367 protein-coding genes, 9 tRNA genes, 7 pseudogenes and 1 riboswitch (1 of these 384 only partly in view) are annotated in these 461,373 nt (G+C 60.4%); of the genes and pseudogenes, 194 read left to right on the top strand and 189 right to left on the bottom strand.

Going from position 1 to position 461,373, the window contains the following annotated elements; all coding sequences use genetic code 11:
• The 8 genes from dnaE to ispD all read left to right on the top strand — a co-directional run.
• Positions 1–3,042, top strand: partial view of a DNA polymerase III subunit alpha gene (gene dnaE / locus GVN17_RS01900; RefSeq protein ID WP_166593532.1) — the 3' portion only. The gene continues 480 nt to the left of window position 1, outside the view; only the last 3,042 of its 3,522 coding nucleotides appear in the window; its start codon lies beyond the left edge, outside the window; it ends in the stop codon at positions 3,040–3,042.
• A gap of 128 nt (positions 3,043–3,170) precedes the next feature.
• Positions 3,171–4,118 (top strand): acetyl-CoA carboxylase carboxyltransferase subunit alpha, encoded by a 948-nt coding sequence (locus tag GVN17_RS01895; protein ID WP_166593531.1) that lies wholly within the window; start codon positions 3,171–3,173, stop codon positions 4,116–4,118.
• A 47-nt stretch (positions 4,119–4,165) separates the two neighbouring features.
• Entirely contained in the window at positions 4,166–5,503 is a 1,338-nt protein-coding gene (gene tilS, locus GVN17_RS01890; protein WP_166593530.1) for a tRNA lysidine(34) synthetase TilS, read from the top strand.
• A 268-nt stretch (positions 5,504–5,771) separates the two neighbouring features.
• Entirely contained in the window at positions 5,772–7,403 is a 1,632-nt protein-coding gene (locus GVN17_RS01885; RefSeq protein ID WP_166593529.1) for a CTP synthase, read from the top strand.
• Between the two features lie 15 nt (positions 7,404–7,418).
• On the top strand, positions 7,419–8,264 hold the full coding sequence (kdsA, locus tag GVN17_RS01880; RefSeq protein WP_166593528.1) for a 3-deoxy-8-phosphooctulonate synthase: 846 nt from the start codon (positions 7,419–7,421) through the stop codon (positions 8,262–8,264).
• Positions 8,265–8,432: 168 nt separating this feature from the next.
• Positions 8,433–9,719, top strand: a complete 1,287-nt coding sequence (gene eno / locus GVN17_RS01875) for a phosphopyruvate hydratase (protein ID WP_166593527.1) — start codon at positions 8,433–8,435, stop codon at positions 9,717–9,719.
• Positions 9,720–9,876: 157 nt separating this feature from the next.
• On the top strand, positions 9,877–10,155 hold the full coding sequence (gene ftsB, locus GVN17_RS01870; RefSeq protein ID WP_074752716.1) for a cell division protein FtsB: 279 nt from the start codon (positions 9,877–9,879) through the stop codon (positions 10,153–10,155).
• A gap of 11 nt (positions 10,156–10,166) precedes the next feature.
• Complete coding sequence (ispD, locus tag GVN17_RS01865; protein WP_166593526.1) at positions 10,167–10,877, top strand: 2-C-methyl-D-erythritol 4-phosphate cytidylyltransferase; 711 nt, start codon at positions 10,167–10,169, stop codon at positions 10,875–10,877.
• Positions 10,878–11,066: 189 nt separating this feature from the next.
• Here the strand turns inward: ispD and GVN17_RS01860 are convergent, their stop codons facing one another.
• Positions 11,067–11,960: a LysR substrate-binding domain-containing protein gene (locus tag GVN17_RS01860; RefSeq protein ID WP_166593525.1), complete on the bottom strand. Its 894-nt coding sequence runs from the start codon at positions 11,958–11,960 to the stop codon at positions 11,067–11,069.
• Between the two features lie 103 nt (positions 11,961–12,063).
• Here GVN17_RS01860 and GVN17_RS01855 point away from each other — a divergent pair, with 103 nt between their 5' ends.
• The 8 genes from GVN17_RS01855 (at position 12,064) to rpoS (ending at position 19,415) form a co-directional block, all read left to right on the top strand.
• Positions 12,064–13,176 carry an S-(hydroxymethyl)glutathione dehydrogenase/class III alcohol dehydrogenase gene (locus GVN17_RS01855; RefSeq protein ID WP_166593524.1) on the top strand — a complete coding sequence of 371 codons (1,113 nt, stop codon included), beginning with the start codon at positions 12,064–12,066 and terminating at the stop codon, positions 13,174–13,176.
• Positions 13,177–13,275: 99 nt separating this feature from the next.
• The gene (gene fghA / locus GVN17_RS01850; RefSeq protein ID WP_166593523.1) at positions 13,276–14,121 is read left to right on the top strand and encodes an S-formylglutathione hydrolase; all 846 of its coding nucleotides are present in this window, start codon (positions 13,276–13,278) and stop codon (positions 14,119–14,121) included.
• Positions 14,122–14,261: 140 nt separating this feature from the next.
• Positions 14,262–14,735, top strand: a complete 474-nt coding sequence (ispF, locus tag GVN17_RS01845; protein ID WP_166593522.1) for a 2-C-methyl-D-erythritol 2,4-cyclodiphosphate synthase — start codon at positions 14,262–14,264, stop codon at positions 14,733–14,735.
• The gene (truD, locus tag GVN17_RS01840) at positions 14,732–15,790 is read left to right on the top strand and encodes a tRNA pseudouridine(13) synthase TruD (protein ID WP_166593521.1); all 1,059 of its coding nucleotides are present in this window, start codon (positions 14,732–14,734) and stop codon (positions 15,788–15,790) included. Before ispF ends, truD begins: the two co-directional genes overlap by 4 nt.
• Positions 15,778–16,527 (top strand): 5'/3'-nucleotidase SurE, encoded by a 750-nt coding sequence (gene surE / locus GVN17_RS01835; RefSeq protein WP_166593520.1) that lies wholly within the window; start codon positions 15,778–15,780, stop codon positions 16,525–16,527. The genes truD and surE overlap by 13 nt, the downstream gene beginning before the upstream one ends.
• Positions 16,527–17,204, top strand: coding sequence for a protein-L-isoaspartate(D-aspartate) O-methyltransferase (locus GVN17_RS01830; RefSeq protein WP_166593519.1), 678 nt, complete (start codon positions 16,527–16,529; stop codon positions 17,202–17,204). The genes surE and GVN17_RS01830 overlap by 1 nt, the downstream gene beginning before the upstream one ends.
• Before the next feature lie 190 nt (positions 17,205–17,394).
• A complete protein-coding gene (locus GVN17_RS01825; protein ID WP_166593518.1) occupies positions 17,395–18,306 on the top strand; it encodes a peptidoglycan DD-metalloendopeptidase family protein in 912 nt (303 codons plus the stop codon).
• A 104-nt stretch (positions 18,307–18,410) separates the two neighbouring features.
• Complete coding sequence (rpoS, locus tag GVN17_RS01820) at positions 18,411–19,415, top strand: RNA polymerase sigma factor RpoS (protein ID WP_166593517.1); 1,005 nt, start codon at positions 18,411–18,413, stop codon at positions 19,413–19,415.
• Positions 19,416–19,993: 578 nt separating this feature from the next.
• Here the strand turns inward: rpoS and fdxA are convergent.
• Together fdxA and mutS are read right to left on the bottom strand one after the other, a co-directional pair.
• Complete coding sequence (gene fdxA / locus GVN17_RS01815; protein WP_166593516.1) at positions 19,994–20,317, bottom strand: ferredoxin FdxA; 324 nt, start codon at positions 20,315–20,317, stop codon at positions 19,994–19,996.
• Positions 20,318–20,545: 228 nt separating this feature from the next.
• On the bottom strand, positions 20,546–23,113 hold the full coding sequence (gene mutS, locus GVN17_RS01810; protein WP_166593802.1) for a DNA mismatch repair protein MutS: 2,568 nt from the start codon (positions 23,111–23,113) through the stop codon (positions 20,546–20,548).
• A 479-nt stretch (positions 23,114–23,592) separates the two neighbouring features.
• Between mutS and GVN17_RS01805 the strand changes: the two genes are divergently transcribed.
• From GVN17_RS01805 to recX, 3 genes are all read left to right on the top strand, one after another.
• Positions 23,593–24,111 carry a CinA family protein gene (locus GVN17_RS01805; protein ID WP_166593515.1) on the top strand — a complete coding sequence of 173 codons (519 nt, stop codon included), beginning with the start codon at positions 23,593–23,595 and terminating at the stop codon, positions 24,109–24,111.
• Positions 24,112–24,196: 85 nt separating this feature from the next.
• Complete coding sequence (gene recA, locus GVN17_RS01800) at positions 24,197–25,258, top strand: recombinase RecA (protein WP_166593514.1); 1,062 nt, start codon at positions 24,197–24,199, stop codon at positions 25,256–25,258.
• Between the two features lie 8 nt (positions 25,259–25,266).
• Positions 25,267–25,737, top strand: a complete 471-nt coding sequence (gene recX, locus GVN17_RS01795) for a recombination regulator RecX (protein ID WP_166593513.1) — start codon at positions 25,267–25,269, stop codon at positions 25,735–25,737.
• Between the two features lie 47 nt (positions 25,738–25,784).
• Here recX and GVN17_RS01790 read toward each other — a convergent pair whose 3' ends face one another.
• Positions 25,785–26,897 carry an LOG family protein gene (locus GVN17_RS01790; RefSeq protein ID WP_166593512.1) on the bottom strand — a complete coding sequence of 371 codons (1,113 nt, stop codon included), beginning with the start codon at positions 26,895–26,897 and terminating at the stop codon, positions 25,785–25,787.
• A gap of 496 nt (positions 26,898–27,393) precedes the next feature.
• Between GVN17_RS01790 and GVN17_RS01785 the strand changes: the two genes are divergently transcribed.
• On the top strand, positions 27,394–27,582 hold the full coding sequence (locus tag GVN17_RS01785; RefSeq protein ID WP_166593511.1) for a hypothetical protein: 189 nt from the start codon (positions 27,394–27,396) through the stop codon (positions 27,580–27,582).
• Between the two features lie 9 nt (positions 27,583–27,591).
• Here GVN17_RS01785 and GVN17_RS01780 read toward each other — a convergent pair whose 3' ends face one another.
• Positions 27,592–28,017: a PA3611 family quorum-sensing-regulated virulence factor gene (locus GVN17_RS01780; protein ID WP_166593510.1), complete on the bottom strand. Its 426-nt coding sequence runs from the start codon at positions 28,015–28,017 to the stop codon at positions 27,592–27,594.
• A gap of 221 nt (positions 28,018–28,238) precedes the next feature.
• Here GVN17_RS01780 and GVN17_RS01775 point away from each other — a divergent pair, with 221 nt between their 5' ends.
• Positions 28,239–28,952 carry a tRNA-uridine aminocarboxypropyltransferase gene (locus GVN17_RS01775; protein ID WP_166593509.1) on the top strand — a complete coding sequence of 238 codons (714 nt, stop codon included), beginning with the start codon at positions 28,239–28,241 and terminating at the stop codon, positions 28,950–28,952.
• A 4-nt stretch (positions 28,953–28,956) separates the two neighbouring features.
• On the opposite strand, the gene GVN17_RS01770 is transcribed toward GVN17_RS01775, so the two are convergent.
• Positions 28,957–29,841: a DMT family transporter gene (locus GVN17_RS01770; RefSeq protein ID WP_166593508.1), complete on the bottom strand. Its 885-nt coding sequence runs from the start codon at positions 29,839–29,841 to the stop codon at positions 28,957–28,959.
• Positions 29,842–30,068: 227 nt separating this feature from the next.
• Here GVN17_RS01770 and erdR point away from each other — a divergent pair, with 227 nt between their 5' ends.
• On the top strand, positions 30,069–30,716 hold the full coding sequence (gene erdR / locus GVN17_RS01765; RefSeq protein WP_166593507.1) for a response regulator transcription factor ErdR: 648 nt from the start codon (positions 30,069–30,071) through the stop codon (positions 30,714–30,716).
• Between the two features lie 107 nt (positions 30,717–30,823).
• The gene (locus GVN17_RS01760) at positions 30,824–31,192 is read left to right on the top strand and encodes a diacylglycerol kinase (RefSeq protein ID WP_166593506.1); all 369 of its coding nucleotides are present in this window, start codon (positions 30,824–30,826) and stop codon (positions 31,190–31,192) included.
• Positions 31,193–31,220: 28 nt separating this feature from the next.
• Here GVN17_RS01760 and GVN17_RS01755 read toward each other — a convergent pair whose 3' ends face one another.
• Positions 31,221–32,147: a LysR family transcriptional regulator gene (locus GVN17_RS01755; RefSeq protein ID WP_166593505.1), complete on the bottom strand. Its 927-nt coding sequence runs from the start codon at positions 32,145–32,147 to the stop codon at positions 31,221–31,223.
• Positions 32,148–32,268: 121 nt separating this feature from the next.
• On the opposite strand from GVN17_RS01755, the gene fpr reads away from it, so the two are divergent.
• A complete protein-coding gene (gene fpr, locus GVN17_RS01750) occupies positions 32,269–33,048 on the top strand; it encodes a ferredoxin-NADP reductase (RefSeq protein ID WP_005616041.1) in 780 nt (259 codons plus the stop codon).
• A gap of 189 nt (positions 33,049–33,237) precedes the next feature.
• Here the strand turns inward: fpr and tsaA are convergent, their stop codons facing one another.
• From tsaA to GVN17_RS01735, 3 genes are all read right to left on the bottom strand, one after another.
• Positions 33,238–33,942, bottom strand: coding sequence for a tRNA (N6-threonylcarbamoyladenosine(37)-N6)-methyltransferase TrmO (gene tsaA / locus GVN17_RS01745; protein WP_166593504.1), 705 nt, complete (start codon positions 33,940–33,942; stop codon positions 33,238–33,240).
• A gap of 16 nt (positions 33,943–33,958) precedes the next feature.
• Positions 33,959–34,420 (bottom strand): DUF1456 family protein, encoded by a 462-nt coding sequence (locus GVN17_RS01740; RefSeq protein ID WP_166593503.1) that lies wholly within the window; start codon positions 34,418–34,420, stop codon positions 33,959–33,961.
• 66 nt (positions 34,421–34,486) lie between these two features.
• Positions 34,487–35,197, bottom strand: a complete 711-nt coding sequence (locus tag GVN17_RS01735) for an rRNA pseudouridine synthase (RefSeq protein WP_166593502.1) — start codon at positions 35,195–35,197, stop codon at positions 34,487–34,489.
• A gap of 200 nt (positions 35,198–35,397) precedes the next feature.
• On the opposite strand from GVN17_RS01735, the gene ddlA reads away from it, so the two are divergent.
• A complete protein-coding gene (gene ddlA, locus GVN17_RS01730; protein WP_166593501.1) occupies positions 35,398–36,489 on the top strand; it encodes a D-alanine--D-alanine ligase in 1,092 nt (363 codons plus the stop codon).
• Positions 36,486–36,890: an NUDIX domain-containing protein gene (locus tag GVN17_RS01725; RefSeq protein WP_166593500.1), complete on the top strand. Its 405-nt coding sequence runs from the start codon at positions 36,486–36,488 to the stop codon at positions 36,888–36,890. Before ddlA ends, GVN17_RS01725 begins: the two co-directional genes overlap by 4 nt.
• Positions 36,891–37,033: 143 nt before the next feature.
• On the opposite strand, the gene metR is transcribed toward GVN17_RS01725, so the two are convergent.
• Positions 37,034–37,951 carry a transcriptional regulator MetR gene (gene metR / locus GVN17_RS01720; RefSeq protein WP_166593499.1) on the bottom strand — a complete coding sequence of 306 codons (918 nt, stop codon included), beginning with the start codon at positions 37,949–37,951 and terminating at the stop codon, positions 37,034–37,036.
• Positions 37,952–38,141: 190 nt separating this feature from the next.
• Here metR and GVN17_RS01715 point away from each other — a divergent pair.
• From GVN17_RS01715 to GVN17_RS01685, 7 genes and pseudogenes are all read left to right on the top strand, one after another.
• A pseudogene (locus GVN17_RS01715) lies at positions 38,142–38,777 on the top strand (5-methyltetrahydropteroyltriglutamate--homocysteine S-methyltransferase); the annotation flags it as partial.
• Between the two features lie 380 nt (positions 38,778–39,157).
• Positions 39,158–40,150, top strand: a complete 993-nt coding sequence (locus GVN17_RS01710) for an alpha/beta fold hydrolase (RefSeq protein ID WP_166593497.1) — start codon at positions 39,158–39,160, stop codon at positions 40,148–40,150.
• A 171-nt stretch (positions 40,151–40,321) separates the two neighbouring features.
• Positions 40,322–40,990 (top strand): DsbA family oxidoreductase, encoded by a 669-nt coding sequence (locus GVN17_RS01705; protein WP_166593496.1) that lies wholly within the window; start codon positions 40,322–40,324, stop codon positions 40,988–40,990.
• Between the two features lie 170 nt (positions 40,991–41,160).
• Positions 41,161–41,874, top strand: a complete 714-nt coding sequence (locus GVN17_RS01700; protein ID WP_166593495.1) for a GntR family transcriptional regulator — start codon at positions 41,161–41,163, stop codon at positions 41,872–41,874.
• Positions 41,871–42,887, top strand: coding sequence for an ADP-ribosylglycohydrolase family protein (locus GVN17_RS01695; protein WP_178115693.1), 1,017 nt, complete (start codon positions 41,871–41,873; stop codon positions 42,885–42,887). Before GVN17_RS01700 ends, GVN17_RS01695 begins: the two co-directional genes overlap by 4 nt.
• Before the next feature lie 180 nt (positions 42,888–43,067).
• Complete coding sequence (locus GVN17_RS01690; protein WP_166593494.1) at positions 43,068–44,537, top strand: cytosine permease; 1,470 nt, start codon at positions 43,068–43,070, stop codon at positions 44,535–44,537.
• Entirely contained in the window at positions 44,527–45,456 is a 930-nt protein-coding gene (locus GVN17_RS01685; RefSeq protein ID WP_166593493.1) for a PfkB family carbohydrate kinase, read from the top strand. The genes GVN17_RS01690 and GVN17_RS01685 overlap by 11 nt, the downstream gene beginning before the upstream one ends.
• A gap of 133 nt (positions 45,457–45,589) precedes the next feature.
• Here GVN17_RS01685 and GVN17_RS01680 read toward each other — a convergent pair whose 3' ends face one another.
• The 6 genes from GVN17_RS01680 to GVN17_RS01655 are packed head-to-tail and all read right to left on the bottom strand — an operon-like array spanning position 45,590 to position 52,886.
• Complete coding sequence (locus GVN17_RS01680) at positions 45,590–46,987, bottom strand: sigma-54 dependent transcriptional regulator (protein WP_166593492.1); 1,398 nt, start codon at positions 46,985–46,987, stop codon at positions 45,590–45,592.
• Entirely contained in the window at positions 46,984–48,753 is a 1,770-nt protein-coding gene (locus GVN17_RS01675) for an ATP-binding protein (RefSeq protein WP_166593491.1), read from the bottom strand. The genes GVN17_RS01680 and GVN17_RS01675 overlap by 4 nt, the downstream gene beginning before the upstream one ends.
• The gene (locus GVN17_RS01670) at positions 48,753–49,877 is read right to left on the bottom strand and encodes a GNAT family N-acetyltransferase (protein ID WP_166593490.1); all 1,125 of its coding nucleotides are present in this window, start codon (positions 49,875–49,877) and stop codon (positions 48,753–48,755) included. The genes GVN17_RS01675 and GVN17_RS01670 overlap by 1 nt, the downstream gene beginning before the upstream one ends.
• Positions 49,878–49,880: 3 nt before the next feature.
• Positions 49,881–50,804 carry a carboxylesterase gene (locus tag GVN17_RS01665; protein ID WP_256665034.1) on the bottom strand — a complete coding sequence of 308 codons (924 nt, stop codon included), beginning with the start codon at positions 50,802–50,804 and terminating at the stop codon, positions 49,881–49,883.
• The gene (locus tag GVN17_RS01660; protein WP_166593489.1) at positions 50,801–52,195 is read right to left on the bottom strand and encodes an aspartate aminotransferase family protein; all 1,395 of its coding nucleotides are present in this window, start codon (positions 52,193–52,195) and stop codon (positions 50,801–50,803) included. Before GVN17_RS01660 ends, GVN17_RS01665 begins: the two co-directional genes overlap by 4 nt.
• Entirely contained in the window at positions 52,188–52,886 is a 699-nt protein-coding gene (locus GVN17_RS01655; RefSeq protein ID WP_166593488.1) for an MtnX-like HAD-IB family phosphatase, read from the bottom strand. Before GVN17_RS01655 ends, GVN17_RS01660 begins: the two co-directional genes overlap by 8 nt.
• A 376-nt stretch (positions 52,887–53,262) precedes the next feature.
• Between GVN17_RS01655 and GVN17_RS01650 the strand changes: the two genes are divergently transcribed.
• On the top strand, positions 53,263–54,129 hold the full coding sequence (locus GVN17_RS01650; protein WP_166593487.1) for a fatty acid desaturase: 867 nt from the start codon (positions 53,263–53,265) through the stop codon (positions 54,127–54,129).
• 240 nt (positions 54,130–54,369) lie between these two features.
• Here GVN17_RS01650 and GVN17_RS01645 read toward each other — a convergent pair whose 3' ends face one another.
• The 14 genes from GVN17_RS01645 to glpK all read right to left on the bottom strand — a co-directional run bounded on the left by GVN17_RS01645 (position 54,370) and on the right by glpK (position 69,014).
• Positions 54,370–54,783, bottom strand: coding sequence for a transporter (locus tag GVN17_RS01645; protein ID WP_166593486.1), 414 nt, complete (start codon positions 54,781–54,783; stop codon positions 54,370–54,372).
• Positions 54,776–55,936, bottom strand: a complete 1,161-nt coding sequence (locus tag GVN17_RS01640) for a GNAT family N-acetyltransferase (protein WP_166593485.1) — start codon at positions 55,934–55,936, stop codon at positions 54,776–54,778. Before GVN17_RS01640 ends, GVN17_RS01645 begins: the two co-directional genes overlap by 8 nt.
• A 7-nt stretch (positions 55,937–55,943) precedes the next feature.
• Positions 55,944–56,318: a transporter gene (locus GVN17_RS01635; protein WP_166593484.1), complete on the bottom strand. Its 375-nt coding sequence runs from the start codon at positions 56,316–56,318 to the stop codon at positions 55,944–55,946.
• Positions 56,315–57,235, bottom strand: a complete 921-nt coding sequence (locus GVN17_RS01630) for an arginase (RefSeq protein ID WP_166593483.1) — start codon at positions 57,233–57,235, stop codon at positions 56,315–56,317. Before GVN17_RS01630 ends, GVN17_RS01635 begins: the two co-directional genes overlap by 4 nt.
• 8 nt (positions 57,236–57,243) lie before the next feature.
• Positions 57,244–57,579, bottom strand: a complete 336-nt coding sequence (locus GVN17_RS01625; RefSeq protein ID WP_166593482.1) for a hypothetical protein — start codon at positions 57,577–57,579, stop codon at positions 57,244–57,246.
• A 63-nt stretch (positions 57,580–57,642) separates the two neighbouring features.
• Positions 57,643–58,968, bottom strand: coding sequence for a sigma-54 dependent transcriptional regulator (locus tag GVN17_RS01620; protein WP_166593481.1), 1,326 nt, complete (start codon positions 58,966–58,968; stop codon positions 57,643–57,645).
• Positions 58,969–59,098: 130 nt separating this feature from the next.
• Positions 59,099–60,991, bottom strand: a complete 1,893-nt coding sequence (locus GVN17_RS01615; RefSeq protein WP_166593480.1) for an ATP-binding protein — start codon at positions 60,989–60,991, stop codon at positions 59,099–59,101.
• A gap of 104 nt (positions 60,992–61,095) precedes the next feature.
• The gene (locus tag GVN17_RS01610) at positions 61,096–61,830 is read right to left on the bottom strand and encodes an amino acid ABC transporter ATP-binding protein (RefSeq protein WP_166593479.1); all 735 of its coding nucleotides are present in this window, start codon (positions 61,828–61,830) and stop codon (positions 61,096–61,098) included.
• Positions 61,827–62,495, bottom strand: a complete 669-nt coding sequence (locus GVN17_RS01605; protein WP_178115696.1) for an ABC transporter permease subunit — start codon at positions 62,493–62,495, stop codon at positions 61,827–61,829. Before GVN17_RS01605 ends, GVN17_RS01610 begins: the two co-directional genes overlap by 4 nt.
• On the bottom strand, positions 62,492–63,238 hold the full coding sequence (locus GVN17_RS01600) for an amino acid ABC transporter permease (protein ID WP_166593477.1): 747 nt from the start codon (positions 63,236–63,238) through the stop codon (positions 62,492–62,494). Before GVN17_RS01600 ends, GVN17_RS01605 begins: the two co-directional genes overlap by 4 nt.
• 115 nt (positions 63,239–63,353) lie before the next feature.
• Positions 63,354–64,271 (bottom strand): glutamate/aspartate ABC transporter substrate-binding protein, encoded by a 918-nt coding sequence (locus GVN17_RS01595; RefSeq protein ID WP_166593476.1) that lies wholly within the window; start codon positions 64,269–64,271, stop codon positions 63,354–63,356.
• Positions 64,272–64,705: 434 nt separating this feature from the next.
• Positions 64,706–66,244, bottom strand: a complete 1,539-nt coding sequence (gene glpD, locus GVN17_RS01590) for a glycerol-3-phosphate dehydrogenase (protein ID WP_166593475.1) — start codon at positions 66,242–66,244, stop codon at positions 64,706–64,708.
• 323 nt (positions 66,245–66,567) lie between these two features.
• Complete coding sequence (locus tag GVN17_RS01585) at positions 66,568–67,323, bottom strand: DeoR/GlpR family transcriptional regulator (RefSeq protein ID WP_166593474.1); 756 nt, start codon at positions 67,321–67,323, stop codon at positions 66,568–66,570.
• Between the two features lie 185 nt (positions 67,324–67,508).
• Positions 67,509–69,014 (bottom strand): glycerol kinase GlpK, encoded by a 1,506-nt coding sequence (glpK, locus tag GVN17_RS01580; RefSeq protein WP_166593473.1) that lies wholly within the window; start codon positions 69,012–69,014, stop codon positions 67,509–67,511.
• 282 nt (positions 69,015–69,296) lie between these two features.
• Between glpK and ybaK the strand changes: the two genes are divergently transcribed.
• A complete protein-coding gene (ybaK, locus tag GVN17_RS01575; RefSeq protein WP_166593472.1) occupies positions 69,297–69,767 on the top strand; it encodes a Cys-tRNA(Pro) deacylase in 471 nt (156 codons plus the stop codon).
• Between the two features lie 95 nt (positions 69,768–69,862).
• Positions 69,863–70,651: a PhzF family phenazine biosynthesis protein gene (locus GVN17_RS01570; RefSeq protein ID WP_166593471.1), complete on the top strand. Its 789-nt coding sequence runs from the start codon at positions 69,863–69,865 to the stop codon at positions 70,649–70,651.
• A gap of 144 nt (positions 70,652–70,795) precedes the next feature.
• Here GVN17_RS01570 and GVN17_RS01565 read toward each other — a convergent pair whose 3' ends face one another.
• On the bottom strand, positions 70,796–71,836 hold the full coding sequence (locus GVN17_RS01565; protein WP_166593470.1) for an ABC transporter ATP-binding protein: 1,041 nt from the start codon (positions 71,834–71,836) through the stop codon (positions 70,796–70,798).
• Positions 71,833–72,753: an ornithine carbamoyltransferase gene (argF, locus tag GVN17_RS01560; protein ID WP_166593469.1), complete on the bottom strand. Its 921-nt coding sequence runs from the start codon at positions 72,751–72,753 to the stop codon at positions 71,833–71,835. Before argF ends, GVN17_RS01565 begins: the two co-directional genes overlap by 4 nt.
• Before the next feature lie 451 nt (positions 72,754–73,204).
• On the opposite strand from argF, the gene GVN17_RS01555 reads away from it, so the two are divergent.
• The 3 genes from GVN17_RS01555 (at position 73,205) to grxD (ending at position 76,209) form a co-directional block, all read left to right on the top strand.
• Positions 73,205–73,507 (top strand): hypothetical protein, encoded by a 303-nt coding sequence (locus GVN17_RS01555; protein ID WP_166593468.1) that lies wholly within the window; start codon positions 73,205–73,207, stop codon positions 73,505–73,507.
• A gap of 147 nt (positions 73,508–73,654) precedes the next feature.
• The gene (locus GVN17_RS01550; protein WP_166593467.1) at positions 73,655–75,763 is read left to right on the top strand and encodes a molybdopterin oxidoreductase family protein; all 2,109 of its coding nucleotides are present in this window, start codon (positions 73,655–73,657) and stop codon (positions 75,761–75,763) included.
• Positions 75,764–75,879: 116 nt separating this feature from the next.
• Positions 75,880–76,209 (top strand): Grx4 family monothiol glutaredoxin, encoded by a 330-nt coding sequence (gene grxD, locus GVN17_RS01545; protein WP_166593466.1) that lies wholly within the window; start codon positions 75,880–75,882, stop codon positions 76,207–76,209.
• 143 nt (positions 76,210–76,352) lie between these two features.
• Here the strand turns inward: grxD and bfr are convergent, their stop codons facing one another.
• From bfr to pyrC, 4 genes are all read right to left on the bottom strand, one after another.
• The gene (bfr, locus tag GVN17_RS01540; RefSeq protein ID WP_166593465.1) at positions 76,353–76,829 is read right to left on the bottom strand and encodes a bacterioferritin; all 477 of its coding nucleotides are present in this window, start codon (positions 76,827–76,829) and stop codon (positions 76,353–76,355) included.
• 200 nt (positions 76,830–77,029) lie between these two features.
• Positions 77,030–77,248: a bacterioferritin-associated ferredoxin gene (locus GVN17_RS01535; RefSeq protein WP_166593464.1), complete on the bottom strand. Its 219-nt coding sequence runs from the start codon at positions 77,246–77,248 to the stop codon at positions 77,030–77,032.
• A 194-nt stretch (positions 77,249–77,442) separates the two neighbouring features.
• Entirely contained in the window at positions 77,443–78,120 is a 678-nt protein-coding gene (gene rnt, locus GVN17_RS01530) for a ribonuclease T (RefSeq protein WP_166593463.1), read from the bottom strand.
• Positions 78,117–79,163 (bottom strand): dihydroorotase, encoded by a 1,047-nt coding sequence (gene pyrC / locus GVN17_RS01525; RefSeq protein WP_166593462.1) that lies wholly within the window; start codon positions 79,161–79,163, stop codon positions 78,117–78,119. Before pyrC ends, rnt begins: the two co-directional genes overlap by 4 nt.
• Positions 79,164–79,309: 146 nt before the next feature.
• Between pyrC and GVN17_RS01520 the strand changes: the two genes are divergently transcribed.
• Complete coding sequence (locus tag GVN17_RS01520) at positions 79,310–80,287, top strand: OmpA family protein (protein WP_166593461.1); 978 nt, start codon at positions 79,310–79,312, stop codon at positions 80,285–80,287.
• Positions 80,288–80,407: 120 nt separating this feature from the next.
• Complete coding sequence (locus GVN17_RS01515) at positions 80,408–81,625, top strand: argininosuccinate synthase (RefSeq protein WP_166593460.1); 1,218 nt, start codon at positions 80,408–80,410, stop codon at positions 81,623–81,625.
• 192 nt (positions 81,626–81,817) lie between these two features.
• Here GVN17_RS01515 and GVN17_RS01510 read toward each other — a convergent pair whose 3' ends face one another.
• Positions 81,818–82,372, bottom strand: a complete 555-nt coding sequence (locus GVN17_RS01510) for a hypothetical protein (protein WP_166593459.1) — start codon at positions 82,370–82,372, stop codon at positions 81,818–81,820.
• Positions 82,373–83,550: 1,178 nt separating this feature from the next.
• Here GVN17_RS01510 and GVN17_RS01505 point away from each other — a divergent pair.
• Positions 83,551–84,177: a response regulator transcription factor gene (locus GVN17_RS01505; protein WP_166593458.1), complete on the top strand. Its 627-nt coding sequence runs from the start codon at positions 83,551–83,553 to the stop codon at positions 84,175–84,177.
• 122 nt (positions 84,178–84,299) lie between these two features.
• On the opposite strand, the gene GVN17_RS01500 is transcribed toward GVN17_RS01505, so the two are convergent.
• The 4 genes from GVN17_RS01500 to metG form a co-directional block, all read right to left on the bottom strand.
• Positions 84,300–84,482, bottom strand: coding sequence for a PA3496 family putative envelope integrity protein (locus GVN17_RS01500; RefSeq protein WP_166593457.1), 183 nt, complete (start codon positions 84,480–84,482; stop codon positions 84,300–84,302).
• Positions 84,483–84,587: 105 nt separating this feature from the next.
• Positions 84,588–85,226: an endonuclease III gene (gene nth / locus GVN17_RS01495; RefSeq protein ID WP_166593456.1), complete on the bottom strand. Its 639-nt coding sequence runs from the start codon at positions 85,224–85,226 to the stop codon at positions 84,588–84,590.
• A gap of 68 nt (positions 85,227–85,294) precedes the next feature.
• Positions 85,295–86,332, bottom strand: coding sequence for an electron transport complex subunit RsxB (rsxB, locus tag GVN17_RS01490; RefSeq protein WP_166593455.1), 1,038 nt, complete (start codon positions 86,330–86,332; stop codon positions 85,295–85,297).
• Positions 86,333–86,379: 47 nt separating this feature from the next.
• Positions 86,380–88,428: a methionine--tRNA ligase gene (metG, locus tag GVN17_RS01485; protein ID WP_166593454.1), complete on the bottom strand. Its 2,049-nt coding sequence runs from the start codon at positions 88,426–88,428 to the stop codon at positions 86,380–86,382.
• A 181-nt stretch (positions 88,429–88,609) separates the two neighbouring features.
• On the opposite strand from metG, the gene apbC reads away from it, so the two are divergent.
• A complete protein-coding gene (gene apbC, locus GVN17_RS01480) occupies positions 88,610–89,704 on the top strand; it encodes an iron-sulfur cluster carrier protein ApbC (RefSeq protein ID WP_166593453.1) in 1,095 nt (364 codons plus the stop codon).
• Between the two features lie 192 nt (positions 89,705–89,896).
• On the opposite strand, the gene GVN17_RS01475 is transcribed toward apbC, so the two are convergent.
• The gene (locus tag GVN17_RS01475; RefSeq protein WP_002554837.1) at positions 89,897–90,106 is read right to left on the bottom strand and encodes a cold-shock protein; all 210 of its coding nucleotides are present in this window, start codon (positions 90,104–90,106) and stop codon (positions 89,897–89,899) included.
• Between the two features lie 310 nt (positions 90,107–90,416).
• Between GVN17_RS01475 and dcd the strand changes: the two genes are divergently transcribed.
• Together dcd and GVN17_RS01465 are read left to right on the top strand one after the other, a co-directional pair.
• Positions 90,417–90,983 carry a dCTP deaminase gene (gene dcd / locus GVN17_RS01470; RefSeq protein ID WP_017126297.1) on the top strand — a complete coding sequence of 189 codons (567 nt, stop codon included), beginning with the start codon at positions 90,417–90,419 and terminating at the stop codon, positions 90,981–90,983.
• A gap of 110 nt (positions 90,984–91,093) precedes the next feature.
• Positions 91,094–91,315, top strand: a complete 222-nt coding sequence (locus GVN17_RS01465; protein ID WP_166593452.1) for a hypothetical protein — start codon at positions 91,094–91,096, stop codon at positions 91,313–91,315.
• 62 nt (positions 91,316–91,377) lie between these two features.
• Here GVN17_RS01465 and pdeM read toward each other — a convergent pair whose 3' ends face one another.
• The 12 genes from pdeM to GVN17_RS01405 all read right to left on the bottom strand — a co-directional run bounded on the left by pdeM (position 91,378) and on the right by GVN17_RS01405 (position 105,850).
• Positions 91,378–92,037: a ligase-associated DNA damage response endonuclease PdeM gene (pdeM, locus tag GVN17_RS01460; protein ID WP_166593451.1), complete on the bottom strand. Its 660-nt coding sequence runs from the start codon at positions 92,035–92,037 to the stop codon at positions 91,378–91,380.
• On the bottom strand, positions 92,034–94,523 hold the full coding sequence (locus tag GVN17_RS01455; protein ID WP_166593450.1) for a ligase-associated DNA damage response DEXH box helicase: 2,490 nt from the start codon (positions 94,521–94,523) through the stop codon (positions 92,034–92,036). The genes pdeM and GVN17_RS01455 overlap by 4 nt, the downstream gene beginning before the upstream one ends.
• A 223-nt stretch (positions 94,524–94,746) precedes the next feature.
• Positions 94,747–95,511 carry an ABC transporter ATP-binding protein gene (locus GVN17_RS01450; protein ID WP_166593449.1) on the bottom strand — a complete coding sequence of 255 codons (765 nt, stop codon included), beginning with the start codon at positions 95,509–95,511 and terminating at the stop codon, positions 94,747–94,749.
• Between the two features lie 12 nt (positions 95,512–95,523).
• A complete protein-coding gene (locus tag GVN17_RS01445; protein ID WP_166593448.1) occupies positions 95,524–96,642 on the bottom strand; it encodes a succinylglutamate desuccinylase/aspartoacylase family protein in 1,119 nt (372 codons plus the stop codon).
• Between the two features lie 9 nt (positions 96,643–96,651).
• Complete coding sequence (locus GVN17_RS01440) at positions 96,652–97,362, bottom strand: ABC transporter permease (RefSeq protein WP_166593447.1); 711 nt, start codon at positions 97,360–97,362, stop codon at positions 96,652–96,654.
• Positions 97,359–98,087, bottom strand: coding sequence for an ABC transporter permease (locus GVN17_RS01435; protein WP_166593446.1), 729 nt, complete (start codon positions 98,085–98,087; stop codon positions 97,359–97,361). The genes GVN17_RS01440 and GVN17_RS01435 overlap by 4 nt, the downstream gene beginning before the upstream one ends.
• A gap of 85 nt (positions 98,088–98,172) precedes the next feature.
• On the bottom strand, positions 98,173–98,955 hold the full coding sequence (locus GVN17_RS01430) for a transporter substrate-binding domain-containing protein (protein WP_166593445.1): 783 nt from the start codon (positions 98,953–98,955) through the stop codon (positions 98,173–98,175).
• Positions 98,956–99,335: 380 nt separating this feature from the next.
• Positions 99,336–101,051, bottom strand: a complete 1,716-nt coding sequence (locus tag GVN17_RS01425) for an ATP-dependent DNA ligase (RefSeq protein ID WP_166593444.1) — start codon at positions 101,049–101,051, stop codon at positions 99,336–99,338.
• Positions 101,048–102,085, bottom strand: coding sequence for a ligase-associated DNA damage response exonuclease (locus GVN17_RS01420; RefSeq protein WP_166593443.1), 1,038 nt, complete (start codon positions 102,083–102,085; stop codon positions 101,048–101,050). Before GVN17_RS01420 ends, GVN17_RS01425 begins: the two co-directional genes overlap by 4 nt.
• Positions 102,086–102,398: 313 nt before the next feature.
• Positions 102,399–104,882, bottom strand: coding sequence for a penicillin acylase family protein (locus tag GVN17_RS01415; protein WP_166593442.1), 2,484 nt, complete (start codon positions 104,880–104,882; stop codon positions 102,399–102,401).
• A gap of 271 nt (positions 104,883–105,153) precedes the next feature.
• A complete protein-coding gene (locus GVN17_RS01410) occupies positions 105,154–105,360 on the bottom strand; it encodes an SEC-C metal-binding domain-containing protein (protein ID WP_166593441.1) in 207 nt (68 codons plus the stop codon).
• A 4-nt stretch (positions 105,361–105,364) separates the two neighbouring features.
• Positions 105,365–105,850, bottom strand: coding sequence for an LEA type 2 family protein (locus GVN17_RS01405; RefSeq protein WP_166593440.1), 486 nt, complete (start codon positions 105,848–105,850; stop codon positions 105,365–105,367).
• 111 nt (positions 105,851–105,961) lie between these two features.
• Between GVN17_RS01405 and GVN17_RS01400 the strand changes: the two genes are divergently transcribed.
• Positions 105,962–106,570 carry a hypothetical protein gene (locus GVN17_RS01400; protein WP_166593439.1) on the top strand — a complete coding sequence of 203 codons (609 nt, stop codon included), beginning with the start codon at positions 105,962–105,964 and terminating at the stop codon, positions 106,568–106,570.
• Positions 106,571–106,624: 54 nt separating this feature from the next.
• Here GVN17_RS01400 and GVN17_RS01395 read toward each other — a convergent pair whose 3' ends face one another.
• Entirely contained in the window at positions 106,625–107,098 is a 474-nt protein-coding gene (locus GVN17_RS01395; RefSeq protein ID WP_166593438.1) for a YchJ family protein, read from the bottom strand.
• Between the two features lie 10 nt (positions 107,099–107,108).
• On the bottom strand, positions 107,109–107,606 hold the full coding sequence (locus GVN17_RS01390; protein WP_166593437.1) for a DUF6231 family protein: 498 nt from the start codon (positions 107,604–107,606) through the stop codon (positions 107,109–107,111).
• A 243-nt stretch (positions 107,607–107,849) separates the two neighbouring features.
• Between GVN17_RS01390 and GVN17_RS01385 the strand changes: the two genes are divergently transcribed.
• From GVN17_RS01385 to GVN17_RS01375, 3 genes are all read left to right on the top strand, one after another.
• Positions 107,850–108,551 carry an OmpA family protein gene (locus GVN17_RS01385; protein ID WP_166593436.1) on the top strand — a complete coding sequence of 234 codons (702 nt, stop codon included), beginning with the start codon at positions 107,850–107,852 and terminating at the stop codon, positions 108,549–108,551.
• 369 nt (positions 108,552–108,920) lie between these two features.
• A complete protein-coding gene (locus GVN17_RS01380) occupies positions 108,921–109,196 on the top strand; it encodes a DUF1145 domain-containing protein (protein ID WP_166593435.1) in 276 nt (91 codons plus the stop codon).
• Positions 109,189–109,962 (top strand): collagen-like protein, encoded by a 774-nt coding sequence (locus GVN17_RS01375; RefSeq protein WP_166593434.1) that lies wholly within the window; start codon positions 109,189–109,191, stop codon positions 109,960–109,962. The genes GVN17_RS01380 and GVN17_RS01375 overlap by 8 nt, the downstream gene beginning before the upstream one ends.
• Before the next feature lie 134 nt (positions 109,963–110,096).
• On the opposite strand, the gene GVN17_RS01370 is transcribed toward GVN17_RS01375, so the two are convergent.
• Positions 110,097–110,561: a CopD family protein gene (locus GVN17_RS01370; RefSeq protein WP_166593433.1), complete on the bottom strand. Its 465-nt coding sequence runs from the start codon at positions 110,559–110,561 to the stop codon at positions 110,097–110,099.
• Between the two features lie 124 nt (positions 110,562–110,685).
• Between GVN17_RS01370 and dinG the strand changes: the two genes are divergently transcribed.
• From dinG to GVN17_RS01345, 5 genes are all read left to right on the top strand, one after another.
• Positions 110,686–112,830, top strand: coding sequence for an ATP-dependent DNA helicase DinG (gene dinG / locus GVN17_RS01365; RefSeq protein WP_166593432.1), 2,145 nt, complete (start codon positions 110,686–110,688; stop codon positions 112,828–112,830).
• A 134-nt stretch (positions 112,831–112,964) separates the two neighbouring features.
• On the top strand, positions 112,965–114,113 hold the full coding sequence (locus tag GVN17_RS01360; RefSeq protein ID WP_166593431.1) for a serine hydrolase domain-containing protein: 1,149 nt from the start codon (positions 112,965–112,967) through the stop codon (positions 114,111–114,113).
• Positions 114,114–114,263: 150 nt separating this feature from the next.
• Positions 114,264–115,349, top strand: coding sequence for an OmpA family protein (locus GVN17_RS01355; RefSeq protein ID WP_166593430.1), 1,086 nt, complete (start codon positions 114,264–114,266; stop codon positions 115,347–115,349).
• A gap of 48 nt (positions 115,350–115,397) precedes the next feature.
• Positions 115,398–116,045, top strand: coding sequence for a pyridoxamine 5'-phosphate oxidase (gene pdxH / locus GVN17_RS01350; protein ID WP_166593429.1), 648 nt, complete (start codon positions 115,398–115,400; stop codon positions 116,043–116,045).
• Positions 116,046–116,223: 178 nt separating this feature from the next.
• A complete protein-coding gene (locus GVN17_RS01345) occupies positions 116,224–116,688 on the top strand; it encodes a glycine zipper 2TM domain-containing protein (protein WP_166593428.1) in 465 nt (154 codons plus the stop codon).
• Positions 116,689–116,776: 88 nt separating this feature from the next.
• Here GVN17_RS01345 and nhaA read toward each other — a convergent pair whose 3' ends face one another.
• From nhaA to GVN17_RS01325, 4 genes are all read right to left on the bottom strand, one after another.
• Complete coding sequence (gene nhaA / locus GVN17_RS01340) at positions 116,777–117,976, bottom strand: Na+/H+ antiporter NhaA (RefSeq protein WP_166593427.1); 1,200 nt, start codon at positions 117,974–117,976, stop codon at positions 116,777–116,779.
• 352 nt (positions 117,977–118,328) lie between these two features.
• A complete protein-coding gene (locus GVN17_RS01335) occupies positions 118,329–119,942 on the bottom strand; it encodes an NAD(P)/FAD-dependent oxidoreductase (protein ID WP_166593426.1) in 1,614 nt (537 codons plus the stop codon).
• 186 nt (positions 119,943–120,128) lie between these two features.
• Positions 120,129–120,809, bottom strand: coding sequence for a COG3650 family protein (locus GVN17_RS01330; RefSeq protein WP_166593425.1), 681 nt, complete (start codon positions 120,807–120,809; stop codon positions 120,129–120,131).
• A 62-nt stretch (positions 120,810–120,871) separates the two neighbouring features.
• The gene (locus tag GVN17_RS01325; protein ID WP_166593424.1) at positions 120,872–121,471 is read right to left on the bottom strand and encodes a short chain dehydrogenase; all 600 of its coding nucleotides are present in this window, start codon (positions 121,469–121,471) and stop codon (positions 120,872–120,874) included.
• Positions 121,472–121,575: 104 nt separating this feature from the next.
• Between GVN17_RS01325 and GVN17_RS01320 the strand changes: the two genes are divergently transcribed.
• Positions 121,576–122,484, top strand: a complete 909-nt coding sequence (locus GVN17_RS01320; RefSeq protein ID WP_166593423.1) for a LysR family transcriptional regulator — start codon at positions 121,576–121,578, stop codon at positions 122,482–122,484.
• A 245-nt stretch (positions 122,485–122,729) separates the two neighbouring features.
• Here GVN17_RS01320 and GVN17_RS01315 read toward each other — a convergent pair whose 3' ends face one another.
• The 5 genes from GVN17_RS01315 to GVN17_RS01295 all read right to left on the bottom strand — a co-directional run bounded on the left by GVN17_RS01315 (position 122,730) and on the right by GVN17_RS01295 (position 127,731).
• A complete protein-coding gene (locus tag GVN17_RS01315) occupies positions 122,730–123,431 on the bottom strand; it encodes an ABC transporter ATP-binding protein (protein WP_166593422.1) in 702 nt (233 codons plus the stop codon).
• Entirely contained in the window at positions 123,432–124,199 is a 768-nt protein-coding gene (livG, locus tag GVN17_RS01310) for a high-affinity branched-chain amino acid ABC transporter ATP-binding protein LivG (protein ID WP_166593421.1), read from the bottom strand. It abuts the gene before it with no gap.
• Positions 124,199–125,461, bottom strand: a complete 1,263-nt coding sequence (locus GVN17_RS01305) for a high-affinity branched-chain amino acid ABC transporter permease LivM (protein WP_166593420.1) — start codon at positions 125,459–125,461, stop codon at positions 124,199–124,201. Before GVN17_RS01305 ends, livG begins: the two co-directional genes overlap by 1 nt.
• Entirely contained in the window at positions 125,458–126,387 is a 930-nt protein-coding gene (gene livH, locus GVN17_RS01300) for a high-affinity branched-chain amino acid ABC transporter permease LivH (RefSeq protein ID WP_166593419.1), read from the bottom strand. The genes GVN17_RS01305 and livH overlap by 4 nt, the downstream gene beginning before the upstream one ends.
• 216 nt (positions 126,388–126,603) lie before the next feature.
• Positions 126,604–127,731, bottom strand: coding sequence for a branched-chain amino acid ABC transporter substrate-binding protein (locus GVN17_RS01295; RefSeq protein WP_166593418.1), 1,128 nt, complete (start codon positions 127,729–127,731; stop codon positions 126,604–126,606).
• A 328-nt stretch (positions 127,732–128,059) separates the two neighbouring features.
• Between GVN17_RS01295 and GVN17_RS01290 the strand changes: the two genes are divergently transcribed.
• On the top strand, positions 128,060–128,359 hold the full coding sequence (locus tag GVN17_RS01290) for a DUF2288 domain-containing protein (RefSeq protein WP_166593417.1): 300 nt from the start codon (positions 128,060–128,062) through the stop codon (positions 128,357–128,359).
• Positions 128,360–128,697: 338 nt separating this feature from the next.
• On the opposite strand, the gene GVN17_RS01285 is transcribed toward GVN17_RS01290, so the two are convergent.
• From GVN17_RS01285 to GVN17_RS01275, 3 genes are all read right to left on the bottom strand, one after another.
• Positions 128,698–130,884: a hypothetical protein gene (locus GVN17_RS01285; RefSeq protein WP_166593416.1), complete on the bottom strand. Its 2,187-nt coding sequence runs from the start codon at positions 130,882–130,884 to the stop codon at positions 128,698–128,700.
• A 196-nt stretch (positions 130,885–131,080) separates the two neighbouring features.
• The gene (locus GVN17_RS01280; RefSeq protein WP_166593415.1) at positions 131,081–133,372 is read right to left on the bottom strand and encodes a bifunctional diguanylate cyclase/phosphodiesterase; all 2,292 of its coding nucleotides are present in this window, start codon (positions 133,370–133,372) and stop codon (positions 131,081–131,083) included.
• Between the two features lie 148 nt (positions 133,373–133,520).
• Complete coding sequence (locus tag GVN17_RS01275) at positions 133,521–133,898, bottom strand: YkgJ family cysteine cluster protein (RefSeq protein WP_166593414.1); 378 nt, start codon at positions 133,896–133,898, stop codon at positions 133,521–133,523.
• 203 nt (positions 133,899–134,101) lie between these two features.
• On the opposite strand from GVN17_RS01275, the gene GVN17_RS01270 reads away from it, so the two are divergent.
• Positions 134,102–135,514, top strand: coding sequence for a spinster family MFS transporter (locus GVN17_RS01270; protein WP_371928473.1), 1,413 nt, complete (start codon positions 134,102–134,104; stop codon positions 135,512–135,514).
• 192 nt (positions 135,515–135,706) lie between these two features.
• Here GVN17_RS01270 and rapA read toward each other — a convergent pair whose 3' ends face one another.
• Positions 135,707–138,553 (bottom strand): RNA polymerase-associated protein RapA, encoded by a 2,847-nt coding sequence (gene rapA, locus GVN17_RS01265; RefSeq protein WP_166593412.1) that lies wholly within the window; start codon positions 138,551–138,553, stop codon positions 135,707–135,709.
• Positions 138,554–138,770: 217 nt separating this feature from the next.
• Here rapA and GVN17_RS01260 point away from each other — a divergent pair, with 217 nt between their 5' ends.
• From GVN17_RS01260 to ccoM, 3 genes are all read left to right on the top strand, one after another.
• Positions 138,771–139,148, top strand: coding sequence for an aspartate-semialdehyde dehydrogenase (locus tag GVN17_RS01260; protein ID WP_166593411.1), 378 nt, complete (start codon positions 138,771–138,773; stop codon positions 139,146–139,148).
• A gap of 66 nt (positions 139,149–139,214) precedes the next feature.
• Complete coding sequence (locus GVN17_RS01255) at positions 139,215–139,373, top strand: hypothetical protein (protein WP_166593410.1); 159 nt, start codon at positions 139,215–139,217, stop codon at positions 139,371–139,373.
• Positions 139,374–139,496: 123 nt separating this feature from the next.
• The gene (ccoM, locus tag GVN17_RS29785) at positions 139,497–139,634 is read left to right on the top strand and encodes a cytochrome c oxidase subunit CcoM (RefSeq protein ID WP_371928464.1); all 138 of its coding nucleotides are present in this window, start codon (positions 139,497–139,499) and stop codon (positions 139,632–139,634) included.
• A 261-nt stretch (positions 139,635–139,895) separates the two neighbouring features.
• Here ccoM and GVN17_RS01250 read toward each other — a convergent pair whose 3' ends face one another.
• Entirely contained in the window at positions 139,896–140,366 is a 471-nt protein-coding gene (locus GVN17_RS01250; RefSeq protein WP_166593409.1) for a MaoC family dehydratase, read from the bottom strand.
• Positions 140,367–140,404: 38 nt separating this feature from the next.
• The gene (locus GVN17_RS01245) at positions 140,405–141,349 is read right to left on the bottom strand and encodes an alpha/beta hydrolase (protein ID WP_166593408.1); all 945 of its coding nucleotides are present in this window, start codon (positions 141,347–141,349) and stop codon (positions 140,405–140,407) included.
• Between the two features lie 226 nt (positions 141,350–141,575).
• Here GVN17_RS01245 and fadD2 point away from each other — a divergent pair, with 226 nt between their 5' ends.
• The 4 genes from fadD2 (at position 141,576) to GVN17_RS01225 (ending at position 151,081) form a co-directional block, all read left to right on the top strand.
• Positions 141,576–143,264 carry a long-chain-fatty-acid--CoA ligase FadD2 gene (gene fadD2 / locus GVN17_RS01240; protein WP_166593407.1) on the top strand — a complete coding sequence of 563 codons (1,689 nt, stop codon included), beginning with the start codon at positions 141,576–141,578 and terminating at the stop codon, positions 143,262–143,264.
• A gap of 417 nt (positions 143,265–143,681) precedes the next feature.
• Positions 143,682–145,379, top strand: coding sequence for a long-chain-fatty-acid--CoA ligase FadD1 (gene fadD1 / locus GVN17_RS01235; protein ID WP_166593406.1), 1,698 nt, complete (start codon positions 143,682–143,684; stop codon positions 145,377–145,379).
• Between the two features lie 324 nt (positions 145,380–145,703).
• Positions 145,704–149,615 carry an ATP-dependent RNA helicase HrpA gene (gene hrpA / locus GVN17_RS01230; protein WP_166593405.1) on the top strand — a complete coding sequence of 1,304 codons (3,912 nt, stop codon included), beginning with the start codon at positions 145,704–145,706 and terminating at the stop codon, positions 149,613–149,615.
• 344 nt (positions 149,616–149,959) lie between these two features.
• Positions 149,960–151,081: a beta-ketoacyl-ACP synthase III gene (locus GVN17_RS01225; RefSeq protein ID WP_166593404.1), complete on the top strand. Its 1,122-nt coding sequence runs from the start codon at positions 149,960–149,962 to the stop codon at positions 151,079–151,081.
• A gap of 315 nt (positions 151,082–151,396) precedes the next feature.
• On the opposite strand, the gene GVN17_RS01220 is transcribed toward GVN17_RS01225, so the two are convergent.
• Positions 151,397–152,716: a putative porin gene (locus GVN17_RS01220; RefSeq protein ID WP_166593403.1), complete on the bottom strand. Its 1,320-nt coding sequence runs from the start codon at positions 152,714–152,716 to the stop codon at positions 151,397–151,399.
• Between the two features lie 294 nt (positions 152,717–153,010).
• On the opposite strand from GVN17_RS01220, the gene GVN17_RS01215 reads away from it, so the two are divergent.
• A complete protein-coding gene (locus tag GVN17_RS01215) occupies positions 153,011–154,138 on the top strand; it encodes a GNAT family N-acetyltransferase (RefSeq protein ID WP_166593402.1) in 1,128 nt (375 codons plus the stop codon).
• 69 nt (positions 154,139–154,207) lie between these two features.
• On the opposite strand, the gene GVN17_RS01210 is transcribed toward GVN17_RS01215, so the two are convergent.
• Positions 154,208–157,681, bottom strand: a complete 3,474-nt coding sequence (locus tag GVN17_RS01210; protein ID WP_166593401.1) for a PAS domain-containing hybrid sensor histidine kinase/response regulator — start codon at positions 157,679–157,681, stop codon at positions 154,208–154,210.
• Positions 157,682–158,052: 371 nt separating this feature from the next.
• Between GVN17_RS01210 and GVN17_RS01205 the strand changes: the two genes are divergently transcribed.
• Together GVN17_RS01205 and GVN17_RS01200 are read left to right on the top strand one after the other, a co-directional pair.
• The gene (locus GVN17_RS01205; RefSeq protein ID WP_166593400.1) at positions 158,053–159,201 is read left to right on the top strand and encodes a TDT family transporter; all 1,149 of its coding nucleotides are present in this window, start codon (positions 158,053–158,055) and stop codon (positions 159,199–159,201) included.
• A gap of 223 nt (positions 159,202–159,424) precedes the next feature.
• Positions 159,425–161,296: an MFS transporter gene (locus GVN17_RS01200; RefSeq protein WP_166593399.1), complete on the top strand. Its 1,872-nt coding sequence runs from the start codon at positions 159,425–159,427 to the stop codon at positions 161,294–161,296.
• A 215-nt stretch (positions 161,297–161,511) separates the two neighbouring features.
• On the opposite strand, the gene GVN17_RS01195 is transcribed toward GVN17_RS01200, so the two are convergent.
• Both GVN17_RS01195 and rdgC read right to left on the bottom strand, forming a co-directional pair.
• Positions 161,512–162,474 (bottom strand): bile acid:sodium symporter family protein, encoded by a 963-nt coding sequence (locus GVN17_RS01195; protein ID WP_166593398.1) that lies wholly within the window; start codon positions 162,472–162,474, stop codon positions 161,512–161,514.
• Between the two features lie 99 nt (positions 162,475–162,573).
• Positions 162,574–163,494, bottom strand: coding sequence for a recombination-associated protein RdgC (rdgC, locus tag GVN17_RS01190; RefSeq protein ID WP_166593397.1), 921 nt, complete (start codon positions 163,492–163,494; stop codon positions 162,574–162,576).
• Between the two features lie 160 nt (positions 163,495–163,654).
• Between rdgC and GVN17_RS01185 the strand changes: the two genes are divergently transcribed.
• Both GVN17_RS01185 and GVN17_RS01180 read left to right on the top strand, forming a co-directional pair.
• A tRNA-Val gene (locus GVN17_RS01185) sits at positions 163,655–163,730 on the top strand.
• A 20-nt stretch (positions 163,731–163,750) separates the two neighbouring features.
• A tRNA-Asp gene (locus tag GVN17_RS01180) sits at positions 163,751–163,827 on the top strand.
• 376 nt (positions 163,828–164,203) lie between these two features.
• Here the strand turns inward: GVN17_RS01180 and nirD are convergent.
• Positions 164,204–164,581 (bottom strand): nitrite reductase small subunit NirD, encoded by a 378-nt coding sequence (gene nirD / locus GVN17_RS01175; RefSeq protein WP_166593396.1) that lies wholly within the window; start codon positions 164,579–164,581, stop codon positions 164,204–164,206.
• Positions 164,578–167,139: a nitrite reductase large subunit NirB gene (gene nirB, locus GVN17_RS01170; protein ID WP_166593395.1), complete on the bottom strand. Its 2,562-nt coding sequence runs from the start codon at positions 167,137–167,139 to the stop codon at positions 164,578–164,580. Before nirB ends, nirD begins: the two co-directional genes overlap by 4 nt.
• Positions 167,140–167,870: 731 nt before the next feature.
• Here nirB and GVN17_RS01165 point away from each other — a divergent pair.
• The 5 genes from GVN17_RS01165 to GVN17_RS01145 all read left to right on the top strand — a co-directional run bounded on the left by GVN17_RS01165 (position 167,871) and on the right by GVN17_RS01145 (position 174,504).
• On the top strand, positions 167,871–171,671 hold the full coding sequence (locus GVN17_RS01165) for a bifunctional nitrate reductase/sulfite reductase flavoprotein subunit alpha (protein WP_166593394.1): 3,801 nt from the start codon (positions 167,871–167,873) through the stop codon (positions 171,669–171,671).
• Positions 171,672–171,951: 280 nt separating this feature from the next.
• Entirely contained in the window at positions 171,952–172,737 is a 786-nt protein-coding gene (locus tag GVN17_RS01160; protein ID WP_166593393.1) for an FKBP-type peptidyl-prolyl cis-trans isomerase, read from the top strand.
• Between the two features lie 415 nt (positions 172,738–173,152).
• Positions 173,153–173,602 carry a YkvA family protein gene (locus GVN17_RS01155; protein WP_166593392.1) on the top strand — a complete coding sequence of 150 codons (450 nt, stop codon included), beginning with the start codon at positions 173,153–173,155 and terminating at the stop codon, positions 173,600–173,602.
• A gap of 183 nt (positions 173,603–173,785) precedes the next feature.
• Positions 173,786–174,133 carry a helix-turn-helix domain-containing protein gene (locus tag GVN17_RS01150; RefSeq protein ID WP_166593391.1) on the top strand — a complete coding sequence of 116 codons (348 nt, stop codon included), beginning with the start codon at positions 173,786–173,788 and terminating at the stop codon, positions 174,131–174,133.
• On the top strand, positions 174,130–174,504 hold the full coding sequence (locus GVN17_RS01145; protein ID WP_166593390.1) for a hypothetical protein: 375 nt from the start codon (positions 174,130–174,132) through the stop codon (positions 174,502–174,504). The genes GVN17_RS01150 and GVN17_RS01145 overlap by 4 nt, the downstream gene beginning before the upstream one ends.
• 72 nt (positions 174,505–174,576) lie before the next feature.
• Here GVN17_RS01145 and GVN17_RS01140 read toward each other — a convergent pair.
• Positions 174,577–175,536: pseudogene (locus GVN17_RS01140) on the bottom strand (EAL domain-containing protein); the annotation flags it as partial.
• A gap of 252 nt (positions 175,537–175,788) precedes the next feature.
• On the bottom strand, positions 175,789–177,870 hold the full coding sequence (locus GVN17_RS01135; protein ID WP_178115692.1) for a carboxy terminal-processing peptidase: 2,082 nt from the start codon (positions 177,868–177,870) through the stop codon (positions 175,789–175,791).
• Between the two features lie 220 nt (positions 177,871–178,090).
• On the opposite strand from GVN17_RS01135, the gene GVN17_RS01130 reads away from it, so the two are divergent.
• Positions 178,091–179,053 carry an NAD(P)H-quinone oxidoreductase gene (locus tag GVN17_RS01130; protein WP_166593387.1) on the top strand — a complete coding sequence of 321 codons (963 nt, stop codon included), beginning with the start codon at positions 178,091–178,093 and terminating at the stop codon, positions 179,051–179,053.
• 70 nt (positions 179,054–179,123) lie between these two features.
• On the opposite strand, the gene GVN17_RS01125 is transcribed toward GVN17_RS01130, so the two are convergent.
• The 7 genes from GVN17_RS01125 to GVN17_RS01095 all read right to left on the bottom strand — a co-directional run bounded on the left by GVN17_RS01125 (position 179,124) and on the right by GVN17_RS01095 (position 185,858).
• Positions 179,124–180,173 (bottom strand): hypothetical protein, encoded by a 1,050-nt coding sequence (locus GVN17_RS01125; RefSeq protein WP_166593386.1) that lies wholly within the window; start codon positions 180,171–180,173, stop codon positions 179,124–179,126.
• A 121-nt stretch (positions 180,174–180,294) separates the two neighbouring features.
• Positions 180,295–180,948, bottom strand: a complete 654-nt coding sequence (locus tag GVN17_RS01120; protein ID WP_166593385.1) for an HAD family phosphatase — start codon at positions 180,946–180,948, stop codon at positions 180,295–180,297.
• Positions 180,949–181,155: 207 nt separating this feature from the next.
• Positions 181,156–182,145 (bottom strand): ABC transporter ATP-binding protein, encoded by a 990-nt coding sequence (locus GVN17_RS01115; protein WP_166593384.1) that lies wholly within the window; start codon positions 182,143–182,145, stop codon positions 181,156–181,158.
• 1 nt (position 182,146) lies between these two features.
• Positions 182,147–182,944 (bottom strand): ABC transporter permease, encoded by a 798-nt coding sequence (locus tag GVN17_RS01110; RefSeq protein WP_166593383.1) that lies wholly within the window; start codon positions 182,942–182,944, stop codon positions 182,147–182,149.
• Positions 182,931–183,773 carry an ABC transporter permease subunit gene (locus GVN17_RS01105; RefSeq protein ID WP_166593382.1) on the bottom strand — a complete coding sequence of 281 codons (843 nt, stop codon included), beginning with the start codon at positions 183,771–183,773 and terminating at the stop codon, positions 182,931–182,933. The genes GVN17_RS01110 and GVN17_RS01105 overlap by 14 nt, the downstream gene beginning before the upstream one ends.
• Positions 183,770–184,576 carry an alkaline phosphatase family protein gene (locus GVN17_RS01100; protein WP_166593381.1) on the bottom strand — a complete coding sequence of 269 codons (807 nt, stop codon included), beginning with the start codon at positions 184,574–184,576 and terminating at the stop codon, positions 183,770–183,772. Before GVN17_RS01100 ends, GVN17_RS01105 begins: the two co-directional genes overlap by 4 nt.
• Before the next feature lie 205 nt (positions 184,577–184,781).
• Positions 184,782–185,858 carry an ABC transporter substrate-binding protein gene (locus tag GVN17_RS01095; RefSeq protein ID WP_166593380.1) on the bottom strand — a complete coding sequence of 359 codons (1,077 nt, stop codon included), beginning with the start codon at positions 185,856–185,858 and terminating at the stop codon, positions 184,782–184,784.
• Positions 185,859–186,243: 385 nt separating this feature from the next.
• On the opposite strand from GVN17_RS01095, the gene GVN17_RS01090 reads away from it, so the two are divergent.
• Positions 186,244–186,963: a UTRA domain-containing protein gene (locus GVN17_RS01090; protein WP_166593379.1), complete on the top strand. Its 720-nt coding sequence runs from the start codon at positions 186,244–186,246 to the stop codon at positions 186,961–186,963.
• 162 nt (positions 186,964–187,125) lie between these two features.
• Here the strand turns inward: GVN17_RS01090 and GVN17_RS01085 are convergent, their stop codons facing one another.
• From GVN17_RS01085 to GVN17_RS01075, 3 genes are all read right to left on the bottom strand, one after another.
• Positions 187,126–188,268, bottom strand: coding sequence for a hybrid-cluster NAD(P)-dependent oxidoreductase (locus GVN17_RS01085; RefSeq protein ID WP_166593378.1), 1,143 nt, complete (start codon positions 188,266–188,268; stop codon positions 187,126–187,128).
• Positions 188,269–188,277: 9 nt separating this feature from the next.
• Entirely contained in the window at positions 188,278–189,534 is a 1,257-nt protein-coding gene (locus GVN17_RS01080) for an SRPBCC family protein (protein ID WP_166593377.1), read from the bottom strand.
• A gap of 232 nt (positions 189,535–189,766) precedes the next feature.
• Positions 189,767–190,735 (bottom strand): LysR substrate-binding domain-containing protein, encoded by a 969-nt coding sequence (locus GVN17_RS01075; RefSeq protein WP_166593376.1) that lies wholly within the window; start codon positions 190,733–190,735, stop codon positions 189,767–189,769.
• Positions 190,736–190,850: 115 nt separating this feature from the next.
• Between GVN17_RS01075 and GVN17_RS01070 the strand changes: the two genes are divergently transcribed.
• Positions 190,851–191,555 (top strand): TetR/AcrR family transcriptional regulator, encoded by a 705-nt coding sequence (locus GVN17_RS01070; protein ID WP_166593375.1) that lies wholly within the window; start codon positions 190,851–190,853, stop codon positions 191,553–191,555.
• On the top strand, positions 191,545–192,324 hold the full coding sequence (locus GVN17_RS01065) for a pyrroline-5-carboxylate reductase (protein WP_166593374.1): 780 nt from the start codon (positions 191,545–191,547) through the stop codon (positions 192,322–192,324). The genes GVN17_RS01070 and GVN17_RS01065 overlap by 11 nt, the downstream gene beginning before the upstream one ends.
• Positions 192,325–192,538: 214 nt before the next feature.
• On the opposite strand, the gene GVN17_RS01060 is transcribed toward GVN17_RS01065, so the two are convergent.
• Entirely contained in the window at positions 192,539–194,575 is a 2,037-nt protein-coding gene (locus GVN17_RS01060) for an NADH:flavin oxidoreductase (protein WP_166593373.1), read from the bottom strand.
• A 219-nt stretch (positions 194,576–194,794) separates the two neighbouring features.
• On the opposite strand from GVN17_RS01060, the gene GVN17_RS01055 reads away from it, so the two are divergent.
• The gene (locus GVN17_RS01055; RefSeq protein WP_166593372.1) at positions 194,795–195,697 is read left to right on the top strand and encodes a glycine betaine ABC transporter substrate-binding protein; all 903 of its coding nucleotides are present in this window, start codon (positions 194,795–194,797) and stop codon (positions 195,695–195,697) included.
• 120 nt (positions 195,698–195,817) lie between these two features.
• On the opposite strand, the gene GVN17_RS01050 is transcribed toward GVN17_RS01055, so the two are convergent.
• The 7 genes from GVN17_RS01050 to minC form a co-directional block, all read right to left on the bottom strand.
• A complete protein-coding gene (locus tag GVN17_RS01050) occupies positions 195,818–198,004 on the bottom strand; it encodes a mechanosensitive ion channel family protein (protein ID WP_371928463.1) in 2,187 nt (728 codons plus the stop codon).
• A gap of 251 nt (positions 198,005–198,255) precedes the next feature.
• On the bottom strand, positions 198,256–198,468 hold the full coding sequence (locus GVN17_RS01045) for a hypothetical protein (protein WP_166593371.1): 213 nt from the start codon (positions 198,466–198,468) through the stop codon (positions 198,256–198,258).
• 208 nt (positions 198,469–198,676) lie between these two features.
• On the bottom strand, positions 198,677–199,966 hold the full coding sequence (locus GVN17_RS01040; RefSeq protein WP_166593370.1) for a M18 family aminopeptidase: 1,290 nt from the start codon (positions 199,964–199,966) through the stop codon (positions 198,677–198,679).
• Between the two features lie 302 nt (positions 199,967–200,268).
• Positions 200,269–200,904: an RluA family pseudouridine synthase gene (locus GVN17_RS01035; protein ID WP_166593369.1), complete on the bottom strand. Its 636-nt coding sequence runs from the start codon at positions 200,902–200,904 to the stop codon at positions 200,269–200,271.
• 125 nt (positions 200,905–201,029) lie between these two features.
• Positions 201,030–201,284, bottom strand: coding sequence for a cell division topological specificity factor MinE (gene minE / locus GVN17_RS01030; RefSeq protein ID WP_166593368.1), 255 nt, complete (start codon positions 201,282–201,284; stop codon positions 201,030–201,032).
• Entirely contained in the window at positions 201,284–202,096 is an 813-nt protein-coding gene (gene minD / locus GVN17_RS01025; protein WP_062390343.1) for a septum site-determining protein MinD, read from the bottom strand. The genes minE and minD overlap by 1 nt, the downstream gene beginning before the upstream one ends.
• Before the next feature lie 195 nt (positions 202,097–202,291).
• Positions 202,292–203,038, bottom strand: a complete 747-nt coding sequence (gene minC, locus GVN17_RS01020; RefSeq protein ID WP_166593367.1) for a septum site-determining protein MinC — start codon at positions 203,036–203,038, stop codon at positions 202,292–202,294.
• Positions 203,039–203,183: 145 nt separating this feature from the next.
• Here minC and GVN17_RS01015 point away from each other — a divergent pair, with 145 nt between their 5' ends.
• A complete protein-coding gene (locus GVN17_RS01015) occupies positions 203,184–204,116 on the top strand; it encodes a lipid A biosynthesis lauroyl acyltransferase (protein ID WP_166593366.1) in 933 nt (310 codons plus the stop codon).
• 19 nt (positions 204,117–204,135) lie between these two features.
• Entirely contained in the window at positions 204,136–205,371 is a 1,236-nt protein-coding gene (locus GVN17_RS01010) for a patatin-like phospholipase family protein (protein ID WP_166593365.1), read from the top strand.
• A 175-nt stretch (positions 205,372–205,546) separates the two neighbouring features.
• Here the strand turns inward: GVN17_RS01010 and GVN17_RS01005 are convergent, their stop codons facing one another.
• The 3 genes from GVN17_RS01005 to GVN17_RS00995 form a co-directional block, all read right to left on the bottom strand.
• On the bottom strand, positions 205,547–206,401 hold the full coding sequence (locus tag GVN17_RS01005) for a pirin family protein (protein WP_166593364.1): 855 nt from the start codon (positions 206,399–206,401) through the stop codon (positions 205,547–205,549).
• A gap of 272 nt (positions 206,402–206,673) precedes the next feature.
• Positions 206,674–207,477: a VacJ family lipoprotein gene (locus GVN17_RS01000; RefSeq protein WP_166593363.1), complete on the bottom strand. Its 804-nt coding sequence runs from the start codon at positions 207,475–207,477 to the stop codon at positions 206,674–206,676.
• Positions 207,470–208,768, bottom strand: a complete 1,299-nt coding sequence (locus tag GVN17_RS00995) for a serine/threonine protein kinase (protein WP_166593362.1) — start codon at positions 208,766–208,768, stop codon at positions 207,470–207,472. The genes GVN17_RS01000 and GVN17_RS00995 overlap by 8 nt, the downstream gene beginning before the upstream one ends.
• Positions 208,769–209,007: 239 nt before the next feature.
• Between GVN17_RS00995 and GVN17_RS00990 the strand changes: the two genes are divergently transcribed.
• Positions 209,008–209,376, top strand: a complete 369-nt coding sequence (locus tag GVN17_RS00990) for a hypothetical protein (protein ID WP_166593361.1) — start codon at positions 209,008–209,010, stop codon at positions 209,374–209,376.
• Positions 209,377–209,981: 605 nt separating this feature from the next.
• Here the strand turns inward: GVN17_RS00990 and GVN17_RS00985 are convergent.
• On the bottom strand, positions 209,982–211,562 hold the full coding sequence (locus GVN17_RS00985) for a beta (1-6) glucans synthase (protein WP_166593360.1): 1,581 nt from the start codon (positions 211,560–211,562) through the stop codon (positions 209,982–209,984).
• Positions 211,563–211,981: 419 nt separating this feature from the next.
• Here GVN17_RS00985 and GVN17_RS00980 point away from each other — a divergent pair, with 419 nt between their 5' ends.
• From GVN17_RS00980 to GVN17_RS00970, 3 genes are all read left to right on the top strand, one after another.
• Positions 211,982–212,839 carry a glycine betaine ABC transporter substrate-binding protein gene (locus tag GVN17_RS00980; protein ID WP_166593359.1) on the top strand — a complete coding sequence of 286 codons (858 nt, stop codon included), beginning with the start codon at positions 211,982–211,984 and terminating at the stop codon, positions 212,837–212,839.
• A 290-nt stretch (positions 212,840–213,129) separates the two neighbouring features.
• Entirely contained in the window at positions 213,130–213,441 is a 312-nt protein-coding gene (locus GVN17_RS00975; protein ID WP_166593358.1) for a DUF485 domain-containing protein, read from the top strand.
• A complete protein-coding gene (locus tag GVN17_RS00970) occupies positions 213,438–215,096 on the top strand; it encodes a cation acetate symporter (protein ID WP_166593357.1) in 1,659 nt (552 codons plus the stop codon). The genes GVN17_RS00975 and GVN17_RS00970 overlap by 4 nt, the downstream gene beginning before the upstream one ends.
• A 1,068-nt stretch (positions 215,097–216,164) precedes the next feature.
• On the opposite strand, the gene GVN17_RS00965 is transcribed toward GVN17_RS00970, so the two are convergent.
• Entirely contained in the window at positions 216,165–216,323 is a 159-nt protein-coding gene (locus GVN17_RS00965) for a DUF3309 family protein (protein ID WP_020290439.1), read from the bottom strand.
• A 302-nt stretch (positions 216,324–216,625) separates the two neighbouring features.
• Between GVN17_RS00965 and GVN17_RS00960 the strand changes: the two genes are divergently transcribed.
• The 4 genes from GVN17_RS00960 to csrA (GVN17_RS00945) all read left to right on the top strand — a co-directional run bounded on the left by GVN17_RS00960 (position 216,626) and on the right by csrA (GVN17_RS00945) (position 218,662).
• A complete protein-coding gene (locus GVN17_RS00960; protein WP_166593356.1) occupies positions 216,626–217,003 on the top strand; it encodes a DUF2784 domain-containing protein in 378 nt (125 codons plus the stop codon).
• A 104-nt stretch (positions 217,004–217,107) separates the two neighbouring features.
• Positions 217,108–217,920, top strand: coding sequence for an SDR family oxidoreductase (locus GVN17_RS00955; RefSeq protein WP_166593355.1), 813 nt, complete (start codon positions 217,108–217,110; stop codon positions 217,918–217,920).
• Positions 217,921–217,987: 67 nt separating this feature from the next.
• Positions 217,988–218,320, top strand: coding sequence for a YnfA family protein (locus GVN17_RS00950; RefSeq protein ID WP_166593354.1), 333 nt, complete (start codon positions 217,988–217,990; stop codon positions 218,318–218,320).
• Positions 218,321–218,464: 144 nt separating this feature from the next.
• Positions 218,465–218,662, top strand: coding sequence for a carbon storage regulator CsrA (csrA, locus tag GVN17_RS00945; protein ID WP_166593353.1), 198 nt, complete (start codon positions 218,465–218,467; stop codon positions 218,660–218,662).
• Positions 218,663–218,689: 27 nt separating this feature from the next.
• Here the strand turns inward: csrA (GVN17_RS00945) and GVN17_RS00940 are convergent, their stop codons facing one another.
• The 8 genes from GVN17_RS00940 to mnmC form a co-directional block, all read right to left on the bottom strand.
• Positions 218,690–218,920, bottom strand: a complete 231-nt coding sequence (locus tag GVN17_RS00940) for a YheU family protein (protein ID WP_166593352.1) — start codon at positions 218,918–218,920, stop codon at positions 218,690–218,692.
• A 258-nt stretch (positions 218,921–219,178) separates the two neighbouring features.
• Positions 219,179–220,366, bottom strand: coding sequence for an osmoprotectant NAGGN system M42 family peptidase (locus GVN17_RS00935; protein ID WP_166593351.1), 1,188 nt, complete (start codon positions 220,364–220,366; stop codon positions 219,179–219,181).
• A gap of 97 nt (positions 220,367–220,463) precedes the next feature.
• A complete protein-coding gene (ngg, locus tag GVN17_RS00930; protein WP_166593350.1) occupies positions 220,464–222,212 on the bottom strand; it encodes an N-acetylglutaminylglutamine synthetase in 1,749 nt (582 codons plus the stop codon).
• 3 nt (positions 222,213–222,215) lie between these two features.
• Complete coding sequence (locus GVN17_RS00925) at positions 222,216–223,988, bottom strand: N-acetylglutaminylglutamine amidotransferase (protein ID WP_166593349.1); 1,773 nt, start codon at positions 223,986–223,988, stop codon at positions 222,216–222,218.
• A gap of 356 nt (positions 223,989–224,344) precedes the next feature.
• Complete coding sequence (locus GVN17_RS00920) at positions 224,345–225,433, bottom strand: lipocalin-like domain-containing protein (protein ID WP_166593348.1); 1,089 nt, start codon at positions 225,431–225,433, stop codon at positions 224,345–224,347.
• Complete coding sequence (locus tag GVN17_RS00915; RefSeq protein WP_166593347.1) at positions 225,423–227,903, bottom strand: ABC transporter permease; 2,481 nt, start codon at positions 227,901–227,903, stop codon at positions 225,423–225,425. The genes GVN17_RS00920 and GVN17_RS00915 overlap by 11 nt, the downstream gene beginning before the upstream one ends.
• Positions 227,903–228,571: an ABC transporter ATP-binding protein gene (locus GVN17_RS00910; RefSeq protein WP_166593346.1), complete on the bottom strand. Its 669-nt coding sequence runs from the start codon at positions 228,569–228,571 to the stop codon at positions 227,903–227,905. Before GVN17_RS00910 ends, GVN17_RS00915 begins: the two co-directional genes overlap by 1 nt.
• Positions 228,572–228,847: 276 nt before the next feature.
• Positions 228,848–230,824 (bottom strand): bifunctional tRNA (5-methylaminomethyl-2-thiouridine)(34)-methyltransferase MnmD/FAD-dependent 5-carboxymethylaminomethyl-2-thiouridine(34) oxidoreductase MnmC, encoded by a 1,977-nt coding sequence (gene mnmC / locus GVN17_RS00905; RefSeq protein WP_166593345.1) that lies wholly within the window; start codon positions 230,822–230,824, stop codon positions 228,848–228,850.
• 167 nt (positions 230,825–230,991) lie between these two features.
• Here mnmC and pap point away from each other — a divergent pair, with 167 nt between their 5' ends.
• Entirely contained in the window at positions 230,992–232,491 is a 1,500-nt protein-coding gene (gene pap / locus GVN17_RS00900) for a polyphosphate:AMP phosphotransferase (RefSeq protein ID WP_166593344.1), read from the top strand.
• 519 nt (positions 232,492–233,010) lie between these two features.
• On the opposite strand, the gene GVN17_RS00895 is transcribed toward pap, so the two are convergent.
• The 3 genes from GVN17_RS00895 to GVN17_RS00885 are packed head-to-tail and all read right to left on the bottom strand — an operon-like array spanning position 233,011 to position 237,933.
• Entirely contained in the window at positions 233,011–234,354 is a 1,344-nt protein-coding gene (locus GVN17_RS00895; protein WP_166593343.1) for an HlyD family type I secretion periplasmic adaptor subunit, read from the bottom strand.
• A gap of 12 nt (positions 234,355–234,366) precedes the next feature.
• On the bottom strand, positions 234,367–236,532 hold the full coding sequence (locus GVN17_RS00890; RefSeq protein WP_166593798.1) for a type I secretion system permease/ATPase: 2,166 nt from the start codon (positions 236,530–236,532) through the stop codon (positions 234,367–234,369).
• A gap of 45 nt (positions 236,533–236,577) precedes the next feature.
• Positions 236,578–237,933 (bottom strand): TolC family outer membrane protein, encoded by a 1,356-nt coding sequence (locus tag GVN17_RS00885; RefSeq protein WP_166593342.1) that lies wholly within the window; start codon positions 237,931–237,933, stop codon positions 236,578–236,580.
• 421 nt (positions 237,934–238,354) lie between these two features.
• Here GVN17_RS00885 and GVN17_RS00880 point away from each other — a divergent pair, with 421 nt between their 5' ends.
• Positions 238,355–244,210: a retention module-containing protein gene (locus tag GVN17_RS00880; protein ID WP_166593341.1), complete on the top strand. Its 5,856-nt coding sequence runs from the start codon at positions 238,355–238,357 to the stop codon at positions 244,208–244,210.
• Between the two features lie 332 nt (positions 244,211–244,542).
• Here the strand turns inward: GVN17_RS00880 and GVN17_RS00875 are convergent, their stop codons facing one another.
• Both GVN17_RS00875 and GVN17_RS00870 read right to left on the bottom strand, forming a co-directional pair.
• On the bottom strand, positions 244,543–244,956 hold the full coding sequence (locus tag GVN17_RS00875) for a YbaN family protein (RefSeq protein ID WP_166593340.1): 414 nt from the start codon (positions 244,954–244,956) through the stop codon (positions 244,543–244,545).
• Between the two features lie 10 nt (positions 244,957–244,966).
• Complete coding sequence (locus tag GVN17_RS00870) at positions 244,967–245,554, bottom strand: YecA family protein (protein WP_166593339.1); 588 nt, start codon at positions 245,552–245,554, stop codon at positions 244,967–244,969.
• 353 nt (positions 245,555–245,907) lie between these two features.
• Here GVN17_RS00870 and recQ point away from each other — a divergent pair, with 353 nt between their 5' ends.
• The 6 genes from recQ (at position 245,908) to GVN17_RS00840 (ending at position 253,497) form a co-directional block, all read left to right on the top strand.
• The gene (recQ, locus tag GVN17_RS00865) at positions 245,908–248,034 is read left to right on the top strand and encodes a DNA helicase RecQ (protein WP_166593338.1); all 2,127 of its coding nucleotides are present in this window, start codon (positions 245,908–245,910) and stop codon (positions 248,032–248,034) included.
• Between the two features lie 290 nt (positions 248,035–248,324).
• Positions 248,325–248,762 carry a MarR family transcriptional regulator gene (locus GVN17_RS00860; protein WP_166593337.1) on the top strand — a complete coding sequence of 146 codons (438 nt, stop codon included), beginning with the start codon at positions 248,325–248,327 and terminating at the stop codon, positions 248,760–248,762.
• Positions 248,763–248,899: 137 nt separating this feature from the next.
• Entirely contained in the window at positions 248,900–251,224 is a 2,325-nt protein-coding gene (locus GVN17_RS00855; protein WP_166593336.1) for a FimV/HubP family polar landmark protein, read from the top strand.
• Between the two features lie 3 nt (positions 251,225–251,227).
• Positions 251,228–251,527, top strand: coding sequence for a SelT/SelW/SelH family protein (locus tag GVN17_RS00850; protein WP_166593335.1), 300 nt, complete (start codon positions 251,228–251,230; stop codon positions 251,525–251,527).
• A gap of 3 nt (positions 251,528–251,530) precedes the next feature.
• On the top strand, positions 251,531–252,430 hold the full coding sequence (locus GVN17_RS00845; RefSeq protein WP_166593334.1) for a bestrophin family protein: 900 nt from the start codon (positions 251,531–251,533) through the stop codon (positions 252,428–252,430).
• A gap of 251 nt (positions 252,431–252,681) precedes the next feature.
• The gene (locus GVN17_RS00840; RefSeq protein ID WP_166593333.1) at positions 252,682–253,497 is read left to right on the top strand and encodes a UDP-2,3-diacylglucosamine diphosphatase; all 816 of its coding nucleotides are present in this window, start codon (positions 252,682–252,684) and stop codon (positions 253,495–253,497) included.
• A gap of 14 nt (positions 253,498–253,511) precedes the next feature.
• Here the strand turns inward: GVN17_RS00840 and GVN17_RS00835 are convergent, their stop codons facing one another.
• A complete protein-coding gene (locus GVN17_RS00835) occupies positions 253,512–253,823 on the bottom strand; it encodes a DUF962 domain-containing protein (protein WP_166593332.1) in 312 nt (103 codons plus the stop codon).
• 135 nt (positions 253,824–253,958) lie between these two features.
• On the opposite strand from GVN17_RS00835, the gene GVN17_RS00830 reads away from it, so the two are divergent.
• Positions 253,959–254,966 (top strand): AraC family transcriptional regulator, encoded by a 1,008-nt coding sequence (locus GVN17_RS00830; protein WP_166593331.1) that lies wholly within the window; start codon positions 253,959–253,961, stop codon positions 254,964–254,966.
• A 117-nt stretch (positions 254,967–255,083) separates the two neighbouring features.
• On the opposite strand, the gene GVN17_RS00825 is transcribed toward GVN17_RS00830, so the two are convergent.
• On the bottom strand, positions 255,084–256,538 hold the full coding sequence (locus GVN17_RS00825) for a TrkH family potassium uptake protein (RefSeq protein WP_166593330.1): 1,455 nt from the start codon (positions 256,536–256,538) through the stop codon (positions 255,084–255,086).
• Between the two features lie 175 nt (positions 256,539–256,713).
• On the opposite strand from GVN17_RS00825, the gene GVN17_RS00820 reads away from it, so the two are divergent.
• On the top strand, positions 256,714–257,274 hold the full coding sequence (locus GVN17_RS00820; protein ID WP_166593329.1) for a nitroreductase family protein: 561 nt from the start codon (positions 256,714–256,716) through the stop codon (positions 257,272–257,274).
• A gap of 240 nt (positions 257,275–257,514) precedes the next feature.
• Here the strand turns inward: GVN17_RS00820 and GVN17_RS00815 are convergent, their stop codons facing one another.
• From GVN17_RS00815 to GVN17_RS00790, 6 genes are all read right to left on the bottom strand, one after another.
• Entirely contained in the window at positions 257,515–258,843 is a 1,329-nt protein-coding gene (locus tag GVN17_RS00815; RefSeq protein WP_166593328.1) for a HAMP domain-containing sensor histidine kinase, read from the bottom strand.
• Between the two features lie 95 nt (positions 258,844–258,938).
• Positions 258,939–259,385, bottom strand: a complete 447-nt coding sequence (locus GVN17_RS00810) for an LTXXQ domain protein (protein WP_166593327.1) — start codon at positions 259,383–259,385, stop codon at positions 258,939–258,941.
• A gap of 235 nt (positions 259,386–259,620) precedes the next feature.
• Entirely contained in the window at positions 259,621–260,298 is a 678-nt protein-coding gene (locus GVN17_RS00805; protein ID WP_166593326.1) for a response regulator transcription factor, read from the bottom strand.
• Positions 260,299–260,305: 7 nt separating this feature from the next.
• Complete coding sequence (locus tag GVN17_RS00800) at positions 260,306–260,725, bottom strand: translation initiation factor 2 (RefSeq protein ID WP_166593325.1); 420 nt, start codon at positions 260,723–260,725, stop codon at positions 260,306–260,308.
• Positions 260,726–260,955: 230 nt separating this feature from the next.
• A complete protein-coding gene (locus GVN17_RS00795; protein ID WP_166593324.1) occupies positions 260,956–261,255 on the bottom strand; it encodes a YciI family protein in 300 nt (99 codons plus the stop codon).
• Between the two features lies 1 nt (position 261,256).
• Positions 261,257–261,865, bottom strand: a complete 609-nt coding sequence (locus tag GVN17_RS00790) for a septation protein A (RefSeq protein WP_166593323.1) — start codon at positions 261,863–261,865, stop codon at positions 261,257–261,259.
• Between the two features lie 65 nt (positions 261,866–261,930).
• On the opposite strand from GVN17_RS00790, the gene GVN17_RS00785 reads away from it, so the two are divergent.
• From GVN17_RS00785 to arfB, 8 genes are all read left to right on the top strand, one after another.
• Positions 261,931–262,791 carry a PHP domain-containing protein gene (locus tag GVN17_RS00785; RefSeq protein WP_166593322.1) on the top strand — a complete coding sequence of 287 codons (861 nt, stop codon included), beginning with the start codon at positions 261,931–261,933 and terminating at the stop codon, positions 262,789–262,791.
• A 13-nt stretch (positions 262,792–262,804) separates the two neighbouring features.
• Complete coding sequence (locus GVN17_RS00780) at positions 262,805–263,437, top strand: L-threonylcarbamoyladenylate synthase (RefSeq protein ID WP_166593321.1); 633 nt, start codon at positions 262,805–262,807, stop codon at positions 263,435–263,437.
• A gap of 116 nt (positions 263,438–263,553) precedes the next feature.
• A complete protein-coding gene (locus GVN17_RS00775; RefSeq protein WP_178115694.1) occupies positions 263,554–264,252 on the top strand; it encodes a ScpA family protein in 699 nt (232 codons plus the stop codon).
• A gap of 17 nt (positions 264,253–264,269) precedes the next feature.
• Positions 264,270–265,067 carry an SMC-Scp complex subunit ScpB gene (scpB, locus tag GVN17_RS00770; protein WP_166593319.1) on the top strand — a complete coding sequence of 266 codons (798 nt, stop codon included), beginning with the start codon at positions 264,270–264,272 and terminating at the stop codon, positions 265,065–265,067.
• 176 nt (positions 265,068–265,243) lie between these two features.
• Entirely contained in the window at positions 265,244–265,432 is a 189-nt protein-coding gene (locus tag GVN17_RS00765; RefSeq protein WP_166593318.1) for a DUF1289 domain-containing protein, read from the top strand.
• Positions 265,433–265,616: 184 nt separating this feature from the next.
• Positions 265,617–266,834: a 23S rRNA pseudouridine(2605) synthase RluB gene (gene rluB / locus GVN17_RS00760; protein WP_166593317.1), complete on the top strand. Its 1,218-nt coding sequence runs from the start codon at positions 265,617–265,619 to the stop codon at positions 266,832–266,834.
• 412 nt (positions 266,835–267,246) lie between these two features.
• Complete coding sequence (locus GVN17_RS00755; RefSeq protein ID WP_166593316.1) at positions 267,247–268,671, top strand: amino acid permease; 1,425 nt, start codon at positions 267,247–267,249, stop codon at positions 268,669–268,671.
• A gap of 160 nt (positions 268,672–268,831) precedes the next feature.
• Positions 268,832–269,245 (top strand): alternative ribosome rescue aminoacyl-tRNA hydrolase ArfB, encoded by a 414-nt coding sequence (arfB, locus tag GVN17_RS00750; RefSeq protein WP_166593315.1) that lies wholly within the window; start codon positions 268,832–268,834, stop codon positions 269,243–269,245.
• Between the two features lie 174 nt (positions 269,246–269,419).
• On the opposite strand, the gene GVN17_RS00745 is transcribed toward arfB, so the two are convergent.
• The 6 genes from GVN17_RS00745 to phhA form a co-directional block, all read right to left on the bottom strand.
• The gene (locus GVN17_RS00745) at positions 269,420–270,634 is read right to left on the bottom strand and encodes an MFS transporter (RefSeq protein WP_166593314.1); all 1,215 of its coding nucleotides are present in this window, start codon (positions 270,632–270,634) and stop codon (positions 269,420–269,422) included.
• 176 nt (positions 270,635–270,810) lie between these two features.
• Positions 270,811–270,990, bottom strand: coding sequence for a hypothetical protein (locus GVN17_RS00740; RefSeq protein WP_166593313.1), 180 nt, complete (start codon positions 270,988–270,990; stop codon positions 270,811–270,813).
• An 80-nt stretch (positions 270,991–271,070) separates the two neighbouring features.
• Complete coding sequence (locus GVN17_RS00735; RefSeq protein ID WP_166593312.1) at positions 271,071–271,208, bottom strand: hypothetical protein; 138 nt, start codon at positions 271,206–271,208, stop codon at positions 271,071–271,073.
• 314 nt (positions 271,209–271,522) lie between these two features.
• Positions 271,523–272,719, bottom strand: a complete 1,197-nt coding sequence (locus GVN17_RS00730) for an amino acid aminotransferase (protein ID WP_166593311.1) — start codon at positions 272,717–272,719, stop codon at positions 271,523–271,525.
• Complete coding sequence (locus GVN17_RS00725) at positions 272,720–273,076, bottom strand: 4a-hydroxytetrahydrobiopterin dehydratase (protein ID WP_166593310.1); 357 nt, start codon at positions 273,074–273,076, stop codon at positions 272,720–272,722. It abuts the gene before it with no gap.
• Between the two features lie 15 nt (positions 273,077–273,091).
• Complete coding sequence (phhA, locus tag GVN17_RS00720) at positions 273,092–273,910, bottom strand: phenylalanine 4-monooxygenase (RefSeq protein ID WP_166593309.1); 819 nt, start codon at positions 273,908–273,910, stop codon at positions 273,092–273,094.
• Between the two features lie 282 nt (positions 273,911–274,192).
• Between phhA and GVN17_RS00715 the strand changes: the two genes are divergently transcribed.
• Positions 274,193–275,746 (top strand): sigma-54-dependent transcriptional regulator, encoded by a 1,554-nt coding sequence (locus GVN17_RS00715; RefSeq protein ID WP_166593308.1) that lies wholly within the window; start codon positions 274,193–274,195, stop codon positions 275,744–275,746.
• A gap of 94 nt (positions 275,747–275,840) precedes the next feature.
• On the opposite strand, the gene GVN17_RS00710 is transcribed toward GVN17_RS00715, so the two are convergent.
• Positions 275,841–276,107, bottom strand: a complete 267-nt coding sequence (locus GVN17_RS00710) for a DUF2790 domain-containing protein (protein ID WP_166593307.1) — start codon at positions 276,105–276,107, stop codon at positions 275,841–275,843.
• Positions 276,108–276,557: 450 nt separating this feature from the next.
• Here GVN17_RS00710 and acs point away from each other — a divergent pair, with 450 nt between their 5' ends.
• From acs to astE, 14 genes are all read left to right on the top strand, one after another.
• Positions 276,558–278,513 carry an acetate--CoA ligase gene (acs, locus tag GVN17_RS00705; protein ID WP_166593306.1) on the top strand — a complete coding sequence of 652 codons (1,956 nt, stop codon included), beginning with the start codon at positions 276,558–276,560 and terminating at the stop codon, positions 278,511–278,513.
• 661 nt (positions 278,514–279,174) lie between these two features.
• Positions 279,175–279,951 (top strand): ABC transporter substrate-binding protein, encoded by a 777-nt coding sequence (locus GVN17_RS00700; RefSeq protein WP_166593305.1) that lies wholly within the window; start codon positions 279,175–279,177, stop codon positions 279,949–279,951.
• 90 nt (positions 279,952–280,041) lie between these two features.
• A complete protein-coding gene (locus GVN17_RS00695) occupies positions 280,042–280,731 on the top strand; it encodes an ABC transporter permease (protein ID WP_166593304.1) in 690 nt (229 codons plus the stop codon).
• Positions 280,728–281,426: an ABC transporter permease gene (locus GVN17_RS00690; RefSeq protein ID WP_166593303.1), complete on the top strand. Its 699-nt coding sequence runs from the start codon at positions 280,728–280,730 to the stop codon at positions 281,424–281,426. Before GVN17_RS00695 ends, GVN17_RS00690 begins: the two co-directional genes overlap by 4 nt.
• A gap of 1 nt (position 281,427) precedes the next feature.
• Complete coding sequence (locus tag GVN17_RS00685) at positions 281,428–282,540, top strand: succinylglutamate desuccinylase/aspartoacylase family protein (protein ID WP_166593302.1); 1,113 nt, start codon at positions 281,428–281,430, stop codon at positions 282,538–282,540.
• A 21-nt stretch (positions 282,541–282,561) separates the two neighbouring features.
• Positions 282,562–283,326 (top strand): ABC transporter ATP-binding protein, encoded by a 765-nt coding sequence (locus GVN17_RS00680; RefSeq protein WP_081569194.1) that lies wholly within the window; start codon positions 282,562–282,564, stop codon positions 283,324–283,326.
• A gap of 149 nt (positions 283,327–283,475) precedes the next feature.
• Entirely contained in the window at positions 283,476–284,465 is a 990-nt protein-coding gene (gene argR / locus GVN17_RS00675; protein WP_166593301.1) for a transcriptional regulator ArgR, read from the top strand.
• Positions 284,466–284,854: 389 nt separating this feature from the next.
• Positions 284,855–286,075 (top strand): aspartate aminotransferase family protein, encoded by a 1,221-nt coding sequence (locus GVN17_RS00670; RefSeq protein ID WP_166593300.1) that lies wholly within the window; start codon positions 284,855–284,857, stop codon positions 286,073–286,075.
• Positions 286,076–286,261: 186 nt separating this feature from the next.
• Positions 286,262–287,293 carry an arginine/ornithine succinyltransferase subunit alpha gene (gene aruF / locus GVN17_RS00665; protein ID WP_166593299.1) on the top strand — a complete coding sequence of 344 codons (1,032 nt, stop codon included), beginning with the start codon at positions 286,262–286,264 and terminating at the stop codon, positions 287,291–287,293.
• A gap of 90 nt (positions 287,294–287,383) precedes the next feature.
• Positions 287,384–288,409, top strand: a complete 1,026-nt coding sequence (astA, locus tag GVN17_RS00660; protein WP_166593298.1) for an arginine N-succinyltransferase — start codon at positions 287,384–287,386, stop codon at positions 288,407–288,409.
• Complete coding sequence (gene astD / locus GVN17_RS00655) at positions 288,406–289,875, top strand: succinylglutamate-semialdehyde dehydrogenase (protein WP_166593297.1); 1,470 nt, start codon at positions 288,406–288,408, stop codon at positions 289,873–289,875. The genes astA and astD overlap by 4 nt, the downstream gene beginning before the upstream one ends.
• 149 nt (positions 289,876–290,024) lie before the next feature.
• Positions 290,025–291,371: an N-succinylarginine dihydrolase gene (astB, locus tag GVN17_RS00650; protein WP_166593296.1), complete on the top strand. Its 1,347-nt coding sequence runs from the start codon at positions 290,025–290,027 to the stop codon at positions 291,369–291,371.
• A 75-nt stretch (positions 291,372–291,446) separates the two neighbouring features.
• The gene (locus tag GVN17_RS00645) at positions 291,447–291,737 is read left to right on the top strand and encodes a topoisomerase II (RefSeq protein WP_166593295.1); all 291 of its coding nucleotides are present in this window, start codon (positions 291,447–291,449) and stop codon (positions 291,735–291,737) included.
• Between the two features lie 15 nt (positions 291,738–291,752).
• The gene (gene astE / locus GVN17_RS00640; protein WP_166593294.1) at positions 291,753–292,760 is read left to right on the top strand and encodes a succinylglutamate desuccinylase; all 1,008 of its coding nucleotides are present in this window, start codon (positions 291,753–291,755) and stop codon (positions 292,758–292,760) included.
• Positions 292,761–292,892: 132 nt separating this feature from the next.
• Here the strand turns inward: astE and GVN17_RS00635 are convergent, their stop codons facing one another.
• The gene (locus GVN17_RS00635) at positions 292,893–293,387 is read right to left on the bottom strand and encodes a 6,7-dimethyl-8-ribityllumazine synthase (RefSeq protein WP_166593293.1); all 495 of its coding nucleotides are present in this window, start codon (positions 293,385–293,387) and stop codon (positions 292,893–292,895) included.
• A gap of 128 nt (positions 293,388–293,515) precedes the next feature.
• A riboswitch (FMN riboswitch) is annotated at positions 293,516–293,660 on the bottom strand.
• Positions 293,661–293,844: 184 nt separating this feature from the next.
• Here GVN17_RS00635 and ltaE point away from each other — a divergent pair.
• From ltaE to GVN17_RS00600, 7 genes are all read left to right on the top strand, one after another.
• Positions 293,845–294,849: a low-specificity L-threonine aldolase gene (gene ltaE / locus GVN17_RS00630; protein WP_166593292.1), complete on the top strand. Its 1,005-nt coding sequence runs from the start codon at positions 293,845–293,847 to the stop codon at positions 294,847–294,849.
• 144 nt (positions 294,850–294,993) lie between these two features.
• Complete coding sequence (alaS, locus tag GVN17_RS00625) at positions 294,994–297,612, top strand: alanine--tRNA ligase (RefSeq protein ID WP_166593291.1); 2,619 nt, start codon at positions 294,994–294,996, stop codon at positions 297,610–297,612.
• A 95-nt stretch (positions 297,613–297,707) separates the two neighbouring features.
• Positions 297,708–298,940: an aspartate kinase gene (locus GVN17_RS00620; protein WP_166593290.1), complete on the top strand. Its 1,233-nt coding sequence runs from the start codon at positions 297,708–297,710 to the stop codon at positions 298,938–298,940.
• A gap of 183 nt (positions 298,941–299,123) precedes the next feature.
• A complete protein-coding gene (gene csrA, locus GVN17_RS00615; RefSeq protein WP_020290522.1) occupies positions 299,124–299,312 on the top strand; it encodes a carbon storage regulator CsrA in 189 nt (62 codons plus the stop codon).
• 62 nt (positions 299,313–299,374) lie between these two features.
• Positions 299,375–299,465 (top strand) — tRNA-Ser (locus tag GVN17_RS00610).
• A 107-nt stretch (positions 299,466–299,572) separates the two neighbouring features.
• Positions 299,573–299,649: transfer RNA gene (locus GVN17_RS00605), tRNA-Arg, on the top strand.
• Between the two features lie 135 nt (positions 299,650–299,784).
• Positions 299,785–299,861: transfer RNA gene (locus GVN17_RS00600), tRNA-Arg, on the top strand.
• Between the two features lie 48 nt (positions 299,862–299,909).
• Here the strand turns inward: GVN17_RS00600 and GVN17_RS00595 are convergent.
• On the bottom strand, positions 299,910–300,413 hold the full coding sequence (locus GVN17_RS00595) for a cell envelope protein SmpA (RefSeq protein ID WP_166593289.1): 504 nt from the start codon (positions 300,411–300,413) through the stop codon (positions 299,910–299,912).
• A gap of 321 nt (positions 300,414–300,734) precedes the next feature.
• Between GVN17_RS00595 and mgtE the strand changes: the two genes are divergently transcribed.
• On the top strand, positions 300,735–302,177 hold the full coding sequence (gene mgtE / locus GVN17_RS00590) for a magnesium transporter (protein ID WP_166593288.1): 1,443 nt from the start codon (positions 300,735–300,737) through the stop codon (positions 302,175–302,177).
• Between the two features lie 125 nt (positions 302,178–302,302).
• On the opposite strand, the gene GVN17_RS00585 is transcribed toward mgtE, so the two are convergent.
• The 3 genes from GVN17_RS00585 to GVN17_RS00575 all read right to left on the bottom strand — a co-directional run bounded on the left by GVN17_RS00585 (position 302,303) and on the right by GVN17_RS00575 (position 303,512).
• Entirely contained in the window at positions 302,303–302,629 is a 327-nt protein-coding gene (locus GVN17_RS00585) for an Arc family DNA-binding protein (protein ID WP_166593287.1), read from the bottom strand.
• A 397-nt stretch (positions 302,630–303,026) separates the two neighbouring features.
• On the bottom strand, positions 303,027–303,230 hold the full coding sequence (locus GVN17_RS00580; RefSeq protein ID WP_166593286.1) for a PA3371 family protein: 204 nt from the start codon (positions 303,228–303,230) through the stop codon (positions 303,027–303,029).
• A 54-nt stretch (positions 303,231–303,284) separates the two neighbouring features.
• Complete coding sequence (locus GVN17_RS00575) at positions 303,285–303,512, bottom strand: hypothetical protein (protein ID WP_256665030.1); 228 nt, start codon at positions 303,510–303,512, stop codon at positions 303,285–303,287.
• Positions 303,513–303,827: 315 nt separating this feature from the next.
• Here GVN17_RS00575 and GVN17_RS00570 point away from each other — a divergent pair.
• A tRNA-Arg gene (locus GVN17_RS00570) sits at positions 303,828–303,904 on the top strand.
• 275 nt (positions 303,905–304,179) lie between these two features.
• On the opposite strand, the gene GVN17_RS29555 is transcribed toward GVN17_RS00570, so the two are convergent.
• From GVN17_RS29555 to GVN17_RS00555, 3 genes are all read right to left on the bottom strand, one after another.
• Positions 304,180–304,344, bottom strand: a complete 165-nt coding sequence (locus GVN17_RS29555) for a DUF2256 domain-containing protein (protein WP_166593284.1) — start codon at positions 304,342–304,344, stop codon at positions 304,180–304,182.
• Positions 304,345–304,559: 215 nt separating this feature from the next.
• Positions 304,560–305,189 (bottom strand): TetR/AcrR family transcriptional regulator, encoded by a 630-nt coding sequence (locus GVN17_RS00560; RefSeq protein WP_166593283.1) that lies wholly within the window; start codon positions 305,187–305,189, stop codon positions 304,560–304,562.
• A gap of 145 nt (positions 305,190–305,334) precedes the next feature.
• The gene (locus tag GVN17_RS00555; protein ID WP_166593282.1) at positions 305,335–306,219 is read right to left on the bottom strand and encodes a fumarylacetoacetate hydrolase family protein; all 885 of its coding nucleotides are present in this window, start codon (positions 306,217–306,219) and stop codon (positions 305,335–305,337) included.
• Between the two features lie 200 nt (positions 306,220–306,419).
• Here GVN17_RS00555 and GVN17_RS00550 point away from each other — a divergent pair, with 200 nt between their 5' ends.
• Entirely contained in the window at positions 306,420–306,812 is a 393-nt protein-coding gene (locus tag GVN17_RS00550) for a tautomerase family protein (RefSeq protein WP_166593281.1), read from the top strand.
• 127 nt (positions 306,813–306,939) lie between these two features.
• On the opposite strand, the pseudogene GVN17_RS00545 reads toward GVN17_RS00550, so the two are convergent.
• Positions 306,940–307,891 (bottom strand): annotated as a pseudogene (locus tag GVN17_RS00545) (GlxA family transcriptional regulator).
• 227 nt (positions 307,892–308,118) lie between these two features.
• Between GVN17_RS00545 and GVN17_RS00540 the strand changes: the two are divergent.
• A complete protein-coding gene (locus GVN17_RS00540; RefSeq protein WP_166593280.1) occupies positions 308,119–308,913 on the top strand; it encodes an SDR family oxidoreductase in 795 nt (264 codons plus the stop codon).
• Positions 308,914–309,000: 87 nt separating this feature from the next.
• Here GVN17_RS00540 and GVN17_RS00535 read toward each other — a convergent pair whose 3' ends face one another.
• From GVN17_RS00535 to GVN17_RS00525, 3 genes are all read right to left on the bottom strand, one after another.
• On the bottom strand, positions 309,001–309,747 hold the full coding sequence (locus GVN17_RS00535; RefSeq protein ID WP_166593279.1) for a YkgJ family cysteine cluster protein: 747 nt from the start codon (positions 309,745–309,747) through the stop codon (positions 309,001–309,003).
• A gap of 202 nt (positions 309,748–309,949) precedes the next feature.
• Positions 309,950–311,587, bottom strand: coding sequence for a malate dehydrogenase (quinone) (mqo, locus tag GVN17_RS00530; RefSeq protein ID WP_166593278.1), 1,638 nt, complete (start codon positions 311,585–311,587; stop codon positions 309,950–309,952).
• Between the two features lie 521 nt (positions 311,588–312,108).
• Complete coding sequence (locus GVN17_RS00525) at positions 312,109–313,749, bottom strand: methyl-accepting chemotaxis protein (RefSeq protein ID WP_166593277.1); 1,641 nt, start codon at positions 313,747–313,749, stop codon at positions 312,109–312,111.
• A gap of 455 nt (positions 313,750–314,204) precedes the next feature.
• On the opposite strand from GVN17_RS00525, the gene GVN17_RS00520 reads away from it, so the two are divergent.
• Both GVN17_RS00520 and GVN17_RS00515 read left to right on the top strand, forming a co-directional pair.
• The gene (locus tag GVN17_RS00520) at positions 314,205–315,809 is read left to right on the top strand and encodes a response regulator (RefSeq protein WP_166593276.1); all 1,605 of its coding nucleotides are present in this window, start codon (positions 314,205–314,207) and stop codon (positions 315,807–315,809) included.
• Positions 315,806–316,498 carry a sensor histidine kinase KdpD gene (locus tag GVN17_RS00515; protein ID WP_166593275.1) on the top strand — a complete coding sequence of 231 codons (693 nt, stop codon included), beginning with the start codon at positions 315,806–315,808 and terminating at the stop codon, positions 316,496–316,498. The genes GVN17_RS00520 and GVN17_RS00515 overlap by 4 nt, the downstream gene beginning before the upstream one ends.
• A 167-nt stretch (positions 316,499–316,665) precedes the next feature.
• Here the strand turns inward: GVN17_RS00515 and GVN17_RS00510 are convergent, their stop codons facing one another.
• From GVN17_RS00510 to GVN17_RS00485, 6 genes are all read right to left on the bottom strand, one after another.
• Entirely contained in the window at positions 316,666–318,111 is a 1,446-nt protein-coding gene (locus GVN17_RS00510) for an efflux transporter outer membrane subunit (RefSeq protein ID WP_166593274.1), read from the bottom strand.
• Positions 318,112–318,394: 283 nt separating this feature from the next.
• Complete coding sequence (locus GVN17_RS00505) at positions 318,395–320,560, bottom strand: glycosyltransferase family 2 protein (RefSeq protein WP_166593273.1); 2,166 nt, start codon at positions 320,558–320,560, stop codon at positions 318,395–318,397.
• Between the two features lies 1 nt (position 320,561).
• Positions 320,562–321,812, bottom strand: coding sequence for a hypothetical protein (locus tag GVN17_RS00500; protein WP_256665029.1), 1,251 nt, complete (start codon positions 321,810–321,812; stop codon positions 320,562–320,564).
• Positions 321,809–323,056 carry an HlyD family secretion protein gene (locus GVN17_RS00495; RefSeq protein WP_256665028.1) on the bottom strand — a complete coding sequence of 416 codons (1,248 nt, stop codon included), beginning with the start codon at positions 323,054–323,056 and terminating at the stop codon, positions 321,809–321,811. Before GVN17_RS00495 ends, GVN17_RS00500 begins: the two co-directional genes overlap by 4 nt.
• A 588-nt stretch (positions 323,057–323,644) precedes the next feature.
• A complete protein-coding gene (locus GVN17_RS00490) occupies positions 323,645–324,367 on the bottom strand; it encodes a FadR/GntR family transcriptional regulator (RefSeq protein WP_166593272.1) in 723 nt (240 codons plus the stop codon).
• Between the two features lie 230 nt (positions 324,368–324,597).
• Positions 324,598–326,352: an IlvD/Edd family dehydratase gene (locus tag GVN17_RS00485; RefSeq protein ID WP_166593271.1), complete on the bottom strand. Its 1,755-nt coding sequence runs from the start codon at positions 326,350–326,352 to the stop codon at positions 324,598–324,600.
• A 220-nt stretch (positions 326,353–326,572) separates the two neighbouring features.
• Between GVN17_RS00485 and GVN17_RS00480 the strand changes: the two genes are divergently transcribed.
• From GVN17_RS00480 to GVN17_RS00460, 5 genes are all read left to right on the top strand, one after another.
• The gene (locus GVN17_RS00480; RefSeq protein ID WP_166593270.1) at positions 326,573–327,886 is read left to right on the top strand and encodes an MFS transporter; all 1,314 of its coding nucleotides are present in this window, start codon (positions 326,573–326,575) and stop codon (positions 327,884–327,886) included.
• Positions 327,887–327,898: 12 nt separating this feature from the next.
• The gene (araD1, locus tag GVN17_RS00475; RefSeq protein WP_166593269.1) at positions 327,899–328,891 is read left to right on the top strand and encodes an AraD1 family protein; all 993 of its coding nucleotides are present in this window, start codon (positions 327,899–327,901) and stop codon (positions 328,889–328,891) included.
• A 73-nt stretch (positions 328,892–328,964) separates the two neighbouring features.
• Positions 328,965–330,545: an aldehyde dehydrogenase (NADP(+)) gene (locus tag GVN17_RS00470; RefSeq protein WP_166593268.1), complete on the top strand. Its 1,581-nt coding sequence runs from the start codon at positions 328,965–328,967 to the stop codon at positions 330,543–330,545.
• Positions 330,546–330,720: 175 nt separating this feature from the next.
• Positions 330,721–332,046, top strand: coding sequence for an MFS transporter (locus tag GVN17_RS00465; protein ID WP_166593267.1), 1,326 nt, complete (start codon positions 330,721–330,723; stop codon positions 332,044–332,046).
• A gap of 230 nt (positions 332,047–332,276) precedes the next feature.
• The gene (locus GVN17_RS00460) at positions 332,277–332,567 is read left to right on the top strand and encodes a DUF5629 family protein (protein ID WP_166593266.1); all 291 of its coding nucleotides are present in this window, start codon (positions 332,277–332,279) and stop codon (positions 332,565–332,567) included.
• A gap of 148 nt (positions 332,568–332,715) precedes the next feature.
• On the opposite strand, the gene GVN17_RS00455 is transcribed toward GVN17_RS00460, so the two are convergent.
• Positions 332,716–332,865, bottom strand: a complete 150-nt coding sequence (locus tag GVN17_RS00455; RefSeq protein WP_166593265.1) for a hypothetical protein — start codon at positions 332,863–332,865, stop codon at positions 332,716–332,718.
• Between GVN17_RS00455 and GVN17_RS00450 the strand changes: the two genes are divergently transcribed.
• Both GVN17_RS00450 and GVN17_RS00445 read left to right on the top strand, forming a co-directional pair.
• Complete coding sequence (locus tag GVN17_RS00450; RefSeq protein ID WP_166593264.1) at positions 332,864–334,030, top strand: lactonase family protein; 1,167 nt, start codon at positions 332,864–332,866, stop codon at positions 334,028–334,030. The genes GVN17_RS00455 and GVN17_RS00450 overlap by 2 nt on opposite strands.
• Before the next feature lie 189 nt (positions 334,031–334,219).
• On the top strand, positions 334,220–334,402 hold the full coding sequence (locus GVN17_RS00445; protein ID WP_166593263.1) for a hypothetical protein: 183 nt from the start codon (positions 334,220–334,222) through the stop codon (positions 334,400–334,402).
• Positions 334,403–334,685: 283 nt separating this feature from the next.
• Here GVN17_RS00445 and GVN17_RS00440 read toward each other — a convergent pair whose 3' ends face one another.
• Genes GVN17_RS00440 through GVN17_RS00430 form a run of 3 tightly spaced genes read right to left on the bottom strand, consistent with a single transcriptional unit; the run spans position 334,686 to position 339,851 of the window.
• Positions 334,686–336,803, bottom strand: coding sequence for a TonB-dependent receptor (locus GVN17_RS00440; RefSeq protein WP_166593262.1), 2,118 nt, complete (start codon positions 336,801–336,803; stop codon positions 334,686–334,688).
• Positions 336,804–336,805: 2 nt separating this feature from the next.
• Positions 336,806–338,014 (bottom strand): MFS transporter, encoded by a 1,209-nt coding sequence (locus GVN17_RS00435; RefSeq protein WP_166593261.1) that lies wholly within the window; start codon positions 338,012–338,014, stop codon positions 336,806–336,808.
• Positions 338,004–339,851: an IucA/IucC family siderophore biosynthesis protein gene (locus tag GVN17_RS00430; protein ID WP_166593795.1), complete on the bottom strand. Its 1,848-nt coding sequence runs from the start codon at positions 339,849–339,851 to the stop codon at positions 338,004–338,006. Before GVN17_RS00430 ends, GVN17_RS00435 begins: the two co-directional genes overlap by 11 nt.
• 417 nt (positions 339,852–340,268) lie before the next feature.
• On the opposite strand from GVN17_RS00430, the gene GVN17_RS00425 reads away from it, so the two are divergent.
• The 4 genes from GVN17_RS00425 (at position 340,269) to GVN17_RS00410 (ending at position 342,277) form a co-directional block, all read left to right on the top strand.
• Complete coding sequence (locus GVN17_RS00425; protein ID WP_166593260.1) at positions 340,269–340,460, top strand: hypothetical protein; 192 nt, start codon at positions 340,269–340,271, stop codon at positions 340,458–340,460.
• Positions 340,457–340,687: a hypothetical protein gene (locus GVN17_RS00420; RefSeq protein ID WP_166593259.1), complete on the top strand. Its 231-nt coding sequence runs from the start codon at positions 340,457–340,459 to the stop codon at positions 340,685–340,687. The genes GVN17_RS00425 and GVN17_RS00420 overlap by 4 nt, the downstream gene beginning before the upstream one ends.
• Before the next feature lie 173 nt (positions 340,688–340,860).
• Positions 340,861–341,913, top strand: a complete 1,053-nt coding sequence (locus GVN17_RS00415) for a hypothetical protein (RefSeq protein WP_166593258.1) — start codon at positions 340,861–340,863, stop codon at positions 341,911–341,913.
• The gene (locus tag GVN17_RS00410) at positions 341,903–342,277 is read left to right on the top strand and encodes a hypothetical protein (protein ID WP_166593257.1); all 375 of its coding nucleotides are present in this window, start codon (positions 341,903–341,905) and stop codon (positions 342,275–342,277) included. Before GVN17_RS00415 ends, GVN17_RS00410 begins: the two co-directional genes overlap by 11 nt.
• A 49-nt stretch (positions 342,278–342,326) precedes the next feature.
• Here GVN17_RS00410 and GVN17_RS00405 read toward each other — a convergent pair whose 3' ends face one another.
• The 9 genes from GVN17_RS00405 to GVN17_RS00365 all read right to left on the bottom strand — a co-directional run bounded on the left by GVN17_RS00405 (position 342,327) and on the right by GVN17_RS00365 (position 354,888).
• Positions 342,327–342,932 (bottom strand): glutathione S-transferase, encoded by a 606-nt coding sequence (locus GVN17_RS00405; RefSeq protein WP_178115691.1) that lies wholly within the window; start codon positions 342,930–342,932, stop codon positions 342,327–342,329.
• Positions 342,932–346,573, bottom strand: coding sequence for an AAA family ATPase (locus GVN17_RS00400; protein ID WP_166593256.1), 3,642 nt, complete (start codon positions 346,571–346,573; stop codon positions 342,932–342,934). Before GVN17_RS00400 ends, GVN17_RS00405 begins: the two co-directional genes overlap by 1 nt.
• Complete coding sequence (locus GVN17_RS00395; RefSeq protein WP_166593255.1) at positions 346,570–347,826, bottom strand: exonuclease SbcCD subunit D C-terminal domain-containing protein; 1,257 nt, start codon at positions 347,824–347,826, stop codon at positions 346,570–346,572. Before GVN17_RS00395 ends, GVN17_RS00400 begins: the two co-directional genes overlap by 4 nt.
• A 193-nt stretch (positions 347,827–348,019) precedes the next feature.
• The gene (locus GVN17_RS00390; protein ID WP_166593254.1) at positions 348,020–349,705 is read right to left on the bottom strand and encodes a BatD family protein; all 1,686 of its coding nucleotides are present in this window, start codon (positions 349,703–349,705) and stop codon (positions 348,020–348,022) included.
• Positions 349,702–351,420: a VWA domain-containing protein gene (locus GVN17_RS00385; protein ID WP_166593793.1), complete on the bottom strand. Its 1,719-nt coding sequence runs from the start codon at positions 351,418–351,420 to the stop codon at positions 349,702–349,704. The genes GVN17_RS00390 and GVN17_RS00385 overlap by 4 nt, the downstream gene beginning before the upstream one ends.
• Before the next feature lie 8 nt (positions 351,421–351,428).
• On the bottom strand, positions 351,429–352,496 hold the full coding sequence (locus GVN17_RS00380) for a VWA domain-containing protein (protein ID WP_166593253.1): 1,068 nt from the start codon (positions 352,494–352,496) through the stop codon (positions 351,429–351,431).
• A complete protein-coding gene (locus tag GVN17_RS00375; protein WP_166593252.1) occupies positions 352,489–352,983 on the bottom strand; it encodes a DUF4381 domain-containing protein in 495 nt (164 codons plus the stop codon). Before GVN17_RS00375 ends, GVN17_RS00380 begins: the two co-directional genes overlap by 8 nt.
• Positions 352,980–353,924: a DUF58 domain-containing protein gene (locus GVN17_RS00370; RefSeq protein ID WP_166593251.1), complete on the bottom strand. Its 945-nt coding sequence runs from the start codon at positions 353,922–353,924 to the stop codon at positions 352,980–352,982. The genes GVN17_RS00375 and GVN17_RS00370 overlap by 4 nt, the downstream gene beginning before the upstream one ends.
• 4 nt (positions 353,925–353,928) lie before the next feature.
• Complete coding sequence (locus GVN17_RS00365; protein WP_074757176.1) at positions 353,929–354,888, bottom strand: MoxR family ATPase; 960 nt, start codon at positions 354,886–354,888, stop codon at positions 353,929–353,931.
• A 333-nt stretch (positions 354,889–355,221) separates the two neighbouring features.
• On the opposite strand from GVN17_RS00365, the gene GVN17_RS00360 reads away from it, so the two are divergent.
• Genes GVN17_RS00360 through GVN17_RS00350 form a run of 3 tightly spaced genes read left to right on the top strand, consistent with a single transcriptional unit; the run spans position 355,222 to position 368,962 of the window.
• Positions 355,222–360,153, top strand: a complete 4,932-nt coding sequence (locus tag GVN17_RS00360; RefSeq protein WP_166593250.1) for a Tc toxin subunit A — start codon at positions 355,222–355,224, stop codon at positions 360,151–360,153.
• 16 nt (positions 360,154–360,169) lie between these two features.
• A complete protein-coding gene (locus GVN17_RS00355; protein WP_166593249.1) occupies positions 360,170–364,375 on the top strand; it encodes a neuraminidase-like domain-containing protein in 4,206 nt (1,401 codons plus the stop codon).
• A gap of 39 nt (positions 364,376–364,414) precedes the next feature.
• The gene (locus GVN17_RS00350; RefSeq protein ID WP_166593248.1) at positions 364,415–368,962 is read left to right on the top strand and encodes a neuraminidase-like domain-containing protein; all 4,548 of its coding nucleotides are present in this window, start codon (positions 364,415–364,417) and stop codon (positions 368,960–368,962) included.
• Here the strand turns inward: GVN17_RS00350 and GVN17_RS00345 are convergent.
• A complete protein-coding gene (locus GVN17_RS00345; RefSeq protein ID WP_166593247.1) occupies positions 368,941–369,300 on the bottom strand; it encodes a hypothetical protein in 360 nt (119 codons plus the stop codon). The two genes, GVN17_RS00350 and GVN17_RS00345, sit on opposite strands and share 22 nt — an antisense overlap.
• Positions 369,301–369,764: 464 nt before the next feature.
• On the opposite strand from GVN17_RS00345, the gene GVN17_RS00340 reads away from it, so the two are divergent.
• Positions 369,765–374,621 (top strand): NAD-glutamate dehydrogenase, encoded by a 4,857-nt coding sequence (locus GVN17_RS00340; protein ID WP_166593246.1) that lies wholly within the window; start codon positions 369,765–369,767, stop codon positions 374,619–374,621.
• Positions 374,622–374,812: 191 nt separating this feature from the next.
• Here the strand turns inward: GVN17_RS00340 and acnB are convergent, their stop codons facing one another.
• A complete protein-coding gene (gene acnB, locus GVN17_RS00335) occupies positions 374,813–377,413 on the bottom strand; it encodes a bifunctional aconitate hydratase 2/2-methylisocitrate dehydratase (protein ID WP_166593245.1) in 2,601 nt (866 codons plus the stop codon).
• Positions 377,414–377,851: 438 nt separating this feature from the next.
• Between acnB and GVN17_RS00330 the strand changes: the two genes are divergently transcribed.
• Positions 377,852–378,319 (top strand): DUF1289 domain-containing protein, encoded by a 468-nt coding sequence (locus tag GVN17_RS00330; RefSeq protein WP_166593792.1) that lies wholly within the window; start codon positions 377,852–377,854, stop codon positions 378,317–378,319.
• A gap of 111 nt (positions 378,320–378,430) precedes the next feature.
• Here GVN17_RS00330 and GVN17_RS00325 read toward each other — a convergent pair whose 3' ends face one another.
• Complete coding sequence (locus GVN17_RS00325) at positions 378,431–379,342, bottom strand: universal stress protein (RefSeq protein WP_166593244.1); 912 nt, start codon at positions 379,340–379,342, stop codon at positions 378,431–378,433.
• 193 nt (positions 379,343–379,535) lie between these two features.
• Between GVN17_RS00325 and GVN17_RS00320 the strand changes: the two genes are divergently transcribed.
• From GVN17_RS00320 to GVN17_RS00300, 5 genes are all read left to right on the top strand, one after another.
• A complete protein-coding gene (locus GVN17_RS00320; RefSeq protein WP_371928472.1) occupies positions 379,536–380,144 on the top strand; it encodes a tRNA-(ms[2]io[6]A)-hydroxylase in 609 nt (202 codons plus the stop codon).
• Between the two features lie 149 nt (positions 380,145–380,293).
• Positions 380,294–380,767, top strand: a complete 474-nt coding sequence (locus tag GVN17_RS00315) for a MarR family winged helix-turn-helix transcriptional regulator (protein ID WP_166593242.1) — start codon at positions 380,294–380,296, stop codon at positions 380,765–380,767.
• Positions 380,764–382,260, top strand: a complete 1,497-nt coding sequence (locus GVN17_RS00310) for an efflux transporter outer membrane subunit (RefSeq protein ID WP_166593241.1) — start codon at positions 380,764–380,766, stop codon at positions 382,258–382,260. Before GVN17_RS00315 ends, GVN17_RS00310 begins: the two co-directional genes overlap by 4 nt.
• Positions 382,261–382,429: 169 nt before the next feature.
• Complete coding sequence (locus tag GVN17_RS00305; RefSeq protein WP_256665050.1) at positions 382,430–383,560, top strand: HlyD family efflux transporter periplasmic adaptor subunit; 1,131 nt, start codon at positions 382,430–382,432, stop codon at positions 383,558–383,560.
• A 76-nt stretch (positions 383,561–383,636) separates the two neighbouring features.
• Positions 383,637–385,169 carry a DHA2 family efflux MFS transporter permease subunit gene (locus GVN17_RS00300; protein WP_166593239.1) on the top strand — a complete coding sequence of 511 codons (1,533 nt, stop codon included), beginning with the start codon at positions 383,637–383,639 and terminating at the stop codon, positions 385,167–385,169.
• Positions 385,170–385,396: 227 nt separating this feature from the next.
• On the opposite strand, the gene lpxH is transcribed toward GVN17_RS00300, so the two are convergent.
• Both lpxH and GVN17_RS00290 read right to left on the bottom strand, forming a co-directional pair.
• Complete coding sequence (gene lpxH / locus GVN17_RS00295) at positions 385,397–386,170, bottom strand: UDP-2,3-diacylglucosamine diphosphatase (protein WP_166593238.1); 774 nt, start codon at positions 386,168–386,170, stop codon at positions 385,397–385,399.
• Entirely contained in the window at positions 386,167–386,670 is a 504-nt protein-coding gene (locus GVN17_RS00290; RefSeq protein WP_166593237.1) for a peptidylprolyl isomerase, read from the bottom strand. Before GVN17_RS00290 ends, lpxH begins: the two co-directional genes overlap by 4 nt.
• Before the next feature lie 280 nt (positions 386,671–386,950).
• On the opposite strand from GVN17_RS00290, the gene GVN17_RS00285 reads away from it, so the two are divergent.
• Both GVN17_RS00285 and cysS read left to right on the top strand, forming a co-directional pair.
• Positions 386,951–388,648, top strand: coding sequence for a glutamine--tRNA ligase/YqeY domain fusion protein (locus GVN17_RS00285; RefSeq protein WP_166593236.1), 1,698 nt, complete (start codon positions 386,951–386,953; stop codon positions 388,646–388,648).
• A gap of 24 nt (positions 388,649–388,672) precedes the next feature.
• Positions 388,673–390,055 (top strand): cysteine--tRNA ligase, encoded by a 1,383-nt coding sequence (gene cysS, locus GVN17_RS00280; protein ID WP_166593235.1) that lies wholly within the window; start codon positions 388,673–388,675, stop codon positions 390,053–390,055.
• A gap of 237 nt (positions 390,056–390,292) precedes the next feature.
• Here cysS and GVN17_RS29850 read toward each other — a convergent pair.
• Together GVN17_RS29850 and GVN17_RS00275 are read right to left on the bottom strand one after the other, a co-directional pair.
• Positions 390,293–390,418 (bottom strand): annotated as a pseudogene (locus GVN17_RS29850) (helix-turn-helix domain-containing protein); the annotation flags it as partial.
• An 81-nt stretch (positions 390,419–390,499) separates the two neighbouring features.
• A pseudogene (locus GVN17_RS00275) lies at positions 390,500–392,140 on the bottom strand (sigma-54-dependent Fis family transcriptional regulator); the annotation flags it as partial.
• A gap of 326 nt (positions 392,141–392,466) precedes the next feature.
• On the opposite strand from GVN17_RS00275, the gene GVN17_RS00270 reads away from it, so the two are divergent.
• The 6 genes from GVN17_RS00270 (at position 392,467) to GVN17_RS00245 (ending at position 398,653) form a co-directional block, all read left to right on the top strand.
• On the top strand, positions 392,467–393,561 hold the full coding sequence (locus GVN17_RS00270; protein ID WP_166593233.1) for an ABC transporter ATP-binding protein: 1,095 nt from the start codon (positions 392,467–392,469) through the stop codon (positions 393,559–393,561).
• The gene (locus tag GVN17_RS00265) at positions 393,561–394,691 is read left to right on the top strand and encodes an ABC transporter ATP-binding protein (protein WP_166593232.1); all 1,131 of its coding nucleotides are present in this window, start codon (positions 393,561–393,563) and stop codon (positions 394,689–394,691) included. Before GVN17_RS00270 ends, GVN17_RS00265 begins: the two co-directional genes overlap by 1 nt.
• Positions 394,684–395,550: a carbohydrate ABC transporter permease gene (locus tag GVN17_RS00260; protein WP_166593231.1), complete on the top strand. Its 867-nt coding sequence runs from the start codon at positions 394,684–394,686 to the stop codon at positions 395,548–395,550. Before GVN17_RS00265 ends, GVN17_RS00260 begins: the two co-directional genes overlap by 8 nt.
• A 10-nt stretch (positions 395,551–395,560) precedes the next feature.
• Positions 395,561–396,361, top strand: a complete 801-nt coding sequence (locus GVN17_RS00255; protein ID WP_166593230.1) for a carbohydrate ABC transporter permease — start codon at positions 395,561–395,563, stop codon at positions 396,359–396,361.
• Positions 396,362–396,373: 12 nt separating this feature from the next.
• Positions 396,374–396,646: a DUF2160 domain-containing protein gene (locus tag GVN17_RS00250; protein ID WP_166593229.1), complete on the top strand. Its 273-nt coding sequence runs from the start codon at positions 396,374–396,376 to the stop codon at positions 396,644–396,646.
• 201 nt (positions 396,647–396,847) lie between these two features.
• Positions 396,848–398,653, top strand: a complete 1,806-nt coding sequence (locus GVN17_RS00245; protein WP_166593228.1) for an ABC transporter substrate-binding protein — start codon at positions 396,848–396,850, stop codon at positions 398,651–398,653.
• Between the two features lie 214 nt (positions 398,654–398,867).
• On the opposite strand, the gene folD is transcribed toward GVN17_RS00245, so the two are convergent.
• Positions 398,868–399,722, bottom strand: coding sequence for a bifunctional methylenetetrahydrofolate dehydrogenase/methenyltetrahydrofolate cyclohydrolase FolD (gene folD, locus GVN17_RS00240; RefSeq protein WP_166593227.1), 855 nt, complete (start codon positions 399,720–399,722; stop codon positions 398,868–398,870).
• 309 nt (positions 399,723–400,031) lie between these two features.
• On the opposite strand from folD, the gene GVN17_RS00235 reads away from it, so the two are divergent.
• From GVN17_RS00235 to GVN17_RS00195, 9 genes are all read left to right on the top strand, one after another.
• Positions 400,032–400,108, top strand: a tRNA-Arg gene (locus GVN17_RS00235).
• A gap of 40 nt (positions 400,109–400,148) precedes the next feature.
• Positions 400,149–400,224 (top strand) — tRNA-His (locus tag GVN17_RS00230).
• 57 nt (positions 400,225–400,281) lie between these two features.
• Positions 400,282–400,366, top strand: a tRNA-Leu gene (locus tag GVN17_RS00225).
• Positions 400,367–400,736: 370 nt separating this feature from the next.
• Positions 400,737–402,047 carry a trigger factor gene (tig, locus tag GVN17_RS00220; RefSeq protein WP_166593226.1) on the top strand — a complete coding sequence of 437 codons (1,311 nt, stop codon included), beginning with the start codon at positions 400,737–400,739 and terminating at the stop codon, positions 402,045–402,047.
• 91 nt (positions 402,048–402,138) lie between these two features.
• The gene (gene clpP, locus GVN17_RS00215; RefSeq protein ID WP_166593225.1) at positions 402,139–402,780 is read left to right on the top strand and encodes an ATP-dependent Clp endopeptidase proteolytic subunit ClpP; all 642 of its coding nucleotides are present in this window, start codon (positions 402,139–402,141) and stop codon (positions 402,778–402,780) included.
• A gap of 115 nt (positions 402,781–402,895) precedes the next feature.
• Positions 402,896–404,179 carry an ATP-dependent Clp protease ATP-binding subunit ClpX gene (gene clpX, locus GVN17_RS00210; protein WP_166593224.1) on the top strand — a complete coding sequence of 428 codons (1,284 nt, stop codon included), beginning with the start codon at positions 402,896–402,898 and terminating at the stop codon, positions 404,177–404,179.
• A 183-nt stretch (positions 404,180–404,362) separates the two neighbouring features.
• Entirely contained in the window at positions 404,363–406,759 is a 2,397-nt protein-coding gene (gene lon, locus GVN17_RS00205) for an endopeptidase La (RefSeq protein WP_166593223.1), read from the top strand.
• Positions 406,760–406,916: 157 nt separating this feature from the next.
• The gene (locus tag GVN17_RS00200) at positions 406,917–407,189 is read left to right on the top strand and encodes an HU family DNA-binding protein (RefSeq protein ID WP_003174819.1); all 273 of its coding nucleotides are present in this window, start codon (positions 406,917–406,919) and stop codon (positions 407,187–407,189) included.
• Between the two features lie 260 nt (positions 407,190–407,449).
• Complete coding sequence (locus tag GVN17_RS00195) at positions 407,450–409,324, top strand: SurA N-terminal domain-containing protein (protein ID WP_166593222.1); 1,875 nt, start codon at positions 407,450–407,452, stop codon at positions 409,322–409,324.
• Between the two features lie 604 nt (positions 409,325–409,928).
• Here GVN17_RS00195 and fabI read toward each other — a convergent pair.
• The 8 genes from fabI to gloB all read right to left on the bottom strand — a co-directional run bounded on the left by fabI (position 409,929) and on the right by gloB (position 420,930).
• Positions 409,929–410,723, bottom strand: a complete 795-nt coding sequence (gene fabI / locus GVN17_RS00190; RefSeq protein WP_166593221.1) for an enoyl-ACP reductase FabI — start codon at positions 410,721–410,723, stop codon at positions 409,929–409,931.
• An 18-nt stretch (positions 410,724–410,741) separates the two neighbouring features.
• Positions 410,742–412,352, bottom strand: a complete 1,611-nt coding sequence (locus GVN17_RS00185) for an ABC transporter ATP-binding protein (protein WP_166593220.1) — start codon at positions 412,350–412,352, stop codon at positions 410,742–410,744.
• A gap of 1 nt (position 412,353) precedes the next feature.
• Entirely contained in the window at positions 412,354–413,373 is a 1,020-nt protein-coding gene (locus tag GVN17_RS00180; RefSeq protein WP_166593219.1) for an ABC transporter permease, read from the bottom strand.
• 1 nt (position 413,374) lies between these two features.
• On the bottom strand, positions 413,375–414,448 hold the full coding sequence (locus tag GVN17_RS00175; RefSeq protein WP_166593218.1) for a microcin C ABC transporter permease YejB: 1,074 nt from the start codon (positions 414,446–414,448) through the stop codon (positions 413,375–413,377).
• A gap of 1 nt (position 414,449) precedes the next feature.
• Complete coding sequence (locus tag GVN17_RS00170; RefSeq protein ID WP_166593217.1) at positions 414,450–416,342, bottom strand: extracellular solute-binding protein; 1,893 nt, start codon at positions 416,340–416,342, stop codon at positions 414,450–414,452.
• Entirely contained in the window at positions 416,339–418,168 is a 1,830-nt protein-coding gene (locus GVN17_RS00165; protein ID WP_166593216.1) for an extracellular solute-binding protein, read from the bottom strand. Before GVN17_RS00165 ends, GVN17_RS00170 begins: the two co-directional genes overlap by 4 nt.
• A 248-nt stretch (positions 418,169–418,416) precedes the next feature.
• On the bottom strand, positions 418,417–420,051 hold the full coding sequence (locus tag GVN17_RS00160) for a lytic transglycosylase domain-containing protein (protein ID WP_166593215.1): 1,635 nt from the start codon (positions 420,049–420,051) through the stop codon (positions 418,417–418,419).
• 99 nt (positions 420,052–420,150) lie between these two features.
• Positions 420,151–420,930: a hydroxyacylglutathione hydrolase gene (gene gloB, locus GVN17_RS00155; RefSeq protein WP_166593214.1), complete on the bottom strand. Its 780-nt coding sequence runs from the start codon at positions 420,928–420,930 to the stop codon at positions 420,151–420,153.
• Positions 420,931–421,027: 97 nt separating this feature from the next.
• Between gloB and GVN17_RS00150 the strand changes: the two genes are divergently transcribed.
• From GVN17_RS00150 to GVN17_RS00135, 4 genes are all read left to right on the top strand, one after another.
• Entirely contained in the window at positions 421,028–421,786 is a 759-nt protein-coding gene (locus GVN17_RS00150) for a class I SAM-dependent methyltransferase (RefSeq protein WP_166593213.1), read from the top strand.
• A 47-nt stretch (positions 421,787–421,833) separates the two neighbouring features.
• Positions 421,834–422,292, top strand: coding sequence for a ribonuclease HI (gene rnhA, locus GVN17_RS00145; RefSeq protein ID WP_166593212.1), 459 nt, complete (start codon positions 421,834–421,836; stop codon positions 422,290–422,292).
• A gap of 345 nt (positions 422,293–422,637) precedes the next feature.
• Positions 422,638–423,381 carry a DNA polymerase III subunit epsilon gene (dnaQ, locus tag GVN17_RS00140; protein ID WP_166593791.1) on the top strand — a complete coding sequence of 248 codons (744 nt, stop codon included), beginning with the start codon at positions 422,638–422,640 and terminating at the stop codon, positions 423,379–423,381.
• A gap of 49 nt (positions 423,382–423,430) precedes the next feature.
• Positions 423,431–424,012 (top strand): GNAT family N-acetyltransferase, encoded by a 582-nt coding sequence (locus GVN17_RS00135; RefSeq protein WP_166593211.1) that lies wholly within the window; start codon positions 423,431–423,433, stop codon positions 424,010–424,012.
• An 87-nt stretch (positions 424,013–424,099) separates the two neighbouring features.
• Here the strand turns inward: GVN17_RS00135 and GVN17_RS00130 are convergent, their stop codons facing one another.
• Positions 424,100–424,309: a hypothetical protein gene (locus GVN17_RS00130; RefSeq protein ID WP_166593210.1), complete on the bottom strand. Its 210-nt coding sequence runs from the start codon at positions 424,307–424,309 to the stop codon at positions 424,100–424,102.
• 316 nt (positions 424,310–424,625) lie between these two features.
• Here GVN17_RS00130 and GVN17_RS00125 point away from each other — a divergent pair, with 316 nt between their 5' ends.
• Positions 424,626–425,189 carry an NADPH-dependent FMN reductase gene (locus GVN17_RS00125; RefSeq protein ID WP_166593209.1) on the top strand — a complete coding sequence of 188 codons (564 nt, stop codon included), beginning with the start codon at positions 424,626–424,628 and terminating at the stop codon, positions 425,187–425,189.
• A 38-nt stretch (positions 425,190–425,227) separates the two neighbouring features.
• Here the strand turns inward: GVN17_RS00125 and phnX are convergent, their stop codons facing one another.
• Both phnX and GVN17_RS00115 read right to left on the bottom strand, forming a co-directional pair.
• Positions 425,228–426,073: a phosphonoacetaldehyde hydrolase gene (gene phnX, locus GVN17_RS00120; RefSeq protein ID WP_166593208.1), complete on the bottom strand. Its 846-nt coding sequence runs from the start codon at positions 426,071–426,073 to the stop codon at positions 425,228–425,230.
• A 54-nt stretch (positions 426,074–426,127) separates the two neighbouring features.
• Complete coding sequence (locus GVN17_RS00115; protein WP_166593207.1) at positions 426,128–427,237, bottom strand: 2-aminoethylphosphonate--pyruvate transaminase; 1,110 nt, start codon at positions 427,235–427,237, stop codon at positions 426,128–426,130.
• A gap of 103 nt (positions 427,238–427,340) precedes the next feature.
• On the opposite strand from GVN17_RS00115, the gene GVN17_RS00110 reads away from it, so the two are divergent.
• The 3 genes from GVN17_RS00110 (at position 427,341) to GVN17_RS00100 (ending at position 438,935) form a co-directional block, all read left to right on the top strand.
• A complete protein-coding gene (locus GVN17_RS00110; RefSeq protein WP_166593206.1) occupies positions 427,341–428,195 on the top strand; it encodes a LysR family transcriptional regulator in 855 nt (284 codons plus the stop codon).
• 159 nt (positions 428,196–428,354) lie between these two features.
• On the top strand, positions 428,355–433,721 hold the full coding sequence (locus tag GVN17_RS00105; RefSeq protein WP_166593205.1) for a dermonecrotic toxin domain-containing protein: 5,367 nt from the start codon (positions 428,355–428,357) through the stop codon (positions 433,719–433,721).
• A gap of 180 nt (positions 433,722–433,901) precedes the next feature.
• Complete coding sequence (locus GVN17_RS00100) at positions 433,902–438,935, top strand: dermonecrotic toxin domain-containing protein (RefSeq protein WP_166593204.1); 5,034 nt, start codon at positions 433,902–433,904, stop codon at positions 438,933–438,935.
• A gap of 24 nt (positions 438,936–438,959) precedes the next feature.
• On the opposite strand, the gene GVN17_RS00095 is transcribed toward GVN17_RS00100, so the two are convergent.
• The 4 genes from GVN17_RS00095 to GVN17_RS00080 form a co-directional block, all read right to left on the bottom strand.
• On the bottom strand, positions 438,960–440,111 hold the full coding sequence (locus tag GVN17_RS00095) for an acyl-CoA dehydrogenase family protein (protein ID WP_166593203.1): 1,152 nt from the start codon (positions 440,109–440,111) through the stop codon (positions 438,960–438,962).
• A gap of 3 nt (positions 440,112–440,114) precedes the next feature.
• Positions 440,115–441,212, bottom strand: coding sequence for an enoyl-CoA hydratase/isomerase family protein (locus GVN17_RS00090; RefSeq protein WP_166593202.1), 1,098 nt, complete (start codon positions 441,210–441,212; stop codon positions 440,115–440,117).
• A 367-nt stretch (positions 441,213–441,579) separates the two neighbouring features.
• Complete coding sequence (egtB, locus tag GVN17_RS00085) at positions 441,580–443,724, bottom strand: ergothioneine biosynthesis protein EgtB (RefSeq protein WP_166593201.1); 2,145 nt, start codon at positions 443,722–443,724, stop codon at positions 441,580–441,582.
• A 56-nt stretch (positions 443,725–443,780) separates the two neighbouring features.
• Entirely contained in the window at positions 443,781–444,137 is a 357-nt protein-coding gene (locus GVN17_RS00080; protein ID WP_166593200.1) for a DUF427 domain-containing protein, read from the bottom strand.
• Between the two features lie 312 nt (positions 444,138–444,449).
• On the opposite strand from GVN17_RS00080, the gene GVN17_RS00075 reads away from it, so the two are divergent.
• Both GVN17_RS00075 and GVN17_RS00070 read left to right on the top strand, forming a co-directional pair.
• Positions 444,450–446,120, top strand: a complete 1,671-nt coding sequence (locus GVN17_RS00075; protein ID WP_166593199.1) for an MFS transporter — start codon at positions 444,450–444,452, stop codon at positions 446,118–446,120.
• Positions 446,117–447,301, top strand: a complete 1,185-nt coding sequence (locus GVN17_RS00070) for an HlyD family secretion protein (protein ID WP_166593198.1) — start codon at positions 446,117–446,119, stop codon at positions 447,299–447,301. The genes GVN17_RS00075 and GVN17_RS00070 overlap by 4 nt, the downstream gene beginning before the upstream one ends.
• Positions 447,302–447,544: 243 nt before the next feature.
• On the opposite strand, the gene GVN17_RS00065 is transcribed toward GVN17_RS00070, so the two are convergent.
• Positions 447,545–448,087 (bottom strand): cytochrome b, encoded by a 543-nt coding sequence (locus tag GVN17_RS00065; RefSeq protein WP_166593197.1) that lies wholly within the window; start codon positions 448,085–448,087, stop codon positions 447,545–447,547.
• Between the two features lie 732 nt (positions 448,088–448,819).
• On the opposite strand from GVN17_RS00065, the gene GVN17_RS00060 reads away from it, so the two are divergent.
• From GVN17_RS00060 to GVN17_RS00010, 11 genes are all read left to right on the top strand, one after another.
• Complete coding sequence (locus GVN17_RS00060; protein WP_166593196.1) at positions 448,820–449,929, top strand: transaldolase family protein; 1,110 nt, start codon at positions 448,820–448,822, stop codon at positions 449,927–449,929.
• Positions 449,926–450,663: a sulfotransferase family protein gene (locus GVN17_RS00055; RefSeq protein WP_166593195.1), complete on the top strand. Its 738-nt coding sequence runs from the start codon at positions 449,926–449,928 to the stop codon at positions 450,661–450,663. Before GVN17_RS00060 ends, GVN17_RS00055 begins: the two co-directional genes overlap by 4 nt.
• Complete coding sequence (locus tag GVN17_RS00050) at positions 450,660–451,391, top strand: SDR family NAD(P)-dependent oxidoreductase (RefSeq protein WP_166593194.1); 732 nt, start codon at positions 450,660–450,662, stop codon at positions 451,389–451,391. The genes GVN17_RS00055 and GVN17_RS00050 overlap by 4 nt, the downstream gene beginning before the upstream one ends.
• 35 nt (positions 451,392–451,426) lie before the next feature.
• Positions 451,427–452,614 carry a hypothetical protein gene (locus tag GVN17_RS00045; RefSeq protein ID WP_166593193.1) on the top strand — a complete coding sequence of 396 codons (1,188 nt, stop codon included), beginning with the start codon at positions 451,427–451,429 and terminating at the stop codon, positions 452,612–452,614.
• Entirely contained in the window at positions 452,574–453,368 is a 795-nt protein-coding gene (locus tag GVN17_RS00040) for a bifunctional 2-polyprenyl-6-hydroxyphenol methylase/3-demethylubiquinol 3-O-methyltransferase UbiG (RefSeq protein WP_166593192.1), read from the top strand. Before GVN17_RS00045 ends, GVN17_RS00040 begins: the two co-directional genes overlap by 41 nt.
• A 20-nt stretch (positions 453,369–453,388) precedes the next feature.
• On the top strand, positions 453,389–454,015 hold the full coding sequence (gene cysC / locus GVN17_RS00035; protein ID WP_166593191.1) for an adenylyl-sulfate kinase: 627 nt from the start codon (positions 453,389–453,391) through the stop codon (positions 454,013–454,015).
• A gap of 126 nt (positions 454,016–454,141) precedes the next feature.
• Complete coding sequence (locus GVN17_RS00030) at positions 454,142–454,777, top strand: CGNR zinc finger domain-containing protein (protein WP_166593190.1); 636 nt, start codon at positions 454,142–454,144, stop codon at positions 454,775–454,777.
• A gap of 230 nt (positions 454,778–455,007) precedes the next feature.
• A complete protein-coding gene (locus GVN17_RS00025) occupies positions 455,008–455,925 on the top strand; it encodes a DUF72 domain-containing protein (protein ID WP_166593189.1) in 918 nt (305 codons plus the stop codon).
• 77 nt (positions 455,926–456,002) lie between these two features.
• Positions 456,003–456,716 carry an endonuclease/exonuclease/phosphatase family protein gene (locus GVN17_RS00020; protein ID WP_371928471.1) on the top strand — a complete coding sequence of 238 codons (714 nt, stop codon included), beginning with the start codon at positions 456,003–456,005 and terminating at the stop codon, positions 456,714–456,716.
• Positions 456,713–457,963, top strand: a complete 1,251-nt coding sequence (clsB, locus tag GVN17_RS00015; protein WP_371928462.1) for a cardiolipin synthase ClsB — start codon at positions 456,713–456,715, stop codon at positions 457,961–457,963. The genes GVN17_RS00020 and clsB overlap by 4 nt, the downstream gene beginning before the upstream one ends.
• Positions 457,960–458,964: a lysylphosphatidylglycerol synthase domain-containing protein gene (locus GVN17_RS00010; RefSeq protein WP_166593188.1), complete on the top strand. Its 1,005-nt coding sequence runs from the start codon at positions 457,960–457,962 to the stop codon at positions 458,962–458,964. Before clsB ends, GVN17_RS00010 begins: the two co-directional genes overlap by 4 nt.
• Positions 458,965–459,177: 213 nt before the next feature.
• Here the strand turns inward: GVN17_RS00010 and GVN17_RS29845 are convergent.
• Together GVN17_RS29845 and GVN17_RS29840 are read right to left on the bottom strand one after the other, a co-directional pair.
• A pseudogene (locus GVN17_RS29845) lies at positions 459,178–459,609 on the bottom strand (methyl-accepting chemotaxis protein); the annotation flags it as partial.
• Positions 459,610–459,714: 105 nt separating this feature from the next.
• A pseudogene (locus GVN17_RS29840) lies at positions 459,715–460,398 on the bottom strand (PAS domain-containing protein); the annotation flags it as partial.
• Between the last annotated feature and the right edge of the window lie 975 nt (positions 460,399–461,373).

Genomic DNA, 461,373 nt, shown 5'->3' with positions numbered 1-461,373 from the left:
TTTCAGGATCGTTTCTACATCGAGATTCAACGGACCAGCCGCGTCAATGACGAAGAGCACCTGCACGCTGCCGTCGCCCTTGCCGATCGCCACGGTGTGCCGCTGGTGGCGACCAACGATGTTCGCTTCATCAAGCAGGAAGATTTCGAAGCCCACGAAACCCGCGTGTGTATCGGCGAAGGCCGGGCGCTGGACGACCCGCGCCGCTCGCACAACTACAGCGATCAGCAGTACCTCAAGAGCGCTGCAGAAATGGCCGAGCTTTTCAGCGACCTGCCCGACGCGCTGCAGAACACCGTGGAAATCGCCCAGCGTTGCAACATTGACGTGCGCCTGGGCAAGCACTTCCTGCCCAACTTCCCGATTCCCGATGGCCTGACCATCGATGAATACTTCCGCAAGGTGTCTTTCGAGGGCCTTGAAGAGCGCTTGGCCGTGCTGTGGCCGAGGGAAACCACGCCCAACTACGAAGCCAAGCGGCAGGAGTACGTCGACCGGTTGAATTTCGAGCTGGATATCATCATCCAGATGGGGTTCCCCGGTTACTTTCTGATCGTTATGGACTTTATCCAGTGGGCCAAGAACAACGGCGTGCCGGTCGGTCCGGGTCGTGGGTCGGGTGCCGGCTCGCTGGTGGCTTACGTACAGAAGATCACCGACCTCGATCCGCTGGAATATGACCTGCTCTTCGAACGTTTTCTAAACCCTGAACGGGTTTCGATGCCGGACTTCGACGTCGACTTCTGCATGGACGGGCGCGACCGGGTGATCGAATACGTGGCCGAGAAATACGGCCGCAACGCGGTGAGCCAGATCATCACGTTCGGTTCCATGGCGGCGAAAGCGGTGGTGCGGGACGTGGCGCGGGCTCAGGGGAAATCCTTCGGTCTGGCGGATCGCCTGTCGAAGATGATCCCGTTCGAAGTCGGCATGACCCTGGAAAAGGCCTATGAGCAGGAAGAAATCCTGCGCGACTTCCTCAAGACCGACGAGGAAGGGGCAGAAATCTGGGAGATGGCGCGTAAGCTCGAAGGCGTTGTGCGTAACGTCGGCAAGCACGCCGGTGGTGTGGTCATTGCCCCAACCAAACTGACCGACTTCGCGGCTATCTATTGCGATGAAGAAGGCGGCGGCCTGGTCACCCAGTACGACAAGGACGATGTCGAGGCCGCGGGTCTGGTGAAGTTCGACTTCCTGGGTCTGCGAACGCTGACGATCATCGACTGGGCGATGAAGACGATCAACCGCGACCGCGCCAAGGTCGGCGAGGACCCGCTCGACATCGCCTTCATCCCGCTGGATGACGCCCCGACCTACGATCTGCTGCAAAAAGCCGAAACCACGGCGGTCTTCCAGCTTGAATCCCGAGGCATGAAAGAGCTGATCAAGAAGCTCAAGCCCGACTGCCTGGAAGACCTTATCGCACTGGTGGCACTGTTCCGCCCGGGCCCGCTGCAGTCGGGCATGGTAGACGACTTTATCAACCGCAAGCACGGTCGCGCCGAGCTCTCCTACCCGCACGTCGATTACCAGTACGAAGGGCTCAAGCCCGTGCTGCTGCCAACGTACGGCATCATCCTGTATCAGGAACAGGTGATGCAGATTGCCCAGGTCATGGCGGGTTACACCCTCGGCGAGGCCGACATGCTGCGTCGGGCCATGGGTAAGAAAAAGCCCGAGGAGATGGCCAAGCAGCGCGGCGGCTTCATCGAAGGCTGCAAGACCAACAATATCGAGCCGGATCTGGCCGGTAACATTTTCGACTTGGTGGAAAAATTCGCCGGTTACGGGTTTAACAAATCCCACTCTGCTGCGTACGGGCTCGTCTCGTACCAGACGGCGTGGCTGAAGAAGCATTACCCCGCGCCGTTCATGGCGGCCGTGCTCTCGGCGGACATGCACAACACCGACAAGGTCGTGACCTTGATCGAGGAAGTGCGGACCATGAAGCTGCGCCTCGATGCGCCGGACGTGAACAACTCCGAATTCAAATTCACCGTGAACGACGAAGGCCGCATCGTGTACGGGCTGGGCGCGATCAAAGGCGTGGGCGAGGGGCCGGTCGAGGCGATTACCGAAGCGCGTCAGGCCGGGCCGTTCAAGGACCTGTTCGATTTCTGCGCGCGCATCGACCTCAAACGGGTCAACAAACGCACGTTGGGTGGCCTGATCAGCAGCGGTGCGCTGGACCGTCTGGGGCCGTTTTTCTACGACGACCCAAAACAGTATCAAGCCAACATTGACCGCAATCGCGGTGTGTTGCTCGCCGCGCTGGAAGGTGCGATTCAGTCGGCCGAACAAACCGCGCGCAGTCACGACAGTGGCCATGCCGATCTGTTTGGCGGGCTGTTCGTCGAGCCGGATGCCGATGTTTATGCGAACCATCGTGGGGCCAAAGAGGTCACTCTCAAAGAGCGTTTGCGCGGTGAGAAGGAAACCCTGGGCCTGTACCTGACGGGGCACCCGATCGACGAGTACGAAGGCGAGATTCGTCGCTTCGCCCGCCAGCGAATCGTTGACCTGAAACCCGCCCGTGACACCCAGACCGTCGCCGGTCTGATCATCGCCTTGCGTGTGATGAAGAACAAAAAGGGCGACAAGATGGGGTTTATCACCCTGGATGACCGCTCTGGCCGCATCGAAGCGTCGTTGTTCGCGGACTCGTTCCAGGCCGCTCAGTCGCTGTTGCAGACCGACGCGATGGTGGTGGTCGAAGGCGAGGTCAGTTCCGATGACTTCTCAGGCGGCCTGCGTTTGCGAGCCAAGCGGGTAATGAGTCTCGAAGAAGCGCGGACCGGTCTGGCTGAGAGTTTGCGCCTGACCGTGCGCAGCGAGGCGCTGAAAGGTGATCGTCTACGCTGGCTGGGCGACCTGTGCAAGAAGCACCGGGGAGCGTGTCCGATTACGCTCGACTACACCGGGCAGGAGGCCCGGGCGCTATTGCAGTTCGGCGAAGCGTGGCGAATCGATCCCGCAGACAGCCTGATTCAGGCGCTGCGTGACCAGTTCGGACGAGAGAACGTCTTCCTGCAGTATCGATGAACGCTGATACCCGACTTTTTTTAAGCTCGACACTTTTAACCTCGACCCTCACACGCCACATCCTTTAAGGTATGGCGTTTACGGATCAACCGGCCGGCCTCTTGGCCGTCGACCCAAGACGGATGCCTATGAACCCGAATTTTCTGGATTTCGAACAGCCGATTGCTGACCTGCAAGCCAAAATTGAAGAGCTGCGACTGGTAGGCAATGACAACTCGCTGAACATCGGCGATGAAATCTCTCGACTGCAAGAGAAGAGCAGCACGCTCACCGAAAGCATTTTCGGCAACCTGACCAGTTGGCAGATCGCGCGCATGGCGCGTCATCCGCGTCGTCCGTACACCCTGGACTACATCGAACACATCTTCACCGAGTTCGACGAGCTGCACGGCGACCGCCACTTTTCCGACGACGCGGCCATCGTGGGCGGTATCGCCCGTCTGGACGACCAACCTGTCATGGTGATCGGTCATCAAAAAGGCCGCGAAGTGCGCGAAAAAGTTCGCCGTAACTTTGGCATGCCGCGTCCTGAAGGCTACCGCAAGGCGTGTCGCCTGATGGAGATGGCCGAGCGCTTCAAAATGCCGATCCTGACCTTCATCGACACACCTGGCGCATACCCTGGCATCGACGCTGAAGAGCGCAACCAGAGCGAAGCGATTGCTTGGAACCTGCGTGTCATGGCGCGTCTGAAGACGCCGATCATCGCGACTGTGATCGGTGAGGGCGGTTCGGGCGGTGCACTGGCCATTGGCGTGTGCGATCAACTGAACATGCTGCAATACTCCACTTACGCGGTGATTTCGCCGGAAGGCTGCGCGTCGATTCTGTGGAAAACCGCAGAAAAAGCGCCAGACGCTGCCGAAGCGATGGGCATCACTGCCGAGCGCCTCAAAGGCCTGGGCATCGTCGACAAGGTCATCAACGAGCCACTGGGTGGCGCGCACCGTGATCCGGCGGCGGCTTCGGCTTCCATCCGCGAAGCATTGAGCAGCCAATTGGCCATGCTCAAGAAATTCAATGCGGATGAACTGTTGGCGCGTCGCTACGACCGCCTGATGAGCTACGGCATCTGATCGGAGTCATATTTGAGGTCCGGTGAGCTAACGCGGGGTCCACCAGCATGAGCAAGCCGGACGCATTCAAAAAAGACCTCTCCCAACGTCTGCTATCGCGCCTTGAACCCTGGCGCGGTGCAGCCGGTTGGCGCATCGCCTTCTCGGGTGGACTCGATTCCACCGTCCTGCTGCACCTGCTGGCCGAGCTTGCTCGCCATCAGCGTCTCCCCCCTTTGACCGCTATCCACATTTATCACGGTTTGCAGGCTGTTGCTGCGTCGTGGCCGGGACATTGCCGTCAGATGTGTCAGATTCTGGGCGTGCCGTTGCAGGTCATCGACGTGCAAGTACGATCCGGCGCCAGCCTCGAACAGGCGGCCCGCGATGCCCGATACACCGCGTTCGAGCAGACGTTGCTGGCGGGCGAGGTGTTGCTCACGGCCCAGCACCGGGACGATCAGGCGGAAACCCTGATGTTTCGCCTGCTGCGGGGAGCGGGTGTGAAAGGGTTGGCGGCCATGCCTTCCCATCGAGTGCTTGGCAAAGGCCAGGTCTTCCGGCCGCTGCTGGACGAGCCCCGCGCATTGCTTGAGCGTTATGCACAGGACGAGGGCCTGAGCTGGATCGAAGACCCGAGCAACAAAGACAGCCGTTTCTCCCGCAATTACCTGCGTAACCATGTGTTGCCGATGCTGACCGCACGCTGGCCCCAGGCAACCGCGAGCATGGTCCGCAGCGCCGCGCACCTGGCCGAGGCCCAAGGCTTGCTCGATGAACTGGCGACGCAGGATCTGGCGCTCGCCGACACACCGTGCCCGTGGCCATGGCTGGCGGTGCCGTCCCTGGAGCTGGCGCCGCTTGAGGGACTGTCATCTGCACGTCAGAGAAACGCCCTACGTTACTGGCTGAGTCCGCTGACACGTCTTCCAGACAGTGATCACTGGGCGGGGTGGGATTCCCTGCGTGATGCCGGGCCGGATGGTCGTCCGATCTGGCGTCTGGCCGACGGACAATTGCATCGCGCAGAAGGGCGAATCTGGTGGCTGTCGGGCATCTGGCTCAAGGACGTGGCGGGTTCGCAGCACTGGTCCACGGCCTCGCAGCCGCTTCATTTGCCGGGCAACGGAATGTTGCACATTCTGGGCGACATCCCTCGCGGCGGGCTGCACGTGCACTATCGACAGGGCGGTGAAGTGCTGGATGTACCGGACCGCGGGCGCCGGGACCTCAAGCGCCTGCTCAATGAAAAAGGCGTGCCGGTGTTTTTGCGCGGCCGATTGCCGCTGTTGTATCGCGGTGAACAGTTGCTGGCGGTGGCCAACCTGCCCGGACTCGACGCTGACCCCCGTGGCGACTGGCGATTGCACTGGCAACCACCGACGAATGACCACAGTTTGAGATGAGAGCCCGTTTCCGGTAGACTACGCTCCCTTCTTGATACAGCTTATGTCGACCCTTTCGGAACGACGTGAGTTGCCGATTACCAGCCAGTCTTTACTGGGCGATTCTCAAAATGTGGCGAGCAATGGACAGGTCCGGATTCGGCCAGTCGCTTTCAACGCAACAATTTCAGGAATGCACTGTGAAACACGCAGGTCATCGGGGGCTTCGGCCTTCCTTCGCTTTCCCCGGCGGCTCTGACCGCTTTAACGCAGACTTCTAGGGTTTTTCATGACGCGCTACATCTTCGTCACGGGCGGTGTTGTTTCTTCATTGGGGAAAGGCATTGCCTCGGCTTCATTGGCGGCCATCCTGGAGGCGAGGGGACTTAAGGTCACCATGCTCAAGCTGGACCCCTACATCAACGTCGACCCGGGCACCATGAGCCCGTTCCAGCACGGTGAAGTGTTCGTCACCCACGACGGCGCGGAGACCGACCTGGACCTGGGTCACTACGAGCGTTTCATTCGCACCACCATGACCCAGAACAACAACTTCACCACCGGCCGTGTGTACGAACACGTCCTGCGCAAAGAGCGCCGTGGTGATTATCTGGGCGCGACCATTCAGGTGATCCCGCACATCACCGACGAAATCAAGCGTCGCATCATCAAGGGCGCCGGCGATGCCGACGTGGCCATGGTCGAGATCGGTGGCACCGTGGGTGACATCGAATCGCAACCGTTCCTTGAGGCGATCCGCCAGTTGCGTTTCGAAGTCGGCGCCAAGCGCGCGATGCTGATGCACCTGACGCTGGTGCCGTACATCGCGACTGCTGGCGAGACCAAGACCAAGCCGACCCAGCACTCCGTCAAGGAACTGCGTTCCATTGGCCTGCAGCCTGACGTGCTGGTGTGCCGCTCCGATCACCCGATCGACGTTTCGTCGCGTCGCAAGATCGCGCAGTTCACCAACGTCGAAGAGCGCGCTGTGATCGCGCTGGAAGACGCCGACACCATCTACAAGATCCCGGGCATCCTGCACTCGCAGGGTCTGGACGATTTCGTCGTTGAGCGTTTTGGCCTGCAATGCAACAGCGCCGACCTGTCCGAGTGGGACAAGGTCGTCGATGCCAAGCTGAACCCGGAGCACGAAGTCACCATCGCGATGGTCGGCAAGTACATGGAACTGCTGGACGCGTACAAATCGCTGATCGAAGCGATGAGCCACGCAGGCATCAGCAACCGCACCAAGGTCAACCTGCGCTACATCGATTCCGAAGACATCGAGAATCAGGGCACTGGCCTGCTGGAAGGTGTGGACGCCATTCTGGTACCGGGCGGCTTCGGTCTGCGCGGTGTCGAAGGCAAGATCACCGCCGTTCAGTTTGCTCGCGAAAACAAGGTGCCTTACCTGGGTATTTGCCTGGGCATGCAAGTGGCGGTCATCGAGTTCGCCCGTAACGTGCTGGGCTGGAAAGACGCCAACTCCACGGAGTTCGATCGCACCAGCCCGCACCCTGTGGTCGGCCTGATCACCGAGTGGGAAGACGCCACCGGCGCGGTCGAAACCCGTACCGAAAGCTCCGACCTTGGCGGCACCATGCGTCTGGGCGCGCAGGAATGCCTGCTGGAGCCGGGTTCTCTGGTGCACGATTGCTACGCCAACGACACTATCGTCGAGCGTCATCGTCACCGTTACGAAGTGAACAACAAGCTGCTGCCGCAACTGATCGAAGCCGGGCTGAAAGTGTCCGGTCGTTCCGGTGATGGCGCGCTGGTTGAGGTGGTCGAGTCCAAGGACCACCCGTGGTTCGTGGCTTGCCAGTTCCACCCTGAGTTCACCTCCACGCCTCGCGACGGTCACCCGCTGTTCAGTGGCTTCGTCAAGGCAGCGCTCGCTCAGCACCAGAAGAACGCCTGATAGGGAATTCATTACATGGCACAGAAAATCATCCGTGTGGGCTCCATTGACATCGCCAACGACAAGCCGATGGTCTTGTTCGGTGGCATGAATGTCCTGGAGTCGCGGGACATGGCCATGCAGGTCTGCGAAGAATACGTTCGGGTCACCCAGAAACTGGGCATCCCTTACGTGTTCAAGGCCAGCTTCGACAAAGCCAACCGTTCTTCCGTGACCTCGTATCGCGGTCCGGGCCTTGAAGCGGGCATGCGCATTTTCGAAGAGATCAAAAGCACCTTTGGCGTGCCGGTGATCACTGACGTCCACGAGCCGCATCAAGCGGCGACCGTGGCGGAAGTCTGCGACATTATCCAGCTGCCGGCCTTCCTGTCGCGCCAGACCGATCTGGTCGTGGCGATGGCGAAGACCGGTGCCGTGATCAACATCAAGAAGGCCCAGTTCCTCGCGCCCCAGGAGATGAAGCACATCCTGACCAAGTGCGAAGAAGCCGGTAACGATCAATTGATCCTGTGTGAACGCGGTTCGAGCTTCGGCTATAACAATCTCGTCGTGGACATGCTCGGCTTCGGCATCATGAAAGCATTCGAATACCCGGTATTCTTCGACGTGACCCACGCGCTGCAAATGCCGGGCGGTCGTTCGGATTCGGCAGGTGGTCGTCGTGCTCAGGTGACCGATCTGGCCAAGGCCGGTATCAGCCAGGGCCTGGCAGGCCTGTTCCTTGAAGCGCATCCGGACCCGGACAACGCCAAGTGCGACGGCCCGTGCGCCTTGCGCTTGAACAAGCTGGAGCCGTTCCTGACCCAGCTCAAGGCACTCGATGATCTGGTCAAAGCGTTCCCGGCCATAGAAACGGCGTAAAACCCGCTTCTCCGGCACGATGCCCTCCGGTAGAGTGCCGCTCGTTTCTTTCCCGACCAACGGGTCGGGAAAATCTGTCATCCCGGGTCTGCCCGCTGTCTAGTGCCCGGGGCGCCAGTCGTTTTTCCCAGCTGCGTCGTTTTCGTCAATCTTGGAGTGTTAACAACAATGGCAAAAATCGTCGACATCAAAGGTCGTGAAGTTCTCGACTCCCGTGGCAATCCCACCGTGGAAGCAGATGTGCTCCTCGACAACGGCATCATCGGCAGTGCTTGCGCGCCGTCCGGTGCTTCCACCGGCTCGCGTGAAGCACTTGAGCTGCGTGATGGCGACAAGAGCCGTTACATGGGCAAGGGCGTTCTGAAAGCAGTGGCCAATATCAATGGCCCGATCCGCGACCTGCTGCTGGGCAAGGACCCGGTTGACCAGAAGGCCCTGGATCACGCGATGATCAAGCTCGACGGCACTGAAAACAAAGCCAGCCTGGGCGCCAACGCGATCCTCGCTGTGTCGCTGGCTGCCGCGAAAGCCGCTGCCCAGGATCAGGACCTGCCGCTGTACGCGCACATCGCCAACCTGAACGGCACGCCAGGCGTCTACTCGATGCCGGTCCCAATGATGAACATCATCAACGGTGGCGAGCATGCTGATAACAACATCGACATCCAGGAGTTCATGGTTCAGCCAGTCGGCGCCAAGACCTTCTCCGAAGGCCTGCGCTGGGGCACCGAGATTTTCCACCACCTGAAAGCTGTTCTGAAGGCCCGTGGCCTGAACACTGCGGTGGGTGACGAAGGCGGTTTCGCACCGAACCTGAACTCCAACGCCGAAGCCTTGGACGCCATCGCCGAAGCCGTCAAAAACGCGGGCTACAAACTGGGCACCGACGTGACCCTGGCGCTGGATTGCGCGGCGAGCGAGTTCTACAAGAATGGCAAGTACGTCCTGAGCGAAGAAGGCGAGTATGACTCCGCCGGTTTTGCCGACTACCTGGCGGACCTGGTCAGCAAGCACCCGATCATCTCTATCGAAGACGGTCTGGACGAGTCTGACTGGGACGGTTGGAAAGTCCTGACTGACAAGATCGGCGATAAGATCCAGCTGGTGGGTGACGACCTGTTCGTGACCAACACCAAGATCCTGAAAGAAGGCATCGAGAAGAAGATCGGTAACTCGATCCTGATCAAGTTCAACCAGATCGGCACCCTGACCGAAACCCTGGAAGCCATCCAGATGGCCAAGGCCGCTGGTTACACCGCTGTGATCTCGCACCGTTCAGGCGAAACCGAAGACTCGACCATTGCCGACCTGGCGGTGGGCACGTCGGCAGGTCAGATCAAGACCGGTTCCCTGAGCCGTTCCGACCGCATCGCCAAGTACAACCAACTGCTGCGTATCGAAGAGCAATTGGGCGCCAAAGCGGTCTACCGTGGTCGCGGCGAGTTTCGCGGCTGATTACAAGATGGTAAAAAGGCAGCAGGCGTCGTAGGGGAATTCACCCGAAGGGGGTGTTCCTGGCGTCCTGATCCACGAGCCCGGTGACCACCGGGCTCTTGGGCATTTGAAATGGTCGGTTTTGCTGTCTTTCTCCACCGGGTAACAGATATTCACAATGCGCAGTCCCAACTGGTTGTTCCTCGTTCTGCTCTTGCTGCTCGCTGGCTTGCAATACCGCCTTTGGGTGGGTAACGGCAGCCTCGCGCAGGTGGCCAGTCTGACCCAGCAAATCGCCGATCAACATGCCGAAAACGATGCCTTGCTTGAGCGCAACCGTGTGCTGGATGCCGAGGTGTTGGAGTTGAAGAAGGGTCTGGAAACCGTTGAAGAGCGTGCCCGTCATGAGCTGGGCATGGTCAAGGACGGCGAGACTCTTTATCAGTTGGCACAGTGACGTTCCTGTAAATGACTCAATCCCTTCCTGCCTTCTGGGCAGTGATTCCCGCAGCGGGCGTTGGTGCGCGCATGGCGGCAGACCGTCCCAAGCAATACCTGCAACTGGGCGGTCTCACGATTCTCGAACACAGCCTGCTTTGCTTTCTCGATCACCCCCGGCTCAAGGGGCTGGTGATCAGTCTGGCTGCGGACGACCCTTATTGGCCCACCTTGCCGTGCGCGCTGGATTCCCGGATTCAGCGGGTCGCGGGCGGCAAGGAGCGGGCAGATTCAGTCCTCAATGCGTTGTTGCATCTGCACGCCAGTGGCGCCGATGACAACGACTGGGTGCTGGTCCATGACGCCGCGCGGCCGAATCTGGCGCGCTCGGACCTGGACAACCTGCTGAATGAACTGGCGAACGACCCGGTGGGTGGTTTGCTGGCGGTCCCGGCCAAAGACACGCTCAAGCGCGCCGACGCCCATGGCCGTGTGACGGAAACCGTTGATCGCAGTTTGATCTGGCAGGCGTATACGCCGCAGATGTTTCGGCTGGGGGCGTTGCATCGGGCGCTGGCGGACAGCCTGGTGTCGAACGTCTCGATCACCGACGAAGCCTCGGCGATAGAGTGGGCAGGGCAATCGCCACGCCTGATCGAGGGGCGTGCCGACAACATCAAGGTGACGCGCCCGGAAGACCTGGAATGGTTGCGGCAGCGGCGGGGCGATTTTTCCCGCTAACAGGACTGTGATTACTTCCGGTTGCATGCGCAGATGCCTGTAGGAGCGTGGCTTGTCCCGCGATCGGCTGCGAAGCAGTCGTGAAACCAAGCGCATTGGCCGTCCCAGATACACCGCGCTTGCAGGATTCACGACGACTCCGTCGCCGATCGCGGGACAAGCCGCGCTCCTACGGCCTTCGGCCGATCTTTATCGATACTCCGGCCGCGCCGCCAACCCTGTCTTCAAATAATCCACCAGCTTCCTGACCTTAGGCGACAAATGCCGTTGCTGAGGATACAACCCCCACACCGCCGTGCTGGGGGGCTGATGGGCTTCGAGCAGTGAAATCAGTGCGCCGCTTTTCAGGTGTTCCAGCACGTAATAATCCGGTAATTGACACAACCCTACCCCTTGCAACGCCGCATCCAGCACCGCCTGCCCACTGTTGCAGCGCCAGTTTCCCTGCACCCGCTGGGAAAATTCCCGGCCGTTCTGTTGCAGCAACCAGCTGTCGGAACTCCCGATGAGGCAGTTGTGGCGGTTCAATTCCGAGAGGCTGTGAGGGCGGCCATACCGTTCTAAATAAGAAGGCGAGGCGCAGAGGTACATGCGTCGAGGCGCCAGCCGCGTGGCGACCAGTCGTGATTCTTGCAGCCGACCCAAGCGTATCGCCAGGTCCATCCCTTCGTGCACCAGGTCCAGTGTGTTGTTGGTCAGCTCAATGTCCACGCGCAGTTGCGGATAGTCCTCCATGAACCGCGTGACCAAGGGTGCGATGAACCGCTCGCCGTAGGCCACAGCGCAGGTCATGCGCAGCAGGCCTTTGGGCTCGCTGGTGAGGTCGCCCACTGCGCGCAACGCTTCCTCGCGGCCATCTTGCAAGCGCTGGCAATGGTGCAGAAACGTCTGGCCCGCCTCCGTCAGCGCGACCTTGCGGGTACTCCTATATAGAAGACGGGTTTGCAGCCGCTCTTCCAGCCGGGCGATCTGCCGGCTGATGTGCGAAGACGAAACGCCCATTCGCTCTGCCGCTGCCGTGAACTGCCCGCATTCCGCCACTGCGACGAATTCGTCCAGCCCTTCCCAACGATTGGTGTACATCGATTATCCCTGTACAGCATTAATGTTTTTCTTTTTCACCGATTATTAATCAAACGGCACTGTTTTACACTCCTAGCTCGTTTTTACTTCGCTGGAGAAGATGATGATCAAGTCACGTGCTGCCGTTGCGTTCGGTCCCAATCAACCGCTGCAAATTGTTGAAGTGGACGTCGAAGCGCCAAAGGCTGGCGAGGTCCTGATCCGGACCATCGCCTCCGGCGTTTGCCACACCGACGCTTACACCCTGTCTGGCGCGGACTCCGAAGGCGTGTTCCCGTGCATTCTGGGTCACGAAGGCGGCGGCATTGTTGAAGCCGTGGGCGAGGGCGTGACCTCGGTAGCGGTCGGCGACCATGTGATCCCGCTGTACACCGCCGAATGCCGCGAGTGCAAATTCTGCAAATCCGGCAAAACCAACCTGTGCCAGAAAGTCCGTGCAACGCAAGGCAAGGGCCTGATGCCCGACGGCACCACCCGTTTCAGCTACAACGGCGAGCCGGTGTACCACTACATGGGCTGCTCGACGTTCTCCGAATACACCGTCGTGGCAGAAGTCTCCCTCGCGAAAATCCCTAAAGAAGCCCCGCTGGAAAAGGTCTGCCTGCTGGGTTGCGGCGTGACCACGGGCATCGGCGCCGTGCTCAACACAGCCAAGGTGGAAGAGGGCGCAACCGTGGCCATCTTCGGTCTCGGCGGCATCGGTCTGGCGGCGATCATCGGCGCGAAAATGGCCAAGGCCTCGCGCATCATCGCCATCGACATTAACCCGTCAAAATTCGACGTCGCCCGTGAACTGGGTGCCACTGATTTCGTGAACCCGAAAGACCACACCAAGCCGATTCAGGACGTCATCGTCGAACTGACCGATGGCGGCGTGGATTACAGCTTCGAGTGCATCGGCAACGTCAACCTCATGCGTGCCGCGCTGGAGTGCTGCCACAAGGGTTGGGGCGAGTCGATCATCATCGGTGTTGCACCGGCTGGCCAGGAAATCGCCACTCGCCCATTCCAACTGGTGACCGGGCGCGTCTGGCGCGGTTCGGCGTTCGGCGGCGTCAAAGGCCGCACCGAACTGCCAAGCTACGTCGAGAAAGCCCAGAAAGGTGAAATCCCCCTGGACACCTTCATCACCCACACCATGGGCCTGGACAATATCAACGAAGCGTTCGACCTGATGCACGAAGGCAAAAGCATCCGCTCCGTCATCCACTTCTAAGAGCAGCGGCAAGCTACAAGCTGCAAGCTGCAAGAGGGCGCGCCACTGTGCCGGCTTGCAGCTTATGGCTTGAGGCTTGTAGCTGGGAGGAACGACCCCATGAGTCTGGAAAATATTTCGTGCCAGAAAAGCTTCGGCGGTTGGCATAAACGCTACAAGCATCACTCCGATGTGCTGGGTTGCGACATGGTGTTTGCCGTCTATCTGCCGCCGCAGGCCGAGCAGGGTGGCAAGCTGCCGGTGGTGTACTGGCTGTCGGGCCTGACCTGCACCGATGAGAACTTCATGCAAAAGGCCGGTGCCCAGCGCATCGCCGCCGAGCTTGGAATCATCATCGTTGCGCCGGACACCAGCCCCCGCGGCGCCGACGTGCCGGGTGATCCGGACAACGCCTACGACTTCGGTCTGGGCGCCGGTTTCTATCTGAATGCCACGGAGCAACCGTGGGCGCGTCATTACCGCATGTACGACTACGTGGTCAGTGAGCTGCCGACGTTGATCGAAGCGCATTTCCCGGCCTCCGACAAACGCAGCATCAGCGGCCATTCGATGGGCGGTCACGGGGCGCTGGTCTGTGCCTTGCGCAACCCGGGGCGTTACAAATCGGTGTCGGCGTTCTCGCCCATCACCAACCCGATGGATTGCCCGTGGGGGCAGAAGGCGTTCTCCCGTTATCTGGGCGAAGACCGTTCGCGCTGGCGCGAATGGGACGCCAGCGTGTTGATCGCCGACGCGGCCGAGCGCTTGCCTCTGCTGATCGATCAGGGCGACCGCGACGACTTCCTTGCCAATCAGCTCAAGCCCGAAGCGTTGGTACAGGCGGCGAAGACGGTGGGTCACCCGGTGGAACTGCGCATGCAGCCCGGTTATGACCACAGCTATTACTTCATCGCCAGCTTCATCGAGGATCACCTGCGTTATCACGCCGTGGCGTTGGCGGGTTGAAACGCTGCCACAGGTTTTAATACATGCAGCCCCTACAGCGAGGGACGCCTCGTCTGACAAGCACTGTATCAGCCAGTCATACGCCCTAATGTCCGACAAAGTAGGTAGAATCACGCCCTGACTTTTTCAGGGCGTTTTTTATGCGTATTGGCCACGGCTATGATGTGCACCGTTTCGCCGAAGGCGATTTCATTACCTTGGGTGGGGTGCGGATTGCGCACAAGCATGGTTTGCTCGCACATTCCGACGGCGATGTCCTGTTGCACGCGTTGAGCGATGCCCTGCTGGGCGCTGCAGCGCTGGGCGACATCGGCAAGCATTTCCCCGATACCGACCCGCAATTTAAGGGTGCTGACAGCCGCGTGCTGCTGCGTCACGTCCTCAAGCAAGTGCAGGCCAAAGGCTGGAAGGTCGGCAACGTCGACGCCACCATCGTCGCTCAGGCCCCGAAAATGGCGCCGCACATCGACACCATGCGCGCGCTGATTGCCGAAGACCTTCAAGTCGAACTCGATCAGGTCAACGTCAAGGCGACCACCACCGAGAAGCTCGGCTTCACCGGCCGTGAAGAAGGCATCGCGGTTCACGCTGTTGCGCTGTTGATCGCCGCATGACTGAATTCGAACTCTTGGGCCCTCGGGCTTATGGCGAGGCACTGGGAGTCGCGGTACTCAAAGCCACCGCCGAAGACTTTCAGGTCGATGAGGTGCTGGACATCCCGCTGTCGGGTGATGGCGAACACTTGTGGCTGTGGGTGGAAAAGCGCGGGCTGAACACCGAAGAGGCTGCACGGCGTCTGGCGAAAGCCGCCGGTGTGCCGTTGCGTACCGTGGCGTACGCCGGGTTGAAAGACCGTCAGGCGCTGACCCGTCAGTGGTTCAGCATCCAGTTGCCGGGCAAGGCCGATCCGGACATGTCGGCGGCCGAGAACGACACCCTGAAAATCCTCGACAGCAAGCGTCACAAGCGCAAATTGCAGCGCGGGGCCCATGCGGCCAACGGTTTCACCCTGCGCCTGACGCACCTGCAGGCCGACAAGTCCCTGCTTGATCAGCGGCTTGAAGCCATCAAGCAGCACGGTATCCCCAATTATTTCGGCGCCCAGCGCTTCGGCTACGAAGGCGGCAACGTGGGCGAAGCCCGTCACTATGCCGAACGCCAGGCCCTGCCTGAACAGCGCAACGTGCGTTCGCGACTGCTGTCGACGGCGCGCAGCTATTTGTTTAATCAGGTGCTGGCGGCGCGGGTCGCCGATGGCAGTTGGCAGCGGGCGCAGGTGGGCGACCTGTTGGCGTTCACCGACAGTCGCAGTTTCTTTCCGGCGGGCGAGGCTGAGTGCAGCGACCCGCGTCTGGCGATCCTCGATCTGCACCCGACCGGCCCGCAATGGGGCGCAGGCGATTCTCCTGCAGGTGGTGCCACCGCCGAGCTTGAAAACAGCGTCGCTCAAGGCGAGTTCGCGCTTTGTAACTGGTTGATAAAAGCGGGAATGGAACACGAACGTCGCATCCTGCGACTGCCCATCGGGCGGTTGACGTGGCATTATCCCGAGCCTGACATTCTGCAACTGGAATTCGTCCTGCCCGCCGGATGCTTCGCCACCGCTTTGGTGCGCGAACTGGTTGATCTGGCGCCCGCAGGACAGACGGACAGCTCATGCGTATTCTGATTTCAAATGATGATGGGGTCTCGGCACCCGGACTCGCTGCGCTCCACGGAGCGCTGGCGGACTATGCCGAGTGCGCGGTCATTGCGCCCGATCAAGACAAGAGTGGGGCCAGCAGTTCGCTGACCCTTGATCGCCCGCTGCACCCTCATCGCCTGGACAATGGCTTCATCAGTCTCAATGGCACGCCTACCGACTGCGTTCACCTCGGCATCCATGGCCTGTTGGAGCATGAACCGGACATGGTGGTATCGGGCATCAACCTCGGCGCCAATCTGGGCGATGATGTGCTGTATTCCGGCACTGTGGCGGCAGCACTGGAAGGCCGTTTCCTGCAACGCCCGTCGTTTGCCTTTTCATTTTTGTCCCGTCAGGTCGATAACCTGGCAACGGCTGCGCATTACGCCCGGCTTCTGGTCGAAGCGCATGAGCAGCTCGACCTTCCACCCCGTACCGTATTGAACGTGAATATTCCCAACCTGCCACTTGAACATGTGCGCGGCATTCAACTGACCCGCCTGGGCCACCGGACCCGCGCTGCAGCGCCCGTGCGGGTGGTCGATCCCCGTGGTCGGGCCGGTTACTGGATTGCGGCTGCCGGCGATGCCGAGGATGGTGGGCCAGGCACTGATTTTCACGCGGTCATGCAAGGGTATGTGTCGATTACACCGTTGCAGCTGGATCGAACCTATCAGGACGGTTTCAACAGCCTGAACGCCTGGCTGGAGGGAATGGCCTGATGTCCCGTGAACAAGATGATCTGTTGCGCCGTGGGGTGGGATTCACCTCCCAGCGAACCCGCGAGCGCCTGATTCAACGATTGTACGAAGAAGGCATCAGCAACACTCAAGTGCTCGACGTCATCCGCAAGACCCCTCGCCATCTGTTCGTTGACGAGGCGTTGGCTCACCGCGCCTACGAAGACACGGCGCTGCCCATCGGCAACAACCAGACGATTTCCCAGCCCTACATGGTGGCGCGCATGAGCGAGCTGCTGTTGGCGGCCGGGCCTTTGGATAAAGTGCTGGAGATCGGCACTGGCTCTGGTTATCAAACCGCCGTGCTCGCGCAACTGGTCGAGCGGGTGTTCTCCGTCGAGCGGATCAAGGTGTTGCAGGATCGGGCCAAGGAACGTCTGCTCGAACTCAATCTGCGCAATATGGTGTTTCGTTGGGGGGATGGCTGGGAAGGCTGGCCGGCGCTCGCGCCTTATAACGGCATCATCGTCACCGCCGTGGCGACCGACGTGCCGCAGGCCTTGCTGGACCAACTGGCACCCGGCGGTCGTCTGGTGATTCCGGTGGGGTCGGGTGAGGTGCAGCAGTTGATGCTGATCATCCGAGAGGACAACGGCTTCTCCCGGCATGTCCTGGGGGCGGTGCGTTTCGTGCCTTTACTCAACGGGCCGCTGGCGTAAGCGCTGTTTTGCAGCTGCAATGAATTCCGTGAGGCGCCACCTGTCTACAGGCTGGCGATTTTCGATGAGGGCCTGGCCCGTCGACGTCTCTCGCCGTGAAGTTTTTCGTAACCAGTTTCCCCATGGCTGCCGGTCATCACCAAGACACAATAGGCAGCTTTAATTCAGTCACCAGTAAAGGGAGTGGCGGGTGAGTCTCACAGTCATTCGGCAGCGTACGTTTTCAGCAAGTTTTCCACGTCTGGTGATTGGCATTGCTTTGAGTGTCCTTCTGGTCGGTTGCTCCAGCGCGCCTTCGGGGGGCGTGCGTGTCGTCGACCGCAACGCTGCCAAGCCCGCTGCGCCGGTTCGTCAGCCTGTCACGACCGGTCAGTACGTCGTCAAGCGCGGCGATACCCTGTTTTCCATTGCCTTTCGTTACGGTTGGGACTGGAAGGCATTGGCAGCCCGTAACAACCTCCCTGAGCCCTACACCATCCACGTCGGCCAGACCATTCGCTTCGACGGGCGCTCGAATTCGAGTGCACCTGTCGTAGCGGCGGCGCCCGTGGTTGTACCCCAGGCCGCAGCGTCCGGGAGCACCACGTCCAATTCAAGTTCGCCTTCGGGTTCAATCAAGACCACCGTTATTACACGTCCTGTTGATTCAACTTCAGGAAGTAACGGGCCGCCCGCAACTACGCCTGTAACGACGCCAGTGAATACGCCCGTTATTGCGGGAGCGCGTTCTCCGAGCGGTTGGGCATGGCCAACTAGTGGTGTTTTGATTGGCAAATTTTCTTCAAACGGTAGTTTGAATAAAGGCATTGATATCGCCGGTGATTTGGGACAGCCTGTTTTGGCCGCGTCTGATGGTTCTGTTGTATACGCCGGGAGTGGATTACGGGGCTACGGCGAATTAGTGATCATCAAACACAGCGATACCTACGTCAGTGCTTACGGTCACAACCGTAGGCTTTTGGTTCGGGAGGGGCAACAGGTCAAGGCAGGGCAGGCAATTGCCGAGATGGGGTCCACGGGGACTGACCGGGTGAAACTCCACTTTGAGATTCGCCGTCAGGGTAAACCGGTAGACCCACTGGAATTCTTGCCACGTCGTTGATCAGTTGTCAGCCTGTTCCTGCCGTAGAGGGGACAGGCTCACGTGATGCCAAGGAAAAAGGCGCCACTGGAGCTTGAGGTCGAACTCACCAAAGGACTATAACAATGGCTCTCAACAGAGAAGTGCCGGAGTTTGACATAGACGACGAGGTCCTCCTTATGGAGCACGGGATCGTCCTGGATTCTGCAGCGGATGAGAAGCCAGCTACACCTTCTGTTCGTGCGAAGGCCAAAAACTCCACAGCACTCAAGCAACACAAGTACATCGACTACACGCGGGCACTGGATGCCACGCAGCTCTACCTCAATGAAATCGGTTTCTCTCCGTTGCTGTCTCCGGAAGAAGAGGTTCACTTTGCGCGTCTGTCGCAGAAAGGGGACCCGGCCGGACGCAAACGCATGATTGAGAGCAATCTGCGCCTGGTGGTCAAAATCGCCAGACGCTACGTCAATCGGGGCTTGTCATTGCTGGACCTGATCGAAGAGGGCAATCTCGGCCTGATTCGAGCGGTCGAGAAATTTGATCCGGAGCGCGGATTCCGGTTCTCCACATACGCGACCTGGTGGATTCGTCAGACCATCGAGCGCGCCATCATGAATCAGACGCGGACCATCCGCCTGCCGATTCACGTGGTCAAAGAGCTTAACGTTTACCTGCGTGCGGCACGTGAGCTGACACAGAAGCTTGACCATGAGCCATCCCCTGAAGAAATCGCCAACCTGCTGGAGAAGCCAGTGGGTGAAGTCAAGCGCATGCTGGGTCTCAATGAGCGGGTTTCCTCTGTGGACGTCTCGCTCGGGCCTGACTCGGACAAAACCCTGCTCGACACGCTGACGGATGACCGGCCCACTGATCCCTGTGAGCTGCTGCAGGACGACGACCTGTCCCAAAGCATCGATCAGTGGCTGTCTGAGCTGACCGACAAGCAGCGCGAAGTGGTGGTACGCCGCTTTGGGTTGCGCGGGCATGAGAGCAGCACACTGGAAGACGTTGGTCTGGAGATTGGTCTCACTCGCGAGCGTGTACGGCAGATTCAGGTCGAAGGCTTGAAGCGTCTGCGGGAAATTCTTGAGAAAAACGGCCTGTCCAGCGAATCGTTGTTTCAATGATTTGGCCCGTGTCTTGTCTGCTTCAATAGCGTGATGGCACCGAAAAAAGCCCCGATCATTCGGGGCTTTTTTATTGTGACGATATGAAGTTGTGATCATGAACAATCAATTATATTTGCAGCGGTATATGTCGTGTTTAATCTTTCTTCAGAGTGTGGGGATATCTAACTTTAGTTGTAAGACATTTCTCACGCGAGCTGTCAGTCATTGCACTTAAATCTGACAGTGAGAGCCGCCTTAATTTGCACGATAGTGTTTATCTCACTGATTTAGCGGCTGTTTATTTTTAGTGGTGTATGCCACCTCGAATTTTTTTGCAAACTCCGGGGTATTGCCCTGTTCGAATAAATCACTACTATCAGAACTGTACCGACGGATTGGTACAGGCGGTCAAGGAAGACTGCTCAAGGACATCGCAGGATGCGATTCATCAGGATGATGAAAAAGGATTGAAGGGATTACGGAAAAAATGTGGGCGGGTCAAACCGCCCCTTTTTTTGCCTGCGAAAAAGTGGGCATACGATGCACAGCAAAAAGGCCCCGAGGGGCCTTTTGCGTTTCCGGGGATCGCGCGGGGCTTAGCGCTCCAGGTCAGCGATCTTGCCAGGCTTGCCGTCCCACGCTTCAGCGTCCGGCAGCGGGTCTTTGCGCTCGGTGATGTTGGGCCAGACATCTGCCAGCTCGGCGTTCAGCTCGATGAAGTTCTCCATGCCGGCCGGAATCTCGTCTTCAGAGAAAATCGCAGTGGCGGGGCATTCGGGCTCGCAGAGGGCACAGTCGATGCACTCGTCCGGGTGAATCACCAGGAAATTCGGGCCTTCGTAAAAGCAGTCCACCGGACAGACTTCTACGCAGTCGGTGTACTTGCACTTGATGCAGTTGTCGGTGACGACGAAGGTCATTTCTAATTCTCTCCTCAGGCGGCGGCAGCAGAGCCCTTCACGTCAGGGTTGCTCGGTTGGGATCGTTCCCGGCCATTCAGAACACAGTCAGTCCGGCCCACCCTGCGGGGCAGGAGGGGCGTGGCTTGGTTCGCCATGTTCGAACGCGGCTCGGATTTCATACAGCCAGGCTAAAGGCCGTACCGTTCCCAAACCGCGCGGGATTCTAACAGCTTGTTGCAAATACCGTTAGATCCGGTTTTGCAGTCCATATAACAAATCGAGCGCCTGGCGCGGTGTCATGTCATCGATTTTCAGCTTCGACAACTCCTCCAGCACCGGGTGCGGCAGGGTGGCGAACATGTCCGCCTGCTGCGGTGCAGGTGCCTTGCCGGGTTTTGGCTTGGGCTGCTCGTGGGGCAGGCTGGTGGTTTCCAGACGCTGCAAGTGCTCCTTCGCGCGGGTAATAACGTTGCCTGGAACGCCCGCCAGTTGGGCCACGGCCAGGCCATAGCTCTGGCTTGCGGGGCCGGGCAGGACGCGGTGCAGGAACACGATGCGCTCGTTGTGCTCGGTCGCGTTCAGGTGCACGTTCGCCACCAGTGGTTCGCTTTCCGGTAACACCGTCAGCTCGAAATAGTGCGTGGCGAACAAGGTGTACGCCCGCAACTGGGCGAGACATTCTGCCGCAGCCCATGCCAGGGAAAGCCCGTCAAAGGTGCTGGTCCCGCGACCGACTTCGTCCATCAACACCAGGCTCTTGTCGGTGGCGTTGTGCAGGATGTTCGCGGTTTCGCTCATTTCCACCATGAACGTCGAACGGCCACCGGCCAGGTCATCGCTGGAGCCGATGCGGGTGAAGATGCGGTCCACCAGCGACAGCTCACAACTGGCGGCCGGCACGAAACTGCCGATGTGCGCCAACAGCACGATCAGCGCGGTCTGGCGCATGTAGGTGGATTTACCGCCCATGTTAGGACCGGTGATCACCAGCATGCGGGTGTTGTCATTGAGGTCCAGGTCGTTGGCCACGAACGGCGTTGAAAGCACCTGCTCGACCACCGGATGACGACCTTGCTCGATGCGCATGCATGGCTCGTCGATGAAGCGCGGACGGTTGAGGTCCAGGTTCAGCGCGCGCTCGGCCAGGTTGCTCAACACGTCCAGCTCGGCCAGTGCGGCGGCGGTGTCCTGAAGCGGCGCGAGATGGCCGATCAGGTCTTCCAGCAGCGCCTCGTAGAGCATCTTCTCGCGGGCGAGCGCACGGCTTTTGGCCGACAGGGCCTTGTCTTCGAATTCTTTCAGCTCGGGCGTGATGAAACGCTCGGCGCCCTTGAGCGTCTGGCGACGGATGTAATCGGCTGGCGCTTGCTCGGCCTGCTTGCTCGGCAGCTCGATGAAATAGCCGTGCACGCGGTTGTAGCCGACCTTGAGGTTGGCGAGACCGGTGCGGGCTTTTTCACGGGTTTCCAGATCGATCAGGAACTGTCCGGCGTTTTCGCTCAGCGACAGCAGCTCGTCCAGTTCACCGTCGTAGCCGGTTTTCAGCACGCCGCCATCGCGAATCACCGCAGGCGGGTTATCGATGATCGCCCGTTGCAGCAGATCAGCCAGCTCCGGGTAGGTACTGGCTGTTTTCGCCAGCGCTTGAATGTGCGGCGCTTCAAGTTCGGCCAACGCCAGTTGCAGCTCAGGCAGTGCGCCGAGAGCATCACGTAGGCGTGCGAGATCGCGAGGGCGAGCATTACGCAGGCCGATCCGCGCCAGAATCCGTTCGATGTCGCCAATTTCCTTGAGCTGCGGTTGCAGGTTTTCGAAGCGGTAGCGCTCCAGGAAACAGCCGATGGATTCCTGACGGGCTTGCAGCACCTTCAGATCGCGCAACGGCCGGTTCAGCCAACGGGTCAGCAAACGCGTTGCCATGGCCGTCTGGCAGCGGTCCATGACCGATTGCAACGTGTTGTCGCGACCACCAGCGAGGTTGGTGTCCAGTTCCAGATTGCGGCGGCTGGCACCGTCGAGGATTACCGTGTCGTCCATGCGCTCGTGGCGCAGGCTGCGCAGGTGGGGCAGAGCAGTGCGCTGGGTTTCCTTGGCGTAACCCAACAGGCAGCCCGCGGCGCCGATGGCCAGGGTCAGGGTTTCACAGCCGAAGCCCTTGAGGTCTTGGGTCGAAAACTGCTGGCACAGACTTTTATGCGCGGAATCCCGTTCGAAATCCCACGGCGCGCGACGGCGTGCGCCTCGGCGTTTTTCGGCCGGCAGACCTTGTGGCCAATCGTCCGGGATCAGCAGTTCCACCGGGTTGATGCGCTCGAGTTCCGCCAGCAGGTTTTCCCAGCCCTTGATCTCTTGAACGGTGAAGTTGCCGCTGGTGATGTCCAGCACCGCAAGGCCGAACAGGCGTTCGTCGCCCAATACCGCCGCGATCAGGTTATCGCGACGCTCATCCAGCAAAGCTTCATCACTCACCGTGCCCGGCGTGATGATCCGCACGACCTGGCGCTCGACCGGCCCTTTGCTGGTGGCGGGGTCGCCGATCTGCTCACAGATCACCACCGACTCACCCAGTTTTACCAGCTTGGCCAAATAGCCCTCGGCCGCATGGTAAGGAATGCCGCACATAGGGATGCTCTGGCCCGCCGACTGACCGCGTGCAGTCAGCGTAATGTCCAGCAGCTTGGCGGCCTTCTTGGCGTCTTCGTAGAAAATCTCGTAGAAGTCGCCCATCCGATAAAACATCAGTTGATCCGGATGCTGATTTTTCAGCCTCCAGTACTGCTGCATCATGGGCGTGTGGGAAGAGAGATCGGAAATTGCTTTATTCATCAGTTATTTAGGCAAATTCGTTAGGAGATTTGGGCAAATGGACGGGGTCGCGGGGAACACCACCTACGTGGGCCGACGTCAAATCCGATTGCTTTTGCGATGGGCGCAAGGTTACCACGCACGTTCGCTGGCCGCAGGTTCGGCGTATTCGTCACGGCGCGTTTCCGGATCGACATAAGCGCTGAACGGCTGTCTAGGCTGTCGGGGTCACTGCCCGATTCCGGGCAGGCTTATCGAAAGGGACTTTTATATGCGACGTAAACGTGGAAGGGATTCAACCAACGGGCGCTTCATTACGCTGGACGAAGCGCGCCGCCGCCCTCGGGAGACCGTTATCGAAACGGTCAAGAAACCCTGTCCCGAGAAACGGGAGCCGAAATAAAGCTTCATGCAGGCGCGGTCACGACTCAGGCCGCGTTCTGCCTTGCACCTGCACGTCGGTCGTGTAGCGTGTGCCCATCGCTTGAATGTTACGGAGAAGAGTTGTGGACGAAATCACTCAATTGGCCACTGCCTTGGGTAAGGGCCTGTTGGAAGCCAAGGCGCAGGTCAGCACCGCTGAATCCTGCACCGGAGGCGGCATTGCCGAAGCCATTACCCGTATCCCCGGCAGCTCGGCCTGGTTCGAAGCCGGTTATGTCACGTATTCCAATCGTCAGAAGACCCAGCAATTGGGCGTGCCTGAAGCTTTGTTCGGCCGCGTGGGTGCTGTCAGCCGGGAAGTGGTCGAGGCCATGGCCCGAGGCGCACAAACCCATAGCACCGCGAAATTCTCGGTCGCCGTCAGCGGCGTGGCGGGTCCTGATGGCGGTTCAGTTGAGAAGCCGGTGGGCACCGTCTGGATCTGTTGGGGGGCAGCCGATCAACTGATTGCCGAGCGTTTTCAGTTCGCTGGAGACCGGGATGCCGTGCGCCGACAAACGGTAAAGGCCGCTCTAGAGGGGCTGATCCGCCTCGCTCGCGGAGAAATACCAAATCGGGGGTAGGCGCGCGCGCAACCCTGTGGAATAATACTGTTCACTTATACAGTTATATCGGCCATCAGGCCTAACCGATTACGAGAGGACTTCAATGGACGACAACAAGAAGAAAGCCTTGGCTGCGGCCTTGGGTCAGATCGAGCGTCAGTTCGGCAAAGGCGCCGTGATGCGCATGGGCGACCATGACCGCCAGGCTATTCCTGCTATCTCCACCGGCTCTCTGGGTCTCGATATCGCTCTGGGTATCGGCGGCCTGCCAAAAGGCCGGATCGTTGAAATCTACGGTCCTGAGTCTTCCGGTAAAACCACCATGACCCTGTCGGTCATCGCTGAAGCTCAGAAGATGGGCGCCACCTGTGCGTTCGTCGACGCCGAACACGCCCTCGACCCCGAGTACGCCGGCAAACTGGGCGTCAACGTTGACGACCTGCTGGTCTCGCAGCCGGACACCGGCGAACAGGCACTGGAAATCACCGACATGCTGGTGCGTTCCAACGCCATCGACGTGATCGTCGTCGACTCCGTGGCCGCACTGGTGCCGAAAGCTGAAATCGAAGGTGAAATGGGCGACATGCACGTCGGCCTGCAAGCCCGTCTGATGTCTCAGGCGCTGCGTAAGATCACCGGTAACATCAAGAACGCCAACTGCCTCGTCATCTTCATCAACCAGATTCGTATGAAGATCGGCGTCATGTTCGGCAGCCCGGAAACCACCACCGGTGGTAACGCGCTGAAGTTCTACGCTTCGGTTCGTCTGGACATCCGCCGTACCGGCGCGGTGAAAGACGGCGACGAGGTGGTCGGTAGCGAAACCCGCGTCAAAGTCGTGAAGAACAAGGTGGCGCCTCCGTTCCGTCAGGCTGAATTCCAGATTCTGTACGGCAAGGGTATTTACCGTAACGGCGAAATCATTGACCTGGGCGTGCTGCACGGTCTGCTGGAGAAATCCGGTGCCTGGTACAGCTACCAAGGCAACAAGATTGGTCAGGGTAAAGCCAACTCGGCCAAGTTCCTGCAGGACAACCCGGAAATCGGCGCGACCCTGGAGAAGCAAATCCGTGAAAAACTGCTGACCGCAGCGCCGGATGTCAAAGCCCAATCGTCTCGCGTTGCCGCAGATGATGTGGCCGAAGTCGAAGACGCTGACATCTGATAGCAGCCATGTCGGTAGCGCTTGATACGCCCGTCGCCGTACGGCGTACTGCAATGGACCTGCTCGCACGTCGCGAGCACGGTCGAGTCGAGCTGACGCGTAAATTGCGTCAGCGCGGCGCCCCTCCTGAATTGATCGAAGCTGCCCTCGACCGTCTGACGGAAGAGGGGCTGCTGTCCGAATCCCGTTATCTCGAAAGTTTCGTTTCCTACCGTGCCCGTTCCGGATACGGTCCTTTGCGTATTCGCGAAGAGCTTGGGCAGCGCGGGTTGCAGCGCGCCGACATCGAGCTGGCGCTTCGGGAATGCGGCATCGATTGGCGAGAAAAGCTGGAAGAGTCCTGGCAGCGCAAGTTCGGCGGGCAGTTGCCCAAGGATGCGCGTGAGCGGGGGCAGCAAATGCGATTTCTAAGCTATCGAGGCTTTCCGCCGGAGCTCATAGGCCGCCTGTTAAGCGGTAAAGGCCATGACGACTATTGACCAGAGGCTGTAACCGCCCGGCCCGGACGGTTACAGATATCCACTCATCACGTCGCTTTCAACGGCTCCCGCCCACGTGCTGCCTGAGCCTGTGCCGGCTTCGCCCAGTTCTCGCTCAGGTTGATGAAGTCCACCAGTGCCCGGAGGCGTCCATGGTTCCGGCCATTGAATTTAAAGGCGAGCCGCGAAAGGTGGCTGAACTGCTCGTCGTCGTGTTCGTCCTGATGCGCGTATTGCTGGAAGTCTTCGCTCAGTCGCAGGTCAGCAAAAGCGTTCTGCAGATGATCGAGAGCGTTTTCATTCAGCGCGTGATGCATGCGGATGATGAAGGTGTTCTTCAGCCAGCGGCTTGAATGGAAGTTGCTGTAGAACTGGTTGATTTCAGCCACCGCTTCCTCTGCGCTGTACACGAGCTTGAGCAGGTTCATGTCGGTGGGCAGGATGTAGCCGTTGGCTTCGAGTTCGTTGCGGATGAAATTCAGAGCGCCTTCCCAGAAGGTGCCACCCGGGGCGTCCAGCAGGACAATCGGCACCAGCGGGCTTTTCCCGGTCTGGATCAGGGTCAGCACTTCCAACGCTTCGTCCAGCGTACCGAAACCACCGGGACAGAGGACTAGGGCGTCGGCTTCTTTGACGAAGAACAGCTTACGTGTGAAGAAAAAATGGAAAGGCAGCAGGTTGCCCGTGCCATCGACTGTGGCGTTGGCGTGCTGTTCGAAGGGCAGGGTAATGTTGAAGCCCAGGCTGTAATCCAGCCCCGCGCCTTCGTGGGCGGCGGCCATGATCCCGCCACCGGCCCCAGTGATGACCATCAGGTCGGAGGCTGCGAGTTGCTTGCCCAGTTCGCGAGCCAAGCCGTAGACGGGGTGTTCGACCGGGGTTCGTGCCGAGCCGAAGACCGTGACCTTGCGGCGGCCTCGGAACTGTTCGAGTACGCGGAAGGCGTTATCCAGTTCGCGCAGGGCTTGCAGGGTGATTTTGGCGTTCCAGCGATTGCGATCGTCCTGAGCCATGCGCAGTACGGTCAGCATCATGTCGCGGTAGAGCGGTAGGTTCGGGCTGTTGGGGGCGACCAGGCTGAGTTGTTCTTCGATCTTCGCCAGGTCGATCCCGTTGTCCTGGAAGTGGCGGGACAACACGTCATTGGGTACGTAAGGCATGCAAACTTTCTCCTTCTGCAGAATCATCGACCCTGTCCGTCGAGACAGGGTCACGACGCTTCATGCGTCGCTGCTGCTGGCCATCTCCATAATAGGGCTCAGGTTGGATGGCGACAGGGTCGCGCCAACGATTCTGTCTATGTCCTTGGTTGAAAAGAAAAAAACATTGAGCGTAACGACAGCGGCAGGCAACCCCTTTTGCCTCGACGGCGTGACGAAACCGTGACTGTTCGTAAAAACCGATGGCGTGATGATGTGCCCGAACACTGAGGCTGGCAATGCCCACCTTCCGCCACAACATGAATGTTTTCCCACTCGTCGGTCAGTCGGGTCTCGGGCGTGGCCTCTGATTTACTGATAGGCATGGCAAGGTGAATGCCAGTGCAACCTGGATAGCGGCGGTTCGTGCTCAGTGGTTCGAGTGCGCACCGACGAGAAGTCGTCGAGGTTTGCCCATGCTGAAGGTATGGCATGGACAGCCCCATGGAGGGATGAAATGGAGATCAGGCTGGAAGTCGATGTGGATCTGTATCGGTCATTGAGCGAGGCGGCGCGTAGAAGCCATTCGACCGTAGAGCAGGAGTGCATCAGGCGTCTGAGTCAAAACGGTAGGCGTTCTTACTACCTTCAAGCGCTGGTCGCCGAACTGCGCGCCGAAGATCAACAACGGCGCGCGGCGTCGTGAAAAGCGGCGTTATTTCTTCTTGGCGGGCGCCTTGGCGGCGCAGTCGGCTGCGGTGATCTGCTGGGTCGTGATCAGGCGGTTGGTTTTGTATTCCTTGAATTCGTAACGCAGGATCGCGCCTTTGGCCATCAACTGACGATAGCCAGGGTTGCGGCAGACGCTGGTGCCCAGTTGGCGACCCATCAGTTCCGGGTTTTCACGCATCTGCGCGGCCTGGCCGGCTTGCACGCTGAGATGGTCGATCAGCACGCGGCCATCAACGGTGTAGCCTTCGTCGAGAATGTCTTCGCTGATGGCGTTGGGCTTGCCGACGTTGCTTTTCGCCGCGACTTGTTCCAGCTCTTTGTTCAGTTCGTAATCCTGTTTGGACGCCGCGTTGGCGAACAGCGGAGCGACGAGCAAAAGCGTGAGGGTGGGGGCGATAAGGCGAAGCATTGGACTCTCCTGGGGCAATGAACGTCGTTGGACCGGCAGCGGCCGTGGGCGTTCACTGGTGACTGGGGGTGTTCGAGGGCGAGCAGTATAGGTGAGTCGCCTCGGCGGACACCAGTGAACGGGGTGGCTCTGGTAGACTGCGCCGACTTTTTTGCATCCCGGATGTCCTTTGTGTTCCTGTCTTGTCGCTACCCGACGCCCTCGCACGGCTGCCTTGTCCCATGACCCACGCCGTTGCGCGTCTGCGCGCCGAACGCCTCGCCCGCAGCACCAAGCCTTTCATCGCTCGAGGTTCTCGTGCGCCGCGATGTGCCGGGTGTCGGGTGATCGAGAGTTATTGCCTGTGTGGATGGAAGCCGGCGGTCGAGGCCAAGTCGGCGGTTTGTTTGTTGATGTATGACACCGAGCCGCTGAAACCCACCAACACCGGCTGGCTGATCGCTGATGTGATCAAGGACACGGAGGCCTTTAGTTGGTCCCGGACCGATATCGACGAGAAGCTGCCCGCGCTGCTGAGCGACCCGCAATGGCAGCCGTACATCGTGTTCCCCGGCGAGTTCGTCGCGGCTGAGCGGGTGGTCACCGAGGTGAAGGTGGAAAACGGCAAGCGCCCGCTGTTCATTCTGCTCGACGCCACGTGGCCGGAAGCGCGCAAAATGTTTCGCAAGAGTCCGTACCTGGATCAACTGCCGGTGTTGAGTCTGGCGCCGGAACACATGTCGCGTTACCGCCTGCGCCGCTCGAAACGCGATGATCACTTCTGCACGGCTGAGGTCGCGGCGTTGTGTCTGGAACTGGCGGACGACCAGCAGGCGGCAAGTGTGCTGGACGCCTATCTGGATGTGTTCAGCGCCCATTATCTGGGCGCGAAGTTTCAACTGCCGATTGATCCGGACGATGCCCCGCACCGCTATTTGAAGGCGTTTATAGAGTGAGCGGTCAGCTGTGCGCTTTCCTCGGCCACAGCTGCGCCAGCAACATCCCCGCCAGCATCAATCCACACCCCACATAGCCGCGTACCTGCAAGGCTTCGCCCAGAATCCAGGCCCCGGCAATGGCCGCAAATACCGCTTCCAGCGACAGGATGATTGCGGCGTGAGAGGCAATCGCATGTTTTTGCGCGACGACTTGCAAGGTGTAGCCGATCCCCACCGCGACCACGCCGCCGTACAGGACAGAAGGCGCTGCCGCGACGATGGCGTCAAGCGCGATGGGTTCGAAAACCAGCGCGAGGATCAGGCTCACCACCGAGCAGGTGACGAACTGCAAAAACGCCAGACGCACCGGGTCGTGACGACTGGCGAACACCCCCACCAGGATCACATGCCCGCCCCAGACGAAAGCGCCAATCAGTTGCAGCCAGTCGCCGGACGCGACGTGAAAGTTCTCGCCCACGCTCAGCAGAAACATCCCCAGGACGGCGAGCAGACAGCCCAGCCAGGTACCGATGCCGGTCTTATGCCCGAGGAACAGGCCCAGAATGGGCACTACAATCACATACAGCCCAGTGATGAACCCCGAATTGGTGACGCTGGTAAACAGCAGGCCGACCTGTTGCAGGTTGATGCCGAGCGCCAGTGCGAGGCCCATCACGATGCCGCCTTGCAGCAAGCCTCGGGTCAGCAGGGGTTCCGGCTGAGGCCCTGTTGCGGGGCGGCGCACTATAAGTGGCAGCAGGCAGAGCGAACCGAGGGCAAAGCGCAGCCCTGAAAATAGGTAGGGACCGATGTGATCCATGCCAGCGGTCTGGGCGACGAAGCCGCTGCCCCAGATCATCGCGGTCAGGAGCATGAGCAGATCCGCTCGCAGGGCGTGGTTTTGCATGATGGCACTCGTCAAGGCAGGGCCGCGAACTGTGCCGTAAACCGTCAGGCTTGACCACCCCGGCTGTGCTGGGCATCCTTGGCGCCGCGTGAATGTCTGAACGCCGTCATCTGTCTGCTTTGGACGGCATGGCACGCGTCAGATTGACGCACCGTGAAGGCTGGCATCTGAGGATGCCATCGTGAGGGCTGAATCCGTCGGCGCTCACTTATAAACAGGATCATGAAATGACCTACGAAATCCTGATCGCCGATGACCACCCTTTGTTTCGCAGTGCCTTGCACCAAGCCCTCACCCTGGGCCTCGGCCCGGACGCTCGACTGGTCGAAGCCGAAAGCATCGCCGATCTGGAAGCGCGCTTGACTGAAAAGGCCGATTGGGACCTCGTTCTTCTGGACCTCAATATGCCGGGCGCGTATGGCTTTTCAGGGCTGGTATTGCTGCGCGGTCAATACCCGCAGGTGCCGGTGGTGATGGTCTCGGCTCAGGAAGAGGCGGCCGTGGTGGTCAAGTCCCGCGAGTTCGGCGCCAGCGGTTTCATTCCCAAGTCCAGCTCGCTCGAAACCATTCAACAGGCTGTACGGACCGTGCTGGATGGCGATGTCTGGTGGCCCGCGCAGGTCAACGAGAGCGTCAGCGTTTCGGCGGAAGCCAAAGCCGCCAGCGAAGGCCTTGCCAGCCTGACACCTCAGCAATTCCGGGTGCTGACTATGGTCTGCGAGGGGTTGTTGAACAAGCAGATCGCCTATGAGTTGAGCGTGTCAGAAGCGACGATCAAGGCCCACGTGACTGCCATCTTCCGTAAGTTGAACGTACGCACCCGCACCCAGGCGGCGTTGTTGCTGCAACAACTGGAATCTATTTCGCCGAATTGAAAAGGCTGTTTCGGCGCTTTATCTGGCTCTTCAGCGGTGGTTCTTCACACTTTTTTGACCGCCGCTGCACTAGCCTCCACCGTCTTCATTTCTCAGTAGTTTTCTTTATGACGTCCCCATTCAAGGGCCAGACTGGCCTCAAACGTATCCTCAATGCTTCCGGCTATTCCCTCGACGGCCTGACCGCCGCCTTCAAAGGCGAAGCGGCGTTCCGTCAGTTGGTGTTGCTCAACGTCATTCTGATTCCGCTGTCGTTCGTATTTCATGTCAGCCGGGGAGAGCGTGCGATTCTGATTGCCGTGTGCCTGCTGGCACTGATCGTCGAACTGCTGAACTCCGCCATCGAAGCCGCTATCGACCGCATCTCGCTGGACCGCCACCCGCTGTCCAAGAACGCCAAGGACATGGGCAGTGCGGCGCAGTTCGTGGCGTTGAGCATGATTGCGGTGGTGTGGGCGTTGATCCTGCTGGGGTAAGCCTGCCTTTAATGAGCCCAGCGTCGTTTCAAGCGATGCTCGGGAGCACGATCTCGTCGCTGCGCCGCACCCCGGCCGTGAATGCACGGCACAGGTCCAGAAACTCTCGAATCGCGTTGGTCTGATACTTTTGCTTGTGCCAGATGAAGTAAAACTGGCGAACCAGGTCCAGCTCGGGGGTTTCCACCGCCACCAGACTGCCCCGGCGAAAGGCGTCACGCAGCGCCAGTCGAGAAATACAGCCAATCCCCAGACCCGACTCCACGGCCCGTTTGATGGCTTCGGTGTGTTCAAGCTCCAGGCGCACGTTGAGGCTGTTGAGGTGATGGCGCATCGATTGATCGAAGGTCAGGCGCGTGCCTGAACCTTGTTCCCGCAGAATCCACGCTTCATGGGTTAATTCCGCCAGGGTCGCGTGGCCGCGTTTGGCCAGCGGGTGCTGTGGCGCGCAAAACACCACCAGCTCATCTTCGACCCACGTCTGGACCTCGATGTCAGGATGGCTGCAATCGCCTTCGATCAGGCCCAGGTCGATCTCGTAGTGCGCGACTTGCTGCACGATATTGGCGGTGTTCTGTACATGCAGTTTCACCTGGCTTTCCGGATGGCGCTGCATGAAACTGCCGATCAGCAGGGTCGCCAGGTAATTGCCGATGGTGAGGGTGGCGCCGACGGCCAGCGAGCCGAAGCCCGACTTGCCATTGAGCAGGTCTTCGATTTCCTTGGCCTGATCGAGCAGGGCCACCGCTTGGGGCAGCAGTTGTCGCCCGGTGGCGTTCAGGCTAAGTCGCTTACCGGCGCGGTCGAACAGCTGGCAGCTGGATTGCCGCTCCAGCTCAGTGATGGAGGTGCTGGCCGCCGATTGCGATAACGACAGCAGCACGGCCGCGCGGGAAACGCTTTCCTGCTGGGCCACGGCGACGAACACTTGCAGTTGACGGAGAGTGAATCGCATATCTATATAACCGATAACCCATATCTTGATAATCCAGTTAACAGATATTGTGTCTGCCACTAGAATATCGCGCAATGGCGCTTTCATCGGCGCAGGCAAATTTCAGGAGTTCCCACGTACCATGAGCAACATGAATCACGAGCGTGTCCTCAGCGTTCATCACTGGAACGACACCCTCTTCAGTTTCAAGTGCACCCGTGATCCTGGTCTGCGCTTCGAGAACGGTCAGTTCGTCATGATCGGTCTGCAGCAGCCAAACGGGCGCCCGCTCATGCGTGCTTACTCCATCGCCAGCCCGAATTGGGAAGAGCATCTGGAGTTCTTCAGCATCAAGGTGCCGGACGGCCCGCTGACCTCGCAGCTGCAACACCTGAAAGAAGGCGACGAGATCATCATCAGCAAAAAGCCTACGGGCACGCTGGTGCTGGACGACCTCAAGCCTGGTAAACACTTGTACCTGCTGAGCACCGGCACCGGTCTGGCGCCGTTCATGAGCGTCATTCAAGACCCTGAAACCTACGAGCGTTTCGAGAAGGTCATCCTGTGCCACGGCGTCCGTTACGTGAACGAAGTCGCCTACCGCGAGTTCATCACCGAGCACCTGCCGCAAAACGAATTCTTCGGCGAATCGCTGCGCGACAAGCTGATCTACTACCCGACCGTGACCCGCGAGCCGTTCGAAAACGAAGGCCGTCTGACCGACCTGATGCGCAGCGGCAAGCTGTTCAGCGACATCGGTCTGCCACCGATCAACCCGCAGGACGACCGCGCCATGCTGTGCGGCAGCCCGAGTATGCTCGACGAGACCAGCGAAGTGCTAAACAGCTTCGGCCTGACCGTTTCGCCACGCATGCGCGAGCCGGGCGATTACCTGATCGAGCGCGCATTCGTCGAGAAGTAAGCCTTTTCAGCCTGCTGTAACGAGCAGGTTCAGGATCGACCCAATCGCGGATGAACCGCTCGCACAGTGACTGTGGGGGCGGATTTGTCCGCGACCAAGTCAGTACAGGCGCCTGCCATTTGGGCGTCTGAAAAAAACCGCCTGGAGGTCACGGACCAGGCGGTTTTTTTGTGGGCGCTTGTCAGCAGGTCAGTTGCCTGACAGCACCACTTCCAGCACTCGGATCTGTCCTGGGTGCGGGTAATGCCAGCGCACGTCTACGTCCCAGAATTGCGCACCGTAACGCCGCTCGGGTGCAGGCTGCTGATACGCGGGGCGTGGGTCTTGGGCCAGGCATTGCTCGATCAGCTCGATCAACGGTTCGGCCAGACGCAGCCCGTGTTCGCGGGCCTGATGCAGCGCGTCGTCGTCCCATGACACCGGGATCAACTCGGGTGCCGCAGCGGCCATGGTGTTGCGGGCATCGATGATAACGTCGGCGTAAGGCACGTAGGGTTTGACGTCCAGCACTGGCGTGCCGTCCAGCAGGTCGATGCCCGATAACCACAGGCGACCGGCTTCGACCTTCTCCAGCTTGACCACCGATTGGCCGATGCCGTTGGGGCGGTGGGTGGCTCGGGTCGCGAACACGCCCATCGACTGATTGCCGCCAAGGCGAGGAGGGCGGACCTTCAAGCGAGGCTTGTCTTCAAGCGCTTCGTGAAACAGAAACAGCAGCCAGACATGGCTGACCTGCTCCAATCCCTGCACGGCATCGCCTTGATCGAACGGCGGCACCAACTCCAGCACGCCACGAGCGGCAGGGGCAAGCTGCGGCTGGCGCGGAATGGCGAATTTTTCCTTGAAGCAGGAACGGACGTAGCCGATGGGCGAAACGCTGTAAGACTGGCTCATCGAATGACCGTCAGACTCAGCCACGAACGCGCAGGGTCAGGCCCCGCAAAAAGTTGCGCAGCAACTGGTCGCCACACACGCGGTAGTTGTTGTGACCGGCCTTGCGGAACAGCGCGCTCAGCTCCGGCTTGGACACCGGGAAGTCCGACGCTTTGAGGATCGCGTGCATGTCTTCTTCCTTGAGTTCGAAGGCGACGCGCAGCTTTTTCAGCACGATGTTGTTGGTCATCGGCAACTCGACGGGCAGGGGCGGGCGGCTCTCGTCCTTGCCGCGCTTGAAGAACACCAGGCCGTCAAGGAAGTGCGCCATGATTTCATCGCTGCACGGCTCGAAGCCTTCTTCTTCGTCTTTCTTGGTGAAGGCGATGACCTGCGCCTTGGTCACCTCAATGCCGCCCAGCTTGGCGATGTCCACCACCTTGGCGTCGCTGATATCGAGCATGTAGCGGATGCTACGCAGTACGTCGTTGTTCATCATGATGCGTGTTTCCTGAGCAATCGGGTGTCAGCGCGCGACAGGTCGCGGCGCTCAAAAAGGGGGGGATTAGAACTTTTCTTTGTCGGTCATGTAGCGCCATTGACCTTCGGGCACCTTGCCGATGGACACGCCGCCGACGCGAATCCGGCGAATGGACACGACCTTCAGGCCCACGGCCTCGCACAACTGGGCGATGACGCCGGGTTGCGGGTTTTTCATGGCGAAGCGCAGGCGGGTTTCGTTCTGCCAGCTGGCTTTGACTTTCGGCAGTTCTTTGCCTTTGTACATCAGGCCGTGGTTCAGGCGATTGAGGCCGTGAGCGACCATCTCGCCGTCGATTTCGACCACGTATTCCTGCTCGATCTTGCTGCGGTCGTCGGTGAGCTTGCGCAGGATTTTCCAGTCCTGGCTGAACACCATCAGGCCGCTGGCGTTGGCTTGCAGCGTGGAAATCGCTTCCAGGCGCAGGAAGTGACCCTTGAGTGGGCGCTTGCCAAAACTGTGCTCGGCCGACAGTGAGTCGGGCGTGATCAGCGGCAATGCCTGCTCGGGGCTCATGCCTGCGGGTACGTTGAACAGAATCGTCACCGCTTCCGGGGTGACCGCCTTGGCGTCGGGGCTGAGGGCCACGGTCTGGCCTTCGACTTTGAATTGCGGCTCGTCGATGACGACGCCGTCCACTGTCACCCAGCCGCCTTCGATGAACAGCTCGGCCTCGCGTCTTGAGCAGCCGACCAGCTCGATAAGGCGTTTGGAAAGGCGAATGGGGTCAGTCATGAGAAAAGCCGTAGCAGAAGAGAAAGGGGGCATTGTACCCGCGCGGGCTCCGTTAATCGCGGCCACATTGAAAATGCCTGATGAATCGTGCCAATCCTGCGCTTTACACGTCTGCATTCCGTCAACCAAAGGCCCTCGGGGCTGGACTAACGGCGCAAATTGCTTTTGACTCTGCGACCTGAAATCCAGGAGTTTCCCCTTTGAAAAAGTCAGTCGCCATCGTTTTCGGTGGGCAATCCTCCGAACATGAAGTGTCGTTGCAATCGGCGCGCAACGTGATCAATGCGATTGATCGCAACAACTACTACATCACTCTGATCGGCATCGACAAACAGGGCCACTGGCTGCGTTTCGACGAGCGCGACTACCTGCAGAATGCCAACGACCCTGCGCACATCAAACTCAGCGAGTCGGGGCGTCTGCTGTCCCTGAGACCGGGCACCAAAGGCCCGCAATTCGTTGAAGTGGAAACCGGTCTGGACGTGCCGCGCATTGACGTGGTGTTCCCCCTGATCCACGGCAGCACCGGCGAAGACGGCGCGCTGCAAGGCCTGTTGCGACTGCTCGACATCCCGTGCGTCGGCCCTGATGTGCTGGGCTCGGCGGTGTGCATGGACAAGGACGTGACCAAACGTCTGCTGCGTGACGCGGGCATCGCTGTGGCGCCGTTCGCCGTGCTGCACCGGGGCGAGTCGGTGGATTTCGTCAGCGTGTCCGCGCAACTGGGCCTGCCGCTGTTCGTCAAACCGGCGAGCCAGGGCTCGTCGGTGGGCGTGAGCAAAGTCACCGATCAAGCCAGCTACGACACGGCGTTGAAACTCGCCTTCGACTACGACAACAAAGTGCTGATCGAGCAGGGTATCGTCGGTCGTGAAGTGGAATGCGCGGTGTTGGGCAACCACGAACCGCAAGTCAGCGTGTGCGGTGAAGTGGTCGCCAACGACGAGTTCTACGCCTACGACACCAAATACCTGAACGACGGCCAGGCGCGTATTGCGATCCCTGCCGATCTTCCGACAGACCTGAGTGATGAAGTCCGAGAGGTCGCGTTGCAGGCCTATCGCGTGCTCGGTTGCGCAGGGCTGTCGCGGGTCGATTTCTTCGTCACTGAGGCGCGGGAAATCATCATCAACGAGGTCAACACGCTGCCCGGTTTCACCTCTATCAGCATGTACCCGAAACTCTGGCAGGCCAGCGGCTTGGGCTATCCGGAGCTGATTGATCGCTTGATCGTGCTGGCGCTGGAGCGTGCCGATGAGGCCCGCGCCTTGAAAACCGAGGTGGTGCTGTGAAGGTCATCCGCATTGCAGCGGCGTTGTTGATCGGCGCGGACGGGCGAACGCTGCTGGTGCGCAAACGCGGGACCCAGGCGTTCATGCAGCCGGGTGGCAAGATCGACGCGGGTGAAACCGCTGCCGTGGCGTTGGCGCGAGAGCTGAACGAAGAGCTGGGCCTGTTGGTTGAGCCAGAGCAGGCGCAGTTTCTGGGCGAGTTTTCGGCGGTGGCCGCGAATGAGCCGGGCTTTGAAGTGAACTGCCAGTTGTATCGGCTGGACGTTGACCAAGCGGTTGTGCCTGCGGCGGAGATCGAGGAAATCGTCTGGGTCGACGCAGAGCGTGTTGATCACCTGCACCTCGCGCCGTTGACCCGGGATTCGATTTTGCCGTTGTACCGGTCTCTTCAAATCGCCTGACGTGTCCGGAACTCAACGCAGGTCAAACCTGTGGGAGCGAATTCATTCGCGAATGAAGGAACATCCGACACATGTTTATCGGTTGTACCTCCGTTTCTCGAATGAATTCGCTCCCGCAGTTCAAAGCTGTGCGTGGCTGGGCCTCACCTCACCGCACTCACCCCATCCAGCGTCGAGAACGACGTGTCTTTTGCGGTCAGCAGGAAGTCGCGCATGTACGGTGCGTCGAGCATATCGGCGCGAATCGCCGCGTACAGCGTCGCAAACAGCCCTTTCTCACCCAGCCGCTTGGCTTTCACGTAGCCCCGCGAGCTGTATTCATGCAGCGCCCAGTGCGGCATCCCACACACGCCTCGCCCACTGGCCACAAGCTGCATCATCATGACGGTCAACTCAGACGTGCGCACTTGCGCCGGTTCGATGTCGGCCGGTTCCAGAAAGCGCGTGAAAATGTCCAGACGATCCCGCTCGACCGGGTAGGTGATCAGGGTTTCGCTCGCCAGGTCTTCCGGCACCACGAACGGCTTGCTCGCCAGCGCGTGTTGATTGGCCACCGCCAGCATGGCTTCGTAGGTGAACAGCGGCACGTAGGTAATGCCTGGCAGGTCCACCGGATCGGACGTCACCACCAAGTCCAGATCGCCACGGGCCAACGCTGGCAAAGGGGCGAAGGCAAAACCCGAGGCCAGGTCCAGTTCGACCTCCGGCCATGCATCGCGAAACTGGTCGATGGTCGGCATCAGCCACTGAAAGCAGCTGTGGCATTCAATGGCCATGTGCAAGCGGCCCGCCACGCCACCGGCCAACCGCGAGATGTCGCGCTCGGCGTTGCGCAGCTGCGGCAGCACCGAATCAGCCAATTGGAGCAGTCGCAGGCCCGCGCTGGTAAACCGCACGGGCTTGGTCTTGCGCACGAACAGCGGCATGCCCATGCGCTCTTCCAATTCCTTGAACTGGTGGGACAGGGCGGACTGCGTCAGGTGTAGCCGGTCAGCGGCATCGACCAGGCTGTCAGCCTCGCGCAGCGCATGCAGGGTTTTCAGGTGGCGTATCTCAAGCACCGGGGCGCTCCATGAATGAATTTTGTGATCAACACGAAAACAATGAGTTTGTCTCATGTGGGGTGAAGTGTCGACAATGGCGCCATCTTTTGTAGGAGACGTCATCATGGCCTCGGCCCATACCCTCGAATTCGCACCCCTTCAAGCGGGTCTTGAATTGAAGAAAGCCTTTGAGGCCTATTGGAGAGGCGATGCCAGCTACCTCGACCGGGTCCCGGAATTCACTCGGGACCAGCGTTTCGAATTCAACATGGACTCACCACTCGATGAAGTGGAAGAGGCCCGGACGCAGGGCAAACGGGTAATCATCGGCCCGCTGACTTACCTGTGGCTCGGCAAGGCCAAAGCCGGCAATTTCGACACGCTCGAATTGCTCGACCGTTTGCTACCGATCTACGGCGACCTCCTCGGGCGTCTCGCCGGACAAGGCGTTGAATGGGTGCAGATCGACGAACCGATCCTGAGCCTTGAGCTACCACAAGACTGGAAGAACGCGTTCGAGCGCGCCTACCACACCCTGCAGTATTCGCCGCTGAAAAAGCTCATCGCGACCGATTTCGGTGGCCTGGAAGTCAACCTTGGTCTGGCAGTTTCCCTGGCCGTGAATGGCCTGCATGTGGACCTGGTGCGCGCTCCAGAGCAATTGCCTACGCTGCTGGACCGGTTGCCGACCTATAAAGTGCTGTCCCTGGGCGTGGCCACTGACCTCAACGTCTGGCGCTGCGATCTGCGCGTCGCCCGCGAGCTGTTGAGCGAGGCTAAGGCGCGATTTGGGGAGAACCTGTGGATCACGGATACGGGCGCATTGCTGGTTAACCCCGTCGATCAGAACGCGGCTTAAATGTCGGTTTGGCATCCGCAAACGTTCTTCCGGCTGCTGTTGAATCCCTGTTCGAGCACCCCGGGGAAGTGAGGCTGCTGCGGATTTAACTGTGGGAGCGAATTCATTCGCGAAAAATCGGCCGGGCGACGCACATGTGTCGTCTGCACCGGCCAATCGCGAATAAATTCGCCCCCACAGCACTATGTGCTTTGCCAAATTCCTCAAGGGTACTGCGCACTGCTCTTGCTTGAAGCTTGCCGCTTGCCGCTCAAAAAAGCGCCGTTCAGCCCCCTTCATCAAAATGTCACGCAACTGTGGCAGCGCGCTTTGGAAAACTTCATCAGACTCGCGGCCTACTGGGGTTCTGCGTTTCGGTGTTTTTCATGCGGTTTCTATTTTTCCTGGCTGCGCTCATGTGCAGCTTGCCGTCTTTTGCGGCCTCTCGATGCGACGTCAACGTTCCCACGCAAGTGGCCGTGCTCGATGAGGTACACCTGGCGTATCAAAGCGTCGGTCGCGATTCGGACCCTGCGTTGCTGCTGGTCATGGGCCTCGGCGGCCAGTTGATCCACTGGCCGGACGAGGTGGTCGTCGCGCTGTGTCAGCAAGGTTTCCGGGTGATTCGTTACGACAACCGTGACGTTGGCCTGTCGACATGGGTGCAGGCGCCCGCCACCGCCAACCTCACCTACGAAGTCCTGCGCTACAAGATCGGCCTTCCGGTGTCGGCGCCGTATTCACTGACCGACATGGCGCAGGACGCTTTGGGTCTGATGGACGCGATCCACGTTCAGCGGTTTCATGTGCTGGGCGCGAGTATGGGCGGGATGATCGCTCAGCACCTGGCCGACATGGCGCCGAAACGGGTTGAAAGCCTGACCCTGATCATGACCAGCTCCGGCGCACCGGGCCTGCCGATGCCAAGTCCTGCATTGCTGCAATTGCTCGCCCGTCGCGGCGCACCGGACCGTCAAACGGCGCTGGAGCAACAGGCGGATTTGCTGGCGGCGCTGGGCAGTCCGGAAGTCAAAGACGATCGCCAGAAGCTGTTGCAGCAGGCGGCGATTTCCTACGACCGAGCGTTCAACCCTGAAGGGGTGAAGCGGCAGATTCTGGCGATCCTGGCTGAACCGAGCCGCGTCGAACTGTTGAATCGCCTGCGGGTTCCGACGCTGGTGGTGCATGGCACAGCCGATCCGTTGCTGCCGGTGATGCACGGCATTCACGTCGCCGCGCATATTCAGGGCAGTCAGTTGAAGCTGATTCCTGGCTTGGCGCATCGTTTCCAGGAGGCGTTCAAGGCGCCGTTACTTGCGGCGGTGTTGCCGTATCTGCGTGAGCATCGCGAGGATGCGTCCCACGTCGCCCAGCTCTAGACAGGCAAGCCGCAAGAGCGCTGTAGGAGTGAGCTTGCTCGCGATTGCGATTCAGCAGGCGCAACGAGGTTGTCTGACAGGGCGCAATCGCGAGCAAGCTCACTCCTACAGGTTTTTCGCTCGACGACAGAGGCGTATCGTGCACCTTTTCCGCTTTGGAACGAGGCTGCCATGAGTACTCCACTGAAAATCGATTTTATCTCCGACGTCGCCTGCCCCTGGTGCATCATCGGTCTGCGGGCGCTGGATCAGGCGCTGGAGCATCTGGGCGACGAGGTCCAGGCGCAGATTCACTTCCAGCCGTTCGAACTGAATCCGAAAATGGGGCCTGAAGGCCAGGACATCTTCGAACACATCGCCCAAAAGTACGGCTCCACACGTGAGCAATACCAAGCCAACGCCGAGAACATTCGTCAGCGCGGTGCCGAGTTGGGCTTCGTGTTCAAACAGGGCGACCGACGCGTTTACAACACCTTCGATGCCCACCGCCTGATTCACTGGGCTGAAGGGGAAGGCAAGCAGCACGCGCTGAAAGAAGCGCTGTTCACGGCCTATTTCAGCCTGCACGCCAACGTGTCTTCCCACCAGATACTGGCTGACGTCGCACAGAAGGTGGGTCTGGATCGCGCCCGCGCCGAAGCCATTCTTACGTCCGACGAATACACCGCCGAGGTGCGGGAGCTTGAACAGCTGTGGGTCTCCCGTGGTGTAAGTTCGGTGCCGACCATCGTCTTCAACGACCAATACGCGGTGTCCGGTGGTCAACCGGTCGACGTTTTCGTCGGTGCCATTCGTCAGATCATCAGCGAACAATCGAGTGTCGTTAACGACGCCCAATGATCGACTACGCTGAGTGACGTCGTTGCGAGCGACCTTGTTCCAGAGGGATCTTCAAAGCATCCAGCTGGGGCAAAGTCGGTCGCAACTTGACGTAACAGATGTAACAAATCTCTGATTGCAAATTAAAAATAGCTTGCTCCTACCAACCCTTTTCGGATATCAATTTGTACATGATTAGACAGGTTCGATTTGACAAGAAAAAACGCGTAGTCGATGAGCTGGCGCGCCGTATTGAAACCGGTCAGATGGGATCGGGCGAATTGTTGCCGGGTGAAAACTTGCTGGCCCAGGAGTTCAACGTCAGTCGCGGCACGCTGCGTGAAGCGCTGTCCGAGCTCAAGCGTCGCAACTACATCGCAACGCAGACCGGCGTCGGCTCCATCGTGACCTACGACGGTATTTCGCTGGACCAGCGCGCCGGGTGGGCGCAGGCATTGGCCGACACCGGTGCGAAGGTCAGCACCGAGATTCTGCGGCTGGTGACGGTGCAACGGCCTGACCTGGCCGTACGATTCGGCACGGCGGATTTCGTCGCGCTGGATCGGCGCCGCACGGCAGGCGACGGCAGCGTGGTGTCACTGGAGCGGGTATTGATCCCGGCCGTCGATGGCCTGGAAAACCTGCCACAGCACGGGCTGATCGACGATTCACTGACCGTGACCATGGCCGCCCACGGTTACGTCGGGGATCGCGGCGATCAATGGATCGGCGCTGAGCCCCTGAGCAACGATGACGCAGCGCTGATGTTGCGTGAACCGGGCACCGTATTTCTCAAAGCGACACGAACCACGTTCGACCGCCGCGAGCGTTTCATGGAGCACGTGGAGAGCCTTCTGGACCCCGTGCATTTTCGTCTGCATCTGGCATTTGGATCGACTACATGACGGCATTGATCGACACTCGCGACCGCCCGCTGGCCGCCTTCTATGGCCTGGCTTTGGGAGACGCGCTGGGCATGCCCACGCAATCCCTGAGTCGCGAGCAGATCAAGCAGCGCTTCGACCGGATCACCACCCTGACCGCGGCCGACGCCGATCAACCGATTGCGCCGAACATGGTCGCCGGGTCGATCACCGATGACACCGAACAGGCCGTGTTGGTGGCTGAATTGCTCATTGCCGGGGGAGGGCTGATCCGTCCTTCAGACCTGGCGCAGAGCCTGATCGACTGGGAAGCGGTGATGCAGGCGAAGGGCTCGCAAGACCTCCTTGGCCCTTCGACCAAACGCGCCATCGAAATGATTCTGGCAGGCCACAGTCCGGAAGAGGCGGGACGCTTCGGCACCACCAACGGCGCGGCCATGCGCATCACACCGGTCGGGATCGCGGCGGACGTGGCCGATGAGCAGCAGTTCGTCGAGTCAGTGGTGCAAGCCTGTCAGGTCACGCACAACACCACCCTTGGCATTTCCAGCGCAGCCGCTGTGGCAGCCGTCATCTCAGCGGGGATCAACGGCGTCGGCCTCGGTGACGCGCTGGACATCGGCGCGCGGATCGCCGAGCGGGCCGAGCGCCATGGTCACTGGATCGCGGGAGGACGCATCTCGGCCCGCATCGTCTGGGCCAAACAGCTTTGCGCTCAAGTGAGCAACGAACAACTGCCCGATCTGATTTATGACGTGATCGGCACGTCGGTGGCGTCTCAGGAATCAGTCATCGCCGCGTTCGCGCTGGCGCATCAGGTTGCGTCCGGCCAATTGTCGGCGTTCGATGCGTTGTGCATGGCGGCCAGTCTCGGCGGCGACACGGACACCATCGCGGCGATCCTCGGGGCCATGTTGGGCGCGTGTCATGGCATGCACGCCTGGCCCGCCGATCTGATCGAGCAGGTCCAGGTGGTGAACGGGCTTGAGCTTTCCACGCTGGTCGAACACTTGTTGTCCCTGCGCGCGGCTTGACCGACGCGGGCACGTCCGCGTGCCGAATTGAATAAGAGAGATCCACATGTCGCCTTGAATATTAAGGCGACCGGGGGTTCCTGCGCCTCGCGAAAGGCGCGATAACCTCCACCTGACACGGACGTCACTTGCTTTGCGTACTGCCCACAACCAGAACAAATGGCAACAGGAGCATTTCCCATGACGTCATCCAACGCCGCACAATGCGCAGGTCAGCTTGAAACACGCGGCATCGAGCCGGTTCCGGAAAACGAGTGCAACGGCCATCCGCTGCAACTGTTCTGGGTCTGGTTCGCGGCCAACATCAGCATTCTCGGTTTGCCGCTCGGCGCGACCCTGGTGGCTTTTCGCGGGCTTTCCATTGGGCAGGCCATCATCGTGGCGATCCTCGGCGCTGCGGGCTCCTTTGCCGTCGTCGGGGTGATTTCCATCGCCGGTCGCCGAGGCCGTGCGCCGAGTCTGACACTCTCACGCGCCATTTTCGGCATGCGCGGCAACATCGGCCCTACCATCGTTTCACTGATGTCCCGCCTTGGCTGGGAAACGGTCAACACCACCACGGCGGCGTTTGTGCTGCTGTCGCTGTGTTCGATCCTGTTTGGCACGGCGGTCGAGGCTAAAAACTCGCCCGTCCTGACCCTGATCTTCATTGCGATTTTCGTGCTGATGACCCTCACCGTTTCCGGCCTGGGCCACGCGACCTTGCTGGTCATCCAGAAGTGGGCGACGTACATCTTCGGCGCGTTGAACATCGTGGTGGGCGGGTTCCTGATTGCGCACATCGACTGGAACGCCGTGTTCGCTGCGACGCCTGCACCGGTCAGCGCGATGATCATCGGCGTCGGCACCATGGCCGCAGGCACCGGCATCGGCTGGGCCAACGCGGGTGCCGACATGTCGCGCTATCAGCATCGCAGCGTCAAGGCCACCCGGCTGGTGGCGTCCGCCGCGTTTGGCGCAGGCATTCCGCTGGTGCTGCTGATCACGCTCGGCGGCTTGCTGTCGGTGGGCAACGATCACCTGGCCTCGGCCACCGACCCGATCATCGCCATTCGCGAGCTGCTGCCGACCTGGATGGCGGTGCCGTACCTGATCACCGCGTTCGGTGGACTGTTGCTGTCGAACAACCTGTCGGTGTACTCGGCGGGCCTCACCACGCTGACCCTCGGCCTGAAGATCAAACGCGTGCACGCGGTGATCGTCGACATCGTGGCGATCTTCTGTGGGTCGATCTACTTCATGCTGATCGCTGACAGCTTCTACGGTCCGTTCATTACTTTCATCTCGATGCTGGCGGTGCCGATCACCGCGTGGGTCGGGATCTTCGTGGTTGACCTGCTCCATCGCCATGTCTATTCCGCGAAAGACCTGATGGACGTCTCGCCGCGCAGCGCCTACTGGTACAGCGGCGGTGTGGAATGGCGTGCGGTCGGCGCATGGGCGTTGGCCATCGTGTTGGGGTTCAGCTTCACCACCGTCGCCACCACGCCGGAAAATGTCTTGTTCAAAGGCTTCCTGTCCGACTCCTGGTTCGGCCATAACGGCTTGGGCTGGATCGTGACCTTCGTGGTCGCAGGCGGTCTGTATGCCATCCTCGGCGGTTCCCGCGACCGCCGCGTCGTCACTGAAGAGGCTGCTCATGCCCGCTAGATTGCTGTACACCGGCCAGGTCGTGGTTGACCTGGTCATGGGGCTCGACGCCTTGCCACGCTCGGGGGGCGACGTCCTCGCCCGCTCCGCGCAATTCGAGGTCGGTGGCGGTTTCAACGTCATGGCGGCTGCGTGTCGCAATGGCTTGCAGACGGTCTACCTTGGACGACACGGCGCCGGGCGGTTTGGCGATCTGGCGCGCCAGGCGCTGGCGGTGGAAGGTATAGAAGCCGCCACGCCAGTGTCCGACGATCAGGACACCGGCCTCTCGGTCGCCCTGATCGAACCGTCGGCGGAGCGCTCGTTCATTTCCTATGTGGGCGCCGAGGGCGGGTTGTCGGCTATGGATTTGAGCAGCGTTGTCGTGCAGCCCGACGACTACGTGTTCGTCAGCGGTTACAGCCTGCTGCACAAGGGCAAAGTCTCGACGCTGCTGACGTGGCTGGGCGGTTTGCCGAACGGAGCGAACGTGGTGTTCGATCCGGGCCCGCTGGTGAGCTCGCCGGAGGGCGCCGAGGTGCAAGCGGTCTTGCCGATGATTACGCTGTGGACCAGCAACTGCGAAGAGGCGCTGCGGTTTACCGGGTGCGAGGGGATCGGCGATGCCCTTGAGAAACTCGCGCAGTGGCTGAACGAGGACGCGTTGATTGTCGTGCGTGACGGCCCGCAAGGTTGCTGGCTTCGACAGGGCCGTGATGCGCAGCATGTGCGCGGTTTTCCAGTGAGGGCCATCGACACCAACGGCGCGGGCGACGCCCATGCCGGGGTCTTGCTGGCAGGTTTGGCGTCGGGGCTTTCGGCTGAGCAAGCGACATTGCGCGCCAACGCGGCAGCGGCGATTGCCGTGACCCGGTGGGGGCCGGCGACCGCGCCTGTGGCCGCAGAGGTCGACGCGTTGATCAAGGCAGATGAGGGCTAAATCTGTGGGAGCGAATTCATTCGCGAGGGGCCGTTACAGCCGATACACCTTCATAGGATGTACAACCGCTTCGAGAATGAATTCGCGCCCACAGGTGTTGTGTCCGGCCCGGTAATCAGGTCGAGCAAGGCTGTTAGCGCACAATCTTGTCCACATGAATCTCCAGTTTCTTCAGTCGATACCAGAAGCTGCGTTCGGAGATGCCGATGAGTTGCGCGGCGGCGGCCTGGACGCCGTTGGTTTCTTGGAGGGCGGCGAGGATGTAGGCTTTTTCGACTTCCGCCAACGCGGCGTCGAGGTCTTTGGGGATGCCGGGGCCTTCGCTGAGAATGCTCACGGTCGACGAAGACGACTGCCGTGCACCAAACAGATAAGCCGGTAAATCCGACTCTTCGATGGTCGGCGTCGAGGCCACGATGGTCGCGCGTTCGACGCAGTTTTGCAGTTCGCGGATGTTGCCCGGCCACGTGTAGTTGGCCATGGCCAGCAGCGCTTCGGGACTGAAGCCGGTGATGCGTTTACCTGCCGTGGCGCCCAGCACGTGGGCGAAATGCCGGGCCAGTGACGGGATGTCCTCGGCCCGTTCGCGCAGGGCAGGCAGAGGGATCGGAAACACGTTGAGGCGGTAGTACAAGTCCTCGCGGAATTCTTTGCGGGCCACCGCGTCGAGCAGGTCTTTGTTGGTGGCTGCGATCACGCGCACATCGACCTTGCGCTCGCGAGGATCACCCACCGGTTCGATAACCCGTTCCTGCAAGGCGCGCAGGATTTTTGCCTGCAACGCCAGCGGCATGTCGCCCACTTCGTCGAGGAACAACGTGCCCTTGTCGGCCTGTTGAAAGCGTCCGACCCGGTCCGACACCGCGCCGGTGAACGCGCCTTTCTTGTGGCCGAACATCTCGCTTTCCAGCAGTCCTTCGGGGATGGCCGCGCAGTTCACCGCGACGAAGGGTTTGTCCGCGCGGTTGCCGTGTTTGTGGATGGCCCGTGCGACCATTTCCTTGCCGGTGCCGCTTTCTCCGGTCAGCAGGATCGTTGCGCTGCTTTCACGCACCGAGTCCACCGCTTGCAGCACCCGTCGGAACGCCGGACTGTCGCCCACCAGACTCTCGATCTGCTGGTGCTCGTCCAGCTCGGCGCGCAGCCGCTGGTTGTCCCGCAGGATGTCCCGGAACTGCAAGGCCTTGTGAACGGTAACGTCCAGCTCGTCGATGTCGAAGGGTTTGCTGATGTAGTCGTAGGCGCCGTTGCGCATCGATTGCACGGCATTCTTGACCGTGCTGTAGGCGGTCATGACGATCACCGGCAGCTGCGGAAAACGCTGTTTGATTTCCGCCAGCAGTTGCGGGCCGTCCATGCCAGGCATGCGCCAGTCGCTGATCACCAGATCGATCTCTTCGCGTTCCAGCACCGTCAGGGCGTGCAGGCCGTTGCCGGCGGTGAACACCTGAATGCCGTTCTGGCTAAGGGCCGACGCTAGCAGGTCGCACAGCTTGGGTTCGTCATCGACCACCAGCACGTTATGGCTCATGCCTGTTCTCCTTCATCGGCCGGCAAGTACAGATTGAACGTGGCGCCCGCGCCCGGTTCGCTCAGGCACTCTACACGGCCATCGTGGTTCTCCATGATTGAAAACACCTTCGCCAGCCCAAGCCCCGTACCTGAGGCCTTGGTGGTCACGAACGGGTTGAAGATGCGCTCGATGATGTCTGCATCGATGCCCTCGCCGGTGTCGGACACGCTGATGCGCGTCATAGGCCGCTCACTGTCAGCCTGACCACGGGCGATGGACAGGGTCAACTGTCCGCCGTCGGGCATGGCGTCAATGGCGTTGAGGATCAGGTTGAGACAGGCCTGGGTCAACTGCCGGGCGTCCGCGTAGACCGTGGCGCCGGGTGCCTGTTCTTCGATCAGCGCGCTGACGTTGTGGTTGGTCAGCTCCGGCGCGCAAAAGCCCAGCACGTCTTCCAGCAGCCCGCGGGCGGCGAGGGTGGAACGGATCGGCGCGCTCGGTTTGGCGAAGTCGAGGAATTCGGTGATCAGGTCGTTGATCCGCGTGACCTCGGAAATCACGTATTCCAAGTGGCGCATGTCGGTTTCCGGAAGGCTGGCGCGGCGGTGCAGCAGTTGCGTGGCGGTCTTGATGATGCCCAGCGGATTACGGATTTCGTGGGCCAGCCCCATCGCCACTTCACCGAGGGTGTGCAGCCGGTCGCGCCTGCGCAGTTGCGCTTCCAGATGCTGGAGTTCGCGCAGACGTTCAGTCATGTGGTTGAAAGTCACGCTTAACTCGGCCAGCTCATCGCCGCCGATGACTTCGACCTGACGGTGATAATCCCCGGCAGTGACCGCCCTCACGCCTTCACGCAGACCGCGCAACGGGCGGGTGAGGTGCTGCGAAACCAGGGAGCCGACCCCCAGGGACAGCGCCGATCCTACCAGGAAAATCGCCAGAAACAGGTTGGTCTGATTGACCAGTCCCACCAGCGACGAGTGCCGCAACAGGCCGCTGAAAATCACCCCTTGGAGCTCACCGTTGTCGTTGAGGATGGGCGAATACAGGCCGCTGTAACGGGGTGTGGATTGCTCGCTGGCTTCCTTGGTCCTGCGCAGGATGTCCTCGATTTTTGGCGGCACCTGAGGCGGGTGATCTTCGAAACGCTGGGTGGAAAAAATCTCGCCGAACCCTTCCTTGTTGCGCAGATACAGGCGCAGGTCCAGCGAGTGCACATCGGCCACGCTGGTGAGAAAACTGCTGTCCAGGTACGTTGCGATCACCAGCTCGTAATCCACGCCGCCCTCGACGGTATGGAAGGTGGATACCACGGTGCCCACGGCGCTGCCGCCTTCGTGAATGGTCTGCAAAACGGCCTTGGGTGCGAGGCTGATCTGGCTGACGATGTCGTCGGCGGCCGTGGAGAACATGACCTTGTGATCGTCGCTGCGGATCAGCGCCACGACGTCGATGCCCATGGCGTCCGCCACGTCGGCGATCAGCTTGTCGCGTTGGTTGCCGGTCTCGACGTTCGAGCGCGCATAGGCCTGGAACAACTGCGCGACCCGAGCGTTGTTGTGCATGATTTCGGTGGTTTCGTCGATGACGATCTTGGTCGACTCCTGCAACCAGATGCGCACGTTGCTATCGAAAATCTGCGACAGCGTGGAGGCCGCCAATTCGGCGGCGATCATCGTCGGAATCACGCTCACCAGCCAGAACGCCAAGACCAGTTTGCGTTGCACGCTCCAACGCGAGAGGGAAAACAGTGAGCGGACGGAGCGTGGCGGGAGTTCAGTCATCAATGGTCGCTTATTGCCGCCGCGAGGGCGGGATCGGATCGGTCGGGGCTGATCACGCGCTTGATCAGTTTGAGCACGGTGTTCAGCAGCCGGTTGCGGTGGCGGAAAAACAGCAGGTTGGGTTCGAAGCGGCAGCCGAAACGGATCTTGCTCGCGTACCCGGCCTGGCCCGCTTCGTACACCGGGATGCGATTGTGGATGCAGTATTCGACATTCGCCAGCCAGCTGCGTGCATAGAGGTTCAGGTCCCGTGTGTGTTCGAGGTCGTGGGCAAAAATCTTGTCGATCAGGCGTTGCTCGTTCAGCAACATCAGGTTGAACGCCACCAGCCGGTTATCGACCCAGTACAACACGCAGACCGCCCGCTCGCCGAGCTGTTGGAGGATGCGGGTGAAATAGGCCGGGCCGAGCCGTTCGAATTGTAGATCACTGCGCGACAGGGTCGCTTCGTAGAGCTGCATGATGTCTGGCAATACATCGTCGATCTGCCGCCGCCATTCGATCTGCGGCGCCGGTCCGCGCAGGGTGCGACGCAGGTCCTTGCGCGTGGATTTTCCCAACGAGCCGAGGTAGGCGTCCAGCGACGTGTAGGTGACGGGCAACAACGCACTGGGCAGGCTCGGCATCACTTGCAGACCGGCGTTGCGGCAGGTGTTTGCCCACAGATGATCCTGTTGCGGCGCGTCTTTCACCGCGAGCAGGCCGATGCCCAGACCGTCGGCGTCGTGCCGCGCCCTTTGCAGCAAACGGTCGAACACCTCCTGCCGCTGCGCTGCGGGCACGTGGCTCGCGACCCCGGCATTGCAGCGCTCGGCCACGGGCGAACCCACTGCGTACAGTTGCAAGTCGAACACCCGCGGCCACAGGCGCCTGAGCTTTTCGGTCATACGTTTGCTGGCCCCTTGCATCGTGGTGTCGAGGCTGTAGCAGGTGTAAAACGCCGGAGCGACACCCAGCAAGCGCGGCCCGTCGAACACGGCCAGGTAGCGCCAGTGAAAGCGCTCGACGCCCGCCTGTTCGACCGCCAGATAAAAATCCCAGTCTTCCAGCTGACCGGGAAAACAGTCATTCCATTCGTCACGATCAATGGACCGGATGCTGGAAAAGGCGTGGGTGCTGATCATGGTTCAGGCCAGTTGTGGATGGTCGTCGGGGGTGATCATTTCGTCATTCGCGAGGGCTTCCTGTGCCGGGATTTCCTTGCGGGGAGCACCTTGCAGCCGGGTTTCGATGAACGACGCGCTCAGGTCGATGACCTGCCGGTATTCGAGGTCCACGGTGATCATGTGGTAGCAGTTGTCGAGCAGCACCTTGACCACCGGCCCGCCCAGTCGCCGCTCCACGTAATCGGCGTTCCAGCGGCTGGTGATGTCGTCTTCCAGCGAATGCAGCACCAGTGCCGGCGTGGTCACCTTGGGCATGTGGCGCTTGACCACGGCAATCAGCCGATGCAGCTCGCGCACGCTGATGCCGGACATGGTCAACAGCCCCGCGTTGCTGCTTTCGCCTTCCTTCATCTGTTTTTCGACGATGGCGCGCAGTCGCGGATTCTTGATGCCGTAAGGCGGCTTTTCGTTGAAGCGGCACAGGTGCACGCCGAACGGCAGCATCATGTAGAAATGGGTGAACTTGGCCACGAACGGCATGTTCCAGCCGTCGTAGCGCAAGGTCGTGGAATACAGCAGCAGCCCGGCGATTTCACCGGGGTGCTGCGCGGCCATGTGCATCGACATCACGGCACCCATCGACAGCCCGCCGACAAACACCTGAGCGTGGCGCTGGCGCACGCCGACGAAGGTGCGTCGGGCGCTTTCATACCAGTCGGTCCAGACCGTGCGTTGCAGGTCCTCGTTGTCGCCGCAGTGCCCGGCCAGGGTCGGCACGTACACTGTGCAGCCCCTGTCCGCCAGGCCCTGGGCCACTCGACGCAACTCCGTCGGGGTGCCGGTCAGGCCATGGATGAGCAATACCCCCACGGCGCCGTTGCCGAGAATGAACCCGGCATCGCCTTCGCCCATGTCGATCGCGGTGTGTGAGGGCGTCGGGCTCATCGTTTCATGGCCCGGTGCAGGAGGCGGTCGAGCAGGGCGATGCCCAGGTCGATTTCCGGGTAGCTGATTTCCAGCGACGGCGCGAGGGTGATCACGTTCTTGTAGTAACCGCCCACGTCGAGCACCAGACCCAAGCGTTTGCCGTTGATCTCGATGTCGCCTTTCATGCCTTCTTCGACCATGAAATCCAGGGTCGCCTTGTCTGGCGTGAAGCCGTCCGGCAGGCAGATTTCAGCACGCAGGGCCAAGCCCAGTCCGTCCACGTCGCCAATGATCGGATAGCGTTTTTGCAGGTCGCGCAGACCTTCGAGGAAGTATTTGCCCTTGTTCATGACCATCGCGCCGTAGTCGACTTCGGAGGTCATCTTGAACATCTCCAGACCCACGGCCGTGCCCAGCGGGTTGGACGCGAAGGTGGAGTGGGTCGAACCTGGCGGGAAGATTTTCGGGTTGATCAATTCTTCGCGGGCCCAGATGCCGCCCAGCGGGTTGAGGCCGTTGGTCAACGCCTTGCCGAACACGATCACGTCGGGTTTGACGTCGAAATGTTCGATCGACCACAGCTTGCCGGTGCGGTAGAAGCCCATCTGGATTTCATCGACGACCATCAGGATGCCGTGCTGATCGAGCACGTGCTTGAGTTCGCTGTAGAAGTTCACCGGCGGAATCACGTAGCCGCCGGTGCCCTGGATCGGCTCGACGTAAAACGCGGCGTATTCGCTCTGGCCAACTTTCGGGTCCCACACGCCGTTGTATTCGGTCTCGAACAGACGGGCGAACTGCTGCACGCAGTAGCTGCCGTATTCTTCCTTGGTCATGCCTTTCGGGCCGCGGAAGTGGTACGGGAACGGGATGAACTGCGCACGCTCGCCGAAGTGGCCGTAGCGGCGGCGATAGCGGTAGCTGGAGGTGATCGACGAGGCGCCGAGGGTGCGGCCGTGGTAGCCGCCTTCGAAGGCGAACATCAGGCTCTTGCCGTTGCTGGCGTTGCGCACGACTTTCAACGAGTCCTCGATGGACTGCGAACCCCCGACGTTGAAATGCACACGACCGTCCAGGCCGAACTTGTTCTTGGCATCGACAGCGATGCGCTCCGACAGCTCGATCTTGCCCTTGTGGAGGTACTGGCTGGCGATCTGCGGCAGGGTGTCGATCTGCTGCTTCAGCGCGTTGTTCAGGCGCGGGTTGGCGTAGCCGAAGTTCACCGCCGAATACCACATCTGCAGGTCGAGGTAGGCCTGATCGCTGGTGTCGTAGACGTACGAACCTTCGCAGCGGCTGAAAATGCGCGGTGGGTCGATGTAGTGAACGGTGTCGCCAAACGAGCAGTATTTGGCTTCTTTTTCCAGAAGGATCTGGTCTTCGGCGGTGGCGATGCGGATATCAGACATGGTGGAAGCGTTCCTGGGATTCGGTAGAGAGATGAGCGACCGGCGCGGGCAGGCTGTGCGGCAGGAAGGCCAGCAACGCGGGGAGTTCGGCGAAGGATTCGAAGCGCGCGTGGGGGATGCCGTTGTGCGCGCAGTGGTCGGCCAGGCGGCCTTTGGCGAAGACGAAATCAGCGGTGCTGGCCACGCACATGTCGGACTTGCCATCGCCGATCACCAACACGCGTTTGTCGTTCGGCGTGGATTTGCATTTGCAGTTGCCCGACGCGGCGCGGCAGGCGTCGCTGGCGTGGGGGAACACGATGCGCCAGCTGTTCTGGTCCACTTGCCGCAGGCCGTTGGCGATGATCGGCAACAGGGGAATCTGGTGACGGGACAGAATCCGCGCGATGCCTTGTTCGAGGCCGTCACTGACGATGTCCAGGGTGAAGCCCAGGCCGAGGACGTGTTCGACGAAGGTCGGGAAGTCCGGGTCGATGGTCACGCTGTCGAAGTAGTCCAGCAGTTGCGCGGGGTAGGCCTTGACCAGCGCGAGCTGGCGGCTGAGGCATTCACGCGAACCCATGCGACCGCTGAGCCATTCGTCTTCGATGTCGGCCCAACTGGGGTCGGCGAAGCGTTCGAGAATGTTGTCGATCACGTCGGTCGGCGTGATCGTCCCGTCGAAATCACACACGATATGCCAATGCATCATCTGCGTTTGCCTGTCTTGTCCAAAGAGAGAGCGAGGCGAGGGAGTCGCCGTGTCGCTCGTGACAGGGTAAGAGCAGGGACTGTGCCAAAGGCCTGAAAGCCCGGTGGGCAGGGGCGCTGGCGGGTGTCGACGAAAAAGCGAGGGGTGTGAAGCTACAATTTTTGTAGGTCGCTACAAACAACATCAGTGCTTGCGCTGACAGCGACCTCTGGGGATACAGGTGGGATCGGCCGCCGACAGCAGCATCGTTCGCGAGCAGGGCCGCGTCAATCAAGGCGAGCTGGACGTCGCCGTGGCGTAGCCCTTCAAGTAGCGCACGGGTTGGTCTGGCCCTTGCAATGAGCCGAAGCACTCATCGTTTTCGAGGAAGTTCTTCATGGCTCGTCCCGTTTACCGCTGGCTCGCGTATTCACTCTGGGACGTCGTCCCGATTGCCATGGCGCTGGCGCATTTCGCATTCGTGTTGTGGCTGGTCGTGGCCTTCCACAGTCTGTCGTGGTGGGCCATCGTGCCGCTGGCGCTGGTGTACGCCGTGAGCCTGTCGTGGAGCATCAACAGCATCTCGCACAACCAGATTCACAACCCGTACTTCACCCATAAGCCGATGAACCGAGCGTTCGACCTGCTGCTGTCGGTGACCATCGGGTTTTCCCAGACCCTGTACCGCGACATCCACAACCGCCATCACCGGGGCAACTCGGATCGCCCCGACGAAAAGGGCGACACCGTGGACCCGCTGTCGATCTACCGCTATGGCCACAATGGCGAACCTGAGGCCCTGTGGCGTTATGTGTTCCTCAGCGCGTTTCGTGACGAGCCGAAGAGCTATTACGAAGACATGAAGCGTAAACATCCGGATGAGGCGCGCTGGGCCAGGGTTGAAATCTACGTGACCCTCGCAGCCTATCTGCTGCTGGCGATCTATGACTGGCATGCAGTGTTGCTGTTGCTGCCGTTCTGGTACCTGGGGCAGTCGTTGTCTTCCCTGAACGGCTATTACGAGCACCTGGGTGGCAATCCTGACTTGCCGATCGCCTGGGGCGTGAGTTCGTACAGCGCGCTGTACAACGTCATCTGGATGAACAACGGCTACCACGCCGAACACCACTACCGTCCGAAAATGCACTGGACCAAGGTCAAGGCCTTCCACAAGCAGATCAAGGACCAGCAGCGGATGATGGGCGTGAAAGAAATCCCCGTGTCCCATGGGTTAGGTTTTTTGGTGGACCATTCCAAGACCTGACTACAGGAGAGGGGCGCGTTGCTCGCAAAACGTGAGTCACCCACGTAGACCTGTGGGAGTGAGTTTATTCGCGAAAAAAGTTCAGGCGATGGTGATGTATCGGATGTACCGGCCCTTCGCGAATGAATTCGCTCCCACAGAAGAAACCTTGCGCAGGCTCCCCGGCGGGGGTCGCAGCGCGGCTTGCCGACGGTGGCGCGTGAGATTGCTGCCACCGGAGAGCCGTACCGCTACACAGCTTTACTGCTCGCCCTCCGCCAATAACGCGATCCCGCCAATGATCACCCACACGCCCAGCCAGTGCAGGGCGCTGATGTGTTCGTCGAGACCCAGCCACGACCCCAGCAGCACGACCACGAACACCAGCGAGCTGAGCGGGAAGGCCAGTGACAAACTGCTGCGCCGCAGGATCAACATCCAGCTCAGGAACGAACCGATGTAGCAGCCGACTGCCGCCAGCACGGCGACGTTGGTCAGCGCCGCCCGCAGCCAGTCCAGCCCGAACGGCATCGCCGCCAGTCCATCGCCCCCCAGTTTCAAGGCGATTTGCGCCGCGCTCTCGGTGCCGATCAACAGGCACCACAGGCCGATGGTTGCAACCCGGCCTTCCAGCCAGCGCCAGGCCGGTTTTTGATTCAAGGTCTGCTCACTCATCGTCGGTATTCCTGATTGCCACAGTCGATTGATCCAGCCCGGCTTTGTGCACCAGCCACCCCAATACGCGGGTGACCCACAGGCGGCGGTGGCGGACGTAATGATCGTTACCCAGCAGTTGGCACCCCAGACGCAGCTTCTCGCCATACGCCGCCTGACTCGCCTCGAACGTCGGGATGCCGTGCTCGATGCAGCGCTGCACGTGGGCGAGCCAAGTGCGGTGGTAGAGGTTGTGTTCCCGGGCGGCGGCACCGTCGGAGGCGAAGACCTTGTCGATCTGTCGTGTTCCATCGCCCAGCAGCAGGCTGAAGCCGATCAGCGTGTCGCCAGACCAGAACAGGTAGCAGGTCGCACGCTCGCCCAGCTTGGCGAGCACGGCGCGAAAATAGTCGGCGGTCAGCGGTTCGATCTCTTCGCCACTGCGCGCCACAGTGTCGGCGTACAGCGCCAGCATGCGCTCGATCACGTCTTCCACCTGATGTTGCCGCGCCTCGATGCGCAGGTTCGACGGGGCCTTGAGTTTGCGTCTCAGGCCCTTGCGCATCACCCGGCCCAGGCTGGCGAGATAGCCGTCCAGCTCGGTGAACGGCAATGGCAATGAAGTTCTCGGCATCCCCGCCACGCGAACGAAATCCAGATGTTCCAGAGCGCTGCGCAGCGTCACGCGCTCTTCGGCCACGTCCTTGAACAGGTACAGCCACGTGCCTTCCAGACGTGATTGCCGATGCAGTGCGTCGATCAGCACCTGCAGAATCTCGGGCGTGCGCGCCAGCCAGTCCGGGGCGCAGGCGATGGAGCAGGTCTCGGTGACGGGCGAACCCACCGCCAGAATCGGTACTGAAAAATGGCCGAGCAATCTGCCGAGCACGCCGTCCAGCAGGTGACTCAGCTTCAACCGGTCGCGATACGCCGGTGCCACCGCGATCAGTCGCTGGCCGTCGCGAATCATGAAATAGCGCGGCTCGATGCCGGGCAGCCCGCTGTCTTCGATGGCCGCGTAATAGTCGTAACCTTCCAGTGGGTCGCTGTCGAGCTGTGCCCAGTCGCTGCGGCTGACCCGGTGGATGCTGTGACTGACCTCGACGCTTAACGCCAAGCGGTCGCTCAACGTGATCGCAGAGGCCTGTTCGGGAATGAATTGAATGTGTGTCATGACCACCTCACGCGCCCGTGGCGCACACCAACATGACGCCCGCCGTGATGACCAGCGTGCCGAGCCAGCGACGGCGGCTGACCCGCTCGCCAAGCACCAGTCGCCCGCCCAGCACCACGCCCACGTAACTCAGGCTCGCCGCCGGAAACACCAGGCTGAGCGGCGCCAGGGACAGCACGAACAGCCAAGTGATGAACTCGACTACGTACGCGCCGACGCCGAACCAGAGCATCGGCGCGCCCGCGATCTGCACCCAGAAACTGCGCAGGCGAAACCCGCCTTCCTGCGCGGGCAAACGATCCAGGCCGATCTTGAACGCCAGCTGGCCGATCACGTCCAGCAGGATCGAGAACGCCGTCAGCAGCACCACAATCGGGGTCATGGAAACAGCTCCTCGAACAGCGCGATCAACGCCGCATTGGTCTGGGCGTTGCGCGCAATGTCCGCGTCGCTCCAACGTTCGGCGGGTGGCTGATCGGATTTTGCCTCCCAGCGTTTGAGCGGATTGCTGAACGCGGGCGGGGCGAACTCGCCGCAGACATCGATCCCCAACACCCGTGTTTGCGCGGCCAGGGCACGAATGGCATCGAGCAGATGGGTGAGGCGCATGCCGCCCTGATCCCAATTGGTCGCAGCGTCTTCGCTGGCCAGCACGTCTTTGTCGATGGTGATCCACACGGCGTCGGTGGGCAGGCTCGCCACCAGTTGTTCGAGGAAAGCCGGCCAGTCCACATCAGCCAGGTTGTGCCAGTGCAAGTGGCCGTCCATCTGCCGATGTCCGGGGCCGTCGCCGATCTTGCCCCAGACTTTCGAGGGTGGATGACGCCACGGAAAAAGCTGCAGATCGCCGCGCTTCAATGCCCCGAGGTTGCCGCCCTTGAGCTGTGGGCTTTGCAGGTCATCGCTGCACGGCCCGAGGGTGATGATGCGTTTGACGTTGGGCAGCTTGAGCGCGCGATTGACCCAGGACCCGCAGTGGCGCCGGGGGGCGAAATGCACCCAGTCCGGGTGATTGTCGAAGTGGATCAGTGTGATCGGCTCGGGGAGATCGGCGAGCAGGGCAGGGGTCAGGTGGTGATAGTCACCGGAGCCGACGAAGAAGATTTCCGGCCGATTGCCCAGCGGTCGCGCACGATGGCTCAGGTGCCCGGCAAAACGTTGGTAATGGGTTTCCGTGGACCAGAGCCGCAATACCGGCCCTAACGCCAGCAAATCCAGGCGTATCGCCCGGCCGTCATGCAGTCGCTCCTTGATCGGCGCCTGCTGCGTCAGGCTGTGATCGAGATCGAGAATGTTCAAGGTTGCCTTCACCCCAGAAATGCCGCCCCGGACACCGGGTTCATGGCCATGAACACCGGCCGGGCGGGCCTTTCAGGGGAAGTGCAAAGGGTGGGCCAAGGGGTTGAATGGGGGCTGAACAGGCCTGAGGAAACCCATACCTTGTAGGAGCGCGCTTGACCGCGATTGCCTTGGATGAGGCGCCGCTTGGGCACCCGGACTGACGCAATCGCGGGATCGCCATCTGTAGGAGCGTGGCTTGTCCCGCGATCGGTCGGGAACCGGCCGTAGAATCTGAGCACGCGGTCTTTCAGGTGTACCGAGTCATCGGTTTTGCTGCCGCTGCGCAGCAGATCGCGGGACAAGCCACGCTCCTACAGAGACCGCGTACCTCAACCCCAGCCACGTTCCTGCAGCGACCGCGCATCTCACCCCAACCCGTATTTCTTCACCTTGTCGAACAGCGTGGTCTTGGCCATGCCCAGTTCCTGGCTCGCCTGACTGAGATTGCCGCCGCTGCGCAGCAAGGCCTCGCTGAGCAGGTTTTTTTCGAAGGCTTCCACCGCCTCGGAAAACCCCAGGCTCTGGCTCAGGGCCGCGACGCCGGTCTTCTTGAACGCTGGCAGGCCCAAGGCATAACGCTCGGCGACGTTGCGCAGTTCCCGCACGTTGCCCGGCCAGTCGTGGCTCATCAACGCGGAAACGGTGTGCGGGTCCAGTTGCGGCGGCTCGCGGTCGAAACGTAGGGACGAGAGCTGCAGAAAGTGTTCGAACAATTGCAGGATGTCTTCGCGGCGTTCACGCAACGGCGGCAATTCCAGGGTCACCACGTTCAGGCGGTAATACAGGTCGCTGCGAAACTGGCTGGCCTTGCTCAGCTCATTGAGGTCGGATTTGGTCGCCGCGATCACCCGGCAATCCACCGCGACGCTCTGGTTCGAACCGAGGCGCTCCAGCGTGCGTTCCTGCAACACCCGCAGCAATTTGATCTGCAGGTTGATCGGCATGCTTTCCACTTCATCGAGAAACAGCGTGCCGTTGTGGGCGTGTTCGATCTTGCCAATGCGGCGCTTGCCCGCCCCGGTGAAAGCGTTGGCTTCGTGGCCGAAAATTTCGCTTTCGAAGAGGTTCTCCGGCAGTCCACCGCAGTTCAGCGCGACGAACTGATTGGAATGCCGACGACTGAAGTCGTGGAGACAGCGGGCGACCAGTTCCTTGCCCGTGCCGGTTTCACCTTCGATCAACACGTTGGCTGAGGTGTCCGCGACGTTGGTGATCAGTGCGCGCAGGTTCTGCATGGCGGGCGAGCGACCGATGATCTTGCCTTCCAGCGAGTCGCGTTCGGCCAGTTGGCGACGCAGCGATGAGACTTCCCGCGCAAGCCCGCGGTGTTCCAGGGCGCGGCGTGCGACGTCCACCAGCCGCTCGGGGGAGAAGGGTTTTTCCATGAAGTCGTAGGCACCGTCGCGCATGGCACCGACCGCCATCGACACATCGCCGTGGCCGGTGATCAGCACCACCGGCAGGCTGCGGTCGCGTTCTTTCAGGCGCTTGAGCAATTCCAGCCCGTCGATGCCTGGCAAACGAATGTCGCTGATGACGATCCCGGCAAAGTTGTCGCCCACCATCGCTAACGCCTCTTCGGCACTGCCCACGCCCTGGCTGTGGATGTCTTCCAGTGCGAGTGCCTGCTGGCAGCCGAGCAGGACGTGGGGGTCATCTTCAACGATGAGGACGGTCAGTTCAGTGTTCATGTGCAAATCCAATGCGTCAGCGTTGCCTTCATCGCGAATGAACTCGCTCCCACAGACAGCATGCATTTCCCTGTGGGAGCGGATTCATCCGCGAATTTTTTTCGGCCGACGGTAATGTCCGAAAAGTACGTCATACCTTCGCCGCCCCCCCGTCCACCAACGGCAACACCAACACAAACATCGTGCCGCCTTCGGCCGGGTCTTCGGCGTTCAAACTGCCACCGGCGGCGGCTGCGAGGCTGGCGGAGAGGGTCAAGCCCAGCCCCAGCCCTTGTTCGCCGGGCTTGGTGGTAAAAAACGGTTCGAACAAATGCTTGCGCGCTTCGGCGTCGATGCCATGGCCGTTGTCGCGCACGCGCAGGCGGTAACGGCCTTCGCACAGGTCGCCTTGCAGCCACAGCACCGGCAGCGGTTGCGCCTGCATGGCGTCCAGCGCGTTGCCAATCAGGTTGACCAGAATCTGCTCCAGGCGCGTCTGGTCGATGGCGAGTTCGACGTCGTCGAAGGCCTGATGCAATTCCAGCGCGCTGTTTTCCAGACGTCCGCCGAGCACCTGCAATGACGCATCCACCGCTTTGGCCAGCGAGGCCTGGCCCTTGTCTTCCCCGCGTCGGGCAAAAGCGCGCAGGCTGGCGGTGATGCGGCCCATGCGATCGACCAGGTCGTTGATCGTGCGCAGGTTGGTGCTCGCCGTATCCAGCGCACCGCGTTCGATGAACCGCACCGTGTTGCCGGACAGCGTACGCAAAGCGGCCAGCGGTTGATTCAGCTCGTGAGCGATGCTGGTGGACATCTGTCCGATGGCCGCGAGTTTGCCCGCCTGCACCAATTCGTCCTGGGCCTGTCGCAAGGTTTCTTCGGCCTGACGCCGCTCGCGAATCTGACCCTTGAGCCGCTCGTTGCTGGCGCGCAGGTCGGCGGTGCGTTCGGTAATCCGACGCTCCAGTTCGTTGTTGGCTTCTTCCAGCGCTTCACGGGCCGCGAGGCGGGTCGAAATTACCTTGCGCCGCTCGTTCCAGGCGATCAGCAGAAACATCGCCAGCGCGCAGGCCACGGCCACCAGCATGCCTTGATTGGCCGCTTCACGCCGTAAATCCTCTAGCGGAGTCAGCAGCGTCAGGTGCCACGGCGTGTCGGCCAGGTCCCGGGTTTGCGCGAGGTAGCTGACGGCCGTGTGTTCGTGGTCGACGCTGACGTTGGCCGGGAAGGTCAGCTTCTCGACCCCGTCGGCGATCAGCTCACGTTCCAACGGCACCAGCTCGTTGAGCGGCCACCAGTAATATTGCAGGCTGCGGGCCAGACGCTCCTTGATTTGCGGAGTCAGGGGGCGAACCGATTTCAGCCGTCGCGCCGGGTCGCTGGACAGAATAATGATGCCGTTTTCGTCGCTGACAAAGGCTTCCAGACGCGCCCGTTGCCAGCGTTCTTCCAGCGCTTCGAGGCGCACTTTGATCACGGCGACGCCGATGATCTTGCCTTTCTCTTCCAGCCCGTGGGCCAGGTAATAACCCGGCTCGCCGGTGGTGCTGCCGATGCCGTAGAAGCGGCCCGGCAACCCGCGAATCGCGTCCTGGTAATAGGCGCGGAACGACAGGTCTTCGCCGAGATAGCTGTCGGCGTCGCGCCAGTTGCTGGTGGCCAGCACGCGGCCGGTGGTGTCGAGGACGTAGATCGCGCGGCTGCGGCTGCGGCGATTCAGGCCTTCCAGGTAATCGTTGACCTTCGAGCGCAACTCCGGTGACGGGTCGTTGAGCAGGTCCGAGACATTGGATTCGAGCTCCAGCACGCTGGGCAGGTAGTTGTATTTGTTGATTTCGCTTTCGACGGTGCGGGCGTGCAGTTCGAGCTGCCGTTCGCCGTTTTCGCCGAGGGCCTTGATGCCGTTCTTTTCGCTGTACAGATAAGTGACGTAGCCGAGCGCGATCATCAGCAGAATGATCAGCGGCGGCAGAAACAGGTGGCGTATCAGGCGGGGTTTCACGGCAAGTGATGGCGGCGCGCTAAGAGGTGGATCGCATTTCATCACAGTCGTCCTGGACCGACCAGCTGCCCGTGTCATTGATAGCGACACAGACAGCCAGTGGTTTTTTGCCCTTTTGGGGCATTGCCCTCGTGAGGCAGATCTGGTTAGTGCTGCAGGATTTTGTTCAGGAAGTGCTGAGCGCGTTCGGAACGGGCGCTGACGTCGCCGAAGAATTCGTCCTTGACGCAGTCTTCGATGATCTGCCCCTTGTCCATGAAGATCACGCGGTCGGCCACTTTTCGGGCGAAGCCCATTTCGTGGGTCACGCACATCATGGTCATGCCTTCGTGGGCGAGCTGTACCATCACGTCCAGCACTTCGTTGACCATTTCAGGGTCGAGGGCGGAGGTCGGTTCGTCGAACAGCATCACCACCGGGTCCATCGCCAGCGCACGGGCAATCGCCACGCGCTGCTGCTGGCCGCCGGACAACTGGCCAGGGTGCTTATGAGCGTGAGCCGACAAGCCGACGCGCTCCAGCAGGGCCAGGCCTTTTTTGGTGGCTTCTTCTTTGCTGCGGCCCAACACCTTGATCTGCGCGATGGTCAGGTTTTCGGTGATGGTCAGGTGCGGGAACAGCTCGAAATGCTGGAACACCATGCCCACGTGGGAACGCAGTTTCGGCAGGTTGGTCTTCGGATCGGCGATGGAGGTGCCATCGACCACGATGTCGCCTTTCTGGAACGGTTCCAGCGCGTTGACGCACTTGATCAGGGTCGATTTGCCCGAACCGGACGGGCCGCACACCACGATCACTTCGCCCTTTTTGACCTCAGTGCTGCAATCGGTCAGCACTTGGAAGTCCCCATACCACTTGTTGATATTTTTGATGGAAATCATACGGCTAACCTTTTCTGCATGAGCTTGACCAGACGCGCGGCCACGAAGCTGATCGTGAAGTACACCAGACCCGCGACGATCAGGAATTCATTGGAACGGCCAATGATGTCGCCGCTGGAACGGGCTGAGTTGAGGAAGTCCACCAGACCGACCGTGTAAACCAGCGAGGTGTCCTGAAACAGAATGATGCTCTGCTGCAGCAGCAGCGGGGTCATCTTGCGGAACGCTTGCGGCAGGATGATCAGGCGCATCATCTGGCCGTAGGTCATGCCCAGCGCTTGCGCGGCACCCATCTGTCCACGGGAAATCGACTGCACACCGGCACGGACGATTTCGCAGAAGTACGCGGCCTCGAACATCATGAAGGCCACGACGCAGGAGGTGAACGCGCCGACCGGGGTGTCCTGGCCGGTGATCCAGCGCAGCACGAACGGCACCGCCAGGTAGAACCAGGTGATGACCAGCAGCAGCGGGATCGAGCGGAAATAGTTGACGTAGGCACCGGCGATGCGCGACAGCAACTTGCTCGACGACAGGCGCATCAGGGCCAGAAGGGTCCCGATGATGATGCCGCCGACCACGCCCATGACCATCAACTGCAAGGTCATGACCATACCGTTCCACATGCCGGGAATGGCGGGGATGATTCCAGAGAAGTCCATTATTTACCTCCCACAGAGATCAGGCCCGGCACGGCGACTTTCTTCTCGACCAGACGCATGAGCAGCATCAGGCTCATGTTCAGCGTGAAGTAGATCAGGGTGGCGAGGGTGAAGGCTTCGAACAGGTTCGCGGAAAACTCGGCGGTCTGTTTGGTCTGGGCCAGCAATTCCATCAGACCGATCAGCGAGGCCACCGACGAGTTCTTGAACACGTTGAGGAATTCGGAGGTGAGCGGCGGGATGATGATCCGGTAAGCCTGCGGCAGCAGCACGTTCCAGTAGATCTGCGGCAGTTTGAAACCCATGGCGCGTGCGGCGGATTCCTGGCCGCGAGGCAACGCCTGGATACCGGTGCGCACTTGTTCGCAAACCCGTGCGGCGGTGAACAGACCCAGGCACACGACAACGCTCAGAAAGGCCGAGGTGGTCGGGTTCAGGTCCTGCTTGTACCACTCCTGCAGGTTCTCAGGCAGCAGATCCGGCACCAGGAAGTACCAGATGAACAGCTGCACCAGCAGTGGCACGTTACGGAAAATTTCCACGTAAACCGTGGCGATGGAAGACACGATGCGATTGGGCACCGTGCGCATCACCCCGAGCACTGAGCCCAGGATTAACGCGATGATCCAGGCGACGATGGAGATGCCGATGGTCCAGCCCAGACCGGATACATACCAGTCCAGATAGGTCTCGGTGCCGACGCCGGTGGACTTGAAGAATACGCTCCAGTCCCAGTTGTAATTCATCAGGGTCTCCCCTCTGATCGATCGTTATGCGCGCATGCCAGAGGCAGCGGCTTCCGGGGACTTATTACGTCCCCGGAAATCAGGCTTATCTTTTTGTGATAACGGAGCGAAGGGCTTAAGCCTTCTTGTCCGGCGCTGGCTTGTCGTTCGGGTTGGCGATCAGCTTCTTGAGCTCTTCGCTCATCGGGAAGCTCAGGTTCAGGCCTTTTGGAGGAATTGGCTGGGTGAACCACTTGTCGTAGATCTTGATGATCTCGCCCGACTTGTAGAGGCCGACAATCGCGTCGTCCACGGCTTTCTTGAACGCCGGGTCGTCTTTACGAACCATGCAGCCGTAGATTTCATAGGATTGCGGGGTGCCGGTCACGTGCCAGTCGGTTGGCTTCTTGGCCTTGGCCATTTCGCCTGCCAGCAGTGCGTCGTCCATCATGAACGCAACGGCACGGCCCGATTCCAGCATCTGGAAGGACTCACCGTGGTCTTTGGCGGAGATGACGTTCATGCCCATCTGCTTGTCAGCGTTCAGCGCTTTGATGATGCGCTCGGACGTGGTGCCCGCGGTGGTCACGACGTTCTTGCCTTTCAGGTCATCGAAGTCGTTGTACGGCGAACCGACTTTGGTCAGCAGCTTGGTGCCGATTTCGAAGATGCCGACGGAGAAGTCGACTTGCTGAGCGCGCTCGGCGTTGTTGGTGGTCGAACCACACTCAACGTCGACAGTGCCGTTCTGAACCAGCGGGATACGGGTCTGAGAAGTGACCAGGTTGTACTTGACGTTCAGATCTGGCTTGTTCAGGTCTTTTTTGATCGCTTCGACGATGGCCAGCTGAATGTCGTGGGAGTAACCGACAGGTTTGCCGGAAGCATCAGCGATGTACGAGAACGGAATGGACGAGTCGCGGTGACCGAGGGTGATGGTGCCGGAATCGTTGATTTTTTTCAGGGTGCCGGTCAGCTCGGCGGCGGACACTGGGGTGCTGATCAAAGCGGCTGCAGCAATGGCAACGCCCAGAATGTGGGGAACGATACGCATCTGTTTCTCCTCGACTTTGTTTTTCTTATGGGTCCGTGTTGGGTCGGCCCTATCGGTTTCAGAACGCTACAACGGCGGCCCAATTCAGGCGGCACGCTACATCGGAGCAATCGTGATTGAGTGTAGAGCATGAGTCATGCCAAGCATGTGACACGTTTTAACTCACTGAAAATAAAGGAATTTTATTTTATTGTTGCGATAGAGGGAGGATGAGTCGTACGGAATGCCGAATAGGCGAGAGAGGGGTGTTCGGAAAACCGAATGCCTGTGTGTGGATGAATCAGGTAAAACGCTCGCTGTCTGTGGGAGCGAATTCATTCGCGAAAGAGGTTACAGACGATGACGATGCATCGCCTGTCGGATCATGCGCGAATGAATTCGCTCCCACAGAGAGGCCGAGGCGTGTCCGCCGGTCGAGTGGTGCCGGTGAGAAATCAGGCAGCTTCTATAGCGCTTTTGTTGCGCGCCACTTTATCGAGATACGCCTGCACGTTCTGCTGTTCTTCCGCCGTGGTGAACAGGCCGAGCTTGGTCCGACGCCACAGGATGTCGTCAGCTTTCGTCGCCCATTCTTCGCTGCCCAGATAATCCACCTCGCGGCTGTAAAGGCCACCACCGAGGTGTTCGCCCAAATCCGCCAACCCTTGCGCGCCCTCGATGATGCGCCAGCTGCGCGAGCCGTAGGTGATCGACCAACGCTTGGCGAGGTCTGCAGGCAGCCAAGGGGAGCGTTGTTGCAACTCAGCTGCCAAGGCCGCTGGCGTGGTCATGTTTTCCCCACCCGGCAGGCTCGCCTTGGCGGTCCAGCTCGGGCGCATCTGGGTGAAGAACGGCGCCAGCTGTTGCATCGCCGATTCCGCCAGCTTGCGATAGGTCGTCAGTTTTCCACCGAACACCGACAGGATCGGCGGCTCGCCCGCGCCACCCGACAGCGACAGGGTGTAGTCGCGGGTGATCGCCGACGGGTTGTCGGATTCGTCGTTGCACAGCGGGCGCACGCCGGAATAAGTGCGGATGATGTCGTCGCGGCTCAGCTGCTTCTTGAAGTGTTCGTTGACAATCTTCAGCAGGTAATCGGTCTCGCCTTCGGTGATCGCCACGTTGGCCGGGTCGCCGGTGTATTCGCGATCGGTGGTGCCAATGATGGTGAACCGCTCCAGGTACGGAATCGCGAAGACGATGCGCTGATCTTCGTTCTGCAGGATGAACGCGTTTTCGCCGTCGTACAGTTTTGGCACGATCAAATGGCTGCCTTGGATCAGGCGAATGCCATATTGCGACTCCAGCTTCAAATCTTCGCGAATGAACTTGGCGACCCATGGGCCGGCCGCGTTCACCAACGCCCTGGCACGAATGGAGAAAAGGCTGCCATCGGCGCGTTCCATGTTCAGGTGCCACAGGCCGTTGCTGCGTTGGGCACTGAGGCAGCGGGTCTGGGTGTGGATGTGCGCGCCTTTTTCCCGTGCGGCCATGGCGTTGAGCACCACGAGGCGGGCGTCATCGACCCAGCAATCGGAATATTCGAAACCGCGGGTGATGCTGGCGTTGAGCGGGCTGTTGGCGCCGAAGCGCAGGCTTTTCGACGCGGGCAGCTTTTCGCGTTTGCCGAGGTGGTCATAAAGGAACAGACCGGCGCGGATCATCCACGCCGGGCGCAGATGCGGGCGGTGGGGCAGCACGAACCGCATGGGTTTGACGATGTGTGGCGCCTTCTCCAGCAGCACTTCACGCTCGGCCAACGCCTCACGCACCAGACGGAATTCGTAATGTTCGAGGTAGCGCAGGCCGCCGTGGATCAGCTTGCTGCTGGCCGACGAGGTGTGGCTGGCGAGGTCATCCTTTTCGCAAAGGAACACTGACAGGCCGCGTCCCGATGCATCCGCTGCGATCCCGACGCCATTGATGCCACCGCCGATCACGGCAATGTCATAAACCTCGGAAAGCGGTGGGGTGGGCAAGGCGGAATGGGCCATCGGGGCCTCCTGTCGAGAATTCGGTCACGTTCGATATTGGCGAATTCGAACATTTACGTTCATTTTCGAAAATAGTAACGCAATAAGACCGAGGCCACCACTCGGTATTGATTGAAAATACTGATGGGAGGAAGGGGAAAGGAACAAAAGCGAACATGAAACAGCGCGTAAAGGCTCCCGCTGCTGACCGGGAGAAACGCTGCACTCTGTGGCAGCGAATTCATTCGCGAGAGGCCTGTACATCCGATGCAGGCTTGTCGGATGTACCACCGCGTCGCGAATGAATTCGCTCCCACATGAAGGTGAGGCACTACGAAAGGGGCTTAAACGACTTCCAGCCGAATCTTATTCTGCGTCAGCAGTTGCGCCAGTGCCGGCGCGGGGGGCTGGTCGGTGACGAGGCAGTCGATCAGGGTGATCGGGCCCAGGCGTACCATGGCGTTGCGGCCGAATTTGCTGGAGTCCGCCGCCAGAATGACCTGGCGCGCATTGGCGATGATCGCCTGGGAGACGCGGACTTCCTGGTAATCGAAATCCAGCAGGCTGCCGTCTTCGTCGATGCCGCTGATGCCCACCAGCGCGAAATCGACCTTGAACTGGGTGATGAAATCAACGCTCGCCTGACCCACCACACCGCCGTCACGGCGCACATTCCCTCCCGCCAGCAGCACTTCGAAGTCGTCCTTGCCGCTGAGGATCGACGCCACGTGCAGGTTGTTGGTGATGATCTTCAGGTGACTGTGGTTGAGCAGGGCGCGGGCGATGGATTCGGTGGTGGTGCCGATGTTGATGAACAGCGAGGCGTGATCGGGAACCTGCGCCGCGATGGCTTCGGCGATGCGCTGTTTCTCGTCGCGCATCTGGTCCGCACGCATGGCGTAGGCGGTGTTTTCGATGCTGGAATCGTAGGCCGCGCCGCCATGATAACGACGCAGCAGGTTCATCTCTGCCAGTTGGTTGATGTCGCGCCGGATGGTTTGCGGGGTCACGACAAACAATTGGGCCATTTCTTCGATGCTGACGTAGCCGCGCTCACGGACCAGCTCGAGGATCTGCTGTTGACGGGGTGGCAGATTCATTTTTCTTCCTTCGGGCAAGAGCGCCCATGATGCCGCAGGCAGCCATTACCTGTCAGCCGGAAAAAGAACCTGAAGTCCAATGATGTCCTGTAGGAGTGAGCTTGCTCGCGATGCGTTCCGTTAGCTCAAATCTGTCACAGACAAATCGCTATCGCGAGCAAGCTCACTCCTACAGGGTATGTGGGTTATTCGACGTCTTCGTGCGGCTCCCAGTCCCGCGTGCGCTCCACCGCCTTGCGCCAGCCCGCGTACAGCTTTTCCTTCTCCGCCTCGTCGCATTGCGGTTCGAATTTTCGCTCGATCACCGCTTTGTCTTTCAACTCGTCCAGCCCGCTCCAGAAGCCGATGGCAAGGCCCGCCAGATACGCCGCGCCCAAGGCCGTGGTTTCGCGCATTTTCGGGCGCTCGACCTGGGTGCCGAGAATGTCGGCCTGGAACTGCATCAGGAAATTGTTGGCCACCGCGCCGCCGTCCACGCGCAGGGCCTTTAGCGGTTCGGCAGCGTCCTGCTGCATGGCGTCGAGGACGTCGCGGGTCTGGTAGGCGATGGATTCCAGCGCCGCCCGAATAATGTGATCGACCTTCACGCCCCGGGTCAGGCCGAACAGCGCGCCACGGGCGTAAGGGTCCCAATAGGGCGCGCCAAGTCCCGTGAACGCAGGCACGAGGTATACGCCGTTGCTGTTCTTCACCTTGGTCGCGAAGTATTCGGTGTCCATGGAGTCGTTGACGATCTTCAGCTCATCCCGCAGCCATTGCACCGTCGAGCCGCCGTTGAACACTGCGCCTTCCAGCGCATACGCCACTTCGCCACGTGGGCCGCAGCCGATGGTGGTGAGCAAGCCGTGGTTGGATTTCACGGCTTTCTTGCCCGTGTTCATCAACAGGAAACAGCCGGTGCCGTACGTGTTCTTGGCCTGACCGGGTTCCACGCACATCTGGCCAAACAGGGCCGATTGCTGGTCCCCTGCGATACCGGCGATGGCGATGCCGCTTTTGCTGTGGCCGTAAACTTCAGATGAGGACTTCACCTCGGGCAGCATTTCCCGAGGCACGTCGAGCACATCCAGCATCCGCTGATCCCATTCGAGGGTATGGATGTTGAACATCATGGTGCGCGAGGCGTTGGTGTAATCGGTGACGTGCACCTTGCCACCGGTGAATTTCCAGATCAGCCAGCTATCAACGGTGCCGAACAGCAACTCGCCCCGACCGGCACGTTCGCGGCTGCCTTCGACGTGGTCGAGAATCCACTTCAGTTTGCTGCCGGAAAAGTACGGGTCGATCACCAGACCGGTGGTGTCTCGGATGTAGTCTTCCAGCCCGTCGCGCTTGAGCTGCTGACAAATCTCGGTGCTGCGACGGCATTGCCAGACCACGGCGTTGTAGATCGGCCGCCCAGTGTCTTTCTCCCAGACCACCGTGGTTTCGCGCTGGTTGGTGATGCCAATGGCAGCGATCTGGTTGTGATGCAGGTTGGCCTGGGCCAGCACTTTGGTCATGCAGGCGGTCTGGGTGGCGAAGATTTCCATCGGATCGTGCTCCACCCAGCCTGGCTGGGGGTAGTGCTGCACGAATTCGCTCTGGGCGGTACTCACCACGTTGGCGTCGCGGTCGAAGATAATCGCGCGGGAGCTGGTCGTACCTTGATCGAGGGCGATGATGTAGTTCTTGTTGTCGTTGTCAGTCATGTCGATTGCCTGGTGATAAAGCGGGTGTTCGGGACTGTCGTCAGTGTACGTGCGAAAACCCGTCAGGTGATGAGGCGGCCTCACCGTTGAAGGCTGAATATTCGTATTCGAAAAAATATAGACGTAAACGAACATTGTCAAAGTCGAAAGTGAACGGTGCCTCTGTTTTTCAGGGCCTAACGATTTCACGCTGGGACAGCCGCTGAACAGAGGCGTTTCGACAGCAGATGGCCTAAAGTAGCGACAGCCAACACGAAACACCCTGGTCGTCTGGAGTGCTGCATGACCCCCGCATTGGATTTACTGAAAAAAGTTCGCGCCGAACACCGTGTCCACAGTTATGAACATGACCCCAAGGCTGCGTCCTACGGCCTTGAAGCCGCCGAAAAGCTGAACTTGCAACCCGCTCAAGTCTTCAAGACGCTGCTGGCCAGCACTGAAAAGGGCGAGTTGCTGGTGGCCGTGGTGCCGGTGGTGGGTTCGCTGGACCTCAAGGCCCTGGCCCATGCGGCAGGCGCGAAGAAAGCCGAGATGGCCGACCCCGCCGCCGCGCAACGGGCCACCGGTTATCTGTTGGGCGGGATCAGCCCGTTGGGTCAAAAGAAACGGCTGAGGACGTTCATTGATGTGTCCGCCCAACCGTTCGCGACCATTTTTGTCAGCGCTGGTCGTCGAGGGCTTGAGGTGGAACTGTCGGCGGCGGTACTTGCTCAACATACCGGTGCGACGTTTGCTCAGATTGGCCGCGAATGATCCGGATGCATCGTCAGATATGCCGTGTCTTGCTGTAGTCACTTAGGCTGACGCAGGGCAGGGCGCTCGAACAATAACGATTGGGGATGCCTTCCATGCAGCTTGAATTTCATCAAGTCGATGCCTTCAGTGACCGACCGTTCGCAGGCAACCCTGCGATGGTGTATCGCCTCGATGCCTGGCTGTCGGATGAGCTGATGCAGCGCATTGCGACGGAACACAACCTGTCCGAAACCGCTTTTGTTGTGCGTGAGGCGCAGGGCTGGCATATCCGTTGGTTCACGCCCACCAATGAAGTCCCGCTGTGCGGGCATGCGACGTTGGCCAGCGCCTATGTGCTGTATGAAAAATATGGCGAAACGTCTGACACCATTCAGTTCATCAGCCAATCAGGGCCGCTGAGCGTCAGCCGCGAGAACGGACGCCTGTTGCTGGATTTTCCCTCTTTGCCGCCGAGTGAAGTGGGCGTGACGGTGGATATCGAACGCGCGCTGAACACCGAAGTCGTCGACGCGCTGGGCGCGGCGGCGCTGTTGGTGGTGCTGGAGTCCGAGCAGGCGGTTCGCGATTGCAAGCCTGACATGGCTGCCATCGCCCGGCTGCCATGGCCGGGCGTGATCATTACTGCGAAAAGTGATGGCGACGTGCATGATTTTGTCTCTCGCTATTTCGCGCCGGGGAACGGCATTCCCGAAGACCCGGTGACCGGCTCGACCCATTGCAGCCTCATTCCGTACTGGTCGGCACGCCTGAACAAATTCAGCCTGACAGCCCATCAAAGTTCGGCGCGAGGGGGCGAGTTGTTCTGTCGTCTGGAGGGAGATCGGGTGAAGATTGGCGGCTATGCGACGCTGGTGGCGAGTGGGGTGTTGACGGTCGGGTGAGTTCACCGCCGCGTCCTCTGTAGGAGCGAATTCATTCGCGAGAGGGCGGTGCAGGCGATGGATCGTCATCGGTTGCACGATCTATTCGCGAATGAATTCGCTCCTACAGGGGGCTGTGTTCGCAACCCCAGCGATGGGTGTTCGTCAGGACGCAGGAAACAGCACCAGATTCTGAGCCGTTACGCAAATACCGACGTCATCTCCCGCGTGCAGATCAGCATGGCTGGGGAACAAGGCTTCCAGTGGCGTCCCGCTTGGCAGCTGCAAGCGATACAGCGTCGCGGCGCCCTGAAAGGTTTTGCTGATCACTCTTGCTTTCACCGGGCAGTCTGGCGCGTAGGCGATATCGTCTGGTCTCAGCAGCACATCGACCGTGCCTACAGGATCACGGGCACAGGTCCCACGCAGTACGCCGAGTTCGGTCTGCACCGATTGCGCATCGATCATTTGCCCACGGATGAAGTAGCCCTGCCCGACAAAACTGGCGACATAGGGCGTAGCCGGTCGGTGATAAAGGTTGTAAGGCGTATCCCATTGTTCAAGGCGTCCTTCCTTGAACACCCCCACCTGATCGCTGACGGCGAAGGCTTCTTCCTGATCGTGGGTCACCAGAATCGCGCTGGTGCCTCGGGCCTTGAGAATATCGCGCACCTCATGGCTCAAACGTCGGCGCAGCTCGCCATCGAGGTTGGAAAAAGGTTCGTCGAGCAGCAGCAATTGCGGTTCCGGTGCCAATGCCCGCGCCAAGGCGACGCGTTGTTGCTGGCCGCCCGAGAGCTCATGGGGATGCCGCTTGCCCAGCGTGCGGAGGTTGACCAGCGCCAACATTTCCTCGACCACCTGTGCCTGGCGCGGATGATTCCGAATGCCGAAGGCGATGTTGTCCGCGACGGTCAGGTGCGGGAACAGCGCGTAGTCCTGAAACACCATGCCGATCCGGCGCTTCTCGGGCGCGAGGGTGAAGCCGGGTCTGGAGATGACCTCGCCCGCGAGGGTGATTTCACCCGCGTGCACCGGTTCGAAACCGGCGATGGCGCGCAACGTGGTGGTCTTGCCGCAGCCCGACGAGCCGAGCAGGCAACCGATGTCTCCCGCGTTGAGGTGCAGATTCAGGTTCTGCACCACGCGTTGGTCTTGATAACCGCAGGCGAGGTCACGCAGTTGCAGCAGCATCGGCTCACTCATGCGGGTTGGTAGGCAGGCGCCACCAGGAATTCGAGCAGCGCCTTTTGCGCATGCAAACGGTTTTCCGCCTGATCCCACGCCACTGAACGCGAGTCGTCGAGCAGGTCTTCACTGATCTCCTCACCACGGTGGGCAGGCAGGCAGTGCATGAACAACACGTCGTCAGCGGCCAGATCGAGCAGTTCGCGAGTGACCTGGAAAGGCTTGAACAGCGCGATGCGCTTGGCGGTTTCCTCTTCCTGGCCCATGGAGGTCCAGACGTCGGTGCTGATCAAATGCGCGCCCTTGACCGCTTCACTCGGGTCGCGGGTCACGGTCACGCGGTCGCCGGCCAGCGCCAGGAAGCGTGGGCTCGGCTCGTAGCCTTCAGGGCAGGCGACGCGCAGTTGGAAGTCGAACTGGATCGCCGCTTCTATATAGCTGTTGCACATATTGTTGCCGTCGCCGATCCAGGCCACGGTCTTGCCCTTGATCGCACCGCGATGTTCGAGGAAGGTCTGCATGTCGGCCAATAACTGGCACGGGTGCAGATCGTCGGACAGGCCGTTGATCACAGGCACCCGGGAATTGGCGGCGAATTCGATGAGGTTGCTGTGGGCGAACGTGCGGATCATGACCGCATCGACCATGCGCGACATGACGCGCGCGCCGTCGGCAATCGGTTCGCCACGCCCCAGTTGGGTGTCGCGAGGCGACAAAAAGATGGCCTGACCGCCGAGCTGGATCATGCCGGCTTCGAACGAAACGCGAGTCCGAGTCGAAGATTTCTCGAAGATCATGGCCAGCACTCGACCTCTCAGCGGCTCGAACAACACGCCTCGATTTCGCAAGTCCTTCAGCTCAATGCCTCGACGGATCACGGCGCCCAGTTCGTCTGGCGTGTAATCCATCATCGAGAGAAAGTGCCTGGTGATCATCATTAACTACCTTGTCTGCAACAGACCGCAGATCCTCTAAGCCGGGTTTTATCGGGAAAACGGGCGAGACCTGCGGCAAAAGCCGCACGGGGCGACGAATAGGGAAGGCGCGAGGGTATAAGAAAATGTCGCCTCGTGCCAAGGCCCGGCATGTTCGAAAAAAAATGTCAGACGTCCGGTCGCTTGAAAATGGCGTGGTCAGGACGCTTTTCATGTAACGAAGTGCTACAGTTGCGTACGCGGCGAAGGCAATTCGCCATCTGCGTCCACCGCGAAGGGCAAAGGTTGTACACCGCTTCGCTGGACACTGGCAATTACTGCCGTTTTTGCAACAGTTTCAAAATGCTGCTGAACCTAATGCGACATGCTTCACGCCGTGGAAACCGGGACGTTTCCTAAACGTGTGGCGTGGGTTATAAAGGCCGCTTATGTCCTCCAGAAGGGGTGGGGAATGGATTCAAAAGAGAAACAACTGACGGAACTGCTCGGGCTTACGGCTCGCACCCTCACGCACCTCACTGCTTCCATGACGTCGATGTCGTTCGAGCTGATGCGCAGTGAAGATGAAGTGACCCGTTCGGCAGGACGCCGCATGATCGACCGCATGGCCACCATCAGTGCCGGACTGGATGACCATTGGCGTTTGATTGGCGAACTGACGGGCGTGCAGGTCTCCCAGGAGCAGGTCGAGACCGTTCATGAGATTCAGCTGAAGCGCAAGGTGGTCACGCCCATCGGCGGTTCGGCTTCCTGATCCCCGCTCCTTTGCTCAGGTGAGCTATCGGCTCGCCTGATGCTGTCCGATTCACGGCACTGACGTTTCTGGCGAAGTGCCGCGCCAGGCTCCATAGTTTTGTTTCCGCGATCACGCCGATCGCCACACAAAAACATGAGACTGGCGATGACCAAGACTCTCCATCACCGTGCCTGTCACCTGTGCGAGGCCATCTGTGGCCTGACCATCGAAACCACCCTTGAAGACGATGCCAGCGTGCGTATCAGCTCGATCAAGGGCGACGCGCAAGACACGTTCAGCCGAGGGCATATCTGCCCAAAAGCGGTGGCTTTGCAAGACATCCAGAACGACCCCGACCGCCTGCGACAGCCTATGCGCCGTATTGGCAACGAGTGGCACCCCATAGCCTGGCAAGATGCATTCGAGCTGGTGGCTGAACGTCTGCTGGACATCCAGCAGCGTCACGGACAGAACGCTGTCGCGGTCTATCAGGGCAACCCCAGCGTTCACAATTATGGGCTGATGACCCACAGCAATTACTTCCTTGGCCTGCTGAAAACCCGCAACCGATTCTCCGCGACATCCGTCGACCAATTGCCCCATCACCTCACAAGCTACCTGATGTATGGCCACGGCCTGTTGCTGCCCATCGCCGACATCGACCACACCGATTTCATGCTGATTCTGGGCGGCAACCCGCTCGCCTCCAACGGTAGCATCATGACGGTCCCCGACGTCGAGAAGCGCTTGAAGGCGATTCAGGCGCGGGGCGGCAAAGTCGTGGTGGTCGATCCTCGGCGTAGCGAAACGGCTGCCATCGCCAACCAACACATGTTCATCCGCCCCGGTGGCGACGCGGCGCTGCTGTTCGGCGTGCTGCACACGCTGTTCGCTGAAGGCCTGACCCGCGACACCCATCTGCCGGTCGATGGCCTTGAAGAAGTGCGGGCCGCCATCGCGCACATGGACGCGGGCGCCATGAGCCTGCGTTGCGGGGTGCCTGCCGAAGACATCCGGCAACTGGCGCGGGATTTCGCGGGTGCGAAAAGCGCGGTGTGTTACGGGCGGATGGGTATTTCGACGCAAGCGTTCGGCACGCTGTGTCATTGGCTGGTGCAGTTGATCAATCTGGTGACTGGCAACCTTGACCGGGTCGGCGGCGCGCTGTGCACTGAGCCTGCACTGGATCTGGTGGCCTCGACCTCGGGCGGCGGTTTCAATCGCTGGCAGAGCCGTGTCTCGGGCTTGCCCGAATACAGCGGCGAGCTGCCGGTGTCGGCGCTGGCGGAAGAAATGCTCACCGAAGGCGAAGGGCAGGTGAAGGCATTGATCACGGTGGCCGGCAATCCGGTGTTGTCGACGCCCAACGGTCGTCAGCTCGATCAGGCGCTGGATGGCTTGGAGTTCATGGTCAGTGTCGATCTCTATATCAATGAAACCACGCGCCACGCCGATCTGATTCTGCCCTCGACCTCGGCGCTGGAAAACGATCACTACGACACGACGTTCAACATGTTCGCCGTGCGCAACGTCACCCGTTTCAATCGCGCCATTCTCGCCAAGCCTGAGGGGGCGCTGCATGACTGGGAGATTTTCGTCGGGCTGGCCAAGGCCTTCGCCGCGCGCGCCGAGCGTGAGCTGAAACCCACGATTCCTCCGGCTCAAATGGTGGATCGTGGATTGCGCGCAGGCTTTTATGGCGATGCCTCGGCGATGAAGCTGTCATTGGAAACGCTCCATGACCACCCTCATGGGCTGGACCTGGGCGCGCTCAAACCTAATCTCGCCACGCGGCTGAAAACGCCCAATCAGCGCGTTCAGGCAGCACCGGAGGTGATCCTGGCCGATCTGGTGCGCTTTGCCACCGCTGCAATGCCGTCAGTGGATGAGCTGTTGCTGATTGGACGGCGTCATGTTCGCAGCAATAATTCTTGGATGCACAACTACCACCGGCTGGTGAAAGGCAAGCCACGCCATCAACTGCTGATGCACCCGGACGACCTTGCGACCCGTGGCCTGAGCGACGGGCAGCGTGTGCGGGTGAGTTCTCGGGTGGGAATGATCGAGGTCGAGGTGATGGGCAGCGCCGACATGATGCCCGGTGTGGTGAGCCTGCCTCATGGGTGGGGGCATGGGCGGCCGGGGGTGCAAATGGACATTGCCCGCGATCAGCCGGGGGAGAGTGCAAACGACCTGACTGACGAGCGGCAGATGGACACGCTGTCCGGGAACGCCGCGCTGAACGGGGTGCCGGTGACTGTCGCAGCGGCATGACGCTCATCATATTTATGAGGCCGATTAAAGCCAAGACCGAGCGTTACGCTAGGGAATCGGTTAGAATGCGCCACCGTGTCGACTCATACAGTCGTAAAGTTAAGCCGAGGTGCTCCATGGATATCATCGAAACGATCAAAGACCAGATTGCCAAAAACACCGTTCTGCTTTACATGAAAGGCGCCCCGAATGCCCCGCAGTGCGGCTTTTCGGCGAAGGCGTCCCAAGCCTTGATGGCGTGTGGCGAGAAGTTCGCGTACGTCGATATCCTGCAGAACCCTGAGATTCGCGCCAACCTGCCGAAATACGCGAACTGGCCGACGTTCCCGCAGCTGTGGGTAGACGGCGAGCTGGTCGGCGGCAGTGACATCATCATCGAGATGCACGCAGCAGGCGAACTGCAGCCCTTGATCAAGGCTGCGGTCGAGAAGAACGCAACGGCCTGATTGGGTTGTTGGTAAAAAGCCCCGGTCTTTCAGGAGATACGGGGCTTTTTTGTGGGTGCTTCCCGAGCAGTGTTCGACACCCAACAAAAAGCCCCGCCAGGTTCATCACCGGGCGGGGCTTTTTTGAGAGGGTCAGGCTGAGATCAGTCTTCTTCGCCCATCTGCGATTGCAGGTAGTTCTCGATGCTGACCTTGTCGATCAGACCCAGCTGGGTTTCCAGCCAGTCGATGTGTTCTTCCTCGGACTCAAGAATGTCTTCCAGCAGCTCACGGCTGCCGAAGTCGCCAACGGTTTCGCAGTGAGCGATCGCGGCTTTCAGGTCTGCGTGGCCTTTACGCTCGATCTTCAGGTCGCACTCCAGCATTTCCTTGGTGTGCTCGCCGATGAGGATTTTGCCCAGATCTTGCAGGTTAGGCAGGCCTTCCAAGAACAGGATGCGCTTGATCAGCTTGTCAGCGTGTTTCATCTCGTCGATGGATTCTTTGTACTCGTGCTTGCCCAGCTTGTTCAGGCCCCAATCTTCGTACATGCGCGCATGCAGAAAATACTGGTTGATCGCGACCAGCTCGTTTCCGAGGATCTTGTTGAGATGCTGGATGACTGTAATGTCGCCTTTCATGATCGAGGTCCTGTCGAAGATGTTCGTATATAAGCCGCAAGTTTGAGCTTCGAATAATCCCCTGTCAAACCTAAGTTATTGAATAATAAGTGAAAATAAATAGGAATAAGAATGTTTGTGTTCCGCATCTTATCGCTAAGCGCTTGAATTACAGGCATAAAAAAACCGGACACAGGTCCGGTTTCTTTTAATTCGTTGAATCACGCAGCAGAAAATTCCGCGGGATAGGCAAGGGCGGCTTGTGACGTTTGCAGTTCTGTCAGGGTTTCACGCACCACTTCCTTCGCCAGGCAGGCACATTTCCCACATTTGCTGGCGACACCCAGGGTCTCGCGCACTTCACGGTAACTGCAGCATCCTTCCATGATTGCTTCGCGGATCTGTCCGTCGGTAACACCTTGGCAAAGGCAGACATACATAAATAAAAGACCGTCGTTGAGTTATTTGCTCATGTGCGACGGATACTAATGTTAATGAGAATGCTTGTCAAAACTACTTCCTGAACATCTGCTGAAGGCCGATGAATGGTCAAATGACAACTGTCTTGACATGGAGGGTTGAGCCCAAAAAAAACCGGCCACGCGGGCCGGTCTTTACGCACGAGAAGGAGATATCAATCGTCGAAGTCGTGCCAGCCGCCCATTTCTTTCCAGCGGTTGACGATGCCGCAGAACAGCTCAGCCGTTTTCTCGGTGTCGTAACGAGCCGAGTGGGCTTCGCGACCGTCGAAGTCGATGTCCGCCGATTGACAGGCCTTGGCCAGCACGGTCTGGCCGTATGCCAAGCCCGCGAGCGTCGCCGTGTCGAAACTGGAGAAGGGGTGAAACGGGTTGCGCTTCATGTCCAGTCGCGCAACGGCGGCATTCAGAAAGCCCAGATCAAAGCTGGCGTTATGGCCGACCAGAATCGCCCGCTTGCAGCCATTGGCTTTCAGTGCCTTGCGTACGCCACGGAAGATGTCATTCAGCGCGGTTTCTTCACTCACAGCCATGCGCAGCGGGTGATCAAGCTTGATACCGGTGAATTCCAGCGCAGCGGCTTCGATGTTGGCGCCTTCGAACGGCTCGACGCGGAAGAAATAGGTGTGCTCCGGGAACACGAAACCCTTTTCATCCATGCCGATGGTGGTCGCGGCAATCTCCAGCAACGCATCGGTGGCCGAATTGAAGCCACCGGTTTCTACGTCGACGACGACCGGCAGGTAGCCACGAAAGCGTGCCGCCATCGGATGCCTGGAGCCTGTACCGCCGCCAGAACCTTCCTGTTCGTCGTCGTAATGGTCTTCACTCACGCGTGTTCCTCCAGCAGGCGCCAGCGCAGTGTCTCACCGGCGCGCAGCGGGATAACGGACAGCTCGCCAAACGGCAGGCTGGCAGGGGCGGTCCATTCTTCGCGGACCAGAGTAATGGTGTCGGTGTTGGCGGGCAGACCGTAGAACGCCGGACCGTTGAGGCTGGCGAACCCTTCGAGCTTGTCCAGCGCGTTGCGTTGTTCGAACGCTTCGGCATACAGCTCGATCGCAGCGTACGCCGTGTAGCAGCCGGCACAGCCGCAAGCGGCTTCTTTGGCGTGTTGCGCGTGCGGCGCCGAGTCGGTGCCCAGGAAGAACTTTGTGCTGCCGCCGGTGGCAGCGTCCAGCAGCGCGACCTGGTGGGTGTTGCGCTTGAGGATTGGCAGGCAATAGAAGTGCGGACGAATCCCGCCCACCAGCATGTGGTTGCGGTTGTACAGCAAGTGATGCGCGGTGATGGTTGCGCCGACGTTGGCAGAAGCCTCGTTGACGAACTGCACGGCATCGCCGGTGGTGATGTGTTCGAACACCACTTTGAGCGTAGGGAAGCGCTCGACCACGCGACGCATGTGCTCGTCGATGAAGATCTTCTCACGGTCGAACACGTCAATGTCGCCACGGGTCACTTCGCCGTGGATCAACAGCGGCATGCCGACTTCGGCCATCGCTTCGAGGACCGGGAAAATCTTGTCGACGCTGGTCACGCCCGAATCGGAGTTGGTGGTGGCGCCAGCCGGGTACAGCTTGGCGGCATAGACGAAGCCACTGGCCTTGGCGGCGCGGATGTCTTCGGGCTGCGTCACGTCGGTGAGGTACAGCACCATCAGCGGCTCGAAGCGGCTGCCTTGCGGACGGGCAGCGAGGATGCGCTGGCGATAGGCATCGGCTTGCTCCGCGTTGCGTACCGGCGGCACGAGGTTCGGCATGATGATGGCGCGGCCAAAGGTGCGCGCAACGTCAGCGACGGTGTGGGGCAAAACAGCGCCATCACGAAGATGGATATGCCAGTCGTCGGGGCGCAGGAGGGTCAGGCGGTCGGACATTGGGGGATTCCAGGCGGGCAAACTCGCTGGGAATGCTACCGGAAAAGACTCATCCAGGCACTCGCTATCAAGTTTTGTAGGAAGTAACCGATAGACACGTGTAAGCGATAAATTGTTACGCGGTGAATTTTTTAGTGGAGCCTCCCGTGCGCCAGCGATATCTAGCCCTGCTCAGCGTGTTTGCCAGCCTGCCGGCCGTGGCTCTCACTTTCCAGACGCGTCTGGAGAATATCGAGTGGAAGGTAGAGGGCGACCAATTCGAGTGTCGTCTGACTCAACCGATCACCGATTTCGGTGCGGGCGAGTTCGTGCGTCGTGCGGGTGAGCAGCCGACTTTCCGACTGAAGGCTAACGGTTACAGCTTGGCTTCGGGGTCCGCAACGCTGATCGCAGCGGCAGCACCGTGGCAGCCGGGAAGGGGAGATCTCAACCTCGGGGCGGTCAAGGTCAGTAACGGCAATATTCCGTTCAACACCAGCCAGGCGCAGGCCGGCCGATTGATCGCAGGGTTGATGGAAGGCCGCAGTCCGGTCATTCGTCATGCGCTGCGCGACGGTGGCGGTGCGATGGAAGTCCGTCTCCTGCCAGTGAAATTCAGCCAGGCGTACAGCGACTTTCAGCTGTGCACCGCGAAACTGCTACCCATGAACTTCGAGCAGGTCCGTCAGGCGGAGATCGGCTTTCCCGGTGGGGGAATCGACCTCGATGCCCAGGCCAAGCGTCGCCTCGACACCGTGCTGGCCTATATGAAGGCTGATCCGACGGTCAATCGGGTGGAGCTGGACGGGCACTCCGATAACAGCGGCAACCGTCTGACCAACCGCGACCTGTCGCGGCGTCGTGCGCTGGCGGTCATGGATTACCTCAAGGCCCAAGGCGTGCCGGAAGAGCAGATCACCCTGCGTTTCCACGGCGAGCAGTACCCGCTGGTGCCCAACACCAACAACGCCAACCGCGCCCGCAACCGTCGGGTAAACATTCACCTTGATCGCGTCGCCGAGCAAAAACCGGCCGTTGCGCCCACTGCCGCGCCTGCGCCCATCACTCCGCCGCCTCCCGTCCCGGCTCCGGCCGCGACACCTGCCCCCACGGCCGCCGCTGGAAACAACGCACCGAAGGTGTAAACGGGTCGTGTGTTCGACAGATTCTGTCGCTTCGTCGTCAGAAGCTGTCGCGACACTGTAAATCCACGTGTTTGAACGGTAGAATCAGCGGTTTTCCGTACAACGCGTTGGAGTGATGGCATGGCGGACGTTAACAAGGTAGTTCTCGCGTATTCCGGTGGCCTGGATACTTCGGTGATCCTGAAGTGGCTGCAAGATACGTACAACTGCGAAGTGGTAACTTTTACCGCTGACCTGGGTCAGGGCGAAGAAGTCGAGCCAGCACGCGCCAAGGCGCAAGCCATGGGCGTCAAAGAAATCTACATCGACGACCTGCGCGAAGAATTCGTGCGTGATTTCGTGTTCCCGATGTTCCGCGCCAATACCGTCTACGAAGGCGAGTACCTGCTGGGTACCTCCATCGCGCGTCCGCTGATCGCCAAGCGCCTGATCGAAATCGCCAACGAAACCGGTGCCGACGCCATTTCCCACGGCGCGACCGGCAAGGGTAACGACCAGGTGCGTTTCGAGCTGGGCGCCTATGCACTGAAGCCAGGCGTGAAGGTCATCGCTCCGTGGCGCGAGTGGGACCTGCTGTCCCGCGAGAAGCTGATGGACTACGCCGAGAAGCACGCGATCCCGATCGAGCGTCATGGCAAGAAGAAATCCCCGTACTCCATGGACGCCAACCTGCTGCACATCTCCTATGAAGGCGGCGTGCTGGAAGACACCTGGACCGAGCACGAAGAAGACATGTGGCGCTGGACCGTTTCGCCTGAAAACGCTCCGGACAAGGCGCAGTACCTGGAGCTGACCTACCGCAACGGCGACATCGTTGCGCTGGACGGCGTCGAAATGACCCCGGCCACCGTTCTGGCGACCCTGAACAAAATCGGCGGCGAGCACGGCATCGGTCGTCTGGACATCGTCGAGAACCGTTACGTCGGCATGAAGTCCCGTGGCTGCTACGAAACCCCGGGCGGCACCATCATGCTCAAGGCTCACCGCGCCATTGAGTCGATCACCCTGGACCGCGAAGTCGCCCACCTCAAAGACGAGCTGATGCCGAAATACGCCAGCCTGATCTACACCGGTTACTGGTGGAGCCCTGAGCGTCTGATGCTGCAACAGATGATCGACGCTTCCCAGGCTCACGTGAACGGTGTCGTTCGCCTGAAACTGTACAAAGGCAACGTCATCGTCACCGGTCGCAAGTCCGACGATTCGCTGTTCGATGCCAATATCGCGACCTTCGAAGAAGACGGCGGTGCGTACAACCAGGCCGACGCGGCGGGCTTCATCAAGCTCAATGCGTTGCGCATGCGTATTGCCGCGAACAAGAACCGCAAGCTGTTCTGATCGCGTCGTTGTCCTCAGGCGCAGCTCCATTCGGGGCTGCGCCGTTCAGAGCCCCAGTCAGCCTACCTTGCTGCGGTCTCGTCCTTTAGCCTCCTGCGTCTTATGTTTCCGAGCCGAGTATCAGTGGCGCGCGAAAGCACTCATTCGCCGGCCTTTGGTGGACATGGGTGGCAACGCGACAAGTCGTCGAGTTCATGATTCCGGTGCCTCGGTGAGCGGAGGAGAAGGGGCGTCGATAATGGGGGCGTTTTTGAATTCGAACCGATAGGCCTTACCCATATTCCAGACATCTCTCACACTCAGGTCCAACAGCTGAGCGATTTCAGGCACGGTGTAGCCAAGGGTTGAAAAGTGCATGGCGTGACCGGCGATCGTGTCATCGATTGGCGGCATTTCTCCCCCGCGAGGGATGCGCGACCCCCTGACGGGACGGCTGTAGCGAATCTTCAAACCGTGTTCGTTCGCCAGACGCTTGATCTCCTTGCGGTTCATGCGCAGCGTGTATTGAAGCGCCGATACCCCCGCGCCTTTGGCGACCAGCCCTTTGAGTTGCTCCACCTTTGAGGCCAGTTGCGCTTGTAGGTCGGCGTCGGTGCCTTTTTTGTCGGCCTCCAGGGCCGCTTCACCTGATTCTCCTTCTGGCACGACGTCGATGGTTCCGCCTTGGGCCATATAGGCTTCGATGGCTTCCGCCAATTTAAGTGGGGGAAGGTTAGTTGTTGGAGAAACTCCTGTTTTCTTAGTCATGGTTAATGCCTTTGAACGTGTTGATATATACGGCGCCACGTCGGGGCCCGCGTCCTTGATCAACTGAGTTTCAAGCCGGGCACGCCGGATGCAATTCAGCCGGGCGCAGCTCGCGCGTGGGTGCCAGGCGAGGAAGTAAGTAGATGGCGGCGAGAAGTGCCCAGTAATTAATGGGGGCGCGCAGTTGTATTTATTGGCTGAAACTTAAAGGCTGGCTGAAGAAAAAAGTAACCATTGGTTGGGGCTTTGGCAAGTAAAAAATACAAAATCTACTATTTGTTTCTGTAATTACTTTGAGGTCTTACATGGGCGGCATTACAGTCTTCTAGTGCTGTAGTATTTTTCTGGTTTGTCGGAAGTTGGCTGGATTTATAAGTCGATATGGTATTACGTGAAAGGCGGAAGAACTCTGGTCGGCATATACCCTCAAAATGATCGCCGCAATACTGTCATTTGAGGGTTCTCCTCGTTGTCATTTGAAGGTGTTGAGGAACGTTCCTGTCGGATTGCAGAGAGGCTGCTAACCTTGCTGCTAGACGGGGCTGGTGCTTCAGACGTTGCTGATATCGGCGTAGGATATTTCGCTAAATATTTATATATAGGAAACTATATATTTGAACGTATATTTTAAAACCCTATCTTGTTTGTTGAATCAGTTGTAATTAGCAATGTTTTATGATTGATACGTTATGGTATGTCTGAAGGTTCGGGATATTCTGAAGATCAGTCACGCTGTTCGTCATGCGCTGACGGGAGCGTAACAAATCGTATGTACGGGATTGGCATTTTCGGTGCGTGGAGGGTAGGAGGCATGGGGTCCTGCGAGCGAATTCTTGCACGAGCAGCGCGCTCGACACGCTTGTCAGGATGTTGCGTCGAGACGGATAGCGCGACCCGATTCACGGTAAAGGCATCGATGCGTTGTAATGATTGGTTGCAGCACTTGCGCCAGCACGTATTCACATTCTTGGACTGGGCGATGCATGATCGGTAGGCCAAAGTTGACGAAGTATCCACAAGTGAAACCGGATGAGGCGGGTTTTGTAGGACTTTTCTGTTGCTTGAGTAGGAAAGGTCTTTGCCTGCTAGTCCATAGGGAGGAGCGCCATGCAAAGCACTAAACGACTAAGCTATTGTGCGTGCTCTGAAAATTCGAACAGCAAAAGAATGGACTGCACATGAATAAAGTGTTGATCGTAGATGATCACCCGGTCATTCGGCTTGCCGTACGCATGCTGATGGAGCGGCACGGGTATGAGGTCATCGCGGAAACGGACAACGGGGTAGACGCGCTGCAACTGGCCCGTGAGCATCTGCCCGATATCGTCATTCTGGACATTGGTATTCCCAAGCTGGATGGGTTGGAGGTCATTGCCCGGCTCACAGCCATGACGCTGCCCTTCAAAGTGCTGATCCTGACCTCTCAGTCACCGGGGCACTTTTCGATGCGGTGCATGCAGGCAGGGGCCGCTGGCTACGTTTGCAAGCAGCAGGACTTGACCGAGCTGCTGAGCGCTATCAAGGCGGTATTGTCGGGTTACAGCTATTTCCCTAACCAGGCGCTGCACACCGTTCGATCCAGCCTGGGCAACGCCAGTGAAGCTGAGATGGTTGATCGGCTGTCAGGGCGGGAAATGATGGTGTTGCAGCAACTCGCGAGGGGCAGGACGAACAAGGAAATCGCGGACGGTATGTTTCTGAGCAACAAGACTGTCAGCACCTACAAAACGCGTCTTTTGTTAAAGCTCAACGCTCATTCACTGGTCGATCTGATTGAGCTCGCGCAGCGTAACGGGCTTGTCTAGCGGCGGCAGGGGCCCCGGGACCGCCAAGCCTTATCGAGAGAGCACAGTTTGTTTCAATTGAGAATTCCTGCCGAACGGCTGAAGCCTCTCACGTCATGGAGAGGCTTTGAACGGAAGGCTGATCAGAGATCGAAATCGTAGTCTGCCAGCTGTTTTTGCAGTCGACGCTCTTCCAGCAGGTTGTCGATAGTGCGGCGCTTGCTGAGATTGGTCTTTGCAGTTTCTACCGGTACTTGCGCGGCTTCGTCGGAGTCTCCGGGCACGAAGTCGTCGTCTACGTCCAACTGCTCTTTGTCATCGCTCATAAAGTTGACTCCAGCTGAGACTGTCTTTGGCGGACCTTATAGCGACAAACATCGAGCGGGTAAAAAAGATTTTTTCAATCGATTGAAGAACAAAAACGCTATCGCTCAATCGTCGGAGGTTTTTGCCTTGTATTCGCACAGGTCCTCGATCCGACAACTGCCGCAGCGAGGCTTGCGCGCCACACATACATATCGGCCGTGAAGGATCAGCCAGTGATGGGCGTCCAGCAGATAGTCCTTTGGCACAAACTTCATGAGCTTATGCTCGACCTCAACGACATTCTTTCCGGGCGCAACGCCTGTCCGGTTGCTCACTCGGAAAATATGCGTATCAACCGCCATCGCCAACTGCCTGAAAGCCGTATTGAGCACCACATTGGCCGTCTTGCGGCCCACGCCAGGCAGGGCTTCCAACGCTTCACGCGTCTGCGGCACCTCGCCGCCATGAAGCTCGACCAGCATGCGGCAGGTCTCGACCACGTTCTTTGCCTTGCTGTTATAGAGCCCGATGGTTTTGATGTAGTCCGAAAGGCCCTCAACCCCTAGCGCGTAAATGGCTTGAGGGGTGTTGGCGACCGGGTAGAGGCGCGCTGTGGCCTTATTGACGCTGACATCAGTCGCTTGCGCCGAAAGAATGACTGCAATGAGCAACTCAAAGGGAGAGCTGTAGGACAACTCCGTTTTAGGATCAGGATTGTCCTCGTGAAGACGGCGAAAGATTTCCAGACGTTTTGCTGCATTCATGAAGTGCGCGTTCCCTGAGTACGATCAGATCAAGTGGTGCGGGATGCCCGACTATGGCGACAGGACGTTTAAGACCCGTCCAGAACGTTCAGTGCCTGCTGCGCCTGAGCAACCTCAGCGCTCAACACGGCAATCTCTTCAGCAGGCAGACCGGCGGCTTGACCCCTGCTCAAGGCTGCCCGGCGCATGGCCAGCTGGATTTTGGCGCGATTCAGCGCTGCTTTGTCGGGTTTGCCGGCAGGTTTTTCCTCAGCCGATGGCGTGGCTGAAGGGCCTGGAGTCAGCGGTGCAGCCTGTTGAGTCCCGACCAGCGCCTGTTCAGCCTCTTCAAACTCCCTCTGCAACTCCACCAGCCGCGCAGCCTGCTCCGCGATGGGTGGGTGGCCAAAGGCTTTGAGCGACTTATTCAACTGAGCACGGCTCATGGCGAGATTGACGCGTGCTTGTTTCAGCGCGGCATCGTGGTCGGCAGCCTTTTGTGTCCTCAGCCGCGCCAATGCCGCCTGGACAGGATCGGCGTTGGCCGGGGCAAGGCTTTCCGGCTTGCGTTGGCGTGCAAGACGTTCAGCCTGACGCTGCTGCTCTTCACGTTGCAGGCGTGTGTTGCGGGCTTCGAATCGCTGACGGGCGTGGCCGCGTTTGGACGCCCGAGCCAATCGCTGGGCTTCATCGAACGCCAGGCCGCCCACAATGGCCACGACAGCGGGGGATGGCAGCGGCAGCATGTCGATGCAATCGACCGGGCAAGGGGCGACGCACAGGTCGCAACCGGTGCATTCGTCGATGATCACGGTGTGCATCAGTTTGGCGGCGCCGACGATGGCGTCCACCGGGCAGGCCTGAATGCACTTGGTGCAACCAATGCATTCTGCTTCACGGATGAAGGCGACCTGAGGGAGAGCGCTGCCCCGTTCGGTATCGAGTGGAATAACGGGCACATTAAGGAGGCGCGACAACGCCTCGATGCTTTCATCGCCGCCAGGCGGGCATTTGTTGATGGCTTCGCCGTTAGCAATCCCTTCGGCATAGGGCTTGCAGCCAGGGTGGCCGCATTTGCCGCACTGGGTTTGCGGCAGCAAGGCGTCAATCCGCTGAATCAGGTTCATGCTTTGACTCGACCGACGCCCTGGCAGGGCGTCGATCACGTTCACGGTTACTTGATGCGCTGGCCCGGCTTGGCGCCGCTGTCAGGGCTCAACAGGTAGATCTCTTCACCGCCAGGACCGGCCGCCATCACCATGCCCTCAGAAATGCCAAAACGCATTTTCCGAGGCTTGAGGTTGGCGATCATCATGGTCAGGCGGCCCTCCAGCTCGGCCGGGTTCGGGTAGGCGCTTTTGATTCCGGAGAACACATTGCGCTTCTCGTCACCGATGTCGAGCGTCAGGCGCAGCAGCTTGTCCGCCCCTTCGACGTGTTCAGCCTTCTCGATCAAGGCCACGCGCAGGTCGATGGCCGCGAAGGCATCAAAGTCGATTTCCGGCGACAGCGGGTCTTTGCTCAGTTCGCCATTGCCCTGCGGCACGGCGCCCGTGTCGGTGGCGCTGGCGGTCAGGTCTTCTTTAGAGGCGTTGGTCATGGCTTCCACCTTGGCCGGGTCGATGCGGGTCATCAGGGCTTGGAACGGGTTCAACTGATGAGTGCTGAGCAGGGTCAAATGGTCGTTCCATGTCAGCGGCGCGACGTTGAGGAACTGTTCGGCATCGGCGGCCAGATTCGGTAGCACCGGCTTGAGGAAAATCACCAGTTGGCGGAACAGGTTGATGCCCAACGCGCAGATGGCCTGGACTTCGTCCTGTTTGCCGTCCTGCTTGGCCAGCGACCACGGGGCCTTGTCGGCGATCCAGGCGTTGGCGCGATCAGCCAGGGCCATGATTTCACGCATGGCACGGGCGAAATCACGCGCTTCGTAGGCTTCTGCGATGCTCGGCGCGGCCGCCAGGAACGCGTCGGTCAGCTCTGGCGCGGCATTGCCCGCCACCAGCACACCCGCGTTGCCTTTATGAATGAAACCGGCGCAACGGCTGGCGATGTTCACGACCTTGCCGATCAGGTCGGAGTTGACCTTCTGCACGAAGTCTTCGAGGTTCAGGTCCAGGTCGTCGACGCCACGGCCCAGCTTGGCTGCGTAGTAATAACGCAGGTATTCCGGCGACAGGTGCTCAAGGTACGTGCGCGCCTTGATGAAGGTGCCACGGGACTTGGACATTTTCTGGCCATTGACGGTCAGGTAGCCGTGGACGTTGATGCCGCTTGGTTTACGGAAGCCCGAGCCTTCGAGCATCGCGGGCCAGAACAGCGCGTGGAAATTGACGATGTCCTTGCCGATGAAGTGATACAGCTCGGTGGTCGAGTCTTTGTTCCAGAACGCGTCGAAATCAAGGTCCGGCGTACGGTCGCACAGGTTCTTGAAGCTGGCCATGTAGCCGATGGGCGCGTCCAGCCAGACGTAGAAATACTTGCCCGGCTCGTCCGGAATCTCGAAACCGAAATACGGGGCGTCGCGGGAGATGTCCCACTGTTGCAGGCCTGAATCCAGCCATTCGGCGATCTTGTTCGCGACCGCGTCTTGCAGAGTGCCGCTGCGGGTCCAGCTCTTCAGCATGGCGTCGAAAGCGGGCAGGTCGAAGAAGAAGTGCTTGGAGTCCTTGAGCACCGGGGTTGCGCCGGAAATCGCCGATTTCGGGTCTTTCAGGTCGGTCGGTGCGTAGGTGGCGCCGCATTTTTCGCAGTTGTCGCCGTACTGATCTTCGGTGCCGCATTTCGGGCAGGTGCCCTTGATGAAGCGGTCGGCCAGGAACATTTTCTTTTCCGGGTCGAAATACTGGGTCACGGAACGCGTGGCGATGTGCCCGGCGTCGCGCAGACGGGTGTAGATCAGGCTCGACAGCTCACGGTTTTCTTCGGCGTGGGTCGAGTGGAAATTGTCGAAGTCCACCAGGAAGTCGGCAAAGTCGGCGCTGTGTTCGGCCTGGACGTTGGCGATGAGTTGTTCCGGGGTGATGCCTTCTTTTTCTGCGCGGAGCATGATCGCCGAGCCATGGGCATCGTCTGCGCACACATAGATGCACTGATTGCCGCGGTGCTTCTGGAAACGCACCCACATGTCGGTCTGGATGTATTCGAGCATGTGGCCAAGGTGAATGGAACCGTTGGCATAGGGCAGGGCGCTGGTGACGAGGATCTTGCGTGGCTCGGACATGGGGCTCGGCTACTTGAAGTGAAACGAAGATCGGCCACTATAAAGGTCTGAACGTTTTTTTTCATCCCGCACAGCGTGTCGGAATTCGCCCCGCCACGTGAAAGTAAAAGCCACCCCCTCTGATCCGACAGACGCGGTAGGATAGCCGCCTGTTTTACTCAGTCTTTTTCGGGAGTGACCCATGAGCGCTGTGAATCGCGCAACGGTGGAAGCCGTCCTTCGCCAGTACACCGATCCTTATTTGAACCAAGACCCGGTCAGCGCCGGTTGCGTGCGAGCCATCGACATCGAGGGTGATCGCGTCAGCGTGCAGCTGGAGCTGGGCTACGCCGCCGCGCTGTTCAAGAACGGTTGGGCGCAGATGCTACAAATGGCCATTGAGAGCCTGGAAGGCGTTTCGTCCGCCAACGTCCGGATCGATACTCTGATCACTGCGCACAAGGCGCAAGGGCAAATTCCGGGCCTGGCCAACGTCAAGAATATCGTTGCCGTCGCTTCGGGCAAAGGCGGGGTGGGCAAATCCACCACGGCCGCCAACCTGGCGCTGGCGCTGTCCCGCGAGGGCGCACGGGTGGGCATTCTCGATGCGGACATCTACGGCCCGAGCCAAGGCGTGATGTTCGGCATTCCCGAGGGCACGCGGCCGAAGGTCAAAGACCAGAAATGGTTCGTGCCGGTCGAGGCCCATGGCATCGAGGTGATGTCGATGGCCTTCCTCACCGACGACAACACGCCGATGGTCTGGCGAGGTCCGATGGTCTCCGGGGCGCTGTTGCAGCTCATCACCCAGACAGCGTGGAATGACCTGGATTACTTGGTCATCGACATGCCGCCGGGCACGGGCGATATCCAGTTGACCCTGGCGCAAAAGGTCCCGGTTGCGGGCGCCGTCATCGTCACCACTCCTCAGGATCTGGCATTGCTGGATGCGAAAAAGGGCGTGGAAATGTTCCGCAAGGTGAACATTCCAGTGCTGGGCGTCGTCGAGAACATGGCGGTGCACATCTGCTCGAATTGCGGCCATGCCGAGCACTTGTTCGGTGAAGGCGGTGGCGAAAAGCTGGCGTCGCAATACGGCGTGGAGCTGCTGGCTTCGTTGCCGTTGTCGATGCTGATTCGCGAACAGGCGGACGGCGGCAAGCCGACAGCGATTGCCGAACCGGAAAGCCAGATTGCCATGGTCTATCAGGAACTGGCGCGTCACGTAGGGGCGCGCATTGTGTTGCAGGAAGCTGCGTCGCCTGCGATGCCGAACATTTCCGTCAGCGACGATTGATTGCAGGTGGCGTGCTGAACCCTGTGGGAGCGAATTCATTCGCGAGACGTTGGTACAGACGACAGGAATGCGTCGGATGCACTGACCTATCGCGAATAAATTCGCTCCCACAGTTTTTTGCGGAGCTGTTATTGGCAGGCATAAAAAAACCCCGCCTTGAGAGCAGGGTTTTTTGAAGCGATTCAGTACAAGTTAGATAACTTGAACTTCTTCAGCTTGCATGCCTTTCTGACCGCGGGTAGCGATGAAAGAAACCTGTTGGCCTTCTTTCAGGCTTTTGAAGCCGTCGGATTGGATAGCTTTGAAGTGTACGAACAGGTCGTCACCGGATTGTGGAGTGATGAAGCCGAAGCCTTTTTCATCGTTGAACCACTTAACGGTACCGGTTTGGCGATTGGACATGGTGTATCTCCTTGGACAAAGTTAACTGCGACTCAGGAAGAGCCCTGGCCGAGACTGAGTGCAAAGAGCAGGAAAATTCATGGAGATGGTTGGATCGAAATTCAACATCGTGTAGAGATTCTCAGTGACACAAGCAACACAGTGGCGCCACCTTAACCCTTTTTCCAGAGTGTGCCAATGGTTGGTCGACGTTTATTTCGGAGGATGACCGACGGTTTGCACCCCTCGCCGCGCGCAATCTTTGAACCCTGCGCCCCAGCCCGGTAAGATGCCGGACATCTTTTTTCACCTCGCTATTCAGGACACCGCCATGAGCATCAAATCGGACAAGTGGATTCGCCGCATGGCGCAAGAGCACGGCATGATCGAGCCCTTCGTCGAACGCCAGATGCGCGGCGAGGGCGCCGACCGTCTGATCTCCTTCGGCGTCTCCAGCTACGGCTACGACGTGCGTTGCGCCGACGAATTCAAGGTGTTCACCAACATCAACTCGGCGACCGTCGATCCGAAGAATTTCGATGAAAAAAGTTTTGTCGACATCAAGAGCGACGTCTGCATCATCCCGCCGAACTCCTTCGCGCTGGCGCGCACTGTCGAATACTTCCGCATTCCACGCAACGTGCTGACCATCTGCCTGGGGAAAAGCACTTACGCTCGCTGCGGCATCATCGTCAACGTGACGCCGCTGGAGCCGGAATGGGAAGGCCACGTGACTCTGGAGTTCTCCAACACCACCACGCTGCCAGCCAAGATCTACGCGAACGAAGGCGTCGCACAGATGCTGTTCCTCGAATCTGACGAAGAATGCGAAGTCTCGTACAAGGACCGCGGCGGCAAGTACCAGGGGCAGCGCGGTGTCACTTTGCCACGCACCTGATTTTCGCCGTTGGTCATCTCGAAACTGAATTAGTCTCGAAAACTGCACTCTACTGACTGAACCGTTCCCATCCGCACCAGGCGGATGGGGCCAACGCTCAGGAGTGCCCTATGAAGAGACAAATCAAGACCAGCACCAAGGAATCCGACCCGGGACAGAATCAAGTCGGGCTGCTGGCATGGTCGCTGTTAGCGCATCCTCATCTGAACAACATGGTTGCCGGGGGCATTCCCGGTCAGCCGAACCCTGATACCCCCAACGAATTTCCTCAGCCGGAAGAGCCAGGATCGCCTACTGAACCTGATCAGCCGCCGCCTGCCCCCGTCGCATAACGAAGCCTCCTGCCGGTGCTCAGGTACCGGCAGGACCTGCTTCAAACTTCCAGTCCGACGCGTTATTCAGACACTTCCCACACTGCGCCGTCTCCGACGACATAGACCCTGCTGCCCTCTGCTCTCTCGATATTCATCCCGCCGGTAAACGCACCGAACGCAGGCAGAAGGCTGACGTGTGGCTGAACGTAAAAGCAGGGCAGCCGCAGTCGTTGTCGTCCCCGTCCGAAAAGCCTATAGGCAGGATGCACGTGGCCTGCGAGCACATGGTGCGAGGGGTGCGGGTCGGGTTCATGCTGCAGCGAAAACGGGCCCAGCAACAGGGGCTCGGGTACGACGTTGATCGCCAGCGTGGGAGGAGGGTCGCCCGCCCGTTTGTCATGGTTACCCCGGATCAATGTGATGGCCAGTCCCTCGTGCCGCTCGCGCCATGCGTGTATCGCCGAGAGAGTCCCTGCCGCGTGGGATTCCGGGGCGTGCAAGAAATCGCCGAGAAAAATCAGGTGGTCGCAGTCGTACCCCGCCAGCAAGGCATCGAGCCGTTGGAGGTTGTCGTCAGTCGTGCCATGGGGAACAGGCTGCCCGAGCCGGCGATAGGCAGCGGCCTTGCCGAAATGCGCGTCGGCAATCAGCAGCGCACGTTCGGCGGGGTAGTACACGGCTTTATCCGCCAACAGCCACAGCTCAGCATCGGCCAGTTGAATCGATAAATAGGGTCTCAAACGGTTACCTCAGGTCCTGCGGCTTTTTCCAGGTCCTGCACCATGCGCGCGATGCGATCGGACAGCTTTTCAGTGCTCAGGCTTTCCCGCATGCGCTCCACCAGCAACGGAAACGCCATGGGCGTCGGGCGCTTGATCACATGCAGGTCCAGCGTTTTGCCATTGATGCGGCGGAGCGTGTGTTCCAGTCGGCTCACGTCCAATTCCTGACGCAACACTTCTTCCTGGGCTTGGGTCAGCAGCAGATTACCGGCGTCGTACTGCTTGAACACTTCGAAGAACAATCCGCTGGAGGCCTGCAGCTGACGATTGCTTTTGGGGGCGCCGGGGTAACCAGAAAACACCAACCCGGCGATTCGGGCGATCTCTCTGAAACGGCGAAGGGCCAGTTCGCCCGCGTTCAGGCTGGCTATGATGTCCGCCAGCAGATTGTCCTCGCTGAACAGCCCGCCGCTCATGCGTTGCGACCAATCCACCTCTGTTGCGCTCAGCAGCTCGAAGCCGTAGTCGTTGACGGCGATGGAGAAGGTCAACGGCGTGTCGCGACTCAGCCGCCACGCCAGCAGGCTCGCCAGCCCCAGGTGCACATGGCGCCCCGCGAATGGGTACAGAAACAGGTGCCACCCTTCGCGAGACTTCAAGACTTCTGCCAGCAGGGTGTCCTTTCGAGGCAGGGCTGACCATTCCCGCTGCACTTCCAGCAAGGGGCTGACGGTGTGCATTTCCGGGCTGTCGTAATGGTGATGAGCGGCGGCGTCGAATTTGTCGACCACCGCGTCAGCCAATTCGCTGGAGAGTGGCATCCGTCCGCCATTCCAGCGTGGGACGGCGGCTTTTTTGCTCGTCGCCCGTTTCACATAGGCGGTCATGTTTTCCACGCGCACCAGTTCCAGCAAGCGGCCGCTGAAGAGAAAGCCGTCGCCCGGTTTCAGGCGGGCGATGAATCCCTCTTCGACACTGCCCAGCGAGCCGCCCCCGCCACCTTTGCTCCAATACTTCACGTTGATGCTGGCGTCGCTGACGATGGTGCCGACGCTCATGCGGTGACGCCGGGCCAGACGCGCATCGGGCACACGCCACACCCCGTGTTCGTCGGGCTCGACGCGTCGGTAATCCGGGTAGGCCGTCAATGACAGGCCGCCATGCCGGACGAAGGCCAACGCCCATTCCCATTCCGCTTGCGTGAGGTCGCGGTAGGCCCACGCGGTGCGGACTTCGGCCAGCAGTTCGTCAGGCAGAAAGCCGCCCCCGAGCGCCATGCTCACCAAATGCTGTACGAGAACGTCCAGCGGTTTGTGGGGGGATTCCCTGGGTTCGATCAGGCGCGCATTCACAGCGTCGCGGGCGGCGGCCGCTTCCACCAGCTCCAGACTGTGTGTCGGCACGAGCGTCACGCGGGAAGGTCGACCGGGGGCATGGCCTGAGCGTCCGGCGCGTTGCATCAGGCGTGGGACGCCTTTGGCCGAGCCGATCTGCAACACCCGCTCCACGGGCAGAAAGTCCACCCCCAAATCGAGGCTGGAGGTGCAGACCACGGCTTTGAGATGCCCTTCCTTCAGCGCGCGTTCAACCCAGTCACGCACCTCGCGGGACAGCGAGCCATGGTGCAGCGCGATCATTCCGGCCCAGTCCGGACGGGCTTCCAGCAGCGCCTGATACCAGATTTCCGACTGCGCCCGGGTGTTGGTGAACAACAGGCAACTGGTGCTGCTGTCCACCTCGGCCAGTACTTGGGGCAGCATCTTCAGCCCCATGTGCCCGGCCCACGGGAAACGTTCGATGCCCTGGGGAATGAGGGTGTCGATGATCAGCTCTTTGACCACTTTGCCTTGGACGGTCGTGCCGTTGTCGCTGATCAAAACTTGCTGTGCGTGGGTCTGGTTGCCCAGCGTCGCGGAAAGCCCCCACACGATCAGGGCCGGATTCCATCGACGCAGTCGGGCGATCGCCAATTGCAGTTGCACGCCGCGTTTGTTGCCGATCAGTTCGTGCCACTCATCGACGACGATCATTTTCAGCGTCGAGAACGTCGCCTCCGCGTCAGCGCGGGTCAGCAGCAGGGTGAGGCTTTCAGGCGTCGTGATCAGCGCGGTCGGCAGGCGTCGGCCCTGTTTGGCCCGCTCGCTGCTGCTGGTGTCGCCGGTGCGCAAGCCGACGCTCCAGGGAATTTGCAGGTCCGTCAGCGGTGCTTCGAGTGCGCGGGCTGTGTCGGCAGCCAATGCACGCATGGGGGTGATCCACAGGACCGTCAGCGGCGTCGGCGGCGCTTTGCGTTTGCGCGGTTTTTCAGTGTTTTCTGTAGGAATTCTGGCAAAGCGATTCAGGGCTCCGAACCACACCGAGTAGGTCTTGCCCGCCCCAGTGCTGGCGTGCAGCAACCCAGACTCTCCCCGGGCGACTGCTGCCCAGACTTCTTTCTGGAAGGGGAAGGGTTTCCAGCCACGTGTGTCGAACCAGCGCTGGGCAAAATTCACGGTCTTGGGCATGCGCGGGCTCTGATGGGGTTTAAGTCAGAGACCGTTGGGGGAGGGGATTAGTTTGGTGGCATTAACGATATGCCCAATCTGTAGGAGCGTGGCTTGTCCCGCGATCTGCCGCGAAGCGGTAGCAAACTCGACGAACACGGCCTCGCAGGCATACCGTGTTGGCAGTATTTGCGACGGGTTCCCCGCCGATCGCGGGACAAGCCACGCTCCTACCGTTGAGGTATTACTTCAAATTGCCACTCAGGAACTGCTTCAACCGCTCGCTCTTCGGGCTGCCCAGCACGTCGTCCGGGTGGCCGATTTCTTCGATCTGGCCCTGATGCAGGAACACCACCTGATTCGCCACTTTTCGGGCGAAGCCCATTTCGTGGGTCACCAGAATCATCGTGCGGCCTTCTTCGGCCAGGCCCTGAATCACCTTCAGCACTTCGCCCACCAGCTCGGGGTCGAGGGCCGACGTCGGTTCGTCGAAGAGCATGATTTCCGGCTCCATCGCCAGCGCCCGGGCAATCGCCACGCGCTGTTGCTGGCCGCCGGACAGGAACGCCGGGTACTGATCGGCCACGCGCGCAGGCAGGCCGACTTTTTCCAGGTATTTGCGCGCGCGGTCTTCGGCTTCAACCTTGGACACGCCCAACACCCGACGCGGGGCCATGGTGATGTTTTCCAGCACCGTCATGTGGCTCCACAGGTTGAAATGCTGGAACACCATCGCCAGGCGGGTGCGGATACGTTGCAGCTCGGCCGGGTCCGCCACGCGCATGCCGGTGGCATCGCTGACCATGCGGACCTGCTGGCCGTCGAGGCTCATGGCGCCGTCGTTGGGTTGTTCGAGGAAGTTGATGCAGCGCAAGAAGGTGCTTTTGCCCGAGCCGCTGGCGCCGATCAGGCAGATCACGTCACCGACGTTGGCCTTGAGCGACACGCCTTTGAGCACCTCGTGGTCACCGTAGCTTTTGTGCAGGCCATCGATGGTCAGTTTGTACATGACTGGCAATCCTTAAGGAGAAAGTAAGTAGCCGCTGCGGAAGGGCTCGGTACCGGCGACATGGGCGATGACCATGCCGGCGGTTGCCATGCGTCGCAAGGAGCGGGCGTACATGAGGCCGGCGTTGGCCGCGTGGATCGGGGTCACGTCATCGCTGATCGGGTCAATGACCTCAGCGATCAGTTGCCCCGCTTCGACGTACTCGCCCGGCAAGGTGCAGAACACCAGCAGGCCGCCGACAGGCGTGGCAACCGGTTCGACCGCCGCCAGAGGCGTCGCCGGATAAATCAGTTCGGGTTGCGCCACCGGCTCTCCGGCAATCGCACCGTAATGCATCAGGTAGCTGATGATCGCCTGACAGTCGCGGCTGCCAAGGGCGTGATTCACGTCTCCTTGACCGCGCAATTCCAGGGTCACCGAAAAGCTGCCCAATGGAATCGGGAAGCGCTTTTCGAAGCGTTGTTGCAGCTGCCACCAGACCAGCGTGAAGCACTCGTCGAACGACTGTCCGCCCGAGTCGGTGGCCAGCAGGCTGGCTTGCGCGCCCAGATAACGGGACAGCGGCTCGACCTGCGACCAGGCTTCCGGCGTGGTGTACAGGTGTTCCACCGATTCGAAATCGCAATGCAGGTCCAACACCATGTCCGCATCACAGGCCAGTCGTTGCAAGGCGAGGCGTTGCGATTCCAGCTGAGTGGCGCCAGTGCGGGCGACCAGGGCGGCCCGCAGGTGCGTGCGGATCAGCCTGACGTTGCGTTCGGCATCGTCGTTCAGCAGCGGCTCGATTTCATCGCCCACCTGTTGCGCGACATCGACGAACCAGCGATTGAAGTTCTGTCCGCTTTCCAACTCGTAGCGGCCCAGCGGAATGTCCATCAGCACTTGTTCCAGCCCGGTCGGATTGGCGACCGGCACGATGACGATTTCCCCGAGCAGTTGCCCGGCCTTTTCAAGCTCGGCCAGGCGCTGCTTCAAATACCACGACACCAGCATGCCGGGCAGTTCGTCGGCGTGCAGAGAGGACTGGATATAAATCTTGCAGGCGCCGTTTTCAGGGCCGTAATGAAAGCTGTGAATCTGTCGCGCAGTGCCTGGCACCGGCGACAGCAAGTCATGAGTCTGGTGTCGCATGGGCAGGTCCTAGTGAGACGGGCCGAGGAAGGCCAGCCAGCGGCGCTCGGCCAGGCGGAACAGGCCCACCAGAATGAACGTGACCGTGAGGTAGATCAGCGCAGCGATGCCGAACGACTGAAATGTCATGAAGGTCGCGGAGTTGGCGTCGCGGGCCACCTTGAGGATGTCCGGCACCGTGGCGGTGAAGGCCACCGTCGTCGAGTGCAGCATCAGGATCACTTCGTTGCTGTAGTACGGCAGCGAACGACGCAGCGCCGACGGCATGATCACGTAGGTGTACAGGCGCCAGCCGGTCAGGCCGTAAGCCTTGGCCGCCTCGACTTCGCCGTGGTTCATGCTGCGAATCGCACCGGCGAAAATCTCGGTGGTGTAGGCGCAGGTATTGAGGGCGAAGGCGAGGATGGTGCAGTTCATCGCGTCACGGAAGAACGCGCCCAGCATCGGCTGTTCGCGTACGGCGGCAATGCTGTAAATGCCGGTGTAGCAGATCAGCAACTGGATGTAGAGCGGTGTGCCCCGGAACAGGTAGGTGTAGAACTGCACCGGCCAGCGAACCAGCGGATTGCGCGACACGCGAGCAATGGACAGCGGGATCGACACGATGAAGCCGATGGCGATGGACGCGCTGAGCAACCACATCGTCATGGCCAGCCCGGTGATGTTCTGCCCATCCGTATAAAGGAAGGCGCGCCAGTACTCTTGCAGCAATTCGATCATCGTTGAGCCTCCCGGCTGCCAGCGGCGTAACGCCGTTCGGCCCAGCGCAGGGCGAAGTTGGAGACGCTGGTGATGACCAGATAGATCAATGCCGCGAGCACCAGGAAATAGAACAGTTGATACGTGCTTTTGCCGGCGTCCTGCGACGCTTTGACCAGATCAGCCAGGCCGATGATCGACACCAGCGCCGTGGCTTTGAGCACCACTTGCCAGTTGTTGCCGATGCCGGGGAGGGCAAAGCGCATCATCTGCGGGAAGACCACAAAGCGGAACCGCTGAGAGCGGCTCAGGCCATAGGCCGTGGCGGCTTCGACCTGTCCACGGGGCACGGCGAGGATCGCGCCACGGAACGTCTCGGTGAAGTACGCACCATAGATGAAGCCCAGGGTGATGACGCCTGCGGCGAAGGGATCGATTTCGATGTAATCCCATTCCATGATTTCGGTCAGACTCGTCAGCCAGGTTTGCAGGCTGTAGAAGATCAGCAGCATCAACACCAGGTCGGGAATGCCCCGAATCAGCGTGGTGTAGATTTGCGCCGGAACGCGCAGCACGGCGCTTTTCGACAGTTTGGCACTGGCGCCCAGCAAGCCAAGCACGATGGCCAGCAGCAGCGACATTACCGATAATTTGACGGTCATCCAGGTGCCCTGAAGCAGCAACGGGCCGAAGCCCTTGAGGCTGAACGCGGACAGTCCCAGGTTTTGCAGGAGAGTATCGAGCATGTGGAACCTATACAGTCAATAAAAACGCCCATCGATATCAGAGGGGGATTCGGATGACCTCTGAAGTCGATGGGCGTTAGTTTACTTATTTACCGCTGTACAGATTCAGATCACCGAAGTGCTTTTTCTGGATCTCGGCATACTTGCCGTCGTCGTGTAACGCTTTGATACCTTTATCCAAAAGCGCTTTCAGGTCTTTGTTACCTTTCGAGATGCCGACGGCCGTTTTGGCTGGCAGCAGTGGGTCGTCGATTGGCTTGCTGACTTCGTAATCAGCACCTTGTGGCGACTTCAGGAAGCCCAGTTCGGCTTGCAGCATGTCTTGTACGGAAGCGTCCAGACGACCCGATACCAAGTCAGCGTAAACCTGGTCCTGGTTGGCGTAGGCCTGGGTTTTCACGCCAGCCTTGTCCAGAACGGCCTTGGCGTAGGCTTCTTGGATGGTGCCTTGCTCGTAACCGACGGTCTTGCCTTTCAGCGAAGCGGTGTCAGCCGAGATGCCGGAACCCTTTTTGTAAACCAGCGAGGTCGGGCCGGAGAACAGTTCGCTGGAGAAGTCGATGACTTTCTCGCGCGCTGTGGTCACGGTCATGGAGGAGATCACGCCGTCGAACTTGTTGGCTTTCAGGCCAGGAATCATGCCGTCGAAATCGCTCTCGACCCATTTGCACTTGACCTTCAGTTCAGCACAGATCGCGTTACCCAGATCGATGTCGAAGCCTACCAGGCTGCCGTCAGCGGCTTTCGATTCGAAGGGCGCGTACGAAGGATCGACGCCGAAACGCAGCTCCTTGTATTCCTTGGCCATTGCGTTGCCAGCGGCCAGACAGATGGCGAGTGCGGAAAGGGTCAGCCATGCTTTTTTCATCGTTCAGTCCTTAAAACCAAATTGAGCGTTGGGAACACGCGAAGGCTTGCTACCGGCAGGTGCCAGACCGCAAAAAGATAGCAATTTCCGAACCAAAGAGACGAACGTGCGTTTTAAATGTACGGAGTTGTCGCAATGATGACTTTGAGCCATCTCTTGTCTTTTTTCAGGGCGCCGGAGGCAGGGGGAGAGTAGCCGAAACGACCGAAAAGGGCGCGGTAAAAATTCCTGTTTTCCATGGCGCAGCGGCCGCCGTCGACAGGCTGCTTAGATTCGTAGCAGTCCGCCCGCTGTCGGTAGCGATCCCGGATAGATCAACGCTGGCAATCCGTGCTGCTAGAAAGGGCATGCCTGGAGGGCGGTACGCACCATGTTGGTGCTCAGGCGAGCAAATCCTGCAGCGTCGCCAGGCTGTCAGCCTCGGCCACGGGCTTGTCCAGTCGCCAGCGCAGCATGCGGGGGAACCGTACCGCAATCCCGCTCTTGTGGCGTTTCGACAGCGCAATGCCCTCGAACCCCAGCTCAAAAACGAGGGTCGGGGTAACACTTCTCACCGGGCCGAATTTTTCCACCGTGGTCTTGCGGATGATTGCATCGACTTTGCGCATCTCTTCGTCAGTCAGCCCGGAATAGGCCTTGGCGAACGGCACCAGCGTGCGCTCGCTGGATTCCGGCGGCCCGTCCCACACCGCGAAGGTGTAATCGCTGTACAGACTGGCGCGCCGACCATGGCCGCGTTGGGCGTAGATCAGCACGGCGTCGACGCTGAACGGGTCGATCTTCCACTTCCACCAGACGCCCATGTCCTTGGTTCGGCCGGTGCCGTACAAGGAATCCCGGGCCTTGAGCATCATGCCCTCGACACCGAGACTGCGGGATGCCTCGCGCTGTTGGCCCAGATCGAGCCAGTCCTTGCCGCTGAGCACTGGAGACGGCATCAGCACCGGGCTGCGCGCCTCGGCGATCACCTGCTCCAATTGCGTACGCCGTTCATGTTGCGGGCGGCTGCGCCTATCGTGGCCCTCCCACTCCAGCAGGTCATAGGCCAGCACCACCACCGGAACATCTTCAAGGATCTTCTTGCCCAGGGTCTTGCGACCGATGCGCTGTTGCAGGAGCGCGAAAGGCTGGACCGAAGGCGTCTCTTCATTGGGCGTGCCCGGGGCAGGTGTGTTCAACTTGAAGTCGTCATCCGTTTCCGGTGTAGGTGTGGGCGCTTTCCACACGACGATTTCGCCATCGATGACCGTGCCATCGGGCAGGCATTGCGCAAGGATGTGCAATTCGGGAAAGCGATCGGTGACCAACTCTTCGCCTCGGGACCAGATCCACAGCCGTCCCTCGCGCTTGACCACCTGTGCGCGAATCCCGTCCCACTTCCATTCCACCTGCCAGCGTTCGACGGGGCCAAGCAGGGTTTCGAATTGGTCCACCGGCTGCTGCAACGCATGAGCGAGGAAGAACGGGTACGGCTGGCCGCCGCGCTGAGCGTGTTCATCTTCAGACTCTGCGGCGATCAGCTTCAGATAACCTTTGGCGCTGGGGCGATGGGACAGGTCGGTGTACCCCACCAGCCGTTGCGCCACACGCTTGCTGTCGATGTTGGCCAGCGCGGCGAGGGCGCGCGTGACCAGCAGTTTCGACACGCCCACGCGAAAGCTGCCGGTGATCAGCTTCAAACAGACCATCAGGCTCTGACGATCCAGCTGCGCCCAAAACGTCGGCAGCCGTTCCAGCAGTTCTTCAGGGGGCAGGCCGCGCAGGGGCAGAAGCTTGTTTTCCATCCACAGGGCAAGGCCTTCGTCAGAGCTGTGTTCGGCTTGCGGCAGCAAGAGCGAAAGGGTTTCCGCCAGATCGCCCACCGCCTGATAGCTTTCTTCGAACAGCCATTCGGGCAGGCCAGACAGCAGCATTGCCTGTTCGCGCAACAGGCGTGTCGGGACCAGTTGCCGAGGCCGACCGCCGGACAGAAAGTAGACCGCCCACGCCGCGTCTTCCGGGGCGGCATGGGCGAAATAATGCTGCATGGCCGCGAGTTTGGCGTTGCTGGAGGTGGTGGCGTCCAGCAGACCGTAGAGTTCGGCGAAGGCCTTCATGAGGCCGCCTCCTCTGACGCGGTTTCCGGCTTGGCGGGGGCATCGTCTTCCTCGTCGCCGTATTCGGTGGTGAAGCCCTGGGCGTCGAGCCCCAGTTCGCGCAGGTAGCGCACCAGCACCGCCACCGAGCCGTGGGTGACCATCACCCGTTCGGCGCCGGTGTTCTCGATGGCCCACAGCAGGCCGGGCCAGTCGGCGTGGTCGGAGAGGGCGAAGCCGCGATCCACGCCGCGCCGACGACGGGTGCCGCGCAGCATCATCCAGCCGCTGGCAAAGGCGTCGCTGAAGTCGCCGAACCGACGCATCCAGGTGCTGCCGCCTGCGGAAGGCGGCGCGACGATCAGGGCTTGGCGCAGGGCGGGATCGTTTTTTTTGAAGTCGCCCGCGTATTGCGTTTCAGGAATCCGCACACCGGCTGCGCGGTACACCCGGTTCAACGGCTCAACAGCGCCGTGGACCAGAATCGGGCCGATGCTCGGGTCGATGCCGTGAAGGACGCGCTGGGCTTTGCCGAAGGAGTAGGCGAACAGCACGCTGGCCTTGCCGACGGCGGCATTGGCGCGCCACCAGTCGTTGATGCCGGTGAAGATTTCCGACTGCGGCTGCCAGCGATAGATCGGCAGGCCGAAGGTGGATTCAGTAATGAAGGTGTGGCAGCGCACGGGTTCGAAGGGTTCGCAGGTGCCATCGGGTTCGACTTTGTAATCCCCCGATGCGACCCAGATTTCGCCTTTGTATTCCAGCCTGACCTGAGCTGAACCCAGCACATGCCCGGCGGGGTGCAGGCTCAGTTTCACGCCGTGGTGGGTGATGGATTCGCCGTATTGCAGGGTCTGCAGGTTGATGTCCTGACCCAGTCGCGAACGCAGAATGCCTTCGCCGGGGGCGGCGGCCAGGTAGTGCTGGTTGCCGGTGTGGGCGTGATCGCCGTGGCCATGGGTGATGACGGAGCGTTCGACCGGGCGCCAGGGATCGATGTAGAAATCCCCCGGCGGGCAATAAAGGCCTTCGGGGCGGGCAATGACAAGGTCCATGGATTTGACCGGATGGGGGGCTTGTCAGGTAGAGCGGTGGGGATTGGGGGAAGTTCGGTTTGTTTTCTGGAGCAGTGGGGTTGTCGCCAAATCATAGGCGCACCGTTGATCCATGGGGCAGGCGGGATTGTGTCGTTCGCAGGATTCAGACACGCCGCAACCCCCCTGTGGGAGCGAATTCATTCGCGAAGAGGTTCAGGCGATAGAGATGTTTTGGATTTGCCGCCGCCTTCGCGAATGAATTCGCCCCCACAGGTATGGCGGCGTGCCCGATCATGCGAGCGCAACCGACCATTACTGTGAGAGGGAGGCCTTATTTCCCCGGCGTCAGGGTCAAGCGCTGTTTGCCGTACACCTTCTCCAGGTTCTCAGGCTGCATCGGAATCGACATGTACACACCTTTCACCCACGGGTCGATGCCGTTGGCGAAGTAAGGGCTGGACGGGTTGCCGGATTGGCCTGCGGCGTTTTGCGCCATCAGCGGCTCTTGCTGGGCGAAGTCGACGATCATGCGCATGGCCGGAATCACCGCTGCGTTGAAGTCCTGACCCCAATGGAAGCCCGACGCGTTCAATGTGGTGTGGTCGCCGCCCGCTGCCATCGGACCCTTGATCACGCTGGCCTTGCTGCCGCCCAACGCTGCGGTCAACTGCGCACTTTGCGAAGTCCAGGCGTACTGGTGCAACTTGCCCCATTGCCAGGCTTTGTGGTCGCCACCCAACTGGCTTTCCCCGGCGGTGATCGCGGCGGCGAGACTGCGCGCCAGGATGGCGGGTTTGTCTTCTTTCTGCGGCGTTTTGACGTCGTCCCAGTACGGACTGTCCTCACGCCCCAGCAGGTGATCGGCCTGTGGCGAGTAGGAAAGGTCGGCGCTTTGCACCAGCGCTTTCCACGCCGGGCTGCTTTCCGGGCCGAGTTCGTCGAGGAAAATCTGCTTCGTGCTTTCTTGCAGGAACAGCTCGTAAATCGCCGCATCGCTCGACACCGGCGACAGACGCCCGTCGAACGCCATCAGGCGGCTCAACGCTTCCCGCGCCTTGTCGCGGTCAGCCGGGGGGAGGGCGTCAATGGCCTGCTTCAGCGGTTTGGACATGCCCGGCGCTTCGAACATCTTTTTCAGCTTGGCCGCGAAGGTCGTGGTCTGGTCGTACTGCATGGCGATGGTGCTGCGGGTGTCCTGCTTCCCACTGTTGGCCAGTTCGGCAATGCGCTCGGCCCGCTCCGGGTAATCCCAGGAATTGGACAGCTGCATGCCATAGCCTTTTGGCACGGTGCGCTGATTGGCGGTGCCGATCCAGCCTTGCTGCGAGTCCTGGTCATAGGGATGCAGCATCGCGTCGGCGTAACCGTCCCAGTCGTAACGGCCTTCCCAGCCCGGCGACGGAATCAGGCCCAGGCCTTCGCGGCGGTTCGGGTAACGTCCCGTGACTTGCCAGCCGGTGTTGGTGGCGTCGGCAAAGACCATGTTCAGCGTGATCGCACGAATCTCCCGCGTCGTGTCGAAGGCACGCTCGACGTTTTGTGCGCGGGTCAGGTCGAACAGCGCATCGAGGGATTTGTCATCCTTGGCTGTCGGGGTCTGCAAGGCGATGCCCAGGCCGTTGGCCACTTGCGCCGAGCTGCCGTTGAGCAGCGCGCCGTGACGGGTCTCGTACGCGGCTTCACGAACCGGGCTCTGGCCCTTGATGAAATAGGTTTCTTCGTGAGCGCCTGCCGCGACCCATTTGCCGTCGGCCATGACCATCAGGCGATTGCCTTCACGCTTGAGCTTTTCGAGGAACAGGTCCTGATTGTCGCCCATGGCCGGGCCCATGCCCCACGCCAACTTGCCGTTGAAGCCCGACAGAACTAACGGCAGACCCGCGACCGTCGCGCCCGCTGCCTGATATTTTGGTGCGCGAATCTGCACGAAATTCCACATCGACGGCAGCGTGGCCGGCAGTTGGCTGTCGGTGGCCAACAGGCTCTTGCCTGCACGGGCGCGTTGCGGCGAGATCACCCAGTTGTTGGACGCTGAAACGCCCAGCAGGTTGAGGTCGGCGAGTTGCAACGCGGCCTTGTCCAAATCGCTCAGGCCCGGCATCTGGCTGCCGAGGTTCAAGCCCTTGAGCTTGTCAGCTTCAGCGAACGGCAGCTCCTCGTCCGGATACGTCGGCAGCAGCCAGGCGAGCTTGTCCGCGCCGACCTTTTGCGCCAATACCAGCGAAGAGATTTCTTCCTGCAGGTTCACCGACAGACTGAAATTGAGCAGGCTGAAGATCAGCGCCGAGTCTTCGGGTTTCCAGTATTCCGGCTTGTAGCCCGCATCCGCGAGGTCGGACGGCAGCTTGTCGCGGTAACGGAACAGGTAGGCGTTGACCCCGCGTGCATACACCTCGAAGAAGCGTTTCAAGCGCGGCGACGAGGCGTTGTACAGATCGCCCGCCGTTTGCTTGAGATTGGCAGCGCGCATCATGCGATCCAGGTCCAGCGCGCCGGGCCCTGCGATTTCCGACAGGCGGCCCTGAGCCAACAGGCGCATTTGCACCATTTGTGAGATGCGGTCGCTGGCATGGACATAGCCGAGGGTGAACAACGCATCGTGGAATGTGCTGCTTTCGATCAGCGGCATGCCCAGGTTATTGCGCCGCACGGACACGTTTTGCGCCAGGCCTTTGATGGCGTAGACGCCGCTGGTGGGCGGCAGGTTGTCACGGTCTTCTCCGCCCAGCTGGCAGCCTGCAAGGCTCAACAGCCCCAACATGGCAGCGGCTGTGCTGAGTCGCGACTTCAGGGATGAATGGGCGGGCGAGGCCATGTTGTAGCTCCTGCGGGGGTAGGCGTTTGGAAACGCGCTACGTTAGAGAGCAGGCAGGCGCCACGCAAGCGGGGGCAGGGAGTTTATTTCAGGATTTTTCAAACTTAGGCAGCTTCGCGAATCCCTGTAGGAGTGAGCTTGCTCGCGAAGGCGGTGGGTCAGCTACGGATAGGCAGTCTGACAGACCTCATTCGCCAGCGAGCCGGCTCCCACAGAAACCTTGCTCGGCAACAGATCGTCTACAGCGGATGCTGCGAAGTCAGAGCGACCCTCAAGCGCCGTGGCATTTCTTGAATTTCTTGTCGCTGCCGCACGGGCACGGGTCATTGCGGCCCACGTCCTTCAGCGCGTTGCGCACAGGCTCTTGAGGCTCGTGGTTGCAGTGCGGGCCGTGCACGTGACCGTGGTCATGATGGTGGTCGTGGTGGTCGTGATCGTGGTCGCAATCAGGGCCATGCACGTGGGGTTGGTTGCTCATGGGGCTACTCCGGAATCAAATCGCCGGGAATTATGTCGCCATCGCGACCAATACGCACGCTGTCTCCGAATAAAAATCCGGTCTTGAGCTTGCCTTCCAGTCGGTAATGAATAGGCTGCTTGGGCTTGCCGAGCATCCGGGTGACATCCTTGAGGTGTTCCCACAGGTTGGTGCGGATCGGCACCGAGAAGTTCTTGTGGCCGTTGGCCTTGACGATGAACCAGTCGCTGTATTCGCCGTCCGCAATCAGGATGTCGTTAAGAATGACCTTATATCGCAGCCCTCGTACCCACAGATCGGAGTCGTTGGGGTTATCGATGCGAAAGCGCAGTTTCATGTCTTGCTTGAGTAACCTGGCCTTGACCACGTCCACCTTGAGCAGTTTGACGTCTGGGTCTCTGACATCGCTGCTGGAAAACGTCGAGCAGCCCGACACCGCCAGCGCCACGAAAAGGGCGAAGACTCTGAATATGCTTGCCTGAAACACCATGGGTTCACTCCCTGTTCGGCTTGCAGTCTAGCAAGTGGCCATTTCAGGGCAACTCGCTGTTCCACAAAGCCTGCGCCATACTCACGCCATGTGTCGAAGGAGTATTGACCCATGAAGCTGTACGAAATCGTTTTTTCCGGCCAATTGGTACCGGGTGCACAACTGGACCGGGTCCAAGCCAACCTGGCCAAATTGTTTCAGGCCGACGCGCAGCGCATCGCGCTGCTGTTCTCCGGTCGACGTCTGGTGCTGAAGAATAATCTCGACCAGGCCGGTGCGGAAAAATACCGTTCCACGCTGGAACGGGCAGGGGCGTTGCCTGAGGTCGTGGAAATGGCGGGGCAGGTTCAGGCCGAGCCCGAGCGTGAGCCGCAGCCTCAACCGATGGAGGTGGAAGAAGTCGAGCTGGCACCACCCCCGGATGAGCCCACCTGGACGCGTCGGGGCCCACGTGCTTCATCCGGCCCTGAAGGCACGTCCGGCAAGACCTCGAAGCTTGAACCTCGGGATGTCTACATGGCGGCATTCGTTGATGTCGAAGCGCCGGACTTCGGACTGTCGGAGTTGGGGCGCAACGTGCAGGACCCGAAAGCGGCGCCGGTTGCGCCTCGGCTGGATTTGTCCGGGCTGAGCCTCGCGCCTGCCGGAAGTGACATGGGGCAGGCGAAGCACGTTGAGCATGTGATCGTGCCGGATATTTCTCACCTGAAGCTCGCGTGAGTTCAAACCCTGTAGCAGCCTGGCAATCCGGACGGCTACAGAAGACCGCGCGTTTCAGGCCATGTAGGCCGAGCAGCACTTCTTGAACTTCTGCTCACTCCCGCACGGGCAGGCGTCGTTGCGACCGGCCTTGAGTTGCACGGTCGGGTCGATGAAGTACCAGCGGCCATTGTTCTGCACGAACGCCGAGCGCTCGCGATGGCTGTGTTCGCCTGTCGCGTCATGCCAGCGTGCGGTGAAGGTGACGAACGCGTGCTCGGGTTTGCCGCCCAGTAACTCGGCGCTTTCCACCTCAAGCCCCAACCACGTGCTTTGCGCGCTCCACTGCTGAATCGAGTCGCGGTCCAGGCTGTTTTTCTGTACCGGCAACGTCGTGTCCAGCAGGTAATCCACCAGACCCAACACATAAGCGCTGTACCGCGAGCGCATCAACGCCTCGGCGCACGGCGCGGGCAGCCCCGCGTGATAGCGACCGCAGCAGCCATCCAGAAGGTCGCCGCTGCCACAGGGACAAATTGCACTGCTCATGATGCAGGTCTCACCACCAATATTTGCCAAAGTTTTCCGGGTTGGCCCAGAACTTCGCGTTCAGCCAGTCCGGCACCTGTTTGTATTCCCGCAGGTCGTAGGTGAACAGCGTCAGCACCTGCTCGTCCCGGGCGAAGCGTTCACTCGCTTGCAAGGCCAGCGAATAGAAATCCGTGGTTTGCCATCCGCAGGCCGTCATGTCCGCCAGCACGGCGATGCGGCTGGCATTGAGGTTGCGAATGCCGCCGAGCAATTCCAGACCCGCGCGTTTGGGGAGGTGTTCGAGGCAATCGACGGCCAGCGCCAGATCAAAACGCTGACGGGCGACTTCAGAGGGCAATGCCCCTGGCGCGGCGTGCGTCAGTTCGGTGTCCGGATGGGCATCCTGAAACGCTTGCAGCGCAGGAAAAGTCGTCGCGCCAATCAGCAACAAACGCTTGGGTGCATAGCGGTCGAGCAGGGCGGCGAGCGCTTGCTGGGGCGTGCGGGTGGAGAAACTGTCGGTCATCTGAATCCCTCGATCAAGCCAGCAAGGTTAGCGCGCCGAATCTTTATGGCCTAGTGCCTGAACTTTTTTCTGCGTCGCCATGACAAAGCGTACGGAGTGAAGGCAAAAGGCTATTTGTAAAAGAACAAGCCACATAGTGCGCTGAAAACCAAGAAACCCCCGGTTTTAGGGTGGCAAATGGCCCCAGCGACGTCTTTACTGCATTTCAGTCGGTTTTAGCCGATACCAAAGGAGAAGAACTGTATGAGCATGATTCGGACAGCGTTACCTCTGATTTTGGTTACCAGTGTATTGACGGGCTGTGCCGGCTTGCAAAAGACCGACTGGCCTCTGTGTGCTGCCGGTGGCGCGCTGAGTGGTGCCGCGATCGGCGCCTTCCAGTCCGCTTCGGTGGCGGCGGGTTTCGGCGCGGCAGTGGGCGTGATGGCCGGCGCGTATTGCTACGCTCACGGCGACGGCGATGATGACGGCGATGGCGTGCTGAACAGCGTCGACAAGTGCCCGAACACGCCGAAAGGTACGCCAGTGGATGCGACGGGTTGCCCGATCGTGACCCCGGCGCCTGAGCCAGCGGCTGCCCCGGTCGTGCTGCCTAAGGAAGAAGTGATCACGATCCGTGATGTGCATTTCGAGTTCAACAAAGCAACCCTGACCCCAGGCGACAAACAACAGCTGGACATGGTAGCGACCAAGCTGAAAACCGAGGCGCCGAATGTGCAGCTGCACGTGAGTGGCCATACGGACAGCGTGGGCAGCGACGCCTACAACCAGAAGCTGTCGGAAAAACGTGCGCATTCGGTCACGGATTATCTGATCAGCTCGGGTATCGCGCGCAGTTCGTTCGTGTCGGTTGAAGGCGATGGCGAAGCCCGTCCGGTAGCGGACAACAAAACGGCTGAAGGTCGTGCGTTGAACCGTCGTGTCGAGATCAAAATCAATCGTTGATTGACTCGGTGTTAGTAAGAAAACCCCGACCGCTGTGTCGGGGTTTTCTTTTTTGGGATTGATAGGTTGATGAGTCCCGGAAAAGACAGCGCTTTCGAGGCATGCACACGGCCCTGACTGTGGGAGCGAATTCATTCGCGAAGGGCGCGCATGACCGCCGCATCTCTATCGTCTAAACCCCCTTTCGCGAATGAATTCGCTCCCACGGGACATCTTGATCGAACGCCAGATCCATTCTCGGATGAAGATCCCTTGATGACCTCTCAAACCTGCGGCATTTGGCAACATCCTCTGGCATAGTCGCTCCCGTCGCCGTACTGTGCGCAAAGCTTTTTCGGCACAGCAATAAAAATACAGCAGGGGCGTGTCATGAAGGTGGTTTGGGGGTTGGGTAAAGTCTTGACGTTGGGGTTCTGGGCGGTGGTGCTAGTCAGTCAGGCCGCCGTTTTGCCGGTTCCTTTCGGTATGTTGCTCAAGCTGGCGGGCAGCCTCTTGCTGCTGACGCATGTGATGGAACTGTTTTTCTTCAACGGCAGCCTGCGGGGGCGTTTGCATCCGTGGTCCGACCGCTTGCAGATTTTGATTTTCGGTATTTTTCACCTGCAATCCTTCGGTCGCCGCCAGGCAGAGGTTCACCATGCGTAACACGTTACTGATGACGGCGAGCCTGCTGTCGGCCCTGAGCAGTTCTCTGGTGATGGCCCAGGCTCTCACGGTGGAGCCGCATTCGCTGATGCGCCTGCCCAGCAACGCCAGTGTGTTGAAGCTGGATCGTCTGGACGTGGCCGATTACGGCACCTTGCTGATCCCGGCAGGTCTGGTCGAAGTGCAGGTCGGTCAGTTGGTGATGGGGCATGAGTCGCGCATCGCCATCGTGCCAAGCGCGGAACCGTTCAAGCTGGACGTCAAACAGGGCAACCTGGGCTCTGGCGCTCAAATCACCGCCCGTGGTGCACCGGGGACCTTCCAGAAATCGCCGCTGCCGGGTCGCAACCTGAACGTGCGCATTGAGCAACTGAGTGCTGACGTCTTGTCGATTGATGCGCGCGGCGGCGCAGGTTCTCCGGGGTATGTCGGTCTCGACGGTGGCAATGGCCAGGACCCTGGTTGCACATGGGGATCGGCGAGCCGGGGTTATGACGGCGACAACGGCGGCAATGGCCGTGACGGCGCACCGGGCGCTTTAGTGCGACTGGAGCTGCCTCAGGCGTTTCCGGACGACCGCGTGAAGGTGAACGTGCAAGGCGGTGCCGGTGGCGCAGGCGGCGAGGGCGGTCGCGGTGGCAAGGGCGGCGCCTCCAAGGGTTGCGTGGTTTACCGTGCCGATGGCGCCAAGTCAGGCAAGAACGGCGATAAAGGCCAGACTGGGGCCACCGGGCCAGCGGGCTCGGTCAGCGTTCGCAAGCTGTAACGCCACCCCGCAATTCACTGTGGGAGCGATTGATTCGCGAGAGGGCGGTACATCCGACCGGGATGTACCGCCAGCAAACTCGATTTGCGAATGAATGCGCTCCCACACCGTTCGTCTGCAGGCTAGCGAGACAGTCAAAACCCGGGCCGTGCCGCCGCAATGGCAATCACGGCAATCCCCACGATCAGGTTGATCCCCACCAACCGCCGAATTCCACCCAACGCAGCGGCACCGTCGGCCCATTGCTCCGCCGCGACGGCTTTGCGCAGGTTCGGCAGGTTCAGCGTTGAAATGCGCAGAAACAACGCCACCATCACCACATACAGCCCGATCATGACCTGCACGTAGCGAGGCGCGGTCTGAAAGCCGCTGAAGTTAATGTTGATCATGCCGATCCCGGTGACTGGCAGCATAATCACCGCGCACCACACCCAGACGAAGAAACGCGGAAATACCTGCACCCACAGCTTCAGGCGGGCCGGGCCTTCCAGGGCGGCGATGACCGCTGGTCGCAGAATCATCCAGGCGAAAAACATCCCGCCTACCCACAGGACGGCAGAAAATACGTGCAGTACGTAGACAAAGGCTACAGGTGACATCGACAACTCCGATCTGCGCAGAAGGATTTAGCGCGGTATGATAGCCGCCCGCTGCAACCACTGATAATTTATCCAGCGGTTTTTTCACCTGTCACCCTGCGATGCCGAGCCAACGACCCAGCCCATGATCAGTACCGAACTCAAATCCCAGATTCAGGGCGCCTATTCGCGTTTCCTCGAAGCCAAAAGCCTCAAGCCTCGCTACGGCCAGCGTTTGATGATTGCCGAGGTGGCCAAGGTGCTGGGGGACATCGACACCGATGAAGAGGGGCGCCGCACGGGTGACCCTGCGGTGGTTGCGGTTGAGGCCGGCACGGGTACGGGCAAGACGGTGGCGTACGCCATCGCCGCGATTCCCACAGCCAAGGCGGCGGGCAAACGGCTGGTCATTGCGACCGCCACCGTCGCGCTGCAGGAGCAGATTGTCCACAAGGACCTGCCCGACCTGATGCGCAACAGCGGCCTGAACTTCACTTTCTCGCTGGCCAAGGGGCGAGGGCGCTACATGTGCCTGTCCAAGCTCGACGTGTTGTTGCAGGAAGGCAACGCACAAAGCGCCACGGCACAATTGTTCGAGGAAGAAGGCTTCAAGATCGAGGTCGACGAGGCCAGTCAGAAACTGTTCACGACCATGATCGAAAAGCTCGCAGGCAATAAGTGGGACGGCGACCGCGACAGCTGGCCCCAGGAACTCGCGGATCAGGACTGGGCACGACTGACCACCGATCACAGCCAATGCACCAACCGGCACTGCCCGAACTTTCAGCAGTGCGCCTTCTATAAAGCCCGTGAAGGCATGGGAAAAGTCGACGTGATCGTGACCAACCACGACATGGTGCTGGCCGACCTGGCGCTGGGTGGCGGTGCCGTCCTGCCCGATCCCCGCGACACGCTCTACGTGTTCGACGAAGGCCACCACCTGCCTGACAAGGCGATCGGCCATTTCGCCCATTTCAGCCGTTTGCGGTCCACCGCCGACTGGCTTGAACAGACCGCCAAAAACCTCACCAAATTGCTGGCTCAGCACCCGCTGCCCGGCGATCTGGGCAAGCTCATCGAGCAGGTGCCGGAGCTGGCCCGCGAGATCAAAACCCATCAACAATTCATGTTCACCGCCTGCGAGCAACTGGCCGATTTCAAAGCCGGCGAAGACATGGAAGGCCGTGAGCGTCCTCGCCATCGTTTCGTTGGCGGCGTGGTGCCCGAGCACATGCGCGAGATGGGCATCGAGCTGAAGAAGGGTTTTGCGCGGCTCGACGACCTGTTCACCCGCCTCACTGAACTCCTCAAGGAAGGCATGGACGGCGAGGTCAACATCGGCATAGCCAGCCATCAGGCGGAGGAGTGGTATCCGTTGTTCGGCAGCCTGTTGGCGCGGGCGCATGGTAACTGGGAGCTGTGGACCGCATTCACCGCCGAAGACCCGGAAAACAGCCCGCCTATGGCGCGCTGGCTGACGTTGGCCGACAGCGGTTCGCTGTTCGACATCGAAGTCAATGCCAGTCCGATCCTGGCGGCGGAAATGCTCCGTCGCAACCTGTGGAATGTCGCTTACGGCGCGCTGGTGACGTCCGCGACGCTGACCGCCTTGGGCAAGTTCGACCGCTACCGCATGCGCGCCGGTCTGCCCAAAGATGCAGTCACGGCCGTGGTGCCAAGCCCGTTTCATCACGCTGATGCCGGTGTCTTGCGGGTCCCGGACCTCAAGGCGGACCCGCGCAACGCCGCGGAACACACGGCTGCGATCATTCGCGAGTTGCCGGATCTGGTCGAAGGCTCCAAAGGCACGCTGGTGCTGTTCTCATCGCGCAAGCAGATGCAGGAAGTCTTCGACGGGCTTGAACGCGACTGGCGCAAGCGGGTGTTCATTCAGGGCAACCTGTCCAAGCAAGAGACCCTCAACAAGCACAAGGCGCGGGTCGACGGCGGCGATGAGAGCGTGCTGTTCGGCCTCGCCAGTTTCGCCGAGGGGGTCGACCTGCCCGGTGCCTACTGCGAACACGTGGTCATTGCGAAGATTCCCTTCGCGGTGCCCGACGACCCGGTCGAAGCGGCTCTGGCGGAATGGATCGAAGCGCGGGGTGGCAATCCGTTCATGGAAATCGCCGTGCCCGATGCCTCGTTGCGTTTGATTCAGGCCTGCGGGCGTCTGCTGCGCACCGAGAAAGACCGCGGCATCATCACGCTGCTGGACCGGCGCGTCGTGACCCAGCGTTACGGCAAAGCCATCCTCAACGCACTGCCGCCGTTTCGACGGGAAATTTCCTAAGGGTCTGAAAGGTGTCGCCTGCCTCAGCCCCTACAGCCCGTGCTGTGCGTCTGACGGTGCAGCGCGGTTCCCAAATCCACCAATCGCTGGAACAATGCACGCCTTTTTGTGCAGCCGAGCCGGAGCGTGACACCGTGCAGATTCAAGGTCATTTCGAGCTTCAATTCGAAGCCGTGCGCGACGCGTTTGCGGCGCTGTTCGACGATCCTCAGGAGCGCGGCGCGGCACTCTGCGTGCAGATTGGCGGAGAGACTGTTCTCGATCTGTGGTCGGGCACGGCAGACAAGGACGGCGCGCAGGCCTGGCACACCGACACGATTGCCAACCTGTTCTCCTGCACCAAGACGTTTACCGCTGTCACTGCCCTGCAGATGGTGGGTGAAGGCAAGCTGAATCTGGATGAACCAGTGTCGCGCCTGTGGCCCGAGTTTGCGGCGGCGGGCAAGCAGTCGATCACCTTGCGCCAGTTGCTCTGCCATCAGGCGGGGCTTCCAGCCATTCGCAACTTGCTGCCGGCCGAAGCGCTTTACGACTGGCCGGCCATGACTGAGGCGTTGGCGGCCGAGGAGCCTTGGTGGACGCCGGGGCAGGGCCATGGCTATGCGGCGATCACATACGGCTGGCTGGTGGGCGAGGTGATTCGTCGCGCCGACGGACGCGGGCCGGGTGAGTCCATCGCTGCGCGCATCACGCGACCGTTGGGCCTGGATTTCCATGTGGGCCTGCCGGACGAGGAATTCCATCGCGTCGCACACATCGCGCGGGGCAAGGGCAACATGGGTGACGAGGCTGCTCAGCGTCTGGTTCAGACGACGATGCGCGAACCTACGTCAATGACCGCCCGAGCGTTCACCAATCCGCCGTCGGTGATGACCAGCACTAACAAACCCGAGTGGCGACGCATGCAACAACCGGCTGCCAACGGCCACGGTAACGCTCGCAGTCTGGCCGGTTTTTACAGCGCGCTGCTTGACGGCAGCCTGCTGGAAGCCGACCTGATCAACGAGCTGACCCGCGAGCACAGCATCGGTCAGGACAAGACCCTGCTCACCCAGACACGTTTTGGGTTGGGCTGCATGCTCGATCAGCAAACCGTGCCCAATGCCACGTTCGGGCTGGGCGGGAAATCCTTCGGTCATCCGGGCGCGGGAGGGTCGGTAGGGTTCGCCGACCCCGAGCGTGATGTGGCCTTTGGCTTCGTCACCAACACCTTGGGCCCCTATGTGCTGATGGACCCGCGCGCGCAAGGTCTGGTTCGGACGCTTGGTGAGTGTTTGCAATAACTATCGGCGATAAGTGCTTGTTCTACCGACTGTCAGTTAAACCGCTCATATCGGAACCGTAGAGCGGTTTCCTTTTCCAAATCGGCGTTTATGCGTGTTATATGAGCGCTGCTTCGTTCATTTTCTGATCAATTATTTGTGTGAGTCATCATGTCTGCCAATAAAAGTCTCGCATTTGCCTTGTGCCTCGCCGTTACCGGCTGCGCACAAACCCCTCAGGATTCATCGGCCAGCAACGATCACTGGTGGTCGTTCGGCTCCAGCAAAGGCTCAGACGCCGCACCTGTTAAGCCAGCACCCAGCCCGGCGGTCGCTGAAGTGGCCAAAACCGAAGCCGAGAGTGGCTCGCACTGGTACTGGCCGTTCGGTTCTGACCACGGCAAGACCGACAAGCAGCCTGCACTGGCCGCCACTCAGCCTGCCGCCAAGCCGGACGTCGCGAAAGCTGACGATGGTGGCAAGTGGTGGTGGCCGTTCGGCGCCAGCGAGGCGAAGAAAGACGCAGCGCCTGCCATTCCCAAGGTTGACCCGAAAGTCACCCAGGCCTGGCTCGACCAGTACGAGCCAAAAGTTCGCGAAGCGATCAAGGACAGCAAATTCCAGTTCGAGCGCCGTGAAGACGTGCTGGTCGTGACTGCGCCCGTGGACAGTACCTTCAATCCGGATCGTCCGGAAATGCTGCTGCCGATCAACCTTGGCCCGATCACCCGCATGGCCAAGGTCGTCGAAGGCGATCAGAAAACCGCGATTCTGGTGTTGGGGCACAGCGATGTTGCCAGCGACACCAACCTGAAAATCAGCCAGCAGCGCGCCCAGTCGGTCGCGGCGATCTTCCGCTTGAGCGGTCTTGAGCGTAATCGTCTGAACCTGCGCGGCATGGGGGCGGTGATGCCTCGTGCAGCGGATGACAGCGCTGCGGGTCGTGCACTGAACCGCCGTGTCGAAATCATCATGACGCCGCAGGACACCATGGTCGCGCTGATGGCCAAGTACAACCTGCCGCCGTCCCCGACGCTGGTGGCCGTGCAGCAACAAGCCAAGCCTGCCGTAGCGCCTGCTCCAGCGGCCGCCGCGCCGGCTAAATCCGCAACGCCTGCGAAGAAGGCGACCGCTGCCAAAGCGCCTGCCGCGAAAAAAGCCACGGTGAAGAAAGCAGCACCCGCCAAGGCCAAGCCTGCACCAGCAAAAGCAGCGGCCAAGAAACCGGCTGCGGACGCCCAAGCGAGTGCCAACTGAGGGTAATATCGGTGTCCCGTTTCCGGATACCGATTAAGGAAGGCAGTGATGAGCCAGCATCTGGCTGATATGCGTCGTAACTACGCTCGCGAGGGTCTGACCGAATCGCAGGCGCCGGCAGAACCCTTTTTGTTGTTCCGTCAATGGTTCGACGAAGCGGTGAAGACCGAGCAAGCGCCTGTCGAAGCCAATGCCATGACACTGGCGACTGTCGACGCAGACGGTCGCCCTCACTGCCGAATCCTGTTGCTCAAAGGGCTGGATGCCCAAGGGTTCACCTTTTTCACCAATTACCAAAGCGCGAAAGGTCAGCAGCTGGAAGCCCGGCCTTTCGCTGCCATGACCTTCTTCTGGCCGACCCTGGAGCGCCAGGTGCGTATCGAAGGTCGTGTTGCCAAGGTCTCCCACGAAGAATCCAACGCCTATTTCCAGGTCCGCCCACTGGGCAGTCGCCTGGGTGCATGGGCGTCGCCGCAAAGCCAGGTGATTGCAGATCGTGAAGCGCTGGAAGGTTTGCTAAAAGCCACCGAAGCGCGCTTCAGCGACACGCAACCGGAGTGTCCTGATCACTGGGGAGGCTATCGACTGGTGCCGGATCGCATCGAATTCTGGCAAGGTCGTCCGAGCCGTTTGCACGATCGCCTGAATTACCGTCTGGTCGATGGGCAGTGGACGCGCGAGCGTCTGGCGCCCTGACGGTTTGGCGGCGCGGGCCGCAACTCTTTGAATCTATCCAACGGGCCGTCGTCCATACTCATAGACGTGGCGACAATCTGTATAGCGCCTGAATAAACGTAAATTACCGGAACAGGCCCGTGACACCGCTCGGTGCCGGGGAGTCTAATGGCTACCTGTTCCCTTGGAGGCAAATGTTATGCGTAAGTCTGTTCTGTTGGTTGCTTCGTTCACCGCCATGGCGCTGACGCTGGGCGGCTGTACTTCGAGCCTGACCGGCGACTCGTATTCGCGCGATGAAGCTCGCCAGGTTCAGACCGTGCGTTTGGGCACTGTCGAATCCCTGCGTCCTGTGAAGATCGAAGGGACCAAGACCCCAATCGGCGCTGGCGCCGGTGCAATCGTGGGCGGTGTAGGCGGCAGCGCCATTGGCGGCGGTCGCGGCAGCATCGTTACAGCCGTGATCGGTGCTGTGGCAGGTGGCCTGCTCGGTTCGATGACGGAAGAAGGCCTGACCCGTGCCCAAGGCGTTGAAATCACCGTGCGTGAAGATGACGGCACCATGCGCGCTTATGTTCAGCAGGTTCAGGAAAACGAGATTTTCCGGGTCGGTGAGCGTGTTCGTATCATGACCGTCAACGGCACCAGCCGGGTTGCCCACTGAGGGAGTTTCCCTGCTGAACAGCTGGAAGCAGGGTTTATGTAACACCCGTTAACAAAATAAACGCCCCGCATTGTCGGGGCGTTTTCGTTCAGGCCTTGGCCTGAGTGCCGACAGCTGACACGTTTCGACTGGCCAAGGCCGTTACGCCATAGCCGATGATCGCGGCGAGTATTGAGCCGGTGAGGATTCCCATGCGGTCCATCCCGGCGAACTCGCTTTGCCCTGGCACGAACGCCAGTGAGCCCACGAACAGGCTCATGGTGAAGCCAATTCCACACAGAATCGACACCCCCAACACCTGACCCCAGTTTGCGCCGGTGGGCAAGGCGGCCATGCCCGTCTTGATGGCCAGCCACGTCAAGCCAAACACCCCCAGCGTCTTGCCCAGCAGCAGACCCAGCGCGATGCCCAAGGGCACGTGATGGGTGAAGCTCTCAAGAGTCACGCCGTTCAACGACACCCCCGCATTGGCGAACGCGAACAACGGCAGGATGCCGTAAGCCACCCATGGATGCAGCGTGTGTTCCAGCTGCTGCAAGGGAGACGGCACGTCTTTCGGGGTCTTCAATGGAATGCAGAACGCCAGGAGCACCCCCGCCAGCGTCGCGTGTACGCCGCTCTTGAGCACGCAGACCCACAGCACCAATCCGACCAGCAGATACGGCGCGAGCTTTGCGACACCCAGCCGGTTCATCGCGATCAACGACGCGATGGAGGCTGCCGCCAAGGTCAGGGACAGCGTGGACAATTCACCCGAATAGAACAGCGCGATGACGATGATTGCGCCCAGGTCATCAATGATCGCGAGGGCCATCAGGAACAGCTTGAGCGACACCGGAACGCGTTTGCCGAGCAGGGCCAGTACGCCAAGGGCGAAGGCAATGTCGGTGGCCATGGGGATCGCCCACCCACCCAGCGCTGCGGGATTGTCCTGATTCAGCGCCCAGTAGAACAGCGCGGGCACTACCATGCCGCCAATCGCGGCAGCACCCGGCAGAACGATCTGCGAGGGACGAGAAAGGTGCCCCTGAATCACTTCGCGCTTGACCTCCAGCCCGATCAACAGAAAGAACAGCGCCATGAGGCCGTCGTTGATCCACAGGAGTGAGGGTTTGGCGATCTTCAAGGCGCCGATCTGTGCGACGACGGGCACGTCCAGAAAACCGTTGTAGAGCCAGGACAACGGCGAGTTATTGATGATCAGGGCGAAGGCAGCCGCAGCGATCAACAACAGACCGCCAGCCGCTTCGAGCTGGAAGAAACGTTTGAATGTATTGCGGACGGGCAAGGTCACTCTCCATGGACATGCGCAAAAGGAGCGACACCGTACCCTGTGTTCTTATGTCTGAAAACAAAAGTTATATTCGATTTTGTTATTAAAAATCGATATAAAACCTGTATACAACAGATCTGTAATTTTAGTTACAAGATGCTGCGAGGCTTGAGGGGTGTGGGTTGTAGGAATTTTCTGATTTTTGAACGAAAACTTCGGAGTTGTCTCACACGCATGATTCTGTGGAAGCGAATTCATTCGCGATTTGCCAGTACAGACAGTACATCTCTATCGCCTGACACATTTTTCGCGAATGAATTCGCTCCTACAGGTGATACCGCGTCCTCAGGGAACAGGGCGCTATCGGTTAATCAACAATCCCCAACACGCTCTTGGCCAACGCCTCGGCAATGCGAATCCCGTCGACACCTGCCGACATGATCCCACCGGCGTAACCCGCGCCTTCACCGGCAGGGAACAGGCCTTTTACGTTGAGGCTTTGCATGTCCGCGCCACGGGTGATGCGCAGCGGAGACGAGGTGCGGGTTTCGATGCCTGTCAGTATTGCGTCGTGCTGCGAGAAGCCTTTGATCTGCTTGTCGAACGCGGGCAGCGCTTCACGGATGGCTTCGATGGCAAAGGCGGGCAGGGCGTCTGCCAAATCAGTCAGTTTCACGCCGGGCTTGTAGGAAGGCTCGACTTCGCCCAGTTGAGTCGAGGCCTTGCCAGCGATGAAATCACCGACCAACTGCGCAGGGGCTTCGTAGTTTTCGCCGCCCATGATGTAGGCGTGGGATTCCAGCCGCTCTTGCAGCTCGATACCGGCCAATGGGCTGCCCGGATAATCTTCGTCCGGGGTGATGCCGACCACGATGCCCGAGTTGGCGTTGCGCTCGTTGCGCGAATACTGGCTCATGCCGTTGGTGACGACGCGATTTGGCTCAGACGTCGCGGCCACCACGGTCCCACCCGGGCACATGCAGAAGCTGTAGACCGAACGGCCGTTCTTCGCGTGGTGCACCAGTTTGTAATCGGCGGCGCCGAGTTTCGGATGACCGGCGTATTTGCCCAGTCGCGCACGGTCAATCAGGCCCTGTGGGTGTTCAATGCGGAAGCCCACCGAGAACGGCTTGGCTTCCATGTACACGCCACGGCCGTGCAGCATGCGGAACGTGTCACGGGCGCTGTGGCCGAGCGCGAGGATCACGTGTTTCGAGTCGATACGCTCGCCGTTGCCCAGCATGACGCCCTGCAACTGGCCGTCTTCGATCAGCACGTCGGTGACCTTCTGTTCGAAGCGCACTTCACCGCCCAGCGCGATGATCTGCTGGCGCATGTTTTCCACCACGCCGGTCAGGCGGAAGGTGCCGATGTGGGGTTTGCTGACGTACAGAATTTCTTCCGGCGCGCCCGCTTTCACAAACTCGTGCAGCACTTTGCGGCCGTGAAATTTCGGGTCCTTGATCTGGCTGTAGAGCTTGCCGTCCGAGAACGTGCCTGCGCCGCCTTCACCGAACTGCACATTCGATTCGGGGTTGAGCACGTTCTTGCGCCACAAGCCCCACGTGTCCTTGGTGCGCTGACGCACTTCCTTGCCGCGTTCGAGGATGATCGGCTTGAAGCCCATCTGGGCCAGTAGCAGCCCGGCGAAAATGCCGCACGGGCCGAAACCGACCACCAAGGGCCGCTCAGCCAGATCAGCCGGGGCATGGCCAACGACTTTGTAGCTGACGTCCGGGGCCGGGGTGACGTGTTTGTCGTGGCTCAGGCGTGTGAGCAACGCGGCCTCGTCACGGACTTCGAAGTCGATGGTGTAGATGAATTGCAGTTCGCTGGATTTCTTGCGCGCGTCGTAGCTGCGCTTGAACAGGGTGAAATTCAGCAGCTCGGCACTGTCGATGCCCAGGCGTTGCAAGAGCGCAGGACGCAGCGCTTCGTCCGCGTGGTCCAGCGGCAGTTTGAGTTCGGTGATTCGTAACATTGAAAGGTCCGGTTTCGGGCCGCAGGATCGGCCCGGCAGCGTTACAAGAACCGGCGATTATAAGCCACATTGTCCTTGTAGGAGTGAGCTTGCTCGCGATAGCAGTATTTCAGCCACATGACCATTGACTGACGCACCGCTATCGCGAGCAAGCTCACTCCTACAGGTTTGGGTATCGCTGGCGCGTCAGTCGTTGCGCATGGCCCCGAAATACGCACACCCACGGCGTACCTGGCCATTGACCCGCAACTCGGCCGTCAGGTGCTGCACCGAGCCGTTGGCCGGGTCAACACAGCGCTGCGGGGCGACGTACAGCTCGACATGCTGGTCGTTGGCATCGGTCACCAGATTGAAGCGGCCCTCTGGCAGTTGCTCTTCCAGATACGGCACGGCAAATGGCTCCATGCCTTCACGTTCGAGCACCAGACCCTTGCCGCTGGCGTTGAGGTTCCATTTCGGGCCGTTGCCGCTGGCATGAATGGTCAGGCGTTTGAAGTTGGCATCTTCGCAGGCACCGTTCGGGCGCTCGACGCGATAGAGCTGGTAGACATCGGCCTGTCCGTCACTGCCCTGCGCCCGACTTGCGACGAAGTTGCCGCGCACATCAGCGAACGCCTTGCCGCTTTTGTCCACCACGGAGGCGGCTTCCTGCAGCACGCCGGTGTTGCCTTTGTCAGTGACGGCATAGCGACGTTGTTCGTTGCAGGGTTCGAAAAACAGTTTGCCGTTATCGCCGCTGAGCGTGCCTTGCATGCGGATCATGCCGGCCTTGGAGACCGAGGCTGGCTCGGTGTGCGAGGGCAGCAACTGACAGCCCGCGAAAACAGGCAGGAGGGCGAACATCAGGACGGAACGAGCAGCGAACATGGGGCGGTCTCCAGACAAGTGCCGCCACGTTACTCAGGCTGCTCGCGCATCACAAGAGGGGATTAGCCGACGTGATACGTCTGGCCAGTCTGCAGGCCTTCGACGCTTTTGGCGTAGGCCAGCGCGACGTCCGCACCCGACACCGGTTTGAAACCCCGGAAGTAGGGTGCGTAGGCGCCCATGGCTTCGATCAACACGTTCGGACTCACCGAGTTGACCCGCATGCCCCGTGGCATCTCGATGGCCGCTGCGCAGACGAATGCGTCGATGGCGCCGTTTACCAGGCTGGCCGAGGCGCCGGTGCGGATCGGGTCGTGGCTGGTGATGCCGGTGGTGAAGGTGAACGAGGCGCCGTCGTTGGCGAATTCGCGGCCGATCAGCAGCAGGTTGACCTGACCCATGAGCTTGTCGCGCAGGCCCAGCGCGAACGAGTCTTCGGTCATGTCGGCCAGTGGTGCGAAGGTGACGTTCCCGGCCGCGCAGATCAATGCGTCGAAAGGACCTACCCGTTCGAACAGTTTGCGGATCGACGCGCTGTCACTAATATCGACGTGCTCGTCACCGCTGTTTCGGCCGATGCGAACGATGTCGTGGCGTGGCGCCAGTTCTTTCTCAATGGCCGTGCCAATGGTTCCGCCAGCGCCAATCAGTAGAATTTTCACAGTGCAGTCCTTCCGTTAATGGATCAGGCGCTCAGTGTGAGCTGCCTTTTCCCACAGATAAATGGGCTAAACGGCATTCCCGGTTTGTCAGAAAGGAAACAATCATGAGCGAAATGGACGATCTGGCGGCGTTTGCCCTGCTGGTCGAAGCCAACAGCTTCACCCTGGCGGCCCAATGGCTGGACACCAGCACCAGCCAGCTGTCCAAGCGCATCAGCAAGCTGGAAAAGAGCTTCGGCGTGACGCTGTTGCATCGCACCACCCGGAGCCTGACGCTGACCTCGGCAGGGGCGATTCTGCTGCCCGAAGCGCGGGCGTTGGTGGCCCAGCGGGATCGTGTGCGTGACGCGATGGCGTACCTGAGCGAGAGCCTGGTAGGCGCGGTGCGGCTGACGGTGCCGGTCTCACTGGGCGAGACGTTTTTCGAGGGGCTGCTGACCGAGTTCAGCGCGAAATACCCCGACGTACAGGTCGAACTGGACCTCAACAATCAGTTCCGCGACATGCGCCGGGACGGGTTTGACCTGGGGATTCGCTCCAGTGTCGGCATCGACGAGCGCCTGGTGGCCAAGCCGCTGTTGTCGCTGCAAGAACTGACCTGCGCCAGCCCTGCGTACCTTGAACAGCACGGCAAACCGCAATCCCCCGAAGCGCTGCGGGTGCATCGCTGCCTGCTGAACAGCCACTACGCCGGTCGCGAGACGTGGGTGTATCACCAGAACCACGAATTGAGCCGGGTGAACGTACGGGGGACCTTTGCCAGTAATCACTATGGGTTGCTGAAGAGGGCGGCGTTGGTGGGGGCCGGGATTGCGCGCTTGCCATCGTACATGGTTCACGATGAATTGCATGACGGGCGGTTGGAGTGGCTGTTGCGCGATTATCAGACGCCGGTGTCGTCGCTGTACCTGGTGCACCCGTTCGAAGGGCACTTGCCGAGGCGGATTCAGGTGATGGCGGAATATCTGACGGAATGGTTCGAGCGCAGTACGGCGGCGTTGGAGAAGCTTTGAAGTGATGGGTTAGAGAAGAGGCGTGTCAGGCGAACCGCTTCGCTGCCGTCGTACCTCCGGCGTCTCCCACAAGATTTGTGGCGTTACGCAGAGGGCGATCGACACGGCATTGTCGGAAAGTGCCACAGATTTTCGATCCACTGCATCACCTGTGGGAGCCGCCGAAGGTACGACGGCAGCGAACGCGGTGTGTCAGTCGATACCTCTATAACTGACGCACCGCTTTCTCAAGCAAACGCGCTCTGTCACCCGCCCAGATACGCATCCCGCACTTTCGGATCGACCAGCAACTCGGCGCCCGTGCCCTGCATTACCACCCGGCCGTTTTCCAGCACGTAGGCGCGGTCGGCGATTTTCAGGGCCTGGTTGGCATTTTGCTCGACCAGGAACACGGTCACGCCTTCACGTCGCAGCTGTTCGACGATCTCGAAAATCTGCTGAATGATGATCGGCGCCAGACCCAGTGACGGCTCGTCGAGCAGCAGCATTTTTGGCTTGCTCATCAACGCACGGCCAATGGCGAGCATTTGCTGTTCGCCGCCGGACATGGTGCCGCCGCGCTGGTTGAAGCGTTCCTTCAGGCGCGGGAACAGTTCCAGGACTTTGTCCATCTGCTCCTGATAATCACCCTTGTCGGTGAAGAATCCCCCCATGGCCAGGTTCTCTTCGACGGTCAGGCGGGCGAACACACGACGGCCTTCCGGCACCACCGCGATGCTCTTGCGCATGATCACCGACGACTCCAGACCGACCAGCTCTTCGCCCATGTAGCGAATGCTGCCGCTGTGAGCGCGCGGCGAACCGCACAGGGTCATCAGCAGGGTGGACTTGCCCGCACCGTTGGCGCCGATCAGGGTGACGATCTCACCCTGTTGCACATCGATGCTGACGCCATGCAGCGCCTGAATCTTGCCGTAGAAGGTGGAAACGTTGTCGAACTGCAGCATTTACGCTTCCCCCAGGTAGGCTTTGATCACTTCAGGATTGTCACGGATCTGCTCGGGCGTACCGTCGGCCAGAGGCGTGCCCTGGTTGATCACCACGATGTGGTCGGAAATGCTCATGACCAGCTTCATGTCGTGCTCGATCAGCAACACCGTGGCGTTGTGTTCGTTGCGCAGCACGCCGATCAGCGCTTTCAGGTCTTCGGTTTCCTTGGGGTTCAGACCGGCGGCCGGTTCGTCGAGCATGAGGATGCGCGGGCGCGTCATCATGCAGCGGGCGATTTCCAGGCGGCGTTGCTGACCGTAGGCCAACGTACCGGCAGGGCGGTTGGCGAAGGCTTTCAGGTCGACGGCTTCGAGCCAGTGCTCGGCGTATTCCATGGCCTCGCGCTCGCTGCGACGGTAGGCCGGGGTCTTGAACAGCCCGGACAGGAAGTTGGTGTTCAGGTGACGGTGCTGGGCCACCAGCAGGTTCTCGACGGCCGTCATTTCCTTGAACAGGCGCACGTTCTGGAAGGTTCGCACCACGCCTTTGCGGGCGATTTCGTGACCGGCCAGGCCTTGAATCGGCTCGCCGTCCAGCAGGATGGTGCCCGCCGTCGGTTTGTAAAAACCGGTCAGGCAGTTGAATACCGTGGTCTTGCCGGCGCCGTTCGGGCCGATCATCGACACGACCTGTTTCTCGTTGACGGTCAGACCCACGCCATTGACCGCCAACAGGCCGCCAAAGCGCATGCTCAAGCCCGAGGCTTGCAGAAGTGGGCGGCTCATCAGCGTTCCCCCTTGAGTTTCATGACGGGACGCTGCATTGGCAGGAAACCCTGAGGACGCCAGATCATCATCAGCACCATCAAGGCGCCGAAGCCCAGCATGCGGTATTCGCTGAATTCGCGAAGCAGTTCAGGCAGCAGGATCATCACGACCGCCGCGAGAATCACGCCCAGCTGAGATCCCATGCCGCCCAATACCACGATGGCGAGGATGATCGCCGATTCCAGGAAGGTGAACGATTCCGGGGTGATCAGCCCTTGGCGCGCGGCGAAGAAGCTGCCGGCGAAACCGGCGAACGCAGCACCCAGGGTGAACGCGGAAAGCTTGATCACGGTCGGGTTCAGGCCCAGCGCGCGGCAGGCGATTTCGTCTTCACGCAGCGCTTCCCACGCACGGCCGATCGGCATGCGCAGCAGGCGGTTGATGACGAACAGCGCCAACAGCGCCAGCAGCAGGGCGATCAGGTAGAGGAAGATCACCTTGTTGATGGAGTTGTATTCCAGGCCGAAGAACTCGTGGAACGTCTGCATGCCTTCAGCGGCTTTACGCTCAAAGCTCAGGCCGAACAAGGTCGGTTTTTCGATGTTGCTGATGCCGTTCGGACCGCCGGTGATGTCGGTCAGGTTACGCAGGAACAGGCGGATGATTTCCCCGAAACCGAGGGTCACGATCGCCAGGTAGTCACCACGCAGTCTTAGCACCGGGAAGCCCAGCAAGAAGCCGAAGGTCGCCGAGGCCAGACCGGCCAGGGGCAGGCAGATCCAGAAACCGAAGCCGAAGTAGTGTTGCAGCAGCGCGTAGGTGTAGGCGCCGACGGCGTAGAAGCCGACGTAACCCAGGTCAAGCAGGCCCGCCAGACCGACCACGATGTTCAGGCCCAGGCCCAGCATCACGTAGATCAGGATCAGGGTCGCGATGTCCACCGCGCCGCGCGAGCCGAAAAACGGCCAGATCAGGGCGACGACCACGATGGCACCGAGGAACCAGCGCTGGGTCGATGGCAGGGTCAGGAAATTGCTGGCCTTGTCCGACACCAGTTGGGTTTGAGGGCGCGAACGCCACATGGCACTGATCTGTTCGTTGAACAGCACGCGCAGGAACATCAGCAATGCAGCGGCGAAGATCACCAGCACGGTCGTGGTGCTGGCGCCGACAACCGCCAGATTGACACCGACGATGTCCAGTTTGAGCCCGAGGATCGGGTAGGCAACCAGCAGCACCAGTACAGCGCTGAACAGGGCCGATTTGAGATTCCTGGTCATACTTTTTCAACCTCCGGACGGCCGAGCAGGCCGGTTGGCCGGAACAACAACACCAAGACAAGAAGACCGAACGCCACCACATCCTTGTACTGGTCGCCGAAAATATCGGCGCCAAACGCTTCAGCCACACCCAGCACCAGACCGCCGAGCATCGCGCCCGGGATACTGCCGATACCGCCCAAAACCGCTGCGGTGAAGGCCTTGATGCCGACCAGGAATCCGGCGTTGGGGTTGATCACGCCGTACTGCATGCTCAGCAGTACCGCAGCGACCGCCGCCAGCGCGGCACCGATGACGAAGGTCAGGGCGATGATGTTGTTGGTGTTGATCCCCAGCAGGTTGGCCATCTTGATGTCCTCGGCGCAGGCGCGGCAGGCGCGGCCCAGGCGGGAGCGGGAGATGAACCAGGTCAGGCCGAGCATGGCGATGACGGTCACGATGAAGATCAGGATCTGCATGTACGAGATCACGACTTCATGGGTGCTGGCGCTGCCGAACACGAAGTTGCCGGGAATCAGGTTGGGGATCGATTTGTCTTTGGAATCCTGCGACAACAACACCGTGTTCTGCAGGAAGATCGACATGCCGATCGCGGAAATCAGAGGGATGAGGCGATTGCTGCCACGCAACGGACGGTAGGCAACCCGTTCGATGGCGTAACCGTAGGCACTGGTCACCACGATACTGGCGACGAACGCTGCGGTAATCAGCAGCGGCAGATTATCCAGGCCCAGCATGGTCAGGCCCGCGAGGGCGATGAACGCCACGTACGAACCGATCATGTACACCTCGCCGTGGGCGAAGTTGATCATGCCGATGATGCCGTAGACCATTGTGTAGCCGATGGCGATCAAGGCATAAGTGCTGCCAATGGTCATGCCATTAACCAGCTGTTGGAAAAAATGATAGAGATCTATCTCGGGCATTGCCGCGCTCCTAAAAACCTTGGCGGTGTTTCACTGGTTGAGTCTTTTTCCCGCTCGCGCGTTGTGATCTACGTCCGCGTCCGGCACGAGCCCAGTGATTCACTGGTGCGGTTTCAAGATGTTCAGGGCATCAGGATTCTTGTGAAATCCCGCGTCCCAGCTAAAACAAAGCCCACTGCGGTTGCAGTGGGCTCCGGGTAAGCATGAAGGTTGTGATTACTTCACAGGGGCTTCAGTCTTGGTGCCATCTTTGTGCCAGGTGTAAACGACGAATTTGAAGTCTTTCAAGTCACCCTTGGCGTCGAAAGACAGATCGCCGGTAGGAGTCTTGAAGGTACCGGCGTGGATGGCGGCTGCCACTTTGGCGGTGTCTTCGGACTTGGCGGTCTTGATGCCTTCGGCGATCACTTCAACAGCGGCGTAGGCCGGGAATACGAAAGGACCGCTCGGGTCTTCTTTCTTCGCCTTGAATGCGTCAACCAGCGCCTTGTTCGAAGGGTCTTGGTCGAAGGATTTCGGCAGGGTCACCAGCAGGCCTTCGGAAGCGTCCTGAGCGATCTGCGAGATGGAAGCGTTGCCCACGCCTTCTGGGCCCATGAAGCCGGCTTTCAGGCCTTTTTCCTGTGCTTGACGCAGGATCAGACCCAGCTCTGGGTGGTAACCGCCGTAGTAGACGAAGTCGACGTTGGCTTGCTTCATTTTGGCGATCAGCGACGAGAAGTCCTTGTCGCCGGCGTTGATGCCTTCGAACAGGGCGACTTTGACGCCGTCTTTTTCCAGGGTTTGTTTAACGGCAGTGGCGATACCTTCACCGTACTGCTGTTTGTCGTGGATCACAGCGACGATCTTCGGCTTGACTTGCTTGGCGATGTATTCGCCAGCAGCCGGGCCCTGGGCGCTGTCCAGACCAATGGTACGGAACACCAGCTTGTAGCCACGCGCGGTGATTTCCGGGCTGGTGGCGGCTGGGGTGATCATGATCACGCCTTCGTCTTCGTAGATGTCGGACGCTGGCTGAGTGGAGCTGGAGCACAGGTGGCCGACCACGAATTTCACGCCGTCGTTGACCACTTTGTTGGCGACCGCGACCGCTTGTTTAGGGTCACAGGCGTCATCGTATTCAACGGCTTCGAGCTTCTTGCCATCCACGCCGCCTTTGGCGTTGATTTGCTCGATGGCCATTTTGGCACCGCTGAACTGCATGTCGCCGTATTGGGCAACCGCGCCGGTTTTCGGGCCGGCGATGCCGATCTTGATGGTGTCAGCTGCGAACGAATGGCTGGCAACCCCCGCCAGAACCAGTGCGGCAAACAGCTTGGAAATCTGATTAATACCCTTAGTCATGATGCTCCACTCTTGCGTTTGTAGTTTTTATAATCCTGACGGCCAAAGCTGCAGGACCGGATTGATTGATCCAGGCCACACCCCCGGCAACTGTACCGGAACAGTTTAGAGCGCCGGTCGAGCGCTTGAAAAGCTGGCTGCAGGGGGCAAAACCTGTTGATGTCGCTTAATCGAAAGAAAGATACATAATCAAGCCGGCCGATTCCCCAACCGGGTCACCTTTCTATCGGCTTGAGCGAAGTTCTCTGCAATCAATCACTTGTATCCGGGTTTGTGCGTGGGAAAGGCGGCGGTATCATTTACGCCGATTTTCCAAACGGTGAAACCCATGACGCAAGAACCTAGCACCCTCTATGCCAAATTGCTTGGCGAAACGGCTTCTATTACTTGGAAGGAACTCGAACCGTTCTTTGCCAAGGGTGCCCTGTTGTGGGTCGAGCAATCGCAGGATTTGATCGCCGTGGCCGAAGCATTCGCCGAAAACGCTGAGCTGAAAGTGGCTGCCTGGCTGAAGAGCGAGGAAGTCAGCAAGCTCTCTGAATCAACGGCTTTGGACCTCCTGACCCGCGATCCGGCGTTGTGGGCGGTCGTCGTTGCGCCTTGGGTGTTGATCCAGGAAAGGGCGTGATCAGTGATCGTGTGCATTTTTGGTGCGCAGAATGATGGCAAAGTGGGTAGGTCGGTAACTTTAAGTGTGGTGAGGTAGCAGGTCTTGTCTGGATTGAGATCATTACTTTGATGCCCTTCGGGCCTATCGCGAGCAAGCTCACTCCTGCATCTGTTTAAACGTGCCATGGCCTGATGGACCGAGTCGTTAGCCTTGGTGTTCGCCGCACAATTTCAAGGCTTGCTCAAAAAGCTGGTAACTCGATCCATTAGGATGCGGCACGTTGCAAACGATGTAGGAGTGAGCTTGCTCGCGATAGGCCCGACAGGGCATCAATGCAGCAATATCAACTCAACCCCTCACCCCAGATACCCCGTCTTGCCCGTGTGCTGGTTCAGCGAAATAACCCGCGTCTTTCCAATCCGGTGACGGTAAATCTCTCGCAGGTATTTCACCGCTTTCTTCACGCTCTCGCGGGAAATGCGGATGTCGTTGATCGAGATGAACCGCGCCTTGTCGTCGATCAGCTCGCGGTATTTCTTCTCGTACATCGGTTTGATCGCGTACCAGTTGGTGTCCAGGATCTTCGCCGGGTTTTCGTATTCGTTGAGCAGGTCGTCGATGCGTGCCTCGTCGAACTCATCGCTCATGATGAAATCCAGAATCGAGTTGTCCAGCGTGTCATCGAAGCGATACGGCTGTTTGGCGAAACAGCGCTTGATGAAGGCCACGATCAGCGTCAGGAAGTCGTCCGACAGGCACGGGCTCTTGGCGATCAGGGTGGTCAGCGACAGGTTGGCCGACGCACCGATCACCAGCGCGTAACGCTTGAGCGTCGTGTTGGGGAACAGGCTGTTGAGGTGCGTCTTCAACCGGTTCAGGTCCATGTACGACAGCTTGTAATCCTTGGGCAGCGAAACGATCGACACCACCGACGAGCAGTTCTTGAAGAAATGCAGATCGTGCAACGCCGCCGCGTCATACCCCGACGCCTTGTACTGCTCCAGCGCCGCGCGATAGCGTCGTGACTCGATGGGCAGCAGGCTGATGCCCTCGATGGCCTGAGTCATTTTGTTGAAGTGCGGCAGGTCGATGGAGCGGAAGAACAGGTCGTCGATGTCCAGGCGCGGCGGCTCTTTCTCAAACAGCTTGAGCTTGTCCGAGCCCGGCAGCGGCGTCTCCGGGACCACCGACTCGGCGTAGGCAATCGCCACAGGGCCCGCCAGGCTCATGAACAGGTCGTTGGCATCCAGGCGAATGGTCTCGCCGATGTCTATCCCTGCACGCCGGAAGTAATTCTGGTCGTAGTCCGTGGTGACGGCCTGCGCTGTCAGAATGTTGAAAATCTGCTGTGAGATGTACTGGTTGGCGTGACGTTCCATCGCATTGACGTCGATGTTCTCGATGGTCCCGTCATCGCTTTCTTCGGCGTAGCGCATGATGTCGTTGGAGATCAGCATCATCGCGTTCCACGGGCGAATACGGCCCATGACGCTGGCTTCGCTGCTGTCTTCGTTCTCGAAGTTGTACGAGAAGTCCCACTCTTCTGCCAGGTACTTGCAGAGCAACCGTCCGGCGTTGATGTGCAGGGCTTCAGACATTTCGCTGCGATGGTCGGAGATGTTCGGCAACACGCAGATGCCACTGGTGAAAATCGGCTCGAACACAAAAGAGCGCCCCCGCTTGCCATCGTTTTCGCTGGCAGGCTTGGTGTCAAAGGTCTTGTTCATGTACGAGAACTGCTGCGCCAGGCCAAATTCCGAGGCCATGCCCGAACCCGTGCCGCCCCCCGCGCTGAAAATGTAGAAATACAGCCGCGACTGGTTCGCCTTGATGCCGCAGGAATCGATCAGGTAGGAGTGGATCAGCTTCCAGTCCGCGCTGGAAAAGTGGTCGGTGTCTTTGTTCAGGATGATCTTGGCCAGGTACTGACCCAGAATCGGCGCGTTGCCCGCACCCCCGGCGTGGACTTCAGAGAGGTCCATGATCTTCATCTTGGAGTAGTCCTTGATGAAGCCGCTTTTGTCGCCTTTGCGCGAGAAGCGGATGCGCCCGGCGATGTCCTTGTCCAGATCGCCGAGCATCACCAGCGGCTCGACCAGAAACACCGGCTTGCTCGACTTGTTCTGCCCCAGACGCAGGTTGTTGCGAATCCAGCGGGCAGGGCTGTAGCCCTTGTCGTCGCGCAGACGTTCGTCGTTGTTCAGTTGGTTCAGGTAAAACGTGCGGGCGTTGTAGACCAGTTCAGCGACGTCCAGCGCGATGTTGGAACCGCAACGTCCCAGTCCGATCAGGCAAACGGACGGGAATTGTTGGTCGGCGCGGTTTTCCGTTTCTTCGAAGTGAATCGATGGCGGAAATACCATGTCACGCAAGCCGTCGAGGTTGTCGAGGATGCGATCCGTGTCGGTTTCAGTGAAGTAGAGATACGACTGCGCGGGCACGGGCTGCGGTCGATAATCGACGGGTGGCAACGCGCTGTGCTCGTTGAGTACGGTTTGCAGAAGTTCGGATACTGCGCCTGCAGCCTCGGTTTTATGGGTCATTGCACGCCACGCCTGAAGGACGACGCAGGGGTGTCAACGCGCCATCACCAAAAAGAAAACCCGACTGTACAGTGGGCTATCGGCAACGAGCGATAGGGCCCAACCCTAGCGCCGTCTAAGGGATTCCCCTTGCTGATCGGCGTGATGGCGGGCGACTTGAACGTTCAGCCCTCGATGTGAGGACTGCTTCACACGCTCAGCGTTGTGGGCGAGAACGAAAGCGATCGGGGCGTGGATGTTCGGTTTCTCGCAGGCCTTCCTCGGTAATGGGCTGGCCGACGGTCATTTCCACTGCTTCCAGGAGGTGAGTGGACGGCCAGAGTTGCGAGGGCTGGCGCTGATTGAGTTGCTGTACCAATGGCTTGAGTGTCTCCAGCGGCACAGGTCTGCTGAAGAGGTAGCCCTGGACGAAATCGCAGCCGTATTCGCTCAGGAATTCCAGCTGTGCCGGCGTCTCGACGCCCTCGGTCACCACTTTGAGGCGCAACGTGTGGGCCATGACGATGATCGCCTGGACGATTTCCATGTCTTGCGGGGATTTGGGGATGTCGATGATGAACGAACGGTCGATCTTCACAGTGTCCAGCGGCAGACGCTTGAGGTAGGCGAGTGAAGAATAGCCTGTCCCGAAATCGTCGATGGACAAGGCCACGCCCAGCTTGCGGATTTCGTTGAGCAGCAAAACCGTGTTGCTGATGTTGCCCATCAACGCGTTTTCCGTGACCTCCAGTTCCAGCCGTTGTGGCGCCACACCCGCCTCCTTGAGCGCCGAGTCCATCTCTTGCACCAGTTCCTCGCGAGCGAGGTTCAGCGCCGAGCAGTTCACGGCAATCACAAGGTGTTCAAAGCCGTTGTCACAGAGTTGCGCCAAATCCTGGCAGGCGCGGCGCAAGACCCAATTGTCCAGATCGGCGATCAAGCCGTTGGTTTCAGCAATCGTGATGAAACGATCCGGGGTCAACAGGCCTTGAGTCGGGTGCTGCCAGCGGACCAAGGCTTCCAGTTTGGCAACGTGACCGGTGCGCAGATCAACGATGGGTTGGTAATACAGTTGCAGGCCCTGTCCTTCGGTCAACGCATGGCGCAGCTGTTCTTCAAGGTGCAGCTCCATGCTGGCGCGGGTTTTCAGGCTTTCATTGAAAAAGTGCAGGGTGTTACGGCCATTGCCCTTGGATTGGTACAAGGCCAGGTCAGCGTGCTTGAGCAGCTCATCGCAGGTCTCACCGTCCTCGGGAAACACGCTGATGCCGATGCTGGTGCTCATCACCATGCGCCTGCCGTTCAAGGCGATGGGGTCTTTCATTTTGGCCATGACCCGGTGCGCCATGTGTCGCGCTTCCTCGACGTTTTCCAGCTCGATGAGAATGCAGAATTCGTCACCCCCGAAACGTGCCACCACGTCATTGGCCCGGGTCGCGCCCCGGATGCGGTCGGCAATGACTGTCAGCAGCTCGTCGCCCGCGTCGTGCCCCAGACTGTCGTTGATCCGCTTGAAATGGTCGACGTCGAGAAACATCACAGCCAGCTTGCCGTGCGCCTGCTTCTGTTCCGTCAGGCGTTCGGCAAAGATCTGGTTGAACCCGCGACGGTTGATCAGGTTGGTCAGGGCGTCGTAGTGGGCGACCTGTTGCAATGACGCCCGCGCCTGATCGAGCTGGCTCAGCAAAGCGTTGACCCTGGCAAGGTCGCGTTCCTTGGCTTGCAGCTTCTTGTCTGCCAGGGCGGCACTGATGCTGCCCGCGATGATCAGCAACACAATCAATGCGATGGTGAGGCTGAGTTGCAGACTGTTGCCCGTGGCATGCATCTCTATCGGCATGTCGTCAGGCACCCTCAACTGCAAGGCCCACATGCCCATGAAGTGCGTGGCTACGATCCCTGCACCCAGCACCAGGCTCGCACCGTATTTGAGCAACTGATGCCGGGTGCCGCTGCCTTTACGCAGACGAATGGCCAGCACCAGCGCGGTCAGACTGCTGGCAATGGCGACCACGATTGAACCTGCGAAGCGCCACGGTTCGTAATACTGCGTGGCGCTCGAACGCATGGCCGACATCCCGAGGTAATGCATGGCGATAATCCCCAGGCCGATGCACACCGAGGCGACCAGGTATTGACTGACGCGCAACCGCGGATGGCCGAGGGCTTCCATGGCCACCATGCCGGAGACCAGGGCAATGGCCAGTGATGCGATGGTGACGGGGAGGTCGTAATGCATGTCCAGTGGGGCCTGGAAGGACAGCATGCTGATGAAATGCATGGCCCAGATGCCAACGGCCAGACACAGCGACCCGAGGGCGCGCCAGCGAAGGCGTGCGTTCACGCGGTCCACGTGGCCGACGCGCTCGGCGATGCTCAGCGTTGCGAAGCTGGCGGCGCAGGCCACCACGTAAGCGAGGACGATGAGGCCGGGATTATGAGTGCCATGAAGCATCATTCCGCCATGCGCGGGCATCGACGTCAAAAAATGCAAACCCAGCCAATCCATAGCACGCTCCATGTGTTCACTGCTGGAGATACCTCAGTCTGGGCAACTGATGGCACTTTGCGATGATTATAGGAGTCGCCTATTTTTAAACACCCATAGAGGGACGGACGTACCAACTATTTCGCAATAACCGTTATCGCGAAAGGTTCTATGCACAGGCGACGATCAGTGATGTGACTTTGCCACTGTCCATCGGTTCCACCGGTAATAAACCGAATGCTGCACGGGCGGCGTCACAGTCGGGGTTGTGCACGCCGTCAGTCCATGAAGCCTCGAATTCCCGGCAGGTGCTGGAGCGTTTTTCATAGATCGAGCACCGTGTGCCTTGGCCCACTTCGCCTTGCAGGGCTGTGCAGCGCGGCGATTTGCAGTCGGTGCCGAGCATTGCCACGCGGCTCGGGCTGATGCTGCTGACCCATTCGTCGGGCACTGTCCCACCAGCGGATTCGCAATCACCCCAATAAAAAGACACGCGAAAGTGTGAACAGCAGGCACCACAATTCAGGCACGGACTGACGTCGGACATGGATGTAAACCGGAGAATGGATCAGCGAGGGGGGGAGCGATCCGGCGCTATTCTAGGCTTCCGGATGGCGTTGGGAAGTGGGGGGCGAAAATATAATTCGGCGGGCAGAGGTAGAGCGACAGGGGCCATGTTCAGGGTGCTGAAACGATGGGCGGGTATCAGTTTGGCGAATGATCCAAGACAGTTTCGATCAGCCTGACTAGATTCAGGGTCTCGGCGGGGGCGTCTGGCCCAACAACAATAAAAAGAGACGACACATGCATCATTCCACTCAAGCGACTAACGCGTGGCGCGTCCTGTTCCTGCTGTTTCTGGCCAACCTGTTCAACTTTTTCGACCGTACGATCCCGGCCATCATCATCGAGCCGATCCGCAAGGAATGGCTGCTGAGCGATTTTCAATTGGGCATCATCGGCACGGCTTTCACCCTGGTGTACGCCGTCGCCGGATTGCCGTTGGGACGCATGGCTGACAATGGCTCGCGCCGCAAATTGATGGGGTGGGGGCTGGCGGTCTGGAGCGGGCTGACGGCTGTGAACGGCCTGGTCGGCAGTTTCTGGACCTTCCTGTTGGTGCGCATGGGCGTGGGCATAGGCGAGGCGAGTTACGCACCTGCTGCCAACTCGCTGATCGGCGACCTGTTCCCCGCGCACAAACGTTCCCGCGCCATGGGCATTTTCATGCTCGGCTTGCCATTGGGCCTGTTGCTGGCGTTTTTCACCATTGGCGCGATGGTCAAGGCGTTCGACAGCTGGCGCGCCCCCTTTTTTATCGCCGCTGTGCCGGGGCTGATCCTGGCGGTGTTCATGTTCTTCATTCGCGAACCCGCCCGTGGTGCGGCTGAAAGTGTCGCGACCTCTCAAGAAAAAATCGACCGCCCGATTCGTCGCGTGCTGTCGATCCCGACGTTTCGCTGGCTGGTGCTGGCGGGGCTGGCGTTCAATTTCGCGACCTACGCCTGCAACTCGTTCATGGTCCCGATGCTGCAACGCTATTTTTTGCTGCCGTTGCAGGAAGCGGCAATGGCCACCGGGTTGATCGTTGGCGTGACGGGGTTGATCGGCCTGACGGCAGGGGGCTGGGTCGCGGACAAGCTGCATCAACGCTGGGCCAATGGTCGTCTGATGTTCGCGGCGGCGAGCATGACCGTTGCCTGCCTGTGCACCGGCTTCGCGCTGCATGCCGGGCGCATCGAGATCGGTCTGTTCGTCGCGGTGTTTAGCGTGGGCTGGCTGTTTTCCTACAACTTTTACACCTGTGTCTACACCGCGATTCAGGACGTGGTGCAGCCGCGTTTGCGTGCCACGGCGATGGCGCTGTTCTTCGCGGGATTGTATTTGCTGGGTGGTGGACTGGGGCCGGTGGTGGCAGGGTTGCTGTCCGATCATTTCGCCCACACAGCGATGGCCGCTGCACAGGTCGAGGAAGTGACCGAAGCGTTCAAGGCGGTGGGGTTGCATGACGCGATGATGTACCTAATTCCCGGCGCGTTGTTTTTCACGCTGGTGTTTCTGGTGATTGCGTCGAAATGCTTCAGCCGTGATGCGCGGCGGATGCGAGAGGGGATGGCGGCGGATGAGCCGGTTGCAGGCGGTGTGAAGCCGTCGGTGGCGTGAGCTGCGGGGGCGTGTGACTGTAGGAGCGTGGCTTGTCCCGCGATCGGCCGGGAACCGGTCGCAAAACCAGACAACACCGGTAGTGCTGATACACCGCGTTATCCGGTTTTGCTTGCGCTTCGCACAAGATCGCGGGACAAGCCACGCTCCTACAGGGTTTGCGATCGCCGCACGATCTCCGGCGAGTTGGGCTTAACCCGCGACCAACACTCGGATCGCTTCCAGGCGCAGCGCTGCTTTTTCCAGCATCGCCAGCCCCTGTTCACGCAGTTCGCGCAAGGCCGTGATTTCGCTGTCGCGCACGGTTGGGTTGACCGCTTGCAAGGCGGTCAGGCGCGCCAGTTCTTCATCGGTGTCTGCGGCCAGGCGACGCTGGGCGTCGGCCACGCGCTCGGCGTGTTTCGGCGCGATCTTGGCTTCACCGGCGTTGATCTGCGGGTTCAACACGTCACGCTGAGCCTGGATGAATTTGTTGGCGCTGGCGCGAGGCACGCTTTCCAACTGGTCATTCAGGGTGGTGAACGAGACGCGGCCCGACAGATCGTTCCCGTTGCCATCCAGCAGGCAGCGCAAGGCGGCCGGTGGCAGGTAGCGGCCCAGTTGCAGCGAGCGCGGGGCGACCACCTCACTGACGTACAGCAATTCCAGCAGCACGGTGCCGGGTTTCAGCGCTTTGTTCTTGATCAGCGCGACGGCGGTGTTGCCCATCGAGCCGGACAGCACCAGGTCCATGCCGCCTTGCACCATCGGGTGCTCCCAGGTAATGAACTGCATATCCTCGCGGGACAGCGCCTGATTGCGGTCGTAGGTGATGGTCACGCCTTCGTCGTCGCCCAGCGGGAAGCTGGCGTCGAGCATCTTCTCGCTCGGCTTGAGGATCAGGGCGTTTTCCGAATGGTCCTCGCTGTCGATGCCGAAGGCGTCAAACAAGGTTTCCATGTAGATCGGCAGGGTGAATTGATCGTCCTGCTCCAGAATCGCCTCGACCAGTGCATCGCCTTCGCCCGCGCCGCCGGAGTTGAGTTCCAGCAGGCGGTCACGGCCGGTGTGCAGCTCGCTTTCCAGACGCTCACGCTCGGCACGGGCTTCGGCGACCAGCGCTTGCCAGTCGTCTTCGTCGCCACCTTCCAGTTGTGGCAGCAGGCGCGGACCGAACTGGTGTTGCAGGGCGTTGCCGGTCGGGCAGGTATTGAGGAAGGCGTTCAACGCTTCGTGATACCACTGGAACAGGCGCTCTTGCGGGCTGGTTTCCAGGTACGGCACGTGCAGCTCGATGATGTGCTTCTGGCCGATCCGGTCCAGACGCCCGATACGCTGCTCCAGCAGGTCCGGATGCGCAGGCAGATCGAACAGCACCAGATGGTGCGAGAACTGGAAGTTACGGCCTTCACTGCCGATTTCCGAACAGATCAGCACCTGCGCGCCGAATTCTTCGTCGGCGAAGTACGCGGCGGCGCGGTCACGTTCCAGAATGTTCATGCCCTCGTGGAACACGGTGGCCGGGATGCCGGAGCGCACGCGCAGTGCGTCTTCCAGGTCCATCGCGGTTTCGGCGTGAGCGCAGATCACCAGCACCTTGACGCGCTTGAGCATCTTCAGCGTGTCGATCAGCCAATCGACGCGTGGGTCGAAGCGCCACCAGCGTTCTTCTTCACTGGTCTCGCCCTGAGCCTGGAAGCTGACTTCCGGGTACAGGTCGGCGTGTTCGCCAATGGGCAATTCGAGGTATTCGGCCGGGCACGGCAGCGGGTACGGATGCAGCTTGCGCTCCGGGAACCCTTGCACGGCGGCGCGGGTGTTGCGGAACAGCACGCGGCCGGTGCCGTGGCGGTCGAGCAATTCGCGGATCAGGCGGGCGCTGGCTTCGGTGTCGCCATCGGCCACAGCGCCCAACAGCGCTTCGCCTTCGGCCCCGAGGAAACCTTGAATGGTCTCGTGTGCCTTGGGCGAGAGGCGGCCTTGATCCAGCAGTTCCTGAACGGCTTCAGCCACCGGGCGATAGTTTTCGCTCTCGGCGCGGAAGGCTTTCAGGTCGTGGAAACGGTTCGGATCGAGCAGGCGCAGACGGGCGAAGTGGCTGTCCTGACCGAGTTGTTCCGGGGTCGCCGTCAGCAGCAGAACGCCGGGAATGACTTCGGCCAATTGCTCGACCAGCGAGTATTCCTGGCTGGCCTTCTCTTCATGCCAGACCAGGTGGTGGGCTTCGTCGACCACCAACAAGTCCCAGCCAGCAGCGAACAGCGCGTCCTGGGCCTTTTCGTCTTCGACCAGCCACTCCAGCGACACCAGCGCCAGTTGGGTGTCTTCGAACGGGTTGCTGGCATCGCTTTCGATGAAGCGCTCGGCATCGAACAGCGCGACCTGCAGGTTGAAGCGGCGGCGCATTTCCACCAGCCACTGGTGTTGCAGGTTTTCCGGCACCAGGATCAGCACGCGGCTGGCGCGACCCGACAGCAGTTGGCGATGGATGACCAGACCGGCTTCGATGGTCTTGCCCAGACCCACTTCGTCCGCCAGCAGCACGCGAGGGGCGATACGGTCGGCGACTTCACGGGCGATGTGCAACTGGTGAGCGATGGGCTGGGCGCGAACGCCGCCCAGGCCCCACAGCGAGGATTGCAGCTGGCGGCTGGTGTGCTCCAGCGTGTGGTAGCGCAGCGAGAACCAGGCGAGCGGATCGATCTGCCCGGCGAACAAGCGGTCGCTGGCCAGACGGAATTGAATGAAGTTGGAGAGCTGGGTTTCCGGCAGTGTCACCGGCTGGTTCTGCGCGTTGAGGCCGTGATAGACCAGCAGTCCATCGACATCTTCGACTTCGCGAACGGTCATCTTCCAGTTTTCGAAATGGGTGATGGTGTCACCCGGCGAGAACCGCACCCGCGTAAGGGGAGCGTTGCGCAATGCATACTGGCGGGTGTCGCCAGTGGCCGGATAGAGCACGGTCAACAAGCGGCCGTCCTGTGCCAGAACGGTGCCCAAACCCAGCTCGGCTTCGCTGTCGCTAATCCAGCGTTGCCCCGGTTGATACTGCTGCGCCATGCTGCCTGACTCCCGCCTTGAAAAAGCCGACTATGGTAACGGAACACGCCGCCCAGCCAAAGCGCTTGTGCGGCCCATGTTGTAAAAAGCCCCGCATTTATTGGGTATAAACCGCCGGACGGGCACTTGTTGCGAAAAACATAGTCGAAACTTCCCCGCATTACGGCTCAAGTCGACGAAACGGCAGCCGACAGCCTGATAACAGGAGACCATTACCATGCTGCCACCGCTGATCCCCTTGAGCGCGGCCCCCGTTACCTCGCAGCAGGACCCGGTCAAACCCACGCCTGACATCCCGCCTGTCGCGCCGGTGCAGCCGAGTTCCAGCGAGAGCACCATCAACATGGGCCAGCGCGACCCCGAGCAGGCTCAACTGCTGCTGCGCGAAGAGCAGCGCCGACAGCAACGGCGCCGTCGCGATCGACGTACGTCCGATCGTCATCCTGATCTCAATGAAGAGGAGGAAGGCGCACCGCCGGTTCACAGCGGCCCGGCGATTCCCGGTGATTTCCTGAACGCGGACAACACCGTGCCCGTGGTGCCGATCATCGATGATGAGCCACGTCAGGGGTTGTGGGTGGACCTGAAGGTGTGAGGTGCTGGTCAGCGCCGGTCCGATTGCGCATTATTGTCGCCATTGGGCATTCGAGAGCACCCCGTCATGAGCGATGAAAAACTGGTAGACCTGAGCGTCGAGCGCGCCAAGCGTGTTCACGACCTCAACGACAAGCGGCTCAACGAAGTGCGCCAGGCCTTCGAGCAGGCGATGCCGCTGGCCAAGGGCAAGAAGAAAAGCAAGAACAAGCCGAAAAAGCGCTAGCCCCCCTTTCCGTTCTCCCTCTGACCTGATCAATCTGCGCGTGCCTTCATTCAACGGTGCGGGGGATTGATGTGGGTCAATACTTCCCTGTCCGCCTCTGGCTAATCTGCACCCATTGAACAGATGACGGTGGGAGGGGCTTCCATGTTTCTCGATCATGCGGTGATAGCGGGTGTGGTCACGGTGATGCTGATACTGAGTTTTTTCGCAGCATTGGCACTGTTCATCTGGAGAGACTCGCGGACGCGCGGTGAAGATTGAGTCTCTTATAAAAAGAGCACGCAAGGCATTTGGGGCAACTTCGGTTGCCCATTTTTTTGAGTTTTTTTCGAGAAGGGCAGTGAGGCGGGGACACCGCAGAATTCCTGAGGGAGCGAATTGATTCGCGAGGATTCGATCAGGCAACCGAGATGGGTTGATTGTACCGGCCCATCGTCGGAATGCCGCCCAGAATGAATTCCCTCCCACAGTGGAGACCGTGCAGAGCCCCTGCATAGGGGCCAGGCAGGGGGGGGGAGAGCATCAGCCCACCGTAATCGCCGGCAATTCCGTCAAGCTGACGGTCTGTTCCTTGCGCGGCGCCAGGATCTCCGCCTCACCATCAACGACCAATTCTTCATCCTGGTTGAACACCCGTGTCGCGATCCGCACGCGAAACTTCGGCAGTTTTTCCAGAATCTCCAACCGCACGGTCAACGTGTCGCCGATCTTCACCGGTTTTTGAAAGCTCATCTGCTGACCGAGATAGATCGTGCCCGGCCCAGGCAACTCGCAGGCCACCGCTGCGCTGATCAGCGCGCCACTGAACATCCCGTGGGCGATGCGATCCTTGAACAGGGTCTTGGCCGCAAATTCCGCATCGAGGTGCACCGGGTTGCGGTCGCCGGACATTTCGGCGAACAGCTGAATGTGACGTTCTTCGACGGTCTTGCTGTAGCTGGCGGTCTGGCCGACTTCAAGGGCTTCGTACGGGGTGTTGGTGACTTCAGTCATGTGGCGGTCCTGTAACGTTTAAAAGAAATGAAAAGGCGTCATTCGCTGCGGGGTGGCCGGGGCTCCTTCAGCGCCTCTTCGAGCCAGGCGAGTAAATCATGAGTGACCTCCTCGCGGTTGGTCTCGTTGAGAATTTCATGCCGGGCCTGAGGGTAGATCTTCAGGGTCACGAACGGATGATGGGTCCCTGTCAGCGCCTCGGCCAGATCTTTGAGACGCTTGCCTTCGCTCACCGGATCACATTCGCCGCCCATGATCAGCATCGGCAGGCTTTTGTCGATCTGCGCCAGGTTCGACGTTTTGCTGATTTGCTGCAGGCCACGGAGCATGTCCAGCCAGAACTGATTGGTGCAGCGAAACCCACACAGCGGGTCGCTCACGTACTTGTCCACCTCATCCGGATCACGGCTGAGCCAGTCAAATGACGTGCGCACGGGCTTGAATTTCTGATTGAAGGAGCCGAACGATAGAAACTCCATCAGTGCACTGCGCCCGGTAGGTCCCTGACGCCAACGCTCCATGCGGGCCACGACCGCGGCGGTGCGATAAAGGGAAACCGGCTGGAAGTTCGAGCCACTGAGCACCGCGCCTTGCAGGCTGGCGCTGTGGTGCAGCAAGTACGCCAGAGCAATGTAACTGCCCATGCTGTGCCCCAGCAGAAACACGGGCACGTCTCCGTGACGCTCGCCAATCGTGGCATTCAGCAGGGCCAGATCGCCCACCACTTTGTTCCAGCCATCCTGATCGGCGTAATGCCCGAGAACGCCGTGGGCGGCGGTGCGGCCATGCCCGCGTTGGTCATGGGCGTACAGCGCAAAACCCGCTCCCGTCAGCGCGGAGCCAAGCCGCTCATAGCGTCCGCTGTGTTCCGCCATGCCATGGGACAGCATTACCACCGCCTTGGGATCGCCCAGCGGCAGCCACGCATTCACGTACACGCGGTGATGATCCGTGGTGTCCAGCCAAAAAGCATCATGTTTCATGGTGTTTCCCTGGCCTTGTATAAAATTGTCGCGAAATTGCGCTGTAGTCATCCTTATCCAGCAGTGTATAGCCGTTGCGGAATGACGGGCCGATCACCCGCGAGATTCACGTCATTGATGACGCCCGAGGGCCTATTTGCCTTCTTGGGGTTAGCTGCTAACGTCCGGCAATCACCCGCACCCAGGCTGCGGGGTCGGTACTCTCAGGTAAGAGGATAAAAAGAACATGCAACCTGAATTCTGGAATGACAAACGCCCGGCGGGCGTCCTCTCTGAAGTGGACCTTCACGCGTACAAATCGGTGATCGAGGTCTTCGAGCGCAATTGCAAGAAGTACGCGGATCGCCCGGCCTACAGCAACATGGGCGTGACCCTGACCTACGCCGAGCTGGAGCGTCATTCAGCGGCTTTCGCCGGTTACATCCAGCAGCAAACCGAGCTCAAACCCGGCGACCGCATCGCCGTCCAGATGCCCAATCTGATCCAGTACCCCATCGCCGTTTTCGGTGCCATGCGCGCCGGTCTGATCGTGGTCAACACCAACCCGCTCTACACCGCACGCGAGATGCGCCATCAGTTCAAGGACGCCGGTGTGCGTGCGCTGGTCTACCTCAATGTGTTCGGCAAGAACGTGCAGGAAGTGCTGCCCGACACCGACATTCAGTACCTCATCGAAGTGAAGATGGGCGACATGCAATCGGCGGCCAAGGGGTGGCTGATCAACACCATCGTCGAGAAGGTCAAGAAGATGGTTCCGGCCTACGATTTGCCCCAGGCGGTCGCGTTCAAGAGCGTGCTCAAGCTTGGCCGTGGTGATCACGTGCAACAGGTGAAGCTCGACCTGGACGACATCGCTGTCCTGCAATACACCGGCGGCACCACCGGCTCGCCAAAAGGCGCGATGCTCACTCACGGCAATCTGGTCGCGAACATGCAGCAGGTCTATGCCTGCATGTTGCAGCATGGCCCGGACGGGCTGCCGATCTTCAAGCAAGGCGGCGAAATCATGATCGCGCCGCTGCCCATGTACCACATCTATGCGTTCACCTGTAACTGCATGTGCATGATGGTCAGCGGCAACCACAACGTGCTGATCACCAACCCGCGTGACATCGGTGGCTTCATTAAAGAGCTGAAGAAATGGAAGTTCTCGGCGATGCTCGGCCTCAACACGCTGTTTGTGGCGCTGTTGGACCATCCTGAGTTCAAGAATCTGGATTTCTCCCACCTGCGCCTGACCAACTCGGGCGGCACCGCGTTGGTGAAATCCACCGCCGAGCGCTGGCTGAAACTGACCGGCTGCCCCATCGTCGAAGGCTACGGCCTCACCGAAACTTCTCCCGTGGCCACCGCCAACCCCTACGGCGACCAGTCGAAGCTGGGCACCGTCGGCATGCCCGTGCCGGGTACCACGGCCAAGGTCATCGATGACGAAGGCAACGAGCTGGCCGTCGGTGAACGCGGCGAGCTGTGCCTGAAAGGGCCGCAGATCATGCTCGGTTACTGGCACAAACCGGACGCCACGGCCGAAGTGATCGACAGTGACGGCTGGCTGAAAACCGGTGATATCGCTGTGATCGACCCGGACGGTTTCATCCGCATCGTCGACCGTAAGAAAGATCTGATTATCGTGTCGGGTTTCAATGTCTACCCGAACGAGATCGAGGATGTGGTTTCACATCATCCGAAGGTCGCCAACTGCGCAGTGATCGGCGTACCGGACGAGCGTTCGGGGGAAGCGGTGAAGCTGTTCGTGGTGCCTCGGGATGCAAGCCTGACCACCGACGAGTTAAAGGCGTACTGCAAAGAAAACTTCACGGGCTACAAGATTCCCAAGCACATCGTGCTGCGGGAGTCGTTGCCGATGACGCCAGTAGGCAAAATCCTCCGACGCGAACTACGCGATCCGGCCTGAAACGGCTATATAAAGAAACGGCGTGTTGAGAAACACGCCGTTTTTTTTATTGTTTAACGCCCATACCTGTAGGAGTGAGCTTGCTCGCGAAGCGTGTATACAGGCACTGTTGAGCTGTCTGCTCTAACGCCTCGCGAGCAAGCTCACTCCTACAGGGTTGTACGAACAGACGGAAAACTGTGTGAAATTTCGACATTTAGGTTCATTGCTCTAAACGTGACTAATGAATGTTCAAGAGTCATTTTTATGACTGTAGAGGCTGCGTTTGCCTCTGGTCGGCCTTTGGCAAAGCTGCTACGCTCGGCCCGCTTTTTGTACAGTCGATACGCAAAAAGCGGTTGCTGCAAACGTTCCAAACACAAGAAATCATCGCATCGAGCGGTGTGTAGAAACGCTGTCGCTGAGGAGTCGGCTTCCATGATCGAAAACTTCTGGAAGGATAAATATCCGTCTGGTATCGCTGCCGATATTGATCCGGACGCGTATCCAAACGTTCAGGCGGTATTGAAACAGTCCTGCGAGCGTTTCGCCAACAAACCTGCGTTCAGCAACCTGGGCAAGACACTCACCTACGGTGAGATGTACGAATTGTCCGGCGCGTTCGCCGCGTATCTCCAACAGCACACCGATCTGCAACCGGGCGACCGCATCGCCGTGCAATTGCCCAACGTGCTGCAATACCCGATCGCGGTATTCGGTGCCATTCGCGCCGGCCTGATCGTGGTCAACACCAACCCGCTTTACACCACGCGGGAAATGGAACACCAGTTCAACGACTCCGGGGCCAAGGCGCTGGTGTGCCTGGCGAACATGGCGCACCTGGCTGAGAAGGTCGTGCCGAAAACCCACGTCAAGCACGTGATCGTCACCGAAGTCGCCGACCTGCTGCCGCCACTCAAGCGCCTGCTGGTTAACAGCGTCATCAAGTACGTGAAGAAAATGGTCCCGCCGTTTCACTTGCCCAAGGCCGTCAAATTCAACGACGTGCTGGCGATGGGGCAGGGCAAGTCGGTCAATGAAACCTCGCCAAAAAGCAGCGATGTCGCTGTGCTGCAATACACCGGTGGCACCACCGGCGTGGCCAAGGGCGCGATGCTGACCCACCGCAACCTGATCGCCAACATGCTGCAGTGCAAGGCGCTGATGGGCTCCAACCTCAACGAAGGCTGCGAGATTCTGATCACGCCGCTGCCGCTGTACCACATCTACGCGTTCACGTTTCACTGCATGTCGATGATGCTGAGTGGTAACCACAACATCCTGATCAGCAACCCCCGGGACCTGTCGGCAATGGTCAAGGAATTGTCGAAATGGAAGTTCACCGGCTTCGTTGGCCTGAACACGTTATTCGTGGCGCTGTGCAACAACGCTGATTTTCGCAATCTGGACTTCTCTGCGCTGAAGGTCACTCTGTCCGGCGGCATGGCGTTGCAACAGACCGCTGCGGAGCGCTGGAAGGACGTGACGGGCTGTTCGATCTGCGAAGGTTACGGGATGACTGAAACCAGCCCGGTGGCAACGGTGAACCCGTTCAAGAACATCCAGATGGGCACGATCGGCATCCCGGTGCCCTCTACGCTGTGCAAGACCATCAACGACGCGGGCGAGGAACTGCCGCTGGGCGAAGTGGGCGAGCTGTGCGTTAAAGGTCCGCAAGTGATGAAAGGCTACTGGCAGCGCCAGGAGGCCACCGACGAGATGCTTGACGCCGAAGGCTGGTTGAAGACCGGTGACATCGCGGTGATTCAGCCCAATGGCTACATCCGTATCGTTGATCGCAAAAAGGACATGATTCTGGTGTCCGGTTTCAACGTGTACCCGAACGAACTGGAAGACGTGCTGGCGACCCTGCCCGGCGTGCTGCAATGCGCGGCCATCGGCGTGCCGGACGAGAAATCGGGTGAGGCGATCAAGATTTTCGTGGTGGTCAAACCCGGCGCAACCCTGACCAAAGAGCAGGTCATGGAGCACATGCGCGCCAACGTCACGGCGTACAAAGTGCCGCGCAGCGTGGAATTCCGCGATGCGTTGCCGACCACCAACGTCGGCAAGATCCTGCGCCGCGAACTGCGGGACGAAGAGTTGAAGAAGTTGGCGCTGAAGAAACCGGCGTAAGCGTTGCGATGCCACCAGACCCCGCCCAGTGCGGGGTTTATTGTTTTCGGATACACCGCAGAACTGCTTCTGCCCGGAGGGCGTGGGAGCGCAGCTTGCTCGCGATCTGGCGCGAAGCGGCAGCAAATACTGCAAATGTGATACGTCTGACACAACCAGGGTGGCTGATTTTACTGCCGCTGCGCGCCAGATCGCGGGCAAGCGCGCTCCTACGGCCGATGGCCAGAATCAAAAGCGATGTGCCAGCCGCGGACATGCATGATGCCCACCAAATCTGCGACAATCCGCGCCCTGCATTCAGAATAGAAAAGACTTCGCGCCCTGATGACCGACGAATCGCCTTCCATCGACCAGCTTTTCAAGAACCTCGACCACGCGATGATCAGTGATCGGCATCGCCTGCGTCGTCAGTTGCACGAGCTGCGCAAGAAGCCCGATGAAGGCAAGCTGGCCCAGTGGGTCGAGCGTGTGCAGGCTTCGTGTGCGCAGGTGACGTCGCGCAAGCAGAGCGTGCCGACGATTCGCTACGACGAAAACCTGCCAATCGCCGCCAAGCGCGACGAGATCAAGGACGCGCTGCTCAAGCATCAGGTGCTGATCATCGCGGGCGAAACCGGCTCGGGCAAAACCACGCAGCTGCCGAAAATCTGCCTGGAAATCGGGCGCGGCCAGCACGGTCTGATCGGCCATACGCAACCTCGTCGCATCGCAGCGCGCAGCGTGGCCAGCCGGGTCGCGGAAGAAATCGGCACCCCGTTGGGCGCGCTGGTCGGTTATCAGGTGCGGTTCGAAGACCAGAGCGATCAGAACACCCTGATCAAGCTGATGACCGACGGCATTCTGCTCGCCGAAACCCAGCACGACCGCTTTCTTGAGCGCTACGACACGATCATCGTCGACGAAGCCCATGAGCGCAGCCTGAACATCGACTTCCTGCTGGGTTACCTGAAAACCCTGCTGCCCCGTCGTCCGGACCTGAAAATCATCATCACCTCGGCGACCATCGACCTCGAACGCTTTTCCGAGCATTTCGACAAAGCGCCGATCATCGAAGTCTCGGGCCGTACCTTCCCGGTGGAGACCTGGTACCGGCCGATGACCGCCGAGCAGGACGAAGAGGGCAACAGCGTCGAAGACGACCTGACTGTCGATCAGGCGATCCTCGCGACCCTCGACGAACTGGCCGCGCTCGAACGTTCGGAGCGCAAATCACCCGGCGACGTGCTGGTGTTCTTGCCCGGCGAGCGCGAGATTCGCGACGCCGCCGAAATGCTGCGCAAGGCCCAGCTCAAGCACACCGAAATCCTGCCGCTGTACGCGCGTCTGTCGCCTGCCGAACAGCAGCGGATCTTCCAGTCGCATCCGGGTCGCCGCGTGGTGCTGGCCACCAACGTCGCGGAAACCTCGCTGACCGTTCCCGGCATCCGCTACGTGATCGACACCGGCACCGCGCGCATCAGCCGCTACAGCTACCGCGCCAAGGTTCAGCGCCTGCCCATCGAGGCGGTTTCCCAGGCCAGTGCCAACCAGCGTAAAGGGCGTTGCGGTCGCGTAGAGCCGGGTTTGTGCGTGCGGTTGTACAGCGAAGAAGATTTCCTCTCGCGCCCGGAATTCACTGACCCCGAGATTCTTCGTACGAACCTCGCGGCGGTCATCCTGCAGATGCTGCACCTGCGTCTGGGGCAAATCACCGATTTTCCGTTCATCGAACCGCCGGATGGCAAGGCGATCAGCGACGGTTTCAACCTGTTGCAAGAGCTGTCGGCGGTCACCCGCGAGAACCAGCTGACGCCGCTTGGTCGTCAACTGGCACGTCTGCCGGTGGACCCGCGCATGGGCCGCATGCTGCTGGAAGCGGCGAAGCAGGGCAGCTTGCAGGAAGTGCTGATCGTCGCCAGCGCCATGTCGATTCAAGACCCGCGCGAGCGTCCGCCCGAGCGTCAACAGGCTGCCGATCAGGCCCACGCGCAGTGGAAGGATCAGGACTCGGACTTCGCCGGGCTGGTCAATCTGTGGCGCGGTTTTGAAGAGCAACGCCAGGCGCTGACCGCGAGTCCTTTGCGCAACTGGTGTCGTCGCAACTTCCTCAATTACCTGCGGCTGCGCGAGTGGCGTGACTCCCATCGCCAGTTGAGCCTGATCTGTCGCGACCTGCAACTGACGGTCAACAAAGAGCCCGCGGACTTCCCGAAATTTCACAAGGCGGTGCTGTCGGGCCTGCTGAGCCAGATCGGCCAGAAGGCCGAAGAAGGCGACTACCTCGGCGCCCGTCAGCGACGTTTCTGGGTGCACCCGTCGTCGGGGCTGGGCCGTAAACGCCCGCAATGGATCATGGCCGCTGAACTGGTCGAGACCACCAAGCTGTATGCGCGCATGGTGGCCAAGATCGAGCCGGACTGGATCGAGCCGCTGGCCGGGCATCTGGTCAAGAAAAACCATTTCGAACCGCACTGGGAGAAGAAGCGCGGGCAGGTGGTGGCGTTCGAACAGATCACCCTGTTTGGCCTGATCATCGTCGGGCGTCGTCCGGTGCATTTCGGGCCGATCGACCCGGTGGTGTCCCGCGAGTTTTTCATTCGTGAAGGGCTGGTGCGCGGCGAGATTCAATCCCGCGCCAAATGCCTGACCGCCAACACCAAGTTGCTGGAACAGCTCGACGAACTGGAGGCCAAGGCCCGTCGTCGCGACATCCTGGCGGACGAGGAAACGCTGTTCCGTTTCTACGACGAGCGCCTGCCCGCCGAGATTCACCAGACCGCGACGTTCGACGCGTGGTATCGGATGGAGAGCCAGAAGAACCCTCAGCTGTTGATCATGCGCGAGGAGGACGTCCTCGCCCGTGAAGCCAGCGAAGTCACGGCCAATCTGTACCCGGACACGTTGCGTCTGGGCGATCTGACCCTGCCGCTGACGTACCACTTCGAACCGAACCATCCACGGGACGGCGTGACCCTGCGCGTGCCTGCGCCGCTGCTGTTGTCGCTGCCTGCCGAGCGTCTGGAGTGGCTGGTGCCGGGACTGCTGGAAACCAAATGCGTGGCGCTGGTGCGGAACCTGCCCAAGGCCCTGCGCAAGAATTTCGTGCCGGTGCCGGACTTCGTCAAGGCGGCGCTGCAGCGTATGGCCTTCGGCGACGGCTCGCTGCCGCAGGCGTTGGGTCGTGAGCTGTTGCGCATGACCGGCGCTCGGGTCACCGACGAGGCGTGGGCCGAGGCTGCGCAGCAGGTCGAAAGCCACCTGAAAATGAATCTTGAGGTGGTCGATGCTCAGGGCAAGTTCCTGGGCGAAGGTCGCGACCTGGACACACTGACCGCACGCTTCGCTGAAGCCGGGCAAGCCGCGTTGGCCGTGCCGCAAACAGCGAAGAGCCAGCAGCCGGTTGAGGCCAAGGGCTTCGCCAAGGTTGAAGAAAAAACTCAGCAAAAGATCGCCGGGCTGTCGATGACGGTGTACCCGGCATTGGTCGAGGAGGGCGGCGCGGTCAAGGAAGGGCGGTTCTCGACCCAGACCGAAGCCGAGTACCAGCACCGCCGCGCCTTGCAACGTCTGTTGCTGCAACAACTGGCCGGGCCGACGAAATTCCTGCGCAGTAAATTGCCGGGTCAAACCGAGCTGGCCTTGCTGTACCGCGACATGGGCCGGGTCGACGCGCTGATCGAAGACATTTTGTTGGCCAGTCTGGACAGCTGCATTCTCGAAGGCGAAGCCACATTGCCACGAGATGGCGCGGGGCTGATGTCGCTGGCCGAGCGCAAGCGCGGCGCGCTTACGGAACACGCCGAACGCCTGGCAAGGCTGACGCTGGACATTCTCAAGCTGTGGCACGGCCTGCAAAAGCGCTTCAAGGGCAAGATCGATCTGGCCCAGGCCGTGGCGTTGAACGACATCAAGGCGCAGTTGGGCAAGTTGGTGTACCCGGGCTTCGTGCGCGAAACCCCGGCGCTCTGGATCAAAGAGCTGCCGCGTTATCTGAAGGCGATTGAGTTGCGCCTTGAAAAGCTGGGCAGCCAGGTGCAGAAAGACCGGGTGTGGAGCATCGAACTCGGCAACCTCTGGGCGCAATACCAGACCCGCGCCGACAAACACGCCCAGGAAGGCAAGCGCGATCCCGAACTGGCGGTGTACCGCTGGTGGCTGGAGGAGTACCGCGTGTCGCTGTTCGGCCAGCAATTGGGGACCAAGGTGCCGATTTCCGACAAGCGATTGAGCAAGCAGTGGGCGGCAGTGGAGGGGTAAATAGTTCGCGGTTTATCTGACTCACCGCGTTCCCCTGTAGGAGCGAATTCATTCGCGAAACGAAGGTTCAGACGGCAGAGATGTGTCGGATGTACGGGCCATTCGCGAATGAATTCGCTCCCACAGGGAATTGCGATGCCGCGGTCCTGCATTCCAGCGGCCCGATAGCGCCAAATTCCGGCCGTTATGGCAAACTTCGCGGTTAAAACCCCAAGCGTTACAAAAACACTGCTCCCGCCAACGGGGGATTTTATCGTTGCATTGGTACTGTCGTTCCAGAAATAGCCAGCACCGTGCTTGCGCAGACGCTTTGTCTGCTGCCATTCAAAAAGAGAGGAACGACCGTGTACGACGTCGTGATCAGCGGCACAGGGCTTTTCACCCCGGCCAACAGCATTTCCAACGATGAGCTGGTGCATTCTTTCAACACCTACGTCGCGCAATTCAATGCTGAAAACGCCGCCGCCATCGAGGCGGGTGACGTGCAGGCGTTGACCGAATCCAGCGCGGCGTTCATCGAGAAGGCCAGCGGCATCAAAAGCCGCTTCGTCATGGACAAGGACGGCATTCTCGACCCGAATCGCATGAAGCCTCGTCTGCCGGAACGCTCGAACGACGAATGGTCGATCCTCTGCGAGATGGGCGTCGCCGCCGCTGAACAGGCGTTGCAGCGCGCAGGCAAAACGGCTGCTGACATCGACGGCGTGATCGTCGCCTGCTCCAACCTGCAACGGGCTTACCCGGCCATCTCGATCGAGATTCAGGCGGCGCTGGGCGCTCAGGGGTTCGGTTTCGACATGAACGTTGCCTGTTCCTCGGCCACGTTCGGCATTCAGACCGCCTACAATAGCGTCAAACTCGGCCAGGCCCGTGCGCTGTTGGTGATCAGCCCGGAAATCTGCACCGCGCACCTTAATTTCCGTGATCGCGACAGCCACTTCATCTTCGGTGATGCGGCGACGGCAGTGGTGGTTGAACGTGCTGATCTGGCGACGTCCGAGCATCAGTTCGACATCGTCAGCACCAAGTTGCTGACCAGCTTCTCCAACAACATCCGCAACAACTTCGGCTTCCTCAACCGCACGGCGGAAGAAGGCGAAGGCAAGCCGGACAAGCTGTTCGTGCAGGAAGGGCGCAAAGTGTTCCGCGAAGTCTGCCCGATGGTGGCGGAACTGGTGGGCACGCACCTGACCGAGAACAGCCTCAACGTCAGCGACGTGCAGCGTTTCTGGCTGCATCAGGCGAACCTCAGCATGAACCATTTGATCGTGAAGAAACTGCTGGACCGCGACGCCACTGTCGAAGAGGCCCCGGTGATTCTCGACCGCTACGCCAACACCAGTTCGGCGGGTTCGGTGATTGCGTTTCACACCTACCAGGACGACCTGCCGACCGGCGCACTGGGCGTGCTCAGTTCGTTTGGGGCGGGGTATTCGATTGGTAGCGTGATTCTGCGTAAGAAGTAACGACTCCGCTCTCGGATCAGACCGGGATCTGAAACTGTAGGAGCGAATTCATTCGCGAAAGATCTGTCAGGCGACATGGTTGTGTCGGTTGTGTAGGCCTCTCGCGAATGAATTCGCTCCTACAGGGGTTTCTGCTCATAAAAAAGTGTTCGGCGCCCAAAATAAAAACAGCCCGGCGGTGACCTGTCGGAACGGATGATGGGGATCCGACAGGGCAACGGCGGGCTGTGAGTGTCACTTCAGACCTTGAGGGAGCACTCAAGGTCTGACGCTTTCAGCTTGAAGCTTGCCGCTCGAAACGCGCGGCTGCTTTTCTTAGAACTTGGCCATCACGTCCAGTTGCAGGGTGTTGGCATCCTGGTCACGCGGAGCGTTCGCGTAGGCGAAGTCTGCTTTGGTCAGGAAGTACGTGGCGCCCAAGGTGAAGTTCTTGTCGACATCGTACGAAACGCTCAGCTTGTGGCCGCGCGAACCGGTGGTGCCGTTGGCGAAGTCGGAGTCGGTGAAGGCGCCAACCACTGCGTTACGCTGAGTATCGCGATAGTTGTAGTCCAGACCGAAGCCAAACACCTTGGTCTTGGCACCGGCCAGCCATGCGGTGTCCTGATCGCTGTCGGTGGCGCTGTTGACCACGTACTGACCGTACAGGCTCAGAGGAACGACCAGACCGGTGAAGTCCAGTTGACCGAAGCCTTCATACAGGCGGAAGTCGTTGGTGTTGTTGCCGTTGATGCCCAGGCCGCAGAAGGTGGTCGCGGTGCTGGCAGCAGCCGGATTACAGTCGTTGGAGTGCTGGTACTGGTAAACGGAACCGCCGAGGGTCAGTTTCATGGCATCGGCAACACCGATACGCGTACCCAGCTGAGCCGCGTTCAGGCGCAGGTCGTTCTTGAACTGGGTGCCGTCGCCGCTGATGTTGTCTTTGAGGGTGTAAGTACCGGCGCTACCGAACAGCTCGAAGGATTTGCTGATGGGCAAGCTGTAAGTGGCTGCCAGACCTTCCGGGTTGATGTCGGCGTCCCAGATCACGTCGCCTTCGCTGACCCAAGGCTGGGCCATCTTGCCGCCGATGAGGTGCAGGTTCTGGATCGCAGTCGGGTGGTAATCGATGTAGCCCTGATCCAGCCACAGGTCTTTCTTGGTGAAGTAGTCGTTCTGGTCAACGTTGGTGGAGTTGGCCTTGTTGTCGCCGCCAGTGGCGATACGAATACCGGTGCTGACCTGTGGGTTGATGTCGGTGTACGCGCCCAGACGAACACGGATACGCTGGCGGTTCTTGTCCTGGCTGTTGTTCTGGTCGTCGATTTTGACCGTTTCCTGACGAACGCGAACGTCGCCTTTGAACTGAGTCTTGGCGGCCCACGCCACTTTCTGTTCGAATGCCGACAGTTCCGAGGACTTGGCAGCAGTAGCAGCAGCGATCTGATCGGCTGTCGCTTTCTGGGCTTGTTGCTGAGCCTGCTGATCTTTGGCCAACTCGTTTTGCAGTTCGGCGTACTGGGTTGGAGAAATCGACCCGTTGGCCTTGAGCATGTCGAGCAGTTTCGCGTCGACTGCGGCGCTGGCCGGAACGCTCATGGCCAGCAACAGACCGCCACACAGGGCTGCCGCAGTTTTGGTGGAAGCAAGACGCATATCAATCTCCGTAGATGAGAAGGGATGACAAAGCCATCCTGGGAACGACCGACCGGAAATGGGCGGGAAAAAAGTCTGTGTTTTTAAGAACCTGGGGCTCTAAAAACAGGCGCCAGTATCGCCATCGTTTATGACAGAGAGATGGCTAGGTGATGGCATGTCAATGACATGTGAAAATTCTGTTGAACCCGCGGGCTAGAGCGCTGTCGGCCCAAGTTTCATGTGCAAATACTTTCAATAAGTGATAAAGCGCAAACGTTGGCGTGAGTGGTTTGAAGAGCTCGGGAGAGATCGATGTCGTTGCATCGCTTGGATAAGTTGTCGGATCTGGCACCTGCCGAATGGGACGCGCTGATACCCGGCGAGTCGCCCTTTCTGCGCCACGGGTTTCTCAGTTCGCTGGAAGACAGTGGCAGCCTCGGACCTCGGTCCGGGTGGCGTGCGGAGCATTTGTTACATTACGAAAACGACACGCTCATCGCCGCGCTGCCGACCTATCGCAAGTGGCATTCCTACGGTGAGTACGTGTTCGATCACGGCTGGGCCGACGCGTGTCGCCGTGCAGGCATTGCGTACTACCCCAAGTTGCTGGTGGCGGTGCCGTTCAGCCCCGTCAGCGGTCCACGCCTGTTGGCGAAGACCCCGGAAGACGGCCGCGAGTTGATCGCCTGCTTGCCGGGGTACGCAGAGGCAGAAGCGTTGTCGAGTGTGCACGTCAACTTCACCGACCCCGTGGCCGATGCCTTGCTCGCCGAACACCCGGAGTGGCTGCAACGCATTGGCTGTCAGTACCACTGGCAGAACCGGGGCTATCGGGACTTCCAGGATTTTCTCGACGCCCTGAGTTCGCGCAAGCGCAAGCAGATGCGCAAGGAGCGCGAACAAGTGGCGGGGCAGGGCTTCGATTTCGAGTGGCTCGAAGGCCACGAACTGAGCCAGGCGCATTGGGATTTCGTTTACGCCTGCTATTCCAACACCTACGAGATTCGCGGCCAGGCGCCGTACCTGACCCGCGAGTTCTTCAGCCTGTTGGCCGAGCGCATGCCCGAGGCGATTCGCGTGGTGTTGGCGAAGCAGGGGTCACGGCCGGTGGCCATGGCGTTCAGCCTGATCGGCGGCGACAGCTTTTATGGGCGGTACTGGGGCTGTCTCGCCGAGTTCGACCGGCTGCATTTCGAGACCTGTTTCTATCAGGGCATGGATTACGCGATTGCCCATGGCATCCAGCGATTCGACGCCGGTGCACAGGGCGAGCACAAGTTGATTCGCGGCTTTGAACCGGTGATCACCCACTCATGGCACTACTTGGCCCATCCCGGTTTGCGCGAGGCGGTGGCGGGGTTTCTGGAGCAAGAGCGGGCCGGGATTCTGGCGTATGCCGAAGAAGCGCGAGGCGCGTTGCCTTACCGTCAGGGGGAGTGAAGGTCATCGTTCCCCGGCAGCGTTGCGCGATCGGCTACAGGGGTGAAGTCGGCCAATGCGGGCGCCCGATCAACTCAAACTCACGTGTCGGCTTAATAGCGCCCGCAAGGCGGCGGGTTTAACCGGCTTGGCCAGGTAATCCAGTCCGGCCGCGTGCACTTGCGCGATCAACTCCGGGCGCCCGTCGGCGCTGATCAGCACCCCAGGCACCGGCTCACCCAACTGCGTGCGCAGCCACGCCATGAGCTCGGTGCCGGTTTCGCCGTGGTCAAGGTGGTAATCCACCAACGCCAGATGCGGGCGGATGCCGTCGTCGAGCAAGGTCTGGCATTCCTCGCGGTTGCGCGCCGTCCACACCTGACAGCCCCAACGGCTGAGCAGGCTGTTCATGCCAATCAGAATGCTGTCTTCATTGTCGATGCACAGCACCTGCGTGCCATTCAAGGCGGCGCGTTTCGGCTCGACCGCCACGGCTTGCGGCGCGGCTTGGGTGCGGGCCAGCGGCACGGTGACGCTGAACACGCTGCCCTTGCCCGGCCATGAACGCACTTCGAGGGTATGGCCCAGCACGCGACACAGACCATCGGCAATCGCCAGCCCCAGGCCCAGGCCTTTTTCGGCGCGGGTCTGGTGGCTGTCGAGCCGTTTGAATTCTTCGAAAATCACTTGGCGTTTGTCTTCGGGAATGCCCGGCCCGCGATCCCACACTTCCAGGCTTACGGATGCGCCCTTGCGTCGCACGCCGAGCAAGATCGGACCTTTCGCGTAACGGAACGCGTTGGTGAGGAAATTCTGCAACACCCGGCGCAACAGCTTCGCATCGCTGGCGACTCGCAATTGACTGCCGCGCACCCGGAAGTTCAGACCCTGTTCCTGGGCCAGCGCTTTGAATTCCGCGCCCAACGTGTCGAACAGGTTGTTGAGCGGGAAGGGCGCGATCGTCGGCGTGAATTTGCCGTTTTCCAGGCGGGAAATGTCCAGCAGGTCACTGATCAGGTCTTCGGCGGAACGCAGCGAGCTGTCGAGGTGCTGAATCAGTTTCTGCGCCTCATCGGGAATGCTGTCATCCACGTGCAGCAGCGCGGCGGAGAACAGCCGCGCCGCGTTCATCGGCTGCATCAGGTCGTGACTGACCGCCGCGAGAAAGCGGGTTTTCGACTGGTTCGCGGCCTCGGCGTGGGCCTTGGCTTCGGTCAGGGCGACGTTGAGTTGCGACAACTCGCGGGTGCGTTCGGCCACGCGCTGTTCGAGGCTTTCGTTGACGCCCTTGAGCGCCTGTTCGGCCTCACGGAACGCGGTGATGTCGGTGAAACTCATGACGAACCCGCCGCCCGGCATCGGGTTGCCGATCAGCTCGATCACCCGGCCGTTGGGAAACAGGCGCTCGGAGGTGTGCGCGCGCCCCTGACGCATCCAGTGCAAGCGGCGGGCGATGTGAACTTCCGCTTCTCCCGGCCCGAGTAAACCCCGTTCAGCGTTGTAGCGGATGATGTCGGCAATCGGGCGCCCGACGCTGATCAGGCCCTCCGGGTAGTTGAACAGTTCGAGGTAGCGGTCGTTCCAGGCCACCAGTTTCAGCGACTGGTCCACCACGCTGATGCCCTGGGTGATGTTTTCGATGGCGCCCTGCAACAGCGCGCGGTTGAACTGCAGCACCTCGGACGCTTCGTCGGCGATGCGCACCACGTCTTCGAGCTGCATGTCGCGGCCCTCGATGGCCGCCTTCACCACGGCGCGGGTCGAGGAGGTGCCGAGGACACCCGCCAGCAGCCGCTCGGTGTGGGCGATCCATTCGCCGTTGGCGTTCTGGTTCGGGTTGAAGCCCTTGCCCTGCCGGTAGGCGAAGCGGATGAAGCTCTGCTGCGCCCGTTCCTCGCCCACAAAACGCGCCGAGAGCTTGAGCAAGTCTTCGATCTGCACGGCCAGCAGCGAGCGATTATTGGGCCGCGCCTGCAATTCCTGACCGATGAAACGCCCGGCCTGCCAGTGTTCCGACACCCGCGTGCGCGACAGCAGCGAGACCCACACGAACAGCGCGAAGTTGCCCGCCATCGACAACAGCACGCCTTGGGTCAACGGGCTGATCGGCAGGTTGAACGGGTTGCTGTGCAGCCAGCCCAGCAGCGGAAAACTGCTCAGCGCCCAGCCCATGCTGTGGGCAGTGAGCGGCAGGACGAGGGTGTAGAACCAGATGAACACGCCCGCCGCCAGCCCTGCGAACACGCCTCGACGATTGGCGGGCTTCCAGTACAACGCGCCGATCATCGCAGGGGTCAATTGCGTGATCGCGGCGAAGGCGATCTGGCCGATGGTCGCCAGGCTCGCAGTCGAGCCGAGCAGGCGATAGCTGACGTAAGCCAGCAGCAGAATCGCGACGATGCTGACCCGGCGCACTGACAGCATCCAGTAACGGAACACTTCGAACGGGCGCTCGGCGGTTTTGCGGCGCAACAGCCACGGCAGCAGCATGTCGTTGGAGACCATGGTCGACAGCGCGACGCTGGCCACGATCACCATGCCCGTCGCCGCCGAGGCGCCGCCGATGAAGGCGAGCATGGCCAACGCAGGGTGCGCGTGGGCCAGCGGCACGCTGATCACGAACGAATCCGGCAGCACCGAACTGGGCAGCAGCATCTGCCCGGCCAGCGCGATAGGCACTACGAACAGCCCGGCCAGCAGCAGGTAAATCGGGAATACCCACTTGGCCAGGCGCAGGTCTTGAGGCTCGATGTTCTCGACCACCGTCACGTGGAACTGTCGGGGCAGGCAGACGATGGCCATCATCGCCACGCCGGTCTGCACCACCATCGACGGCCAGTTGATGGTTTCCTTCCAGTACTCTTCCAGACGCGGCGCCAGCATCGCCTGATTGAACAGGTCGTCCACGCCGTCGTACAGGCCGAAAGTCACGAACACGCCGACGGCCATGAAGGCGAACAGCTTGACCAGCGACTCGAAGGCAATCGCCAGCACCATGCCCCGGTGGTGTTCGGTCGCGTCGAGGTTGCGCGTGCCGAACACGATGGTGAACAGCGCCAGCACCAGCGACACGATCAGCGCGGTATCTTGCGCCCGCGTGCCCGTGGCATCGGCGCCTGCACCGATCAGGATGTTCACGCCGAGCACGATGCCTTTGAGTTGCAGCGCGATGTAGGGCAGCACGCCGATCAGGCAGATCAACGCGACGACGATGGCCAGGGTCTGAGATTTCCCGTAGCGGGCGGCGATGAAGTCGGCGATGGAGGTGATGTTTTCCTGCTTGCTGATCAGGACCATCTTTTGCAGCACCCACGGCGCCAGCACCAGCATCACGATGGGCCCGAGGTAGATCGGCAGGAACGACCACAACTGCTCGGCGGCCTGACCTACGGCCCCGAAAAACGTCCAACTGGTGCAGTAAACCGCCAGCGACAGGCTGTACACCCACGCACGCAAGCGCGGCGGCAAGGCACCGCTGCGACGATCACCGTAAAAGGCGATGGCGAACATAATGGCCATATAGGCCAGGGCGACGGCAGCGATCAGTCCGCTGGACAGCGACATGGGAACTCCAGACTCAAGCAGGTGCGGTTTCGGCTGCGATCCTTCGCAGGTCACACAGTCTCGCACGCCGGGTGACGTTCGTCTGTTTCGACCAAGGTCTGAGCGGGCGCGGGGTTTTCCGAGGCTGCCGCTGATTCCGGCTACCGTGATGACCTGTAGGAGTGAGCTTGCTCGCGATCGCGTGTTACCTGTCAACCCATCCCGACCGGGGAATCGCCATCGCGAGCAAGCTCACTCCTACAGATCGGTGGCATACGTGACCGGCGTGTATATCTGTAAAACCTATGACCCATAGCGAAATTACCCGCTTAGTCGATATCACCTGACGCCCTACCATGGAGATCACCTCACACGAGGACAGGAGCCATCCCATGAGTCACAGTTTTTTCGTCGCCGCGAGCAGGCCCTTCAGCCAACTGAGCCACCCGCGCGAAGTCATCCGCCAATTCATCCCCAACTGGTTCGCCGTGACCATGGGCACCGGGATTCTCTCGGCGGTGCTCACGCAATTGCCCGTTCATGTCCCCGGCCTGTTCCAGTTGGCCGAAGCCCTGTGGCTGCTGAACATCGCGCTGTTTCTGACCTTCAGCGTCCTCTACACCGCTCGATGGATGATGTTCTTCGACGAAGCGCGGCAAGTGTTCGGGCATTCCACGGTCTCGATGTTCTTCGGCACGATCCCTATGGGGCTGGCGACGATCATCAACGGGCTGCTGACGTTCGGCCTGCCGCGCTGGGGCGTCGGTGTGGTGCCCGTCGCAGAACTGCTCTGGTGGCTGGACGTGGCGATGTCGGTGGGCTGCGGCGTGCTGATCCCGTTCATGATGTTCACCCGCCAGCAGCACAGCATCGACCAAATGACAGCGGTATGGTTGCTGCCCGTGGTCGCGGCGGAAGTGGCGGCGGCCAGTGGGGGGTTGCTGGCGCCGCATCTGACGGACACCCACAGCCAGTTCAGCGTGTTGATCACCAGTTACGTGCTGTGGGCGTTGTCGGTGCCCGTGGCGTTCAGCATTCTGACGATCCTTCTGCTGCGCATGGCGTTGCACAAACTGCCCCACGAAAACATGGCAGCGTCGAGTTGGCTGGCGTTGGGGCCGATCAGCACCGGCGCGTTCGGCTTGATGGTGCTGGGCGCTGAGTCGCCACAAATATTCGCCGCCACTGGATTGCCCGGTGTGGGCGAGATTGCGGCGGGATTGGGGTTGATCGCAGGGATCATGCTCTGGGGCGTCGGTGTGTGGTGGCTGCTGATGGCCGTGCTGATCACGGCGCGTTACCTGCGCAACGGCATCCCGTTCAATCTCGGCTGGTGGGGCTTTACCTTTCCGTTGGGCGTGTTTGCGTTGACCACGCTGAAGCTGGGGGCGGTGTTGAATCTGGGGTTCTTTTCGGTCTTCGGCAGCGTGCTGGTCGCCGGTCTGGCGGCGCTGTGGCTAGTGATCATGAAACGCACCGTGGTAGGTGCCTATAAAGGAACGCTGTTCGTCTCGCCGTGTATTGCGGGTTTGAAAGGGTAAGGTTCTCACTGCCTGCACGACATCAAACTGTGGGATCGAATTCATCCGCGAAAAAGGTTCAGCCGATAGAGAGGTGCCGCCTGAAATACCTTCGTGAATGAATTTGCTCCCACAGAAAATGTGCATCGACAGAAACGCCTGTTGCGTCTTCAATGTGGCTCGGATCGGCTCTCCTGCGTTCCAATCCAAAAGCCGATAGCGGCGCCATTCAGGACCCTGGACGATGAGTCAGTCGCAGTTCAATTTGTTGGGCAAACGGCGTTTCCTGCCGTTCTTCGTGACCCAGTCCCTCGGGGCCTTCAACGACAACATCTTCAAGCAATCGCTGATCCTCGCCATCCTCTACAAGCTCGCCATCGACGGTGACCGTTCGATCTACGTCAACCTCTGCGCCTTGCTGTTCATCCTGCCGTTCTTTTTGTTCTCGGCGCTGGCGGGGCAGTTCGGGGAGAAGTACCCCAAAGACCGGCTGATCCGCATGATCAAGGTGCTGGAGATCGGCATCATGGTGGTCGGCGCTGTCGGCTTTCTGTTCGATCACCTGTCGTTGATGCTCGCCGCGCTGTTCGCCATGGGCACCCACTCGGCGTTGTTCGGGCCAGTGAAATACTCGATCCTGCCCCAGCACCTGCACGAAAACGAATTGGTGGGCGGCAACGGTCTGGTGGAAATGGGCACCTTCCTGGCGATTCTCGCCGGGACCATCGGCGCCGGGATCATGATGTCGGCCACCCATTACGCGCCCATCGTCTCGACCGCGATGGTGCTGGTGGCGTGCCTGGGTTATCTCGCCAGTCGCGGCATTCCTCCCGCCGCAGCCGCCAGCCCGGAAATGCGCCTGAACTGGAACATCTTCAGCGAATCCTGGGCCACCCTGAAACTGGGCCTCGGCCAGACCAAAGCGGTGTCGCGCTCCATCGTCGGCAACTCCTGGTTCTGGTTTGTCGGTGCGATCTACCTGACGCAGATTCCGGCGTACGCCAAGGAGTTTCTCTACGGCGATGAAACCGTCGTCACCCTGATCCTCACCGTGTTCTCCATCGGCATTGCCGCAGGTTCGATGCTCTGCGAGCGGCTGTCGGGACGCAAAGTGGAAATCGGCCTGGTGCCCTTCGGTTCGGCAGGCTTGACCGTGTTTGGCCTACTGCTGTGGTGGCATTCCGGCGGTTTCCCGCAGAACGTTCAGGCCAACAACTGGCTGGCCGTGCTGGGTTACGGTCAGGCGTGGTGGGTGCTGCTCGACATCCTTGGCATCGGCGTGTTCGGTGGCTTCTACATCGTGCCGCTGTACGCGCTGATCCAGTCGCGTACGCCGGAGAAAGAGCGCTCGCGGGTGATCGCTTCGAACAACATCCTCAATGCGCTGTTCATGGTGGTCTCGGCGATTGTCTCGATCATCTTCCTCAGCGTGGTGAAGCTGTCGATCCCGCAACTGTTCCTCGTCGTCTCGCTGATGAACATCGCGGTCAACACCTACATCTTCAAGATCGTCCCGGAATTCACCATGCGTTTCATGATCTGGCTGCTCAGCCATTCCATGTACCGCGTGGAGCACCGCGACCTCGAACAAATCCCTGACGAAGGCGCGGCCTTGCTGGTCTGCAACCACGTGTCGTTCGTCGATGCGTTGCTGATCGCAGGCTCGGTGCGTCGGCCGATCCGCTTCGTCATGTACTACAAAATCTTCAACATCCCTGTGCTGAACTTCATCTTCCGCACCGCTGGCGCGATCCCGATTGCCGGGCGTGGCGAAGACCTGTTGATCTACGACGCTGCCTTCGAGCGCATCGCCGAATACCTCAAGGAAGGCGAGTTGGTGTGCATCTTCCCCGAAGGAAAACTGACCACCACGGGCGACATCGACGAGTTCAAAGGCGGCATGACCCGCGTGCTGGAAGAGACCGACGTGCCGGTGATCCCGCTGGCGTTGCAGGGGTTGTGGGGCAGCTTTTTCAGCCGCGATCCGAACAAAGGTGTGTTCCGTCGGTTGTGGTCGCGCGTGACCCTGGTGGCAGGGCCTGCGATGGCGGGGGAGGAGTCGCAACCTGCGCTCGTGCGTGAGCGGGTGGCGGCGTTGAGAGGGGAAATGCGCTAATCAGGCGCTGCGGTTCTGATGCGGAGTGCAGTTTCCTGTAGGAGCGCATTCATTCGCGAAAAGGGTTCAGCCGATAGGAATGTGCCGCCTGAAATACCTTCGCGAATGAATTCGCTCCCACAGGGTGATTGGGGTGTGTCAGACCAGATGCCTTCTCTGACACATTGCTGATCGGTGGTGTGTCAGACAAGCCGCCCGCTCTGACACATGGCCGATCAGCTCACCACCGGCTTGTCTTCCGCCGCCACCGCATCCGGTTCCATCTTCCGGAAGTACGTCGAGAGCAGCGCGCCGGAGATGTTGTGCCACACGCTGAACAGCGCGCTCGGCACCGCCGCCAGTGGCGAGAAGTGCGCGGCGGCCAGGGCGGCGCCGAGGCCGGAATTCTGCATGCCGACTTCCAGCGACAGGGATTTGCGCTGGGGCAGCGGCAGTTTGAACAGCTTGCCGGTGAAATAGCCCAGGCCGAAACCAAAGGTGTTGTGCAGGATGACCACGGCCATGATCAGCAGGCCCGACTCGGCGATTTTCGCCTGACTGGCCGCCACCACCGCGCAGACGATCATCACGATGCTCACCACCGAAATCAGCGGCAGCACGTCGACGGCGTATTGCACCTTCTCGCCCAGGACCTTTTGCGCAACGACGCCGAGCACAATCGGCAGCATCACGAATTGCAGGATCGACCAGAACATATCCATGAAAGACACCGGCAGCCAGGCAGACGCCAGCAGCCAGATCAGCGCCGGCGTCAACAGCGGGGCGAGGAGGGTGGTGACGGCGGCAATGGCCACCGACAGCGCCAGGTCGCCCTTGGCCAGCCAGGTCATGACGTTGGACGACGTGCCGCTTGGGCAGCAACCGACCAGAATCACGCCGACGGCAATTTCCGCTGGCAGGTGGAACACCTGACACAGCAACCACGCCACACCCGGCATGATCACGAAATGCGCAACCACGCCCAACGCCACACGCCACGGATGGCGCACGACTTCGGAGAAGTCTTCAAGCTTGAGGGTCAGGCCCATGCCGAACATGACCAGCCCCAGCAGCGGGACGATCAGGGTTTTCAGCGCAATGAACCAGTCCGGGAACAGGAACGCCAATACGGCGAACAGCAGCACCCAGTACGCGAAGGTATTACCGACAAAACGACTCAACGCAGCCAGGGCACGCATGGCTTGCTCCTTAGGTTTCTCTATTTATAAGTGTCGATCAGCACTGCGCCGTCGATGAGCGACGGCGCAGCAGGTGATGCTTTATACCGCGTCGGGCTGTCAGATACCTTGGGGAATCTCTTCACCACCCAACGCCTCGAACAGCTCCGGCAAGAACTCGCCGAAGGTCAGCATCATCAAGGTGAAGCTGGCGTCCAGTTGGCCCAGCGCGTCGTCGCCGCCGTCCTGTTCAGCCTGATCTTGCAGCAGGTCTTCGAACTTCAGGCGCTTGATGCCCAGTTTGTCGTCCAGCACGAAGGACAGTTTGTCCTGCCAGGCAAGAGACAGCTGGGTGACGACCTTGCCAGTGCTCAAGTGCAGCTGGATTTCGTCGCTGGTCAGGTCCTGACGCTTGCACTTCACGATGCCGCCGTCTTCGTGGGTGTCGCGCAGTTCGCATTCGTCGAGGACGAAGAAGTTGTCAGCGGTCTGGCCGGTCTTCACCCAATCGGTCATGACGGCGGTCGGCGCGGTCTTCACGGTCACCGGGCGCACCGGCAGCGAACCGACCACTTCACGCAGGGTAGAGAGCAGGTCTTCGGCGCGTTTAGGGCTGGAGGCGTTGACCAGGATTACGCCTTGCTTCGGCGCGATGGCGGCGAAGGTGGCCGAGCGGCGGATGAACGCGCGCGGCAGGAAGGCCTGGATGATTTCGTCCTTGAGCTGATCGCGCTCTTTTTTATAGACCTTGCGCATTTGCTCGGTCTCGATTTCTTCGACTTTCTCTTTCAGCGCGTCGTTGACCACGCTGCCGGGGAGAATGCGTTCTTCCTTGCGCGCGGAAATCAGCAGAAAATCGCCGCTGACGTGCACCAATGGCGCGTCTTCACCCTTGCCGAACGGGGCGATGAAACCGTAAGTGGTCAACTCCTGGCTGGCACAAGCGCGTGCAGGCTTGGTCGCCAATGCGGTTTCCAGCGCCTCGGCGTCAAACGGCAGGTCTTGGGTCAGGCGATAGACAAGCAGGTTTTTGAACCACATGGGGAACAGCTCTCCTTTATACAAAGGGGGGCATTATTCGCTGCTGCGACCCTGCGGCCAACCCTGATGTAACCCTTTGGTTGGATTATAAAAATTATTTGAAAAAGTGCTTGCCAGAGGTTTGATCGCTCCGTAGAATGCGCGCCACACCGAGAGACAAGGGTGATTAGCTCAGCCGGGAGAGCATCTGCCTTACAAGCAGAGGGTCGGCGGTTCGATCCCGTCATCACCCACCACTCGTTGAAAGGTGTTACGCGCAGCGGTAGTTCAGTCGGTTAGAATACCGGCCTGTCACGCCGGGGGTCGCGGGTTCGAGTCCCGTCCGCTGCGCCATATTGAGTTACGAGGCCCTTGAACTCCTCGTAACGACAGAGAAAGCGACCTTAGGGTCGCTTTTTTTGTGCCTGGGATTTGGTGATGCTTGGGGCTCGATCCGTTGTTGATTCTGGCCGAAGAGCGGGCTCTCGCCAGACGCCGATGCTCGACCTGTGCTGCCCTCGATTCTGGCCAAAGGCCGTGGGAGTTGGCTTGCCTACGATCTGCTGCGAAGCAGCAGTAGAACCGGACACCTTGGTTGTGTCTGACACACCGCGTTTGTCGGGTTTGCTGCCGGTGCCCGGCAGATCGCGAGCAAGCTTGCTCCCACGCCTTCGGCAGAAGCAGATCGATGTGCGCACACGCTCGCGTTTGATTCTGGCTAAAGGCCGTGTTACCCCACATCCACCTCCACCACATCCCCCGTCAACCTGACGGGCCACGTCCGCAACTTCAGCGCCGGGTCTTCGAGGCACGTGCCGTCGTCCAACCGATAATGCTGCTTATATAAAGGTGAGGCGATCACCAGATCCCCGGCGAGGCTGCCGATCAATCCGCGTCCGATCACGTTCACGCCCGACACCGGGTCGCGGTTGTCCACGGCGAACAACTGCGGGGTGCCGCTGATCGAGGCGACGTACAGCAGCGCCACTTGCACGTTGCCCATCAGCGCCACGACGCCGGAATTGAGCACCAGATCCTGACGGGCGCAGACGGCGCGCCAGGCCTGGGTGTGCGAAAGGTCTTTCATCGACGCGTGGACCTGGTTCATCGTGCGATCTCCTCGACAGGGATAAGGTTGAGTTCGTGGCTGCGGGCCGGGCGACGCTGGCTGCGCTCCTTGACGAAATGGATGTCCGGGTCGGCGCTCTTGTCGTTGACGAAGGTGCGGAAGCGCTTGAGCTTTTCCGGGCTCTTCAGCGCATTCGCCCATTCGCATTCATAACGATCGACCACCAGCTGCATTTGTTCCTCCAACTCGACGGCCAACCCCAGGGTGTCGTCGATGACCACGGCTTTCAGGTAATCCAGCCCGCCTTCAAGCGATTCGCGCCAGACCGACGTGCGTTGCAGCTTGTCGGCGGTGCGGATGTAGAACATCAACACCCGGTCGATGTAGCGAATCAGCGTCTCGTCATCCAGGTCCGTGGCGAACAGCTCGGCGTGACGCGGGCGCATGCCGCCGTTGCCACACACGTACAGGTTCCAGCCGTTCTCGGTGGCGATCACGCCGATGTCCTTGCTCTGGGCTTCGGCGCATTCGCGGGTGCAACCCGACACGGCAAACTTCAGTTTGTGCGGCGAACGCAGGCCCTTGTAACGGTCCTCGATGCGCAACGCCATGCTCACGCTGTCCTGCACGCCATACCGACACCATGTACTGCCCACGCAGGACTTCACGGTGCGCGTCGACTTGCCGTACGCATGCCCGGTCTCGAACCCGGCCGCGATCAGCTCGGCCCAGATGTCCGGCAATTCATGCAGCTGCGCGCCAAACAGGTCGATGCGCTGGCCGCCGGTGATCTTGGTGTACAGGTCGTATTTCTTCGCCACCGCGCCAATTGCCAGCAGACCGTCCGGGGTAATCTCTCCCGCCGGGATGCGCGGGACCACCGAATAGGTGCCGTTTTTCTGCATGTTGGCCATGAACGTGTCGTTGGTGTCCTGCAACGGCACCAGTGATGGGTCCATGATCGGCTTGTTCCAGCAAGACGCAAGGATCGAGCCGACCGCTGGCTTGCAGATGTCGCAACCAAGATGGCCTTTGCCGTGGAGAGCTAGCATGTGCTCGAACGTCTCGATGTTTTCCACCCGTGCGAAGGCGTACAGCTCCTGCCGGGTGTAGGCGAAGTGTTCGCACAGGCTCTTGTCCACGGCCACGCCACGGCCGGTCAGTTCGTGTTCGAAGACACTTTTCAGCAGCGCCGCACACCCGCCGCACCCGGTCGCCGCCTTGGTGCAGGCTTTGAGCCCGGCAAGGTCGGTGCAGCCGGTGTCGATGGCCGAGCAGATCGAGGCCTTGCTGACGTTGTGGCAGGAGCAGATGGTCGCGGTGGCGGGCAATGTGTCGGCGCCTAGCGTCGGCGCGCCTTCGCTTTGCGGCATGATCAGGCTCGACGGGTCGGCGGGCAGTTTGATGCCGTTCTGCGCGTATTGCAGCAGGGTGTCGTAATAGCTGTTGTCGCCCACCAGCACGGCGCCGAGCACCTGTTTGCCATCGGCGGAAACCACCAGACGACGATAACTGGCCGTGGCTTCGTCGATGAAGCGGTAGCTGCGTGCGCCGGTCAGCGCGCCATGGGCGTCACCAATCGAACCGACGTCTACGCCCAGCAGCTTGAGCTTGGTGGACATGTCGGCACCGAAGAATGGCTCGGCGTCCAGATCGCACAATTGCGCGGCGACATTGCGCGCCATCTGATACCCCGGCGCCACCAGGCCAAAAACACTGCCGTTCCAGGCCGCGCATTCACCGATGGCGAAAATGTCGGCATCGCTGGTGCGGCAGTGCTCATCGATGGCGATGCCACCCCGTGGCCCTAGTTCCAGCGCGCAGTGGCGGGCGAGGGCGTCTTGCGGACGAATGCCTGCGGAAAACACGATCAAGTCGGTTTCGAGAAATTCGTCGCCTGCGAAATTCATCCGGTAACGGTACTGCTCACCCTTGCTGATCGACTGCGTGGCGCGAGAAAGATGCACACCCACGCCCAGAGCTTCGATGCGGGCCTTCAAGGCCGCGCCGCCGAAGTCGTCCAGTTGCACCGGCATCAGGCGCGGGGCGAATTCGACGACGTGGGCTTCCAGACCCAATGACTTCAGCGCGTTCGCGGCTTCGAGGCCGAGCAAGCCGCCACCGACCACCACCCCGCGCGTCGCCTGGCTCGCAGCGGTGCGAATGGTGTCCAGATCGTCCAGCGTGCGATAGACCAGACGCGAGTTGCCTTCCGCGCCTTCGATGGGCGGCACGAAGGGGTAAGAGCCGGTCGCCAGCACCAGCTTGTCGTAGCCGAAGCAGCCTTGAGCGGTGATCACCTCGCGGCGCCCCCGGTCAATCTCCAGCACCGGCACGCCCAGATGCAGGGTCAGCCCGAGCTGTTCATATAACGAGGCATCGCTCAGTGCCAGCGACTCGGCATCCCGACCGCCGAAATACTCGGACAGGTGCACGCGGTCGTAGGCGCGCTGGCCTTCCTCGCCGAAGACGTGAACGCGATAGCGCGAGAGGGCACCGGCGGCGATCAGTTGCTCGACGCAGTGATGACCGACCATCCCGTTGCCGACCACGATCAGGGTTTGCAGATCATCAAGCGAGGCGACAGTAGTGTTCATATCGATTCCCGGCCTAAGCCAATCAGGTTTTTCAAACGCAAAAAAAAAGGCGCCCGGAACCTCTCGGTTCCAGGCGCCTTTGCCTGTTCTTTATGGGTTGTCGCGACAGCGGTGTCGCCGGCAACGTGCTGAGCCCGGCGGCAGATCGTCGTTGACCCGCCAGAGCCGCCAGCCGCGCATGTGTGGCTGGACTTGGAATGGATGTAGCAATGGGTGTGCCAGCGAGGGGAATGCGCACCGAACGTCAGGCTACGTACCTTGGCTTCTGCCCGAAGGGCGTGGGAGTTGGCTTGCCTACGATCTGGGGCGAAGCGGCAGCAAAATCGGGCACCTCCGTTGCGTCAGGCATACCGAGTCGTCAGATTTGCGACTGCTGCGCAGCCGATCGCAGGCAAGCCAGCTCCCACGGCCTGCGGCCAGAATCAAGAGCCCAGACCGGGTGAGTGTGTGTGAGTGTCGTACCGATTCAGCACGACATCGGTGCGATTTTGCCGTCATCGCCCCAACCTGTGGCAGCACGCCGTGTCAGCGGCAGCACCCCCAAAGCCGCCATCGCCATGCGCCCGTGCACTTCCCGGCGATGTTCAACCCGCTGGCCTGTCCCTTGCAATGTCACCTGCAAAGGCAATCAACACAGATTGCCGTCCTTCACGACAAAGGCGCCGTGTACTCCCCGTTCTAAAGACGGAGGAGGACAGGGCGCCTTTTTTTTGGCCTCGGGAAACGTGCAGATGGCGAGCAGCAGCGTGCGAAGTGTGTGTCCTTATTGCGGCGTCGGCTGCGGCATCGTCATGCAGGTCGAAGACAACCGCGTGATCAAGGTCAGCGGCGACAAAGACCACCCCACCAACCACGGTCGCCTGTGCACCAAAGGCACCACCTGCGGCCAGGCGATTGCCGAATCCGGACGCATGGAGTCGGCTTACCTGCGTCACGAGCGCCGCCAAGACCCCGTGCGCACACCCATCGACGTGGCGATCCGCGAAACCGCTCAGCGCCTGCGCACGATCCTCGACCGCGACGGCCCGAACGCGCTGGCCTTTTATGTCTCCGGGCAAATGTCGCTGGAAGCCCAGTACCTTGCGAACAAACTGGCCAAGGGTTTCGTGCGCACCCGCAACATCGAGTCCAACTCGCGACTGTGCATGGCCAGTGCGGGCAGCGGGTACAAGCTGTCGCTGGGCGCCGATGGCCCGCCCGGTTCCTACGACGATTTCGACAAGGCCGACCTGTTTTTCGTGATCGGCGCGAACATGGCCGACTGTCACCCGATCCTGTTCCTGCGCATGATGGATCGGGTCAAGGCGGGGGCGAAGCTGATTGTCGTCGATCCCCGGCGCAGTGCCACGGCGGACAAAGCCGACCTGTTTTTGCAGATCAAGCCGGGGACCGACCTCGCGTTGCTCAACGGCCTGCTGCACCTGCTGTACGAAAGTGGCGATATTGATGCCGACTTCATCGCGTCCTATACCCAGGGCTGGGAGGCGATGCCATCGTTTCTGGCCGATTACACGCCCGCCCATGTGGCGCGAATGACGGGACTGGCCGAGGCCGATATTCGTCAGGCGGCTGCGATGATCGGCAAGGCGCCGGACTGGATGAGCTGCTGGACAATGGGCCTGAACCAGAGCACTCATGGCACCTGGAACACCAACGCGTTGTGCAACCTGCACCTGGCGACCGGCGCGATTTGCCGGCCGGGCAGTGGCCCGTTCTCCCTGACCGGCCAGCCCAATGCCATGGGCGGTAGGGAAATGGGCTACATGGGGCCGGGACTTCCCGGACAGCGCTCGGTCCTCGTTGAACAGGACCGTTCCTTTATAGAAGCGCTGTGGTCGATCCCCCAGAGTAGCCTCGGCCAGACCGTTGGCGGCGGCACCATTGATCTGTTCGAGCAGATGCGCGACGGCGCGATCAAAGCCTGCTGGATTATCTGCACCAACCCGGTCGTCAGCGTCGCCAACCGCGCTACGGTGATCGAAGCGTTGCAGTCTGCCGAATTGGTCATTACTCAGGACGCCTTCCTCGACACCGAAACCAACCGCTACGCCGACATACTTCTGCCGGGCGCGCTGTGGGCAGAATCCGAAGGGGTGATGATCAACTCCGAGCGCAACCTGAACCTCACGCAAAAGGCCGTCGATGCGCCGGGAGAGGCCTTGCCCGACTGGCAAATCATCGCCCGCGTGGCCTGTGAAATGGGCTTTGCCGACGCCTTCGGCTACACCTCGGCGGAAGACGTGTTCGAGGAAATCAAACAGGCCTGGAACCCGAAAACCGGCTACGACATTCGCGGCGCCAGTTATGCGCGCTTGCGCGAACAGCCACTGCAATGGCCCTGCGCGCCGGACGACCCAGGCACCCGCAACCCGATTCGTTACCTGAACGATGGCGTCAGTCAGACGCTGAAAAAGGACGAGAGCGGCCAGCGTCCCGCCATTGTGTTTGCCACCGAAAACGGCAAGGCGGTGTTTCTGCCGCGTCCGCACATGCCGCCCGCCGAACTGCCCAACGATACCTTTCCGATGGTGCTCAACACGGGCCGCGTGCAGCACCAATGGCACACGCTGACCAAGACCGGCAAGGTCGCAACGCTGAACAAACTCAACCCCGGCCCCTTCGTCGAAATTCACCCGGACGACGCCGCTGCGTTGGGGATCGCCGACAAGGATGCGGTGGAAATCCGCTCAGCGAGAGGCCATGCCGTGTTGCCCGCCACGATCACCGACCGCGTCCGTCCCGGCAATTGCTTCGCGCCGTTTCACTGGAATGACGTGTACGGCGAACACCTCGCGATCAACGCCGTGACCAGCGACGCCATCGATCCGATTTCCCGGCAGCCGGCATTCAAGTTCTGCGCGGTCGCCTTGAAAAAGGTCGAGCTGATCGGCCATCGCTTTCTCGACCTGCCGCAGACAGAAGATGACGCCGTGGACGAGGCTGAGGGCGAGCCACTCTTGACCCTGCTGTGGGCCTCGCAGACCGGCAATGCCGAGACGTTGGCCAAAGGCTTCGGCTCACGTTTGCGCTCGGCAGGCGTGCCGGTACAGGTGTCGGCGATGGACAGTTTTTCGGCGAAGCGCTTGAGTGAAGTCAGCAACATCGCGCTGATCAGCAGCACCTTCGGCGACGGCGATTCTCCAGACAACGGCCAAGGTTTCTGGCAGGCCCTGAGTGCGCAACAACAGCGGTTGGAATCGCTGCGCTACGCCGTGTTGGCGTTGGGCGATCCGAGTTATGACCGCTTCTGCCAGCACGGTCGGAATCTTGATCAGCGCTTGTCGGAACTGGGCGCAACGCCGCTGGTGAACCGGGTCGATTGTGACGGGGATTTTCAGGCGTCGGGCGAAATGTGGTTCAAGGCATTGCAGCAGGCGCTGGCGCTGGAGCTGCCTGCTGCCGAGATGCAGGAAACGATCAGCGATCAGCCGACCCGCACACGTCCTCATCACGCCCGGCTCTCGATCAATCGGCGCTTGAACGGGCAGGGCGCAAGCAAAGACACGCGCCAGTTCGCGCTCACGATCGGGGATTCGGGCATGACCTATGAAGCAGGCGACGCTTTGGGCGTGTGGCCGCGCAACTGCCCTGCGCTGGTCGATGAAGTACTCGACCTCACAGGGCTCAAGGGCGAGCAGCCCGTAAACGTCGCCAAGGCTGGGGATGTCCCGCTGCGTCAGGCACTGACTGAGTATCTGGAGATCGCCCGGCCCACCCCGGAGATGCTGAATTTCATTGCCGAGCGCAGCGGCAGTCAGGAACTGAAGGTCCTGCTCGGTGAATCCCTCAGGGGCGAGCTGAAAAGCTGGCTGTGGGGGCGGCAGCTCGCAGATGTGCTACGCGAATATCCGATCCAGTGCTCAGCGCAGGCGCTACTGGAACAGCTCAAACCCTTGCAACCGCGCCTGTATTCCATCGCCTCCAGTTCAAAAGCCCATCCCGATGAAGTTCATCTGACGGTGTCTGCGGTTCGATACGGCAAACGCAAAGGCGTGTCCTCGACCTTTCTCGCCGATCGAGCGGACGACAGCCCGGTGCCGATTTTCCTGCAACCGACGCAGCACTTTCGCCCACCCCGCGACGGCGATGTGCCGATGATCATGATCGGACCGGGCACCGGCGTGGCGCCGTTTCGGGCTTTCCTGCAAGAGCGGCAGGCGAGAGGGGATCGGGGCGCCAACTGGCTGTTTTTCGGCGAGCAGCACGCGGCCACCGATTACTACTACCGCGACGAACTGCAAGGGATGCAAAAAGGCGGGCTGCTGAACCGACTCAGCCTGGCTTTTTCCCGCGATCAGGCCGAAAAAATCTACGTCCAGCACCGCATTCGGCAACAAGGCGCCGAACTCTGGCGCTGGTTGCAGAACGGCGCGCACCTTTATATCTGCGGTGACGCCACGCACATGGCCAAAGACGTCGATCAGGCGCTGCGTGACGTAATCGCGACCCAAGGTGGCCTGAGCGAAGAGCGGGCGGTCGAGCATTTGCGGCAGTTGGTCGAGCAGAAGCGCTACGTGAGGGACGTTTACTGAGGGTTTCATCCTAATTTGTCGGTGATCGTTCCACCGCTTTCGTCAGCAAGCCGGCTCCCCAGGCCTGAGCCGTCGCTGAGTCCGGCGGCGAGCGCTGGAGAAACCGCAGAAGCCGCCTGAACCAAAACTGAACCGTTTTCTCGATAGAACGAGAAAACCTTTGGTTACCTGAACTTATCGACCTTTTCCCCCTCTCATGCCGGTAGCCATTGATCGCGGCGGCCTGATAAGCTCGCGGCTTTACTCGTTTGCCCTTTCGGCGCATGAACAAGGAAACAGGATGAAACAGCATCGGTTGGCAGCGGCGATTGCCCTGGTCGGTCTGGTACTCGCGGGCTGTGATAAGCAAGCCAGCACCGTTGAGCTGAAAACCCCGGCACAAAAAGCGTCCTACGGCATCGGCCTGAACATGGGCAAGAGCCTGGCTCAAGAAGGTATGGACGATCTGGATTCCAAAGCCGTAGCGCTGGGTATCGAAGATGCCGTCGGCAAGAAAGAACAGAAACTGAAAGACGAAGAGCTGGTTGCGGCCTTCGGCGAGCTGCAAAAGCGTGCTGAAGAACGCATGGCCAAGATGAGCGAAGAGTCGGCAGCCGCTGGCAAGAAATTCCTCGAAGAAAACGGCAAGCGTAAAGAAGTGACCACTACCGCTTCTGGCCTGCAGTACGAAGTCATCAAGCAAGCCGATGGCCCAGTACCCAAGCCGACTGATGTCGTGACCGTTCACTACGAAGGCAAGCTGACTGACGGCAAGGTGTTCGACAGCTCTGTCGAGCGCGGCAGCCCGATCGATCTGCCGGTCAGCGGTGTGATTCCAGGCTGGGTCGAAGGCCTGCAACTGATGCACGTTGGCGAGAAGATCAAGCTCTACATCCCGAGCGATCTGGCTTATGGCGCTCAAAGCCCAAGCCCGATGATCCCGGCCAACTCGGTTCTGGTCTTCGACCTGGAACTGCTGGGCATCAAGGACCCGGCTGCTGCCGGCAACGACGCCGCTGGCGCAGCGGACGAGGAAGAAGAAGCTGCCCCGGCAGCAGAACCTGCCAAGCCTGCTGCCAAGAAGTAATCGATCCGTCGATTGCCGCTTGAACAGAAATGCCCCGTCTCGACGGGGCATTTTCGTTTTTGCCGAAAATAAATCGAACGGGGCAGGGAGAGGGCAGTCCCAATACCGTTGGCAGATGGAGCAATGTCGGCATTTGCTGAACGATGCGTCAGGTTTTTAACTGTCGTGGGTAGCCTCGGCCAACCCTCAAGTCAACGATTTTTTGCGTTTATTTATGTGAGTAAAAAACGCGCGATTTAAGGCAGAGCCCTATAAAACGGGCGTTTCAGCGCCGTAAACCGGCTCTGTTCACAAGGTTATCCACAATTTGTGTGGATAACCTTTTGTGCGTGAAAAAGAGCGTTTACAGGTCGGGTTCTTCCATCGAGGGCGATGGGCCATTTGGTCGATTTTTATCGATATCGCTGGAGTGAATATGAAAGCACCCTGGAATTTCATTCGTTACCTGCCCATGGCCAAGCGGTTGATGGCAGCAGGTCGTTTGCCCGCATTGTTGTTCGCGGTGGCGGGCAAGGCCGCGAGCGATGGCAACCGGCTGGGCAAACTCAAGGACGACCTCAAGCTCTTGCAGGCACTGTGTCTGGCGTACTGGCGCGGTGAGTACCGGGCCATCAGTGGCAAGGCTATTTTGTCGGTGGTGGCGGGGCTGATGTATTTTTTGAGCCCGTTAGACGCCATTCCAGACTGGATTCCGGGATTGGGCATGCTAGACGACATCGCGGTCCTGGCGTGGGTGATGAAGAGCCTGGAAGCCGAACTCAGCGCATTCCGCGCCTGGCGTGAGCGGCAGAGCCCGGAAAAGCTTGCTGTGGTCGAGCGTTTGCCCTCGACGCCGAAAGTGCTGGAGCAAGAAAAGAAAGACTGACAGCTGATCTGCTCCCGCCCGATCCACAGGTCAGCTCACCGGCATCCCAATCCCCCAAAACGTCGTTCATGAGAAAACTCTGTCGATCCCCCGTACGCCTTTGCCCCTCTTCCGCTGGTAAGATGCCGCCAATACAGAGAAAAAGATTACAAGAAACGGCTATTCGTCCTACAGGGGGTGGTTATGGATCTTCAGGTTATTTCTCGCGATGGAGAGCCAGAATACGCGGTGTTGCCATGGGCGGAGTATCAGGCGCTGTTGAAGGCGGCGGGCGTGTCCCGAGCACCGGAGGCAGCCCCGTCCGTCCAGTCTGCCGCGTCCGCCGCTGCCGATTCGGATTTGCCCTCGTTCGACCAACTGGGGTCACTGCGTCAGGCCAAGGGTGTCGAGCTGGCCGTACTGGCCCGAGCGGTGGGGATCAGCCCTTCTTATCTGGAAATGATCGAAAGCGGAAACCGCGAGCCCGACGCCGCCATACAGCGCAGTCTCGCCTGGGAATTGGGCGTGCCGGGCTGGCGAGGTGAAGCATGAGCGTGCGCATCAGCCGTCAGCATTGGGAGGCGCTCCTGAGTGAGCTGGACCTCGCCCGTCGCCAACGCCATCTGGTCACCTACCGCGCCTTGCTTGAACGCCTGCAATTGCCGACTCCGGCGATGCAAACCCTGACCGCCGCCCTCGAACACCTCGCCGCCCTCGACGCCCGCGCCGAACAGCCGTTGCGCAGCTCGCTGGTCATCAGTCAGGGCGCCAGCCGTCTGCCGCGCACCGGCTTCTTCGAATGCGCTGAACGCCTCGGCCGTTTCACCGGCCCCTCCGACGGCATCGCTGCTGCTTCCTGGCACGCCGCTGAAGTCGTGCGGGTGTTCGAGTTCGAATACGCGGAAGAGGTCAAGCCGAGTTAGATCATCGCGGCCCGGCAGGGCGGCGTTCGCCATCGATCAGTGGCCCCATCAGGCGCGAGTGGTTACACGCAGGTCCGACAGCGCATTCCTATGGACGACGCCTACGGGGCGATGACCTTCATCCACGATGGCCAGGGCGTGCAGATCGCCATGGCGACGAAAGAGTTCCAGCACATCAGCAATCGGCGTGGATTCAAGCACCACAGGTTGAGTGTTGAGCAGCAAATCGAGGTCGCCCACTGCGCCATTGAAACTCCCTGCGCTCGGACCGAGCATCGGCAGCAGCGCGCGAGCGTCGCGGGGCGGATGTTCTTGCGGGCGGCACAGCAGATAGCCCTGCACCAGCTCGACGCCCATGTCGATCAGCACCTCCAGCTCTTCCTGCAATTCGATGCCTTCGGCGATCACCAGCGCCCGGGAGGCCTTGGCCATCTGCAGCATGGAGCCGACGAACTCGCGCTTCACGGCATCCTGATGAATGCCGTCGATGAAGTGGCGGTCGATCTTCACGTAATCCGGGCGCAGCTCGGACCACAGGCGCAGGCTGGAATAGCCCGCGCCCAAGTCGTCCAGTGCGATGGAAAACCCCATATCGCGGTAGTGATACAACGCGTTGTACAGCAGGCCGAAGTCGTCGGTCGGCGTTTGCTCGGTCAGTTCGATCACCACTTGGCTCGGCGGAATGCCGTAGCGCTGCAACAGCTGCAATGTGCGTCCGGGCGGGTGCGAAGGCTCCAGCAGGGATTCAGGCGAGATGTTGAGGAAGAGTTTGCCTTCCAGTTTCTGTTCGCTGAAACGTCGGCAGGCAGATTCGCGGCAGGCGAGTTCCAGCTCGCTCAGGCGCCCGGTCTGACGGGCAACGGCGAACAGGCTGATGGGGGAGTGCAGGGCGCTGTTGGACGGGCCGCGGGTCAGGGCTTCGTAGCCAAGGATCCGGCGATCCGGCAGCGACACAATCGGTTGGAACAGGCTGTGCAAGTCGCGGTGAGTCAAAATCGCAATCAAGGCGCTCAGCTGTTCGGTCACGGTCATGGCAATCTCGGGGCAAGAAAAAGGGGCTCGACGCCTGGCGCCGAGCCCCGTATTTCACGACAGATTCATGACTGTTTGATGACGCTTTGCCATCACCTCGTCGTCTTTCATGATCCCACTGGACTGTAGCAGTGAGCTTGCTCGCGATATCGGTCTGCCTGATGCATTTAGCTAACCGGCCGGCCTGACGCAATCGCGAGCAAGCTCACTCCTACAGGGAGGGCGAAGGTTCGTACGCCCGTTCTGCTTTGCTCACTTCTTCGCCACTGTCCCGCTCAAACCGAGGTAGTCGAGGAGAATCCGGCCAGTCTCAGCCAGGTACGCATCGTCTTCCGGCTTGGTCTTGTCGTCGTCCACCGGCAGTGCGTCCTCGTCTTCTTTCTTCAGCTCTTTGAGCGGTTCTTCGCCCTTGGCCTTGCGACGGGTGTTTTCCATCACCAGCTGCTTGGCGTCGATGTCGGCGTGTTCGGCGCGACGCTCGGCTTCGTTGAGGCTGACGGTCTTCTCGCTCATGAGTTTCTTGGCCAGCGCGAGTTTCTGTTCGACGAACACGAACTCGGCGTCTTTGGCAGAACGCACGTCGTGACGCGATTGCAGCTGGGCCAGGAACGGTTTGAACGGGTCCACCGCCGGCTTGATCGCAGGCTTGATGGTGTCGTAGGTCATCGCTTCCGGCAGCGCGCTTTCGCCGATTTCCTTGGTGTCGATGATCGACGGGTAGGCGATGTCAGGCAGGACGCCCTGATGTTGCGTGCTCTGACCGGACACCCGGTAGAACTTCGCCAGCGTCAGTTTCAGCTCGCCGTGGTTCAGCGGCTGAATGGTCTGCACGGTGCCTTTGCCGAAGGTCTGGCCGCCGATGATCAGTGCGCGGTGATAGTCCTGCATGGCGCCGGCGAAAATTTCCGAAGCCGAGGCCGAGAGGCGGTTGACCAGCAACGCCATCGGGCCTTTGTAGAACGCGCCGCTGTTTTCGTCTTCCAGCACGTCGACCTTACCGTCAGCGTTACGCACCAGCACGGTCGGGCCTTTGTCGATGAACAGGCTGGTCAGCTCGGTGGCTTCTTGCAGCGACCCCCCGCCGTTGTTACGCAGGTCGATGACCACGCCGTCGACTTTCTCGGACTGCAATTCGGTCAGCAGTTTTTTCACGTCACGGGTCGTGCTCTTGTACTCAGGATCCCCGGCACGGTAGGCCTTGAAGTCCAGGTAGAAGGCCGGGATCTCAATCACGCCCAGCTTGTAATCCTTGCCGTCCTGATTCAGGTGCAGGATCGATTTCTTGGCCGCTTGCTCTTCAAGCTTCACAGCCTCGCGGGTGATCGACACGATCTTGGTGGTCTGGTCGTTCGGCGCATTGCTGGCCGGGACGATTTCCAGACGCACCACGGAGCCTTTCGGACCGCGAATCAGCTTGACCACTTCGTCCAGACGCCAGCCGATCACGTCGACCATCTCTTTGTCGCCCTGGGCAACGCCGATGATCTTGTCAGCCGTCGCGACTTGCTTGGTCTTCGCTGCCGGGCCTGCGGGCACCAGACGCACAATCTTCACGTTGTCGTTGTCGCTTTGCAGGACGGCGCCGATGCCTTCCAGCGACAGACTCATGTTGATGTCGAAGTTTTCCGCGCTGTCAGGCGACAGGTAATTGGTGTGCGGGTCGTAGGACATCGCGAAGGTGTTCAGGTACGCCTGGAAGATGTCTTCGCTGCGGGTCTGGCCGAGGCGCGCCAATTGGTTTTTGTAGCGCTTGGTCAGGGTTTCCTGAATCTTCGCCGGGTCTTTGCCCGCGATCTTCAGGCGCAGGACTTCATCCTTGACGCGTTTGCGCCACAGGTCGTCGAGCTCGGCTTCGTTTTTCGGCCATGGCGCATCTTTGCGATCGACCAGCAACGTTTCGTTGGTGGTCAGGTCGATCTTGTCGACGCCTTTATCCAATTGGGCCAGCGCAAAATCCAGACGCGACTTGATGCGGTCCAGATAGCGTTTGTAGATAGTGAATCCCGGATTCAGATCGCCGCTCTTGAGGAAGTCGTCGAACTGAAAGCGCCATTTGTCGAACTCGGCGATGTCGCTGGCGAGGAAATAGCTGCGCGCAGGATCGAGGAGCTTCAGGTAGCTCTGATAGATGATTTCCGAGCGTTTGTCGTCCAGCGGCGGCTTGCTGTAGTGGTGGCGTTTGAGCAACTCCACGACATTCAAGCTGGCGATGACTTCATCGCGATCAGGCTGAAGATTGTCCCAGCTGTTGGCTGCGAACGAACTGGCCGACATTGGCAATGCAGCCAGGCCAATGAGGAATGCAAGGGTGGTGCTGGGCAAAAAATGCTTCATGCTGATTCGACGCGGGGACAATTGATAACGCATATTAGGCCGTCTTTGAGGTCGCCGGTTCCCTACAGGCTCCGTGAAGACCACTGCGTTCGGCTGCCTTGTCCTGCCGTCGCACGTGGTGTATTCACACAACCTGATGCGAAACCCGGTCGCATAATGCAAAAAGCCCGAACGGCCGCGAGGCACATCGAGCTCAGTCAAGACTCACTATGGAGGCACCGTGAAAGCATTGCAAGGCGTTGAAGGTCATGTGGAATGGGTTGAACAGCCATCACCGACGCTCGATGTGGGCCAGGTTCGCATAAAGGTCGCAGCGGCCGGGCTCAATCGGGCCGATCTGTTGCAGCGCGCGGGTCTGTATCCGCCACCGCCGGGCGTCACCGAAATTCTGGGGATGGAGTGTTCGGGGGTGATCGCCGAAGTGGGGCCGGGCACCTCCTGGACCGTGGGAGACCGCGTCTGCGCGCTGGTTGCAGGCGGGGCGATGGCCGAAGAAGTCGTGGTCGACGCACGGCATGTTTTGCCGGTGCCAGCGGGCATGTCGCTGCATGAAGCGGCGGGCATTCCCGAAGTGTATGCAACGGCGTGGCTCAACCTGTTCCAGTTGGCCGGTCTGAAGCCAGGTGAAAAAGTCTTGCTGCACGCCGGAGCAAGTGGCGTTGGTTCAGCTGCCATTCAGCTGTGCAAGGCGTTCGGCAGCCCGTGCTGGGTCAGTGTTGGCTCGGCAGAGCGGCTGAAGTATTGCGAAGACCTCGGGGCACAGGGCGGGGTGATCCGCAGCGAAAGCCTGGACGGCCTCAGCGACTTCGGGCCGTTCAACGTGATTCTTGATCCGGTGGGTGCCAATTACGCCGCGCTGAACCTCAAGGTGCTGGGGACCGACGGTCGTCTGGTCCTGATCGGTTTGATGGGAGGACGCAAGGCTGAACTCGACCTGGCGCTGGTCCTCGGCAAACGCATCCAGATCCTCGGCTCGACCCTGCGCAGTCGCGACGATCAGTTCAAGGCCGATCTGCTCGCCGATCTGGGTCAGCACGTCTGGCCGCTGTTCACCGAAGGGCGCCTCAAGCCACAGCTGGCGCGGACCTTTCCAATCCTCGAAGCGGAAGAGGCTTACGCGGAACTGGCGACGAATCAGGTGTCGGGGAAGGTGGTGTTGGTGATTGATGAGCATCTGATTTGAAACATCCTCGTTGACTCCACGAACTGCCGGCTGTGTGACTCGCCCCGCCAGGTCTGGCGGGGCGCGTCGTTCAGCTAACGCCAACAACATTGGCGTTAGCGATTTGAGTGAGGGTTGATCGTTGGCCCGTGACTAGATTTTTGACGTGTCTCATGGCTATTCCTGGGGCGGCTGTGTTGGACCAGTAGTTCGCGTTGCCCATAGGGAAGGTGTTTCCGTAGAGGGCAAAGATGGCCTCAAGGGCATCAATGGAGGGAACGCTCATTCCTGCGGCGGCTGCCTTCTCTCCAGCTGTCTTGTAGTTGCCCTGAGCCAACCCCAGCACCCGTGTAACGTTTGAGACCGTCACCGAATAACTGCCGGAGCGGCCCGCGCTGTCTGTGACGGTGACCGTCACGGTTCCATTGGCCGCCGAATAAATCTTTCCATCGTTATCGGCGCGTAGTTTTGTCCCGTCGCTAGTTGCATACGTATAGGGTGGGACGCCGCTGGAGGGCGATCTCTGGGCGGTTGTCCCCGCAGGCCAAGCAAGGGGGTTTCGGCCAGGATGACCGGCCAGCCCGTAAAATCTGCCGTTGAGCGTCACGGGCGAACGGTCGAGCACGAAGTCGGGCACAGGAGACTGCACGGTAAATGTCCGGGCGGCGGATTCGGCTCCGTTGCCATAGAGCGCGACGGCTTTTAACGAGTGAGCACCCAGCGCCAACGAGCTGATGATGATGCTCCACCTGCCAGCAGAATCAGCTGTGACGGTGCCTTTCAACGCCGCCCCGTCGTAGATTTCAAGGTCTTCGCTTTCGGCCGCCCCGCCGGACACGGTGACGGTTGTGTCCGTGGTTGAGCCACCATTGGCAACTTCGCCTTTGGCGTCGCGGACGCTTGTTAACGTTGGCCTTGCCTTGGCCTCGACGGTCAGCCGCCAAGGTGTGGAAACAGGCATGCTGCCATACAGCGCTTTGGCAATCAGTTCATGTGAGGTCACGGTCAGGTTGGTGACAGCAATGCTCCATGTACCGTCTTCAGCGACGTTTGTCTTCCCTAAAGACGTGCTGCCGTTGAAGATTTCCACTTCATTCGGCGCCGAAGCAGTGAAAAGAGGTTTGGCTTTAGGCGTAGCCATGTTCGAGACTCCTGTCCATGAATGTCAGGAGTCATTGAACGCCGAGCCGGGGGCTTTTGCCTACTGTCACAAATGACAGGTCGCCCGACCGTCGGTCAGAGCTGCAATTGAGCGATCAGCCTTATTTCCAGCGATGAATCGGCCAGCCCGCCTGTTCTGCCGCTTCTTTTAGCACCGCATCGGGATTTACAACATGCGGGAAGTCGACCTTCTGCAACAGCGGCAAATCATTGCGTGAATCGGAGTAGAAACTCGCCCCTTCCAGATTCTCGCCTTCCTGATCCAGCCACTCCATCAACCGCGTGATCTTGCCTTCGCGGTAGGTCAGCACGCCGGTAGTCTTGCCGCTGTAGACGCCGTGGGCGACCTCCAGATCGATGGCCAGCACTTCGTCGACGCCGATGCGTTCGGCGATGGCTTTTACCAGATGCACACCGGAGGCGGAGATGATCAGGATGCGGTCGCCGTTGGCGCGGTGTTCGGCGATGGTGCGGGTGGCGTCGCTGAAAATGATCGGTTCGATGTAGTCCTCGACCCAAGGGCCGACGAGGAAATCCACCTCTTCAGGCGTGCGACCGATCATGGGTTCCAGGCTGAAGGCCATGTAGTCCTCCATCGCCAGATCACCTTTGCTGTAGGCCTCCATCAGCTCATGGTCTTTCTCCATGAACGACTCGGGGTCGACCCAGCCCAGACGCCCCATCTGCTCGCTCCACAAGCTGGCGCAGTCGCCGTGAATCAGGGTTTCGTCCAGATCGAAAATGGCCAGTGCCATGGTGTTGGTCCTCTTAAATCAAAACATACACAGATCGGTTGGCCTGCGCGGACCTGTAGGAGCGCGGCTTGTCCCGCGATGGACGGGGCACCCGTCCTAAAACCTGACGACCCTGCATTCCTGACACACCGCGTTTACTGAATTTGCTGCCGGTTCCCGGCAGGTCGCGGGACAAGCCACGCTCCTACAGGTACAGCGCTCAGCCAGTCACGCCACTTCACACAACGCCGACGCTTCGATGTTCAGGGTGACGCGGCGGCCGTTCGGGTGCAAGTCGTCAGCGGAGCGGTTGAGCACGTCGACCACCAGCTCCACCCCTCGCGCTTCGACGCGGTAGCGAATCACATTGCCCAGCAAACTGTGGCTGCGCACTTCGCCTTCCAGCGCGCCGGTGAGGCTCAGTTGAATGGCTTCCGGACGAATCGCCACGCGGCTGTTGATCGGGCGTTGCATCAGGCGGCTGGCGGCGTCGGCTTCGAGCAGGTTGTAGTTGCCGATGAAGCCTGCGGCAAACGCATCGACCGGCGCGGTGTACAAGGTCTCGGCGTCGCCGCTTTGCACGATCCGGCCCTGGTTCATCAGGAAAATCCGGTCGGACATGGTCAACGCTTCTTCCTGATCGTGGGTCACGAAAATCGTGGTCAGGCCCAGTTCCTGCTGAATCGCACGAATCTGTTCGCGCAGGTGTTTGCGAATCCGCGCATCGAGTGCCGACAGCGGTTCATCGAGCAGCAGCAGGCGAGGGCGGGTCACCAGCGAGCGGGCCAACGCCACACGCTGGCATTGCCCGCCCGACATCTGGTGCGGGTAACGCTTGGCCAGCTCGTTCAGCTCGACCAGCTTCAACACCTCCGCCACGCGCTGCTTGGTTTCCTCGGCGCTGACCTTCTGCATGCGCAAACCGAAGGCGACGTTCTGCTCCACGTTCATGTTCGGGAACAACGCATAGCTCTGAAACACCATGCCGATCCCGCGCTTCTGTGGCGACACGGGGACGATGTTTTTGCCATCGAGAAAAATCTTGCCGCTGGTGACCGAGGTCAGCCCGGCAATGCAGCGCAACAGCGTGGACTTACCGCAGCCGGACGGGCCGAGCAGGGTGACGAATTCGCCCTGGTTGATCACGCAGTTGATGTCGCTGAACACAGCGGTGCTGGCATAGTTCTTTTGCAGGTTTTCGACAGTGACGAAGCTCATGTCAGTCTTTGTCCTTGTTCAGTCGGTTGGCCGCCCAGGTCAGCAGCAGCACGAAGAAGAAATAAGAGATCACCAGCGCGCTGTTGAAGTGGCCGCTGCTGTTGCGCATGTTGTTGAGGTACACCTGCAGGGTCTCGTAACGGGTGCCGACCAGCAGGTTGGCGAACACGAACTCGCCGAACAGGAAGGAGAATGACAGCAGCAGGGCGATCATCAGGCCCTTGCGCAGGTTCGGCAGCACCACCAAGAACGCCGCTTGAAAGGTGCTGGCGCCAAGCAGTTGCGCGGCGTCCATCAGGTCCACCAGATTGATCGCTTGCAGGTTGTTGGTGATCGCCCGGTACATGAACGGCAGGGCCACGGTGAAGTAGCAACCGATCAGAATCCACGGCGTGCCGACCATCGCCAGCGGCCCCGAACCGTAGAGCTGCAACAGCCCCACCGACGACACCACCGGCGGCACCGCGAAAGGCAGCAGGATGAGGATGTTCATCAGCGCGTCGAGTTTAGGGAAGTGGTAATGCACCACGAACAACAGGGGCAGAACCAGCACCACCGAGAGGATCAGCGCGCCGACGCAGACCAACAGCGACTGGGCGAAGGCCATCAGAAAGCGCGGGTCGCTCCACAGCGCCACGTACCATTTGTAGGTGAAGCCTGCGGGCAGAATGGTCGCCGACCAGCTGGTGGCGATCGAATACACAAACGTGCCGAGCAACGGCGCCAGCAGGATCAGAAACAGGATGTACACCACCACGCGGTGGTAAAGCCCGACCGGGCCGTGTTCAGCGCGAGACATGGTAGCTCCTCTTCAACAGCCACTGATGGACGACGGTCACGAGGGTCATCATGCCCACCAGAATCATCGCCAGGGCGCTGGCCATGTTCGGGTCCAGCGTAATGTCCCCGGCCACCATCGCGGCAATGCGGATCGGCAGCACGTTGAAGTTACCGGTGGTCAGCGCGTAGACCGTCGCATAGGCGCCAAGTGCGTTGGCCAGCAGAATCACGAAGGTGCCCAGCAGGGCAGGGGTCAGCACCGGAATGCCGATGTGCCGCCAGAAATCCCAGCCGCTGGCGCCGAGCAGCGAGGCCGATTCGCGCCAGTCGTCACGCAGCGCGTCGAACGCCGGGTACAGCAGCAACACGCCGAGGGGAATCTGGAAGTAGGTGTAGAGGATGATCAGGCCGGTCTTCGAATACAGGTTGAAGTCGTCGATGATCCCGGCCTGCTTGAGGATCAACGTCAGCGCGCCGTTGAAGCCCAGCAGAATGATGAAGGCGAAGGCCAGTGGTACGCCGGAAAAGTTGCTGGTCATGTTGGCGAAGGCGCTGACGAAATCCCGCAGCCGCGAGGGGACTTTGCGCAGCGAATAACTGCCGAGAATCGCGATGACGATGCCGATCAGGCTCGACCAGAAACTGATCTCCAGGCTGTATTGCATGGCCTGTCGGTAGAAGCGCGAGTTGAAGGCTTTGACGAAGTTGTCGATGCCCCAGCCGACGTCCGAATGCAGGCTGTTGATCGCGACCCACGCCAGCGGCGCGATCTGAAACGCGATGAAGAAAATCGCAAACGGCACCAGGCACAAAAGCCCCAGCCATTTGCCGCGACTCTGTGAATTCACTTGAGCACCTCTCTGCAGACGGGTTTGTCGTGGGGCACGCCGAGCAGCTGGCAGACGGTGCCGCAGATCTCGGTCTGTTTCGGTTGCGCGCCGGGGTCGAGGCTGAACGCGTCGCCGATGACGAACAGCGGCACCTCGCGTTCTTCCGGCAGGATGCCGTTGTGGGAGCGGTCGTTGTTCATGCCGTGGTCGGCGGTCACCAGCACTTGGTAGCCCGCGTCGAGCCAGCGTTGCAGGTACTCGGCGAGGATGATGTCGGCCGAGCGCGCGCTGTTGCGGTATTGCGGGGTGTCGAGGCCGTGTTTGTGTCCAGCGTCGTCGATGTTCATCGGGTGGATGAACAGGAAATTCGGCTGATGCGCGGTTCGCAGATGCTCGGCATCGTCGAACAGATGGGAATCGGGGTAGTGATCGACGTAGTAAAAATGGCCGTGCTGAATCGGTAGATCGATGTCATCGGTGTGGCGATCACGGGCGGCGATGAAGGGGCTGCGGTTGTACAGCTCACTGACCCAGTGATAGGCCGCTGCGGCGGTGTTCAACCCGGCGGCTGCGGCGTAGTGAAAGACGCTGCGCTGGTTGGACAGACGGGAAACGTGGTTGTGCACGATGCCGCTGTCGATGGGCGGCACGCCGGTCAGGATGCATTCGTAAAGGGGGCGGGACAGGGCAGGCAGCTCGCATTCCAGCTTATAGAGCGCGGCGCGACCTGCGTTCCGGTACGCCAGCAGATGCCCCATCGCATGCTGCGCCACGCTGTAACTCAGGCCGTCCAGCAGGATGAGGATGACGTTGTGTTTCATGCGCGCTCCGGGAGGGGGGGGCTGGGGTTCTGTATTTCTACAGCAGACCTGACACCGATTTTCTGTAGGAGTGAGCTTGCTCGCGATCTCGGTGGGTCAGGCTCTGTTGAGGTCTCTGGACGAACCTCATCGCGAGCAAGCTCACTCCTACAGGGGACGTGTGGCGTTACACATAGCGCTTCATCCCTGAAGCGCCACTGGGGTCTTACTGCATCTCTACGATGACCTGCTCGTTCCACTGCTGCGGCAGGGCTTTCGAGGTTTTTTCCCACGCGTCTGCGTTTTTGATCGGCTGCGGATTCGCCTTGACGTATTGCTCGGACGGGATCAGGTTTTTCGCGATTTCTTCCGGCAGCTTCAGACCGGTTTCAGCGCGAATCGGACGGGCGTTGCCCTTCGCGAGGTTGATCTGACCTTCGTCACTGAAAATGTATTCGCGGGTCAGCTTGGCGGCGTTCGGGTGCTTGGCGTATTTGTTGATGATGGTGGTGTAGCCGGATTTGACCGAACCATCGGACGGGATCAGCACCACGTAGTCATCCGGGTTGGCCATCTTGGCCTTGTAGCTCAGGCCGTTGAAGTCCCAGACGATGCCGACTTCCACTTCGCCTTTTTCCATGGTCTGGATGGTCGGGTTGTTGATGCCCAGGCGTTTCTGTTTCGCCAGTTCCGTGAACAGTTGCAGGCCAGGGGCGATGTTGGTTTCGTCGCCTTTCATGGCGATGGCGGCGGCCAGCACGCCGTTCGCGGCTTGAGCGGCGGTGCTCACGTCACCGATGGTGACTTTGTATTTGCCGTCTTTCAGGTCAGCCCAGGACTTCGGCACATCGGAACCGTGCAGCAGCTTCTTGTTGACGATGAACGCGATGGTGCCGGTATAGGCCAGTGCCCAGTGACCGTCTTTGTCCTTTGCCCAATCCGGGATTTGACTCCAGGTGGTCGGTTTGTACGGTTGGGTCACACCCTTTGTGACGGCGATAGGGCCGAACGCGGCACCCACGTCACCGATGTCGGCACTGGCGTTGTCTTTCTCCGCATCGAACTTGGCGACTTCCTGCGCCGAGCTCATGTCGGTGTCCATGTGCACGAGGCCGTACTTGGCGGTCAGGTCGGTCCAGGTGCCTTTCCAGTTCGCCCAGTCATCGGGCATCCCCACACTGTTGATCGCGCCTTCGGTCTTGGCCGCAGCTTCCAGCGTCTTAAGGTCGGTGTCCGCGGCCATGGCCGATGTGCTCAGCGCGATGGCCGAACCCAGGAGTGATGCCAGCAAAAGGTGTTTCATTCGAAGCTCCTTTGGTCACTTCTCGACCTCGATTGGAAAAGGGTCGGGGAAGCGGTGGTTGCGGGTGGGTGTCTCTAATAGTTTGGTCTAGGTCAGCAATACCTGAGCCAAGTTAGGCGAGCCTCATGACACTTTCGTGTCTGGACCGTCTTTTGCTTGAATGACGCCAGGCAGGGGGTACGGCTGTGGAATAAGCGTAGACCATGGCCAAGTGGCTGATCTGAAAAGGTTAACGTCTTTTAAATGGCTGATTTTTCAAGCCGATCGCGGTGGAATGTCACGGAACAGTCATCTAGGCTGCCTAGGCTCTGGGTCATTGAAGCGGGCGCTTGAGCGGTACGCTTTGCCCCCGATTAGCGCTGGTCTAGTCCAGATAGGTAACGCAATGCGCCAAGATGTGCCCCGTGCGGTGACGACCATCTGCAATGCCCTGCAAGAGCAGATCGAACACGGTCTGTTGCCGCCTGGCAGCAAGTTGCCCGCCGAACGCAAACTCAGCGAAGTCTTCGACACCACGCGCATTACCTTGCGCGAGGCGCTGGTGCAGCTGGAAGCTCAAGGGCTGATTTATCGCGAAGAGCGCCGAGGCTGGTTCATCTCTCCACCGCGTCTCGCGTACGACCTGATGCGCCGCAGCCACTTCCATGCGATGGTCGAAGCGCAGGGCAGGGTGCCCGCGACCCAAGTGATTTCTGCCCGGTTGCAGCCTGCGTCCGCAGCGATTTGCGGGTGGCTGCAACTGCCAGCCTTGTCCAGCGTGATCCAGATTTGCCGCGCCCGACGCATCGATGAGCGCTTGGTGCTGTACGTCGAGCACTGCCTCAACCCCGAGTATTTTCCGCAGATTCTGGACTTCGACCTGAACCAGTCCCTGACCGAACTCTACGCCCGCCATTACGACATTCGTTACGGCCAGGTGCGATTTGAGATGGTGCCGACGGCGTTACCTGTTGAGGCAGCGGCAGCGTTGAAAGTGTCGATCGGCAGCCCTGGGTTGCGGATTGCCAGGGTCAACCATGACCAGCGCGGACGGCTGATCGATTGCGACCTGGAGTATTGGCGACACGATGCGATTCATGTGAGCGCGGTGGTGGGTGAGCGCTGAGCGCGCTTGGTCTGGCAGGTGTACGCAACCTCCCCTGTGGGAGCGAATTCATTCGCGATTCGCCCGTGCAGGCCACACATCTCTATCGCCTGACACATTTTTCGCGAATGAATTCGCTCCCACAGAGGGACCCATGCAGGCCCGACGGGATCGTCCAATGACCTACAAATCAATCACCAGATCAGACGTCGGCTTGCTGCAACACAACAACCGCAACCCCTTGTCGATTTCCCGTTGGCGAATCCCGCCGTTGTGATTCATCTCCACCGTCCCTTGCAGCAACGAAGTTTTGCAGGTGCCGCACACGCCCTGGCTGCACGACGACGGCACGATGGCCCCGGCCTTTTTCGCTGCTGACAACACGGTCTGCGTTGCGGGCATGCTGAAGGTCTTGCCGGAGCGGGACAGGGTGACGGTGAACAGCTTCTCCCCCTGCTCGACACTTGGGGCGGCCTCGATCAACGGCTCTTCTATCAGCGCCGCAATGTCGAAGCTCTCTTCGTGATAATGGGCGAAATCGTAACCGCCGTTTTTCAGCAGCGCCTTCACCGCGTCCATGTAGCCCTTTGGCCCGCAGGTGAAAACCTCGCGCTCTTTGAAATCCGGCACAGCCTCACTCAGCAGCTCCAGACTCAGGCGACCGACCGGCCCCTTCCAGTCCACGTGAACCCCCAGGCCCTCGCACACATTCAGCACCCGCAGTCCGGGCATCAACGCCTGCATGCGGGTCAGTTCTTCGTGAAAGACGATATCGACGGGCGTCCGCGCGCTGTGCACGAACACGACATCCAGCTGCGCCGACAGGTCGAAACCGGCGCGGGTCATGGACATCAACGGCGTCACGCCCGACCCTGCCGAGAGGTACAGCAACTTGGCGGCGGGATGACCGACCGGAGTAAAACTGCCAGCTGGTCCTGAAGCCCCGAGCGTATCGCCCGCCCGCAGATTGTCGTGCAGCCAGTTCGACACCACGCCATTCGGCACACGCTTGACCGTGATCGAGAACGAGAACGGCCGCGTGGGTGATGACGACAGCGTGTAGCAACGGGCGATGGTCTGCCCGGCGATCACCGGCGAAATCGTGATGAATTGGCCCGGCTCGAAACTCAGCGCGTTGAAGTCCGGGCAGCGAAAGCTGAAAGTCTTCACGTCATGGGTTTCGTCGCGCACGTCGCAGCACAGCAGGGTTTTCTGCTCGCCGCTGTTCCATTGCGCGCCGTACGCCCCCCAGGTGTCTGCGTCGGTGAAGCGTTGCTGCGAAGACGTGTTACCGAGGTGAGTAGGCAAAGTCTCGAATCGGGTCATGATCATTCCTCACACACCGTGGGCCGCAAGCCGCGCGGCGTACCAGCGCGAAAACTGATCGACATAGGATTCAGTGAACGCCGAAAACGGGCCGGGCGAATACGCAGGGTCTTGCGTGCCGCTGTGGGTGATCGCCACCAGATCGGCGTCTTGCAGGTTGGTGGCGTTCCACACTTCCACCAGCCTGTCGACGTTGTAATCCACGCCCTCCACGGCGTCAGCGTTCACCAGCCATTTAGTGCGCACCAGGGTTTTGCCTGGTTCCAGCGGAATGATGTAGGCAATCACCGCGTGATCGCTCATCACGTGGGTCCAGGAGTTGTGGGTCCACAGGTGCACATCGCCCAGGTCGCGGCGAGTCAGGTCGCCAAACAGCTTGGTGCAGGCGACGCGGGTGTCGAGGGTTTGCGATTCGCCATTGCCAGCGATCACCAAACGCTGCGTACGAAATTGCGTCACGGCGTCCACGTCCAGATGCTCGACGGCGTCGCAGACGAAGCCTTCGTCCTCCCAGCTTTTCTTCGCAGCGGCGTTGCGCTGTTCGTATTCGTCCAGGGCTTTAAGGGATTCTTCGCTCAAGCCATCTGCGCAAAAGCCGAAGTCTTCCGGCAGGAATGAAGCAGTGAGTTCCGGGTGAGTGCCCGCGCAGTGATAACACTCGCGGTTATTCTCGATGACCAGTTTCCAATTGCCGTTCTCGATGATTTCCGATTCATGGGCAATTTTGGTGTAGGTCATGTTGTACGGCGCAAACCGCGGAGTCAGGGTCTGTTCCAGGTGCGCAATGTCTTCCGGCGGTTGTTCGCCGAGACACACGAATATATGTGCGCCGACCACTTTGGTATGAACGGGAATCAAACTTCTGCAGTTGGCATTGAAGTCTTTACCCATGTGCGCGGCATGTTTGAGGCTGCCGTCCAGGTCGTACGTCCATTGATGATAAGGGCAGACCAACATGCCCACCGTGGACTTGCCCGCCGGTTTCAACCGCGCCCCGCGATGGCGGCAGACGTTACGAAACGCCTGAATCTGCTCGTCATCATCGCGTACCAGCAGGATCGAGGATTTGCCAATGTCGATGGTCGAAACATCGCCCGGCTCGGGAATATCCGCCGTCACACCGACCAATATCCAGTGCTGGTTAAAGAAGATATGGACATCGTTTTCAAAGATGTCCTCACGACCGAATAGCGCGCCGTTCATGCCATGACCGGGCGTTCGCGTGGCAACTAACTGGCGATGGAAATCGACGGCGGCAATGCTCATGACTGCACCTCAGAGGCTGGATCTTATAAGGGGATGTGTTCGATGAGCCCAGTATCGAGAGGGCAGAAAAAAGCGTCAACGCGCTATATTTTCAGGTTCGCATAGCTGGAAGTTATGCGATGTGGCAGCGTGGCGTGCGGGCAGTGGCTATCTCATCGGCGCCGCCGTCTGTAGCAGTCCGGCTTGCCGGCGGCAGCGGTTTTCAGGACGCCACCGCCGGCAAGCCGGACTGCTACAGGGCATCGTGCATGCCGTCGCGCAACCATTCCACCAACCCCTGCACCAATGGCGTGGCCTTGCGCCCGTTGGGCACGACCACGTAATAGGCATCCTTGGGCCTGACCACGTAGGACGTCAGCCGCACCAATTCCCCTCGCGCCAGTAATGGCTCCAGCAGCCGATTCCAGCCCAGCGCCACGCCATGCCCTTGCAATGCAGCCTGGATGGTGTCGGTGTAGGAGCTGCAACGCAGGGCGTATTTGAGGCGGGGACGCTCGTCGCCCAAGGCTTTGAACCAGCCATTCCAGGTCATCCAGCCTTCCAGCGTGGCGTCGGAATCGATCAGCTCCACGTGCATGAAATCTTCCGCCGAAATTGGCGCGGTATGGGTCGCCAGCCAGCCCGGCGAACACACCGGAAACACCTCTTCGTCAAGCAGGAAAATCGACGTACCGTCATCCCATTTGCCATCGCCGTAACGCACCGCCAGGTCGATGTCGTCGCTGCGCAAATCCGGGGTGAGCATGTGGGTGACCAGCCGCAAATGCAGGTTCGGTTGCTCTCGTCGCAAGGCGCCCAGGCGCGGCAGAATCCGCAGCTGTGAAAACGCCGAGGTGCTGGCGAGGACGATTTCCTGCTCGCTGATGCCTTCGTGAATCTTGTCGAAGACTCCTGCGACCCGTTGCAGGGATTCGGACGTCACCGAAAACAGCGTGTAGCCCTCGCTGGTCAGCTTGATCGCCCGGTGCAGGCGATGAAACAGCCGAGTGCCGAGGGTTTCTTCGAGAAAGCGAATCTGCTTGCTGACCGCCGCCTGCGTCACCCCTAACTCCTGCGCCGCGAGGGTGAAGCTGCTGAGCCTGGCGACAGCCTCGAACACCAGCAGCGCCGTCATTGACGGGATCAGGCGTCGGTAGCCTTTGACCTTCTTCGAGGGCTCTTCTTTTAGCGGCGCTGCTTGAGGGGGAGAGTCGGACTGCATAAGCGCGCCAGGTGCGGGGTGATTGACACAGCGTCATTCGAATGTACACGGATGTACATCAAAGAAGCGGGGGCGTACAGTTCATTCACTCACAATCGAACAAAGGCGACATCAGATGTCGGTATCAGGCAAGGAACGAGGCAAATCCCAGGACTCCGGCTGGCGCGGTTCGCCCGAAGGATGGCTGGAAGCTGCCTACGACGCCTTGAAGGAGTCCGGTGTGGACGCCGTGCGCGTCATGCCGCTGGCCAAGCGCCTGAACCTCTCCCGCACCAGCTTTTATTGGTTCTTTCAGGACCGCGAACAATTGCTGGCCGCCTTGCTGGCCCGCTGGAAGGACAACAACACCGGCGGCATGGTCAAGCAGTCCGAAGGGTATGCCGAAAACATCACCGAAGCGATCCTCAACGTTTTCGAATGCTGGCTGAACCCCGAGCTGTTCGATTCCCAATTCGAATTCGCAGTGCGCAGCTGGGCCTTGCAGTCCGAGGAAGTGGCATCGGAAATCGCCGCTGCGGACGACTCACGTATCAACGCACTGGCGGCGATGTTCCGCCGCTTCGGCTACGACCCCGACGCCGCTGACACACGGGCGCGGACGATTTATCTGACGCAGATCGGTTACATCTCGATGAAGACCAGTGAAGATATCACCGAGCGTTTCCGACGCATCCCGCATTACGTGGCGATCTTCACCGGCAAGGCCCCGAAACGACGGGAGCTGGACCGTTTCTATGGCGCCTTCGGTTACGCCGAAAAAGAACCGGGGGAATTCGTGCCCCTCGCCGAGACGTTCGAAGAGACCGCCCATGGCAACTGAACGCGTCGGCATCATCGGCGGCACTGGCTGGTTGGGTGGCGGGCTGGCTCACGCATTGCTCGACACGGGGTTCATCCCGGCGAACCAATTGATCGTGTCGAACCGTTCGGGCAGCCACCCGTTGGCGGACACTGGCGCGCAGGTGCTGGCCGACAACCAGGCGTTGGTGGAAGCCAGCGATGTGGTGATCCTTTCCGTGCGCCCCGAACAGTTCAAGGCACTGAACATTCAGGCAGCTGGCAAGCAGGTTATTTCGCTGATGGCGGGTGTCACGTCTCAGGCGATCAGCGCCGCGACCGGGGCCTCCGTCATTGTTCGCGCGATGCCCAATGCGGCGATTGAAATCCGCCAGTCGTTCACGCCCTGGCATTGTGCTCAAGGGCTGGACGCGGTTGAGGTGGCGTTCATTCAGGGGCTGTTGGAGTGCGTGGGTACGGCCAGTCGGGTGCCGACGGAAGACGGCATCGATTATTTGAGTGCGCTGTCCGGCACCGGGCCGGCGTTTCCTGCGCTGCTGATGACGGCGTTGACGCGGCAAGCGGTGATCGCAGGCATTCCTGAAGACGTCGCACGACAGGCGGCGAAAGGAGTGGTGGTGTCGGCGAGTCAGTTGCTGGCCAATCACGATCCCCAAGGGATGATTGATGCGTTGGTGGCGTACAAAGGCGTGACGGCCGCGGGGTTGCAGAGCTTGATCGAGGCAGGGTTTGAAGAGCAGATAGGCCGCGCAGTGCAGGCCGGGGCGGATATCGCACGGAAAGGCATGTAATGCGCGGTATTCACATCACTGGATGGCCCTGTTTATCTGAATGAAACACGCCCCCTGTGGGAGCGAATTCATTCGCGAGGGGCCAGGTCAGACTATGCATCTCTATCGGCTGATTTATTTTTCGCGAATAAATTCGCTCCCACAGGTCTGGCGTCTCCCACAGGACCTGCGGCGTACCGAGACCCTGTGTTCAGCGCTGCAATCTGTGCCGGATCTACAAATCCTTCACCAACCGCAACGCATCGTAAATCGCCGCATGGGTGTTGCGCGCCGCCACCGCATCGCCAATCCGGAACAGCTGGAAACGTCCTTCAGGGTTGGTCACCAGATTCTGCGCCTTGCCCGCGATCAAATCGTGCTGTTCCACCGCGCCCTGGTTGCTGGACAGCGGGCGCAGTTCGAAATACAGCTCGTCCATCGGCAGGGTGCCGTGGTTGATCACCACTTGGTCGACAATGCGCTCTTTGTTGACCTTCCCGTAGTCGCTGCCGAAGATCGCGGCGAGTTTGCCGTCGCGACGTTGCACGGCTTCCACGCGATAAGTCACGGTGAACACCACGTCCAGGTCTTGCAGGCTGCGCATGTAGGGCACCAGGTTCATGGCCATGACTTCCGGCGAGAACGAGCGGTCCGGCGTCACGACTTCCAGACGCGCTCCGCTCTGGGCGATCACTTCGGCAGCCTGCAATGCGGCATGGTCGCCCGCGTCGTCAAAAATCAGCACGTTCTTGCCCGGCTTGGCGTCACCGGAAATGATGTCCCAGGCCGAGACCACCAGTTCGTTGCCCTCTTTCAACACTTCGGTGTCGGGCAGGCCGCCGGTGGCGACGATCACCACGTCCGGCTCCAGGTCCAAGACTGTTTGCCCTTCGGCCCAGGTATTGAACTGGAATTTCACCCCCAGCCGCTCGCACTGCGCCATGCGCCAGTCAATGATGCTGATCATCTCGCGACGACGTTCGCTGAGTGAGGTCAGGCGAATCTGCCCGCCCGGTTGATCCGCTGCTTCCAGCACCGTCACGTCATGCCCGCGTTCGCCCGCGACCCGCGCCGCTTCCAGCCCGCCGGGGCCTGCGCCGATGACCACGACCTTGCGTTTCACCGCAGCCTTGGGAACCTCGTGGGGCATGGTGGTTTCGCGCCCGGTGGCCGCGTTGTGGATGCAGTACGCCGCGCCGCCCTGGTAGATGCGGTCCAGGCAGTAGTTGGCGCCGACGCAGGGACGAATCTCTTCTTCGCGCTTCTCGATGATCTTGCGCACGATGTGCGGGTCGGTCATGTGCGCGCGGGTCATGCCCACCATGTCGATCTTGCCCGAGGCGATGGCGTGGCGGGCGGTGGCGACGTCGGGAATCTTCGCGGCGTGAAAGGTCGGGAAGCCCGTGGCCGCACGAATCTCGCCCGCGAAATCCAGGTGCGGAGAGTTGCGCATGCCTTGAATCGGGATCACGTCGGTCAGCCCGGCGTCGGTGTCGATGTGGCCTTTGACCACGTTGAGGAAGTCCACCAGGCCGCTGTCTTTCAAGCGTTTCGAAATCTCGATGCCGTCCGCCGCGCCGAACCCGCCGGGCAAATCTTCGTCACCGGTGTAACGCACGCCGAGCAGGAAGTCTTCGCCGCATTGCTTGCGAATGCCACGCAGGATGTCGAAGGTGAAACGCAGGCGGTTATCCAACGAACCGCCGTAGTCGCCGTCCAGGTCGTTGGTCAGTGGCGACCAGAACTGGTCCATCAAGTGACCGTAGGCCTGAAGCTCAAGGCCGTCCATGCCGGCCGCTTTCATGCGTTCGGCGGCGTCGACGTAATCCTTGATGATCCGCTGAATGTCCCAGTCCTCCAGCTTCTTGGGGAAGGAGCGGTGCGAGGCTTCGCGACGATGGGAGGGCGACACCACTGGCAGCCAGTCGGCCTTGTCCCAGCGGGTACGCCTCCCGAGGTGGGTCAACTGGATCATGACCGCCGCGCCGTGTTCGTGGCATTCGTCGGTCAGGTCTTTCAGCCAGCCCACCACCTCGTCCTTGTACGCCAGCACGTTGTTGAACACCGGCGGGCTGTCGCGGGACACCGCCGCCGACCCTGCGGTCATGGTCAGCGCTACACCGGCCTTGGCCCGCTCCACGTGGTAAGCGCGGTACAAATCCTTGGGCATGCCATCCACCGGATACGCCGGTTCGTGGGAGGTGGTGATGATGCGGTTGCGCAGGGTGAGGTTCTTGATTTTATAGGGCTGCAGCAGAGGATCGCTGGACATGGTGGTGCGCTCCTGGAGGGGAACATCAGGCTAGGTTTGACGCGAAAGTATGTGAAATGTACACAGGTGTCAATCGATGCGGACGCTGGTGTACATTTCGCTTGCTACCCCACGCAATGTGTGGATAAGATCGGCGCAACAGCTGGCCGAAGACTGGCGCGATTCACTCACTTCACTGCCACACCCAGTAACACCCATACACAACAGGGGAGATGCACGATGGTTGCTTATTCGCCGTATAAGAAAAAAAGTATTGGTTGGTTAGCAGGGGTCGCCTTGACGACTGTGAGTCTGTTCAGCCACGCCGCCGATCAACCGCCGGTGCGCATCGGCTGGGTCAACTGGTCGGACACCGAGATCACCGTCAAGCTGGCCACGCTGGTGCTGGAAGACCAGCTCAAGCAGCCGGTGAAACTGGTCATGGCCGACATCGGCATCCAGTTTCAGGCCATGGCCAACGGCAACATCGACATGATTCCGATGGTCTGGCTGCCGGGCACGCACAAGGCGTTCTACGACAAGTACAAGGACAAGATCGAAGACTTGGGCGTGCTGTATGAAGGACGGATCGGCATGGCGGTGCCGGACATCGTTCCGGCCAGCGAAGTCTCCAGCCTCGCGGACCTGAACAAACCGGGGATCGCGGCGAAATTCGACGGCAAGATCCTGACCTCCGAAGTCGGCAACGGCCAGTACAAGCTCACCGAGAAGGTGCTCAACGATAAGAAAATCGTCGGCTACAAGATGGTGGCGTCCTCGGAAACCGGCATGTTGAGCGAGCTGGACCGCAATCTCAAACGCGGCAAGTGGTCACTGGTCAACGCCTGGAGCCCGCACTGGATGTTCTCCAAATACCCGCTGCGTTATCTGGATGACCCTGAGCACCTGTTTGGCGGTGCTGAGCAGATCCACGCTTTTGCCCGCAAGGGATTCAGCGATCAATACCCGAAAGTGGCGCAATTCTTCGCCCACTATTCGATCCCCAAGGACGACCTGCAAAAGATGATGCTGGAAGCGCGTGCCAGCTCGGCCGAGAAGGTCACCGCCGATTACTACGCGGCCAACAAACAGCGCTTTGCGGCGATGTTCAAGGACAACACCGCAGCGTCGATTACGCCTTGATCTGAAGCTCAACAACAAACACGAAACCCCTGCAGCAGTCCGACTTGTCGGCGGCAGCGACCACACGGATGTCGCTGGCGAGCCGGACTGCTACAGGGGTTTCGTGTCTTTCATGCGAGTTCAACCCGCCGTTTCATCCTTCTTCCCGCGAACCCCGCTCACGCTCCCACCACTGGTGTTCACCTGCACATTCAGGCGCGGCGTCGCGAGGTCCATGCCCGCTTCATCGAGGTAACGTTTCAGCGACAGGTTGAACGCCCGCGACACTTCCCATTGCTTGATCGGTGCGGTCTTGAAGCGCGCGCGGAGGATGGCGTTGCCGGACTCGAAACTCTCCACCCCCTGAATCTCCAGCGGCGACCAGATGTTGCGGCGTTGCAGCGGGTCGGTGCGCATTTTCTGGCCCACGTCGCGAATCATCTTCAGCGCATCATCGATGTTCATGTTCGACGGAATCGCGATGCGAAAGATCGCGTAGCCGAATTCCCGCGAGTAGTTCTGGATGCTCTTGATCTCGCTGAACGGGATCGTGTGAACGATGCCGTCGATGTCACGCAGGCGCACGGTGCGAATGGTCAGCCCTTCGACGGTGCCCAAATGCCCGCCGACGTCCACGTAATCGTCGATGGCAAGGGAGTCCTCGATGATGATGAACAGCCCGGTGATCAAGTCCGCCACCAGCGACTGCGCACCGAAACCGATGGCCAGACCGATCACACCCGCACCGGCCAGCAGCGGCGTGACGTTCATCCCCATGTTCGCCAGTGCGACGATCACCGCAATGATGAAAATGGTCACGAACAGCACGTTACGGATCAGCGGCATCATCGTCTGCGCACGGGCGTTGGCCAGGCCTTTGCGCGAGCGGGTGAGGGCGTGATGAATCGCGGTGTCGGCGAGAATCCAGATCAGCCAGGCGAAGATCAGCGTGGTCGCCAGGCCGATGATGCGCACGCTGATGTCGTGGCCGTCGCCTTCGGAAAAACGGATCAGCGACAGGCCCCAGACCCGCAGCCCCAACTCGATGAACACCAGCCAGACCACCAGATGCGCCACGGTATAACCGAAGCTTTTCAGGCGGTCCGAATACAGCGCATGGCGTCGATGACCGTGGGCCGGTTTTTGCGAATGGCGACGCACCAGGCCGTTGATGACCATGCACAACACCAGCAACACGGTACAGATCAGCGACTGGCGCAGCGCGGTGCTGGTGTCGCCCGCCGAGAAGAACGTGGCGAACAGCGACACGCCCACCAGCACCAGCGCAGGCAAGTACCAGAAGCTGCCGAGGATTTCGATGGTGTCGCTCAGGGCGCGGCGTTTCAAGCGGCGGGACAGCGGCTGATTGCGGATCAAATGCGCGATGGGCCGACGGAAGCGGACGATGAACAGCCCCGTGGAAATCGCCGCCATGACGTTGGCCAGGGTCGCGGTGGTGTGCGCCAGATGGGCACCGAGGCTGGCCACCAATCGCGGGTCGCTCAGCGCTTCACCGAAGGCGGCAAAACTGCCGATCCACCACAGCGGCCGAAACGCCTGATGCCGCAGGATGTACAGCGCCTGATGCCGGTGAGGGCCGTCGAGCAGTGAGAAGGCAATCACGCAGATCGCCGAAAACAGCGTGCCGACAACAAGCGCATACGCCAAGACCATCGCCAGATCGCGGCCTAGGGAAGGCGGCAGGGAATAGCTCAAGTAAACCGTGATGACCAACGCAATCAGCCATGGCCCCAGTTTGCGTAGGGCGAAGCGCAGCATGTCGGTCGGACGCGGGTGTTGCGGCAGTTCTTCCGACAGCCCGAAGCGCACCCGCACTCGATGGCTCAGCCAGATCAGCGCGGCGGCCAGCAAGCTCCACAGCGCAATCACCAGGGCGAAGCTGAACATGATCGGCCACCATTGATTGGCGGGCAGCAGCAGGTCCATCAGCTCTTGCTCGGCCAGCGACACCTCGTCGCCCCAGCGACTGAGCGGGCTGTCATCGCCAGTGAACTGCTTCTCGAAATCGTGAAGCGTGCTCCCGATCAGCCCCAGCACGCCTTGCTCGGCAGTGGGTTGGGCTTTCTTCGTCGCGTCGCGAAGCTTCTTCAGATCGTCCAGCAATTTGCTGCGTTGCTGATCGTTTTCCAGCGAGGTGATGACCTCGTCGAGGGACTGGCCCAAGGGTTCCTGGGCTTGAGGTTGGGCTTTTTGGCCACCGAGCAGGCTGGGCAATCCGGCTGCCTGAGTGAGCGCGGCGGGGAACAGCGCCAGCAGACAGATCAGCAGCAGGCGCGACAGGAAGAGTAGGCGGGCAGGCGCAATCACCAGACAATGAACCTCGAATCAACAGGCACCTGATGCGACTGAATTGAAGTCAGCCGTGCGTACAGGCAAGACCCGCGATTTTACGAGCGGCACTCAATGTTGGCGAGAATCATTTTCTGTCATGGTTCAGATCAGGCGACTCCCGTAGCAGCATGGATTGACTGCGGTGGCGGTGTTGAGTTTGCTGACGCCAGCAAACCGCGCTGCTACAGAGAGCAAGTTAGATTGCGCAGTTCATTCTCCAGCGCTTGTTACAACAGCCCCTTAAGGCCCGCTGATGTTGTATTGCTCATTGCTTCCAACGGAGTAGAGGCTTGGGCTAATGACGGTTCACTGCTACCAGCCTTTAGAGACTCAAGAGTGCTTGTGATATCTGCCAGTTCTTGCTGCAAGAGAGGGATTTGTTGCTCAAGCTCGGTTTGTCTATCCGTTAATGTTTTTACTTCAGCTGCGGAGATATCCATGGTTTGCCTCACTGTCCAAGTGAATCAATGAAGTTTCATGATCGGCAGGAGGCAAGCCAGGTGCAACGAATATTCCCGGACGGGGAAGACCGAGTTGCGATAGGCGTAATAGCGACCGGTTATCTAAATTGGCAAGGGTTCTTAAGCGCCTCAATGTTCTGTGGGCGGCCGCTCTGCTGCGAGCCGGACCCACAGATGAGAGCAACGCTTACGGCAACTCGGCACTCGCATAAAACGCGGTCAGCACTTTGACCAGGTGCGCCAGGTCCTGACTGCCTGCCAGCTCACGGATCGAGTGCATGGCGAACGTCGGCAGGCCGATGTCGACGGTGCGCACGCCCAGATGCCCGGCGGTGATCGGGCCGATGGTCGAGCCACAGGCCATGTCGCTGCGCACCACGAAGCTCTGCACCGGAACTTCCTCGGCCATGCACAGATGGCGGAAGAAACCGGCGGTTTCGCTGTTGGTCGCGTAGCGCTGGTTGCTGTTGACCTTGATCACAGGGCCGGCGTTGAGTTTCGGGCCGTGGTTGCCGTCGTGCTTGTCAGCGTAGTTCGGGTGCACGCCGTGGGCGTTGTCGGCGGAAATCAGCAGCGACTTCTGCACCGTGCGCACATAGTCGTCGCCTTCTGGCAGCAGACGTTGCAGCACTTGTTCCAGCATCGGGCCGTCGGCGCCGCACGCGGAGGTCGAGCCGACCTCTTCGTGGTCGGTGCAGATCAGCACGCAGGTCTCTTCGCCATCGGCATTGAGCAGCGCTTGCAGGCCAGCGAAGCACGACAGCAGGTTGTCCAGCCGCGCACCGGCGATAAAATCGCCATTCAGGCCAATGACCGCCGCGCTTTGGGTGTCGTAAAAACTCAGCTCGTAATCGAGCACAACGTCGGCGTTCAGGCCGTGCTCGCGGGCGAGCTGGTCGGTCAGCAGGGCGCGGAAATCGGCGCGCTCGTCACCGGCCACTTGGGCGAGGATCGGTGGCAATTCGTTCTGCGGATTGATCTGCCAGCCTTCGTTGGCGGTGCGATTGAGGTGAATCGCCAGATTAGGGATGATCGCGATGGGCAGCTTGAAGTCGATCAGTTGGCTTTCGACCTTGCCGTCGCGACGGAACGTGACACGGCCCGCGAGTGACAGGTCACGGTCGAACCACGGGGCCAACAGCGCACCGCCGTAGACCTCGACGCCCAACTGCCAGAAACCCTGACGCTGCAACTCGGGTTGGGGTTTGACCCGCAGGCAGGGGCTGTCGGTGTGAGCGCCCACGAGGCGAATGCCACCGATCAGAGGCGACAGGCGACCCAGCTTGAAGGCGACGAGGGAAGAGTCGTTACGGGTGACGTAGTAGCGGCCACCGGTTTCGGTGTGCCAAGGCTCGCGTTCGTCGAGGCGCTGATAACCGGCGCCTTCGAGACGTTGCACCAGACTGGCGGTGGCGTGAAACGGGGTGGGAGAGGCCTTGAGAAAATCGATCAGGCCTTGGTTCAACTCTTCGCGCATAAGTTACTCCAGACAGCAATGGCGGGAGTTTACAGGCGTATGCGGGCCGGGGCGAGATGGTTGGCTCTAGACGCTTACTTTGACGCCCTTCGGGGCCTGATCGCGAGCAAGCTCACTCCTACATCTTTTGCAACGCGCCGCATCTGCTGGACCGGGCGTGTGGCCTTGGTGCCAGGCTCTCAAGGCTTACAACTCGGTCTGTCAGGCTATGGCGCGTTTAAGCAAATGTAGGAGTGAGCTTGCTCGCGATCAGGCCCGAAGGGCGTCAGAGTAACAATCTCAAGCCAGCAGATTCCAGCCCCTCAAAACGGCGCCACACACTCGAACCGCATGCGCTCTTTCGTCACCGGATGGGTAAACGTCAACATGCTCGCGTGCAGGCACAACCGCGGGTACGCCGCCAATGCCTCGGGATGTGCATACAACCCATCCCCCAACAACGGATGCCCAATCGATAACATATGCACGCGCAACTGATGAGACCGACCGGTAATCGGTGTCAGCTCCACTCGGCAGTGTGTGTCATAGCGCTCCAGGACCTTCCAGAACGTCAGCGCATGTTTGCCGAGTTCGTGATCGACCACATGTCGAGGTTTGGTCGGCGGGTCGTAGCGCAACGGCAGGTCGATGCTGCCGCTGTCCAGCGCCGGTTGGCCCCACGCCAGTGCCGTGTAGGCCTTTTCGGTTTCGCGGTCGTGAAACTGCCGCGACAACTCCCGATGGGCGTCCGCATCGCGGGCCAGCAGAATGATCCCGGACGTTTCCCAGTCCAGACGATGGACAATGCGCGCTTCGGGGTAGCCGTTTTCCTGCAGGCGCGTAATCAGGCAGTCCTTGTTGTCGTCCGCACGACCAGGGACCGACAGCAGCAGGGTAGGCTTGTTCACCACCAGAACGGCATCGTCCTGATGGAGAATGTGGACATTGGACAGCGGCATCGAACAGCCTCGTAGCACTCTCAGAGCAAAAATCGGTGTGTTTACAAACGCCAACGGCGGCTCGCTCACCGCAATCCCGCGAAGGGATCAGGGCAACCGAGCCGCCGTGGCGACCGCCTGTTCGATCAACGATCAGGCAGGGTGATGTTGAGCTCCAGAATCGAGTAGCTGCCCTCGTTGTCGAGCGCAACCTGCACTTTGTCGTCCTCGATCTGGACGTATTTACGGATCACTTCCACCAGCTCTTTCTGCAGAGCGGGCAGGTAGTCCGGGGTACTGCGTTGGCCGCGTTCATGCGCCACGATGATCTGTAGACGCTCTTTCGCGACCGATGCGGTACTGGGCTTTTTGTTGGCACGAAAGAAGTCAAAAATGTTCATTAGTTACCCCCGAACAGGCGTTCGAAAAATCCTTTTTTCTGTACGTCCAGGAAGCGGTGCTCGCGGTCTTTGCCCAACAGGCGGTCGACAGCATCGCTGTACGCCTGACCGGCATCACTCTGGTCATCGAGGATGACAGGCACGCCCTGGTTGGAAGCCTTGAGTACAGCCTGGGATTCAGGAATCACGCCGAGCAGGGTGACGGCCAGGATTTCCTTGACGTCTTCCACGCCCAGCATTTCGCCTTTGCTCACGCGCTCAGGGTTGTAGCGGGTCAGGAGCAGGTGTTCCTTGATCGGGTCTTCGTTGCGCTCGGCACGGCGCGATTTGCTGGCCAGCAGGCCCAGCATGCGGTCCGAGTCACGGACGGAGGACACTTCAGGGTTGGTCACGACGATCGCTTCGTCGGCGAAGTACATCGCCAGGTGAGCGCCCGTTTCGATACCGGCAGGGGAGTCGCAGACGATGTACTCGAAGGATTCCTTGAGTTCCATCAGGACCTTTTCCACGCCTTCTTTGGTCAGCGCTTCCTTGTCACGGGTCTGGCTGGCGGCCAGGACATAAAGACCTTCGATCTTCTTGTCCTTGATCAGCGCCTGTTGCAGGTTGGCTTCGCCATTGACCACGTTGACGAAGTCATACACGACGCGACGCTCGCAACCCATGATCAGGTCGAGGTTACGCAGACCGACGTCGAAGTCGACGATGACCGTTTTGTGGCCGCGCAATGCGAGACCGGTACCGATAGCGGCGCTGGTGGTGGTCTTGCCCACACCACCCTTGCCGGATGTAACCACGAGAATCTTGGCCAAGGTGTATCACCCCTAAAAGTAGGACGGCTAGTCCCTGAATAGCCCCTCATCACGCAGCGTTTTTCGAACAGAGAAAGAAACGAGCGTCTTGCGATGCTCATGTTTCGAGAAAACAAATGAATTTCCCGGATTTCCTTTCCCTTTGCATCGTTTTCGCGACGAATCAGAGTGGCTTTGAAAATGGCGCAGTATCCGTTAAAGACGGATGATGTTCAACACGTCACCGGACAGACTGACTTGTACCCCGGCCCCCCAGAGAGGGTCACGTCGCAGGTCTTCCGCAACCTTGTATTGCCCGGCGATGGAGACCAGTTCGGCCACCATTTGCTGGCAGAAAATCCGGGCCTTGGTGTCGCCCTTGATGCCTGCCAGTGCCCGGCCCCGCATCGGGCCATACACATGGATGTTGCCATCGGCGAGAAGTTCCGCACCGGGACTGACCGAGGAAATCACCACCAGGTCCGAACCTTGCGCGTAAATCTGCTGGCCGCCGCGCACAGGAGCCGTGATTATCTTGGTCGGCTTGATCAGAGGCTCCGGTGGTTTTTCCACCACTTCGGGCTTTTTCTTTATTTCACCTTCCGTCGGATCGAGGGGTCTTTCACGCGCGCCGGATGGCGGCAGGACCGGCAGGTCGATGGCAATGGCAGCGGCGATGTCTTCGATGCGGTTGGCGCGAATGGCCAGGGTGCGCAGGCCGTGATGGCGACAGATGCGCATCATCGCTTGCAGATCGACGGCGCCTTCGTTGGGGGGCAGCTTGTCCAGCGCCAGCACCAGCGGCGTATTGCTGAAGAAATTGGGCGCCTGAGCGACCTTGGCGGCCAGCTGACGATCCAGTGCTTCAAGGTTGTTACGGGCCAGTTCCAGCACGGTGATGGCCAGCATGCTGCCCTTCAGCTGGAACACGGGGTCCTTGTCTTGCAATTCGATTTGGCTCATGTCGGCATACAGCGGCTTGTCGCTAAAAGTGCCGAGACTTATAACGAGAACGCCCGCGAGTCGCAAGGGAGCCGCAACCGACGAAGCGTCACGGAAGTGCTCGAACCGATGTAGAATGCCCGCCTTTGTCCTGACGGAAGCTGTAATGGAACGCCCGCGTTTTCGAGCCCAATTTCTTCATCCCCGCTTCTGGCTCCTCTGGCTGGGGCTGGGAATGCTCTGGCTGGTGGTGCAGTTGCCGTTTCGGGCGCTGGTCGCTATAGGCCGGGCGCTGGGCGGGGTCATGTATTACTTCGCCACCGACCGTCGCATCATCGCGGCGCGCAACCTTGAACTGTGTTTTCCCCAGTTTTCGAAAGCCGAGCGCAAACGCCTGCTCAAGGAAAATTTCGCCTCCACCGGGATCGCCTTTTTCGAAATGGCCATGAGCTGGTGGTGGAGCCCGACGCGCCTTGCCAAGCTGGCGCACATCGAAGGGCTTGAACACCTCAAGCAGCCTCATGAGCAAGGGCAGGGCGTCATCCTCATGGCGCTGCACTTCACCACGCTGGAAGTCGGCGCAGCGTTGCTCGGTCAGCAGCACACCATCGACGGCATGTACCGCGAGCACAAGAACCCGGTGTTCGACTACGTGCAGCGCCGAGGCCGCGAGCGGCACAACCTGGATTCCATCGCCGTCGAGCGCGAAGACGTGCGCGGCATGATCAAGCAACTGCGCAAGGGCCGCGCGATCTGGTACGCGCCGGATCAGGACTACGGCGTCAAGCAGAGCCTGTTCGTGCCGCTGTTCGGCATTCAGGCCGCCACCGTACCGGCCACCAGCAAATTCGCCACCCTCGGCCGCGCCCTCGTGGTGCCGTTCACCCAAGAGCGTCTGGCGGACGGTAGCGGTTACAAGCTGGTGATCCACTCGGCGTTGACCGATTTTCCCGGCGAGAGCGACGAGGCCGATTGCCTGCGCATCAATCAATGGGTCGAGCGGGCCGTGACGGCCTGCCCCGAGCAGTATCTGTGGGCACACCGGCGGTTCAAGAGCAGGCCGCCCGGTGAGCCGAAGCTGTATAAAAAGCGGGGCTGATACCTAGGGCTGAGGTTTTATGACGACAAGCGCAGCAGAACAAAAAACAGTCAACAGCGCTTCAACGGTTCCGGTCGGTCGCGAGTCGATCACCGGGCTGATCCTTTCCGGCGGCGGCGCTCGGGCGGCCTATCAGGTGGGCGTGCTCGCAGGGATCGCCGACCTGCTGCCTGCGGGCGCGAAGAACCCGTTTCCGGTCATCGTCGGCACGTCTGCGGGCGCCATCAACGCGGTGAAACTCGCCAGCGGGGCTGCGCAATTTCGCACGGCTATTCATGAACTCACGGTCTTCTGGCAGAGCTTTCGCAGCCATCAGGTGTTGCGCAGCGATTGGTCCGGGGTGATTCGTCAGGCGACCCGGTTCTTCGGGCGAAGCCTGTTGGGGATCGGTCGCAAGCAGATCCCCGTGGCGTTGCTCAACAGCTCGCCGTTGAAAGATTTGCTGACCGAGCGCCTGAACCTCGAAGGCATTGATGAGGCCATCGAAGGTCGGCATTTGCGGGCCGTTGCGGTCACGGCGTTTGGCTACGAGTCGGGGCAGGCGGTCACGTTCTATCAGGGCAAAGGCACCATCGATTCCTGGCTGCGGCATCGGCGCGTCGGCGTGCCAACGCGGCTGACGGTCGATCATCTGCTGGCGAGTTCTGCGATTCCGCTGCTGTTCGCCCCGGTCAAACTCGAACACGAATATTTTGGCGATGGCGCGGTGCGGCAATCGGCGCCGATCAGCCCGGCGCTGCACCTGGGCGCCAATCGGGTGCTGGTGGTGGGCGTCAGCGGCAACCCTCGCGGACCGGGGGCGAACAAGCCCGTGCACCGGGTCGTGAGCGGCGCGCAGCCGAGTCTGGCGCAGATCAGCGGGCACATGCTCAACAGCACGTTCATTGACAGCCTGGAGAGCGACATCGAGTTGCTGGAGCGGCTGAATTTGCTGAGTCGCATGTTGCCCTCGCCACCCGAGCCGTCGCCGCAGGTGTCCGAACAGCCGACGCCGGTGCAGTCGCTGGCTCCGGTGGAGGTGCTGGTCATTTCCCCGAGCCAGCCCCTCGACGAAATCGCCGCCCGCCACCGTCGCGAACTGCCGCCTGCCCTGCGCACCTTTCTGCGCGGGCCCGGCGCGACCAAGACCAGCGGGGCAGGGGTATTGAGTTATCTGCTGTTCGAGTCGGGGTATTGCAGCGAATTGATCGAACTGGGCCGCCGCGATGCGATGGCCCAGAAAGAGGAGTTGATGCGGTTTTTGGGGATCGCGTGAAGCCGCATTTTTCCCTGTAGGAGCGTGGCTTGTCCCGCGATGGCCGGGCACCGGCCATGAAACCTGACGATTCAAATGCATCTGACCCGCCGAGTTGGCCAATATGGCTGCCGCTGCGCGTCAGATCGCGGGACAAGCCACGCTCCTACAGGGTCTGCATTTATCGGGCGATTGTTTATGCCGTCAACTTGTCATCCCGAAAATCCTGCAGAGCCTGTTCGATCTCTTCGCGGCTGTTCATCACAAATGGGCCGTATTGCACAATTGGCTCATTCAGTGGCTTGCCCGCGATCAGCAACACCTTCGCGCCGGTCGCTGAATTGAGCTGCACTTCGCCATTTTCTGACAACCGAGCCAGACGGCTCTGACCGAGCGTTTGCGCGCAACCGGCGATCTCGACTTCGCCTTCGTACACGTACAACAGCACCCGGTGGCCTTCAGGGACTTTCGGGCTGATTGATTTGCCGGCTGGAAGGTGGAAGTCGAAATACTGCGGTTCGGTGTCGGGCCGCTGCACCGCGCCTGCCTGCTGCACCTGGCCGTCGTCGAACTGACCGGCGATCACCACCACGTCCACCCCGTTCTGCGTGGTGATGCGCGGGATGCGTTCCGGCTGGATGTCTTCGTAACCGGCGTCGTCCATCTTCGATTTGCCCGGCAGGTTCAGCCACAGCTGGAAGCCGCGCATCATGCCTTCTTCTTGTTCCGGCATCTCGCTGTGGATCACGCCACGCGCAGCGGTCATCCATTGCACGCCGCCGCCTTGCAGCAGGCCGACGTTGCCCATGTGGTCTTCATGGCGCATGCGGCCTTCGAGCATGTAAGTCACGGTTTCGAAGCCGCGATGCGGATGGGGAGGGAAACCGGCGATGTAATCGTCAGCCTTGTCCGAGCCAAATTCGTCGAGCATCAGGAAGGGGTCGAACAGCTCGACGCCAAGGCCGCCGAAGACCCGCGTTAGCTTGACGCCCGCGCCGTCCGAGGTCGGTTGACCGGTCTGCATGGACAGCACTTTGCGAAATTGAGTCATGGGGCGCACTCCGGAAGAGGGTGGGAATGGCGCCTATGGTATGCCGGTTAAGGCGATGGATGGGTGACGTTTTTGCGAGGAATCGATCGGGTTGTTAGATGTTTCAAATGGCTCGACGCGGTCTCCTGTAGGAGCGAATTCATTCGCGAGACGTCGGTACAGCCGATAGATTTCTGTCGGTTGTACGGGCCTCTCGCGAATGAATTCGCTCCCACAGGGGCCATCCAGCGTGTCAGAGAGTGACGCGTTTCAGACCCCGCACAAGGCAATCATCACTCCTGAATCTGCAACTTCCGCGCTTCGGTGTACACGTAGCGCACTTTCTCGTACTCGAACGGCGAGTCCATCTGGCCGTAGCGGAAGCTGGTGGTGTAGCGGCGGTCAATCGCGCGCAGCAGGTACAGTTCCGGATGATCCTGACTCACCTGCGCCACGTTCAGGAAGTTGATCTGCGATTCGGCTGTGAAGTCGAACACCAGGCCGCCGGTGTCACGAAGGTTCGAAGGCCCGAGAATCGGCAGCACCAGGTACGGCCCTGCCGGAACGCCATAGAACCCCAGGGTCTGACCGAAGTCTTCGCTCTGTTTTGGCAGCCCCATCCAGGTTGCGGCGTCCCACAAGCCCGCGACACCAATGGTGGTGTTGATGATCAGACGGCCCGTGGTGTCCAGCGAGCGCTTGCCCTTGAACTGCAACAGGCTGTTCAGCAGGTTGGGGATGTCGCCCAGGTTGCTGAAAAAGTTGCTGACGCCGGTGCGCACGAAGCTTGGGGTGATGTATTTATAGCCGTCGACTACCGGCAGGAACACCCACTCATCGAAGCGATAGTTGAAGTGGTAGACCCGACGGTTCCACGACTCCAGCGGGTCGTAGACGTTGAGGGCGTTCAGCGACGAGCGCTCGAATTCCTGGGCGTCCAGACCGGGGTTGAATTTCAGCGACTTCAACGGCTCGGTGAAACCGTCCGGGTTCTCGATCCGCTGGACCGGCTGGGCCTGGGAGATGATCGGCGCATCAGCGGCATGAACAGCGCCTGCACAAAGCAGAGCGGCAGTGAGCAATAGACGTTTAGCCACGGAAAAACTCCAGCATGGCGTCGCTGTTGACGCGATAGTTCATGTTGCCGCAGTGACCGCCATACGGGTAAACGGTCAGGCGATCGCCAAAGGTCTTGCGCAGGAAACCGAGGTCGCCCGGGCCGAGGATCACGTCATCGGCGTTGTGCATCACGGAAATTTTCTTGCTGGTGCTCAGGTAATCCTTGAGCGCGTACAGGCTGACCTGATCCACCAGTTGCAGCAGGCTGCCGCCGTCTGTGCGGGCGCGCCACATCGGGATCACTTGCTCGGTCACGTAGCAGTCGAAGTCACATTGCAGCGCGCGCTTTAGGAACGGCGTGAGGCTGGTGCCTTCGCTGATCGGCGTCTTCGGCGGGGTGATCAGGCCGCGACGGTTGATCAGGTCGGAGGTGAACGCGATGTCGGCCGCCGAGAAGCGAAACGACGTGCCGATCAACATGGCCATCTGCTCGTTGGACAGGTGCTGCTTGGACTGCTGGAAGTCATAGAGCAGCGCATCGTTGAGGTCGATGTAGCCTTTTTCGCGGAAGTAACGGGTCAGCTTTTGCAGCACCAGTTCATAGAAGGTGGTGCTGTTGGTGATGCCCTTCACGTCGGTCTGGACCATTTTGTCCAGGTTGGTGATCGAGGTGTAGAGGTTCACCGGCGGGTTGATCAACAGCACTTTCTTGAAATTGAAGCTGCGGCGGGTCTCGTCCAGTTTGCTGACGAAGGCCGCATCCAGCGCGCCAAGGCTGTAGCCGCTGAGGTAATACTCGGTGACTTGCAGTTTGTTTTGCTGAGCGCGAACGGCCTGCATCACGCGGTACAGGTCTTCAGCGTCTTCAGACGTCACACCAGGCGTCGCGAATCGTGAGGCGGCGCTCATGAAGTCGTAGCTGGTGGGCGACGACAGCTGTACGACGTTATACCCGGCTCCGTAATACAGACGCTTGAGGTATTCGTTGAGGGTGCTGTTGTAGGGGGCGCCGGTGCCTGCGATCAAGAAGATCAGAGGCGCGGGATGGTCTTGCTTGGCGAGGCGGTAACGCAGTTTTTTCACGGCCCAGAAATTGTCGGGGAGGGTGAATTCACGATCCGGTCTCAGCGTCAGGCTGTAGTCGTCCTGATCGATGTCGGCGTCGTCTGGCACCTTCGCCCGCAAATCAGGAGGCGTCGTGGCGATGGTCGCTTCGAACGGGTTGGTCAGAGGGAAGCCATAGCTGGACGGATCGATGTCGACCGCCATCACGGACGCACTCAAGAACAAGCCGCCTGAAAGGGCGGCGAGGCGTAAAAAACGAAGCATGACTGGATCCCTTGGGAAAGAAGTGCTGTTGAGATACGCAGGCTATGACACGGGGGGCGTGCAAAAAGTGCCGTAGTGGCAATTTGCATTTAATCCCTCGCCAACCCGAACAAATCCTAGGCGACAATACACGTTCTGGCTCGAATGGCGTGTGAGGTTGTGCTTTTAATGTGGGGCGTTTCATGTCCCGGGTCGACTGCGGATATGCTGGGCGTCGTTTTCCTGCCTTGGGGTGTTCCGTGTCGCGTTGTTTCCCGCTGATCGTGTCGGTGTTTGCCTTGGTGCTGTGGCTGACGTTGAGTTATGGCCTGCGCTACGGACTGATGGAGGATGTGCAGTGGGTCGGGCAGTGTTCCGACGATGCGTTGCAGTGGCAATGCGTGGTGCGTTCGGACCTGGGATGGCTGATTCATTTCGGCGTGTTCGGCTGGGGTGCGCTGGTGACGGCGGTGATCGCGTTTTGCGTGCCGGGAAAGGTGGGGCGGGTGCTGGCGGGAATTGGATTGCTGCTGGGGATGCTGGCGTTGGTGTTGTATTCGGCGAGTCTGGCGGTGTTCGCGGTGGTGATTGCGGGGCTGCGGCTGGTGCGGGCAAACGAGCAGCCTTAGCCGAACGCGGAGACTGACATTGAGACGGACACGAAACCCTCATCCCCAAACCCCAGACAGCATAAAGGGGAGCCGGGGCTCCCCTTTAAATCGTTGCACGTGCTCTTTTTTTATTGTTTTAGGCCGGTCTGTTGTTGTTTTTGGCAACCGTTCCCTTTCCAGCGTCTTCAGTGATCCCCATCCGGGATACAAGAGCAAACGTATTTTTTTGAGCGCTTATCTGCTTCGATCCATGGCCTGAGGCGAGGATCCAACCCGTTCTGGACGCTACCTGACGGTAGTTTTATTGTTCTCGGTCGGGCTGTGAGGCCAAGGCCTCTGTAAAGCACATCTACTCCAAAAAAATCTGTTGGCTGCGTCTCTGTGCCGTTGTTCTTGTTATGTCAGAGCCGATTCATCTTATTTTTATTGGGTTTTCACATTTTGTTCTTGTTATGCAGGAGATATAGCAGGCAGCGTGCCAACTTTTTAATTCCCTTTAAAATCAATGGCTTGAAAAAATCGTTCTGCCTGGGTGTTAATCCGAAAGGACTATTCTGTTTCCGTGTTACCCGTATTCTGTTTTGGAATGGCATCAGCGGTAACACAATGTGTTCCTCACCCCGTCACTCGCGCGCACGCTCTGGCTCGGGGCTCGCCGCGCTGATTCGAACACTGCGCCACAACGCCAGGGTCATCACCACGCTGACCGCTGCCCACCCCAGAGCCTGCGGGTTGCTCAGCCCTTCGCGAATCACCTGCGGCACGATCCCGATCCCGATGATGCAAGCCAGCAACGTGGCTTCCCGACGCAGCACCCTGACCGGTCGCAGCAGATAAAAGAGGGCGGGCAGCCACAACGTCGGGGTGGCGAAGCTGCGGTAACGCGGGTCAAAGACCATCTCCAGCATCATCACCGCGCCCGCAAAACCGGCCGCGCTCAGCCACCACCCGGCGCGGGACTCGAACCAGGCGAAGCCTCGGCCGCGCCACCCTTGCCGGCCCGAGAGCGCCAATGCGGCGTGCATCAGGACCAGCAGGTTCAGCACCATCAACGCCCCGGCCCATAGGTATTCGCCGGTAAACCGACTGGTCACCCGCGCCAGTTCCCCCCATGTGCCAATACACGCGCCGCCGAATACGGCGAGCAGCGGGACGATCAACGCGCTGCGAGACTGAGTCACACGGCCTGCCAAAAACAGCGCCAGCAGGCCGATCACACCGCTGACCGCCAGCCAGAACGGCCAATACGGCAGGTTCGACACTGGCCCCGTGAGCACGCCTTTCTCCTGTCGGTCGGCGTCGAACAAGCCCCAATAACCCCCGACCGCGCCCTCGGCTTCCCGCTTCCAGGGTTGGTCGAAGGCTTCGATCAGGTTGTAATGCCAGCCGTGCTGTTCGGCTAGGGCGACGAAGCTGCGAATGAACTTCGCCTCGTTGAACCGGCTCGGCAACGCTGTCTCACGTTGACGCCCCTCGCTGGGCCATCCGGTTTCACCGATCAGAATGTCCTTGGGGGCGAATTTTTCGCCGAAGCGCTGACGAATCTGCGCGACGAGGGTCAACGCGTCGTCGATACCCTTGGGATCGTCTTCCCAATACGGCAGCAGGTGAATGGTCACGAAATCCACGGCAGGCGCGATCTCCGGGTATTGCAGCCAGTATTCCCAGACGTCGGCGTAGGTCACCGGCTGTTTGACCTCGGCTTTCACCTGACGAATCAGTTTGGCCAACTGAGGTCCCGTCACTTCTTTGCGTAACAGCGTTTCGTTACCGACGATCACAGCGGTGACAACGTCCGGGTAGGCATTGGCGGCGGTGATCAATGCCTTGATCTCGTGCGCTGTGTCCTCGGGGCTGGCATTGACCCACGCGCCAAGCATCACTTTCAGCCCGTGCTTGCGCGCCAATGCCGGGATCGCTTCAAGGCCGGTCATTGAATAGGTACGGATGCACTCGAAGCGCGTGGCGAGCAGCGCCAGGTCGGCATTCATTCGAGCAGGTCGGGGCGTGAACGGCTGATCGAAGGGCGACTGGTCTTTATCGAAAGGGGTGTAGGACGCGCATTGCAGCTTGTGCGTCGGCGTCGCGGCATCCGGCAGCACGACGGGTTTGCCAAGGGTGTACCAGTAACCGAACAGGGCAATCAGCGCGATTAGACAAGCGGCGAGATACGTCAAAACAGGCGAGCGGAAGGGGACGGGCATGATGGGGCCGAAAAGGAGCAGAGGGCCGCAGCATAGCTCAGGGGGCCCTCAAAACGGCAGGCCTCACGCTACACGTTGGGGCATCGCCGCTTTGCTTTTTCTTGCCGTTCAAGGCTCGAAACTCGCCGCTGCTTTTAAAGCATGCAAGTTTCGGACGGACCGGGCCCTCTTTTACGACCTGTTTGTCGTTGATGGCCCTGTGATGTCGTTTCCCGCTGTCTGAGTGTCGTTGACAGGAAAGGCACAAGGTCGGTGGGGGTTGATGATCGGCTCGTCGATGCAGCGAGTGCTGCTGCGAAGGCAAGTGGTTGAAGCGTGAAAGTTAAGCGGTGCGCCAAATGCGTGCGCGGGCTGCGAGCTTAAAAAAACGTTAACGATACCCGACCGCCGTCGGGTGCAGGACTACCGGGGAAGTAACGATGAAGATGCGAAATATCCTGGGTGCGGGTGCCGCGCTGGCCCTTGCTATCAGTTCCACGCTGGCCATTGCCGCCGACAAACCCGAGCTGAGCATCGGTTATGTGGATGGCTGGTCCGACAGCGTTGCGACGACCAACGTCGCAGCCGAAGTGATCAAACAGAAACTGGGCTACCCCGTGAAACTGCAGGCCGTCGCTGCCGGGATCATGTGGCAGGGCGTTGCCACCGGCAAACTGGACATGATGCTGTCCGCCTGGCTGCCCGTGACACACGGCGAATACTGGGAAAAGAACAAGGACAAGGTCACCGACTACGGTCCTAACTTCAAAGACGCCAAGATCGGCCTGATCGTGCCTGAGTACGTGAAAGCCAACTCGGTTGCCGACCTGAAGACCGATGAGTCCTTCAAGAAGAAAATCGTCGGCATCGACGCTGGTTCGGGCGTAATGATCAAGACCGATCAGGCCATCAAAGACTACGGTCTGGACGGCTACAAACTTCAGGCGAGTTCCGGCGCCGGCATGATTGCCGAGCTGACCCGCGCTGAGAATAAGAAAGAATCCATCGCCGTCACCGGTTGGGTGCCGCACTGGATGTTCGCCAAGTGGAAACTGAAATTCCTGGAAGATCCAAAAGGCGTTTACGGTGCAGCTGAAACCGTGGACAGCGTCGGCAGCAAAGAGCTGGCCACTAAAGCGCCAGACGTTGCTGACTTCCTGAAAAAATTCCAGTGGAGCAGCAAGGACGAGATCGGCGAAGTCATGCTCGCCATTCAGGACGGCGCCAAGCCTGAACAGGCTGCGAAAGACTGGGTCGCCAAACACCCGGATCGCGTCAAAGAGTGGACCGGTAAGTAATTTGCCGCAAAAGATTCATGCGTGACCCCAGCCGCCCGGCAAGTGATTGCCGGGCGGTTTCTTTGTTTCGAATATTTCCATACGTTGAGCCGGGCTGCCACAGGCGCAGTGCCGCAACAACGGCACGCTTCTTCTGCCAAACATGCCTCCGCTTTTCCCACTTCCTCACCCCCGTGCAGTGCCCTGTGTATCAACTAATGTCGTTCTAATACTAAGGTCGTCTGGAGCGCGGCCTAGAGCCAGCTAAAGTGGAATACGTGACATCCATCTGTGCTGCGAGGACAAAAACAATGAACGACAGCATTTACCTCTCGATTCAGAACAGCCCGCGCTTCAAGGAGCTGGTCTCGAAAAGGGAACGATTCGCCTGGATTCTCTCGGCGATCATGCTTGGGCTCTATTCCGCTTTCATCCTTTTGATTGCGTATGGGCCTCAGATTCTCGGCGCCAAACTCAGCGCCACTTCATCCATCACCTGGGGAATGCCAATCGGCGTGGGCCTGATCCTTTCCGCTTTCGTGCTGACCGCCATCTACGTTCGTCGTGCAAACGGCGAGTTCGATGAGCTGAACAACGCGATCCTGAAGGAGGCACAACAATGATCCGGCGCCTGTTTGCAGCTTTGGGCCTGGCGGCCTTCGCACCGACTCTCTGGGCGGCGGATGCCCTGACCGGTGCCGTGCAAAAACAACCGCTCAACGTTGCCGCGATCGTCATGTTCGTGATCTTCGTCGGCGCCACGCTTTGCGTGACCTACTGGGCGGCCAAGAAAAACAAATCGGCGGCGGACTACTACGCGGCGGGCGGCAAGATCACCGGTTTCCAGAACGGTCTGGCCATCGCCGGTGACTACATGTCGGCAGCGTCCTTCCTGGGTATCTCGGCCCTGGTGTACGCATCCGGCTACGACGGCCTGATCTATTCGATCGGCTTCCTCGTCGGCTGGCCGATTATCCTGTTCCTGATCGCCGAACGCCTGCGTAACCTGGGCAAGTACACCTTCGCTGACGTGGCGTCCTACCGCCTGAAGCAGAAGGAAATCCGTACCCTGTCCGCCTGTGGTTCGCTGGTGGTCGTGGCGTTCTACCTGATCGCGCAAATGGTCGGTGCGGGCAAGCTGATCCAGCTGCTGTTCGGCCTCGACTACAACGTCGCGGTGGTGCTGGTCGGTATCCTGATGTGCCTGTATGTGTTGTTCGGCGGCATGCTGGCGACCACCTGGGTGCAGATCATCAAGGCAGTCTTGCTGCTGTCCGGTGCCTCGTTCATGGCGCTGATGGTGATGAAACACGTCAATTTCGACTTCAACGTGCTGTTCTCCGAAGCCGTGAAGGTTCACCCGAAAGGCGAGGCCATCATGAGCCCCGGCGGTCTGGTGAAAGATCCGATCTCGGCGTTCTCCCTGGGTCTGGCCCTGATGTTCGGTACGGCTGGCCTGCCACACATCCTGATGCGCTTCTTCACAGTGAGCGACGCGAAAGAAGCCCGTAAATCGGTTCTGTACGCGACTGGCTTCATCGGCTACTTCTACATCCTGACCTTCATCATCGGCTTCGGCGCGATCCTGCTGGTCAGCACCAACCCGATGTTCAAAGATGCCGCAGGCGCTCTGTTGGGCGGTAACAACATGGCGGCGGTGCACTTGGCCAACGCGGTCGGTGGCAGCCTGTTCCTGGGCTTCATCTCGGCGGTGGCGTTCGCGACCATTCTGGCGGTGGTAGCCGGTCTGACCCTGGCCGGTGCGTCGGCGGTGTCTCACGACCTGTATGCCAGCGTGATCAAAGCGGGCAAAGCCAACGAGAAAGACGAAATCCGCGTGTCGAAATACACCACGGTTGCGCTGGCTGTCGTGGCCATCGTGCTGGGTATCGCGTTTGAAAGTCAGAACATTGCGTTCATGGTCGGCCTGGCGTTCTCCATCGCGGCGAGCTGTAACTTCCCTGTGTTGTTGCTCTCGATGTACTGGAAAAACCTGACGACTCGCGGCGCGATGATCGGCGGCTGGATGGGCTTGATCAGTGCCGTGGTGCTGATGATCCTAGGCCCGACCATCTGGGTGCAGATTCTGCATCACGAGAAGGCGATCTTCCCGTACGAGTACCCGGCGTTCTTCTCGATCATCATTGCGTTCGTGGGGATCTGGTTCTTCTCGATCACTGACAAGTCGAAAGCGGCCGAGGGTGAACGTGCGTTGTTCTTCCCGCAGTTCGTGCGTTCGCAGACCGGTCTGGGGGCGAGTGGGGCGGTTTCTCACTGATCTGAGTTAGCGTTTCAAATGAAAAACCCCGCTCTTTGTAGTGGGGTTTTTTTGTTGGCTGAGATTGGGGGCATATCCAATTGCGGTGGTGTTGCTTATATCGGTTCCGCCCTTACGGCGGGTCACTTTTTCAAGAGCCAAAAAGTAACCAAAAGGCCCTGCTCCTGGTTTGGCTTCGACTTCGTCGAAGTACCCTCACTCCGGCGACGCTCCGTGGGCCCGCGCCGAACGGACATCCATGTCCTTGCGGCGCTCTCGCGGCATCCATGCCGCTCGACCCACTCCGCGCCGCCTGCGTTCGGCCTGCACCCAAGTCGGGTTCCGCGGTGTCTGTACTGGCGTGTGTGAAGATCAAGATCAAAAGCGAACGCGAACGCTCAGTTCGAATCTTGACGCTATCCCTGTGGGAGACGCCTGAGGTTACGATGGTAGCGAAAGCGGTGGGTCGGTGTTGGTGAAGGCTTCGGAGCGCCGCAGAGCATCTGTGGGAGCGAATTCATTCGCGAATGGCCGGTACAGCCGCCACATCCCCATCGCCTGAACGATTTTTCGCGAATGAATTCGCTCCCACAGGGGAATGGCGGAGCTGCACAGGTTTGCGCTCAACCTAAAAGAGCCAGACGCGTCGCTTGGCTTTGGCTTTGGCTTTGGCTTTGGCTTTGGCTTTGGCTTTGGCTTTGGCTTTGGCTTTGGCTGTTGATCTTGTACCGCGAAATTCCAGACACCGCAGAACGCGACTTGGGTGCAGGCCGAACGCAGGCGGCGCGGAGTGGGTCGAGCGGCATGGATGCCGCGAGAGCCGCGCTGGGCCATGGATGGCCCTTCGCGGCGGGCCCACGGAGCGTCGCCGGAGTGAGGGAACTTCGACGAAGTCGAAGCCAAACCAGGAGCAGGCACCCTTGGTTACTTGGGGTGCTTTTCCAAGTAACTCGCCGGAGGCGAAATCTTCTGCCCCTAGGCAGAACCGTAATCAGCAACACCACCGCAATTGGATATACACACAAAACCCAGCAGCCCAATAAAAAACCCCACTACAAAGAGCGGGGTTTTTCGCTGGCGGCGGGGCGGTTATATCCTGCCAAGCAACACCAGAATCAGCAGAATCACCAGGATCGTACCGATGATCCCCGATGGCCCATAACCCCAACTTCTAGAGTGTGGGAAGACCGGAAGACCGCCGACCAACAGGAGAATGAGGATGATGATCAGAATTGTGCCGATGCCCATGACGAGTTCCTTCTTGTGTTCTTGGTAAATGGCAATGCCGTTCAAGCGTTCGCCAACTTCGTGAAAAGTTGTAGTGCTTGAATAATCCGACTCTGGCCCGGAACAAAAGGTTCGGATGAGAGGAAATAAAAAATAACATTTTTATAATTATGATAAAAATCAATAGCTTGAAGTGAAATGGTGAATGTTAAAACCCGTGTATTCGATCCCGGCTAACCTTCATGTACTGGCAATAAGCGCGGAACTAACATTTTCAGCGCCGGTCACGAAGTTGCCAAAACCCCTTAATCAGGAAGCAAGCTATGTTTTATTCGGTGATGGCAGACGCCATGGTCGTCTTCCATCTAACGTTCATTCTGTTCGTCATGTTCGGTGCACTTCTGGTGTTGCACCGCCGTGCTTGGGCCGTGTTGCACCTGCCAGCCGTCGCCTGGGGCATGGCGGTGGAGTTTTTGCACCTGTACTGCCCGCTGACCCCGCTGGAAAACAGCCTGCGGCTCAAAGCCGGTGCCGCCGGGTACGAAGGGGATTTCATCGGCCACTACCTCATCCCGCTGATCTACCCCGCCGGTCTCACACCGCAGATTCAGATCGGACTGGGCGTCATCGTTGTTGTGGTCAATCTTGCTGCTTACCTCTGGGTCATCACCCGCTGGCGGGGCCGACGCAGCGCGGCCTGAGACGCCGGTTTGCCTCGCATATTCAGCCAGTCAATGGAGGGGTTGTCGGACAATGTGTCTGTTTACACTGAGGCCACTTCCCCGCAATCGACAAGGCAATGGCTATGCAAAATCGCATCATGATCACTGGCGCAGGTTCCGGCCTGGGGCGTGAAATCGCGCTGCGCTGGGCACGTGAAGGCTGGAAACTGGCGTTGTCAGACGTCAGCGACGCAGGCCTGCAAGAAACCTTGAATCGGGTGCGTGAAGCGGGGGGCGACGGTTTCGTTCAGCGGTGCGATGTGCGCGACTACAGCCAACTGACCGCTTTCGCACAGGCCTGTGAGCAGCGGTTTGGTGGCATCGACATCATCGTCAACAACGCGGGCGTGGCGTCGGGCGGGTTCTTTGGTGAACTGTCGCTGGAGGATTGGGATTGGCAGATCGCGATCAACCTCATGGGCGTGGTGAAAGGCTGCAAGGCGTTCCTGCCGCTGCTGGAGCAGAGCAAGGGCAAGATCATCAACATCGCGTCGATGGCCGCGCTGATGCAAGGCCCGGCGATGAGCAATTACAACGTGGCAAAGGCGGGGGTGGTGGCGTTGTCGGAGAGCCTGTTGGTGGAACTGCGTCAACAGGAAGTAGGCGTTCATGTGGTGTGCCCGTCGTTTTTCCAGACCAATCTGCTGGACTCGTTCCGCGGCCCGACCCCGGCGATGAAAGCCCAGGTCGGCAAGTTGCTGGAAAGCTCGCCGATCTCCGCCAGCGACATCGCGGCCTACGTTTACGATCAAGTTGCCAAGGGCGAATTCATGATCCTGCCCCACGAACAAGGCCGCATGGCCTGGCAGATCAAACAGCAAAACCCCCACGCGATTTACGACGAAATGGCTAATATGGCCGACAAGATGCGCGCCAAGGCCAAGTCCGTTGGCTGACGTTCACGTCTGATTTATCTGATAGGGTGGCGCGCATCGTTCCGGCCACCCTTGAAGGGATTCCATCGTGCTCAACTACCTGTGGTTCTTCCTCGCCGCCTTGTTCGAGATCGCCGGATGCTACGGCTTCTGGCTGTGGTTGCGTCAGGGGAAAAGCGCGCTATGGGTGATTCCTGCGCTGATCAGCCTGACCCTTTTCGCACTGTTGCTGACTCGCGTCGAAGCGGCCTACGCCGGACGCGCTTATGCGGCATACGGCGGCATCTACATCATCACCTCGATTGCCTGGCTCGCCGTGATCGAGCGCGTGAGGCCATTGACATCGGATTGGCTCGGCCTCGCGTTCTGCGTGATCGGCGCGACGATCATCCTGTTGGGCCCGCGCGGAACGGTTTCATGACCGAAATGACGTGTTTGTAGGACGCGTCTGTCAGCAACCGCCGTCACCCTCTGAAGGGCAAGACTGATTTGTTCCAGGCGCATTGAAGCATTGGATCCAGCGCGGCAACCTGCCCCCTCGGTTACCACCCAGGGAGTAGGAAAGATGCTGGTATTGACGCGGGAAATAGGAGAAACCTTCTCCATCGGTGATGACATCACGGTGCAGATTCTGGGGATCACTGGCAATCAGGTGCGCTTGGGGATCGATGCCCCGCAGCACGTGAAAATCCACCGTGCCGAGGTCTATCGGCGCATTGCCCAGCGCTTGCAGCAGATGGCGGCGCCGCCCTCCGGTTCCTGATGACATCCCTTCACGACGGCATCGTGCTCAGTCTTCGAAATACTCCTTGGGTACTTCGTGCTTGAGCATCAGTTGGCATTGCTGGCTTTCGAGGTCGAAGAAGATCACCGCCTGACCTTTGCTCAACGCGTGGCGAACCCGCAATACGCGGGTTTCCAGCGGCGTGTCATCGCCATTGTCGGTGCCGTCGCGGGTCACGAAGTCCTCGATCAGACGCGTCAGGGTGTCGGCTTCGAGTTGGTCGTAGGGGATTAGCATGGGGTTCTCGGTCGTTGCGAAGGGCAGATGGCGGGGATGCTAGCGTGGTCGGGGGAATGGGGCTACGTCGGCGTTGATGGATTCCTACGATCTCATTGGCAATAAGAGCGAAATGTGGAAGGGAATTCATTCTGGACGGCATTCCGACGAAGGTAGGTACATCCAACAATCGCTAGCGGATGTACCACCGTATCGCGAATAAATTCGCTCCCACAGGTTGAATCTCACAGGCAAGGGCTGCGGTTATTCGAACCGTGTCTACCGCTGCCCCACCAATGTATCCACCGCAGGCACGCGCGTGTCCGATTCCATCTGCGCGTCGTGCTCCAGCTGGTGGCTGAAGTTTTCCAGGGACGCATTGGCCGGCTTCGCATCGCTCGCAAATACCGGCGGGCTGAGGATGTAAGCCGTCAGCAGTTTGCTCAGCGTATTGAGGCTGTCAATGTGCGTACGCTCATACCCATGCGTCGCGTCGCAACCAAAGGCCAGGAGCGCGGTGCGGGTGTCATAACCTGCCGTTATCGCCGAGTGCGCGTCGCTGTAGTAATAGCGGAACAGGTCGCGGCGCACCGACAGTTCTTTTTCCTGGCCCAGCCGCAGCAAATGCCGGGACAGGTGATAGTCATACGGCCCGCCAGAATCCTGCATGGCCACGCTGACCGCGTGTTCGCTGGAGTGCTGGCCCGGCGCGACCGGCGCGATGTCGATCCCCACGAATTCACTGACGTCCCACGGCAGACTGCCCGCCGCGCCGCTGCCGGTTTCTTCGGTGATGGTGAACAGCGGGTGGCAATCGATAGGTGGCTCGGCGCCGCTGTCGACGATGGCCTTGAGGGCCGCGAGCAGTGCCGCGACACCCGCCTTGTCGTCAAGGTGACGGGCGCTGATATGGCCACTTTCGGTGAACTCGGGCAACGGATCGAAAGCGACGAAATCACCCACGTTAATGCCCAGCGACTCGCAATCAGCGCGAGTCGCGCAGTAGGCGTCCAGACGCAGTTCAATGTGATCCCAACTGATCGGCATGGTGTCGACGGCGGTGTTGAACGCGTGCCCTGAAGCCATCAACGGCAAGACGCTGCCGCGAATCACGCCGGTGTCGGTGAACACGCTGACGCGGCTACCCTCGGCAAATCGGCTCGACCAGCAACCGACGGCCGCCAGGCCCAGACGACCATTGTCTTTCACCTCGCGCACGCTGGCGCCGATGGTGTCCAGGTGCGCGGAAACGGCGCGGTCGGGACTGCTCTGTTTGCCTTTTAACGTCGCACGGATGGTGCCGCGACGGGTGAGTTCGAAGGGAATGCTCAACTCTTCAAGACGCTCGGCGACGTAGCGCACGATGGTGTCTGTGAAGCCTGTGGGGCTTGGAATCGCGAGCATTTCCAGCAGGACTTTCTGCAGGTAATTCAGATCCGGTTCATGGATTTTCTTTGCAGTGGTCATGGTAGCTCCAGTCGGAGCAGCGGCAAGCGACAAGCTACGAGCTGCAAGTGGTCGCGCCAACTTCTTGCAGCTTGCAGCTTACAACTCATAGCTGCTTTTAGCCGTGAACAGGCAGGCTATGGGGAAACAACAGATCGACGAAGCGTTCGGCGGTCGGCTGTGGCTCATGGTTGGCCAGGCCGCAGCGTTCGTTGGCTTCGATGAACACGTAGTCCGGTTGATCGGCGGCCGGGACCATCAGGTCCAGGCCCACCACCGGGATGTCGAGGGCGCGGGCGGCGCGGATGGCGGCGTCTTTCAACACCGGGTGCAGGATGGCGGTGACGTCTTCCAGGCAGCCGCCCGTGTGCAGGTTGGCCGTGCGGCGAACCGCCAGGCGCTGATCGGCAGGCAGCACGCTGTCGAAGGTGAAACCGGCGTCTTCGACGGTACGCCGGGTCTCGTCGTCCATCGGAATCTTGCTTTCGCCCCCGGTCGCTGCAGCACGACGACGGCTCTGGGCTTCGATCAGTTGACCGATGGTGTGACGCCCGTCGCCCATGATTTCTGCAGGACGACGAATGGCGGCGGCCACCACGTCAAACCCGATGACGACAATGCGCAGGTCGAACCCTTCGTGGAAGCTTTCCAGCAACACGCGGGAGTCGAACTGCCGCGCACGTTCGACCGCCGCCTGCACGTCTTCGATGGTGCGCAAATCGACCGCAACGCCTTGGCCCTGCTCGCCATCCACCGGCTTGACCACGATCCGTGCGTGCTCGTCGAGAAACCCCAGGTTGTCGTCCGCATTGCCCGCCAGTTGTTGCACCGGCAGTTCGAGGCCCGCCGCTTTCAGTACCTTATTGGTCAGGCGCTTGTCCTGGCATAGGGTCATGCTGACGGCGGTGGTCAGGTCGCTCAACGACTCACGGCAACGGATGCGACGGCCGCCGTGAATCAGCGTGAACAGCCCGGCTTCGGCATCGTCCACCTGCACCTCGATGCCGCGACGATGGGCTTCTTCGACGATGATCCGCGCATACGGATTGAAGTCCGCCTGCGGGCCGGGGCCGAGGAACAGCTTTTCGTTGATGCCGTTCTTGCGCTTGATGGCGAAGGTCGGCAGGTTGCGGAAGCCGAGCTTGCCGTAAAGGTTTTTCGCCTGCTGATTGTCGTGCAGCACCGACAGGTCCAGGTAGGCCAGACCGCGACTCTGGAAATGCTCGATCAGATGACGCACCAGCACTTCGCCGACGCCGGGCCGGGTGCATTGCGGATCGACGGCCAGGCACCACAGGCTGCTGCCGTTTTCCGGATCGTTGAAAGCCTTTTGATGATTCAGGCCCATGACGCTGCCGATCACCGCATTAGTGGTCTCGTCCTCGGCGATCCAGTACACCGGACCACCCTGATGACGCGGGGTCAGCAGGGTCGGGTCGATCGGCAGCATGCCGCGCGCGATGTACAGGTTGTTGATCGCGTCCCAGTCGGCCTGGTTCTGCGCACGACGAATCCGGAAGCCACGAAATACCCGCTGTGAAGGGCGGTAATCGCTGAACCACAGGCGCAGCGTGTCCGAAGGGTCGAGGAACAATTGCTGTGGCGATTGCGCCAGCACTTGCTGCGGCGCCGCGATGTACAACGCGATGTCGCGCTCGCCGGGTTTTTCGTTAAGCAGTTCGTTCGCCAGCGCCGCAGGATCAGGGTAGGTGTGGCCGATCAGCAGACGGCCCCAGCCGCAATGCAAGGCCAGGGGCTCGTCATTGAGGGAACTACCGTCTTCGGCGAAGCGCGCCTGCAAACGCTCGTAGGACGGCGCCTGACCGCGCAACAGGCGCTGGTTGTAGATCGAAGCGTTGGCTTTCATGGGTCAAAGTCCTTGTTCGCTGAGCCACAGGTTCAGGGCTGCGAGCTGCCACAGCTTCGAGCCGCGCAGCGGGGTCAATTGACCATCTGGGTTGGTCAGCAGCGTATCGAGCATCGTCGGGTTGAACAGGCCACGGTCCTGACTCGGGTCGAGTAACAGGTCGCGCACCCAGTTCAGCGTGTCGCCCTCCAGATGCTTGAGGCCCGGCACCGGGAAATAGCCTTTCTTACGGTCGATGACCTCGGAAGGGATCACCAGACGCGCCGCTTCTTTCAGAACTTGCTTGCCACCGTCCGGCAGCTTGAAGCGCGCAGGAACACGGGCTGACAGCTCAACGAGGCGGTAGTCGAGGAACGGCGTGCGTGCTTCCAGACCCCAGGCCATGGTCATGTTGTCCACGCGTTTCACCGGGTCGTCCACCAGCATCACGGTACTGTCCAGCCGCAGGGCTTTATCGACACCCGCATCGGCGCCCGGCATGGCGAAGTGTTCGCGCACGAAATCACCGGCAGCGTCGTTCTGGGTCAGCCATTGCGGGGCAACCGTGGCTGCGTACTCGTCGTAGCTGCGGTCGAAGAACGCTTCGCGATAGGCCGCATACGGGTCGCTGGCGCCATCGACTTGCGGGTACCAGTGATACCCGGCGAACAGTTCGTCCGCGCCCTGGCCGCTCTGCACCACTTTGCAGTGCTTGGCGACTTCGCGGGACAGCAGGTAAAAGGCAATGCAGTCGTGGCTGACCATCGGCTCGCTCATGGCGCGGAACGCGGCAGGCAACTGCTCGATGATCTCGCTTTCCTTGATGCGCAACTGATGATGGTTCGTGCCGTAGTGCTTGGCGATCAAGTCCGAATACTGGAACTCGTCGCCACGCTCGCCGCCCGCATCCTGGAAGCCGATGGAGAACGTCGAAAGGTCTTTTACACCGACTTCGCGCAACAGGCCCACGAGCATGCTGGAATCGACGCCGCCCGAGAGCAGCACCCCAACGTCCACAGCAGCACGCTGGCGGATGGCCACGGCTTCACGGGTGCTGTCGAGCACGCGGTCGCGCCAGTCTTCGAGGGTCAGGTTCGCTTCATCGGCATGAGGGCCGTACGGCAGCGTCCACCAGACTTTCTGTTCGACCTTGCCGTCGGCGCTCACACGCATCCAGGTGGCCGGCGGAATTTTCTCGACGCCAGCGAGCAGGGTGCGCGGGGCAGGGACCACAGCGTGGAAATTCAGGTAATGGTTCAGCGCGACCGGGTCGAGCATCGGGCTGATGTCGCCGCCTTTGAGCAGGGCAGGCAGGGCCGAGGCGAAACGCAGGCGTTTATCGGTGCGCGACAGGTACAGCGGCTTCACGCCGAGACGGTCGCGAGCGATGAAGAGACTCTTGTTGTCGCGCTCCCAGATGGCGAAGGCGAACATGCCGTTCAGCTTGGGCAGCATGTCGGCGCCCCAGGCGTGATAGCCCTTGAGCAGCACTTCGGTGTCGCCACCGGAATGGAATTGATAGCCGAGGCTTTCCAGCTCGGCGCGCAATTCCGGAAAGTTATAAATCGCACCGTTGAAGGCCAGTGACAGGCCCAGATGGCTGTCGATCATCGGCTGCGCCGAGCCGTCAGACAGGTCCATGATTTTCAGGCGACGATGGCCCAGGGCAATCGGCCCTTGGCTATGAAAACCCCAGGCATCCGGGCCGCGAGGGGCCAGATGATGGGTGATGCGTTCTACCGCGGCGAGATCCGCAGGTTGATTGTCGAAACGTAGTTCACCAGCTAATCCGCACATAAGTCCTTACCGGTTTTCCGTTGGGGAATGTGGCCGGGGAAGTCCGGCTACCCAAAGACTGACCGGTGCGGATTGCGAGAGTTTTAGAACGATCGGTTATAAGGCCTGTGGTGAGACCGCTGGATTCTCACCAGCTGCTTGTGATTCTGCCGAAGGCGTGGGAGTAAGCTTGCTCCGGGCTGCGATCAGACGATCGGGCGCGAAGCGGCAGTGAAATCAGACACCTCGGGTATGTCAGATTGATCGTGCGAGCGGATTTTGCTGTCGCTTCGCAACAGATCGTAGGCAAGCCAACTCCCACAGAATCACAAGCCAACTCCCACGGCCTTCGGGCAGAAGCGGGGTTGTGCATGACGCTAATACCCCGTCATCTCCAGATACCCCACGCCTTTCTGGCTCCCGCTCACCCGCACCGGGCCTTCCCAATAGGGAATCTGCAGGTCCATCCACGCTTGTGAATTGAGCGCTTCAACGGTCACGTCCACGCCCTTGCCGGGGATTTTCACCGACCAACGGGTGGGCATGTCGCGGCCTTGCACATCGGTAGTGTCTTCAGGTTCCAGCTCGATGTCCTTCGCCGCCAATTGCTCTGTGCTGCCATCGGCGTTGATCCAGGTGCCCGTCAGGTAAGGGTCGTTGTGCCGTTGTCGCATGCGGTACAGCATCACGTCCGAGCCATCTTTCAGGTGCAGGGAGAACCAGTCCCAGCCGGTCTGGTTTTGCGTCAGCGGCTGGCTGCTCCATTCGCGGTCCAGCCAGGCGGGGCCGGAGACCTGATACGTCTGGCCGTCAATCTCGACGCTGCCTTCGGCCTGAAAAAACGGCTGGCTGTAGTAATACGAAGCCTGCCCCTGTTCGGATTTCTGGCTGAAACCCTGGTGGCCTTGCAGCACCAGCGGCTTGCTCGACGTCAGGTGCAGGCGATAGCTGAAATGCGGCCCACGGGCTTCCAGTTGCATGTCGGCCAGTGGGTCTTCGACGCTGGCATGGCTGGTCAAACCCCAATCGTCGATCCATGCCGACAACGGCGCCAGTGTTACGCCCGCCTGACCCACACCCCCTCGGGCGTAACGCTCGGCGGCGTAGTGCTCGTCCTCCGAGGTCACGGCGGCGTGGCCCATCCACAGGTTGCGGTTGTTCCAGCCGTGGTTGTCCTGCGGCCCGGTTTTCGAGCGGGGCAGGGCGTTGCGAAACAGCGTCCATTGCACGCCGAATGACTGGCCGTCGGCGTCCTTGAGGTTGGCGGTGACGTACCACCATTCAATGCGGAAGTCGTTGTGCGCGCCGTGGTCCAGCGGAAACACGAAATGCTTGTCCGGCGTGACTTGGGCATAACTCGCCGCGTCGTCCGCCAGCCCTGCGAAGCCTTTTTCTTCCTCGGTTTTTTCGTCACAGCCCGCCATCAACAGCACGACCGTCAGCAGGGCAACCGCCTTAATTTTCATTGGCGAACGTCCTCAGCAAATCGGCAGGTCGGGTGCGATACAGGCGATACAACGGCCACGCCGAGGCCAGCAAAGTCGCGAGCATCGCCAGCAGCATCAGGCGCAGCAGCTGCATCGGGAACACCTGCAACGGCAGCCGCCAACCGAAGGCCTGAACGTTGATCACCGCGTCCAGGCACCACGCCAGCAACAGCCCCAGCGGGATCGCCAGCACCAGTGTCAGCACCGCCAGCAGCCAGGTTTGCGCTAGGTTCAGCAACATCAATTGCTTGCGCGTCACCCCCAAGGCCCACAGCGGCGCGAGTTGCCCGAGGCGGCTCTGGCTCTGGGTCAGCAGGCTGATGAACAGCGCCACCCCCGCCACCATCAGGGTCAGGCTGTTGAGCGCAGCGGTCGCGGAAAAGGTGCGTTCGAATACCTGCCGCGACCACGCCTTGAGCTGGATCTGATCGACGATGCGGTTGTCATCGATGGTGAATTTGTTGTGCAACACCCGCAGCAATTGCGGGATGGCACGGGTGTCGATGCGCAGGTTGAAACGGTTGGGCGTCAGGTCCGGCCAGTGTGCGAGGAGGTGATTGGCGTTGACCAGCATGTGGCCTTTGGGATTGCCGTAATCGGCGTAGATGCCGACGACCTTCAGCGGCCAGTCTCCGTCCGGCGCGGGGAGCTTCACTTCATCGCCGACGCTGACCTTGAGCCGCCGCGCCAACTGTTCGCTGAGCATCAGCGTGTTGTCCTTGGCCAATTGACCCCAAGGGTCCTCCCCGGAAGACACCAGCAGCGGCCAGTGCTGACGGTAATGCGGATTGTCGATCACGCCGTACAGCTCGGCGGGCCAGCCGCGCAGTTGCAGTGACACCTGCCAGTTGGGCAGCACGGCGCGAGTCAGGGGTTGTTCGCTCAGCCATTTTTGCAACGGCGCAGCCTGAGCCGGGTTTTGCGGGTTGATGTACAGCTCGGCGCTGAGGCGCTGCTCCAGCCAGTGGGTGAAGGTCTGGCGGAAACCCGACGTCATGCTGCCCGCGCCGATGTTCGCCGCCATCGCCAACAGCAGCGCCATCAGCGCCAGGCTCAAGGCCGGCAATTGCTGACGACAATCGGCGAGAAACCACTGGCCCAGCACCGAGCGGCTTTTGCCGAGCAACACATTGAGCAGGGCGTTGAGCAGCACCGGCAGACCCAGCGCGGCACTGAGCAGCAGGCTTGCCATCAACACGAAACCCTCCGCCAGGCTGTTGCCGAACAGCGCGGCGAGCAGCGCAATCACGGCCGAAATGCCCGCGATCCAGCCTTGGCGCTTCAACCAGCCCGCGTGGGTGTCATGCCAGGCTTGCGCGTTGGCCAAGGCCAGCAACGGCAGGCGCGCCGCCCGCAACAGGCTGCTGGCCCCGGCGAGAAAGGCGCCCAGCAGCGAGACACCCAAACCACTGAGCCACCACCAGAGGCTCAGATTCAGGTGCCCGGCCAGCTCCGCGCCGTACAGCCCGCGCAAACTTGCGGCGACGTCGGGCAGCAGCAGGCTCGCCAGCCAATACCCGCTGATGACCCCGGCAATCCCGCCCAGCAATGCCAGCGCCCCCAGTTCGATCACCAGACTGGCGATAAGCCCCCGGGCACTGACCCCGCAGGCTCGCAGGTTGCGCAGCAGCCCCCGACGTTGCTCCAGCGCCAGGCCAATCGCCGCGTGGACAATGAAAAGGCCCACCACGAACGACAGAAAACCCAGCGCGTCGAGGTTCAAGTGAAAGCTTTCGGTGAGACGCCCAAGGTCGTTGTCTTCGCCGCTTTTGCGGATCACCAGCTCGCCTTTCATGTCGTCCGGCAGGGGCGGCGGGTCTTCGGCGAAGTCGCTCGGCAGGATCATCCGCGAGATCTGATCGGGCTGGTTCAGCAGTTGTTGGACGAAGCCGATGTCCATCAGCAGCAGACCGGGGGCCATGTCTGGTTGAGCGTGAATCGGCGGCAGCGCTTGACCGGATTCGCTCAGCGGGCGGTCACCTTCATGCAGCCCCAGCGCCTGCATCGTCTGCGGGGAAATCCAGGTGCTGCCGGGCGGCGTGAAAAATTCGACGATTTGCGCGGTGTCCAGCGTCTGTCCGGCCAGCGCCGTGTTGACCGGCAGCGTCACCGGCTCAATGCCCAGCAGGACCAAGCGCTGATCGGGAACGTCTTTCAGGGTGATGCGACCGCGCAACGCAGGCGACACCGGCCAACCCGCACGGCGCAGGCTGACGAACAGCTCTTGGGAATAATTTGCGCCGTTGGGCGCGACCAGCACTTTTTGCGGCTCGCCGCCGATCAACTGACTGGCCTTGGCGTAACTCTCTCGCGCCTGACTGTTCAGGGCCTGCACGCCCGTGAGCAGACTGGTCGCCAGCCACAGGCCGGTCAGCACGCTGCAAAACTGCACGGGGTGGCGCCGCCAATGGCTGAGCAGCGCCTTGAGCGGCCAGAAAAACACCGCCATCAGCGTTCGCCTTCAGCGGCCAGCAGGCCCAGGTGCAACACCACCTGACGGTTCAGTCGCGCTGCGACCCTCGGGCTATGGGTGACCATCAACAGGCTGGTGGGGCTGTCGACCAGCAGGTCCAGCAGCAATTGCAGGACTTCGTCGCTGGTGCTTTCGTCGAGGCTGCCGGTGGGTTCGTCTGCCAGCAACAGGCCGGGACGCGAGGCGAGGGCACGACCGATGGCGACCCGCTGCTGCTGGCCGCCGGACAGTTGTTCGGGATAACGTTTGAGCAATTCGCCGAGGCCCAATCGCTCGACCAACTCGGCCTGCCAAGCCGCGTCATGACGCCCCGCCAGCCGCGCCTGAAACGCGAGGTTGTCCTCGACCTTGAGGCTGCCGATCAGGTTGAACTGCTGGAACACCAGACCGATTTCAGTACGCCGCCAGTTGGCGAGTTGCGCTTCATTCATCTGATCCAGACGCTTGCCCGCGATCTCGATGCTGCCCTGATCCGCCTGATCCAGACCGGCGACCAAGTGCAGGAGCGTGCTCTTGCCGCTGCCGGACTCGCCCATCAATGCCAGACTTTCGCCCTGGCCCAACCGCAAATCCACCCCGCGCAGTACTGTCAACGGGCCTTGGGCCGTGGCATAGCTCTTGAACACGCCTTGGACTTGCAGCATTGACAGGCACCTGATGGAAGGATGGGGGGAGCATACCGGGATTTGCGTAGTGTTCGCGATCTGCTTCTGGCCGCAGACCGTAGGAGCGCACTTGCCCGCGAAAGCGTTGTGCCAGGCACCATCCCTGTCACTGACCCGCCGCTTCGCTGCCGTCGTAACCTCCGGCGTCTCCCACAGGGATATTGAGTCGACGCGGTCTCTGTGGGAGCTGCTGGAGGTTACGACAGTGGCGAATGCGGTGGGTCAGGTACGAAGGGATCGCCTGGAACACTCACTTCATTTCCCACGAATCAACTGCCTCACCAAAAACCGGTTCGGATGACACGCCTCGGCCACGCTGCGTGGCAAGGGAAGGGGTTCGTTGTCCAGCCACGCCGCGATCAATTCCCCGGACAACGGCGCGGTGATCAGACCTCGCGAGCCGTGGCCGCTGTTGACGTACAGCCCGTCCAGCCACGGGCATTCGGTTTCGGGGATTTGTCGGGCGTCTTTGCGCAGTACCGCGTAGGCCTCGAAAAACGCCTCGCGATCCGCCAGCGGCCCGACGATGGGCAGGTAATCGGGGCTGGTGCAGCGGAAAGCGGCGCGGCCTTGCAGCTGGTCGACAGGCAATTGCTCGGCCTGCAGACGCTCGGTCAGGTCGGCGGAGATTTCCCGCAGCAGCGCAAGATTGCCCAAGTGTTCAGCGGTGGTGGGGGTGAGATCGTCGCTGTTGAAGTCGAAACTGGCGCCGAGGGTGTGTTCGCCCAGGCGACCCGGCGCGACGTAGCCTTCGGCGCAGACCACTGTTTTCAGCGACTGGCTGGCGGCGGTTTCGGGCAATCGGGTGATCTGCCCGCGAATGCGCTTGAGCGGCAGATCGGCGCTGGCCGGGAAGCGTTTCACTTCCGCAGCTCCGGCCAGCACCACGACAGGGGCCGAATCCAGCAGGTGCTGGCCCTCCCACGCTTGCCACACATCACCGTCACGGCGCAGGTCGACCACGTCGTTGTGCGTCATCAATTGAATGTTCGACACGCTGGCCTGGTGCCGACACAGCGCGGGCGGGTGCACCCAGCCGCCTTCCGGGTAAAACAGCCCGCCGCTAGGGAGCGCCACGCCCGCTGCGCCTTCGGCATCAGCTTGATTCAACACATGCAGCAAACCGGGGGAAAACGCCTCGGCCAATTGCGCCTGTCGCTCGCCTTCCTTCTCGTCGAACGCCAGTTGCAGCACGCCGCAATCGCCCCAATCCACACCTCGCTCAAGCCGTTCCAGCAGGCGCCGGGTGTGGCCGAAGCCGCTGAGGATCAGCTGCGACAACGCCGTGCCGTGTGCCGAGAGCTTCAGGTACAGCACGCCCTGCGGATTGCCCGACGCTTCTTGCGCCAGGTCGTCATGACGTTCCAGCAGGCTGACCTGCCAACCCCGAGCCGCAAGGCTCGACGCCGTGGCACAGCCCGCCAGTCCTGCGCCGATCACCAGTGCCTTGCGTTCCGCGTGCTTGAAAGAGGGGCGAGCAAACCAGGGTTTCGCCGCCGCAGGAGCGGCAGCAGCTTCAGGCCAGCCCACGAACACCCCTCGCAAAACCTCCCATTTGTGCCCGATGCCCGGCACCCGTTTCATCTTGAAACCCGCCGCGTTCAAGGCGCGACGGACCCAGCCCGTGCTGGTGAACGTGCCAATGGTCGAGTTCGGCGCGGCCAGACGTGCCAGTTCGGCAAACAGTTCAGGGGTCCACATTTCCGGATTTTTCGCGGGCGCGAAACCGTCGAGAAACCACGCATCAATGGGCCCGTCCAGTTGCGGCAGCATCTCCAGTGCATCGCCGATCAACAGGGTCAGGGTCACGCGTCCGCCGTCGAACACCAGCCGTTGAAAGCCTTCGTGAATCGCGACGTACTGCGCGAGCAGTGGGTCGGCAAAGGGTTTCAGCTCGGGCCACAGGTTCAGGGCGCGCACGAGGTCGGCGCGGCTGAGCGGAAATTTTTCGACGCTGACGAAGTGCAGCCGCGCACCGGGGGCCGCGCAGGCATCGAACAGTTGCCAGGCGCAGAGAAAATTCAGCCCCGTGCCAAACCCGGTCTCGCCAATCACCAGGCGCCCGTTCGCAGGCAGCGCGGTGAAGCGTTCCTGCAACGCGTTCTGGGTCAGGAACACATGACGCGTCTCGGCCAAACCTGATTCGTTGGAAAAGTAGACGTCGGCAAAGGCCCGGGAAATCGGGTTGCCGTTTTCATCCCAGTCGAGCTGGGCGTGCTGGAGGGTGGTCATGGTTGGGCTACTAAAGGGCGCGTGGGCAGGTGCAAGGTCGGCATCTTAACCCACTGCGCCCTCGATCTTGCTGCATGACGATTGATCCATAACAGGCTTTTGCTGTCACAGTCCTCATCGCAGACATTGATCCGCTAGTCTTGAGCGACAAGGAACAGGAGCCCTACATGTTCGAATCCGCTGAAATCGGCCACACCATTGACGACGAGACCTACGACGCACAGGTCCCGGCCCTTCGCGAAGCCCTGCTGGAAGCCCAATACGAACTGCATGAACAGGCCAAGCGCCCGATCATCGTGTTGATCAACGGCATCGAAGGCGCGGGCAAGGGCGAGACGGTCAAGCTGCTCAACGACTGGATGGACCCGCGCTACATCGAAGTGCGCACCTTCGATCAACAGACCGACGAAGAGCTGGCCCACCCGCCGGTCTGGCGTTACTGGCGCCAACTGCCCCCGAAAGGCCGCATCGGCATCTTCTTCGGCAACTGGTACAGCCAGATGATTCAGGGCCGGGTGCACAAGCAGTTCAAGGACCCGGTGCTCGATCAGGCGATCAACGGCGCCGAACGTCTGGAGAAGATGCTCGTCGACGAGGGCGCAGTGATCTTCAAGTTCTGGTTTCACCTGTCCAAGAAGCAGATGAAGCTGCGCCTCAAGACCCTCAAGGACGACCCGCTGCACAGCTGGCGCATCAGCCCGCTGGACTGGCAGCAATCCCAGACGTACGACAAATTCGTGCGCTTCGGCGAGCGGGTGTTGCGCCGCACCAGTCGCGACTACGCGCCGTGGCACGTCATTGAAGGCGTGGACGCCAACTACCGCAGCCTGACCGTCGGCCGCCTGCTGCTGGAAGGGTTGCAGAACGCGCTGAAGACGCCGGAAGGCAGCGCCAACATGGTCAACATCGGGCCGTTGCCGAGTAACACCGATGAATTGAGCCTGCTCGACAATCTGGACATGACCCTGTCGCTGGAAAAGGATGATTACGACGAACAGTTGATCGCTGAGCAGGCGCGGCTGTCCGGCCTGATGCGCGACAAACGCATGCGCCGTCACGCGCTGGTCGCGGTGTTCGAAGGCAACGACGCGGCGGGCAAGGGCGGGGCGATCAAACGCGTGGCCGGGGCGCTCGACCCTCGGCAATACCACATCGTGCCGATTGCCGCGCCGACACAGGACGAATTGGCCCAACCGTACCTGTGGCGTTTCTGGCGACAGATACCGGCGCGAGGAAAATTCACCGTGTTCGACCGTTCTTGGTATGGCCGGGTGCTGGTGGAACGGGTCGAGGGTTTCTGCTCACAGGATGACTGGCTGAGGGCCTACAGCGAGATCAACGACTTCGAAGAACAGCTCACTGACGCGGGCATCGTCGTCGTTAAATTCTGGTTGGCCATCGACGACCAGACTCAGTTGGAGCGCTTCAAGGCCCGGGAAAAGATCCCCTTCAAACGCCACAAGATCACCGAAGACGACTGGCGCAACCGCAGCAAATGGCCGCAATACCGTGAGGCCGTGGGCGACATGGTCGACCGCACCAGCACCGAAATCGCCCCGTGGACGCTGGTCGAAGCCAACGACAAACGCTGGGCGCGGGTGAAAGTGCTGCGCACGATCAACAACGCGCTGGAGGCGGCGTTTGAGAAGGGGGATAAGAAGAGGTGATCGGTGTTTAGGCGGCGTGTGGTGTGTCAGCTCGACCGCCTTCGCTGCCGTCGTAACCTCCGGCGTCTCCCACAGGATTGGTGAGGTCCGGAACGCTGGCGGTCGACACATGGCCGCCTTTGATTCTGGCCGAAGGCCGTAGGAGCTGGCTTGCCTGCGATCTGTTGCGCAGCGACAGCAAAACCACACAACCCGGTGCACCTGACACGACGCGTGCGCAGAGTTTGCTGCCGCTGCGCGTCAGATCGTAGGCAAGCCAACTCCTACGGCCTCCGGCCAGAATCAAGAGCTTGGAGCGCACCCGTCCCACAGCCTCCGGCCAGAATCAAGAGCTTGGAGCGCACCCGTCTCACAGCCTCCGGCCAGAATCAAGAGCTTGGAACGCGCCAGCTCCACGGCCTCCGTCCAGAATCAAAGGCGGTCAGGAGTCAGCCGCGAGCGTCCGGGATTTCGCAGTTCCTGTGGGAGACGCCGGAGGTTACGACGGCAGCGAAGGCGGCCTGTCTGACACCCTCGCGCTCACCGCTCCCGCAACGCCTCGGTCCGCGCCTTCAGCACCGGCTTCAGCAAATAATCCATCACGCTTTTCTCACCCGTGATGATGTCCACCGTCGCGACCATGCCTGGGATGATCAGCAGGGGTTTTTCGTTGCTGCCCAGGTGGTTGCGGTCGGTGCGGACCTGGATCAGGTAGAAGGTGTTGCCCTTGTCGTCGGTGGTGGTGTCGGCGCCGATGAGTTCGAGTTTGGCGGGGAGGCCGCCGTAGATGGTGTAGTCGTAGGCGCTGAATTTGACCATGGCTTTCTGGCCGGGGTGAAGGAAGGCGACGTCTTGCGGGCGGACTTTGGCTTCGATCAGCAGGTTGTCGTCCAGCGGCACGATTTCCACCATGTCGCTGCCAGGCTGGACCACGCCGCCGATGGTGTTGACCTTCAGCGTTTTCACGATGCCTTTGACCGGAGAGGTGACGGTGGTGCGGGTCACGCGGTCGTCGATGGCGATGCTGGTGGCGCTGGCTTTGGCCAGGTCTGAGCGTTTGTCGTTCAGGTCTTTTGTAGCGTCCGAGCGGAAGCTGTCGAGGGATTCCTGGATCTTGCTCTTGATCTCATTGATCGCCGCTTCAGCCCGGGGAATCGCCAGCGAGGTCGCATCCATTTGCCCGCGGGCCTCAGACGCCTTGCCTTTGAGCCGAATGATTTCCACCGGCGACACCGCGCCGCTGTTCACCAGCGGCGCCGACATGCTCAGCTCCTGCTGAATGAACCCCAGCTGATTGCGGTACTGATCCTGCTTGGAGCGAAACTCGGCGACTTCCTGCATCTTCTGCCGCAACTGTTCCTGCAACGTGCGCTGCTCGCTGGCCAGACGCCGCTGGCGCGAGTCGTACAACGCCTGCTCGTCAGCCGCGACCTGCGGCGCCTTGCTCAGCACCACGGCCGACGGCTTGAACGGACGCCCCTCCGACTCCGCCGACAGCCGATCCACTTGCGCCATCAGCGTGTATTTATCGACCTCGCTCTCGCCCTTGTTGGACAGAAACCGCGTGTCATCCAGGCGCAGCAGGGTGTCGCCCTTGTTCACGATCTGCCCTTCACGGACGAAAATCTCGGTGACGATGCCGCCTTCCAGGTTCTGGATCACCTGAACCTTGCTCGACGGAATCGCCTTGCCTTCGCCCATGGTGACCTCTTCGAGCACCGCGAATTTGGCCCAGACCAGCGCGGTGACGATCAGCGCGGCGGCGATCCACACGGTGATTCGGGCACCTCGGGATGAATCCTGCGCGGCGACGCCAGCGACCTCGGGCATGAACTCAAGATCGACCTGACGGCCCGGATGAAAATAACGGTGAGCGGAAGACATGGTTGACGCTCCTTAAACCGAGGACGGGCCGACGCGGCCCTTGCGCAGTGCTTCGACGACCAGCGCCTTGGGGCCGTCGGCCATGACTTTGCCGTTGTCCAGCACCACCAGCCGATCCACCAGACTGAGCATCGACATGCGGTGGGTGACCAGCAGCAGCGTCTTGCCCTGCATTCGGTCGAACAGCTTTTGCCGCAGGACGTCTTCGCTGGCGTTGTCCATGTGGCTGGTGGGTTCGTCGAGCAGCATGATCGGTGGGTCAAGCAACAAGGCTCGCGCCATCAGCACCGCCTGCCGCTGCCCGCCGGACAGCAACTGCCCACGCTCACCGACCGGCCGATCGAAGCCCATCGGATGATTGCGCGCCAGTTCGGTCACGCCCGTCAGCTCCGCCACTTCGAGCATCCGCGCATCGGTGACGTAGCGGGCGCCGAGGGTCAGGTTGTCCCGAAGGCTCCCGGCGAGCAGCGGCAGATCATGGGCCACGTACCCCACTTGCTGACGCAGATCGGCCACATCCACTTGCCGCAGGTCCAGGCCGTCCAGCAGCAACTGGCCCGCGTCCGGGGCGTAGAACCCCATCATCAAGCGGGCCAGCGTGCTTTTGCCCGAACCGCTACGGCCAATGATGCCGATGCGCTCGCCGGGCTTGATGCTGATGCTGACGTCGTGCAACGCGGCTGCTGTGCCCGGCCCGCCGTAGGCAAAGCTGGCGTTGACCACCTGAATGTCGCCCTTGAGCAGGGTGTGTTGCAGTGGGTTTTTGCCTTGCTCGCGTTCCTGAGGCAGGGCCATCAGCGCGTCGGTGCTTTTCATCGTGACCTGCGCCTGCTGGTAGCGCGTGATCAACCCGGCGATTTGCCCGAGCGGTGCGAGCACGCGGCTGCCGAGCATGTAGCTGGCCACCAGCGCACCGACGCTGAGGTTGCCAGCGATGATGATGTAGACTCCGGCCACGATGGTCGCCATGCCCGAAAACTGCTGGATGAACAGCGTGCCGTTGCTGGCCAGCGCCGAAAGGTCACGGGCGTGGCTGTCGAGGCGGGTGAGGGCGCCGTGGGTCGATTCCCATTTGTGCTGGCGTTCGCTTTCGGCGCCGCAGGCCTTGAGGGTTTCCAGGCCGCCGAGGGTTTCCACCAACAGCGCTTGCCGTTCTGCGCCGAGCGCCAGGCTGCGTTCAACGGTGTCGCGCAGGCGGATCTGGATGATCCACGCGAACAGAATGGTGACCGGGAACGCCACCAACGGAATCACCACCAGCCAGCCGCCGAGCAGGCCGATCACCGCCAGCATTAACACGGCGAACGGCAAGTCGATAATGCTGGTCAGGGTGACGGCGGTGAGGAATTCCCGCAGACCCTGAAAGTCGTGAATGCTCTGGGCGAAGCCGCCGATGCTGGCAGGACGGGCCTTCATGGCCATGCCGGTGATGCGCTCGAACAGGGTTGCGGAGAGGATCACGTCGGTCTTCTTCCCGGCCTGATCCAGCAGGTGCGCTCGCACCAGTCGCAAGGTCAGTTCGAAGCCAGTGCCGATCAACAGCCCGATGGCCAACACCCACAAGGTCGAGGTCGCCTGATTGGGCACGACGCGATCATAGGTCTGCATGACGAACAGCGGCACCATCAGGCCGAGCAAGTTGATCAGCAGGCTCGCCAGAATCGCATCGCCATACAGCCCGCGAGACAGCTTTATCGTGTCGCGAAACCAGGCGTTGACCCTCGGCACCAGCGGCGCGCGCAGGTTTTCCAGCTCATGACGAGGGCGGGCGAACAGGGCTTGGCCGGTGTAGAGCGTTTGCAGCTCTTCGCGGGTGACCCGTTGCTCGCCGCCATCGGCTTCGCTCGGAAGAATCAGCGCGCGTCCGTCGTCTTCCCAACGTCGGAGAATCGCGCAGCGGTTGCCCTTGAGCAGCAGCAGAACCGGGAGGTTGAGGCCGTCGATGGCGTTGAGGTCGCGGCGCAGAATGCGCGCTTGCAAACCGGCACGGGCAGCGGCGCGGGGGAGAAGATCGACGCTCAGGGATTGCTGCGCCAGGGGCAGGCCAGCGCTGAGGCTGCTGCGGCTGGCGTTGCAATCGTGGAGCCGACAGAGGATGAGCAGGCCATCCAGCAGCGGGTCGTCGAAGTTCGAACGGGGGTCGAACGGCTGAGCCGGTTCTAAATCAGGCAATTCCATGCTGGTCACAGACTTCTCCCAGCGCTTGCGCGCTTGACTACATCGCTACTTCAGGTCGGGCAGCCGGGCTTCGCTCTTGACTTCCGTCAGGGCGACCGCTGCGGCCGGCATCACGACTCGCGCCTTGCTCAACAGTTCGCCTTCGGTCGCCAGCACCCGGTACATCGAAAACTCTTCGGTGTAGCGCAGCTCGGTGTAGCGGCGGGCGGCGTTGTACAGCTCGTTTTCACTGTCGAGCAGGTCGAGTAGGGTGCGCTGACCGAGGCCGAACTGGTCCTGATACGCGGCGCGCACCTTGGTGGTGGTCTCGGCGTATTCACGGGCGATCGGGGTCTGAACGCGGGCGTTATTCATGGCGTTCCAGGCGAGCGACAGGTTTTCGTTGAGCATGCGCAACGCGTTGTTGCGGATGTCCATCGCCTGGCCGGTCTTGTAGGCGTCCGAGTTGAGGCGGGCCTTGTCGCGGTTGCCGTTGAACAGGTTGTAATTCATCACCACGGCGGCCCGCCATTCGTTGTCGTGGCCTTCTTCACCGGCGATGTTGTTGTTCGCACCGACTGCCAGCTCACCGTCGAAACGCGGGTAGAACGGCGATTTGGCGACTTCGTACTGCTTCTCGGCGGCGTTGACGTCGGCCTGAGCCGATTTCAGATAGGGGTTGTTCACCAGCATGCTGTGCTTGGCGTCGGTCAGGCTTTTCGGCACTTCACCCTTGATCGAAGCGGGGGCTTCCAGCTCGTCGGGCGTCTTGCCTACGGCACTGAAGAAGTTGGCTTCGGCGTCGGAGAGATCGACCTGTGCGGTGTAGTAGTTGTTCTCGGCCAAGGCGCGGCGGGCCTTGGACTGGTCGCTGTCAGCATTGCTGCCGATGCCGCGATTGGCGCGCAGGCCGATCTGGTCGTTGATGCGCAAATGCGCTTGCAGGTTGTTCTTCGCCAGGTCCAGCAGCTCACGACGCTTGAGCACTTCCAGGTACACCTCAATGGCCCGCAACGCGAGGCTTTCCGAGGTGCCGCGCAGGTAGTACGCGCGGGAGTTGACGACGGCCTGGGTGCGTCCGACTTCGTTCTTGGTATTGAACCCGTCGAACAGCATCTGCCGCAGGCGCAGCTCGGATTGGGTGTAGTTCAGGGTTTCTTCGTTGTGGTTGCCCACGAAGCGGGTGGTGGGGCTGTCGGTGTGTTCGCGGCCGTAGGCTGCCACCAGGTCCACCGTCGGAAGGTAGCCGCCCTTGGCGATCTTCACGTCTTCGTCGGCAGACAGTCGGTTGTTCACGTTGGCGTGAATTTCCGGGTGATTGTCGATGGTGTTCTGAATCGCTTGGTTCAGCGACATGGCTTGCGCTTGGGCGCAGGCCACCGCCAACACAACTGCACTGTAGAGCGGGGTCAAATCGCGCATGGAAACTCTCCCTGGATAATTGTCGTGCTGCGTACGCCAAAAAACCGGCGATTCGTGCTGTTAAAACCGTATCAGGTTTGTAACATCACAGCTAAGAACAACTTTCGGAAAAGCTCAGACGTTTTTTTCATATCCCTTATTCCAAAAAAAACTTATGTCATTTTACGAATTCGGGCGAAGGTGAAATTCAGGAATTGCCTGTATTCAACGTTTTACGGGCGTCTTACGGTTGCGAAGGGAGTTTCAACGGAAATTTGACGGCGTTTGATCAAGTGGTTTTTCGAGCAAAAAACTTGAAAAGATTCAGCGACATAAAATTGTCGGTGAGTAGTAGCTCCAAGCCATTTCTGTGCGCCGATCGAACAGTTTTTGTTGGATTCGTAACATTTTTTGATCCGGTTTATGCAGCAAGGGAGTGAATATGGCCAGGTTGATCGGTACGGTTCGGGCGGTCGTGGGGGATGTTTTTGCGGTGGCCAGCAACGGCACCAAGCGATTGGTGATCGAAGGCGACAAGGTGTACGCCGGTGAATTGCTGGAAACCGGCGCGACCGGTGCCGTGGCGGTGCACTTGGCCAAGGGGGGAGAACTCACCCTCGGACGGGACAGCAGCATGCCGCTGACGCAGGAAATCCTCGCCAATCACGCCACCCATGTGGACACCCCCGACGCCACGGCCCCGAGCCCGTCGCAACTGGCCGACGTGCAGCAGCTGCAACAGCTGATCGCCGCCGGTGCCGACCCGAGCCAAGTGACAGACGCGCCCGCCGCAGGCACCGCCAACCCTGGCGGTTCACCTTCCGCGCTGGGCGGCGGACACACCTTCGTGCTGCTGACCGAAACCGCTGGCGTGGTGAACCCGGTCGTGGGCTTCCCGACGGCCGGCATTACCACCACCTTTCTCGTGCCTGAGGGCGAAGTCGGCCGCTTTGGTGATGGCAGCCCAGGCGACAACCTGCCGCCGATCGTCACCCCACCGGACGAACCGCCTGTGGTGACGCTGCCGCCGGATCAGCCGCCGCCGGATCAACCGCCACCCGACCAGCCACCGCCGGATCAACCTCCGCCTGACCAACCTCCACCGGATCAGCCACCCTCTGACGAGCCGCCACCGCCGCCCGTGAACTATGGCGTCGCGCTGGGCGCCAGCGAGGTCACGCTGAACGAGGCCAACCTTGCGGACGGCAGCGCCCCGAATTCGGGCGCGTTGACCCAGAACGGCGTGATCAAGGTCAGCGCCCCTGACGGCCTGCTGACCCTGACCATCGGTGGCGTCGACGTGGTGGTCAACGGCGTACCGATGAGTTCGCCGCAAACCATCACCCTGCCATCCGGCAACACCCTCACGATCCTCGGCTACAACCCGAGCACCGGGGAGGCCAGCTACACCTACACGCTCACAGGCCCCGAAACCCACAATCAGGGCGCGGGCACTGTCAATGACGAGCAGATCCCCGTGCACGCGGTGGACAGCAACGGCGACGCCGCCAACGGCAGCATCAACGTGCACGTGCTCGATGACGTGCCTCAGGCCAATCCGGACATCGGATACGTCAAGGAAGGCGGCGAAACCAGCGGCAACATTCTGGGGAACGACGTGGCCGGTGCCGACGGCCCTGGGTCGGGCGGTTTGATTGTCGGCGTGCGCGCGGGCGATAACACCTCCGCCCCAGTGTTCGGTGGCGTTGGCACCGTGATTCAAGGCCTCTACGGCACCCTGACCGTGGATGCGAGCGGCCAGGCGTCCTACGTCGCCAACCCGAATTCGGGTGGCCACGACGACGTGAAGGACATCTTCACCTACACCATTCGCGATGCGGATGGCGACACCAGCACCACCACGGTCACGGTCAACGTCTACCACAACGACGGCGTGATCATCGGCGGCAGCGATTGCACCCTCAACGAAGCCAACCTGCCGGACGGCACCGACCCGAATGCCGCCGCGCTGACCCAGACCGGCACGGTCAAGATCACCGCTCCGGACGGCCTGCAGACTCTGACCGTCGGCGGCATCAACGTCGTCGAAAACGGCAACCCGCTGACGTCGCCGCAATCCGTCACCTTGCCGTCGGGCAGCACGTTCACAGTGCTGCATTACGACCCGGCCACCGGTGAGGTCACCTACAGCTACACCCTGAATGGCGCGGAAACCCATAATCAGGGCGACGGCACGGTCAACAATGAACAGATCGCCGTGCATGCCGTGGACAACGACGGCGACACTGCCGACGGCAACATCAACGTCCACGTCACCGACGACGTGCCGCAAGCCACTGCCGACATCGGCTATGTAAAAGAAGGCGGCGAAACCAGCGGCAACATCCTCGCCAACGACCACGCCGGGGCCGATGGTCCGGGGGCGGGTGGCTTGATCGTCGGTGTTCGCGCGGGCGATGACACGTCGACACCGGTCACCGGTGGCGTCGGAACGGTGATTCAGGGGCTGTACGGCACCCTGACCGTGGACGCCAGCGGGCAGGCGTCCTATATGGCCAACCCGAATTCGGGCGGGCATGGCGACATGAAAGACATCTTCACCTACAGCATTCGCGACGCGGACGGCGACACCAGCACCACCACGATCACCGTCAACGTCTACCACAACGACGGCCCGATGATTGGCGGCGGCGATTGCACCGTCGATGAAGCCAACCTGCCAGGCGGCTCGCACCCGGATCACGACGCACTGACCCAGACCGGCACGATCAAAGTGACTGCGCCGGACGGCGTGCAAAACCTGATCATTGGCGGCATCGTCGTGGTCGATCACGGCGTGCCGCTGTCGTCACCGCAGTCCACCACGCTGCCCTCGGGCAACTCGCTGACTGTGCTGCACTACGACCCCACCACCGGCGACGTGACTTACACCTACACGCTGAATGAGGCGGAAAATCACAACCAGGGCGACGGCACTTCGCTGAGCGACCCAATCCCCGTGCACGCCGTGGACACCAATGGCGACGTGCGTGACGGCACGCTCGTGGTCAAGATCCTCGACGACACCCCCCAAGCGCACAGCGACATCGGCAACGTCGTGGCGGGGGGCGAAACCAGCGGCAACCTGCTGCTCAACGATACAGCGGGGGCGGATGGCGCCGGTCCCAACGGGTTGATCGTCGGCGTGCGCGCCGGTGGCGACACCACGACGCCTGTCATCGGCGGGCTGAACACCGTGATCACCGGGGCGTACGGCACGCTGATTGTCGATAATCAGGGCAACGCGACCTACCACAGCGACCCTTCCCACGTCGGGCCGCAAGGTGAGCAGGACGTGTTCACCTACACCATTCGTGATGCCGACGGCGACACCAGCACCACCACGGTGACCGTGAACATCAACGTGGCCGCGCCGTGCCCACCGGTTGCCTGCAACGACAACGACGTCACCGTGCAGGAAAGCGCCCTCGACACCTACAAAGACGGGCAGGATCTGGCGCCCGGCATCGTGACCGGCAGCAATCCCGGTTCCACCGCAGAAACCGGCAGCGGCAGCGTCGCCAACTCGGTGCAGGGCGGCACCGGTGCGCTGACCTTCACCGCTGAAGGCGCGCAGAACGGCACCGTTCAAGGGCAATACGGCGTGCTGCACCTGAACACGGATGGCAGCTACACCTACACCCTGACCTCACCGCCGAGTACCACGCCTGCCGCCAACGATGGGGCCAACGTCACCCACGAAGCCTTCAACTATACCGTGACCGACTCGCTGGGCCAGTCTTCGACCGCGCAGATCGTGGTCAACATCGTGGACGACCAACCTCAGGCCGCAAACCTTGAAAAAACCGTCACCACTGACCCGGTCAACAGCAACCTGATGCTTATCGTCGACAACTCGGCGAGCATGAACGAGGCCTCAGGGGTCAACGGACTGACCCGTCTGGGACTGGAAAAACAAGCCATCGTCGCGCTGCTCGACAAGTACGAAGCCCTCGGCGACGTGCGCGTGCAACTGGTGACGTTCAACAGCCAGGCCAACATCGCCAGCGATCAGTGGGTCGACGTGGCCACGGCCAAGAACATGGTCAACGCGATCACCGCCGGCAACGGCACCAACTACGACGCGGCGCTGGCGTCCGCGCAAACCGCGTTCGTGCAGAAGGGCGCACTCGCCGGGGCGCAGAACCTGGCGTACTTCTTCTCGGACGGCAACCCGACCGTGTCGCCAGAGCATTCTGACCCGGATCGCGTGCCGAACCCGGCCCGCGGCGATGGCATCAGCCCAAGCGAAGAAGCGGTGTGGACCCACTTCCTCGACAGTCATGGCATCAACGCTTTCGCGATTGGCGTCGGCACTGACATCAGCAGCCAGTACCTGAACCCCGTCGCCTACAACGGCGCCACCGGCAGCAACACCAGTGCGGTGATCGTCACCGACCTCGGCCAGTTGAACGCCGTGCTCAGCGGCACGGTGCAGGGTGGCGTGCAGGGCAGCCTGCTGGAAGGCGGCACCTTTGGCGCGGATCAGGGCTTCGTCAAATCCATCAGCGTCGATGGGACGACGTACACGTTCAATCCTCAGGCGTTCAGCCATCAGGGCGGCGTGACCGTGAGCGGCGGCCCGAACCACGGCAGCTTCGAGGGCATGAGCAACACCCTCACCGTGACCGGCGAACACGGCACGCTGGTGGTCAACATGAACACCGGCGACTACAGCTACACCCCGGCGGCGGGCCTCACGCAGTCTGCGATGGACAACATTCACTACGTGCTCAGCGATTACGACGGCGACCTGGCCGGTGCCAATCTCGTTGTGCACGTCGAAGCGAGTGGGGCAGTCACACCGACGCCGGTCTACGACGCACCGGTGGCGGTGGCCGACAACGTCATCACCAACCTCAGTGGGTCGAGCATTGTCATTCCCGGCGCGGCGTTGGCGGCCAATGACCAGCCCGGCACTGGCGGTGCATTGACCGTTTCGCCCGGCAGTTTCGCCACGGGCTGGACGTCGCGCGGGGCGGACTTCAAGGCCGGCTCGCTGAAAACCATCAATTTCAGCGGCACCTCCGACAGCGACATCAACCAGTTGAAAAACCTCAGCCGCAGCGACTTCTTCAGCAACACCGCCACCACGGCGCTGTTGGTGATCAGCGGCTATCTCGGGGCGGTCAACGCATCACCTTCCAACGCTCAGGACCTGTACAGCGTGCAGCTGAAAGCGGGGGAAACCGTCACCGTCGACCACAACCTGACCAACGACGTGCTGGGCATGGCCTGGAAATTCGAAGACGGCGCGGCCCACAGCCTCAGCGACGGCGGCAGCTTCACCGCGACCGAAGACGGGACGTACCGCCTGATCGTGGTCAACCAGGCCGACCCTGACCTGCAGGGCAATTACGAGCTGCATTTGTCGATCGACACGGCGGCGGTCAACACCACGCCGGATGTCCACAGCACCTACACCCTCACCGATGCCCACGGCGGCAGCAGCACTGCGCCCATCGACATCAGCCATCAGGACGGTCACACCGTCCTGGGCACGACGGGCGATGACGTGTTGATCGGAGCGGCGAACAGCGAACTTCACGGCGGCGACGGCAACGACGTGCTGGTGGCGGGGCCGGGCAATAACGAACTGTTTGGCGACAACGGCAATGACATGCTCTTCAGCGGACCGGGCAACGACCTGCTCGACGGCGGCGCGGGCAACAACACCGCCAACTACTCGCTGGCGACGGCAGGCGTGACCGTGAGTACCGCCGAAACCGGGCCGCAGCACACAGGCGGGGCCGGCACCGACACGCTGGTGAACATCCAGAACCTGATCGGCTCGAACTACAACGACCACCTGACCGGTGACTCGGGTAACAACGTGTTGAATGGCGGGCTGGGCAACGACGTGCTGAACGGCGGGGCGGGCGACGACACCCTCATCGGCGGCCCGGGCAATAACACCCTGACCGGCGGGCCGGGGCACGACACCTTCCTTTATCAAGCCGGTAACACCGGGCACGACACGATCACCGATTTCAACTTCGGCATCGACAAATTGGACCTCTCGCAGCTGTTGCAGGGCGAGCATGGGGATGCGAACTCGCTGGAGAACTTTCTGCACTTCAGCGTGAGCGGGAATGGGTCATCGCTGGTCTCGACCATCGACGTCAGCAGCATTGCGGGTGGTGCGGCAACGCAAACCATCGACCTCGCCGGAGTGAATCTCGCCCAACACTACGGCGTCACACCAGGGGCGGGTGGCGCAGTCGCAGGCGGGGCAGACACGGCGTCGATCATCAACGGGATGCTGGGGGATCATTCGTTGAAAGTGGACACGGTGTGATCGGCAGGATGTGAGGATTGGCGGCAAGGCTTGCGGTGTGCCTTGAACACCGCACCATTCAGACACGCTGCAACACCTCTGTAGGAGCGAATTCATTCGCGAACGGATGGGCAGGCGATGGAGATGCATCGGACGTACCGCCGCCTTCGCGAATGAATTCGCTCCCACAGTGGAGACCGCGCAGGGTTCAAGGGTTGTGCAGTCTGTAGCGGTGCTGCTGAGGCGGGATTGTGTCGTTCACAGGATTCAAACGCGCCGCAACACCCCTGTGAGAGCGAATTCATTCGCGAAGAGGTTCAGGCGATGGAGATGTACCGGACGTACCGCCGCCTTTACCGCTTTAACGTCTTCTGCCGCAAGATATAAACCGTCACCCCCACCGCGCACACCACCATCCCGACCCGTGCCCACACCATCGGCACCAGCCAGCACGAAAACCCGATGCTCAGCCACATCAAACCGATTGCGTAGACCTTGCCCTTCAGCGGAATCCCGTCCCCCTCCAGATACCCACGAATCCACGGACCGAGCCGAGGGTGATCGACCAGCCAATGATAAAAACGGGGAGAGCTGCGGGCGAAGCAGGCGGCGGCCAGGAGAAGAAAAGGCGTCGTCGGCAGCACGGGAAGAAAAATCCCGATCACGCCGAGCGCCACACTCAACCAACCGACACCCTGCAGCAGAATCCGCACGAGCCGGGACCGACTCGTGCGGGAGGGGGAATGACTGGAACCACCTGGCGCCATAGGCGCGGACTCAGTGGTGACGCGGCTTGAGGATCGCCGGTTTCTCGTCCGGCGCATGCAGCAGCAGATACAGCGCGGTCAGCGCTTCAGGAATCTGCACGATCATGTCGTCCATCAGGTTCGCATCCGCCGCGATGTCGGCGAACTCGGCCTGCTCGTCGAACAGACCCGAACCGACCATGATCGGCAACAGCATCTCGCTGACTTCTTCCTCGTCGTTCTCGAACCACGCCGATTCACGCAGGAAGACACCCTCCATGAAACCGATGCACCAGCCACGCAGTTCGGAGTCGTCCGGGTCATCGCCCAGGTCCAGATCGCAGGGCAGTTCGAATTCTTCATCCGACGCCAGCTGACGGGCGATGTGCGCCTTGAGCAGGATCAGCGTCGATTCGATTTCCTCGTGCTGAGCCTTGTCCGCGTAGTGCGGCGGCTCGGCGAACAGCGCGTCGATCCACTCCCGGTCAGGCACGGTTTCAGCACAGATCGAGAGCGCGGTCAGGTAGCCGTGGGCGGCTACATAGTCCAGCGCTTCGTCATGCAGCTCATCGGCATCGAGGAAGGCTTGCAGGCGGTGTAATTGCTCAGCGAAGGACATGGACGGACTACCTTGGAAATAAACGATGCTGAATTCTAGGCTCTGGGGCTTGTAGATGCCAGCGCCGAGGCCTTCGCGGACTGCGTAAAACTGCTGCGCTCGGCAATACTGCGTTAAAAACAGGCAGGAAATGCTCATTTAGAAAACCCTAGACTCCGCTTTCCTGCCTGTTTTTGCCTTGTCTTGCCTTCGCTCGCGACGTTTTACACAGCCCGCGTGGAATCGGCTTTTTGATAATTTCGACCGCTCGTGTCACCGCTGTCCTATCTCTTGGGGCGCTCCGGTATACTGCCGCGCTTTGCGATTTCCACAGCGATGTATCACCCGCTGTCGTGGCACCATCCGGGGTATTTATGCTCGACCAGGCTCAACGCGTACTTAAAGACATCTTCGGCTACGACAGCTTCCGTGGTCGCCAGGGTGCCATTATCGAGCGCGTGGCCAGCGGTGGTGATGCGTTGGTGTTGATGCCCACCGGTGGCGGCAAGTCCCTGTGCTTTCAGGTGCCCGGCCTGTTGCGCGATGGCCTGGCGGTGGTGGTGTCACCGCTGATTGCATTGATGGACGATCAGGTCGCGACCCTCGAAGAGCTCGGGGTCTCGGCGGCAGCGCTGAACTCCACGCTCAGCGCGGAGCAGCAGCGGGACCTGGCCAACCGCATACGGCTGGGCGAAGTCAAAATGCTGTATCTGGCGCCAGAACGTCTGGTGCAGCCGCGCATGCTGGCGTTTCTGCAAAACCTCAAGATCGCCCTGTTCGCCATCGACGAGGCCCACTGCGTGTCGCAATGGGGTCATGATTTTCGCCCGGAATACCTGCAACTGGGGCAACTGGCCGAGCTGTTTCCGGACGTGCCGCGCATCGCCCTGACCGCCACCGCCGACAAGCGCACCCGCGAAGAAATCGTCACCCGCCTGCACCTGCAGAACGCCGAGCGTTTCCTGTCGAGCTTCGACCGTCCCAACATTTTTTACCGCATCGTGCCCAAGGAACAGCCGCGCAAACAGCTGCTGGCGTTCCTGTCCGAGCGTCGCAGCGATGCCGGGATCGTCTATTGCATGTCGCGCAAGAAAGTCGAGGAAACCGCCGCGTTTCTGAGCGACAACGGCTATCCGGCGTTGCCGTACCACGCCGGTCTGCCCATCGAGACCCGCTCTAACAATCAGCGCCGCTTCCTTAATGAAGAAGGCCTGATCATGGTCGCGACCATCGCGTTCGGCATGGGCATCGACAAGCCCAACGTCCGGTTCGTGGCGCACATGGACCTACCCAAATCGTTGGAAGCTTATTACCAGGAAACCGGTCGGGCAGGGCGCGACGGTCTGCCCGCCGACGCGTGGATGGCCTACGGTCTGCAAGACGTGGTGATGCTCAAGCAGATGTTGCAGAACTCCGAGGGTGACGAGCGCCACAAGCGCGTGGAGCAACACAAGCTCGATGCCATGTTGTCGCTGTGTGAAGAAACCCGCTGTCGGCGTCAGGCCCTGCTGGCCTATTTCGACGAAGACATGCCCAACCCCTGCGGCCACTGCGACAACTGCGTCGACGACGTGCAGACCTGGGACGCCACAGAACCCGCCCGTCAGGCACTGTCGGCGATCTATCGGACGGGCCAGCGTTACGGCGTCGGTCATTTGGTGGATGTGTTGCTGGGCAAGGACAACGAAAAGGTCCAGAGCTTCGGGCATCAGAAGCTGGCCGTGTTTGGCGTCGGAAAGGGCCGCAGTGAGAACGAATGGCGCACGCTGTTCCGTCAACTGGTGGCCCGTGGTCTCGCGGACACCGACCTTGAAGGCTATGGCGGCCTGCGCCTGAGCGACACCTGCCGCCCGCTGCTGCGCGGCGAAGTCACGTTGGAGTTGCGCCGCGACCTCAAACCCCAGACTACCGCGAAAGCGTCCGGCAGCCCGGCGAGCCAATTGGTGCGTGGCGAAGAGCGCGAGCAGTGGGAAGCCCTGCGGGCGCTGCGCCGCAAGCTGGCGGAAGAACATGGCGTGCCGCCCTACGTCATCTTCCCGGACTCGACCCTGCTGGAAATGCTCCGCAGCCAGCCCGGCACCATGGCCGAGATGGCGCGGGTCAGCGGCGTGGGTGCGCGCAAGCTGGAGCGTTATGGCGAGGCGTTCCTCGAAGTGCTGGGCGGCGCGGCCCCGGCGCCACGGGTGGTCACCGACCTGCGTCACGAGCTGATCAGCCTCGCCCGCGCGGGCATGACGCCGATGCAGATCGCCGGCCAACTGCAATGCTCGGAAAAAAACGTCTACACGATGCTGGCCGAAGCGATCGGCAAGCAGCAATTGTCGCTGGAACAGGCACTGGACCTGCCAGAAGACCTGCTTACCGAAATCCAGGACGCCTTCCTCGACGGCGAAGGCGAACTGCCCCCCGTGGCCGCCATCGCCGAACTGTTCACAGGACGGGTGCCGGAGGGCGTGCTGTACTGCGTGCGCGCGGCGTTGCAGTCGGAATTCGAGGTCTGACGCCGATTTTGCCCCCACCCTGTAGCAGCATCCGGTGCGACGCTGAACCCGTGGGAGACGCCGGAGGTTACGACGGCAGCGAAGGCGTCGTGTCAGGGAGCATCATTGAAACTGATTCACCGCTTTCGCTGCCGTCGTCCCTCCGGCGTCTCCCACATGATGTGTGGCGCACCTGACTTATCCAAACACGCCCTCTGCGACGAAACGCCACATTCGGCCTCTTGCCTCGTCCCATGCTCCATGGTTAGCTGCCTATTAATTAGGAATCATCTTTAACCATCGAGTTACCTATGCCGTTAACAGAAGAACACCGCTTTGGCATGCAACTGGCCAATCTGTCCCGTGGCTGGCGTGCGGAGCTGGATCGTCGGTTGGCCGATCTCGGGTTGTCCCAGGCCCGCTGGCTGGTGCTGCTGCATTTGGCGCGTTTCAAGGACGCGGCGCCTACCCAGCGCGAGCTGGCACAGAGTGTGGGTGTGGAAGGGCCGACACTGGCGCGTTTGCTCGACAGCCTGGAAAGCCAGGGCCTGGTCAAGCGTCAGGCCGTCGTCGAAGACCGCCGCGCGAAGAAAATCCTGTTGAGCGACACCGCCCGGCCGTTGATCGAAAAAATCGAGACCATTGCCACTGCACTGCGCCATGAGCTGTTCGAGGGCATCGACGAGGAAGATTTGCGGGTCTGCATGCGTGTGCACTCGACAATTCTGGCCAATCTGGAAAAATCCTGACGATATGGCCCTGCGCCAGCGACAAATACATTGAACCTGTCGAAACATCCTGTTCTATTTGCACCCATACTGATTCTGCCCGGACATGGTGTCCGCACAACGAAATTTGCAGGGAAGCCTGCCTCATAAGGGTTCGCATGCTGAAGAGTTTTCAGGCCGGTAGTCGGCGCGGGAGTTACGGATCATTTCGCGTTCAGTCGGGTCTTCGCACGGGGTTGCTGACGCTGGCAATCGCCTCTGCGACCATGCTGCACAGCGCCACGGCCGCTGCATTGGGCCTGGGCGATATCACGCTGCATTCCGCGCAGGGTCAGCCCTTTAACGCGGACATTGAGCTGATCGAGGCGGGTGGCCTGAGCCCTGAAGAAATCGTGGTCACCCTGGCCTCGACTGAAGCGTTCGCCAAGGCGGGCGTGGAGCGGGTGTTCTTCCTCAATGACCTGCATTTCACCCCGGTGATCCGAGGCAATCGTGCCATCGTCCATGTGGAGTCACGCAAGGCTGTCACCGAGCCCTATCTGGATTTCGTCGTGCGCCTGTCACGCCCCAACGGCGATCAGTTCCACGAATACACCGTGCTGCTGGACCCTCCGAACTCTCCCGCTGGCCTGGCTGCCACGCGCAGCCGTACCAACTCGCCTGCGACGGCTGCTAAAACGGATGCGTCGCGCCTGCCCGTTGCCCCGCCGAAAGCGGTGCAGGGCAAGCATTACACCGTGGTGTCCGGTGACACCCTGGCCGGTATCGCGCGGCAGATTCAGGCGCCGGGCAGCAAAGCGTCCAGTGCCGAGCTGATCGTTGCCCTTCAAGCGCTCAATCCCCAGGCGTTCCCTCAAGGCACCCGCAGCCAGTTGAAAGTCGGCCAGAGCCTGCTGCTCCCCGACAACGCCGCCGAACCCAAGGTAGCTGCGCCAGCAGGTACAGCGACTGCCGCAGCTCCGGCGGCGAACGCGCCAACCTCCGTTTCGGTGTCCGCGCCAAACGCACCCGCCGTGAAGCAGAGCGCAGGCGAGCAGTTGACCGCCACCGCCATGGAAAACCAGCAACTGGCCAAGACGGTCGAGGACCTGAAAACCCAGGTTGCGCAGGTCTCGGAAGACGACGCGGCAAAAAACAAACAGATCATTGAATTGCAGACCCAACTGGCCGAAATGAAGGCGCTGGCGGCCAGACCCGTGCCACCGCCTGCGCCCGTTGCCACTGCGCCGGTGCAGAAAACCGAACCGGCGGCGACACCCGCTCCAGCCCCGGCGCCCGCTCCCGCTCCGGTGGTCGAGGACGATGAGCTGCCGTGGACGACGATTCTGGCTGGCCTGTTGCTGCTGGTGCTGTTGTTGGCGCTGGGTTGGTCGGTGCGCCGCAATCGGCTCAAGAATCGGCTGGTCGAGTCAGGGGCTCAGCCGGGAGCAGGGCCTGAGCCTGTCGAACCGATCATCAAACCTGCACAGGGAACCGTCACCCCGGTGTTTGAAGTGCCTGCGGTCACGCCACGTCCAGCGGCCACAACGGCCACCACCCCGGCTGCGTCGGGCGGCCAGCGGCTGGCCGGTGCGGCGACGGATGCCCTCGACGGCGCCAGCATTTACATCGCCTATGGCCGTTTTGCCGAGGCTCAGGCCATTCTCCGCGAAGCCCTTGATCGGCAGCCGCAACGCACCGACGTGCGCCTGCGCATCCTGGAGTTGCTTGGCGAGCAAGGCGACCTGGCCGGGTTCGACGAAGAAGAAAAGATCTTGTTGAACCAGGGCATCGAGCCTCAGAAGTTGCAGGAAATTCGCGCCCGTTATCCGAAACTCAAACCGGCCGTGGCGCCTGTCTCTGTCGAGAAAACCTCATCGGTCGTACCGGCCGTGGCGGGGGCGGCGGTGGTCGCAGCGGCTGCCGCTGCCGCAGTCAATCTTGAAAAAGCGCCTGCGCAGTTGGACGAAAATGCGGCTGCAGCGCTCAATCCCGAACCGGTCGACGACTTCCAGCTCAACCTGGACGACTTGTCCATGGACGCCGATTGGGACCTGGTCGATCCCTTCGACAGCGCCCCGGCCCCGCGCAAACCTGCGCCGGATGCCGAGCCCGAGTTGGACCCCTTGTTCGCCTCGGACCTCAAGCAGCTGCCGGAAGTCTTCGAAATGCCGGAGGAGCAGTTCCTCAGCGACTTTGCCGAAGAGGATGGGTCGCCAGACATGGAGCTGCACTTCGAGACCGAATCCGAGCCCGAATCGGTGGCGCAGAGCAACAGCGATTTGATGGACGACGCCTTTCTCGACAGTTTCATGACCGACGACACCGAGTTCGATCTGATGGACATCGAGGAAGAAGCGCCGCTGAGCAAGATCAACGAAGCTCAGGTGTTGATCGACGAGGGCAGCATCGACGAAGCGCGGCGCCTGCTGGAAGAGGTCATCGCCGAGTCCGATGACGGTCCGCAACAGACAGCCCGCGATTTGTTGGCGGGGCTGGGCTGACTCATGGGCGACAAGGCTGAAATCACCATCACCTACTGCACGCAATGCCAATGGCTGTTGCGTGCGGCGTGGCTGGCGCAGGAGCTGCTCAGCACCTTCGGCGACGATCTGGGCGAGGTCTCGCTGGTGCCGGGAACGGGCGGAGTGTTTCGCATCACCTGCGATGATGTGCAGATTTGGGAGCGCAAGACTGACGGCGGTTTTCCCGAAGCCAAGGTACTGAAGCAGCGTGTTCGCGACCGGATCGACCCGGATCGCGACCTTGGACACAATGACCGCAGTGCCACGCCACCCCCGGATTGATCCATGATTGTTCGACCGCATCCCAATCTGCGGAGCGTTCTTCTGACGCTCAAAGGTTCGATTGCCCGGCGCATTGCCTCCCGAGCGGCGCTGGTGACGTTTCTGGCGGCCGGCATCGTGCTGATCGAGAGCCTGCACCCGGACTATTTTGCGAAAGTCAGCGCCACGCCGTTCACCTTGCTCGGCCTGTCGCTGTCGATCTTCATGAGCTTTCGCAACAACGCCTGTTACGACCGCTGGTACGAGGCGCGCAAGGCGTGGGGAGACGTGATCACCGAAACCCGCTCCATCATTCGGGAAACCCAAGTGCTCAAGGACGACGCGCTACGGGGCAGCATCCTGCGAGACCTGTGCGGCTTTGCCCACGCCCTCTGTGCGACGTTGCGCCGTCAGGATGTCGAGAAGGTCACGCAACACTGGCTGAGCCGCCCGCCGTCGGTGGACAGCGCAAATTATTGCGACCGCATCCTGCGCGAGGTCGGCCGGCAATGCTCGGACGCCAGTGAAAACGGTGAGATCAACGAGTGGCGCTACACCTTGCTGGCCAATCACCTGAGCGTGCTCAGTCGCGTCATCGCTACCTGCGACCGCATCAAGACCACGCCGCTGCCGTTTCCGTACACCTTGCTGCTGCACCGTACGATTTACCTGTTCTGCATTCTGCTGCCCTTCGCCATGGCCGAGCCGTTGGGCTGGATGACCCCGCTGTTCATGGCCATCGTCAGCTACACCTTCTTCGGCCTGGACGCCATCGGCAACGAACTGGAAGACCCGTTCGGCTACGACGAAAACGACCTGCCGCTGGACGCGCTGGTTCGGGTCGTCGAGCGCGATGTCCTCGATGCCTTGGGCGTGACGCCCCTGCCGCCGATGCTGGAACCGGTGGATTACGTGTTGACGTGACCGTGCAGGCAAGGCCGTAACGTCGGTCGGATGGGGTCTTTGTGGGAGCGAATTCATTCGCGAGAGGCCGTTACATCCGATGGAGATGCGTCGTTTGGAAAACCGATTCGCGAATGAATTCGCTCCTACAGGTGTCTTGCGGCGTGCCCGGAGCGCGGCACTGTAGCCGCTGTCATCAAATTTCAATCTGCTCGTCATGTTCATTTCACCCACTCGGTCCACCCTTGTGAAAACCCGAGTGGAGGCTATCCATGAGCATTGCCGAGAACGTGAAACCCAGTCGTAAGCAGCGTGTCCGGACCTTGTGGATTTCTGATGTACACCTGGGAACCCGGGATTGTCAGGCCGAACACCTGTCCGCGTTCCTCAAACAGTATCAGGCCGACAGGATTTATCTGGTCGGCGATATTATCGACGGCTGGAAACTGCGCGGCGGCATGTATTGGCCTCAGGCGCATACCAACGTTATCCGCCGCCTGCTGACCATGAGCAAGCGCGGCACCGAGGTAATCTACGTCACCGGCAACCACGATGAATTCCTGCGCCGTTACTCGAAGCTGATCCTCGGCAATATCCAGTTGGTGGACGAGGCCGAACACGTCACCGCCGATGGCCGTCGTCTGCTGGTGATCCACGGCGACCAGTTCGACGTCATCACTCGCTATCACCGCTGGCTGGCATTTCTTGGCGACTCGGCCTACGAGTTCACCCTGACCCTCAACCGCTGGCTCAATCACTGGCGCGCCAAGTACGGCAAAGGCTATTGGTCGTTGTCGGCGTACCTGAAGCACAAGGTCAAGACGGCGGTGAACTTCATCAGCGATTTCGAAGAAGCCATCGCCCACGAGTGCGTAAAGCGCGGGTTGGACGGGGTGGTGTGCGGCCACATTCACCACGCGGAAATCCGTCAGGTGGGCGGGGTGGAATACCTCAACTGCGGCGACTGGGTTGAATCCTGCACGGCGCTGATCGAGCACTGGGACGGCACCATCGAGCTGTTCCGCCTGGCCGACGCGCACGTCAAGGCCAAAAGCCTGGACGCCCAGCCGGCGGCCGAAACCGTTTAAGGGGCGCTCGATGTTTAAAACGGCACCCTGCCGATCAGCATGTCTTTGTACATCACGAAATCGCCCAGCAAGCTGTAGAACGGATGCTTGAACGTGGCCGGGCGATTCTTCTCGAAAAAGAAATGACCGACCCAGGCAAAGGTGTAACCCGCCAACGGCAGCACCCACAGCAGCAGCCAACTGGCGCTCAACAGGGCGGTCGCCAGAATCAGCAGCACCAGCGTCGTGCCGATGAAGTGCAGACGGCGGCACGTGCTGTCCCTGTGCTCTTGCAGGTAATACGGGTAAAAGTCGGCGAACCCCTCAAACGTCTTGACGTTATCCACTGCGGTCTTCTCTTGTCGATTTAATGCTCTCAGTCTAGACCAGCACTCCGGACAGTCAGTGACAATGGGTGCCAACGTAGTATCCTTCCGCTATCAGTCGCAGGGGGCGGCTGGTCTGGAAGTAGAAGTGCAGCCATGGAAAAAACGACTTCTTCAAGCTGGGCGATGGGGATCGTCAAGTCGCTCGAAATGGACGGTCTGGACTGTCGCGCCTTGTTCACCGAACTGGGGCTGGTGTACGCCGATCTCGAAAACCCGGACGCGCGTTTCCCGCAGGATTCCATGACCCGGCTCTGGACACGGGCCGTCGAGCTGTCTGGCAATCCTGCGGTGGGCCTGAACATGGCCCGAGTGGTGCGGCCTGCGTCCTTCAGCGTCGCCGGTTATGCCTTGATGTCGAGTCGCACCCTGAAAGAGGGGTTCGAGCGGCTGGTGAAGTATCAGCGCATCATTGCCGACAGCGCCGACCTGAGTTTCAAACTCCTGCCGGAAGGCTACGCGCTGATTTTGACGGTGCATGGCGACCTGCTGCCGCCAACGCGGCAAAGTGCCGAGGCCTCACTGGCCTTTGCCCTCGCGTTTTGTGGGTGGTTGACCGGACGTCCGCTGCACCCCCGCCAAGTGCTGATCCAGGGCGACCAGCCGAAAAACGTCGAGCCCTACAAGAAATTCTTCCATGCGCCCCTGGCCTTCAACGCGCCGTACGATGCGCTGGTGTTCGAGCGGGCAGACATGGAAGCGCCATTGCCCACCGCCGACGAGGCCATGGCCAAGCTGCACGATCGCTTTGCCGGGGAGTTTCTGGCCCGCTTCGCCAGCAACCGTGTCACCCATCAGGCGCGGCAAGTGCTGTGCCGGCTGCTGCCGCAAGGCGAGCCGAAACGCGAGGCCGTGGCGCAAAGCCTGCATCTGTCCCAGCGCACGTTGCAACGGCGTTTGCAGGAAGAGGGCACCAGTTTTCAGACCCTGCTGGATGACACCCGTCGAGAGTTGTCCGAGCAGTATCTGGCTCAACCGCAGATGACCCTGCTGGAGATCGCGTATCTGCTGGGGTTTGCCGATCCGAGCAACTTCTTCCGGGCGTTCCGGCGTTGGTTCGATGAAACGCCGGGGGAGTATCGGATCAGGAAGTCCATCGCCTGACGGCCGATGTTTTGTAGGAGTGAGCTTGCTCGCGATCGCGGTGCGTCAGTCACAGATGCCGTGAGCGGGCGGACGCAATCGCGAGCAAGCTCACTCCTGCAGGGGCCAATCGAGGCTTCAATGCCGCCAAAACGCGGGAACGCACAGCACCAGCACAGTGATGATTTCCAGCCGCCCCAGCAGCATCCCCAACGACAAGATCCATTTCGCCGCATCCGGCAGGGTCGCGAAGTTGCCCGCCGGGCCGATGGTTTCGCCCAGCCCCGGACCCACGCCCGACACGGTACTCGCCGCGCCCGTCAACGCGGTCATCCAGTCCAGCCCCAGCAACGACAGCAGCAATGCGATCAGGCAGATGGTGAACGTAAAGAAAAACGAGAATGTCAGGATCGACCGCACGATTTCTTCGTCCAGGCGATGGCCGTTGTACTTTTGCTTGATCACCGCCCGAGGATGAATCAGTTGATTGAGGTTGGCCTTGAGCAGGATGTAGGCGACCTGAAACCGGAACACCTTCACGCCACCCGCTGTCGAGCCCGAGCAGCCGCCGATGAAGCCGATGTAGAAGAAAAACATCAGCGAAAAATTGCCCCACAGGCTGTAGTCGCCCAGCGCGAAACCCGTGGTGGTGATCACCGACGTGACGTTCAACGCCACATGGCGCAGGGCGTCGTACCACGGCAGGTCGGTGGTGGCCCAATACCAGAGCGTCATCACCAGCCAAGTCACCAGCAGCAGACCGATGAAACCTCGTACTTGCTCATCCTTGATCAACGCCTTGCGGTGCCCGCGCAACGTCGCGACGTACAGGGTGAAGGGCAGGCTGCCGAGGATCATCATCACGATCGCCACCCAGTGCACGGAGGGTTGTGGCCATTTGGCGAGGGACAGGTCGGAGGTGGAAAAACCGCCTGTGGAAATCGCCGACATCGAATGGTTGATCGCGTCGAACAGGCTCATGCCCGCCCACCAGAACGCGAGGCTGCCGATTACGGTGAAGCCGACGTACACCAGCACGATGAACTTGGCGACCATGTGCGAGCGCGGCATGACTTTTTCGGAACGGTCCGACGACTCGGTCTGAAACAGCCGCATGCCACCGATGCGCAGCAAGGGCAGAATCGCCACCGCCATCCCGATGAAGCCGATGCCCCCGAGCCAGTGCAGCAGCGAGCGCCAGATCAGAATCCCCGGCGACATGGTGTCCAGCCCGCTCAGCACCGTAGAGCCGGTGGCCGTGATGCCGGACATGCTCTCAAAAAACGAATCGGTGTAGCTGATGTGCTGGGTCAACAGAAACGGCAGCGCCGCAAATATGCAGACAACCACCCAACTGCTGACGGTGAGCAGGTACATGTCCCGTGGACGCAAGTGCACGTGTTCGGGCCGCCCCTGGCCCACGAGCGCCAACCCGGCGATAAAGGTGATCATGCTCGACCAGAGAAACGAGGGCATGTCGCGGGTTCGGTCGAAGATCACCAGCGTCACCATGGGCACGACCATGGCAATGGCCAGGGTGATGAGGAAGATGCCGATAATGAAGCCGATGATGCGGAGGGTCGGCAACGCCATGCAGTCGCTCTGATCTGTGAAGGAGGAGGCCGCACATTCTACCCGGCAGTCGAATCGTGTAAACCGAGGGCTTTTCCGAGTGTCGTGTAAGTAATTGCTACTGTCATTCGTTATTGAAGTTCAAGAACGTGTTTGCGGCACTACAATGCCCCATCAATTTTCAGGAGACGACTCAATGGAAGCGCTCGACGTATTGCTCAATCGCGTGTCTGTTCCCCGGCTGGTCGAGCCAGCCCCGGACGCTGCACAGCGCGAGATTCTCTTCGGCGCGGCCCTGCGGGCACCTGACCATGGCGGCTTGCGCCCCTATCGTTTTCTGACCGTGGAAGGTGACGCACGCAATCGCATGGGCGAGCTGCTGGCTCAGTCGCTGCTTGAAAGCGATGGCGAGGCGGATGAAAAGGCGCTGGACAAAGCGCGTCTCGGCCCATTGCGTGCGCCACTGGTGGTCGTGGTGATCGCCAAGCTGACCGATCACTACAAGGTGCCCAAGAAAGAACAGGTGATCACCGCAGGCTGCGCGGCCCATGGCGTGCTGCTGGCAGCGTATGCGTTGGGTGTGGGCGCGGTCTGGCGCACGGGCGAGCTCTCGTATTCGGCGCACGTGGCGAAAGGATTGGGTCTGGCAGCGGATGAAGAGGTGGTCGCGTTTCTGTACCTCGGCACCCCGCTGAATCCGCCACGGGAAGCAGCCAAGCCGGACGTGGCGGAGTTTGTCACGGCGTGGCAGGGCTAACGTTGAGGTCGTAGCAGACGGGATGCGTTTCTGTGGGAGCGAATTCATTCGCGAGAGGTCTGGGCATCCGATACATCTTCGTCGGCTGTACCACCGCATCGCGAATGAATTCGCTCCCACAGGGTGAACTGCCCCCCAAAAAAGTTGGAGACCAATCCAACCCTTGGGGGGGGCAGTTCAGGGGGGAAGGGCAGTTCTTGAAATCGCGACAGCCGGCAAGCCGTGCTACAGAGACCGAGGTCAGACTGCCAGCTCTTTTGGCACCACAATGCTCGCCACAAATCCGCCCTGCGGGTGATTCTCGAACACCAGAACCCCGCCATGCTTTTCCGCAGCGCGTTTGGCGATGGCCAGGCCCAGGCCATAGCCCGGCGCAGTCTGGTTCGGCGCCCGGTAGAACGGCTCGCCCAACTGCGACAGGTGCTCGGCGCTCACCCCTGGCCCGTGGTCGCGCACGCTGATACGCAATCCTTCTTCGGAGGTCCGTGCGCTCAGCTCGATGGGCTGTCCCGCCGGGTTGAAGCGCAGGGCGTTGCGCAAAAGGTTATCCAGCGCCCGTTCCAGCACGTTGGGCCAGCCTTGCAACTGCGCCCCCGGTTGCGATTCCACCGTCACCACTTGCTCGGTGCCGCTTAGCTCGGTTTCGGCTTTCAGGTGATGCAACAGCCCCGGCAGATCGATTGGCGCAGCGTTACCCATGTCAGCGTCCAGTCGTGCCAGCGCCAGAATCTCGCTGATCAATTCTTCCAGCCGATCGCATTCGCGGGTCAATCGTGGCCACAGCTTTTCCCGTTCATCCGGTCCGGCGCGCTCGGCGAGGGCCAGGGCGATGCGAAGGCGTGCGAGCGGGGAGCGCAGTTCGTGGGAAACGTCGCGCAACAACTGACGCTGGCTGCTGATCAGGCTTTGCAGGCGTGCGCCCATGCGGTTGAAATCGTGGGCAAGCACGCCGAATTCATCGCGACGGTTGGCCAGTTGCGCGAGGCTGTTCTGTTGGTACGTCGTCTGTCCCAAGTCATGCACGGCACCGCGCAAACGGCTCAAGGGGCGGGTGATCGACAGCGTGACGAACAGGCTGAACAGGGTCAGCACCACCAACGCGATACCCAGCGCACTGAGCGGCCAGATCAGGCTGCCTCGATGCCACGCGTCCAATTCGGGATGCGGGATACGGTAGATCAGCAGGTAGGTTTCGCTGGTTTTCGGGCTGGTGTATTCAGCGGTCAGGCGGCGCCATGGCAATTGCCGTGGATCGTCCTTCTGACGGGCTTCGAAGGCCGCTGCACGGGGAGGGAAGGTGCCGGGGATCACCGCTTCGCCACTGTCGTTCAGCACCTGAACGTCGATGTGGTACTTGCGCTTGAGGTTTTGCAGAAAGTCCTGCGCCGGGCCTTCGCCCTGGTCTTCGTACAGTGTCGTCCATTTCTCCGGCAGGTTGTGCAGGCCGGGGTGGCGGCTGAGAATCCAGGCGTCCTGATTGAGCATGTGCCCCAGCAGGATCGACAGACCCGCCACCAACGCGATCGCGAGCCAGAAGCTCGCCAGGATTCGCCAGAATAATGAACGCACGTGTAGCCCTCGGTCCGATCCCGCAATGAAAACAGCCCGACACGCCGGGGAGAGCGTGTCGGGTTGGGGAGTGTAAAGCAGCGCCGCGGTGCGGGTTACTGCGTCTTCTGCGCCTTTTGCGCTTTCCAGGCTTCGAACTCGGCGCGATCAGCGCGACGTTGTTCGCGATCTTTCTGCATTTGGTCAAACGTCTTTTGCTGGTCCGGGGTCAGCAGGGCGCGAACGTCGGCCTGGGTTTTTGCCTGTTTGGCCGCGATCTCATCCTTCATCGCTTTCTGGTCGGCGGGCGACAGCTTGGCCAGGTACTTGTGGGTGATGTCGGAACGGCTGTGCCATTGATCGCCCATCAGTTTGCCGACTTGCTGACGCTGTTCCGGGGTCAGGTTCAGTTTATCGAACGGGCCTTTGTGGTGGTGCATGCCAGGACCGTCAAAGCCTGGACCGCCAGGGCCACCCATGTGACCGCCGTCGGTAGGCGCAGCAGCCATCGCAACGGCAGGCAGGGCAGCGGCGAACATCAAAGCCATCAGAGTCTTACGCATGGTGTATCTCCTTGTCTCGAATCCGGCTCTGTGCCGGTTGTGGCCAGTTTAGGGAGATCAAGGTCAAGCGAGGTCAGGCGTGCGTAAAGCTTCGGTAAAGGCGGCGCGCCGAGCTGTTGACGTAAAGTCATGATTGGGTGGGCGCCGCCAGCTTCAAGTTGCGAGCTGCAAGCCTCAAGCTGTCCGCGCACGGCTCTTGCTTGCAGCTTGCAGCCTAAAACTCGCAGCTCTCCCGTCAGGGAGCGTAGTAATAACCGCGGCTGCGCAACGCCACGATTCGCGGTCTGCCGTCGGCATGGGGCCCGATCTTTTTGCGCAGGTTGCTGACGTGCATGTCCAGGCTGCGGTCGTAGAGGGTCAACTTGCGGCCCAGGGCCAGTTGCGCGAGTTCCTGTTTCTCCAGCGGCTCGCCCGGTTGGCCGAGCAGCGCTTCGAGCAGGCGCGCTTCGGACACGGTCAGGGTGAATTCCTGGTCGTCGATGGTGACCACGCCCCGGGCCGGGCTGAAGCACAGGTCGCCCAGCTCGATCTGGCTAGACACCGCCGTCGGGTGACTGCGGCGCAACACGGCGCGCAGGCGGGCGGTGAGCTCACGGGGATCGCAGGGCTTGGCCAGGTAATCGTCGGCACCGAGTTCCAGACCGAGGATGCGGTCCAGCGGCTCGCCGCGGGCCGAGAGCATCAGCACAGGAAGGTCGGGGTGATCGGTGCGCAATTGCTTGAGCAACTCCAGACCGCTGCCATCGGGCAGCATCACGTCCAGCACCACGGCGGCAGGGGAAGATTCGGCGAGCGCCTTGCGGGCGCTCTGGCCATCGTGGCACGCGTGCACCACGAAGCCTTCCTGGCTCAACCAACTGCTCAGGAGCTCACACAGCTCCTGGTCATCATCAATAAGTAACAGCTCGCTCATGACTCACTCAATTTAGCCATTGCCGACGCTGTCTACGCCAGCCGCTGGCAAAGATACCGCACAGCAGGGCGATCATTGCAACGCCGCCCCCTGTGACGAACCATTGTTGTTGCTCGGTCAGTACGCGCGCAGGCATGACCGACTGCGCTTCTTTGAGCTGCAGTTTAAGCCTTTGGTTCTCCTGACGCAGACGTCCGACCAGAATACTTTCACGTTCAGTGTCGGCATTCTGCAATTGGCGGGTCAACGCTTCCCGTTGTTTTTCGCTGTCGGCCAGACGCTGACGCAGGTCGGTCAGCTGACTTGCTGTGCTGGGCAAGGGCAGCGTCTGGCTGACGGCATCGTTCGTATCGTCGGCGCGAATTTCGACGCTGATCGCTGAAACGGTCAGCGCGACCGCCAGTACACACCATTGACGTGGACGCATCTGAACTCCTGATTGTTCGGGCGGCACCTGATGACTGCGCCGGTTTTATTGGGCGTTTGGCAGGCTATCGGCATCGGGATGCGAATAATGAGCAATAGGAGTGAAGGTGGGAGGCGGGTGGCGAGGTATGTGCATCTGCCGAATGGTCGGCTGGCTCGGGCATTTGATTCTGGCCGAAGGGTGTATGAACGCGACCGGGCATCCGAGAGCGGCCCGGTCGTAAAGCGAGGTTAAGGCAGGACTTGCTTGAACGGCTTGACCACGACGTGGTCGTAAACACCCGCCTTAATGTACGGATCGGCATCGGCCCAGGCTTGGGCGGCACTGAGGGAGGCGAATTCGGCGACGATCAGGCTACCGGTGAAACCCGCAGCGCCGGGATCGTTGCTGTCGACCGCAGGCAGCGGCCCTGCCAGCACGATGCGGCCTTCGTTTTTCAGCGCGGTCAGGCGCTCCAGATGCGCAGGGCGCGCTTCGAGGCGTTTTTCCAGCGAGTTGGCGACGTCCGTTGCGACGATGGCGTAGAGCATGTCAGTCCTCTGTCTTTTTTGTGGAGGGTTGGGTCGATGGGTCTGCATCGTGAAGATGACGGGCCAGGTAGATGCCCTGGCCGATCAGGAACAGCAGGGTCATGCCCAGGCTGCCGAAGACTTTGAAATCGACCCAGAAATCCTGATACGTAAACGCGACGTACAAATTCGCTGCGCCGCAGAACAGAAAGAACACGATCCACGCGATATTCAGTTTGGTCCAGACTGACTGAGGCAAGGTCAGCGCGTGGCCCATGATCCGCTGGATCAGCAAACGGTCACCGATGAAGTGGCTGCCCGCGAAGACCAGCGCAAAGATCCAGTTGACCACCGGGGCCTTCCATTTAAGGAAGGTTTCGCTGTGGAAGGCGAGGGTCAGGCTGCCGAACACCAGGCACCCGGCGAGGGTCAACCATTGGCTCTTCTCAAGCTTGCCTTGCTGGATGTAGAGGATGCCGTAGACGACGATGGAGCTGGCGATCAGCACGGCGGTGGCGCTGAAAATCCCGCCGACCATGATGCTGTGGCCCAGGATGTCGACGGCTTGGGGACTGATTTTGTAGACGATGAAAAACAGGATAAGCGGGATGAAATCGATGAATTGTTTCACAGTAAGAGCCAGAAGCTGGATGTGGCGGCATAATAACAAACATCAATGACTGCGAAAGCGCCCCTATGAATGTCGACCTGCACTGCCACAGTACCGCTTCCGACGGCGCCCTAGCGCCTGCGGCACTCGTCGCCCGTGCCCATGAGAACGGCGTCCGGGTGCTCGCGCTGACCGATCACGACACCATCGAAGGCCTCGAAGAAGCCCGCACGGCGGCGCGTGCACTCGATATGCAGTTGATCAACGGCATCGAGCTGTCCTGCACCTGGGGCGGTGCCACCATCCATATTCTCGGGTACGGCTTTAATGTCGATGCCCGGCCTTTGCTCGACGCTATTGAGCAATTGCACACTGGCCGCTGGTTGCGCGCTGAAGAAATCAGTCGCAAATTGGCGATGAAAGGTATGCCCGGCGCGCTGGAAGGCGCCCGTGCGGTGCAGCAAGCACTGGGTGACAGCGGCAATGCACCGGCCCGTCCGCATTTTGCCGACTTTCTGGTCAATGAAGGTTTCGTGAAGGATCGCGCCGAAGCGTTCCGCAAATGGCTGGGCGCTGGCAAGCTGGGCGACGTCAAACAGCACTGGCCCACCCTCGAAGACACCGTCGCGACGTTGCGCGCAGCGGGCGCGTGGGTCAGTCTGGCGCACCCGTGGCATTACGACTTTACCCGCAGCAAGCGTCGCAAACTGGTCGCCGATTTCATCCAGGCGGGCGGTCATGCGATAGAAGTGGTCAACGGCCTGCAACCCGCCGAACATGTGGGCAGCCTGGCCATTCTGGCCCGTGAATTCGGTCTGCTGGTCAGCGCCGGCAGTGATTTTCATGCGCCTGGCGCCTGGTCCGAGATAGGCGTCTACCGCCCGTTGCCGGAGGATCTGCCGCCACTATGGGGACGATTCAAATATGACCAGCCTACTGCCGTCTGAACAGGAAGATACCGTGAGTCAATTTTTCCAGGTCCACCCGGAAAACCCGCAACCGCGCCTGATCAAACAGGCCGTGGAAATCATTCGGGCCGGCGGGCTGGTGGTGTATCCGACCGATTCGTCCTACGCGCTGGGTTGCCAGATGGGCGACAAAGGCGCGCTGGACCGCATTCGACGTCTGCGTAATCTGGACGACAAGCACAACTTCACCCTGATGTGCTGCGACCTGTCGCAACTGGGGCTGTTCGCCAAGGTGGACACCGCTGCGTTCCGGCTGTTGAAAGCCCACACCCCCGGCCCGTACACGTTCATCCTCGGCGCGACCCGCGAAGTGCCGCGCCTGTTGCTGCACCCCAAGCGCCGCACCATCGGCCTGCGCGTGCCGCAGCACCCCATTGCGCAGGCGCTGTTGCAGGAGCTCAACGAGCCGTTGATGAGCGTCAGCCTGATCATGCCGGGTGAAGACCTGCCAATGAGCGATCCCTACGAGATGCGCCAGGTCCTCGAACACCACGTCGATCTGATTATCGACGGCGGCGAGGGCGGCATTTCGGCGTCCACGGTCATCAACCTGTCCGAGGACGAGCCGCAGGTCGTGCGCGTGGGCTGTGGCGATCCGACGCCGTTCGAGGTCGAAGTCGAGTGACCGACGCCCAGACGTTGGACCCGCAGGCCGACGCCCAGCAGGAGCTGCCGTTTGCGATGGTCTATGGGCAAGCGGTCACGCAGATGCCGCTCGACCTCTACATTCCCCCTGATGCGCTGGAAGTCTTTCTCGAAGCCTTCGAAGGCCCGCTGGACCTGCTGCTCTACCTGATCCGTAAACAGAACATCAACATCCTCGACATTCCCGTGGCCGAAATCACTCGGCAGTACATGGGTTACGTCGAGCTGATGAAAACCGTGCGCCTCGAATTGGCCGCCGAATATTTGGTGATGGCGGCGATGCTGGCCGAAATCAAATCGCGCATGCTCCTGCCGCGCTCGGAGACCGCCGAAGAGGAAGAAGACGACCCTCGCGCCGAACTGATCCGTCGCTTGCAGGAATACGAACGCTTCAAGGCTGCCGCCGAAGGCATCGACACGCTGAGCCGGGTCGGTCGCGATGTGGTGGTGCCCAAGCTCGACGCCCCTGAAGCCCGCGCCCGCAAACTGTTGCCGGACGTGGCGCTGGAAGAATTGCTGGTGTCCATGGCCGACGTGCTGCGGCGGGGCGACATGTTCGAAAGCCACCAGGTCAGCCGCGAAGCCCTGTCCACCCGAGAGCGCATGAGCGATGTACTGGAACGTCTGAAAGGCGCCGGATTCGTGCCGTTTGCCGAACTGTTCACGGCGGAGGAGGGGCGTCTCGGCGTGGTCGTGACGTTTATGGCGGTGCTGGAGCTGGTCAAGGAGCAACTGGTCGAGCTGGTGCAGAACGAACCGTTCGCTGTCATTCATGTGCGGGCGCGAGCCGAATAAAGAGCAAGAGCTGATCGATGAACCTGAACGAACCCCGCGACCTTGCGCCATTGCTTGAGGCGTTTCTGCTGGCCTCCGGTAAGCCGCAATCCCTGGAGCGGCTGTACGAGCTGTTCGAAGAGAGCGAGCGTCCGGAGCCTGCGGTGTTCAAGAAGGCGCTGACGCTGTTGAACAAATCCTGCGACAACCGGGCCTTCGAACTGAAGGAAGTCGCCTCGGGCTATCGCCTGCAGATTCGCGAAAAGTTCGCGCCGTGGGTGGGCCGTTTGTGGGAAGAGCGCCCGCAGCGTTATTCCCGCGCCTTGCTCGAAACCCTCGCGCTGATTGCCTACCGCCAGCCGATCACCCGGGGCGAAATCGAAGACGTGCGGGGCGTGGCGGTCAACAGCAACATTGTCAAAACTCTGCTGGAACGCGAGTGGATTAGGATCGTCGGGTATCGCGACGTGCCGGGTAAACCGGCGATGTTCGCCACGACCAAGGCGTTTCTGGATCACTTCAACTTGAAGAACCTTGACGAACTGCCACCGCTGGCCGACCTGCGGGAAATGGAAGCCGAGCCGATCCTCGACTTCGACGACGCCCCGGTCCCGGCGCACTTACAGGCGTTGGCCGACGCCAGCCTGGAACCGGACCCTGACGCGGAACCGGAAGCACCGAGAGACGAAACCAGTTTCCGCAGCCTGCTGGCCGAACTGGACACCATGGAAACCGGCCTGAAAATCGACTTCGACGATTTATGGGTCGATGAGCCGGATAAAGGGTCTGAATGGGAAGACGAGCCGCAGGATCGGGATGATGAAGATCCTCGCTGAAGCGCTTGAGATCGATACCCCTGCGATGTCGTCTTTGAAACGCGATCCTGTGGGAGCGAATTCATTCGCGAAGATCGTTCGGTCGATGGATAGATGTCGGCTGTACTGCCCATTCGCGAATGAATTCGCTCCCACAGGTTCTTCCCGCGGCGCCTATCAGAGATTCCGACTACGCCATGAGCACCAAAGACCCCTGCGTCAGCATTTGCAAATTCGACGACGACATCTGCATCGGCTGCGGGCGCAGCAAGCGTGAGATCAAGTCGTGGAAGAAGATGGACAAGGACGAGAAACGCTCGGTCCTTGCCGAATCGGCCTCGCGCCTGAAAACGCTCAAATCCTCCGGTCGGCGGAAAAAGAAATGAGCCGACGGATTTCATCTACTCTCTGATGCGCAACGCGCGCCATGAGCGTATGATTCGCGACCTTTTGGCGATCCCTACTCGCCAAAGCGTTTCCAGTTTCCGCCCCGCGCTTCTGTTCAGGAGCAGGGCAACAGGCCGTGCCCACTCGCGCACGCTCTGATTCGACACACCGGGAGGTGCCCAGATGAGTGAACAAGACAAGCAGGACAAAGAGATCGGCCCAGCAGGCGAAAAGCTGCAAAAGGTGCTGGCGCGCATTGGCGTGGGCTCGCGCCGTGACGTCGAAGCCTGGATCGGCGAAGGCCGCATCAAGGTCAACGGCGTACAGGCCAGCCTCGGTCAGCGCGTCGATCTGCACGACGCCATTACCGTCGACGGCCGCGTGATCAAACGCGAAGAAGCTGCCGAAACGGTCCGCCGCGTCATCATGTACAACAAGCCCGACGGCGAAATCTGCACCCGTGACGACCCGGAAGGCCGTCCGACCGTGTTCGACCGCCTGCCGCGCCCGAAAGAAGGCCGCTGGATCAACATCGGTCGTCTCGACATCAACACCACCGGTCTGCTGATGTTCACCACCGACGGTGAGCTCGCCAACCGCCTGATGCACCCGTCCTTTGAAATGGACCGCGAGTACGCCGTGCGCGTCCGTGGCGAAGTCGACGACGACATGCTGCTGCGTCTGAAGAACGGCGTGATCCTCGAAGACGGCCCGGCCCGTTTCACCGACATCCAGCAAGCGCCGGGCGGTGAAGGCTTCAACCACTGGTATCACTGCGTGGTGATGGAAGGCCGTAACCGTGAGGTGCGTCGCCTGTGGGAATCCCAGGGCCTGGTGGTCAGCCGCCTGAAGCGCGTGCGTTTTGGTCCGGTGTTCCTGAACTCCGACTTGCCGATGGGCCGCTGGCGCGAAATGAGTCAGCAGGAAGTCGACATTCTCAGCGCCGAAGTCGGCCTGACTCCTGTCGCCATGCCGCAAATGACCGCGAAGACCAAGGACAAGCTGGAGCGTTTGCAGCGCCAGTCTTCGCGTCCATTGGGCAAAGGCGAGCGCGTGCGTCAGTTGCGTCCGGCCAAAGATGCTGCACCGGTTGAGCGTGCACCTCGCGAGCCACGTATGGCGGACGGCGAGCGTCCAGCGCGCAAGCCTGCCGAAAGCGGTCGTCCGGCCCGCACGCCGCGTCCGGCCGCAGGCGGTCGTGGTGACAGCCGTGGCGACAGCAGCCGTGGCACACCAGTCGCGGAACGTCCGAGCGAGATGAACAAGCGCCCGGCCAAACCGAAGACCTCGCGTCCCGGCATCAAGCTGGTCGACGACGACAAGACCCCATCGGGCAAGCGTCGCGGCGCCCCGGCCGGTGCGGGTCAGCGTCCAGGCTTCGGTCGCCGCAAGCCTGAGTGATCGTGGCTTGAAGTAAAAAACGCCAGTCCCTGTGACTGGCGTTTTTTTTTGCGGCCCGTTTGTCGTTCCCTGCTCAACCGAGTTCTCCCGGCGCGCGCGGTTTACCTGTGGGAGCGAATTCATTCGCGAAAGATCGTTCGGTCAATAGACATGCATCGGCTGTACTGCCGTTTCGCGAATGAATTCGCTCCCACAGGGGCCAGGCATTTCAACCCCATACCTGATCGGACGCACAGCTTTTTGACGGCCACCTGCGCGGTTGAGGGTGTACAATGTCGCGCGTTTTTTCTGTGATTCATCGGCGTATGGACGCCACCCAACTCGGGGTTTACCCACTCCGTTTCATTCCGCCGCGTCATGAGCGCGTCGGGTTCGATTCCGTCACAGACAAGAACAACAAGGTGACAATTCAATGAGTGAAAACATGTCCCATTCGGGAGATTTGAAGCGTGGTCTCAAAAACCGCCATATCCAGCTGATTGCCTTGGGCGGTGCCATCGGCACAGGCCTGTTCCTGGGATCGGCCGGGGTGCTCAAGTCGGCGGGTCCGTCGATGATTCTGGGCTATGCCCTGTGCGGCTTCATCGCCTTCATGATCATGCGCCAACTGGGCGAAATGATCGTCGAAGAGCCGGTCGCCGGGTCCTTCAGCCATTTCGCACACACCTACTGGGGCGGTTTCGCGGGCTTTCTGTCCGGCTGGAACTGCTGGGTGCTGTACATTCTGGTGGGCATGTCCGAGCTGACCGCCGTCGGTAAATACGTGCAGTACTGGTGGCCGGAGATCCCATCCTGGGCCTCGGCGGCCGTGTTCTTCGTGATGATCAACGTCATCAACCTGGCCAACGTCAAAGTGTTCGGCGAGGCCGAATTCTGGTTCGCGATCATCAAAGTCGTGGCCATTCTGGGCATGATCGCCCTGGGCAGCTACATGCTGGTGAGCGGCAGCAGCGGCCCCCATGCATCGGTGAGCAACCTCTGGGAACACGGCGGCTTTTTCCCCAACGGTGTCAGCGGTCTGGTGATGGCGCTGGCGTTCATCATGTTCTCGTTCGGCGGCTTGGAAATGCTTGGCTTCACCGCCGCTGAGGCCGATCAGCCGAAGGTCATCATTCCGAAAGCGATCAATCAGGTGATCTACCGCATCCTGATTTTCTACATCGGCTCGCTGATCGTGCTGTTGTCGCTGACCCCGTGGGATGCGTTGCTCGTGGACCTGAACGCGTCTGGCGATGCCTACAGCGGCAGCCCGTTCGTACACGTGTTCTCGATGCTGGGCAGCAACACGGCAGCGCACATTCTTAACTTCGTGGTGCTGACCGCCGCACTGTCGGTGTACAACAGCGGCACCTACTGCAACGCACGGATGCTGTTCGGCATGGCCGAGCAGGGCGATGCGCCGCGTTCGCTGGCCAAGGTCGACGGCCGGGGCGTACCAGTGCGGGCGATTCTGGTGTCGGCGGCGGTGACGGTGATTGCCGTGCTGCTCAACTACCTGATCCCGCAGAATGCGCTGGAGTTGCTGATGTCGCTGGTGGTCGCGACGCTGGTGATCAACTGGGCGATGATCAGTTACTCGCACCTCAAGTTCCGTCAGCACATGGCGCGCAAGGGTCTGCAACCGCTGTTCAAGGCGCTGTGGTACCCGTACGGTAACTATGTGTGTCTGGCGTTCGTGGTGCTGATTCTGGGGATCATGCTGATGATTCCGGGGATTCAGGTCTCGGTGTATGCGATTCCGGTGTGGCTGGTGGCGATGTGGGTGTTCTACCTCATCAAGAACAAACGCCACGCAGAAGCCGAATCGATGGCTCAAAGGACGTCGATCATTAAGTAGCTGACGGCGGTGCACTGATTTCAGTACGCCGCTGAACCCTGTGGAAGCGAATTCATTCGCGAGACTTAGGCACAGACGAGATAGATGCATCGGCTGTACGATCCTTTCGCGGATGAATTCGCTCCTACAGTCGCAACATGAATCTCTAGCCAGGCATCCCATGCTGATCATCTCGAACAACGTTCACCTGCCCGACAGCGAGGTCGAATTGACGGCCATTCGCGCACAGGGCGCGGGCGGGCAGAACGTCAACAAGGTGTCCAGCGCGGTGCACCTGCGGTTCGACATCAACGCATCGTCATTGCCGCCGTTCTACAAAGAGCGGCTGCTGGCCCTGCGTGACAGCCGAATCACGGGCGACGGCGTCGTCATCATCAAGGCCCAGCAATACCGGACGCAGGAACAGAACCGTGCCGACGCCCTGGAACGGTTGAGCGAGCTGATCGTCAGCGCAGGAAAGGTCGAGAAGAAGCGGCGCCCGACCAAACCCACGCTGGGGTCGAAGACCCGTCGCCTGGAATCCAAATCCAAACGCGGGTCGATCAAGGCGGGGCGAGGGAAGGTGGATTTTTAGCCGTTTGCTCGTGATCTGAACGCGGTCTGCTGTTGATTCTGGCCGAAGGCCGTAGGAGCAAGCTTGCTCGCGATCTGGTGCGAAGCGCCAGCAGATTGGGTGATCTCGGGGATTCCTGACACTCATACGCGAGAGGGTTTCAGGGCTGTTCCTACGCCTTCGCCAGCAAGCCGGCTACAGGTCGGTGGCCTTGTTCCGCATCACCTTCGCCTGCTTGTACAGGTACACGCTCAACCCCAATCCGCCCAGCGACGCCAGCGCCGCGAACAGAAAGATCGACGCGAAGCCAAAGCCCGAGGCTACGGCACCGGCGACCGGCCCGGTGATGCCCAGCGACAGGTCGATGAACAGCGAATAAGCCCCCACTGCCGCGCCTCGGCTGGAAGCGGGCACCAGGTTCACGGCCTCAACCCCTAGAGCCGGGAACACCAGCGAGAAACCAAACCCCGTCAGCGCGGCACCGGCCAACGCCAGGTTCGGGTTAGGTGCCAGCCACAGCAGCAACAAGCCCAGCGCCTCAACCGACAGGCAGGCAATCGCCACGCGAAACCCGCCGATGCGGTTGATCATGTTGCCAAACAGCAGCCGCGCTCCGATAAAACAGGCGCCGAACAGGCTCAGGCACAACACCGCGTTCGGCCAGGTGTGGCTGGCGTAATACAGGGTAATGAAGGTCGCGATGGTGCCGAAGCCGATCGAGCCCAGCGCCAGGCCGGTGCCGTGGGGCAACACCCGACCCAGCACGTGCAGGAATGGCATCCGCTCGCCGTGCACGATGGGCGCCGGTGTCTTCTTCCAGGCCAGCGCAATGCCCAGCGCGGCCAGCAATATGATGCTGACGCCCATGCTCCACAGCCCCAATGCGCTGACCATTAACACGCCCAGCGGCGCGCCGATGGCCAGCGCGCCGTAGCTGGCAATGCCGTTCCAGGAGATCACCTTGGCAGTGTTCGCCGCGCCCACACGGCCGATGCCCCAGCCGATGGAGCCCGAACCCACCAGGCTCTCGGCGCTGCCCAGCACCAGTCGGCCCACGAACAGGCTGATCAAGCTCACCATTGGCCACGCATCGAGCCAACCCGCCAGCAACATGAACACGCCGCTCAGGCCGCAGCCGAACAGGCCGATGATCACGGCTTTCTTGGGGCCTTTGTTATCAATGATGCGCCCGGCGTAGGGACGGCTGAGCAAGGTCGCGAGGTACTGGACACTGATCACCAGACCGGCCGTCACCGCGCCAAAGCCCAAATCCGTGTGCACGTAGCCCGGCAGCACGGCCAGCGGAATACCGATGTTCAGGTAACCGATAAAGGTGAACAAAACGATGGAAACGACCTGCAAGGTGACTTTGATAGGACGTTGTGTTTCGGCGCTTGAAGCGTCTGGCATGGGGCTAGATCCACGGTTACGACTGGGGGAAGTGCAGCGGGGGCAGAAACTGGATGAAGCGTAGACGCTTGAAAGCCAAGCGATGCCACATGATAACGAGGGTTTCCCGTTCAGGGCAGTCGAAGGTTGACGCTGCGCTGAATCAAGCGCGAATTTTGCAGTGCCGATGCTTGGGATTATTTGTCGGCGGGTGTCACAAGCTGAGTCGTGATCAAGGCAGCGAGGGCGTTTTCCTGGGTGCCGAAGCGCGCCAGCAACGCTTGCTGTTTTTCCGGGGTGAGGCGTGCCCAGATTTCGATCATCTTTTCGGCGGCGCCGATCAGGGCCTGAGCCTGGGGGTCTTTGAATTCAGTCATGGGTTCTGGTCTCGGAGCATTCAGCCCTTATGGAAGTACGCCTGGAAGACGCTCTTGCATAGGGGCTGAACATTCAACCCTTAGCGTTGGCCTTGGGCTTTCTTGCTATCACTCTCTTTGGCACCGGCTTTCATCTCGATCGGCTGACCGAGTTCTTGACGGGCTGCTGCGCTTTGCTGGGTTTGGCTTGGGAAGGGGAAGTTTGGGATTTCGTGCATAGATCGCTCCTCACAAGTTTGTTGCGGCTGGTTTGAACAGCGCGTCCAAAAAACGCAAACGGAGGATACCCCACAACAAATGACAAACAGACTTTTAATTGATGCCCGTTGGTCATGTAGTGGCGTATTACCCCCGTTACAGGATTCCGTAGACTAATCTGCTTCTGCCCGGGGTCGCGTCTGACCGTAGCGGTAGCAAACCTAGGCGCTTTGATAGTGTCAGACACACCGCATGCACAGAATTTACTACTGCTTCGCAGTAGATCGCAGGCAAGCCAGCTCCCACGCCCTCCAGGCAGCGGCGTCGCGCAGGATCAGTCTTTGCACACCGCAGCGAACGCTGCAGCGAGCGCGTCCAGCCGTGTGGCATCGATCCCCGCCACGTTGGCCCGGCCTGCCGCAACCATGTACACGCTGTGCTCCTTGCGCAGCCTTGCGACCTGATCGTCGCTCATCCCGGTGTAGGAGAACATGCCGCGTTGCACACCGATGTGGGCGAAGCGTTCACCGAGGCCCAGCGGTGTCAGCGCTTCAACCAGCCCCTGACGCAGTTGCGCAATGCGGCTGCGCATGGCTTCGACTTCATCGGCCCAAAGTGCCTTGAGTTCCGGGTCGCCGAGGATTTCAGCCACCACCGCCGCGCCATGATCGGGCGGGTTGGACCACAGGTTGCGAGCGGTCGCGGAGAGTTGGCTGCGCACGTCGGCCAGTTTTTCGCTGTTGTCCGCGCACACCAGCAGCGCGCCGGTACGCTCACGGTACAGGCCGAAGTTCTTCGAGCAGGAACTGGTGATCAGCAATTCGGGCAATTCAGCGGCGAACAGACGAACCGCCCAGGCGTCTTCTTCCAGGCCGTCACCGAAACCCTGGTAGGCGAAGTCGATCAGCGGCAGCAGGTTGCGGCGTTTGACGATTTTCAGCACCTCATGCCAATCATCGCGGCTGAGGTCGAAACCGGTCGGGTTATGGCAGCATGCGTGCAGCAGCACGACATCGCCTTCCGGCACGGTGTTCAGGGTTTCCAGCATGGCCGGCACGTTGAGGCGGTTGTCGCTGCCTACGTACGGGTAGTGATTGACCGTCAAGCCCGCGGCGGCATAGATGGTTTCGTGAATCGGCCAGGTCGGATCGCTGAGCCAGATGCCCTTGCCTGGCAGGCAATTGGCGATGAAGTCAGCGGACAGACGCAGTGCGCCTGTTCCGCCCGGCGTCTGGGTCGCGCCGACGCGTTTTTGCTGAATCAGCAGCGAATCGGCCCCCATCACCAGTTCACAGATCAGCGTGCCGAAGCGTGGCTCGCCGTGACCACCGATGTACGTCTTGGTCGGCTGCGAGTCCACCAGACGCTGCTCGGCCAATTTGACCGCACGGGGAATGGTGGTCAGGCCTTGCGCGTCCTTGTACACGCCCACGCCCAGGTCGAACTTATTCGGGTTCGGGTCTTTGGCATAAGCCTGGATCAGGCCCAGGATCGGATCATCGGGTACGCGCTGAATCTGTGAAAAATGCATTTACTTACGGCCCTCGGCGCCTGTGGCCACCTCGTCGGTGCGGGCGGCCATGATGAAGTCGTTGCGGTGCAGCCCTTTGATGGAATGGCTCCACCAGGTCACGGTCACTTTGCCCCATTCGGTCAGCAGACCGGGGTGGTGACCTTCGGCCTCGGCAATTTCGCCGACCGCGTTGGTAAACGCCAGCGCAAATTTGAAATTCTTGAAGAGGTAGACCTTTTCCAATTGCATCACGCCATCACGGACTTCGATGTTCCAGTCCGGAATCTGACGCAGCAATTCTGGCAATTCGGCTTCACTGACCTGCGGGGCGTCGGCGCGGCAGGCTTCACAGTGGGCTTGGCTAAGAGCAGTCATACTAAGGGTCCTTTTTCAGGCGGCTGTTGTTTTCGAAGGTTGTGCTTTGGGCGTCTGCGGTTTGGGCGTAAAGCGCGGCGCATGCAGGCCCATGGAAGTCGCCGTCTGGACCATGCCCATGATGTCTTCGTGGGCCAGGTCGAACAGGCGCTTCAAGTCCGGCAACACGAAATACAGCGGTTGCAGGATGTCGATGCGGTACGGCGTGCGCATGGCTTCTATCGGGTCGAAGGCCTGATGTTCCGGCGTCGAGGACAGGCTGTACACCGTTTCCTTGGGCGACGAGAGAATGCCACCCCCATAAATCTTGCGCCCCTGTGCAGTCTCTACCAACCCGAATTCGATGGTCATCCAGTAAAGGCGGGCAAGATACACGCGTTGCTCCTTGCTGGCTGCCAGACCGAGCTTGCCGTAGGTGTGGGTAAATTCTGCAAACCAGGGGTTGGTCAGGAGCGGGCAGTGTCCGAAGACTTCGTGAAAGATGTCAGGCTCTTGCAGGTAATCCAGTTCTTCTTCGGTGCGAATGAACGTGGCCACGGGAAATCGCTTGCTGGCCAGCAGTTCGAAAAAGGTCTGAAAGGGGATGAGCGCCGGAACCCGCGCGACTTGCCAGCCCGTGGTGGCGGCCAGCACGGTGTTGATCTCGGCCAGTTGCGGGATTCGATCATGGGGCAGGTTGAGCTGTTCGATACCGTCGAGGTATTCCTGGCAGGCGCGGCCTTCGATCACCTTCAATTGGCGAGTGATCAAGGTGTTCCACACCCGATGTTCAGCGTCGGGATATTCGATGAAGCCGCTGGCGTTCGGTTCACGGGCGACGTACTGCGTGCTCATGCTGCTCTCCTGAATGGCTTGTTCTTATATGGAGCGTTCGGTTGCAGGTCGATGGCCCGCGTAAGGCTATAGATACCCGGTTTCAGGCCGTGTGCCGCAGCGTTGCACAGGAAGTGGAGGTCAGTGGACGCGCGGCGTCGTAAAGAAAACCTGACAGATGAGTGTGAAAAGCTCGAAATCTGCGCTTTCCAGGGCGCTTGGCCGCTTGCGCTGTAACGTATTCTTGACGGTAAACTTCGCGCATCACAAAAAAGTCAGCCTGATGACAAGAGTCGACCTGCCATGCGTATCAAAGTGCACTGCCAGAACCGCGTCGGAATCCTGCGCGACATCCTCGAATTGCTGGTCTCTTACGGCGTCAACGTCTCGGGCGGCGAAGTGGGCGGCGAGCACGGCGATGCGATCTACCTGCGCTGCCCGAACCTGATCAACCTGCAATTCCAGGCGCTGGTGCCCAAGTTCGAAACAATTCCGGGGGTATTCGGCGTCAAGCGTGTGGGATTGATGCCCAGCGAGCGTCGGCACATGGAGTTGAATGCGTTGCTGGGCGCGCTGGAATTTCCGGTGCTATCAATCGACATGGGCGGCTCCATCGTTGCGGCCAACCGGGCGGCGGCGCAGTTGCTCGGGGTGCGCGTCGATGAAGTCCCCGGCATTCCGCTGTCCCGTTACGCCGAAGATTTCGACCTGCCGCAACTGGTCCGTGCCAACCGGTCACGGATCAATGGCCTGAGGGTCAAGGTGAAGGGCGATATTTTTCTGGCCGACATTGCGCCCCTGCAATCCGAGCACGAAGACAGTGAAGCCATGGCGGGCGCGGTCTTGACGCTGCACCGGGCGGATCGCGTGGGCGAGCACATCTATAACGTGCGCAAGCAGGAGTTGCGGGGCTTCGACAGCATCTTCCAAAGCTCGAAGGTGATGGCCGCTGTCGTGCGAGAGGCCCGGCGGATGGCCCCCCTCGATGCCCCGTTATTGATAGAAGGTGAAACCGGCACCGGCAAGGAGCTGCTGGCGCGGGCCTGTCATCTGGCGAGCCCTCGCGGTCAGTCGCCGATGATGGCGCTCAACTGCGCGGGATTGTCCGAGTCCATGGCCGAGACCGAGCTGTTCGGATACGGGCCGGGCGCGTTTGAAGGCGCACGGGCCGAGGGCAAGCTCGGGCTGCTCGAACTGACCGCAGGCGGTACGTTATTTCTCGATGGCGTGGCGGAAATGAGTGCCCGGTTGCAGGCGAAACTGTTGCGCTACCTGCAAGAAGGCTGCTTTCGCCGTGTCGGAAGCGACGAAGAAGTATTTTTGGACGTGCGGGTCATTTGTGCGACGCAGGTGGACCTGTCCGAACTGTGCGCACGCGGCGAGTTTCGGCAGGATCTCTACCACCGGCTCAACGTGCTGTCGCTGCACATCCCGCCGCTGCGCGAATGCCTCGACGGCCTGCAACCGCTGGTGCAGCATTTTCTCGATCAGGCCAGCCGGCAGATCGGCTGCCCGCTGCCGCGCATTGCACCCGCCGCGATCGAGCGACTGAATCACTACCACTGGCCTGGCAATGTACGGCAATTGGAGAACGTATTGTTTCAGGCGGTTTCACTGTGCGAGGGCGGAGTGGTGAAGGCGGAACATATTCGTTTGCCGGACTATGGCGTACGCCAACCGTTGGGAGACTTTTCGTTAGAGGGCGGGTTGGAAGAGATTGTCGGGCGTTTTGAAAAGGCGGTATTGGAGCAACTTTATGCAGCACACCCGAGCAGCCGTTTATTGGGGAAACGATTGGGTGTTTCACATACGACGATCGCCAATAAGTTAAAACAGTATGAAGTAGGGCAGAAGTAACGATGATCGGTAGCAGCACGGCTTGCCGGCGGTGGCGCCTGGTAATCGCCACGGCCAGCAAGTCGTGCTGCTACCGTTTTCAATCAGTGATTGATCAACCGTTACTGCACCCGTTGCCCATGACCATGTATTCCATGACATGGCGCTGACCCTTGGAGTCCTCGTAGGTCATGTGCTGTGGCACGACGCTGCAGACGTTCGGCACTTCATCCACGGAAATGACCTTGGCGATGTCCAGTTTGGTGGAGTAGCTGTAGTGCTCGACCCGTTGCTGTTGCGCGGCCACTTTCGCACCTGATTCTTCTGCCATTGCCATGGCGCTGAAACCACAAAGAGCCATTACAACCAGTGCAGCTTTCATTTAGGTATTTCCTCTAAGTTGCTTCGTCAACGCTGCCAGACAGGAATGCCGTTCGGCAGGGTGCGCAAAACCCTTGTGGGATTTTGTGTGAAGCCAGTTGTTTACAGGTTTAGTTGCAGATTGACAGGCCGGTGTGGGGGGCTGTTAGTTGTCAATCGTTTGCCGTGTTGGCGAAATGAATTCTAGGCGCCTGCGCTCGGGTTATATAGAAACCCTTTTGATAAAGACTGTTGAGCATTCTGGTAATAATCGCGATTTACGCGCCGCAACGCACTAAGCCTCTCGTTCTTTGGTCGTAGGACTTAGATGAAGATTTGCCACAAACCGGGCCCTTGAGCGCGTTTCGGCGTTATGCTGAAGGCCGGTAAGACCATCGTCGAATGGCGTTTGTGGCCCTCGGCGGATACAACGGTTTCATACAAAAACAACATTTCCACCGAGGTAAGAAAGATGAGTGCGGCTTCCCTGTACCCCGTCCGCCCTGAAGTGGCAGCCAATACGCTGACTGACGAGGCGACCTACAAGGCCATGTACCAGCAGTCGGTGGTCAACCCGGATGGCTTCTGGCGTGAGCAGGCCAAGCGCCTGGATTGGATCAAGCCCTTCACCACCGTCAAACAGACCTCGTTCGACGATCACCGCGTCGACATCAAATGGTTTGCCGATGGCACCCTGAACGTTTCCTACAACTGCCTGGACCGTCATCTGGCCGAGCGTGGCGATCAGGTCGCGATCATCTGGGAAGGCGACGACCCTTCCGAAAGCCGCAATATCACCTACCGCGAACTGCATGAAGAAGTCTGCAAGTTCGCCAACGCCTTGCGCGGCCAGGACGTGCATCGTGGCGACGTCGTGACCATTTACATGCCGATGATCCCGGAAGCCGTGGTTGCCATGCTGGCGTGCGCCCGTATCGGTGCGATCCACTCGGTGGTGTTCGGTGGCTTCTCGCCGGAAGCCCTGGCCGGTCGCATCATCGACTGCAAATCGAAAGTCGTGATCACCGCCGACGAAGGTTTGCGTGGCGGCAAGCGCACCGCGCTCAAGGCCAACGTCGACCGTGCCCTGACCAACCCCGAAACCAGCAGCGTGCAGAAAGTCATCGTGTGCAAGCGCACCGGTGGCGACATCGAGTGGAACCGCCATCGCGACATCTGGTACCACACGCTGCTGGAAGTGGCTTCGACCACCTGCGCCCCGAAAGAAATGGGCGCCGAAGAGTCGCTGTTCATCCTTTACACCTCAGGCTCCACGGGCAAGCCGAAAGGCGTGCTGCACACCACGGCAGGCTACCTGCTGTACGCGGCGCTGACCCACGAGCGCGTTTTCGACTACAAGCCGGGCGAAGTCTACTGGTGCACCGCCGACGTGGGCTGGGTCACCGGTCACAGCTACATCGTCTACGGTCCGCTGGCCAATGGCGCGACCACGCTGCTGTTCGAAGGGGTGCCGAATTACCCGGACATCACTCGCATGTCGCAGATCATCGACAAGCACAAGGTCAACATCCTCTACACCGCACCCACCGCCATTCGCGCCATGATGGCCGAAGGCACCAAAGCCGTTGAAGGCGCGGACGGTTCGAGCCTGCGGCTGTTGGGGTCGGTGGGCGAGCCGATCAACCCGGAAGCCTGGAACTGGTACTACAACACCGTCGGCAAACAGAACTGCCCAATCGTCGATACGTGGTGGCAGACCGAAACCGGCGGCGTGCTGATCAGCCCGTTGCCGGGCGCCACCGCGCTCAAGCCGGGGTCGGCGACCAAGCCGTTCTTCGGCGTGATCCCGGCGCTGGTCGATAACCTCGGCAACCTGATCGAAGGCGCGGCCGAAGGCAATCTGGTGATCCTCGACTCGTGGCCGGGACAGTCCCGCAGCCTGTACGGCGATCACGACCGTTTCGTCGACACCTACTTCAAGACGTTCCGTGGGATGTACTTCACCGGTGACGGCGCCCGTCGCGATGAAGACGGCTACTACTGGATCACGGGTCGCGTCGATGACGTGCTCAACGTGTCCGGCCACCGCATGGGCACCGCCGAGATCGAAAGCGCGATGGTTGCCCACCCGAAAGTCGCGGAAGCCGCAGTCGTCGGCGTGCCGCACGACCTGAAAGGGCAAGGCATCTACGTCTACGTCACCTTGAACGGCGGCGAAGTGCCAGACGAAGCCTTGCGCATCGAACTGCGCAACTGGGTGCGCAAGGAAATTGGCCCGATTGCCTCGCCTGACGTCATTCAGTGGGCGCCGGGCCTGCCGAAAACCCGCTCCGGCAAGATCATGCGCCGCATCTTGCGCAAGATCGCCACGGGGGAGTACGACGCGCTGGGTGATATCTCCACGCTGGCCGACCCGGGTGTGGTGGCGCATCTGGTCGAGACCCACAAGACCATGAACGTCGCCTGACGCTTGCGGTTGTGAAGCGCCCCGTCCGGTGAAAACCGGGCGGGGCGTTTTTTTGCGTTGCATTTTTCGGCCCTTTACGAAGCTGTGGGGCGAGGAGGATGACCTGTGGGAGCGAATTCATTCGCGAGAGGCGGGTGCATTCGCCACATCCCTATCGCCCAGACGATCTTTTCGCGAATGAATTCGCTCCCACAGGGGGCGTGCGCGTCAGCTCAATCGTGACAACCGAGATATATATCGATTTGTTACCGCCCAGTCAGCACGTGTAACCTCACGCCCCGAATGAGGCATATCACCCCGGAATCCGTGCAATTCATCGCTGCGCAACCACCGTCCGACACGCTGGACTTGCCGGATTAGAAGGCTATGCCAATAATGGGCGCGTTATTTGCTTCGTTGATAGGTTTGCCGCTACTGGCTCAGACACAAACTTTCTGGGCTGTCAATCAGGCTGATCGGCTTTCTCGGTGCTTCTGTAACTAGTTGTCGCATTGAAGAAATATCGACTTCCAGCCTGCCGCTAAAATGCCGACCACTCGCCGAAGGCCTGTCGAGCCCTGAGACCCGACGGCACCTCGCGTCGCAGTTTCAGTTATTCCTTCTGCACATTGAGCGCTTCGCTCACTGCCACTTGTCGCGTTATACCGATGGAGTTCCACGAATGAAAAAGCTCATGCTGCTGGGTGCGCTGGCGCTGTCCGTATTGGCACAGCCTGTGTTCGCCGATGAAAAGCCCCTGAAGATCGGCATCGAAGCGGCGTACCCTCCATTCGCCTCGAAAGCGCCGGACGGCAGCATCGTCGGCTTTGACTACGACATCGGCAACGCGCTGTGCGAAGAGATGAAAGTCAAATGCGTATGGGTCGAGCAAGAGTTCGACGGCCTGATCCCGGCGCTGAAGGTGCGCAAGATCGACGCCATCCTGTCCTCGATGTCCATCACCGAAGACCGCAAGAAGTCTGTGGACTTCACCAACAAGTACTACAACACCCCGGCCCGTCTGGTCATGAAGCAAGGCACCGTCGTCAGTGACGGCCTGGCCGAACTCAAGGGCAAGAACATCGGCGTGCAGCGTGGCTCGATCCACGAGCGTTTCGCCAAGGAAGTCCTCGCCCCGCTGGGCGCTGAAATCAAGCCGTACAGCTCGCAGAACGAAATCTATCTGGACATCGGCGCCGGTCGTCTCGATGGCACCGTGGCCGACGCGACCCTGCTGCAAGACGGCTTCCTGAACACTGAATCGGGCAAAGGCTACGCGTTCGTCGGCCCGGCGTTCACCGACGTCAACTACTTCGGCGATGGCGTGGGCATTGCCGTTCGCAAGGGCGACAAGGCCGATCTGGACAAGATCAACGCCGCCATCGCTGCGATCCGTGAAAACGGTAAATACAAGGCGATCCAGGACAAGTACTTCAACTTCGACATCTACGGCAAGTAAGTCGACGTTCGTCCGTAATGGCGCTATCGGCAGGATTTTTATCCTTCTGATCGCGCCATTTTTCTATCCCGTGTTCGAGGGCCAAACAACATGTTGAAAGGCTACGGAGCCGTCATCCTCGACGGTGCATGGCTGACCTTGCAACTCGCCCTGTGCTCCATGGCGCTGGCCATCGTGCTCGGGCTGATCGGCGTGTCGTTGCGCCTGTCGCCGGTGCGCTGGCTTGCCTGGCTGGGTGACCTGTATTCCACGGTCATCCGCGGCATTCCCGACCTGGTGCTGATCCTGCTGATCTTCTACGGCGGTCAGGACTTGCTCAACCGCGTTGCGCCGTTGCTCGGCCACGACGATTACATCGATTTGAACCCGCTGATGGCCGGTATCGGCACGCTGGGTTTCATCTTCGGTGCCTACCTTTCTGAAACCTTCCGCGGCGCGTTCATGGCCATTCCCAAAGGGCAAGCCGAAGCCGGCATGGCCTATGGCATGAGCAGCGGTCGGGTGTTTTTCCGCATCCTGGTGCCGCAGATGATTCGTCTGGCGATTCCGGGGTTCACCAACAACTGGTTGGTATTGACCAAGGCCACCGCGCTGATATCCGTCGTCGGTCTGCAAGACATGATGTTCAAGGCCAAGCAGGCGGCCGATGCCACCCGCGAACCCTTTACCTTTTTCCTCGCCGTGGCAGCCATGTACCTGGTGATCACCAGCGTCTCGCTGCTGGTGCTGCGTTACATCGAAAAACGCTACTCGGCTGGCGTCAGGGTGGCTGACCTATGATCTTCGATTACAACGTCGTCTGGGATAGCCTGCCGCTGTATTTCGGTGGCCTGTTGATCACCCTCAAAGTGCTGGCGCTGTCGCTGTTTTTCGGCCTGCTGGCCGCTCTGCCACTGGGGTTGATGCGGGTCTCGAAAATCGCCTGGGTCAACCTGCTGGCCTGGGGTTACACCTACGTCATTCGCGGCACACCGATGCTGGTGCAACTGTTCTTGATCTACTACGGCCTGGCGCAATTCGAAGCCGTGCGTGAGAGCATTTTCTGGCCATGGCTGTCGAGCGCGACCTTTTGCGCCTGCCTGGCCTTCGCCATTAACACCAGCGCCTACACCGCAGAAATCATCGCCGGCAGCCTTAAATCCACGCCACCGGGCGAGATCGAAGCGGCGCGGGCGATGGGCATGTCCAAGGCCAAAATGTACCGTCGCATCCTGCTGCCCTCGGCCCTGCGCCGGGCACTGCCGCAATACAGCAACGAAGTGATCATGATGCTGCAGACCACGAGTCTGGCGTCCATCGTCACGCTGATCGACATCACCGGCGCGGCGCGCACGGTCAACGCGCAGTTCTATCTGCCGTTCGAGGCGTACATCACGGCGGGCGTGTTCTACCTGTGCCTGACCTTCATTCTGGTGAAACTGTTCAAGCTGGCCGAGCGCCGCTGGCTCAGTTACCTCGCACCGAGGAAGCACTGATATGCAACGCATCGATCACGATCTGCCCTGGGGCAACCTGGGCACGCAGCGCACCTTGAGCGTGTTCCATTTCGGTCAGGGTGAGCGCAAGGCTTACATTCAGGCCAGCCTGCACGCCGATGAACTGCCCGGCATGCGCACCGCTTGGGAGCTGAAAAAGCGCCTGATGCAACTGGAAGAGCAAGGTCTGTTGAACGGTGTCATTGAACTGGTGCCCGTGGCCAACCCGATCGGTCTGGGGCAATTGCTGCAAGGCAATCATCAGGGCCGTTTCGAGTACGGCAGTGGCAAAAATTTCAACCGTGATTTCACCGAGCTGAGCGAGCCGGTGGCCGAGCGGCTGGCAGGAAAACTGGGCGATGATCCTCATGCCAACGTCCGGCTGATTCGTCAGGCCATGGCCGATGTGTTGGCCGAATTGCCGCCAGCGGGCAGCGAGTTGGCGGGCATGCATCGCGCGCTGTTGAGCCACGCCTGCAACGCCGACATTGTCCTCGATCTGCACTGCGACACCGACGCGTCTCTGCACATGTACGCGCTGCCGCAGCATTGGCCACAATGGCGATCCCTGTCGGCGCGTCTGGGCGTCAGCGTCGGCTTGCTGGCGGAAGACTCCGGTGGCAGCTCGTTCGACGAAGCCTGTTCGTTGCCATGGCTGCGGTTGGCAAAGCAGTTTCCCGACGCGCAGATTCCGTTGGCCTGCATGTCCACCACCCTGGAGCTGGGTGGCCAGTCCAACACCGGCAAGGCCGAAGCCGAAGCGTACGCCGAGGGCATTCTGGCGTTCTTGGGCGAGCAGGGCCTGATCAGCGGCGAGTGGCCGCAACCGGCCCATGAGGCCTGTGAAGGCATGCCGTTCGAAGGCACCGAAATGATCTACGCGCCGCACCCCGGCGTGCTGACCTTTCTGCGTCCGGCGGGCGCCTGGGTCGAGCCGGGTGAGCCGCTGTTTGAGGTCATCGACCCGCTGACCGACCGCGTGACTACGGTCTGTGCGGCCACGGCCGGCGTGCTGTTCGCCATCGAAAAACTGCGTTACGCCCAGCCGGGCTTCTGGATGGCCAAGGTTGCGGGGCGCACCCCGTTGCGCAGCGGCCGCCTGCTCAGTGACTGATTACTTGTGAGAACCGACATCATGAACAAACTGGAAGTCCAGGACCTGCACAAGTGCTACGGCAGTCACGAAGTGCTCAAAGGCGTTTCGCTGACCGCGAAGGCGGGCGATGTGATCAGCATCATCGGCTCCAGCGGCTCGGGCAAAAGTACTTTTCTGCGTTGCATCAACCTGCTGGAGCAGCCGAAATCCGGTCGCATTCTGCTCAACAACGAAGAGCTGAAGCTGGTCGCCAACAAGGACGGCGGCTTGAAGGCGGCGGACCCGAAACAGCTGCAACGCATGCGTTCGCGCCTGTCGATGGTCTTTCAGCATTTCAATCTGTGGTCGCACATGACAGCGCTGGAAAACATCATCGAGGCGCCGATTCACGTTTTGGGCGTGCCGAAGAAAGAGGCGCTGGAAAAGGCCGAGCACTACTTGAACAAAGTCGGCGTCGCTCACCGCAAGGACGCCTTCCCGGGGCACATGTCCGGTGGCGAGCAGCAGCGCGTGGCGATTGCCCGGGCGTTGGCGATGGAGCCTGAAGTCATGCTGTTCGACGAACCGACTTCGGCCCTCGACCCGGAGCTGGTGGGCGACGTACTGAAAGTCATGCAAGCCTTGGCGCAAGAAGGTCGCACGATGGTGGTGGTGACCCACGAAATGGGCTTTGCCCGTGAGGTGTCGAACCAATTGATCTTTCTGCACAAGGGGTTGGTCGAAGAAAGCGGCGACCCCCGCGAAGTGCTGGTCAACCCGAAATCGGAGCGCCTTCAGCAGTTTCTTTCGGGCAGCCTGAAGTAACGATTGGTGCCGTCTCGAACGGTGCGTTTTGTCTCGGAACAGTTCATGCTGCGCGTCACTTCGACCGCTGCCATGAACTGAACGCAACAGATTCACTTCACACGCCCGGCGTGTGACCCCCAACAGCGACACGTTTCGGATTGCACGCCATGACTGCCCATCGAATCGGATTTCTTATCTGGCCCAGCACCAAAGCCTTGACCCTGGCGCTGGCGGAGGAAGCCCTGCGTGTCGCTCAGCGCGTTCACCCCGACGTGGTGTATGAGCTGACGTTCATGCAAGCCGAGCCAACCGCCGAAGGCGCGGGCGCTGGTTGGCAATTGCCGGGTGAGCCGTGGGGCGGTCGCCTCGAAGGCTGCCAGAAAGTGTTCCTCATTGCCGACGAACCCCCTGCGCCCATGGCTTCCGCCTTGGCCGGGGCGCTCAAGCAGCTCGTGCGGGCAGGCTGTGTGATCGGCGGGCTGTCGGCGGGTGTTTACCCCTTGGCGCAACTGGGCTTGCTCGATGGTTATCGTGCCGCCGTGCACTGGCGCTGGCAGGACGATTTCGCCGAGCGCTTCCCGAAGGTCATCGCCACCAGCCATCTGTTCGATTGGGACCGGGATCGCCTGACCGCGTGTGGCGGGATGTCGGTGCTGGACCTGCTGCTGGCCGTGTTGGCCCGCGACCATGGTGCCGAGCTGGCGGGCGCGGTGTCGGAAGAACTGGTGGTCGAGCGCATCCGGGAAGGGGGCGAGCGTCAGCGCATTCCGTTGCAGAACCGTCTGGGCTCCAGCCATCCAAAGCTGACGCAGGCCGTGCTGTTGATGGAGGCCAACATCGAAGAGCCGCTGACCACCGACGAAATCGCCCAACACGTCTGCGTGTCCCGACGCCAGCTGGAGCGGATTTTCAAGCAATACCTCAATCGCGTGCCGAGCCAGTATTACCTGGAACTGCGCCTGAACAAGGCCCGGCAGATGCTGATGCAGACCAGTAAATCGATCATCCAGATCGGCCTCTCTTGCGGCTTCTCCTCCGGCCCGCACTTCTCCAGCGCCTACCGCAACTTCTTCGGCGCCACCCCCCGCGAAGACCGCAATCAGCGACGCAGCAGCAGCCCGTTTGAACTGTCCTCGGTGCCTGCCGAGCGCGGTTAGCCGATTTCAGGCCGCGCGGACGTACCTGTGTGGGAGCGAATTCATTCGCGATAGGGCCGTACATCCACCACATCTCCGGCGTTCGTAAGAATTTTCGCGAATGAATTTGCTCCCACAGGATATGCGGTGTGGTCGGGTGTTGTGGGGCGCGGCATCCGTGCGCGCGACAACAGTTTGAATTCAAATCCACAGGCCGCTGCGTTAACCCCTCCCAACGTTTAAACTGCGCCTTTCCGACGCTATTTGTCGCATTGCCGAAAGCCTCGGAAAAAGCCGGGTTTGCGCTATAAGAAGTTGTCGCTTGGCGGCAAGGCCGGACCGAAATCAGTCCTTACAATCCTTCCATCGCTCGCCAGCCCCAGGCAGGCGTTCCTCTTCAGGAGACTCCGATGTCCGTTGAGCAAGTTCCGGTGCAACGTGCCGATTTTGACCAGGTGATGGTCCCCAACTACGCCCCTGCGGCGTTCATCCCCGTGCGCGGCCAGGGTTCCCGCGTCTGGGATCAGGCGGGTCGTGAGCTGGTCGATTTCTCTGGCGGCATCGCGGTCAACGTGCTGGGTCACGCCCATCCGGCTTTGGTCGGCGCACTGACCGAGCAAGCCAACAAGCTGTGGCATGTCTCCAACGTGTTCACCAACGAGCCGGCGCTGCGCCTGGCCAAGAAGCTGGTCGACGCGACCTTCGCCGACCGAGTGTTCTTCTGTAACTCCGGCGCCGAAGCCAACGAAGCGGCGTTCAAGCTGGCCCGTCGCGTGGCGCACGATCTGTACGGCACCGAGAAGTACGAAATCATCGCCGCGCTGAACAGCTTCCACGGTCGTACCCTGTTCACCGTGAGTGTCGGCGGTCAGCCGAAATACTCCGACGGTTTCGGCCCGAAAATCACCGGCATCACCCACGTTCCGTTCAACGACCTCGACGCATTGAAAGCGGCTGTCAGCGACAAGACCTGCGCGGTCGTGCTGGAGCCGATTCAGGGCGAAGGCGGCGTGCTGCCCGCCGAGCTGGAATACCTGAAAGGCGCGCGCGCATTGTGTGACGAACACAACGCGCTGCTGATCTTCGACGAAGTGCAGAGCGGCATGGGTCGCAGCGGTCACCTGTTCGCGTACCAGCATTACGGTGTGGTGCCGGACATTCTGTCCAGTGCCAAGAGCATCGGCGGTGGTTTCCCTATGGCGGCCATGCTGACCACCGACAAACTGGCCAAGCACCTGGCCGTCGGCGTTCACGGCACCACTTACGGCGGCAACCCGCTGGCGTGCGCGGTGGGCGAGGCGGTGATCGACGTGGTCAACACCCCTGAAGTCCTCAAGGGCGTGAATGCCAAGCACGCACTGTTCAAGGCGCGCCTGGAGAAGATCGGCCAGCAATACGGTGTGTTCAGCGAAGTGCGCGGCATGGGCCTGTTGATCGGGTGTGTGCTGACCGATGCCTGGAAGGGCAAGGCCAAGGACTTCTTCAACGCCGCCGAGCATGAAGGCGTGATGATCCTGCAAGCCGGTCCTGACGTGGTGCGTTTCGCGCCGAGCCTGGTGATCGAGGATGCGGACATCAACGAAGGTCTGGATCGTTTTGAACGTGCTGTGGCCAAGCTGACCCAGGTATAACCAGCGCTAGAGATTTCCTGTAGGAGTGAGCTTGCTCGCGATAGCGGTTTGTCAGAGACATCCATGTTGTCTGATACACAGCCATCGCGAGCAAGCTCACTCCTACAAGGTCAAGGCAGCTCGAGATTTGTTTTTTCTTTCCCCATGCCGGATTGCACCGGCCTGTTTTTCTCAAGGAGTGACACCATGCTGGTAATGCGCCCTGCGCAAATGGCCGATCTGAGCGAGGTCCAACGACTCGCCGCAGACAGCCCGATTGGTGTCACGTCCCTGCCGGATGACGCTGGCCGTCTGGGTGACAAGATCGCCGCGTCCGAGGCGTCGTTTGCCGCCGAGGTCAGTTTCAATGGCGAGGAAACCTATTTCTTCGTGCTGGAAGACACCGAATCCGGGCGTCTGGTGGGCTGTTCCGGGATCGTCGCGTCAGCGGGTTACTCCGAGCCGTTCTACAGTTTCCGCAACGAAACCTTCGTTCACGCTTCCCGCGAACTGAAGATCCACAACAAGATTCACGTGCTTTCCCAGTGCCACGACCTGACCGGCAACAGCCTGTTGACCAGCTTCTACGTGCTGCCGGAACTGGTGGGCACGCTGTGGTCGGAACTCAACTCCCGGGCCCGCCTGCTGTTCGTCGCGGCGCACCCTGAGCGCTTCGCTGATTCGGTGGTGACCGAGATCGTCGGCTACAGCGACGAAAACGGTGATTCGCCGTTCTGGGATGCCATCGGTCGCAACTTCTTCGACCTCAACTACGCCGAGGCCGAGCGCATCTGTGGCTTGAAAAGCCGGACCTTTCTCGCGGAGCTGATGCCCCATTACCCGATCTACGTGCCGCTGCTGCCCGATGAGGCGCAAGAAGCCATGGGCCAAGTGCATCCTCGCGCCCAGATCACCTTCGACATCCTGATGCGTGAAGGCTTCGAAACGGATCACTACATCGACATCTTCGACGGCGGCCCGACGCTGCATGCCCGCGTGTCGGGCATTCGTTCGATTGCGCAAAGCCGCGTGGTGCCGGTGAAAGTCGACACCGTGGACAGTGGCGACGCCGTGAAAGGCGGGCGTCCTTATCTGGTCGCCAACAACCAATTGCAGGACTACCGCGCCGTGATGCTGGAACTGGACTGGGTACCCGGCAAGCCCGTGACCCTGAGCCTGACGGCCGCCGAGGCATTGGGTGTGGGTGAAGGCGCCAGCGTGCGCATCGTCCCGGTTTGACAGTTGAGTCATCGGCGACCGCCACCGGTTGCCGTGTCGCAGGTTCGCGAGTTCGCCGGTGTCTGATCGAGACCGGCTTGAGGAGAAAGCATGATCGTTCGTCCCGTACGCAGCAGTGACCTACCTGCGCTGATCGATTTGGCGCGCAGCACCGGCGCAGGCCTGACCACGCTGCCAGCCAATGAAGAGCGCCTGGCGCACCGGGTCGGCTGGGCTGAAAAAACCTTTCGTGGCGACGCCGAGCGGGGCGACACCGACTACCTGTTCGTGCTTGAAGACGATGACGAGCGCGTGGTCGGTATCTCCGCCATCGCGGGGGCGGTGGGCCTGCGTGAGCCTTGGTACAACTACCGGGTCGGCCTGACGGTCAGCGCCTCTCAAGAACTGAACATCTATCGTGAAATCCCGACGCTGTTTCTGGCCAACGACCTGACCGGCAATTCAGAGCTATGCTCGCTGTTCCTGCACGCCGATTTCCGCAACGGCCTTAACGGCCGCCTGCTGTCGAAAGCGCGGATGCTGTTCATCGCCGAATTCCCTGAGTTGTTCGGCAACAAGATCATCGCAGAGATGCGCGGCATGTCCGACGAACAAGGGCATTCGCCGTTCTGGGAAAGCCTGGGTCGTCACTTCTTCAAGATGGAGTTCAGCCAGGCCGATTACCTCACCGGTGTCGGCAACCGTGCGTTCATTGCCGAGCTGATGCCGAAATTCCCGCTGTACAGCTGCTTCCTGTCGGAAGCAGCGCGCAACGTCATCGGTCGCGTGCACACCAGCACCGAACCCGCGCTGACCATGCTCAAAGCCGAAGGCTTCAGCTATCAGGGTTACGTCGACATCTTCGACGCAGGGCCTGCGATTGAATGCGAGACCACCAAGATCCGCGCCGTGCGCGACAGTCAGGCGCTGGTCCTTGCGGTGGGCACGCCGGGCGATGACGCGACGCCGTTCCTTATCCACAACCGCAAGCGCGAAGACTGCCGAATCACTGCCGCGCCTGCGCGATTCGCAGCCGGAACGCTGGTGGTCGATCCGATGACCGCCAAGCGCCTGCGCCTGACAGCAGGTGATCAGGTGCGCGCGGTGCCGCTGTCTCCAGCCCGGGAGGGTGTGTGATGAGCACGTTGTATATCGCAGGTGCCTGGCTGGCCGGGCAGGGGGAGGCGTTTGAGTCGCTGAATCCGGTCTCGCAACAGGTGATCTGGAAAGGCCAGGGCGCCACGGCCGAGCAGGTAGACGCTGCCGTGAAGGCTGCTCGTCAGGCCTTCCCGGCCTGGGCAACGCGCACGCTGGAAGAGCGCATCGTTGTGCTGGAAGCCTTCGCTGCCACGCTGAAAAGCCGTGCTGACGACATCGCCCGTTGCATCGGTGAGGAAACCGGCAAGCCGCTGTGGGAATCGGCGACGGAGGTGACCAGCATGGCCAACAAAGTCGCGATCTCGATTCAGAGTTATCGCGAACGCACCGGCGAGAAGAGCGGCCCATTGGGCGACGCCACCGCCGTGCTACGGCACAAGCCCCATGGCGTGGTCGCCGTGTTCGGGCCTTACAACTTTCCGGGCCACTTGCCGAACGGCCACATCGTCCCGGCGCTGCTGGCCGGTAACGCCGTGGTGTTCAAACCCAGCGAACTGACCCCGAAAGTCGCTGAGCTGACGGTGCAGTGCTGGATCGACGCAGGCCTGCCAGCTGGCGTGTTGAATCTGGTGCAAGGCGCGCGGGAAACCGGCATCGCCCTGGCCGCCAATCCTGGCATCGACGGTCTGTTCTTTACAGGGTCCAGCCGCACCGGCAATTCGCTGCACCAGCAGTTTGCCGGGCGTCCGGACAAGATTCTTGCGCTGGAGATGGGTGGCAACAATCCGCTCGTCGTGGATCAGGTCGCCGACGTCGATGCGGCGGTGTACACCGTGATTCAGTCGGCCTTCATTTCCGCTGGTCAGCGCTGCACCTGCGCGCGTCGCCTGTTGGTGCCTGAAGGGGCGTGGGGTGATGCGTTCATGGCGCGTCTGGTCGAGGTGAGCAAGACGATTCAAGTGGGTGCATTCGATCAACAACCGGCGCCATTCATGGGCTCGGTGATTTCCCTGCGGGCGGCGCAGGCGTTGGTCGATGCCCAAGAGCAGTTGCTGGCCAATGGCGCCGTGGCACTGCTGGAGATGACCCAGCCTGACACGAACTCAGCGTTACTGACGCCGGGGATTCTGGACGTCAGCGATGTGAGCGATCGACCGGACGAGGAGCTGTTCGGCCCGTTGTTGCAGGTGACTCGCTACGCGGATTTTGCGGGGGCCATCGAAGAGGCCAACGCCACGCAATACGGTCTGGCGGCGGGATTGTTGTCGGATTCGCAGGCGCGCTATCAGCAGTTCTGGTTGCAGAGTCGGGCGGGCATCGTCAACTGGAACAAGCAACTGACCGGCGCTGCGAGTACCGCGCCGTTCGGTGGGGTAGGGGCCTCGGGCAACCATCGCGCCAGTGCCTATTACGCGGCGGACTACTGCGCGTACCCGGTGGCGTCGCTGGAGAGCGGGACCCTCGCGTTGCCCGCGATGCTGACGCCTGGCATTACCCTGAACTAACCCCTTGTAGGAGTGAGCTTGCTCGCGATTGCGTTGTCTCTGTCACCCAATGACCGCTGACAAGCCGCCATCGCGAGCAAGCTCACTCCTACAGGTCAGGCAGCGCACGAAGAATGTGCTTATAAAAACAGATCCACGGAGCCTCACCGATGAAATCCTGTGAAGTCAACTTTGACGGTCTAGTGGGGCCGACCCATAACTACGGCGGACTGTCGTACGGCAACGTCGCGTCCCAGAGCAATTGCCAGCAGTCGTCGAACCCCCGTGAGGCGGCGCTGCAAGGGCTGGCGAAAATGAAGGCGCTGATGGAACTGGGCTTCACCCAGGGTGTGCTGGCGCCACAGGAGCGTCCGGACATCGCGGGCCTGCGCAAGCTGGGTTTCGGTGGTACCGACGCCCAGGTCATCGAACGTGCAGCCAAGGAATCCATGCCGCTGCTGGTCGCCAGTTGCTCGGCGTCGAGCATGTGGGTGGCCAACGCCGCGACGGTCAGCCCGAGTGCCGACACCGCTGACGGCCGCGTGCATTTCACCGCTGCGAACCTCAACTGCAAATACCACCGCAGCATCGAACACCCGACCACCAGTCGCGTGCTGGGCGCCATGTTTGCTGATCAGCAGCACTTCGCTCATCACGCCGCCTTGCCTGCCGTTGCCCAGTTCGGCGATGAGGGCGCGGCCAACCACACGCGTTTCTGCCGCAGTTACGGCGAGGCGGGCGTCGAGTTCTTCGTGTTCGGTCGTGCGGCGTTCGACACCCGTTTCCCGGCGCCGCAGAAGTACCCGGCGCGCCAGACCCTCGAAGCGTCCCAAGCCGTCGCGCGTCTGCATGGCCTGAGCGATGAAGGCGTGGTCTACGCGCAACAGAATCCGGCGGTGATCGATCAGGGCGTGTTCCACAACGACGTGATCGCGGTCGGCAATGGCGAAGTGCTGTTCTATCACGAGGATGCCTTCCTCAATACCGAGCACATGCTCAGCGAACTGCACGACAAGCTCAGCCGTCGCGGCGGCCGTTTCCAGGCCATCTGCGTGCCGCGTACCGAAGTGGGCGTGGAAGACGCTGTCCGCTCCTATCTGTTTAACAGCCAGTTGCTGTCGCGCCCGGATGGCTCGATGCTGCTGATCGTGCCGGAAGAGTGCCGCAGCAACGAAGGCGTGTGGCATTACTTGCAACGCCTGATCGCGGACGAAAGCCCGATTCGCGAGGTCAAGGTGTTCGATCTCAAGCAAAGCATGCAGAACGGCGGCGGCCCGGCCTGCCTGCGTTTGCGGGTGGCGCTGAATGAAACGGAACTGGCGGCGGTCAATCCAGGAGTTATCATGACCGCGCCGTTGTACGACACGCTGACGCAGTGGGTGGACAAGCACTACCGCGATCGCCTGAGCGAAAGCGACCTTGCGGACCCGCAACTGCTGACAGAATGCCGCACGGCACTGGATGAATTGACGCAGCACCTGAAGCTGGGCGCGGTCTATCCTTTCCAACTCAATTGATGCATTTCCTCCATCGCGCCTGATTCGTAAGCGGCGTCAGGCCGCGATGCCGTTGCTTTTACAGAGAGAATTTTTATGACCGACGCCCTGCGTTTGATCCTTGAAGACACCGACGGCACTCAGCTGGAAACCTCCTGCACGCGTTTCGCCGTGATCTGGCAGGGCAAAGAAGTGTGGATTCAGCAAGACGGCCGTGGCCAGTTGCTGATCGGTGTGGACGTCGAGGAGGGCGACGCCGAGTACGCCAACCTGCTGTTGCGTCCGCTGGCGACCAACCTCGTGAGTCTGCAGCTGGAAATGGAACCGGCTGACGTTGGCGGCGACGACGAAGAAGGCCATGTGCACGGCCCGGATTGCAATCACTAAGCAGGAGCTCGTCCTATGCTCGCCCTCGGCAAACTGCTTGAACTGACCCTGGCGGGTCGTGAACCCGCAGCAAAGACTCAACTGACCGTCGACGGCGTGCGTTTGCGCTGGCTGGCCGAAGGGGCGCTGGAAGTCCGGCCCCCCGACGCGAAGGACAATGGCACTGACCTGCTGCTGTCTGCGGGCATTCATGGCAACGAAACAGCCCCTATCGAATTGCTGGATGAGCTGATTCACGCCATCGCCCGGGGCGAACTCAAGCCTCGGGCGCGCATTCTGTTTCTGTTCGGCAACCCCGAAGCGATGCGTCGCGGCGCGCGCTATATCGAGCAGGACGTCAATCGGCTGTTCAATGGCCGTCACGAACAAACCGAAGGCAATGAGGCGCTGCGGGCCTGCGAGCTGGAACGTCTGGCCGCGAGCTTTTTCAGCCTGCCTGATCGTTACCGACTGCATTACGACCTGCACACGGCAATTCGTGGCTCGAAGATCGAACAGTTCGCGCTTTACCCGTGGAAGGAGGGGCGCCAGCATTCACGCCGTGAACTGGTGCGCTTGCACAAGGCGGGCATGGAAGCGGTGTTGTTGCAGAACAAGCCGTCCATCGTGTTCAGCGCCTACACCTACGACAAGCTTGGGGCCGAGGCTTTCACGCTGGAGTTGGGCAAGGCGCGGCCGTTCGGGCAAAACCAGCAGGTCAACCTCGTGCCGTTGAAGGCAACGCTTGAGCAACTGATCAAGGGCTCAGAGCCTCTGGTGGGCGATCAGATCGATGGCTTGAAACTGTTCAGCGTGGCGCGGGAAGTCATCAAGCGCAGCGATGCGTTTCGTCTGCACCTGCCGGACGACATCGAGAACTTCACCCAGCTGGATAAAGGCTTTCTGTTGGCCGAGGACGCGTCAAATTCACGCTGGGTGGTCGAAGAAGAGGGCGCCCGCATCATCTTCCCGAATCCGAAGGTCAAGAACGGTTTGCGTGCCGGGATTCTGATCGTGCCGACGACGGATGAGCAGTTGGGCTGAAGTGGGCCTCTGTAGGAGTGAGCTTGCTCGCGATTACGGTGTGTCAGGCGCCTGAAATGTCACCGATAAACCGCATCGCGAGCAAGCTCACTCCTACAAGGAAGAGCGGCGTTTGGGAGCGCCGAATTCCAATCAACCCACCGCTTTCTGCGATTCACCCAAACGACGCACCGCACGCAGCTTCGCCAGGGTGTCCGCGCAGGTCTTCGCCGCTTCCTGGCCTTTGTGCACGAAGTGGTTGAAGAAATAGTTGTGGTGCTCTTCGCCCGCGTGGAAGTGATGCGGGGTCAGGACCACCGAGAACACCGGCACTTCGGTTTCCAGTTGAACCTGCATCAATGCAGAGATGACCGACTGAGCCACGAACTCATGACGGTAGATCCCGCCATCGACCACCAGGCCAGCGGCCACGATGCCGCCGTAGCGACCGCTGTTGGCCAGCAGTTTGGCGTGCAGGGGAATTTCAAAAGCGCCGCCGACTTCGAAGAAATCGATATCGCTCTCGGCATAGCCGTGGTTGGCCATTTCAGCGACAAAGCCTTTACGCGCCTGATCGACAATATCTTTGTGCCAGCAAGCTTGAATGAAAGCGATGCGCTCGTGAGCGTGGATAGCGGTAGGTTGCATGTGTTCTGACTCCTGTTTAATTAAAAAACAGGGCACTTTGGATCGAAGGGGATGCCAGGGTACGGGTCGTCAGCGGTCCGGGCAAAATGCTCACGTGACAATGCTGCGAGACGATCCTGTGGTGCCTATCCCGTTCTCTCTTCATCCGGACTATGACCGTCGGCCCCGGAATCACACCGGGTCTGCTGACCTCGCAACGCGAGCGCTCGCGGGCTAGACGCTTTGCGCGCCATTACCGCCGGTGGGGAATCGCACCCCGCCCTGAGAACGTTGCCGACGGCATAATTCGTCGGCGTGCAGTTTGTAACACAGATTTTCAGAATGTGCATGGAGCCTTTTTGATGGTTTTCATCAGCTTTTCTTATAAGCCCATCTTGGCATCGCGGCCCGAAGCCTTGATTATCTGAGGTCCCGGCCTCAAGACTGGGGTTCGAATCATCTTTCAGGGAGCTTAATCGTGACGGTTATCGATCTGCGCAGCGACACAGTGACCCAACCCACCGCAGGCATGCGTGACGCCATGGCCCGCGCGCCACTGGGCGACGACGTGTACGGCGAGGACCCGACGGTCAACAAACTGGAGTCGTGGCTGGCGGAGCGTCTGGGCTTCGCGGCGGCGCTGTTCGTTCCTACCGGCACCATGAGCAACCTGCTCGGCCTGATGGCGCACTGCGAGCGCGGCGATGAATACATCGTTGGGCAGCAGGCGCACACCTACAAATACGAAGGGGGCGGCGCGGCGGTGTTGGGCTCGATTCAGCCTCAGCCGCTGGACAACCAGGCCGACGGCTCGCTGGACCTCGATCAGGTGGTGGCCGCGATCAAGGCCGACGATTTCCATTTCGCACGCACCCGCCTGCTGGCCCTGGAAAACACCATGCAGGGCAAGGTGCTCCCGCTGGAGTATCTGGCGGCGGCCCGCAAGTTGACCCGCGAAAAGGGCCTGGCCCTGCATCTGGATGGCGCACGTCTTTACAACGCCGCCGTCAAGCTGGGCGTGGAAGCCCGAGAAATCACCCAGCATTTCGATTCGGTGTCGGTTTGCCTGTCCAAAGGCCTCGGCGCGCCGATTGGCTCAGTGCTGTGTGGCTCTGCAGAGTTCATCGCCAAGGCACGCCGGTTACGCAAGATGGTCGGCGGCGGCATGCGTCAAGCCGGATCGATTGCAGCGGCAGGCCTGTACGCGCTGGAGCATCAGGTCGAGCGTCTGGCCGACGACCACGCCAACGCGGCGTTTCTCGGCAAGGCGCTGAGCGAACTGGGTTTCGAGGTCGAGCCCGTGCAAACCAACATGGTCTACGTGCACATCGGCGACCGTGCCGAACGTTTCAAAGCCTTTTGTGCCGAGCGAGGTATTGTCCTCAGTGCTGCCCCGCGTTTGCGCATGGTCACGCACCTTGACGCCTCGGCGGCGCAAATGGAGCAGGTGGTCGCCGCGTTTGCCGAATTCGGTAGCCGCTAACCGACCGATAATCCAATTGGCGGCATCTATCGTACAAAGACGCTGTACCGTGGCAGTAACGCCTATATAATGCGGCCCTTTGCCGTCGTTTCGTCGAATGACGTTATGCAGTTGGCTCCGGCCGTAGTTCCCGTGGAAGAACCTATGAAAAGCGCAGAAATCCGTGAAGCCTTCCTTCGCTTCTTCGAAGAGCAAGGCCACACCCGAGTAGCCTCCAGCTCCTTGATTCCGGGCAACGACCCGACCCTGCTGTTCACCAACGCAGGCATGAACCAGTTCAAGGATTGCTTCCTGGGCCAGGAAAAACGGGCCTATACCCGTGCCGTCAGTAGCCAGAAGTGCGTGCGCGCCGGTGGCAAACACAACGACCTGGAAAACGTCGGGTACACCGCACGTCACCACACTTTCTTCGAAATGCTGGGTAACTTCAGCTTCGGCGACTACTTCAAGCGCGATGCGATCACCTTCGCCTGGACCTTCCTGACCGGCGTGTTGAAACTGCCGAAGGACAAGCTCTGGGTCACGGTCTACGCGACCGATGATGAAGCCTATGACATCTGGACCAAGGAAGTCGGCGTGCCGGCCGAGCGCATGGTTCGCATCGGCGACAACAAAGGCGCGCCTTACGCGTCTGACAACTTCTGGACCATGGGCGATACCGGCCCGTGCGGTCCTTGCACCGAGATCTTCTACGACCACGGCGCCGACATCTGGGGTGGCCCGCCGGGCTCGCCGGAAGAAGACGGCGACCGTTACATCGAGATCTGGAACAACGTCTTCATGCAGTTCAACCGCACTGCCGATGGCGTGCTGCACCCGCTGCCAGCGCCGTCGGTCGACACCGGCATGGGCCTGGAGCGGATCAGCGCCGTCCTGCAACACGTGCATTCGAACTACGAGATCGACCTGTTCCAGAGCCTGCTCGCCGCTGCCGCTCAGGCCATCGGTTGCACCAACGACGCCCAGCCTTCGCTGAAAGTCGTGGCTGACCACATCCGGTCCTGCGGCTTCCTGATCGCTGACGGCGTGCTCCCGTCCAACGAAGGCCGTGGCTACGTGCTGCGCCGCATCATTCGTCGCGCCTGCCGTCACGGCAACAAGCTGGGCGCCAAGGGCAGCTTCTTCTACCAGATCGTGGCTGCGTTGGTCGCCGAAATGGGCGAAGCCTTCCCTGAGCTGAAATCCCAACAGGCGCACATCGAGCGCGTACTGAAAGCGGAAGAAGAGCAATTCGCCAAGACCCTGGAGCAGGGCCTGAAAATCCTCGAACAGGACCTGGCCGAGCTGAAAGGCACGGTCGTGCCGGGCGACGTCGTGTTCAAGCTGTACGACACTTACGGCTTCCCGATGGACCTGACTGGCGACATCGCCCGTGAACGCAACCTGACCCTCGACGAAGCCGGTTTCGAACGCGAGATGGACGCCCAGCGTGAGCGCGCCCGTTCGGCCAGCGCTTTCGGCATGGACTACAACAGCCTGGTCAAGGTCGATGTGCCAACCGCGTTCACCGGTTATTCGGCCACTGCGGGCGACGCCAAGGTCGTGGCCATCTACAAAGAAGGCCAGTCGGTTCAGCAGTTGAACGAAGGCGAAGAAGGCGTCGTGATTCTCGATCAGACCCCATTCTACGCCGAGTCCGGCGGCCAGATCGGCGACAGCGGTTACCTGACCGCCAATGGCATCCGTTTCGACGTGAGCGACACCACCAAGACCGGCGGCGCGTTCCTGCACCACGGTGTGCAAGTGTCGGGCAGCCTGACCGTCGGCACCACGCTGAGCACCCAAGTGGCCGCCGAAGTGCGTCAAGCCACCTCCCTGAACCACTCGGCCACGCACTTGCTGCATGCTGCGCTGCGTCAGGTGTTGGGCGATCACGTCCAGCAGAAAGGCTCGCTGGTTGACAGTCAGCGCCTGCGCTTCGACTTCAGCCACTTCGAAGCCATCAAGCCTGAGCAGATCAAGGCGCTGGAAGACATCGTCAACGCCGAGGTTCGCAAGAACACCGCCGTTGAGACCGAAGAGACCGACATCGAAACCGCCAAGAAGAAGGGCGCCATGGCGCTGTTCGGCGAGAAGTACGGCGACAGCGTTCGCGTGCTGAGCATGGGCGGTGATTTCTCCGTCGAGCTGTGCGGCGGGATTCACGCCAACCGCACCGGCGACATCGCACTGTTCAAGATCATCAGCGAAGGCGGCGTGGCTTCGGGTGTGCGTCGTATCGAAGCGGTCACCGGCGCTGTGGCGCTGGCGTACCTGAACACCGCTGAAGAGCAATTGAAGGAAGCCGCGAACCTGGTCAAAGGCAATCGCGACAACCTGCTGGACAAACTGACGGCTGTGCTGGAGCGCAACCGTCTGCTGGAAAAACAGCTGGAACAACTGCAGGCCAAGGCGGCCAGCGCGGCGGGCGACGATCTGTCGGCGTCAGCGGTGGACGTCAAGGGCGCCAAGGTCCTCGCTGCCCGTCTCGATGGTCAGGATGGTAAAGCGCTGCTGGCGCTGGTGGATCAGTTGAAGAACAAACTCGGTCGCGCAGTGATCCTGCTCGGCGGTGTGCATGAAGACAAGGTCGTGCTGGTGGCGGGTGTCACCAAGGACCTGACTGGCCAACTCAAAGCCGGTGATTTGATGAAGCAAGCGGCTGCCGCTGTTGGCGGTAAAGGCGGCGGTCGTCCTGACATGGCACAAGGTGGCGGCGTTGATGCTGCCGGGCTGGACGCGGCGCTCGCGCTGGCGGTTCCGTTCGCCGAACAGGGAATTTAAGTCGACCCACCGCCCTTTTCTCTATAACGAAGAGGGCGGCGCTACGCGGTTTGAATGTTTAACGGGGGCCCGTCATGGGCTGAGGCGGCTTTGAGATGGCTTTAATCGTACAAAAATTTGGCGGCACCTCCGTGGGCTCGATCGAGCGCATCGAGCAGGTGGCCGACAAAATCAAGAAATTCCGCGAGGAGGGTGATGATCTGGTGGTGGTGCTGTCCGCGATGAGCGGCGAAACCAATCGCCTGATCGACCTCGCCAAGCAGATCAGCGACCAGCCGGTTCCGCGTGAGCTGGATGTCATTGTTTCCACCGGTGAGCAGGTGACGATTGCCTTGCTGGCCATGGCGCTGATCAAGCGTGGGGTGCCGGCGGTGTCCTACACCGGTAATCAGGTGCGCATCCTTACCGACAACGCGCACAACAAGGCGCGTATTCTGCAGATCGACGATCAGAAAATTCGTGCTGATCTGAAAGAAGGTCGCGTTGTCGTCGTCGCCGGTTTTCAGGGCGTCGACGAAAACGGCAACATCACGACCTTGGGTCGCGGTGGTTCGGACACCACGGGTGTGGCGTTGGCTGCTGCGTTGAAGGCCGATGAGTGTCAGATTTACACCGACGTCGATGGTGTTTACACCACTGACCCGCGTGTGGTGCCTCAGGCACAGCGTCTGGAAAAGATTACCTTTGAAGAAATGCTGGAAATGGCCAGCCTGGGCTCCAAGGTGTTGCAGATCCGCTCGGTGGAGTTCGCCGGCAAGTACAACGTTCCGCTGCGCGTGCTGCACAGCTTCAAGGAGGGTCCGGGTACCCTCATTACCATCGATGAAGAGGAATCCATGGAACAGCCGATCATTTCGGGCATCGCCTTCAACCGTGACGAAGCCAAGCTGACAATCCGTGGCGTGCCAGACACCCCGGGTGTTGCCTTCAAGATCCTCGGTCCGATCAGCGCCGCGAACATCGAAGTCGACATGATCGTGCAGAATGTTGCGCACGATAACACCACCGACTTCACCTTCACCGTGCACCGCAACGAGTACGAGCAGGCGCTGAGCGTCTTGCAGAATACCGCCAAGGAAATCGGCGCGCGCGAAGTGATCGGCGACACCAAGATTGCCAAGGTCTCCATCGTCGGCGTGGGCATGCGTTCCCACGCAGGCGTTGCGAGCCGCATGTTCGAAGCGCTGGCGAAGGAAACCATCAACATCCAGATGATCTCCACATCTGAAATCAAGGTATCGGTGGTCATTGAGGAGAAGTACCTGGAACTGGCGGTACGTGCGCTGCACACTGCGTTCGAACTCGACGCGCCCCGCAAGGGCGAGTAAGGGTTTCGCCGAAGGGCGCGGACGACTCCGCGCCCTTCGTGTTTCTGATGTGCGCGAGAAAGCTGTTTTTTTTCCGACGCTAGTCAATACTCACGACACTGGCCCGTTGCCTCTTCTGGTGCGGGCCAATGCCTTTATGGTTGTGCAGACTGTTGTCCCTGAATTCAGGTTGAGGAGATAGGTATGCTGATTTTGACCCGTCGGTGCGCGGAGAGCCTGATAATCGGTGACGGTGAAATCACCGTGACTGTGCTCGGCGTCAAAGGTAATCAAGTACGAATTGGGGTCAACGCGCCCAAGGAAGTGGCTGTTCACCGGGAAGAGATTTACCTGCGCATCAAGAAAGAGAAGGACCAGGAACCAAGCCATTAATTTTTATTGAATTTTTGGTTTGCAAACGGGGAAAAGGGTGGTTATTATACGCCCCGTGTTGCGGAGAGCTGGCCGAGTGGCCGAAGGCGCTCCCCTGCTAAGGGAGTACACCTCAAAAGGGTGTCGGGGGTTCGAATCCCCCGTTCTCCGCCATTATTTGCGTAGTACGTTGTAATCTGGCTTGATCGGTAAGTTGTTGAATTTACTGGAAAAAGTTCTTGACCAAAAGATTTGACGGCCTATAATGCGCGGCAACAAATGCACTCGTAGCTCAGCTGGATAGAGTACTCGGCTACGAACCGAGCGGTCACAGGTTCGAATCCTGTCGAGTGCACCATTTAAGCGTTGTTTGTAGTGATACAGGCGGCGACTTTAAGAAAGAGCCTGTCTTCAACAGGCCTTCGGAAGTACCACTCACTTCCAGAAGTAAAATGCAGTGACCAGAGGTGATCTGGTTTATCAAGCGCCATTTGCACTCGTAGCTCAGCTGGATAGAGTACTCGGCTACGAACCGAGCGGTCACAGGTTCGAATCCTGTCGAGTGCACCATAAAACGAAAAGCCCGCATGAGAATGCGGGCTTTTTGCTTTCCAGGGTTTATGTTCCTGCCCTGCCTTTTTGTCGCGTACCTTTCACGCAGCCGTGCTCATCGAACGTGACCTGCCGGCTTCGACCTTTCTTTTCTTCATACACATAACGCACCTCGGCGTTGCGACCTATGATTTTATCGGGTTTGCCGAGAAGGCTTTCCACATCCCGTTTGGTCATGCCTGTCGGCGTCTGTTGATTGATGATGGCCTTGCGGCGTTGCTCCGCGCTCAACACGTTGCCGCAACCGTCGTCTCGTTGGCCGACAATCACCAGTTCGGCGTTAGTCTGATTCTTTACTGAGCCAGCGTGTCTGGAAGGGGCCGGTTGAACGGTTCCAAGGAGCGGGCTGTGAAACTGATGTGTCGTCGGGTTTTGGCCGGTGGGGCAGCCGAGGGTTGTAAACGTGATACGTCCGTTATCGTCTTCGCAACGGTTGACTGTCGTTGCCCATGTGCAGGTGGGCGCGATCAGCAAGGCAGCAATAATGGTTTTGCGGATGTCCAACGGCATGTCGACGTCCTCCTTGACGGGTGTCAAGAAAGCCTAGCCAGATGAAATTTGCCTGGCGAGCGTGTTTTCTTCTCTTGATGTGACGTCGTAGCAATAACGACTCGGACAATGCTTAACATTGTGTTGCAAGCGCTTGTTCCGCGTTGAATTTTTAACATGAAGGCCCGGCAAGGGGTGTATGATTGCGCCCGTCAGCCCCGCCGGGGCTTGTGGAATACCTCCATGGACTTACCCAGTAGCAACTCAGAATCAAGCTGTACCAATCACGAATCGACTGATTGATCTTCCGGCGCGGTCCACTGCTGGGAGTGGAGTTCGCCTATGACCGAAATCGAAGTAAAAAAAACGCAGGAAAGCCTTCAGGATCGCCTCGCACAAGTCGTCGACCTGCTGCAACGTCAGCGCATCGTCGAAGACCTGACTCATCGCCAGGAAGGCCAGCACCAGGATCGCGTTGAGAACCTGGTCCATCGCCAAAACCTCGTTGAGCTGCAACGCAAGCTCGATGATCTGCACTCTGCCGACGTCGCCTATATTCTCGAAGCTCTTCCGGTTGAGGACCGTCTGACGGTCTGGCAACTGGTGAAGGCCGAGCGCGACGGCGACATTCTTCTTGAAGTGTCCGACTCCGTTCGTGAGACGCTGATCGCCGACATGGACGATCACGAGTTGCTCGCTGCCGCCAAGGAAATGGACGCGGACGAGCTCGCGGACCTGGCGCCCGAGCTGCCCCGGGATGTCGTCCATGAGCTGATGGAAGCCCTCGACAGCCAGCAACGCGAGCGCGTTCGTTCGGCGTTGTCCTACCATGAGGAACAGGTCGGCGCGCTGATGGACTTCGAGATGGTCACCATTCGCGAAGACGTCAGCCTCGAAGTCGTGCTGCGTTATCTGCGTCGACTGAAAGAGCTGCCGGGTCATACCGACAAACTCTTCGTGGTGGATTACGACGGCGTGCTGAAAGGCGTACTCCCCATCAAGCGCCTGTTGGTCAACGACCCTGAAAAACAAGTGTCGGACGTCATGGCCAGTGACCCGGTGAGTTTTCACCCGGACGGCGATGCTTACGAGGCGGCTCAGGCCTTCGAGCGCTACGACTTGATTTCCTCGCCGGTCGTGGACAAGAACGGCAAGCTGATTGGCCGTCTGACCATTGATGAAATGGTCGATCTGATTCGTGAAGAGAGCGAAACCGAAGTATTGAACATGGCAGGTCTGCGCGAGGAAGAAGACATCTTCGCCTCAGTGTGGCGCTCGCTGCGCAACCGCTGGTCCTGGCTGGCGGTTAACCTGATCACCGCCTTCATCGCTTCCCGCGTGATCGGCCTGTTCGAAGGCTCCATCGAGAAGCTGGTGGCGCTGGCGGCCTTGATGCCGATCGTCGCAGGCATTGGCGGTAACTCTGGCAACCAGACCATCACCATGATCGTACGCGCGATGGCGCTGGATCAGGTCAGCACGGGCAACACCTCGCGTTTGATGCGCAAGGAACTGGGCGTGGCCCTGGTCAACGGTCTGGTGTGGGGCGGGGTTATCGGTATCGTGGCCTACCTGCTTTACCACAGCTGGTCGCTGGGCGTGGTCATGACCGCAGCGATGACGTTGAACTTGCTGCTCGCGGCGTTCATGGGCGTGCTGATCCCGATGACGCTGGCCAAACTGGGACGTGACCCGGCGATGGGCTCCAGCGTGATGATCACCGCGATGACTGACAGTGGCGGCTTCTTCATCTTTCTTGGGCTGGCGACAGTGTTTTTGCTCTAAGCCAGCCTCGTAAAAAAACCGCCTTCAAGGGCGGTTTTTTTATCCTGAAATCGGCGGGCTCCCATTGATGACGCCCACAAAAAAGCCAGCTGAATGCTGGCCTTTGAGTCTCTGACGCTTCGGACTTATTCGTCGTCGGCGGTCAGGCTGGTGTCGTGAGCAATCAGCGAAACCAGAGCGTTTTGCTGGCGGTGAGCAAGTTGGCGGAAGCGCTGCAGCAGCTCACGTTCATGCAATGACAACTCTGGGCTGTCGAGACGCAGCTTAGGCTCGTCGCCCAGTGCGCCTTCTTGAATCAGGCTTTGTTCGAGACGCGCAATAATTTCAGAGTTCATGCTGCGATGGTTGTCTTTGGAGACTTCCGCAATGCGCTCGCGCATACCTTCCGGGAGACGGACAACGAACTTGTCAGCTGTGCGACTGGAATAATTGGCCTGTTTCATAGGGCTCATATATTTAACCGATTTAGTTCAAAGGGGAGGCGGTTCATGCATTTGGCCGCGAGATGTCATCGTCTGACTGTCATTTCGGCGAAATGTTCAACCTGCCAGCATAAAGGTCCGTCATCATGCATCAATACGTCGGAACCTTGGCGTCAAATCTGTGACAAATATTGAACTAGATAAAGGCGTTTAGCCAGCACCAATTATCCGAAATGCGTTCTGGTTAGCAAAGTTCCCGGATACCACTCATCCGACCGACAGCCACAGATTACGCGGGTTTCCGCAATGATGGCTATCTGTCTTCAGCGTAGAAGTGTCTGTAAGAAATTTCGAGAATGATGCCGAGAAAGAGACGAAGGGTCTTTTGGCAGTGCGCCAACGGGCGCGAGGAGAGGAGGATGTGGACTTAACGTCCGCCGTTGGCCTGACGCAATACCGGGTCGAACTTGATGCGGCGTCCCACCACCAGCGCGGCGAGGAACAGCGTGGCAAACGTACCGGCGGCCACTTTGGCGACCGTTCCAAGCGCGTCCATTGATGAAGGAAGCAGTTGATCCGCCGCGACGCCCATGATGGCGAGAATCAGAAAGGACAGTGCTGCTTTTGACATGGCTTTTCTCTGTTCAATAAACGGATTGGCAAACCCCAGTCACGCCTCGTGCGTTCAAAAGACCCAGCGTTGAGACCGATCAACCGGAATGGCTTCGTCAGTATCGTTGGCCAGCATGGCGTCAGACCTTTGCGCTGGCATGACGGCGAAGCGCGGTGTTTGCTTGACGAGGTAATGCGGTTGAGCCTGAACCGCGACGCTCTCGGTTTTGCTGCCGTCAGCCTGGAAGTGGAAAGCCACCAATGCGACCAGAGCCGCAGCATTCAACAGGGAGAGAGTCATGTTCATCTCGTTTACCTTCGTTTGGAGTTGTGTATGAAGGGGATTGCACGAGAGTGAGAATGCAGTCTGCATGCCAAGCGAATTGCAAAAATAAAACCAATGAAATCAATTGGTTATGTATTTTTTTGAAAGGGCGCAGATTGCAGTTTGCAATGATGTCATTTTGGGACATTGCAATTTGCATGACGGGCATCTGCTGTCAGCCAAATCCCCGGCGGACTACAGCCCAAAACGACAATGACGACATGACAAAACAGGGGCTTGCCGTTAACATGCACGCCGTCCCGCTGGCGCCATTCAGAGCGCCGGCCCAGTGTCTCAGTAGCTCAATTGGATAGAGCATCCCCCTCCTAAGGGGAAGGTTGGCAGTTCGAACCTGCCCTGGGACACCACACTAAAAGACACTTCTAGCTGTCTGCGTTGCCAAGCTAAGTTCGGAACGACGCATGCAAAACGCCAATGACGCTCCGTGATGCTTGTAAGGTCGTCAGTCGGATGGCTGGCGTCCTTGTATATTCCCACCATGGATTGCACCACCCCGGAGCTTCGTTACGGCAGAAGGCGCACATCCAGCCGTGTGTCCCGAATACCCGGTGCATCAACGGCTACTCTCGGTCATTAGGTGAAAGCGGCAGAGCGCTTCAGCCATAACCTTCCTCCAACGTGATCAGCGTTCCCCACCCCGGCGTGTTTCCTGCGAAACCGATTTGTGACGGCGACAGCGTTCCGAGCAGTACTTGACGTCGTCCCAGCAGCGGGCCCATTTTTTTCGCCAGGTGAATGGCAGGCCGCAGATGGCGCAGGTTTTTTGCGGTAGTTCGTTTTTCTTCACAGTGCGGCCTTCCGCAGAGGATGCTTTGGCCGAGGATACCCTGTGCCTCCGCTGTTGTTTTTTGGAGCGTACGAGACGCTGACATGGGCGTTCAATTCGGCGTGTTCCGTGCGCCGCCTTCCAAAGGCGATCACCCGCTTTCATTACTGATCGGGATCAAGCGACGCCCCAGGCACGCTTGACCCACGGTTGTCAGAGGGCGGTGCCTGCACCGGTTAACCGTTCAGGGCCAAGCGCTCGATGGCGGAGGCATCCGAGTTCAGAAAGGTGCGCGCGGATTTCAGGATCTCGTCCGACAGGGCCGTTTTACCTGTGGCGCGGGCGAGGGTCATGGCGCCCACCATCAGCGCGTATTCGACGACAGCCGCCTGGCGGTTTGCGGAGTCCTCGCGGGGTGACTTACCGGGTTCGAGGGTCGACATGTACGCCTCCATCAAGGTCTGAAGGCCCTTGACGTAAGTCTGATGAAGCTCTGAAGGTCTGCCTTCGTGGGCAATGTCACCCGAAAACGCCACCACCGGGCAGGTCTCGGCGGCGTTGTCCCGTTTGGAGGGCGCGAGGTAGTGATCAATGATCGCCTTGCGGGCTGTTCGTTTTTTGCGATGCGCGGCGATTTTCTCTTTCCAGGCGTTGGCAGATTGCTCGAACGCATGTACGCAGGCTTCGTTCGCCAAGGCTTCCTTGGACTCGAAATGCCCGTAAAACCCGCCATGGGTCAGCCCCGCCTCATGCATGATTTCTGCCACGCTCACGCCGTTCAAGCCACGTTCGCGATAGAGCCGGGTTGCCGTTTCCGTGATCGAAACACGGTTCAGCTCGGTTTGCTGTCTGGACACTCGCGGCATAAGGCGCCTCTTCATACGCTGAAATAGATGTGCAGCATCCTATATAAAAGCCTGATCACTGTCATGGTGAACCCGGGACGGGCCGTGTGCCTCGAAGCCCAATCGACGAACGACTGGGGCCCGGGCCGTCAGGCAGCGTGATGAATCAGGTGTCAGCGATGGAGTTTTCCAGTGTGCCGATGCCGTCGATTTCGATGCGAACCGTATCGCCTGGTTGCAGGAAGCGGGGCGGGGTGAAGCCGATGCCGACGCCGACGGGCGTTCCGGTGCTGATCACATCGCCAGGCTTGAGCTCGATGCCCGCCGACAGGCATTCGATGAGGGCGGGAATGTCGAAGATGAGCGCGCTGACGTTGGCGTCCTGCCTCAACTCTTCGTTCACCCAGCATTTGATCGAGGCGTTTTGCGGGTTGAATGCGTCGGCGGTGACGATCCACGGGCCCATGGGGCAGAACCCGTCGAGGGATTTGCCGAGGAACCATTGGCGGTGGTTTTTCTGCAGGTCACGGGCGGTGACGTCGTTGATGATGGTGTAGCCCCAAACGTGGTCGTACGCGTCTTCTTTCGAAATCCCACGCCCCCCTTTGCCAATGATGACGGCCAGTTCTGCCTCATAATCCAGTTGCCGGGTGACGCGGGTGTGCGGCGAAATGGAGTCCAGGTGCCCGATGATCGACTCCGGCGTCTTGGTGAAGATTACCGGAAATTCAGGGGCGACTTCCCCGTCCTTGGCGCTGTGATCGAATCCGGACTTGCTGAATTCTGCAGCGTGTTCGTGATAGTTCTTGCCCACGCAAAAGACGTTGCGCGTCGGCGCGAGGGGCGCCAGCACTTTCACACCCACGAGGGATCTGCCGGGACCCTGAGCGCCAAGCCCGGCAGCAGCTTGTTCCCAATTCGCGATCAACTCGTCAAGGCTGCCGGCGAAGCGGCCCTGAAGTTCGTTCAACGGCCAGAACACCCCGTTTACATCGTCGATCAGTGCGGGTGTCGGGCGGTTGTCTTCAGCTAAGACGTTGGCAAATTTCATCGTCGATCCTCAGGGGGGTTGGTTTTTTTTCTGGCGTAAGCGCCCGCGTTCACGCAAGTGTCTCTCAGGCTTGTCAGCGGAAAATACATGATGTAAAACATCTATTCAATAAATGTTGAGAGACATTTATTTTGCGCGAAACGCCGGTTTCGGCAGCGTGCAACACGTCCAGCCCTTTCACGCCAATAACAGGAAATGCCATGCCACTTGCCAGAATAGATGTTGCTGCAGAGACCTCTGCCGAAACCGTCAAAATCATTGGGGACGTCATTTATGAAGCGATGACCACCACCGCCAATGTGCCGGCGAACGACCGTTTTCAGGTCGTCAATCGCCATGGGAAGGACGAGTTGATTTACCCGGCTGACGGTTATCTGGGCGTGACTTACACGCCGAAGATCGTCTTCATCCAGGTCACCTGGAACGCGGGCCGGTCCATCGAGGTAAAAAAGGCGTTCTACAACGCGGTCGCCGAAGGCATCCATGAACGTGCGGGCATTCGCAAGGAAGACGTCTGGATCAGCCTGATCGATGTTCAGCGTGAAGACTGGTCGTTCGGTAACGGCGAGATGCAATACGCCCCGATAGCGTGATTTCGTTGGTGGTCAGCCATGGCGCGGCCTTGTACCGCGCCATTTTTTTTGGAAAGAAAAAGCGGCGCTCCGCTGGAAAACCGCCACGGGCGAGCGCTTCGACGCGCGGTTGTCGATGCGAGATGCGTCAGTGGGAGAGGTCGATCATCTGCGATTCAGTGATGCGTTTGATGGCTTGCGGGGATTGGTTGAACGCGCGCAAGAACGACCGCCTCATGCGCTCTCGGTCGCCGAAGCCGCAGTCCCGGGCAATGATGTCGAGGGAATAACGCCCCTCTTCCATCATGATGCGGGCGGCTTCGACGCGCAGATGCTCGATGGCCTTGGCCGGAGATTGCCCGGTTTCCTCCCGGAAAAGCCGGCTGAATTGTCGCGGGCTCAGGTGAGCGATTTCTGCGAGCTTTTCGACCGACAATTCGGCCGCGAGGTTTTCTTTCGCGTAGATCAGCGCGGTCTGAATGCGGTCGGTTTTCGGGTCCAGTTCCAGCAGCATTGAAAACTGCGACTGGCCCCCGGACCGACGATGGTGAACGACCATTTTCCTGGCGACGTTCCTGGCCAGCGTGGTGCCCAGATCCTTCTCAACGATGGCCAGCGCCAGATCGATGCCCGCCGTCATGCCGGCCGATGTCCAGACGGCACCATCGATCACGAATATCCGGTCTTCTTCGAGTTGAACGTCTGGAAAGGTGGAGCGAAAGGCCCGGGCGTGAGCCCAATGGGTCGTGGCGCGACGTCCATCCAGCAGCCCCGCCTGCGCGACGACGAACGCACCGGTGCACACCGCCGTGAATGCGTCTGGTGGTCGCTACCGACGCTCGCAGAAAATCCACCAACCCTTCGGAAACGGCGTCGATGTGGTTATTGCCGATGACGATCAGCGTGTCGTACCGGGCGTCTTTGAAGGACGAGGTTTCCATCCCGAAACCCAGCGAAGACCGGACGATGCCACCGTGTTCAGACACCACTGCCAGCTCGTAAGAGGGGCCATTCATGTCATTCGCCGTTTCGAAGACCGCAGAGACAGCGAGGCCCAATACCTGAAAGCCAGGGTAGATCACCAGCCCGACACGGATCATCGTGCGCTCCTTGGGTAAGACATATTGAGTGTCATAAAAGGTTGTATGTGCAACTTGCGGACATGCTTGCACGGTTTTCAGACCCGTGTCATCTGCCGTTAAAGCGTCGTGATGTGCCTCAATATTCTTGTCCTAAAAAGTTGGATATATGACATTTGAGCATTTTGCGGGGCACCGTAGTCTCTCCTGACCGACTGTCTCGGCCTCACCTTTTCTGGAGAAACACGATGAACACTGCATCTTCCAAAGGCACCGCATTGATCACAGGCGCTTCCGCGGGTATCGGCGCTGTCTACGCGGATCGTCTGGCCAAGCGTGGCTATGACCTGATTCTGGTGGCGCGCAACGGGGACCGGCTGAAAGACCTGGCGGCCCGGCTCGCCGCTGAAACGGGCCGCTCCATCGAGACGCTGGTGGCAGATCTGGGCGACAAACGTTCGCTCAAACAGGTGGAGAACGTGCTGCGCGAGGACGCCCGTATCACGATGCTGGTCAACAATGCCGGTGTTGGCTCCGTCGCTTCGATCCTTAACGACGACGCCGACGAGATGGAGGCGATGATCGCGCTGAACATCACGGCGCTCACCCGGCTGACGTACGCAGTCGCCCCGGCGTTCGTCGCTCGGGGAGCGGGCACCATCGTCAACCTGTCCTCAGTGGTCGGCATCGCCGTCGAGATGCTCAACGGCGTGTACAGCGCGTCGAAATCCTATGTGCTGAGCTTCGGTCACACGCTGCAACGGGACTTGGGCGACAAGGGCGTTCGCATCCAGAGTGTATTGCCGGGTGCGACTGCCACCGATTTCTGGGACGTCGCCGGTTACGCCCCGCAGAAGACCGGGGTCAACACCATGACCGCTGCCGATCTGGTCGACGCCGCGCTGGCGGGGCTGGATCAGGGCGAGTGGGTCACCATTCCCGGGCTGCATGAGCCTGAAGCGTGGGAGCAGTGGGAAGCGGGGCGTCGCACGATCTCGAAGAAATTCAGTAACGCAAAACCGGCGGCCCGTTACGGCGTTTGATCCAACCGCGTCTGCCTTGGCGAATCAGGGAGGCAGCAACAGGAAGGTCACTAGGCGGTGATGGCACGCGGGTGCAGGTGCCGCCCGTCACAGCCTATGGAAGATGTAGTCCGCCGAGCTGTCATCGCTCAGAACGATGTCCGACGCGAGCAACTGCTGGCGCAAGTCCGGCTGATCCACTCGCACTGACCATGCCTTACCTGCGGGCTCGTGCGCGCCCGCGTCGCAAGCATTGATGGCCGCTATCAACGCCTGGCGATCGGGCTGATAAATCGCCATCGCGTTATTTTTCCAGGCGACCGTCGTGAGCCCCATGTATTCGCAAATATTAATCTTGGCTCGCGCGTCATCTCGGTCCGCTTGCCGTGACTGCTCCACTTGATGGGCCAGTGTCGGGTCGATAATGCGATCAGTGAACATGACCTCGCCGGTCTGCCAGGTCTCTGGCGGGCACCCTTTGTTTTCGGGCTGAAGGGGGATGAACGGGTTGATCTCCATCGGGTATATCCGACAGACCAGCGGACGCGCGTCGTAGATGCCGCAACGGTCGTCGGCCCCCAGGTTGGGGCAGCGGTCCAGGGCATTGGCCGTGAACACGGCAATGACCTGAATCCGCGCATCGCCGCTGCCAACTTCCGCCGCTCGCCGAACGCTGTGAGCGAACTGCTGAGGGTCGGAGGTCCAGGTCGCTTCGTTGAAGGCTTCCAGCACGATAGCGACGTCGTGACCACGGGCGAGCCATTGACGTGCTTCATTCAGCGTCAGTGGGATCAAGCGACTTTTGCAGCAGGCACCGCAGCCATTGCACGCAAAGCGAATTGAAGTGTTCGACACGCGAGATCACTCGATGTACGGGGAAGGTTAGCTGTGGCCGCACAGAATGCGCAGAGCGCCTTGAAACAGCAAGTCTAAAAGGATGAAATTTGCCTGTCAGCGGACAAATGAGCGATGCCTTTGACCTGTCCGTCACGCACAAAAAAGCCACGGGTTTTGAGGCCCGTGGCTTTTTATTGCAACCATTTCAACGTGGCGAAGATTACAGCGCCATGTCGTTCGCAGGCTTGCTTTCAGTCGGTTTGCTCGGCTCGGTGCTCGTGCCGACGCTCTGGTCGATCACCGGCGGCTTGTCCAGTTGCAGGACTTCGGCGGTGTAGTTCCACTCTTGCTGCACGGCAGCCGGTGAGTCGTTCAGCTTGGTGCCGTAGCTCGGCACGATCTGGCGGATCTTCGCTTGCCATTCAGGCGTCGCGACTTTGTCCTTGAAGACCTTTTCCATCACGTTGAGCATGATCGGCGCGGCGGTCGAGGCACCAGGCGATGCGCCCAGCAGTGCGGCGATGCTGCCGTCCTGTGAGGACACGACTTCGGTACCCAGTTTCAGCACGCCGCCTTTCTCGGCATCACGCTTGATGATCTGCACGCGCTGACCGGCTTGCCACAGACGCCAGTCTTCTTTCTTGGCGTGCGGGAAGTATTCCTGCAAGGCCTTGAAGCGATCGTCGTCGGACAGCATCAGTTGGCCGGCGAGGTACTCCACCAGTGGGTACTGCTCGATGCCCACTTTGGTCATCGGCCAGAAGTTGTGGGTGGTCATGCTGCTGAACAGGTCCAGGTACGAACCTTCTTTCAGGAACTTGGTGGAGAAGGTCGCGAACGGGCCAAACAGGATCACGCGCTTGCCGTCGAGCACGCGGGTGTCCAGGTGCGGAACCGACATGGGCGGCGCGCCGGTGGAGGCGATGCCGTAGGCCTTGGCCATGTGTTGCAGGGCAACGTCCTGATTCTCGGTGACCAGGAACGAACCGCCGACCGGGAAGCCTGCGTAGTCACGGCCTTCCGGAATGCCGGATTTCTGCAACAGCTTCAGTGCGCCGCCGCCTGCGCCGATAAACAGGAACTTGGCGTCGGTCGCGCTGCTGGTGCCGTCCTTCAGATTCTTGTACTCGACGTGCCAGCTGCCATCGGCATTGCGGGTGATGTCGTTGACTTCGCTCGACAGCTTCAAGTTGAAGTTGGGGCGAGTCTGGAGCGCCGAGACGTACTGACGGGTGACTTCACCCCAGTTGACGTCGGTGCCGATCGGCGTCCAGGTGGTGGCCAGCTTCTGGCTCGGGTCACGCCCTTCCATCATCAGCGGGACCCACTTGGCGATCTGCGCGTGGTCTTCGGAGAACTGCATCGGGCGGAACAGCGGGCTCGCCTGCAGGGCTTCGTAACGCTTTTTCAGGAACTTGATGTTGTCATCGCCCCACACGAAGCTCATGTGCGGTGTGGAGTTGATGAACGAATGCGGGTTTTTCAAAACGCTCTGGCGGACCTGCCAGGCCAGGAACTGACGGGTCACCTGGAAGGCTTCGTTGATCTCGATGGCCTTGGAGATGTTGACCTTGCCGTCTTTGTCTTCCGGCGTGTAGTTCAGCTCGGCGAGACCGGAGTGGCCGGTACCGGCGTTGTTCCAGCCGTTGGAGCTTTCTTCGGCGACTTTGTCCAGACGCTCGACCATTTCCATGGTCCAGCCTGGCTCCAGCTCGTTGAGCCAGACGCCCAGAGTCGAGCTCATGATGCCGCCGCCGATCAGCAGCACGTCCACTTTTTTGCTTTCTGCGGCGTGTGCCTGAAGCATACCCACCGAAATCGCCAGACCCAGCAGGGCCTTGCCTGTCGTTTTGATCATTGCACGCAATCCAATTGAAAGAACGTTATCCGCCTGCCTCTTATGTCGAGACGAGACCGGTTCGGCGCGTGTCAGAACTGACAGGCGCAAGGCTCGGTTTCGCACTCGGAGGGCGAGGGGTAGGGTTCAAGGTCGATGAGGCAGACCTTGAGTTCTGTGTCCCTCTGCGCTGGCTTTTTGTTAGATCATTGGGATGCAGCAGCTTGAGTAAACAACAAACACCCCGCAGGACTCGGTCATCAGGTCCAAGGGATCTGCGAGGGGGCGGCGATTGTACCTGAAATGTGATTTCTGACAAAACGTGTGACGATTTAGTCAATACGCCAAGGTGTCACAGGTGGCGAAAGAATGGCTTCCGCCACGTGTGATCCATGGAATTCTGCCGCTAATGCTGGCTGAACACGGTGTGAATCTGTAGGAGCGAATTCATTCGCGATGGGATGGCCAGGTCACTACATCTCTGTCATCTGCACCCTTTTTCGCGAATGAATTCGCTCCCACAGGAAATCACCGTTGAAGCGTCAAAGGGTGAACTTGCCCACCATGGTGTTGAACGACACCGCCAGGCGTGACAGCTCCTGGCTCGACGCGTTGGTCTGATTCGCGCCGGCGGCGGTCTGCGCCGACAGGTCCTGAATGTTCACCAGATTGCGGTCAACTTCCCGCGCCACTTGGGCCTGTTCTTCGGCCGCGCTGGCGATCACCAGATTGCGTTCGTTGATCTGGCTGACGCCTTCGCTAATGCGCTCCAGCGCCAAACCGGCTTCGGTGGCGAGCGTCTGGGTGTTGGTGGCGAGGGCCTGGCTCTTGCCCATGGCGCGCACCGCTTCATCGGCACCGTTGCGCACCAGGGTGATCATCGATTCGATCTCGCCAGTCGAGGCTTGTGTGCGGGCGGCGAGGGCGCGGACTTCGTCGGCGACCACGGCAAAACCACGGCCTTGCTCACCGGCGCGAGCGGCTTCGATGGCCGCGTTGAGGGCCAGCAGGTTGGTCTGTTCGGCAATGCCACGAATCACGTCCAGCACTTTGGTGATGTCACGAATCTGCCCGGCCAGTGCCTCGACGCGTTGGGTCGAATCGTTGATTTCCACGGTCATGGTGTTCATCGCAGTCACCGCTTGCTGCACTTGCTGCTGGCCTTTGACCGCGTCGTCTGCCGTCTGGGTCGAGACTTGCGAAGCGCTGGCGGCGTTGCGGGCGACTTCTTCGACGGCAGCGGTCATCTGGTTCACGGCCGTCGCAGCCTGCTGGATTTCGTCGTTCTGACGTTGCAGCCCGCGGGTGCTGTCGTCGGTCACAGCGGTCAGTTCTTCCGCAGCCGAGGCCAGTTGATCCGAAGCACTGGCGATCTGTTGCACGGTGCCTTTGAGGCTGCCCTGCATCGTCGACAGCGCCCTGAGCAGTTGCCCGGTCTCGTCCTGGCCGCCGGAGGCGATGACGTGGGTCAGGTTGCCGTTGGCCACATGGGAGGCGCTTTCCACCGATTGATAAATAGGGCGAGTGATCATGCGCGTCACGATCAACCCCAGTGAAATGGCGCAAATGACCGCAATCAGCGAACCGATGGTCAACAGCCACGTCACCTGACTGTCGGTTTCCACGCCTGCCTGGGCCGACTCTTGAGCCTGGCGAGCGTTGGATTCGATGATGATTTTCAGCTCGCCCATGGTTTTGCGGTAGGTCGGGGTGACGTTACTGGCCGCCAGTTTCGCGCCCTGTTCGACGTCTCCGCTCTGAATGACGCTCAGCGTGCTTTGAACCGCCGACATGTAGGCGGGCCAGTCGCGAGTGAAGTCATCGCCCGCTGCCTTTTCGTCATCTTCCATCGGGGTCTTGCGATAGATCGCGAAGTCGGTGTCTGCCTGCGCCTGGTTTTCCTTGAGCGACTGAATGACCGCGTTGACTTCCTCGGGGCTGGCCTTCAGCGCGCTGAGGGCGATGATCTTGAAGAAGTCGCGGTTGGTGGCAATCACGTTGGCCTTCACCGAATCCACCTTGGTGACCGACAGCATGCTGTTTTCAACAGTGCCTTTGAACAAATCGTACAGACGAGAAATGCCGTTCTGGCCTAGCACACCCACCACCACAGTGATCAGGGCACACAGGCTAAACGCGAGCAACAGCTTGGACTTGAGTTTCAGGTTGGTCAGCCAGGACATGAAGGAATACTCAGGCGAGAGGAAGAGACGCGGTTGGGTCACCGTCTTCCAAGCGTATCGGCGGAGAGGGAAGGGACTTTACATATCCGGTAACATCTAGCCGAAACTTTACGTTCCCCGAAATTGGCCGAGTTTGGATCCATTATCCCGACTCTTTTCTTCACGCCCGCGTGCTTTAAAGCACACGACCTGCGTCACAAATGCATTCGTTTCACCCAGCATCATTGTCATGGAAGGGTCGCTTTTTATCGCGGGCGTCACCTAAGCTTTACTTGGGCGCCGCCGATAACCGAAGCGAGGGCTCTCTTGCCCTACGGCAAGTTGCCGACGCCCCTGTGAAATAGCTTGATGGCAATTTGATGTTGGCTATCATCTGCGCCACGCGAAGGGTGCTTCGACGTTGATGCTTGTGAGGCTGCCTCTGAGCTGATTTATCTCCCGCTACAGGAATCTCGATGCTGGCCTGGAACCAAAAAACCTTTCTGATCGTCGATGATTTCTCCGATTTTCGCAGCTCGGTCAGGTCAATGCTGCGCGAGTTGGGCGTCAAGGAAGTGGACACCGCAGACAACGGCGAACAGGCGATCAAGGCCTGCTCGCAGAAGCGCTATGACTTTATCCTGCACGACTTCAACTTGGGTGACGGCAAGAAAAACGGCCAGCAGGTGCTGGAAGACCTGATGACCGACCGGCTGATCAGCCATGAAAGCGTGTTCGTGATGGTCACCGCTGAAAACAGTCAAGCGATGGTCATGAGCGCGCTGGAATGGGAGCCTGACGCCTATCTGACCAAGCCGTTCAACCGCGCCAGCCTGGCGCAACGTCTGGAAAAAATCGTCCAGCGCAAGACCCTGCTCAAGCCAATCCTCCAGGCCCTAGACCGTGGCAAGCCCGCTGAAGTGCTGGCGGCCTGCGTCAACCTGACCAAACAGGACCCGCGTTTCGCGCCGTTGTGCCTGCGCTACAAGGCCGACGCACTGCGCGACCTGAACCAGCACGAGCCGCTGGAAGCGTTCCTCAAGTCCATCCTCGCTGACCGCCCGCAACCCTGGGCGTATTCGGCGTTGGGCAAGCTGCTGTTCAAGCGCAATCGCAATGCCGAAGCGCAAACGGTCTATGAAGAAGCGATTCGTACCTTTAATGCGATGCCGGTGCTGTTCGACGGTCTGGCGGATGTGCTGATTGCCAGCGGCGATAATCGTCGTGCGCAGAAAATGCTCGAAGAAGCCGTGCGCCTGTCGCCCTATGCCGTGCGCCGTCAGCGTTTGCTGGGCAAGCTGTCGTTGGAGAATCAGGACTTTGACGGCGCCTCCCGTGCGTTCCGCCAGGCGGTGTCGCAAGGTCAGTTTTCTCGCTTCAAGGACCCCGAAACCAACCTCGGTCTTGCGCAGGCGCTGATCAGCAAGGGCGCCGAGCGGGGCTTCGACGCGCGGACCCGCGTGGAAATCAACCAGACCCTGGGCGACGTCGCCAAGGAGCACACCAACGACGCCGGTCTGCAAGTGCGGGCGCGTTTGATGAAGGCCACCAGTGTCGCGAGTTCCGATCCGGAAATGGCGGCCAAATTGACCGCGCAGGCCATGGAACGTCTCGACGGCATGGAGCAGTTTCTCAGCGCCGATGCGGCGTTGGCCGTTGCGTCACAGCTCAAGCAACTGGGACAGGAAGCGGCCGGTGCCGGGATCTTGAAAAGCTGCGCGGAAATCTACGGCGACGATCCGGCTGTCATGCAGAACATCGCCAGGCAGACCGACGACCCGGAAATCCTCGGTGCGGGCAAGGCGGCGATCGATCTGAACATGCAAGGCATTCGCAGTTATCGCGCGGGCAAGCTGGGCGAGGCTCAGGACTTGTTCCGTCAGGGGCTGGCGCTGCAACCCAAGAACATCAGTATCGCGTTGAACATGGCCCAGTCGCTGTTGCACATGGGCGTGCAGAACCTCGACGCCGCCAGCCTCAAGGAGTGCCAGAACAGTCTGAAAATGGTGGGCAAGATGCCCGAGACCGACCCGCGATACGAGCGGTATCAGAAACTGCGACTCAAGGCGTTTGGCGAATGACGGACGAGGATTCGGGGCTGGATTTTTCCATGGTGATCGCCTCCACCGTGCACGACATGAAGAACTCCCTGGCGTCGTTGATCCAGGCCCACGGGCAGTGGATCAAGCAACTGCCTGAGGTCCATCGCGGCACGCCGGAACAGGGCGTGATCGACTACGAATTCGCGCACCTCAACGGCATGCTCGTGCAACTGCTGGGCCTGTACAAACTGGGCGTGAATCAGCTGCCGTTGCGCCCGGATTATCACGAGCTGGACGACTTCATCGAAGCGCAACTGGCGTTTCACCAGGAAGTCCTCGCCAGCCGTGGCATCGTCGCACGGTATGAAGTCGATGACTTTGGCCTGCCGGGTTTTTTCGACCGCGAGCTGATCGGCTCGGTGGTGTCGAACGTGGTGATCAATGCGATTCGCTATGCCCGCAAGGCAGTGCTGATCACGGCGGGGCAGGTGGGCGAGCAATTGGTCATCAGCGTCAACGACGATGGCCCGGGCTTCCCCGAACACATGATCGAGAAACAGACCGACTACGTGCTCGGCATCAACCAGAGCAGCGGCAGCACCGGTTTGGGCCTGTACTTCGCCGCGAACATTGCCCGTCAGCACCAACGGCAAGGCGTGCCGGGGCATATCGAGATTGCCAACGGCGGCGAGTTGGGCGGTGGGGTGTTCAGGATTTTTCTGCCTTGAGCCGAGCCGCACCGAATGTCGGGTAGGCATTGCGTTTTCCCCCTGTGGGAGCGAATTCATTCGCGATGCGCTGGCAAGGTCGATACATCTCTGTCGTCTGCCCCATTTTTCGCGAATGAATTCGCCCCTACCGGGTAAGTGTGCAGTTTCACACCCAACATGGGGCGTTATTTGGCATCCGCCACATTGAGCTTCGGCGGCGTCCACCCGCCGCCCAGCGCCTTGTACAGATTCACCTGATTGACCTCCCGCGCCAGTTCCAGCGTCAGGTATTCCTGTTGGGCGGCGAACAGTGAGCGTTGCGCGTCCATGGTCGAAAAATAGCTGTCCAGCCCCGCCTCGAAACGCAACCGCGACTGACGCCACGCTTCCTGATAATCCTTGACCAACCGCTGCTGCGCCGCGACTTGCGCGAGCATTTCCTGGCGCGCATTCAGGGCATCCGCCGCCTCCCGAAACGCGTTCTGCACCGTACCTTCATAGGCCGCGGTGTTGGCGTCATACCGCGCATGGCTGGCATCGACCAGCGCCCGCCGCTGCCCCCCATCGATTAACGTCATCGACCCGGCCGCCGCCAGTTGCCAGAACTCGGCAGGCCCAGTGAGCAGCTTCGAGAAGTCACCACTCAGGCTGCCCAACGCGCCGGTCAACGAGAGGGTCGGAAAATACGCACTGCGCGCCGCGCCAATGTCCGCGTTGGACGCCCGTAACAAGGCCTCCGCAGACAGAATATCGGGGCGGCGCTGGATCAGACTCGACGGCAAGCCCGCAGGCACATCGGCGGTGGCCAGCGTCTCGCCCAGATCGCCCTCCGGCAGCAGTTGATCGGGCACGGGCTGACCGACCAGCACACGCAAGGCGTTGAGGTTTTGCGCGACCTTCATGCGATACGTGTTGACCTGCACGGCAGCGGTGTTGGTCATCGCGTCACCCTGATGCACGTCGATGCGTGCCGTGGAACCCGCGTTGAAACTGCTGCGCAACAGCTCGCCGTAATGCTGCTGGGAATCGAAGGTGGACTGGGCCAGATTGAGCAGCGTCTGATTGGCTTTCAGGCTCAACCACGTGCTGGCGACTTCGCCGATGAGCCCCAAACGGGCGGTCTGGTAATCCGCCTCGGTGGCTTCGAAGCGCGCGTCAGCGGCGTTGCGTTGGCTGCGCAGGCGGCCGAACAGGTCCAGCTCATAGGACGTGAAACCGGCTGTGGCCTGAAAGGTGTTGTCTGTGCTGCCCGAGCTCACGCCGCCGCCTTGCGTCCGCACCAAGGGTGGGATTTTGCTGCGTCCTGCGTAGGTGTTGAGACCGATTGAGGGGAACAGCGCAGCGTGGGCACCGTCGGATTCGGCGCGGGATTCCGCCACCGATGCCGCGTACTGACGCAGGCCACGGTTGTTCGACAAGGCCAGATCGATCACCTGACGCAAGCGCGGGTCGGTGATGAACGTTCGCCAGTCCTGCTGAAAGGCCAGCTTCGAATCATTCATGCCCGGCGCTTGCGTGTTGCTCGGCCATTGCTGATCGATGGGTGGGTCGGGGCGCTGGTAAGTCGGCTCCAGCGAGCAGCCGGTCAGAAGCACAAGGGTGAGCAAAGAGAGGCGTAGTGGGCTGTTCATCGGCGTGCTCTCGTTAACATGGCTTGACCTGCAATTTCAAAAGGCAATGGGATTTTGGTGATGCGCAGATCCCTCAGAAGTCCGGTTCACTGCGAAACATCAAACCTGACGAGGCCTCAACTGTAGGAGCGAATTTATTCGCGAATGGGCCGTACATTCGACACATCCCCACCGCTTGTACCGACGCATCGCGAATGAATTCGCTCCTACAGTGGGGATCACGTTTGCAGCAGGCCAGTCGCCCGAACGGAAGATCGGGTAGAGAGCGATAGCCGGGCGCTCCTTACAACCGCATCCCGAACAACGCCCGCAACGGCGCGAGCAACAGCGTCCAGAACTCCCCACGCGTCGCCGACACCCTGGGCGCTGGCCCTTCCGGCAGGCGCAGGTTGACGGTCTTGAAACCGGGCATCGGGCGCCGCCGACGCTCGGCCCGCTGCTGCCGTGCGCGACGGGCATACGAGAGCAAGGGCGGGCGCTTCTCACCAATCAACGAACGCCGCAGCAAGCTGCTGAACGCGATCCCCGGTTTCGCCCGGCCCGCGACGTTGGTGTTGGCGTCACTGAACAACCGGCCAATCAAACGCTGCCGCAAGGGTTCGTCCAGATCGACGAACTGCAAACCCAGCCGCCCATCTCCGGTCTGGCGTTTGACCTCCACCGGCACCCGGCCCACCTTGTTCACCCACACCGTGCCCCGCAGCCCCGGCCTGATCAACGCCGAAAATTCACAGGCGAACGACGCGCCGCTCAGGGAAATGTCGGTCAAGCGTCCGGCAAACATCCGACCGCTCAAGTGCAGCCCGGCGGGCTTGAGAAACGGGAAACGCTCTTCGCCATGTAGCCTCGGGCGATCGACGCAGGCCACCAGCGTCGCGACGTTGTACACCAGGGCCACCACCGTCCAGCACAGGTTGAACTGCACGTTGCCATCGAAGGTGTCCGCCGTGGCAATCGCCGTGAACGCGCCGATCTGCGCGAACAGCGTGAGGAAGAAAAAGAACCCGAAGAGTTTCCAGTGGACCATCGTCTGCGAGCGGTCCAGCCCCTTGGCCGTGACCTTGAAGGGCCGCCCGAACGGGCGAATCAACGCGCTGAGCAACGTGGCCGTCACTGCCAGCGAGGCCACGATCTGCGTCACCTCGGTGAAAATCGGCAGCGTGCGCCGGTCGGTGACCCACGTCCCGTAGCCCCAGAAGGCGATCAGCGCAGGCATGCCGAACGCCAGGAAATCCATCGGCTTCGCGTAGAACCCGGCAATGCCGAAATACCAGTAGAGCAGCGGCGAAACCAGCATCATCAAAATGAACGGCTTGGAGAACCAGTGCAGCAGACCATGGACGTAATGCAGTCGGTCGTTGAGCGTATAGCCGCGCCCGCGCAACGGGCCGTCCGGCAGCAACGCGACCTGAATCGTGCCCAGGCACCAGCGACCCCGCTGGTTGATGTACTCGGTCAGCCCTTCCGCCGACAGGCCGATGGACAGCCGCTCGTTCAGCCAGCGGGTGATGTAGCCGCGCTGCAACAGGCGATACGTGGTGTAGATGTCTTCGCAGACAGAGCCTTTAGGAAAGCCGCCGATTTCATTGATCCGATCGCGCCGCACCACGAAGGACGTGCCGACACAAAACGCCGCGTCCCACCCATCCTTCGCCGGTTGGAACACGTCGAAGAACACCCGTTGCTCGTCCACCCAACAGGTCGACGAGCCCAGGTTGTGCTGGATCGGGTCGGGGTTGTAATAAAACTGCGGGGTCTGCACCAGCGCGACTTTCGGGTCCTCGAACAATCCGAGCGTGCGCATCAGGATCGGCTGTTGCGGCGCGAAGTCCGCGTCCAGTACCAGGATGTACGGCGCGTTGGTCGAGGCTTCGGACTGGCGCAGACCGTTGTTCAGGTTTCCCGCCTTGGCGTGGTCGTTGTTGTCGCGGCGAGCGTAATACACGCCCCTCTCTGCGCAGTAGTCGCGCAGCCAGTCGCGGCGGGTGTCGTCCAGCACCCAGACATTGAAATTGGGGTAGTCCATCGCCTGCGCCGCGATGATGGTTTTTTCCAGCACGTCCAGCCCTTCGTTGTACGTGCAAATGAACACGTCCACTCCTGGCACATGGGGGCCGGCACTTCGCAGGCGACCTTCTCCAGCGTCCGCTTTGGTCGTGTGATCGGTGCGCACCAGCATCACGACAATGGACACCAGCGTGTAGGTGATCGCCAGCATTTCGAAGAACAGGAAGGTGTAGGACCACAAGGCCGCGAACCCTGAGTGAACGTCGGGCAGGGTGGCGCGGAATCGCCAGATCACGTAGTTGATCAACAGCAGTCCGGTCACCAGCCCGAACGCGGCCCGCGCCCACCACTGGTTGCGGTGGGTCAGCGCCGCGAACAGCACCACCATCGCCAGCGTGCCGAGGTTCAACTGCCAGAGTTGCAAGGCATCGAGTGCGTGCATGTCAGTTGGCCTCCTGTGCGCCGGTGAACGGGTTGACGCCGCTGGCCGCAATCGCCGCCCAGGCCGTGGCGCCCAGATGGGGCAGGTGGTAGTAGAAAAAGTCGTTGCTCGTGGAGTCCGGGCCGATGGCCAGCCCGGTGCTGATCTGTGCCTGCGGGGTCGCGAACAGCCAGCCATCCGTCGACTGCTGCGCGATCAGCACCGGCCACAATGCGCAGGCCTTGTCGGCCGCGCCGGTGAGGTGCGCGACCGCTGCGGCCTGCGCGGTGCCCTCGGTCCACAGGCCATCCGGATCGCGACTGAAGCCGTAACCTTCGCCAAACCGGTGGGCCTGATCGACGAACCCGAACACCCGCGACCAGTCGGCGGGCGGCTGGCGAACGGCAATCAATGGCCAGATCTGCGCGTCCAGCCCCGAGCGCTGATGCTCGGCGGTGCGGCCGTCGGGGAGGGTGCCGATCAGAAACCGCCCTTCCTGGGCGAGCCATTGGCGGTCGACGAAATCACGGGCGATCCTGGCTTGGGTGGCGCTTTCGGCACTGGCCTTGATGCGGTTCAGCGCGTCCCACGCAGCGGCCAGATCGATGTTGTGTTCGGTGGATTTCCAGCCCTGACGGACCGGGTTCGGCGGGTAGCCGTAGAAGCCGCCGATGAAGCCTGCCGGGGCCTGGCTGTCGTAGGTGTTGCGCTGGGTCCAGAGCAGGATTTTTTCGGCGGCCTGTAGATAACGCGGTGTCTGGGTCTGACGAAAGGCTTCGAGCAGCGCCAGCACGGCCCACGCCTGATTGCCGGTCGCACTGCCGACCTGATACGCGTCCTGATTCCAGGCGTTGCGCTCCTGGCTCCAATAACCGGGCAGCAGAATCGGCCCGCTGGTTTTTACTGAACCGGCAACGTAGGCGTTGCGCAGGCGGCCGTCGTGATAGTCGGGGTCGTTGTCCACCGCGTACGTCAGCGCGTCAGCGATACGCTCCGCCGATTGCGGTTTGCCACAGCCGAACAGCGCGATGCTCGCCAGCGCGTTGTCGTAGGTGAACGCCACGCCGCGCAGGGCAATGATCGCGGGCGGATGGCCTTCGAAGGCGGGGTAGCTCGCCAGCAAAACGGGGCCGTCGGCGAGGGACAACACGGCACGGTCGAGCGCCGCGCACGTTAACCGTTCCAGTTGCGGACGGCTTTGATCGGCCATCACCGGAACGCTGAACAGCGTCAGCAGCCACACGCTGCAACCGGCCAGCCCGAGGCGTTTCATCCTGACACCTTGGCCGTCACCCAATTGCCCGGATTACAGGTCCGCGCGCGTTCGTTTTCCGAGAGGTCGTCATCGAAGGCGCCGACCACGTACACGGCGTTTTGCTCGGCGAACGGGAAGGGCACGCTGTAATTGGCGGAGAGGGTGTCGCTGGGTTTAGACAGCAGCTGCACGACGTGTGCCCTGAGCGGCTGATTCAGGCCCGCGACGTCCACGATCAGCACCGTGTCCCGCGTGATTTTGCTGGCCATCCGCTCCGGGAACACCGCGATCACGTTGCTCTGATTGCAGTGGGTGGCCCGCACCAGCGTGGCACCGGCGCGGACCAGCGTGCCTTCCGGGGCGACCAGTTCCTGAACGGTGCCGGGGGCGTAGGCGACCACGTTGTACGCCGCCATCAGCCTGACCCGGTTCTGTTCGGTCTCAATCAGTTGATTGAGGTTGTCCAACTCTTCCTGTTGCGTCGCACGGTTCTTTGTCTGATTCGCCAGGCTCAGCTGCAGCGTGGTCATCTGCGCTTGGAGGTCAAACATGCGCAACTGATCGGGGTCGAGGTACACCTGTTCGCTGGCCGCCGACACGTCGCCACTGTTGATGCGCAACTGCGAGCGAATCGATTCGGCCGCTCCTTGCAGCGACGCCAGTTGCGCCTTGGAAGAGGTCACCGCCGCTTCACTCACCGCGCCTTGGCGAAACAGCTCCTGATTGCGCATCAACGTGGCTTGGGCATCCTGCAAACGGGCGTCGGCCGCCACGCTTTCCGCCCGCAGCGCACGTTGCGCGTACAGCTGCTGCGTGTGGTAGGCGGTCTGGTATTGCTGACTGGTTTTATCGAGTGCGTCGTAGAACTGCTGATCGTGTTCGGCCTGGCTTTTCAGCGAGGCCAATTGCTGCTCCAGCGTCAGGCGACGGGTCTGCAAGGTGAGCAGGGTTTCCTGATTGGCCCGTGGGTTTTCGATGGTGGCGATGGTCTGCCCCTTGGCGAACGCTTCGCCGGGCTTGATCGACAGCGCACTGACAACGCCGTCGATGGGCGTGGTCAGCAGAATCACCGGCGCATTCAGAATCGCCCGGGTGGCGGACGAGGACAGCAGCGGCAGGAACAGGGTGGAAAACAGCAGCCAGACGATGAAGAACAACACGCTGAACCCCACCAGCCGGGGCAACAGCGACAGCGTGAAAAAACGCGGCCTGGCAGGCACCCCGGACGTCATCGAGATCGGCTCGATCGATAAATTGGTCATTCCAGTACCTCAAGGCCAAGCATGCAGAAATCATTTCGCGGCCACGGGCGCAGGCCGCGTGAACGCGTCAGGTAGACGACAGCTGAACCCAGGCATACGAAAGCGTCGCCGAACGTGGCGATGTACAGGATCTGTTCGCTGAAAGCGCAGGACTGAAAAGGCTGGATACGTCCCGTCTTGTTGAAGTGCAGCGGCAGTGATCCAGGCAGGAGAAAACGATCACTGGCCTTACGCTAGGCGGGAAGTTTTTGAGTGTCAATGACCCGCACGCGCTCATTGTTTGGCGTCGGATTGTTGCCGTATTTTGGCGGAGGGATACGGAAAATCGTGGTGGAGTAAGGGGCGGTAAGTGGTTTATTTATAGAGAAATCTTCATCAAGAACGCCGAGTCATTTGCACTATCGTTTGCCGAAACGCGTGACTAATGCCCTGCGTAAGATCAAAAAGATATAAACATTTCGAGGCTGCATGCGCAGGTTTTGCTGCCGCTTCGCGCCAGATCGTAGGCAAGCCAACTCCTACGGGCTCCGCCCAGAATCAAAAGCCTTGACCGCGGCGCGCCTACGTCTTCGGTACAAGCCGTCGGCCCTATAACTTCACCCCCTGCCCCAACACCACATTCAGCGCGTTGCGCGCATCGTCCAGTTGCACCAGTGTCGCGTGGTGGGCGCCGAGGGCGTCGCGGTTTTCGATGGCGGTGAGAATGGCCTTGTGTCGCGGCAACGCCAGTTCGTGCAGGTTCGGGCGCTTGTTGGAATGCTTCAACGCTTCACGCAACGCCAGCGACAGCATGTTGCACAGGTGCGCGAGCAGGTCGTTGTGGGTGGCGTCGGCGATGCGGCTGTGGAAATCCAGGTCGGGCTGCAACACCTCTTCGACGGTCGGCGCGGCCGCCATGCGTTCGTAGGCCTCGCTGATTCCGGCGACTTCATCCGGTGTGGCATGTTGTGCGGCAAGGGCGGCGGCGGCCGGTTCGATGATGCTGCGCACGCTGGTCAACAGCGCGAAGAATTCATTCTGCGGCGAGCTTTGCATCAGCCAATGGAGCACGTCCGGGTCGAGGATGTGCCACTCGCGACGAGGCTTGACCACTGTGCCCACGCGAGGCCGTGAATACACCAAGCCCTTCGCCACCAATACCCGCGTTGCCTCCCGCAACACCGGCCGACTGACCGCGTATTCCTCACAGAGCAGGGCTTCGGCGGGGAGCTTGTCGTCAGGTTTGAAGCGGCCTGAAACGATCTGCATGCCGATGTCCTGGACAATGCGCGAATGCATGCTCTTGCGGTCGGAGGGCTTACGGTAATCCATGGGGCGCGGGGCAATCCTGAACGATGAATGCGGCGCATCATAGCATTGGCGGGGAGGAGGGCGCGGGTGCAGATGTCGGAGGGTATCGCAGATACCGGTGGCGTAGTTGGCAGACGTCATTCTGTGGGAGCGAATTCATTCGCGAAGGCGGTACATCCCATACAGATGCGTCGTCTGCCAACCTTTTCGCGAATGAATTCGCTCCCACAGGAGGCTTCACCGGTAGTCCATCAGTGGGAGTGCCGAGGCACTTCCGACCCACGCATCCCGACCAGGAAATCAAAATCACACCCCTGGTCAGCCTGCATCACATGGTCGATGTACAACTGGCGATAGCCACCGATCAGCTTGTTTTGCGGCGCTTGCCAGTCGGCGAGGCGGGCATCCAGTTCCTGTTGTGGAATGTCCAGATGCAGACGCCCGGTCGCGCAGTCCAGCTCGATGTAATCGCCTTCCTGCACCACCGCCAACGGCCCGCCCGCCGCTGCTTCCGGCGCCACGTGCAAGACCACTGTGCCGTAGGCTGTGCCGCTCATGCGCGCATCGGAAATCCGCACCATGTCGGTCACGCCCTGGGCCAACAGCTTGGCCGGCAGGCCCATGTTGCCGACCTCCGCCATGCCCGGATAACCCTTCGGCCCGCAGTTCTTCATCACCAGAATGCTGTTGGCGTCGACGTCCAGCTCCGGGTCGTTGATCCGCGCCTTGTACATGTCGAAGTTCTCGAACACCACGGCGCGGCCGCGATGCTTCATCAGTGCAGGGGTCGCCGCAGAAGGCTTGAGGACTGCGCCCAGCGGCGCGAGGTTGCCGCGCAACACACAGATGCCGCCATCGGCCACCAACGGGTTGTCGATGGCGCGGATGACTTCGTCGTCGCCATAGATCGGCGAGTTCTTCACGTTTTCCCACAGCGACTTGCCGTTCACGGTCAAGGCTTCAGGGTTGGGAATCAGGTTGTTCTCGCCCAGGCGGCGCAGTACCGCAGGCAGACCGCCCGCGTAATAAAACTCTTCCATCAGGAAGCGCCCTGAAGGCTGCAAGTCCACCAGCGTCGGGGTGCCGCGACCGATGCGGGTCCAGTCGTCCAGCTCCAGATCGACGCCGATGCGCCCGGCGATGGCCTTGAGGTGAATCACCGCGTTGGTCGAACCGCCAATCGCCGCGTTGACACGAATAGCGTTTTCGAACGCCTCGCGGGTGAGGATTTTCGACAGGCGCAGGTCTTCATTGACCATCTGCACCGCACGCATGCCGGACATGTGGGCCAACACGTAACGCCGCGAATCCACTGCCGGAATCGCTGCGTTGTGCGGCAAGGACGTGCCCAGCGCTTCGGCCATACAGGCCATGGTCGAGGCCGTGCCCATGGTGTTGCAGGTGCCCGCCGAGCGCGACATCCCGGCTTCGGCGGAGAGGAATTCATCGAGGCTGATCTGGCCTGCTTTATAGGACTCGTGCATCTGCCAGACGATGGTCCCGGCGCCGATGTCCTTACCCTTGTGCTTGCCATTCAGCATCGGCCCGCCCGTGACGACGATGGCCGGAACGTCGCAACTGGCCGCGCCCATCAGCAACGCAGGGGTGGTCTTGTCGCAGCCGGTCAAAAGCACCACGCCGTCGATGGGGTTGCCGCGAATCGCCTCTTCCACGTCCATGCTCGCCAGGTTGCGGGTGAGCATGGCGGTGGGGCGCAGGTTCGATTCGCCGTTGGAGAAGACCGGGAATTCAACGGGGAAACCACCGGCCTCGATCACGCCACGTTTGACGTGTTCGGCGATGGTGCGGAAGTGCGCGTTGCAGGGGGTGAGTTCGGACCAGGTGTTGCAGATGCCAATGATCGGCTTGCCCTGAAACTGGTGGTCGGCGATGCCCTGGTTCTTCATCCAGCTGCGGTACATGAAGCCGTTCTTGTCAGCGGTCCCGAACCATTGGGCCGAACGCAGGACAGGTTTCTTGTGGGTATTGGAAGGGGAATCAGACATAAATCAGCACTCTTATTGTAAGACTTAAAACGTCACGTGCTGATTAAAATAGGCCTAAAAAGCCCAGAGTGGAAGTCTTGTCACTTCAAATAGTATTACTATATAGTCGTTTCCCATCGAGAGACGACCCTGCTCGCCGCGTACTCAACCACCTGGCACACACGAAGGCAGAGGCGATCTCCGACGCTTCCATAACAAAAACAACGTGGAGACTGCTTACATGAGCCAGGAACTCAGGCTTATTCGTCGCATCACCCTGAAACTCATCCCGTTTCTGATCCTCCTGTACCTGATCGCGTATGTAGACCGTTCCGCCGTGGGCTTCGCCAAGCTGCACATGGGCGCGGACGTCGGCATCGGCGATGCGGCTTATGGCCTCGGTGCGGGCTTGTTCTTCATCGGCTACTTCCTCCTGGAAATCCCCAGCAACCTGATGCTCGAACGCTTCGGCGCACGGCGCTGGTTCGCGCGGATCATGATCACCTGGGGCGCGATCACCATGGGCATGGCCTTCATTCAGGGCCCGACCAGTTTCTACGTGATGCGCTTCCTGCTCGGTGCGGCGGAAGCGGGCTTCTTTCCTGGCGTGCTGTACTACATCACCCAGTGGTTCCCGGTGCGCCATCGCGGCAAAATCCTCGGCCTGTTCATCCTTTCGCAACCCATCGCCATGATGATCACCGGCCCGATTTCCGGCGGCCTGCTGGGCATGGAAGGCGTCGGCGGTCTGCACGGCTGGCAATGGCTGTTCCTGTGCATTGGCGCGCCTGCGATCCTGCTGACCTGGCCGGTACTGCGCTGGCTGCCGGACGGCCCGAAAGACGTGAAATGGATGGACCCGGTCGAGAAGGAATGGCTGACCGGCGAGCTGAAAAAGGACCTGGAGGAATACGGCCAGACCCGTCACGGCAACCCTTTGCACGCCCTCAAGGACAAACGCGTCCTGCTGCTGGCGCTGTTCTACTTACCGGTGACCCTGAGCATCTATGGCCTGGGCCTGTGGCTGCCGACGCTGATCAAACAGTTCGGTGGCAGCGACCTGGTCACCGGATTCGTGTCGGCCGTGCCCTACATCTTCGGCATCATCGGCTTGCTGATCATCCCGCGCAGCTCCGACCGTTTGAACGACCGCTACGGCCATCTGGCCTTCCTTTATGTGATCGGTGCGATCGGGCTTTTCTTCAGCGCCTTCCTCAGCGTGCCGGTGCTGCAACTGGCGGCGCTGTGCCTGGTGGCGTTCTCGCTGTTTTCCTGCACCGCGATTTTCTGGACCTTGCCGGGGCGCTTCTTCGCCGGTGCCAGCGCGGCAGCCGGTATCGCGTTGATCAACTCGGTGGGCAACCTCGGCGGCTACATCGGGCCGTTCGTCATTGGCTGGCTGAAAGAACTGACCGGCAATCTGGCCAGCGGCCTGTACTTCCTCTCGGGCGTGATGGTCTTCGGATTGATTCTGACCGGCATCGTGTACCGCGTGCTGGAACGCAAACACGTGCTGCCGGAATCCAAATTCGCGGCCAGCGCCCGTTCACGCTAAAAGGAGAAACTCATGCATTTGGTTCAATTCGAGCTGGGTAACGGCCAGCGTCGCGTCGGTCTGGTGGACGGCGCGCTGGTGCGGGAAGTGCAAGGCGCGACCAGTACCCGCGACCTGGCGCTGGCGGCCATCGACAAGAAAATCTCTCTCGCCGAACAGGTCGACAGCCACGGCCTGGGCGACAGCCACGATTATTCGCAGCTGCGCGCCGACCTTCGCATCCTGCCGCCACTCGATCACCCGGACCCTGCGCATCTGCTGGTCAGCGGCACCGGCCTGACGCATTTGGGCAGTGCTTCGGCTCGCGACAAGATGCACCAGCATGGCAACGACGAGTCGGCCATGACCGACACCATGCGCATCTTCAAATGGGGCATCGAAGGCGGCAAACCCGCAGCCGGTGAAGCGGGCGTGCAACCGGAGTGGTTCTACAAGGGCGACGGCAGCATCGTGATCCGTCCCGGCGAAGCCTTCCCGCAGCCGCCGTTTTCCGAAGACGCGGGCGAAGAGCCTGAGCTGAGCGGCCTGTACGTGATCGGCAACGATGGCAAGCCGTACCGACTGGGTTTTGCCATCGGCAACGAGTTCTCCGACCACGTCATGGAACGCAAGAATTACCTGTACCTGGCCCACTCGAAACTGCGTGCCTGCTCGTTCGGCCCTGAGTTGCGCGTCGGCGATTTGCCGCAAAACCTGGCGGGCACCAGCCGCATCCTGCGCGACGGCAAGGTGCTGTGGGAGAAGGAATTCCTGAGCGGCGAGGCCAACATGTGTCACAGCCTGGAAAACCTCGAATACCACCACTTCAAATACCGCCAGTTCCTGCGGCCTGGCGACGTGCACGTGCACTTTTTCGGCACCGCGACCCTGTCGTTTGCCGATGGCATCAAGACCCAGCCGGGCGATCATTTCGAGATCAGCCAACGGGAGTTCGGCGCGCCGTTGGTCAACGGAATCGCCGCGATCGAGGCGGTGTTTCAGCCGGGTGGCATTACTCAGCTCTGATCACACGGATCGTTCCCACGCACCGTGTGGGAATGCCTCTCCGGACGCTCCGCGTCCCTGAAGGAGTCTCAACATGCCTCACATCCTCGGCCACAACTTCATCAACGGCACTCGCAGCGCCGCAGGCACGGTCATCGTCTACAGCGTCGACGCCAGCACCGGCGAAACGCTGCCTCACGATTTCTATCAGGCCACGGTTGAAGAAGTCGATGCCGCTGCCAACGCCGCCGCCTCTGCCTACCCGGCGTATCGTTCGCTGAGCGCCGAAAAACGCGCGCACTTCCTCGACGCCATCGCCGATGAAATCGACGCGCTGGACGACGACTTCATCGCCACCGTTTGCCGCGAAACCGCCTTGCCGCCCGCCCGCATTCAAGGCGAACGCGGACGCGTAACGGGCCAGATGCGCCTGTTCGCCAAGGTCCTGCGTCGCGGCGATTTCTACGGCGCACGGATCGACCTGCCGCTGCCAGACCGCAAACCGGCGCCTCGTCCGGACCTTCGTCAATACCGCATCGGCCTTGGCCCGGTCGCCGTATTCGGCGCCAGCAACTTCCCCCTGGCGTTCTCTACCGCAGGCGGCGACACCGCGTCGGCACTGGCCGCCGGTTGCCCGGTGGTGTTCAAGGCCCACAGCGGCCACATGGCCACCGCTGAACTCGTCGCCGAGGCCATCCTGCGCGCCGCCGACAAAACCGCCATGCCCAAAGGCGTGTTCAACATGATCTACGGCGGGGGCGTGGGCGAGTGGCTGGTCAAGCACCCGGCGATTCAGGCCGTCGGCTTCACCGGCTCGCTCAAGGGCGGTCGTGCGCTGTGCGACATGGCGGCTGCGCGTCCGCAACCGATTCCGGTGTTCGCCGAGATGTCGAGCATCAACCCGGTGATCATCCTCCCTCAAGCGCTGGGCCTTCGCAGCGAACGCATCGCGTCGGAACTGGCGGCGTCCATCGTTCAGGGCTGCGGGCAGTTCTGCACCAACCCCGGTCTGATCATCGGCCTGCGCTCTCCGGCTTTTACTGAATTTCAGAAACGCCTGGCCGCACAGATCAACGATCAGCCGCCGCAGACCATGCTCAACACCGGCACGCTGGGCAGCTACAGCCGGGGCCTGAAAGCCTTGCACGCTCACGCGGGCATTACGCACCTGGCAGGCAGCGAGCAAAAGGGCGATCAGGCCCATCCGCAGCTGTTCAAGGCCGACGTCCGCCTGTTGCTCGAAGGCGACGCGCTGCTGCAAGAAGAAGTCTTCGGCCCGACGTCGATTGTGGTGGAAGTGGCCGATCAAGCGCAGCTCAACGGCGCCTTGCGCGGGCTTCACGGCCAACTCACCGCGACGCTGCTGGTCGATGGTGACGACATGCAGCGCTTCAGCGAACTCACTGCGTTGCTGGAGCAGAAGGTCGGCCGGATTCTCATCAACGGCTACCCGACCGGCGTGGAAGTGGTGGATTCGATGGTGCACGGCGGCCCGTACCCCGCCACCTCGGATGCCCGCGGCACCTCGGTCGGCACCCTCGCCATCGACCGTTATCTGCGCCCGGTTTGTTTCCAGAACTACCCCGACAGCGCCTTGCCCGACGCCTTGAAAAACGCCAACCCGCTGGGGATTCAGCGGTTGGTGGATGGAGTGAATACCACCGCTGGTCTTTAGCGTGGCTTGAAACTGTGGGAGCGAATTCATTCGCGAAGGTGGGTCAGGCAACAGAGATGTATCGCCTGTACCCGCTTTTCGCGAATGAATTCGCTCCCACAGGATCGTGCCCAACCCGATAAACCGTTCGGCTCGACGATCCCGACACCCCATAAAAACAAACGAGGTGCGCCCCATGACCGCCAACGCCATACCGCTGGAACAGCTCGACACCGACGCGCTGGAAGACAGCATTTACCGCAAGGTCAGCTGGCGCATCGTGCCGCTGTTCATCTGCTGTTTCCTGTTCGCCTACCTGGACCGGGTCAACATCAGCTTCGCCAAGCTTCAGATGGCCAGCGATCTGGGCTTCAGCGAGACCGTCTACGGCCTCGGCGCGAGCCTGTTCTTCGTCGGTTATTTCCTGTTCGAAGTGCCCAGCAACGTGCTTTTGCACAAGATCGGCGCGCGCATCTGGATCGCCCGGATCATGGTGTCCTGGGGCATCGCCTCGGCCTGCATGATGTTCGTGCAGACCGAATTCTGGTTCTACACGCTGCGGTTTCTGATTGGCGTGATGGAGGCCGGCTTCGTCCCCGGCGTGCTGTATTTCTTCACTCAGTGGTACCCCGGCACACGACGGGCGCGGGTCAATTCTTACTTCAAAAGCTCCATTTGCCTGTGCGGCATCGTCGGCGGTCCTATAGCCGGGCTGATCCTCGGCCACTTCGACGGCGTCATGGGCCTGGCCGGCTGGCGCTGGCTGTTTCTGCTGGAAGGCATTCCGTCGGTGATCCTTGGCGGTGTGGTGTTCTGGCTGGTCAAGGACCGTATCGAAGACGCCCCTTGGCTCAGCGCTCAGGAGAAGCAAATCGTCCTGTCGCGCATGGCCAACGAGCCCAAGCCCGTCGGGGCGCAGAAGGTCAAAGACATCTGGAAACACCCGACCACGTACGTGATGTCGGGGATCTACCTGTGCCTGGTCATGGCCCTGACCGGCCTGCTGTTCTGGATGCCGCAACTGATCAAAAGCGCCGGGGTGCTGGACACGATGGACATCGGTCTGCTGACGGTCATCCCGTACGTAGGCGCGGTCATCGGCAACCTGCTGATCGGCGCCAGTTCCGACCGTCACCGCGAGCGCCGCTGGCACATGGCAGGGTGCGCCACGCTGACGGCACTGGGCTATCTGGTCTGCGCGCTGTTCCCCGGTCAACTCACGCCGCTGATGATCGGCATGACCCTGATCATGACCGGCATCATCGCCTGGATGCCGATCTTCTGGACCATCCCGCCGCGCTTCCTGAGTGGCATCGCCGCTGCGGCGGGGATCGCCCTGATCAACTCGCTCGGTCAGTTGGGCGGTGTCATCGCGCCGTTCATGGTCGGTCGGATCAAAGACCTCACCGGCACCGCCACCCCGGCGCTGTTCGCGTTGTGTGCCGTGAGCGTATTGGCGATTGCGCTGATCGTCTGGGGCATTCCGGCGCGGTATTACGCCAAGGATGCGCAGCAGGAGTGATTGAGCTGCAAGCGAGCAGTCGCCTCGATTGTGCCGGCTGCATGCTGAACCTGTGGGAGCGAATTCATTCGCGAAGGTGGATCAGGCAACAGAGATGCATCGCCTGTACCGGCCTCATCGCGAATGAATTCGCTCCTACAAGGAAGTGGCGCAACCCCAGATCCCTGATTCGCCCACCCTGACGCCTTTTGACCTATCATTCGCGCTTTCATCCGAAGCGAACCCTTGCCATGACCACCACACCCCAAACCCTGCGCGCTGCCCTGCAAACCGCCCTGACGTCCCAAGCCATGCTGGAAGTCGACGGCCTGCACGCCTTCGAATTCACTCTGGATGAAATGCTGCAGATCGAAAGCATGGACGGCCGCGAGCGCAAGGTCTGGCGCTTTTCCCTCGCTCAGGTCGACGCTGCCGAATTCGACAGCGCCCTGCAAAGCTGGGTCATCAACGACGGCAACGCCGACCATCGCATTCTGGTGCTCGAAGCGTTCGCGGCCGGCGATGATGAAGAAGACGAGTAACGCCTGACGCCGCAGCCCCCTGTAGGAGCTGGCTTGTCCTGCGACCGGCGACGGAGTCGTCGTAAAACTGGAATATGCGGTCTGCCTGATCCACCGCGTTTGCCGGATCTACGACTGCTTCGCAGCCGGTCGCAGGACAAGCCAGCTCCTACAGGTACCGAGGCAGGTACAGGTACAGGTACAGGTGCAGGTACAGGTACAGGCCTGCATCGGCAACTACTGCCACCCAACCGCTGTCATAGACCTGATTCTCGCGTAAACCACGCGCCAATAATGCCAACAAGAGATCAGCCCACATGACACCCAGAATCCTGCCCTGGCTGGCCCTCGCCAGCAGCCTCACCGTTTTCACCGTTCAGGCCAAACCCATGACCGATTACGACGTGCTGGTGGGGGCTTACACCGCCGGTGCCAGTGAAGGCATCTACCGTTATGGCTTCAACACTCAGACTGGCCAACTCGACGCCAAGCCTCGGCAGGTCATCAAAAGCGAAAACCCCTCCTGGCTGACCCTGTCCAAAGACCAGCGCCACCTGTTCGCCGTCAACGAAAACGGCCCCGGCCAGACCGACGTGGTCGGCAAGGTCAGCAGTTTCGCCATTGATCCCACAACCCATGCCGTCTCGTTCATCAACCAGATCGACAGCAAAAGTGATGAGCCGACCCACTCGAACCTCAGCGCCGATGGCCGCTTCCTGTTCGTCGCCAACTACGCCGTGCACCCCGATCCCGGCGGCTCGCTGGCCGTGGCTCCGGTCGGCAAGGATGGCAAGTTGTCCCCCGTGGTGCAGACCGCCACCCACGAAGCCAGCAAGGTTAACCCTGAGCGCCAGGCCTCGTCCCACGTCCACTCGGCCGTGCCCACGCCTGATGGCAAATACCTGATCGCCATGGACCTGGGCGCCGACAAGATGTTCGTCTTCAACTACGACGGCAAACAGTCCCAGCCCCTCAAGCCCGCGAAAACCCCGTCTGTTGACCTGCCACCGGGCAGCGGCCCGCGCCATCTGCTGTTCAGCAAGGACGGCAAACACGCGTGGCTGACCATGGAAATGAGCGGTCAGGTCGCGGTATTCGACTACCACGACGGCGCCTTTAAACGTACGCAATTGGTCGACCTTGCCAAGCAGGACGGCCAGCAATACCGCGCCGCCGGTGGCCTGCACACCTCGCCGGACGGCAAATTCCTCTACGTCGCCAACCGCGGCGACATCAACGAACTGCTGGTCTTCAGCATTAACGCCGGTAATGGTCAGCTCAAGGAAATCCAGCGCCGTTCCGTGGAAGGCAAGGAACCCCGTGAGTTCGCCTTCGACCCCAGCGGCCGCTTCCTGCTGATCGCCAACCAGAAAAGCAACCAGATCGTCACCGTCCGCGTCGACCCGAAAACCGGCGTTCTGGGCGATACCGTGCAGAAAGTCGACTTCGATTCCCCCTCCGATTTCCGCTTTCTCACGCATTGACCTCGCGCAAGTGACACCTTGACGCACCCTCCAGCCCTTTGAAATCAAGGGCTGGAGCCATCTATTAATTGAATTGATAAGGGCTAGTGGCAGAAAAGATTTTTTCTGAAAGCTCCTCGGGCGTAACTTTCATTCCACGGCCAAGACGGTCAAGACTTGAAACGAAACATCAACACCGAGGTACACATCATGAACTTCAATCTCTTCTCCATCATCGCCGCGTCTGCCATCTCCGCCACCGTTGCATTGCCAGCCAGTGCCAGTGCCGAAGTGACAGAGAAAAAAATCAGTTCGACCCAGAGCTACACCCCGAAATACCTGCAACAAAGCGCCAACTTCTACGCAGCTCTGGATCATAAGACCCAGCAATGAATAGAACTCTCGACGTAAATCCATTCCCCGTTAATGAAGAAAGTATTCAATGCCGGGGAATGGATTTGTAAGAAACACCGCGGTACCGCTTCACATTGCTCGACATTGAAAGAACGCTTTCGCGAGCAACTTCGCCGTTAACAGGTTGATGCGACCCACTGACCACTGAGTGTCAGACCATGCATCAAATGCCGGCGAGCTTGCTCGCGAAAGCGTTGAATTCCCTCCCTTTGGTCCCCGTCTGCTGAATAAGCGATGGGGATTTTTTTATGCGTGAGCATTATCAGAAATCCAGTGCATAACTGATTCCTACCGTTCGGCCCTGAGCGTGCGTAAAAGGCGCACGAACGGTGGCTTGGCTGAATAGCGTCTGGTACTGACGATTGTTCACGTTATAGATACCGCCTTCCATACGTCCCACCGGCAGTCGGGTCGAACCCAGAAGATCAAACAGGGTGTAACTATCAATGGAACGACCATTATTGTCTTTGGCGGCGGCGTCGTAGTTGGCGAGATGCAACGCTTGCAGACGGATGGAGTAACGGTCGGGCGCATATTCGGCATAGACCGTTGTTTTGGCCGGTGACACGCGCGTCGCCGGCAGGTCGATCCATTTGCCCGCCTGGCGTGTTTCCCCTTTTACCCACGAATAGGTCCCGCCCGTATTCCATACGTCACTCAGACGATAGGCCACATCGGTTTCGATTCCTCTCACGCGTTCGTTCTGGTTGATCAACCTCAGCACGCGGTCCCGCGCGTCGTAGAACTGGGTCACGTCGGAGGTGTTTTCATAAAACGTTATCTGGGTGCGCCATTTGTCCCCATTCGCGCGCCAGCCCAGTTCATGGCTGTCGACCTTCAACGCTTGGGCATTGAGTTGGCTGATGTCGTAGGTGCTGCTGACGTCACGCAAATAGCGCTGAATATCAGGGAATGAAAAGCCTTGGCTGAAGTTGGCGAAAATTTCCTGGGTCTCGCCCAAGCGGTAAACAGCACCCAAGTTGTAGAGCGTGGCATCGTACTTGAGCGTTTCACCCGGCAAGGTCGACCAGCGTCCGGTCCGAACGATTTCGCCATAAGCGATGCTGTCTCTGACCTGGCTCTCGATCCACGCACGGCGCACGCCTCCTCGCACGGTCCAGTCGCCCAGATCAAAGGAGACCTGGCCGAACAGTGCCTTGGTGGTGGTTTCGAGATCAGGCCCCAGTTCAAAAGTGGTGCCGGTCTTGCGGTAGGTCAGGCCATCGACGGTGTACTGATCACCGCGCTGTCGGGACCTTTCGTGATCGTAGTCGGCGCCCCACACCAGATGCCCGGTAACGTTACCGAGGATGGGCAGGGCGGTTTGAATGGCGGCTCGCAAGCCGTACACATCCTGCACGCTGTTGTTATCGGAAACGCCAGCTTTGCCACGGCGAAGGTCGGGGAAGAAGAGCGCATCGGCGCGCCGCCAGTAGCTTTCCAGCTGCAGACTCTGTTCGAAAAAATTGCTGTCGCTGTAGTCCAGATTGATGGCTTGATTGCGCGTATGAGGTTGATCTCCGAGGATCAGGCCTTTAACCGCCACGGCCTCATCCCGATTTTTCGGGTCTTTGCTGTAACGGGTTTTTTGCTGGTCCTTGTAGTCCTGCAGCGACAGCCTCAATGCGCGTTCAGCATCCAGTTGATAGCCGAATCTGGCCTGCAGGTCATAGGTCTCGGTGTCTAGATTGCTGCCCTGAGAAGTGTCCTGCGCAATGCGCTTGCCGTTGCCGTCGAACTGATCGTTGCGTTGTGTCAGTGCAGCCGAGAGATACCCGTCCCAAGGGCCTGCACGGCCCGTCACGCTTTGAAAGGCTTCGTAGGCAAAACCCTGCGACTGCAGGTTATTGGCTGCGCTGATGCCCACCTTGCTGCGCAATCCGAGCGTCTCGCCCTGATTGCGTTTGGTAATGATGTTGATGATTCCGCCCGACGCCCCTGCACCGTAGATGCTACTGGCGCCAGAGATCACCTCGATTCGTTCGATGCTCTCGGGAGAAATACTGTTCAGTTGCCGGAAGTTGTCTCGCGTCGAGTTCTGCGATACCCCATCGATCAACACCAGCAGGCTGCGACCTCGCAATGTCTGGCCGAAATTGCTCATGCCACCTGTGCCCGGCGCAAGTCCTGGCACCAATTGCCCGACGATGTCCGACACCCGACGCCCCGCAGTGCTCTGCTGACGAACCTGCTCAGCATCGATGACCTGCACCGACCCCGGAATCGACGCGATGCTTTCCCGGGTCCGTGTCGCGGAAACCACGACCTCGGAAAGATTCAAGGTGCCCGATGGATCGGTGTTTTCGTTTTGCTCGGCAGCCACAGGCAGGGTTACAGAGCCGAACAAAGGCAGCAAAAAAGTGAGTCGGGGTTTTGTCATTGTCAGGTTTTTCCAGTTGTTGAAGAATAACGAGGGCAGATAGCAGCTGTGTGCGTGGCGCGAATGGCTCGAACCGCCAAGGCCGCGATGACGTAGGTCGATGCAACAAGCCAGAAGCTGTTGAGCAGGCCCATGAAGCTCATGCCGATGCCGCCGACGAGCACACCTGCAAGGGCGCCAGCTTTGGCTGCGCTGTTGCCCAGGCCCAAGGCGAAGCCATGGCGGGGTTGCGGCAGGGTGCTCGCAATCAATGCGTAGGCGACGGGGAGTAGTGCGCCTTGCCATACGCCCCAGAGCAGTCGACTCACCACGAACGTCAGCCACTCATTGGCCAATGCTCCAATAGCGACCGTCAACGCGCTTAGCCAGATCACCCACTCGATGACCTGAAGGACTTTGGGCGGTTGCCATTGATCAAAAAGCCGACCCCAAAGGGGGGCCGATAAGGCGAGGGATGCCGCGCTCACGGCGTAGGTGATGCCGATCAGACTAGGTGTCGCATGCAGAACCTGCGTGACGTAGAGCGCGTAGAAAGGCTGAGGCATGACCTTCGCGGCTTGAATGAGCACGATGATCAGAAGCAGGGCGCCAATCCATCCCCGGGGAAGCGGTGTATTGGGTCTATGCGATGATTTGGATCGGTCGCTTGTATCAGGAAGCCTGAAACTGACGAGTGCGCAACAGGCGCAGAGTACCGCCGCGAGATGGCACAGCACTGCAAAGCTGTAGGACTCCATCAGCCAGCCCCCGACCACGGGACCTGCCAGCGATCCCACGGCCGTGGCCGATTGCAGCTTCGTAATCGTACGTCCCTGCCCATTTTGGAGGTTCAGGCTTAGTGCATAAGCCTGTGCGGCGGCCAGAAATCCGGCGAGTCCGCCTTGTGCCATTCGCATGACGATGAGCAGCCACGGGTCTGTGACCAGGCCCGCAAGGCTCTGGCAGATCGCTAATGCAATCAATGCTCTGATGAGCATCAGCTTGTGGCCTACCCGATCGCCCAGCCGCCCCCAGTAAGGCGTGAAAATCATGGCGGTCAGCATCGGTCCAGCATAGACAAGACCGGCCAGTAGCCCGCTGTAGTCCTGATCGTGGGGGCTGAGGAGTGTCTGCATATGCAGTGGCCAGAATGGGCCGCTCATTTCCATGGCTCCCATCGAGATCAACTGAATCAGCAACAGTGCTCGCATCACGCGTTGGTCAGCGCGCATGGCGTTCGTGGTTCAGAGGATTCTTGAGGCGCCTGACGATATCGATGGGGCTGTCCCTCAATCGCATTCGAAGAAAGGATTTTGCGGGCCAGTCATTGACCAGCAATGCCTCACGCTCTGCATGCCAACGTCCAGGTTCGGTGCGTTCTTTAAGGTCGTCGAAACAACAGTTAACGTGGGCGCTGAGGGCTTCCCAGAGATCGGACTCCGTCAGTTCCCAGTGCCGAGAGATCAACAGAATCAGCTCACCGAAATGGCACATGAAAGCGGTGTGCAGCAATTTATCCCTGACAAAGCCGGTGTCTTCATACAGTGTCATTGCCGGATCTTTGAGCAGCAGGTCAAAGCCTCGTTGATGCAGGGTTTTTCGGTCGATCCGGATGTCACCGAAATCCCGCAGCAATAAGCGGGAGGGCTGTCCGTTTACGTCCATCACCATGAAGCTGTTTTGTTGATGGGCTTCAAAGGCAATCCCATACAACAGGTACATCGCCATGAGCCCCGGAAGGGCGGCATAGAGGTAACGGTCTAGAAAGTCGCTCGCCGCCTGAGGGCTGTCATTGCCCTCTGAGAGCAAAATCCACTGACGCAGCAAAGGTTCATCGCGGTGGTCGGGTGCGAACAGACTTCCGACAGGGACAGCTATTTCGCCGGGGTTCAGCAGGTCATTCGGATTGGTTCGGTAAAGCACCGACAGGTGACGTTCACGATCATCCGATGGTCGATGGGATTTGAAGTGCAGCCCGAGACATTCAGGGACAAGGATGAGCGTTTTCTGAACTTGAGGTTCAGCATTGAGGATGCGCATCAGCAGCGCCGACACTCTGGGCCCCATGCACGCAGACCTCGGGGACAGGGTGCGCTGAACGCTGGTCAGGCGCAGGCCCACAGGCAGTTTGACCATGGGAGCGGTTCGGCTCGCCTCAGGTAAAACAGTCCTGAATGACATGGTGGGATGTGCTGTGAATGCCTTTATCCGGGACATCACGAGCAGGCGGTCACGGAGTTCATCAGCGAAGAGTGATGGGAGTGTTTCGCTCGCCTGCCAAGGATGGACAGGGAGCGGGAAGTAATCGCTGGCATTAAGGCCTTGTGCGTGAAGCAGGCTATCAAGTTTGTGCAGCGGCTCAGGAAACCATTGGGCTAACCAGTCTCTATACTCAGGTGATCCGGGCAAGGATTCGATATGGATAAAGTCTCTGTGCACGGCGCACAGAATGACTTCAAAACGGGCGTCGAACTCTGGGGAGTAATCGATCACTTGGCGGGGTGACAGTCCCAGTTTCGTTTTGTAATTGGGATGCCAAGGGTGTCCGGTTGTACCCCATTGCTCCAGAACGAGGCTGGTATTGACGGCAGGTGTATCGCGCAAGTCGGCAAGGAATGAGTTTGAACCGTGCTCACGCGAGGACGCGGCCAAACGTCTGCTCCAAGCGTCGTGAAACGCCACGCAGAGGATGTCGTTCATGAAGCTGTTATCGATTTCGGCAGACAGGCGCGTCAAAACGTCTGCATCTGCGATGTCATCTGAGACAGCTAGCACATACTCCAGAAGTTCTGAAGGCAGTGTGATAGGGGATGCAGGCTGCCCCTTGTGATGAATGAGTACCCTGCCACCTAATGACCAGGCACTCATTCGGTGATCAATCAGATCCTCGAATACAAGTTCGGTAGTAGAAGTTAACGGTAATGAGCGATTGCCATCTGGTAGCAGTGTAAGTGTATTCGACTGAATTATCCCTTCTCTTAACATTGCTTGTGTCAAACGTTGCAAGGCTCGTTGTGATGATTTTTGAAGCGCGATAGTGACGTTTTCTTCGGTGATGCAGTGATGCATAAAAATGGAAGAGTTGATCCCATGCCTTAAATGGGACGTTACGTTTTCAGGTATTAAAGCGCGTACCGTGCTCACATCCGAATCCTTCGATGATCACAATCAATACCTCCCATGATCGTCAGGGGATGATAATGATTATTGTTGGCTCTGAGGGGGCGCAATTTATTCTGATGCGTAGTGATTTTCTGTCATCCTCGTCCAGTCTGGGTTGAAGGGCATTTCTGACAAGGCTGTGGGACGTGATTAAAGCCATGCTTGCTCGGTATTAACAGTGCTATTAGTGCCGCGCTATCGGCTTTATTGAAGAACTCAATAATCAACCCAATCGATCTTTTGAATCGCTGCACATCGTTTTTCATTAATAACAACTCCGGGCATTCTGGCCGCCAGAAAAGAGACATCCCGGAGCTTACTGTCATGGCCACTGCCATTCTTCATTCACTTAAACAAGGCGCTTATACCGCCATCGCGTTGTATGTTGTTTTCATCGCAGTGGTCACAATCGTCAGCCTGAATCCACAACTGAGCACGCCCACTTCGGCGTCCGCGCAATCGTCTGTCGTTGCACTTGAGCGTGCGACAGATCAGGCGAAGGGGCGTGCGTCGTGAGAGGCGCGAACTTCTGGGTGATCGTGTTTTTTGCCGTGATCAACAACGGTTGCTCGCTGCTGGGGTTTGGCGACGGTTCAGTGGGCGGCGTGGCGCGGAGCATCGAGTTCAAGACCGAAGTCGCGCAGGACATCGAAATGCTTCGGTCGCAGAACCTCAACGCAGGCAACCCGCCGCCGAAGCATGGCGAGCTGTTTTCGACGATTTTTGAGTGGCGGACTGTATGACGGCGCAGCCCCCTGTAGCAGCCCGGATTGCCGGCGGTGGCGTCTGAATGATCGCCCCCGTCGAGCGCGTTGTTTTCCGCCGTGTAGGCCATCGACAACGTCGGTGTAGGGGCTTTCCGAAAACTTTGTGATCAGGCCTTTTTCAACATCCTGTTTGATGACATCCCCAAACGTTGAAATTACTGTCCGGCTTCTACTGGCCCGGAAAGGACACCGCGCAGCGGCAATCCTTTCAAAGCAAGGAGCTCGACGTGTCACAACCCTATGCATTCGTTAACGATCAAACCCGGCACTATATTCACCTTAGAGATCATCATCTCGCCCTCTCCATGAGCGCTCGTTCGAAGCTCGATCAACTTAATCCCTTTTTACGAAATGGCATGGTGATGCCAGGGGAGATTGTGGTCGTCAGTGACGGCTCGACGCACCTGTGCACCCCCGAAGAAACGCAGTTGATGGAGCTGGCCTCGCAGGTTCGCGGGGCGATGATTGGCATGACAAACCATGAAAGTTACGTCATGACGCACAACTTCGACCTGCTGCAGAGCGTGATGTCGTACGGCTCGATCGGTATCGGAGCCACCACAGCGGCGTGGAGCAAGCATCTCAAGGCACTGGAAGACTTGCTCAAACAGACCGAGGCCCTGCATCAGAAGTGGCGGGCTGGAGGGGTGACCAACGATCAGTTCTTTGCCCAGCGCCGTGCGCTGTTCTCCCGGATGCAGGAGAGTCTGAAAGGCATTGGCCGCTTTGGGTCGGGCCTGAACAGCCAAGGCAAGATGAAGCAGATTTTGGGTATTTCCACCAAAAGCTACCTGCATACCGGTGACATCAGAGGCTATGCCAGCAAAGTCAGGGGCGTGACCAAAATGGCGAGTGCGATGAGCAAGGGGGCTTACGTGGGTGTTGCCCTGGACGTTGGCGTAGGCGCACTGGAGATTAAAGAGGCTTGTTCTACTGGGCGGGAAGAGGAATGTACTCGGGCGAAGTATGTGGAAACCGGTAAAGCTGCGGGTGGAATATTTGGGGCGTGGGCCGGAGGAGCAGTCGCAACAGCAGCCGGTCCTGCCATCTGCGTTGGGCTTGGAGTCGTGACCGGTGGAGCCGCTTTAGCGGGTTGCGTACTAGTGGCGGGTGCAGGTATGGCGTGGGGAGGGGGAACAGTGGGGTCGGTGATTGCAGAGGACTTAACTTTTTTGCTCTACGAGGCAGTCAATGGGCGTTAATTTCATTCTGAATTGGAGCATGGCGTTTGGCATGCTTCTCTTGATTGTCGATGCGGCCTTGCTTTTGTGGGTCGTACTTTTCAGAGTTGAGCAAATTGAAGACGCACTCGGAAACAGCAAAATCAATGTCGAGGCTAAACGACTAGGGAGTAACACCGGTTTATTAGGCCGTCAGTACCGACTGGGACTTGCAACGAGCGTGATGCTTTTCAGCAACATGTATATCCGAAAGGGCCTGGTTGATCCCGACGATGTGAAGAATATGCCCATCCACTTGAAACGCTGGGCCGTAATCCCCCATGTGGCAGCTGCGGTGTTGCTCCTGCTGTTGTTTTTTCTGGCACTCATGACTGGAAAAATTTAGCGAGGCCGATCTCAAGGCCCCCCGCGGGTAAGCCGCGCTGCTGCGGGGGCTATACCGATTTGGCCATCGCCTTCACAAACAACGCCGATTTCAGAAACCGCTTCAACCACCCCTGCAACTTCGGATACTGACTCTGCCAGAACCACTCTGGATCGACGTAGCAGAACTGCCGCACGAACGGCGCCAGGGCGGTATCGGCCAAAGTCAAACGGCCGGTGATCAGAAAGTCCCGTCCGCTCAGCAATCCCTCCAGCCTCCCCAGAAACACTTCCCCCCGCGCGCGGTATTCGGCCTGAGTGAACTCCGGATAACGCACGGCGTACTTGTAGCGATCCAGATCAGTCTTGAACGAGCCGTCGTTTTCCGCGATCAACTCAGCGATCTGTCGCTGCGCCTCGGGATCGGACGCCATCGACCAATCGTCCGGGTCGTTCTGCGCCAGCGCCCAGCGCATGATGTCCAGGCTTTGTTCCAGCACCTGATCGTCCAGCACCAGAACCGGCACGGTGCCTTTTGGCGAGCGTTCGAGCATTTCCGGCGGTTTGGCCTTGAGGCTGACTTCCACGGTTTCGACCGATACGCCGGCATACGCCACGGCCATGCGCGCTCGCATGGCGTAGGGGCAGCGGCGGAAGGAGTAGAGCAGGGCGGCCATCAGGTGACCTCAATTGTGCTGAGGCCGTTGCCCTGACGGCGCACTTGAATCTGCACCGGAATTCGCTCGTGCATTTCCCGCACGTGGGAAATCACCCCGACCTTACGGCCTTGGGCCTGCAAGCCATCCAGCGCATCCATCGCCAGTTGCAGCGATTCAGGGTCGAGACTGCCGAAGCCTTCGTCGATGAACAGCGACTCAATCTTCAACGTGCTCGACGCCATGGACGCCAATCCAAGGGCCAACGCCAGAGAGACGAGGAACGTCTCGCCCCCTGACAACGAATGCACCGAGCGCAGTTCGTCGCCCATTTCCGTGTCCATCACCAGCAGGCCGAGCATGCTGCCGCCGCGCTTGAGGCGGTAGCGGCGCACCAGTTGCTTGAGCTGGGCGTTGGCGTGATGGACCAGCAAATCGAGGTTGTAGGCCTGGGCGATCTTGCGGAATTTGTCGCCCTCCGCCGAGCCGATCAGCGTCGCCAGACGGCCCCAGCGCAGGTATTCGTCGTGGGCTGACTTAATATGTGCTTGCAACTCGCTGTTGGCAGTGCGGCGACGTTCGTCTTCGCTGATCTGCGCACGAAGGTCGGCGCACAGTTGGTCATGGGTGGCCGTTTGGGCCTGCGCTTCGGCCAGTGCCGTCGCCAGTTGTTCGGCATCGCTGATGTCGCTGTGCTGCGCCTGATGTTGCTGCCACTGCGCCTCGCGTTCCTGCACCAGCACCTTGCTCTGTTCCAGCGCTTTCTCGCTCTGTTGCAAGCGTTGGCGCAACTGGCTGACCGCCTCGTCGCTCAGGCCCAGCAGGGTGTCGAGCGCCGCATCGTCCAGTTCCGTGTGCTGATTGCGCCACTCGCCGATCTGGCGCGCCAGATCCGTCACTTCCTGCTCCAGCGTCTGCAAGCGTTGCTGCTCGCTGTCCCGTTCGGCGGTCAATTTGATCGACTCGGCACGGGCCTGCTGCAAGGCGTCTGTGGTGGTCGCCTGTGTCTGGCGCGCCTGATCGACGGCCTGTTCCAGATGCTGTTGCCACGCTTCAGCGCTGGCCTGTTCGCCAAGGATTTCCTGCAAACGTTGCTGGACGGCCTGCTGTTGCTGCTGGCTGGCGTCGAGCCGTTGTTGCAGTTGTTGATGCTGTTGAAGGCGACCCTGTTGCGCGAACTGTTCACGTTCGATTTTCTGCGTGCGCTCACTGTGTTCCTGCTGCTCTTCCTTTTGCTGGTCGAGTTGCTGGACGCGCGAGGCGATGTCGTTGTCCAGCTGGATAAACGATTCGGTCGCAGATTCACGCCACAGCGGCAGGCTCTCGGCAGGCAGCAGCGGTTCGAACTCCTGCAACGCTGTTTCAAAGGTCTGGTTGTCGAGCGAGATATTCCGTTGTTGATCGTCCAGCTGTTTCATCGCCTGCTGGCTGGCCTCCCGCGCTTCCTGCACCTGATGTTGCAGGGATTCGGCGTCGCGCTGCACTTTCAGCAAACGGGTCTGGCGTTGCTCGGCGGCGAGGATGTCCTGCGCCAGCTGATGCAACCGCTCGCTCAGCCAGTCGCTGCGCTGGGCCTCGGGTTGCTCCAGCAGACGCGGATGCAGCGGGTGGGCTTCCAGCTCGGGTGCCAGTTTCTGAAGTTGCTCGCCGAGCTGATCCAGCTGGGGCTTGGACTGCTTGAGCTGGTTGTTCAGCTCCAGCACCTCGGCGCGCAGTTCGGCCAAGGTTTCGCTGAGCTGACTGACCTTCAGGCGCGCCGCCGCTTCTTCGCCGTCGTCATGGCCGGACAGCGCTTGCAGCAAGGCATCGGACTGGTGATACGGGTGATCTTCGCTGCCGCACACCGGGCAGGGCTGCTGGTCGATCAACTGATCGCGCAGTTGCTCGACGCTGGCGCTGCGGGCCAGGCGCTGCCGTTGCAGCAACTCGACCGTGACGTTCAAGGCCTGTTGCGCGGCTTCGTGCTCGCCCTTGAGTTGCAGGCCTTTGGCGATGCCTTGCGCGCGGCGTTCGGTGGCATGTTGCTGTTGGGCCTGCACGTCTTGCAGACGGCTGGCGATGTCCTGATGCCGCTGCCACAGGCGTTCCAATGAATCGCTGGCGCTGTGCTGCTGGCGATTGTCTTGCAACAGTTGCCCAAGGCGTTCGATCTCTTGGCTCACCGCATCGGCCTTGACCTCGGCGTCGTCATACAGCGCTTGCAACGCGCTTCGACGCTCACTCAATGCTTGCTCGGCGCGGGTCGAAGCCTGTTCCAGCGCGGGCAACTCTTCGCGGCCTTTGTTCAGGCGGGAACTGACCAGCACGAGCTGTTGCAGCCTCGGACGATAGGCCGCCCACGACTGGCCCAGCGCATCCAGCACTGCGCTGTTTTGCAGCTGTTCGGCGATGGATTGCAAACGGGCTTCAACCTGACGCTGCTGCTCGATCCATTGGTCCAGCGCCGCCTGACCTTCGTTGCTGGCGAGCTGAGCGACCTGCGCCTGCCCGCTGATCTGTTGCAGCTCGGTGTTCAGATGATTGAGCTGCACCTGTTGCTGGAAGGCTTCGTTCAGTGCGGGCCTGGCGTTTTGTTGTGCGTCCTGTGCCTGTTGCAGGGCGGCTTGCGCGGTCGCCAGTTGCGCGTCGATGTCCGTCAACGTCGCTTGGGTCTGATTGAGCTGTTCGGTCTGCGCCTGAATCCGCGCCGCCAGCGGAGCCAGTTGATCGTCGAGCTTTTTACGCTGAGCGAACAGGTGCCGCTGAGGTGTTAGTCGCTCCAGTTGGCCCGATTGCAGCCGCTCGCTGGCTTGTTGATCCCAGATCTGCTGCGCGCTGGCCAGTTGTTCATTGGCGGCCAGATGACTGTCGCGCAGGCGATTCAATTCGGCGAACCACTGCTGCTTGAGTTCCAGCTGACGCAGTTGCGCCTGACTCCATTTCAGCTGTTCCTGCGCGTCGGTGAAACGCTGTTCCAACTCGGCACGCGGCTCGGGTTCGAGGGGCGTCAGGCTCCCGGCCTGTGCGTTGAGGGTTTTCAGCGCCTCTTCCGCCTCTTTGCTTTTGACGTAAGCGCGACGGCCCAAATGGCTGTAGATCGCCGTGTCGGTGAGTTTTTCCAGCAGCTCGCTGCGCTCTTTGTCGTCGGCTTTGAGGAAGGCGCTGAACTCGCTTTGCGCGAGCATCACGGCGCGGGTGAACTGTTCGAAATTCAGGCCGAGCCGCGCTTCAAGCAAGGTTTTGTATTCGGTCTTGTTCTGGGTGCTGAGAATCTGTTCGCTGTCCAGATCGGTCAGGGTCTGGCGGCTGTTTTGCAGCTTTTTCGTGGCGTTGTCGCGAGCGCGGTTGGTCTCCCAGCGGGCGCGGTAGCGGCGTTTGTCGATGCCGACGAAATCCACCTCGGCATAGCCACTGCCGGTGCCGCGACGCAGCAGGTTGCGCGGGTCGGCGGTACTGATGTCGCCGTCGATCTCGGGCACCCGTGACTGGCCGATGTTGTTGAGCCGGGGAATAGCGCCGAACAGTGCCAGGCACAGCGCATCCAGCAGCGTGCTTTTGCCCGCGCCCGTGGGGCCGGTGATCGCGAACAGACCGGCGCTGGCCAGCGGTTCAGCGGTGAAGTCCAGTTCAAATGGGCCGGCCAACGAGGCGAGGTTTTTCAGGCGAATGGCGAGGATTTTCATGGCTGTTCGCCCTCCGGTTGTCCGTCTGCCAGTTGCACGTCCTGAAGCAGGGTGGCGAAGTCCTGCAACGTTTGTTCATCGACCTCGCTGCCGTAGCTGTCGCGCCATGCACGGCTGAACAGTTCTTGCGGGCTGAGCTGGTCCAGTTCGATCAGGTCGCGGTCGTCTTCGTCGTCCCGGGCACCTTTGCCTGCGTATTCGGCGGCGATGCGCACCAGGCGCACGGCCTTGTTTTCCAGCGCCGATTCGATCTGGTTGCGCAGGTCCGGTTGAGGTTCGTCCAGCTTCACCCGCACTTCGAGCCACGGTTGACGATCGACGTCGGCCAGCAGGTCGATGTCCGGCAGGTCCTTGAGTTGCAGCAGCAGTTCGGCCAGTGGCGCCGGACCGACCCGTTGCAGGTTGACGGCGCGGGGGATCAGCAGCGGCGTGACGCTGGCCAGTGTTCCCGCTTCGCAATCGACTTCGAGGATCTGATGCTGATAACCGATTTCCGAAAACGACAGAGGAATCGGCGAGCCGCTGTAGCGAATGCGCGTTTCGCCGTTGACCTTTTGCGGCTTGTGCAGATGGCCGAGGGCAACATAGGTGATGGTCTCGCCGAACAGGCTGGCGGGCAGGGCTTCGGCGTTGCCGATGATCAGGCTGCGTTCGGAGTCTTCCGAGACCGAGCCGCCGGCCATGTGCGCGTGGCTGATGGCGATCAGGGCCTGGCCTTTCTTGCGTTTCTGGTTGGCGGCGGCGATGAGCATTTCGTGCACCTGACCGATGCCGCGCAAGTAGTTGTCGCCCAACGCGGGGCCGGTGACTTCGGCGGGTCGCAGGAACGGCAACGCCAGGCACCAGCCGAGGACTTTGCCCTTGGCGTTGGTCAGCGGCAACAACAGGCGGTCGACGTCGAGCACGCCGTCGTCCAGCCACAGCACACGCCCCAGCGCGTGGGTGCGCAGACGCCGCATCAGCGGGCCGGGCAGTTCGATGCGCGAGCCGGAGTCGTGGTTGCCCGCGATCATCACGATGGTCAGTTGCGGGTTCTGGTCGTGGGCGCTGACGATGAAATCGTAGAGCTGTTCCTGGGCTTTGACCGACGGGTTGACGGTGTCGAAGATGTCGCCCGCGATCAGCAGCGCATCAGGTTTGCGCTCGGCCAGACGGGCCAGCAGCCAAGTCAGAAAACACTGGTGTTCGAAGTCCCGCTCCTGGCCGTGGAGGTTCTGGCCCAGGTGCCAGTCGGAGGTGTGGAACAGACGCATGGGGTTACCTTGGTTGAATAGGTCTTCAGCAGAAATGCAATCCCCCTGTAGGAGTGAGCTTGCTCGCGATCGGGCTCCATCAGACAACCCATCAGGGAAGGATGTACCGCAATCGCGAGCAAGCTCACTCCTACAGGTTTATTCACCGCTAGATGAATAGGGTATGTTCATCAAAGAGCACGAAGCGCTAGGTTCATTTCGGATACAACGGCGGCAGGCTGTCTGCGCCGTTCGGGTCAATCGGTTTTTCAATGGCGGGCAGTGCTTTCACGGCCTTCCATAAATCTTCGCCCAGCCACAGTTTGCCGGTTTCGCTGTACAGCGCGCCGTTCAGACCGTCCAGTGCATCGGACAAAGGTACGAAGCGCGCCGCCATGTCAGCAAGGGTTTCCGGTTGCTGACGCGCCCAGGCATCCAGCGCCTGACGGGTGGCATGAGGGTCGTTGGCCAGGCTGGCGCGTTTCAGGTCATCGAGCACGGTGCGCGGGCTTGGCCCGGTCTGCGCGGCGCGGGTCAGCGCCGGTTGCCACCGACCGCGCCACCAGAGGCCAAAACCCAACAGCGTGGTGAAACTGAGGATTACGGTACTCAGCTGCCACGGCCATACGGGCGGGCCGATCACGGTCACCCCCGTGGTATCGCTCACCGGCGTGTCCACCGACAATGCCGGGTTAGTGCTGACCTGCAAGGTGCGGGCGGGCAGGGCGCTGTGCTCAAGATGATCTTCCAGCGTGTTCCACCACACCACGTCCACCGCCGGAATCTCGATGGCCCCCGGACGGTTTGGCACAAGCGCTTCACGTTCTTCACGGCTGCCCACCAACCCGCGCTCGTTGACCTGATTGTTCAGCTGCGGTTGGTCAGGATAGCGCCGCAAGGCGCTCACATCGGTGGCAGGCAGCGGCGGTAATTGCGCGCTCGACAGCCCCTCAGCCTTGATCACCAGCGTGCGGGTCAGCGAATCCCCAATCTGCGTGTGCGCCGGATCAGGGCTCCAGTTCTCGCTCAGGCTAATGCTGCGAGCGGGCAGCCACGGCGTGTTGGCGGGGTAATTCGCAGGTTGCGGTTTTACCTTCAGGGGCAGCGGTGCAGACGTCACCCGCATCAGCTTGCCCGGCTTCGGGCTGGTTGCAACGGCAGGCTGGCTGGTCGCGGCGGCGGTGCTGACTTCCGGAATGTCCTGCACCATGGTTGCGCTGAACTCCTGCGCGGGGATGGTCAGGTCGCCGCTTTGCTGGGGGTACAACGCATAGCGCATTTCGATCACGCCATGGCGAATGCCGTTGATCTGCTTTTCATAGGTGCGGGTGTCGCCCAGTTTTTCGATCCGTGCATCCGGCACTTGCAACGGAGAAAGGCTGCTGTCGTCGAACAGCGAGACCGAATGATAGATGCGGACCGTCAGCACGGCCTGGGCCTGCACATAGACAGTGTCTTGATCGAGGCTCGCTTCCATGAACACCGGCGCAAGCTTCTGCTCCTGAGCCTGCGCGGACGGCTCGACCTCGACCACCTGCAGGGCAATCGGCTGACTGATCAGTTCGCCCAGTTGCAGCGGCGGAATTTCGATCGAACCGCTGTGGCGCGGCATCAACGTGATCAGCCAGCGGGTGGTGGCGTGGACGTTGCCTTCGAGGGTCGTCAGGCTGTTGAGCTGGCGGGTGTCGCGCACGTCGAAGTCGGTTTGCAATGCGGTCATGTCAGGTTTGCCGAAGAGCGTGGCGTCGTCGGACTCCAGCGTCAGCTCGACGGTTTCCCCGGTGTTCACACGCGTGCGATCAACGCTGGCCTGCAACGTCGCAGCGGGCGTGTCGGCCTGCGCCACGAGGGCGAACAGGCACAGCAGCCAGGCGATTACCACAGTGTGCACACGACTCATCGAGCTTTTTCCTGATGCTGCTGTTGTTCGTACCAGAATTTACGACGCAGCAGTTCACCGGGTTCGTCCGGGATCTGCCGCAGCCACTGTTCGAGTGCCTGACGCTGTTCGCCGTTGATCGGGCCATCGGCGGGACGGCTCGGCATGTGGGCGGGTTCATCCTCGTCCGGGGACGGCGCGTTGTTGTCGCTGGCGCCGGACATCGATTGCGCATTGCTGTTCTGGCTGTCCTCGTCCCCCGGTGTGGAGGATTGCGGGTTCGAGGGTTGCTGTTCAGGGCTGCCGGTCTGGGGGTTGTCGGCGTTGTCTTCGCCCTCGGTCTTGCCTTCGCTGGCGTCTTCAGCGGCCGCTTGCTTGTTCTGCTCCTGCATCTCTTCGATCAGCGCCTTGTTCGTGGCGGCGGCGGGGAAGTCGGGCTGGCGCTCCAGCGCCTGTTCGTAGGCGTCGAGGGCCGCATCCAGCTCCCCGCTCTTGGCCAGCGCATTACCGCGATTGTAGTGGTCGGCGGCCGTGTTGCCCTGGGCGAAACGCTGAGCGGCACCGGCGTAATCTCCGGCTTCATAGAGCGCGATGCCCTGCCACTGAATGTCTTCGAAACGCTGCGCGGCTTCGGCGGGGCGATGGCGCTGAAGCAGGTGTTGGCCCTGCTGGTCGGGGCGCTGGAACAGGTCTTTGAAGTCGAACGCGTAGCTGTGTTGCGGCATGAGCATCAGCAGCGGCAGACACAGGACCCAGCCGCGACGCCCGGCGCAGGCCGCGAGCAGCAACAATGGCAGCAACAGCCAGTAACCCTGATCGGCCCAGCTGTCGAGCTGCACGGTCTGGCCCTGGCTGCGCAGGTCGTGGGGCGCGTCCAGCAGGCCCAGTTCGTGCAAATCTTCATCGGTCAGGCGCAGCGAGGTGAAATGGCCGCCCAGTTCATCGGCGAAATCCTTGAGGCTGGCGCTGTCCAGTCGGGGCACCAGAATGCCGCCTTGGGCGTCCTTGAGGAAACCGCCTTTTTCCTGAGCGACCGGCGCGCCTTCAGCGGTGCCGACGCCGAGCAGCAGGAGTTGCGGCGCGTGCCCGGTCATGGCCTGACGAATCCCCATTCGTTCGCCGTCGTTCAGCGACGCGCCGATCCACAGCAGACGCCCGACGCCCAGATCGCCCTGCTTCAGCAGGTCCAGCGCTTTGTTCACCGCCAGATCGGCGCGCTGCCCGCTTTCCGGCATGATCGACGGCTTAAGGGTGTCCAGCAGGTTTTTGCTGGTGCCGAGGTCGTCGGACAGCGGCACCAAGGTGTGGGCGCTTCCGGCGTAGACGATGATCGCGGTTTGCGAATCGCCACGGGCTTGCAGCAAGTCGAGCAGCTTGCGCCGGGCCTGTTCGAGGCGCGTGGGCGGGCTGTCGGCAGCGAGCATTTCCGGGGTCAGCTCCAGCAACACCACCAGCGGGTCCACCGGTTTCTGGCTGGTCTGTTCGACCCGCTGCCAACTGGGCCCGAGCAGGGCGAGCAAGGCCAGCAGCCAACCGACGCTCAACGCGATCCACGGCAGCTTGCTTTCTCGACCACTGCCGCCGCGAAGCAGCGTGGCGTGGAAGGCGCTCGGCAAGATCATTTGCCAGCGGCCGACGCGTTTCTGCCGATTCCACAGGCGCCAGATCAGCCAGCCGAGCAACGGCAGCAGCAACAGCCACCACGGGCGCAACCAATGGGGCCAGAGGGCGAGCAACGACGTGATCATCGGCGCCTCCGCAAACGCTTGAAGCGCTGGCGCCATTGCGGGCCTTGGCTCAAAACAGGCTGGCGGGCCAGAAAGCGATACAGCGGGTTTTGCGGCCAGCGTTCGTGAATCACCAGCAGCACGCTCAACACCAGCGCGAACGCCAGCGGCCAATGATACAGCGCATGGGCAGGACGAGCCTGGGTCGGTTGTTGCGTCACGGGTTCAAGGGTGTCGAGGGCCTTGCCGACCTTTTCCAGTTGGGCGCCGTCACGGGCGCGGAAATATTGGCCGCCGGTGAGGTCAGCGATTTCTCTGAGAGCAGGCTCGTCGAGGTCCAGGCTCGGGTTCAGGCCGAGAATGCTGGTGGCGCCCTTGTCCGGGTCAGCGCCGATGCCGATGGGGTAGATCTTCACGCCTTCGCCTGCGGCCAGTCGCGCAGCCGTGGCCGGGTCGATTTGGCCGGCGTTGTTGGCGCCGTCAGTGACGAGGACCAGCACCCGACTCTGGGCCGGACGCAATCGCAAGCGTTTCAGCGCCAGGCCGATGGCATCGCCGATGGCGGTGTTTTTGCCCGCGATGCCGATGCGCGCTTCGTCCAGCCAGACGCGCACGGTCTTGCGGTCGAAGGTCAGCGGCGCCTGCATGTAGGCCTGGCTGCCGAACAGAATCAGGCCGACCCGGTCGCCTTTGCGGTGTTCGAGGAAGTCACCCAGCAGCTGTTTGACCAGCGTCAGACGGCTCACTTCATCGTTCTGCCAGACCATGTCCGGGTAATCCATCGAGCCGGAGACGTCCACCGCCACCAGCAGGTCGCGGCCACTGGCAGCCACCGGCAACGGTTCGCCCAGCCACTGCGGGCGCGCTGCGGCCAACAAGAGCAACAGCCAGAGCAGCACGAACGGCAATTGCCGCCGCCAACCGGGGAGGTGGGCACGTGCACGACGACCCGCGAGGCCTTCCAGTTCGCTGAGAAAACTCACCTTGAGCGCTGCTTCGCCGCTGTCCGCCACCGGCAGCACGAAACGGAGCACCCACGGCAGCGGCAGCAGGGCGAAGACCCAGGGCCAGGCGAGTTCAAACATGCTTGCGAATCCAGGTGTCGACCGACTGGGTCAGGCCGTTGATCGCCTTGTCGTCGAGCTTGCATTCGGGCTTGTAGGCGCCTTCCACCAGAATCATCCAGCGGGTGAGACCGGCGGCCGGGCAGCGGTTGTCGAGAAACGCCAGCCATTTGCGGCCGTTAAGGGTGTGGCTCTGGCTGTAGGGGTAATCGTTGCGGCAGAGGCGTTTGAGCAGGCCGTTGATCTGTTGCAGCCAGGCGCCAGCGGGCGCGCCGTCATAGGGTTTGGGCATCTGCGCCAGTTCGATGAGCGCAGCCTGACGGCGCGGGTCCAGCGGCTGTTCGGCGGCTTCGCCGGGGGCTCGTTTGGGCAGGAAGACCCGCGCCCGCCACAGCCCGTAACCCAGCGCAGGCAACAGGGCCAGTACGATCCACCAACCGGGGGCGGGCGGCCAGGCGCTGACCGGCGCGGGCAGGATCATCGGTTGCAGCTGGTCCAGCAGGCTCATTTCTGTTTCACCGGCTGGTTGGCGTTCAGGTAGTCGCGCAGTTGGTCGACCATCCCCTGCTGTGTGCTCAGCGGAATCATCAGCACCCGCAGCTTTTGCGCCAGCAGCTCCCAGCGTGCCTGACGGGCTTCGCCTTGGGCACGGTAGGTCTGGCGCAGGTCGGGGTTGAGCGTGTCGAGCTCCAATTGCGCACCGCGATCGGCGAACCGCAGCAGTCCTGCCGCCGGTAGCGCGTGATCCAGCGGGTCGGAGAGGGGCAGCAGCAACAGGTCGCAATGACGTGACAGCAGCGACAGTTGTTGTTCGGCGGATTCGGAAAGGGCCCGTTCGTCACACAGGATGAACACCAGACTGCCAGGCCGAAGCACTTCACGGGCTCGACGCAGCGCCACGCCGAAGGTGTCGCGGTCGGCGACGGCTTCCGCGTGCAAGGACTGATTGACCCGCACCAGCCGGTTGAGCAATTGCAGCAGGCTCTGTTTGCTGCGTCGCGGCTTGATTTCGTAGTGCTCGTTGTCGCCGAACACCAGCCCGCCCACCCGGTCGTTGTGCCCCAGCGCGGCCCAGCCGATTAACGCCGCCGCCTGGGCCGCTAGCACTGATTTGAACATCAGGCCCGAGCCGAAAAACAGCCGACGGCTCTGCTCAACCATGATGAAGATCGGCCGCTCGCGTTCTTCATGAAACAGCTTGGTGTGAGGTTCCTGGGTCCGCGCCGTGACCCGCCAATCGATGGTGCGTACGTCGTCGCCGGCCTGATAGACCCGCACCTGATCAAAGTCCACGCCGCGCCCGCGCAACTTAGAGTGGTGCAGGCCGATCAGCGGGCTGCGCCGACCGGGGGAGGAAAACAGCTGCACTTCCCGCACGCGATGACGCATCTCGATCAGCTCGGCAAGGCTGATACGGATGCCCGGTTGGGAAATCAGATAGGGCTGCATGGGGTCAGGCGACGGCGACGACGTCAAGAATGCGCTGAATCACGCGGTCCTGATCGATGCCCGCAGCCTCGGCTTCGAACGACAGAATGATGCGATGGCGCAGCACGTCGAAGACCATCGCCTGAATGTCTTCGGGGCTGACGAAATCCCGACCGGCCAGCCATGCATGGGCACGGGCGCAGCGGTCCAGGGAGATCGAGCCACGGGGGCTGGCGCCGTAACCGATCCACTCGGCCAGCTCGGCGTCGAACTTGGCCGGGGTGCGGGTCGCCATGACCAGTTGAACGAGGTATTCCTCCACAGCGTCGGCCATGTACAGCCCGAGGATTTCCTTGCGGGCGGCGAAAATCGCTTGCTGGGTGACGCGCCGTTCCGGTTTGGTCTCGCCATTCAACGCTTCGCCCCGCGCTTGCTGGAGAATCTTGCGTTCGACGTTGGCGTCCGGGAAGCCGATCTTGACGTGCATCAGGAAGCGGTCGAGCTGGGCCTCCGGCAGGGGATAGGTGCCTTCCTGCTCGATGGGGTTTTGCGTGGCCATCACCAGAAACAGCGGGGAGAGGTCGTACGTGCTGCGTCCGACGCTGACCTGACGTTCAGCCATGGCCTCCAGCAGCGCCGATTGGACCTTGGCCGGGGCGCGGTTGATTTCGTCCGCCAGCACCAGGTTGTGGAAGATCGGACCCTGTTGGAAGACGAAGCTGCCGGTTTCCGGGCGATAGATCTCGGTGCCGGTGATGTCGGCAGGCAGCAGGTCGGGGGTGAACTGAATGCGATGAAATTCGGCTTCGATGCCTTCGGCCAGTTCCTTGATCGCCTTGGTCTTGGCCAGACCCGGTGCGCCTTCGACCAGCATGTGGCCATCGGCAAGCAGAGCGATCAGCAGGCGCTCGACCAGTTTCTCCTGCCCGAGAATCTGGGTGGAGAGAAAGGTTCGCAGCGCGATCAACGCTTCACGATGTTCCATCGATGACGGTTCCTGGCAGGGTAGGCGCAGCGCCAAGACGGCACTGAAGCTGGGGGCGTTACTTTAAAGCATCGGAGGGGGTGCCGACTAACCGGCCAAGGGGTTTTTTCAGCGTTTCGAGACGTTTACCGGGTAAAAACCGGAAGTGTCTGACATGTTGCGGGTTTTCCGCCTGCCCCAGCGTGGCTGACCTGTAATGACTTGAATCGAGGGGCCTCGTTCGAGTGGGCCGCTGGTCCGATGTGCCCCACAGGTTTCCCTAAGCCGTGCTTAGCTTTTCACAGGGCCTTGTGACCCGTTCAAGGAAGCATCACCTCAGGATGAGTCACTGCCATGGCCAAAAAAACCGGTAAACCTGCGTCCAAGTCCGTCTCCGCGCTGGATATCCTGCTCAAGGGTTCTCAGCAGACCGTCAGTACCTCTGCGTTATCCGAACAGTTCAGCTCGGTCATGAGCCTGGCCAACGCCGGCATCCCCAGGCTGATGGAACAGAACCCGCAGATGCACATCAGCGAGGCGCGCGATCTGCACGCCCGGGCCCAGTCCATGTCGGTGGTGATCGCCCGGCAATTCCGCGAGCAGCGCCTGACCGCCTCGGTGCGTCACGCCAACCGGCCGCCGACCGGCGTCAAGGGTTTGGTAGACGGCCCGACCTACACCGACATGTTCAACCCGGACTGGGCGAATCACTGCCTGCCGGATGCCATCGAAGCCACCACGTCGCCGGTGGCGTACCTCGCCGACCTTTATCGCTACGCTAAAGACCTTGAAGCCACGGGCATACAGGACGAGGTCATCACCCTCGACCATCGTCGCCCGGACCTGAAGGATCTGATGCTGGACCACACTGCGCTGAACCGGGTCGAGCCGACCATCGTGCTGGTCAACGAGATCCTGGAAAAGTCGATTCGCAGCCACCTGGATGGCATCGGGCTCGAAGAAAAATCCGTCGATGACGCCTTGCTCGAAGCCCGCTACCCCAACGCGCTGCCATTCGAGCGTTACACCAGCCAGATCAATTACGCGCTGGGCCGCAAGGATCGTACGCTGGGGGATGTCATTCGAGCCGCCGACCCGGCCTACCCTTACTTCAAGGAACCGGGCGTCCACTCACTGCTCTCGGACACCGCATTGATTCAAGACACCGGTTTCGGTCCGGTGCAGCAGGGCCTCTTGCTGGAGGCACCGCACTTTCCCGAGGCAGGTGACGACGCTCATCCGCTGGCCAGTGGGGCATGGCGAATCAACCCACGCACGCGGGTGCTGACCAAGGCCGAGGACGACCCTGGCGCTGAAACCACCTTCTATCTCGATAATTTCGGGGTCAGCAGTTTCATCGAGCTGGCAGACACCCAGACCTTCTGCCTCCGAACCGGCCTGAGTACTGACGAGTTGGATGCGCTGCTGAGCGTCGGCGCCTATGCCACGAGCCGATCCGAGAACGTGTCGGGCGAAGGTGCTGTCGATGGCAGCCTGTCCGGTTCTGTCTACATTAACGCGGGTAAGGCGCCCGCCATGAGCATCGAAACCCAGCCTGCCGACGCCGAAAAAGGCACTGGCGCCTGCCATAACATCACCCACATGATCCATGATCGCGTCGACCGGATGAACCGCATGATCCGGTTGGCCCGCTGGCTGGAATTGCCGTTCGATGAGGTGGACCAGTTGCTGGTGGCGTCCATGCAAGGCGAGCAACGCGCTGCGCAGGCCGTACGCCGTGTGCGGGCGGATACCGCCAATCCTTGGCTGATCAGCCAGAACACCCTGCGGGCGCTGGGGCTGTTCCAGATCATGCGCCGTAAGTACGACGTCAAGGCCGAAGACTTTGCCGCGCTGCTGTATGGCCTCAATGTGTATGGGCGCGGCAAGACGCCGTCGCAGTTCGACCGCGTGTTCAATGCTCAGGCGCTGTTTTCAATCCCGCTCAGTCTCGACGACAAGCCGTTCACCGCATTGCCGGGGAACGAAGCGGAGCGGCAAAAAATCGATCACTTGTGCGCTGCCTTGGGTATTACCTTCGAAACCTGGCGTTACGTCGCCCGGGTCGTTGAGCAGACCTACGCCGGTGGAACGCTGCGCTGGTCGCGCGAATTGGTCTCGGCGTTCTATCGGCTGGTGCGCCTGCCGCGGTACGTCGGTCTGAGTACCATTGAAGCGCTGGCGCTGCTCGAACTGCTGGACGACGGCGGCAGCCGCCTGGTGGCCAAACTGGCGGGCACCACACAGATCGCCTCGTATTACGCCTCCGACAACACCGACACCCTGAGCGTGATATACGCACTGGTGGATTGCAGCGCATGGTTGAAAGAGCACAGGTGGTCGGTCGCCCAGTTGTGCAGACTGGTGTTGCCGTCTGCGACTCAGCCGGTGGCCACCGATGCAGAACAGGAGCTGTTGCAGCAGATCAATGGGCGGCTAAGAGCAGCACTAATCACCGATAGCAGCTTTGCGCAAGCTGGCGCGCCGGATGTGTCTGTGATGGCGGCGACCGATGAGCGGGGTGCGCAGGCATATGTCAGCGACCCTATCGATTGGTTCGAAGAACTCAGCAGCTTCATTGAAACCGGCAGGACAGAATCAACGGATAACGCCAGGGGACTGGTGAAATATCTGTCCAGAGAAAGCGAAGAGGTTTTCGAGAATGCTTTGAGCAGTGCCGTTGAAGACGCACTCAAACGAAACGATCTGCCGGTCGAGGAGCTGCATCCCAAGATCACCAACATGATTATGCGTGCGCGCGGCGCTCAGGAAGCCCTATTGATGGAGGGGCTGGCGGGCTATCTCAACACTTCGGCGGATCTGGCAAAGGCGTTGTTGTTCTGGGCGGACGGCAATCGATACCAACTGTTAAAGGAAGTAATGCGGGTTTACGGCACTAGTACCGCAGGTCAAGTCGCGATAGGTGATGACGTATTACTTGCACTTGAAGCTCTATCCAAACGGGCAGTGCTCGCCAATCATCTGGGGCTCAGCTCTGCCTTCATCGTTCAGTTGATCGGAGCGCCAGCGTGGTTCGGGCTCGAAGATGCTGCGCTATCGATCCAGCTTGTTTATTCCAGCACTCAATATGTGGCGCTATTGCAGCAGAGTGAGAAGAACGAGGACACGCTGCTGGATTACCTACGCTTGATAAACACACTGTGGGGCCAGGCAACTCCGGGCGATAAGCGATTGATCCGCGACAGTGCCTCAAACGTGCTGGCAGGTTTCCTTCGCTGGGGCGTGCGGGAAGTGCTGACCGTCGCCCATGAACTGAATCACGACGCTATCATCTTTTCGCTCAAGGATCTGGACGTAGTTTCAAAGGTCTGTCTGTTCAGTCGGCAAACCACTCTCGATGCCAAGGCATTGCTGGCACTTTCCCATCTGACGCCCATTAGCCCTACCGACGTGTACCGGTATGCCGCCGAAATGACGTTAAGTTGTCTTACCGAATCGCTGCAAGGGGAGCCAGCAGGAGAGGTGGGGCAAAGTGTTTCCACTACGTTGGTTGTCACGCCGGACTATCTGGTCGCAAATCGCGAGCGCGATGAGGCCGTTTACACCATCACGTTACGCGACTTCATGAATGAGCCCATTTCAGATATCAGGATTTATTGGAGCACTGATTTCGGCGAACTGGATAACCACCAGACGATAACCGATGAAAAGGGGATGACTTCTACAACCTTAAAAACCGGCACGAAGGTAGGCGCTGCCAGCGTGATTGCTCGTTATGGGTTTGGAAGTTGTGCGAAGGCTCCGCAGGTCGTCATCGGGTGTGATACCGAAACGCTCCATTTTACGGACCCTTACTACGATCGTGCGAGTGCGGCAGCTAATTATGATGAGGTTGTCGAGTACAGAGTTAGGTTAGTGGATAATTTTGGGAACGCTGGAGTGGACAGGGAAGTTGAATGGGGTACAACAATAGGCGAGTTTGTGAGGTATCACACCTATACAGATTTGAATGGGACAGCACAGGCCATTTTGCGAAGCAGGCAAATCGGTGAGGCGTCGGTCGTCGCAGGTTTTCAAAACGGTCAGAGCTACACTTATCCTCCCGTCAAATTCACCAGTGTTCCTTATTTTCAATATGTTCGATTTGATAACGCGATCGTGGAGGGTATGGAGGTCGGTATCAGTGCTCGATTGGTGGAGATAAACGACGATCCTGTGTCAGGAGCAACAGTTGAATGGCGTGCCACAGTGCCGGGCCTGGAGATAACTAGCGCTAGTACCAATTCAGATGGCGTCGCACGGAGTAGATTCAAGTCTGAGCAAGCAGGCGAGGTAGTGGTGACGGTTGCTTATGAGGGAGAAACCCAGGATAAATCCAGTGCATTAACGCCCATTCATCCAGAAGTGACTATCCGGGAGCCGGAGGCAAGTGCTGATTACTATATGGTTGAAACCCCGGACCCTATTGTTTTTAGCGCACGTGTTTGTGCGGGTGAGGTCCCCGCAGTGCGTATACCCGTCGACTGGAGTATCGACGGTGAGCCAATGGGCTCCTCGCTATCAGACACAAATGGCAAGGTCTCTTACGACGGACGGTTTGCCCTCGGTGATCATGTTGTTTCTGCAAAAGTTCAGGGTGGTAACGCATGGGTAAGTTTTGAAGTTAAGGCAGTGCCGTTTTTTAAATTTGATGTTCGTTTCGATGGTAACGGATTTCCTTTTGATGGAGTGTTAAGAAGCGGCGTAAACGCAAAAATTCTTGTCGCGGTGGTAGATAAGGATGGTTTGCCAGTGCTTGGGGTCAAATACCGTCTTGCTTCGTCCGGGGCCGATCCTCTTCTGATAGGGGTTGTTGTGGGTCAGTTGAATGAAACAGTGACGTCGAGGGAGTCGCCTCAAGAATATAATGTGAGAGGGGAGAATGATCTGGTTGTGGGGGATTTTGTACTCAAACTGGAAATGCCGCACGCGGAGTCCTCGTGGTTTGGTGAGTTTAAAAAAGCCAAGAACATGATGCCGTATCTCAACAGGTCTCCCTATAGTCAGAGCGAGGCTATTCTTAGATACGATAAGCGTGTCTATTCTGAGTGGTTTAGACGTATAAAAACTACGCTCGTTGTGGTCAGGGTTCCCGAGAGAAATGAGCAATACGATGCTCGAGTGGCTGGCATTCCTTTTAATGGGTCTTGGACCGATACAGTCGTTGAGGGAAGCTTCGCATGGAGTGGTATGCCGCCCAATACTGTTGAGTTTGAAGTTGATGATTATTTGGTTGCAGGTGGTTATGTGATTCTCGCAGGCGGCCGGTTCAGGTATCCATCTTAGCGATAAGGGGTGTGCAATGCGTAGCACAGCTTCCAATCAGCTTGACTGCGATCTTCGCGACGCCCTCGTCGCGTATTACCTCGGCCAACTCGTCCCCAACGAAGAGTCCGGCGCGCCAGACAACATCATCACCCCCGACGACCTCTACGAATACCTGCTGATCGACAACCAGGTCAGCGCCGAGGTCGACACCAGTCGCGTCGCTCAGGGCATTGCCAGCGTGCAACAGCACGTCCACGCCATCTACAACGGCATGGAGCCGGGTTTCGGGCAGATTGGCGACACGGTACAGCATCAGCAATCGATGCAGCAGTGGCAGGAGGCGATGAGTCAGTACAGCACCTGGGCGGGGTATCAGGCGCTGGTGGATTACCCTGAGAACTACCTCGATCCGACCTTGCGGTTAGGCAAGACCGAGGCGTTCGAGGCGTTCGAAGGCGAGTTGGCCCAGGCGCGGTTGACCCCGGACAATGTCCAGAAAGCGCTGGGCAATTACCTGGCGCGATTCGAAGACATCGCGAATCTGGACACGGTCTGCTGTTACATCGACGGGGTGGATTTTCGCAAGGCCGATTATTACTTCATTGGCCGTTCGCCCCGCGATCTTTCAACGTATTACTGGCGCAAGGCGGCCATTGATGTGGATGACAGCAGCACCCACGTGCCGCCGTCTGCCTGGACCGAGTGGAAAACCATCGATGTGGAGACGTCTGGTCAGGTCACCCATGTGCGGACTGCGGTGGTAGAGGGACGTTTGCACCTGGTGTGGCTGGAGCAGGTGCGCCAGGTGATGGACGCCGATGACAAACCGGTGGCGGACCGTTTCATCTATCACCTGAATGTCAGTCATCTGCAGAGCGATGGGCGCTGGAGTGCGACGATCCGTTTGCGTGAGACGACGCTGCCATCCTTCGCCACGCTGGAAAGCGGGGGACACGTACTCATTGCCGCGCATGATAGGCGTTATTTCCCAGAGCCCAGGTTGGTGATTGCGATCCTCAAGCGAGGCGAAAAGAGCGACTGCCCACCCGTCAGGATCTTGCTTGAGGTCCGTACCACGCTCTGGAAGCCTGTCTACCTCACCGATAGCCTGCCGTCGCTCGATCGCTCCTTGGCTGTCCAGTTCAACAGTGGCCCGGGCGCTGCGCAATTCACGATCACGGGTGCGGATATCCACGGCAATGTGTGGAGCGTGGAAAATGTGCGGTGGAACCAGGGCGGGGAAAATCTGGACGGTGCGTTGAACCGCTATCTCGATTTAAAGGTCAGGATTCTCGTTCCGAAAAATACCCTCACTGCCGAAGCGACCATTGTGTGCGACACGCTTTGGTACGCCTCCCAACCGAGAGGTGCACCTCCGGCGTCCGCCAAGCTCGGCTTGTGGAGAGGTACCAAACGAGCCAATTACGACATGACGTTCAACGGCGCGGCGCGTTCGCCAGCGGAGGGCATGGCGTGGCAGGGCAAGCCTGGTCTGCCCGATACGGATTGGTTGTGTGTAGGGAACCCCACCGCTTCCACCGGCATTGGTTATAACGAGTTCAACTTTGATCGCAAACAGCATTCCAGCGTGATTCCCACCTTCGTCAAAACCGACGAAGGCGGACTGTTTCTAGACCTCAGCGGTCTTGAACTACCCCACCTGCGCTACGTGCGCCTGAACACTACCTTCACCAGCGAGCTGGTGCGCAAGGCCGAGCGCTCTCTCGATGGGGCCTTGGGATGGGAAACCCAGCACACGCTGGAAACCCCGCTCCCTGAAGACAGCGCGGGCACCCGGCCACCGGTTGATTTCAACGGCGCCAATGGCCGCTACTTCTGGGAGATGTTTTTCCACGTGCCGCACTTGGCAGCCTGGCGCCTGCACCATTCGTTCGACTACGCCGGTGCCGAACAGTGGCTCAATTACCTGTTCAACCCGCAGATGCGCGTGGCGCCGTTGTTTCCGCCGCCTGACGAGGTGCAATGGCAGCCTTACTGGACATGCCGTCCGCTGGGGTTCGCCGACGATCCGCTGCGTGACGTCGCCGCACCGAGAGATCCGGACGCCATCGGCTATGGCGCGCCTTCGCATTACCGCAAGGCGATTTTCACCCTGTACCTGGATAACCTCATCGCCTGGGGCGACTCGCTGTACCGTCAGGTCACCCGCGATGCCCTCAACGAAGCCAAGCTGCTTTACGTGCGCGCAGTGTCGCTGCTGGGGCCATTGTCCAAAGGGCGCAGCATCAGCCAGTGGACGCCGATGCCGCTGCAAGACGCCGCCCGCCATGAGACCGGCACCTTCGCGTCTTTCGAGACCTCGGCCTTCGAATGGCTGCAGCAGGACACGCCCCGGAGCGCTTGCGAAGCCCCCTGGGTGCGTTTGATCGACGCGCCGTGGTTCCGCTTGCCGGTCAACACCCGTTTGCTCGATCTCTGGGAGCAGCTGGATCAGCGCCTGTACAACCTGCGCAACAACTTGACGCTCGATGGCCGTCCCATGACCCTGGCGCTGTATGAAGCACCCGCCAACCCGCTTGACCTTTTGCGGGCGCAACTGTCGGGCAGCAACGTGTCGTTGCGCCGATTGGGCGCTCAAGGCAGCATCCCGCCGTACCGGTTCGCGGTGATGTTACTCCGCGCCCGTGATACCACCGAGTCGCTCATTCGCTTCGGGGAGCAGTTGCGGCAGGCGATGGAGGCGCGTGATCGTGCGCAACAGGAAACGTTGCAGCAAAGCCACGTACTGGAACTGAGTACCTTTGTTGAACAGCTCGACACGCTGGCTATCGAGCAGGCCTTGCGCAATCTGGAGGTCAAGTCGCCGAGCGCCGAGCAGTTCAGGGCTCAGATCGCGTATTACGATGGTTTGGTGGCTGAAGACGTCAGTGAAAGTGAGCGCAGCGCCGAGGTGTTGTTCACGGGGGCCATGGCGACCCGCGTGCTGGCGGCGGGGTTTCGGGGGGTGGGGCATGGTCTGGGCGCCGCGCCCAACACCATTACCTTCACGCCTGGCCCAATACCTGTACCGGTCCCGGGGGGCTGGAACTGGAGCAGCCCGTTCTGGAGTGTGGCTTCGCTGATCGAAGCCTCCAGCATTTACAACACTGACAGCGCCGATGCGTTTGTGCGCGCCGATACGCACGCGCGGCGACGCAATGAGTGGACGCTTCTCAAAGAGCAAGCGCAGCTTCAGCTCGAATCGGTGCAGGCTCAGATCGAGCAGGCACGTGTGCAGATCGAGTCGGCGCGGATCAAGCACGAACGTTCGTTGATGGCCCATGAACACGCACAGTCGCTGTACGCATTCATGCAGAACCGCGCCACCAACGCCGCGTTGCATCAATGGCTGACCGGGCAGATGGCGACCCTGTATTTCCAGGCGTATGACTCGGTGCTGTCGCTGTGCCTGGCAGCAGAGGCCTGCTGGCAGTACGAAATGGGTGAGCCACAGACCACCTTCATTCCGGTCGACGCCTGGGTCGATAACCGCCATGGCCTGACGGCCGGGGAGAGCCTGAGCCTGGGGCTATTGCAAATGGAATCGGCGTTCCTGGCGCGCAACGAACGGCGCATGGCGCTGGTCAAGACGATTTCCCTGCGCAACCTCATGCAGTCGTATGAAGACACCGCCTGGGCAGAGGTCATTGCCCGTCTGCGCAGTGGCGGAACGATCCACTTCGCCTTGGCGCCTTCGCTGTTCGACCGCGACTACCCCGGCCATTATCTGCGGCAATTGGCGCAGGTGTCGGTGTCGCTGCCGGGCGTGCTGGGACCGTACGAGAATGCGCGGCTGACCCTGTCCCAATTAAGCAGCAGCTACCTGCTCAAGCCTGATCTGGGTGGCAGCAAGTACCTGTATCAGCAGGCGGGTGAGCTGGACGGTGAACACGACGACATCAACCCGCGTTACGTGATCGCCAACGCTCGGGTCAATCAGCAAGTGGCGATTTCCGGGGATCGCGAGGACTCGGGTCAGCTCACAGCCGTTGCCGGGGACGAGCGCTACCAGCCTTTTGAAGGCACGGGCGCGGTGTCCAGTTGGACGCTTGCTTTCCCTCGCCACACCAGCGCCCACCAACAGGCCGTGTTCGACGGCCTGCAGGACATCATCCTGCACGTGCGCTACTACGCGACGGACGGCGGCAAGCCATTCGCCGAGCAGATCAAGGGGCTGATTCCCGGCAAGGTCAAGACACCAGGTTCACAGGCACGGCGCAAGGCGTCGTCGGTCCGCTGACCCGGTTCACGAACATCAATGGATGATGAGGAGCGCACCATGGACCAGTCCATCATTGGGGGTCTGGAACAACAACGGCGGGATGCACTGGTGGCCTGGTACCTCGGCCAGCTGGTCCCGGAGGGCGAACGGCAGACTCGCGTGCTGACGGAAAACGATCTGTACGAATACCTACTGATCGACAATCAGGTCGCGGCTGAGGTCGACACCAGCCGGGTCGCCCAAGGCATCGCCAGCGTGCAACAGCATATTCATGCGATCTATAACGGCATGGAGCCGGGGTACGGGAGTGTCAGCCACGACACGCTGGCGCTGTGGCGTGACGGGATGTCTCAGTACAGCCTGTGGGCGGGCTACCAGATGCTGGAGGACTACCCCGAGAACTACCTGCAGCCGGCCCTGCGCCTGGACAAAACGTCCATGTTCAAGACCTTCGAGTCGGAATTGTCTCAGGCGCGATTGACCGAAGACACCGTACAAAAGGCGCTGGGCAATTACCTGCAAGCCTTCGAGACGGTGAGCAATCTTACCGTCACCGCCTGCTACGTAGACAGCACCCAGTTCCTCAACGCCGACTACTACTACATCGGGCGGCAAAGTACCGAGCCCTTCGCGTTCTACTGGCGTAAATCCCATCTCTACAAAGATGCGTCGGCCAGCGAGGCGCAGATGGCCGACTGGACCGAGTGGAAACCCATCGACACCCTTCGCGGCGCTCAGGTCAAGCATTGTCGACCTGTGGTCATGGACGGCCGTCTGTATGTGGTGTGGGCTGAAAGTGGTAAAGCAGTACTGGGCGAGGAGGGGGCGAAAACCGGAGCGTTCGAGTATTCGATCAAGCTGGCATATCGGCGGCTGGATGACAGCTGGAGTGCGCCTATTGAATTGCACAAGGGCGAGGCACCGGATGAGTTGCTCGCAGATGAGGTCACCGACTACACATTAATCAAAGGCTATCGGATGGTCGCGAGTGCGGACCAGGGCGATAGCGGGAATTTGCGACTGCTCATAGGGTTCACATCACAAGGTTTTGACGTAGACAAGGAGGTGAAGCATTACGCGGCGTACAGTCGGTTCCTCCAGCCACTGAAGGCGGACAGTGAGGGCATTGCCAGCACGTTGGTCTTCATGGCGGGCGCCAAAATCGACCGTGTTCAATACAGCGCTGTTCATCTGAACTCTGACGCGTCGTTACGCTGGACTATCAAGTCGGTCACCCGAGATGCGGCTTCGCCCCCTACGACAGTGGGGACACTCGGTGACGCATTGAATGACTATTTTGAACTGGAGGCGCAGTGGTCAAATGGGCGACTGGTGCTGATCGGGCGATGCGCAAAGGTGGTGATCGCCTGGAAAACAGAGTATTTCGCCGTTTCCGACAGCATCGTCGACGACCGATCTTCCGTGCAATACAAGGTGGTTGGTATCGCAGGTTTGGTGTACTGGGAGGTCACGGCAAAAAGGATCAAAGGCAGCAGCTCAAGGTTATTGACCGCAGAGTTGCGGCACTCCGGTAAGGCGATTGCGACGATCACCCACGACGACCTGATATCGCAAGGCAGCGATTTTTTCATGGAAACCCTCGTCGCGCACAAAACAATCGCTCCCGGTGAGGCGTATTTCCAACAGAATTCCCACAGAGGTTTTGAGGTGTCTATCGCTGACGGCAGGCATCTTGGGTTGCAAGAAGATGCTGTCTACCTGAGTGGCGAGCCACGCACGCTGAATACCGCCCTCGGTCATTACAATCAAAAGTGGCTCAAACGTGCCGACCCCATCACGTTGAACGGATCGGCCATGTCGTCGGTCATTCATCATGAATGGCCAGCCAGTGCTGAGAACGTCCGGACCTACCAATGGGGGGCAGAGACCGATGGGAGTTTGCACACCCGATATGGACTCAACGGCTTCACCGTCACTCGCGAAGTGGTTGGCAACACGGTGCCGTATCTGCGTACCAGTGATTTGGGCGCTCAGTACCTTGACTTGACCAATGCCGCCGTTGGCGCCGGCAAGGTGCGGGTGCGCCTCAACACCCTGTTCGCCAAGGATTTGACCCGTAAGGCCAGTCTGTCCCTGAAAAGCGCGCTGTCCTGGGAGATCCAGCACACCGAAGAGCCGCTTCTGCCTGATCAGACGGCCCCGGCTTACCTCGACTTTTCCGGGGCCAACGGGCTGTACTTCTGGGAAATCTTTTTTCACGCCACGCACCTGATCGCCACTCGCCTGCAACAGGAGTTCGACTACGCGGGTGCGCAGCAATGGCTGGAACTGCTGTTCAACCCGCAAGTACGCGTCGCGCCGCTGTTTCCGCCACCGGCCGAGATCGACTGGTTGCCGTACTGGACGTGCCGTCCGCTGGGTCTGCCGGACAATCCGGCGCTAGAGCTGGAAGGCCTGACCAATCCCGACGCCATTGCCCGCGGCGCGCCCTCGCATTACCGCAAAGCGATTTTCATGCTGTACCTGAACAACTTGGTTGCCTGGGGCGACATGCTCTATCGCCAGGTCACCCGGGACACCCTGAACGAGGCCAAGCTGCTGTATGTGCGGGCCTTGTCCTTGCTTGGGCCGTTGTCGAAGGGGCGCAGCATCAGCCGCTGGGATCCGGTGTCGCTTGAAGACGCGGCCGCTGAGCAAGCAGATACGTTCGTGGCGCTGGAATCATCAGTGGGCGAGCGCGCGTTCAGCCCTGTCCCGATCCCGCGCAACGAGGCGCCCTGGTTGCGCCTGCTGGACCAATCGATCTTCCGCCTGCCGGTCAACACCCAGCTGCTGGACCTCTGGGACACGCTCGACCAGCGCTTGCACAACCTGCGTCATAACCTGACCCTGGATGGCAAGCCCATGCAGCTGGCGTTGTACGAGACGCCGGCCAACCCGTTGGACCTGCTGCGTGCGCAACTCAACGGCAGCAGTCTGAGCCAACGCCGGTTGGGATCGCTGGCCATCATCCCGCCGTACCGCTTCCGCGCCATGCTGCCTCGCACACAGAATGCCGTCGAAACCCTGATCCGCTTTTCCCAGCAAGTGCTCAGCCACATGGAATCCAGGGGCCGCGCCGAGCAGGAAGAACTTCAGCAAGGGCATGTGCTGGAGGATCTGGCGACCTTCGCTGAAAAACTCCAGCAAAGCGCTATTGACGAAGTGGCCAAGGGGCTGGATGTGCTCAAGGCCAACCGGAATGTTGCCCAAGGGCGCAAACGCTATTACGACGAACAGATCAGCCGTGACGTCAGCGCTCTGGAGCATAGTGCCTACCGGGCACGGCAGACCGCGCTGAGCGACAACGTCGCGGCTCGGGTCTTGGGCGGGACGGGGCACCTTGCCAATCTTGCGCCGAATCTTTTTGGCGGGGCGACAGGGGGCATGAGCTGGGGCTCGCCCGCATTCGCCGAGGCCGAGGTGATGGAAGGCGCAGCGGGGATCATGTCGGCACTGGCGCAGGAGCACCTGATCAGCGACTCACAGCAGCGTCGTCGCGAAGAGTGGAAACATCAGGCACACCAGGCCGAGCTTGAAATGGACGTGCTCGATGAGCAGATCGCTCCCCAGCAGGTGGCCTTGAGTTCTGCCCAGACCAGCCTCGCGCAGGCCACCCGAAGCCGCGAGCAGGCCGACGCCCTGTATGCGTTCATCAAAACCCGGGCGACCCACGTGGGCTTGTACCAATGGCTGTTGAGCCAGATGTCGACCCTGTACTTCCAGGCCTACGATGCGGTGTTGTCACTGTGCCTGAGCACCGAAGCCTGCTGGCAGTACGAGATTGGTGATCGTGACACGCGCTTCATCTCCGCCTCTGCCTGGGTAGATAATCGCTACGGGCTGACGGCCGGGGACGCCTTGAAACTGGGGCTGCTGCAGATGGAGTCGGCGTTTCTGGTCCGGCATGAGCGCCGACTGGAAATCACCAAGACCCTGTCGCTCAAGGAACTGCTGAAGCATTACGACCCCAACGCAGGGCTGGCGCCGGACGCGGCCACCGGTTGGGACGCGGTGCTGGAAACCCTGCGCGACAAGGGCGAGATCGACTTTCAGCTCAAGTCCTCGACCTTCGATGCGGATTATCCGGGCCACTACCTGCGTCAATTGGTGCGGATGTCGGTTTCGCTGCCGGTGGTGCTCAAGCCCTATCAGGACGTTCACGCGACCCTGAGCCAGCAGACCAGCACCTACCTGCTCAAGCCGCAGCTCGGCAATGTGAAGGCCTTGTATCAGCAGGCCGGTGAACTGCCAGACGGGGGCGATGACGATATTCGTCAGGATCAACTGGTGACCAATCCCCGGGCCAATCAGCAGATCGGGCTTTCCACCGGGGTGGACGATCACGGCATGTTCCAGCTCGATTTTGGTGACGAACGCTACTTCCCGTTCGAGGGCACCGGCGCGATCTCACGCTGGACCCTGAGTTTCCCCCACCACGACAGCGACGATCAGCAGGCCATGCTCGACACGCTGACCGATGTGATCCTGCACATCCGCTACCTGGCGGTGGACGGCGGCAAGGCCTTCGCGGCCGAGGTGGAGGCACTGGTGGCGGCGGTCGAAGAAGGCGAGGTCAAGCGTCAGCCGACATCACTGACGTAAGTGCCCACTTCCTTGAGGATGATCTTTAGCGTGGCATCCAGCTCGGCCAGTTCGCTGGCCGGGGTGGTGTGAGCAATCTCATAAGTAGTGTCGCCGCCAAACGGCTTGGCATCAGCGGCGTCGATTTCCACCTTGAGCTGCGTGGCGGTGAGAGTGACGGACAGATTCGACTCGACGTGAATGGTGTCGTCGCGGAAGGTGATATCGACTTCATCCTCATCCGGAAAGCGCGCCAGCAGGAACAGATCGCCGTTGCTGGCATGGCAGCACGCCAGCGCCATGTCATCTTCTTCCTCGTCGCAGGGGTTGTAGATGAAGCTGTCGGTGGTCAATTGCATGGCGGTGTTCCTCTGGTTTGGCGCGGGGCAGGGGAGGGATTTTGCCAGTCCTGCGGAAAATTTGCCTGCACCTGATTTTCAAACCCCACGCAAGCCAGCGCGTACGGCCTTCGGGCAGAAGCACGCGCACCGAGCCTCATTCTGAAACATTCCCGTACAACCCGATGTCCGAATATGTCGCAGCGTCGCAAGCAGGGCGGGGCCCGCTCTCGTTAAGCTGCGCAGCAGATGAACGGACATGGGCCGAGCCTGCCTGGGCAGACGCCCATCGACCGTCATTCGGGTCAATTGAATGTGACGACGCACACACGACGAGCGTTACTACTAGGGCATGTGGTCGCGAACGGCGCCTTGTCACGATCTGCCGACTATCATCGAACAGGCGCAAACGTGGCACACATGCAGTACGACCCCGAAACACGCATCTCTCCTATATAAAAGCCAAGCCAAGCGGAGTACCACAGATGGCGTTCTTCACCGCAGCCAGCAAGTCCGACTTTCAGCATCAACTGCGAGCGGCACTGGCTCAGCACATCAGTGAACAGGCACTGCCACAAGTGGCGCTGTTCGCCGACCAGTTCTTCGGCATCATTTCCCTCGACGAGTTGACCCAACGCAGGCTGTCCGACCTTGCCGGCTGCACCCTGTCGGCATGGCGTCTGCTCGAACGTTTCGAACACAGCACCCCGCAAGTGCGCGTCTACAACCCTGATTACGAGCGTCATGGCTGGCAATCCACCCACACCGCCGTTGAAGTGTTGCACCACGACCTGCCGTTCCTGGTCGATTCTGTCCGCACCGAGCTGAACCGTCGCGGTTACAGCATCCACACGCTGCAAACCACCGTATTGAGCGTGCGCCGCGACGAGAAGGGCCAACTGGTCGAACTGCTGCCAAAAGGCACGACCGGTGACGACGTTCTGCAAGAGTCGCTGATGTACCTGGAAATCGACCGTTGCGCCAACGCTGCCGAACTGGCGGTGCTGGCCCGCGAGCTGGAGCAGGTGCTGGGCGAAGTGCGGGTCGCGGTCGAAGACTTCGAACCGATGAAAGCCAAGCTGCACGAACTGCTGGCGGGCGTCGATGCCATCGAGTACAACGTCGATCCCGACGAGAAAGCCGAGGTCAAGGTTTTCCTCGAATGGCTGGTGAACAACCATTTCACTTTCTTGGGCTACGAAGAGTTCACGGTCGAGGGCGGCGCCGAAGGTGGCCAACTGACCTACGATCAGTCCTCCTTCCTCGGCCTGACCAAACTGTTGCGTGCGGGCCTGACCGCCGAAGAGCTGCACATTGAAGGCTACGCAGTGAATTACCTGCAAGAGCCGACCCTGCTGTCCTTCGCCAAGGCCGCCGCGCCGAGCCGCGTGCACCGTCCGGCGTACCCGGACTATGTGTCGATCCGCCAGATCGACGCCAACGGCAAGGTCATCAAGGAATGCCGCTTCATGGGCCTCTACACCTCGTCGGTGTACGGCGAAAGCGTGCGCGCCATTCCGTACATCCGCCGCAAGGTGGCCGAAGTCGAGCGCCGTTCCGGTTTCGACGCCAAGGCCCACTTGGGCAAAGAGCTGACCCAAGTCGTCGAAGTGCTGCCCCGTGACGATCTGTTCCAGACCCCGGTGGACGAGCTGTTCACCACCGTCATGTCCATCGTGCAGATCCAGGAGCGCAACAAGATTCGCGTGTTCCTGCGCAAAGACCCTTACGGCCGCTTCTGCTACTGCCTGGCCTACGTGCCGCGCGACGTCTACTCCACCGAAGTGCGCCAGAAAATCCAGCAGGTGCTGATGGAGCGCCTGAAGGCCAGCGACTGCGAGTTCTGGACCTTCTTCTCCGAGTCCGTGCTGGCCCGTGTGCAGCTCATCCTGCGCGTGGACCCGAAAGTCACCCTCGACATCGACCCGCAGCAGCTGGAAAACGAAGTCATTCAGGCCTGCCGTTCGTGGAAGGACGACTACGCCAGTCTGGTGGTCGAAAGCTTCGGCGAAGCCCAGGGCACCAACGTTCTGGCCGACTTCCCGAAAGGCTTCCCGGCCGGTTACCGCGAGCGGTTCGCTGCGCATTCGGCAGTCGTGGATATGCAGCACCTGCTGAACCTGTCCGACGCCAATCCACTGGTGATGAGCTTCTACCAGCCACTGTCGGGCGATAAAGCGCAGCTGCACTGCAAGCTGTACCACGCCGACACCCCGCTGGCGCTGTCCGACGTGCTGCCGATTCTGGAAAACCTTGGCCTGCGTGTGCTGGGTGAATTCCCGTATCGCCTGCGTCACACCAACGGCCGCGAATTCTGGATTCACGACTTTGCCTTCACTTACGGCGAAGGCCTGAACCTGGACCTGCAACAGCTCAACGACACGTTGCAGGACGCGTTCGTCCACATCGTCCGTGGCGAAGCGGAGAACGACGCGTTCAACCGTCTGGTGCTGACCGCCGGTTTGCCATGGCGCGACGTGGCGCTGCTGCGCGCTTACGCCCGTTACCTGAAACAGATCCGTCTGGGCTTCGACCTGGGCTACATCGCCAGCACCCTGAACAACCACGCCGACATCGCCCGCGAGCTGACGCGTCTGTTCAAGACCCGCTTCTACCTGGCGCGCAAGCTGTCCGGTGGCGATCTGGACGACATGCAACAGCGTCTGGAAACCGCGATCCTGTCGGCGCTGGACGATGTTCAGGTGCTCAACGAAGACCGCATCCTGCGTCGCTACCTTGACCTGATCAAGGCGACCATGCGCACCAACTTCTACCAGACCGACGCCAACGGCCAGAACAAGAGCTACTTCAGCTTCAAGTTCAACCCGCGCCTGATCCCCGAGCTGCCGAAGCCAGTGCCGAAGTTCGAAATCTTCGTCTACTCGCCACGCGTCGAGGGTGTTCACCTGCGCTTCGGCAACGTCGCCCGTGGCGGCCTGCGGTGGTCGGACCGTGAAGAAGACTTCCGCACCGAAGTGCTGGGCCTGGTCAAAGCCCAACAAGTGAAGAACTCGGTCATCGTGCCGGTGGGCGCGAAGGGTGGCTTCCTGCCCCGTCGTCTGCCGACCACCGGCACCCGCGACGAGATTCAGGCCGAAGCCATCGCCTGCTACCGGATCTTCATTTCCGGTCTGTTGGACATCACCGACAACCTGAAAGAAGGCGCACTCGTGCCGCCTGTCAACGTCGTGCGTCATGACGACGATGACCCGTACCTGGTGGTCGCGGCGGACAAGGGCACCGCAACCTTCTCCGACATCGCCAACGGCATCGCTATCGACTACGGCTTCTGGTTGGGCGACGCGTTCGCTTCCGGTGGTTCGGCCGGTTACGACCACAAGAAAATGGGCATCACCGCCAAGGGCGCGTGGGTCGGCGTGCAACGCCACTTCCGCGAGCGCGGCATCAACGTCCAGCAAGACAGCGTCAGCGTGATCGGCGTCGGCGACATGGCCGGTGACGTGTTCGGTAACGGCCTGTTGATGTCCGACAAGCTGCAACTGGTGGCCGCGTTCAATCACCTGCACATCTTCATTGACCCGAATCCGGACCCGGCCACCAGCTTCGCCGAGCGTCAGCGTCTGTTCGACCTGCCGCGTTCAGCCTGGACCGACTACGACACCAGCATCATGTCCGAAGGCGGCGGTATCTTCCCTCGCAGCCTGAAGAGCATCACCATCACCCCGCAGATGAAAGCACGCTTCGACATCAGTGCCGACAAACTGACCCCGACCGAGCTGATGCACGCATTGCTCAAGGCGCCGGTTGACCTGCTGTGGAACGGCGGCATCGGCACCTACGTCAAGGCCAGCTCCGAGAGCCACGCCGACGTGGGCGACAAGGCCAACGACGCGCTGCGCGTCAACGGCAACCAGCTGCGCTGCAAGGTGGTGGGCGAGGGCGGCAACCTCGGCATGACCCAACTGGGTCGCGTCGAATTCGGCCTGCTGGGCGGTGCGACCAACACCGACTTCATCGACAACGCCGGTGGTGTGGACTGCTCCGACCACGAAGTGAACATCAAGATCCTGCTCAACGAAGTGGTGCAGGCCGGTGACATGACCGAGAAGCAGCGCAACCTGCTGCTCGAAAGCATGACCGACGAAGTGGGCAATCTGGTGCTCGGCAACAACTACAAGCAGACGCAAGCCCTGTCCCTGGCGGCCCGTCGTGCTTACGAGCGCATTGCCGAATACAAGCGCCTGATGAGCGACCTGGAATCCCGTGGCAAGCTGGACCGCGCCATCGAGTTCCTGCCCGCCGAAGATCAGATCGCCGAGCGCGTGGCCGAGAAGCAAGGCCTGACCCGCGCCGAGCTGTCGGTGCTGATCTCCTACAGCAAGATCGACCTCAAGGAAGCGCTGCTGGAATCCCGCGTCCCGGACGACGATTACCTGGCCCGCGACATGGAAACCGCCTTCCCGCCGTCACTCGGTGCGAAGTTCTCGGACTCCATGCGTCACCACCGTCTGAAACGCGAAATCGTCAGCACCCAGATCGCCAACGACCTGGTCAACCACATGGGCATCACCTTCGTGCAGCGGCTCAAAGAGTCGACCGGCATGAGCGCGGCCAACGTGGCCGGTGCCTACGTGATCGTGCGTGACATCTTCCACCTCCCGCACTGGTTCCGTCAGATCGAGGCGCTGGACTACAAGGTTCCCGCTGAAATTCAACTGGCGCTGATGGACGAACTGATGCGCCTCGGCCGTCGCGCCACGCGCTGGTTCCTGCGCAGCCGTCGCAACGAACTTGACGCGGCACGTGACGTTGCGCACTTCGGGCCGCACTTGGCGGCGTTGGGCCTGAAACTGGATGAACTGCTGGAAGGCCCGCCCCGTGAAGTCTGGCAGGCGCGGTATCAGGAATACGTCGAAGCGGGCGTACCTGAGTTGCTGGCACGGATGGTGGCAGGCACTACGCACCTCTACACGCTGCTGCCAATCATCGAAGCCTCCGACGTCACCGGTCAGAACGCCGCCGATGTGGCCAAGGTGTACTTCGCCGTGGGCAGCTCGCTGGACGTGACCTGGTACTTGCAGCAGATCAGTGCATTGCCGGTGGAAAACAACTGGCAGGCCCTGGCCCGCGAAGCCTTCCGCGACGACATCGACTGGCAGCAACGGGCGATCACCGTCTCCGTCCTGCAAATGGCCAACGGCCCTGCAGACGTGGAAGAGCGCCTGAACCTGTGGCTGGAGCAACACCTGCCAATGGTCGAGCGCTGGCGCGCCATGCTGGTCGAACTGCGTGCAGCGAGTGGCAACGACTACGCGATGTACGCGGTCGCCAACCGCGAGCTGCTGGACTTGGCCATGAGTGGGCAGACGGCTGTGGTTTGAGGCGCTAGCTTCAAGTTGTAAGCGTCAAGCTGCAAGAAAAAGCCCTGCGTCGCGAGATGTGGGGTTTTTTTTTGCTTCACGCGGAGCGTCACGTGAGGCATTCCCACGCGGAGCGTGGGAACGATCAACAAAACCAATCCCCATAAAAAAACCCCACCGAAGTGGGGTTCTTTCAACGCTCTGTCTCGTTCTTACGCTTGAACAACCGGGATGTTGGCGTTCGCAGCGGATTCACGGAACTCGGCAATCTGGTCGAAGCTCAGGTAGCGGTAGACATCGGCAGACATGCTGTCGATCTTGCCCGCGTACACCATGTACTCCTCGACGGTCGGCAGGCGACCCAGGATCGATGCAACGGACGCCAACTCGGCCGAAGCCAGGTAGACGTTCGCGCCGTCGCCCAGACGGTTCGGGAAGTTACGGGTCGAGGTCGAAACCACGGTGGCGTTCGGGTTCACACGTGCCTGGTTGCCCATGCACAGCGAGCAGCCCGGCATTTCCATGCGTGCGCCAGCCTTGCCGTAGATGCCGTAGTAGCCTTCTTCGGTCAGTTGGTGAGCGTCCATCTTGGTCGGCGGCGACAGCCACAGACGGGTTGGCAACTGACCTTTGACCTGGTCCAGCAACTTACCGGCAGCGCGGAAGTGACCGATGTTGGTCATGCACGAACCGATGAACACTTCGTCGATCTTCTCGCCAGCAACGCTGGACAGCAGACGGGCGTCGTCCGGGTCGTTCGGCGCGCAGAGCACAGGCTCTTTGACGTCGGCCAGGTCGATCTCGATGATTTCAGCGTATTCCGCGTCGGCATCGGCTTCCAGCAGTTCAGGGTTGGCAATCCAGGCTTCCATCGCCTGAGCACGACGCTCCAGCGTACGTGGATCACCGTAGCCTTCCGCGATCATCCAGCGCAGCAGGGTGATGTTGGAGCTGAGGTATTCGATGATCGGCTCTTTGGAGAGCTTGATGGTGCAACCGGCAGCCGAACGTTCGGCCGAGGCGTCGGACAGCTCGAAAGCCTGTTCGATGCTCAGGTTGTCCAGACCTTCAATTTCCAGGATGCGACCCGAGAAGGCGTTTTTCTTGCCTTTCTTCTCGACGGTCAGCAGGCCTTTCTGAATCGCGTAGTAAGGAATCGCGTGAACCAGGTCACGCAGGGTGACGCCCGGTTGCAGCTTGCCTTTGAAACGGACCAGGATCGATTCCGGCATGTCCAGCGGCATGACGCCGGTGGCAGCGGCGAACGCGACCAGACCGGAACCGGCCGGGAACGAGATACCGATCGGGAAACGGGTGTGCGAGTCACCACCGGTGCCGACGGTATCCGGCAGCAGCATGCGGTTCAGCCAGCTGTGGATGATGCCGTCGCCCGGACGCAGCGAAACGCCGCCACGGGTCATGATGAAGTCAGGCAGGGTGTGGTGGGTCTTGACGTCGATCGGCTTTGGATAGGCCGCGGTGTGGCAGAAGGACTGCATCACCAGGTCGGTCGAGAAGCCCAGGCATGCCAGGTCTTTCAGCTCGTCACGGGTCATTGGACCGGTGGTGTCCTGGGAACCGACGGTGGTCATCTTCGGCTCGCAGTAAGTACCTGGACGGATGCCGTCGGTGCCGCAGGCCTTGCCGACCATTTTCTGCGCCAGGGTGAAACCCTTGGTGCTGGCCGCTGGAACGTCAGGCAGCTTGAACAGGGTCGATGGTGGCAGACCCAGCTCGGTGCGTGCCTTGCCCGTCAGACCACGACCGATGATCAACGGAATACGGCCACCGGCGCGGACTTCGTCCAGCAGCACAGGGGTTTTCAGTTCGAACGTGGTGATCACTTCGTCGCTGTCGTGCTTGGTGACCTTGCCTTCGTACGGGTAAACGTCGATCACGTCGCCCATGTTGATGTTGGTCACATCGAATTCGATTGGCAGTGCGCCGGCATCTTCCATGGTGTTGTAGAAGATTGGAGCGATCTTGCTGCCAAAGCAGAAGCCGCCAGCGCGCTTGTTCGGCACGTAAGGAACGTCGTCACCGAAGAACCACAGCACCGAGTTGGTGGCGGATTTACGCGAAGAACCGGTACCGACCACGTCACCGACGTAGGCGATAGGGAAGCCTTGACCGCGCATTTCTTCGATCTGCTTCATCGGGCCGATGGCGCCTTGCACATCAGGCACGATGCCGTCACGTGCCATTTTCAGCATGGCCAGGGCGTGCAGCGGGATGTCAGGACGGGACCAGGCATCCGGTGCAGGCGACAGGTCGTCGGTGTTGGTTTCGCCGGTGACCTTGAAGACGCGCAGGCTGATCTTTTCAGCCAGGGTCGGACGCTTCTGGAACCACTCGCCGTCAGCCCAGGACTGCAGCACGCCTTGAGCGTGTGCGTTGCCGTTCTTGGCTTTTTCAGCGACGTCGTGGAAGGCGTCGAACATCAGCAGGGTGTGCTTCAGTTGCTCGGCTGCGACAGGTGCCAGATCGGCATCGTCCAGCAGGTCAACCATGGTCACGATGTTGTAGCCGCCCTGCATGGTGCCGAGCAGTTCTACAGCGCGCTTCTTGTCCAGCAGAGGGGAAGAGACTTCGCCCTTGGCCAGAGCGGAGAGGAAACCGGCTTTGACGTAGGCAGCTTCGTCAACGCCTGGTGGAACGCGGTTGGTGATCAGATCAAGGAGGACAGCTTCTTCGCCAGCCGGTGGGTTCTTCAGCAGCTCGACCAGGCCTGCGGTTTGTTCGGCGTTAAGCGGCTGGGGCACGATACCCTGGGCGGCACGCTCTTCGATGTGTTTACGGTAGGCTTCAAGCACAGTATTACCCTCATCAGTGGTCCCAAATGGGTGTCCGGGACGCTCATCCGGAAAAAGTCCGCGACCGTGCATGTCAAAACTTTTTGAGTTTTCAGGCAGGAAGCTGACGATCTCCAACAGAAGCTGTTTTCAAAGTTTTACGCCTGCATGAACGGCTCTGGGAGGGAGGGGACGCAGGATTACGCCTGCGTCGAACCGTACTGCGGGGTAAGGCTCCATAGGGAAAGTGGGGCTTGCCGACTTTCCGTACAGATCCTGGACTGTGCTCGTGACGCTTTGAAAACAGCTTCCAACGGACATTGGCGCCTTAAAAGGCCCGGTGATTCTACGGCAAAAAAAAGGGAAAGGTAAGTTAGCCCCTACATCTTCGGGGGTGTACCGATTTAGACAAAGGGCTAACATGCGGGCTTGTTTCGTCCGCTGCCGTGTTTTTCCGCCATGCCCAACCACATCATCAAAACGCCCTGTGTCGGCCTGTGTTCCACCGTTTACGGGGACCTCGTGTGCCGGGGATGCAAGCGTTTTCACCACGAAGTCATTCACTGGAATGGCTACAACGAGGAAGAAAAGCGCGCGGTGTGGCTGCGGCTCGAACAATTGCTGGTGCAGGTAATGGCCGCGAAAGTCGAAGTGTTCGACCCCGGTTTGCTCCGTCAGCAGCTCGAACAGCGCAAAATCCGCTTCGTGCCGCAGCAGTCGGAGTATTGCTGGGCATACCAATTGATCGCGCGCGGGGCGAGGGTGATCAACAACGTGGAAGCGTACGGCATGGTGCTGATGCCCGAATTTCGCGACTGGCCGCTGCCGGAACTGCGCGATGCCATTGATCGGGAATTCTTCCTGCTGTCCGAAGCGCACTACGAACGTTACATCGCGCCGGGTTTCTTGAAGGATGCGATGGGGTAAGCGCCTCGGACCATCTGTGGGAGCGAATTCATTCGCGAAAATATTTACAGCCGACATGATGTGCCGAATGTACTGGCCTTTCGCGAATGAATTGCTCCCACAAGGGCATGCTTATCGCGAAGTCGTCGTTTCAGAAGAGAAGCCTTTTAAAGCCTGCGCCAGATGCTTCTTCAACTGCGCCACCATCTCCTCGCTTTTCAGCACCAGCACATCGCTTTCCAGCGAGTCCAGCACCACTTCGGCCGTGTTCCCGATCAGCGCGCCCGAAAATCCCGTCCGCGCCACGGTTCCAATGACGGTGACCGCCGCCTGTAAATGATGTGCTGTGAACGGGATCAGCACATCCGCCGGTCCCTCGGCAATGTGCAGGTGAGTATCGTCGATGCCGAACTCGGTCTGAAACGCCTTGCACTGTTCGCGATATTCTCCTTCAACGTGGGTCGGCAGTTGATACACCGGCTCTGCCGCCGACAGCGTGGGAGAGGGGTGCGCCGCGATCACGTGGAGTTCACCGCCCGCCATCTCTGCCAGGCTAAAACCGTGCTGGACGATGCTGTAGTGCAAGGCCGTGTGCTCGCCGTCCGGATTGCCGACATCGACGGCCGCCAGAATCGCCCCGCCTTTCCACGGCCTGTCGGACTTCACCATCAGCACCGGGCACGGGCAGTGGCGCAGCAATTTCCAGTCCGCCGGGGTGAGCAGGGCTCTTCTCAGTGTGCTGTCCGGAAAGTGCTGTTTGATGACCAGGTCCGCGCCCTGCGCCTGTTGTACCTTGACGATCGTCTGGTGCGTGCTTTCGTGCCAGTCCTGCTGGGTGGTGACCTCGATTCCCTTGGCTTCCAGCACATGGCGAAGGTCCGACAGCAGTTCGCCGTGATCCGCACTTTTGTCGCACACCAACAGATGCAGGCTGGCCTCGGTGGTGCGGGCGATCAGGCAAGCGCGGGGCATGGCGAGGTTGGCGACCTGATCGGTGTCGGCGTTGGGTTCAATGACCACCAGAATCCTGCGAATCGCGTACATGAGCGGATCTCCTTTGAAGACGTCATGAAACTTTCGACATGGCGCAAGCCGTCGGGGTTCGTCACTTGACTATAGTTGGCCCACTCGACGCAGGGTGTTGACGGGGTCATCGGATTTCCGGCCCAAGAGGCTGGTTCTGCGCGTCGAGGCCCGTATAATGCTGCGCCTTTCCCACTCTGCCAGTCGTGAACTCATGCCGCTTTATCCAGACATCGATGCCTTCCTGCTTTGCCCGACCCCGGACGCCTGGGTTCAGGCCGCCTTGCAGAACCTGGATATCCTGCTGATCGACCATGCGAACAATGAAAAGAAAGCCGCCGGTGCGGCGTTCCAGTTCATGTTCCAGTACAACGACAAATTCGACCTCCTGGCGAAAATGTCGCGTCTGGCACGGGAAGAGTTGCGTCACTTCGAGCAGGTGATCGGCATCATCAAGAAGCGCGGCATCCCCATGGCCAACATCAGCTCGGCGCGTTATGCCGGGTCATTGCGCAAGCTCGTTCGCACCCACAACCCCTACCGATTGACCGATGCGCTGATCGTCGGCGCCATTGTCGAAGCGCGCTCCTGCGAACGTTTCGCCGCACTGGTCCCGCATCTGGATGCCGACCTGTCGAAGTTCTACGCCAGCTTGCTCAAGTCCGAGGCCCGGCATTTTCAGGATTACCTGAAGCTGGCCTACACCTATGGCGACGAGGCGGACGTTAGCGCCAAAATCGAAGAGATTCGCCTGGCGGAGCGCGAACTCATCGAAAGCCCGGACGAGGATTTCCGGTTTCACAGCGGCGTGCCTGCGCTGTAACTCCCAACCGCCCCAGCACACTTCCTCTCATCCGACGAGCACATTCGTCTGGAACTCTGCATCCTGAAAATTGTTTCATTGTGTGTTTACTGCTTAGGCAGTAATATCAGCCCAAAATCACTGCCTAGGCAGATAATGGGTGGCTATCAATGGCACATTTCACTCCCGAGAGTTTTCAATGCAGCCTGCTGGGCATGCTGATCGGCCGAGCCGAGCAACTGAAAAACCGTATCCTCGACAAGCTGCTTGAACCCTACGAGCTGACGGCTCAGCAATTCAAAGTGCTGATCATCGTCGCGTTGTATGGCGCCGAAACACCGGCTGATCTCTGCCGTTCGCTGTGCCTGGACAGCGGGTCCATGACGCGCATGCTCGACCGTCTGGAGCAGAAAGACCTGCTGGCCCGTACCCGCTCCGAATCGGATCGGCGTCAGGTGCGCCTCGTGTTGACCGACGCCGGCAAAACGCTGTCGGACCTGTTGCCGCAGATCGGCGCAGAGGCCCTGAACGAAATGGTCGGGGTGTTGGACAAGGACGAACTGGCCATGCTGGAAAAATTGCTCACCAAGGTGCTGGTCGCGGCGGCGGACCCGATCACACTCGCCCGGATTGCAGCCAAATGAACATTCGATCCCCGCAGGGCTCGGCCTTGCGCACCTCTCTCAGTCTTGTGTTCGCTGCACTGGTCATGGCCGGTTGCGCGAACTCCAAAGGCTTGCACACCGAGGCCGTCGGCATCGACGCCAACAGCTTGCAGGCCGGAAACAGCCTCAGTGGTATCAACCTGTCGCCAGCGGCCTGGCCGAAGCGCGACTGGTGGACCAGCCTGGGCGACCCTCAACTCAACGGTCTGATCACGGAAGCCCTGCGCGACAGCCCTGACATGCAGATCGCCGCCGCACGGACTCGCCAGGCCAGTGCTGCCGCCTATGCCGCCGACGCCGAGCGCATGCCGACCGTCGATGCCAACGCCAGCGTCAGCCGTTCTCGTCTGGCCAAGGATCAGGACCCGACTGGCACGGGCGACCGTTACAGCACGCTGCGCAGTCTGGGTGCCAGCTTCAATTACAACTTCGACCTGTGGGGCGGGCAGCGTGCTGCCTGGGAAGCGGCGTTGGGCCAGGCCCGCGCGTCTGAAATCGACCAGCGCGCCGCGCAGTTGACCCTTGCGGCCGATGTCGCCCGCGCCTACAGCGATCTGGGTCAGGCCTACATCGTTCGCGATCTGGCGGCCGACGACCTGAAACGCACGCGGCAATTGCTGGAGCTGGGCGCCCGTCGCTTCAAGTCCGGCATCGACAGCGAGTACCAATACCAGCAGACCGAAAGCCTGGAAGCCAGCTCTCGCGAGGCCTTGGTCGACGCCGACAAACGCCTGCGCACCGCCAAGATCACCCTGGCCGTGTTGATGGGCAAAGGCCCGGATCGCGGCGAAGAGCTGGCGCGTCCGACCGTGCTGAAGCCTGCGGTCGTCGCTCTGCCGTCGGTGGTGCCGGCTGAATTGCTCGGCCGTCGCCCTGATCTGGTGGCTGCCCGCTGGCGGGTCGAAGCCGCGAACAAGGACATCGCGGTCAGCAAGACCAACTTCTACCCGAACCTGAACCTCAGTGCGTCGGCGGGGGTGGAGTCGCTGCTGGGTGACGCGATGTTCGGTTCGGCGAGCCGCTTCTTTAACGTCGCGCCGACCGTTTCGTTGCCGATCTTCGATGGCGGTCGCCGTCGCGCCGATCTCGACGCCCGGGACGCCGACTACGACCTGGCCGTCGCGCAGTACAACAAAAGCCTGGTGCGTGCGTTGGGCGACGTCAGCGACAACATCGGCCAACTGCGTTCGATCAGCGGGCAGATCGACGCTCGTCAGCAGGCCACCGATGTCATTCAAAAGTCCTACAACACCGTCGTTCAGCGTTACTCCTCGGGGATCGGCAACTACCTCGATGTACTGAGCGTCGAGCAGCAACTGCTGCAATCGCAACGCCAACTGGCTGATCTCAACGCGGAACGAATCGATCTTTCGATCCAGTTGATGCAGGCCCTGGGGGGAGGCTTCGAAGAGAGCAAGCCCGGCGAAAACGCCGCCCCGGCCGTCCCGTCAACTGCATCGCTGACCCATTAAGGTAATCGTCATGGCCAACGCCGATAGCGAAAACAATCCAGCAAACGAACAAAAGAACGACGCCCAGAAGCCGGGCGAACAGCAGAACCAGAATGGTCAGAAGGACCAGAAAGACCAGAAAGCCGCGCCGGGTCAGCCGCAGAAAAACCCGCGCAAGCGCAAACTGCTGATGTTTGGCCTGTTGATCATCGTGATCCTCGCCGGTATCGGCGTCTGGGCCTGGTATGAAATCTACGGCCAATGGTACGAAAGCACCGACGACGCCTACGTCAACGGCAACGTGGTGGAGATCACCCCGCAAACCACGGGCACGGTGGTCAGTATTGGCGCTGACGATGGCGACTTGGTGCGCGAAGGGCAGGTGCTGGTGCAGTTCGACCCGAACGATGCCGAAGTTGCATTGCAAAGTGCTGAAGCAAATCTGGGGAAGGTCGTGCGTCAGGTGCGTGGTCTCTACAGCAACGTGGACGGCATCAAGGCGCAATTGGCTGCCCAGCGTGCCGAGGTCAAACGGGCTCAGGACAACTACAACCGTCGTCGCAACCTGGCAGCGGGCGGGGCGATTTCCCAGGAAGAGCTGTCCCACGCGCAGGATGACCTGACCAGTGCGCAAAACGCCCTGAACAACATCCAGCAGCAACTGGTGACCAGCACCGCGCTGGTGGACGACACCAACGTGGCGTCGCACCCGGATGTGAAAGCGGCCGCGTCGCAGTTGCGTCAGGCTTACCTGAACAGCGCCCGCAGCACGCTGATCGCGCCGGTCACCGGTTATGTGGCCAAGCGTACGGTGCAGCTGGGCCAGCGCGTCCAGCCGGGCACGGCGCTGATGGCGGTGATCCCGCTGGATCAGGTGTGGATCGATGCGAACTTCAAGGAGACCCAACTGGGCAAGATGCGCATCGGCCAGCCGGTGGACATCGAAGCCGACCTGTACGGCAGCGACGTGAAATACAGCGGCACCGTGGACAGCGTCGGCGCGGGGACCGGCAGCGCGTTTGCCCTGCTGCCTGCGCAAAACGCCACGGGTAACTGGATCAAGATCGTGCAACGGGTGCCGGTGCGGATTCACATCAACCCCGATGAGTTGAAGCAAAACCCGCTGCGTATCGGCCTGTCCACCGTCGTTGACGTGAACCTGCACGACCAGAATGGCCCGGTGCTGGCGCAACAGCCGCCGAAGCAGGCGTCGTTCACCACGGACGTGTACGTCAAGCAACTGGCCGAAGCCGACACCCTGATCGGGCGCCTGATTCACGAGAACAGCGCCTCCGGCCCGGACAAGGCTGCCCAGCGCTGACCCGCCAATCCCTTGGTTCCATCCCTTGGAGGCATCTCTCGCGACGGGACCATTTTGAAGAGTCAAAGGATTCGCGATGAGTAACAACGCTCCCGCTTCTTTCACGCCGCCCAGCCTGGTCTTGAGCACCATCGGCCTGTCGCTGGCGACGTTCATGCAGGTGCTGGACACCACCATTGCCAACGTCGCGCTGCCGACGATTTCCGGCAACCTGGGGGTGAGTTCGGACCAAGGCACTTGGGTGATCACCTCGTTTGCGGTCAGTAACGCCATCGCGCTGCCATTGACCGGCTGGCTGAGCCGTCGCTTTGGCGAGGTGAAGCTCTTTATATGGGCGACACTGCTGTTCGTGATCGCCTCGTTCCTGTGTGGCATTTCGACGTCGATGCCTGAACTGGTGGGTTTCCGCGTGGTGCAAGGCTTGGTCGCAGGCCCGCTGTACCCGATGGCGCAGACCCTGCTGATTGCCGTCTACCCCCCGGCGAAACGGGGGATGGCGCTGGCACTGCTGGCGATGGTCACGGTGGCGGCGCCGATTGCCGGGCCGATTCTTGGGGGCTGGATCACCGACAGTTATGCCTGGCCCTGGATCTTCTTCATCAACGTGCCGATTGGCCTGTTTGCCGCTGCCGTGGTGCGCACGCAACTGGCGGCGCGTCCGGTGAACATCGTCCGCCAACCCATGGACTACATTGGGCTGATCACCCTGATCATCGGCGTAGGGGCCTTGCAGGTGGTGCTCGACAAGGGCAATGACCTGGACTGGTTCTCGTCGAACTTCATCATCATCGGTTCGGTGATTTCGGCCATTGGCATAGCGGCCTTCATCATCTGGGAATTGACCGATGAGCACCCGGTGGTGAATCTGCGGCTGTTTTCATTCCGCAACTTCAGGGTCGGGACCATTTGCCTGGTGCTGGGCTACGCGGGCTTTTTCGGGATCAACCTGATTTTGCCGCAATGGTTGCAGACGCAGATGGGCTACACGCCGACTTATGCGGGGCTGGCCGTGGCGCCGTTGGGGATTCTGCCAGTGCTGTTGTCGCCGTTCGTGGGCAAATACGCGCCGAAGTTCGACCTGCGGCTGTTGGCGGGGCTGGCGTTTCTGGTCATCGGCATGAGCTGTTTCATGCGCTCGAATTTCACCAGTCAAGTGGATTTCTACCACATCGCGATGGTGCAACTGTTCATGGGGGCGGGGATCGCGGTGTTCTTCATGCCGACCTTGAGCATCCTGCTGTCGGACCTGCCGCCGTCGCAGATTGCCGACGGTTCGGGGCTGGCGACGTTTTTGCGTAACCTCGGCGGCAGCTTCGCGGCTTCGTTGACGACCTGGATCTGGATTCGCCGGGCGAACATGCACCACGCGTACCTCAGCGAAAACGTGAACACCTACGAACCGACCACGCGACACGCGCTGGACATGCTGGGCGGCCCGAGCAATCAGGCCTACGCGCAGCTCGACAGCATGGTCACCAGCCAGGCGTACATGATGTCCACGGTGGATTATTTCTACATGATGGGCTGGGGATTCATGGCGCTGATCTTCATCATCTGGATGGCCAAACCGCCGTTCGCCGCCAAGGCCGGGCCGGGGGCAGGGCATTGAGGCGCCAGCCATTGTAGGCCTTCGCTTGCTCGCGATGGCGGTGTGTCAGACACATCTTTGTCGCAGGTCTGACGGCATCGCGGGTATGCGCGCTCCTACAAGGTTTGCATACACCGCTGAGGATTCGTCTGGCACCCATCTTCTGTAGGAGCGCGCTTGCCCGCGATGGCGTGGAATCAGTCAACGAAGAGGCGAGTGAGATGACGCTATCGCGAGCAAGCGAAGGCCTACAGGGTGTGTGGTGTCTGCAAGTCCTGTGGCAACCCCAACGGCTGCTCCTGCACAAACCCGAACGAGGTCAGTTGAAAGCCCTGTTCATCGACCTGCAACGCCCATCCTTCCCGATCCCAATCCCCCAGCACGATCCGTTGCGCGGTGTCGTTGCCGATCTGCAATTTGTGGATGGCGGGGCGGTGGGTGTGGCCGTGGATCAGGGTTTTTACCCCATATTCGGACATGATCCGCGGGACTTCTTCCGGGGTCACGTCAACGATGTCATTGGCTTTCATGCGGGTCTGCGCGCGGCTTTCACTGCGCAACTTGCGCGCGAGTTTATGCCGGGTGCTCAAGGGCAGATGGCGCAGGACCCATAAAGTCAGTGGATTGCGCAGGTAGCGGCGCAAACGCATATAGGCTTCGTCGCGGGTACACAGGCTGTCGCCGTGCATCAACAACACCGGCTCACCGTTGAATGGCACGACACTCGGGTCTTTCAACAGGGTGACGCCTGCAGCTTTGCAAAAAGCCTTGCCGATCAGAAAATCGCGATTGCCGTGCATCAGGAACACCTGCGTGCCGCTGTCGCTCAAGGCGCGCAGGGCTTCGCAGATCGAGCGCTGGAAAGGCGACATCGCGTCATCGCCAATCCAGACCTCGAAAAAATCCCCGAGGATATACAGCGACTCGGCCCCACGGGCGCGGTCGCTGAGCAGATCCAGAAACGCCCGGGTAATGTCCGGGCGTCCTTCTTCCAGATGCAGATCGGAGATCAGCAATATCACTCAACGATCTCGGCTTTCTCGATGATCACGTCGTCAGCCGGTACGTCCTGGTGGCCTGCTTTGGAAGTGGTGGCGACGCCTTTGATCTTGTCGACCACGTCCGAACCTTCCACCACTTCGCCGAACACCGCGTAGCCCCAGCCTTGAACGGTCTTGGCGCTGTGGTTCAGGAAGCTGTTGTCAGCAACGTTGATGAAGAACTGAGCCGAGGCCGAATGCGGCTCCATGGTACGGGCCATGGCCACGCTGTACTTCTTGTTCGGCAGGCCGTTGTCGGCTTCGTTCTGGATGCTTGGGCGCTTGTCTTTCTTTTCTTTCATGCCTGGCTCGAAACCGCCGCCCTGGACCATGAAGTTGCCGATGACGCGGTGGAACACGGTGTTGCTGTAGTGGCCAGCGTTGACGTATTCGATGAAGTTGGCAACGGTGATCGGCGCTTTCTCAGCGTTCAGTTGCAGGACGATGTCACCGTGGTTGGTGGTCAGTTTTACTTTGGACATGTTCGAATCGCTCTTTTGGAATTCGTGGTTGGACGTGTCGATCGCGGTTTACAGCATAGAAGCTGGCTGCAAGGGCCGCTGATTCACCCTGGCGCGCAGTTTACAGAGGCAGGTTGCCCTACGGGTAGTTGCAATTAAACCCGCGGCCTGAAATCACCTGCCAGGTATCTCGGCAGTTTTGTCACTGCGCGCTGTCAGGGGCTTGACAGGTTCGGCTATGATAGGCGCTTTGATTTATTCGGCCTACCCTGGCCAAGACTGTCAGGTTTTCAAGGATACTATGAGCAAGCCCACTCAAGACGCTGCTGCCAACACCAAGGCAGGCCCTGCAATTCCAACCAACTTCCTGCGCCCCATCGTGCAGGCAGACCTGGATTCGGGTAAGCACACCCAGATCGTGACCCGTTTCCCGCCGGAGCCCAACGGCTACCTGCACATCGGTCATGCCAAGTCGATCTGCGTCAACTTCGGTCTGGCTCAGGAATTCGGTGGCGTTACGCACCTGCGTTTCGACGACACCAACCCGGCCAAGGAAGACCAGGAATACATCGACGCCATTGAAAACGACGTCAAATGGCTGGGCTTTCAGTGGTCCGGTGAAGTGCGCTACGCCTCGCAGTATTTCGATCAACTGCACGACTGGGCCGTCGAGCTGATCAAGGCGGGCAAAGCCTATGTTGACGACCTGACCCCTGAACAAGCGCGCGAATACCGCGGCACCCTGACAGAACCGGGCAAGAACAGCCCGTTCCGTGAGCGCGGCGTCGAGGAAAACCTGGACCTGTTCGCCCGCATGAAGGCTGGTGAGTTCGAAGACGGCGCCCGTGTGCTGCGCGCCAAGATCGACATGGCCTCGCCGAACATGAACCTGCGCGACCCGATCCTGTACCGCATTCGCCACGCCCATCACCACCAGACGGGCGACAAGTGGTGCATCTACCCGATCTACGACTTCACCCACGGTCAGTCGGACGCCATCGAAGGCATCACCCACTCGATCTGCACCCTGGAATTCGAAAGCCACCGTCCGCTGTACGACTGGTTCCTCGACAACCTGCCGGTGCCGTGCAAGCCGCGCCAGTACGAGTTCTCGCGCCTGAACCTGAACTACACCATCACCAGCAAGCGCAAGCTCAAGCAACTGGTCGATGAAAAGCACGTCAACGGTTGGGACGACCCGCGCATGTCGACCCTGTCGGGCTTCCGCCGTCGCGGTTACACCCCGGCATCGATCCGCAATTTCTGCGAAATGATCGGCACCAACCGTTCCGACGGCGTGGTCGATTTCGGCATGCTCGAATTCAGCATCCGTCAGGACCTGGACCACAACGCCCCGCGTGCGATGTGCGTGCTGCGTCCATTGAAGGTCGTGATCACTAACTATCCGGAAGACAAGGTCGATCACCTCGAACTGCCGCGTCATCCACAGAAAGAAGAACTGGGCGTGCGCAAGCTGCCGTTCTCCCGCGAGATCTACATCGACCGCGACGACTACATGGAAGAGCCGCCGAAGGGCTACAAACGCCTGGAGCCGAACGGTGAAGTGCGCCTGCGTGGCAGCTACGTGATCCGCGCCGATGAGGCGATCAAAGACGCCGACGGCAATATCGTCGAGCTGCGTTGCTCGTACGACCCGGACACCCTGGGCAAGAACCCGGAAGGCCGCAAGGTCAAGGGCGTGATCCACTGGGTCCCGGCCGCTGAAAGCATTGAATGTGAAGTGCGTCTGTACGACCGTCTGTTCCTCTCCGCGAACCCGGAGAAGGCCGAGGAGGGCAAGACCTTCCTGGACAACATCAACCCGGGCTCCTTGCAGGTCCTGACCGGTTGTCGGGCTGAACCCTCGTTGGGTGAAGCTCAGCCGGAAGACCGTTTCCAGTTTGAACGCGAAGGCTATTTCTGCGCGGACATCAAAGACTCGAAACCTGGTCAGCCGGTATTCAACCGGACCGTCACGCTGCGTGACGCGTGGACTTGATGCAGTACAGATAAGAGGCAGAACGTGCTTTCCATTTACAACACGCTCACCAAGAGCAAAGAAGTCTTCAAGCCGCTGGATGGCAACAAGGTGCGCATGTACGTCTGCGGGATGACCGTGTACGACTACTGCCACTTGGGCCACGGCCGCAGCATGGTCGCGTTCGACCTGGTCACTCGCTGGCTGCGTTTCAGCGGCTACGACCTGACCTACGTGCGCAACATCACCGACATCGACGACAAGATCATCAACCGCGCCCGTGAAAACGGCGAAGCGTTCGATGCCCTGACCGCGCGCATGATCGACGCGATGCACGAGGACGAAGCGCGCCTGAACATCCTCAAACCGGACATGGAGCCGCGCGCCACCGACTACATCGGCGGCATGCACGACATGATCCAGAGCCTGATCGACAAGGGCTATGCCTATGCGCCGGGCAATGGCGACGTGTATTACCGCGTCGGCAAATTCCTGGGCTACGGCAAGCTGTCGCGCAAGAAGATCGAAGACCTGCGCATCGGTGCGCGGATCGAGGTCGACGAAGCGAAGGACGACCCGCTGGACTTCGTGCTGTGGAAAGGCGTCAAGCCGGGCGAGCCGAGCTGGGAGTCGCCGTGGGGCGCGGGCCGTCCGGGCTGGCACATCGAATGCTCGGTGATGTCCACCTGCTGCCTGGGCGAGACCTTCGACATTCATGGCGGCGGCTCCGACCTGGAATTCCCGCACCACGAAAACGAAATTGCCCAGAGCGAAGCGGCCACTGGCAAGACCTACGCCAACGCCTGGATGCATTGCGGCATGATCCGCATCAATGGCGAGAAGATGTCCAAGTCCTTGAACAACTTCTTCACCATCCGCGACGTGCTGGATAAATATCACCCGGAAGTGGTGCGTTACCTGCTGGTGTCGAGCCACTACCGCAGCGCGATCAACTATTCCGAAGACAGCCTGAAAGAGTCGAAGGGGGCGCTGGAGCGTTTCTATCACGCGCTCAAAGGCCTGCCGGTCGCCGAGCCTGCCGGTGGTGAGGCGTTCGTCGAGCGTTTCTCGGCGGCAATGAACGACGACTTCGGCACGCCGGAAGCCTGTGCGGTGCTGTTCGAGATGGTCCGTGAGATCAACCGCCTGCGCGACAGCGATGTCACGGCTGCGGCCGGTCTGGCGGCGCGCCTGAAACAGCTGGCCAGCGTGCTCGGCGTGTTGCAGCTTGAAGCCGACGACTTCCTGCGCGCAGGGGCTGAAGGGCGGGTCGATGCGGCCGAAGTGGAAGCGCTGATTGCAGCACGCCTGCAAGCTCGCGTTGACAAGAACTGGGCCGAATCCGACCGCATCCGCGACCAGCTCACCGCCATGGGCGTGGTGCTGGAAGACGGCAAAGGCGCAACGACCTGGCGCTTGGCGGATTGATCGCTAGCGCCTGATCTATCGCTATCGCGAGCAAGCTCACTCCTACAGGTTCAATGCGATCCCCTGTAGGAGTGAGCTTGCTCGCGATGACGGTACATCAGATGCACCTTTATCGCAGGTCTGACGCCATCGCGGGCAAGCGCGCTCCTACAAGTGATCGCGTTCCAACTGTAGGAGCTCGCTTGCTCTGGGCCGCAGTCGGATGATAGCGTCAGCTCCGGCAACACAAATCCACAATCAGAAACCCTGTTCGCGCAGCCGTTTGTACAAGGTATTCCGACTCACCCCCAGCCGCTTGGCCAGCTGCGAAATATTCCCCCCGGCCGCCTGCAACAGCTCGTTCAACTCCTCCGGCGTATCCAGCGCGGCTTTACGATTGAACGCCGTCACCCGCTCGCTGTTCTCGCTCTCCATCTCCAGATCGACAAGCTCCAGATCAGCAAAGAAGTCCTCCGGCAGATGCTCGGCAGAAATCGGCTCGTCATCCGCCAGCGCCAACGCCACCTGAATCACATTGCTCAACTGACGCAAATTCCCCGGCCACGGATGCCGCTCGAACAACGTTAACACCGACGATTCAAAGCCCGCCGTCTGCTGGGGTTCGCGATGCTGCTGCCAGATCATCTGCACCAGTTCCGCCTTGTCGGTACGGTCGCGCAGGGGCGGCAATTCAAGGTTCAAGCCGCTGATGCGGTAGTACAAATCCTGCCGGAAACGCCCGCTCTGCACCTGTTCGCGCAACGAACAGTGGGTTGCGGAAATCACCCGAATGTCCACCGGAAACAACTCGCTGCTGCCCAGCGGCTGCACGCAACGCTCCTGCAGCACCCGCAGCAAACGGGCCTGGACGGGCAGGGGCATGTCGCCGATTTCATCGAGAAACAGCGTGCCCTTGTCCGCCTTGCGAATCAGGCCGACGCTGCCTTTATGGTGAGCGCCCGTGAACGCGCCTTTTTCGTAACCGAACAGCTCGGCCTCCACCAACTCCGAGGGAATGGCGGCGCAGTTCACCGCAATGAACGGCTGATCAGCCCGGGAGCTGCCTTGATGCAGGTGTTTGACGAACACCTCTTTGCCCGCGCCAGTCTCGCCGAGAATCAACAGCGGCACGTTTTTCTCTAACAAACGCTGCGCTTGCCGCGTGGCTTTCGCCACTTTTTCATCGCCAAAGCCGGGCGGGGCGGTGTCGGGTTTCTTCAGCTCAGTCGCAGCCCTGAATTTCAGCACCGGGGCCTTGGGCCGTTTGATCACCCCATGAAACCGGTTATGCCCCGAGGCTTGCAGCGCGAAAGGCTGGCCTTCCTGCTGATCGAGCAAATGCGCAATCGGGGCCTTGAACAGCTGTTCGATGTTGGCCTGCAACAGACGCACACCCAAGAGGTTGTCGGCCCGGCGATTGGCGCACACGATTCGGCCGCTTTCATCGAATACCAGCAAACCCGCCCATTGGCTGTCGAGGTTGTTCAGCCCGGTGTTGAACGTCATCTGAAAATAGCTGTGCTGGAACTGGTCCAGGATCAGCCGGTTCTCAATGGTCTGGCTCATCATCTTCACCATCCCCAGCGTGTGGGAGGGTGGCAGGAAGCTGTCGCTGGACACATCGAGCACCGCGACCATACGCCGCGAGGCATCGAAAATCGGCGCCGCAGAGCCCGTCATGAAACGGTTGGCCTTCAAAAAGTGTTCATCGTGTTCAATGTGAACAGCCTGTTCACAGGCCAGCGCCGTGCCGATGGCGTTGGTGCCGACCCCGCGTTCTAGCCAACTGGCGCCGGCGATGAAACCCCGCTGCTGATCCGGTTCGACGAAGCGCTTGGTGCCCCACGAATTGAGCACCTGGCCTTGTTGGTCAGCCAGCAGGATCAGGCAGTTGGAGTTGCTGAGAATGTTCTCGTAGAAGGGCAGCACCTGCTGATGGGTGGTCTGCACCAGCGACTGATGGCGCTCCAGCAGTTGCGAAACCTGCTGTTCAGGCAGCCGATTGAAGGCGGGACGGGACTGATGGTCCAGGCCGAATTCGCGGCAGCGGGCCCATGAGTCCCGAATAATGGTGTCGTGAGCGGTGGATGCGCCTGTAGCGGCCATGGTCTGGCTCCGTCCGGTAGCTTTTATTGTTTTTGGGGTACGGCGTGGGCCAAGCATCCGTGCTCGAAACGTTCACCCATTGTTGTTCAGGATTGTTCAAAGTCAATGTTCATTTTGTTCAGGTGTTCAGCCTTTTCTGTTCACTTATGTTCACCAACGAATATCGACAGAACGCTCGATTTGCCTCCGGCTCTCTAGATCGCGGGTTTTGGCGCAGTGTTCGTTAGCGAAGGTCGATTGGCACGATTGTCGCTATCCAACACGTGGTCGTTAAAAAAACAGACCAACAGCTTCACCCCGAACAAGACAAATAAAAAGGGCACGCCATGTCTCTCACGCTTGAGCACGTCAGCCGAGCCGTCGACGGTCAAATCTGGATCGACGATGCGTCGCTGAGCTTCGAACCCGGCTCATTCAACGTATTGCTGGGGCGCACCTTATCAGGCAAAACCAGCCTGATGCGCTTGATGGCCGGTCTGGACAAGCCAGACAGCGGCCGCGTACTGATGAATGGCAAAGATGTCACCCAAGTGGCCGTGCGTCATCGCAATGTGTCGATGGTTTATCAGCAATTCATCAACTACCCGAGCATGACCGTTTACGACAACATTGCCTCGCCACTGCGCCAGGCCAAAATGTCGAAAGACGAAATCGACAGCCGCGTGCGGGAAACCGCCAAAATGCTGCGAATCGAGAAATTCCTCAGTCGCTATCCCCTCGAACTCTCCGGCGGCCAGCAGCAGCGCACGGCCATGGCGCGGGCGCTGGTGAAAGACGCCGAGCTGATTCTGTTCGACGAGCCGCTGGTCAACCTCGACTACAAATTGCGCGAAGAGCTGCGTCAGGAAATGCGCCAGCTGTTCGAGACCCGCAACACCATCGCGGTCTACGCCACCACCGAGCCCAACGAAGCGCTGGCGTTGGGCGGTACCACAACGATTCTTCACGAAGGTCGGCTGATCCAGAGCGGCAAGACCCCTGAGGTCTACCACCAGCCGAAAACCGTGCTGGCCGCCGAGCTGTTCTCCGAGCCGCCGATCAACCTGATGCCGGGCCGTATCGATGGCAACGAAGTGAGCTTCGCCAACTTCGTGCATTTCCCGCTCAACGTCGACCTGCGCAAGATCGGCGATGGCGAATACGGTTTTGGTGTGCGCCCTAGCCACCTGAGTCTCGTACCGTCCAACGACGACGATCTGGAACTGGCGGTCACCGTGGAACTGGCAGAAATCAGCGGCTCGGAGACCTTCCTTCACGTGCGCAACGAGCATTTCTCGTTGGTCCTGCACCTGCCGGGCGTGCACGAGTACGACGTCGATACGCCGATTCGCGTGTACATCCCGACTCACAAATTATTCGTGTTCGATCAGCAGGGCGGGCTTATCCAAGCGCCCGGTTTGCGCATGGCGAGGGTTGCCTGATGGCCGAGATCCGCTTGCAACAACTCGCGCACAGCTACAGCGCAAACCCCACTGGCCCTGAAGATTACGCGATCCGCGAGATGACTCACATCTGGGAGCAGGGCGGGGCGTATGCCTTGCTCGGCCCGTCTGGCTGTGGCAAATCGACCTTGCTCAACATCATTTCCGGCCTGCTCAGCCCGTCGGAAGGCAAGGTGATGTTCGACACTACCGTGGTCAACGACATGTCGCCGGAGCAGCGCAACATCGCTCAGGTTTTCCAGTTTCCGGTGGTCTACGACACCATGACGGTGTACGACAACCTCGCCTTCCCTCTGCGCAATCAGGGCATGGCCGAGGCGAAAATTCAGATCAAGGTGCAGGAAATCTCCGACGTCCTGGACCTGCAACCGCTGCTGAAAAAGAAAGCCAAGGGCCTCACGGCTGACGAAAAGCAGAAAGTCTCCATGGGCCGCGGTCTGGTGCGCGACGACGTGTCGGCGATCCTGTTCGACGAACCGCTGACCGTGATCGACCCTCACCTGAAGTGGAAACTGCGGCGCAAGCTCAAGCAGATCCACGAGCAGTTCAACATCACCATGGTCTACGTCACCCACGATCAGCTGGAAGCTTCGACTTTCGCCGACAAGATCGCGGTCATGTACGGCGGCCAGATCGTGCAGTTCGGCACCCCGCGTGAGCTGTTCGAAAAACCCCATCACACCTTTGTCGGTTATTTCATCGGCAGCCCCGGCATGAACCTCATTGAGGTCAGGCCTGAAGCAGGCGGCGTGGGCTTCGGCGGCATTCATCTGCCTTTGCCGGAAGCCCTGCAACAGCGGCTGGCCGCAACGAAGTGGAGCAGCCTCAAGGTCGGCATCCGACCCGAGTTCGTCCATGTTTGGGATGGACCGTTCGACGACGCCATGTGCGCCGACGTGACCTATGTCGAGGACTTGGGGACCTACAAAATCCTCACCCTGAACCTGGCCGGGCAATCGCTGAAGGTCCGCCTGCAGGAAGACAAGCCGGTGCCGCAAGGCCAGGCCTGGATCAGTTTTCCGGCCCAGTGGTTGATGCTCTACGCCGATGAATTTCTGCTGGAAGCCGACGCCAATGCAGCGTCGGCCAGCGAGGTGCCCCATGAGTAAGGTGCAGAACAACAAGGCCTGGTGGCTGGTGCTGCCGGTGTTTCTGTTGGTGGCGTTCAGCGCCATCATCCCGATGATGACCGTGGTCAACTATTCGGTGCAGGACATCTTCGACCAGTCCAGCCGCTATTTCGTCGGTACCGACTGGTTCAGGCAGGTGCTGCAGGACCCGCGTCTGCACGACTCGTTGCTGCGCCAGTTCATCTATTCGGCCTGCGTGTTGCTGATCGAAATCCCGCTGGGCATCGCCATTGCGCTGACCATGCCGACCAAGGGTCGCTGGTCTTCGGTGTGCCTGATCGTGATGACCATTCCGCTGCTGATCCCCTTCAACGTGGTTGGCACCATCTGGCAGATTTTCGGCCGGGGCGACATCGGCCTGCTGGGCTGGTTTCTCAACAACGTGCTGCACGTCAGCTACAACTACGCGGCCAATGCCTCGGATGCCTGGGTGACGGTGCTGATCATCGACGTCTGGCACTGGACCTCGCTGGTGGCGCTGCTGTGCTACTCGGGTCTGCGGGCGATTCCGGACGTGTACTACCAGGCGGCGCGTATTGATCGGGCATCTAACTGGGCGGTTTTCCGACACATCCAGTTGCCGAAGATGAAGAGCGTGCTGCTGATCGCGGTGATGCTGCGCTTCATGGACAGCTTCATGATCTACACCGAGCCGTTCGTGCTCACTGGGGGCGGACCGGGTAACTCGACGACTTTCCTCAGCCAGACCCTGACCACCATGGCGCTCGGCCAGTTCGACCTTGGCCCGGCGGCGGCGTTCTCGCTGGTGTATTTCCTGATCATCCTGCTGGTGTCGTGGGTGTTCTACACCGCCATGACCCACGGCGAAAAGAACTGAGGAGCGGCCCATGAATCTTCGTAAAGTCGTGCCGCTGTGGATCTACCTGCTGTTTCTGCTGGTCCCGATCTACTGGCTGGTGAACATGTCCTTCAAGACCAACACCGAAATCCTCGGCGGTCTGACGCTGTTTCCCCAGGAGTTCACCCTGGCGAACTACAAGGTGATCTTCACCGACGAGAGCTGGTACAGCGGCTATATCAACTCGCTGTACTACGTTTGCCTGAATACCGTGATATCGCTGAGCGTGGCATTGCCTGCTGCTTACGCGTTTTCCCGCTATCGTTTCCTCGGCGACAAGCACTTGTTCTTCTGGCTGCTGACCAACCGCATGGCGCCACCGGCGGTGTTCCTGTTGCCCTTTTTCCAGCTGTATTCGTCGATTGGTCTGTTCGACACCCACATCGCCGTCGCGTTGGCGCACTGCCTGTTCAACGTGCCTTTGGCGGTATGGATTCTCGAAGGCTTCATGTCTGGCGTGCCGAAGGAGATCGACGAAACGGCCTACATCGACGGGTACAGCTTCCCCAAATTCTTCGGGAAAATTTTCATCCCGTTGATTGGTTCGGGGATCGGTGTCACGGCGTTTTTCTGCTTCATGTTCTCGTGGGTCGAGCTGCTGCTGGCGCGGACACTGACATCGGTCAACGCCAAGCCGATCGCGGCGGTGATGACCCGCACGGTGTCGGCATCGGGGATCGACTGGGGCGTGTTGGCGGCAGCGGGCGTGTTGACCATCCTGCCGGGCATGCTGGTGATCTGGTTCGTTCGCAATCACGTGGTCAAGGGTTTTGCCCTTGGTCGTGTCTGAGGAGTCGAAAAAATGGAGTGGATGTCCTGGACACTGCCGACCGCCATTTTCTTTGCGTCCATCGCTGCCATTCTGGCTGCGATGACCGTTTGGGAATTGCGCTCGGCGAGCATCGAGCGCCGCGGTTTTCTGCCGATTGCCACCACTCGTGGCGACCGGCTGTTCATCGGTCTTCTCGGCAGCGCCTACCTGCATTTGCTGGTGATTGGCGCGACCGACTGGAGCATCTGGGTCGCCTCGGGGCTGTCCCTGGTCTGGCTGTTGGTGGTGATGCGTTGGGGTTGAAAGGAAGTGAATGAACACTTGTAGGAGTGACCGGGGTGGCGCTCCACCTTGCTCGCGATAGCGATCCGTCAGCCACTGATGTGATTTCTGGCAGACCGCTATCGCGATCAAAGTGGAGCGCCAGCCCGGTCACTCCTACAGAAAGTGGTGCAAACGGTTTTGCAAAGCGGGACTACATAAGAATCAACACTGGAGGTGTCTATGTTCAATAAGAAAAACAAGCTGCGACATAGTGTGACGGTTGCGACGATGGTGATGCTCAGCGGCTTGAGCGTTTCGGCGTGGGCGGATCAATACGAGGATGCCGCGAAGAAATGGGCAGCCAGCGAGTTCAAGCCGACCACCCTGTCCGACGCTGACCAGCTCAAGGAACTGGAGTGGTTCATCAAGGCCGCCGAGCCGTTCCGTGGCATGGACATCAAGGTGGTTTCCGAAACCTTGACCACCCATGAATATGAATCGAAAACCCTGGCCAAGGCCTTCACCGAAATCACCGGCATCAAAGTGACTCACGACCTCCTGCAAGAGGGCGACGTCATCGAGAAGCTGCAAACCGCGATGCAGTCGGACAAGAGCATTTACGACGGCTGGGTCAACGACTCTGACCTGATCGGTACCCATTTCCGCTACGGCAAGGCGCTGTCTCTGACAGACCTGATGGCCAGCCCGGAAGGCGCGAAAGTCACCTCGCCTACACTCGACATCAAAGACTTCATCGGCACCTCCTTCACCACCTCGCCTGAGGTCAAGGATGAGTCGGGCAAGGTCATCACCCCGGCCAAGCTGTATCAGCTGCCTGACCAGCAGTTCGCCAACCTGTACTGGTTCCGCGCCGACTGGTTCGAGCGTGCTGACCTCAAAGCGAAGTTCAAGGCCAAATACGGCTACGAGCTGGGCGTTCCGGTGAACTGGTCGGCTTATGAAGACATCGCCAAATTCTTCAGCGAAGACGTGAAGGAAATCGACGGCAAGAAAGTCTACGGCCACATGGACTACGGCAAGAAAGACCCGTCCCTGGGCTGGCGCTTCACCGATGCCTGGTTCTCCATGGCAGGCAGCGGCGACAAAGGCCTGCCGAACGGCTTGCCGGTGGACGAGTGGGGTATTCGTGTAGAGAGCTGCCATCCGGTCGGTTCCAGCATCACCCGCGGCGGCGACACCAACGGTCCGGCTGCCGTTTACGCCACTCAGAAATACATCGATTGGCTGAAAGCCTATGCACCGCCTGAAGCCGCGGGCATGACATTCTCCGAGTCCGGTCCTGTGCCGTCGCAGGGTAACGTTGCGCAACAAATCTTCTGGTACACCGCGTTTACCGCAGACATGACCAAGCCAGGTCTGCCGGTGATGAACGCCGATGGCACGCCGAAATGGCGGATGGCGCCATCGCCGAAAGGTCCGTACTGGAAAGACGGCATGAAGCTCGGCTATCAGGACGTGGGTTCGTGGACCTTCCTGAAATCGGCTGACGAGAAAAAACGTCTGGCGGCCTGGCTGTACGCGCAGTTCGTGACGTCGAAATCAGTCTCGCTGAAGAAAACCATCGTGGGCCTGACGCCGATTCGTGAGTCGGACATCAACTCGAAAGAGATGACCGCGCTGGCACCGAAACTCGGTGGTCTGGTGGAGTTCTACCGCAGCCCGGCCCGCGTCCAATGGTCGCCGACCGGCACCAACGTTCCGGATTATCCGAAACTGGCGCAACTGTGGTGGAGCCATGTGGCTGAGGCCGTGACCGGCGAGAAAACCGCACAAGCGGCGCTCGATGGCCTGGCCAAGGATCAGGACGCCATCATGACCCGTATCGAGCGCTCGAAGGTTCAGGACGCGAGTGGTTGCGCACCGAAGATGAACCCGGAAACTTCGGCGGAAGAGTGGTACACCAAAGCCGAGAAGAGCAATGGCGCGTTCCTCGCCCCGCAACGCAAACTGGCCAACGAGAAACCTAAGGGTGAAACGATTGCCTACTCGGACCTGCTGAAAAGCTGGGAAGCGGCCAAGAAGTAAGGCGTGAAGCTGCCTTGGGGTCCTCCCGTATAGCGCGGGAGGACGCCAGCTTGAACTGTGGGAGCGAATTCATTCGCGAATGGGGCGTCCGGTCAATGCATCCGCGTCGGTTGAAACATTTTCGCGGATGAGTTCGCTTCCAGAGAGGAACCTGTGAAACACGCATAAAAAACGGCACCCTCGGGTGCCGTTTTTCATGTGCAGACCGCCTCGATCAACCGTGCAGCGTTTCCGCTGCGTAAAGGGTGTTCTCCAGCAGGCATGCGCGGGTCATCGGGCCAACGCCCCCTGGCACCGGGGTGATCCAGCCTGCGCGGGGCAGGGCGGTCTCGTACACCACGTCGCCCACCAACTTGCCGTCATCCTGACGGTTGATGCCGACGTCGATCACGATCGCGCCTTCCTTGACCCACTCGCCCTTGACCAGCCCCGGCTTGCCCGCTGCCACCACCACCAGATCCGCACGGCCAACATGGCCCGCCAGGTCCTGGGTGAAGCGATGGGTCACGGTCACGGTGCAGCCGGCCAGCAGCAACTCCATGGCCATCGGACGACCGACGATGTTGGACGCGCCCACCACCACGGCATCTTTCCCGTAAAGGTCAACGCCGGTGCTTTCCAGCAGGGTCATGATGCCTTTCGGCGTGCAAGGGCGCAGCAGCGGAATACGCTGGGCCAGACGCCCGACGTTATAAGGGTGGAAACCATCGACGTCCTTATCAGGACGGATACGTTCCAGCAGTGGCGACGAATCCAGATGCTCCGGCAGCGGCAGTTGCAGCAGGATGCCGTCGATGGCCGGGTCTTCGTTGAGGCTGTCGATCAAATCGGTCAGCTCGGTCTGGGTGGTTTCGCTGGGCAGGTCGTAGGCCCGGGAGATGAAGCCGACCTCTTCACAGTCTTTGCGTTTGTGCGAGACGTAAACCTGAGAGGCGGGGTCGCTGCCGACCAGAATCACCGCGAGGCCCGGCGTACGCAGCCCTTGCTCGCGACGTTCGGCAACTCGTTGGGCGATCTGCTGGCGCAGGCTGGCTGCGATCGCTTTGCCGTCTATTAGTTTTGCAGTCATTACGCGTGATTAACCATCGGAAGGGAGGGAAAAAGAGCGCGCATTCTCGCATGACCTGACGCAAGGGCAAAGGCGGTTGGTCCGCTTAATAAGCTAACCCCTTTAATTAACTGAATTTTTTAGAAAAAAGTGTTGACGACCTTTGAGGCCGTCTATAAGATTCGTCGCACTTGTCGGGCACAACCCCACACAGGATAAGCCGGAAGCGGTGAGTCAGGTCGAAAGGTTGAATAAGTCAGGTAGAGTTCAAATCGGCTCAGCGTGATTGAAAGCTCTTAATTTGCAGTCGTAAGAATGCAGATTAACCAAGCGCCCGTAGCTCAGCTGGATAGAGCATCCGCCTTCTAAGCGGATGGTCGCAGGTTCGAGTCCTGCCGGGTGCGCCATAAAGGCAGCTTTGGCACAAGTAAGTTACAACGCTAGATGGTGGGCGTAGCTCAGTTGGTAGAGCACGGGATTGTGACTCCCGTTGTCGAGGGTTCGATCCCCTTCGTCCACCCCATATTCGAAGAAGGCGCCAGATGCATAATCTGGCGCCTTTGCTTTAAGCGCTTCAAACGCGGATGTGGTGGAATTGGTAGACACACTGGATTTAGGTTCCAGCGCCGCAAGGTGTGAGAGTTCGAGTCTCTCCGTCCGCACCAGCTACAACCCTGGGAAGTGAGTCAAGCACTCCGGGGAGTGAAAAGCCGCCTAGTGCGGCTTTTTTTGTTTCAACGTATTGGTTTCATGCCGGTACGAGTCCGCCATGCTGTTGATGATGGGCTTTTCCGGAGTGTTTCCAGGGATTGGATCGCCATTCGGTCGTGCTTCGCTTCCTTATATAGGGGCGCGGAAAGTGCGTTCCAGACCGCTTGCGAAGCTTCGAATCTTCGTCCTTTTCCCCCTGGTTGCATTCCACTGTATTTACCCTTCGTCAGTAGGGTGACTTCTTGAGATTGACCCACTAGAATGCTTGCCCTTGATTCTGGGGTCGGAAACGGCCGGCTAACGTCTGTGCAACGAGGAATATCCATGCAAGTTTCTGTTGAAAACACTTCCGCTCTTGAGCGCCGCATGACCATTGGCGTGCCAGCTGAGCGCATCGAGACCGAAGTCAACAAGCGTCTGCAGCAGACCGCACGTAAAGCCAAGATCCCGGGCTTCCGCCCTGGCAAAGTGCCTATGAGCGTGATCCGCCAGCGTTACGAAGACGGTGCTCGTCAAGAAGCACTGGGCGACCTGATCCAGGCCACCTTCTACGAAGCTGTCGTAGAGCAAAAGCTGAACCCGGCTGGCGCGCCTTCCGTCGAGCCAAAAACCTTCGAAAAAGGCAAAGACCTCGAATACGTTGCCACCTTCGAAGTGTTCCCCGAATTTTCCGTTGCCGGTTTTGAATCCGTGAGCGTCGAGCGTCTGTCCGCTGACGTCGCTGACTCCGATCTGGACAACATGCTGGAAATCCTGCGCAAGCAGAACGTTCGTTACGAAGCCGCCGACCGTGCTGCTGCCAACGAAGACCAGTTGAACATCGACTTCGTCGGGAAGATCGACGGTGAAGCATTCGCCGGCGGTTCGGCCACCGGCACTCAGTTGGTGCTGGGCTCGGGTCGCATGATCCCTGGCTTCGAAGACGGGCTGGTTGGCGCTAAAGCCGGTGAAGAGCGGGTTCTGAACCTGACCTTCCCTGAGGACTACCAGAACCTGGAACTGGCGGGTAAAACCGCCGAGTTCACCGTCACTGTCAACACCGTCTCGGCTCCGACCCTGCCTGAACTGAACGAAGCGTTCTTCAACCAGTTCGGTATCAAGGAAGCGACCCTGGAAGGTTTCCGCACCGAAGTTCGCAAGAACATGGAGCGCGAGCTGCGTCAGGCCATCAAGTCCAAGGTCAAGAACCAGGTCATGGACGGTCTGCTGGCTGCCAACCCGATCGAAGTCCCTAAAGCCCTGCTGGAAAACGAAGTGAACCGCCTGCGCGTTCAAGCCGTTCAACAGTTCGGCGGCAACATCAAGCCTGACCAACTGCCAGCCGAGCTGTTCGAAGAGCAGGCCAAGCGCCGCGTCGAGCTGGGCCTGATCGTCGCTGAAGTGGTCAAGCAGTTCGACCTCAAGCCTGACGAAGCCCGCGTTCGCGAGCTGATCCAGGAAATGGCTTCCGCTTACCAGGAGCCAGAGCAGGTCGTGGCCTGGTACTACAAGAACGAACAGCAAATGAACGAAGTGCGTTCGGTTGTGCTGGAAGAGCAAGTTGTGGATACTGTTTTGCAGAAAGCGAGCGTGACCGATAAAGCGGTCTCGTACGAAGAAGCCGTCAAGCCGGTAGAAGCTCCACAAGCCGACTGATTTCTTTCTCTCGTTCGAAAACACCATAAGCCAGCCTTCGCGCTGGCTTATGCGTATTCAAGACATGACTATTTGGGAGTGAATGCGAGACATGTCCCGCAATTCTTATATTCAGCAGAACTCTGACATCCAGGCCGCTGGCGGCCTGGTCCCGATGGTTATCGAGCAGTCCGCCCGTGGCGAACGCGCCTATGACATCTACTCCCGGTTGCTCAAGGAACGCGTCATCTTCCTGGTCGGCCCGGTTGAAGATTACATGGCCAACCTGATCTCGGCGCAGCTCCTGTTCCTTGAAGCGGAAAACCCGGACAAGGACATCCATCTCTACATCAACTCCCCAGGCGGTTCGGTGACTGCGGGCATGGCGATCTACGACACCATGCAGTTCATCAAACCGGACGTTTCGACGACGGTCATGGGTCAGGCTTGCAGCATGGGCGCGTTCCTGCTGGCAGGTGGTGCCAAGGGCAAGCGTTTTGCCCTGCCGAATTCCCGCGTGATGATTCACCAGCCACTGGGCGGTTTCCAGGGGCAGGCGTCGGACATCGACATTCACGCCAAGGAAATCCTGTACATTCGCCAGCGTCTGAACGAGCTGCTGGCGCACCATACCGGTCAGCCGCTGGAAGCTATCGAGCGTGACACCAACCGCGACAACTTCATGAGCGCCGAACGCGCTGCTGAATACGGTCTGGTGGACGCGGTGCTCGACAAACGTCAAATGATCAAATGATTGCTTGATTGGCAGTAATCCCAGGTGGTCGGGACCCCCGTGCCACCTGCGGACTTGAAAAAGCCCGCAATTGCCTTCATCTTGTGTTGCAAGCCTACCGGATTGGATCGATCGAATGACTGACACCCGCAACGGCGAGGACAACGGCAAACTGCTTTATTGCTCCTTCTGCGGCAAAAGCCAGCATGAAGTGCGCAAATTGATTGCCGGCCCCTCGGTATTTATCTGTGACGAGTGCGTCGACCTGTGCAATGACATCATCCGCGAGGAGGTGCAGGAAGCACAGGCAGAGAGCAGCGCGCATAAATTGCCATCGCCGAAAGAAATCAGCGGCATCCTTGACCAGTACGTCATCGGTCAGGAGCGTGCCAAGAAGGTTCTCGCAGTAGCGGTGTATAACCACTACAAGCGTCTGAACCAGCGCGACAAGAAAAACGACGACGTTGAACTGGGCAAGAGCAACATCCTGCTGATCGGCCCTACAGGCTCCGGCAAGACCCTGCTGGCTGAAACGCTGGCCCGTTTGCTCAATGTACCGTTCACCATCGCCGACGCCACCACCCTGACCGAAGCCGGTTATGTGGGTGAGGACGTGGAAAACATCATCCAGAAGTTGTTGCAGAAGTGCGATTACGATGTCGAGAAGGCCCAGATGGGCATTGTCTACATCGACGAAATCGACAAGATTTCGCGCAAGTCCGACAACCCTTCGATCACCCGTGACGTCTCGGGCGAGGGCGTGCAACAGGCCTTGCTGAAACTGATCGAGGGTACCGTGGCTTCCGTTCCGCCCCAAGGCGGTCGCAAGCATCCACAGCAGGAATTCCTGCAAGTGGACACGCGCAACATCCTGTTCATCTGCGGCGGTGCGTTCTCTGGCCTGGAAAAGGTCATTCAGAATCGCTCCACCAAAGGCGGCATCGGCTTTGGCGCCGAGGTTCGCAGCAAGGAAGAGGGCAAGAAGGTTGGCGAATCCCTGCGTGAAGTCGAGCCTGACGATCTGGTCAAGTTCGGTCTGATCCCTGAGTTCGTGGGCCGTCTGCCGGTGCTCGCGACCCTGGACGAGCTGGACGAAGCTGCGTTGATGCAGATTCTGACCGAGCCGAAAAACGCGCTGACCAAGCAGTACGGCAAGCTGTTCGAAATGGAAGGTGTGGACCTTGAGTTCCGCACTGACGCACTCAAGTCGGTTGCCCGTCGCGCGCTGGAGCGCAAGACCGGTGCCCGTGGTTTGCGCTCCATTCTCGAAGGCGTGCTGCTCGACACCATGTACGAAATCCCGTCGCAATCCGACGTGAGCAAGGTGGTGATCGACGAAAGCGTGATTGAAGGTACGTCCAAGCCGCTGTTGATCTACGAAAACAGTGAGCCACCTGCGAAGGCGGCACCCGACGCGTAAGCCTTGCGGCTTCGCACCGGGCAACTGGAAAACGAAAAGGGCCCTCGGGCCCTTTTTGCGTTTCAAGGGCTCCTTTCGCATTAACTCGAACCGGCGCTTGTTTTTTTGAATCGGTACCCCCATCTTGGTTTTCAGCTCATTTCTATCTGTCCATGGCCTTAAGGCCGCCGTAGAGGCGAAATCATGAAGACGACCATTGAACTGCCTCTTTTGCCATTGCGTGATGTCGTGGTGTATCCGCACATGGTGATCCCACTGTTCGTGGGGCGCGAGAAGTCGATCGAGGCCCTTGAGGCTGCGATGACCGGTGACAAGCAGATCCTGCTGCTCGCGCAAAGAAATCCTGCAGACGATGATCCCGGTGAAGACGCCCTTTATAGCGTAGGGACCATTGCAACCGTATTGCAGCTGCTCAAGCTCCCGGACGGCACCGTCAAAGTGTTGGTCGAAGGCGAGCAGCGCGGCTCCGTTGAGCGTTTCATCGAAGTGGACGGCCATTGCCGCGCCGAAGTGGCGTTGATCGACGAAGTCGAAGCGCCAGACCGTGAATCCGAAGTGTTCGTGCGCAGCCTGCTGTCGCAGTTCGAGCAATATGTGCAGCTTGGCAAAAAAGTCCCGGCTGAAGTCCTGTCGTCGCTCAACAGCATCGATGAGCCTGGCCGTCTGGTCGACACCATGGCCGCGCACATGGCGCTGAAGATCGAGCAGAAGCAGGAAATCCTCGAAATCATCGACCTGGGCGCCCGTGTCGAACACGTGCTCGCCCTGTTGGATGCCGAAATCGATCTGTTGCAGGTCGAGAAACGCATTCGCGGTCGTGTGAAGAAACAAATGGAGCGTAGCCAGCGCGAGTACTACCTGAATGAGCAGATGAAGGCCATTCAGAAAGAGCTTGGCGACAGCGACGAAGGCCACAACGAAATCGAAGAGCTGAAAAAGCGCATCGATGCGGCTGGCCTGCCGAAAGACGCCATGACCAAGGCCACTGCCGAGCTGAACAAGCTGAAACAGATGTCGCCCATGTCGGCTGAAGCCACCGTCGTGCGTTCTTACATCGACTGGCTGGTGCAGGTGCCGTGGAAGGCTCAGAGCAAGGTGCGTCTGGACCTCGCACGGGCCGAGGACATCCTCGACGCTGACCATTACGGTCTGGAAGAAGTCAAAGAGCGGATTCTCGAATACCTCGCCGTGCAAAAGCGTGTGAAGAAGATTCGTGGTCCGGTGCTGTGTCTGGTCGGTCCGCCTGGCGTGGGCAAGACCTCGCTGGCCGAGTCGATCGCACACGCCACCAACCGCAAGTTCGTGCGCATGGCCTTGGGTGGTGTGCGTGACGAAGCTGAAATTCGTGGTCACCGTCGGACGTACATCGGCTCGATGCCGGGTCGTCTGATCCAGAAGATGACCAAGGTCGGCGTGCGCAACCCACTGTTCCTGCTCGACGAAATCGACAAGATGGGCAGCGACATGCGCGGTGACCCGGCGTCGGCGCTGCTTGAAGTGCTCGATCCCGAGCAGAACCACAACTTCAACGATCACTACCTGGAGGTCGATTACGACCTGTCGGATGTGATGTTCCTCTGCACCGCCAACTCGATGAACATTCCAGCGGCCTTGCTGGACCGTATGGAAGTGATTCGTCTGCCGGGTTACACCGAAGACGAGAAAATCAATATCGCCACCAAGTACCTCTCGCCCAAGCAGATCGCTGCCAACGGCCTGAAAAAAGGTGAAATCGAGTTCGAAGAAGAGGCCATACGCGACATTATCCGGTACTACACGCGTGAAGCGGGTGTGCGGAGTCTGGAGCGTCAGATCGCCAAAGTCTGCCGCAAGGCGGTCAAAGAGCACGCTGGCGAGAAGCGTTTCACTGTCGTGGTCACCGCTGCGATGCTGGAAAACTTCCTTGGTGTGCGTAAATTCCGCTACGGCCTGGCCGAGCAGCAGGATCAGATCGGTCAAGTGACTGGCTTGGCGTGGACGCAAGTGGGCGGCGAATTGCTGACCATCGAAGCGGCCGTGGTGCCGGGTAAGGGGCAGTTGATCAAGACCGGTTCGCTGGGCGACGTCATGGTCGAATCGATCACTGCGGCGCTCACGGTGGTGCGCAGTCGGGCGAAGAGCCTGGGCATCCCCCTGGACTTCCACGAGAAGCGCGACACGCATATCCACATGCCGGAAGGGGCGACGCCCAAAGACGGCCCTAGCGCGGGTGTAGGCATGTGCACGGCACTGGTTTCGGCGCTGACACAGATCCCTGTGCGTGCCGATGTGGCCATGACCGGTGAAATCACCTTGCGTGGTCAAGTGCTGGCGATTGGCGGTTTGAAGGAAAAACTGCTGGCCGCACACCGTGGCGGAATTAAAACGGTGATCATTCCGGAAGAAAACGTACGCGATTTGAAGGAAATTCCTGACAACATCAAGGCAGACCTGCAAATCAAACCTGTTAAATGGATTGACGAAGTCCTGCAAATTGCGCTGCAATACGCGCCGGAGCCCTTGCCGGATGTGGCTCCGGAGATGGTTGCAAAGGATGAAAAACGCGAGTCTGAGTCTAAGGAAAGAATTAGCACGCATTAGTCCGTGGGGCCTTCCTTGACAGCTTTTTAGAGCCCTTGTTATAAAGCGGCTCTTCAAGCCCAAACTGTCCTTATAGGCAGGCCACATAGCGTTCGTTTGGCAACACCAAAAAACTTAGAAAATATACTCAATATAGATAGATATAAGGGGACTTAGAGTGAACAAGTCGGAACTGATTGATGCTATCGCCGCATCCGCTGACATCCCGAAAGCTGCTGCTGGCCGTGCGCTGGACGCAGTAATCGAATCCGTCACTGGCGCTCTTAAGGCTGGCGACTCCGTTGTACTGGTTGGCTTCGGCACTTTCTCCGTAACTGATCGTCCTGCCCGTACCGGCCGCAACCCTCAGACTGGCAAGGCACTGCAAATCGCTGCCGCCAAGAAGCCAGGCTTCAAAGCCGGTAAAGCGCTGAAAGAAGCGGTCAACTAAGTTTCTTCGTTACCTTTGCCCGTCCGGGACAGCGTTACCTCTGTTCCGGGCGTGAAGCGGCAAGTGCGGTTGGTCAAGCGCTGGCCTGTCACCCCCAGGGAACGCAACATCGAACCCTGTCCGCTTCGCCTGTTATGCCCGTTTTTGAAAGTTACGAGAAGGCGCATCCTCGGATGCGCCTTTCTTCTATCCGGAATACACCCACGCTCCGCTCCGTGTGTCGCAGCTTGGTGAGTTGAGTACAACCCTCTGGGGGACGCATGCTGCAGAATATCAGGGACAATTCACAAGGCTGGATTGCCAAGACCATCATCGGCGTTGTCATGGCGCTGATGGCGCTGACGGGTTTCGATGCCATTTTCAGGGCCACCAGCCACAGCCAGGACGCGGCAAAGGTCAACGGTGACGAAATCACTCAGACCGACCTGGGTCAGGCCGTTGAGATGCAACGCCGCCAGCTCGTGCAACAGTTGGGCAAGGATTTCGATCCGGCGATGCTCAATGAACAGATGCTGCGGGAGTCGGCGCTCAAGGGCCTGATCGATCGCAAGCTGCTGCTGCAGGGCGCAGCGGATGCCAAGTTTGGCTTCTCGGAAGCGGCGCTGGATCAGCAGATCCTGATGACGCCCGAATTTCAGGTCGACGGCAAATTCAATGCTGACCGTTTCGATCAGGTCGTCCGTCAGTTGGGTTACAGCCGTCTGCAATTCCGCCAGATTCTGGGTCAGGAAATGCTGATCGGGCAGATTCGCGCAGGCATCGGCGGCAGTGCTTTTGTCACCGACGCTCAGGTCGATGCGTTCGCCCGTCTGGAAAAACAGACTCGCGATTTCGCGACGCTGACTCTGCCCGCCGATCCGTCCAACGTGAAAGTCACTGACGACGAAATCAAGGCGCACTACGACCAGCACGCCAAGGAATTCTTGAGCCCTGAGCAAGTGGTCCTGGATTACATCGAGCTGAAAAAGTCGTCGTTCTTCGACAAGGTGTCGGTGAAGGACGAAGACCTTCAGGCCGCCTACCAGAAAGAGATCGCCAACCTGGCCGAGCAGCGTCGTGCGGCGCACATCCTGATCGAGGTCAACGACAAAACCACCGACGCACAGGCGAAGGCGAAGATCGAAGAGATCCAGCAGCGTCTGGCCAAGGGTGAAGACTTCGCGGCACTGGCCAAAGAGTTCTCGCAAGACCCGGGTTCGTCAGGCAAAGGCGGTGATCTCGGTTATGCAGGCAAGGGCGTATACGACCCGAGCTTCGAAGACGCGCTGTATGCGTTGAACAAGGACCAGGTGTCCGCCCCGGTCAAGAGCCAGTTCGGCTGGCACCTGATCAAATTGCTAGGTGTTGAAGCGCCGTCGGTGCCGACCTTCGCCAGCCTGAAAGACAAACTGACCCACGAGCTGAAATCGCTGCAGGTCGAGCAGCAATATGTCGACGCCAGCAAGAAATTGCAGGATGCGGCGTACGAAGCGTCCGATCTGTCGCAACCTGCACAGGACCTGGGCCTGAAGGTTCAGACCACGGCGCCGTTCGGCCGTGAAGGTGGCGAAGGCGTCGCAGCAAACCGCGCTGTGATCCAGGCCGCGTTTAGCCCTGAAGTGATGGAAGAGGGTTCCAACAGCTCGGCGCTGGAACTCGATCCTGAAACGGTAGTGGTGGTGCACGTGAAAGAGCACCGTCAACCTGAACAATTGCCGCTGGAAGCCGTTTCTAACGCCATTCGCGCGCAACTGGTCAAGAACCACGCCAGCGATGCAGTCAAGGGCAAGGGCGAAGCGCTGCTGGCCGGGTTGCGCGATGGCAAGGTGCCGTACACCGCGACCAAACAGGAAGGCCAGAGCTGGAAAGTTGTCGAAGCCGGTTCTCGTGGCCAAGAGGGTGTAGACCCTCAGGTGCTGCAGGCGCTGTTCCGCATGCCTAAGCCTGAGGGCAAGGATAAGCCGGCTTACGCCAGCCTGACCGCTGCCGATGGCAGCTTCGTGGTGGTGCGCCTCAATGGCGTGAATCAGGCCGCTCCGGCGACTGATGCCGAGAAGACCCAGTACCGTCGCTTCCTCGCGTCCCGTGAGGGACGTCAGGACTTCGAGTCGTATCAGGCACAGCTGCAATCGGCTGCGAAGATCGAGAAGTACTGATCCGTCGTAATACCTGCTGAAAAACAAAAAGCCCCGGCTCGTGAGAGTCGGGGCTTTTTTGTTTTTGGATTTTAGATTTTGAAGTGGCGTTGGGATGGGGGCATATCCGTTGCCATGGGTGGCGCCGGTGTCGGTTCCGCTCTTACAGCGGGTCACTTTTTCAAGAGCCAAAAAGTAACCAAAAGGCCCTGCTCCTGGTTTGGCTTCGGCTTCGTCGAAGTTCCCTCACTCCGGCAACGCTCCGTGGGCCCGCGCCGAACGGTCATCCATGTCCTTGCGGCGCTCTCGCGGCATCCCTGCCGCTCGACCCACTCCGCGCCGCCTGCGTTCGGCCTGCACCCAAGTCGAGTTCTGCGGTGTCTGTGAGGGCGCGTCCCAAGATCAAGATCAAGATCAAGATCAAGATCAAGCTCAAGAGCTGAGGCTGGCGCGAGGAAGATCGGTGAATGATCCTGTGGGAGCGAATTCATTCGCGAAGGAGGGTTCATGTACCGGCCCATCGCGAATGAATTCGCTCCCACAGGTACAGCGTCAGCCCCTAAAACAAAAAAGCCCCGGTTCGAGAGAACCGGGGCTTTTCAGTTATCGCGCAAAGCTTAAAAGATCAGCCTTCCAGATCACCCATCGCCGTGGTGTTGAAACCACCGTCGACATACATGATCTCGCCGCTCACGCCGGACGCCAGGTCCGAGCACAGGAACGCGCCTGCGTTGCCCACTTCGTCAATGGTGACGTTGCGGCGCAGCGGGGTTTGCGCTTCGTTGGCGTCCAGCATTTTGCGGAAGTTTTTGATGCCGGAAGCGGCGAGGGTGCGGATCGGACCGGCCGACACCGCGTTAACACGAGTGCCGTCCGGGCCGAGGCTGCGGGCCAGATAACGAACACCGGCTTCCAGGCTGGCCTTGGCCATGCCCATCACGTTGTAGTTCGGCATGGTGCGCTCGGCGCCCAGGTACGACAGGGTCAGCAGGCTGCCGTTGCGGCCTTTCATCAGTTCACGACCGGCTTTGGCCAGGGCCACGAAGCTGTAGGCGCTGATGTCGTGGGCGATGCGGAAACCGTCACGGGTGGTGGCTTGGGTGAAGTCGCCGTCCAGTTGGTCGCCCGGGGCGAAGCCGACGGAGTGCACGATGCAGTCCAGGCCGTCCCACTTCTTGCTCAGTTCTTCGAAAACCTTGGCGATTTCTTCGTCGCTGGCGACGTCGCAAGGGAAGCACAGATCAGCGTTCGAACCCCAGCCCGCTGCGAATTCTTCGACGCGGCCTTTGAGTTTTTCGTTCTGGTAGGTGAAGGCAAGCTCAGCGCCCTCGCGATGCATGGCGGCAGCGATACCGGATGCGATGGACAATTTGCTGGCGACACCGACGATCAGGACGCGCTTACCGGCGAGAAAACCCATGGTTTTTTCCTCTTCAGGTTAATCGACAGTTGCTGGGGCCAGAAACGCGGCCTCCAGCAGCTGCTGTGTATAAGGATGTTGCGGTGCGGCGAAAATATCTTCTGCCACACCCTGTTCGACCACTTGGCCTTGCTTGACCACCATCAGTTGGTGGCTCAGCGCTTTGACTACCGCCAGGTCATGGCTGATAAACAAATACGTCAGGTTGTACTTGGTTTGCAGGGAGCGCAAAAGCTCCACCACTTGACGCTGAACAGTCCGGTCGAGGGCCGATGTGGGCTCGTCCAGTAAAATCAGCGCCGGTTTTAACACTAATGCCCGTGCGATGGCGATCCTTTGCCGCTGTCCGCCCGAAAACTCATGGGGGTAGCGGTGCCGGGTTTCCGGGTCCAGGCCTACTTCCTTGAGCGCCGCGATCACCGCGGCCTCTTGCTCGACCGGCGTGCCGATCTTGTGAATCCGCAGGCCTTCGCCCACGATGTCACACACCGACATGCGCGGGCTCAGGCTGCCGAACGGGTCCTGAAACACCACCTGCATCTGCCGCCGCAACGGCCGCACCTGATCCTGCTTGAGGCAGGCCAGTGAATCGCCCTGAAAGCGTATCTCGCCTTCGCTGCGAATCAACCTGAGAATCGCCAGCCCCAACGTCGATTTGCCCGAGCCGCTTTCGCCGACGATCCCCAGCGTCTGGCCCTTGGGCAGACTGAAGTGGATGCCGTCCACGGCCTTGACGTGATCGACGGTGCGCTTGAACACGCCTTTCTTGATCGGAAACCAGACTTTCAGGTCTTCGACTTCCAGCATCGGCGCGCCCGGCACGTTGTTCGCCGGGCCGCCTTTGGGCTCGGCGCTGAGCAGTTCTTTGGTGTACGGATGCTGCGGTGCGCGGAACAGCTCTTCGCACGATGCCTGTTCGACGATGCAACCGCGCTGCATGACACATACTCGGTTGGCAATTTGTCGAACGACGTTCAAATCGTGGCTGATCAGCAGCAATGCCATGCCCAGTCGGGCCTGCAATTCTTTCAGTAGCTTGAGGATTTTCAGCTGCACCGTGACGTCCAGCGCGGTGGTCGGCTCGTCGGCGATCAGCAATTCCGGCTCATTCGCCAGTGCCATTGCGATCATCACCCGCTGCCGCTGGCCGCCTGACAGCTCGTGGGGCAGGGCTTTGAGGCGTTTGAGCGGCTCAGGGATGCCCACCAGTTCCAGCAGCTCCAGCGTGCGCCGTGTGGCCGCTTTGCCGGTCAGGCCTTTGTGCAATCCCAGGACTTCGTTGATCTGCTTTTCGATGGATTGCAGCGGGTTCAGCGAGGTCATCGGCTCCTGGAAAATCATCGCAATGCGGTTGCCACGGATGGCGCGCATGCGCTTCTCGCTGACCGTCAGCAGCTCGTTGCCCGCGTACTGGATCGTGCCGGTCGGATGCCGTGCCAAGGGGTAGGGCAGCAGTCGCAGGATCGAATGGGCGGTGACTGACTTGCCCGATCCGCTTTCGCCGACCAACGCCAGGGTTTCTCCCTTGCGGATGTCAAAGCTGATGCCTTCGACCACACGCTGGGTTTTCTGGCCGGTGACGAACTCGACGGACAGGTTGCGGATTTCGATCAGATTGTCCTGATTCATCTCATTTCCTCGGGTCGAACGCGTCACGGGCGGATTCGCCGATGAACACCAGCAGACTCAACATGATCGCCAGCACGGCAAAGGCACTGATGCCCAGCCACGGCGCTTGCAGGTTGGATTTGCCCTGCGCGACCAGTTCGCCCAGCGAGGGCGAGCCGGCGGGCAGGCCGAAGCCCAGGAAGTCCAGCGCGGTAAGGGTGCCGATCGCGCCGGTGAGAATGAACGGCATGAAGGTCATGGTCGAGACCATGGCGTTGGGCAGGATGTGGCGGAACATGATCGCGCCGTTCTGCATGCCCAGGGCGCGGGCGGCGCGCACGTATTCGAGGTTGCGTCCGCGCAGGAACTCGGCGCGCACCACATCCACCAGGCTCATCCACGAGAACAGCAGCATGATGCCCAGCAGCCACCAGAAGTTGGGCTGCACGAAGCTGGCGAGGATGATCAGCAGGTACAGCACCGGCAGGCCCGACCAGATTTCCAGAAAACGTTGGCCGACCAGATCGACCCAGCCGCCATAAAAGCCCTGCAAGGCTCCGGCGATGACGCCGATGATCGAGCTAAGGACCGTCAGCGTCAGGGCGAACAGCACCGAGACGCGGAAACCGTAGATCACCCGGGCCAGCACATCACGGCCCTGGTCGTCGGTGCCGAAGAGATTCTCGCGGGACGGCGGGGCAGGGGCCGGGACTTTCAGGTCGTAGTTGATGCTCTGGTAGCTGAACGGGATCGGCGCCCATAACGTCCAGCCGTCTTTGGCCGCGATCAGCTCCTTGATGTACGGGCTCTTGTAGTTGGCTTCCAGCGGGAATTCGCCGCCGAAGGTCGTTTCGGGGTAGCGCTCGAACACCGGGAAAAACCATTGGCCGTCGTATTTCACGATCAGCGGTTTGTCGTTGGCGATCAGCTCGGCACCGAGGCTCAGGCCGAACAGGATGAGAAACAGCCACAGCGACCACCAGCCGCGTTTGTTGGCCTTGAAGCGTTCGAAACGGCGTCGATTGAGAGGGGACAACGTCATATCAATGATCCCTGCGGTCGAAGTCGATACGTGGGTCAACCAGCGTGTAGGTCAGGTCGCCGATCAGTTTCACCACCAGCCCCAGCAGGGTGAAGATGAAGAGGGTGCCAAACACCACCGGGTAGTCGCGGTTGATCGCGGCTTCGAAACTCATCAGGCCCAGGCCGTCGAGGGAAAAGATCACCTCCACCAGCAGGGAGCCGGTGAAGAAGATGCCAATGAACGCCGACGGGAAACCCGCAATCACCAGCAGCATTGCGTTGCGAAACACATGGCCGTAGAGCACGCGATGCTGAGTCAGGCCCTTGGCCTTGGCGGTGATCACGTACTGCTTGCCGATTTCATCGAGGAAGCTGTTTTTGGTCAGCAGGGTCATGGTGGCAAAGTTGCCGATCACCAACGCGGTGATTGGCAGCACAAGGTGCCAGAAGTAATCGCCAACCTTCCCCAGCCAGCTCAGCTCGTCGAAGTTGCTGGAGGTCAGGCCCCGCAGCGGGAACCAGTCGAAATAACTGCCGCCTGCGAAGACCACGATCAGCAGGATGGCGAACAAAAACGCAGGGATCGCATAACCGACGATGATCGCCGAGCTGGTCCAGACGTCGAACTGGCTGCCGTGTCGCGTGGCTTTGGCGATCCCCAGCGGGATCGACACCAGGTACATGATCAGGGTGCTCCACAACCCGAGCGAGATCGAAACCGGCATCTTCTCGACGATCAGGTCAATGACCTTGGCGTCGCGGAAGAAGCTGTCGCCGAAATCGAGGCGGGCGTAATTCTTGACCATGATCCACAGGCGTTCCGGCGCCGACTTGTCGAAGCCGTACATGTGCTCGATTTCCTTGATCAGCGCCGGGTCCAGGCCCTGTGCGCCGCGGTAGGTCGAGCCCGCCACCGAGACTTCCGCGCCGCCCCCGGCGATGCGACTGGTGGCGCCTTCGAAGCCTTCGAGCTTGGCGATCATCTGTTCCACCGGGCCACCGGGAGCGGCCTGGATGATCACGAAGTTGATCAACAGGATGCCGAACAGGGTCGGCACGATCAGCAGCAAACGCCGCAGAATGTACGCCAGCATGTTATTGCTCCGTGTCCTTGGAAGGTGCTTCAGGCTCGGCGGCGTCCTGCGTGGTTTGCACCGGAATCGCAGGGGTCGCGTCGGGTTTGACCCACCAGGTCATGGTGCCGATGTCGTAGAGCGGGGATTTTTTCGGATGACCAAGGTGATCCCAGTACGCCAACCGCCAGGTTTTGATATGCCAGTTGGGGATCACGTAGTAGCCCCAGAGCAGGGCGCGATCGAGGGCGCGGGTGTGGTCGATCAGGCTCTGGCGCGAGTCCGCGTTGATCAGGCCACTGACCAGCGTGTCGACGGCCGGGTCCTTCAGCCCGATCAGGTTGTAGCTGCCCGGTTTGTCGGCAGCGGACGAATCCCAGTATTCGCGCTGTTCGTTACCCGGCGAGCTGGATTGCGGGAAGCTGCCGACGATCATGTCGTAGTCCCGCGAGCGGCGGCGGGTGATGTATTGCGAGACGTCCACCCGGCGAATCTCCAGGTTGATGCCGATGTCCGCCAGGTTGCGCTTGAACGGCAACAGCACGCGCTCGAATTCGGTCTGAGCCAGCAGGAATTCGATGCTGACCGGCTTGCCTTCGGTGTCGACCATCTTGTCGCCGACGATCTTCCAGCCCGCGTCTTTCAGCAACGCGAACGCCTTGCGCTGTTGCTCGCGAATGATGCCGCTGCCATCGGTGACCGGCAGTTTGAACTCCTCGGTGAACAGCGCGGGCGGCAGTTTGTCACGCAGCGGTTCGAGGATGTTCAGCTCGGCCTCGGACGGCAGTCCACGGGAGCCCATGTCCGAGTTGTCGAAATAACTTTTTGTACGTGTATAGGTGCCAAAAAATAGTTGCTTGTTGGTCCACTCGAAATCCAGCAGCAGGCTCAGGGCCTGACGCACACGGACGTCCTGGAACATCGGCTTGCGCAGGTTGAAGATGAAACCCTGCATGCCTTGCGGGTTGCCGTTGGGGATTTCTTCCTTGATCAAACGGCCCTCACGCACGGCGGGAACGTCATAGGCGGTGGCCCAATTCTTCGCGGTCATTTCCTGCCAGAAGTCGAACGCCCCGGCCTTCAAGGCTTCGAGGGCGACGGTGTTGTCGCGGTAGTAGTCGGTGGACAGCTTGTCGAAGTTGTAGAAACCCTTGTTGACCGGCAGGTCCTTGCCCCAGTAATCCTTGACCCGCTCGTAACGCACCGAGCGTCCGGGTTTGACGTCGACCACCTTGTACGGCCCGCTGCCCAACGGAATCTCCAGATTGCCCTTGCTGAAATCGCGGGTGGCCCACCAATGTTTCGGCAGCACCGGCAGTTGGCCAATGATCAGCGGCAGCTCGCGGTTGTCGTTGTGCTTGAACTTGAACAGCACCGTGGTGGGGTTTTCCGCGACCGCCTGATCGACATCAGCGTAATAGCTGCGGTACAGCGGCGAGCCGTCCTTGATCAGCGTCTCGAAGCTGAACACCACGTCGTCGGCACGCACCGGGTGGCCGTCGTTGAACCTGGCTTCAGGTCGCAGGTAGAAACGCACCCAGCTGTTGTCCGGGGCGCGTTCGACTTTCTCGGCGATGAGGCCGTATTCGGTGAACGGCTCGTCCAGACCCTGACGCATCAGGGTGTCGTAAATCAGGCCGATGTCGTCGGCGGGCACGCCCTTGCTGATGAACGGATTGAGGCTGTCGAAGCCGCCAAACCCGGCGCTGCGCAGGATGCCGCCCTTCGGCGCGTCGGGGTTCACGTAATCGAAGTGCCTGTAGTCCGCCGGGTATTTGGGCGCTTCGTTGTAGAGCGTGATGGCATGTTGCGGCGCGGCCTGGGATGAGGTGGCCATCCCCAGCAGCAGTGGAGTCAGCAGGAACGGGCTCAGCAACAAGCCGCCAACCCGCGTCAGGGAGCGGAGGGCAGTCATGGGTTTTTCTCCGAAGGCTTGAGCCACCACGCACGCAGGCCCAGGGTATAGGGCGGGGTGGTGACGAAGGCGAATCTGTTGCGGTACGCCAGACGATGGGTGCTGAGGTACCAGTTGGGGATCATGTAATGCTGCCAGAGCAGGACGCGGTCCAGTGCCTTGGTCGCGGCGACCTGATCTTCACGGGTTTTCGCCGACAGTAGCTGGCTGAGGAGGCTATCCACCACCGGATTGGCGACGCCCGCGTAGTTCTTGCTGCCTTTGATGCTGGCCTGGCTGGAATGGAAATACTGCCATTGTTCCAGGCCCGGACTCAGGGTCTGGCTGAGGGTCATCAGAATCATGTCGAAATCGAACTGGTCCAGCCGCTGCTTGTATTGAGCGCGATCGACCGTGCGCAGCCGAGCCTCGATGCCGATTCGCGTGAGGTCTTCGATGTAGGGCTGCAGGATTCGTTCGAGGCTTGGGTTGACCAGGAGTATTTCAAAACGCAACGGCTGACCGGCCGCGTTGGTCAGGCCACGGTCGGTGAATCTCCAACCGGCATCGGCGAGCAGGCCGAGGGCGCGGCGAATGGTGTCGCGGGGCACGCCGCCGCCATCGGTTTTCGACACCGCAAACGGTTGGGTGAACAGCGGCGCGGGCAGTTGATTGCGATAGGGCGACAGCATCAGGAATTCGCGGCCGGACGGCAGGTCGGTCGCGGAAAATTCGCTGTTGGGGTAGTAGCTGGTCGAGCGCTGGTAGGCGTTGTTGAACAGCGTGCGGTTGGTCCACTCGAAATTGAACATCAGGCCCAGGGCTTCCCGGACGCGAATGTCAGCGAAGGTGCCGCGCCGGGTGTTCATGAACAGGCCCTGGGTCTGGGTCGGGATCTGGTGCGGAATCTGCGCCTTGATCACACGGCCTTCGTTGACGGCGGGGTAGTCGTAGCCGGTGAACCAGTTCTTGGCCTGATGCTCGATGTAGATGTCGAATTCGCCCGCCTTGAAGGCTTCGAAAGCGACGTCGGCATCGCGGTAGAACTCCACTTCCACACGGTTGAAGTTGTACTTGCCGCGATTGACCGGCAGGTCCTTGCCCCAGTAATCCTTGACCCGCTCGAACACCAGGCTGCGCCCCGGACGGACCTGAGTGATGCGGTACGGCCCGCTGCCCAGCGGCGCCTCGTAGGTGGTGGCCTTGAAGTCGCGGTTCTTCCAGTAATGCTGCGGCAGTACGGGCAGTTCGCCGAGGCGCAGGATCAATAATGGATTGCCGGATCGCTTGAACACGAAACGGATGCGATGGCGGTTGAGGATGTCCACCCGCTGCACTTCCTGCAACGCCGTGCGGTATTGCGGGTGTCCGTCTTTCAACAGGGTTCTGTAGGAAAACGCCACGTCGTAGGCAGTGATCGGCTTGCCGTCGTGAAAGCGCGCTTCGGGGCGCAGGTTGAACACCACCCAGCTGCGGTCCTCGCTGTATTCGACGGTCTTGGCGATCAGGCCGTAGCTTGACGTCGGTTCGTCCCCGGACGGGTCGTATTGCCCGGTGCCGACCATGAGCGGTTCGTTCAGCTCACTGACGCCGTACTGGCCGAAATTGGGGGTCGAGATCGGGCTGCTGCCCTTGAAAGTGTAGGGGTTGAGCGTGTCAAACGTGCCGTTGGCCATGATTCGCAGGGTGCCAGCCTTCGGCGCCTCGGGATTGACCCAGTCGAAATGGGTGAAGCTGGCCGGGTACTTGAGGACACCGAACTGTGCGTAACCATGGCTTTCGCTGATGGTCGCGGCGGCTGTCGTGCTCAAGACCAGGCTGAAAGTCAGCAGCAGGAGGCGTATCAAATGGCGTTCGATCCAGGCAGCGGTCGGTCACAGTAACAGCTTGTATGGGCTGGAAAAAGGGTGGTGGCCAGCATCGAACCTGTAGGAGTGAGCTTGCTCGCGATAGCGGTGTTTCAGGCGACCGATGTGTCAGAGACACACCGCTATCGCGAGCGAGCTCACTCCTACAGGTTCAGAAGCGTGTCAGCGAATGATGCGTTGAAGGATTCAACGCAATCGCGCTCTGCGGAGGGGGCGGTGTCGGTAGATCAATGCGGCAGGTAAACCGTCAACGTCTGCCCAGGCTTCAACGCCTGGCCGCTGCGCGGGTTCCAGCGCTTGAGGTGTTGCATCTCGACGTTGAAACGCTTGGCCACGGCGTACATCGAGTCGCCTTTCTGGATCTTGTACTGCATCGCCTTCGGTTCGGCGTCCTGAGCCTTGCCTTTGGCCTTGCTGCCGGTGTCGGCCTTGGCCACGGCGCGGGCGCTGGCTTTGGCGGCCGGGGCAGGCTTGCTGTTGTCCTGCATCACCAGCGTCTGGCCCACTTTCATGTTGTGGCCGGTCAGCTTGTTCCAGTGCTGCAGGTCCTTGGCATCCACCTTATTAGCGCGGGCAATCTGGGCGAGGGTGTCGCCCTTCTTCACTTTATAGGTGCGCATGCGGACAGGCTTTTCATCCACCTCGGCCACTTCTTCGAACACCGGCATCGCGGTTTTCATGCCCGGTTGCACGGGAATGGTCAGGGCCTGACCGCGCTTGAGGTGATTGCCCGAGAGCTTGTTCAAGTCCTTGAGCGTGCTGGTCGACACCTTGTAGCGGCTGGCGATGCTGGCCAGGCTGTCGCCCGGACGCACGCGGTATTGCTGCCAGTCCACCAACTCTTCGGGCCTCATGTTCGAGAGGTTGGCGGTCAGCAATTGTGATTTGGAGGTCGGCACCAACAGGTGCTGAGGGCCGTCGATGGTCAGGCGCTTCTTGAACGCCGGGTTGAGCTGCATCAGCTCGTCTTCATCGATGTTGGCCATCTGCGCGACTTTGGACAGGTCCATGCGCTGGTTCAACTCGACGACTTCGAAGTAAGGCTTGTTGTCGATCGGGTTGAGGTTGACGCCGTAGGCTTCCGGCGACATGACCACTTGCGACAGGGCCAGCAGTTTCGGCACGTAGTCGCGGGTCTCCTGCGGCAGGGGCAGGTTCCAGTAGTCGGTCGGCAGATTGAGCTTTTCGTTGCGTTCAATGGCGCGGCTGACGGTGCCTTCACCGGCGTTATAGGCCGCGAGAGCCAGCAGCCAGTCGCCGTTGAACATGTCGTGCAGCTTGGTCAGGTAGTCGAGGGCGGCGGCGGTGGACGCCGTGATATCCCGGCGACCGTCGTAGAAACTGGTCTGGCGCAGGTTGAAGTAACGCCCCGTGGACGGGATAAACTGCCAGATGCCCGCTGCATCGCTGCGGGACAGCGCGTTCGGGTTGTAGGCGCTTTCGATGACCGGCAGCAGCGCCAGTTCTAAGGGCATGTTGCGTTCTTCGAGGCGTTCGACGATGTAGTGCATATAAAGGCTGCCACGCTCACCGGCCGTTTCGAGAAACGACGGATTGTTGGCGAACCAGAGACGCTGTTGGTCGATGCGCGGGTTGAGGCCGTTGCCGTCTTGCAACTGGAAGCCCTGACGCATGCGTTCCCACACATCGTGGGGCGGGGCCAGCGGAGCAGGTTTGCGTGCCACGAAAACAGGCTGGGGTTTGGCAACGGCGGGGGTGTGAGAGACGTTGGTCGAGCCGCTGGGCTCCAGGCTGCTGGTGGTCTGGCAGCCTGCCAACGTTGCGCTCGCGACCACCGCGATTGCCTGAGCTAACCGAGTCAATGCGTCGGAATTAAAGGTTCTGCGTATGGATGACGACATTGGCTGGGGGATAGTTCCAGTCGAAAATGTCGGGCGATTCTAGAAAGCGTCTTAAGAACGGTCAACCTTTCAGAATTTTTGTGCCGATCCGCGACCCGTTTAGAACTTATCTTTCCAGGCGCGCAAGGCGGCAAAAACGGCTACAGGCGACGCGTTGTCTATACCCGTCCGTTCGTCCGCTTTTTGTTTTACTGAAGGTTGCGAAGCGCGCAAAAACGGATTGGTCTTGCGCTCCAGCCCCAATGTCGAGGGCAGGCTGATACGGTTTTCCTCGCGCCAGCGGGTCACTTGCTCGAAACGGCCAGTGACGTCCGGGTTCTCCGGCTCCACGGCCACGGCAAAACGCAGGTTGCTCAGGGTGTATTCATGAGCGCAGTACACCTCAGTGCTGTCGGGCAACTCGGCCAGACGGCTCAACGAGTGATGCATCTGTTCCGGGGTGCCTTCGAACAGTCGACCGCAGCCCGCCGCGAACAACGTGTCACCGCTGAACAGCAGGGGCGTCTGCGGATCGGCGTGATAAAAGGCGATGTGCCCCAGGGTGTGGCCGGGGACCGCATGGACGGCGAAGGTCAGGCCGAGTACGGTGACTTCATCGTGATCGGACAGCGCAACGTCCCGGGCCGGGATCTTTTCGTTGGCCGGGCCGTAGACTTTGGCGCCAGTGAGGTCCTTGAGCTCGGCCACGCCACCGGTGTGGTCCGCGTGGTGATGGGTGATCAGGATGTCGCTCAGTTCCCAGCCAGGGTGGTTGCCCAGCCAGGCCAGCACGGGCGCGGCGTCGCCGGGATCGACCACGGCGCAACGCTTGCTGGCATTGTCTTGTAACAACCAGATGTAGTTATCGGTGAAAGCGGGCAGGGCATCGATCTGTATCATGGCGCGATTCACTTGGCTGGAAACAAAGCGCAATCTTAGAGTCTGAATAGCGTCCACGCGAGCCTTCCTCGCGCGGGCCATCTCATGGAGACCGGAAATGACCGATGAAGCGTTCGCCCAGGCCGACCCCGAGTGGCTTGAGTTGATCAGCGCTGCCCGTGAGTGGCTGTCCGGCCCTTTGGGGCAGTTGTTGCTGGAAGAAGAACGAAAGGTGCTCGAAGAAGAGCTCGAACGGTTCTTCGGCGGCTACCTGGTGCATTACGGACCGTCGGCGCAAAACCCGCCCGAAGCCAAGCAGGTGCAGCGCAACGTACGGCTTGGCGCGCCCTTGCCGGGGGTTGAGATCGTGTGCGAAGAGCAGGCCTGGCCGTTGAGCGAGCACGCGGCTGACGTCGTGGTGATGCAGCACGGGCTGGATTTCTGTCTTTCACCCCATGGCCTGTTGCGCGAAGCCGCCAGCAGTGTGCGACCTGGTGGCCATTTGGTGATCGTCGGCATCAACCCGTGGAGCACGTGGGGCGTCCGTCATTTCTTCGCCAACGATGCCTTGCGTCGGGCGCGTTGCATCTCGCCATCGCGGGTCGGCGACTGGCTCAATCTGCTGGGCTTCGCGCTGGAGAAACGCCGGTTCGGGTGCTATCGTCCGCCGCTTGCTTCGCCTAAGTGGCAAAACCGCCTGTCAGGCCTTGAGCGTCTGGGCGGTGGCTGGCAGAGCCCCGGTGGCGGCTTCTATTTATTAGTGGCACGCAAGATGGTGGTCGGGCTGCGACCGGTGCGCATGCCACGCCGTGAGCCCATGGGCAAACTTCTGCCGTTGCCGATGGCCAAGGTCAATCGGCGCACCCCCGAGCTTTGATCCCTTATCGTGGATAGCCGGGCTTCATCATTTCTGGAACGAACGTAATGAGCGATACCGATACCGTCGAACTCTTCTCCGATGGCGCCTGCAAGGGCAATCCCGGTCTTGGCGGCTGGGGCGCATTGCTGGTCTGCAAAGGCGTTGAAAAGGAACTCTGGGGCGGTGAGGCCAACACCACCAACAATCGCATGGAGCTGCTGGGGGCAATACGCGGGCTGGAAGAGCTCAAGCGTTCCTGTGACGTGATTCTGGTGACCGACTCGCAGTATGTGATGAAGGGCATCACCGAGTGGATGGTCAACTGGAAGAAGCGCGGCTGGAAGACGGCGGCGAAAGAACCGGTGAAGAACGCCGACCTGTGGAAGCAACTGGACGAGCAGGTCAACCGCCACAACGTCACCTGGAAGTGGGTGCGCGGGCACATCGGCCACCCCGGCAACGAGCGTGCCGATCAATTGGCGAATCGCGGCGTGGATGAAGTGCGGGGGATCAAGCACGGTTGATGGCCTGTGCGGCCGATACATTTCCACCGCCTGACCCATCTTCGCGAATGAATTCGCTCCCACAGTTGAGTCCGTGCTAGGCCCGGACTTCGCGGCGCAGATGGACCCTGTAGGAGCGAATTTATTCGCGATTGGCCGGTGCAGCCGAGCATCTCCATCGCCTGACCCACCTTCGCGAATCAATTCGCTCCTACAGTGGGGGCCGCGTCTGGCCCGAACTCGCGGCGAACAGGCAATTCTGTGAGCGTGGGCTTCATCCAATCGGTCGTGCACACATCCCGAAAACTCCCGTGTTAATATCCGCGCCTGCAACCGAGGCGCCAGGCAATGACTGCACAGAACATCATCACTGAACGTCGAGTCGTACTCGACACCGAAACCACCGGTATGCCCGTCACTGATGGCCACCGGGTGATCGAGATCGGGTGTGTCGAGGTGATCGGTCGGCGGTTGACCGGGCGTCATTTCCACGTGTACCTGCAACCGGACCGTGACAGCGACGAGGGCGCCATCGGCGTTCACGGCATCACGGACCAGTTCCTGATCGGCAAGCCGCGTTTTGCCGAAGTCGCCGATGAGTTCTACGAGTTCATCAAGGGCGCGCAGCTGATCATCCACAACGCGCCCTTCGACGTTGGCTTCCTCAATAACGAATTCAATCTGATTGGCCAGCACGACCGCGCCAATCTTTCCAGCTATTGCTCGATCCTCGACACCCTGGCCATGGCCCGTGAGCGTCATCCGGGTCAACGCAACAGTCTCGACGCCCTGTGCAAACGCTACGACGTCGACAACTCCGGTCGTGAGCTGCACGGCGCGTTGCTCGACTCCGAGATTCTCGCGGATGTTTACCTGGCGATGACCGGTGGCCAGACGGCCCTGTCCCTGGCGGGTAACAACGATGGCGAGGGCGGTGCGGACCGTCCTTCCGAAGTGCGGAAGATCGTCAACCGCACGCCGGGCCGGATCGTCATGGCGAGTGAGGCCGAAAGGGCCGAGCACGAAGCGCGTCTGGCGGTCATCGCCAAGTCGGCTGGCGCTCCGGCACTCTGGACTCAGTTGCTGGAAGCGCAGGCCCAGCAAGCCTGAGCCGCCAGGCAGGCTTGACTCCGTTCATCCAAGGCGCAGGAGGCTCCCGGTGACAATGGCCAGCCCGACCCTGAGCATTCGTGTCGCGAACGAGTGCTTCGAGGATTACATCCTCAACTGCGAATTCACCTTTGAGGTCACCGGCTACGCGCAGGTGCAGATCGGTCAGCCCGTGGCGCAATGGCCTGTGACGCCGGTCGAACCTTATCTAAAGAATTACGGGATTGATTCGGAAGAGTTCTGCAACTACCGCGACGGTGGCGACGGCACCGTGTTGGTGGCGTGGCTGGACGAGGACCCGGTCGGGCATATCGTCATCAGCAAACACTGGAATGGTTTTGCCCACATCGATGAGCTGGCGGTGGACACCGTGGCCCGGCGCAACGGCGTTGCCGGGAAACTGCTGGACGTGGCACAGTTCTGGGCCCGCAAACACTACCTGCCGGGCATCGTGCTGGAAACCCAGAACAACAACTTGGCGGCGTGCCGGTTGTATGAAAACTACGGGTTCGTGGTCGGCGGAATCGACCACCTGCGCTACCGCGCCATCGACCCGACGACGCAAGAATCAGCGATCTTCTGGTACCTGCTTTTCGACTCCGTCGACTCCGTCGACAGCTCCGAGCTATAAGCTACAAGCCTCAAGCTGAACAACGCACTTCCAGACACCGCGCACTGCTTTTAACTTGCCGCTCACCACTCGAAGCTCGTGGCTGCTTCACGTGCGGGTGAGTTTGATCCCTGACTGCACCAATTCGAATTCATCGCCACCCAAGTGGTTCACGCGGTCGCCAATGGCCAGGCGATAGGTGGACACGGGCTCCTTGCCGTCAGCCTCGTCGGGCTGTGATTCGCGGAATTCATGCACCGGGTAGATGCGACCTTCCGCATCTCTGGCATGAAATTGCCCAACTAGAACTGAAGCCATTTGCTTTGTAACCTCTGGAAATAACTGCTCGTTTTCGCTCGCATCGTACCACTGCGCGCCGTGAATCCGTGTCCGCTCGTAAGGCAAATCCGTAGGATCTGTAGGCACCTTCCTCGCTCAAGCCTTTCAGACCGCCGTTTTGAGGGGGAGTTTTCGTTGAGGGAAAAAATAGTCGCGACCAACGGTAGGTGTGGACGCGACGAGATTCGCCACGAAGATCGGCGGATTCGATGAGTGGCAACCAAAAAACAGGGCGGACTGAACGGCATCTTTCATCTATAACTGTCCACTCCTCCATCAGAAGAAGGTCAGCTTCATGAGCCAGCCCCATACCATTGCAGTGATCGTCGGCAGCTTGCGAAAAGACTCCATTAACCGCAAAGTCGCCCGCGCACTGGCAGAGTTGGCACCGCCCAGCCTGAAACTGAGCATCGTCGAAATCGGCGACCTGCCGCTGTACAACGAAGACATCGACCTCGATTCTCCCCCGGCCGCCTACACCGCATTCCGCCAGTCGCTCCAGGGCGCCGACGGTTTCCTGTTCGTCACCCCTGAGTACAACCGCTCGGTGCCCGGTGCACTGAAAAACGCCATCGACGTGGGCTCGCGTCCGTACGGCAAGAGCTCGTGGGGCAAGGCCAAACCTGCGGCCGTGGTGAGCGTATCGCCGGGTGCCATCGGTGGTTTCGGTGCGAACCAGCATTTGCGCCAGAGCTTCGTGTTCCTCGACGTGCTGTGCATGCAGCAACCTGAGGCGTATCTGGGCAACGCCGGGACGTTCTTCGATGAGCAAGGCAAGCTGAGCGAGAAGACCCGCCCGTTCCTGCAGGCCATCATCGATGCATTTGCGGCGCACGTTGAGCGCACGCTTAAGGCCTGATAGCTGAAGCCTCTGTAGCAGTCCGGCTTGCCGGACTGCTACAGGGTGCAGGGTTCTCGGAGATTCTGCGGCATTTCCCCGTTTGCCAGACGCCGGTTGATGTCGGCGATCACCTCGGGCAACTCATTAATCGTATCGACGAGATAGTGCGGGCGTGAGCCTTCGAACAATGCGTGAATACGTGTGCGCTCGGCGTCCAGCCTCTCGGGTGTCAGCGCTTGATACTGTTCGTGCGTCATGCCCAGCGCATTGCCCGAGCAGAGCAGTGCCACCGTCCACATTCCTGCACGTCGGCCTTCGAGAATCCCCGGTACGGTGTCGTCGACCTTGACACACGCGGCCACGTCATCGATTCCCAATGCAATCACGTTAGCGAGCGCCTGAGCAGGCCAGGGGCGCCCGTTTGGCACTTCATCAGTGGCGACCACGTGGTCGGCCACGTAACCGTTTTGCGCGGCCAGTTCGACGACTTTTTTCATCACCACCGCCGGATAGCCCGAGCAGGAACCGATTTTCACTCCTTGCTGGCGCAGACGGGTGAGGGTGTCCAACGCGCCGGGGATCAGTGCCGAGTGCTCGGCGATTTTTTCGATTTGCAACGGCATGAAGCGTTCATAGATCGCCGTCACGTCCTCGTCTGTGGGCACGCGGCCGAACACCTTGCGGTAACGCTCGGCAATCGGTGATTGATCGCACAGCGTCCGAATGTGGTCCCACTTGCCCATGCCCATGGGGCCGCGGGCTTCTTCGATGGAGACTTGCACCTCGAACTCGGCAAAGGCCTCGACGAAAATCTGCGTCGGGGCGAATGAACCGAAATCGACGACGGTGCCTGCCCAGTCCAGAATCGCTGCTTGCAGGTGAGTAGGGTGCTTATAGTTCATCGGTCAATCCTTTACGTCGTGGCGAATTCAGGGTTAAAAACAAAGGAGTGAGGCTCAGATGTCCAGCACCTCCATTTCCCGCAGCACGTCGCCGATGGCATCGACGGCAGCCTGCATACCTCGGGCGTCCACGTCGCCGATGCAGCCGACGCGAAAGGTCTCGACCTGGGTCAGCTTGCCCGGATAAAGGATGAAACCCTTGGCCTTGACCCGCTCGTAGAAATCCTTGAATTGATAACGGGCATCGCGTGGGGCGTGGAACGTGGCGATGATCGGCGCCTGGATGTCGGCCGCGAGAAAACTGCGCACGCCCAGTCTGGCCATGCCGTCCAGCAGCGTTTTGCAGTTGGCGGTGTAGCGAGCATTGCGCGCGGGCAGGCCGCCTTCTTCCCGGTATTGCAGCAGGGCTTCGTGCAGCGCCGCGACCACGTGGGTTGGCGGGGTGAAACGCCATTGCCCGGTCTTGGCCATGTAGGCGTACTGGTCGTGCAAGTCCAGCGCCAGCGAGGGCGAATGGCCCGCTGCGGCATCCAGCGTTTCGTCGCGGACAAAGACGAAGCCCATCCCCGGCACGCCCTCCAGGCATTTGCCCGAAGCGGCTATCAACGCGTCGAACGGGATTGCAGCGGCGTCCACTGGCAGCGCGCCGAATGAACTCATGGCATCGATGATCAGCCGTTTGCCGTGGTGAGCGACGACCTCCGCAATCGCCGGCAGCGGGTTGAGGATGCCGGTGCTGGTTTCGCAATGAATCAGCGCGACATGGGTGATACGTGAATCAGCTCGCAACATCGCTTCGACATCGGCGGCCGTGGTGGGCTGGTCTTCCGGGGTTTCGAAGGTGCAAAACGCTCGGCCCAGCACGTCGCAAATCTTTGCCAGTCGTTTGCCGTACGCGCCGTTGATCAGCACCAGCACCTTGCCATCGCGAGGCACGAGCGTACCGATGGCGGCTTCGACGGCGAAGGTGCCACTGCCCTGAAGCGGTACGCAGCGATGGGTGCCGTGGCCGTTGAGGATGTCCAGCAATTGCGAACAGACGTTGGCGGTCAGGGCATTAAAGCGTTCGTCCCACGAACCCCAATCGACCATCATTGCTTGCCGGGTGCGGGCGGACGTGGTCAACGGGCCGGGTGTCAGCAAAATGGGTGCGGTGTTGCTCATGATGGGGCCTCGCAGTGTCAGGACGTGATGGGGCTACGTTGACGATCGGACGGCTATCAATCAAATTGCTTGTTGTTATCCGAACTATAAGTCAGGCCGATTCATGAACCTCTTTCAACTGCGCGCCTTCGACGCCGTGGCCCGCGAAGGCAGCTTCACCCGCGCAGCCGCGCGCCTGTTCATCAGCCAGCCTGCTGTGACCGGGCACGTGAAGGCGCTGGAAGATCGCTACCAGATCACCCTGCTGCGGCGCACGGCGCGGCGGGTCGAATTGACGGAAGAGGGGGTGAAACTCGCGGCGATCACCCGTGCGATGTTCGGCATGGCCGAGGAAGCCGAAGCGCTGTTGGAGGCCCATCGTGAATTGTTGACGGGGCGTCTGGAAGTTGTGGCGGATGGGCCGCACTTGGTGATGCCCATGTTGGCTCGGCTGCGGGCGAAATTTCCGGGGATCACGGTCAATCTGCGCTTGGGCAATGCTCAGGACACCTTGGCCGCGCTGGTTTCGGAACATGCCGATGTGGCGGTGTTGACCGAGGTGGAATCGCGCAAGGGCTTGCATGTGGAGAACCTGACCCAGTCGCGGATCTGCGCGTTATTGCCGGTCGGGCATGAATGGGCGAATGAGATCGAGATCGCGGTTGGGCGTCTGGATCGGCGGATCATGGTGCTGCGCGAATCGACCTCGGTGACCCGCAAGACCTTCGATGCGGCGTGCGCTTTGGTCGAGGTCAATCCACGGGTGTTACTGGAGCTGGACAGTCGTGAGGCGGTGACGGAAGCGGTGGCGGCGGACCTTGGCATCGGCATCGTGTCGTCGGTCGAAGTCAGCCACGACCCGCGCGTGGTGGCGGTGCCGCTGGTGGGGGAGGGATTGGTGAATCAGCATTTCATCAGTTGCCTGGCCCGGCGACGGGAACTGCGATTGATCCAGGCGTTTTTTGCGCTGGCCCTGTAGCGATCGGCTCGCCCGCGCTGGCGTCAGTGAATCTGAGATATCCGCCTGCGTGCACAGCATTATGTAGCGCAGGGCGTGCGAGGTTTCTCCCTACGCTCCTTGGCATGTGGCCCATGGCCGGTGAACACCGGCCTGGGCATTTCGTGAAAAGGAGCTTTCATGTCTATTAATACCGTCAACTATTTCCACCGGGCTTCGCTCAGGCAGCGCTTTCTCGATGGCCTGGATGACGCTGCGCAAGCCCGTCGCCTGACGGCCGACGAGCGCGTATGGCTGCAATGCCTGGCCCACGATCCCGACGAGGATGACCCGGATCCGCTGAGGGTGGATCGGCTGGTGTTCAGCGATGGCACCCAACGGCCCTTCGAGCTGACCGCGACGTTGATGCTCAGCCATGGCCAGACCGACGATCCCCATGTGTATCTGTTCAGCCTGGCGAACGGCGTCGAAGCCTTCGAGGATCGCCGTGCGCTGCTGGCCCTCCTGCGTGAACGTTTCGCCGGCGGCGCCGACACCCTGTTCGAGTACGAAAAGATCGAAGGCGACCCGTTCAGGGCGCAAATGCTGGCTATCGTCGATCGGCAGGTGGAGGCGGTCGGGCAACTGACGACGCAATTGAGTCAGATCCCCTCGCTGCTGGAGGCCTCCACTGCATCGCTGAGCCGGGAGCTGCAACGCTTGCTGCCGCACATGCCCCTCGACCCGGTGACGCATGTGTTGCAGATCACGCCCATCGACGACGGCGATGCCGAGCCAGACCTGGTGGTTCAGACCTTGGCGCAAGCGGCATTCGACGACAGCTGCAAGGTCACGCTGGATGTCGGCTATGAGCGTCGGTTCCTCGACACCCGGGGATTGCTGGCGACGACGGCGGACAGCGCGCTGTTCCATCAGGCTTTCACGGCGACCCAGGCCGGGCTAGAGGCGTGCCATCGTGAATTGCTGACGGCCTACTGGCGCGCGACGGTGTCCGGCCCGACCACCCGACGCGCCCTGGCCATTGAGGCGTTCGTCGCTAGCTTGCGCCGCGAACTGTATGACCACCGTAACGATGGCACCTTGCACGTGGACACGCTCAATGCGCTGCTGCCGGTGTTGCAACTGCCGTCAGGAACGGTAGGCGGTGATCTTCGCTGCCATCGTTTGTCGCTCAAGGCAGGAGACGGCCCCGCCTCACCGTTGGCCGCAACCTTTCTGGTCAAGCCCGCAAACGGAGCCGAGGGGCAAATTCTCTGGTTCTCTCCCGATCATCGGCTGCTGCATTTTGCCGACCTGGCAACATTGACCGGGTTCCTGTCCACGGTGGCCGGGCGCGATCGGCTGCGACCAGCCCTGGCGTTGGCCGATCAAGCAGTCCTCGACAGGGCAGGGGCGTTGGAGATCGAGCTGGAAGAAATCCTGACGCCGTTGTGCGCTGAACGTGTCGACTCGATCATCGCCTTGCAGGCACGCAACCTAGCGTTCGCCATGAGCCTGCCTTGCGCCTCGGAGCAACTGACGGCGATGCTCGATGATGCGCTGGACGTGCGTGGGTTGCTCGACCCTCGGCAATTAGCGTTCGGGTCGGGGCGCTGGCGTGAGGGCAGTTCGACCGATTTCACTCAAACGTGGCTTAAGCGCGAAGCGGCAACGGTGCCGGCCGAACCGATGATCGTGCCGGTCATCGAAGCGGCCCCGGAGCCTGTCGCTCAGGTGAGCGAAGCGGTCAACTCATCCGAACCTGTCCCGGCCGGCGAACTGACCGAGCCCGCGCCAGAGCCTGCTGATAAAGAAGACGAAACGCCCGTCCCCGTGCGCTCCCTGAGGGCCTCTTGGGTCGAGTATGCCCAGGCTTTCGACGCGCGGGCCGGGCGCCTGCAACAGCTGGACAATGTGCTGATCCAGTCGGCCAGTCATACGCTGCAGCGGTATCTGTGCGTGCTGTTCGACGGCTACCTGCCTGCGCAATCGTTCAAGGCTCAGTGGCTGGAATCGGGACCGGCGGACACCTCCGATGTGGAAGGGCACAGCGTATCGGTCAGTGAATCACTGCATGTGGTCACGCTGGACCTGGTTTCGTTGCTGCTTGAATGCGTGAGTGGCCACCGCTCCGCGGCGATGCACCGCAGTACCCGTCTCAAGGTCGATGCGATGGTCTCGATGGGGGCGCTGGAAACCGACCTGATCAATCACTTGCTCACCGAAGGGCTTAGGGCGTTCGATCAGCGATACGTCGAGGCCTTCAAACAGTCCAGGCTCGGTGTGCAGCGCAAAGATGATCAACACTCGACGCCGGACCAGGTTGCGCTAAGCACTCGCGATGATGCGATTCGCCTGGACTTGTCTCTGGCCAAGCGTCAAGCCAGGATCGACAGCACCGCGGTGACCCTGGTTCGGCAGGTGCTGGATCGCCCGATTCGTGGTCTGCGTCTTGCGTTGGGCGTTCCTGTGACGGAAGCGTACTCGGTGTCGTTCGCTCATGGTGATCAACCGGCGGCTTCTTTGTGCGATACGCTGGTGCTCCGGCAGCCTCTGAACCCCGACAGTCCGGTGCTGTTGTGGTCGTGCGAGGTCGGCTGGCGTCAGTTCGCGTCGATCGAACGCATGGAAGCCACTGTGCGGTACAACGTCCAAAACGATCGCGAGCGCTGGTTGCAGCTCCTGAGTGAAGAGGATCGTCGTGCGTTACAGGCGAAGCTATCGAACGCGACGGACAGCGATTTCCGAATTGAGCTGACGCGTCTGGACGGTCACACGTCGCGAGCGTTGCAAGACCGCATGATGACCCGCCAGCACCAAAACCTGCAGCTGTTGTGCAGGCGAGCACGACGTTGCCGTTTCGAGGCCGGCCTGTTCACGCGCCTGGCGAGCGCGACGGAACTGGATGATCTGCTGATCGGGTCGCTAGACGGCCTGTCGGTGAGAATCGACAACAGCATTTTCGAAGCGATGCTGCCGTCATGGGTGAGCGAGGCGTCGATCGCCGAACTGGTGGATTACTACAACATCTTCAAACGCTATTACCAGAACAGCGACGACGGCAGGGATTTCCTGTTTGGCATCCCGAGCTTGCAGGATCTGGCGCGACAACGACTGACCGAAACCTTGAAGCGGGATTTTCCCGCCGAGGCATTCGACCCGGATCAGATCACGGTCACGTCGCGACGCTACGTCACGGCGTTACCCGCCACCGGTGAATTGCCTTCGGGGGTGCCTGCCGCCACTGAGGTGCGCACTGAGTCCCTGATCGACTATGCGATCAACCGCTTCGTCGATGCTCAGGACGCGGCGCTCAGTGTGCATTACACCGGACCGTCTCACCGTGGCGCAGCGCTGACGCCCGATTACCTGCGTTCGCTGGTCAGGTCCGTGGACGTAGGCGCGGCCTACACCACCTTGCTGCGCAATGCGTTCAATCCCACCGAGCCTCACTATGCCGCGCGCCAGCGCCTGTTCATTGGCCAGTTGCCTTCGGCATTGATGTCGGTCGCGCTGCCGGACAAGGTCCAGGACAAGCTCAGCGCCACTGCCTATGAATTCATCGCCCGCGTGCTGGACATGCCCGACGGCATCGCCCGCGAACCGATCGGTGGCACGTGGGTCATCTTGAGCCAGTTGCAGTTGGTGGCAGACGAAGGCATGACCCCCGATCCGGTTACCGGGGTCTATCTAATCTGCCCGACGGCACCCGATGCCGGGCCTGTGGTGCTATATGCGGTTTATCACGAAGCGTTCGTGTTCCGTGAATACGCCAATCGCGAGGCGCTGCTGAACGCCATTCGTACGGACGCATCCCTCCAGCTATTGCTGCTGGAGCGCTTGGCGCCGGACGTGCATCGCCGCTACGCCCACGGCGGTTTCATCGAGCCGCATCTGCCGTTTTCGACTGAAGCCTTCAATGAACTGCCGGTGCGCGCGCCTGGGCCTGTCACGCTGAACATTGCCGAAATCAAAGGTAACGCGTTGCAAACGTTGTTCGCTGGCACGCTGGACCTGCTGGTGGCGATGGGCACGTCCAATTCGGTGACCAACGCCCAGGCCGATGATGCAGGTCGCAGGTTTTTGGCCACACTGGCGCTCAGTCAGGCCCTCACGCTGCTCCCCAGCAAGTTGGCTTCACTGGTCACCCTCTGGCAGAGCCACACGCTGTTCCGGAGTTCTGCGGTGTCAGCTTCTCGGCATCGGTGGGGGAAGGCGTTGTCGGAGTTCACCTCGGCACTGGGACTGATGGTGACGGCTCGGCAACAGTCACTGGAGGAACCTCCTCAAGGGGGCGCAGCGGCTCCGTTGGCAGAAGTCGCGGAGGAAGAGGCGGCCACTTCGTCTTTTTCCTGGGGCCGGACGACCCTGACGCCGGAACAACGCGTCAGGCTTCAAGGGCTGGAGGCGCAAAACGTCGCGCTGAATGAAATGCGTCACGACGAATTGCTCAACCTGTATTTCGACAGGGAAGATGAAACGCCTTATTCCGTCGTGGCCGGCCGTGTTTATCAAGTCAAACGGTTGGCTGAACGGGGCGAGTGGATGATCGTCGGTTCAGACAACGCGCCGGGACCGAAAATCGTACTGGACAGCAACCAGCGCTGGCAGTTGGATCTGGACCTGCGCCTCAGAGGCGGCGGGGGCGCCGTCACCCGCTTTCTTGACACCGCCTCCTCCGCCAGCGCCGAGGGCTGCATGGTGATCGAGGCCAGCGGCATGGCCGAGATCCGTCAAGCCTACCGTTACCGTGCCAGGCGCATCGCCGAGGCCCATTCGCTCGCCAGGCAATACTTGGAAAATTGTCTCGACAACCTCAATGCCCGTCAGGCGGACGGTACGCTCGACACGCGCGTTGCCGGCATCGTCGGCGAATTCTTCGGAACGGCCAGCCCCGATCAGGCCCTGTTGACGCGGGTGCAGGTGGCCGTCAAGGCGCTGCTGGATGGGGTGATGGACCCCTCGTTGTCGCCATTCTCGTCAACCCGTTTCGTGATCGGGACCAACCGGCCAGGGCGCGGGCATGTGACCGCGTTCATCATTCCGATGGACCCTCAGCACCGGGTGTTTCTCACGGACCGTTTCTTCCGCCCGCCGCGTTTCCGGCTCAAACCCGCCGCCGCGCTTGAGGGCTTCGAGACAACCCCGCATTTCCAGGCATCGACCTTGATCCATGAGTTGTCGCACTGGGTGCTCGATACCAAGGACATCGCCTACCTGGAGTCCAACGCGCCTTACCCTGACTTGCTCAGGGAGGATACGGCAGCCAATGTGCGCATGCGGGCGCAGATCGAACGCATGCAGGACTATCGGCTTTCGCATCGCACTCCCCAAAAGGATTTGTTCACGCAGGAAGAGGACGGTCACTGGCGGGATGTACGTCGCGACGATGCGCTGGGGTATTCGAGCATCTTGCGGATCACAGGCGCGAAGACCCTTGACGAGGCCCGGACGGTCTTTCTGGCCGATGTCGACAAACGCAGTCAGGTCATGCTCAAGAATGCGGATTCCGTCGGCTTGATGATCCTGCGCCTGGGGCGACGCAACTACACGGCATTGAACCCTTGAGAAGAACGAGACCGGGCTGAACCGGCGCTTGGCACGGCCCTCAGTCAATCCGGAAAAACCGCCTCGGTGTACAGCGTTATGTAACGCAGGGCACCGAGGATTTCTCCCTACGCTCCTGACATTGCTGCCCTGACCCGGATGTACGCCGGGCCGGGGTGGCCACGCCAAAAAGGAGCTTTCATGTCTACCCCGTCCTTCCCTTATTTCCATACGGCCAACCTGCGACAGCGTTACGTTGACGAACTGGAAGATGCGCTGCACGACGCTCGCTTGAGTGCCGTCGAGTGCCACTGGCTCCAGGCGTTGATCCGCCCGCAGCGTGCCGACGATCTCGACCCTGTGCGGATCGATCGCCTGATCGCCGCCAACCCGTTGCACCGACATGCCGAGCTGTCGGGCGCGCTGTTGCTCAGCCATGAGCTGACCGACGTTTCTGAAGTTTATCTGTATACCCTGGGCCTGGGCCTCGAAGTGTTCGCCGACCGCAGCAGCCTGCTGACCGCGTTGCGCAACCGTTATGCCGCAGGCGATGAGGCCGCGATCTTCGAATACGAAAAAATCTACGGTAATCCGTTCGAAGCGCAAATGCTCGCCCTCGTCGATCATCAGGCCGAGCGCGTCGGAACGCTGACGGCGCGGTTGAAACAGACGCCCGGATGGCTGGATGACTCGACAGGTTCAACCGCCGAGACGCTTGCTGAGGTATCCCGCCGGTGCAGCACGCGGCTCGCGTCGTTCTGGCGCACGGTGGAGGGTGCATCTACACACAGGGATTTGGCCATTGAGGCGTTCGAAAACAGCCTGCGTGACCGGGTATATCGCCGAGAGGGGGCTGGCCTGTTGACCCCGGAAGTCCGGAAGGCGCTGTGTGCCGTGCTGCACCTGTTGCCGGGGCAGGGGACGTTCGACAGCCATTTACGCTGCTATCAGCTGGCGCTCAGGGTCGGGGACAGTGCGGCCTGTTCATTGGCGGGCACCTTTGTGGTCAAGCCAACGGCCGGTGCCAAGGGGGCGCTGTTCTGGTATTCCCCCGATCACCAATGGCACAGCTTCGCCGACACCGTCGCGCTGACCGCGTATTTTGCGACCCCGGAAGGGAGGGCCCAGGCCGCTTACGCACTGGCCCTCTCCGAACATGTCATGTTGCAGCGCGAGGGCGAGGTGCGGATCGGTTTCGCCGAACTCCAGACCCGGCCCTGTGAGCTACTGATCGATTCGATTCTCGCCCTGCAGGCGCGCAACCTGATGTACGCCTTGACCCTGCCTCAGCGGTCGGAAAAACAGGCTGCGATGATCGACGACGCACTGGATATTCGCCAACTGCTGGACCCACGCCAATTGTGTTTCAGTGCGGGGCGCTGGCGTCGGCAGGCGCCGTTCGCCTTCATGTCCGTCTGGCAGCGGCCCGCTTCCTCCACACTGCCGTCCGCTTCCGTCTCCCCTACGCACGAAGAGAACAGTCCGGCGTTGGCGCCGCTTGCCGAGGCGACCGCTATCGTGTCCGTGCCCTCATGGCGAGACCTCACCCGTGACTTTGACCGGCGTACCACCGAACTGCGGCAGCTCGACAACACGTTGCAGGCCTATGCGGAACAGGCGCTGCAGCGTTACCTGTGCGTGTGGAGCCAGGGGCGTCTGAATGCGTCGAATGTCCACATCCAGTGGCAGCGTACTGATCTGGCGAGTGTGTCAACAGCGCCCACCGTCGCGACACAGGACATTGAGACGCTGGACCTGATGTCATTGTTGCTGGAGCGGGTGACGGGGCGCTGCGGCCCTGAGCTTCCGGCGGGCGCACGCGTGAGGATGGACAACCCGACAGCTCCCGGGCAGTTCCCGGTGGCGTTGGTCGAACACCTGTTGCGCACCCTCACGCCTGACTTCGTCGAGGGGTACATTCGTCAATTCGAGGCGTCGCGACGAGAAGGGCAGCGGCACGGTGATCGTCCTTTGCAGCCCGAACGCGAAGCGCTGAAGTTGCGCGAGGACGCCATGCGACTGTATGCAGCCTTGGCTACGCGGCAGAAATGGATCGATGCCCCGTCCGGAGACCTGATCCGCCAGATGCTGGATCAACCCGCCCACACGGTGCGTTCGGCGTCCCATCCTGAAGCTGCGGAAGCGTTCGAGGTCTGGCTGACGTATGGCGACGCCTCCAGCGTCAGGTTATGCGACGCGATGGTGCTTCAGTCGCCGCAGCCGCAGGCCCGCTCGCTGGTGTTCTGGTCGAGCCTGACTGGCTGGCGCTCGTTCAGGTCGGGCGCACGTTTGCAACGCATGCTCCAGAGCAAGCTGGCCGGCGCGGAGCGCGATGATTGGTTGCAGCTGTTGAGCGAACGCGACCGCGTGCGCCTGGAGCGTCATCTGGCGCAAGGGCCAGACAGCCCAGTACGGGTTCGGCTGGACCGGATCGACGGGAACGCCCTTGACGCCTTGCAAGAGGGGGTGTTGCAACGTCAATTGCAAGACGTGCGTCAGCTGTGTCTGCGCGCCCGACGTTGCCGATTCGACGCGCAACTGTTCAGCCAGCTCGCCGGTCACTGTGACACCGACGCATCCCTGTGCAGCCTCATCGACGGGTTGTCCGTAAGGATCGAAACCAGCCTCTTCGAAGCGCTGCTGCCCCCTTGGTTGAGCGAGGCGTCCATTGCCGACCTGGGGCTGTATTGCGATTTGCTCAAGCGCTATTACGAGGCCACCGACGGCGGCAAGGATTTCCTGATTGGCGTGTCCTCGCTGCACGGCTACGCACGCGGCCAATTGCGTGCGGGGCTGGAAGCCGATTTTCCCGGCCTGGGCTTTAAACCGGACGACATCACGATCACCTCCCGTGATTTCGTGAGTGCTTTTCCGCCCACGGGCGAGCTCCCGTCAGGCGTGCCCGCCGCGACGATCACGCACACCGAATCCCTGACCGAGTACGCGATCAATCGCTTCGCCAATCATCAGAGCGCCATTTTGAGCGTGACGTCGGAGGTGTACCCGCAGGCTGCTGAGACGATGACCGTGAACTATGTGCGTCAGTTGGTCCGGCGTTTGAACATCGGCGCGGGTTACGTGGCCCTGCTACGTGAGGCCCTTACCCCCACCGATGCCTTGTACGAGGCGCGTAACCAACTGTTCGTCAATCAATTGCCGCCGATGCTGATGGCGGTGGCGTTGGCGCAGAAACTCAAGGGAGAACTCAGTCCGGCCGCGTTTGACCTGGTGGTGGGCGTGCTGGACATGCCCGATGGCCTGGCGCGAGAACCCATCCATGGCGTGCGGGCGATGATCAGTCCGTTGCGATTGGTGGCCGACGCGGGCATGACCCCTGACCCTGTGAGCGGGGTGTATCTGATCGGCGCAGGGGGCGATGAGTCGGGCGTGCACGTGCTGTACGCCATGCATGATTCAACGTTCACGTTTCGCGAGTACGCCAGCCTGTCCGCATTACACGAGGCCATTCGCACCGACGCCTCGCTCCAGCAGTTGTTGCTGGCGCGGGTGGAGCCCGGCGTACATCGTCGTTATGACCATGGAGGCTTCATCGAGCCGCACTTGCCGTTTTCGGTGGAAGGGCTGGGCGATTTGCCCTTCCGCGCACCAGGGCCGGTGACCGTGGACGTCAGCGAGGTCAAGGGCAATGCGGTGCAGTACCTGTTCAACGGCGCGGTCAAGCTGTTGCTGGAGCTGAGCGTCGCGAACACCGTGACCAATGAGCAGGAGGATCAGGCAGGCCGAACCTTTCTGGCGACGCTCGGGTTCGAGCAACTGATAAGCCTGCTGCCCAGCAAACTGTCCGCCATGGTCACGTTGTGGCAAGGCCAGACGTTGCTGCGCGCGTCGGCCGCTTCGGCGTCCGGTCGGCATTGGGGCGAAGCGTTTTCGGAGTTTTCCGCAGCACTCGGTGTGATGGTGACGGCCCGAGAGCAATCCTTTCAGGAACAGGTTTCCGATGATCGGCTCGGCGGCGACGGTCTCACCGAGGATCAAGAGGCCCTGCCGTCGGCGTTTTCCTGGCGCAACACCGCACTGGATGCCGGGCAGAAGCTGCGCCTTAAAGGGCTGGAGGCGCGGGGTATAGCCCTCGCCGATCTGCGTCACGACCACTTGCTCAACCTCTTCACCGACACCGTGAATGGCGCAACCTATGCCGTGGTGAAAGGCCGGGTGTACCAGGTCCGGCGCATCGAGGCGGAGAACAACTGGGTCATCGTCGGTGCTGACGGCACGACAGGGCCGAAGCTGATCATGGACATCAACCAGCGCTGGCAGTTGGACCTGACCTTGCGTCTGCGGGGTGGCGGGGCGGTGGTCACCAAGATGAAAGAGGGCAAGATCGATAAGAGCGCCCAGGACATCCTGGTGATTGAGGCCCGAGGGATGCCCGAGATCCGGCAGCTGTACCGGGACCGCGCACGACGCATCGGGCAGGCTCATCTCAAGACCAAGTGGTATCTTGAAACCTGCCTCGACAACCTGAGTCCGCATCAGAGCGGGCAACCGCTGGACCCGCAGGTGACGCGCATCATCGCCGATCATTTCGGCGTCACCGTCCCGGACAAGGCGTTGTTGGACGAGACGTTGAATACGGCCAAGACGCTGTACAGCGCGATCATGGATGCCTCTCTCTCACCGTATTCGTCGCAGCGCTTTGTCATCGGTTCCACCCGTCCCGGGCATGAAATGGTCACGGCGTTCGTCATCAAGACAGACCCGAAACAGCGGCTCTACCTCACCGAGCAGTTTTTCGTTTCCCCTTCGTTCGCCATCACGCCCGCCGCGCTGGCGCAAGGGTTCTCCGTGGACGTGCACCACAGGGCCGCGAACCTGATTCACGAACTGTCTCACTTGACACTCGATACCCACGACATCGCGTACCTGGAATCCATGGCGCCGTACCCGGACCTGTTGCTCGATGACACACCGTACAACACGCGGGTTCGCGACAGCGTCGAGCGGCTACATACGAAGCGGCTTTCCCACCTGAGCGATCGGGATGCGTTGTTCACGCTGATCGACGCAGGCACGCGACGTGACATCGAGCCGGAAGACGGGCGGGGTTTTGAAACGATCCTGAGGATCACGGGGGCCCCGGACCTCGATGATGCCAGGGATGTATTTCTGTCCGACGCAGCGGTACGCCGCCGGCTGATCTTGCGCAATGCCGACTCGGTGACGTTGTTGGTGCTATTGCTGGGGCGTCGCAGTTTTGTGATGCCGAGCCCCTGACAGGCCCGGCGTCCGCAGGGTGCGCTACAGGTCGTAATGGCGAAGTTCGCGCGCGATCAGCAAGCGCTGGATTTCGCTGGAGCCTTCGTAGATCTGAGTGATGCGGGCGTCCCGGTAGTATTTCTCCACCGGGTAGTCTTCGAGATAGCCGTAGCCGCCGTGAATCTGGACCGCCTTGGAGCAGACCCACTCCGCCATCTCCGAGGCGAACAGTTTGGCTTGCGACGCCTCTGACAGACACGGCTTGCCTGCCGTGCGCAAGCGTGCGGCGTGCAGGACCATCAGGCGTGCGGCGTTAATGCGGGTGTGCATGTCGGCCAGCAGATTGGCGATGCTCTGGTGCTCGATGATCGGCTTGTCGAACTGCACCCGCTCACGGGCATAGGACAATGCCGCTTCGAAGGAGGCGCGGGCGATGCCCAATGCTTGAGCCGCGATGCCGATGCGCCCGCCTTCGAGGTTGGCGAGAGCGATGGAGAGGCCCTTGCCGCGCTCGCCCAGCAGATTGGCTTCGGGAATGCGGCAGTCGCTCAGGGTCACCGCGCAGGTGTCCGAGGCCTTGATGCCCATCTTGTGTTCCATGCGGTCGACGGTGTAACCGGGGTTGTCGGTGGGCACCAGAAACGCCGACAGGCCTTTTTTGCCCAACTCCGGGTCGGTCACGGCGAAGACAATCGCCAGCTGCGCGCGCTTGCCGTTGCTGACGAATTGCTTGGCGCCGTTGAGCACCCATTCGCCGTCTTTCAGTTCGGCGCGGGTGCGCAGGTTGTGGGCTTCGGAACCGGCGTGCGGTTCGGTCAGGCAGAAACAGCCGATGGCCTGGCCGCTGGCGAGTTTCTCCAGCCACTGTTCCTTCTGCGCCTCGGTGCCGTAATTGAGCACCGGGCCACAACCCACCGAGCTGTGCACACTCATCAACGTGCCGGTGGCGGCGTCACCTGCGGAGATCTCTTCGACTGCCAGCGCATAGGCGACGTAATCGATGTAGGTACCGCCCCATTCCTCGGGGACGATCATGCCCAACAGGCCCAGTTCGCCGAGCTTGCTCACCAGCGCGTCGTCGATCCAGCCGGCTTTTTCCCAGGCTTGGGCGTGGGGCGCGATTTCGTTGCGGGCGAATTCGCGCGCCATGTCGCGGATCATGATTTGTTCTTCGGTCAGTTCAAGGTCTTGCATGGGTCACGCCTCATGACCGCTGAAAAAACTCGCCACGTGTTCGGCATCCAGCGCCTCGACGTTCGACGGGTTCCAGTGCGGTTTCTTGTCTTTGTCTACGATCAAGGCGCGCACGCCTTCGATCAGGTCCCCCCGTTCGAACCACTGACGATCCAGATGCAGCTCCAGGTCGAAGCAGGCGTCCAGCGGCAGATGACGGCCCCGGCGCAACAGCTCCAGCGTCACGGCCATGGCGAGTGGCGAACGGGTTTTCATCAGGTTGGCGGTGTCCACGGCCCAACTGTGGGTGTCGATCACCGTCACTTCCAACAACTGTTCGATAATGCTCGGAATGTCTGGCAGGGCGAAGAAATGATCGATGGCTGGGCGCAGCTTTTCCAGCGGCGGTTCGGGCAATTGCTGGACGGCGATTTTCGCCAGCGCGCCTTGCAGGTCCTTGAGCGGGGTGAGGGTCCACTTCAGCGTGTCGAGGTGACGGTCGAGGTCCGCCAGCCGGGCGCTTTGCAGGTACCAGTCGGCGAGGCCGCAGTACAACGCGTCGGCGGCCTGAATCTGCACGCCGGTCACGCCAAGGTAGACGCCGAGCTCACCCGGCACCCGAGGCAGGAAATAACTGCCGCCGACGTCGGGAAAATAACCGATCGCCACTTCCGGCATCGCCAGACGACTGCGTTCGGTAACCACGCGTAAATCAACGCCCTGAGCCAGCCCCATGCCGCCGCCCAGCACAAAGCCATCCATCAAGGCGATGACGGGTTTGCGGTAGTGATGGAGGGTGAGGTCGAGCGCGTACTCTTCGACGAAGAAGGTCTGGTGGTGGGTCTGGTTGTTTTTGTAGCTGTCGTACAGCGAGCGGATATCGCCCCCCGCACAGAAGGCTTTTTCTCCGGCGCCTCGCAGGACGACGGCGTACACCTTATCGTCCTTGGCCCAGGCGTCGAGCTGGTGTTGCAATTGCCGGACCATGTCCAGATCGATGGCATTCAACCCTTGCGGGCGGTTGAGGGTGATGTGGCCGATGTGATTGCGTACTTCGGACAGAACGGTGTAGCAGGCGGGTTCCTGCCCTGAAGACGTGGCCGATACTACCTGTGCCGTCATCGCTGACTCCCTGTGGCTCTTGTTCTTCTTGCTCGTTCAAGCGACCCGATGAAGGCCGCACTCCGTGAAAATCAACCGGGATGCTAACAGCCACATTTTGCAATTGAAATGAAGAATCGAAGCCGGGGGAGGGCATAACAGACAATCCCGCGTCCGACGAAGAGCCAGGTGCGGGACGGGAGCGAGTTCATTCACGAACGGAGGGGCATGCGATAGAAATGTGTCGGATGTGCAGCCGCCTTCGCGAATGAATTCGCTCCCACAGTTGAGACCTTGCACGGCTTCAAGACTTGCGCAGGTTCTGTAGCAGTCCGGCGTGCCAGCGGCAGCGACACCGCCACCGCCACCGCCGGCAAGCCGTGCCGCATCACGCGTGCAAACGGAACAGCGCCATTTCCGGAGCGTTGCTGATCCAGTATTGACTCACCGCCCATCCCGCCCGCGCCGCCAGCCCGGTAAACGACTCCACCGTGAACTTGTGTGAATTCTCGGTGTGCAGCCGCTCACCCGCCGCGAAGTGAAAGCGATGGCCCGCCACGGTCACGTCTTGCTCGACCTGACTCACCAAATGCATTTCCATCCGCGAACGCTCGGCGTTCCACAGCGCGAGGTGTTTGAAGGCAGTGACGTCGAAATCAGCCCCCAGCTCGCGGTTGATGCGGGTCAGCAGATTCAGGTTGAAACGCGCCGTCACCCCCTTGGCATCGTCGTAAGCCGCCACCAGCGTGTCGATGTCCTTGACCATGTCCACGCCGACGATGAACTGCGCGTGTTCGCCCAGTACCTGATGGGCACCGCGCAAAAACGTTACCGCTTCATCGTGCGTGAAATTCCCGATGGTGGAGCCGGGAAAGAAACCGACGCGGGTCAGGCCTTCGACTTCCTGCGGCAGTTTAACGACGCGGGTGAAGTCATCCACCTGCGGCGCGACCACTAGATTCGGGTAGGTTTGGCGTAGCGCCTTGGCGGCTTTTTTCAACGCCGTCGCGCTGATGTCAATGGGCACGTAGACCGCCAACTGCGGCGCGGCATCCAGCACCAGCCGGGTTTTCTCGCTGGCGCCACTGCCAAACTCCACCAACGCAGCGCCTTCGGGAATCGACGCTGCAATCTCGCCCGCAATCCCTTTCAACAAGCCGGTTTCGGCGTTGGTGGGGTAATACTCATCGGTCTCGCAAATGGCCTCGAACAGGTCGGAGCCTTTCGCGTCGTAGAAGTATTTGGGGGAAAGCGTCTTGCTCGGCGCTGACAACCCGGCGATCACGTCATGGGCGAATTCGCTGTCTTGCGGATTGACCACCCCCGGCTGGCGACTGTCGCGGGCCAGGCGCAACCCTGTGATGACCCAGCGTTTGTCGGTCGGGAAAAAGTTGCGATAAGTCAGGCGGCAATGATCGGGGGAGGTGACGCTGGCACCGCCGCGCAACACCATCTGATTGACCATGAATTTGCCGTTGTACTCGCCCACCGCACCGGCCGACGGCTTGAAGCCGGGGTAGGCGCTGTAGGCGCTCTGGGTCCACTGCCAGGCCACGTCATCCACTTGCTCCAGCAGACCGGCGCGCGCGGCGGCTTCCCACTCCGCTTCGGTGGGCAGGCGAGCGTCGGCCCAGGTCGCAAACGCAGCGGCTTCGTAATAGCTGATGTGCGTGACCGGGGCGGCCGGGTCGATGTCTTCCAGGCCGCGCAGGCTCATGCGCTTCCAGCCGTTTTCGTCGTGTTGCCAATAGAAGGGCGCGGTCCAGCCGTGTTCCTGAATCAGCGTCCAGCCCTCGGACAGCCACAGCGCAGCGGTTTGATAGCCGCCGTCGGCGATGAAACTCATCCATTCGCCGTTGGTGACCAGCCGATCGCTGATTTCAAAAGACTGTAAATAGGTGGTGTGGCGGGGACCTTCGTGGTCGAACGCAAAGCCTTCGCCGCTGTGGCCAATCTGCGTCAGCCCCGCGCTCAGCGGCTTGAACTGGCCGCGACGGCCCGTGGCATCTTTCGGCCAGGTCGGGTCGTAAGCGGGTTTGAGCGAGGACAGGCTGAACAGGTGCAGGACGTCGATCAGCAACAGTTCCTGGTGCTGCTCTTCGTGGGCCAGGCCCAATTCGATCAGGCTCGACAGCTCATCGGACAGGCCGCCCATTAACAGCGTGGACATGTGCTCATCGACGTATTTGCGGTAGGCCTTGACCTGATCGACGCCCGGCCGGGTCATCAGACCTCGTTGCGGACGCGGATGGCGCGGCCCCACGGCTTCGTAATACGAGTTGAAGAGGTAACCAAACGTCGGATCGAACGGCGTGTAGTCGGGCACGTTGGGAATGATCAAAAACGTCTCGAAGAACCACGTGGTGTGCGCCATGTGCCATTTTGCCGGGCTGGCGTCGGGCATCGACTGCACCACCATGTCTTCGGGACTGAGCGGCGCGACCAACTGTTCGGTGCGACCACGAACGCTCTGATAGCGCTTGCACAGCGGGTCCGTGGTGGGGGTTTCGCGTAGCTGGCGTGAGTGACGCATCGGTTTCTCTCCGGGTGTCGTGTAGCGCAAGCGCTTCGAGCAGAGTGGCGTCGGTTTCAGTGAATTTCCAGGGTCACCTTGTCGGGGTAGAACGCGACATGGCCCTCGATTTCCTTGACCGATGGGTAGGCCTCTTCATAGGTCCAGACGGCGTTTTCCGCTGTTTCGCCGTTGGCGCTGAGGCTGAAATAGTTGGCGTCGCCCTTGTAGGGGCAATGCGTTCGATGTTCGGTTCTAACGTAATGTTCAATCGAAATATCCGAACGGGGGATATAAATCACCGGCGGATATTTGGCTTCTTTCAGCTCCAGCGCCTTGTCGCTTTGCGCCACGCGCACGCCTTTGAATTGAACCGTGACGCGGCCTTGCAGCGGGGCGATGGTGATGGGGTGATCGGGACCCGGGATTTTCATGGCAATGACTCCTGTTGGACCGATTAAACGGCAGCCCGAATGTCGGACGCTCGGGTGCCGAGGAAGATGGGGAGTGTAATAGCATAAAACCAGGGGCAACCGTATGTTGGTCGGATTTTTGTGGTGTTGATACCAAGGGCGTGCGGTCTTGGTTCTGCCGCGCGCAGGAGACGCCTCGGAGCTAGACTCTCCTCCCACTCACCCCGGCCGCGAAAAACCTGCAAAACAACCTAATCGTCACAGCATCCGGTCCATGAGTGAGTAATATCGTTCTGCCCACGGTCACAGGACTGCATTCACCAGGTCTGCTCGATGAACGACAAGTACACCCCCCACGACTGGGCGCCCCATGAGCGGCCGACAATACCGGGCTCGCCGTCCACGCCTTTGCATTCGAATCCCAAGCGATGGGCGTACGCCATCGTCGGTGTGATTGTGGCGCTGACCGGGGGGCTGGGGAACGCATTGGTGGTCGCCAACCTGCAATACCTCCAGGGTTCGCTGGGGGCGACGCAAGCGGAAATTGCCTGGCTGCCTGCGGCGTACGTCATGACCAATGTCTCGATGAATCTGCTGCTGGTGAAGTTTCGTCAACAGTTCGGTCTGCGGGCGTTCACCGAAGTGTTTCTGGTGCTGTACGCGCTGGTCACTTTCGCCCATTTGTTCGTCAACGACATCGAGTCCGCTGTCGCTGTGCGTGCGGCCCACGGTATGGTGGGCGCGGCGCTCAGTTCGTTGGGGCTGTATTACATGATCCAGGCCTTCCCGCAGAAATGGCGGATGAAGGCGTTAGTACTCGGCCTCGGCACGGCACAACTGGCGACGCCGCTGGCGCGTCTCGTTTCGGAAGACCTGTTGCAGATCGCCGAATGGCGCGGGCTGTACCTGTTCGAACTGGGGATGTGCCTGTTGGCGCTGGGCTGCGTCTTGATCCTCAAATTGCCGCCGGGGGATCGCTTCAAGACCTTCGAAAAACTCGACTTTCTGACCTTCGCCTTGCTCGCGTCCGGCTTTGCCGCGCTGTGTGCGGCGCTGTCGCTGGGGCGCATCGAGTGGTGGCTCGAAGAACCCTGGATCGGCCTGGCCCTGGCGTTTTCCATCGCCAGCATCATGGCGGGGTTGTGCATCGAACATAACCGCACCCGACCCTTGCTGATCACCCGCTGGCTGGGGAGCGGGCGGATGATCCGATTCGCCCTGGGTGTGTTGCTGACCCGTATCGTGTTATCTGAACAGGCCACCGGCGCCGTGGGCTTCCTGCAAGGGATGAATCAGGGCACTGAGCAATTGCACACGCTGTACCTGTTCATGTTGCTCGGCAGCATTGCCGGCCTCTTGGTCAGCGCCCTCACCATTAACCCGCAACACCTGTTCAAGCCACTGATCATCTCCCTGGCGCTGATGGCTGTCGGCTCGATCATGGACAGCTTTTCCACGAGCTTGACCCGAGGCCCGCAGATGTATTTCAGCCAGTTCCTGCTGGCGTTCGGCGGCACCTTTTTTCTTGGCCCGACGCTGGTGCTGGGGATCAGCGGGGTGATCAGCAACCCGCGCAACATGGTCAGTTTTTCGGTGATGTTCGGGATATGCCAGAACGTTGGCAGCCTGATCGGCTCGGCGCTCCTGGGAACGTTTCAGGTCTGGCGTGAGAAATTTCATTCGGCGCACATCGTCGAGCACGTCACGCTGCTCAATCCACAGGTGCAATCGCGCCTGCAAAGCTCCAGCGGGGCCTATCTCTCAGCGATTGCCGACCCCTCGGCGCGCACCAATCAAGGCATTCGTGCACTGGCCACGGCCGCCACGCGCGAGGCGAATACCCTGGCCTATAACGACGTGTTCATGCTGATCGCGCTGATCGCCATCCTCACGGCGATCTGGATCACGGCGCGGGCCACCTGGCTGTGGATCACCACCGAGCCGGTCGCACCGTTCACCCCTGCACAACCTTCAGCACAACCTTCCGGCGCTCAACCTTCATGACAGAATCTGAAAAGCCTTCCGGCCCTGCCTCTTCCTCTCAAACCCCCGGGCCTGCTCCGGCGCCCGCGGTCATGCCCGCGACCAGCCAGCCCCGGTCAGCGAGGATCAGGCTGGTGTCGTCCATTCTGTTTGGTGGCATCGCTCTGGCAGGCGTGCTGATCGTGCTGTACGCCTGGCAACTGCCGCCGTTCAGCAGCCCTATTGAAAGCACTGAAAACGCACAGGTGCGCGGGCAGACCACGATCATCGGGCCGCAGTTGAGTGGCTACGTCTACGAAGTGCCGGTGCAGGACTTTCAGTGGGTGAAGCAGGGCGACTTGTTGGTGCGCATCGACGATCGCATTTATCAGCAGCATCTCGATCAAGGGCTGGCGCAACTGGGGATTCAGAAGGCCGCGCTGGACAACAACCTGCAACAGCGTCGCAGTGCTGAAGCGACGATCCTGCAGCGTCAGGCCGGTGTGGTGAGTGCCCAGGCCCAGAGCGACAAGGCGGCCGCCGACCTGCGCCGCAATTCGGCACTGGTCAGCGACGGCTCGGTGTCGAAAAGCGAACTGGACGTGACCCGCGCCGCCGACGCCCAGGCCCGTGCCGCGCTGGCCGAGGCCAAGGCGTCGCTGGAGATTTCGCGACAGGACTTGCAAACGGTGATCGTCAACCGAGGCTCGCTGGAGGCTTCGGTGAAAAACGCGGAAGCGAGCATCGAGCTGGCGCGTATCGACCTGACCAACACGCGCATCACGGCGCCCCGCGACGGACAATTGGGGCAGATTGGTACGCGTCTGGGGGCTTATGTGAACGCCGGGGCGCAACTGATGGCGCTGGTGCCGCGGCCGCGCTGGATCATTGCCAACATGAAAGAAACACAGATGGCCAACGTGCGCCTGGGACAACCGGTGAGCTTCACCGTCGATGCATTGGAAAACCGCAAAATGCGCGGCCGCGTGCAGCGCATTTCGCCGGCTGCCGGGTCTGAGTTCAGCCTGTTGCCGGCCGACAACGCCACCGGCAACTTCGTGAAGATCGCCCAACGGATACCCGTGCGCATCACGGTAGATAACGATCAGGACGCTGTAGATCGCTTGCGTCCGGGCATGTCGGTGGTGGTCAGCATCGACACCAGCCAGGACGGCCCCGTGCCGCCTGACCCGGTGGACGGGACGGTGGATCAGGGCCAGTGACGTTGGCGACGATGTGCGCTGACGATGAGTGCGAGTCTAGCGCCCTCTTCGCGAATGAATTCGCGCCCACAGGGTTCGGCAGCGCCCCGCTGCTAGGGTCGAACGCGGTCTGAACTGTAGGAGCGAATTCATTCGCGAGAGGCCCGAGCAGGCGACATGCATGCATCGCCTGAATCTCCGTCTCGCGAATGAATTCGCGCCTACAGGGGACGGCAGCACCTCGGTTATGGGAGTGAATCAGGCTTACACCATCCGCCGCACGGTGTTGTCCTTGCGCACGACGTGGTGCCAGATCGCGGCGACGACATGCAGGCCGATCACGTAGTAGAAAATCGTGCCCAGCAGGACGTGAAAGTGTTCGAGGGTCTCGGCGGTCTCCTTGGAAATGGCGAACGGTGCCGGGATGGCCAGCGAGGTCAGCGGGACGGGCAGGGCGCCGCGCTCCAGCAACACCGTGAAGAGCCCCAGCAGCGGTTGAATGAACAGAAACGCATACAGCGCGTAATGGGATAACGTGGCGGCCAGACGAAGGGCACCTTCAAGCGGCGGCGTAATGCCCGGTGGCGTGTGGCGATGACGTTCAGCGATCCTGAAGAACGCCATGATCAGCACCACGATCCCCACCCAGAAATGCGTTTGCACCACAAAGGTTCGCAGGTCAGTGCCTCGGGCAAACTGACTGCGGCTAAGGATCAGCGCGTAAGCCAGCACGATCAGAATGGCCATCGCCCAATGAAACCAGCGGGCTTTGTAGCTATAGCGCTCGGTGTTTGCAGGTGTGCTCACGGTCAGACTCCTTGGTCCAGGTCTTTTTTGCCCCGCTTTTTTTGCCGGGCTTGGCGTTATGAACGTGAGGATGGCAGCAGGTTTCGCTCACCCTCAAGCCCTGTGTGCGATTTGCGCGGCGCGCCGGATGCATATCGCGAGTCGGGGTTGATTCAGGCAACATCATGACGGGCAGGATTAACGTTAAAACCGATACGTCGAGAGCCCTTGTGAAACTTTGCCCTGTCGTTAAGTGAGCGTCATCTTTGACTGAGTGGTTTCAAATCATTAAGAGTGTTCAATAAATAGTAAGACTTGTTGAGATTGTCCTGATAAGTATCGTCAATACCCTGACGCTATTTAGTTCCATCCTCGTTCGGGGTTATTCAAATGAATATAAAAATCGGGGTTGAATAGTTTTGAATTGTTAATGAGGTCTTATCGTTTTCTTATAACTATTCGTGATTAAAAAACCATCAAAACGGATTTGACAGGGCATTCGCATGGATCCATCTTTAGGTCCGACGGTTCAAAGCCCCGGACTATCAGTCTGAATAGACTGGCATTTTGCCCAGAATTCTTTGGGACCTCTTGTTGACTCACAAAAAATCGCAGGAAGGACTCTACATCATGGATGTCCCTGAATTCGTTCGCCTTTTAAAACTAAGAAATATGGATTCCGAAGTGTGGTGGGACGCTTCTCCAACCGTATACATCGCGTTTAAACACACACTGCTCATGAAATACCCGAGCATGTCCGCCGTCATTGAACAGTGGATGCCGGACGCGCTCGCTACAGGCTTGAACGGCATCAGTGGCGCAACTACCAACCCTTGTTTAATTACTCAGGCTGTCTTGAGCGAGCCACGGCGGTGGCGTGATTTTCTGTCCGGATTACCGGCCAGTTTCAGCGATGCGGACAAGGCACGCCAACTCTACGACCACGTGATCACCCTCGGTGCCGCGACAATGGAGCCGCTTTGGGTCGCGTCACGTCGTCGGCAGGGCTGGTTGTCCGCGCAGATCCCCGGTGCGCAGGGGATGATCGCTGATGCGATGGTCGCACGAGGGCTGCAATTGGCCGCTCTGGCACCCAACGTCATGATCAAGGTGCCTGGCAGTGAGGAGGGCTATCAGGCCATTGAAGATTTGGTGGCGCAGGGATGTTCCATCAACAACACGTTCTGCTTCACGGTCTCCCAAGTCGCCGCGTGCCTCAAGGCCATTAACGCGGGTCAACTGCGCGCCAGGCTTCGGGGCGTCAACACCGACTCCGCGCAGTACGTGATCAGCTTCATGATCGGTCGACTCGGCGCTGAAAGCGAGTTCGAGCACCAGGCCGAGCGGCGACGGTTGCGGCTGACTGCATCGGACCGGCGCTGGGCGGAAATCGCGGTTTATCAAGCCATACAGGCCTTGATGCGGCGTCATCAGACCCCCGCCCGCCTGCTGCTGTGCAGCCTGAAAATCGACATTGATGCCTGCGGCCGGGAACACTGCTGGCACCTGCAACGCACGGGAGCCGATACGACCCTCTACACCCTGACCCCGCAGATCATCGCGTTCCTGATTCGCCGTCAACTGCAGAAGCAACCGATTACCCCGGCGGGTGGATGGGTGCAGATGCCCAAGCGCGTGTTGCAACGACTCATCGCGATTCCTTATTTCAATCAAGCGTACTTTGAAGGCGATCTCGCGCCCTGGCAGTTCGCCGCGCACCCGGCGTTCCGCACGGCGAGCCAATATGCCTCTGACGGGGAGGACACGTTGCTCGCTTTCGTCAAAGGGATTGCCGCAGGGTACACGCCGCGTGCCCGGTCAATCAGCGCCCCGATGCGATTGCCCATGGAGCGTGCATCATGAATCGCATGATCGCGCTCTGGGCGCACCCTCGATCTCGTTCAACGGTGTTGGAGCGAGTGTTTATCGAGCGGGGTGATTTCGAGGTGTTTCACGAACCCTTCGCCTCCGTCGCCTTCGATGAGCAGTCCGCCATCCCCCATGACGATCTGAACTGTGGATTACCGCGCACGTATGAGGGCGTCAAGGCACTGCTGCGCTCGACCCGCCAGCGGCGCCATGTGTTTCACAAAGACATGTGCTACCACTGCCCGGACGAGTTGGGCGCCGACGCCGAATTTCTGTTGGAACAGCAGCACGTGTTCATCATCCGCGAGACCGCCCGGAGCATCGTGTCGCACTTCGCGATGTTCGAGCAGATGCCCATGGACGCCATCGGTCATCGTGCGCTCTACGACATCTTCTGCCGCGTGACCAAACTCACCGGAAAAATTCCCTACGTCGTCAATGGCGATGATCTGGCGAAACGTCCGGAACACACCGTGCGCAAACTCTGCGATCACTTGCAGCTGGAATTTCTGCCGCACGCCCTGAATTGGGAACCCTCCTGCCCGCCGCAATGGATGGCGTGGCGTAGCTGGCACCGGGCCGCTGAGCATAGCAGTGGCATCGTTGCTTCACCTGACACGTTCGACGATCTCCCCCTCAAGACCCACCCGCACCTGATGGCGTACTACCGCATTCACCGACCGTTTTATGAGCGCATGAACCAGTTCATGCAGCAGGAGCCTTCATGAAGAAGATCGTCATCACCGGCGCAGGGAACGGCATCGGCAAAGCCACCGCCAAGGCCTGCGTGGAGGCGGGGTATTACGTGATTGCCGCCGACAAGGACAAGGCCGGTCTGCGGGATTTGCAGAGCAAAATAGCCGTCCATCAACTGGAAACCCACGTTGCCGACTTCTCCCGGCCATCCGTTTACAAGGAGTTCATCAGCCGACTGTATGGGGTATACAACCACCGCGCCTTGCACGGCCTGATCAACAACGCGGGGATTTACCACGGCAAAAGCGTCAACGAATACAGCGACCGTGAGATCGACGAAATATGGAAGGTCAACCTCAAGTCGCTGGTCTACTTGTCCAGAGATTTCGCTCAGCAAGAGCTGAACGCCCCACACACCCGCAACATCATCAACATCACCTCGGTGGCCGGTGAAGTCGGCAGCATGGATGCGCTGTACGGCGCCACCAAGGCGGGCGTCATCGGGCTGACGAAAGCCAATGCCTGGAATTTCGCCCCTCGGATTCGGGTGAACGCCGTGTCGCCCGCGCTGATCCGCAATACCTCGATCCACGACCGCATTCCTGAGCATCGCCGCAAAGAGTACGAGCGTCAGGAAGTTCTCAAGGACCCCATCGAGCCCGAAGGCGTCGCTGACGTGATCATGTTTCTGCTTTCCGATCAAAGCCGCCATCTCACGGGAAAAGTCATCGCAGTGGATAACGGGGCCTACCCGCGCTAGTCCCTGCGCAACGCAATCGCTTCTGGAGATCCATCATGCAACGCAAAAAAAGGCTGCTTATTGTCGGCGGCGGGAATCTGTGCCTGCAGATTCTGCAAATCCTCGTGCCCCGCGATCAGTTCGAATTTCACGTCGCCAGTCGCGACCCGGAAAACGTCACACGACTGAGCAATCTGGTCCGTTTGGCCGCACTGCAGCTGGACGTGCAGGCGCACATCCAGTGCTGGAAAATGAACCTCATCGAATCGGACATCGAGCGCAATGCAGAAACCCTGGCGCGTATCAGGCCGGACATCATCCTCAACTGCGCGTCGCTCCAGTCCTGGCGCGTCATCACGCAATTACCGAGGGCCACGTTCGAAGCCCTCGATCAGGCTCAACTCGGGCCTTGGCTGCCCATGCACCTTGCACCGGCTTACGCCTTGATGCGGGCCGTGAAACATGCGTGCCCGAGAAGTCTGGTCGTCAACGCGGCGTTTCCCGATGCGGTCAACGCCGTGCTGTACAAGGTGGGCATGGCGCCAACAGTGGGGATTGGCAACATCGCTAACCTCGTCCCGGCGACCCGTAGCGCCATTGCGCGACTGGCCCGGTGCGAACCGCAGGAAGTGAAGATCAAACTCGTGGGTCAGCATTATTTCACCCACTACGTGCCACGTCGTGGACTGCCACCGAACGCCAGTTTCGACCTGACGTACTGGATTGGCGACAAGGAATACACCGGTTACTTCCGCACCCGGGATATTTTCGGCTGCGTGTGCGACACCTTCCGGCGACTCGGCGGGATCGACGGGCAATACCTGACAGCCATGTCGGCGGTTTCGGTGATCGAACATCTGTTTTCCGACACCGAGGCCCATCTTCATGCGCCAGGTCCGGACGGATTGCCGGGCGGGTATCCGGTGAAAGTGGGCATGGGGCGTGTCTTGCTGGGCCTGCCGTACGGCCTCAAGCGTGAGGTCGCGATCAAACTCAACGAGATCGGTCAGCAACAGGACGGCATCGACATCATCCATGCGGATGGCTCCGTCGAGTTTGGCCGGGAGCAGATGCACGTCATGGAAACGATGCTGGGCTACTTCACGCACGAAATGAAGGTGCAGGACGCAGCGGCTCATGCCTGCGAACTGGGCCGTAAATACCAGGCGTTCGCCGATAAAATCCGCCAACAGGGAGCCAGCCATGTCACTCAACCAAGCCTCTTCACCCGTCAGGTTGGCTGATACGGCCGACGCTGATTACGCCCGTCAATACAACGCGGATTTCGTCAGCCGCTGGGACGAATTGATCGATTGGGACAAACGCGCGGCAGGTGAGGGGCATTTTTTCACCGATCTGTTGCTCGCCGCCGGGGCCTGCCGGGTGTTCGACGCGTCCACGGGCAGCGGCTATCACGCCGCCCAGTTGCGCAAAGCCTGTTTCGAGGTCACAGCCTGCGACGGCAGCCCGACCATGGTTCAGCAGGCGCGGGCCAACCTGGGACGACTCGACATCCATATTCCGGTCTACCAGAGCGATTGGGCCGATCTGAATCGTCTGCAACGAAGGCATCGGCTTGGATCATTCGATGCCGTGGTGTGCCTGGGCAGCTCGCTCTGCCACCTCTTCGACCGTGAGCAACGGATCGAGGCGCTGCGCCGCTTTCGCGGCCTGCTGAAGCCGGGGGGGATGTTGCTGATCGATCAACGAAACTTTCAGGCCATCCTTGCCGGGCACTTCACGTCATCCGGTCAGTATTACTACTGCGGCAAGACGGCGAAGGTCACCATTGGCGCGCTGCATGACTCGCTGTGTGAGTTCGTCTACACCTTCGCCGACGGCGCCCGCTATCAGTTGCGGGTGTTTCCCCTTCTCCCGGCGCAGTTGCGCAGTGAACTCAGGGCGGCAGGCTTCTCGATCCAGCAAAGTTTCGGTGATTTCAAGCGGGTCTACGACCCGATGTACGCGGACTTCATCATTCACCAGGCCATCGCCTGACACGCCAGAGAGGCGAACTCATGAACAGTCCCCAGCATTTTTTTCCTGCGGCCACGCATTTGGTCGCCTATCCGTTTCGCTCGTTCGCGATCTCCCCGGGCGTCTCGTGCCCGCGTGTGATCTGGTTCACCGGGCTGTCGGCGGCGGGGAAATCCACCCTGGCTGACCATCTGAATCCGATCTTGCGGGCGCGCGGGTTAAGCACCTGCATTCTCGATGGCGATAGCGTACGCACAGGGCTGTGTCGAGACTTGGGTTTTTCCGACCTTGATCGGGAGGAAAACGTGCGTCGGGTCGCGGAAGTCGCGGCGCTGATGGCAGATGCAGGGCTGACGGTGCTGGTGGCGCTGATTTCGCCTTCCCGCGCGTCTCGGCATCACGCCCGTTCGATCATCGGCAACGAACGTTTCGTCGAGGTGTTCGTCGATGTGCCGTTGGCGGTGGCAGAGGCACGTGACCCAAAAGGCCTGTACCGACGGGCGAGGCAGGGTGAGATTCGAGGCTTTACGGGGATCGATTCGGCGTACGAGGCGCCGGTGTGGCCAGAGGTGCACATTCGCAGCGACCAGCTTGGGGTGTGCGAAGCGGCGGCCGTGATTGACGCGTGGTTAAGGGCGCCTGAAAGGGCTGTAGCCTCCGGTTTATAGCCCTCCGGGCCTCGACGCCGTAAAAACGGTCGTACGCGCGACGTTGCTGTCACGGCTGTCAGAAAAGCCAGCGACTGCGGCCATCTCTGCCATTATTGATTGCTCAATTAATGGCAGGGGCGGGCGATGTCCATCGGTCAGTTGAAAATCAACGCCATCCGGTTGGTCGGCGGCGTGAGTGTGCTCGACTACCTGAACAGTTGCGATGGTCGGCGCCCTGGCAGCTCATTGACGGAGGTGGTAGACAAACTGTCGAACCTCGAAGACATCGTGCACTGGTTCAGGCACGCGGGTCTGATCGAGCCGGATGAGCATCAGCGATTGCTGGAGGTGGTGGGGGCGTCGTCCTGGCATACGGTCACCGCCTTCAAGGGCCTGATCGCCGTGCGCGAGTCGCTGTATCGCTTGTTCCTCGGTCTGGCGCTGGGACGTGCGGCGGATGCCTCGGCGCTTGAAACCCTGAACGTCATGCTGATCGAGACAGCGGCGCAACGGACGCTGGTGTCAACGCCGATGGGCGTGCTCTGGCGCTGGCGGGCGCTCGAAACCCTGGCTGACATGGTCGCGGGCTTTACCGGGCGTCTGGCGGTGCAGGCGGCGGGATTATTGACGTCGCCGGATCTGGCGCGATTGAAAGTGTGCGCGACCCCGGATTGTGACTGGCTGTTTCTGGATACCTCCAAAAACGGGCGTCGGCGGTGGTGCCAGATGAACGTCTGCGGGGCCAAGGAAAAGGCGAAGCGGGCGGTGGGGGCAGTTTGAAGCGCTGACAGTCTTGGAGGCCGACGCATTCTGCTTCTGCCCGAAGGCCGTAGGAGAAGGCATGCCCGTTCCTCCGCTCATCGGGCGGAGGCGGTGCCAGGGCAACCGTTATGCGCGCACCGGCCTGCCTCATACAAAAACCACGGAACCTGCCCGGTTCTCAAGCTTCATATCTCTTGTTCAGAGCCGTCGCGGCACCCGCCGTGAGGTCGAGCACAGAGAGCACTTGCATGAGCGATATCCGCATCGGCATATCGGGCTGGCGCTATGTGCCGTGGCGCGGGGATTTCTACCCGGTAGGTCTGGCCCAGAAAAACGAACTCAAATTCGCCTCCAGAGCGGTGAACAGCATTGAAATCAATGGGTCGTTCTATTCTCTGCAGTCGCCGGACCTTTATGCCCGCTGGTACGCCGACACCCCCAAGGGCTTCGTGTTCAGCCTCAAGGCGCCGCGCTACATCACCCACGTCAAACGCCTGAACGACATCGACGAAGCGCTCGCCAATTTTTTCGCCTCGGGCATTTTCCAGCTCAAGGAAAAACTCGGCCCGATCCTCTGGCAATTTCCTCCCAGTTTCAAATTCGACGCAGAGAAATTCGAAGCCTTCCTCAAGCAATTGCCCCACGACGGCAAGGCCGCCAAGGCCTGTGCCAAAGGCTGTGCCGCGCGGATGGAGAAGCCCGGTTACCTCGACATCCCCGCCAAAGCCCGCCTGCGCCACGCCGTTGAAATTCGCCATGAAAGCTTCGCTGTCCCAGAACTCATCAAGCTCCTGCGCACCTACAAAGTGGCGCTGGTGGTCGCCGATACCGCAGGCAAGTGGCCCTATCTGGAAGACCTGACCTGCGATTTCGTCTACCTGCGCCTGCACGGCGACAAACAGCTGTACGCCAGCGGCTACACGCCCAAGGCACTGAAACGCTGGGGTGACAGGATCGACCTGTGGCAGCACGGCTCGCAACCCGAGGACGCGCACCTCGCCGAACCCAAGGCCCCTCGGGCACGTAAATCCCGGGACATCTATTGCTACTTCGACAACGACATCAAAGTGCGCGCGCCCTATGACGCCCGCAGTTTGCTGGAACGTTTCGAGCTGACAGCCGATCTGGAAGTCGCCCCCGGCGATCTGCAAGGAGTGACGTTTTGACCCGCGCCCTGACCCCTGAAGACATCGCCAGCCGACGCCAGGCCGCGTCGGCCGAGATCACGTTGAACGTGCTGACCATGAACATGCACATGGGCTTTGGCTTTCTCAATCGCCGTTTCATCCTGCCGGAGTTGCGCGACGCGGTGCGCAGCGTGTCGGCGGACGTGGTGTTCCTCCAGGAAGTCCACGGCGAGCAGCAAAACCACGCGCAGAAGGTCAAGAACTGGCCGACCACGTCGCAGTACGAATTCCTCGCCGACAGCATGTGGAACGACTTCGCCTACGGGCGTAACGCGGTCTATCCCCACGGCCATCACGGCAATGCGCTGCTGTCGAAATACCCGATTATCCGCCACGAAAACCTCGATATCTCGATCCTCGGCACCGAAGAACGCGGCCTGCTGCATTGCGTGCTGGACGTGCCACGTTTCGGCGAGGTCCACGCAATTTGCGTGCACTTGGGCCTCAAGGAAGGGCACCGCCAGCAGCAACTCAAACTGCTGGCCGATCTGGTGACACGGCTGCCGCCGGACGACCCTGTGATCATCGCCGGCGACTTCAACGACTGGCGACAAAAGGCCGATGCCGCGCTGGTCCCGACCGGACTGCGCGAAGTCTTCGTCGAATCGTTCGGCGCCCCGGCGAAAAGTTTTCCGGCGCGTTTTCCGCTGCTGCGGCTGGACCGCATTTACGTGCGCAATGCGCAGATCCGCGCGCCCAGGGTGCTGTCGAATCGGCCCTGGTCGCACCTTTCCGATCACGCGCCGCTGGCGGTGGAGGTGACGTTGTGAAGCCATTCAGTGACCGATGTGGCGTGTGGCAGGACGGTAACTCTGCCGAGCTGTTGATCAACGGCGAAGACTTCTTCGGCCGGGTGTTCGAGTGCATTCGTGCCGCGCAGAAAGAGGTGCTGATCGAGACCTTCATCATCTTCGAAGACCGGGTGGGCGAGGGCTTGCAGCAAGCGGTGATCGAAGCGGCCAGTCGGGGCGTGCGGGTGGTGATCACCGTCGACGACTATGGCACCAGCGACCTGAGCACGGCGTTCGTCCAGGCGATGATCTCGGCGGGTGTGCAAATTCAGCTGTTTGACCCGCGCCCGAAACTCATGGGCATGCGCACCAACCTGTTCCGTCGCCTGCACCGCAAGGTGGTGGTGATCGACGCCGAGCTGGCGTTCATGGGCGGTATCAATTACAGCGTCGATCACATGGCCGACACCGGCATCACCGCCAAGCAGGATTACGCCGTGTTGGTGCGTGGGCCTATTGTGGCGGACATCTACCGCTCGACCCTGAACATGCTCGGCCCGGCCGTGCGCAAGACGTTCACACCGCTCAAGGTTGTCACCCGGCGGGCAGGCAGCGCACGCATGCTGATGGCGGAACGGGACAACCGCCGCCACACCACCGACATCGAAGAGCAATACCTGCTCGCCATGCGCAGTGCGACCCAGCGCATCACCATCGCCAACGCGTATTTCTTCCCCAGCTATCGGTTTCTGCGCGAACTGCGCAACGCCGCCCGGCGCGGGGTCAAGGTCACGCTGCTGCTTCAAGGTCAACCGGACATGCCGTTCGTGCGCATGTGTTCGCGCCTGACCTACACCTGGCTGCTGCGCGAAGGCGTGGTGATTCACGAATACAAACAGCGGGCGCTGCACGGCAAGGTCGCTCTGATCGATCAGGAGTGGTCTACCGTGGGCTCCAGCAACCTCGACCCGCTGAGCCTGGCGCTGAATCTGGAAGCCAACCTGTTCATCCGCGATCCCGCGCTCAATCAGCAACTGCACGAACACTTGCAGGAACTGGCAGCGACTCACAGCAAGCAGGCCAACCTCAAGGGCTTGGCGAAAGGGCAGTGGTGGCGGGCGCCGATGATCTTCTTCAGTTTTCACTTTCTGCGGCATTTTCCGGCCATCGCCGGGTTGTTCCCGGTACACGGGCCGCGCCTGAAACCGGTACGTGCGCCGGATGCCTTGCCCGAAGCCGAAGTGCTCAAAGGCGAGCTGTCGCCTGATCAGGAGAAATTGTCATGAGCGGGGTAACGCAAGCATCGACCCATGCCGAGAAACCAGCGGCAGCTGGCAAACACAAGGCGTGGCTGACGTGGGCCAAGCGCGGGCTCACGCTGTTCTTCTTCATCGCCGTGCCGGTGATGCTGTTCCTGTTGATGAAGAACCTGGACTGGAACGAAGTCGCCCACGCGCTGGAGTCGTACAAACTCAGCACCCTGGCGTTGGGGTTTCTGGTGGCGACGGGGAGTTACCTGACCTATTGCGGCTTCGACGTACTCGCCCGGCGCTACACCGAGCACAAACTGTCGGTGGCGCAGATCGTGCCGGTAACTTTCGTCTGCTACGCGTTCAACCTCAATCTGAGCTCGTGGGTCGGCGGGATCGCCCTGCGCTATCGCCTGTATTCACGGCTGGGGCTCGACGTGCCGACCATCACCCGGATTCTCAGCCTGAGCCTGATCACCAACTGGCTGGGCTACATGTTGCTGGCGGGGTTCGTCTTCGCGGGCGGCTTCATCGACCTGCCCGACGGCTGGAAAATCGGCGACACCACGCTGCAACTGATCGGCTGTGTATTGCTGGTGGTGTGCTTCGGTTATTTCACCGCGTGCCGGTTTTCCAGGAAGCGCACCTTCACCATTCGCAAGCAACAACTGGTGCTGCCGTCGCTGAATCAAGCCTTGCGACAGGCGCTGTTAGGCGCGCTGAACTGGGGTCTGATGGCGCTGCTGATTTACATTTTGCTGCCGGAAAAAGCCTTCTACCCGGCCGTGCTGGGGATTCTGCTGATCAGCAGCATCGCCGGGGTCATCGCCCATATTCCTGCGGGGCTCGGAGTGCTGGAGACGGTGTTCATCACCCTGATGCAGCACCAGTTCAGCAAGGGGCAACTGCTGGCGGCGCTGATCGGGTATAGGGTGATCTATTTCCTGATTCCGTTGATGCTGGCATTGATCGTGTATCTGGTGCTGGAGAAACGCGCCAAGGCGATGCGCAGCAAGAACGAGGCGCGCAAGGTTTAATGAGCGCGACGGTTTGGTCGGAACGGCGATGCGCCCTGTGGGAGCGAATTCATTCGCTAAGGAGCAGCAGCCGACACATCTCCATCGCCTGGACGCCCTTCGCGAATGAATTCGCTCCCACAGAGGGTTTGCGGTGTGTTGAAAAATTTCCCGCCCATCCCACCTGCGACTGTTCGCTCCCACAGGGGCTGAGTGCAGCCCCATGTTCTGCGATCAATCCCGACCCGCAAACATCCTCACCGCATCCACCGCTTCATTCGTCCCATTGCTGATCTGCACGATGGCCGACCCGGCCTGATCCGCCAGGTCCACGCCCTTGGCCGCATTGCTGCGGGTGTTGTCCATGCTGACGATGGCCTGTCGTGTTTCGGTCTGAATTAACTGGATCATCTCCGAAATTTCCTGCGTCGAACGACTGGTGCGCCCCGCCAGTTGCCGCACTTCATCGGCCACCACCGCAAACCCTCGGCCCTGATCACCCGCCCGCGCCGCTTCAATGGCGGCGTTCAACGCGAGGAGGTTGGTCTGATCGGCGATGCTGTGGATGGTGTTGACGATGGCCGTGATCTGTTCGGAGCGTTCGCCCAACTGGCCGATGATCCGCGACGAGTCCTCGATGTTTTGTGAGATCTGGCGCATTTCCCCGGCGGCCTGCTGGATCACCTGCGTGCCTTGCTCGGCGACTTTCTGGGTCTGTACCGAAATGTGATAGGCCTGCGCGGCACTGTGGGCGTCCTGTTCGTGCTTCTCGATGCGCGCCGTGACGTCCGAGGCGAACTTGACGATCTTGCACAGCTTGCCGCTGGCGTCGTAGAGCGGGTTGTACGAGGCTTCGAGCCACAGGGTCTGGCCGTGCTTGCCGACGCGCTTGAACTGGTCGCTGAAAAACTCGCCCTTATTCAGCCGGCGCCAGAAGTCCTGATACTCGGAACTGTTGACCAGGTCCGGAGGGCAGAGCTGCTTGTGGTTCTTGCCGATCAACTCCTGACGGCTGTAGCCCATCAGGCGCAGCAGGTTGTCGTTGGCCGACAGAATGCGCCCGTCCAGATCGAATTCGATCACCGCCATGGCGCGGTCAATGGCTTGCAGTTTGTTGCGCGATTCGTTCTCGGCCTGTATGCGCGCGGTCACGTCCATCGCATATTTGACGACCTTGACCACCTTGCCGCTGGCGTCACGCACCGGGTTATAGCTGGCTTCCAGCCACACCGTGCTGCCGTCGCCTGCCAAACGCTGGAACGTCGCCGAGACGAATTCACCACTGCGCAGGCGTGACCACAGCTGCGTGTATTCCGCGCTGCGGGCGTAGTCAGGGGTGCAGAACATGCGGTGTTCTTTGCCGATCACCTGCTCGGGGCGATAGCGCATGGCGTTGTAGAAGTTGTCGTTGGCACTGAGCACGAAGCCATTGAGGTCGAATTCGATGCTCGCCATGGAGCGGCTGATGGCTTCCAGCAGACTGGCCTGGTGAGCGACGGTCAGTTGCAGGTCCTGGATGGTCTTGTTCTTGGACGAGTCGAAAAACATGATGGCGGCTCAGGCAAATGGAACAACGGTGGGTTCCGTTCCTTGGCCATGGAGCATGGGTCAATGCTCAGCTGCGGTTTCCTTTTGCAGTGCAGTGATCATCACAAACGTGATATCAAAAAGCTACAGTTTATGTTGTACAGCTCGTCGGTTTTGTACAGGATTATAGTGGCGTGGCCTAGAGGCATTCGCATTTGTATGGGGTGTATATTCATTGCTGCGGTAACGGCTACTTAGGGTTCCGCCCTTACGGCGGGTCACTTTTGGCAAGAGCGCCCCAAAAGTAACCAAAAACGCTTTGCTCCTGGTTCGGCCCTCCTTCGTCGGGTTCCCTCACCCCGGCGACGCTCCGTGGGTCCGCGCCGAACGGACATCCATGTCCTTGCGGCGCTCTCGCGGCATCCATGCCGCTCGGCCCACTCCGCGTCGCCTGCATTCAGCCTGCACCCAAGTCGCGTTCTGCGGTGTCTGAACTGTCGCGTCTGAAGATCAAGAGCCGCTTGCTGGAGCTAACGCTCTTCGCGGTGTAATGACCTGCGCAAAGCTTCAATACGTACACGGGTCTTAACTGTGGGAGCGAATTCATTCGCGAAGGGGCCGGTACAGCTCATACCTCTCTATCGCCAGAACCGTTCTTCGCGAATGAATTCGCTCCCACAGGGGAATGGCGGAGCGGCACAGGTTTGCGCTAAACCTAAAAGAGCCAGAGGCGTCGCTTGGCTTTGGCTTTGGCTTTGGCTTTGGCTTTTGATCTTGTACCGAAAAATTCCAGACACCGCCGAACGCGACTTGGGTGCAGGCCGAACGCAGGCGGCGCGGAGTGGGTCGAGCGGCATGGATGCCGCGAGAGCCGCGCTGGGCCATGGATGGCCCTTCGCGGCG

This window comes from Pseudomonas sp. SLFW, assembly GCF_009905615.1.
Taxonomy (GTDB): Bacteria; Pseudomonadota; Gammaproteobacteria; order Pseudomonadales; family Pseudomonadaceae; genus Aquipseudomonas; species Aquipseudomonas bambusae.
Note: the sequence above shows the minus strand (reverse complement) of the source record. Positions and strands in the feature narration are given on the sequence as shown.

What these genes read in the sequence shown, in the direction of transcription:
- GVN17_RS01895 (WP_166593531.1), top strand. Translation starts at nt 3,171, where the DNA reads ATGAACCCGAATTTTCTGGATTTCGAACAGCCGATTGCTGACCTGCAA.
- tilS (WP_166593530.1), top strand. Translation starts at nt 4,166, where the DNA reads ATGAGCAAGCCGGACGCATTCAAAAAAGACCTCTCCCAACGTCTGCTA.
- GVN17_RS01885 (WP_166593529.1), top strand. Translation starts at nt 5,772, where the DNA reads ATGACGCGCTACATCTTCGTCACGGGCGGTGTTGTTTCTTCATTGGGG.
- kdsA (WP_166593528.1), top strand. Translation starts at nt 7,419, where the DNA reads ATGGCACAGAAAATCATCCGTGTGGGCTCCATTGACATCGCCAACGAC.
- eno (WP_166593527.1), top strand. Translation starts at nt 8,433, where the DNA reads ATGGCAAAAATCGTCGACATCAAAGGTCGTGAAGTTCTCGACTCCCGT.
- ftsB (WP_074752716.1), top strand. Translation starts at nt 9,877, where the DNA reads ATGCGCAGTCCCAACTGGTTGTTCCTCGTTCTGCTCTTGCTGCTCGCT.
- ispD (WP_166593526.1), top strand. Translation starts at nt 10,167, where the DNA reads ATGACTCAATCCCTTCCTGCCTTCTGGGCAGTGATTCCCGCAGCGGGC.
- GVN17_RS01860 (WP_166593525.1), bottom strand. Translation starts at nt 11,960, where the DNA reads ATGTACACCAATCGTTGGGAAGGGCTGGACGAATTCGTCGCAGTGGCG.
- GVN17_RS01855 (WP_166593524.1), top strand. Translation starts at nt 12,064, where the DNA reads ATGATCAAGTCACGTGCTGCCGTTGCGTTCGGTCCCAATCAACCGCTG.
- fghA (WP_166593523.1), top strand. Translation starts at nt 13,276, where the DNA reads ATGAGTCTGGAAAATATTTCGTGCCAGAAAAGCTTCGGCGGTTGGCAT.
- ispF (WP_166593522.1), top strand. Translation starts at nt 14,262, where the DNA reads ATGCGTATTGGCCACGGCTATGATGTGCACCGTTTCGCCGAAGGCGAT.
- truD (WP_166593521.1), top strand. Translation starts at nt 14,732, where the DNA reads ATGACTGAATTCGAACTCTTGGGCCCTCGGGCTTATGGCGAGGCACTG.
- surE (WP_166593520.1), top strand. Translation starts at nt 15,778, where the DNA reads ATGCGTATTCTGATTTCAAATGATGATGGGGTCTCGGCACCCGGACTC.
- GVN17_RS01830 (WP_166593519.1), top strand. Translation starts at nt 16,527, where the DNA reads ATGTCCCGTGAACAAGATGATCTGTTGCGCCGTGGGGTGGGATTCACC.
- rpoS (WP_166593517.1), top strand. Translation starts at nt 18,411, where the DNA reads ATGGCTCTCAACAGAGAAGTGCCGGAGTTTGACATAGACGACGAGGTC.
- fdxA (WP_166593516.1), bottom strand. Translation starts at nt 20,317, where the DNA reads ATGACCTTCGTCGTCACCGACAACTGCATCAAGTGCAAGTACACCGAC.
- GVN17_RS01805 (WP_166593515.1), top strand. Translation starts at nt 23,593, where the DNA reads ATGTTACGGAGAAGAGTTGTGGACGAAATCACTCAATTGGCCACTGCC.
- recA (WP_166593514.1), top strand. Translation starts at nt 24,197, where the DNA reads ATGGACGACAACAAGAAGAAAGCCTTGGCTGCGGCCTTGGGTCAGATC.
- recX (WP_166593513.1), top strand. Translation starts at nt 25,267, where the DNA reads ATGTCGGTAGCGCTTGATACGCCCGTCGCCGTACGGCGTACTGCAATG.
- GVN17_RS01790 (WP_166593512.1), bottom strand. Translation starts at nt 26,897, where the DNA reads ATGCCTTACGTACCCAATGACGTGTTGTCCCGCCACTTCCAGGACAAC.
- GVN17_RS01785 (WP_166593511.1), top strand. Translation starts at nt 27,394, where the DNA reads ATGGAGATCAGGCTGGAAGTCGATGTGGATCTGTATCGGTCATTGAGC.
- GVN17_RS01780 (WP_166593510.1), bottom strand. Translation starts at nt 28,017, where the DNA reads ATGCTTCGCCTTATCGCCCCCACCCTCACGCTTTTGCTCGTCGCTCCG.
- GVN17_RS01775 (WP_166593509.1), top strand. Translation starts at nt 28,239, where the DNA reads ATGACCCACGCCGTTGCGCGTCTGCGCGCCGAACGCCTCGCCCGCAGC.
- GVN17_RS01770 (WP_166593508.1), bottom strand. Translation starts at nt 29,841, where the DNA reads ATGCAAAACCACGCCCTGCGAGCGGATCTGCTCATGCTCCTGACCGCG.
- erdR (WP_166593507.1), top strand. Translation starts at nt 30,069, where the DNA reads ATGACCTACGAAATCCTGATCGCCGATGACCACCCTTTGTTTCGCAGT.
- GVN17_RS01760 (WP_166593506.1), top strand. Translation starts at nt 30,824, where the DNA reads ATGACGTCCCCATTCAAGGGCCAGACTGGCCTCAAACGTATCCTCAAT.
- GVN17_RS01755 (WP_166593505.1), bottom strand. Translation starts at nt 32,147, where the DNA reads ATGCGATTCACTCTCCGTCAACTGCAAGTGTTCGTCGCCGTGGCCCAG.
- fpr (WP_005616041.1), top strand. Translation starts at nt 32,269, where the DNA reads ATGAGCAACATGAATCACGAGCGTGTCCTCAGCGTTCATCACTGGAAC.
- tsaA (WP_166593504.1), bottom strand. Translation starts at nt 33,942, where the DNA reads ATGAGCCAGTCTTACAGCGTTTCGCCCATCGGCTACGTCCGTTCCTGC.
- GVN17_RS01740 (WP_166593503.1), bottom strand. Translation starts at nt 34,420, where the DNA reads ATGATGAACAACGACGTACTGCGTAGCATCCGCTACATGCTCGATATC.
- GVN17_RS01735 (WP_166593502.1), bottom strand. Translation starts at nt 35,197, where the DNA reads ATGACTGACCCCATTCGCCTTTCCAAACGCCTTATCGAGCTGGTCGGC.
- GVN17_RS01710 (WP_166593497.1), top strand. Translation starts at nt 39,158, where the DNA reads ATGCGGTTTCTATTTTTCCTGGCTGCGCTCATGTGCAGCTTGCCGTCT.
- GVN17_RS01705 (WP_166593496.1), top strand. Translation starts at nt 40,322, where the DNA reads ATGAGTACTCCACTGAAAATCGATTTTATCTCCGACGTCGCCTGCCCC.
- GVN17_RS01700 (WP_166593495.1), top strand. Translation starts at nt 41,161, where the DNA reads ATGATTAGACAGGTTCGATTTGACAAGAAAAAACGCGTAGTCGATGAG.
- GVN17_RS01695 (WP_178115693.1), top strand. Translation starts at nt 41,871, where the DNA reads ATGACGGCATTGATCGACACTCGCGACCGCCCGCTGGCCGCCTTCTAT.
- GVN17_RS01690 (WP_166593494.1), top strand. Translation starts at nt 43,068, where the DNA reads ATGACGTCATCCAACGCCGCACAATGCGCAGGTCAGCTTGAAACACGC.
- GVN17_RS01685 (WP_166593493.1), top strand. Translation starts at nt 44,527, where the DNA reads ATGCCCGCTAGATTGCTGTACACCGGCCAGGTCGTGGTTGACCTGGTC.
- GVN17_RS01680 (WP_166593492.1), bottom strand. Translation starts at nt 46,987, where the DNA reads ATGAGCCATAACGTGCTGGTGGTCGATGACGAACCCAAGCTGTGCGAC.
- GVN17_RS01675 (WP_166593491.1), bottom strand. Translation starts at nt 48,753, where the DNA reads ATGACTGAACTCCCGCCACGCTCCGTCCGCTCACTGTTTTCCCTCTCG.
- GVN17_RS01670 (WP_166593490.1), bottom strand. Translation starts at nt 49,877, where the DNA reads ATGATCAGCACCCACGCCTTTTCCAGCATCCGGTCCATTGATCGTGAC.
- GVN17_RS01665 (WP_256665034.1), bottom strand. Translation starts at nt 50,804, where the DNA reads ATGAGCCCGACGCCCTCACACACCGCGATCGACATGGGCGAAGGCGAT.
- GVN17_RS01660 (WP_166593489.1), bottom strand. Translation starts at nt 52,195, where the DNA reads ATGTCTGATATCCGCATCGCCACCGCCGAAGACCAGATCCTTCTGGAA.
- GVN17_RS01655 (WP_166593488.1), bottom strand. Translation starts at nt 52,886, where the DNA reads ATGATGCATTGGCATATCGTGTGTGATTTCGACGGGACGATCACGCCG.
- GVN17_RS01650 (WP_166593487.1), top strand. Translation starts at nt 53,263, where the DNA reads ATGGCTCGTCCCGTTTACCGCTGGCTCGCGTATTCACTCTGGGACGTC.
- GVN17_RS01645 (WP_166593486.1), bottom strand. Translation starts at nt 54,783, where the DNA reads ATGAGTGAGCAGACCTTGAATCAAAAACCGGCCTGGCGCTGGCTGGAA.
- GVN17_RS01640 (WP_166593485.1), bottom strand. Translation starts at nt 55,936, where the DNA reads ATGACACACATTCAATTCATTCCCGAACAGGCCTCTGCGATCACGTTG.
- GVN17_RS01635 (WP_166593484.1), bottom strand. Translation starts at nt 56,318, where the DNA reads ATGACCCCGATTGTGGTGCTGCTGACGGCGTTCTCGATCCTGCTGGAC.
- GVN17_RS01620 (WP_166593481.1), bottom strand. Translation starts at nt 58,968, where the DNA reads ATGAACACTGAACTGACCGTCCTCATCGTTGAAGATGACCCCCACGTC.
- GVN17_RS01615 (WP_166593480.1), bottom strand. Translation starts at nt 60,991, where the DNA reads ATGAAATGCGATCCACCTCTTAGCGCGCCGCCATCACTTGCCGTGAAA.
- GVN17_RS01610 (WP_166593479.1), bottom strand. Translation starts at nt 61,830, where the DNA reads ATGATTTCCATCAAAAATATCAACAAGTGGTATGGGGACTTCCAAGTG.
- GVN17_RS01600 (WP_166593477.1), bottom strand. Translation starts at nt 63,238, where the DNA reads ATGAATTACAACTGGGACTGGAGCGTATTCTTCAAGTCCACCGGCGTC.
- GVN17_RS01595 (WP_166593476.1), bottom strand. Translation starts at nt 64,271, where the DNA reads ATGCGTATCGTTCCCCACATTCTGGGCGTTGCCATTGCTGCAGCCGCT.
- glpD (WP_166593475.1), bottom strand. Translation starts at nt 66,244, where the DNA reads ATGGCCCATTCCGCCTTGCCCACCCCACCGCTTTCCGAGGTTTATGAC.
- GVN17_RS01585 (WP_166593474.1), bottom strand. Translation starts at nt 67,323, where the DNA reads ATGAATCTGCCACCCCGTCAACAGCAGATCCTCGAGCTGGTCCGTGAG.
- glpK (WP_166593473.1), bottom strand. Translation starts at nt 69,014, where the DNA reads ATGACTGACAACGACAACAAGAACTACATCATCGCCCTCGATCAAGGT.
- ybaK (WP_166593472.1), top strand. Translation starts at nt 69,297, where the DNA reads ATGACCCCCGCATTGGATTTACTGAAAAAAGTTCGCGCCGAACACCGT.
- GVN17_RS01570 (WP_166593471.1), top strand. Translation starts at nt 69,863, where the DNA reads ATGCAGCTTGAATTTCATCAAGTCGATGCCTTCAGTGACCGACCGTTC.
- GVN17_RS01565 (WP_166593470.1), bottom strand. Translation starts at nt 71,836, where the DNA reads ATGAGTGAGCCGATGCTGCTGCAACTGCGTGACCTCGCCTGCGGTTAT.
- argF (WP_166593469.1), bottom strand. Translation starts at nt 72,753, where the DNA reads ATGATCACCAGGCACTTTCTCTCGATGATGGATTACACGCCAGACGAA.
- GVN17_RS01555 (WP_166593468.1), top strand. Translation starts at nt 73,205, where the DNA reads ATGGATTCAAAAGAGAAACAACTGACGGAACTGCTCGGGCTTACGGCT.
- GVN17_RS01550 (WP_166593467.1), top strand. Translation starts at nt 73,655, where the DNA reads ATGACCAAGACTCTCCATCACCGTGCCTGTCACCTGTGCGAGGCCATC.
- grxD (WP_166593466.1), top strand. Translation starts at nt 75,880, where the DNA reads ATGGATATCATCGAAACGATCAAAGACCAGATTGCCAAAAACACCGTT.
- bfr (WP_166593465.1), bottom strand. Translation starts at nt 76,829, where the DNA reads ATGAAAGGCGACATTACAGTCATCCAGCATCTCAACAAGATCCTCGGA.
- GVN17_RS01535 (WP_166593464.1), bottom strand. Translation starts at nt 77,248, where the DNA reads ATGTATGTCTGCCTTTGCCAAGGTGTTACCGACGGACAGATCCGCGAA.
- pyrC (WP_166593462.1), bottom strand. Translation starts at nt 79,163, where the DNA reads ATGTCCGACCGCCTGACCCTCCTGCGCCCCGACGACTGGCATATCCAT.
- GVN17_RS01515 (WP_166593460.1), top strand. Translation starts at nt 80,408, where the DNA reads ATGGCGGACGTTAACAAGGTAGTTCTCGCGTATTCCGGTGGCCTGGAT.
- GVN17_RS01510 (WP_166593459.1), bottom strand. Translation starts at nt 82,372, where the DNA reads ATGACTAAGAAAACAGGAGTTTCTCCAACAACTAACCTTCCCCCACTT.
- GVN17_RS01505 (WP_166593458.1), top strand. Translation starts at nt 83,551, where the DNA reads ATGAATAAAGTGTTGATCGTAGATGATCACCCGGTCATTCGGCTTGCC.
- GVN17_RS01500 (WP_166593457.1), bottom strand. Translation starts at nt 84,482, where the DNA reads ATGAGCGATGACAAAGAGCAGTTGGACGTAGACGACGACTTCGTGCCC.
- nth (WP_166593456.1), bottom strand. Translation starts at nt 85,226, where the DNA reads ATGAATGCAGCAAAACGTCTGGAAATCTTTCGCCGTCTTCACGAGGAC.
- rsxB (WP_166593455.1), bottom strand. Translation starts at nt 86,332, where the DNA reads ATGAACCTGATTCAGCGGATTGACGCCTTGCTGCCGCAAACCCAGTGC.
- metG (WP_166593454.1), bottom strand. Translation starts at nt 88,428, where the DNA reads ATGTCCGAGCCACGCAAGATCCTCGTCACCAGCGCCCTGCCCTATGCC.
- apbC (WP_166593453.1), top strand. Translation starts at nt 88,610, where the DNA reads ATGAGCGCTGTGAATCGCGCAACGGTGGAAGCCGTCCTTCGCCAGTAC.
- GVN17_RS01475 (WP_002554837.1), bottom strand. Translation starts at nt 90,106, where the DNA reads ATGTCCAATCGCCAAACCGGTACCGTTAAGTGGTTCAACGATGAAAAA.
- dcd (WP_017126297.1), top strand. Translation starts at nt 90,417, where the DNA reads ATGAGCATCAAATCGGACAAGTGGATTCGCCGCATGGCGCAAGAGCAC.
- GVN17_RS01465 (WP_166593452.1), top strand. Translation starts at nt 91,094, where the DNA reads ATGAAGAGACAAATCAAGACCAGCACCAAGGAATCCGACCCGGGACAG.
- GVN17_RS01455 (WP_166593450.1), bottom strand. Translation starts at nt 94,523, where the DNA reads ATGCCCAAGACCGTGAATTTTGCCCAGCGCTGGTTCGACACACGTGGC.
- GVN17_RS01450 (WP_166593449.1), bottom strand. Translation starts at nt 95,511, where the DNA reads ATGTACAAACTGACCATCGATGGCCTGCACAAAAGCTACGGTGACCAC.
- GVN17_RS01445 (WP_166593448.1), bottom strand. Translation starts at nt 96,642, where the DNA reads ATGCGACACCAGACTCATGACTTGCTGTCGCCGGTGCCAGGCACTGCG.
- GVN17_RS01440 (WP_166593447.1), bottom strand. Translation starts at nt 97,362, where the DNA reads ATGATCGAATTGCTGCAAGAGTACTGGCGCGCCTTCCTTTATACGGAT.
- GVN17_RS01435 (WP_166593446.1), bottom strand. Translation starts at nt 98,087, where the DNA reads ATGCTCGATACTCTCCTGCAAAACCTGGGACTGTCCGCGTTCAGCCTC.
- GVN17_RS01430 (WP_166593445.1), bottom strand. Translation starts at nt 98,955, where the DNA reads ATGAAAAAAGCATGGCTGACCCTTTCCGCACTCGCCATCTGTCTGGCC.
- GVN17_RS01425 (WP_166593444.1), bottom strand. Translation starts at nt 101,051, where the DNA reads ATGAAGGCCTTCGCCGAACTCTACGGTCTGCTGGACGCCACCACCTCC.
- GVN17_RS01420 (WP_166593443.1), bottom strand. Translation starts at nt 102,085, where the DNA reads ATGGACCTTGTCATTGCCCGCCCCGAAGGCCTTTATTGCCCGCCGGGG.
- GVN17_RS01415 (WP_166593442.1), bottom strand. Translation starts at nt 104,882, where the DNA reads ATGGCCTCGCCCGCCCATTCATCCCTGAAGTCGCGACTCAGCACAGCC.
- GVN17_RS01410 (WP_166593441.1), bottom strand. Translation starts at nt 105,360, where the DNA reads ATGAGCAACCAACCCCACGTGCATGGCCCTGATTGCGACCACGATCAC.
- GVN17_RS01405 (WP_166593440.1), bottom strand. Translation starts at nt 105,850, where the DNA reads ATGGTGTTTCAGGCAAGCATATTCAGAGTCTTCGCCCTTTTCGTGGCG.
- GVN17_RS01400 (WP_166593439.1), top strand. Translation starts at nt 105,962, where the DNA reads ATGAAGCTGTACGAAATCGTTTTTTCCGGCCAATTGGTACCGGGTGCA.
- GVN17_RS01395 (WP_166593438.1), bottom strand. Translation starts at nt 107,098, where the DNA reads ATGAGCAGTGCAATTTGTCCCTGTGGCAGCGGCGACCTTCTGGATGGC.
- GVN17_RS01390 (WP_166593437.1), bottom strand. Translation starts at nt 107,606, where the DNA reads ATGACCGACAGTTTCTCCACCCGCACGCCCCAGCAAGCGCTCGCCGCC.
- GVN17_RS01385 (WP_166593436.1), top strand. Translation starts at nt 107,850, where the DNA reads ATGAGCATGATTCGGACAGCGTTACCTCTGATTTTGGTTACCAGTGTA.
- GVN17_RS01380 (WP_166593435.1), top strand. Translation starts at nt 108,921, where the DNA reads ATGAAGGTGGTTTGGGGGTTGGGTAAAGTCTTGACGTTGGGGTTCTGG.
- GVN17_RS01375 (WP_166593434.1), top strand. Translation starts at nt 109,189, where the DNA reads ATGCGTAACACGTTACTGATGACGGCGAGCCTGCTGTCGGCCCTGAGC.
- GVN17_RS01370 (WP_166593433.1), bottom strand. Translation starts at nt 110,561, where the DNA reads ATGTCACCTGTAGCCTTTGTCTACGTACTGCACGTATTTTCTGCCGTC.
- dinG (WP_166593432.1), top strand. Translation starts at nt 110,686, where the DNA reads ATGATCAGTACCGAACTCAAATCCCAGATTCAGGGCGCCTATTCGCGT.
- GVN17_RS01355 (WP_166593430.1), top strand. Translation starts at nt 114,264, where the DNA reads ATGTCTGCCAATAAAAGTCTCGCATTTGCCTTGTGCCTCGCCGTTACC.
- pdxH (WP_166593429.1), top strand. Translation starts at nt 115,398, where the DNA reads ATGAGCCAGCATCTGGCTGATATGCGTCGTAACTACGCTCGCGAGGGT.
- GVN17_RS01345 (WP_166593428.1), top strand. Translation starts at nt 116,224, where the DNA reads ATGCGTAAGTCTGTTCTGTTGGTTGCTTCGTTCACCGCCATGGCGCTG.
- GVN17_RS01335 (WP_166593426.1), bottom strand. Translation starts at nt 119,942, where the DNA reads ATGTTACGAATCACCGAACTCAAACTGCCGCTGGACCACGCGGACGAA.
- GVN17_RS01330 (WP_166593425.1), bottom strand. Translation starts at nt 120,809, where the DNA reads ATGTTCGCTGCTCGTTCCGTCCTGATGTTCGCCCTCCTGCCTGTTTTC.
- GVN17_RS01320 (WP_166593423.1), top strand. Translation starts at nt 121,576, where the DNA reads ATGAGCGAAATGGACGATCTGGCGGCGTTTGCCCTGCTGGTCGAAGCC.
- GVN17_RS01315 (WP_166593422.1), bottom strand. Translation starts at nt 123,431, where the DNA reads ATGCTGCAGTTCGACAACGTTTCCACCTTCTACGGCAAGATTCAGGCG.
- livG (WP_166593421.1), bottom strand. Translation starts at nt 124,199, where the DNA reads ATGAGCCGCCCACTTCTGCAAGCCTCGGGCTTGAGCATGCGCTTTGGC.
- GVN17_RS01305 (WP_166593420.1), bottom strand. Translation starts at nt 125,461, where the DNA reads ATGACCAGGAATCTCAAATCGGCCCTGTTCAGCGCTGTACTGGTGCTG.
- livH (WP_166593419.1), bottom strand. Translation starts at nt 126,387, where the DNA reads ATGCCCGAGATAGATCTCTATCATTTTTTCCAACAGCTGGTTAATGGC.
- GVN17_RS01295 (WP_166593418.1), bottom strand. Translation starts at nt 127,731, where the DNA reads ATGACTAAGGGTATTAATCAGATTTCCAAGCTGTTTGCCGCACTGGTT.
- GVN17_RS01290 (WP_166593417.1), top strand. Translation starts at nt 128,060, where the DNA reads ATGACGCAAGAACCTAGCACCCTCTATGCCAAATTGCTTGGCGAAACG.
- GVN17_RS01285 (WP_166593416.1), bottom strand. Translation starts at nt 130,884, where the DNA reads ATGACCCATAAAACCGAGGCTGCAGGCGCAGTATCCGAACTTCTGCAA.
- GVN17_RS01280 (WP_166593415.1), bottom strand. Translation starts at nt 133,372, where the DNA reads ATGGATTGGCTGGGTTTGCATTTTTTGACGTCGATGCCCGCGCATGGC.
- GVN17_RS01275 (WP_166593414.1), bottom strand. Translation starts at nt 133,898, where the DNA reads ATGTCCGACGTCAGTCCGTGCCTGAATTGTGGTGCCTGCTGTTCACAC.
- rapA (WP_166593412.1), bottom strand. Translation starts at nt 138,553, where the DNA reads ATGGCGCAGCAGTATCAACCGGGGCAACGCTGGATTAGCGACAGCGAA.
- GVN17_RS01260 (WP_166593411.1), top strand. Translation starts at nt 138,771, where the DNA reads ATGCTGCCACCGCTGATCCCCTTGAGCGCGGCCCCCGTTACCTCGCAG.
- GVN17_RS01255 (WP_166593410.1), top strand. Translation starts at nt 139,215, where the DNA reads ATGAGCGATGAAAAACTGGTAGACCTGAGCGTCGAGCGCGCCAAGCGT.
- ccoM (WP_371928464.1), top strand. Translation starts at nt 139,497, where the DNA reads ATGACGGTGGGAGGGGCTTCCATGTTTCTCGATCATGCGGTGATAGCG.
- GVN17_RS01250 (WP_166593409.1), bottom strand. Translation starts at nt 140,366, where the DNA reads ATGACTGAAGTCACCAACACCCCGTACGAAGCCCTTGAAGTCGGCCAG.
- GVN17_RS01245 (WP_166593408.1), bottom strand. Translation starts at nt 141,349, where the DNA reads ATGAAACATGATGCTTTTTGGCTGGACACCACGGATCATCACCGCGTG.
- fadD2 (WP_166593407.1), top strand. Translation starts at nt 141,576, where the DNA reads ATGCAACCTGAATTCTGGAATGACAAACGCCCGGCGGGCGTCCTCTCT.
- fadD1 (WP_166593406.1), top strand. Translation starts at nt 143,682, where the DNA reads ATGATCGAAAACTTCTGGAAGGATAAATATCCGTCTGGTATCGCTGCC.
- hrpA (WP_166593405.1), top strand. Translation starts at nt 145,704, where the DNA reads ATGACCGACGAATCGCCTTCCATCGACCAGCTTTTCAAGAACCTCGAC.
- GVN17_RS01220 (WP_166593403.1), bottom strand. Translation starts at nt 152,716, where the DNA reads ATGCGTCTTGCTTCCACCAAAACTGCGGCAGCCCTGTGTGGCGGTCTG.
- GVN17_RS01215 (WP_166593402.1), top strand. Translation starts at nt 153,011, where the DNA reads ATGTCGTTGCATCGCTTGGATAAGTTGTCGGATCTGGCACCTGCCGAA.
- GVN17_RS01210 (WP_166593401.1), bottom strand. Translation starts at nt 157,681, where the DNA reads ATGTCGCTGTCCAGCGGACTGATCGCTGCCGTCGCCCTGGCCTATATG.
- GVN17_RS01205 (WP_166593400.1), top strand. Translation starts at nt 158,053, where the DNA reads ATGAGTCACAGTTTTTTCGTCGCCGCGAGCAGGCCCTTCAGCCAACTG.
- GVN17_RS01200 (WP_166593399.1), top strand. Translation starts at nt 159,425, where the DNA reads ATGAGTCAGTCGCAGTTCAATTTGTTGGGCAAACGGCGTTTCCTGCCG.
- GVN17_RS01195 (WP_166593398.1), bottom strand. Translation starts at nt 162,474, where the DNA reads ATGCGTGCCCTGGCTGCGTTGAGTCGTTTTGTCGGTAATACCTTCGCG.
- rdgC (WP_166593397.1), bottom strand. Translation starts at nt 163,494, where the DNA reads ATGTGGTTCAAAAACCTGCTTGTCTATCGCCTGACCCAAGACCTGCCG.
- nirD (WP_166593396.1), bottom strand. Translation starts at nt 164,581, where the DNA reads ATGAACCAGGTCCACGCGTCGATGAAAGACCTTTCGCACACCCAGGCC.
- nirB (WP_166593395.1), bottom strand. Translation starts at nt 167,139, where the DNA reads ATGAACACTACTGTCGCCTCGCTTGATGATCTGCAAACCCTGATCGTG.
- GVN17_RS01165 (WP_166593394.1), top strand. Translation starts at nt 167,871, where the DNA reads ATGGCGAGCAGCAGCGTGCGAAGTGTGTGTCCTTATTGCGGCGTCGGC.
- GVN17_RS01160 (WP_166593393.1), top strand. Translation starts at nt 171,952, where the DNA reads ATGAAACAGCATCGGTTGGCAGCGGCGATTGCCCTGGTCGGTCTGGTA.
- GVN17_RS01155 (WP_166593392.1), top strand. Translation starts at nt 173,153, where the DNA reads ATGAAAGCACCCTGGAATTTCATTCGTTACCTGCCCATGGCCAAGCGG.
- GVN17_RS01150 (WP_166593391.1), top strand. Translation starts at nt 173,786, where the DNA reads ATGGATCTTCAGGTTATTTCTCGCGATGGAGAGCCAGAATACGCGGTG.
- GVN17_RS01145 (WP_166593390.1), top strand. Translation starts at nt 174,130, where the DNA reads ATGAGCGTGCGCATCAGCCGTCAGCATTGGGAGGCGCTCCTGAGTGAG.
- GVN17_RS01135 (WP_178115692.1), bottom strand. Translation starts at nt 177,870, where the DNA reads ATGAAGCATTTTTTGCCCAGCACCACCCTTGCATTCCTCATTGGCCTG.
- GVN17_RS01125 (WP_166593386.1), bottom strand. Translation starts at nt 180,173, where the DNA reads ATGGCTACGCCTAAAGCCAAACCTCTTTTCACTGCTTCGGCGCCGAAT.
- GVN17_RS01120 (WP_166593385.1), bottom strand. Translation starts at nt 180,948, where the DNA reads ATGGCACTGGCCATTTTCGATCTGGACGAAACCCTGATTCACGGCGAC.
- GVN17_RS01115 (WP_166593384.1), bottom strand. Translation starts at nt 182,145, where the DNA reads ATGAGCTTCGTCACTGTCGAAAACCTGCAAAAGAACTATGCCAGCACC.
- GVN17_RS01110 (WP_166593383.1), bottom strand. Translation starts at nt 182,944, where the DNA reads ATGTCTCGCGCTGAACACGGCCCGGTCGGGCTTTACCACCGCGTGGTG.
- GVN17_RS01100 (WP_166593381.1), bottom strand. Translation starts at nt 184,576, where the DNA reads ATGAAACACAACGTCATCCTCATCCTGCTGGACGGCCTGAGTTACAGC.
- GVN17_RS01095 (WP_166593380.1), bottom strand. Translation starts at nt 185,858, where the DNA reads ATGAAACACCTTTTGCTGGCATCACTCCTGGGTTCGGCCATCGCGCTG.
- GVN17_RS01090 (WP_166593379.1), top strand. Translation starts at nt 186,244, where the DNA reads ATGCGCCAAGATGTGCCCCGTGCGGTGACGACCATCTGCAATGCCCTG.
- GVN17_RS01085 (WP_166593378.1), bottom strand. Translation starts at nt 188,268, where the DNA reads ATGACCCGATTCGAGACTTTGCCTACTCACCTCGGTAACACGTCTTCG.
- GVN17_RS01080 (WP_166593377.1), bottom strand. Translation starts at nt 189,534, where the DNA reads ATGAGCATTGCCGCCGTCGATTTCCATCGCCAGTTAGTTGCCACGCGA.
- GVN17_RS01075 (WP_166593376.1), bottom strand. Translation starts at nt 190,735, where the DNA reads ATGCAGTCCGACTCTCCCCCTCAAGCAGCGCCGCTAAAAGAAGAGCCC.
- GVN17_RS01070 (WP_166593375.1), top strand. Translation starts at nt 190,851, where the DNA reads ATGTCGGTATCAGGCAAGGAACGAGGCAAATCCCAGGACTCCGGCTGG.
- GVN17_RS01065 (WP_166593374.1), top strand. Translation starts at nt 191,545, where the DNA reads ATGGCAACTGAACGCGTCGGCATCATCGGCGGCACTGGCTGGTTGGGT.
- GVN17_RS01060 (WP_166593373.1), bottom strand. Translation starts at nt 194,575, where the DNA reads ATGTCCAGCGATCCTCTGCTGCAGCCCTATAAAATCAAGAACCTCACC.
- GVN17_RS01055 (WP_166593372.1), top strand. Translation starts at nt 194,795, where the DNA reads ATGGTTGCTTATTCGCCGTATAAGAAAAAAAGTATTGGTTGGTTAGCA.
- GVN17_RS01045 (WP_166593371.1), bottom strand. Translation starts at nt 198,468, where the DNA reads ATGGATATCTCCGCAGCTGAAGTAAAAACATTAACGGATAGACAAACC.
- GVN17_RS01040 (WP_166593370.1), bottom strand. Translation starts at nt 199,966, where the DNA reads ATGCGCGAAGAGTTGAACCAAGGCCTGATCGATTTTCTCAAGGCCTCT.
- GVN17_RS01035 (WP_166593369.1), bottom strand. Translation starts at nt 200,904, where the DNA reads ATGCCGCTGTCCAATGTCCACATTCTCCATCAGGACGATGCCGTTCTG.
- minE (WP_166593368.1), bottom strand. Translation starts at nt 201,284, where the DNA reads ATGAACATTTTTGACTTCTTTCGTGCCAACAAAAAGCCCAGTACCGCA.
- minC (WP_166593367.1), bottom strand. Translation starts at nt 203,038, where the DNA reads ATGAGCCAAATCGAATTGCAAGACAAGGACCCCGTGTTCCAGCTGAAG.
- GVN17_RS01015 (WP_166593366.1), top strand. Translation starts at nt 203,184, where the DNA reads ATGGAACGCCCGCGTTTTCGAGCCCAATTTCTTCATCCCCGCTTCTGG.
- GVN17_RS01010 (WP_166593365.1), top strand. Translation starts at nt 204,136, where the DNA reads ATGACGACAAGCGCAGCAGAACAAAAAACAGTCAACAGCGCTTCAACG.
- GVN17_RS01005 (WP_166593364.1), bottom strand. Translation starts at nt 206,401, where the DNA reads ATGACTCAATTTCGCAAAGTGCTGTCCATGCAGACCGGTCAACCGACC.
- GVN17_RS00995 (WP_166593362.1), bottom strand. Translation starts at nt 208,768, where the DNA reads ATGCTTCGTTTTTTACGCCTCGCCGCCCTTTCAGGCGGCTTGTTCTTG.
- GVN17_RS00985 (WP_166593360.1), bottom strand. Translation starts at nt 211,562, where the DNA reads ATGCCCGTCCCCTTCCGCTCGCCTGTTTTGACGTATCTCGCCGCTTGT.
- GVN17_RS00980 (WP_166593359.1), top strand. Translation starts at nt 211,982, where the DNA reads ATGAAGATGCGAAATATCCTGGGTGCGGGTGCCGCGCTGGCCCTTGCT.
- GVN17_RS00975 (WP_166593358.1), top strand. Translation starts at nt 213,130, where the DNA reads ATGAACGACAGCATTTACCTCTCGATTCAGAACAGCCCGCGCTTCAAG.
- GVN17_RS00970 (WP_166593357.1), top strand. Translation starts at nt 213,438, where the DNA reads ATGATCCGGCGCCTGTTTGCAGCTTTGGGCCTGGCGGCCTTCGCACCG.
- GVN17_RS00965 (WP_020290439.1), bottom strand. Translation starts at nt 216,323, where the DNA reads ATGGGCATCGGCACAATTCTGATCATCATCCTCATTCTCCTGTTGGTC.
- GVN17_RS00960 (WP_166593356.1), top strand. Translation starts at nt 216,626, where the DNA reads ATGTTTTATTCGGTGATGGCAGACGCCATGGTCGTCTTCCATCTAACG.
- GVN17_RS00955 (WP_166593355.1), top strand. Translation starts at nt 217,108, where the DNA reads ATGCAAAATCGCATCATGATCACTGGCGCAGGTTCCGGCCTGGGGCGT.
- csrA (WP_166593353.1), top strand. Translation starts at nt 218,465, where the DNA reads ATGCTGGTATTGACGCGGGAAATAGGAGAAACCTTCTCCATCGGTGAT.
- GVN17_RS00940 (WP_166593352.1), bottom strand. Translation starts at nt 218,920, where the DNA reads ATGCTAATCCCCTACGACCAACTCGAAGCCGACACCCTGACGCGTCTG.
- GVN17_RS00935 (WP_166593351.1), bottom strand. Translation starts at nt 220,366, where the DNA reads ATGACCACTGCAAAGAAAATCCATGAACCGGATCTGAATTACCTGCAG.
- ngg (WP_166593350.1), bottom strand. Translation starts at nt 222,212, where the DNA reads ATGAAAGCCAACGCTTCGATCTACAACCAGCGCCTGTTGCGCGGTCAG.
- GVN17_RS00925 (WP_166593349.1), bottom strand. Translation starts at nt 223,988, where the DNA reads ATGTGCGGATTAGCTGGTGAACTACGTTTCGACAATCAACCTGCGGAT.
- GVN17_RS00920 (WP_166593348.1), bottom strand. Translation starts at nt 225,433, where the DNA reads ATGAAAATTAAGGCGGTTGCCCTGCTGACGGTCGTGCTGTTGATGGCG.
- GVN17_RS00915 (WP_166593347.1), bottom strand. Translation starts at nt 227,903, where the DNA reads ATGGCGGTGTTTTTCTGGCCGCTCAAGGCGCTGCTCAGCCATTGGCGG.
- GVN17_RS00910 (WP_166593346.1), bottom strand. Translation starts at nt 228,571, where the DNA reads ATGCTGCAAGTCCAAGGCGTGTTCAAGAGCTATGCCACGGCCCAAGGC.
- mnmC (WP_166593345.1), bottom strand. Translation starts at nt 230,824, where the DNA reads ATGACCACCCTCCAGCACGCCCAGCTCGACTGGGATGAAAACGGCAAC.
- pap (WP_166593344.1), top strand. Translation starts at nt 230,992, where the DNA reads ATGTTCGAATCCGCTGAAATCGGCCACACCATTGACGACGAGACCTAC.
- GVN17_RS00895 (WP_166593343.1), bottom strand. Translation starts at nt 234,354, where the DNA reads ATGTCTTCCGCTCACCGTTATTTTCATCCGGGCCGTCAGGTCGATCTT.
- GVN17_RS00890 (WP_166593798.1), bottom strand. Translation starts at nt 236,532, where the DNA reads ATGGAATTGCCTGATTTAGAACCGGCTCAGCCGTTCGACCCCCGTTCG.
- GVN17_RS00885 (WP_166593342.1), bottom strand. Translation starts at nt 237,933, where the DNA reads ATGCGCGATTTGACCCCGCTCTACAGTGCAGTTGTGTTGGCGGTGGCC.
- GVN17_RS00880 (WP_166593341.1), top strand. Translation starts at nt 238,355, where the DNA reads ATGGCCAGGTTGATCGGTACGGTTCGGGCGGTCGTGGGGGATGTTTTT.
- GVN17_RS00875 (WP_166593340.1), bottom strand. Translation starts at nt 244,956, where the DNA reads ATGGCGCCAGGTGGTTCCAGTCATTCCCCCTCCCGCACGAGTCGGTCC.
- GVN17_RS00870 (WP_166593339.1), bottom strand. Translation starts at nt 245,554, where the DNA reads ATGTCCTTCGCTGAGCAATTACACCGCCTGCAAGCCTTCCTCGATGCC.
- recQ (WP_166593338.1), top strand. Translation starts at nt 245,908, where the DNA reads ATGCTCGACCAGGCTCAACGCGTACTTAAAGACATCTTCGGCTACGAC.
- GVN17_RS00860 (WP_166593337.1), top strand. Translation starts at nt 248,325, where the DNA reads ATGCCGTTAACAGAAGAACACCGCTTTGGCATGCAACTGGCCAATCTG.
- GVN17_RS00855 (WP_166593336.1), top strand. Translation starts at nt 248,900, where the DNA reads ATGCTGAAGAGTTTTCAGGCCGGTAGTCGGCGCGGGAGTTACGGATCA.
- GVN17_RS00850 (WP_166593335.1), top strand. Translation starts at nt 251,228, where the DNA reads ATGGGCGACAAGGCTGAAATCACCATCACCTACTGCACGCAATGCCAA.
- GVN17_RS00845 (WP_166593334.1), top strand. Translation starts at nt 251,531, where the DNA reads ATGATTGTTCGACCGCATCCCAATCTGCGGAGCGTTCTTCTGACGCTC.
- GVN17_RS00840 (WP_166593333.1), top strand. Translation starts at nt 252,682, where the DNA reads ATGAGCATTGCCGAGAACGTGAAACCCAGTCGTAAGCAGCGTGTCCGG.
- GVN17_RS00830 (WP_166593331.1), top strand. Translation starts at nt 253,959, where the DNA reads ATGGAAAAAACGACTTCTTCAAGCTGGGCGATGGGGATCGTCAAGTCG.
- GVN17_RS00825 (WP_166593330.1), bottom strand. Translation starts at nt 256,538, where the DNA reads ATGGCGTTGCCGACCCTCCGCATCATCGGCTTCATTATCGGCATCTTC.
- GVN17_RS00820 (WP_166593329.1), top strand. Translation starts at nt 256,714, where the DNA reads ATGGAAGCGCTCGACGTATTGCTCAATCGCGTGTCTGTTCCCCGGCTG.
- GVN17_RS00810 (WP_166593327.1), bottom strand. Translation starts at nt 259,385, where the DNA reads ATGCGTAAGACTCTGATGGCTTTGATGTTCGCCGCTGCCCTGCCTGCC.
- GVN17_RS00805 (WP_166593326.1), bottom strand. Translation starts at nt 260,298, where the DNA reads ATGAGCGAGCTGTTACTTATTGATGATGACCAGGAGCTGTGTGAGCTC.
- GVN17_RS00800 (WP_166593325.1), bottom strand. Translation starts at nt 260,725, where the DNA reads ATGCGTCCACGTCAATGGTGTGTACTGGCGGTCGCGCTGACCGTTTCA.
- GVN17_RS00795 (WP_166593324.1), bottom strand. Translation starts at nt 261,255, where the DNA reads ATGCTCTACGCCATCGTCGCAACGGACGTCGCCAACTCGCTGGAAAAA.
- GVN17_RS00785 (WP_166593322.1), top strand. Translation starts at nt 261,931, where the DNA reads ATGAATGTCGACCTGCACTGCCACAGTACCGCTTCCGACGGCGCCCTA.
- scpB (WP_166593319.1), top strand. Translation starts at nt 264,270, where the DNA reads ATGAACCTGAACGAACCCCGCGACCTTGCGCCATTGCTTGAGGCGTTT.
- GVN17_RS00765 (WP_166593318.1), top strand. Translation starts at nt 265,244, where the DNA reads ATGAGCACCAAAGACCCCTGCGTCAGCATTTGCAAATTCGACGACGAC.
- rluB (WP_166593317.1), top strand. Translation starts at nt 265,617, where the DNA reads ATGAGTGAACAAGACAAGCAGGACAAAGAGATCGGCCCAGCAGGCGAA.
- GVN17_RS00755 (WP_166593316.1), top strand. Translation starts at nt 267,247, where the DNA reads ATGAGTGAAAACATGTCCCATTCGGGAGATTTGAAGCGTGGTCTCAAA.
- arfB (WP_166593315.1), top strand. Translation starts at nt 268,832, where the DNA reads ATGCTGATCATCTCGAACAACGTTCACCTGCCCGACAGCGAGGTCGAA.
- GVN17_RS00745 (WP_166593314.1), bottom strand. Translation starts at nt 270,634, where the DNA reads ATGCCAGACGCTTCAAGCGCCGAAACACAACGTCCTATCAAAGTCACC.
- GVN17_RS00740 (WP_166593313.1), bottom strand. Translation starts at nt 270,990, where the DNA reads ATGACTGAATTCAAAGACCCCCAGGCTCAGGCCCTGATCGGCGCCGCC.
- GVN17_RS00735 (WP_166593312.1), bottom strand. Translation starts at nt 271,208, where the DNA reads ATGCACGAAATCCCAAACTTCCCCTTCCCAAGCCAAACCCAGCAAAGC.
- GVN17_RS00730 (WP_166593311.1), bottom strand. Translation starts at nt 272,719, where the DNA reads ATGCATTTTTCACAGATTCAGCGCGTACCCGATGATCCGATCCTGGGC.
- GVN17_RS00725 (WP_166593310.1), bottom strand. Translation starts at nt 273,076, where the DNA reads ATGACTGCTCTTAGCCAAGCCCACTGTGAAGCCTGCCGCGCCGACGCC.
- phhA (WP_166593309.1), bottom strand. Translation starts at nt 273,910, where the DNA reads ATGAGCACGCAGTACGTCGCCCGTGAACCGAACGCCAGCGGCTTCATC.
- GVN17_RS00715 (WP_166593308.1), top strand. Translation starts at nt 274,193, where the DNA reads ATGCGTATCAAAGTGCACTGCCAGAACCGCGTCGGAATCCTGCGCGAC.
- GVN17_RS00710 (WP_166593307.1), bottom strand. Translation starts at nt 276,107, where the DNA reads ATGAAAGCTGCACTGGTTGTAATGGCTCTTTGTGGTTTCAGCGCCATG.
- acs (WP_166593306.1), top strand. Translation starts at nt 276,558, where the DNA reads ATGAGTGCGGCTTCCCTGTACCCCGTCCGCCCTGAAGTGGCAGCCAAT.
- GVN17_RS00700 (WP_166593305.1), top strand. Translation starts at nt 279,175, where the DNA reads ATGAAAAAGCTCATGCTGCTGGGTGCGCTGGCGCTGTCCGTATTGGCA.
- GVN17_RS00695 (WP_166593304.1), top strand. Translation starts at nt 280,042, where the DNA reads ATGTTGAAAGGCTACGGAGCCGTCATCCTCGACGGTGCATGGCTGACC.
- GVN17_RS00690 (WP_166593303.1), top strand. Translation starts at nt 280,728, where the DNA reads ATGATCTTCGATTACAACGTCGTCTGGGATAGCCTGCCGCTGTATTTC.
- GVN17_RS00685 (WP_166593302.1), top strand. Translation starts at nt 281,428, where the DNA reads ATGCAACGCATCGATCACGATCTGCCCTGGGGCAACCTGGGCACGCAG.
- GVN17_RS00680 (WP_081569194.1), top strand. Translation starts at nt 282,562, where the DNA reads ATGAACAAACTGGAAGTCCAGGACCTGCACAAGTGCTACGGCAGTCAC.
- argR (WP_166593301.1), top strand. Translation starts at nt 283,476, where the DNA reads ATGACTGCCCATCGAATCGGATTTCTTATCTGGCCCAGCACCAAAGCC.
- GVN17_RS00670 (WP_166593300.1), top strand. Translation starts at nt 284,855, where the DNA reads ATGTCCGTTGAGCAAGTTCCGGTGCAACGTGCCGATTTTGACCAGGTG.
- aruF (WP_166593299.1), top strand. Translation starts at nt 286,262, where the DNA reads ATGCTGGTAATGCGCCCTGCGCAAATGGCCGATCTGAGCGAGGTCCAA.
- astA (WP_166593298.1), top strand. Translation starts at nt 287,384, where the DNA reads ATGATCGTTCGTCCCGTACGCAGCAGTGACCTACCTGCGCTGATCGAT.
- astB (WP_166593296.1), top strand. Translation starts at nt 290,025, where the DNA reads ATGAAATCCTGTGAAGTCAACTTTGACGGTCTAGTGGGGCCGACCCAT.
- GVN17_RS00645 (WP_166593295.1), top strand. Translation starts at nt 291,447, where the DNA reads ATGACCGACGCCCTGCGTTTGATCCTTGAAGACACCGACGGCACTCAG.
- astE (WP_166593294.1), top strand. Translation starts at nt 291,753, where the DNA reads ATGCTCGCCCTCGGCAAACTGCTTGAACTGACCCTGGCGGGTCGTGAA.
- GVN17_RS00635 (WP_166593293.1), bottom strand. Translation starts at nt 293,387, where the DNA reads ATGCAACCTACCGCTATCCACGCTCACGAGCGCATCGCTTTCATTCAA.
- alaS (WP_166593291.1), top strand. Translation starts at nt 294,994, where the DNA reads ATGAAAAGCGCAGAAATCCGTGAAGCCTTCCTTCGCTTCTTCGAAGAG.
- GVN17_RS00620 (WP_166593290.1), top strand. Translation starts at nt 297,708, where the DNA reads ATGGCTTTAATCGTACAAAAATTTGGCGGCACCTCCGTGGGCTCGATC.
- csrA (WP_020290522.1), top strand. Translation starts at nt 299,124, where the DNA reads ATGCTGATTTTGACCCGTCGGTGCGCGGAGAGCCTGATAATCGGTGAC.
- GVN17_RS00595 (WP_166593289.1), bottom strand. Translation starts at nt 300,413, where the DNA reads ATGCCGTTGGACATCCGCAAAACCATTATTGCTGCCTTGCTGATCGCG.
- mgtE (WP_166593288.1), top strand. Translation starts at nt 300,735, where the DNA reads ATGACCGAAATCGAAGTAAAAAAAACGCAGGAAAGCCTTCAGGATCGC.
- GVN17_RS00585 (WP_166593287.1), bottom strand. Translation starts at nt 302,629, where the DNA reads ATGAGCCCTATGAAACAGGCCAATTATTCCAGTCGCACAGCTGACAAG.
- GVN17_RS00580 (WP_166593286.1), bottom strand. Translation starts at nt 303,230, where the DNA reads ATGTCAAAAGCAGCACTGTCCTTTCTGATTCTCGCCATCATGGGCGTC.
- GVN17_RS00575 (WP_256665030.1), bottom strand. Translation starts at nt 303,512, where the DNA reads ATGACTCTCTCCCTGTTGAATGCTGCGGCTCTGGTCGCATTGGTGGCT.
- GVN17_RS00560 (WP_166593283.1), bottom strand. Translation starts at nt 305,189, where the DNA reads ATGCCGCGAGTGTCCAGACAGCAAACCGAGCTGAACCGTGTTTCGATC.
- GVN17_RS00555 (WP_166593282.1), bottom strand. Translation starts at nt 306,219, where the DNA reads ATGAAATTTGCCAACGTCTTAGCTGAAGACAACCGCCCGACACCCGCA.
- GVN17_RS00550 (WP_166593281.1), top strand. Translation starts at nt 306,420, where the DNA reads ATGCCACTTGCCAGAATAGATGTTGCTGCAGAGACCTCTGCCGAAACC.
- GVN17_RS00540 (WP_166593280.1), top strand. Translation starts at nt 308,119, where the DNA reads ATGAACACTGCATCTTCCAAAGGCACCGCATTGATCACAGGCGCTTCC.
- mqo (WP_166593278.1), bottom strand. Translation starts at nt 311,587, where the DNA reads ATGATCAAAACGACAGGCAAGGCCCTGCTGGGTCTGGCGATTTCGGTG.
- GVN17_RS00525 (WP_166593277.1), bottom strand. Translation starts at nt 313,749, where the DNA reads ATGTCCTGGCTGACCAACCTGAAACTCAAGTCCAAGCTGTTGCTCGCG.
- GVN17_RS00520 (WP_166593276.1), top strand. Translation starts at nt 314,205, where the DNA reads ATGCTGGCCTGGAACCAAAAAACCTTTCTGATCGTCGATGATTTCTCC.
- GVN17_RS00515 (WP_166593275.1), top strand. Translation starts at nt 315,806, where the DNA reads ATGACGGACGAGGATTCGGGGCTGGATTTTTCCATGGTGATCGCCTCC.
- GVN17_RS00510 (WP_166593274.1), bottom strand. Translation starts at nt 318,111, where the DNA reads ATGAACAGCCCACTACGCCTCTCTTTGCTCACCCTTGTGCTTCTGACC.
- GVN17_RS00505 (WP_166593273.1), bottom strand. Translation starts at nt 320,560, where the DNA reads ATGCACGCACTCGATGCCTTGCAACTCTGGCAGTTGAACCTCGGCACG.
- GVN17_RS00500 (WP_256665029.1), bottom strand. Translation starts at nt 321,812, where the DNA reads ATGAAACGCCTCGGGCTGGCCGGTTGCAGCGTGTGGCTGCTGACGCTG.
- GVN17_RS00495 (WP_256665028.1), bottom strand. Translation starts at nt 323,056, where the DNA reads ATGACCAATTTATCGATCGAGCCGATCTCGATGACGTCCGGGGTGCCT.
- GVN17_RS00490 (WP_166593272.1), bottom strand. Translation starts at nt 324,367, where the DNA reads ATGGATTACCGTAAGCCCTCCGACCGCAAGAGCATGCATTCGCGCATT.
- GVN17_RS00485 (WP_166593271.1), bottom strand. Translation starts at nt 326,352, where the DNA reads ATGTCTGATTCCCCTTCCAATACCCACAAGAAACCTGTCCTGCGTTCG.
- GVN17_RS00480 (WP_166593270.1), top strand. Translation starts at nt 326,573, where the DNA reads ATGAGCCAGGAACTCAGGCTTATTCGTCGCATCACCCTGAAACTCATC.
- araD1 (WP_166593269.1), top strand. Translation starts at nt 327,899, where the DNA reads ATGCATTTGGTTCAATTCGAGCTGGGTAACGGCCAGCGTCGCGTCGGT.
- GVN17_RS00470 (WP_166593268.1), top strand. Translation starts at nt 328,965, where the DNA reads ATGCCTCACATCCTCGGCCACAACTTCATCAACGGCACTCGCAGCGCC.
- GVN17_RS00465 (WP_166593267.1), top strand. Translation starts at nt 330,721, where the DNA reads ATGACCGCCAACGCCATACCGCTGGAACAGCTCGACACCGACGCGCTG.
- GVN17_RS00460 (WP_166593266.1), top strand. Translation starts at nt 332,277, where the DNA reads ATGACCACCACACCCCAAACCCTGCGCGCTGCCCTGCAAACCGCCCTG.
- GVN17_RS00450 (WP_166593264.1), top strand. Translation starts at nt 332,864, where the DNA reads ATGACACCCAGAATCCTGCCCTGGCTGGCCCTCGCCAGCAGCCTCACC.
- GVN17_RS00455 (WP_166593265.1), bottom strand. Translation starts at nt 332,865, where the DNA reads ATGTGGGCTGATCTCTTGTTGGCATTATTGGCGCGTGGTTTACGCGAG.
- GVN17_RS00445 (WP_166593263.1), top strand. Translation starts at nt 334,220, where the DNA reads ATGAACTTCAATCTCTTCTCCATCATCGCCGCGTCTGCCATCTCCGCC.
- GVN17_RS00440 (WP_166593262.1), bottom strand. Translation starts at nt 336,803, where the DNA reads ATGACAAAACCCCGACTCACTTTTTTGCTGCCTTTGTTCGGCTCTGTA.
- GVN17_RS00435 (WP_166593261.1), bottom strand. Translation starts at nt 338,014, where the DNA reads ATGCGCGCTGACCAACGCGTGATGCGAGCACTGTTGCTGATTCAGTTG.
- GVN17_RS00430 (WP_166593795.1), bottom strand. Translation starts at nt 339,851, where the DNA reads ATGCATCACTGCATCACCGAAGAAAACGTCACTATCGCGCTTCAAAAA.
- GVN17_RS00425 (WP_166593260.1), top strand. Translation starts at nt 340,269, where the DNA reads ATGGCCACTGCCATTCTTCATTCACTTAAACAAGGCGCTTATACCGCC.
- GVN17_RS00410 (WP_166593257.1), top strand. Translation starts at nt 341,903, where the DNA reads ATGGGCGTTAATTTCATTCTGAATTGGAGCATGGCGTTTGGCATGCTT.
- GVN17_RS00405 (WP_178115691.1), bottom strand. Translation starts at nt 342,932, where the DNA reads ATGGCCGCCCTGCTCTACTCCTTCCGCCGCTGCCCCTACGCCATGCGA.
- GVN17_RS00400 (WP_166593256.1), bottom strand. Translation starts at nt 346,573, where the DNA reads ATGAAAATCCTCGCCATTCGCCTGAAAAACCTCGCCTCGTTGGCCGGC.
- GVN17_RS00395 (WP_166593255.1), bottom strand. Translation starts at nt 347,826, where the DNA reads ATGCGTCTGTTCCACACCTCCGACTGGCACCTGGGCCAGAACCTCCAC.
- GVN17_RS00390 (WP_166593254.1), bottom strand. Translation starts at nt 349,705, where the DNA reads ATGAGTCGTGTGCACACTGTGGTAATCGCCTGGCTGCTGTGCCTGTTC.
- GVN17_RS00380 (WP_166593253.1), bottom strand. Translation starts at nt 352,496, where the DNA reads ATGTTTGAACTCGCCTGGCCCTGGGTCTTCGCCCTGCTGCCGCTGCCG.
- GVN17_RS00375 (WP_166593252.1), bottom strand. Translation starts at nt 352,983, where the DNA reads ATGAGCCTGCTGGACCAGCTGCAACCGATGATCCTGCCCGCGCCGGTC.
- GVN17_RS00370 (WP_166593251.1), bottom strand. Translation starts at nt 353,924, where the DNA reads ATGCAGCCCTATCTGATTTCCCAACCGGGCATCCGTATCAGCCTTGCC.
- GVN17_RS00365 (WP_074757176.1), bottom strand. Translation starts at nt 354,888, where the DNA reads ATGGAACATCGTGAAGCGTTGATCGCGCTGCGAACCTTTCTCTCCACC.
- GVN17_RS00360 (WP_166593250.1), top strand. Translation starts at nt 355,222, where the DNA reads ATGGCCAAAAAAACCGGTAAACCTGCGTCCAAGTCCGTCTCCGCGCTG.
- GVN17_RS00355 (WP_166593249.1), top strand. Translation starts at nt 360,170, where the DNA reads ATGCGTAGCACAGCTTCCAATCAGCTTGACTGCGATCTTCGCGACGCC.
- GVN17_RS00350 (WP_166593248.1), top strand. Translation starts at nt 364,415, where the DNA reads ATGGACCAGTCCATCATTGGGGGTCTGGAACAACAACGGCGGGATGCA.
- GVN17_RS00345 (WP_166593247.1), bottom strand. Translation starts at nt 369,300, where the DNA reads ATGCAATTGACCACCGACAGCTTCATCTACAACCCCTGCGACGAGGAA.
- GVN17_RS00340 (WP_166593246.1), top strand. Translation starts at nt 369,765, where the DNA reads ATGGCGTTCTTCACCGCAGCCAGCAAGTCCGACTTTCAGCATCAACTG.
- GVN17_RS00330 (WP_166593792.1), top strand. Translation starts at nt 377,852, where the DNA reads ATGCCCAACCACATCATCAAAACGCCCTGTGTCGGCCTGTGTTCCACC.
- GVN17_RS00325 (WP_166593244.1), bottom strand. Translation starts at nt 379,342, where the DNA reads ATGTACGCGATTCGCAGGATTCTGGTGGTCATTGAACCCAACGCCGAC.
- GVN17_RS00320 (WP_371928472.1), top strand. Translation starts at nt 379,536, where the DNA reads ATGCCGCTTTATCCAGACATCGATGCCTTCCTGCTTTGCCCGACCCCG.
- GVN17_RS00315 (WP_166593242.1), top strand. Translation starts at nt 380,294, where the DNA reads ATGGCACATTTCACTCCCGAGAGTTTTCAATGCAGCCTGCTGGGCATG.
- GVN17_RS00310 (WP_166593241.1), top strand. Translation starts at nt 380,764, where the DNA reads ATGAACATTCGATCCCCGCAGGGCTCGGCCTTGCGCACCTCTCTCAGT.
- GVN17_RS00305 (WP_256665050.1), top strand. Translation starts at nt 382,430, where the DNA reads ATGTTTGGCCTGTTGATCATCGTGATCCTCGCCGGTATCGGCGTCTGG.
- GVN17_RS00300 (WP_166593239.1), top strand. Translation starts at nt 383,637, where the DNA reads ATGAGTAACAACGCTCCCGCTTCTTTCACGCCGCCCAGCCTGGTCTTG.
- GVN17_RS00290 (WP_166593237.1), bottom strand. Translation starts at nt 386,670, where the DNA reads ATGTCCAAAGTAAAACTGACCACCAACCACGGTGACATCGTCCTGCAA.
- GVN17_RS00285 (WP_166593236.1), top strand. Translation starts at nt 386,951, where the DNA reads ATGAGCAAGCCCACTCAAGACGCTGCTGCCAACACCAAGGCAGGCCCT.
- GVN17_RS00270 (WP_166593233.1), top strand. Translation starts at nt 392,467, where the DNA reads ATGTCTCTCACGCTTGAGCACGTCAGCCGAGCCGTCGACGGTCAAATC.
- GVN17_RS00265 (WP_166593232.1), top strand. Translation starts at nt 393,561, where the DNA reads ATGGCCGAGATCCGCTTGCAACAACTCGCGCACAGCTACAGCGCAAAC.
- GVN17_RS00260 (WP_166593231.1), top strand. Translation starts at nt 394,684, where the DNA reads ATGAGTAAGGTGCAGAACAACAAGGCCTGGTGGCTGGTGCTGCCGGTG.
- GVN17_RS00255 (WP_166593230.1), top strand. Translation starts at nt 395,561, where the DNA reads ATGAATCTTCGTAAAGTCGTGCCGCTGTGGATCTACCTGCTGTTTCTG.
- GVN17_RS00250 (WP_166593229.1), top strand. Translation starts at nt 396,374, where the DNA reads ATGGAGTGGATGTCCTGGACACTGCCGACCGCCATTTTCTTTGCGTCC.
- GVN17_RS00245 (WP_166593228.1), top strand. Translation starts at nt 396,848, where the DNA reads ATGTTCAATAAGAAAAACAAGCTGCGACATAGTGTGACGGTTGCGACG.
- folD (WP_166593227.1), bottom strand. Translation starts at nt 399,722, where the DNA reads ATGACTGCAAAACTAATAGACGGCAAAGCGATCGCAGCCAGCCTGCGC.
- tig (WP_166593226.1), top strand. Translation starts at nt 400,737, where the DNA reads ATGCAAGTTTCTGTTGAAAACACTTCCGCTCTTGAGCGCCGCATGACC.
- clpP (WP_166593225.1), top strand. Translation starts at nt 402,139, where the DNA reads ATGTCCCGCAATTCTTATATTCAGCAGAACTCTGACATCCAGGCCGCT.
- clpX (WP_166593224.1), top strand. Translation starts at nt 402,896, where the DNA reads ATGACTGACACCCGCAACGGCGAGGACAACGGCAAACTGCTTTATTGC.
- lon (WP_166593223.1), top strand. Translation starts at nt 404,363, where the DNA reads ATGAAGACGACCATTGAACTGCCTCTTTTGCCATTGCGTGATGTCGTG.
- GVN17_RS00195 (WP_166593222.1), top strand. Translation starts at nt 407,450, where the DNA reads ATGCTGCAGAATATCAGGGACAATTCACAAGGCTGGATTGCCAAGACC.
- fabI (WP_166593221.1), bottom strand. Translation starts at nt 410,723, where the DNA reads ATGGGTTTTCTCGCCGGTAAGCGCGTCCTGATCGTCGGTGTCGCCAGC.
- GVN17_RS00185 (WP_166593220.1), bottom strand. Translation starts at nt 412,352, where the DNA reads ATGAATCAGGACAATCTGATCGAAATCCGCAACCTGTCCGTCGAGTTC.
- GVN17_RS00180 (WP_166593219.1), bottom strand. Translation starts at nt 413,373, where the DNA reads ATGACGTTGTCCCCTCTCAATCGACGCCGTTTCGAACGCTTCAAGGCC.
- GVN17_RS00175 (WP_166593218.1), bottom strand. Translation starts at nt 414,448, where the DNA reads ATGCTGGCGTACATTCTGCGGCGTTTGCTGCTGATCGTGCCGACCCTG.
- GVN17_RS00170 (WP_166593217.1), bottom strand. Translation starts at nt 416,342, where the DNA reads ATGACTGCCCTCCGCTCCCTGACGCGGGTTGGCGGCTTGTTGCTGAGC.
- GVN17_RS00160 (WP_166593215.1), bottom strand. Translation starts at nt 420,051, where the DNA reads ATGTCGTCATCCATACGCAGAACCTTTAATTCCGACGCATTGACTCGG.
- gloB (WP_166593214.1), bottom strand. Translation starts at nt 420,930, where the DNA reads ATGATACAGATCGATGCCCTGCCCGCTTTCACCGATAACTACATCTGG.
- GVN17_RS00150 (WP_166593213.1), top strand. Translation starts at nt 421,028, where the DNA reads ATGACCGATGAAGCGTTCGCCCAGGCCGACCCCGAGTGGCTTGAGTTG.
- rnhA (WP_166593212.1), top strand. Translation starts at nt 421,834, where the DNA reads ATGAGCGATACCGATACCGTCGAACTCTTCTCCGATGGCGCCTGCAAG.
- GVN17_RS00130 (WP_166593210.1), bottom strand. Translation starts at nt 424,309, where the DNA reads ATGGCTTCAGTTCTAGTTGGGCAATTTCATGCCAGAGATGCGGAAGGT.
- GVN17_RS00125 (WP_166593209.1), top strand. Translation starts at nt 424,626, where the DNA reads ATGAGCCAGCCCCATACCATTGCAGTGATCGTCGGCAGCTTGCGAAAA.
- phnX (WP_166593208.1), bottom strand. Translation starts at nt 426,073, where the DNA reads ATGAACTATAAGCACCCTACTCACCTGCAAGCAGCGATTCTGGACTGG.
- GVN17_RS00115 (WP_166593207.1), bottom strand. Translation starts at nt 427,237, where the DNA reads ATGAGCAACACCGCACCCATTTTGCTGACACCCGGCCCGTTGACCACG.
- GVN17_RS00110 (WP_166593206.1), top strand. Translation starts at nt 427,341, where the DNA reads ATGAACCTCTTTCAACTGCGCGCCTTCGACGCCGTGGCCCGCGAAGGC.
- GVN17_RS00105 (WP_166593205.1), top strand. Translation starts at nt 428,355, where the DNA reads ATGTCTATTAATACCGTCAACTATTTCCACCGGGCTTCGCTCAGGCAG.
- GVN17_RS00100 (WP_166593204.1), top strand. Translation starts at nt 433,902, where the DNA reads ATGTCTACCCCGTCCTTCCCTTATTTCCATACGGCCAACCTGCGACAG.
- GVN17_RS00095 (WP_166593203.1), bottom strand. Translation starts at nt 440,111, where the DNA reads ATGCAAGACCTTGAACTGACCGAAGAACAAATCATGATCCGCGACATG.
- GVN17_RS00090 (WP_166593202.1), bottom strand. Translation starts at nt 441,212, where the DNA reads ATGACGGCACAGGTAGTATCGGCCACGTCTTCAGGGCAGGAACCCGCC.
- egtB (WP_166593201.1), bottom strand. Translation starts at nt 443,724, where the DNA reads ATGCGTCACTCACGCCAGCTACGCGAAACCCCCACCACGGACCCGCTG.
- GVN17_RS00080 (WP_166593200.1), bottom strand. Translation starts at nt 444,137, where the DNA reads ATGAAAATCCCGGGTCCCGATCACCCCATCACCATCGCCCCGCTGCAA.
- GVN17_RS00075 (WP_166593199.1), top strand. Translation starts at nt 444,450, where the DNA reads ATGAACGACAAGTACACCCCCCACGACTGGGCGCCCCATGAGCGGCCG.
- GVN17_RS00070 (WP_166593198.1), top strand. Translation starts at nt 446,117, where the DNA reads ATGACAGAATCTGAAAAGCCTTCCGGCCCTGCCTCTTCCTCTCAAACC.
- GVN17_RS00060 (WP_166593196.1), top strand. Translation starts at nt 448,820, where the DNA reads ATGTCCGCCGTCATTGAACAGTGGATGCCGGACGCGCTCGCTACAGGC.
- GVN17_RS00055 (WP_166593195.1), top strand. Translation starts at nt 449,926, where the DNA reads ATGAATCGCATGATCGCGCTCTGGGCGCACCCTCGATCTCGTTCAACG.
- GVN17_RS00050 (WP_166593194.1), top strand. Translation starts at nt 450,660, where the DNA reads ATGAAGAAGATCGTCATCACCGGCGCAGGGAACGGCATCGGCAAAGCC.
- GVN17_RS00045 (WP_166593193.1), top strand. Translation starts at nt 451,427, where the DNA reads ATGCAACGCAAAAAAAGGCTGCTTATTGTCGGCGGCGGGAATCTGTGC.
- GVN17_RS00040 (WP_166593192.1), top strand. Translation starts at nt 452,574, where the DNA reads ATGTCACTCAACCAAGCCTCTTCACCCGTCAGGTTGGCTGATACGGCC.
- cysC (WP_166593191.1), top strand. Translation starts at nt 453,389, where the DNA reads ATGAACAGTCCCCAGCATTTTTTTCCTGCGGCCACGCATTTGGTCGCC.
- GVN17_RS00030 (WP_166593190.1), top strand. Translation starts at nt 454,142, where the DNA reads ATGTCCATCGGTCAGTTGAAAATCAACGCCATCCGGTTGGTCGGCGGC.
- GVN17_RS00025 (WP_166593189.1), top strand. Translation starts at nt 455,008, where the DNA reads ATGAGCGATATCCGCATCGGCATATCGGGCTGGCGCTATGTGCCGTGG.
- GVN17_RS00020 (WP_371928471.1), top strand. Translation starts at nt 456,003, where the DNA reads ATGAACATGCACATGGGCTTTGGCTTTCTCAATCGCCGTTTCATCCTG.
- GVN17_RS00010 (WP_166593188.1), top strand. Translation starts at nt 457,960, where the DNA reads ATGAGCGGGGTAACGCAAGCATCGACCCATGCCGAGAAACCAGCGGCA.